This is a genomic window from Pseudomonas sp. DSV-1 (genome assembly GCF_035830915.1).
Classification (GTDB): Bacteria; Pseudomonadota; Gammaproteobacteria; order Pseudomonadales; family Pseudomonadaceae; genus Aquipseudomonas.
On record NZ_JAYMYG010000001.1, the window covers coordinates 1,758,706 to 2,213,768 of the forward strand.

The 455,063-nt window shown below is 57.5% G+C and carries 421 protein-coding genes, 6 tRNA genes and 5 pseudogenes (2 of these 432 only partly in view); 230 read left to right on the forward strand and 202 right to left on the reverse strand.

From position 1 onward, the window contains the following. Together VSQ83_RS08340 and VSQ83_RS08345 are read right to left on the reverse strand one after the other, a co-directional pair. Nucleotides 1-580, reverse strand: the 5' portion of a protein-coding gene (locus VSQ83_RS08340; protein ID WP_133077216.1) for an alpha/beta fold hydrolase. The gene continues 257 nt to the left of window position 1, outside the view; only the first 580 of its 837 coding nucleotides appear in the window; it begins with the start codon at nucleotides 578-580; its stop codon lies off the left edge, out of view. Next, on the reverse strand, nucleotides 577-1,725 hold the full coding sequence (locus VSQ83_RS08345; protein ID WP_133077217.1) for an FAD-dependent monooxygenase: 1,149 nt from the start codon (nucleotides 1,723-1,725) through the stop codon (nucleotides 577-579). Before VSQ83_RS08345 ends, VSQ83_RS08340 begins: the two co-directional genes overlap by 4 nt. Before the next feature lie 338 nt (nucleotides 1,726-2,063). Here VSQ83_RS08345 and VSQ83_RS08350 point away from each other — a divergent pair, with 338 nt between their 5' ends. The 4 genes from VSQ83_RS08350 to VSQ83_RS08365 all read left to right on the forward strand — a co-directional run bounded on the left by VSQ83_RS08350 (nucleotide 2,064) and on the right by VSQ83_RS08365 (nucleotide 7,956). Next, a complete protein-coding gene (locus VSQ83_RS08350) occupies nucleotides 2,064-3,101 on the forward strand; it encodes a 2,5-dihydroxypyridine 5,6-dioxygenase (protein WP_219261494.1) in 1,038 nt (345 codons plus the stop codon). A 150-nt stretch (nucleotides 3,102-3,251) separates the two neighbouring features. Beyond that, nucleotides 3,252-3,716, forward strand: a complete 465-nt coding sequence (locus VSQ83_RS08355; RefSeq protein WP_219261493.1) for a MarR family winged helix-turn-helix transcriptional regulator — start codon at nucleotides 3,252-3,254, stop codon at nucleotides 3,714-3,716. A 176-nt stretch (nucleotides 3,717-3,892) separates the two neighbouring features. Then, on the forward strand, nucleotides 3,893-4,381 hold the full coding sequence (locus tag VSQ83_RS08360; protein WP_133077220.1) for a (2Fe-2S)-binding protein: 489 nt from the start codon (nucleotides 3,893-3,895) through the stop codon (nucleotides 4,379-4,381). 14 nt (nucleotides 4,382-4,395) lie between these two features. Further along, on the forward strand, nucleotides 4,396-7,956 hold the full coding sequence (locus VSQ83_RS08365) for a molybdopterin cofactor-binding domain-containing protein (protein ID WP_326427689.1): 3,561 nt from the start codon (nucleotides 4,396-4,398) through the stop codon (nucleotides 7,954-7,956). Here VSQ83_RS08365 and VSQ83_RS08370 read toward each other — a convergent pair. Next, nucleotides 7,950-8,609 (reverse strand): TetR family transcriptional regulator, encoded by a 660-nt coding sequence (locus VSQ83_RS08370; protein ID WP_326425999.1) that lies wholly within the window; start codon nucleotides 8,607-8,609, stop codon nucleotides 7,950-7,952. The genes VSQ83_RS08365 and VSQ83_RS08370 overlap by 7 nt on opposite strands. 96 nt (nucleotides 8,610-8,705) lie before the next feature. On the opposite strand from VSQ83_RS08370, the gene VSQ83_RS08375 reads away from it, so the two are divergent. Genes VSQ83_RS08375 through VSQ83_RS08385 form a run of 3 tightly spaced genes read left to right on the forward strand, consistent with a single transcriptional unit; the run spans nucleotide 8,706 to nucleotide 11,040 of the window. Next, entirely contained in the window at nucleotides 8,706-9,893 is a 1,188-nt protein-coding gene (locus tag VSQ83_RS08375) for an XdhC family protein (protein ID WP_326426001.1), read from the forward strand. Further along, the gene (locus tag VSQ83_RS08380; RefSeq protein ID WP_133077224.1) at nucleotides 9,890-10,534 is read left to right on the forward strand and encodes a nucleotidyltransferase family protein; all 645 of its coding nucleotides are present in this window, start codon (nucleotides 9,890-9,892) and stop codon (nucleotides 10,532-10,534) included. Before VSQ83_RS08375 ends, VSQ83_RS08380 begins: the two co-directional genes overlap by 4 nt. Beyond that, the gene (locus tag VSQ83_RS08385; RefSeq protein WP_133077225.1) at nucleotides 10,531-11,040 is read left to right on the forward strand and encodes a DUF1993 domain-containing protein; all 510 of its coding nucleotides are present in this window, start codon (nucleotides 10,531-10,533) and stop codon (nucleotides 11,038-11,040) included. Before VSQ83_RS08380 ends, VSQ83_RS08385 begins: the two co-directional genes overlap by 4 nt. A gap of 56 nt (nucleotides 11,041-11,096) precedes the next feature. On the opposite strand, the gene sstT is transcribed toward VSQ83_RS08385, so the two are convergent. Continuing rightward, nucleotides 11,097-12,329: a serine/threonine transporter SstT gene (sstT, locus tag VSQ83_RS08390; RefSeq protein ID WP_133077226.1), complete on the reverse strand. Its 1,233-nt coding sequence runs from the start codon at nucleotides 12,327-12,329 to the stop codon at nucleotides 11,097-11,099. 266 nt (nucleotides 12,330-12,595) lie between these two features. Here sstT and VSQ83_RS08395 point away from each other — a divergent pair, with 266 nt between their 5' ends. After that, nucleotides 12,596-13,759: an MFS transporter gene (locus VSQ83_RS08395; protein WP_133077227.1), complete on the forward strand. Its 1,164-nt coding sequence runs from the start codon at nucleotides 12,596-12,598 to the stop codon at nucleotides 13,757-13,759. On the opposite strand, the gene nhaR is transcribed toward VSQ83_RS08395, so the two are convergent. Beyond that, on the reverse strand, nucleotides 13,746-14,645 hold the full coding sequence (gene nhaR / locus VSQ83_RS08400; RefSeq protein ID WP_133077228.1) for a transcriptional activator NhaR: 900 nt from the start codon (nucleotides 14,643-14,645) through the stop codon (nucleotides 13,746-13,748). The genes VSQ83_RS08395 and nhaR overlap by 14 nt on opposite strands. Before the next feature lie 135 nt (nucleotides 14,646-14,780). On the opposite strand from nhaR, the gene VSQ83_RS08405 reads away from it, so the two are divergent. Both VSQ83_RS08405 and VSQ83_RS08410 read left to right on the forward strand, forming a co-directional pair. Further along, on the forward strand, nucleotides 14,781-15,020 hold the full coding sequence (locus VSQ83_RS08405) for a hypothetical protein (RefSeq protein ID WP_133077252.1): 240 nt from the start codon (nucleotides 14,781-14,783) through the stop codon (nucleotides 15,018-15,020). A gap of 30 nt (nucleotides 15,021-15,050) precedes the next feature. Next, complete coding sequence (locus VSQ83_RS08410) at nucleotides 15,051-15,806, forward strand: TerC family protein (protein ID WP_133077229.1); 756 nt, start codon at nucleotides 15,051-15,053, stop codon at nucleotides 15,804-15,806. Nucleotides 15,807-15,866: 60 nt separating this feature from the next. Here the strand turns inward: VSQ83_RS08410 and VSQ83_RS08415 are convergent, their stop codons facing one another. After that, complete coding sequence (locus tag VSQ83_RS08415) at nucleotides 15,867-16,034, reverse strand: hypothetical protein (RefSeq protein WP_219261487.1); 168 nt, start codon at nucleotides 16,032-16,034, stop codon at nucleotides 15,867-15,869. Between the two features lie 224 nt (nucleotides 16,035-16,258). Between VSQ83_RS08415 and VSQ83_RS08420 the strand changes: the two genes are divergently transcribed. Further along, nucleotides 16,259-16,942, forward strand: coding sequence for a peptidase C39 family protein (locus VSQ83_RS08420; protein WP_326426004.1), 684 nt, complete (start codon nucleotides 16,259-16,261; stop codon nucleotides 16,940-16,942). Here the strand turns inward: VSQ83_RS08420 and VSQ83_RS08425 are convergent, their stop codons facing one another. Further along, nucleotides 16,943-18,226: an NAD(P)/FAD-dependent oxidoreductase gene (locus VSQ83_RS08425; protein ID WP_326426006.1), complete on the reverse strand. Its 1,284-nt coding sequence runs from the start codon at nucleotides 18,224-18,226 to the stop codon at nucleotides 16,943-16,945. It lies immediately after the preceding gene. A gap of 184 nt (nucleotides 18,227-18,410) precedes the next feature. On the opposite strand from VSQ83_RS08425, the gene VSQ83_RS08430 reads away from it, so the two are divergent. The 3 genes from VSQ83_RS08430 to VSQ83_RS08440 all read left to right on the forward strand — a co-directional run bounded on the left by VSQ83_RS08430 (nucleotide 18,411) and on the right by VSQ83_RS08440 (nucleotide 19,718). After that, nucleotides 18,411-18,487 (forward strand) — tRNA-Val (locus VSQ83_RS08430). Between the two features lie 381 nt (nucleotides 18,488-18,868). Next, entirely contained in the window at nucleotides 18,869-19,300 is a 432-nt protein-coding gene (locus VSQ83_RS08435) for an SRPBCC family protein (RefSeq protein WP_133077237.1), read from the forward strand. After that, nucleotides 19,290-19,718, forward strand: coding sequence for a MarR family winged helix-turn-helix transcriptional regulator (locus VSQ83_RS08440; protein ID WP_133077238.1), 429 nt, complete (start codon nucleotides 19,290-19,292; stop codon nucleotides 19,716-19,718). Before VSQ83_RS08435 ends, VSQ83_RS08440 begins: the two co-directional genes overlap by 11 nt. Before the next feature lie 173 nt (nucleotides 19,719-19,891). Here VSQ83_RS08440 and VSQ83_RS08445 read toward each other — a convergent pair whose 3' ends face one another. Together VSQ83_RS08445 and VSQ83_RS08450 are read right to left on the reverse strand one after the other, a co-directional pair. After that, nucleotides 19,892-20,554: a hypothetical protein gene (locus tag VSQ83_RS08445; RefSeq protein WP_326426010.1), complete on the reverse strand. Its 663-nt coding sequence runs from the start codon at nucleotides 20,552-20,554 to the stop codon at nucleotides 19,892-19,894. Nucleotides 20,555-20,710: 156 nt separating this feature from the next. Further along, nucleotides 20,711-21,457, reverse strand: a complete 747-nt coding sequence (locus VSQ83_RS08450; protein ID WP_133077240.1) for an outer membrane beta-barrel protein — start codon at nucleotides 21,455-21,457, stop codon at nucleotides 20,711-20,713. A gap of 216 nt (nucleotides 21,458-21,673) precedes the next feature. On the opposite strand from VSQ83_RS08450, the gene VSQ83_RS08455 reads away from it, so the two are divergent. After that, nucleotides 21,674-22,447 (forward strand): ParA family protein, encoded by a 774-nt coding sequence (locus VSQ83_RS08455; protein ID WP_133077241.1) that lies wholly within the window; start codon nucleotides 21,674-21,676, stop codon nucleotides 22,445-22,447. Between the two features lie 38 nt (nucleotides 22,448-22,485). Then, on the forward strand, nucleotides 22,486-22,950 hold the full coding sequence (locus tag VSQ83_RS08460; protein ID WP_326426012.1) for a GNAT family N-acetyltransferase: 465 nt from the start codon (nucleotides 22,486-22,488) through the stop codon (nucleotides 22,948-22,950). 58 nt (nucleotides 22,951-23,008) lie between these two features. On the opposite strand, the gene VSQ83_RS08465 is transcribed toward VSQ83_RS08460, so the two are convergent. The 6 genes from VSQ83_RS08465 to VSQ83_RS08490 all read right to left on the reverse strand — a co-directional run bounded on the left by VSQ83_RS08465 (nucleotide 23,009) and on the right by VSQ83_RS08490 (nucleotide 29,090). Further along, nucleotides 23,009-24,310 (reverse strand): MFS transporter, encoded by a 1,302-nt coding sequence (locus tag VSQ83_RS08465; RefSeq protein WP_133077243.1) that lies wholly within the window; start codon nucleotides 24,308-24,310, stop codon nucleotides 23,009-23,011. A 47-nt stretch (nucleotides 24,311-24,357) separates the two neighbouring features. After that, on the reverse strand, nucleotides 24,358-25,515 hold the full coding sequence (gene tcuB / locus VSQ83_RS08470; protein ID WP_219261475.1) for a tricarballylate utilization 4Fe-4S protein TcuB: 1,158 nt from the start codon (nucleotides 25,513-25,515) through the stop codon (nucleotides 24,358-24,360). Continuing rightward, nucleotides 25,502-26,956, reverse strand: coding sequence for an FAD-dependent tricarballylate dehydrogenase TcuA (gene tcuA / locus VSQ83_RS08475; protein ID WP_326426014.1), 1,455 nt, complete (start codon nucleotides 26,954-26,956; stop codon nucleotides 25,502-25,504). Before tcuA ends, tcuB begins: the two co-directional genes overlap by 14 nt. 168 nt (nucleotides 26,957-27,124) lie before the next feature. Beyond that, complete coding sequence (locus VSQ83_RS08480; RefSeq protein ID WP_326426016.1) at nucleotides 27,125-28,060, reverse strand: LysR family transcriptional regulator; 936 nt, start codon at nucleotides 28,058-28,060, stop codon at nucleotides 27,125-27,127. Between the two features lie 55 nt (nucleotides 28,061-28,115). Further along, nucleotides 28,116-28,577 carry a GNAT family N-acetyltransferase gene (locus tag VSQ83_RS08485; RefSeq protein ID WP_326426018.1) on the reverse strand — a complete coding sequence of 154 codons (462 nt, stop codon included), beginning with the start codon at nucleotides 28,575-28,577 and terminating at the stop codon, nucleotides 28,116-28,118. Nucleotides 28,578-28,808: 231 nt separating this feature from the next. Then, nucleotides 28,809-29,090, reverse strand: coding sequence for a hypothetical protein (locus VSQ83_RS08490; RefSeq protein WP_133077248.1), 282 nt, complete (start codon nucleotides 29,088-29,090; stop codon nucleotides 28,809-28,811). Between the two features lie 340 nt (nucleotides 29,091-29,430). Here VSQ83_RS08490 and VSQ83_RS08495 point away from each other — a divergent pair, with 340 nt between their 5' ends. Genes VSQ83_RS08495 through VSQ83_RS08505 form a run of 3 tightly spaced genes read left to right on the forward strand, consistent with a single transcriptional unit; the run spans nucleotide 29,431 to nucleotide 32,512 of the window. Next, on the forward strand, nucleotides 29,431-30,252 hold the full coding sequence (locus tag VSQ83_RS08495) for an ABC transporter substrate-binding protein (protein ID WP_442800226.1): 822 nt from the start codon (nucleotides 29,431-29,433) through the stop codon (nucleotides 30,250-30,252). Then, on the forward strand, nucleotides 30,249-31,094 hold the full coding sequence (locus VSQ83_RS08500; protein WP_326398230.1) for an amino acid ABC transporter permease: 846 nt from the start codon (nucleotides 30,249-30,251) through the stop codon (nucleotides 31,092-31,094). The genes VSQ83_RS08495 and VSQ83_RS08500 overlap by 4 nt, the downstream gene beginning before the upstream one ends. A gap of 35 nt (nucleotides 31,095-31,129) precedes the next feature. Next, nucleotides 31,130-32,512 carry an LLM class flavin-dependent oxidoreductase gene (locus VSQ83_RS08505; protein WP_133078182.1) on the forward strand — a complete coding sequence of 461 codons (1,383 nt, stop codon included), beginning with the start codon at nucleotides 31,130-31,132 and terminating at the stop codon, nucleotides 32,510-32,512. 158 nt (nucleotides 32,513-32,670) lie between these two features. Here the strand turns inward: VSQ83_RS08505 and gltP are convergent, their stop codons facing one another. Further along, nucleotides 32,671-34,002 carry a glutamate/aspartate:proton symporter GltP gene (gltP, locus tag VSQ83_RS08510; RefSeq protein WP_133078183.1) on the reverse strand — a complete coding sequence of 444 codons (1,332 nt, stop codon included), beginning with the start codon at nucleotides 34,000-34,002 and terminating at the stop codon, nucleotides 32,671-32,673. A 101-nt stretch (nucleotides 34,003-34,103) separates the two neighbouring features. Between gltP and VSQ83_RS08515 the strand changes: the two genes are divergently transcribed. Beyond that, nucleotides 34,104-34,511: a hypothetical protein gene (locus VSQ83_RS08515; protein WP_326426020.1), complete on the forward strand. Its 408-nt coding sequence runs from the start codon at nucleotides 34,104-34,106 to the stop codon at nucleotides 34,509-34,511. A gap of 98 nt (nucleotides 34,512-34,609) precedes the next feature. Here the strand turns inward: VSQ83_RS08515 and VSQ83_RS08520 are convergent, their stop codons facing one another. Together VSQ83_RS08520 and VSQ83_RS08525 are read right to left on the reverse strand one after the other, a co-directional pair. Then, nucleotides 34,610-35,038 carry a glycine zipper domain-containing protein gene (locus VSQ83_RS08520; RefSeq protein WP_133078184.1) on the reverse strand — a complete coding sequence of 143 codons (429 nt, stop codon included), beginning with the start codon at nucleotides 35,036-35,038 and terminating at the stop codon, nucleotides 34,610-34,612. A 227-nt stretch (nucleotides 35,039-35,265) separates the two neighbouring features. Further along, the gene (locus VSQ83_RS08525; RefSeq protein WP_219261274.1) at nucleotides 35,266-35,472 is read right to left on the reverse strand and encodes a hypothetical protein; all 207 of its coding nucleotides are present in this window, start codon (nucleotides 35,470-35,472) and stop codon (nucleotides 35,266-35,268) included. A gap of 351 nt (nucleotides 35,473-35,823) precedes the next feature. On the opposite strand from VSQ83_RS08525, the gene bcsQ reads away from it, so the two are divergent. Genes bcsQ through VSQ83_RS08570 form a run of 9 tightly spaced genes read left to right on the forward strand, consistent with a single transcriptional unit; the run spans nucleotide 35,824 to nucleotide 50,598 of the window. Next, the gene (gene bcsQ / locus VSQ83_RS08530) at nucleotides 35,824-37,029 is read left to right on the forward strand and encodes a cellulose biosynthesis protein BcsQ (RefSeq protein WP_326426024.1); all 1,206 of its coding nucleotides are present in this window, start codon (nucleotides 35,824-35,826) and stop codon (nucleotides 37,027-37,029) included. Continuing rightward, on the forward strand, nucleotides 37,026-39,248 hold the full coding sequence (gene bcsA / locus VSQ83_RS08535) for a UDP-forming cellulose synthase catalytic subunit (protein WP_374105690.1): 2,223 nt from the start codon (nucleotides 37,026-37,028) through the stop codon (nucleotides 39,246-39,248). Before bcsQ ends, bcsA begins: the two co-directional genes overlap by 4 nt. Then, entirely contained in the window at nucleotides 39,248-41,515 is a 2,268-nt protein-coding gene (gene bcsB, locus VSQ83_RS08540; protein ID WP_133078187.1) for a cellulose biosynthesis cyclic di-GMP-binding regulatory protein BcsB, read from the forward strand. Before bcsA ends, bcsB begins: the two co-directional genes overlap by 1 nt. A gap of 6 nt (nucleotides 41,516-41,521) precedes the next feature. After that, nucleotides 41,522-42,760, forward strand: coding sequence for a cellulose synthase complex periplasmic endoglucanase BcsZ (gene bcsZ / locus VSQ83_RS08545; RefSeq protein WP_133078188.1), 1,239 nt, complete (start codon nucleotides 41,522-41,524; stop codon nucleotides 42,758-42,760). After that, the gene (locus VSQ83_RS08550; RefSeq protein WP_326426027.1) at nucleotides 42,736-46,668 is read left to right on the forward strand and encodes a cellulose biosynthesis protein BcsC; all 3,933 of its coding nucleotides are present in this window, start codon (nucleotides 42,736-42,738) and stop codon (nucleotides 46,666-46,668) included. Before bcsZ ends, VSQ83_RS08550 begins: the two co-directional genes overlap by 25 nt. 17 nt (nucleotides 46,669-46,685) lie before the next feature. Then, nucleotides 46,686-47,354, forward strand: coding sequence for an SGNH/GDSL hydrolase family protein (locus VSQ83_RS08555; protein ID WP_219261277.1), 669 nt, complete (start codon nucleotides 46,686-46,688; stop codon nucleotides 47,352-47,354). A gap of 20 nt (nucleotides 47,355-47,374) precedes the next feature. Next, a complete protein-coding gene (locus VSQ83_RS08560; protein ID WP_326427691.1) occupies nucleotides 47,375-48,013 on the forward strand; it encodes an alginate O-acetyltransferase AlgF in 639 nt (212 codons plus the stop codon). An 18-nt stretch (nucleotides 48,014-48,031) separates the two neighbouring features. Continuing rightward, nucleotides 48,032-49,447: an MBOAT family O-acyltransferase gene (locus VSQ83_RS08565; RefSeq protein ID WP_133078192.1), complete on the forward strand. Its 1,416-nt coding sequence runs from the start codon at nucleotides 48,032-48,034 to the stop codon at nucleotides 49,445-49,447. A gap of 11 nt (nucleotides 49,448-49,458) precedes the next feature. Next, nucleotides 49,459-50,598 (forward strand): alginate O-acetyltransferase AlgX-related protein, encoded by a 1,140-nt coding sequence (locus tag VSQ83_RS08570; RefSeq protein ID WP_442800227.1) that lies wholly within the window; start codon nucleotides 49,459-49,461, stop codon nucleotides 50,596-50,598. Between the two features lie 169 nt (nucleotides 50,599-50,767). Here the strand turns inward: VSQ83_RS08570 and VSQ83_RS08575 are convergent, their stop codons facing one another. Beyond that, nucleotides 50,768-51,346, reverse strand: coding sequence for a TetR/AcrR family transcriptional regulator (locus VSQ83_RS08575; protein ID WP_326426031.1), 579 nt, complete (start codon nucleotides 51,344-51,346; stop codon nucleotides 50,768-50,770). Between the two features lie 164 nt (nucleotides 51,347-51,510). Between VSQ83_RS08575 and VSQ83_RS08580 the strand changes: the two genes are divergently transcribed. From VSQ83_RS08580 to VSQ83_RS08590, 3 genes are all read left to right on the forward strand, one after another. Further along, a complete protein-coding gene (locus VSQ83_RS08580) occupies nucleotides 51,511-52,293 on the forward strand; it encodes an SDR family NAD(P)-dependent oxidoreductase (protein ID WP_326426033.1) in 783 nt (260 codons plus the stop codon). A gap of 64 nt (nucleotides 52,294-52,357) precedes the next feature. Continuing rightward, on the forward strand, nucleotides 52,358-53,356 hold the full coding sequence (locus VSQ83_RS08585; RefSeq protein WP_326426035.1) for an NADP-dependent oxidoreductase: 999 nt from the start codon (nucleotides 52,358-52,360) through the stop codon (nucleotides 53,354-53,356). A gap of 76 nt (nucleotides 53,357-53,432) precedes the next feature. Continuing rightward, nucleotides 53,433-54,284: an AraC family transcriptional regulator gene (locus tag VSQ83_RS08590; protein WP_326426036.1), complete on the forward strand. Its 852-nt coding sequence runs from the start codon at nucleotides 53,433-53,435 to the stop codon at nucleotides 54,282-54,284. Here the strand turns inward: VSQ83_RS08590 and VSQ83_RS08595 are convergent. Continuing rightward, entirely contained in the window at nucleotides 54,281-54,868 is a 588-nt protein-coding gene (locus tag VSQ83_RS08595; RefSeq protein WP_133078198.1) for a LysE family translocator, read from the reverse strand. The two genes, VSQ83_RS08590 and VSQ83_RS08595, sit on opposite strands and share 4 nt — an antisense overlap. Before the next feature lie 181 nt (nucleotides 54,869-55,049). On the opposite strand from VSQ83_RS08595, the gene VSQ83_RS08600 reads away from it, so the two are divergent. The 4 genes from VSQ83_RS08600 (at nucleotide 55,050) to VSQ83_RS08615 (ending at nucleotide 58,988) form a co-directional block, all read left to right on the forward strand. After that, nucleotides 55,050-55,607: a helix-turn-helix domain-containing protein gene (locus VSQ83_RS08600; protein ID WP_133078199.1), complete on the forward strand. Its 558-nt coding sequence runs from the start codon at nucleotides 55,050-55,052 to the stop codon at nucleotides 55,605-55,607. 22 nt (nucleotides 55,608-55,629) lie between these two features. Then, nucleotides 55,630-56,976 (forward strand): glutamine synthetase family protein, encoded by a 1,347-nt coding sequence (locus VSQ83_RS08605; RefSeq protein ID WP_133078266.1) that lies wholly within the window; start codon nucleotides 55,630-55,632, stop codon nucleotides 56,974-56,976. 114 nt (nucleotides 56,977-57,090) lie between these two features. Further along, on the forward strand, nucleotides 57,091-57,906 hold the full coding sequence (locus tag VSQ83_RS08610) for a hypothetical protein (protein WP_374105691.1): 816 nt from the start codon (nucleotides 57,091-57,093) through the stop codon (nucleotides 57,904-57,906). A 23-nt stretch (nucleotides 57,907-57,929) separates the two neighbouring features. Beyond that, entirely contained in the window at nucleotides 57,930-58,988 is a 1,059-nt protein-coding gene (locus tag VSQ83_RS08615) for a linear amide C-N hydrolase (protein ID WP_326426037.1), read from the forward strand. Nucleotides 58,989-59,232: 244 nt separating this feature from the next. Here VSQ83_RS08615 and VSQ83_RS08620 read toward each other — a convergent pair whose 3' ends face one another. Further along, nucleotides 59,233-60,819: an aldehyde dehydrogenase (NADP(+)) gene (locus VSQ83_RS08620; protein ID WP_326426039.1), complete on the reverse strand. Its 1,587-nt coding sequence runs from the start codon at nucleotides 60,817-60,819 to the stop codon at nucleotides 59,233-59,235. A gap of 366 nt (nucleotides 60,820-61,185) precedes the next feature. Here VSQ83_RS08620 and VSQ83_RS08625 point away from each other — a divergent pair, with 366 nt between their 5' ends. The 3 genes from VSQ83_RS08625 to VSQ83_RS08635 are packed head-to-tail and all read left to right on the forward strand — an operon-like array spanning nucleotide 61,186 to nucleotide 63,880. Continuing rightward, nucleotides 61,186-62,409, forward strand: a complete 1,224-nt coding sequence (locus tag VSQ83_RS08625) for an SfnB family sulfur acquisition oxidoreductase (RefSeq protein WP_133078202.1) — start codon at nucleotides 61,186-61,188, stop codon at nucleotides 62,407-62,409. Between the two features lie 2 nt (nucleotides 62,410-62,411). Next, on the forward strand, nucleotides 62,412-63,077 hold the full coding sequence (locus tag VSQ83_RS08630) for a methionine ABC transporter permease (protein ID WP_219261463.1): 666 nt from the start codon (nucleotides 62,412-62,414) through the stop codon (nucleotides 63,075-63,077). 32 nt (nucleotides 63,078-63,109) lie between these two features. After that, the gene (locus VSQ83_RS08635; RefSeq protein ID WP_326426042.1) at nucleotides 63,110-63,880 is read left to right on the forward strand and encodes a MetQ/NlpA family ABC transporter substrate-binding protein; all 771 of its coding nucleotides are present in this window, start codon (nucleotides 63,110-63,112) and stop codon (nucleotides 63,878-63,880) included. 6 nt (nucleotides 63,881-63,886) lie between these two features. Here the strand turns inward: VSQ83_RS08635 and pcp are convergent, their stop codons facing one another. Genes pcp through VSQ83_RS08650 form a run of 3 tightly spaced genes read right to left on the reverse strand, consistent with a single transcriptional unit; the run spans nucleotide 63,887 to nucleotide 66,211 of the window. Next, the gene (gene pcp, locus VSQ83_RS08640) at nucleotides 63,887-64,525 is read right to left on the reverse strand and encodes a pyroglutamyl-peptidase I (protein WP_133078204.1); all 639 of its coding nucleotides are present in this window, start codon (nucleotides 64,523-64,525) and stop codon (nucleotides 63,887-63,889) included. A gap of 7 nt (nucleotides 64,526-64,532) precedes the next feature. Beyond that, nucleotides 64,533-65,483, reverse strand: coding sequence for a DUF979 domain-containing protein (locus tag VSQ83_RS08645; protein ID WP_219261285.1), 951 nt, complete (start codon nucleotides 65,481-65,483; stop codon nucleotides 64,533-64,535). Then, nucleotides 65,480-66,211, reverse strand: coding sequence for a DUF969 domain-containing protein (locus VSQ83_RS08650; protein ID WP_219261286.1), 732 nt, complete (start codon nucleotides 66,209-66,211; stop codon nucleotides 65,480-65,482). The genes VSQ83_RS08645 and VSQ83_RS08650 overlap by 4 nt, the downstream gene beginning before the upstream one ends. 306 nt (nucleotides 66,212-66,517) lie before the next feature. Between VSQ83_RS08650 and VSQ83_RS08655 the strand changes: the two genes are divergently transcribed. Together VSQ83_RS08655 and VSQ83_RS08660 are read left to right on the forward strand one after the other, a co-directional pair. Continuing rightward, on the forward strand, nucleotides 66,518-67,438 hold the full coding sequence (locus VSQ83_RS08655; protein ID WP_133078207.1) for a LysR family transcriptional regulator: 921 nt from the start codon (nucleotides 66,518-66,520) through the stop codon (nucleotides 67,436-67,438). Between the two features lie 108 nt (nucleotides 67,439-67,546). After that, nucleotides 67,547-67,687, forward strand: coding sequence for a hypothetical protein (locus VSQ83_RS08660; protein WP_019828905.1), 141 nt, complete (start codon nucleotides 67,547-67,549; stop codon nucleotides 67,685-67,687). Nucleotides 67,688-67,740: 53 nt separating this feature from the next. On the opposite strand, the gene VSQ83_RS08665 is transcribed toward VSQ83_RS08660, so the two are convergent. Then, nucleotides 67,741-68,940 carry a methionine gamma-lyase gene (locus VSQ83_RS08665; RefSeq protein ID WP_326426045.1) on the reverse strand — a complete coding sequence of 400 codons (1,200 nt, stop codon included), beginning with the start codon at nucleotides 68,938-68,940 and terminating at the stop codon, nucleotides 67,741-67,743. Nucleotides 68,941-69,064: 124 nt separating this feature from the next. Here VSQ83_RS08665 and VSQ83_RS08670 point away from each other — a divergent pair, with 124 nt between their 5' ends. The 3 genes from VSQ83_RS08670 (at nucleotide 69,065) to VSQ83_RS08680 (ending at nucleotide 71,015) form a co-directional block, all read left to right on the forward strand. Beyond that, nucleotides 69,065-69,535, forward strand: a complete 471-nt coding sequence (locus VSQ83_RS08670) for an Lrp/AsnC family transcriptional regulator (protein ID WP_219261289.1) — start codon at nucleotides 69,065-69,067, stop codon at nucleotides 69,533-69,535. 173 nt (nucleotides 69,536-69,708) lie between these two features. Continuing rightward, a complete protein-coding gene (locus VSQ83_RS08675; RefSeq protein ID WP_326426047.1) occupies nucleotides 69,709-70,392 on the forward strand; it encodes a glycoside hydrolase family 19 protein in 684 nt (227 codons plus the stop codon). Nucleotides 70,393-70,481: 89 nt separating this feature from the next. Continuing rightward, entirely contained in the window at nucleotides 70,482-71,015 is a 534-nt protein-coding gene (locus VSQ83_RS08680) for a DUF3087 family protein (RefSeq protein ID WP_326426049.1), read from the forward strand. 74 nt (nucleotides 71,016-71,089) lie between these two features. Here the strand turns inward: VSQ83_RS08680 and ppnN are convergent, their stop codons facing one another. Continuing rightward, a complete protein-coding gene (gene ppnN / locus VSQ83_RS08685) occupies nucleotides 71,090-72,463 on the reverse strand; it encodes a nucleotide 5'-monophosphate nucleosidase PpnN (protein ID WP_133078212.1) in 1,374 nt (457 codons plus the stop codon). A gap of 250 nt (nucleotides 72,464-72,713) precedes the next feature. On the opposite strand from ppnN, the gene VSQ83_RS08690 reads away from it, so the two are divergent. Next, nucleotides 72,714-73,034 (forward strand): YbjQ family protein, encoded by a 321-nt coding sequence (locus tag VSQ83_RS08690; RefSeq protein WP_133078213.1) that lies wholly within the window; start codon nucleotides 72,714-72,716, stop codon nucleotides 73,032-73,034. 48 nt (nucleotides 73,035-73,082) lie between these two features. Here VSQ83_RS08690 and VSQ83_RS08695 read toward each other — a convergent pair whose 3' ends face one another. Together VSQ83_RS08695 and csrA (VSQ83_RS08700) are read right to left on the reverse strand one after the other, a co-directional pair. Beyond that, complete coding sequence (locus VSQ83_RS08695) at nucleotides 73,083-73,628, reverse strand: DUF1269 domain-containing protein (protein ID WP_133078214.1); 546 nt, start codon at nucleotides 73,626-73,628, stop codon at nucleotides 73,083-73,085. A 299-nt stretch (nucleotides 73,629-73,927) separates the two neighbouring features. Continuing rightward, nucleotides 73,928-74,122 carry a carbon storage regulator CsrA gene (csrA, locus tag VSQ83_RS08700; protein ID WP_019828915.1) on the reverse strand — a complete coding sequence of 65 codons (195 nt, stop codon included), beginning with the start codon at nucleotides 74,120-74,122 and terminating at the stop codon, nucleotides 73,928-73,930. A 252-nt stretch (nucleotides 74,123-74,374) separates the two neighbouring features. Between csrA (VSQ83_RS08700) and VSQ83_RS08705 the strand changes: the two genes are divergently transcribed. Together VSQ83_RS08705 and VSQ83_RS08710 are read left to right on the forward strand one after the other, a co-directional pair. Then, nucleotides 74,375-74,731 carry a hypothetical protein gene (locus VSQ83_RS08705; RefSeq protein ID WP_133078215.1) on the forward strand — a complete coding sequence of 119 codons (357 nt, stop codon included), beginning with the start codon at nucleotides 74,375-74,377 and terminating at the stop codon, nucleotides 74,729-74,731. Between the two features lie 122 nt (nucleotides 74,732-74,853). Further along, nucleotides 74,854-75,474 (forward strand): TetR/AcrR family transcriptional regulator, encoded by a 621-nt coding sequence (locus VSQ83_RS08710; RefSeq protein ID WP_133078216.1) that lies wholly within the window; start codon nucleotides 74,854-74,856, stop codon nucleotides 75,472-75,474. Between the two features lie 99 nt (nucleotides 75,475-75,573). Here the strand turns inward: VSQ83_RS08710 and preA are convergent, their stop codons facing one another. From preA to hydA, 3 genes are read right to left on the reverse strand one after another with little or no spacing between them, the layout of a single operon-like run. Next, on the reverse strand, nucleotides 75,574-76,848 hold the full coding sequence (preA, locus tag VSQ83_RS08715) for an NAD-dependent dihydropyrimidine dehydrogenase subunit PreA (protein ID WP_219261291.1): 1,275 nt from the start codon (nucleotides 76,846-76,848) through the stop codon (nucleotides 75,574-75,576). Then, on the reverse strand, nucleotides 76,849-78,216 hold the full coding sequence (locus VSQ83_RS08720) for an NAD(P)-dependent oxidoreductase (RefSeq protein WP_326426052.1): 1,368 nt from the start codon (nucleotides 78,214-78,216) through the stop codon (nucleotides 76,849-76,851). It abuts the gene before it with no gap. A 58-nt stretch (nucleotides 78,217-78,274) separates the two neighbouring features. Further along, nucleotides 78,275-79,714: a dihydropyrimidinase gene (gene hydA / locus VSQ83_RS08725; RefSeq protein WP_326398207.1), complete on the reverse strand. Its 1,440-nt coding sequence runs from the start codon at nucleotides 79,712-79,714 to the stop codon at nucleotides 78,275-78,277. A 619-nt stretch (nucleotides 79,715-80,333) separates the two neighbouring features. On the opposite strand from hydA, the gene VSQ83_RS08730 reads away from it, so the two are divergent. From VSQ83_RS08730 to VSQ83_RS08745, 4 genes are all read left to right on the forward strand, one after another. Continuing rightward, a complete protein-coding gene (locus VSQ83_RS08730) occupies nucleotides 80,334-81,821 on the forward strand; it encodes an NCS1 family nucleobase:cation symporter-1 (RefSeq protein ID WP_133078220.1) in 1,488 nt (495 codons plus the stop codon). Between the two features lie 35 nt (nucleotides 81,822-81,856). Continuing rightward, nucleotides 81,857-83,116: a Zn-dependent hydrolase gene (locus tag VSQ83_RS08735; protein WP_326426054.1), complete on the forward strand. Its 1,260-nt coding sequence runs from the start codon at nucleotides 81,857-81,859 to the stop codon at nucleotides 83,114-83,116. 1,749 nt (nucleotides 83,117-84,865) lie between these two features. After that, complete coding sequence (locus VSQ83_RS08740) at nucleotides 84,866-85,792, forward strand: DMT family transporter (RefSeq protein WP_326426056.1); 927 nt, start codon at nucleotides 84,866-84,868, stop codon at nucleotides 85,790-85,792. Then, entirely contained in the window at nucleotides 85,789-87,039 is a 1,251-nt protein-coding gene (locus VSQ83_RS08745; protein WP_326426058.1) for an ATP-grasp domain-containing protein, read from the forward strand. The genes VSQ83_RS08740 and VSQ83_RS08745 overlap by 4 nt, the downstream gene beginning before the upstream one ends. Nucleotides 87,040-87,043: 4 nt before the next feature. On the opposite strand, the gene VSQ83_RS08750 is transcribed toward VSQ83_RS08745, so the two are convergent. From VSQ83_RS08750 to VSQ83_RS08760, 3 genes are read right to left on the reverse strand one after another with little or no spacing between them, the layout of a single operon-like run. Continuing rightward, nucleotides 87,044-88,459, reverse strand: coding sequence for an efflux transporter outer membrane subunit (locus VSQ83_RS08750; protein WP_326426060.1), 1,416 nt, complete (start codon nucleotides 88,457-88,459; stop codon nucleotides 87,044-87,046). Then, nucleotides 88,443-89,609, reverse strand: coding sequence for an efflux RND transporter periplasmic adaptor subunit (locus VSQ83_RS08755; protein WP_326426062.1), 1,167 nt, complete (start codon nucleotides 89,607-89,609; stop codon nucleotides 88,443-88,445). The genes VSQ83_RS08750 and VSQ83_RS08755 overlap by 17 nt, the downstream gene beginning before the upstream one ends. After that, nucleotides 89,599-92,820: an efflux RND transporter permease subunit gene (locus VSQ83_RS08760; protein WP_326426064.1), complete on the reverse strand. Its 3,222-nt coding sequence runs from the start codon at nucleotides 92,818-92,820 to the stop codon at nucleotides 89,599-89,601. The genes VSQ83_RS08755 and VSQ83_RS08760 overlap by 11 nt, the downstream gene beginning before the upstream one ends. A 188-nt stretch (nucleotides 92,821-93,008) precedes the next feature. Between VSQ83_RS08760 and VSQ83_RS08765 the strand changes: the two genes are divergently transcribed. Beyond that, nucleotides 93,009-93,419: a PA0061/PA0062 family lipoprotein gene (locus VSQ83_RS08765; protein ID WP_133078229.1), complete on the forward strand. Its 411-nt coding sequence runs from the start codon at nucleotides 93,009-93,011 to the stop codon at nucleotides 93,417-93,419. Between the two features lie 113 nt (nucleotides 93,420-93,532). On the opposite strand, the gene mapR is transcribed toward VSQ83_RS08765, so the two are convergent. Beyond that, nucleotides 93,533-94,942 (reverse strand): GntR family transcriptional regulator MpaR, encoded by a 1,410-nt coding sequence (gene mapR / locus VSQ83_RS08770; protein ID WP_326426067.1) that lies wholly within the window; start codon nucleotides 94,940-94,942, stop codon nucleotides 93,533-93,535. Nucleotides 94,943-95,090: 148 nt separating this feature from the next. Beyond that, nucleotides 95,091-96,512 carry a cytochrome c oxidase accessory protein CcoG gene (ccoG, locus tag VSQ83_RS08775; RefSeq protein ID WP_219261298.1) on the reverse strand — a complete coding sequence of 474 codons (1,422 nt, stop codon included), beginning with the start codon at nucleotides 96,510-96,512 and terminating at the stop codon, nucleotides 95,091-95,093. Nucleotides 96,513-97,038: 526 nt separating this feature from the next. On the opposite strand from ccoG, the gene glgB reads away from it, so the two are divergent. Continuing rightward, nucleotides 97,039-99,264 (forward strand): 1,4-alpha-glucan branching protein GlgB, encoded by a 2,226-nt coding sequence (gene glgB / locus VSQ83_RS08780; protein WP_133078232.1) that lies wholly within the window; start codon nucleotides 97,039-97,041, stop codon nucleotides 99,262-99,264. A 121-nt stretch (nucleotides 99,265-99,385) separates the two neighbouring features. On the opposite strand, the gene VSQ83_RS08785 is transcribed toward glgB, so the two are convergent. The 7 genes from VSQ83_RS08785 to VSQ83_RS08815 form a co-directional block, all read right to left on the reverse strand. Further along, the gene (locus VSQ83_RS08785; RefSeq protein WP_133078233.1) at nucleotides 99,386-100,189 is read right to left on the reverse strand and encodes an endonuclease/exonuclease/phosphatase family protein; all 804 of its coding nucleotides are present in this window, start codon (nucleotides 100,187-100,189) and stop codon (nucleotides 99,386-99,388) included. Between the two features lie 94 nt (nucleotides 100,190-100,283). Next, nucleotides 100,284-102,437, reverse strand: coding sequence for a glycogen debranching protein GlgX (gene glgX / locus VSQ83_RS08790; protein ID WP_326426070.1), 2,154 nt, complete (start codon nucleotides 102,435-102,437; stop codon nucleotides 100,284-100,286). Nucleotides 102,438-102,584: 147 nt separating this feature from the next. After that, complete coding sequence (locus VSQ83_RS08795; RefSeq protein WP_133078235.1) at nucleotides 102,585-102,812, reverse strand: DUF2934 domain-containing protein; 228 nt, start codon at nucleotides 102,810-102,812, stop codon at nucleotides 102,585-102,587. 27 nt (nucleotides 102,813-102,839) lie between these two features. Next, complete coding sequence (malQ, locus tag VSQ83_RS08800; protein WP_326426072.1) at nucleotides 102,840-104,921, reverse strand: 4-alpha-glucanotransferase; 2,082 nt, start codon at nucleotides 104,919-104,921, stop codon at nucleotides 102,840-102,842. Nucleotides 104,922-104,980: 59 nt separating this feature from the next. Continuing rightward, nucleotides 104,981-106,552, reverse strand: a complete 1,572-nt coding sequence (gene glgA / locus VSQ83_RS08805) for a glycogen synthase GlgA (RefSeq protein ID WP_133078237.1) — start codon at nucleotides 106,550-106,552, stop codon at nucleotides 104,981-104,983. A 529-nt stretch (nucleotides 106,553-107,081) separates the two neighbouring features. After that, nucleotides 107,082-107,528 (reverse strand): DUF411 domain-containing protein, encoded by a 447-nt coding sequence (locus VSQ83_RS08810; RefSeq protein ID WP_037032823.1) that lies wholly within the window; start codon nucleotides 107,526-107,528, stop codon nucleotides 107,082-107,084. A gap of 104 nt (nucleotides 107,529-107,632) precedes the next feature. Beyond that, nucleotides 107,633-108,163 (reverse strand): DUF4946 domain-containing protein, encoded by a 531-nt coding sequence (locus VSQ83_RS08815; RefSeq protein ID WP_133078238.1) that lies wholly within the window; start codon nucleotides 108,161-108,163, stop codon nucleotides 107,633-107,635. Nucleotides 108,164-108,391: 228 nt separating this feature from the next. Between VSQ83_RS08815 and VSQ83_RS08820 the strand changes: the two genes are divergently transcribed. The 5 genes from VSQ83_RS08820 (at nucleotide 108,392) to rfaD (ending at nucleotide 115,016) form a co-directional block, all read left to right on the forward strand. Then, entirely contained in the window at nucleotides 108,392-109,669 is a 1,278-nt protein-coding gene (locus tag VSQ83_RS08820; protein WP_133078239.1) for a serine/threonine transporter, read from the forward strand. A gap of 149 nt (nucleotides 109,670-109,818) precedes the next feature. After that, nucleotides 109,819-110,343 (forward strand): sigma-70 family RNA polymerase sigma factor, encoded by a 525-nt coding sequence (locus tag VSQ83_RS08825; protein WP_326426074.1) that lies wholly within the window; start codon nucleotides 109,819-109,821, stop codon nucleotides 110,341-110,343. After that, complete coding sequence (locus tag VSQ83_RS08830) at nucleotides 110,340-111,323, forward strand: FecR domain-containing protein (protein WP_326426076.1); 984 nt, start codon at nucleotides 110,340-110,342, stop codon at nucleotides 111,321-111,323. Before VSQ83_RS08825 ends, VSQ83_RS08830 begins: the two co-directional genes overlap by 4 nt. A 116-nt stretch (nucleotides 111,324-111,439) precedes the next feature. Continuing rightward, complete coding sequence (locus tag VSQ83_RS08835) at nucleotides 111,440-113,878, forward strand: TonB-dependent siderophore receptor (protein WP_326426078.1); 2,439 nt, start codon at nucleotides 111,440-111,442, stop codon at nucleotides 113,876-113,878. Nucleotides 113,879-114,026: 148 nt separating this feature from the next. Continuing rightward, nucleotides 114,027-115,016: an ADP-glyceromanno-heptose 6-epimerase gene (gene rfaD, locus VSQ83_RS08840; RefSeq protein WP_133078242.1), complete on the forward strand. Its 990-nt coding sequence runs from the start codon at nucleotides 114,027-114,029 to the stop codon at nucleotides 115,014-115,016. 106 nt (nucleotides 115,017-115,122) lie between these two features. On the opposite strand, the gene tal is transcribed toward rfaD, so the two are convergent. The 3 genes from tal to ccoN form a co-directional block, all read right to left on the reverse strand. Beyond that, entirely contained in the window at nucleotides 115,123-116,046 is a 924-nt protein-coding gene (tal, locus tag VSQ83_RS08845) for a transaldolase (RefSeq protein WP_133078243.1), read from the reverse strand. A 155-nt stretch (nucleotides 116,047-116,201) separates the two neighbouring features. Next, nucleotides 116,202-116,432 (reverse strand): hypothetical protein, encoded by a 231-nt coding sequence (locus VSQ83_RS08850; protein ID WP_133078244.1) that lies wholly within the window; start codon nucleotides 116,430-116,432, stop codon nucleotides 116,202-116,204. A 58-nt stretch (nucleotides 116,433-116,490) separates the two neighbouring features. Further along, nucleotides 116,491-117,918: a cytochrome-c oxidase, cbb3-type subunit I gene (ccoN, locus tag VSQ83_RS08855; protein WP_133078245.1), complete on the reverse strand. Its 1,428-nt coding sequence runs from the start codon at nucleotides 117,916-117,918 to the stop codon at nucleotides 116,491-116,493. Nucleotides 117,919-118,255: 337 nt separating this feature from the next. On the opposite strand from ccoN, the gene VSQ83_RS08860 reads away from it, so the two are divergent. Beyond that, nucleotides 118,256-118,924: a DUF3313 domain-containing protein gene (locus VSQ83_RS08860; RefSeq protein WP_219261306.1), complete on the forward strand. Its 669-nt coding sequence runs from the start codon at nucleotides 118,256-118,258 to the stop codon at nucleotides 118,922-118,924. Nucleotides 118,925-119,069: 145 nt separating this feature from the next. Here the strand turns inward: VSQ83_RS08860 and VSQ83_RS08865 are convergent, their stop codons facing one another. Next, on the reverse strand, nucleotides 119,070-119,861 hold the full coding sequence (locus VSQ83_RS08865) for a hypothetical protein (protein ID WP_133078247.1): 792 nt from the start codon (nucleotides 119,859-119,861) through the stop codon (nucleotides 119,070-119,072). 253 nt (nucleotides 119,862-120,114) lie between these two features. Here VSQ83_RS08865 and tpx point away from each other — a divergent pair, with 253 nt between their 5' ends. The 5 genes from tpx to VSQ83_RS08890 all read left to right on the forward strand — a co-directional run bounded on the left by tpx (nucleotide 120,115) and on the right by VSQ83_RS08890 (nucleotide 129,753). Then, entirely contained in the window at nucleotides 120,115-120,615 is a 501-nt protein-coding gene (tpx, locus tag VSQ83_RS08870; protein ID WP_095028281.1) for a thiol peroxidase, read from the forward strand. 183 nt (nucleotides 120,616-120,798) lie between these two features. After that, nucleotides 120,799-122,112, forward strand: coding sequence for an MdtA/MuxA family multidrug efflux RND transporter periplasmic adaptor subunit (locus tag VSQ83_RS08875; protein ID WP_326426082.1), 1,314 nt, complete (start codon nucleotides 120,799-120,801; stop codon nucleotides 122,110-122,112). Further along, nucleotides 122,109-125,210, forward strand: coding sequence for an MdtB/MuxB family multidrug efflux RND transporter permease subunit (locus VSQ83_RS08880; RefSeq protein WP_326426084.1), 3,102 nt, complete (start codon nucleotides 122,109-122,111; stop codon nucleotides 125,208-125,210). Before VSQ83_RS08875 ends, VSQ83_RS08880 begins: the two co-directional genes overlap by 4 nt. After that, a complete protein-coding gene (locus VSQ83_RS08885; protein WP_219261308.1) occupies nucleotides 125,207-128,314 on the forward strand; it encodes an efflux RND transporter permease subunit in 3,108 nt (1,035 codons plus the stop codon). Before VSQ83_RS08880 ends, VSQ83_RS08885 begins: the two co-directional genes overlap by 4 nt. Beyond that, nucleotides 128,311-129,753 carry an efflux transporter outer membrane subunit gene (locus tag VSQ83_RS08890; RefSeq protein WP_133078251.1) on the forward strand — a complete coding sequence of 481 codons (1,443 nt, stop codon included), beginning with the start codon at nucleotides 128,311-128,313 and terminating at the stop codon, nucleotides 129,751-129,753. Before VSQ83_RS08885 ends, VSQ83_RS08890 begins: the two co-directional genes overlap by 4 nt. A 124-nt stretch (nucleotides 129,754-129,877) precedes the next feature. Here VSQ83_RS08890 and VSQ83_RS08895 read toward each other — a convergent pair whose 3' ends face one another. The 3 genes from VSQ83_RS08895 to VSQ83_RS08905 form a co-directional block, all read right to left on the reverse strand. Beyond that, nucleotides 129,878-130,954, reverse strand: a complete 1,077-nt coding sequence (locus VSQ83_RS08895; protein ID WP_326426086.1) for a GGDEF domain-containing protein — start codon at nucleotides 130,952-130,954, stop codon at nucleotides 129,878-129,880. Between the two features lie 142 nt (nucleotides 130,955-131,096). Next, nucleotides 131,097-131,813, reverse strand: coding sequence for an HPP family protein (locus tag VSQ83_RS08900; protein ID WP_326426088.1), 717 nt, complete (start codon nucleotides 131,811-131,813; stop codon nucleotides 131,097-131,099). Nucleotides 131,814-131,985: 172 nt separating this feature from the next. Beyond that, nucleotides 131,986-132,237 (reverse strand): hypothetical protein, encoded by a 252-nt coding sequence (locus VSQ83_RS08905; RefSeq protein WP_326426090.1) that lies wholly within the window; start codon nucleotides 132,235-132,237, stop codon nucleotides 131,986-131,988. A gap of 410 nt (nucleotides 132,238-132,647) precedes the next feature. On the opposite strand from VSQ83_RS08905, the gene VSQ83_RS08910 reads away from it, so the two are divergent. From VSQ83_RS08910 to VSQ83_RS08925, 4 genes are all read left to right on the forward strand, one after another. Next, nucleotides 132,648-133,178 (forward strand): nuclear transport factor 2 family protein, encoded by a 531-nt coding sequence (locus VSQ83_RS08910; protein WP_133078255.1) that lies wholly within the window; start codon nucleotides 132,648-132,650, stop codon nucleotides 133,176-133,178. Between the two features lie 329 nt (nucleotides 133,179-133,507). Continuing rightward, nucleotides 133,508-133,912, forward strand: coding sequence for a TraR/DksA family transcriptional regulator (locus VSQ83_RS08915; protein WP_016780464.1), 405 nt, complete (start codon nucleotides 133,508-133,510; stop codon nucleotides 133,910-133,912). A 195-nt stretch (nucleotides 133,913-134,107) separates the two neighbouring features. Next, nucleotides 134,108-135,442 (forward strand): phospholipase effector Tle1 domain-containing protein, encoded by a 1,335-nt coding sequence (locus VSQ83_RS08920; RefSeq protein WP_326426092.1) that lies wholly within the window; start codon nucleotides 134,108-134,110, stop codon nucleotides 135,440-135,442. Between the two features lie 131 nt (nucleotides 135,443-135,573). Further along, nucleotides 135,574-135,792, forward strand: coding sequence for a hypothetical protein (locus tag VSQ83_RS08925; RefSeq protein WP_133078257.1), 219 nt, complete (start codon nucleotides 135,574-135,576; stop codon nucleotides 135,790-135,792). A gap of 22 nt (nucleotides 135,793-135,814) precedes the next feature. Here the strand turns inward: VSQ83_RS08925 and VSQ83_RS08930 are convergent, their stop codons facing one another. Next, nucleotides 135,815-136,045: a hypothetical protein gene (locus tag VSQ83_RS08930; protein WP_133078258.1), complete on the reverse strand. Its 231-nt coding sequence runs from the start codon at nucleotides 136,043-136,045 to the stop codon at nucleotides 135,815-135,817. 440 nt (nucleotides 136,046-136,485) lie between these two features. On the opposite strand from VSQ83_RS08930, the gene VSQ83_RS08935 reads away from it, so the two are divergent. The 4 genes and pseudogenes from VSQ83_RS08935 (at nucleotide 136,486) to VSQ83_RS08950 (ending at nucleotide 140,691) form a co-directional block, all read left to right on the forward strand. Then, complete coding sequence (locus VSQ83_RS08935) at nucleotides 136,486-136,956, forward strand: hypothetical protein (RefSeq protein ID WP_133078259.1); 471 nt, start codon at nucleotides 136,486-136,488, stop codon at nucleotides 136,954-136,956. Nucleotides 136,957-137,262: 306 nt separating this feature from the next. Next, nucleotides 137,263-137,484: pseudogene (locus VSQ83_RS08940) on the forward strand (hypothetical protein); the annotation flags it as partial. A gap of 113 nt (nucleotides 137,485-137,597) precedes the next feature. Further along, nucleotides 137,598-138,980 carry a DUF1329 domain-containing protein gene (locus VSQ83_RS08945; protein ID WP_326426094.1) on the forward strand — a complete coding sequence of 461 codons (1,383 nt, stop codon included), beginning with the start codon at nucleotides 137,598-137,600 and terminating at the stop codon, nucleotides 138,978-138,980. A gap of 97 nt (nucleotides 138,981-139,077) precedes the next feature. Continuing rightward, nucleotides 139,078-140,691, forward strand: a complete 1,614-nt coding sequence (locus tag VSQ83_RS08950) for a DUF1302 domain-containing protein (RefSeq protein ID WP_326426096.1) — start codon at nucleotides 139,078-139,080, stop codon at nucleotides 140,689-140,691. Nucleotides 140,692-140,812: 121 nt separating this feature from the next. Here VSQ83_RS08950 and VSQ83_RS08955 read toward each other — a convergent pair whose 3' ends face one another. The 6 genes from VSQ83_RS08955 to VSQ83_RS08980 all read right to left on the reverse strand — a co-directional run bounded on the left by VSQ83_RS08955 (nucleotide 140,813) and on the right by VSQ83_RS08980 (nucleotide 148,296). Next, nucleotides 140,813-141,997, reverse strand: coding sequence for an acyl-CoA dehydrogenase family protein (locus tag VSQ83_RS08955; RefSeq protein ID WP_219261314.1), 1,185 nt, complete (start codon nucleotides 141,995-141,997; stop codon nucleotides 140,813-140,815). Then, nucleotides 141,994-143,166: an acyl-CoA dehydrogenase family protein gene (locus tag VSQ83_RS08960; protein WP_219261315.1), complete on the reverse strand. Its 1,173-nt coding sequence runs from the start codon at nucleotides 143,164-143,166 to the stop codon at nucleotides 141,994-141,996. Before VSQ83_RS08960 ends, VSQ83_RS08955 begins: the two co-directional genes overlap by 4 nt. Nucleotides 143,167-143,660: 494 nt before the next feature. Beyond that, entirely contained in the window at nucleotides 143,661-144,113 is a 453-nt protein-coding gene (locus VSQ83_RS08965) for a CS1 type fimbrial major subunit (RefSeq protein ID WP_326426099.1), read from the reverse strand. Nucleotides 144,114-144,154: 41 nt separating this feature from the next. Further along, nucleotides 144,155-144,898, reverse strand: a complete 744-nt coding sequence (locus tag VSQ83_RS08970; RefSeq protein ID WP_326426101.1) for a molecular chaperone — start codon at nucleotides 144,896-144,898, stop codon at nucleotides 144,155-144,157. 262 nt (nucleotides 144,899-145,160) lie between these two features. Next, nucleotides 145,161-147,686: a CS1-pili formation C-terminal domain-containing protein gene (locus VSQ83_RS08975; RefSeq protein WP_326426104.1), complete on the reverse strand. Its 2,526-nt coding sequence runs from the start codon at nucleotides 147,684-147,686 to the stop codon at nucleotides 145,161-145,163. 112 nt (nucleotides 147,687-147,798) lie between these two features. Further along, a complete protein-coding gene (locus VSQ83_RS08980; RefSeq protein ID WP_219261318.1) occupies nucleotides 147,799-148,296 on the reverse strand; it encodes an adhesin in 498 nt (165 codons plus the stop codon). A gap of 549 nt (nucleotides 148,297-148,845) precedes the next feature. On the opposite strand from VSQ83_RS08980, the gene VSQ83_RS08985 reads away from it, so the two are divergent. The 9 genes from VSQ83_RS08985 (at nucleotide 148,846) to VSQ83_RS09025 (ending at nucleotide 157,170) form a co-directional block, all read left to right on the forward strand. Further along, nucleotides 148,846-149,400 carry a PadR family transcriptional regulator gene (locus VSQ83_RS08985; RefSeq protein WP_219261319.1) on the forward strand — a complete coding sequence of 185 codons (555 nt, stop codon included), beginning with the start codon at nucleotides 148,846-148,848 and terminating at the stop codon, nucleotides 149,398-149,400. A gap of 156 nt (nucleotides 149,401-149,556) precedes the next feature. Next, a complete protein-coding gene (locus VSQ83_RS08990) occupies nucleotides 149,557-150,321 on the forward strand; it encodes an enoyl-CoA hydratase family protein (RefSeq protein WP_219261320.1) in 765 nt (254 codons plus the stop codon). Between the two features lie 10 nt (nucleotides 150,322-150,331). Further along, nucleotides 150,332-151,486: an acyl-CoA dehydrogenase family protein gene (locus VSQ83_RS08995; RefSeq protein WP_326426106.1), complete on the forward strand. Its 1,155-nt coding sequence runs from the start codon at nucleotides 150,332-150,334 to the stop codon at nucleotides 151,484-151,486. An 8-nt stretch (nucleotides 151,487-151,494) separates the two neighbouring features. Continuing rightward, nucleotides 151,495-152,553 (forward strand): acyl-CoA dehydrogenase family protein, encoded by a 1,059-nt coding sequence (locus VSQ83_RS09000; RefSeq protein ID WP_219261321.1) that lies wholly within the window; start codon nucleotides 151,495-151,497, stop codon nucleotides 152,551-152,553. A 3-nt stretch (nucleotides 152,554-152,556) separates the two neighbouring features. Then, entirely contained in the window at nucleotides 152,557-153,708 is a 1,152-nt protein-coding gene (locus tag VSQ83_RS09005) for an acetyl-CoA C-acetyltransferase (protein WP_326426110.1), read from the forward strand. Between the two features lie 10 nt (nucleotides 153,709-153,718). Beyond that, a complete protein-coding gene (locus VSQ83_RS09010) occupies nucleotides 153,719-154,597 on the forward strand; it encodes an SDR family oxidoreductase (protein ID WP_219261322.1) in 879 nt (292 codons plus the stop codon). Nucleotides 154,598-154,685: 88 nt separating this feature from the next. Continuing rightward, nucleotides 154,686-155,471, forward strand: coding sequence for an SDR family oxidoreductase (locus VSQ83_RS09015; protein ID WP_003446457.1), 786 nt, complete (start codon nucleotides 154,686-154,688; stop codon nucleotides 155,469-155,471). 10 nt (nucleotides 155,472-155,481) lie between these two features. After that, on the forward strand, nucleotides 155,482-155,952 hold the full coding sequence (locus tag VSQ83_RS09020) for a MaoC family dehydratase (RefSeq protein WP_133079696.1): 471 nt from the start codon (nucleotides 155,482-155,484) through the stop codon (nucleotides 155,950-155,952). 9 nt (nucleotides 155,953-155,961) lie between these two features. Then, nucleotides 155,962-157,170, forward strand: coding sequence for an acetyl-CoA C-acyltransferase (locus tag VSQ83_RS09025; protein WP_326426112.1), 1,209 nt, complete (start codon nucleotides 155,962-155,964; stop codon nucleotides 157,168-157,170). 28 nt (nucleotides 157,171-157,198) lie between these two features. Here VSQ83_RS09025 and VSQ83_RS09030 read toward each other — a convergent pair whose 3' ends face one another. Then, on the reverse strand, nucleotides 157,199-158,731 hold the full coding sequence (locus tag VSQ83_RS09030; RefSeq protein ID WP_326426114.1) for an MFS transporter: 1,533 nt from the start codon (nucleotides 158,729-158,731) through the stop codon (nucleotides 157,199-157,201). A 162-nt stretch (nucleotides 158,732-158,893) separates the two neighbouring features. On the opposite strand from VSQ83_RS09030, the gene VSQ83_RS09035 reads away from it, so the two are divergent. The 6 genes from VSQ83_RS09035 to VSQ83_RS09060 all read left to right on the forward strand — a co-directional run bounded on the left by VSQ83_RS09035 (nucleotide 158,894) and on the right by VSQ83_RS09060 (nucleotide 166,985). Beyond that, the gene (locus VSQ83_RS09035; RefSeq protein ID WP_219261325.1) at nucleotides 158,894-159,802 is read left to right on the forward strand and encodes a LysR family transcriptional regulator; all 909 of its coding nucleotides are present in this window, start codon (nucleotides 158,894-158,896) and stop codon (nucleotides 159,800-159,802) included. Between the two features lie 82 nt (nucleotides 159,803-159,884). Further along, on the forward strand, nucleotides 159,885-161,981 hold the full coding sequence (locus tag VSQ83_RS09040) for a putative bifunctional diguanylate cyclase/phosphodiesterase (protein ID WP_326426118.1): 2,097 nt from the start codon (nucleotides 159,885-159,887) through the stop codon (nucleotides 161,979-161,981). Between the two features lie 66 nt (nucleotides 161,982-162,047). After that, complete coding sequence (locus VSQ83_RS09045) at nucleotides 162,048-162,794, forward strand: SDR family oxidoreductase (protein WP_133079701.1); 747 nt, start codon at nucleotides 162,048-162,050, stop codon at nucleotides 162,792-162,794. A 174-nt stretch (nucleotides 162,795-162,968) separates the two neighbouring features. Further along, entirely contained in the window at nucleotides 162,969-163,469 is a 501-nt protein-coding gene (locus VSQ83_RS09050) for a sigma-70 family RNA polymerase sigma factor (protein ID WP_442800247.1), read from the forward strand. After that, a complete protein-coding gene (locus VSQ83_RS09055) occupies nucleotides 163,466-164,443 on the forward strand; it encodes a FecR family protein (RefSeq protein WP_326426123.1) in 978 nt (325 codons plus the stop codon). The genes VSQ83_RS09050 and VSQ83_RS09055 overlap by 4 nt, the downstream gene beginning before the upstream one ends. Nucleotides 164,444-164,543: 100 nt before the next feature. Further along, the gene (locus VSQ83_RS09060; RefSeq protein ID WP_326426127.1) at nucleotides 164,544-166,985 is read left to right on the forward strand and encodes a TonB-dependent siderophore receptor; all 2,442 of its coding nucleotides are present in this window, start codon (nucleotides 164,544-164,546) and stop codon (nucleotides 166,983-166,985) included. Here the strand turns inward: VSQ83_RS09060 and VSQ83_RS09065 are convergent. The 3 genes from VSQ83_RS09065 to VSQ83_RS09075 all read right to left on the reverse strand — a co-directional run bounded on the left by VSQ83_RS09065 (nucleotide 166,969) and on the right by VSQ83_RS09075 (nucleotide 169,787). Next, nucleotides 166,969-167,361, reverse strand: coding sequence for a hypothetical protein (locus VSQ83_RS09065; RefSeq protein WP_326426129.1), 393 nt, complete (start codon nucleotides 167,359-167,361; stop codon nucleotides 166,969-166,971). The two genes, VSQ83_RS09060 and VSQ83_RS09065, sit on opposite strands and share 17 nt — an antisense overlap. Nucleotides 167,362-167,586: 225 nt before the next feature. Further along, a complete protein-coding gene (locus VSQ83_RS09070; RefSeq protein ID WP_326426131.1) occupies nucleotides 167,587-168,831 on the reverse strand; it encodes a D-mannose isomerase in 1,245 nt (414 codons plus the stop codon). 92 nt (nucleotides 168,832-168,923) lie between these two features. After that, a complete protein-coding gene (locus tag VSQ83_RS09075) occupies nucleotides 168,924-169,787 on the reverse strand; it encodes a LysR family transcriptional regulator (RefSeq protein WP_219261332.1) in 864 nt (287 codons plus the stop codon). 235 nt (nucleotides 169,788-170,022) lie between these two features. Here VSQ83_RS09075 and VSQ83_RS09080 point away from each other — a divergent pair, with 235 nt between their 5' ends. The 5 genes and pseudogenes from VSQ83_RS09080 to VSQ83_RS09100 all read left to right on the forward strand — a co-directional run bounded on the left by VSQ83_RS09080 (nucleotide 170,023) and on the right by VSQ83_RS09100 (nucleotide 172,747). Beyond that, entirely contained in the window at nucleotides 170,023-170,148 is a 126-nt protein-coding gene (locus VSQ83_RS09080) for a hypothetical protein (protein ID WP_326426133.1), read from the forward strand. After that, nucleotides 170,145-170,525 carry a hypothetical protein gene (locus VSQ83_RS09085; RefSeq protein ID WP_326426135.1) on the forward strand — a complete coding sequence of 127 codons (381 nt, stop codon included), beginning with the start codon at nucleotides 170,145-170,147 and terminating at the stop codon, nucleotides 170,523-170,525. Before VSQ83_RS09080 ends, VSQ83_RS09085 begins: the two co-directional genes overlap by 4 nt. Then, nucleotides 170,522-171,317 (forward strand): annotated as a pseudogene (locus VSQ83_RS09090) (hypothetical protein). Before VSQ83_RS09085 ends, VSQ83_RS09090 begins: the two are co-directional and overlap by 4 nt. 177 nt (nucleotides 171,318-171,494) lie before the next feature. Continuing rightward, complete coding sequence (locus VSQ83_RS09095; RefSeq protein ID WP_326426137.1) at nucleotides 171,495-171,953, forward strand: hypothetical protein; 459 nt, start codon at nucleotides 171,495-171,497, stop codon at nucleotides 171,951-171,953. Continuing rightward, the gene (locus VSQ83_RS09100) at nucleotides 171,950-172,747 is read left to right on the forward strand and encodes a hypothetical protein (RefSeq protein ID WP_326426140.1); all 798 of its coding nucleotides are present in this window, start codon (nucleotides 171,950-171,952) and stop codon (nucleotides 172,745-172,747) included. The genes VSQ83_RS09095 and VSQ83_RS09100 overlap by 4 nt, the downstream gene beginning before the upstream one ends. Before the next feature lie 171 nt (nucleotides 172,748-172,918). Here the strand turns inward: VSQ83_RS09100 and VSQ83_RS09105 are convergent, their stop codons facing one another. Further along, nucleotides 172,919-175,393: a TonB-dependent siderophore receptor gene (locus tag VSQ83_RS09105; RefSeq protein WP_219261335.1), complete on the reverse strand. Its 2,475-nt coding sequence runs from the start codon at nucleotides 175,391-175,393 to the stop codon at nucleotides 172,919-172,921. 318 nt (nucleotides 175,394-175,711) lie between these two features. Between VSQ83_RS09105 and VSQ83_RS09110 the strand changes: the two genes are divergently transcribed. After that, nucleotides 175,712-176,578: a pirin family protein gene (locus VSQ83_RS09110; RefSeq protein ID WP_326398183.1), complete on the forward strand. Its 867-nt coding sequence runs from the start codon at nucleotides 175,712-175,714 to the stop codon at nucleotides 176,576-176,578. 112 nt (nucleotides 176,579-176,690) lie between these two features. On the opposite strand, the gene VSQ83_RS09115 is transcribed toward VSQ83_RS09110, so the two are convergent. Further along, the gene (locus VSQ83_RS09115; RefSeq protein ID WP_219261337.1) at nucleotides 176,691-177,872 is read right to left on the reverse strand and encodes an acetyl-CoA C-acyltransferase family protein; all 1,182 of its coding nucleotides are present in this window, start codon (nucleotides 177,870-177,872) and stop codon (nucleotides 176,691-176,693) included. Between the two features lie 39 nt (nucleotides 177,873-177,911). Further along, nucleotides 177,912-178,832 (reverse strand): LysR family transcriptional regulator, encoded by a 921-nt coding sequence (locus tag VSQ83_RS09120; protein WP_326426143.1) that lies wholly within the window; start codon nucleotides 178,830-178,832, stop codon nucleotides 177,912-177,914. 133 nt (nucleotides 178,833-178,965) lie between these two features. Between VSQ83_RS09120 and leuC the strand changes: the two genes are divergently transcribed. From leuC to VSQ83_RS09220, 20 genes are all read left to right on the forward strand, one after another. Beyond that, entirely contained in the window at nucleotides 178,966-180,384 is a 1,419-nt protein-coding gene (leuC, locus tag VSQ83_RS09125; protein WP_219261339.1) for a 3-isopropylmalate dehydratase large subunit, read from the forward strand. A 10-nt stretch (nucleotides 180,385-180,394) separates the two neighbouring features. Beyond that, entirely contained in the window at nucleotides 180,395-181,039 is a 645-nt protein-coding gene (leuD, locus tag VSQ83_RS09130; protein WP_133079415.1) for a 3-isopropylmalate dehydratase small subunit, read from the forward strand. A 120-nt stretch (nucleotides 181,040-181,159) separates the two neighbouring features. Further along, a complete protein-coding gene (locus tag VSQ83_RS09135; RefSeq protein WP_133079414.1) occupies nucleotides 181,160-181,927 on the forward strand; it encodes a class I SAM-dependent methyltransferase in 768 nt (255 codons plus the stop codon). A 57-nt stretch (nucleotides 181,928-181,984) separates the two neighbouring features. Beyond that, entirely contained in the window at nucleotides 181,985-183,067 is a 1,083-nt protein-coding gene (gene leuB / locus VSQ83_RS09140) for a 3-isopropylmalate dehydrogenase (RefSeq protein ID WP_133079413.1), read from the forward strand. Nucleotides 183,068-183,135: 68 nt separating this feature from the next. Then, nucleotides 183,136-184,248 (forward strand): aspartate-semialdehyde dehydrogenase, encoded by a 1,113-nt coding sequence (gene asd / locus VSQ83_RS09145; protein WP_133079412.1) that lies wholly within the window; start codon nucleotides 183,136-183,138, stop codon nucleotides 184,246-184,248. A 203-nt stretch (nucleotides 184,249-184,451) separates the two neighbouring features. Further along, complete coding sequence (locus tag VSQ83_RS09150) at nucleotides 184,452-185,462, forward strand: aspartate-semialdehyde dehydrogenase (RefSeq protein ID WP_326426148.1); 1,011 nt, start codon at nucleotides 184,452-184,454, stop codon at nucleotides 185,460-185,462. Nucleotides 185,463-185,591: 129 nt separating this feature from the next. Further along, nucleotides 185,592-188,018: a FimV/HubP family polar landmark protein gene (locus VSQ83_RS09155; RefSeq protein WP_326426150.1), complete on the forward strand. Its 2,427-nt coding sequence runs from the start codon at nucleotides 185,592-185,594 to the stop codon at nucleotides 188,016-188,018. 110 nt (nucleotides 188,019-188,128) lie between these two features. Next, nucleotides 188,129-188,953, forward strand: a complete 825-nt coding sequence (truA, locus tag VSQ83_RS09160) for a tRNA pseudouridine(38-40) synthase TruA (protein ID WP_133079419.1) — start codon at nucleotides 188,129-188,131, stop codon at nucleotides 188,951-188,953. A gap of 56 nt (nucleotides 188,954-189,009) precedes the next feature. After that, on the forward strand, nucleotides 189,010-189,633 hold the full coding sequence (locus VSQ83_RS09165) for a phosphoribosylanthranilate isomerase (protein ID WP_133079409.1): 624 nt from the start codon (nucleotides 189,010-189,012) through the stop codon (nucleotides 189,631-189,633). Nucleotides 189,634-189,901: 268 nt separating this feature from the next. Further along, nucleotides 189,902-190,822, forward strand: a complete 921-nt coding sequence (accD, locus tag VSQ83_RS09170) for an acetyl-CoA carboxylase, carboxyltransferase subunit beta (RefSeq protein WP_095028327.1) — start codon at nucleotides 189,902-189,904, stop codon at nucleotides 190,820-190,822. Continuing rightward, nucleotides 190,819-192,126, forward strand: a complete 1,308-nt coding sequence (folC, locus tag VSQ83_RS09175; RefSeq protein ID WP_133079408.1) for a bifunctional tetrahydrofolate synthase/dihydrofolate synthase — start codon at nucleotides 190,819-190,821, stop codon at nucleotides 192,124-192,126. The genes accD and folC overlap by 4 nt, the downstream gene beginning before the upstream one ends. Then, on the forward strand, nucleotides 192,110-192,739 hold the full coding sequence (locus VSQ83_RS09180) for an SPOR domain-containing protein (protein ID WP_133079407.1): 630 nt from the start codon (nucleotides 192,110-192,112) through the stop codon (nucleotides 192,737-192,739). Before folC ends, VSQ83_RS09180 begins: the two co-directional genes overlap by 17 nt. Before the next feature lie 106 nt (nucleotides 192,740-192,845). Then, complete coding sequence (locus VSQ83_RS09185) at nucleotides 192,846-193,403, forward strand: CvpA family protein (RefSeq protein WP_095028330.1); 558 nt, start codon at nucleotides 192,846-192,848, stop codon at nucleotides 193,401-193,403. Nucleotides 193,404-193,444: 41 nt separating this feature from the next. Next, nucleotides 193,445-194,950 carry an amidophosphoribosyltransferase gene (gene purF, locus VSQ83_RS09190; protein ID WP_133079406.1) on the forward strand — a complete coding sequence of 502 codons (1,506 nt, stop codon included), beginning with the start codon at nucleotides 193,445-193,447 and terminating at the stop codon, nucleotides 194,948-194,950. A 67-nt stretch (nucleotides 194,951-195,017) separates the two neighbouring features. Then, nucleotides 195,018-196,229 carry an O-succinylhomoserine sulfhydrylase gene (locus VSQ83_RS09195; protein WP_326426154.1) on the forward strand — a complete coding sequence of 404 codons (1,212 nt, stop codon included), beginning with the start codon at nucleotides 195,018-195,020 and terminating at the stop codon, nucleotides 196,227-196,229. A gap of 8 nt (nucleotides 196,230-196,237) precedes the next feature. After that, a complete protein-coding gene (locus VSQ83_RS09200; protein ID WP_219261465.1) occupies nucleotides 196,238-197,005 on the forward strand; it encodes an SDR family oxidoreductase in 768 nt (255 codons plus the stop codon). Nucleotides 197,006-197,113: 108 nt separating this feature from the next. Further along, nucleotides 197,114-197,189, forward strand: a tRNA-Val gene (locus tag VSQ83_RS09205). Nucleotides 197,190-197,244: 55 nt separating this feature from the next. Further along, a tRNA-Asp gene (locus VSQ83_RS09210) sits at nucleotides 197,245-197,321 on the forward strand. 102 nt (nucleotides 197,322-197,423) lie between these two features. Continuing rightward, a tRNA-Asp gene (locus VSQ83_RS09215) sits at nucleotides 197,424-197,500 on the forward strand. Nucleotides 197,501-197,666: 166 nt separating this feature from the next. Then, nucleotides 197,667-198,518 (forward strand): DUF2242 domain-containing protein, encoded by an 852-nt coding sequence (locus tag VSQ83_RS09220; RefSeq protein WP_326426156.1) that lies wholly within the window; start codon nucleotides 197,667-197,669, stop codon nucleotides 198,516-198,518. Nucleotides 198,519-198,756: 238 nt separating this feature from the next. Here VSQ83_RS09220 and VSQ83_RS09225 read toward each other — a convergent pair whose 3' ends face one another. Further along, nucleotides 198,757-199,797, reverse strand: coding sequence for an AraC family transcriptional regulator (locus VSQ83_RS09225; RefSeq protein ID WP_219261347.1), 1,041 nt, complete (start codon nucleotides 199,795-199,797; stop codon nucleotides 198,757-198,759). A gap of 4 nt (nucleotides 199,798-199,801) precedes the next feature. Next, nucleotides 199,802-200,932, reverse strand: a complete 1,131-nt coding sequence (locus VSQ83_RS09230) for a carbon-nitrogen hydrolase family protein (protein ID WP_326426159.1) — start codon at nucleotides 200,930-200,932, stop codon at nucleotides 199,802-199,804. 211 nt (nucleotides 200,933-201,143) lie between these two features. On the opposite strand from VSQ83_RS09230, the gene VSQ83_RS09235 reads away from it, so the two are divergent. After that, on the forward strand, nucleotides 201,144-203,180 hold the full coding sequence (locus VSQ83_RS09235) for an oxidoreductase (RefSeq protein ID WP_133079400.1): 2,037 nt from the start codon (nucleotides 201,144-201,146) through the stop codon (nucleotides 203,178-203,180). Between the two features lie 114 nt (nucleotides 203,181-203,294). Here the strand turns inward: VSQ83_RS09235 and VSQ83_RS09240 are convergent, their stop codons facing one another. The 6 genes from VSQ83_RS09240 to VSQ83_RS09265 form a co-directional block, all read right to left on the reverse strand. Continuing rightward, the gene (locus VSQ83_RS09240) at nucleotides 203,295-204,080 is read right to left on the reverse strand and encodes an amino acid ABC transporter ATP-binding protein (protein ID WP_326426162.1); all 786 of its coding nucleotides are present in this window, start codon (nucleotides 204,078-204,080) and stop codon (nucleotides 203,295-203,297) included. A gap of 16 nt (nucleotides 204,081-204,096) precedes the next feature. Next, the gene (locus VSQ83_RS09245; protein ID WP_326426164.1) at nucleotides 204,097-205,338 is read right to left on the reverse strand and encodes an NAD(P)/FAD-dependent oxidoreductase; all 1,242 of its coding nucleotides are present in this window, start codon (nucleotides 205,336-205,338) and stop codon (nucleotides 204,097-204,099) included. Nucleotides 205,339-205,385: 47 nt separating this feature from the next. After that, a complete protein-coding gene (locus VSQ83_RS09250) occupies nucleotides 205,386-206,096 on the reverse strand; it encodes an ABC transporter permease (RefSeq protein WP_326426165.1) in 711 nt (236 codons plus the stop codon). Further along, nucleotides 206,093-206,812, reverse strand: coding sequence for an ABC transporter permease (locus VSQ83_RS09255; RefSeq protein ID WP_326426167.1), 720 nt, complete (start codon nucleotides 206,810-206,812; stop codon nucleotides 206,093-206,095). The genes VSQ83_RS09250 and VSQ83_RS09255 overlap by 4 nt, the downstream gene beginning before the upstream one ends. Before the next feature lie 103 nt (nucleotides 206,813-206,915). Continuing rightward, on the reverse strand, nucleotides 206,916-207,671 hold the full coding sequence (locus VSQ83_RS09260; protein WP_326426169.1) for a transporter substrate-binding domain-containing protein: 756 nt from the start codon (nucleotides 207,669-207,671) through the stop codon (nucleotides 206,916-206,918). 13 nt (nucleotides 207,672-207,684) lie between these two features. Beyond that, nucleotides 207,685-208,560, reverse strand: a complete 876-nt coding sequence (locus VSQ83_RS09265) for a MurR/RpiR family transcriptional regulator (protein WP_133079396.1) — start codon at nucleotides 208,558-208,560, stop codon at nucleotides 207,685-207,687. 132 nt (nucleotides 208,561-208,692) lie between these two features. On the opposite strand from VSQ83_RS09265, the gene VSQ83_RS09270 reads away from it, so the two are divergent. After that, entirely contained in the window at nucleotides 208,693-209,703 is a 1,011-nt protein-coding gene (locus tag VSQ83_RS09270) for an Ldh family oxidoreductase (protein WP_326426171.1), read from the forward strand. 141 nt (nucleotides 209,704-209,844) lie between these two features. Here the strand turns inward: VSQ83_RS09270 and VSQ83_RS09275 are convergent, their stop codons facing one another. Both VSQ83_RS09275 and VSQ83_RS09280 read right to left on the reverse strand, forming a co-directional pair. Then, nucleotides 209,845-210,879 (reverse strand): AraC family transcriptional regulator, encoded by a 1,035-nt coding sequence (locus VSQ83_RS09275; protein WP_326426173.1) that lies wholly within the window; start codon nucleotides 210,877-210,879, stop codon nucleotides 209,845-209,847. Beyond that, nucleotides 210,876-211,796 carry a GGDEF domain-containing protein gene (locus VSQ83_RS09280; protein WP_326426175.1) on the reverse strand — a complete coding sequence of 307 codons (921 nt, stop codon included), beginning with the start codon at nucleotides 211,794-211,796 and terminating at the stop codon, nucleotides 210,876-210,878. Before VSQ83_RS09280 ends, VSQ83_RS09275 begins: the two co-directional genes overlap by 4 nt. A gap of 397 nt (nucleotides 211,797-212,193) precedes the next feature. Here VSQ83_RS09280 and VSQ83_RS09285 point away from each other — a divergent pair, with 397 nt between their 5' ends. The 6 genes from VSQ83_RS09285 to VSQ83_RS09310 all read left to right on the forward strand — a co-directional run bounded on the left by VSQ83_RS09285 (nucleotide 212,194) and on the right by VSQ83_RS09310 (nucleotide 220,490). Beyond that, nucleotides 212,194-214,728, forward strand: a complete 2,535-nt coding sequence (locus VSQ83_RS09285; protein WP_326426177.1) for a TonB-dependent receptor — start codon at nucleotides 212,194-212,196, stop codon at nucleotides 214,726-214,728. A 150-nt stretch (nucleotides 214,729-214,878) separates the two neighbouring features. Continuing rightward, nucleotides 214,879-216,795, forward strand: a complete 1,917-nt coding sequence (locus VSQ83_RS09290; RefSeq protein WP_326426179.1) for a phytase — start codon at nucleotides 214,879-214,881, stop codon at nucleotides 216,793-216,795. Between the two features lie 55 nt (nucleotides 216,796-216,850). Then, nucleotides 216,851-217,561: a protein TolQ gene (gene tolQ, locus VSQ83_RS09295; RefSeq protein WP_133079388.1), complete on the forward strand. Its 711-nt coding sequence runs from the start codon at nucleotides 216,851-216,853 to the stop codon at nucleotides 217,559-217,561. Nucleotides 217,562-217,575: 14 nt separating this feature from the next. Further along, nucleotides 217,576-218,022 carry a protein TolR gene (gene tolR, locus VSQ83_RS09300; protein WP_326426181.1) on the forward strand — a complete coding sequence of 149 codons (447 nt, stop codon included), beginning with the start codon at nucleotides 217,576-217,578 and terminating at the stop codon, nucleotides 218,020-218,022. Continuing rightward, nucleotides 218,019-218,810, forward strand: a complete 792-nt coding sequence (locus VSQ83_RS09305; protein WP_326426183.1) for an energy transducer TonB — start codon at nucleotides 218,019-218,021, stop codon at nucleotides 218,808-218,810. Before tolR ends, VSQ83_RS09305 begins: the two co-directional genes overlap by 4 nt. A gap of 189 nt (nucleotides 218,811-218,999) precedes the next feature. Then, the gene (locus VSQ83_RS09310) at nucleotides 219,000-220,490 is read left to right on the forward strand and encodes a DASS family sodium-coupled anion symporter (RefSeq protein WP_133079386.1); all 1,491 of its coding nucleotides are present in this window, start codon (nucleotides 219,000-219,002) and stop codon (nucleotides 220,488-220,490) included. A 124-nt stretch (nucleotides 220,491-220,614) separates the two neighbouring features. Here the strand turns inward: VSQ83_RS09310 and VSQ83_RS09315 are convergent, their stop codons facing one another. From VSQ83_RS09315 to VSQ83_RS09345, 7 genes are all read right to left on the reverse strand, one after another. Beyond that, the gene (locus VSQ83_RS09315; protein WP_095024532.1) at nucleotides 220,615-220,986 is read right to left on the reverse strand and encodes a Na+/H+ antiporter subunit G; all 372 of its coding nucleotides are present in this window, start codon (nucleotides 220,984-220,986) and stop codon (nucleotides 220,615-220,617) included. Then, entirely contained in the window at nucleotides 220,983-221,261 is a 279-nt protein-coding gene (locus VSQ83_RS09320) for a K+/H+ antiporter subunit F (protein ID WP_016780538.1), read from the reverse strand. Before VSQ83_RS09320 ends, VSQ83_RS09315 begins: the two co-directional genes overlap by 4 nt. After that, nucleotides 221,258-221,746 carry a Na+/H+ antiporter subunit E gene (locus tag VSQ83_RS09325; protein WP_095024533.1) on the reverse strand — a complete coding sequence of 163 codons (489 nt, stop codon included), beginning with the start codon at nucleotides 221,744-221,746 and terminating at the stop codon, nucleotides 221,258-221,260. The genes VSQ83_RS09320 and VSQ83_RS09325 overlap by 4 nt, the downstream gene beginning before the upstream one ends. Next, complete coding sequence (locus VSQ83_RS09330; RefSeq protein ID WP_326426186.1) at nucleotides 221,743-223,425, reverse strand: monovalent cation/H+ antiporter subunit D; 1,683 nt, start codon at nucleotides 223,423-223,425, stop codon at nucleotides 221,743-221,745. The genes VSQ83_RS09325 and VSQ83_RS09330 overlap by 4 nt, the downstream gene beginning before the upstream one ends. Further along, the gene (locus VSQ83_RS09335; protein WP_019829081.1) at nucleotides 223,422-223,766 is read right to left on the reverse strand and encodes a Na+/H+ antiporter subunit C; all 345 of its coding nucleotides are present in this window, start codon (nucleotides 223,764-223,766) and stop codon (nucleotides 223,422-223,424) included. The genes VSQ83_RS09330 and VSQ83_RS09335 overlap by 4 nt, the downstream gene beginning before the upstream one ends. Next, nucleotides 223,766-226,708, reverse strand: coding sequence for a monovalent cation/H+ antiporter subunit A (locus tag VSQ83_RS09340; protein ID WP_095024535.1), 2,943 nt, complete (start codon nucleotides 226,706-226,708; stop codon nucleotides 223,766-223,768). Before VSQ83_RS09340 ends, VSQ83_RS09335 begins: the two co-directional genes overlap by 1 nt. Before the next feature lie 178 nt (nucleotides 226,709-226,886). Continuing rightward, on the reverse strand, nucleotides 226,887-227,816 hold the full coding sequence (locus VSQ83_RS09345; protein WP_257622808.1) for a DMT family transporter: 930 nt from the start codon (nucleotides 227,814-227,816) through the stop codon (nucleotides 226,887-226,889). A gap of 93 nt (nucleotides 227,817-227,909) precedes the next feature. Between VSQ83_RS09345 and VSQ83_RS09350 the strand changes: the two genes are divergently transcribed. After that, complete coding sequence (locus tag VSQ83_RS09350; protein WP_133079383.1) at nucleotides 227,910-228,473, forward strand: helix-turn-helix domain-containing protein; 564 nt, start codon at nucleotides 227,910-227,912, stop codon at nucleotides 228,471-228,473. Between the two features lie 192 nt (nucleotides 228,474-228,665). After that, nucleotides 228,666-228,739 (forward strand) — tRNA-Cys (locus tag VSQ83_RS09355). 98 nt (nucleotides 228,740-228,837) lie between these two features. Here the strand turns inward: VSQ83_RS09355 and VSQ83_RS09360 are convergent. The 7 genes from VSQ83_RS09360 to VSQ83_RS09390 form a co-directional block, all read right to left on the reverse strand. Next, complete coding sequence (locus VSQ83_RS09360) at nucleotides 228,838-229,887, reverse strand: tyrosine-type recombinase/integrase (protein WP_326426189.1); 1,050 nt, start codon at nucleotides 229,885-229,887, stop codon at nucleotides 228,838-228,840. Between the two features lies 1 nt (nucleotide 229,888). Then, nucleotides 229,889-230,125 (reverse strand): DUF4224 domain-containing protein, encoded by a 237-nt coding sequence (locus VSQ83_RS09365; protein ID WP_326426193.1) that lies wholly within the window; start codon nucleotides 230,123-230,125, stop codon nucleotides 229,889-229,891. Between the two features lie 46 nt (nucleotides 230,126-230,171). After that, a complete protein-coding gene (locus tag VSQ83_RS09370; RefSeq protein WP_326426195.1) occupies nucleotides 230,172-231,098 on the reverse strand; it encodes a phosphohydrolase in 927 nt (308 codons plus the stop codon). Between the two features lie 649 nt (nucleotides 231,099-231,747). Next, on the reverse strand, nucleotides 231,748-232,179 hold the full coding sequence (locus VSQ83_RS09375) for a hypothetical protein (protein ID WP_326426198.1): 432 nt from the start codon (nucleotides 232,177-232,179) through the stop codon (nucleotides 231,748-231,750). 305 nt (nucleotides 232,180-232,484) lie between these two features. Further along, on the reverse strand, nucleotides 232,485-234,413 hold the full coding sequence (locus VSQ83_RS09380; protein WP_326426200.1) for a DNA cytosine methyltransferase: 1,929 nt from the start codon (nucleotides 234,411-234,413) through the stop codon (nucleotides 232,485-232,487). A 64-nt stretch (nucleotides 234,414-234,477) separates the two neighbouring features. After that, nucleotides 234,478-234,867 (reverse strand): hypothetical protein, encoded by a 390-nt coding sequence (locus VSQ83_RS09385; RefSeq protein ID WP_326426202.1) that lies wholly within the window; start codon nucleotides 234,865-234,867, stop codon nucleotides 234,478-234,480. A gap of 4 nt (nucleotides 234,868-234,871) precedes the next feature. Beyond that, on the reverse strand, nucleotides 234,872-235,180 hold the full coding sequence (locus VSQ83_RS09390) for a hypothetical protein (RefSeq protein ID WP_326426204.1): 309 nt from the start codon (nucleotides 235,178-235,180) through the stop codon (nucleotides 234,872-234,874). A gap of 102 nt (nucleotides 235,181-235,282) precedes the next feature. Between VSQ83_RS09390 and VSQ83_RS09395 the strand changes: the two genes are divergently transcribed. Then, complete coding sequence (locus tag VSQ83_RS09395; protein ID WP_326426206.1) at nucleotides 235,283-235,573, forward strand: hypothetical protein; 291 nt, start codon at nucleotides 235,283-235,285, stop codon at nucleotides 235,571-235,573. On the opposite strand, the gene VSQ83_RS09400 is transcribed toward VSQ83_RS09395, so the two are convergent. The 8 genes from VSQ83_RS09400 to VSQ83_RS09435 all read right to left on the reverse strand — a co-directional run bounded on the left by VSQ83_RS09400 (nucleotide 235,543) and on the right by VSQ83_RS09435 (nucleotide 240,549). Continuing rightward, entirely contained in the window at nucleotides 235,543-235,893 is a 351-nt protein-coding gene (locus VSQ83_RS09400) for a hypothetical protein (RefSeq protein ID WP_326426208.1), read from the reverse strand. The two genes, VSQ83_RS09395 and VSQ83_RS09400, sit on opposite strands and share 31 nt — an antisense overlap. A 78-nt stretch (nucleotides 235,894-235,971) precedes the next feature. Further along, nucleotides 235,972-236,319, reverse strand: coding sequence for a hypothetical protein (locus VSQ83_RS09405; RefSeq protein WP_326426212.1), 348 nt, complete (start codon nucleotides 236,317-236,319; stop codon nucleotides 235,972-235,974). A 463-nt stretch (nucleotides 236,320-236,782) separates the two neighbouring features. Continuing rightward, nucleotides 236,783-237,013 (reverse strand): hypothetical protein, encoded by a 231-nt coding sequence (locus VSQ83_RS09410; protein ID WP_326426214.1) that lies wholly within the window; start codon nucleotides 237,011-237,013, stop codon nucleotides 236,783-236,785. After that, the gene (locus tag VSQ83_RS09415; protein ID WP_326426216.1) at nucleotides 237,010-237,777 is read right to left on the reverse strand and encodes a lambda exonuclease family protein; all 768 of its coding nucleotides are present in this window, start codon (nucleotides 237,775-237,777) and stop codon (nucleotides 237,010-237,012) included. Before VSQ83_RS09415 ends, VSQ83_RS09410 begins: the two co-directional genes overlap by 4 nt. Then, nucleotides 237,774-238,583, reverse strand: a complete 810-nt coding sequence (locus VSQ83_RS09420; RefSeq protein WP_326426218.1) for an ERF family protein — start codon at nucleotides 238,581-238,583, stop codon at nucleotides 237,774-237,776. The genes VSQ83_RS09415 and VSQ83_RS09420 overlap by 4 nt, the downstream gene beginning before the upstream one ends. A 7-nt stretch (nucleotides 238,584-238,590) precedes the next feature. Further along, a complete protein-coding gene (locus VSQ83_RS09425) occupies nucleotides 238,591-239,694 on the reverse strand; it encodes a hypothetical protein (protein ID WP_326426220.1) in 1,104 nt (367 codons plus the stop codon). A 158-nt stretch (nucleotides 239,695-239,852) separates the two neighbouring features. Continuing rightward, the gene (locus VSQ83_RS09430) at nucleotides 239,853-240,299 is read right to left on the reverse strand and encodes a hypothetical protein (protein WP_326426222.1); all 447 of its coding nucleotides are present in this window, start codon (nucleotides 240,297-240,299) and stop codon (nucleotides 239,853-239,855) included. 4 nt (nucleotides 240,300-240,303) lie between these two features. Beyond that, nucleotides 240,304-240,549 (reverse strand): hypothetical protein, encoded by a 246-nt coding sequence (locus VSQ83_RS09435; protein ID WP_326426225.1) that lies wholly within the window; start codon nucleotides 240,547-240,549, stop codon nucleotides 240,304-240,306. Between the two features lie 298 nt (nucleotides 240,550-240,847). Here VSQ83_RS09435 and VSQ83_RS09440 point away from each other — a divergent pair, with 298 nt between their 5' ends. Then, nucleotides 240,848-241,009 (forward strand): hypothetical protein, encoded by a 162-nt coding sequence (locus tag VSQ83_RS09440; protein WP_326426227.1) that lies wholly within the window; start codon nucleotides 240,848-240,850, stop codon nucleotides 241,007-241,009. Nucleotides 241,010-241,083: 74 nt separating this feature from the next. Here the strand turns inward: VSQ83_RS09440 and csrA (VSQ83_RS09445) are convergent, their stop codons facing one another. From csrA (VSQ83_RS09445) to VSQ83_RS09495, 11 genes and pseudogenes are all read right to left on the reverse strand, one after another. Then, nucleotides 241,084-241,269 (reverse strand): carbon storage regulator CsrA, encoded by a 186-nt coding sequence (gene csrA / locus VSQ83_RS09445; protein WP_326426228.1) that lies wholly within the window; start codon nucleotides 241,267-241,269, stop codon nucleotides 241,084-241,086. A gap of 654 nt (nucleotides 241,270-241,923) precedes the next feature. Next, the gene (locus tag VSQ83_RS09450; protein WP_326426230.1) at nucleotides 241,924-242,403 is read right to left on the reverse strand and encodes a hypothetical protein; all 480 of its coding nucleotides are present in this window, start codon (nucleotides 242,401-242,403) and stop codon (nucleotides 241,924-241,926) included. A gap of 367 nt (nucleotides 242,404-242,770) precedes the next feature. Beyond that, nucleotides 242,771-243,814, reverse strand: a complete 1,044-nt coding sequence (locus VSQ83_RS09455; protein WP_326426232.1) for a PDZ domain-containing protein — start codon at nucleotides 243,812-243,814, stop codon at nucleotides 242,771-242,773. Between the two features lie 246 nt (nucleotides 243,815-244,060). Next, entirely contained in the window at nucleotides 244,061-244,306 is a 246-nt protein-coding gene (locus VSQ83_RS09460) for a hypothetical protein (protein WP_237149513.1), read from the reverse strand. A 175-nt stretch (nucleotides 244,307-244,481) separates the two neighbouring features. Beyond that, on the reverse strand, nucleotides 244,482-245,048 hold the full coding sequence (locus VSQ83_RS09465) for a hypothetical protein (RefSeq protein ID WP_326426237.1): 567 nt from the start codon (nucleotides 245,046-245,048) through the stop codon (nucleotides 244,482-244,484). A 641-nt stretch (nucleotides 245,049-245,689) separates the two neighbouring features. Next, nucleotides 245,690-246,543 (reverse strand): annotated as a pseudogene (locus VSQ83_RS09470) (IS5 family transposase). Between the two features lie 32 nt (nucleotides 246,544-246,575). Beyond that, a complete protein-coding gene (locus VSQ83_RS09475) occupies nucleotides 246,576-246,968 on the reverse strand; it encodes a hypothetical protein (protein ID WP_326426239.1) in 393 nt (130 codons plus the stop codon). A gap of 123 nt (nucleotides 246,969-247,091) precedes the next feature. Beyond that, on the reverse strand, nucleotides 247,092-247,310 hold the full coding sequence (locus VSQ83_RS09480) for a hypothetical protein (RefSeq protein ID WP_326426241.1): 219 nt from the start codon (nucleotides 247,308-247,310) through the stop codon (nucleotides 247,092-247,094). Next, nucleotides 247,307-247,552: a hypothetical protein gene (locus tag VSQ83_RS09485; RefSeq protein ID WP_326426244.1), complete on the reverse strand. Its 246-nt coding sequence runs from the start codon at nucleotides 247,550-247,552 to the stop codon at nucleotides 247,307-247,309. The genes VSQ83_RS09480 and VSQ83_RS09485 overlap by 4 nt, the downstream gene beginning before the upstream one ends. Before the next feature lie 37 nt (nucleotides 247,553-247,589). Continuing rightward, nucleotides 247,590-247,721 (reverse strand): YHYH domain-containing protein, encoded by a 132-nt coding sequence (locus tag VSQ83_RS09490; protein WP_326426246.1) that lies wholly within the window; start codon nucleotides 247,719-247,721, stop codon nucleotides 247,590-247,592. A 27-nt stretch (nucleotides 247,722-247,748) separates the two neighbouring features. After that, nucleotides 247,749-248,546, reverse strand: coding sequence for a LexA family transcriptional regulator (locus tag VSQ83_RS09495; RefSeq protein WP_326426248.1), 798 nt, complete (start codon nucleotides 248,544-248,546; stop codon nucleotides 247,749-247,751). A 116-nt stretch (nucleotides 248,547-248,662) separates the two neighbouring features. Between VSQ83_RS09495 and VSQ83_RS09500 the strand changes: the two genes are divergently transcribed. From VSQ83_RS09500 to VSQ83_RS09555, 12 genes are all read left to right on the forward strand, one after another. Then, a complete protein-coding gene (locus VSQ83_RS09500) occupies nucleotides 248,663-248,860 on the forward strand; it encodes a Cro/CI family transcriptional regulator (protein WP_095031171.1) in 198 nt (65 codons plus the stop codon). Between the two features lie 84 nt (nucleotides 248,861-248,944). Further along, the gene (locus tag VSQ83_RS09505) at nucleotides 248,945-249,367 is read left to right on the forward strand and encodes a phage regulatory CII family protein (protein ID WP_326426252.1); all 423 of its coding nucleotides are present in this window, start codon (nucleotides 248,945-248,947) and stop codon (nucleotides 249,365-249,367) included. A gap of 169 nt (nucleotides 249,368-249,536) precedes the next feature. Continuing rightward, on the forward strand, nucleotides 249,537-250,400 hold the full coding sequence (locus tag VSQ83_RS09510; RefSeq protein ID WP_326426254.1) for a replication protein: 864 nt from the start codon (nucleotides 249,537-249,539) through the stop codon (nucleotides 250,398-250,400). Beyond that, complete coding sequence (locus VSQ83_RS09515; RefSeq protein ID WP_326426257.1) at nucleotides 250,390-251,196, forward strand: ATP-binding protein; 807 nt, start codon at nucleotides 250,390-250,392, stop codon at nucleotides 251,194-251,196. The genes VSQ83_RS09510 and VSQ83_RS09515 overlap by 11 nt, the downstream gene beginning before the upstream one ends. Next, nucleotides 251,196-251,411, forward strand: coding sequence for a DnaK suppressor protein (locus VSQ83_RS09520; RefSeq protein ID WP_326426259.1), 216 nt, complete (start codon nucleotides 251,196-251,198; stop codon nucleotides 251,409-251,411). Before VSQ83_RS09515 ends, VSQ83_RS09520 begins: the two co-directional genes overlap by 1 nt. Continuing rightward, complete coding sequence (locus VSQ83_RS09525) at nucleotides 251,404-252,021, forward strand: hypothetical protein (protein ID WP_326426261.1); 618 nt, start codon at nucleotides 251,404-251,406, stop codon at nucleotides 252,019-252,021. Before VSQ83_RS09520 ends, VSQ83_RS09525 begins: the two co-directional genes overlap by 8 nt. Further along, nucleotides 252,018-252,329, forward strand: a complete 312-nt coding sequence (locus VSQ83_RS09530; RefSeq protein ID WP_326426262.1) for a hypothetical protein — start codon at nucleotides 252,018-252,020, stop codon at nucleotides 252,327-252,329. The genes VSQ83_RS09525 and VSQ83_RS09530 overlap by 4 nt, the downstream gene beginning before the upstream one ends. Further along, nucleotides 252,326-252,796, forward strand: coding sequence for a hypothetical protein (locus tag VSQ83_RS09535; protein ID WP_326426263.1), 471 nt, complete (start codon nucleotides 252,326-252,328; stop codon nucleotides 252,794-252,796). Before VSQ83_RS09530 ends, VSQ83_RS09535 begins: the two co-directional genes overlap by 4 nt. Beyond that, nucleotides 252,793-253,389, forward strand: coding sequence for a recombination protein NinG (locus VSQ83_RS09540; protein WP_326426264.1), 597 nt, complete (start codon nucleotides 252,793-252,795; stop codon nucleotides 253,387-253,389). The genes VSQ83_RS09535 and VSQ83_RS09540 overlap by 4 nt, the downstream gene beginning before the upstream one ends. Further along, complete coding sequence (locus tag VSQ83_RS09545) at nucleotides 253,386-253,931, forward strand: hypothetical protein (protein WP_326426266.1); 546 nt, start codon at nucleotides 253,386-253,388, stop codon at nucleotides 253,929-253,931. The genes VSQ83_RS09540 and VSQ83_RS09545 overlap by 4 nt, the downstream gene beginning before the upstream one ends. A 334-nt stretch (nucleotides 253,932-254,265) precedes the next feature. Next, the gene (locus VSQ83_RS09550; RefSeq protein WP_326426270.1) at nucleotides 254,266-254,484 is read left to right on the forward strand and encodes a hypothetical protein; all 219 of its coding nucleotides are present in this window, start codon (nucleotides 254,266-254,268) and stop codon (nucleotides 254,482-254,484) included. Nucleotides 254,485-254,579: 95 nt separating this feature from the next. Then, the gene (locus VSQ83_RS09555) at nucleotides 254,580-254,834 is read left to right on the forward strand and encodes a hypothetical protein (protein WP_326426272.1); all 255 of its coding nucleotides are present in this window, start codon (nucleotides 254,580-254,582) and stop codon (nucleotides 254,832-254,834) included. A 49-nt stretch (nucleotides 254,835-254,883) separates the two neighbouring features. On the opposite strand, the gene VSQ83_RS09560 is transcribed toward VSQ83_RS09555, so the two are convergent. Continuing rightward, nucleotides 254,884-255,213, reverse strand: coding sequence for a hypothetical protein (locus VSQ83_RS09560; protein ID WP_326426274.1), 330 nt, complete (start codon nucleotides 255,211-255,213; stop codon nucleotides 254,884-254,886). Nucleotides 255,214-255,445: 232 nt separating this feature from the next. On the opposite strand from VSQ83_RS09560, the gene VSQ83_RS09565 reads away from it, so the two are divergent. Then, a complete protein-coding gene (locus VSQ83_RS09565; RefSeq protein ID WP_257012017.1) occupies nucleotides 255,446-255,760 on the forward strand; it encodes a phage holin family protein in 315 nt (104 codons plus the stop codon). A 12-nt stretch (nucleotides 255,761-255,772) separates the two neighbouring features. Here the strand turns inward: VSQ83_RS09565 and VSQ83_RS09570 are convergent, their stop codons facing one another. After that, nucleotides 255,773-256,051, reverse strand: coding sequence for a hypothetical protein (locus VSQ83_RS09570; protein ID WP_326426276.1), 279 nt, complete (start codon nucleotides 256,049-256,051; stop codon nucleotides 255,773-255,775). A 79-nt stretch (nucleotides 256,052-256,130) separates the two neighbouring features. Here VSQ83_RS09570 and VSQ83_RS09575 point away from each other — a divergent pair, with 79 nt between their 5' ends. Beyond that, on the forward strand, nucleotides 256,131-256,571 hold the full coding sequence (locus tag VSQ83_RS09575) for a proteasome subunit beta (RefSeq protein ID WP_326426278.1): 441 nt from the start codon (nucleotides 256,131-256,133) through the stop codon (nucleotides 256,569-256,571). 30 nt (nucleotides 256,572-256,601) lie between these two features. Here the strand turns inward: VSQ83_RS09575 and VSQ83_RS09580 are convergent, their stop codons facing one another. Continuing rightward, nucleotides 256,602-256,802: a hypothetical protein gene (locus VSQ83_RS09580; RefSeq protein WP_326426280.1), complete on the reverse strand. Its 201-nt coding sequence runs from the start codon at nucleotides 256,800-256,802 to the stop codon at nucleotides 256,602-256,604. A 139-nt stretch (nucleotides 256,803-256,941) separates the two neighbouring features. On the opposite strand from VSQ83_RS09580, the gene VSQ83_RS09585 reads away from it, so the two are divergent. The 24 genes from VSQ83_RS09585 (at nucleotide 256,942) to VSQ83_RS09700 (ending at nucleotide 279,791) form a co-directional block, all read left to right on the forward strand. Continuing rightward, nucleotides 256,942-257,499 carry an HGGxSTG domain-containing protein gene (locus VSQ83_RS09585; protein WP_326426282.1) on the forward strand — a complete coding sequence of 186 codons (558 nt, stop codon included), beginning with the start codon at nucleotides 256,942-256,944 and terminating at the stop codon, nucleotides 257,497-257,499. Then, the gene (locus VSQ83_RS09590) at nucleotides 257,486-258,787 is read left to right on the forward strand and encodes a terminase large subunit domain-containing protein (protein ID WP_326426284.1); all 1,302 of its coding nucleotides are present in this window, start codon (nucleotides 257,486-257,488) and stop codon (nucleotides 258,785-258,787) included. Before VSQ83_RS09585 ends, VSQ83_RS09590 begins: the two co-directional genes overlap by 14 nt. A gap of 2 nt (nucleotides 258,788-258,789) precedes the next feature. Next, nucleotides 258,790-260,142 (forward strand): DUF4055 domain-containing protein, encoded by a 1,353-nt coding sequence (locus VSQ83_RS09595; RefSeq protein WP_326426286.1) that lies wholly within the window; start codon nucleotides 258,790-258,792, stop codon nucleotides 260,140-260,142. A gap of 1 nt (nucleotide 260,143) precedes the next feature. Further along, entirely contained in the window at nucleotides 260,144-261,256 is a 1,113-nt protein-coding gene (locus VSQ83_RS09600; RefSeq protein WP_326426288.1) for a hypothetical protein, read from the forward strand. 418 nt (nucleotides 261,257-261,674) lie between these two features. After that, nucleotides 261,675-262,412 carry a DUF6651 domain-containing protein gene (locus VSQ83_RS09605; protein ID WP_326426290.1) on the forward strand — a complete coding sequence of 246 codons (738 nt, stop codon included), beginning with the start codon at nucleotides 261,675-261,677 and terminating at the stop codon, nucleotides 262,410-262,412. 10 nt (nucleotides 262,413-262,422) lie between these two features. Further along, a complete protein-coding gene (locus VSQ83_RS09610) occupies nucleotides 262,423-263,394 on the forward strand; it encodes a major capsid protein (protein WP_326426292.1) in 972 nt (323 codons plus the stop codon). Nucleotides 263,395-263,437: 43 nt separating this feature from the next. Next, nucleotides 263,438-263,992, forward strand: coding sequence for a HeH/LEM domain-containing protein (locus VSQ83_RS09615; protein WP_326426294.1), 555 nt, complete (start codon nucleotides 263,438-263,440; stop codon nucleotides 263,990-263,992). Nucleotides 263,993-263,994: 2 nt separating this feature from the next. After that, a complete protein-coding gene (locus VSQ83_RS09620) occupies nucleotides 263,995-264,363 on the forward strand; it encodes a hypothetical protein (protein WP_326426295.1) in 369 nt (122 codons plus the stop codon). Nucleotide 264,364: 1 nt separating this feature from the next. Beyond that, complete coding sequence (locus tag VSQ83_RS09625; protein WP_095021083.1) at nucleotides 264,365-264,721, forward strand: hypothetical protein; 357 nt, start codon at nucleotides 264,365-264,367, stop codon at nucleotides 264,719-264,721. Continuing rightward, on the forward strand, nucleotides 264,721-265,140 hold the full coding sequence (locus VSQ83_RS09630; RefSeq protein ID WP_326426299.1) for an HK97 gp10 family phage protein: 420 nt from the start codon (nucleotides 264,721-264,723) through the stop codon (nucleotides 265,138-265,140). Before VSQ83_RS09625 ends, VSQ83_RS09630 begins: the two co-directional genes overlap by 1 nt. Next, the gene (locus VSQ83_RS09635; protein ID WP_326426301.1) at nucleotides 265,137-265,562 is read left to right on the forward strand and encodes a hypothetical protein; all 426 of its coding nucleotides are present in this window, start codon (nucleotides 265,137-265,139) and stop codon (nucleotides 265,560-265,562) included. Before VSQ83_RS09630 ends, VSQ83_RS09635 begins: the two co-directional genes overlap by 4 nt. 64 nt (nucleotides 265,563-265,626) lie before the next feature. Further along, on the forward strand, nucleotides 265,627-266,790 hold the full coding sequence (locus VSQ83_RS09640; protein ID WP_326426303.1) for a phage tail tube protein: 1,164 nt from the start codon (nucleotides 265,627-265,629) through the stop codon (nucleotides 266,788-266,790). 79 nt (nucleotides 266,791-266,869) lie between these two features. Continuing rightward, nucleotides 266,870-267,352: a hypothetical protein gene (locus tag VSQ83_RS09645; RefSeq protein WP_326426305.1), complete on the forward strand. Its 483-nt coding sequence runs from the start codon at nucleotides 266,870-266,872 to the stop codon at nucleotides 267,350-267,352. Between the two features lie 2 nt (nucleotides 267,353-267,354). Next, complete coding sequence (locus VSQ83_RS09650; protein ID WP_326427693.1) at nucleotides 267,355-267,597, forward strand: hypothetical protein; 243 nt, start codon at nucleotides 267,355-267,357, stop codon at nucleotides 267,595-267,597. Between the two features lie 148 nt (nucleotides 267,598-267,745). Continuing rightward, nucleotides 267,746-267,901, forward strand: a complete 156-nt coding sequence (locus tag VSQ83_RS09655; RefSeq protein ID WP_326426307.1) for a hypothetical protein — start codon at nucleotides 267,746-267,748, stop codon at nucleotides 267,899-267,901. Between the two features lie 340 nt (nucleotides 267,902-268,241). Beyond that, nucleotides 268,242-271,736 (forward strand): phage tail length tape measure family protein, encoded by a 3,495-nt coding sequence (locus tag VSQ83_RS09660; RefSeq protein WP_326426309.1) that lies wholly within the window; start codon nucleotides 268,242-268,244, stop codon nucleotides 271,734-271,736. A 10-nt stretch (nucleotides 271,737-271,746) separates the two neighbouring features. Continuing rightward, nucleotides 271,747-272,226 (forward strand): DUF1833 family protein, encoded by a 480-nt coding sequence (locus VSQ83_RS09665; RefSeq protein ID WP_326426312.1) that lies wholly within the window; start codon nucleotides 271,747-271,749, stop codon nucleotides 272,224-272,226. Nucleotides 272,227-272,228: 2 nt separating this feature from the next. Next, nucleotides 272,229-272,663 carry a hypothetical protein gene (locus tag VSQ83_RS09670; protein WP_095023636.1) on the forward strand — a complete coding sequence of 145 codons (435 nt, stop codon included), beginning with the start codon at nucleotides 272,229-272,231 and terminating at the stop codon, nucleotides 272,661-272,663. After that, entirely contained in the window at nucleotides 272,602-275,658 is a 3,057-nt protein-coding gene (locus tag VSQ83_RS09675) for a host specificity factor TipJ family phage tail protein (protein WP_326426315.1), read from the forward strand. The genes VSQ83_RS09670 and VSQ83_RS09675 overlap by 62 nt, the downstream gene beginning before the upstream one ends. 17 nt (nucleotides 275,659-275,675) lie before the next feature. Continuing rightward, a complete protein-coding gene (locus VSQ83_RS09680) occupies nucleotides 275,676-276,137 on the forward strand; it encodes a hypothetical protein (RefSeq protein ID WP_326426317.1) in 462 nt (153 codons plus the stop codon). Nucleotides 276,138-276,322: 185 nt separating this feature from the next. Next, nucleotides 276,323-278,164: a hypothetical protein gene (locus VSQ83_RS09685; RefSeq protein ID WP_326426320.1), complete on the forward strand. Its 1,842-nt coding sequence runs from the start codon at nucleotides 276,323-276,325 to the stop codon at nucleotides 278,162-278,164. 56 nt (nucleotides 278,165-278,220) lie between these two features. After that, the gene (locus tag VSQ83_RS09690) at nucleotides 278,221-278,637 is read left to right on the forward strand and encodes a hypothetical protein (RefSeq protein WP_326426322.1); all 417 of its coding nucleotides are present in this window, start codon (nucleotides 278,221-278,223) and stop codon (nucleotides 278,635-278,637) included. A gap of 57 nt (nucleotides 278,638-278,694) precedes the next feature. Next, a complete protein-coding gene (locus VSQ83_RS09695) occupies nucleotides 278,695-279,300 on the forward strand; it encodes a glycoside hydrolase family 19 protein (protein ID WP_326426324.1) in 606 nt (201 codons plus the stop codon). A 2-nt stretch (nucleotides 279,301-279,302) separates the two neighbouring features. Next, nucleotides 279,303-279,791, forward strand: coding sequence for a lysis protein (locus tag VSQ83_RS09700; RefSeq protein ID WP_326426326.1), 489 nt, complete (start codon nucleotides 279,303-279,305; stop codon nucleotides 279,789-279,791). 193 nt (nucleotides 279,792-279,984) lie between these two features. Here VSQ83_RS09700 and VSQ83_RS09705 read toward each other — a convergent pair whose 3' ends face one another. Continuing rightward, the gene (locus VSQ83_RS09705) at nucleotides 279,985-281,163 is read right to left on the reverse strand and encodes an SDH family Clp fold serine proteinase (protein ID WP_326426328.1); all 1,179 of its coding nucleotides are present in this window, start codon (nucleotides 281,161-281,163) and stop codon (nucleotides 279,985-279,987) included. A gap of 465 nt (nucleotides 281,164-281,628) precedes the next feature. On the opposite strand from VSQ83_RS09705, the gene VSQ83_RS09710 reads away from it, so the two are divergent. Beyond that, nucleotides 281,629-282,540: a DUF4760 domain-containing protein gene (locus VSQ83_RS09710; protein ID WP_326426331.1), complete on the forward strand. Its 912-nt coding sequence runs from the start codon at nucleotides 281,629-281,631 to the stop codon at nucleotides 282,538-282,540. Between the two features lie 624 nt (nucleotides 282,541-283,164). Here the strand turns inward: VSQ83_RS09710 and VSQ83_RS09715 are convergent. From VSQ83_RS09715 to VSQ83_RS09725, 3 genes are all read right to left on the reverse strand, one after another. Beyond that, a complete protein-coding gene (locus VSQ83_RS09715; protein ID WP_326426333.1) occupies nucleotides 283,165-284,439 on the reverse strand; it encodes a M20 family metallopeptidase in 1,275 nt (424 codons plus the stop codon). Nucleotides 284,440-284,541: 102 nt separating this feature from the next. Continuing rightward, entirely contained in the window at nucleotides 284,542-285,147 is a 606-nt protein-coding gene (locus VSQ83_RS09720; protein ID WP_326426335.1) for a trimeric intracellular cation channel family protein, read from the reverse strand. A gap of 478 nt (nucleotides 285,148-285,625) precedes the next feature. Further along, a complete protein-coding gene (locus tag VSQ83_RS09725; RefSeq protein ID WP_133078332.1) occupies nucleotides 285,626-286,852 on the reverse strand; it encodes an OprD family porin in 1,227 nt (408 codons plus the stop codon). A gap of 203 nt (nucleotides 286,853-287,055) precedes the next feature. Here VSQ83_RS09725 and VSQ83_RS09730 point away from each other — a divergent pair, with 203 nt between their 5' ends. From VSQ83_RS09730 to VSQ83_RS09740, 3 genes are all read left to right on the forward strand, one after another. Further along, on the forward strand, nucleotides 287,056-287,961 hold the full coding sequence (locus tag VSQ83_RS09730; RefSeq protein ID WP_133078333.1) for a LysR family transcriptional regulator: 906 nt from the start codon (nucleotides 287,056-287,058) through the stop codon (nucleotides 287,959-287,961). Nucleotides 287,962-288,230: 269 nt separating this feature from the next. After that, entirely contained in the window at nucleotides 288,231-289,682 is a 1,452-nt protein-coding gene (locus tag VSQ83_RS09735; protein ID WP_133078334.1) for a YfcC family protein, read from the forward strand. 34 nt (nucleotides 289,683-289,716) lie between these two features. Then, the gene (locus VSQ83_RS09740) at nucleotides 289,717-291,540 is read left to right on the forward strand and encodes a CocE/NonD family hydrolase (RefSeq protein ID WP_133078335.1); all 1,824 of its coding nucleotides are present in this window, start codon (nucleotides 289,717-289,719) and stop codon (nucleotides 291,538-291,540) included. Nucleotides 291,541-292,244: 704 nt separating this feature from the next. On the opposite strand, the gene VSQ83_RS09745 is transcribed toward VSQ83_RS09740, so the two are convergent. Both VSQ83_RS09745 and VSQ83_RS09750 read right to left on the reverse strand, forming a co-directional pair. After that, nucleotides 292,245-292,913: a DUF3313 domain-containing protein gene (locus tag VSQ83_RS09745; RefSeq protein WP_133078336.1), complete on the reverse strand. Its 669-nt coding sequence runs from the start codon at nucleotides 292,911-292,913 to the stop codon at nucleotides 292,245-292,247. Between the two features lie 46 nt (nucleotides 292,914-292,959). Next, complete coding sequence (locus VSQ83_RS09750) at nucleotides 292,960-293,244, reverse strand: hypothetical protein (protein WP_219261388.1); 285 nt, start codon at nucleotides 293,242-293,244, stop codon at nucleotides 292,960-292,962. 163 nt (nucleotides 293,245-293,407) lie between these two features. On the opposite strand from VSQ83_RS09750, the gene VSQ83_RS09755 reads away from it, so the two are divergent. The 3 genes from VSQ83_RS09755 (at nucleotide 293,408) to VSQ83_RS09765 (ending at nucleotide 296,665) form a co-directional block, all read left to right on the forward strand. Further along, complete coding sequence (locus VSQ83_RS09755) at nucleotides 293,408-294,118, forward strand: response regulator (RefSeq protein WP_326426340.1); 711 nt, start codon at nucleotides 293,408-293,410, stop codon at nucleotides 294,116-294,118. Next, on the forward strand, nucleotides 294,115-295,464 hold the full coding sequence (locus tag VSQ83_RS09760; RefSeq protein ID WP_219261389.1) for an ATP-binding protein: 1,350 nt from the start codon (nucleotides 294,115-294,117) through the stop codon (nucleotides 295,462-295,464). Before VSQ83_RS09755 ends, VSQ83_RS09760 begins: the two co-directional genes overlap by 4 nt. A 490-nt stretch (nucleotides 295,465-295,954) precedes the next feature. Then, nucleotides 295,955-296,665, forward strand: a complete 711-nt coding sequence (locus tag VSQ83_RS09765; protein WP_257622812.1) for a serine protease — start codon at nucleotides 295,955-295,957, stop codon at nucleotides 296,663-296,665. A gap of 291 nt (nucleotides 296,666-296,956) precedes the next feature. On the opposite strand, the gene VSQ83_RS09770 is transcribed toward VSQ83_RS09765, so the two are convergent. The 27 genes from VSQ83_RS09770 to VSQ83_RS09900 form a co-directional block, all read right to left on the reverse strand. After that, nucleotides 296,957-297,601 carry a T3SS effector cysteine hydrolase SpvD family protein gene (locus tag VSQ83_RS09770; RefSeq protein WP_219261390.1) on the reverse strand — a complete coding sequence of 215 codons (645 nt, stop codon included), beginning with the start codon at nucleotides 297,599-297,601 and terminating at the stop codon, nucleotides 296,957-296,959. A gap of 217 nt (nucleotides 297,602-297,818) precedes the next feature. Then, on the reverse strand, nucleotides 297,819-298,520 hold the full coding sequence (locus tag VSQ83_RS09775; protein ID WP_326426343.1) for a DarT1-associated NADAR antitoxin family protein: 702 nt from the start codon (nucleotides 298,518-298,520) through the stop codon (nucleotides 297,819-297,821). Further along, nucleotides 298,520-300,085: a DarT ssDNA thymidine ADP-ribosyltransferase family protein gene (locus VSQ83_RS09780; protein ID WP_326426345.1), complete on the reverse strand. Its 1,566-nt coding sequence runs from the start codon at nucleotides 300,083-300,085 to the stop codon at nucleotides 298,520-298,522. The genes VSQ83_RS09775 and VSQ83_RS09780 overlap by 1 nt, the downstream gene beginning before the upstream one ends. Nucleotides 300,086-300,187: 102 nt before the next feature. Continuing rightward, complete coding sequence (locus VSQ83_RS09785) at nucleotides 300,188-300,790, reverse strand: hypothetical protein (RefSeq protein WP_326426348.1); 603 nt, start codon at nucleotides 300,788-300,790, stop codon at nucleotides 300,188-300,190. A 356-nt stretch (nucleotides 300,791-301,146) separates the two neighbouring features. Beyond that, a complete protein-coding gene (locus tag VSQ83_RS09790; protein WP_326426350.1) occupies nucleotides 301,147-301,965 on the reverse strand; it encodes a glycosyltransferase in 819 nt (272 codons plus the stop codon). Beyond that, nucleotides 301,965-302,909, reverse strand: a complete 945-nt coding sequence (locus tag VSQ83_RS09795; protein WP_326426352.1) for a glycosyltransferase family 2 protein — start codon at nucleotides 302,907-302,909, stop codon at nucleotides 301,965-301,967. Before VSQ83_RS09795 ends, VSQ83_RS09790 begins: the two co-directional genes overlap by 1 nt. Then, the gene (locus VSQ83_RS09800; RefSeq protein WP_326426354.1) at nucleotides 302,906-304,378 is read right to left on the reverse strand and encodes an MOP flippase family protein; all 1,473 of its coding nucleotides are present in this window, start codon (nucleotides 304,376-304,378) and stop codon (nucleotides 302,906-302,908) included. Before VSQ83_RS09800 ends, VSQ83_RS09795 begins: the two co-directional genes overlap by 4 nt. Before the next feature lie 141 nt (nucleotides 304,379-304,519). Continuing rightward, entirely contained in the window at nucleotides 304,520-305,836 is a 1,317-nt protein-coding gene (locus tag VSQ83_RS09805; RefSeq protein WP_326426355.1) for an undecaprenyl-phosphate glucose phosphotransferase, read from the reverse strand. 337 nt (nucleotides 305,837-306,173) lie between these two features. Beyond that, nucleotides 306,174-306,794 carry a winged helix-turn-helix domain-containing protein gene (locus tag VSQ83_RS09810; RefSeq protein ID WP_326426357.1) on the reverse strand — a complete coding sequence of 207 codons (621 nt, stop codon included), beginning with the start codon at nucleotides 306,792-306,794 and terminating at the stop codon, nucleotides 306,174-306,176. 97 nt (nucleotides 306,795-306,891) lie between these two features. Further along, nucleotides 306,892-307,638, reverse strand: coding sequence for a winged helix-turn-helix domain-containing protein (locus VSQ83_RS09815; RefSeq protein WP_326426360.1), 747 nt, complete (start codon nucleotides 307,636-307,638; stop codon nucleotides 306,892-306,894). 177 nt (nucleotides 307,639-307,815) lie between these two features. Beyond that, nucleotides 307,816-308,184 (reverse strand): VanZ family protein, encoded by a 369-nt coding sequence (locus VSQ83_RS09820; protein WP_326426362.1) that lies wholly within the window; start codon nucleotides 308,182-308,184, stop codon nucleotides 307,816-307,818. Then, nucleotides 308,181-310,262: a YjbH domain-containing protein gene (locus VSQ83_RS09825; RefSeq protein ID WP_326426364.1), complete on the reverse strand. Its 2,082-nt coding sequence runs from the start codon at nucleotides 310,260-310,262 to the stop codon at nucleotides 308,181-308,183. The genes VSQ83_RS09820 and VSQ83_RS09825 overlap by 4 nt, the downstream gene beginning before the upstream one ends. Next, a complete protein-coding gene (locus VSQ83_RS09830; RefSeq protein WP_326426366.1) occupies nucleotides 310,259-311,026 on the reverse strand; it encodes a capsule biosynthesis GfcC family protein in 768 nt (255 codons plus the stop codon). The genes VSQ83_RS09825 and VSQ83_RS09830 overlap by 4 nt, the downstream gene beginning before the upstream one ends. Further along, nucleotides 311,023-311,682 (reverse strand): YjbF family lipoprotein, encoded by a 660-nt coding sequence (locus tag VSQ83_RS09835; RefSeq protein ID WP_326426369.1) that lies wholly within the window; start codon nucleotides 311,680-311,682, stop codon nucleotides 311,023-311,025. The genes VSQ83_RS09830 and VSQ83_RS09835 overlap by 4 nt, the downstream gene beginning before the upstream one ends. Before the next feature lie 13 nt (nucleotides 311,683-311,695). After that, nucleotides 311,696-312,808 (reverse strand): polysaccharide biosynthesis/export family protein, encoded by a 1,113-nt coding sequence (locus tag VSQ83_RS09840; protein ID WP_326427694.1) that lies wholly within the window; start codon nucleotides 312,806-312,808, stop codon nucleotides 311,696-311,698. 86 nt (nucleotides 312,809-312,894) lie between these two features. Then, complete coding sequence (locus VSQ83_RS09845) at nucleotides 312,895-313,218, reverse strand: hypothetical protein (protein WP_326426371.1); 324 nt, start codon at nucleotides 313,216-313,218, stop codon at nucleotides 312,895-312,897. Nucleotides 313,219-313,497: 279 nt separating this feature from the next. Further along, a complete protein-coding gene (locus tag VSQ83_RS09850) occupies nucleotides 313,498-314,907 on the reverse strand; it encodes a mannose-1-phosphate guanylyltransferase/mannose-6-phosphate isomerase (protein WP_326426373.1) in 1,410 nt (469 codons plus the stop codon). 28 nt (nucleotides 314,908-314,935) lie between these two features. Then, nucleotides 314,936-315,406: a GDP-mannose mannosyl hydrolase gene (locus VSQ83_RS09855; RefSeq protein WP_326426375.1), complete on the reverse strand. Its 471-nt coding sequence runs from the start codon at nucleotides 315,404-315,406 to the stop codon at nucleotides 314,936-314,938. A 3-nt stretch (nucleotides 315,407-315,409) separates the two neighbouring features. Beyond that, complete coding sequence (locus tag VSQ83_RS09860; RefSeq protein WP_326426377.1) at nucleotides 315,410-316,618, reverse strand: glycosyltransferase WbuB; 1,209 nt, start codon at nucleotides 316,616-316,618, stop codon at nucleotides 315,410-315,412. After that, nucleotides 316,618-317,595 carry a GDP-L-fucose synthase gene (fcl, locus tag VSQ83_RS09865; RefSeq protein WP_326426379.1) on the reverse strand — a complete coding sequence of 326 codons (978 nt, stop codon included), beginning with the start codon at nucleotides 317,593-317,595 and terminating at the stop codon, nucleotides 316,618-316,620. The genes VSQ83_RS09860 and fcl overlap by 1 nt, the downstream gene beginning before the upstream one ends. A gap of 2 nt (nucleotides 317,596-317,597) precedes the next feature. Further along, nucleotides 317,598-318,716 (reverse strand): GDP-mannose 4,6-dehydratase, encoded by a 1,119-nt coding sequence (gene gmd / locus VSQ83_RS09870; RefSeq protein ID WP_326426381.1) that lies wholly within the window; start codon nucleotides 318,714-318,716, stop codon nucleotides 317,598-317,600. A 34-nt stretch (nucleotides 318,717-318,750) separates the two neighbouring features. After that, nucleotides 318,751-320,007 carry a hypothetical protein gene (locus VSQ83_RS09875; protein ID WP_326426383.1) on the reverse strand — a complete coding sequence of 419 codons (1,257 nt, stop codon included), beginning with the start codon at nucleotides 320,005-320,007 and terminating at the stop codon, nucleotides 318,751-318,753. Further along, nucleotides 319,994-321,118, reverse strand: coding sequence for a hypothetical protein (locus tag VSQ83_RS09880; protein WP_326426385.1), 1,125 nt, complete (start codon nucleotides 321,116-321,118; stop codon nucleotides 319,994-319,996). The genes VSQ83_RS09875 and VSQ83_RS09880 overlap by 14 nt, the downstream gene beginning before the upstream one ends. Continuing rightward, nucleotides 321,111-322,298, reverse strand: coding sequence for a glycosyltransferase family 4 protein (locus VSQ83_RS09885; RefSeq protein ID WP_326426387.1), 1,188 nt, complete (start codon nucleotides 322,296-322,298; stop codon nucleotides 321,111-321,113). Before VSQ83_RS09885 ends, VSQ83_RS09880 begins: the two co-directional genes overlap by 8 nt. 795 nt (nucleotides 322,299-323,093) lie before the next feature. Further along, nucleotides 323,094-324,422, reverse strand: coding sequence for a UDP-glucose dehydrogenase family protein (locus tag VSQ83_RS09890; RefSeq protein WP_326426389.1), 1,329 nt, complete (start codon nucleotides 324,420-324,422; stop codon nucleotides 323,094-323,096). Between the two features lie 414 nt (nucleotides 324,423-324,836). Next, the gene (locus tag VSQ83_RS09895) at nucleotides 324,837-327,065 is read right to left on the reverse strand and encodes a polysaccharide biosynthesis tyrosine autokinase (RefSeq protein WP_326426391.1); all 2,229 of its coding nucleotides are present in this window, start codon (nucleotides 327,063-327,065) and stop codon (nucleotides 324,837-324,839) included. 39 nt (nucleotides 327,066-327,104) lie between these two features. Continuing rightward, nucleotides 327,105-327,545, reverse strand: a complete 441-nt coding sequence (locus VSQ83_RS09900) for a low molecular weight protein-tyrosine-phosphatase (RefSeq protein WP_176464697.1) — start codon at nucleotides 327,543-327,545, stop codon at nucleotides 327,105-327,107. Between the two features lie 1,011 nt (nucleotides 327,546-328,556). Here VSQ83_RS09900 and VSQ83_RS09905 point away from each other — a divergent pair. Beyond that, complete coding sequence (locus VSQ83_RS09905; RefSeq protein WP_326426393.1) at nucleotides 328,557-330,752, forward strand: OsmC domain/YcaO domain-containing protein; 2,196 nt, start codon at nucleotides 328,557-328,559, stop codon at nucleotides 330,750-330,752. 329 nt (nucleotides 330,753-331,081) lie between these two features. Continuing rightward, nucleotides 331,082-332,872: a putative bifunctional diguanylate cyclase/phosphodiesterase gene (locus VSQ83_RS09910; protein WP_133078366.1), complete on the forward strand. Its 1,791-nt coding sequence runs from the start codon at nucleotides 331,082-331,084 to the stop codon at nucleotides 332,870-332,872. Nucleotides 332,873-333,022: 150 nt separating this feature from the next. Here VSQ83_RS09910 and pdxR read toward each other — a convergent pair whose 3' ends face one another. Further along, a complete protein-coding gene (gene pdxR, locus VSQ83_RS09915) occupies nucleotides 333,023-334,441 on the reverse strand; it encodes a MocR-like pyridoxine biosynthesis transcription factor PdxR (protein WP_326426395.1) in 1,419 nt (472 codons plus the stop codon). 132 nt (nucleotides 334,442-334,573) lie between these two features. On the opposite strand from pdxR, the gene VSQ83_RS09920 reads away from it, so the two are divergent. The 6 genes from VSQ83_RS09920 to VSQ83_RS09945 all read left to right on the forward strand — a co-directional run bounded on the left by VSQ83_RS09920 (nucleotide 334,574) and on the right by VSQ83_RS09945 (nucleotide 342,398). Next, nucleotides 334,574-335,023, forward strand: a complete 450-nt coding sequence (locus VSQ83_RS09920; RefSeq protein ID WP_219261417.1) for a carboxymuconolactone decarboxylase family protein — start codon at nucleotides 334,574-334,576, stop codon at nucleotides 335,021-335,023. A gap of 260 nt (nucleotides 335,024-335,283) precedes the next feature. Continuing rightward, nucleotides 335,284-336,996: a ShlB/FhaC/HecB family hemolysin secretion/activation protein gene (locus tag VSQ83_RS09925; RefSeq protein ID WP_326426397.1), complete on the forward strand. Its 1,713-nt coding sequence runs from the start codon at nucleotides 335,284-335,286 to the stop codon at nucleotides 336,994-336,996. A gap of 82 nt (nucleotides 336,997-337,078) precedes the next feature. Next, on the forward strand, nucleotides 337,079-340,516 hold the full coding sequence (locus VSQ83_RS09930) for a hemagglutinin repeat-containing protein (RefSeq protein WP_326426399.1): 3,438 nt from the start codon (nucleotides 337,079-337,081) through the stop codon (nucleotides 340,514-340,516). A 105-nt stretch (nucleotides 340,517-340,621) separates the two neighbouring features. Beyond that, entirely contained in the window at nucleotides 340,622-340,921 is a 300-nt protein-coding gene (locus VSQ83_RS09935; protein WP_095023500.1) for a DUF5629 family protein, read from the forward strand. Further along, complete coding sequence (locus VSQ83_RS09940) at nucleotides 340,911-342,083, forward strand: lactonase family protein (protein WP_326426402.1); 1,173 nt, start codon at nucleotides 340,911-340,913, stop codon at nucleotides 342,081-342,083. Before VSQ83_RS09935 ends, VSQ83_RS09940 begins: the two co-directional genes overlap by 11 nt. Nucleotides 342,084-342,224: 141 nt before the next feature. Beyond that, nucleotides 342,225-342,398: a hypothetical protein gene (locus VSQ83_RS09945; RefSeq protein ID WP_162837101.1), complete on the forward strand. Its 174-nt coding sequence runs from the start codon at nucleotides 342,225-342,227 to the stop codon at nucleotides 342,396-342,398. A 27-nt stretch (nucleotides 342,399-342,425) separates the two neighbouring features. Here VSQ83_RS09945 and VSQ83_RS09950 read toward each other — a convergent pair whose 3' ends face one another. The 11 genes from VSQ83_RS09950 to VSQ83_RS10000 form a co-directional block, all read right to left on the reverse strand. After that, on the reverse strand, nucleotides 342,426-343,013 hold the full coding sequence (locus tag VSQ83_RS09950; RefSeq protein ID WP_326426405.1) for a glutathione S-transferase: 588 nt from the start codon (nucleotides 343,011-343,013) through the stop codon (nucleotides 342,426-342,428). Further along, complete coding sequence (locus VSQ83_RS09955; protein WP_326426407.1) at nucleotides 343,010-346,651, reverse strand: AAA family ATPase; 3,642 nt, start codon at nucleotides 346,649-346,651, stop codon at nucleotides 343,010-343,012. Before VSQ83_RS09955 ends, VSQ83_RS09950 begins: the two co-directional genes overlap by 4 nt. Then, entirely contained in the window at nucleotides 346,648-347,889 is a 1,242-nt protein-coding gene (locus VSQ83_RS09960) for an exonuclease SbcCD subunit D C-terminal domain-containing protein (protein ID WP_326426409.1), read from the reverse strand. Before VSQ83_RS09960 ends, VSQ83_RS09955 begins: the two co-directional genes overlap by 4 nt. A 66-nt stretch (nucleotides 347,890-347,955) precedes the next feature. Continuing rightward, nucleotides 347,956-349,590, reverse strand: coding sequence for a BatD family protein (locus VSQ83_RS09965; protein ID WP_326426411.1), 1,635 nt, complete (start codon nucleotides 349,588-349,590; stop codon nucleotides 347,956-347,958). Further along, on the reverse strand, nucleotides 349,587-351,320 hold the full coding sequence (locus tag VSQ83_RS09970; protein WP_326426414.1) for a VWA domain-containing protein: 1,734 nt from the start codon (nucleotides 351,318-351,320) through the stop codon (nucleotides 349,587-349,589). Before VSQ83_RS09970 ends, VSQ83_RS09965 begins: the two co-directional genes overlap by 4 nt. After that, the gene (locus VSQ83_RS09975) at nucleotides 351,317-352,393 is read right to left on the reverse strand and encodes a vWA domain-containing protein (RefSeq protein ID WP_326426416.1); all 1,077 of its coding nucleotides are present in this window, start codon (nucleotides 352,391-352,393) and stop codon (nucleotides 351,317-351,319) included. Before VSQ83_RS09975 ends, VSQ83_RS09970 begins: the two co-directional genes overlap by 4 nt. Beyond that, nucleotides 352,386-352,880 (reverse strand): DUF4381 domain-containing protein, encoded by a 495-nt coding sequence (locus VSQ83_RS09980; RefSeq protein ID WP_095023508.1) that lies wholly within the window; start codon nucleotides 352,878-352,880, stop codon nucleotides 352,386-352,388. Before VSQ83_RS09980 ends, VSQ83_RS09975 begins: the two co-directional genes overlap by 8 nt. Further along, the gene (locus VSQ83_RS09985) at nucleotides 352,877-353,821 is read right to left on the reverse strand and encodes a DUF58 domain-containing protein (RefSeq protein ID WP_095023509.1); all 945 of its coding nucleotides are present in this window, start codon (nucleotides 353,819-353,821) and stop codon (nucleotides 352,877-352,879) included. Before VSQ83_RS09985 ends, VSQ83_RS09980 begins: the two co-directional genes overlap by 4 nt. A 3-nt stretch (nucleotides 353,822-353,824) precedes the next feature. Beyond that, on the reverse strand, nucleotides 353,825-354,784 hold the full coding sequence (locus tag VSQ83_RS09990) for an AAA family ATPase (RefSeq protein WP_016780594.1): 960 nt from the start codon (nucleotides 354,782-354,784) through the stop codon (nucleotides 353,825-353,827). Nucleotides 354,785-355,151: 367 nt separating this feature from the next. Beyond that, complete coding sequence (locus VSQ83_RS09995) at nucleotides 355,152-355,898, reverse strand: amidohydrolase family protein (protein WP_326426418.1); 747 nt, start codon at nucleotides 355,896-355,898, stop codon at nucleotides 355,152-355,154. Nucleotides 355,899-355,933: 35 nt separating this feature from the next. Continuing rightward, the gene (locus VSQ83_RS10000) at nucleotides 355,934-356,290 is read right to left on the reverse strand and encodes a hypothetical protein (protein WP_133078378.1); all 357 of its coding nucleotides are present in this window, start codon (nucleotides 356,288-356,290) and stop codon (nucleotides 355,934-355,936) included. A gap of 493 nt (nucleotides 356,291-356,783) precedes the next feature. Between VSQ83_RS10000 and VSQ83_RS10005 the strand changes: the two genes are divergently transcribed. Then, the gene (locus VSQ83_RS10005; protein WP_133078379.1) at nucleotides 356,784-361,640 is read left to right on the forward strand and encodes an NAD-glutamate dehydrogenase; all 4,857 of its coding nucleotides are present in this window, start codon (nucleotides 356,784-356,786) and stop codon (nucleotides 361,638-361,640) included. 76 nt (nucleotides 361,641-361,716) lie between these two features. On the opposite strand, the gene VSQ83_RS10010 is transcribed toward VSQ83_RS10005, so the two are convergent. Next, the gene (locus VSQ83_RS10010) at nucleotides 361,717-361,980 is read right to left on the reverse strand and encodes a DUF4404 family protein (RefSeq protein ID WP_133078380.1); all 264 of its coding nucleotides are present in this window, start codon (nucleotides 361,978-361,980) and stop codon (nucleotides 361,717-361,719) included. 306 nt (nucleotides 361,981-362,286) lie between these two features. On the opposite strand from VSQ83_RS10010, the gene VSQ83_RS10015 reads away from it, so the two are divergent. The 3 genes from VSQ83_RS10015 to rssC all read left to right on the forward strand — a co-directional run bounded on the left by VSQ83_RS10015 (nucleotide 362,287) and on the right by rssC (nucleotide 364,981). Continuing rightward, nucleotides 362,287-362,976 (forward strand): MlaA family lipoprotein, encoded by a 690-nt coding sequence (locus VSQ83_RS10015; protein WP_219261427.1) that lies wholly within the window; start codon nucleotides 362,287-362,289, stop codon nucleotides 362,974-362,976. A 341-nt stretch (nucleotides 362,977-363,317) separates the two neighbouring features. Continuing rightward, the gene (rssB, locus tag VSQ83_RS10020) at nucleotides 363,318-364,502 is read left to right on the forward strand and encodes a two-component system response regulator RssB (RefSeq protein ID WP_019821883.1); all 1,185 of its coding nucleotides are present in this window, start codon (nucleotides 363,318-363,320) and stop codon (nucleotides 364,500-364,502) included. Then, nucleotides 364,499-364,981, forward strand: a complete 483-nt coding sequence (gene rssC, locus VSQ83_RS10025) for an anti-sigma factor antagonist RssC (protein WP_133078382.1) — start codon at nucleotides 364,499-364,501, stop codon at nucleotides 364,979-364,981. The genes rssB and rssC overlap by 4 nt, the downstream gene beginning before the upstream one ends. Nucleotides 364,982-365,050: 69 nt before the next feature. Here the strand turns inward: rssC and dusA are convergent, their stop codons facing one another. Beyond that, a complete protein-coding gene (dusA, locus tag VSQ83_RS10030) occupies nucleotides 365,051-366,061 on the reverse strand; it encodes a tRNA dihydrouridine(20/20a) synthase DusA (RefSeq protein ID WP_326426422.1) in 1,011 nt (336 codons plus the stop codon). Between the two features lie 102 nt (nucleotides 366,062-366,163). Between dusA and VSQ83_RS10035 the strand changes: the two genes are divergently transcribed. Next, the gene (locus VSQ83_RS10035) at nucleotides 366,164-367,288 is read left to right on the forward strand and encodes a site-specific integrase (protein WP_326427695.1); all 1,125 of its coding nucleotides are present in this window, start codon (nucleotides 366,164-366,166) and stop codon (nucleotides 367,286-367,288) included. Between the two features lies 1 nt (nucleotide 367,289). Here the strand turns inward: VSQ83_RS10035 and VSQ83_RS10040 are convergent, their stop codons facing one another. From VSQ83_RS10040 to VSQ83_RS10060, 5 genes are all read right to left on the reverse strand, one after another. Beyond that, nucleotides 367,290-367,565: a pyocin activator PrtN family protein gene (locus VSQ83_RS10040; RefSeq protein WP_326426424.1), complete on the reverse strand. Its 276-nt coding sequence runs from the start codon at nucleotides 367,563-367,565 to the stop codon at nucleotides 367,290-367,292. Beyond that, nucleotides 367,562-367,780 carry an Arc family DNA-binding protein gene (locus tag VSQ83_RS10045; protein WP_326426426.1) on the reverse strand — a complete coding sequence of 73 codons (219 nt, stop codon included), beginning with the start codon at nucleotides 367,778-367,780 and terminating at the stop codon, nucleotides 367,562-367,564. Before VSQ83_RS10045 ends, VSQ83_RS10040 begins: the two co-directional genes overlap by 4 nt. 317 nt (nucleotides 367,781-368,097) lie before the next feature. Beyond that, complete coding sequence (locus tag VSQ83_RS10050; RefSeq protein ID WP_326426428.1) at nucleotides 368,098-368,493, reverse strand: hypothetical protein; 396 nt, start codon at nucleotides 368,491-368,493, stop codon at nucleotides 368,098-368,100. Between the two features lie 24 nt (nucleotides 368,494-368,517). After that, a complete protein-coding gene (locus VSQ83_RS10055) occupies nucleotides 368,518-371,211 on the reverse strand; it encodes a toprim domain-containing protein (protein WP_326426430.1) in 2,694 nt (897 codons plus the stop codon). Then, a complete protein-coding gene (locus VSQ83_RS10060; protein ID WP_326426432.1) occupies nucleotides 371,208-371,447 on the reverse strand; it encodes a hypothetical protein in 240 nt (79 codons plus the stop codon). Before VSQ83_RS10060 ends, VSQ83_RS10055 begins: the two co-directional genes overlap by 4 nt. 370 nt (nucleotides 371,448-371,817) lie before the next feature. Between VSQ83_RS10060 and VSQ83_RS10065 the strand changes: the two genes are divergently transcribed. Beyond that, nucleotides 371,818-372,078, forward strand: coding sequence for a hypothetical protein (locus tag VSQ83_RS10065; protein ID WP_326426434.1), 261 nt, complete (start codon nucleotides 371,818-371,820; stop codon nucleotides 372,076-372,078). Between the two features lie 5 nt (nucleotides 372,079-372,083). Here the strand turns inward: VSQ83_RS10065 and VSQ83_RS10070 are convergent, their stop codons facing one another. Both VSQ83_RS10070 and VSQ83_RS10075 read right to left on the reverse strand, forming a co-directional pair. Continuing rightward, a complete protein-coding gene (locus VSQ83_RS10070; protein WP_326426436.1) occupies nucleotides 372,084-372,560 on the reverse strand; it encodes a YmfL family putative regulatory protein in 477 nt (158 codons plus the stop codon). 29 nt (nucleotides 372,561-372,589) lie between these two features. After that, a complete protein-coding gene (locus tag VSQ83_RS10075) occupies nucleotides 372,590-372,847 on the reverse strand; it encodes a hypothetical protein (protein ID WP_326427697.1) in 258 nt (85 codons plus the stop codon). Nucleotides 372,848-372,948: 101 nt separating this feature from the next. On the opposite strand from VSQ83_RS10075, the gene VSQ83_RS10080 reads away from it, so the two are divergent. Beyond that, nucleotides 372,949-373,365 carry a helix-turn-helix domain-containing protein gene (locus VSQ83_RS10080; RefSeq protein WP_326426438.1) on the forward strand — a complete coding sequence of 139 codons (417 nt, stop codon included), beginning with the start codon at nucleotides 372,949-372,951 and terminating at the stop codon, nucleotides 373,363-373,365. Between the two features lie 64 nt (nucleotides 373,366-373,429). Here the strand turns inward: VSQ83_RS10080 and VSQ83_RS10085 are convergent, their stop codons facing one another. From VSQ83_RS10085 to VSQ83_RS10095, 3 genes are all read right to left on the reverse strand, one after another. Further along, a complete protein-coding gene (locus VSQ83_RS10085) occupies nucleotides 373,430-373,687 on the reverse strand; it encodes an ogr/Delta-like zinc finger family protein (protein ID WP_326426440.1) in 258 nt (85 codons plus the stop codon). A 66-nt stretch (nucleotides 373,688-373,753) separates the two neighbouring features. After that, the gene (locus VSQ83_RS10090) at nucleotides 373,754-374,632 is read right to left on the reverse strand and encodes a phage portal protein (protein WP_326427698.1); all 879 of its coding nucleotides are present in this window, start codon (nucleotides 374,630-374,632) and stop codon (nucleotides 373,754-373,756) included. Further along, complete coding sequence (locus VSQ83_RS10095; RefSeq protein WP_326426442.1) at nucleotides 374,544-376,610, reverse strand: terminase large subunit domain-containing protein; 2,067 nt, start codon at nucleotides 376,608-376,610, stop codon at nucleotides 374,544-374,546. Before VSQ83_RS10095 ends, VSQ83_RS10090 begins: the two co-directional genes overlap by 89 nt. A 163-nt stretch (nucleotides 376,611-376,773) precedes the next feature. On the opposite strand from VSQ83_RS10095, the gene VSQ83_RS10100 reads away from it, so the two are divergent. The 26 genes from VSQ83_RS10100 to VSQ83_RS10225 all read left to right on the forward strand — a co-directional run bounded on the left by VSQ83_RS10100 (nucleotide 376,774) and on the right by VSQ83_RS10225 (nucleotide 395,476). Next, complete coding sequence (locus tag VSQ83_RS10100) at nucleotides 376,774-377,694, forward strand: GPO family capsid scaffolding protein (protein ID WP_326426445.1); 921 nt, start codon at nucleotides 376,774-376,776, stop codon at nucleotides 377,692-377,694. Between the two features lies 1 nt (nucleotide 377,695). Then, nucleotides 377,696-378,724, forward strand: coding sequence for a phage major capsid protein, P2 family (locus tag VSQ83_RS10105; RefSeq protein ID WP_326426447.1), 1,029 nt, complete (start codon nucleotides 377,696-377,698; stop codon nucleotides 378,722-378,724). Then, entirely contained in the window at nucleotides 378,724-379,437 is a 714-nt protein-coding gene (gpM, locus tag VSQ83_RS10110) for a phage terminase small subunit (protein ID WP_326426449.1), read from the forward strand. The genes VSQ83_RS10105 and gpM overlap by 1 nt, the downstream gene beginning before the upstream one ends. A 99-nt stretch (nucleotides 379,438-379,536) precedes the next feature. Further along, nucleotides 379,537-379,998 carry a head completion/stabilization protein gene (locus VSQ83_RS10115; protein ID WP_326426451.1) on the forward strand — a complete coding sequence of 154 codons (462 nt, stop codon included), beginning with the start codon at nucleotides 379,537-379,539 and terminating at the stop codon, nucleotides 379,996-379,998. Further along, nucleotides 379,995-380,444: a phage tail protein gene (locus tag VSQ83_RS10120; RefSeq protein WP_326426453.1), complete on the forward strand. Its 450-nt coding sequence runs from the start codon at nucleotides 379,995-379,997 to the stop codon at nucleotides 380,442-380,444. Before VSQ83_RS10115 ends, VSQ83_RS10120 begins: the two co-directional genes overlap by 4 nt. Next, nucleotides 380,434-381,114, forward strand: coding sequence for a virion morphogenesis protein (locus tag VSQ83_RS10125; protein ID WP_326426455.1), 681 nt, complete (start codon nucleotides 380,434-380,436; stop codon nucleotides 381,112-381,114). Before VSQ83_RS10120 ends, VSQ83_RS10125 begins: the two co-directional genes overlap by 11 nt. 11 nt (nucleotides 381,115-381,125) lie before the next feature. Then, nucleotides 381,126-382,241: a DUF2586 domain-containing protein gene (locus VSQ83_RS10130; protein WP_326426457.1), complete on the forward strand. Its 1,116-nt coding sequence runs from the start codon at nucleotides 381,126-381,128 to the stop codon at nucleotides 382,239-382,241. 6 nt (nucleotides 382,242-382,247) lie between these two features. Beyond that, entirely contained in the window at nucleotides 382,248-382,697 is a 450-nt protein-coding gene (locus VSQ83_RS10135) for a phage protein (RefSeq protein WP_326426459.1), read from the forward strand. Next, nucleotides 382,697-382,909 carry a TraR/DksA family transcriptional regulator gene (locus VSQ83_RS10140; protein ID WP_326426462.1) on the forward strand — a complete coding sequence of 71 codons (213 nt, stop codon included), beginning with the start codon at nucleotides 382,697-382,699 and terminating at the stop codon, nucleotides 382,907-382,909. The genes VSQ83_RS10135 and VSQ83_RS10140 overlap by 1 nt, the downstream gene beginning before the upstream one ends. Beyond that, entirely contained in the window at nucleotides 382,906-383,112 is a 207-nt protein-coding gene (locus tag VSQ83_RS10145) for a hypothetical protein (protein ID WP_237147017.1), read from the forward strand. The genes VSQ83_RS10140 and VSQ83_RS10145 overlap by 4 nt, the downstream gene beginning before the upstream one ends. After that, nucleotides 383,109-383,576 carry a lysozyme gene (locus VSQ83_RS10150; protein ID WP_326426464.1) on the forward strand — a complete coding sequence of 156 codons (468 nt, stop codon included), beginning with the start codon at nucleotides 383,109-383,111 and terminating at the stop codon, nucleotides 383,574-383,576. The genes VSQ83_RS10145 and VSQ83_RS10150 overlap by 4 nt, the downstream gene beginning before the upstream one ends. After that, nucleotides 383,573-384,013: a lysis system i-spanin subunit Rz gene (locus VSQ83_RS10155; protein WP_326425549.1), complete on the forward strand. Its 441-nt coding sequence runs from the start codon at nucleotides 383,573-383,575 to the stop codon at nucleotides 384,011-384,013. The genes VSQ83_RS10150 and VSQ83_RS10155 overlap by 4 nt, the downstream gene beginning before the upstream one ends. Before the next feature lie 31 nt (nucleotides 384,014-384,044). Continuing rightward, complete coding sequence (locus VSQ83_RS10160; protein ID WP_326425551.1) at nucleotides 384,045-384,332, forward strand: putative phage tail assembly chaperone; 288 nt, start codon at nucleotides 384,045-384,047, stop codon at nucleotides 384,330-384,332. Nucleotides 384,333-384,355: 23 nt separating this feature from the next. Next, complete coding sequence (locus tag VSQ83_RS10165) at nucleotides 384,356-384,496, forward strand: DUF6890 family protein (RefSeq protein WP_165878347.1); 141 nt, start codon at nucleotides 384,356-384,358, stop codon at nucleotides 384,494-384,496. Nucleotides 384,497-384,502: 6 nt separating this feature from the next. Continuing rightward, a complete protein-coding gene (locus VSQ83_RS10170; protein ID WP_326426467.1) occupies nucleotides 384,503-386,485 on the forward strand; it encodes a phage tail tape measure protein in 1,983 nt (660 codons plus the stop codon). Continuing rightward, nucleotides 386,482-386,799 carry a DUF2590 family protein gene (locus VSQ83_RS10175; protein WP_326426470.1) on the forward strand — a complete coding sequence of 106 codons (318 nt, stop codon included), beginning with the start codon at nucleotides 386,482-386,484 and terminating at the stop codon, nucleotides 386,797-386,799. The genes VSQ83_RS10170 and VSQ83_RS10175 overlap by 4 nt, the downstream gene beginning before the upstream one ends. After that, nucleotides 386,796-387,971, forward strand: coding sequence for a baseplate J/gp47 family protein (locus tag VSQ83_RS10180; protein WP_322212725.1), 1,176 nt, complete (start codon nucleotides 386,796-386,798; stop codon nucleotides 387,969-387,971). The genes VSQ83_RS10175 and VSQ83_RS10180 overlap by 4 nt, the downstream gene beginning before the upstream one ends. Next, entirely contained in the window at nucleotides 387,964-388,554 is a 591-nt protein-coding gene (locus VSQ83_RS10185; protein WP_326426474.1) for a phage tail protein, read from the forward strand. Before VSQ83_RS10180 ends, VSQ83_RS10185 begins: the two co-directional genes overlap by 8 nt. Nucleotides 388,555-388,562: 8 nt before the next feature. After that, entirely contained in the window at nucleotides 388,563-390,173 is a 1,611-nt protein-coding gene (locus tag VSQ83_RS10190) for a phage tail-collar fiber domain-containing protein (RefSeq protein WP_326426476.1), read from the forward strand. Between the two features lie 19 nt (nucleotides 390,174-390,192). Beyond that, the gene (locus tag VSQ83_RS10195; RefSeq protein WP_326427700.1) at nucleotides 390,193-391,113 is read left to right on the forward strand and encodes a hypothetical protein; all 921 of its coding nucleotides are present in this window, start codon (nucleotides 390,193-390,195) and stop codon (nucleotides 391,111-391,113) included. Next, nucleotides 391,110-391,652 (forward strand): baseplate complex protein, encoded by a 543-nt coding sequence (locus VSQ83_RS10200; RefSeq protein ID WP_326426478.1) that lies wholly within the window; start codon nucleotides 391,110-391,112, stop codon nucleotides 391,650-391,652. Before VSQ83_RS10195 ends, VSQ83_RS10200 begins: the two co-directional genes overlap by 4 nt. Continuing rightward, a complete protein-coding gene (locus tag VSQ83_RS10205) occupies nucleotides 391,649-392,359 on the forward strand; it encodes a hypothetical protein (protein WP_326426480.1) in 711 nt (236 codons plus the stop codon). The genes VSQ83_RS10200 and VSQ83_RS10205 overlap by 4 nt, the downstream gene beginning before the upstream one ends. After that, entirely contained in the window at nucleotides 392,332-393,282 is a 951-nt protein-coding gene (locus tag VSQ83_RS10210) for a hypothetical protein (protein WP_326426483.1), read from the forward strand. Before VSQ83_RS10205 ends, VSQ83_RS10210 begins: the two co-directional genes overlap by 28 nt. Before the next feature lies 1 nt (nucleotide 393,283). Next, nucleotides 393,284-394,996: a hypothetical protein gene (locus VSQ83_RS10215; RefSeq protein ID WP_326426486.1), complete on the forward strand. Its 1,713-nt coding sequence runs from the start codon at nucleotides 393,284-393,286 to the stop codon at nucleotides 394,994-394,996. Nucleotides 394,997-395,060: 64 nt separating this feature from the next. Then, the gene (locus VSQ83_RS10220) at nucleotides 395,061-395,246 is read left to right on the forward strand and encodes a hypothetical protein (RefSeq protein WP_326426488.1); all 186 of its coding nucleotides are present in this window, start codon (nucleotides 395,061-395,063) and stop codon (nucleotides 395,244-395,246) included. Further along, on the forward strand, nucleotides 395,228-395,476 hold the full coding sequence (locus VSQ83_RS10225; RefSeq protein WP_326426490.1) for a hypothetical protein: 249 nt from the start codon (nucleotides 395,228-395,230) through the stop codon (nucleotides 395,474-395,476). The genes VSQ83_RS10220 and VSQ83_RS10225 overlap by 19 nt, the downstream gene beginning before the upstream one ends. Before the next feature lie 676 nt (nucleotides 395,477-396,152). Here VSQ83_RS10225 and VSQ83_RS10230 read toward each other — a convergent pair. The 5 genes and pseudogenes from VSQ83_RS10230 to VSQ83_RS10250 form a co-directional block, all read right to left on the reverse strand. Next, nucleotides 396,153-397,304 (reverse strand): hypothetical protein, encoded by a 1,152-nt coding sequence (locus VSQ83_RS10230; RefSeq protein ID WP_326426492.1) that lies wholly within the window; start codon nucleotides 397,302-397,304, stop codon nucleotides 396,153-396,155. A gap of 969 nt (nucleotides 397,305-398,273) precedes the next feature. Further along, a complete protein-coding gene (locus VSQ83_RS10235) occupies nucleotides 398,274-399,302 on the reverse strand; it encodes a hypothetical protein (RefSeq protein WP_326426495.1) in 1,029 nt (342 codons plus the stop codon). Nucleotides 399,303-399,967: 665 nt separating this feature from the next. Beyond that, nucleotides 399,968-400,309 (reverse strand): annotated as a pseudogene (locus VSQ83_RS10240) (helix-turn-helix domain-containing protein). A 3-nt stretch (nucleotides 400,310-400,312) separates the two neighbouring features. After that, a complete protein-coding gene (locus tag VSQ83_RS10245; protein ID WP_257622818.1) occupies nucleotides 400,313-400,459 on the reverse strand; it encodes a hypothetical protein in 147 nt (48 codons plus the stop codon). 312 nt (nucleotides 400,460-400,771) lie between these two features. Then, entirely contained in the window at nucleotides 400,772-401,353 is a 582-nt protein-coding gene (locus tag VSQ83_RS10250) for a hypothetical protein (protein WP_133077405.1), read from the reverse strand. A 213-nt stretch (nucleotides 401,354-401,566) separates the two neighbouring features. Here VSQ83_RS10250 and VSQ83_RS10255 point away from each other — a divergent pair, with 213 nt between their 5' ends. After that, nucleotides 401,567-402,145, forward strand: a complete 579-nt coding sequence (locus tag VSQ83_RS10255) for a nucleotidyltransferase family protein (RefSeq protein WP_326426498.1) — start codon at nucleotides 401,567-401,569, stop codon at nucleotides 402,143-402,145. 13 nt (nucleotides 402,146-402,158) lie between these two features. Here VSQ83_RS10255 and VSQ83_RS10260 read toward each other — a convergent pair whose 3' ends face one another. Continuing rightward, nucleotides 402,159-402,998, reverse strand: a complete 840-nt coding sequence (locus VSQ83_RS10260) for an endonuclease (protein WP_326426500.1) — start codon at nucleotides 402,996-402,998, stop codon at nucleotides 402,159-402,161. A gap of 571 nt (nucleotides 402,999-403,569) precedes the next feature. On the opposite strand from VSQ83_RS10260, the gene VSQ83_RS10265 reads away from it, so the two are divergent. Continuing rightward, a tRNA-Gln gene (locus tag VSQ83_RS10265) sits at nucleotides 403,570-403,644 on the forward strand. Nucleotides 403,645-403,796: 152 nt separating this feature from the next. Here the strand turns inward: VSQ83_RS10265 and VSQ83_RS10270 are convergent. The 10 genes from VSQ83_RS10270 to VSQ83_RS10315 all read right to left on the reverse strand — a co-directional run bounded on the left by VSQ83_RS10270 (nucleotide 403,797) and on the right by VSQ83_RS10315 (nucleotide 413,816). Next, complete coding sequence (locus VSQ83_RS10270) at nucleotides 403,797-405,209, reverse strand: amidase (protein ID WP_326426502.1); 1,413 nt, start codon at nucleotides 405,207-405,209, stop codon at nucleotides 403,797-403,799. Further along, on the reverse strand, nucleotides 405,206-406,486 hold the full coding sequence (locus VSQ83_RS10275; protein WP_326426504.1) for a Zn-dependent hydrolase: 1,281 nt from the start codon (nucleotides 406,484-406,486) through the stop codon (nucleotides 405,206-405,208). Before VSQ83_RS10275 ends, VSQ83_RS10270 begins: the two co-directional genes overlap by 4 nt. A gap of 16 nt (nucleotides 406,487-406,502) precedes the next feature. Next, nucleotides 406,503-407,198, reverse strand: coding sequence for an ABC transporter ATP-binding protein (locus tag VSQ83_RS10280; RefSeq protein ID WP_326426506.1), 696 nt, complete (start codon nucleotides 407,196-407,198; stop codon nucleotides 406,503-406,505). After that, on the reverse strand, nucleotides 407,198-407,956 hold the full coding sequence (locus VSQ83_RS10285) for an ABC transporter ATP-binding protein (protein WP_326426508.1): 759 nt from the start codon (nucleotides 407,954-407,956) through the stop codon (nucleotides 407,198-407,200). The genes VSQ83_RS10280 and VSQ83_RS10285 overlap by 1 nt, the downstream gene beginning before the upstream one ends. Next, the gene (locus VSQ83_RS10290; protein ID WP_133077413.1) at nucleotides 407,953-408,963 is read right to left on the reverse strand and encodes a branched-chain amino acid ABC transporter permease; all 1,011 of its coding nucleotides are present in this window, start codon (nucleotides 408,961-408,963) and stop codon (nucleotides 407,953-407,955) included. Before VSQ83_RS10290 ends, VSQ83_RS10285 begins: the two co-directional genes overlap by 4 nt. Nucleotide 408,964: 1 nt before the next feature. Continuing rightward, nucleotides 408,965-409,825, reverse strand: a complete 861-nt coding sequence (locus VSQ83_RS10295) for a branched-chain amino acid ABC transporter permease (protein WP_019821837.1) — start codon at nucleotides 409,823-409,825, stop codon at nucleotides 408,965-408,967. A gap of 69 nt (nucleotides 409,826-409,894) precedes the next feature. Continuing rightward, entirely contained in the window at nucleotides 409,895-411,097 is a 1,203-nt protein-coding gene (locus tag VSQ83_RS10300) for an ABC transporter substrate-binding protein (protein WP_326426511.1), read from the reverse strand. A gap of 94 nt (nucleotides 411,098-411,191) precedes the next feature. Then, complete coding sequence (locus VSQ83_RS10305; protein ID WP_219261433.1) at nucleotides 411,192-411,962, reverse strand: FadR/GntR family transcriptional regulator; 771 nt, start codon at nucleotides 411,960-411,962, stop codon at nucleotides 411,192-411,194. 223 nt (nucleotides 411,963-412,185) lie between these two features. Beyond that, nucleotides 412,186-413,043, reverse strand: coding sequence for a GNAT family N-acetyltransferase (locus VSQ83_RS10310; protein WP_326426513.1), 858 nt, complete (start codon nucleotides 413,041-413,043; stop codon nucleotides 412,186-412,188). Nucleotides 413,044-413,096: 53 nt separating this feature from the next. Further along, nucleotides 413,097-413,816 (reverse strand): murein L,D-transpeptidase catalytic domain family protein, encoded by a 720-nt coding sequence (locus VSQ83_RS10315; protein ID WP_219261435.1) that lies wholly within the window; start codon nucleotides 413,814-413,816, stop codon nucleotides 413,097-413,099. A gap of 144 nt (nucleotides 413,817-413,960) precedes the next feature. On the opposite strand from VSQ83_RS10315, the gene VSQ83_RS10320 reads away from it, so the two are divergent. Together VSQ83_RS10320 and VSQ83_RS10325 are read left to right on the forward strand one after the other, a co-directional pair. Further along, the gene (locus VSQ83_RS10320) at nucleotides 413,961-415,520 is read left to right on the forward strand and encodes a L,D-transpeptidase family protein (protein ID WP_326426515.1); all 1,560 of its coding nucleotides are present in this window, start codon (nucleotides 413,961-413,963) and stop codon (nucleotides 415,518-415,520) included. A gap of 91 nt (nucleotides 415,521-415,611) precedes the next feature. Further along, nucleotides 415,612-416,694: an NAD(P)H-dependent flavin oxidoreductase gene (locus VSQ83_RS10325; protein ID WP_326426517.1), complete on the forward strand. Its 1,083-nt coding sequence runs from the start codon at nucleotides 415,612-415,614 to the stop codon at nucleotides 416,692-416,694. Here VSQ83_RS10325 and VSQ83_RS10330 read toward each other — a convergent pair. The 6 genes from VSQ83_RS10330 to VSQ83_RS10355 form a co-directional block, all read right to left on the reverse strand. Beyond that, nucleotides 416,667-417,980, reverse strand: a complete 1,314-nt coding sequence (locus VSQ83_RS10330; RefSeq protein ID WP_219261438.1) for a spinster family MFS transporter — start codon at nucleotides 417,978-417,980, stop codon at nucleotides 416,667-416,669. The two genes, VSQ83_RS10325 and VSQ83_RS10330, sit on opposite strands and share 28 nt — an antisense overlap. A 73-nt stretch (nucleotides 417,981-418,053) precedes the next feature. Continuing rightward, complete coding sequence (gene dmpG, locus VSQ83_RS10335; RefSeq protein WP_219261439.1) at nucleotides 418,054-419,076, reverse strand: 4-hydroxy-2-oxovalerate aldolase; 1,023 nt, start codon at nucleotides 419,074-419,076, stop codon at nucleotides 418,054-418,056. A gap of 10 nt (nucleotides 419,077-419,086) precedes the next feature. Continuing rightward, nucleotides 419,087-420,016 carry an acetaldehyde dehydrogenase (acetylating) gene (locus tag VSQ83_RS10340; protein WP_133077422.1) on the reverse strand — a complete coding sequence of 310 codons (930 nt, stop codon included), beginning with the start codon at nucleotides 420,014-420,016 and terminating at the stop codon, nucleotides 419,087-419,089. A 21-nt stretch (nucleotides 420,017-420,037) separates the two neighbouring features. Beyond that, a complete protein-coding gene (locus tag VSQ83_RS10345; protein ID WP_219261440.1) occupies nucleotides 420,038-420,829 on the reverse strand; it encodes a fumarylacetoacetate hydrolase family protein in 792 nt (263 codons plus the stop codon). Between the two features lie 73 nt (nucleotides 420,830-420,902). After that, the gene (locus VSQ83_RS10350; protein ID WP_219261441.1) at nucleotides 420,903-421,676 is read right to left on the reverse strand and encodes a glucose 1-dehydrogenase; all 774 of its coding nucleotides are present in this window, start codon (nucleotides 421,674-421,676) and stop codon (nucleotides 420,903-420,905) included. A 25-nt stretch (nucleotides 421,677-421,701) separates the two neighbouring features. Next, nucleotides 421,702-422,682 (reverse strand): flavin reductase family protein, encoded by a 981-nt coding sequence (locus tag VSQ83_RS10355; protein WP_219261442.1) that lies wholly within the window; start codon nucleotides 422,680-422,682, stop codon nucleotides 421,702-421,704. A 173-nt stretch (nucleotides 422,683-422,855) separates the two neighbouring features. On the opposite strand from VSQ83_RS10355, the gene VSQ83_RS10360 reads away from it, so the two are divergent. The 7 genes from VSQ83_RS10360 to VSQ83_RS10390 all read left to right on the forward strand — a co-directional run bounded on the left by VSQ83_RS10360 (nucleotide 422,856) and on the right by VSQ83_RS10390 (nucleotide 433,471). After that, nucleotides 422,856-424,292, forward strand: a complete 1,437-nt coding sequence (locus VSQ83_RS10360) for a coniferyl aldehyde dehydrogenase (RefSeq protein ID WP_219261443.1) — start codon at nucleotides 422,856-422,858, stop codon at nucleotides 424,290-424,292. A gap of 59 nt (nucleotides 424,293-424,351) precedes the next feature. After that, nucleotides 424,352-425,917, forward strand: coding sequence for an amidase (locus tag VSQ83_RS10365; RefSeq protein WP_326426523.1), 1,566 nt, complete (start codon nucleotides 424,352-424,354; stop codon nucleotides 425,915-425,917). A gap of 135 nt (nucleotides 425,918-426,052) precedes the next feature. Beyond that, entirely contained in the window at nucleotides 426,053-427,240 is a 1,188-nt protein-coding gene (locus VSQ83_RS10370) for an acyl-CoA dehydrogenase family protein (protein WP_326426525.1), read from the forward strand. Nucleotides 427,241-427,299: 59 nt separating this feature from the next. Continuing rightward, nucleotides 427,300-429,045 (forward strand): FAD-binding protein, encoded by a 1,746-nt coding sequence (locus VSQ83_RS10375; RefSeq protein ID WP_219261446.1) that lies wholly within the window; start codon nucleotides 427,300-427,302, stop codon nucleotides 429,043-429,045. After that, on the forward strand, nucleotides 429,042-430,802 hold the full coding sequence (locus VSQ83_RS10380; protein WP_326426528.1) for an FAD-binding protein: 1,761 nt from the start codon (nucleotides 429,042-429,044) through the stop codon (nucleotides 430,800-430,802). The genes VSQ83_RS10375 and VSQ83_RS10380 overlap by 4 nt, the downstream gene beginning before the upstream one ends. A gap of 33 nt (nucleotides 430,803-430,835) precedes the next feature. Then, nucleotides 430,836-431,867, forward strand: a complete 1,032-nt coding sequence (locus VSQ83_RS10385) for a ferredoxin--NADP reductase (RefSeq protein ID WP_326426530.1) — start codon at nucleotides 430,836-430,838, stop codon at nucleotides 431,865-431,867. Between the two features lie 17 nt (nucleotides 431,868-431,884). After that, a complete protein-coding gene (locus VSQ83_RS10390) occupies nucleotides 431,885-433,471 on the forward strand; it encodes a FadD3 family acyl-CoA ligase (protein ID WP_326426532.1) in 1,587 nt (528 codons plus the stop codon). Between the two features lie 460 nt (nucleotides 433,472-433,931). Here the strand turns inward: VSQ83_RS10390 and VSQ83_RS10395 are convergent, their stop codons facing one another. Both VSQ83_RS10395 and VSQ83_RS10400 read right to left on the reverse strand, forming a co-directional pair. Beyond that, complete coding sequence (locus tag VSQ83_RS10395) at nucleotides 433,932-434,717, reverse strand: enoyl-CoA hydratase (protein WP_219261450.1); 786 nt, start codon at nucleotides 434,715-434,717, stop codon at nucleotides 433,932-433,934. Between the two features lie 270 nt (nucleotides 434,718-434,987). Next, complete coding sequence (locus VSQ83_RS10400; RefSeq protein WP_326426534.1) at nucleotides 434,988-435,344, reverse strand: VOC family protein; 357 nt, start codon at nucleotides 435,342-435,344, stop codon at nucleotides 434,988-434,990. A gap of 228 nt (nucleotides 435,345-435,572) precedes the next feature. Here VSQ83_RS10400 and VSQ83_RS10405 point away from each other — a divergent pair, with 228 nt between their 5' ends. The 5 genes from VSQ83_RS10405 to VSQ83_RS10425 are packed head-to-tail and all read left to right on the forward strand — an operon-like array spanning nucleotide 435,573 to nucleotide 441,165. Beyond that, complete coding sequence (locus tag VSQ83_RS10405) at nucleotides 435,573-437,237, forward strand: AMP-binding protein (RefSeq protein ID WP_326426537.1); 1,665 nt, start codon at nucleotides 435,573-435,575, stop codon at nucleotides 437,235-437,237. 32 nt (nucleotides 437,238-437,269) lie between these two features. Beyond that, nucleotides 437,270-438,037, forward strand: a complete 768-nt coding sequence (locus VSQ83_RS10410) for an SDR family NAD(P)-dependent oxidoreductase (RefSeq protein WP_219261453.1) — start codon at nucleotides 437,270-437,272, stop codon at nucleotides 438,035-438,037. A gap of 10 nt (nucleotides 438,038-438,047) precedes the next feature. After that, a complete protein-coding gene (locus VSQ83_RS10415) occupies nucleotides 438,048-439,238 on the forward strand; it encodes an acetyl-CoA C-acyltransferase (RefSeq protein ID WP_219261454.1) in 1,191 nt (396 codons plus the stop codon). Nucleotides 439,239-439,247: 9 nt separating this feature from the next. Further along, the gene (locus VSQ83_RS10420; protein ID WP_326426542.1) at nucleotides 439,248-440,375 is read left to right on the forward strand and encodes an acyl-CoA dehydrogenase; all 1,128 of its coding nucleotides are present in this window, start codon (nucleotides 439,248-439,250) and stop codon (nucleotides 440,373-440,375) included. 16 nt (nucleotides 440,376-440,391) lie between these two features. Continuing rightward, on the forward strand, nucleotides 440,392-441,165 hold the full coding sequence (locus VSQ83_RS10425; RefSeq protein ID WP_326426544.1) for an enoyl-CoA hydratase: 774 nt from the start codon (nucleotides 440,392-440,394) through the stop codon (nucleotides 441,163-441,165). A 190-nt stretch (nucleotides 441,166-441,355) separates the two neighbouring features. On the opposite strand, the gene VSQ83_RS10430 is transcribed toward VSQ83_RS10425, so the two are convergent. The 4 genes from VSQ83_RS10430 to VSQ83_RS10445 are packed head-to-tail and all read right to left on the reverse strand — an operon-like array spanning nucleotide 441,356 to nucleotide 446,746. Further along, nucleotides 441,356-442,303 (reverse strand): hypothetical protein, encoded by a 948-nt coding sequence (locus tag VSQ83_RS10430; protein WP_326426546.1) that lies wholly within the window; start codon nucleotides 442,301-442,303, stop codon nucleotides 441,356-441,358. Continuing rightward, nucleotides 442,300-442,551: a hypothetical protein gene (locus VSQ83_RS10435; protein WP_326426548.1), complete on the reverse strand. Its 252-nt coding sequence runs from the start codon at nucleotides 442,549-442,551 to the stop codon at nucleotides 442,300-442,302. Before VSQ83_RS10435 ends, VSQ83_RS10430 begins: the two co-directional genes overlap by 4 nt. Continuing rightward, nucleotides 442,548-443,477 (reverse strand): hypothetical protein, encoded by a 930-nt coding sequence (locus tag VSQ83_RS10440; protein WP_326426550.1) that lies wholly within the window; start codon nucleotides 443,475-443,477, stop codon nucleotides 442,548-442,550. The genes VSQ83_RS10435 and VSQ83_RS10440 overlap by 4 nt, the downstream gene beginning before the upstream one ends. Continuing rightward, nucleotides 443,474-446,746, reverse strand: coding sequence for a toxin VasX (locus VSQ83_RS10445; RefSeq protein WP_326426553.1), 3,273 nt, complete (start codon nucleotides 446,744-446,746; stop codon nucleotides 443,474-443,476). Before VSQ83_RS10445 ends, VSQ83_RS10440 begins: the two co-directional genes overlap by 4 nt. 503 nt (nucleotides 446,747-447,249) lie before the next feature. Here VSQ83_RS10445 and VSQ83_RS10450 point away from each other — a divergent pair. After that, nucleotides 447,250-447,399, forward strand: a pseudogene (locus VSQ83_RS10450) (enoyl-CoA hydratase-related protein); the annotation flags it as partial. A 142-nt stretch (nucleotides 447,400-447,541) separates the two neighbouring features. Here the strand turns inward: VSQ83_RS10450 and VSQ83_RS10455 are convergent. The 7 genes from VSQ83_RS10455 to VSQ83_RS10485 form a co-directional block, all read right to left on the reverse strand. Continuing rightward, a complete protein-coding gene (locus VSQ83_RS10455) occupies nucleotides 447,542-448,693 on the reverse strand; it encodes an acyl-CoA dehydrogenase family protein (RefSeq protein ID WP_133077454.1) in 1,152 nt (383 codons plus the stop codon). A 3-nt stretch (nucleotides 448,694-448,696) separates the two neighbouring features. Next, entirely contained in the window at nucleotides 448,697-449,803 is a 1,107-nt protein-coding gene (locus VSQ83_RS10460) for an enoyl-CoA hydratase/isomerase family protein (protein WP_219263138.1), read from the reverse strand. Between the two features lie 147 nt (nucleotides 449,804-449,950). Further along, on the reverse strand, nucleotides 449,951-450,721 hold the full coding sequence (locus VSQ83_RS10465; RefSeq protein ID WP_219263137.1) for a 3-hydroxybutyrate dehydrogenase: 771 nt from the start codon (nucleotides 450,719-450,721) through the stop codon (nucleotides 449,951-449,953). Between the two features lie 116 nt (nucleotides 450,722-450,837). Next, nucleotides 450,838-451,119 carry a peptidylprolyl isomerase gene (locus VSQ83_RS10470; protein WP_016781241.1) on the reverse strand — a complete coding sequence of 94 codons (282 nt, stop codon included), beginning with the start codon at nucleotides 451,117-451,119 and terminating at the stop codon, nucleotides 450,838-450,840. A 128-nt stretch (nucleotides 451,120-451,247) separates the two neighbouring features. Further along, on the reverse strand, nucleotides 451,248-452,129 hold the full coding sequence (locus VSQ83_RS10475) for a triacylglycerol lipase (RefSeq protein ID WP_219263136.1): 882 nt from the start codon (nucleotides 452,127-452,129) through the stop codon (nucleotides 451,248-451,250). 110 nt (nucleotides 452,130-452,239) lie between these two features. Continuing rightward, nucleotides 452,240-453,328, reverse strand: a complete 1,089-nt coding sequence (locus VSQ83_RS10480; protein ID WP_257623063.1) for a 3-deoxy-7-phosphoheptulonate synthase — start codon at nucleotides 453,326-453,328, stop codon at nucleotides 452,240-452,242. Between the two features lie 709 nt (nucleotides 453,329-454,037). Beyond that, complete coding sequence (locus VSQ83_RS10485; RefSeq protein ID WP_219263135.1) at nucleotides 454,038-454,280, reverse strand: DNA-binding protein; 243 nt, start codon at nucleotides 454,278-454,280, stop codon at nucleotides 454,038-454,040. Between the two features lie 81 nt (nucleotides 454,281-454,361). Between VSQ83_RS10485 and VSQ83_RS10490 the strand changes: the two genes are divergently transcribed. Then, the gene (locus tag VSQ83_RS10490; RefSeq protein ID WP_219263133.1) at nucleotides 454,362-454,742 is read left to right on the forward strand and encodes a helix-turn-helix domain-containing protein; all 381 of its coding nucleotides are present in this window, start codon (nucleotides 454,362-454,364) and stop codon (nucleotides 454,740-454,742) included. A 116-nt stretch (nucleotides 454,743-454,858) separates the two neighbouring features. Next, on the forward strand, nucleotides 454,859-455,063 hold the start of the coding sequence (gacA, locus tag VSQ83_RS10495) for a response regulator transcription factor GacA (RefSeq protein WP_019826343.1). It continues 434 nt past the right edge of the window; the window shows 205 of its 639 coding nt (coding positions 1-205); it begins with the start codon at nucleotides 454,859-454,861; its stop codon lies off the right edge, out of view.

The window sequence follows — 455,063 nt, forward strand, 5'->3', positions numbered from 1 at the left end:
AAGCGCGAACGATGGCGGGCTCATGACAGGTGTGCAGCCACTCGGCGCGCAGTTGCAGTTGCTCCAGGGTCCAGGTCGGGCAAAAGGCACGCATGGCCTGTGCATCCATCCCGGTCACGGCCTGGCGGATCGAGTCCACGTACCACGCCAGCTTGCTTGGGTATTCGCGTCGACCGGGGCCGGAGACAGGCGGGTCGATCAGTACCAGGCTTAGCAGCCCGGCCGGGTTGCGTGCCGCGCTGCGTACGGCAAAGCGCGCACCCATGGAGTGGCCGGCGAGGTGGTAGTGGGTAAAGCCCATTGCCCGGGCAAAGGCGGCGATGTCATCAGCGCAGGCGTCGGTGCCGTAGTCCAGGCCGGTGCCGCTGGAAGAAAGCCCGCGCCCCCGGGCATCGAGTACGTACGTGTCAAAATGCTCACCCAGCCTTTCGGCCACGAAGCCCCAGGTAATGGCCGGGCTGGTGATGCCGGGAATCAGCAAGAGAACCGGTTTTGTACCGTTGTCCTGCCCGCCATAGCGCAGGTAATGCTGGCGTATGCCGTTGGCCTGGACATTGGCGCCGTGGATAAAGGTGCTCATGCCAGGGCTTCCGATTCAAGTGAGTGGCTGTAGATGTCGTAGCCATAAACCCAGGCCGGATCTTCCTGGGTACGCAGCCAGGTGTTGGCATTGGACACCGCCTGTACCCGTGAGGCGCGATCCTTGCGATTGGCTTCGTACAGTTCGAAAGCGGTGCGGTAATCGCTCAGACCGGTTTCTTGCAGGCAGCGGGTCAGCATGGCAGCGTCTTCAATTGCCATGCCGGCGCCTTGGGCCATGTGCGGTTTCATGGGGTGGCAGGCGTCGCCGAGCAATACCAGGCGGCCACGGCTCCAGAGAGGGAGCGGGTTGCGATTGAGCAGGGGCCATTTACTGACGCTTTCACTGGACTCGATCAGTGCCTGGACAGTCGGGTTGTAGTCGGCGAACGCTTCACGCATTTCTTCGCGGCTGCTGTCGACAAAACTGCCCTGAAAATCCCAGGCCGCATGCGGCACGCCTGTGACGTAGTAGTACTCATCGCGCTTGGCAGTGGTGTGGTAGACCATCATGTGGCGATCTTCGCTCCACCACTTCACGCAGTTCTCGAAGTTCAGGTTGTATTTGGCCAGTGTTTCGCTGCGGATCAGCGCGCGGTGGGCCACCCAGCCGCTGTATAGCGGCTTTTCTGCGCCAAGCAATTCTTCACGGATTTTTGAGTTGATGCCATCGGCGCCAATGACGATATCGGCCTCGGTGCTGGTGCCGTCGCTGAAGTGCAGGCGCACCAGGTTGTCGGTTTCTTCAAGGCGAGTCAGGCATTTGTTGAAGTGGGTGGTGCCCGGCGCGATGGTCGACATTTGCAGTGCATGCAAGTCGCCACGGTGAACCGTGATGTAGGCGGCGCCGTATTCCTTGCGGGCAAATTCACCGAGGGGGATGCGAGAAAGATAGTCACCGCTGGCGCCATCACGGCTGAACCAGAAGTCAGGGTGCGAGCCCATGTCGCTTAACTTCTGTTCGATGCCCATGCGGCGGAAGATTTTCATGATGTTCGGCCCCATGTGGATGCCCGCGCCAATGCGGGAAAACGCGGGGGCCTGCTCATAAATATCGACCTGGAATCCGGCTTTTTGCAGCAGCGTTGCTGCCGCAGCACCTCCCAGACCTGCACCGACAATGGCGATTTTTTGTTTTATGGGCATGCAAGGCTTCCTTTTTTTAGGGTGTTGCTGGCAAGAGTCGGGTTTGTGATTGCCAGTCATTTACAGTGTATACGCTATTTATTTTTGATTTGCATAGAGCCCTTTGAAAATAAAAACAGCCTGAATGGAGTTGGTGTAACGGCTGGTAACTACTGTTTGCTTGGGTTGTGTGAGTATGTGACGGCGATTTATTTTTTCGAATCAAGTGTGAAAATAATGAGCTATCAGCGCTAAATAGTGTGTACGCTTTAAATTGAACCGTGGGATGCAACGCTGACTGCAAGGGCAGGGGGTGATGCACTCAACACATTCAGCGAGTCAATTGAGAGGAACCCCAAATGCCGGTAAGCGACTGCGAACTGACTCAGATGTTTGAGCACGTGTTGAAACTGTCAAAAGTGGATGCGACCCAAAGCGTCGCAGTGTTGAAAAGTCACTACTCCAACCCGCGCACGGTGAGGGCGGCGATGGAAGCGGCTCAGCGCCTGGGTGCGAAGGTGTATGCAGTGGAGTTGCCCTCGTTCAACCATCCGATGGCGATGGGCAATGACATGACGGCTTACTGCGGGGACACCGCGCTCACGGGCAATATTGCGGCGCAACGGGCGCTGGAGGCGGCAGATCTGGTGGTCGACACCATGATGTTGCTGCATTCCCCCGAGCAGGAGCAGATCCTCAAGACCGGCACGCGCATTCTGCTGGCGGTTGAGCCGCCTGAGGTGCTGGCGCGCATGCTGCCCACTCTGGCGGACAAAGAGCGGGTGATGGCGGCAGAAAAACTGCTTAAACAGGCGCGCTCCATTCATGTCAAATCCAGAGCCGGCAGTGATTTCAAGGCGCAGCTGGGGCAGTATCCGGCGGTAACCGAGTATGGGTTTGCCGATGAGCCGGGGCGTTGGGATCATTGGCCAAGCGGTTTTCTGTTCTCGTGGCCCAATGAAGAGACGGCGCAGGGTGTATTGGTGATCGATGTGGGTGATATCGTCCTGCCGTTCAAGAACTACTCGCGCGAACAGATCACCCTGGAAATCGATCAGGGCTTCATTACCTCGATTCATGGCGGCTTTGAGGCCGAATACCTGCGCGATTACCTGAAGTACTTCAACGATCCTGAGGTGTACGGCATTTCCCATATTGGTTGGGGGCTGCAGCCGCGTGCCCAATGGACTGCCATGGGCCTGCACGACAAAAACGACGGAATGTGCATGGATGCCCGGGCGTTCGAGGGTAACTTCCTGTTTTCCACCGGGCCCAACACCGAGGTCGGGGGCACGCGCAAGACGCCATGCCACCTGGATATCCCGCTGCGCCATTGTGATATTTATCTGGATGACCTGGCGGTGGTCACGGGCGGGGTGGTGGTTGCACCCCAGTAGAAGCCGCACAAGCGCGCCGCGATTATCCAAACCACGGGTGATCGTTAATGCCCTTCGCTAGCAGGCCAGCCCCCACAGGGGTTGGCGACAGAGTGGCTCGCGCAGGTTAAGGTCATCTCACCACTCACCCTTCACTTGATAGAGGCCGCTGTGCCGGATACGACAGACAAGCAATCAGGCAATCCTGTGACTTATGACTTTTCCCAGCAGGTAGGTCATTTGTTGCGCAAGGCTTACCAGCGCAACATGGCTATTTTTCAGCAGAACATCGGCAACTCGCAATTGACCGCCGTACAGTTCATTACCCTGTGCGCGGTGCATGATCATGGGCCCAGCTCCTTGAGCGAGCTGATCAAGGCCACGGCAGTGGATCAGGCGACCATTCGCGGGATTGTCGAGCGCCTTCAGGCTCGCGACCTGATTGCTCTCAAGCCTGCGCAACAGGATAAGCGCAAGGTCATCGTCAGCCTCACCGAGGCGGGTGAGCAACTGGTGCGCGAAACCCAGCCCCATGCCGCTCAAGTGAGCGAGTTGACCATGAGCAGGCTCAATCCGGCCGAACGGGTAGCGATGCTGTATCTACTGCACAAAATGGTCGATGAGAGCGCCGATTAAACCATTTATGCCCTTTGGCATTGTTCTTGCCTTTATTTGGTGAAGTAGTTACTTCATCAAATTCGCGGTAACAGAGGCTCTGGATATGCAGGCCTTTGGGGCGCGCTTTTCATGAAGTAAACACTTAATAAGATCCGCTCAAACAGTGCGGACGTTGCTACCTGGGGAAGCCTTGCATGAGCGATCAAACCCTCGCGCCTGTCAAAACGGTAACACTTGAAGTCAACGGGCAGCGGGTTGAGGTCACTGCAATGGCCGATACGCCCTTGCTGCTGGTACTGCGCAACGATTTGCAGCTGAACGGCCCGAAGTACGGCTGTGGCCTGGGCGAGTGCGGGGCGTGCACGGTGATCATTGACGGGGTAGCTGCCCGCTCCTGTGTTTTCCCACTGGCTGGCGCGCAGGGGCGCAGCATCACCACCCTTGAGGGTATCGGCACCCTTGAGCATCCGCACCGGGTCCAGCAGGCGTTCATTGATGAGCAGGCGGCGCAATGCGGTTACTGCATGAACGGCATGATCATGACTGCCAAGGCATTGCTTGATCGCAACCCGCACCCCAGCGAAGAACAGATTCGAAACGAACTGTCAGCCAACCTCTGTCGCTGCGGCACCCATATCGAAATTATGCGTGCGGTCATGCTTGCCGCCCGTCCAAAGCCCTGAACGGATTGATGACTATGACCCTTACCACGCTCACCCGTGATCAGTTGTTGGCCAAGTCTGGCGTTTTGCTGATCGTCGATCAGATCCAGCCCCCCTCGGGTCCGGTGGCCAAGGGCGGTGTGACGGTGGTCAAGCCCAAGGAGCTGGGTCTGTTTATTGCGGTAAACGATGACGGCCAGGTATATGGGTTTAACGGCCATGTGGACTTGGGCACGGGGATTCGTACCTCATTGGCGCAGATCGTGGCCGAAGAGCTGGATCTGGCACTGGAGCAGGTGTGCATGGTGCTGGGGGATACCGACAGTGCACCGAATCAGGGCGCAACCATTGCCAGTGCCACCATTCAGATCACGGCAATCCCTTTGCGCAACGCAGCCGCTGAAGCACGGCGTTTTTTACTGGCCCGGGCCGCACAGCAACTGGGGGTTGAGGCGGCGGCTTTGCAAACCGAACGTGGCGTGGTCAAAAGTGCCGACGGACGCCAGCTTTCATTTGCCAGTCTGGTCGGGAGCGAGCGTCATGTGCTGAGTATTTCCGGCGATGCGCCTCTCAAGGCGGTGCAAGACTATCGACTGGTAGGCAAGGCCTCGGCCCGGGTGGATATCCCCGCCAAAGCCACGGGCGAGCTGATCTATGTGCATGACATGCGCCTGCCGGACATGCTGCATGGCCGGGTGATCCGCCCGCCCTATGCCGGGCTGGACAGTGGCGAGTTTGTCGGCAACAGCCTGCTGGAGGTGGACGAGTCGTCCATCGCGCATATTCCGGGCATCGTCAAAGTGGTGGTGATCCGCGACTTCGTGGGTGTGGTCGCCCTGCGTGAAGAGCAGGCCGTGAAGGCTGCCCAGATGCTGAAAGTCACCTGGAAAGCCTGGAATCAAAAGCTCCCCGACATGGATGATGTAGAGCAGGCGATCCGCGACAATCCTCGGGTGCAGCGTGTGGTGCTGGACAAGGGCGATGTCGAACAGGCATTGGCGCAGGCCAGTGAACGCATGCCTCGCACCTATCTGTGGCCCTATCAGATCCACGGCTCCATTGGTCCCTCCTGTGGTCTGGCGGATTATCAGCCAGAGCAGATACGGGTGTGGTCTGGCACGCAAAACCCTCATTTGCTGCGCGCGGACCTGGCCTGGTTACTGGAGTATCCCGAAGAGCGCATTGAGATTATTCGGATGGAGGCGGCGGGGTGTTATGGGCGCAATTGCGCGGATGATGTGTGCGCCGATGCGTTGCTGTTGTCCCGGGCCGTGGGCCTGCCGGTACGCGTGCAACTGACCCGCGAGCAGGAGCACGTTTGGGAGCCCAAGGGCTCGGCGCAGTTGATGGAAGTGGACGGCGGGATCAATGCCGACGGCGGTGTGGCCGGTTATGACTTTCAAACCAGTTACCCCTCGAACGGTGCGCCGACCCTTGCCTTGCTCCTGACGGGGCGTGTTGAACCTGTGGCGGCGATGTTCGAGATGGGAGATCGGACTTCGATCCCGCCTTATGATTTCGAGCACATGCGCGTCACGATCAACGACATGTCGCCGATCGTGCGAGCGTCGTGGATGCGCGGTGTGTCGGCGTTGCCCAATACCTTTGCCCACGAGTCGTATATCGATGAGTTGGCTTTCGCCGCAAAGGTGGATCCTGTCGAATACCGCTTGCGCTATTTGCACGATGATCGGGCTTCGGAGTTGGTCAGGGCTACGGCCGCACGTGCCGATTGGGTGGCGCGTACCGAGCCCATGCAAACCCCGGAACAGGACAATATCCTGCGCGGCCGCGGTTTTGCCTACGCCCGCTATATCCATAGCAAGTTCCCAGGCTTTGGGGCGGCATGGGCGGCGTGGGTCGCGGATGTGGCGGTGGATCGGCTCAGTGGTGAAGTCTCGGTAACACGGGTGGTGATCGGCCATGATGCAGGGATGATGGTCAACCCGGCCGGGGTGCAGCATCAGATCCACGGCAATGTGATTCAGGCCACCAGCCGCGTACTCAAGGAGCGCGTCACGTTCGAAGAGTCCACCGTGAGCAGCAAGGAGTGGGGCGCGTATCCAATTCTGACGTTCAAGCAGGTGCCGAAAATTGATGTGCTGATGATGCCGCGTCAGCACGAGCCCCCCATGGGGGCCGGAGAGTCGGCGGGTGTGCCCAGTGCGGCTGCCATCGCCAATGCCATTTTTGATGCCACCGGCATTCGATTCCGGGAACTGCCGATTACCCCGGAGCGGGTGCTGGCGGCGCTCAAGCATTCACAGGAGGCGGCGGGGCCAGCCCCCGAAGAGATAAAACCCAAGCGTTCAAAGTGGTGGTTTGCGCCGTTGGTTGCCGGGTTCGGTGCATTGGTCGGCATGGCCGCCACGGCATTGCCATGGCGTGCCGAAATCGCCCCTATCGCACCTCCTGCATTGGGTACCTGGTCGGCGGCTACCCTGGAGCGCGGGCGGTTGCTGGCGGCGGTGGGTGATTGTGCGGTCTGCCATACAGCTCCGGGCGGCGTGACCAATGCGGGCGGGCTCGAGATGCAGACGCCATTTGGCACGCTGTACAGCACCAACATCACTCCCGATCCCGAGACCGGTATCGGCAAGTGGTCTTACACGGCGTTCGAGCGTGCCATGCGCGAAGGTATCAGCCGTGACGGCAAGCATCTGTACCCGGCCTTTCCTTACACCTCTTTTCGCAATATTGACGATGCCGACATGCAGGCGCTGTATGCCTATCTGATGTCGCAGGCGCCAGTCAGCCAGCCGGCCAAAGCCAACGACATGCAGTTCCCGTTCAATATGCGGCAGTTGATGGCGGGCTGGAATGCGATTTTTTTGCGCTCGGGTGAAGTCGAGGCGCAACCGCAGCGCAGCGCTCAATGGAATCGCGGCTCTTATCTGGTCAATGGCCTGGGACACTGTGCTGCCTGCCATTCGCCGCGCAACTTGATGGGCGCGCAGAAGGGCGGCGCGTCCTTTCTGGCTGGGGGCATGGTAGATGGCTGGGAGGCTCCGGCGCTCAATGGCTTGTCCAAGGCGCCGACGCCATGGACCGAAAATCAGCTGTTCACCTACCTGAGTACCGGTTACTCCGATGCCCATGGGGTCGCGGCCGGGCCCATGGGGCCGGTGGTCAGTGAGTTGGCAAAGCTGCCTGATGCCGACCGCCGGGCAATGGCGGTGTACCTGGCCTCACTGAGTGCGGATGCGCAAGCCGCTCCCGAGCCGCAGCCAAAAGTCGAAGCTCGCATTGACGCGCAGGCGTTGAGCAATGGCCAGCGAGTCTTCGAGGGTGCTTGCCAGGCCTGCCATGCCGACGGACTGGGACCAAAACTGTTTGGCGTCAGCCCGTCATTGGCCAGTAACAGCAACGTGCACAGCGCGCTGCCTGACAACCTGCTGAAAGTGATTTTGCAGGGCATCCCAACGCCCGCCACGGCAGACCTTGGCTACATGCCCGGCTTCAAGGACAGCCTGTCGAATCGTCAGATCAGCGAGTTGGCGGCGTACCTGCGCCACCGCTTTGCCCCGGCCGAACCTGCTTGGCAGGGGTTGCAGCAGAAGGTGGCGCACGTGCGGGCAAACCCGGGTACTCATTGATCGGTTGCAGCGCCCGGCAGGGTCATGACACCGCGCATGACCAGATCGCTGATAAACGTCAGCCAGTCTTGCTGCTGGCCTTTATCGGCGAGGTCCTGACCCAGGAAGGAGGTGAGCGTGTGTTGGTTCGAATTATAGAAATAGCACAGCGAGGCGATCATCAAATAAACGTGGTTGATGTCGACGTCCTTGCGAAAAAGCCCTTGGCGCTGGCCTTCCTCGATGATTGGCCGGATCACGCCGACAGTGGTCGCCGACAGGCGCCCCATCTCGTGGGATTGCCTGGCGTGTTTGCCTTTGTGCAGGTTTTCGATGGTCAGGATGGCTACGAATTCAGGGTGTGCAACGTAATAGTTCCAGAAAAACGCCACCTGTTGGCGCAAGGCCTCGACCGGCCTGGATGCGTCGGGGCGGTGCAGGCTTTCGGCCTGGTTGAAGGCCTCGTAGGTGTGCTCCAGCACCTGGACAAACAGATTTTCCTTGCTGGAAAAGTAGTAATAAATCATCCGGTCGTTGGACTCGGCTTCTTTGGATATCTGCTCTATGCGCCCACCGGCATAGCCGTCTCGGGCGAACACGGTAATGGCTGCCTTGAGAATGCGCGCTTTGGTCTGGTCGGCCTGGTGGGCCCGGACACCGGTTTTTTTGTTCACGCTGTTGTCCTCCACGATGACGTGTGGCGCTGTTTTTAACGAAGAAACTGCGGCGATGGTACGGCAATTAACTGAATAAGGCTGGGGGCGGCGGTGATGTCTGATTTGTATTGCTTGCTTGATGCACTGGATGAGGCCGACAGAGGCAATGTCGATGTGGTGCTGGCCACGGTGGTCAAGGTAGAAGGTTCGGCTTATCGGCGGCCCGGTGCAAGGATGCTCATACCGCGTTTCGGCCAGGCCGTGGGTACGGTCAGCGGGGGGTGCCTTGAGCAGGAGCTGGTCAGGAAGGCCTGGTGGTTGACCGAGTCTGGGGAGCCGGTGATTCGCTGCTACAGCACGGCGGTGCAGGACGATAATGACCTCGATGAAGAGGGCGCGGAGCTGACATTTGGCCTGGGCTGCAACGGCACGGTGCATGTACTGCTTGAACGCTGTGAAGCGGGCAAGCCATCGTTGTTGCACCAACTGCTGCACGGTGTACGCACAAGCGGTCAGCCCGCCGCGCTGGCGACCGTGTTGTCGGCAGAAGACAGGCGTCGGGTCAAAATGGGTGCCCGGTTGGGGCTGAGCGCCCAGTCGCAACTTCGCGAGGGGTTTCATTGTGAGGTCCTCGCAAGCAAGGTTCAGGCGGATTTGCTCGCGACCCTTGGGTGCAAGAAGTCGTCGCGGATGATCTATGACAGCGGTACGGGCGCCATTGAGGTGTTGCTTGAGTACATCGCGCCTCAGCGCCGGCTGGTGATTTTTGGCGCAGGCAACGACGCCCAGCCGTTGGTGCGCTTTGCCAGTGAGTTGAACTGGCAGGTGCATGTGGTGGACGGGCGGGCGAATTTCGCCCGCGCCGAGCGTTTCCCTGGTGCCAGGCACGTTCTGGTCGCGCCCATCGATCAGGCGTTCGATTTACAGGCAGTGGTGGACGGCGCGGCGGTGGTGATCATGACCCACAGCTATCGGCAGGACAGGCACTGGCTCAAAAACGTCCTGGCCTGTGCGCCGGCTTATGTCGGCCAGTTGGGGCCTAAAGATCGCACTGAGCGCCTGCTTCACGAGATGGGGGCCGGGTCCGCAGGGGCGAACGTTCATTACCCCATGGGGCTGGATCTGGGCGGCGATACACCAGAGAGTGTTGCCCTGGCCATTGTCAGTGAAATCAGCGCCTGCCTGAACCGGCGCCAGGGAGGGATGTTGAAACACCGCAAGACCACGATTCATGAGGCCACACAGGTTCATCTCACTGTGTTGCCTGAGTCGTTGCAGGTCGCAGGAGGCTACCGCAAATGATCGGGTTGACGAGCACGCCGGTGGTGGCGGTGATACTGGCGGCAGGCATGAGTCGGAGGATGGGTGCCCAGAACAAATTGCTCCTGACAATCGAGGGTCAACCAATGGTCAGGCATGTTGTGCTGGCCGCACTGGCGTCCCGCTGCCACAAGGTGCTGGTGGTTGTGGGTCATGAAGCCGAATGCGTTCGGCAGGTGCTGTGCGACCTACCTGTGGAGTTTGTGCTCAATCCAGCCTTTGCTGAAGGGATTGGCGCGTCGGTGCGTGCGGGGGCGCAGGCAGTCAGCCGCCAGCAGGCCGTGCTTTTTTGCCTGGCCGACATGCCAGGAGTCAGCGCCAGGGTGATCGATCGGTTGGTTGACGCCTTTGAGACAAACCGGGGGTTTATGGGTTTTGCGCCGGTTTTCAACGGAAAGCGCGGCAATCCCGTGCTCTGGGTGCCGGGCTGTGTGTCGCGGCTCAGGGAAGCTGCAGGCGATGAAGGGGCGTGGGGGCTCTTGCGTCAGTACCGTGACAGGGTCATGGCGGTAGAAGTCGCCAGTGAGTGGGTGATGGTTGATCTTGATACACCAGATGACTTCTGGCGTGTCTATAATCGCCGCACATCCAATCCCGCCCACAGACTGTCGAGACTTTCATGACTATCTCTCTGTACGCCGCTTCCGTTCCCGTGTTCAAACAAATGCTCAACGCCCTGAGCGGTGTTCTGACCAAGGCTGAAGCTCACGCAACGGCCAAGAACATCGACCCGAGCGTATTCTTGCAGGCGCGCCTTGCACCGGACATGTTCCCGCTGGTGCGTCAGGTTCAAATCGCCGTTGATTTCACCAAGGGTGTTTCGGGCCGTCTGGCTGAAATCGAATTGCCGAAGTACGACGACAGCGAAGTGACCTTTGCTGACCTGCAGGCGCTGATCAGCAAAGTGCTGGCCTTTGTTGACGGGATCAAGCCCGAGCAAATCGACGGCAAGGAAGGCATCGAAATCATCACCCGTCAGGGCACGCCGAAAGAAAAACGCTTCACCGGCCAGGCTTATCTGCTGACCTACGGCCTGCCGCAGTTCTTCTTCCATGTGACCACTGCTTACGCGATCCTGCGCCACAACGGCGTTGAAATCGGCAAGCGCGATTACATGGGCGCGTTCTAAGCAAATCTCCTGTGGAGGCGGGGCAAACCCGGCTCCCACAGGTTTTGCTGATTGACTCAGCCCTGCTGCAGGGTTGAGTCTTCCTTGGCCATGCAGGCCGCAGCCGTAAACAGTACGTCAGTGGACGAGTTGAGCGCGGTTTCTGCCGAATCCTGCAGGATGCCGATGATGAAGCCCACCGCCACGACTTGCATCGCAATCTCGCTCGGAATGCCGAACAGGCTGCACGCCAACGGAATCAACAGCAGCGAGCCTCCCGCCACACCCGACGCGCCGCAGGCGCAAATGGCGGCCACCACGCTCAGCAGGATGGCTGTCGGAATATCCACCGCAATCCCCAGCGTATGCACGGCTGCCAGACTCAACACGGTGATAGTGATCGCTGCGCCCGCCATATTGATGGTGGCACCCAGCGGGATCGATACCGAATAGGTGTCTTCGTGCAGGCCCAGGCGCTCACTCAATGCCATGTTCACTGGAATGTTGGCCGCCGAACTGCGGGTGAAAAACGCGGTAATCCCGCTTTCGCGCAGGCACAGGAACACCAGCGGATAGGGATTGCGACGCAGCTTCCAGAACACGATCAGCGGGTTGACCACCAGCGCCACAAACAGCATGCAACCCATCAGTACCGTGAGCAGGTGCAGGTAGCCCAGCAATGCGCCGAAGCCTGAAGAGGCGAGGGTGGCAGACACCAGGCCGAAAATCCCCAGCGGTGCAAAACGGATAACCACGCGCACGATCAGGGTGACGCCGTTGGACAGGTCGTTAAGCACGGTGCGGGTAGTGTCGCCAGCATGACGAATGGCTATGCCCATGCCGATGGCCCACGCCAGGATGCCGATAAAGTTGGCATTGACCAGCGCGTTGACCGGGTTGTCGACCACGCTCAACAGCAGGCTTTGCAGCACTTCGCTGATACCGCCCGGGGCGGCAATGGCGATGTTTTCAGTGGCCAGAACCAGAGTCGACGGGAACATCATGCTGGCGATAACGGCCACGACTGCGGCAGCAAACGTGCCGAACAGGTACAAAACAAGGATCGGGCGAATATGGGTTTCCTGGCCGTGCTTGTGGTTGGCAATCGAGGCCATGACCAGCACAAACACCAGGATAGGTGCCACGGCTTTCAAGGCACTGACGAACACCTTGCCGATGAAGGCCACCGAAAGGGCTGCGGAAGGCGCAAGCCAGGCCAGCAAAATACCGGCAATCAGCCCGATGACAATCTGAGTGACCAGGCTGGTGCTCTTGAGCTTTTGCAGCAGGGTGGGTGGAGCGGCAGTCATAAGGGGTTCTCTAGTCATTGAAAACTGTGGGGCGATCAGCGGCAAACGGGCAGGCTGATCGACGCAGTCGGCGGGGGGCGAACTTTATCATAGAGATGTAGGTGCTTTCCTACGTAGGGGCGATCTGCCACATCAGAGATAGAACGTGTCCGGAGTAGCATGGCTTCACGTTGAATCATTCTGTTAACATTGTGCATCCCCACACTTTTCTTCAAATCAGCGGGCCTTTCGGGCTTTCGCTGGTCTCGTTGTCTCTGGAGTTATTCATGCTGTTGCCCATCCTGCTGCTGTCTGCGGCCGGCTTTACTGTGCTTACTACCGAGTTTGTCATCGTCGGCCTGCTGCCTTCGATTGCCCGCGACCTTGAGGTCACCGTGCCCCAGGCCGGTTTGCTGGTGACCCTGTTTGCCTTTACGGTTGCGGCCTTTGGCCCGTTTTTGACTGCTTACTGCGCGCGCTTTGAGCGCAAACGCCTGTTTATCTCGATTTTGCTGATGTTCGCCTTCGCCAACACCGTGGCGGCACTGGCGCCGAATATTTGGGTGATGGCATTTGCGCGACTGTTACCGGCACTGGGTTTGCCGGTGTTCTGGGCCCTGGCCAGCGAAACGGCAGTGGACATCGTAGGCCCGGATTACGCCGGGCGGGCGATTGCCAAAATCGGGTTCGGAATCGTCTGTGCGACAGTGTTTGGCATCCCGGTAGGCACCCTGATCTCGGATGCCTGGGGCTGGCGCAGTGCCTTCGGCATTCTGGCCGTTGTCGCACTGGCCAAGGCGCTGTTGCTGTGGATGTATTTGCCGGCTACCCATGGCGTAAAAGAAAGCGTCACCCTGCGATCGCAATTTGCCCTGCTGCGCAGCCCGCTCATGATGGGTCACATCGTGCTCTCAGTGCTGGTGTTCAGCGGCATGTTCACGGCCTACACCTATCTGGCCGATATCCTTGAGCGTCTGGCAGGTTTCGACGGCACGCTGGTGGGCTGGTGCCTGATGGGCTTTGGCGCCGTAGGCCTGCTCGGCAACTCGTTGGGCGGACGGATGGTGGATCGCCACCCGCTGATTGCCTCGATGGTGTTTTGTGCCTTCATGATCGGCGGGCTGGTGGCGCTGGTGCCGAGCATTCATTCAACCCTGGGCCTTGCGGCGGCGATGGGTATCTGGGGTGTGACGCAGGCGGCCATGTTCTTGGTCAGCCATGTGCGCCTGATGAAAGTTGCACCCCATGCGCCGGCATTTGCCGCGTCGCTGAATATTGCGGGGGCCAATCTGGGGATCGGCCTGGGCGCGATGGTAGGTGGGCGGGTCATCGATAACTATGGCCTGGGCAGCCTGGGGTATGCGGCTGCCGGGTTTATCTTGATCTCGATTCTGCTGGCCATGTTGCTGATGACCGCCAAGGTGCGCCCCGTGTGCGCTAGCGCGGGGTAAACAATTCGCGTCGGGCCCCCTCGGTGATTGCAACGATGCCAGGATGACGGATTTTTCGCTCGACGGTGATGGCGTAAAACGATTCGGTCACGGCTTCGGTGTGGCCGATCAACTCGACGTCAAACTGGCGTATCACTTCCTGGGCAATCACGCTCGGCGCAATAAATACGCCAATTCCGGACTGGCCAAAGGCCTGCATCAACGCGCTGTCATCGAATTCACCGACAATCCGCGGCTGTATCTGCTGCTCGGCCAGCCAGCGCAACAAGCGGCTTCGCAACACGGTTTCGGGTCCTGGAATCAGCAGCGGAGCGCCTTGCAGGCAATGGGGAAAGTTCTCTGAGTAATCTCTGGCAAGGGCCGGGGTGGCAAAAAAGCTGATACCGCATTCCCCCAGTTTCTGGCTAAAACCCTTGATGTCCAGGTGGGAGGGCATCGGGCTGTCTGAAATAACCAGATCGAGACGTTGAATGGCCAGGTCTGCCAGCAGCCGATCAAGTTTGTCTTCGCGGCAGGTGATACGGATCGGCTCATCCAGTTCCATGGTCGGCGCGATCAGGCGATACACGATCGATTTGGGCACCACATCGGCCACGCCTACCCGAAACAGAATCTGCTGCTCTTTAGGCGCCATGCGCAGCATGCTTTCCAGTTCGCTGCCGAGCTGAAAGATCTGTTCTGCATAGGGCAATACCTGGCGGCCGGTCTCGGTCAGCTCCAGTTGGCGCCCGACCCGTCGAAACAAGGGCAGGCCATAGGTGTCCTCCAGCAGGCTGATTTGCCCGCTGATGGTCTGCGGGGTGAGGTTCAGTTGCTCACAGGCGCGAACAATGCTGCCGGTTTTGGCGACGACCCAGAAGTAATGAAGTTGACGGTAATTTAGCATCAGCGCTGCAACACTTCGTAAAAATCGAAGTATAGCGCTTATAAATACGAATTTTCCTGAAGTGTTCAACCCTCTAGAATCCCGCGTCATGCGCAAGCCACTCAGGTGGCCGCCGATTTAGAGAGGAAAATGATCATGAACATTAAACAATCAGGTGTTGCACTACTGTTGTCGGCAGGCTTGTTGCTCATGACCGGTTGCGATCAGGCAGAAAAAGCGGCGCAACAGATGTTGAGCAAAACGGCTGAATCCGCCAAGCAGGCCATTGATGACACCCACAAGGCTGCTGAGCAAGCGCTCAGCGATGCCACGGGTGGACTGATTGAAAAAGAAAAGCCTGAGCAAGAAAACGAAAAATCGTCCAAAGCTATCTAACCAGTCTTACTGCAGAGTCCGAGCACACCTATGGAATATCTTTTACAACTGGCTGCCAGCCCCGCAGCCTGGGTCGCTTTAGCCACGTTGATCGTGATGGAAATCGTGCTGGGCATCGATAACCTGATCTTTATCTCGATTTTGACCAACAAACTGCCTGAGCAGTACCGCACCAAGGCCCGTCGTATCGGTATCGGCATGGCGTTGATTCTGCGTCTGGGCTTGCTGGGTACCATTGCCTACATCGTTCAACTGACTACGCCGGTGTTTGAAGTGTTGGGCAAGGCCTTCTCGTGGAAGGACATGATCCTGATTGCCGGTGGTCTGTTCCTGGTGTGGAAAGCCACCAGCGAAATCCATCACAGCATGACCCCGCAGGAGGAAGAAAAAACCGAGAGCGTGTCATCGAAAGTGACCTTGGGTTTTGCCGCGGCTATCGGTCAGATTTTGATGCTGGACCTGGTGTTCTCCATCGACAGCATCATTACCGCAGTAGGCATGACCGAGCACTTGCCGATCATGGTGATTGCAGTGGTGGTGGCGGTGATGGTGATGTTGCTGGCTTCGGAGCCCCTGGCCAAGTTCATCAATGACAACCCGACTGTGGTAATGCTGGCGCTGGCCTTCCTTATCATGATCGGCATGACCCTGATCGCCGAAGGCTTCGGTGCTCATGTGCCCAAGGGTTACGTGTATGCGGCGATGGCGTTCTCGGCCACTGTTGAGACACTTAACATTCTGGCGCGGCGGGTACGGGAAAAACGTCAGGCAGCCCTGGTGAAATAAACGCACATTGCTGTTAAAAAGCCGTCCACCCTGTATGGGGTGGACGGCTTTTTTGTGGAGTCAATGTGCGCTTGCTGCGCCAGTTACCGGTTTTTCAGGGGTGTCTTGCGGTTTGGCCTGCACCTGCGGATGGTGATGGCGGCTGATGCGCATCAGGCCCCATAGCATGGCGCCGGCAACGGCCAGCCAGCCTGTGATCAGCAGGAAAATAGTGATTATCGGGCTCATCAGTGCCTCCTTTGTCCCCTACGGGCTCAAACACACACTAAGCAAGGGACAGTCTAGTCTGTGCAGTGTTGCAGTCTATTGACCGAAGGTCGTGCTGGACTAACCGATTTGCTCTATCACGTCGATTGGGCTGTGGCTTAAGGCTATACCTTGCCTTATTGGCGCCCTATGATCGACGGCCGTGGCAGGCCTTGCGGTCTGGCGTTCATTCAAGGCGAGGGAATATGCAGGCTGTGACTGGATTGAGATCAGCACGAATGTGGCTGGCAGCGTTGTTTGTGTTTGTGTTGGCGATGGCGGGGTGTGCCAGTGTCGAGTCGCCCGAGTTTCGGCGTTTGCCGGAACGCGTCGAGCTCAATGGCGTTCCCTTTTTTCGCGGTAACGCCAATCAAGGCGCTCCGCAGACACTGGCCGGGATGCTCGGTGAGCAACGGATCAGAATCACCCCGGGCCTTTTGGTCAAGCCGCTGAAACTGCCGGGCGGCGAGGCGTCGTTGCAAGGCAACATAGAACAACTGGCCGCTGGCTACGGGTTGATGGTGTACCCGCTGGATACATCCCTGTCGGCGTTATTGGCCCAAGTAGCGGCCGGTTATCCGGTCATGGTGCGCTTCAGCGACGGAATGCTCTGGTCAGAGCCGCGCTACGCGATGCTGGTGGGTTACAACCGTGCCAAGGGTACGGTGTTGTTGCGGGCAGGCATGGAGCGTCGACGCGTGATGGACTTCAAGGCATTCGAGTCAGCCTGGAAAGATGCCGGGGGCTGGGCAGTGTTGATCCTGTCGCCGACACAATTGCCAGCCAATGTAGACAAGGCGCGCTGGTTGAAAGTGGCCAATGACCTGTCCCGCTCCGGTCAGGAGCAGGCAGGGGCCACGGCCATCAAGACTCTGAGGTCGCACAACTAGTTAGAAGCCGAACTTGTCCCGCAGGCTGTAGTACCACGCACCCAAAGCGGTCAGCGGCGTACGCAGCAGTTGCCCGCCGGGGAACGGGTAGTGAGGCAAGTCGGCAAAAGCGTCAAAGCGCTCGGCCTGTCCGCGCAGGGCTTCGGCCAGTACCTTGCCGGCCAGGTGGGTATACGTCACTCCGTGGCCACTGCAACCTTGCGAGTAATAAATGTTGTCACCGATGCGGCCGACCTGAGGCAGGCGCGACAGCGTCAGCAGGAAGTTACCCGTCCAGGCGTAATCAATCTTCACGTCCTTGAGTTGCGGGAAGGCCTTGAGCATTTTTGGCCGGATAATCGCCTCGATATTGGCGGGGTCCCGCGCGCCATACACCACGCCACCCCCAAAGATCAGGCGCTTGTCACCGGACAGGCGATAGTAGTCGAGCAGGTAATTGCAGTCTTCGACGCAGTAGTTCTGGGGCAGCAGCGTTTTTGCCAGCTCTTCGCTCAGCGGCTCGGTCGTGATTACCTGCGTGCCGCAGGGCATGGATTTGGACGCCAGTTCGGGCACCAGATTGCCCAGGTAGGCATTGCCCGCAACGATGATGAACTTGGCCCGGACCTTGCCCTGGGGCGTATGCACCACAGGATTGGCGCCGCGCTCTATGCGAATCGCAGGTGACTGCTCATAAATCTTGCCGCCCAGCGACTCGACCGCGGCCGCTTCACCCAGCGCCAGGTTGAGCGGGTGGATATGCCCGCCGCTCATGTCCAGCAGCCCGCCCTGATACTGGTCGCAGGCAACCACTTCACGAATCCGGCGCTGATCCAGCAGTTCCAGGGACGTATTGCCATAGCGTTCCCAGAGCTTCTTTTGAGCTTCCAGATGACCCATCTGCTTGCCAGTAATCGCAGCAAACACACCGCCGTCTTTCAAATCGCACTGGATCTGATACTTGGCCACGCGTTCACGAATAATCTTGCTGCCTTCGAAGGCCATATTCCCCAGCAGTTGTGCCTGCTTGGCTCCCACCGTGCGCTCGATCACATCGATATCGCGGCTGTAGCTGTTAACGATCTGGCCGCCATTGCGCCCCGAGGCACCGAACCCCACCTTCGCGGCCTCCAGCACGGCGACCGAGAAACCGGCCTCCAGCAAAAACAGCGCACTCGACAGCCCGGTGTAGCCGGCGCCGATTACACAGACGTCCACCTCAACCTCGCCCTGCAGGGCAGGGCGCTCAGGAGTCGGATTAGCTGAAGCCGCATAGTAGGACTGGGGATAGTGAGTGTTCGACATTCTGCAGCCTCTGTTTTATATTTTTTACGAGTGAAACCGATGCTACCTGAGTTGAAATCCCCCCGCCAGCCACTGGCGAATGAGCTTTTTTGCGGGAAAAATAAAAAATTCGACTATTCATAGGGTTAGCTGCAAAAAAGGTGTTGACACCCCTCCGCAAATCTATAGAATGCGACCCCACAGCAGGCACGTAGCTCAGTTGGTTAGAGCACCACCTTGACATGGTGGGGGTCGTTGGTTCGAGTCCAATCGCGCCTACCAAACAAAATCCGCTCTGCTGGGCGGTCTAGAAGGGCTCACCGAAAGGTGGGCCCTTTTTTGTTGTCTTCGATTTGCAAAACCCCCCACCTCAGAACGCCAAATCAGCTCCCACCTCCAGGTACTCGATACCTTTCCCTGTGTGCCCGTCCTGATAGTGTTTGGTCATCTTCGCGTCCGCGTGACCCATTGTTCTTTGGTCGAGCCTTATTCGTACCGCAAGGGTGTGCTGATCGTACTCGGGTCAGCGATGAGCATGCAGTCCAGCTTTGTACTGAACTTTGAGAATTTCGACAGCGTTCTCTATGCCAGATCAAGGCCTATGGTGTTTGATTGTAAATGCATTTACAATTATTCTAATGTGACTGACGCAAGGCAAAGGCCATGGAAATCAAAGAGTCTATTGAGATTAGATCGACCCCCGCGCAAGTGTTCCGTTTGTATAAAGATGCGGCGGGCTGGGCCGATTGGGACCCAGAGGTGAGCAATGCAAGCTTGCCCGGCGGTCTTGAGTTGGGCGCCAAAGGCTGGCTTAAGCCAAAGGTGGGACCCAAGGCCAACATTCAGATTGTCGAAATGACCGAGGGCAAGTCGTTTTCGGTGCAAAGCCGTTTGCCTTTATGCCGCATGGAATTCGGGCACCTGCTTACCGAAGTGGAGGGGGGCACTGTCGCAACCCACTGGGTTGAATTCTGCGGGCCGCTGAGTTTTCTGTTTCGATACCTGGTCGGTAGATCAATCCAGGCATCGATGCCCAACACGATGCAGGGGCTCAAGAAGTCTTGTGAAGCCCAGGCACGTTCCCGTGAGTGCTAATCAGGATGGTGTCGAGGGGCGCTGGAGTGGTTCCGTCTTTGCAGGACCAAACGACAGCCCTGGATTCCGGCTTTGGCGTGACTTTTTAGACTGGCAGCGTCAACTCAACGCTCGCTTGAAACCTTTGGGTCTTACCCAGCCACAGTTCGCCATCCTGGCTGTAAGTGGCTGGCTGACAAGAGAGGGCGAGCCGATTACTCAACATGGCATTGCCAGTTTTACCGGCATGGATCGCATGCATATTTCGCAAATCATTTCTCGTCTGGAAAAGGACGGGCTTATTGAAAAGCAAACAAACCCGCACGACCAGCGCGCAAACCTGGTTTCACTTAGCGAAGAGGGCCATCGTCGATTGCGTGTTGCGATACCTGTTGTTGAAGCCTTCGACAGTGAGTTTTTTCTAAAACCCAGCGTTTGAATGCCTGTTTGACAATCATCACGTGATGCCCCCGGGCCCGCCTTGTGCGGGCCTGTTCGTAAGGGACGCATATGTCGACTCCATGGCAACAACTGAATCTGACACCGGTGCTGAGCGCGCCAATGGATAATCCGGATCAAGCCAGAAGGGGCGGGATAGAAGGCATCATAAAATCAGCCACTGTTCTCAACGTTGTTTTTACAACCCGTCACAGTGGGATATGGCCGACACACCAGCATCATTTTGTCCTTCGGTTCGAATCCGTGATCAATCATGCAGCGTTGCACTTTGGCAGTGCGTCCGATGCTGGCAACTTCAAGGTTCGACCCGAGTGGTTTCGGATATCCGCAGGCGTACATGACGGGTAGTGCTTCCTGATTATTGGCGTGTTGCATCGAGAAGTGGTGTGACGCGCCGGCTTTTCGCCAGGAGACCTGCATGTTTTCATAGCGGCCAGAATCGGGTTTTATTGGATAGAAGCCTTCATCGGCTTCGAACGGCAATGCTTCAAGTTGGGACAAGCCAAGTGGATGACCATTTCTTTCTTCCACGCAGGCTGGAACATCGCTCATGACTTCACAAAATTCAAACCCGTCTTTGCGCGTAAAACCCAGGCGTTGCATGCACTGGAATTGAAGCACCCGTTCGTTTGTCGGTATACGGTCCAATGAGCGTTCTACAGGGTTCCCACACTCTGCCATGGCCGCTTTAACGCCGTCTACGGAAGTAGACGTGCGTTGCCACTGTGTGAACTCGGCTGAAGGCGGGCAACCGGTAAGCAACAATACCGTTGCGACCAGGGCAGGGAAGGTGATGATCTGACCGTTACGGAACATAGTGATCCTTACTTATGTCGGTCGAGGCGAATGCTGTTAAGTCTTTGGGCGCATTGACCAAGAAGAATGCTCGGTCCGAAAAGGTGTCACGCACACAGCGGTGAGGGCGCTGCGGCTGGTACAGGCCCCGTTAGCGACGGGGCCTGCCGGGTTGGATCAGAACGCCAGACCGACCTTCACGCCGAACTCGTCACGCTTGAGTTTGGTGTTGTCGGCAACCGGCGAATCTTCGTCGATCTTGTACTCGGTACGGGTGTAGTACACGCCCGCGTTGATCGGCATGTCACCGTTCTGGTTCATCAGCAGCGACACTTCTGCGTACGGGTTGGTACGGTCTTTCATGTCGACGCTGTCACTGCCGAAGTTGTCGACTTTCAGGCGTGCGCGGCCATCGATCGAGCGGCGGACACCCACTTCTGCGCGCAGGGTCGAGGTGTCGAACTGGTGGTTGTAACCCAGTGCAACCTTGGCAAATGGCGATTTAAGGGTCAGCTTTGTGTCGAGATTGTTGATTTCGGGCTCGAAACGGGTCCAGTTGTAACCGCCGCCGACAATCACGTCGACGAAGTTGCGCGCATCCAGCGCGGCGCGCCAGCCAAGGTCGAGATCGGCCTGGGCTTCCTTGAGCTTGTCGTCATTTTTCTTGCTGTATTTGACTTCACCACCGAGCTGGTAAATGAAGCCGGATTCGGCGGTCATCTTGTTGCCATAGTTGGCGAACACGCCACCCTGGGCCAAATGTTCCTTGTCGGACTTGCTACCGCCTTCGAACTCGAACGTGCTGTAGGAACCCAGTAAACCGATGGTGAAGAGAGGGTCGGTGCTTGGGGCGGCCGTCACTGCCAGTGGTGCGCTGAACAGCGCTAGGGCACAGGTGTGACGCAGCAGTTTTGCAGTAAGCATTAGCGAGTGTCTCCATGACGTTGATAAAAATATTGAGCGAGCGATTAGGTATAGCACTCCTGAAAAAGTTCAAAAACACAAACCAGAAAGCCAAACCCCGAGGTCGGAAGTCGGGGCGATGCCTGTCTTATACTTGAAACATTTTGTCGCGTAGAAACATTACTGAAATATTTCATTCTTATTATCAGGGGAGGATTTTCTCAAGGTATCTGTCTCATGCGCCGAGCTGTATTCAATCTGAAAGGGGGCGTTGGGAAATCCAGCATTGCCTGCAATCTAGCCGCTGTGAGTGCTGCTGAAGGCTATCGCACACTTCTGGTGGATCTCGATCATCAGGCTAACGCCACCCAGTATCTGACGGGGCTGGCAGGTGATGATATCCCTGTGGGGATCGCTGATTTTTTCAAGCAAACCCTCTCCAGCGGCCCGGCCAGCAAAAAGAATCGAGTCGCCATCACTGAAACGCACTATGACAACCTGCATCTGGTCACCGCGAACAGTGAGCTTGCTGAGCTCCAGTCAAAACTCGAGTCGAAATTCAAGGTCAACAAACTGCGCCGCTTGTTGGTGGAGCTTTCGCAGGATTACGAGCGTATTTATATCGATACGCCGCCGACCCTCAACTTCTATTCATACAGTGCACTGATCGCCGCCGACCGGGTGTTGATTCCTTTCGATTGCGACAAATTTTCCCGGCAGGCGCTCTACAGCGTCATCGCTCAAGTGGCCGAGCTTCAGGCGGACCATAATGAGTCGCTGGTCGTCGAGGGCGTGGTGGTCAACCAGTTCGTAGGGCGCGCCAGCTTGCACCGGATGCTTATTGACGAATTGATCGCCGAGGGCATGCCTGTGTTGCCCAACTACTTGAGCAGCACCATCAAAATGCGTGAATCCCATGAGGCGTCCGTGCCTATGATTCATCTGGCGCCGCGGCATAAACTGTCACTGGAATATGTAAGCCTTTTTTCAGCGTTGGAGCGGGCGGGTTAACCCAAGAGCAAGGTTGATACTGTCCCGGATGAGCAACTATGCAGATACGCAAACTGACCCACGATGACCTGCCTCGCGTCAGCGCCCTGTGCCTGGACGCGTTCATGTTGGCAGTTGCGCCTTCGTTGTCGGCACAGGGTGTTGAAACCTTCGCCAGGGTGGCCGCAGTGCAGGCGTTTTCCGACCGCATGGAGGGCGACAACCTGATGCTTGTCTGTGTCGCTGATGGAGCGATAGCGGGGCTGATCGAGCTGAAGGAAGGACGCCACGTGGCGATGCTGTTTGTCGCGCCGGGATGGCAGCGTCGGGGCATCGGCATGCGCCTGATGAGCGCGGCACTGGAGCAGGCCAGAGGTGAAGCCGTGACCGTCAGTGCATCGCTGTCTTCGGTAACCGCCTACGAAAGCTACGGATTCAGCCTCGCAGGGGACGTGGGGGAGTTCGCCGGGCTGGTCTATCAGCCGATGGAGAAGCGCCTGCCCGCAACGAAAAGCGCTAACTGACCTTGTGTCACTCAGACCCAACTCACGCCGTGAATGAGTGACACGTAGCGAGCCTCTGTTATACGGCGCTGACCGCTAGGGTTTTTTGCCGACGATACAGAATCGTTGTCGCGGTAAATCCGCACACTGCCGCGAACATCAGCCAGTACGCAGGCGAAGCTTTATCCCCGGTGGCCTGGACAAGCAGAGTCGAGATTGCCGGGGTGAAGCCGCCAAATACCGCGGTCGCCAGACTGAAGGCCAGGGAGAACCCCACCACACGCACATTTTGCGGCATCACTTCGGTCAGTGCCGCGACCATGGCGCCGTTGTAAATACCGAAGAAGAATGAGAAGTACAGCAGAACGGCAAGCAGTCGTTCGAAGCTGGCGGCTTCTGCCAGCCAGTGCATGGCCGGGTAGGCGGTGAAGATGCACAGTAAGGAAATCGCCAGCAACAGAGGCCGACGACCGATACGGTCAGACAGTGCGCCACCGATAGGCAGCCAGAAGAAGTTGCTGATGCCGACCAGCAGAGTCACCACCAGGCTGTCAGTGGTGCTCAGGTTCAGTACGGTTCTGCCAAACGTAGGGGTGTAAACCGTGATCAGGTAGAACGTGGTTGTGGTCATGGACGCCAGCAAACCGCCTGCCAGCACGGTGCGCCAGTTATCACGCATCGAGCGAAAAACCTCGCGGGTCGTTGGACGATGGTGGCGTGCCGTGAAGGCTTCGGTTTCTTCCAGTGAGCGGCGAATAATGAAAATGAACGGGATGATCACGCAGCCAATGAAGAACGGAATACGCCAGCCCCAGTCGGCGATTTCAGCGGCTTGCATGGTGGCGTTGATGGTGTAGCCCAACGCAGCTGCGACGACGATTGCAACTTGCTGACTGGCGGATTGCCAACTGGTGTAAAAACCGGTGTGACCGGGTGTGGCAATTTCCGCGAGGTACACAGAAACGCCACCCATTTCCGCACCGGCGGAGAAGCCCTGCAGCAGCCTGCCCAACAGCACCAGAATCGGTGCCGCTATGCCAATGCTGGCATAGCCCGGCACCAGGGCGATCAATACGGTACCGGCTGCCATGATCGACAACGTCACGATGAGCCCTTTGCGCCGGCCAACCTTGTCGATGTAAGCCCCCAGCACAATCGCACCCAGCGGACGCATCAGGAAGCCGGAGCCGAACACGGCAAAAGTCATCATGAGCGAGGCGAATTCGCTGGTGGCGGGAAAGAACGTCCGGGAGATGTAGGTCGCATAAAACCCGAACAAGAAGAAGTCGAACTGTTCGAGAAAGTTGCCGCTGGTGACCCGCAAGATGGCGCCCAGTTTGGACCCCTTGGCGCGGGGTGTTGTCGTTGTAGTTTTCATCATGGCTACCGTTGTGCTCACTATTGTTATTGGAATGAGTGACCTGACCGTCAGTCGCTGCCGGCGTTAATCGGGTTGGGTTGACGCTTTTCGATGGCGTGTTTGAGCAGTGCTGCGCTGCGGAAAATTCCATGGGCGAACTTGCTGTAGGGCATGGTCAGGAAAAACGCCATGACCAGTCCGAGATGGATAGCCAGCGTCAAGCCCAGTGCGCTGGTTTCGCGCAACGCCAGGAGCGCCAGGCCGCTTGCGCTGACCAGAAACAGCAGGGCGATGAAGCCCAGGTCCATGGGTTTTTGATTCACGTCGCCGTGGGCCGGATTGCGGCGCAGGTTCAACCAAAGCAGGCCTGCGGGGCCAATCAGCAGGCCTATGCCGCCGGCAATGCCCAGCATCACGGGCAGGCTGGACACCGGATAAGGCGCCGACCACTTCAGCAGATAGTGATAAAGCGTGGCGACACCGGTTGCTGCGAAGCACAGCAGGAAGCCGTAGAAAGTGAGGTGGTGAAACCGGCGGCGCCACAGGGTGAATTTATCGTCGGCGTTGTTGCAGCCTTGGCCATGGCCGCCGTCCAGGTATTTGAGTTGTGCAACGTTGGCCGTCGCCTCCAGCGCCGCAGAGGTTTTTAACGGCAGGGAGGCTGCGGGTGGTGAGATGTTGTGCCAGAAGCGCCTTACACCCAGGGTCAGCGCAAGTACCGCAAAGCCGAACACCGCGCCAAACATCAACGCCAGGGTGTTGTGCGGGAAAATCCCGTAGAAGTTACCTCCAGGAATGGCGGTGAACAGGTTGCCCATGAGCATCAGGGTCAGGCATAGAAAGAGTGCCAGGCCCGCTCCCGACGCCAGTGCCAGTGTCAGACCGTTGCGCTGATACAACTTGCCCATCGCGCGTGGCCACGCGTATTCGGCGTAGGTATCAAGGCGTACCTTGGCCATGGCTTTCGGGACATTGACCTCGAATTCATGGGGGGCAGCGTACTGACAGGCGTGCAGGCATGCGCCGCAGTTATGGCACAGGTTCGCCAGATAATGGATGTCTGCCTGGGTGAACTCCAGGCGGCGTGTCATTGCCGGGAAAACCGCGCAGAAGCCCTCGCAATAACGACAGGCATTACAAATGCTCATCTGCCGCTGGACTTCACTTTCGTCAAGGTTCAGGACCGGGATCAGACCGCCCGACGCCGTGGGATCAAACAGTTGCATGTCGAGACTCCGTGTTCGCAGATAAAGCACCAAAGCCCACCGAGGCAGCCGCTTGTGCACCGGCTATACGGCCGAATGCAGTGCCAATGGCCATGCCTATGCCGGCGGTGTATCCCTTGCCCAGTACATTGCCGGCCATCATTTCTCCGGCCACGAACAGGTTGGGGCTCGCCTTGCCGTTGAAATGCACGGCGGCGGTGTGGTCGGTTGCAAGGCCCAGGTAGGTGAACGTGACACCCGGTTTCAGCGGGTAGGCATAAAAAGGGGGGTTGACCAGCGGCCGGGCCCAATGGGTCTTGGCAGGTGTCAGCCCCTGGGTGTGACAGTCGTCCAGCGCGGTGTGGTCGAAAGTGCCGACGCGACAGGCGTTGTTGTAGTCCTCGACGGTCTTGACGAATTGTTCCTGAGGCAGTTTCAGCTGGCGGGCCAGGTCCTGCAGGGTATTGGCCGTGGTTCCGGGGAAGACGGGCGGCATGAAGCGCCCGATGGCCTGCTGATCGATGATGGAGTACGCCTGCTGACCCGGTTGTCCGGCGACCAGGCGCCCCCAGATCGCATAGCGCTTGGGCCAGAAATCCTCGCCCTCGTCATAGAAGCGTTCGCCCTCGCGATTGACCACCACCCCCAGCGAAACGCAGTCGATGCGTGTGCAGATGCCGCCGTCATACAGGGGCGCGCGGGCATCAATTGCCACCATGTGGGCCTGGGTCGGATCACCGATGACATCGGCGCCGAGATCAAGCATGCGCCGCAGCACAATGCCGGTATTGAATCGGGTCCCGCGGATCAGGAAGTTATCGGACGGCCATTCACCGCGTTCGTTCTGCCCCCACGCTTCGCGGAGCCACTCACGGTTGGACTCAAAACCGCCGCTGGCCAACACGCAGGCCCGGGCTTCAATACGTTCAGCCGCTACAGGCTGGCCATCCACTTCGTGCTCGCCAATGTGGGCGGCGACGAATTTATCGTCGTCCAGCTCAATGTCGGTGACTTGGGCGTTGTAGCGGATTTTTACACCGAGGCGTTCGGCGCTGCGGTAATACGCATTGATCAATGCTTTGCCGCCACCCATGAAAAAAGCATTGGTCCGCGCCACGTGCAGTGCGCCGGACAGGGGGGGCTGAAAATGCACGCCGTGGGAGCGCATCCAGTCGCGGCAGGTGGATGATGCACGGATAGCGATGCGCGCGAGTTTCTCATCCGTAATGCCGCCGGTGACCTTCAACAGATCTTGCCAGTACTCTTCTTCCGGATAGGCATCGATCAGCACGTCCTGAGGCTCGTCGTGCATGCAGCGCAGGTTGCGGGTGTGTTGGGAGTTGCCCCCGCGCCAGATTTTCGCCGAGGCTTCCAGCAGCATCACGCTGGCGCCAGCTTCTCGCGCCATCAGAGCGGCGCACAAGGCTGCGTTACCACCCCCCACGATTAATACATCAATCATTATCGCTCCTCGATTTGCAAGGAAGCGGGAACGAGGTGCTCCTTGCGAGTTGAGGGCACGATAGAGGCGAGGGTGGAGGGCCGAAAGGCTGCTTTTGGCGCGGGGTGTTCAGTTTTTCTAAAGGCTTACCGGTACACGATGCCGCTCAGCTCGAGGTTGAACGGGGAATCAAGGGTCCTGTTCCTCAATCCACGTTGCGCCTGGCCACTGTTTGTCGACCACCAGTTGTCGCGCCACGTCGACGATGACCAACCGGGTTGCCAGCGCGGCTGGGGACAATTCGTCTTCAGCCAGTGTGGCCAGAAGGTTGCGTCGCCCCACATGGGGATCGGAAATTCTGACCAGTGAGAGTCCAGACTCGTCTTTCAATGCGGCGGCGGCGCCCGGTTGTATGGTCGCAGCATGACCGGCCCGGACGGCGTTCATCAGAACGGCAAGACCGTCCACTTCCATGATGACATTGGGTGTTAGCCCGAGCCGCTCGAACGCGTTCACCAAGCCTGAACGCAAGCCGTGCTGTGCACTGGGCATTACCAGCGGCAAGCCACCGAGGTCTGCCAACTGCACGCTGTCACCACACGGAGCCTGGGGCAGAGTGGGGGAGGCAATGACGAACAGCTTTTCGTCCAGAAGGGGTGTCACACTCCAGCGTTTCCCGCCTTCGAGCTGGAACAGAATGGCCAGGTCGATTTGTCTGGCGTTGAGCTGTGCAGCCAGGTGCCCGGATAGCATTTCTACCAGATGCAGCTGTATGTCCGGATACCGGGCACGCATTGCGTTGATCAACGGCAAGGCAAGAACGGTTGCGGTGGTGGGCGGCAGGCCCACGCTCACGTAGCCACTCATTCGCCCGCGATGGGCGGCCATGATGGCGTTTTGCGCTTGGCGCAGTGTCAGTTGGGCGTGGTGTAAAAACCCGAGGCCGGCGCTTGTCGGCGTCACGCCAGTGGTGGTGCGATTCAGAAGGCGGGTGCACAGCTCGCTTTCCAGCTTGGAGATCTGCTGGCTGAGGGCTGACACCCCAACGTCCAGTTCCAGTGCCGCCCGCCCGAGGCTGCCATGCTCGATGATTTTGACGAAATAGCGCAGCTGTCTTAATTCCAATGTCAGAGTCCCGCGAAACAGTTATTTGAATCCTGATCGTTTGCTGGCGCACAGGTCAGATCGAGTCTGGAATCGTGAGCAGCTTTTCGAAATAGACGCGCTTGAATCCGTCTTCAGTGCGTTGCCCAACGTTTACATACCCGAGCTTGGGGTAGATCAGGAGATTGTCGGCCATCATCACATTGGTATAAAGCTGCACGGCCTGCATGCCGCGCTCGCGGCCGGCGCTTTCACAAAAGGCAATGAGCGATTTGCCCACGCCGCGTCCGGTTGCGCTGGGCAGGACGGCCACATTCTCCAGAAGGATATGCTCCTCCCTGGCATGAAACACAACGAACCCTTGAAAGGTGCAGTGCTCATCCGTCGCGACGTAGACAGCGCCAGCTGCAATCTGCGCGGCAAAATCAGCAACCATGGGCGCAGGTTTGCGCCCAATAGCTGGTACATAGCGCGCGTAAGCCTGTTCGGCGCAGTCCCGGATGTTGGGTTCATCGTGTGCTTCAGCTAGCCGGATCATGGCGGTCTCTCTGGTTGCCGGAATCTGATACTTCCCGACGGGCATCTGTGTCGCAACACGTTAGCCTACTTCCAGGGTCGTTATCCTGCCCCATGGCCACCCGCTGGCGGCCATGGAGGTTTTTCGCGGCGTGGCCTTCTCAACCTCGCGGGTCAGAACATCTATCGTCAGACCCGCGATGAGCACTTTCGCCAGGCTGGGAGCGACTGGCGCAGTGAAGCGGCGGGAGAATCAATGTGGCTTGAGGTCGGTCAGATAGCTGGCGATGTCTTCGCCGCGCTGCGCGAACTCTTCGACATCGTTTTCGTATGACGTGACGTCCCTCGGTCGGTACTCATGCAGGCAAAGCACAATGGCCTGCTGAAAGTCATCTGAGCTGATGTGTACGCCAAATTCATCGAATGCGCTTTTTAACGCCAGGTGAAAGCGTTGATCGTCCACTTGATCTCCGCTGTGCCATGTCTCTGCTGAGAGCCAGGGTTTCAACAACGTCTTGAGTTTTTCCGTATCCATGATGCTTTTCCTTCAATTGCCGAAATCGATGGCAAGTCTCTGCACGTTCTTGCGCTGATCACCAAGGTTCTACCGGACTCTGGCGGTTATGCAATAGCACCTGGCCATGGAAATAAAATCCGTGTGACACGTATCGCGCTGGCAAGCCAGGGGAGGGCTCAGCGCCAACCCTGTTTAACCGCTCAAACCTGCGTCGAAGCGAGCAGCCTGTCTGGTGAGGTTTCAGTGTCATTCGATATAGCTCGAAGCGAGGTTTTTATTCCATAAAACAAGTACAAATGAGATTTATAGTACGTTTTAATCTATTCAAATGACTTTGAAATGATTGGAGTATTGGTCTTTGAAAACAACGGCGCTCTTACCTTTCGGCCTCGCTCTGCTCGCGACCTGTGCAACGGCTTTTGCGGGCCCCACCCTGGATCGCGTAACCCAAAAAGGGGAGATGACGGGCGTGCTGATGGAGAGCTATCCGCCATTCTCCTTTCTCAACGATCAGAACCAGCTGGACGGCTTTGACGTTGACGTCGCCAAGGCCGTGGCGCAGCGCCTGGGGGTCAAGCTCAAGCTGGAAACACCGTCCTGGGATGTCATCGCCGCAGGCCGCTGGAGCGGGCGTTACGATATCTGCGTGTGCTCGATGACCCCGAGTAAGGCCCGGGCTGAAGTGTTCGACTTTCCGGTCGAGTATTACCAGTCGCCGGCAGTGATCGTGGTGAACGCTAAGGATAACCACATCGTTGAAGGCAAGGATTTGTCCGGGAAAAAAGTGGGCGTGATCAGCGCGTCCACCTATGAAGCCTATCTGAACAAGGACCTGGTGATTGAAGGCGCCGAAGACAAGCCGTTGAGCTACCCGTTCGAGAATGTCCAGATTGCCCCGTACGACAATGAAACCGTGGCGTTCCAGGACCTGGCCTTGGGCAGCGGGGTGCGTCTGGATGCGATGGTCACCAATCTGATCACGGCCCGTGAGCGGATTGCCCAGGATCCGCGCTTCAAGATCGCTGGCCCCGCGCTGTACGCAGAACCCAACGTGGTGGCGATTGAAAAGGGCGATCCGCAGTGGAGTGCCAAGGTGACTGAAGCCATTGCCGGGCTGAAGGCCGACGGAACCCTGAGCAAGATTTCACAGAAGTGGATCGGTTCCGATATCAGCCAATGACAGCCCACAATCCACACCCCGCCAAGACACATTCACTCGCCAAGACCGAACCCCGTCGCTTGAGCCAGCTGTTTGGCTTTCGCACCCGGCTCTATCTGACGTGGGCGGTGCTGTTCGCTTTGTGCGTCATGTTCTTCATGAGCTTCGACCTGAAGCTGTCGATCATCCTGGATAAGTTGCCGAACCTGATGGGCCTGCACCTGGGCCCCAACGGCTTTCTGCAAGGCGCGGCGCTGACGTTGTTCCTGTGCTTTTGTTCGATCTGGTTGTCCTTGCTGCTCGGTTTTGTGACGGCGCTTGCGCGCCTTTCACGCAGCGCCGTGGCCTTTGGGATCGCGAGCTTCTACGCGTCATTTTTTCGCGGGACGCCGCTGCTGATCCAGATCCTGCTGATCTACCTGGGCCTGCCCCAGATCGGCATTGTTCCGGGGGCAATCAGCGCGGGCATCATTGCGTTGTCGCTCAATTACGGTGCCTACCTCAGCGAGATTTTTCGCGCCGGGATCATGGCCGTGGCCCCCGGGCAACGCCAGGCAGCGATGGCGCTGGGGCTGTCGCCGACGGCGACATTCCTGCACATCATCCTGCCGCAAGCCATGCGCACGATTTTGCCGCCGACCACCAGCCAGTTCATTTCAATGCTCAAGGACTCCTCGCTGATTTCGGTGATGGGCGTGTGGGAAGTGATGTTCCTGGCGCAGTCCTACGGGCGTTCGTCGTATCGCTACATCGAAATGCTCACCACCGCCGCCGTTATCTATTGGTTGATGTCGATCGGGCTCGAACTGGTGCAGAACCGCCTCGAGCGCCACTACGGCAAAGGGTTCATAAGTCAGCGGTAACGCCATCCTCTTAATTATTCTTCTCAGGTATCAAGATGTCCGATCCAAAACCTCTGTTGTTTGCGCTCTACGAGCAAGCGAGTGTTGGCTGTGGTGGCGCGCCAAGCCTGTGGACGCACCCGGCTGACGAGCGATTGAGCATCAATTCGCTCGGCTATTGGTCAAATCTGGCGCGTATTGCCGATCAGGCGCACATGGATATGCTGTTTTTCGGAGATGTTCTGGGCTTCTACGATGTATTTGGCGGCAATGCCGAGGCGGCCATGAAATGGGCCGTGGAAGCGCCGGCAAATGACCCGCTGATGATCATCCCGGCACTGGCTGCGGTAACTGAAAACCTGGCCTTTGGCGTCACGGTGACCACCAGCTACGAGCATCCCTTTACCCATGCCCGGCGCTTCAGCACATTGGACCATCTGACGGATGGCCGGATAGGGTGGAACATCGTCACTTCATACCTGTCCAGTGCTGCCCGAAACTTCGGGCTGGAGCAGATGATCAAGCACGATGATCGCTATGAGCGTGCCGAGGAATTTCTCGATGTGGCCTATAAGCTTTGGGAGGGCAGTTGGGCCGATGATGCCGTGGTTGCCGACAAGACGCGCCAGCTGTATGCCCGTGGTGATCGGGTTCGGCCGATCAACCATGCAGGCGAGCATTATCGGGTGGCGGGTCCGCATTTGACGTCCCCGTCGCCGCAGCGAACGCCTCTGCTGATCCAGGCTGGCTGGTCAGGCCGTGGCCGGGCATTTGCAGCCAAGCACGCCGAGTTGATCTTTGTTGCCAAGTCCGACCCCCATGAGATTCGTCAGGGGCTGGAGGAAATCTGGGCCCAGGCCCAGGCGCTCGGTCGCCCGGCCGAAGATGTGAAGTCGCTGACAGTGCTGCGTATTGTGACCGCCAAAACGGAAATCGATGCTCAGCGCAAATATGACGAGCTGCAAAGCAATTATCACTTGCAGGCGCAACTGGTCAGTTATGCGGGTGATACCGGAATCGACATTAGCCGTTACGCCGACAGTGATGCTCTGTCTACTCACACCGAAGGCATGACGTCCTATGTGATGCGTGCAGATGGGAGTGGCAAGCCCCTGACGGCCGGTGACGTCAAACAGCGCTTTGCCAACGTCACACGTGGCAGTGACCTGATTCTGGTAGGCACCCCGCAACAGGTGGCAGACCGGATCGAAGAACACGCTCGCATCAGCGGTACCAGCGGCTACATGCTCAATCCGCTGATCAGCCCTGGCAGCCTTGAAGACTTTGTGGAGCTGATTATTCCCGAGTTGCAGAAACGTGGCTTGTATCGCACCGAACCTCAGCGCGGTACGTTCCGTTCACGGCTGCGGGCCGACGGCGCCAGTCATTTACCGGCGTCAGCGTATGGAGCTTCGTTCCGTTTTGATCAAGGGCGTTAGGTCAGCCGTTGTTGATTTGCGCGAGCGAAGTCCCTGTGGGAGCGGGCTTGCTCGCGATGCCGACGGTATGGTTTTTCAGGTACGTCGAAGTGATGCCAGCGCATTCAAGCCAGTTCCCTCAGGTTTTGTGAAGCTCACAAAACCTGAGGATCACTTTTTCAGGTGTTCGACACTTCCCCGGCCGGCAGCTGTTCCTTGCTGCGCCAGTGCGGCAGCGAGTTCCAGTAGCGCTCGCCCTTGGCGTCGTCGTACATGCCTTCCCAACGGGAAATTACCAGTACCGCCAGGGCGTTACCGATCACGTTCAGGGCCGTACGGGCCATGTCCATCACACGGTCAACACCGGCGATAAAGGCCAGACCTTCCAGCGGGATACCCACGCTGCCCAGCGTGGCCAGCAGCACCACGAAGGACACGCCCGGCACACCGGCGATGCCTTTGGAGGTGACCATCAGGGTCAATACCAGCAGCAGTTGCTGGCTGAGCGACAGGTCGATGCCATACAGCTGAGCGATAAAGATTGCCGCGATGCTCTGATACAGGGTCGAACCGTCAAGGTTGAACGAGTAGCCGGTCGGTACCACAAAGCTGCAAATCGCTTTCGGTGCGCCGTAGGCTTCCATCTTCTCGATCACGCGCGGCAGCACGGTTTCGGAGCTGGCGGTGGAGTAAGCCAGTACCAGTTCGTCCTTGAAGATGCGCATCAGCTTGATCACGGAGAAGCCGAACAGCTTGGCGATCAGGCCCAGTACCGCAAAGGCGAAGAACAGGATGGCCGCGTAAACCAGCACCACCAGCTTGGCCAGTGGCACCAGGGAGGCGAAGCCGAAGTTGGCGACGGTCACGGCGATCAGGGCAAACACACCGATTGGCGCGTAGTTCATGATCATGTGAGTGACTTTGAACATCGACTCGGACACGCCCTGGAAGGTTTTCACCAGCGGGTCGCGCAGTTCGGCGTTCAGGCTCGACAAACCGAGACCGAAGAGCACCGAGAAGAAGATGATCGGCAGCATCTCACCGCGAGCCATGGCCGCGAAGATGTTGGATGGGATCAGGTTGAGGATGGTCTCGATGAACGCATGTTCATGGGTGACCTCAGCCGCCGTGGCCGCATACTTCGAGATATCGACTGTGCCCAGGGTGCTCATGTCGATCCCGGCACCTGGCTGGAACACGTTGGCCAGCACCAGGCCGACCAAAATCGCGATGGTGGTGACCACCTCGAAGTAAATGATGGTTTTAAAACCGATACGACCGAGCTTCTTCGCATCTCCCACGCCTGCAATCCCGACAACCAGTGAAGAAATCACGATTGGGATTACGATCATCTTGATCAGACGGATAAAGATATCGCCGGCAGGTTGCAGAACGTTACTGATCCACCAGGCCTTTTCAGCACTGAAATGGTTGAGCAGCGCGCCGATTGCAATCCCGAGGACCAGACCAATCAGGATCTGCCAGGCGAGGCTAAGTTTTGCCTTCTTCATATTATTTTTTTTCTACCTTTACTTCAGTTTGATGTAGGTAATTGCCTGAACAGGAACGTTCATTTACCGAAAAATCTGTGTAAATAGCCGGGATAGATCGCTTGGAAGTGGTGCTTGTCGCTCACTGGCAGACCGCTCAGGCGGCGCGACTATTCCAATGCCGGAGGGCGCCGTCTAATGCTGTAAATGCCTACCCTATGCTCAATGTGCATGGCATTAATCAAAAAAACGCATGGTTTAAAGCTGTTCGAATACGCCATTTCGGGAGGCATAAGTGCCGTGCACCGGCCCTTGCAGAAGACGTGACGCGTTTTTTGGCAGGAGAAATGAAGGGCTGGATCCAGGGGGTGTTTGAGCAAGCAACCTCGGTAAAAAGGCGCAATTTATTCTGGTCGGATTTCGACGGGCTGGCGTGCATTCGCCACCTGAAGCCATCAAGGAGAGGGTTTTGCTATCTGGAGGTGCATGAGGAATGGGTGAAGCATCAGGAGCACTTTGAAAAAGCCTGACACTGAGTTGCAAAGTTGTGACTTAAGCGATTCCTGACTTTGTGGGAGCGAGCAAGGTCGCTCCCACACTTGAACAGCATTGCGACATTGAGCCTGGTTTATCGGCGGTGCTTGTTCTTCTTGTTTTTGTTTTTCTTGTGATGCTTGCCACCGGAGTTGTGCTTGCTGCCATCGTCGGCAAGATTGTTGCCTATCGCCCCGCCAGCGGCACCGCCAAGACCCGCGCCGATGGTGGAGCCAGTAGAGCCTCCCAGTCTGTTGCCGATGACCGATCCGCCGGCCGATCCGAGACCGCCACCAATGGCGGCTTCGGTTTTGCTGCCTCGTGGCGCGCCGATAGCACTCCCTGCAGCGCCACCGACCCCGGCACCAACGGCGGCCCCCGTGGACCCCCCCAGCTGTTGGCCCACGATATTACCCAACGCGCCGCCAACACCGCCTCCGACAGCGGCGGTTCCGTCACCGGCAGCCATTGCTCCTTGTGCAAACAAAAGGCCCAGAACTAGCGCAGGTAGTGTCATTCGCATCTTATATACCTCAATGGGCAGTAATCAGTGCACCCGCTACATTAGGGATGCCTGAGAATATAGACGGGGCGATAACCCCCAAGTTCTATGTTGGCAACCACTGTGGCTGATAAAGCTGTAACAAGCTATTGCGGCGACAGGTTCCAGTCTTTGTGGCAGCGTTGCTCTTGAGTGAACAGCAATAGCGCAAGGTGAGGGATTTATGTCAGCCGTATGAAAGCCTCCCTTCACTTGACCTCAAGTGCGGCCTGAATCTGATCAGCATACTTGCTCAGCCGATTGAGCTCTGATTGAAGCTGCCCGGCACTGCTTGAATTTAGAACCTTGGCCTGGATCAAGGTTAAAGCCGCGGCAACAGCCAGTTCTCGTTGGCTCTGCGGGCTTGCGGCGCCAAAGGGGGTATCTCCCCTCAGGCCTTTGAAGTGCTCAGACATACTGTTCTCCTTATTTCTGATCCGCATTTCACTTTTTCCGACAACTTTATCCAGTGTAGAAGGATCGGTGCCCGCGTGAAGTGCTCAGAACCCGGATCCCGGTCCATCCGTCTGCCTGCACCAGGCCGGGGCAGTCGGGTCGGAGTATTGGTGATTTACACAGCGTCAGCAGCGCCAAATATAAATCCTGATTCGCGTCAATTAAATGGCTAATAAGTTTATTTATTACGTGTTTACCAAGATACTAATCCTATTTCGTTCAATTTATTGACGATGCCATTGTGATGGCTTATTTTGGCGCGCTGCGGCTGGTCATGGGTCGTTAACAGTCAGAAAGCAGGAAGCCTTCCTATGAGCCACAAAGACGACATATCAAATCTATTCAGTAGATTTGGCGCGACTTCAGACAGCTATCACGAGTTCGAAACCCCGTTCGACTACCCGTGCGCAGCACCGCAAAAGATGCCGCTGCCTGCCGAGCCAGCGCCTTTGCCTGAAGTTGTGGCTCAAGTAATCGAGAACATGGCGGCCGAGCCGAAAATTGAACAGGCGCCATTCCGGTCGTTACCGTTTTCGGTGGTTACGCCGGGAGCGCAACCCGTCATGCAATCTGCAATGCCAGTCGTTGAGTCATCGCGCCCCCAGCCTGAAGCACCATTGATGACCTCCGGGGACGTTGCAACCCCGTTGCGTAACCTGCTCGCCGAAGTCGCCCTTGCCCGCCAGGCCGAGATGCACGCCCAGGCACAGCTTGGGGCTCGTGTGCCGAAGTGCAAGGCACATATCGTGGCGCTGGTTTCGGCCAAGGGTGGCGTAGGCAAGTCAACTCTGGGCGCCGGGTTGGCCAGCAGCTTGTGTCTGGACGCATGCAAAACCATCGCCATCGATCTTGACCCGCAAAATGCGTTGCACTACCACCTCGGGATTGAATCCGGTGTGACGGGAATGGGCACTACGAGCGAGGATGGCACCACCTGGGCCGACAAACTTCAGCAGGGTTTCGACGGTGCTCAAGTGCTGCCGTACGGCGTATTGAGCGATGACGAACGTTGTGCCCTGGAACGGGACATGAGCCAGGATCGCCATTGGTTGGCCCGGCAGCTGGCTCGCCTGAATCTGGATGAAAACGACGTGGTGATTCTGGACACACCGACCGGCCGTTCGATGTATCTGGAGCAAGCGCTGGATGTGGCTGATCAAGTGATCGTAGTCACCACCGCCGACGCTGCCAGCTTTGTTGCCCTGGATCAGATGGATCGCCTGATGGGCTCCGTCCCCACCCGTCCTGAGTCCCCGGCCTGCAACTACGTGGTCAATCAGTTCGATGCCACCCGCGAGTTTTCGCGGGACATGCTTGAGGTCCTCAAACGTCGTTTGGGCGGGCAGATGCTCGGAGTCGTTGCACTGGATAACACCCTGGGCGAGTCGCTGGCCTATGGTCGTAACCCGCTGGCTTCACCGAACGCATCTGCAGCCTGCCAGGATATGGCATGGCTGGGTAAACAACTCAAGGCCGGGTTTGAGAACGGCTCTGTTACAGCGATGTCCGCTCTGTGATCAAGACCAGCACTGAGCCGCCCGTTGTACAAACCCGTCTGCAACGTTGGGCGCAGTCCGTGGCTGATCGTATTGAACGATGGCCCGTTGTGGCACGCCGCGCGCTGACCATTGGCACGATAGCGTTCTGCACGCTTGTGGGCTTATTGATCGTCACCGCCCCGTTTGATTTCTATGCCCAGTGCATCTTTGCACTCGGTTGCTTTGGTGCGGCGCTGATATTGCGCAGGATCCCTGGCCGGCTGACCATCCTGATCATGATCTGCCTGTCGCTGACTGCTTCGCTGCGCTACATGTACTGGCGTCTGACGGCGACCCTGGACTTCGATGAGTGGATCGACATCGCGTTCGGCTACGGCCTGGTACTGGCCGAGCTTTATGCCTTGGTGGTGCTGATCTTCGGTTACTTGCAGACGGCATGGCCGCTGCGCCGCCAACCGGTATTGCTCAAAAGCCCGCCCAGCGAGTGGCCGGTAGTTGACGTGTTCATCCCGTCCTACAACGAAGCCCTCGATATTGTGAAGTTGACTGTCTTTGCCGCCCAGGCCATGGACTGGCCGCAGGACAAGCTGCGGGTCCACGTGCTCGATGACGGGCGTCGCGAAGACTTTCGCGAGTTCTGCGAGCAGATCAATGTCAACTACATCACCCGTGACAACAACCGACATGCGAAGGCCGGGAATCTCAACGAAGCGTTGCAGATCACCAGCGGTGAGTTCGTGGCCTTTTTCGATGCCGATCACGTGCCGACCCGTTCGTTTTTGCAAGTGAGCATTGGCTGGTTTCTGAAAGACCCGAAGCTGGCGATGCTGCAAACGCCGCACTTTTTCTTTTCCCCGGACCCGTTCGAAAAGAACCTCGATACCTTCCGCTCGGTACCGAACGAAGGCGAGTTGTTCTATGGCCTGGTCCAGGACGGCAATGACCTGTGGAACGCCACATTCTTCTGTGGCTCATGTGCTGTGATCCGGCGCAAGCCGCTGATGGAAATTGGCGGGGTCGCAGTAGAAACCGTGACCGAAGATGCCCACACCGCGCTCAAACTCAATCGCGCCGGCTACAACACGGCGTATCTGGCCATTCCCCAGGCGGCGGGCCTGGCGACGGAAAGTCTGTCGAGCCACATCAGCCAGCGCATTCGCTGGGCCCGGGGCATGGCGCAGATTTTCCGCACCGACAATCCGTTGTTCGGCAAGGGTCTGAACCTGGGGCAGCGCCTGTGCTACCTCAACGCGATGCTGCACTTCTTCTATGGTTTGCCGCGCCTGGTATTTCTGACGGCGCCGCTGGCCTTCCTGTTTTTCGACGCGCAGATTTTCCACGCCGCGGGGTTGATGATCATGGCCTATGCATTGCCCCATATCTTCCATGCCAGCCTGACCAACTCCACCATTCAGGGGCGCTTCCGCCACTCGTTCTGGAACGAGGTCTACGAGACCGTACTGGCCTGGTACATCATGGGGCCGGTGCTGGTGGCGCTGGTCGATCCCAAGCATGGTGGTTTCAACGTGACCGACAAGGGCGGGATCATCGACGAGAAATTCTTCGACTGGAAACTCGCCCGCCCATACATCGTGCTGTTGACCCTCAACCTCGCGGGCATGGCCTACGGGATCGCGCGGCTGGCAATGGGGGAGGAGGGCGCCACAACCACGGTGCTGATCAACCTGATGTGGACGCTCTACAACGTCATCATCACCAGTGCTGCAGTGGCAGTGGCCAGCGAAACCCGACAGGTACGTGCTGAGCCGCGGGTAGCAGCCAAATTGCCTGTGCGCCTGACCTGTGCCGATGGCCGTGTGATAGAGGGTGTAACCCAGGACTTTTCGCAAAAAGGCATGGGTTTGATTTTGCCGGAAGGCGTCAGCTTGCCTCAGGGTGAGCAGGTACAGATTTCCCTGTTTCGCAATCAACACTCGAGTGTGTTCCCGGCAGTGGTCGTGTTCAGTCGCGGCGAGTTGGCGGGCGTGCAGTTTGATGCCCTGACCTTGCGTCAGCAGAGTGACTTGGTACGCCTTACATTCTCCCGCGCCGACACCTGGGCTTCGACCTGGGGCAGCGGGCAGGTCGATACCCCGCTTGTCGCCTTGCGTGAGGTCGGTCGTATCGGCCTGCGCGGTATCCACGAACTTTTCAAAGCCTCGGCCATGGAAGTGCGCAGCTTGCTGCGCCGTCGCCGCGTCACCCCTTCCACGCTAGACAATGTCCTGGACAAGTGATGAATTCAACGTCTTCAGCCTTCGCCGCCTTGCGCGATCTGCGCCGCGCGCTGGCCCGCCTGACGTGCGCCTTGCTGGCTTTCAGCGCTGGCGCTGCCAGTGCCCAAACCCTGTCTGCGGCCACGGCGCCCGGAGCGAAAAGCTACACCGTTACCCTCAAGCAATTGGGCCGCAATTATCCGATGAACCTGCGTGGAGTGGAGGCGACAGACAGCGTCAGCTTCGATGTGCGGGCCGACTCGATCGTCACCGGCGCCAGGCTGAACCTGCAGTACTCCTACTCCCCGGCGCTGCTGGCGGAGCTGTCGCAAATCAACGTGCTGGTCAACGATGAAGTGGCCGCAAGCCTGCCATTGCCCAAGGACAAGGCCGGGCAACTGCAGCAACAGGTTGTAGAGATCCCGGCTCATCTGATTACCGAGTTCAACCGCCTGAGCCTGCAATTTATCGGGCACTACACCATGAGCTGCGAGGACCCCCAGCACTCCAGCCTGTGGGCCAAGATCAGCAATGCTTCGGAGTTGGGCATCGACGTATCGCCGCTGGCCTTGCCTGACGACCTGTCGATTATCCCGCTGCCGTTTTTTGATCGTCGCGATGCCCGTCCCCTGGACTTGCCGTTCGTGTTCGCCGCTGCGCCCGACAATGCCACGCTGGAAGCCGCCGGAGCCCTGTCGTCGTGGTTGGGTGCCCAGGCCAGCTATCGTGGTGCGCGGTTCTCATCGGGTTACAACCGGATTCCGGCCAGCGGCAATGCCGTGGTGCTGGTCAGTGGCCCGGATGCCCTTCAGATCGACAGCCTGAGCCTGCCGCCCGCCAAGGGCCCGACCCTGACCGTAATGACCAACCCCAATGACGCCAATGGCAAGTTGCTGGTCGTCAGCGGTCGCGACGGAGCTGAGCTCAAGCGCGCTGCAACGGCGTTGGTGCTGGGCAATCAGGCCTTGTCGGGCAATAGCGTTGTCATCGACCGCCTGGATGTGGTGCAGCCACGCAAACCCTATGACGCACCGAACTGGTTGCCCAGTGATCGCCCGGTAAAACTGGGTGAGTTGTTGCCAGCCAAGGAACTGGCGGTGTCCGGCTACAACCCGGGCGACATTACCGTACCGCTCAACTTTGCCCCGGACCTGTTTACCTGGCGCGAAGGCGGTGCGCCGTTGAACCTCAAGTACCGTTACACGCCTCAAGAGAAGTCCAACAACTCATCGTTCATCATCAGTTTCAACGATGCGCTGATTCAGTCGCAGAACCTGCCGTCCCAGGACAAGCTTCCGAGCGGCGTACTCAGCGCGCTGAAGTCCGACGACAGCCTTGGCCGCGAAACCACCGTGATGCTGGCGTTGAACTCGACTGCCCTGCAGTCACGGCTGCAGCTGCGATACATGTTCGATTACATCAAGCAGGGGGAATGTAACGACATCATCATCGACAACATGCGTGGGGCCATTGACCCCGAGTCGACCATCGATGTGAGCGGCTACGACCACTTTATCGCCATGCCCAACCTTGGCGTGTTCAAGGATGCCGGATTCCCGTTCACCCGCCTGGCCGACTTGTCGCAAACAGCCGTGGTGTTGCCGGATAACGCAGGCACCGCGGACCTGGATGCCTACCTGACTGTACTTGGTCGTTTCGGCAGCTCCACGGGTTACCCGGCCACCGGCGTACAGGTGATCCAGGCCGCGCAGGTTGGGAGCGCTGCGGACAAGGACTTGCTGGTGCTGGCATCCGGTGCCAATCAGCCGTTGCTGACGCAATGGGCTGATCGTCTGCCCGCTGCCGATGGCGAAGGACTGCAGAGTTTTCATCTGTCCGACCTGCCAATGCGGGTACGTGACTGGTTCAGCCCCGACCCTGAAGCCAATCTGCGCAGAACCCGGCTGGCGATGGCATTTTCCGGTGGTGCGCGCAGTACCTACCTCACCGGATTCGAGTCACCGCTCAAAAACGGTCGCAGCGTCGTGGTGATCGCCAGTGGTCAGCCCCAGGGCCTGGCCGACGCGACCAATGCCCTGATCGGTGGTGAGGATTACACCCAGTCGATCCAGGGCAGCCTGGTGGTGGTACGCGGTAAAAATATCGAGCCACTGGTTGCGGACGAGCAGTACTACGTCGGTAGCCTGGGCCCGATCAAATACCTGCAATGGCTGATGTCGCGCCACGTGGTACTGGCGCTGATACTGACCGGCCTGGGTGTGATCCTGCTCAGCGGTCTGGCCTATCTGGCATTGCGCGCGCGTGCCAACAAGCGTCTGGGCGGCTGACAGGGCATGAGTTTCTTCGCGATCTTTCGCAATAAAACCTCAACGAGGCGCCTGCATACGGCGCTTCGTTTGCTTGCCTGTGCTTTCGTAACGTTCACGCTGACGCCTGCGGTGGCTCAAGACGAGGCGTGCAAAAATGCTCAGTGGCCGCTTTGGCAGACCTATGCCTCGCATTTTGTGCAGGCTGACGGCCGGATGCTGGAGTCCAGTGCGCAGGTCAATCAAAGCTCTTCCGAAGGTCAATCCTACGGGATGCTTTTCGCACTGATAGGCAACGATCAGGCGCGCTTTGAAAAGCTGTGGCAATGGACCTTGGCCAACATGGCAGGTGCCGATGTGAGCAAGCGCCTGCCGGGCTGGCTGTGGGGGCAGGGCAAGGACGGCACATGGCAATTGCAGGACGCGAACTCGGCGTCCGATTCGGATTTGTGGATCGCTTATTCGCTGCTGGAGGCAGCGCGTTTGTGGCAGCGGCCGGACTATCGCGAAGCTGCGTTGCAGCTGCTTGCAAACATAGAAACCCAACTGATAGTGAGCTTGCCCGGTTTGGGCAAAATGGTGTTGCCGGGGCCACAGGGTTTCGTGCAGCCCGACCACCTGTGGCGGTTGAATCCCAGCTACCTGCCATTGCCGCTGCTGCGTCGACTGGCCAAGGAGTCACCGGCCGGACCTTGGAAAGAAATAGCCGAAAACACGGTGAAAATGATCAAGGCTTCCAGCCCCAAAGGCTATGTGGCCGACTGGGTTGGTTACCGTGCCACCGGGCCGAAAGCCGGTTTGTTCGTGGTTGATCCGATCACAGGCGAGCAGGGCAGTTATGACGCGATTCGCGTGTACCTGTGGGCAGGCATGACGCCCAAGTCCGATCCACTGGCAGCCCCCTTGCTGGCGATGCTGGACGGTATGTCAAACAGTACTGCGTCCACCGGTATTCCACCGGAAAAAGTCCAGGTCATCAGCGGTGCACTCGAGGGCCAGGGGCCGTTCGGGTTCTCGGCTGCGCTGATCCCGTACTTCCAGACCAAAGGTCAGCCCTGGCTGGCACAGGCCCAGCAACGTCGAACCGTACAAGCGTTGGACAAGGCACTGGCCACTGTCGGCGGCGAGCGTACCGAACCTTTGTATTACAACCTCATGCTCAGCTTGTTCGCACTCGGCTGGGCTGAAAATCGTTTTCAGTTTCGTGATGACGGAACACTCAAATTGTCTTGGGAGACGTCATGCGTCCGCACCGCCACTCGCTAGCCATAGGTTTTTTAACCGCCATGATCAGCACTGCCGTCCACGCCGACACAAGGGACGTGCAATCGCAGTTGGTCGAGCAGGGCCAGTACTGGCAGGGCCGTGACAATTCACTACGAGCTGCTGAAGCTTGGGAAAAAGTGTTGCGTCTGGACCCCAATCAAGTCGACGCCCTTTACGGTATGGGCCTTGCCAGCATCAAGCAGAAAAAGTCTGCGCAAGCCAGGCAATACCTGGAACGCCTGCAGGCTTTGTCGCCCCGCCCTTGGTTGGCTGCGCAGCTGGAACAGGACCTGGCCCTTACCGAGCCGCAGAACATCGCGCTTCAAGCCGAGGCTCGCCGTCTGGTCGATAGCGACCAGCGTGACCAGGCGACTCAGGTGTTTCGCAAACTCTTTGCCGGGCGCACACCGTCAGGCACTTTAGGCCGAGAGTATTACAACAACCTTGCATTCAACCCTGCAGGCTGGCCGGAAGCTCGCAAAGGCATGGAGCGTTTGCTGCACGAAACGCCGAATGACTCGATTCTGGCGCTGTTTCTTGCCAAGCAATTGGTTCGTCACGAAGACACTCGTCCCGAAGGTATTCGTGCCCTGGCCAAACTGTCGACGCGGCCCGACATCGGTGGTGACGCTGACGAGAGCTGGCGTCTGGCGCTGGTGTGGTCCGGTCCTCCGAGCGCTGCCCAGGCACCTTTGTTCGAAGCTTTTTTGAAGGCTCATCCGGATGATCAGGAAATACGCGATCTACTGAACAAAGGTAAATCGAAAGCCAGCACTGCTGGCCGGGTAGCGAGCTGGCAACCAGATCCACTGGTAGAACGTGGATTGCAAGCCCTTGAAAAAGGCGATCAGGCAGGTGCCGAGCAAGCTTTCGCCGCACGCCTGAAAATCAAGGCCAATGACCCTGATGCACTGGGTGGTCTTGGTGTTGTGCGCCAACAACAGAATCGTCTGGTTGAGGCTGAACAGTTGCTCAACCGTGCCATTGGCAATGGGGGGGCGCGATGGAAGCCCGCATTGGACAACGTGCGCTACTGGGCCTTGCTGCAACAGGCGCGCAACCAGGCCAAGGCTCAACCCGACAAGGCCCGGCAGAACATTGCGCAGGCCATGCGTCTTAACCCTAAAGGCGTCGAAGCGCGCCTGGCCCTGGCAGATCTCCAGGCCCAGAACGGTCAACTGGATGAAGCCCAGGCCAGTTATCGCCAAGTATTGAGTGTGCAGCGAGATAATGCGCAGGCCGTACAAGGGCTTGTGAGTGTTCTGTCGCAATCGGGGCAGGCCGATGAGGCATTGCGCTTGCTCGATACCCTGACTGCAGCCCAGCAGGCCGAAATGGGCGGCGGTGGTCGGCTGCGTGCGCTGCGCTCCACCCAGGCGGCTGCATTGGCCGAACAGCGGGGTGATACCCGTGGTGCGCAACAGGCGTTGGTGCAAGCCGTCAAGGACGACCCGGATAACGTTTGGACCCGTTTTGACCTCTCCCGCCTTTACCTCAAGACCGGCGAGCCACAAAAAGCCCGAGACCTGATCGACAGCTACCTCAAGGCGCATCCGAACGACGTTGACGCGCTTTACACCAGCGCTTTGCTCTCGGTGGAAATGGAGCAGTGGGACGCTGCCCAGGCCGCCATCAGTCGCATTCCTGCGGGCCGCCGCACCGCCGATATGAGCGAGCTGGCCGACCAGATTACCCTGACGGTGCAAGTCAAACTCGCGGCTACCATGGCCAAGCGCGGCCAGCGTCAGGAAGCCCTGGCCCTGCTTGATCGTTTGCAACCGATGGCCAGCCGCAGCCCGGACCGGATGGCGACGCTGGCGTCGGCCTATGTTGACACCGGTGACGCCACACGTGCGTTGACCATGATGCGCGACGTCATTAGCCAGACACCGACACCGTCCGCTGACCTGATGTTGCAGTACGCCAATCTGCTGTTGAAGACGGGCAATGATGCTCAGGTCAATTCGATTCTGCGGGGCCTGCAAAATCAGCCAATGAGCCTTGCTACACGCAAGCGCTTCGATGATCTGCTTTACCAGTATCGTATTCGTCAGGCAGACCTGCTGCGTGAAGGCGGTGATCTGGCAGGCGCTTATGACACGTTGGCACCGGCGCTGGCGTCACGCCCCGGGGATGCGGGTGCGGTTTCGGCACTGGCGCGCATGTATGTCAGCAGCGGTGACAATGCCAAGGCATTCGAGCTGTACAAACCCTTGCTGCAGCGTCAGCCAAACGACCCGCAGATCTTGCTCAATGCAGCGGACGCCGCCGTTCTGGCCCGTGATAACGGCTACGCCGAACGTGCGCTGGAGCAGTTCGTGAAGCTGCAAAACTACGACCCGCAGTCCTTGACCGAAGCGGCACGGATCTACCGCAGCATGGGCAAGTCTGCTCAAGCCACCCACCTGTTGCGCAAGGCCGTAGACCTCGAGCAGACCGAGAAAAAACGCAGCCTGGCGACGCAGGCTGCCGGTACGGGCGCGGCGCCCAACCCTTTTGCAGGTTTGTCGGGGCCGGGTAATCAGGTTGGCCGCGGGGCGATCGACGGGATTCCTGCTCCGGCGCAAGCCGTGCTGGATTCGGCATCGTATAGCGCAGGCAGCAATTCGTTATTGCCCCAAGACGTCTATCCAGGTCAGCAACAAGCCCGCGTGGCAGCCGCAATCCCGAGCCGTGCGGCCGTGCCCTCCGGGCGATTTGGCAATGCCGGGGCCAATCCTTTCGCGCCGCAAGGCACGGTCAATGTAGCGGTAGATCAGGCCAGTTCTGCCCAGCGTGCACTGGACAGCATCCTTCAGGAACGCAGTGCTTACGTGACTCAGGGTGTGACCGTGCGCACCAATGACAGCGAGCCGGGCCTGGGCAAGATGACCGATATCGAGACGCCGCTGGAGATTAATTTCCCGGCAGGTGACAACCGTCTCGCTGTGCGTGTGACGCCGGTATCCCTGAACGCAGGACGGGTGGGTGTGTATGCCGCTGAACGCTTCGGCAGTGGCAACGCGTCAACCGAAGGTATTGGTGCCCAGCGTGAAAGTGGTGTGGGTGTGAGCGTTGGCTTCGCTCGTCCGGATGAAGGCATCAAGGCTGACATCGGCACTACGCCAATCGGCTTTCAATACAGCACCGTCGCCGGTGGTGTGAGTGTGGATCGCCCGCTCGCCAGCAATTCCAATGTGCGCTATGGCGTCAACGTCTCGCGCCGTCCGGTAATCGACAGCGTGACGTCGTTCGCCGGTACTACCGATGAACGTAGCGGGCAGTCGTGGGGCGGTGTGACGGCTAACGGCGGTCGTGGCCAACTGAGCTACGACGACCAGGCGATTGGCGCCTATGGCTACGGCGCGTGGCACAAGCTGTTGGGCCATAACGTAGAGTCCAACAGCCGTGCCGAACTGGGCGCCGGTGTTTACTGGTATCTGCAAAATGATGAAGACAGCAAGCTGACCCTCGGCCTGAGCGCCACTGGCATGAGCTTCGACAATAACCAGAACTTCTTTACCTACGGTCACGGCGGCTATTTCAGCCCGCAAAGCTACTTTGCCCTTGGGGTGCCGGTGGCCTGGTCGCAGCGCACCGAGCGCCTCAGCTATCAGGTCAAGGGTTCGGTGGGTGTCCAGTACTCCCATCAGGCGGGTGCGGACTACTTCCCTGGCGACAGCACGCTGCAAGCTGAAAACGACCAGCGCTACTCCAGCGAGAGCAAGGCTGGGGTTGGTTACAGTCTCTCCGCAGCCGGTGAGTACAAGTTTGGTTCAAACTTTTTTCTGGGGGCCAATCTTGGTCTGGACAATGCCCAGGACTACCAGCAAGTCACGGGTGCCATGTACTTGCGTTACATGTTTGAGGACATGAACGGCCCGATGGCGCTGCCGGTCAGCCCTTACAGTTCCCCTTATTCCAATTGATGTCCTGGAGACTTTAAATGCCTTCATCCGTTCTAGCCGGTATGACCCTTCTTGTTCTTGGGGAGAGTCACATGAGCCTGGCCAATCACCTGATGGAACCACTGCACGCCAACTTGACCCAGCAAGGCGCGAATGTGCATTCGATTGGCGCGTGCGGGGCCAGCGCTGGCGATTGGCTTATCACCAAAAAAGTCGATTGTGGGGCTGAAGAAAAAGGCAGCGGCAAGATTGTGATCAAGGGGCGTGATGCGACTACAACCCCAATCAAGGACTTGATTGCCGCCGACAAGCCGGACCTGGTGGTGCTTGTGATTGCCGACACCATGGCCTCGTACGACAAGCCGGTATTTCCCAAGGCCTGGGCGTGGCAGAACGTGTCTGCACTGGCCAAGGAAATCACCGCCAACGGTGCCAAATGCGCATGGGTAGGCCCGGCGTGGGGCAAAGAAGGCGGCATGTACAAGAAAAACGATGCGCGCACCAAACTGATATCCGCGTTTTTGGCAACCAACGTCGCGCCTTGTACCTACATCGACTCCCTGGAGTTCTCCAAGCCCGGGCAGTGGGTGACCACTGACGGCCAGCATTTTACTGTTGCGGGCTACAAGTCCTGGGCCAATGCCATCGGCAATGCGTTGGGCAAACTGCCGCCTGAAGCGGTCAGCGCCAAGGGAGAGAAGAAGTGATTCGTCCACTGACGGGTGCGATGACACTGTTATGTAGCATGTGCACCCTGGCTGCCGATTTTGCCCTGTATCCCACCGGCCCCAGCCAGGACGCAGCCTTCATCCGCTTCGTCAACGCCACCACGGCGCCCCTGGACGTCATCGGCCAGGCAGGACAGCCGCCGTTGCGCCTTGAAGTGGCGCAGCCGGCGTCGCTATTGTTCCCGGTGGACTCGACCAGTCCGGTCAAGGGTTCTCTGGTCAGTGGCGGGCAACAGCTGGCGCTGGATCTCAAGGTTGAGCCCGGGGAGTTCGCGACGATTGTTGTCGTGTCGCAGGGTGCGGGTATCGAGCAAGTCGCCGTGCGTGAGACACCTGACGATTTCAACGGCCTCAAGGCTTCGCTTGCGTTCGTTAACGTCGATAAATCCTGCAGCGATGCCAGTCTGCGTCCTGCCGGGCGCAGCGCCGATCTGTTCAAGGCGGTGCCCGTCGCCAGCCTGCAACGGCGCTCGATCAATCCGGTGAACCTTTCGGTGCAACTGGTGTGCGCCAACGCCAATGTGGGTGCTGCGCTGGATTTGGGCATGCTCAAGGCGGGGGAATGCTACAGCGTGCTGCTGGTGCCTTCTGCCAGCGGGCCACGTCTTTTGAGCGCAACGGACACTCTGTCCCACTGATCGGATTCTGCCGCTGCCATGGTCTTCGCCTCACTCGAGTTCCTGACGCTGTTTCTGCCAGCCTTCATGCTGATTTACGCCCTGGGCAAGCCCCAGTGGCGTAACGTCATTCTGTTGATCGGCAGCTGGTTGTTCTATGGCTGGCTGAACCCGATGTTCCTCGCGTTGCACGTGGCGTTGACCATCGTTGCCTGGGTCGGCGGGCTGCTGATTGATCGCTCCCGCGAAGACTCAAAGGGCAGGGTGCGGCTGTTGATTGCGCTGATCGTGTTCAACACCGCAGTGCTGTGCTGGTACAAGTACGCCAATATCCTGGCTGCAACCTGGATGGAATGGATTACCTGGCCGGGCGCGATGCCCCTGGAGTGGCAGCGTGTGGCGCTGCCGGCAGGGCTGTCGTTTATCGTGCTGCAGGCCATTTCCTATCTGGTGGATGTGCACCGCCATACGGTGCCAGTAGAGCGCAGCTTCATCAACTACGCCACCTATATTTCGATGTTCGGCCACTCCATAGCAGGTCCGATCATTCGCTATGACTGGGTGCGTCGTGAGCTGACCCGGCGCTATTTCGACTGGCAGAATTTTTCTCTGGGCGCACGCCGTTTCATGGTCGGCATGTGCATGAAAGTGCTGGTGGCAGATACTCTGTCGCCATTGGTGGATGTGGCGTTCCATCTGGATAATCCGTCCTTTGTCGACGCCTGGATCGGTTGCCTGGCCTACTCGTTGCAACTGTTTTTCGACTTCGCGGGCTACAGCGCCATGGCCATCGGCCTCGGCCTGATGCTGGGCTTTCACTTTCCGGAAAACTTCAACCAGCCTTACCTGGCCAGCAGCATTCAGGATTTCTGGCGGCGCTGGCACATGTCCTTGTCCAGCTGGTTGCGCGACTACCTGTATATCGCCCTGGGCGGTAACCGTAACGGGGCCTGGAAGACCTATCGCAATCTGTTCCTGACCATGGCCATTGCCGGGCTTTGGCATGGCGGCGATAGCTGGAATTACCTGCTGTGGGGGGCCGCTCACGGGGTGGCGCTGTGTGTGGACCGGTTGTGGTCGCGATCGAACCTGCCGAGTATTCCTCCACTGTTCTCCCATACCCTGACACTGCTGTTTGTGTTCATGGCCTGGACCCTGTTCCGTGCGCCGGATTTTGCATCGGCCCTGACTATGTATGCCGGCCAGTTCGGTTTGCACGGGTTTGCCTTGGGCGACGCGTTGGCCGTGACGCTGCGCTCGGCTCACGGCCTGGCGGCGCTGCTCGGCGTGGCATGCATTATCGCGCCGCTGTTCAAGGACCGTGTTGAGCAGCGTTTTGGTACTCAAGTGTGGTTTGTTCCTATAGCGGCCCTGTGGCCGGTGGCGGGTTTTCTGCTCTCGTTCGCGTTGATCGCGAGCCGCGAGGCGGTGCCCTTCCTCTACTTCCAGTTCTGATGGCCGCGCCCATGTCTTCTTCAACGCCCCAACCGGCTGTACCGACTGAACTCACCGCCCGTGTCAGCAGGTTGGGCGGCGTTGTGTTTGTCGTATTTCTGGCCGTCAGCTTTGCCTCGTCGATGTGGCTGTTGATCAGCGGCAAGGTCCAGATGCTGCCCCCCGACCTGACCCGCGACGCGGTGCTGCATGGCGAGGTCACCCACAAGATCGCCAAGCAGTTGTCAGAGGCTGGGGTGCCGCGAAAGGCGGCAGATCTGGAACGCGGCGCGAGCTGGCTGATGCTGCACGACACCGGCGCACGGGTCCGTCCGGGATGTGATGGCTGGTTGTTCTTGACCGATGAAATGCGCATCAACCGTCATGCTCAGGCCAATGCACAGATCAAGGCGGCGGCGGTGCGTGATATCCAGCAGCAACTGTCGTTGCGAGGCATCCGCTTGCTGGTGGCCGTGGTCCCGGACAAGAGCCGTATTGCCAGCGGGCAGCTGTGCGATTTGCGTCGGCCGGTGCAGTTGCACAATCGCGCAGTGGCCTGGGTTGAAGCGCTGAACAAGGCAGGGGTAAGTGCTTTGGATCTGGCGCCAGCCCTGCAATCACTGGGCAGCGAAGCTTACCTGCGCACTGACACCCACTGGAGTGAGGCGGGCGCCTCGGCGGCGGCCAAGGCCATCGCTGTGCGGGTACAGGCGATGGGGATCACTGCCACACCCCACAAGGATTATGAAACGGCACGGCAAGACCCGGCGCGTCGCCCGGGAGATCTGGTTCGCCTGGCCGGTCTTGAATGGTTGCCAGCAGGATTGCAACCCGCAGCCGAGTCTGTGGCGGCGAGCCGGTTCAGTGAGAAAGCCGGGGAATCGCAGGGTGATGCAGACAGTCTGGATGACCTGTTTGGCGACGATAACCTGCCGAATGTGGCACTGATTGGCACTTCGTTTTCTCGCAACTCCAATTTCGCCGGGTTTATGCAACAGGCCCTGGGTGCGCCGATTGGTGACTTTGCCAAGGATGGAGGCGAGTTTTCCGGTGGTGCCAACAACTACTTCAATAACCCGGCATTCAAACAGACGCCCCCTGCGCTTGTGATCTGGGAAATCCCCGAACGTGATTTGCAAACGCCTTACAGCGACGTGATCAGGCTGTTGTAAATCGCCGGTCTGTAGTCGCTGACGATCCGTGCGAGGCTGCGTCAGGTTTGGTGCGCCACTGAGACGCAGCAGTCGTAAAGTCAGCCTCTTCGGTTTTTCAGGCACACCGCGTGTTCCGGTTTTGCGACCGCTTCGCGATCAATCGCAGCCACGCTACGCTCCTCAGCGACTACAAGTCGCGGGGGGCCATGGGGCCGAGAATCTGCTTGCGGCAAACCTCGAGAATTTCATCTGCCAGCGCGCTGTTATCAGGGCAGGCCCGGGACAGCACGATCGCACCAATGGCATGGGCCATGGTGTCTATTATCCTGGCCCGCATGTCCTGTGGCTCAACGCCGGCGAACGTGGCACCTGAGCGCTCAACGGCGGCCAGCATGTTTTCGAGCCCTTGGGCAAAGGTTGTCTTGACCTCTTCAGGCTGTCGCGCTGCGTCCCCGCACAAGGCCGCCAAGGTGCAACCCTCTCCCGGCGCATCACGGTGCTGGCGGGAGAGGTACTGGTCAAAGAACCCGGCAATATCGTGCTCTGCGCTTTTTTCCAGCGAGCTTGCCAGTCCGCACGCGGCAGCTTCAGCCATCAGGTCAGCCTTTGAGCCAAAGTGCTTGTAGAACCCGCCATGGGTAAAGCCGGCCGCGGCCATGAGATCCGCCACCCCCACACCGTCATAGCCACGCTCGCGGAACAGCCTGGAAGCCGTCTCGACGATGTGTGCCCGGTTCGCCTGCGCCTGTGCTTTTGTGACCCTCATCGCTTTATGCCTCGTTCAAACCACTGACAATCAAGCGCCCAATATACATGGATGTCGACCATCATCAAAATAGTTGACGATTTAGATTCTGATCATCATCATAAAGCCTCTTCGATCGACAGGCCGCATCCCGCGGCTGGATTTATTCTTGAGAGAGCGCCTCCATGACTACTCATTCCTCAGTCCTTATCACGGGCGCTTCCAGCGGTATCGGGGCGACCTATGCCGAGCGCTTTGCTCGCCGTGGCCACGATCTGGTGCTGGTTGCCCGCGACAAGGCGCGACTGGAAGCCCTGGCGACACACTTGCGCCAGCAATACCGTGTTGCCGTCGATGTGTTGCAGGCAGACCTGACCCAATCCAGTGATCTGGAGGTGGTTGAAGCGCGGCTGCGTGACGACTCCAGCATAAGCATCCTGATCAACAATGCGGGCATTGCCCAGTCGGGTGGTTTTCTGGAGCAGACAGCACAGAGCCTCACGACGATTATTGCGCTCAACACTGTTGCGCTGACGCGACTGGCCAGCGCGATTGCGCCACGGCTGGTGCAGGCCGGTGAGGGGGCGATCGTCAATATAGGTTCGGTCGTAGGCCTGGCGCCTGAGTTCGGCCAGTCGGTCTACGCTGCAACCAAGGCGTTTGTGCAGTTGCTGTCACAAGGGTTGAGTCACGAGTTGTCGCCCAAGGGGGTTTATGTCCAGGCGGTTTTGCCTGCCGCAACCCGCACCGAAATCTGGGAGCGCGCAGGTATCGATATCAACGTCCTGCCTGAGGTGATGGAGGTGGGTGAGTTGGTCGATGCCGCGCTGGTCGGTTTCGACCGCCGTGAGCGAGTGACCATTCCGCCTTTGCATGACGCTGCCCGTTGGGATGCGCTGGACGGCGCCCGTCAGGCGCTGCTGGGGGATCTGCGGATGGCCCATGCTGCCGATCGCTATAAAAACTGATTGATGCGGGGTTGCCGCACCGGAGGCAGTTGCCGCTCGGTGCCTCAACCCGGAGCCGCCTGCTATGAAAGCTTTTTTTATCGTTGGATATGGCAAGGACACTGGACGGATAGGGCACTTGCCCGACCCTGACGTTGGACCCGACGAAGTACTGGTCAAGGTGCATGCCGCCAGCGTCAATCTGCTGGACTCCAAAATCCGCAAGGGCGAGTTCAAACTGATCCTGCCCTATCGGTTCCCGCTGGTTCTGGGTAACGATCTGGCGGGCGTGGTGCTGCGTGTGGGCGACAATGTGCGTCAGTTCAAGCCGGGAGACGAGGTCTATGGACGTCCCAGCGAGGACAGCATGGGGACTTTCGCTGAGCTTATTGCGGTGTCCCAGGATGCGCTTGCGCTTAAACCCGTCAACCTCGACATGGCGCAGGCAGCGTCCATCCCTTTGGTCGCGCTGACGGCCTGGCAGGTGCTGGTAGAAACCGCGCAACTGAAAAAAGGGCAGAAGGTGCTCATTCACGCAGGTTCCGGCGGGGTGGGCAGTATTGCCATTCAGTTGGCCAGGCACTTGGGCGCTTTCGTGGCCACGACCACCAGCACCCGCAACGTTGAATGGGTGAAGGCCCTCGGGGCCGATGTTGTGATCGACTACAAGCAGCAGCACTTCGACACGTTACTGCACGACTACGACGTGGTGCTGAACAGCCTTGACGCTGGCACCCTCGAAAAATCCCTCAAGGTGCTGAAACCGGGAGGCAGGCTGATTTCGATCTCCGGCCCACCTACTGCGCAGTTTGCCAAGGCTCAGGGGCTGAACTGGGGGTTGCAGCAGGTCATGGGCCTTCTGAGCTATGGCATCCGCCGCAAAGCCCGCAAGCAGGGTGTGAGTTATTCATTTGTTTTCATGCGGGCCAATGGCGAGCAGTTGCGTGAAATCAGCGCGCTGATTGAGTCTGGTGTGATCAAACCAGTGGTTGACCGGATGTTTGAGTTCAACGACACAGCGCAGGCGTTGAGTTATGTCGAGCAAGGCCGGGCCAAAGGCAAGGTTGTCATTCGTGTGACCTAGCTTCAAGTGCTAGGCTGGCAGGCAGACAAAGGCCGTGAAATCCATCGTGGCCCATGATCTTCCCGGTCCCGATACCATGCCCGCAAGCAATCAGGTCAGTACCCTTGCCGTCGATCCAGGCTGCGCAACTCCGAAATTCTGGAGGGATGCGCAGTTGCCTTTTATCGAGGCGCGCTCAATCGCCGATGGCCGCAAGGTCTGCTATGCGCGGCACTCTCACGAGATATTTTCAATCGGTGCGATCACTTCAGGTTGCTGCAATTACCTGCATGAAAAAACCTCCCACACCATCAGCGCAGGTACGGTGGTGCTGATGAATCCGGGGGATGTTCATGCCTGTAATCCGGTCGAGGATCAGCTGTGGTCATACGTGATGTTGTATGTCGATGCCCACTGGCTGGCAGGTATTCAGCACGGTTTTGAGGCGGATGCCAGCGGGGTGTTTCATCCCGTCGCGGCCACTCACACCCAATCCCCAGCATTGTTCAACGGCCTGACCGCCCTCTATGCACAACTGGTCGACCCTCGGCTAGAGGTGCTGGCCAAGCATGAGGCGGCGATCCTGTTTTTTTCGTCGATGCAGCAAGAGCTGGGCGGTTCGGTGGCGCTGCGCAAGAGCGCCAATGTGCGGGTGGAGCGGGCCGCCGACTATATTGATGCGCATTTCCTGCGCACGATTCGACTGCAGGACATCTGTGAAGCTGCCAGCCTGTCAGAGGCTTACCTGATTCGCGCATTCGAGCAGCGTTACCACATGACGCCCCACGCCTATCTGATCAACCGGCGGATTCAACATGCGCAGACGCAGTTGCGCGAAGGTGCGTTGATCGCCGATATCGCTCATCAGACCGGCTTTGCCGATCAGGCGCATTTTCAGCGGGTATTCAAAAAATATCTCGCCGCCACGCCCGGCCAGTACAAGACTTAAAACCACAGCAAAGAGACCGCACAGCCCGCCAGCATGGCCGCCATGCTGCGGTTGAACAGGCGAATGCGCCTGGCGCTGCGCAGATAACGGCTCAGGAATGCCCCGGTGCAGGCCCAGCAAGCCACGGACGCGTAGCAGACGACAAAGTAGATCAGCGCGAACGACCAGATCAGCACGGCCTCACCGCCGGCGACAAAGGCGCCCATGCCCGCAACAGCAGCCAGCCAGGCCTTGGGGTTGAGCCACTGCATGGCCGCGCCTTTTAAAAATGAGGGGTGTTGCGTGTCACCCTCGAACTCGATCCGGCCGTTATCCATCGCCAGCTTCCAGGCCAGGTAAAGCAGGAAGGCCATGCCTGCCCAGCGAATCAGGTCGGTCAGTATCGGCCACTGCTTGAGCACTTCATGCAGGCCGAAACCGGTAAACAGCAGCAGCACGACAAAACCGACCGTTGCGCCCAGCACATGGCGCAGGCTGGGGCCCAGGCCAAACTGCATGCCGGAACTCAGGGCGACGACATTGACCGGTCCGGGTGAGATGGATGCTGCCAGGGCAAACGCCGCCATCGAAATCAACACGCTCATCGTTACTGTGCTCCGTTCAGGGGTGTGCCAGAAGGTTAATGGGCGGGCACTTTGACGTATTGAACAAAACTCCCCTGTGAAGACGTTGGCGGATGCGAGCAGAGCAACTGCCTTGCACTTGTGAAATTTAACCTGTAATTTTTCATGAAATTAAATTACTAAAATTTCACGGCGGCCCGGGATGAACAAGCAAGAAGAGATGGCCGCGTTGGCGATCCTTATCCACGACCTGCGCAAACACAAGAAATACACCCTCAAGGAACTGGCGGACAAAATCGGCCGCTCGGTGGGTTTTTTGTCCCAGGTCGAACGCGGGATATCGCAGCCGACAGTGGCCGACCTGACAGCGATCAGCGAAACCCTGGGCGTGCCGACCACCTATTTCTACAGCCTGCCAAAACCCAAACAGTTGCCCTGGGTGACCCGCCCCGATGAGCGCCGCACGTTGTATCTGGGCAACGGAATTACCGACATTCTGGTCTCGCCAAAAATCCGCGCCTCGTTCTCCATGCTCGAGAGTCTGCTGGAAGCTGGCGCCAACAGCGGCGAGCGGCATATGACGGACAGCTCGGAGCAGGGCGGCTACGTGATCGAAGGTCAATTGACCCTGTGGCTGGGCGACGATGATGAGCCCGCCACCCTGTACGCCGGGGACAGTTTTCAGTTCGACAGCCACACGCGCTGTCGCTACGCCAACCTGACATCGCAGCTCACGCGAGTGCTGTGGGTCTACACCTGATAACAATAAAGGAACTCCCATGATGGATGCTGCATGCTCCGATTTGCTGGCCGAAGTGCGTGCCTTTCGCCAGCACAACCCCGAGGTGCGTTATGTCGATCTGATTTCCCTGGATATTCCCGGGCATTTCTACGGCAAGCGCTACCCCATCGACATGCTTGAAAAAGTGGCGGCGGGCAGCGTGCTCAAATTGCCGCAAAACTGCGTGTTACTGGGTGTACAGGGCGGGCTGTTCAAAATTGGCGACTACTGCTTCAACGACGGCGACCCGGATGCCGTCCGACGCCTGGTGCCAGGCACGCTCAAGCCGGTGACCTGGGAAGGCAAGCCGCTGGGCCAGATGCTGATTACCTCCGATGGCACCGAAAAACCGATTGTCTTCGAGCCCCGGGAAGTCCTCGCCCAGGTGTTGGCCCGACTGGCGCGAAAGGGCATTCACCCGGTGGTGGCGTTCGAGCTGGAGTTTTACCTGTTCGACAAGCAACTGCGTGAGGGGCTGGTGCAGTTTCCTCGTGATCCGTTGAGCGACGATGCCGATGACCAGCCCAATATGCACATCGAACGCTTGTCGCGCTTTTCTCCAGTGCTTGATGACATGGTCGATGCGGCGCAGGCCCAAGGGATCGAGGCAACCGTGATCACGGCCGAACTGGGGCCGGGGCAATTCGAAATCAATTTTGGTCATCTCGACGACGGTTTACGTGCGGCGGACTGGGCGGCCCTGTTTTGTCGCAGCACCCGGGGCGTTGCCCTCAAGCACGGCTATCGCGCCAGCTTTATGGCCAAGCCCTATCTGCAGCATCCTGGCAGCGGCATGCATGTGCATGTCAGCCTGTATGACGCTGACGGCAACAACCTGTTGGCACTCAATCAGCAGCAGCCGCTGCGGCATGCCGTTGCGGGTTGCCTGGCATTATTGCCCGCGAGCATGCCGATTTTTGCTCCCAACCAGAACGCGTTTCGCCGACTGGGCGGCACGACCAATATCGCTACCCAGGCCAGTTGGGGTTATGAAGACCGGGATGCCTGCTTGCGGATTCCGGAGTCTGATGCAAAAAACCTGCGGATCGAATATCGCCTTGCGGGCGCCGATGCCAACCCCTATCTGGTGCTGGCGGCGATTCTGGTCGGGTTGGAGCATGGGCTTGAGGCGGGTAAAGAGCCGATTTTGCCGCTTAACGAAGACCGCAACAGCGGTATCGCTTTCCCGCTTGAGATGCTTGAAGCCGTGCGGGGCATGCAGCACCAGCCTCAGTTGCGCGAAGGCTTGGGCGGCGAATTTGTCGATGTTTACTGCGAGAACAAGCGTCAGGACCATTTGGCTTTCATGCAAGAAATCAGTGCCCGGGAATATCGCTGGTTTTTGTAAATGCCTTATGGGGTAAAGACTTATTGGCGCCGGCAATGACTGCACCTGACAGCAGATTTTCAGGGGATACCTGCTATACCTACTGGTTGAATCCATGACCGGTTAATCAGGGCAATGAGAAAACAGACTGTCAGATGTGCGTCTGCGGCGTTGCCGCTGGTGTTTTTCCTGCAGATGGCGCAAGGGAGTGAGCCGCCAGCAACCACCAGTACCCGTGACTCGGAATGGTTGTTGTTGGCGAGCCCCTTTGTGTGGGCTCCGTCAATGAGCGGGCAAGCGGCGCTTGGCGGGGTCAATACAAAAGTGGATGTACCGTTCTCGGATGTGATGGAAAATTTGAGTTCGGTTTTCATGGGTAATCTGGAACTGACCAATCGCACGCTGGGGTTTTATGTCGATGGCGTCTACGCGAAAACCCACCAGTCCGAGAGGGTGTTCGGGCGCAAGGTAGGTCTGGCAATCGCCCAAAGCACCCTTGCGGTGGGTGCGTATTACCGTGTCTATGAGTATGAGTTTGGCGGCTCCACGATATTTGGCGAACCTCGCGCCTGGCGCGTTGAGCCCACGGTCGGTGTGCGCTGGACCAAGCTGTCGACAAAACTGAGCGTCGACTCTGTGGGTTTCAGCACCAAGAAAAAAACCGAGTGGACAGACCCGTTCGTGGGCTTGCGCATGCAGGCCGACCTGACGGACCGCTGGCTGCTCTCCGGCGAAGCCGACACCGGCGGGCTGGATACATCCTCCAAAAAAACCTGGAACGCCCAAGGGTATCTGGGTTACCGGATGTTCCTGGCGGATCACCCCACGATCATTCGCGTCGGTTATCGGGTGCTGGCTCAGGACTATCGAACCACCGACTTTACCGGCAACAAGTTCAAGTACGACGTGACCCAGCGCGGCCCGGTACTTGGCTTGTCCATGCGCTTCTAAACCCGTATTGAGGATTCAAGTGAATGAAGTTGCTCAAACACACCCAACATCTGACGTTGGCACTGGCAGGCTTCATGCTCGCGTTGCCGGTCGCCAATGCCTGCACCCGTCTGGTTTATCTGGGTGACAACGACACGGTGATCACGGCGCGGTCCATGGACTGGAAGACAGACGTGGCAACCAATCTGTGGATCTTCCCCCAGGGTATGCAGCGCACCGGGGAGGCAGGGCCGGGCTCGCTGAAGTGGACGTCCAGATACGGCAGTGTGATTGCCACGGGCTACGACATTTCAACCACTGACGGGGTCAACGAAGCCGGGTTGTCGGCAAACCTGCTGTGGCTGGTGGAGTCTGAATATCCGCCGGTCAATAAAGACAAACCCGGGTTGAGCATTTCTGCCTGGGCCCAGTATGTCCTGGACAACTTCAGCACCGTTGCCGAAGCGGTCGATGTACTCAAGACCGAACCCTTCACCGTTGTCACCGCCAATGTGCCGGGTGAAAGTCGTTTGGCAACGCTGCACCTCTCAATGTCCGATGCCTCGGGCGACAGCGCGATCATTGAGTTTATCGATGGCAAGCAAGTGATTCACCACGACCGCAGCTATCAGGTCATGACCAACTCCCCTGCGTTCGATGCGCAGTTGGCAATGAATGCGTATTGGCAATCCATTGGCGGGACGGTGATGCTCCCCGGCACCAATCGTTCTGCAGACCGCTTTGCCCGGGCGTCTTTTTACGTCAATGCGGTGCCAAAGAATCAGGACGCGCGCTTGTCACTGGCCAGCGTATTCAGCGTGATCCGCAACGTTTCAGTACCGTACGGCATTACCACGCCCGGCGAGCCGAACATATCCTCGACCCGCTGGCGCTCCGTGATCGATCACAAGCAGGGGTTGTACTTTTTCGAATCGGCCGTCACCCCGAACACGTTTTGGGTGGACTTGAACAAGGTCGATTTTTCAAAGGCAACGGGCACCGTCAAAAAGCTGAAACTGGGCCCGGACCAAAGCACCATTTACTCCGGGGAGGTCTCAAGCCGCTTTCAGGTCACTCCGGCGTTCAAGTTTGAGGGGGTTTAATAATGCGCGGCGGCCTGAGGGCAGAAATCACCTGGGTCCGCACTGCCTGATATCGCGGAACTACGTGTTGTAGTCGCTGACGAGGTACGAGGCTGCGATGGACCGCGAAGTGTCCCGGCTTTTGAAGGCCCTGCGGTCCTTATCGCAGCCTCGTACCTCGTCAGCGGCTACAAATTGATCTTTAGATGAAATTACATTGCCTGACGGACCTGTACGCAGGGCCCCATTACGGGGCCCGCGCAGATCAGCTGGCCAGTGCGTCGCGGCTGTGCTTGCCGTCAAGCAAGCGCTGGATACCCAGCGGGTTGGTGTTTTTAAGCGCGTCCGGCAAAAGGCTGTCCGGATAGTTCTGGTAGCACACCGGGCGCAGGAAGCGGTCGATGGCCAGCGAGCCCACCGAGGTGCCACGGGCATCGGATGTCGCCGGATAAGGCCCGCCGTGAACCATCGCATCGCACACCTCGACGCCGGTCGGGTAACCGTTGAGCAGTAACCGTCCGGCCTTGTGTTCAAGCACCGGCACGACCTCGGCGAACGCCTGCAAGTCAGCGGGCTCGGCAATCAGCGTGGCGGTCAGTTGGCCATGCAAGCTATGCAATGCCTGCATCAACTGCGCCTTGTCCGCGACTTCGACCACCAGGGTGGTCGGTCCGAAGACCTCTTCCTGCAACACCTCGGCGCCATCGATCAGCAGGCTGGCATTGGCCTGGAACAACTGCGGGCTGGCCTGATTGCCTTGTTGCGGCGCGCCTGCAAGGTGGCGGATACCATCGACCCCTGCCAGGCGCTGGATACCTTTGCTGTAACTGACCAGGCCCCCGGCATTGAGCAGTGTCTGTGGGGCCTGAGCGTTGAAGAACTGGCTGAGTGCCTGGACAAAGGCACTGAACCCGGGTGAGCGGATACCCAGCACCAGGCCCGGGCTGGTGCAGAACTGGCCTGCGCCCAGCATCACCGAACCGCCCAGCTCCCGTGCAATCTGCTCGCCGCGGGCAAGCAGCGCCTGAGGCAAGACCAGCACCGGGTTGATGCTCGACATCTCGGCAAAAACCGGGATCGGCTGGGGTCTTGCTGCGGCCATGTCGCACAGGGCACGGCCTCCGGACAGGGAACCGGTAAAGCCGACAGCGTGAATCGCGGGATGCTTGACCAGCACAGCGCCCACCCCCGCACCGTAGATCATGTTGAACACACCGCCAGGCATGCCGGTGCGCTCGGCGGCGCGCACAATGGCAAGCGCCACCCATTCAGCGGTTGCCATGTGCCCGCTGTGAGCCTTGAACACCACCGGGCAACCGGCCGCGAGTGCCGAAGCGGTATCACCGCCAGCCGTGGAGAAGGCCAGCGGGAAGTTACTGGCCCCGAACACGGCCACCGGCCCTACGCCCATTCGGCACTGACGCAGATCTGCACGGGGCAAAGGCTGGCGGTCAGGCAGCGCCTGATCGATGCGCGCGCCGTAAAAATCACCACGGCGCAGCACGTTGGCAAACAGGCGCATTTGCCCGCTGGTGCGCCCGCGTTCGCCCTGGATGCGCGCAGCTGGCAAGGCAGTCTCGCGGCAGACAATGGCGATGAAATCGTCGCCCAGCCCGTCAATTTCTTCGGCAATGGCCTCCAGGAACTCGGCCCTTCGGGTGGCGGGCAAGCTGCGAAAAGCTGGAAACGCGGCGCTGGCCGCACTGACAGCGGCATCCACTTCGGGTTCGGTGGCCTGGATAAAGTGGTAGGGCAGCGCTTCGCCGGTGCTGGCATCCACGCTTTGCAGGTGCACGGTGCCAGCACCGCTGCGGTGTCCGCCAATAAAGTTCTGTCCGGTGATGCGTGTCATATCAATGTCCCTTCAGGCCAGTGCTACAAGATTTTTGTGCCAGCTGCGAATCAGGTAATCGCGCCGCAGCTCTCTCAAAAGGGAACCCTCAAGGCTCCTTCAGGCGGCCACTGTAGTTTTTGTCGAAGAGGCTGCCCAATGACGAATGTGGATTGGGCGATAACCATTGGTCATACCTTGACCCCGCCAAGGGTGTTGGCCAGGCAACAGTTGCAACACAGACTGTTGCCCTGGCAACTCCGGATGTTTCTTGTTTTTCGTAAGTAATTGATTTTTATATATAAAATAGATGGCATGGTTTCTGCTCTCACCCATTTAACGGTCGCTCCTGCTGGCGACCCATTATGAGTAACGAGTGAGAAGTCCATGTCGTACGCCCCTGCCGATGCCCCGTACCCCCTTTCTGTTGCCAATGCCCATGTCATCCGCACGGATGCTGAAGCCATCGACGTCGCCCATAAAGTCGCGGCGTTTCTGCTGGAGGGTGATGCTGAACGTGATCGGCTGCGCCAGGTGCCTGCCGAGGTGGTGGATGTGTTCTCCAACAGTGGCTTGTGGGGCATCACCGTGCCCGGGGAGTACGGCGGCGCGCAGGTGTCATACGCCACGCTGGCCGAAGTGATCACCATTATTTCCGCTGCGGATGCTTCCCTCGGGCAGATCCCGCAGAACCATTACTGCCTGCTTGAAGATATCCGCCTGCAAGGGACGCCAGAACAAAAGGCTTTCTTTTTTGACCTGGCGCTCAAGGGCAATCGTTTTGCCAATGCCATCTCGGAGACCGGCGGCAAGACGGTGCAGGACATCCAGACGCGCTTTGTCCGTGACGGCGATGAGGTGCTTGTCAACGGTCGCAAGGGTTACTGCACCGGCTCTTTGTATGCTCACTGGCTGGGTGTGCTGGCGCTGGATGACGAAGACAGGGCGCATCTGGCCTTTGTGCCGCGCAACAGCCCGGGACTCACTGTGGTGGATGACTGGTCGAGCATCGGCCAGCGCAACACCGCCAGTGGCACGGTGCTGGTGCAGGATCTGCGGGTGCCCGGGTTCAATGTCTTCAAAACCTACCGCTCCTATGAAAACCCGACCCTGGCCGGTCCTTTTGCCCAGATCACCACGGCCGCCATTGACGCCGGGATTGCCCGTGCGGCGTTGCGCGATACTCTGGTTTTTGTCCGCGAACACGCCAGGCCCTGGATCGACTCGGGGCTGGAAAAGGCCAGTGATGATCCACTGACCATCATCCAGATCGGCCGGCTGAGCATCCAGCTGGATGCCTCTGAAGCCTTGCTCGAACGCGCAGGCAAAGTGATGGACAGCGTACGGGCGGCGCCCGATGAAGACGGTGTGGCGCGTGCCTCGGTGGCGGTGGCCAAGGCCAAGGTACTGACCACCGAAATTGCCCTGGAAGCCAGTACCCGCCTGTTTGAACTGGGCGGTACGCGCTCTTCGCTGGCCCGCCATAACCACGACCGTCACTGGCGCAATGCTCGCGTACATACCCTGCATGACCCGGTGCGCTGGAAGTACCACGTGGTGGGTAACTGGCTGCTGAACGGGATCAACCCTCCACGTCACGACTGGTCATGAGCATGGTCGAGCTGCTGGTCAGCCTCAACTGGCCGGAAATCGGCCAGGCCTGCATTGCCACGCTGAGCATGCTTGGCGTGGCGCTGGTTTTTACCGCTCTGCTGGGCCTGCCCCTGGGGGTCTTGATGTTCCTGACCGGCAAACAGCAACTTCACGCCAAACCCGGTGTGTACCGGGTGCTGTCGATGCTGGTGAACATGTTCCGCTCCCTGCCGTTCATTATTTTGCTGATTGCGCTGATCCCCCTGACCGCTTTTCTCATGGGCACCTCTTTGGGGGTGAAGGGGGCCATTCCACCGTTGGTGGTGGGTTGCACGCCGTTCTTTGCACGGCTGGTTGAAAGCGCCCTGCGTGAGGTCGACCACGGGGTGGTGGAGGCCACCCAGGCAATGGGCGCCAGTACCTGGCAAGTGGTGCGGCACACCTTGTTGCCCGAAGCGCGCGGCGGGCTGATTGCAGCTATCACCGTTACCGCCATTGTTCTGGTCGACTGCACCGCGATGGCGGGGGTGATCGGTGGTGGCGGGCTGGGGGATCTGGCGATTCGTTTCGGCTATCAGCGTTTTCAGACTGACGTGATGGTGATCACTGTGGCGCTGCTGGTCCTGCTGGTTCAGGGCCTGCAAGTCAGCGGTGACCGTCTGGTTCTGCACTACAGCCGTCGCTGAGACGGCCCATTTATATTGTTCGGAGTTCTGCCATGAAAAAGCTTGTTGCCCTTGCGGCTGTTTTTGCTGCCCTCACGGCTCACGCCGGTGAAAAGCTGGTGGTGGGCGCCAGTCCGGTGCCCCACGCCGAGATTCTTGAGTTCGTTAAGCCCGAGCTGGCCAAGCAAGGCGTTGATCTGGATATCAAGGTATTCAGCGACTTTATCCAGCCAAACGTGCAACTGGCCGAGAAAAATATCGACGCCAACTACTACCAGTATCGACCGTTCCTGGATGAGTTCAACAAGACCCGTCACACCGATCTGGTACCAGTGATTGGTGTGCACATCGAGCCTTTCGGCGCTTACTCGACGAAGATCAAACAGATCTCCGAGTTGAAGGACGGTGCGTCGGTGGCCATCCCCAATGACCCGGTCAATGCGGGCCGTGCCCTGGTGCTGCTGGATGAGGCGGGGCTGATCAAACTCAAGGATCCGGGCAACTCTCTGTCGACGACCCGGGATATTGCCGAGAATCCCAAGCACCTGAAAATCCGCGAACTGGAAGGCGCGTTGCTGGCGAGGTCGGTGAATCAGGTTGATCTGGCGTTTGTGTTTGCCAACTACGCCCTGGAAGCGGGCATCGATACCAACAGTGCGTTGATTGTGGAGAAGGGCAAGGATCTGTACGTCGAGTATCTGGTCGCACGCCCGGACAACATTCAAAGCCCGGCCATCCAGAAACTGGCCCGGGTACTGAACTCGCCGCAAGTGCGCGAGTTCATCCTGACCCGTTACAAAGGCCAGATCGTGCCGGGGTTTTGAGGGTTGTCAGCTGATCTGACCGCCGCTTTCCCGTACATCGTGGAAGGTGTCCAGCGCCGTGATCACCGCGATGCGCAGCCCCTCGGTCTGGATTGAGAGTGCCATGGATGGTCCGCCGCATTGCTCCGCCTGTTCCGGCAGTGCAGGCACATGGATAAACCCTGCGCGCACCGCAGACCCGGCCAGTGCATGTTGCAGGCAATAGAACACCTGATTGCAGACAAAGGTGCCCGCCGTGTGCGACACCGAAGACGCAATGCCAGCCTCCTTTAACGCCCGAACCATTGCCTTGATGGGCAGGGTGCTGAAGTAGGCGGCCGGGCCGTCCGGTACCACGGGTGTGTCGATTGGCTGCGCGCCCAGGTTATCGGGAATGCGGGCGTCGTTGATGTTGATTGCCACCCGCTCGATGCAGATGTCAGCGCGGCCGGGCCCCAGCCCGACGGCGATCACCAGCTCTGGCTCAAACTCTTCCAGTAACTGGTGAAGTCGTGCGGGTGCCAGGGCAAACGCGCAGGGCAACTGGCGGCCGACGATGCGCACATCGCCATGGGAGGTGCCGTCCAGAAGGCGCACGGCCTCCCAGGACGGGTTTACGGTGTCTTGGTCGAACGGTTCGAAGCCGGTCAGCAGTACAGTGCGCATACAGTCCTCACATCAGCACGTAAAGAAGCACGATATTGACCACCAGCATCATCAGCGCGGTGGGCATTTGCGCCTTGATCACGGCGTATTTGTCCGGCAGTTCCAGCAGGGCAACGGGCACGATATTGAAGTTGGCCGCCATCGGCGTCATCAGGGTGCCGCAGTAGCCGGAAAACATGCCGATTGCAGCCATGACCGCCGGGTTTGCATCGTAGATGCCCACCAGTACCGGTACGCCGACACCGCCGGTCATCACCGGGAATGCGGCAAAACCGTTGCCCATGATCACGGTAAACAGCGCCATGCCCAGGACGTAGACCATCACCGCAACCAGGCGATAATCCATGTTGATGTACGCGGTGGTGACATGGGCAACAGCGGTGCCCACACCTGCGTCGTTAAATAACAGGCCAAGCATGGCCAGCATTTGTGGCAACACCATGGTCCAGCCCAGGGCTTCGGTCAGGCGTCGTGATTCACGCAAGCCTTGCAGCGGAGTGTCGCGGGTCAGGATGCACGCCAGGACCAGTGCCACCATGCAGCCGATGCCCAGTGACACGAACGTGGTGTTTTTTGGGTCGAGCAGCGGCACGCCACCGATCTGGGTGTTTTTCAGCAGGATGGAACCAATCACCGTCACCAGCGGAATCGACAGGGCCGGAATGAACAGTTTGTGGCCCAGGCGCCCGGCACTGGCCCGCGCAGCCTTGATATGCAACTCGGCGTGAGTGCCACGGCCTACGCCACCGATGCCTGCAATGGCGGCCATGACCAGAACGCCAACGCCGACCACAAACGGTGACAGACGATCGCCAATCAGGAACACCAAGGCGAACAACGCCCAGAACAGGCCGCTGGTCCAGCGTTTCGGATGGGTACGGTCACACACGATCATGCCCGCAGTGATCATCAACAGCACACCGGCCAGCCAGTAGAAGTACTCGATAGAGATAATCATCGTGCCAGCTCCCGGGTTGCGTCAGCTTCTTCGCGGGCAACTTCGTCCATGCTGCGTGACAGCATCAGGTCGAAGCGGTACAGGCGCAGTGCGTGCACGATAAAGGCACAAATGGCGGTCGGGATGCCCCAGAACGCAATGTGCAGCGGCTCGACATCAAGCCCCGAACCCAGCAGGAAGGTGTGCATCAGTGCGATTGCACCAAAGGCGACAAACACGTCTTCGCCAAAGAACAAGCCGATGTTGTCGGTGGCCGCGCACATGGCCAGGACTTTTTGCCGTACCGGGGCAGGCAGCTTGCCGTACTTGTTTTCAGCGGCGCCCTCGGCCATCGGTGCCAGCAGCGGACGGACCATTTGCGGATGCCCGCCCAGACTGGTCAGGCCTACTGCTGCCGTGGTCTCGCGCACAAACAGATACATGATCAGCAGACGCCCGACGGTGGCACGCTTGAAGCTGGCGATCCAGTTTTGCGCATGCAGGCGCAACCCGTGGCGTTCGAGCAGGCCGATCACGGCCAGAGGCAACAGCAGAATCAATTGCAGGGCGCGGGTTTGCAGGAAGCCTTCACCCATTTCGCTGATGATTTTTTCCAGCGGGAAGTTGGCGGCAAGGCCGGTGACGATGGCTGCCGCGCTGACCACCAGCAGTGGATTGAAGCGCAGCACAAAGCCAATGATGATGACGAACACGCCAATCAAGGGCCATAGATTTACGACGGTTTGCATGAGGGGGGAATCCCTTTAGCTGATTGCCGCTGCACCAGGGCAGGCTGGTGAGAGCAAGTCGAAAGCGGTCAGGCACACTTTCGAAAAATCGGTACGCTGCCGGACTCAGCGTGTTTTTTTATTTTTGACGCCCGATGAGCGTCATTGGCCGATATGGTTGGTGGCTTTGGGTTATGCGTCCAGTCAATAAAAGTTGTCACCGCTGAACAAAAAAGTTTTACCAATCACCGACTTAAGCCGACTGGCTTGCGGCTGCGGCAAGGGTTTACAGTACGGCCCTGGTTTTGATTGGGTGAGGCGTCCTAAATGAACATGCGATTTCTTCTGACATTCGTCTGGGTGGCGCGCCTTGGCAGCTTTCGACTCACGGCCGAAAAACTCTCAAGCACTCAGGCGGCCATATCGAGTCGCATTTCAGTCCTCGAAACCGAGCTTGGCGTGCAGTTGTTTCAGCGCGATTCCCGTGGGGTCAATCTGACCCGTGAAGGCCATCAAGTGCTGGGTTATGCCGAGGAAATGCTGGCCACCCAGCAGCGCCTGTTTCAATCCCTGGGACAGGCAGACAGCTTCGCCGGGCGCTTGCGTATCGGGGTGATGGACACCGTCATCCACAGTTGGCTGGGGGATCTGATCAGCGCGCTGAGCCGCGATTACCCGCAGGTCGAGGTCGAATTGACGGCCGATACGGCGCTGAACCTGAATGAGCAACTGCTCAAGGGGCAGCTGGATCTGATCTTTCAAACAGACCTGCTGCGCGCCGATGGCGTACGCAATGTGAAGTTGGCCAGTTATCCCCTGAGCTGGATCGTTGCCAAGGATGCTGCCCTGGATCGCAATTACGAGAGCCTGGCTGATTTGTGTCAGGAGCGGCTGCTGACCTTCTCTCGCCTGTCACGGCCACATCAGGACATGCTCAATTTTTTGCATCAGCACGACATTGCGGCCCCGCGCATCAGTTGCATCAACTCGGTGGCGGCCATTATCAAACTGGTGGCCGACGGGTTCGGCATCGGTGCCTTGCCACCGGTGCTGGTCAGCCGCGAGCTGCAAAGCGGCGCGATGATCGCCCTTGGGATCGAAACTGCACCGGGCTTTGCGGTGTACGCCAGCTGGCGGGCAGGGGCGGGGCTGGAATTGAATGAAGCGGTGGTGAGCCTCAGTCAGGCTGTGGTGGCCGAGTATCAGCGCAGCGTTGTCCCTGAACACTTTGTTTTACCCGGCATCTGATCCGTATTTTTTTGCGTTATCTGCGACTGTTATGTATGCAGTTTGCGGCGCAAAATTCCCGTCAACCTTTCGAGACAGACGAGGACGTGAGTACACAGCAACACTCGCGTGTGGTCGGCTGATGTTCTGCGCCTGTTTTATTACGAACGTTTGACGGGGAATTTCATGAACAAAATGGCATGGTTTTTGGGCGGCTTTCTGGTGCTGACCATCGGTATCGGCATTTTGGCGACGATTCCGCCGGGTTAATGGGGGGCTCATCTCGAATGTACCCTGCTGGCGTCTGATTACATTGTGCGAGCTCAAGCATTGATTTTCAGCGCCTGCTCTATATCCGCCAGCAGATCGGCAACATCCTCAAGCCCCACGGCCAGTCGTACCAGCCCCTCGGAAATACCGTGTCGTGCCCGCTCTTCAAGGGTGTAAGTGGAGTGGGTCATGCTCGCAGGGTGCTGCGCCAGTGATTCGGCACCTCCCAGGCTGACTGCACGACTGAACAATTGCAGGGCATTCATGAACCGCTGACCTGCGGCCATACCGCCTTTGAGTTCAAAGGCAATCATGCCCCCCGGCAGTTTCATTTGCCGGGATGCCAGGGCGTATTGTGGGAAAGAGGGCAGGCCAGGGTAGGCAACCCATGCCACGGCGGGGTGATCCTCCAACATCTGCGCGATGATCCGGGCACTGCTGCAATGGCGCTCCATGCGCAACGCCAGGGTTTTGATGCCTCGCATCAGCAGATGCGCATCATTGGGCGACAGGACCGCGCCCGTCAGGTCCTTCAGTCCCTGCAGGCGAATCCGGTCGGCCAGGTGTTGGCGGGTGACCACCATCCCTGCAGTGATATCGCTATGCCCGCTCAGGTACTTGGTGGCCGAGTGCACCACTACGTCTGCCCCCATTTCCAGGGGGCGCTGCAAATACGGGGTACAGTAGGTGTTGTCGATCACCACGAGCAGGTCGTTGTGTGCATGGGCGATGGTTGAAACCGCAGCAATGTCCACCAGTTGCATGTTCGGGTTGGCCGGGGTTTCGAAGTAGATCATGCGCGTTGCAGGGCTGATGGCCGCTTCGAGGTCGGCCGGGTTGGACATGTCCACGTGCTTGACCACGACCCCGAACTCTCCGATGCCGTGATGCAGCAGCGCAAACGTGCAGCCATACAGCGTGCGGTTGACGATGATTTCATCGCCAGGCCTGAGCAAGGTCCAGAACGTTGCCGCAATCGCCCCCATGCCGGAGCTGAATGCCACGCCCGCTTCGCCGTTTTCCAGCGCCGCCATGCGCGACTCAAGCAGGGCCAGGGTCGGGTTGGAAATACGGGTATAGAAATGCCCGTTCTCTTCACCGGCAAAACAGGCCGCGCCGTATTCCACCGATGCAAAAGCAAAGGTCGACGTCAGGTAAACAGGGGGGATCAGTGCACCGTGGTTCTCCAGTGCGTTGTACCCGTGATGGATTGCGCGGGTAGAAAAGCCGAAGTTGTTGTTTTTATCGTTCATGCTGAACTCTCCGATATTTCCTACAATGCTATGCTTTAAATAGACGTGAAAAATTCCAAATTTACCTGCAAATACTGAATGGATTAGAACAAAACCCAGTCAAAGTTATATTTAGGGGCACAACATGCCAACAACTCTGGATCGAACGGATAAAGCCCTTCTCGCGGCACTGCAAGGTAATGCCCGACTCACCGTCGCCGAGTTGGCCGAGAGCGTTTCGCTGACGACTTCGCCCTGTTGGCGTCGGGTAAAAATACTGGAAGAAAGCGGGATTATTACGGGTTATCAGGCTGTTCTTTCGCCCAAGGAACTGGGTTACGGAGTCACGGCTTTTGTCAGCGTGATGATGGAGTCCCATTCACAAGAGGTGGCCAGGAGTTTTGAGCAACGCTTGCTGGAAATCCCCGAAATCATTGCCTGTCATAACGTTTCGGGGCGTTATGATTTTTTGTTGGAAGTTGTGGCCAAAGACCTGGAGTCCTTCGGCGAATTTGCCCGTGAGGTCCTGCAAGCCTTGCCTGCGGTCAAGGAGATTTATTCGAGCTTTTCCTATAAGTCGGTCAAGCCGCGGCGAGTGGTCCCCGTCATTGGTTGAGGACGGTTATTGAGTGTAAAACTGTGAAGTATGCGAACTTTTCATCCGCCATATTATGGAGCTGTAGATGTGTTCTGAAAAAGGTGTAGCCCTGGTCTTGTGGTAGTTATTTGGCAGGCGGTAAAAGTTTTAAATGGTTCACTTTTAATTTCATTTATTAAGAGTAAGTAGCCATGTTGACCCGTGAAATCATGTTGCAGGCTTTTCCAAAAAGCGCTGCATTTGTTGATGTGTATATGCCTTTTCTACAGGCGATGACTCGCCAGCGGCAGATCAATACTCCCAGGCGCATGGTCGCCTTTTTAGCTCAGGTCGGGCATGAAAGTGCAGGTTTCACCGTCCTTGTCGAAAACCTCAATTACAGCGCTGATGGTCTGGCCGCGACCTGGGGTTCACGTTTTGCGCAGAAAAATTCGGCTGGCCAATACCTCACCGTGATGGACGGCGGCCGTGCACGGCGGCTGCCCAATAGTGACGCGCAGAAGCTGCATCGCAGGCCAGAAGCAATCGCCAACCGGGTCTACAGTGACCGCCTGGGCAATGGCTCCGAGGCGTCGGGAGATGGCTGGCGGTATCGTGGTCGGGGGCTGATCCAGGTCACGGGCAAGAGCAACTATCAACAATGCAGCCTTGGACTGTTCGGCGATGAACGATTACTGGCCACCCCGCAACAATTGCAGGAGTGGCACTGGGCAGTTGAGTCCGCAGGCTGGTACTGGAACTCGCGCAACGTAAATGCCCTGGCGGACGGGGATGACTTCGAGCGGGTCACGAAGGCTATCAATGGCGGGCTCAATGGCCAGGTGCATCGTGTTGCGCTGTACCGCCAGGCACTGAGTTTATTGCAGACGGCCTGACCGGTTTTATTTCAGTCAGCCAGACAGCGATATCGGTCCATAATGCCCGCGCACTTTGCCCTTAGCCATGTTGGAGTCATAGATCAGTGATGTTTGAATTACAGCCGATGAACCCCGAGATTTATCGTCAGCAAACCCGGCGTAGCACCCTGTACATCGTGCTGACGTTTGTCGCGCTGTCGTTGCTGTTGTCCGGGCTGGCGGTCATGGTGCTGGGCGTTGCAGGCGGCGATAATTTTCGCTTGAACCTGGCGGGAGTCATTGTGGCCCTGATCACGACCATTGTGCTGGTGCGCTACCTCTTCTGGTCACAGCCCTGGATGCGGCCTGCCGCGTACGGCTGGCAGCTCAAGCGCAGCCTGATGAAAGTGACCAACGTCATGCATCACGTAACGGCAGGGGTGATGGCTGGGGATAGTGCGGCGATGAAGTTGCTGCGTTTTTATCATCTTGGGGTGAGCCAGATGTACCAGCTGGACGCCAACTCCAGTGCGTTGAGCCAGATGGTTCTCGAGATGGATCTGCACAAGGCGCGCCTTGAAGCGCTGGGTATCGACCCCGAGCAGACCCGGCTGGATCCTGCCTGGATTGAGGCCGTGAAAAAACATGCACCCTTGAAGTGATTCCTCTGCGGGCATGCCAGGCGATGTGCGTGATGACGCTACGCGTTCGCTTGGCAGGCCCTTGAGGATGGGTGTTAGCTTACGACTCGATAGCACGGCTCATAGGCCGCACCGCCTGGCAGTTTCATGCGGTGTTGCTCGACAAATGCCTGCAGCAGTTTATCCAGCGGCTTCATGATGGCCGCGTCGCCGTGGATTTCGTACGGGCCATACTGCTCGATCAGGTGGATACCTTTCTCTTTTACGTTACCCGACACAATCCCGGAAAAAGCCTGGCGCAGATTGATTGCCAATTCGTGGGGCGGCATGTCGCGGCGCAGTTGCAGGCTGGCCATGTTGGCGTGGGTCGGGTCGAACGGACGCTGAAATCCTTCATCGATTTTCAGTAGCCAGTTGAAGTGGAATGCGTCATTGCGCTCGCGACGGAACTGCTTCACTGCCTTGAGCCCGGCAGTCATTTGCCGCGCAACTTCGGCCGGGTTGTCGATGATGATCTGGTAGTGCTCTTGGGCTTCTTCACCCAGGGTAGCCCCGACAAACTCATGGAGTTGCTGCAGGTACGGTGCGGCTTCTTTGGGGCCGGTCAAAATCACCGGGAACGGCACATCGCTGTTTTCCGGGTGCATCAGAATCCCGAGCAGGTACAGGAACTCTTCGGCGGTCCCGGCTCCGCCCGGGAAAATGATCACGCCGTGGCCAACGCGGACAAAGGCTTCAAGACGCTTTTCGATATCCGGCAGGATCACCAGTTCGTTGACGATAGGGTTCGGTGCTTCGGCTGCAATGATGCCCGGCTCGGTAAGCCCCAAATAACGGCCACCGGTCAGGCGTTGTTTGGCGTGGGAAATAGTGGCGCCCTTCATCGGGCCCTTCATCACGCCGGGACCGCAGCCGGTACAGATATCCAGGCTGCGCAGCCCCAGTTCGTGGCCCACCTTCTTGGTGTACTTGTACTCTTCGGTGTTGATCGAGTGACCACCCCAGCACACCACGATTTTTGGCTCGACGCCCGGACGCAGCGTGCGGGCGTTGCGCAGCAGGTGGAACACGTAATCGGTGATGCCGGCCGAACTGCTCAGGTCGATACGCGGGCTGTCGAGGCCGCTCTGGGTATAGACGATATCGCGCAGGGCGCTGAACAGCATTTCACGTGTACTGGCGATCATTTCGCCATCGACGAACGCATCGGCGGGAGCGTTTAACAGTTCAAGGCGCACGCCACGGTCTTGCTGATGAATTCGAACCTCGAAGTCCAGGTAGGCTTCAAGGATGGTTTTTGCGTTATCGACGTGAGCGCCGGTGTTCAGAATAGCCAGAACGCACTGGCGAAACAGCGTGTAGCTGGTGCCTGAGCCAACTTCGCTCAGCTGTTGTACTTCGCGTTGAGAGAGTGTTTCCAGGCTGCCCTTAGGGCTGACTGAAGCGTTGATGACTTGTCTTTGGACCATTGCGGGCTTCCTTGAGCGGGGTCGAAAAGTTGCTTGGCGCAGCCATTGAGTTCATGTCAGCAGTGCAGATTTGCCGAGCGAGGCGTCCCAACTCTTACGTCTTTAGATTCATCTGCTTTAAGCATAGTAGCCTTTGGTCATGTATTTAGAAGAGCCTGCCGTTCACCCTGGCTACAGTAGCAGCAGTGATCGGGACAGCGATAAGGTAACCTTTCAAGTCACTGAAACAGAAAAGGAAAAGGGCGGGCTGATGATTATTACCACCACTCATAGCATTGATGGCCGAAAAATTACCGAATACGTGGGCGTTGTCAGCGCCGAGTCGGTTCACGGGATCAACGTGGTGCGAGATTTTTTTACCGGCGTGCGCGACTTTTTTGGCGGGCGCTCTCAGACGCTGGAGCGAGCCCTGAAGGAAGCGCGGGCAGAGGTCACGGATGAAATCCGTGACAGGGCAAGAGCCATGGGGGCCGATGCCATTGTGGGACTGGATTTTGAAATCAGCATGCCGTCAGGTCGAGGCGGGATGCTGGTGGTGTTTGCCACTGGCACCGCAGTGCGCTTGAACTGAGGGGCAAGCATTCGACCGCGCAACGCGGTCGAATGGGGCGGTGCAGGTTTAAATCGTTTTGGTCAAAGTGGCGCCGGAAGTGGTTTTGGACAGTGCGTCCTGCAACTTCTGCTCTTGTTCAGGAGACAGGGAAGTGCGCAATACCTTGCCCTTGAAGTCCGAGTCTTCCAGTTCCTTCAGGACTTTTTCAGGCTGGAACTTGCGCAGCAGGACGAACAGGGCCGAGGAATCGTTGGGGATCGTTTCGCTCAGCGACTTGATAAAATCGTCATCAATCCCGTAATCGCTCAGCGAGCCCGAGAGGGCACCGGTGCCAGCGCCCAGCGCGCCACCGATGGCAAAGCCTGCCAGCGGGTTTAGAAACAGCAGACCTACCAATGCGCCCCACAGGCCGCCGGTGACCAGGCCGGATGTCGCCCCAATGGCTGTCAGGTTCACGCTTTGCTTGATGTGGATTTTGCCTTCGGCATTGCGCACAACAATGACCGCATCTTCCAGCTCTACCAGGTGCTCTTTACTCAGCGAGACCATCTTGGTGAGGGCGCGATCTGCTTTTTCGGTGTCTGAAAATCCCACTACGATTAAATCGGACATGTCTTTCATTCCTTGACGGTACAGGTCCAGCCCGGTGACGGGCTGAATTGAGGAGGAGTTTCTCAAGGCGTCACAACGCAAACGCCCTGGCGCGCAGTGGTTCAGATGTGAGCCTTCTGCGAGGAGTGAGCGTGGTCGCTAACCTTGAAACGGTCAAGTCGACAGGACATATCTCTTGGCAATGAGAGAGGTCTGCAGGGAAGAGGGGTGATGCTTTGGCAGGCGCACGTATCGGATGATTTGAGGAGGGCTGGCTGAGCAGCCCTGACACTCAAGCCTAGGGCTGAAACCTCACAGGCTTACGGCTGATCGTTCTTTTCAGGGGCATTCAATCCAGCCTGGATACGTTGGTAAATTTCTTCACGGTGAACGGCCACATCTTTCGGCGCGTTGATGCCGATTCTGACCTGTTGTCCGCTGACACCTAAAATAGTGATCGTAATATCGTCACCGATGTTTATGCTTTCACCAACTTTACGGGTGAGTATCAGCATTTTTTTCTCCTTGATGGCTTTGTAAGGCCCGTCTCTGAGACGGTGCGGCTTCGGTCATGACTACAGAATACTGCTTAGTGCGTATAAATGCGCCGCTCATTACAGACGACATGGCCAGATGTTTGATTCCCTATAAGGGGAAAATTCTTGCGCATGTACCATAAATTGGGGCGTTTTGGATTTGTTCAAGGAGAGCAAAGGCCGCTGTCCCAGTGATAAAATCTACCCATTCAAACAGACAGGGGAAACGCAGTGCGTAAAGTCATCGTGATGACAGCAATATTGGCCTTGACGGCTTGCGGTCAGGAGTCTAACGATAAAATCCAGCGGGCTAAAGCAGCTTCTGAAGCAACAGTGGTCCAGGCGCCTGTTGCGCAATGGGCGCTCGAGATCACTGAAGGCCAGAGAGCGACAATTCCCGACACCACTGGAAGGCTTCTTGACAACGGTTTTACTCCTTACATTTTCGAGAATGGCGGTGTTCAGCACTTCCTCATCGGGCCGTTTACTTCTGAGGCTCAAGCACTTGAAGCCCAGGAAAAAATGAAACTCAAGCCCAAACTCGACGGTATTGAAACCAATGTGATTGAGTTGCCCGCTGCCCAATAAACGGGTTCAGCGTCGCGTATTCGCCTAAGCGTAGCTGCCGTAGGCGTTATTCGACGCTTTGTGCAGGAAATATTTGCTCATTCGGCGTACATCAAAGAAGCACGACGGCAAGGGCACCAGGCATGAGCAATCACAAGATCGAAATTCGGCGTAGCAATGTCGAAAAAATCCTCCTCGGGGCCGAAAAGATTTTTGCCGAAAAAGGATTTGCCGGAACGGCAATGGCGGACATCGCGGCGCAAGTCCAGCTGCCACGCTCAAACCTGCACTACTACTTCAGTACTAAAACCGAGCTCTACAGTGCCGTATTGCTGGGGTTGCTCGAGGTGTGGAAGCAGGATGCGCTGTGTTTTGAAACCTACGACGACCCTCGGCTTGTGCTCAGCAGCTATATCCGCGCCAAAATGAACCACTCGCGCACACGGCCCCATGGCTCGAAGGTCTGGGCCAATGAAATGATCCACGGTGCCCCGACCCTGGGTCTGGCGCTGGATGCCAGTCTGTATGACTGGGCGAAGATGAAAGAAGCCAAAATCCGTCAATGGGTGCAGGACAAGCGAATCCTGCCTGTGGAACCGTCCAGCCTGCTGTACATGATCTGGGCTTCCACCCAGCATTACGCCGACTTCGACCATCAAGTGATGATCATCAACGATCACCAGCCATTGTCCGACATTCAGTTTGAGCGGGCGCTGCAGACCGTTACCAGCGTGATTCTGAGGGGGATCGGGCTGGAGCCTTGAAACGCCTGGTTCGTAGTCGCTGCCGAGGCACGAAGGCTGCGAGCCTTTTGCAAGACAAGAGCTCGCAGCCTTCGTGCCTCGGCAGCGACTACGAGCTAACTATGAAGCCACGCAGTACGGGTTACGCGGGTCATGGTTCCAGTCCAGAAACGGCAGGCCGTTGTTGTGCGGGACCATCTCGATACATGCCTCGACCGGGCAGGTGATCTGACACAGGTTGCAGCCCACGCACTCATCCTCGATCACTTCATAGCGGTGTGTCCCGTCAGGCTGTTTCAAGCTGGCGATGGCCTGGTGCGAGGTGTCTTCGCACGCAATATGGCAGCGCCCGCAGCCGATACAGGCGTCCTGATCGATTTTGGCAATGACCTGATAATTTATGTCCAGATACTTCCAGTCGGTGGTATTGCCTACAGCGCGTCCAGAGAAGTCATCCAGGCTGGTGTAGCCTTGGCTGTCCATCCAGCGCGACAAACCATCTTTCATCTCGTCCACAATCCGAAAACCGTGGAGCATTGCCGCAGTACAGACTTGAACCGCCCCACAGCCCAGAGCAATAAACTCTGCTGCATCACGCCAACTGCCAATGCCGCCGATCCCACAAATAGGCAAGCCCTTGGTCAGCGGGTCGCGAGCAATTTCTGCCACCATATTCAGAGCAATCGGCTTGACCGCCGAACCGCAATAACCCCCGTGTGTGCTTTGGTTGCCCACCATCGGCAAGGCGACCATACGCTCCAGGTCGACGCTGGTGATCGAGTTGATGGTGTTGATCAACGACACCGCATCGGCACCACCGCGATGGGCTGCGCGGGCGCTGAGGCGCACGTCGGTAATGTTGGGCGTCAGCTTGACGATGACCGGCAGCGAGCAATAGGTCTTGCACCAGCGCGTGACCATTTCTACGTACTCGGGCACCTGGCCCACCGCCGCGCCCATGCCGCGCTCCGGCATGCCGTGGGGGCAGCCGAAATTCAGCTCAATACCATCGGCCCCCGTGGCTTCCACCAGCGGCAGGATGAACTTCCATGACGCCTCTTCGCAGGGCACCATCAGGGACACGATCAAGGCACGGTCCGGCCAGTCCTTTTTGACCTGAGTGATTTCCCGCAAGTTGATTTCGAGGGAGCGGTCGGTGATCAACTCGATATTGTTGATGCCCATGACTTCACGGTTAGGCCCGAAATGCGCCGAGTAGCGCGACGATACGTTGACCGCCGCCGGGTCTTCCCCCAGGGTTTTCCAGACCACCCCACCCCAGCCGGCCTCATAGGCGCGCACTACGTTGTAGGCCTTGTCGGTGGGTGGCGCAGACGCCAGCCAAAAAGGGTTGGGCGCTTTGATACCGGCGAAAACAATCGAGAGATCGGCCATTTACGCAGCCTCCTGATCAAGCATGAGTTGGGCATGCATGGCTTCTGCGGCCAGCTTGCCGTGTTGCACGGCCTGTACGGTCAGGTCCTGCCCCAGGGAGGTGCAATCGCCCCCGGCATAGACTCCGGGAATGCTGGTGCGCAGGTGCTCGTCCACCTCAATCCGGTCCCCCACCCGTTTAAGCTTCTGCGCCAGGGGATCGCCCAGGGCTTCATCATCAAAGGTCTGGCCGATGGCCTTGAACACCGCGTCAGCCGCCAGTTCGAAGCTTTCACCGGTACTCACCAGGCGCCCTTCCTCAAGTCGGGTGCGGGCAAAGCGCATGCCGCGTACGCGGCCCTGCTCATCCAGCAACACCTCTTGTGGCTGGGCCCAGGTCATCAGCCGCACTTGATTGGCCTTGGCAATGTCCTGTTCGTGCCCGGTGGCGCCCATGTCTTCGAGCCCCCGGCGATACACCAGACTGACCTCGCGGGCACCCAGGCGGGCCATCTGCACGGCCATGTCGATCGCGGTATTGCCCGCGCCCAGCACAATGCAACGTTCGGCCAGGGGGAGTTGGGTCAGGTCATCGCTTTGGCGCAGCTCGCGGATGTAGTCAGTAGCGGCCAGCAGTCCCGGTGCATCTTCGTTGGGCAGGCCGAGCAACCGGCTGGCGGCCAGTCCCACCCCCAGGAACACCGAATCAAATTGCTGATGCAGTTCGCTCAAGGTCAGGTTGTCGCCCAGGCGCTGACCGTGGCGCACCTCGATGCCGCCGATCTGCAAGACGAATTCCACTTCGCGCTGGGCGAAGTCATCCACCAGTTTGTACTTGGCAATCCCGTACTCATTGAGCCCGCCGGATTTTTCCCGAGCTTCGAAAATCACCACCTCATGGCCGTGCAGCGCCAGGCGATGGGCGCAAGCCAGACCGGCTGGGCCTGCACCGACCACGGCGATGCGCTTGCCCGTGGGTGCAGCCCGCGTGAAGGGGTGCTCGCTGAACTGCCCGTTGTCGACCGCATAACGCTGTAACAAACCGATCAGCACCGGGGCGCATTCCTGGCTGTTATTGCGCACGCAGGCTTGCTGGCACAGCACCTCGGTAGGGCAAACCCGGGCACAACTGCCGCCGAGGATGTTGGCCGAGAGAATCTTCTGCGCAGCACCCTGGACGTTTTCCTGCTGGATATTGCGAATAAACGACGGGATATCGATGTCGCTGGGGCACGCATTGACACAGGGTGCGTCGTAGCAATACAGGCAGCGCGAGCTCTCCAGTATGGCTTGGCGGGCACTCAGGGGGGGCGCCAGATCGGTAAAGTGACTCGCCAGCACCTGCGCATTTTCATGGGGGTGCGGTAAATGATTCAGGGACTTGATCACGGTGATTGCCTCACGGTTGTGGGGGGCGTCCTGCCTCTGTCGGGCAGTGGTTTGCAATTCAGCGTTTAACGGCCACGGGCTGTTGATGCTCAGCGCGCTTTTTCAGCAAATCGAACACGGCTGGATAGGCCGGGCGTTCGATATAACGGCCTGCACCGCGTTCTGCCCGCAGATCGCCATCGGCCCACACCACACGGCCCTGGCTGATGGTGTGGCTGGGGATGCCACGCACGGTCTTGCCTTCAAAAATATTGAAATCGACTTTTTGATGGTGGGTCTTGGCGCTGATGGTGCGTGTCCCTGTCGGGTCCCATAGCACCAGATCGGCATCGGCGCCGACCCGGATCGTGCCTTTGCGCGGGTACAGATTGAATATTTTGGCAGTGTTGGTAGAGGTCAGTGCGACGAACTCCTGCATCGACAGGCGTCCCGTATTCACGCCCTCATCCCAGAGCACTGCCATGCGGTCTTCGATGCCTGCGGTTCCGTTGGGGATCTTGCTGAAATCGTCGCGCCCGGCGGCTTTTTGCTCGGCACAGAAGCAGCAATGGTCAGTGGCTGTGGTGTGCAGATTGCCCGACTGCAGACCATGCCAGAGCGCCTCCTGATGCCCGCGCGGACGGAAGGGCGGGCTCATCACGTAACCGGCGGCTGTTTGCCAGTCCGGATGTTGATACACGCTGTCATCGAGCAGCAGGTGACCGGCCAGCACTTCGCCATACACCGGCTGCCCCTGACTGCGGGCGTAGGTGATTTCATCCAGTGCTTCACGGGTCGACACATGCACCAGATACAACGGTGTGCCAATGGTCTGGGCGATGCGGATTGCCCGGCTTGCAGCCTCGCCCTCAACCTGGGAAGGGCGTGAAAGCGGATGAGCTTCCGGCCCCGTCATGCCCTGGGCCATGAGCTTGCGTTGCAGGTGGTACACCAGTTCGCCGTTTTCGGCATGCACTGTGGGTACAGCGCCCAGTTCCAGGCAGCGCTCGAAACTCGCCACCAGGGTGTCATCAGCGGCCATGATCGCGTTTTTGTAAGCCATGAAGTGTTTGAAGCTGTTGATGCCATGCTGGCTGACCAACTCGGCCATTTCCTCGCGGACCTGTTCGCTCCACCAGGTGATGGCGACATGAAAACCATAGTCCGACGCCGACTTCTCGGCCCAGCCGCGCCATTGATGAAAAGCCTCCAGCAAGGACTGCTGAGGATTGGGAATGACGAAATCGATAATGGAAGTTGTGCCACCCGCCAAACCGGCGGCCGTACCACTGAAAAAGTCTTCGCTGGCCACGGTGCCCATAAAGGGGAGTTGCATATGAGTGTGCGGATCAATTCCGCCGGGTATTAAATATTGACCGCTGCCATCGAGAACTTCGCAGCCGGGCGGAACATCAAGATCAGTACCAATCGCTCGGACCAGACCGTCCGCACAATAAACATCAGCACAATAACTTTCATCATGGGTCACAAGCGTAGCGCCACGGATTAACAGTGACATACCGAGTTCCTCGCAGGCTGACCGGCTATAACCGGTTCTAAATGTTGTTATTAAAGTTAGCGCACAGGTTGGTTCCTGTCACTGGTGTCAGGAATGAAATCTAGAGGGTTGTTGAAAAATGATCAAACTTTATTTTTGTTAAGTTGTTATTAGTATAAGTAATTGATTTATATATAAATTATTTAAATATCACCAAAATGTGGCACGGCCTCACCATTTTGACGCACTTGACAGGATTCAAATATAGGCGAAGTTTCTTATGCTAAATCAGGCGCTTGAGCCTGTAGGACAGAGGAGGTAACGCAATAAAAATAAATAAGCGTGCACCGTGTTGTTTCGTTTTGCTATATCAAAAAACAGTAAGTGAGCGGTGAACGCTACCAATAGGAATGAGAGTCATTCTGTTCGTTATTTAAAACAGCTTTAAACCAGGGCGTTGCAAGTAGTAACAGCCAGTGTGCGGGGGCGAGGCAAGTAACACGGCACAGTTCTTGATTGTCGCTGCCACAACCGGACGGGCCGATCCATACAGCAGTGTCCAGGCAAGGGAGCCGCTCTGCGTCTAAACGCAGGGCCTCAAAGCGCAACCAAGAGCACCACAACAAGAGAGTGATCGAATATGCAACCGAGCAGATCCCGAGTCACCGAACGTAACGGTTTGTACGAATTGGACGCTGGTCCTGAGGTCCTCGATAGCCCCCGGTACAACCACGATATTGCCCCCACCAAAGTTCACGAACGCACCTGGAACAAATGGCATATCACGGCCTTGTGGGTCGGTATGTCCATTTGTGTACCCACTTACACCTTGGGCGGGGTACTGACCGCCTACTTCGGACTTTCGGTCGGCGAGGCGCTGCTGGCGATTTTGCTGGCCAATATCGTGGTGCTGATCCCGCTGACCCTCAACGCGTTTGCGGGCACCAAGTACGGCATTCCCTTTCCTGTTTTACTGCGGTCTTCCTTCGGCATCATCGGCTCAAACGTCCCCTGCCTGATCCGTGCCCTGGTGGCCTGCGGCTGGTTCGGTATCCAGACGCTGTTTGGCGGCCTGGCGATTCACCTGTTTCTGGGCTCTGTGTTCGAGGGCTGGAAAAGCCTGGGCGGCACCGGAGAAGTCATCGGCTTTATGGTGTTCTGGGCACTGAACCTGTGGGTGGTATTGCGCGGTGCCGAGTCGATCAAATGGCTTGAAACCCTGTCTGCTCCCTTGCTGGTACTGGTCGGCCTGGGCCTGCTGGTGTGGGCATTGCCCAATGTGTCGATGACCGAACTGCTGGCCCAGCCACCCAAGCGTCCCGAAGGCGCCAGCGTGTATGGCTACTTCTTTGCCGGTTTGACCGCGATGGTCGGATTCTGGGCCACCTTGTCCCTGAACATTCCTGACTTCAGCCGCTACGCAAAAAGCCAGAAGGACCAGATACAGGGGCAGATTTTTGGCCTGCCGCTGACCATGTTCCTGTTTGCGGCCCTGGGTGTGGTGATGACCGCCGCGTCGGAAAAACTGGTGGGTGTCACGGTGTCCGATCCGGTCAGCCTGATCGGTCATATTCAAAGCCCGGGCTGGGTGGCGCTGGCGATGGCGCTGATCATCATCGCAACCCTGTCGACCAATACCGCCGCCAACATCGTGTCGCCTACCAATGACTTCCAGAACATAGCGCCCAAGCTGATCAACCGCACCAAGGCGGTGATGCTGACCGGCCTCGTGGGGCTTGCGCTGATGGCCCACGAACTGCTCAAAAAACTGGGTTTGCTAGTGTCGGATGTGAGCCTGGAAACCGTGTACTCCAACTGGCTGCTGGGCTACTCCAGCCTGCTGGGGCCGATTGCCGGGATCATGGTGGTCGACTATTTCATTATCCGTCGGCAAAAACTCGATCTTGCAGGGCTTTACCAGGACGGGGTGTACCCGGCGTGGCACTGGAACGGTTTTATCGCGTTTGGCGTGCCGGTGGTGCTGACCTTGCTGTCGTTGGGTAGCAGCGCCTTCAGCTGGTTCTACGACTTTGGCTGGTTCACCGGGTCATTGCTCGGCGCCGGCATTTATTACGGGCTGCATCGCTTGGGCAGCCAGCAAACAGAGACCGTCAAAGGCACGGTTTAAAAACGACTCTTATAAAACTGCCTGGGGAAAACACCATGAACGCATCGCACGACCTTCAGCAGCAACCCTTGCAATCGATCAACGGCGACCGCCTGTGGGCTTCGCTGATGGAAATGGCACAGCTTGGCGCTACGGTAAAAGGCGGCGTGTGTCGCCTGGCCCTGACTGACCTGGACCGTCAGGCACGTGACCTGTTCGTTCGCTGGTGCGAAGACGCGGGCTGCACCGTCAGCGTGGATGGGGTGGGCAATATTTTTGCCCGCCGCCCCGGCCTCAATCCCGACTTGCCGCCCGTGATGACCGGCAGCCATATCGACACCCAACCCACGGGTGGCAAGTTCGACGGCTGCTTCGGCGTACTTGCCGGGGTAGAAGTGATGCGAACGCTCAACGACCTCAATATCCAGACCCAGGCCCCCTTGGAGGTCGTGGTCTGGACCAACGAAGAAGGCTCGCGTTTTGCGCCGTGCATGATGGGTTCGGGGGTCTTTGCAGAGAAATTCACCCTTGAAGAAACCCTGGCCAAAACCGATACCCAGGGAGTGACCGTCGGCGAAGCCTTGACTGCCATTGGTTATGCGGGCAGCCGCAAAGTCAGCGGTCATCCGGTGGGGGCTTACTTCGAAGCCCATATCGAGCAGGGTCCGATTCTTGAGGACGAGCGCAAAACCATTGGTGTGGTGCTGGGCGCCCTGGGTCAGAAATGGTTCGACCTCAACCTGCGCGGCGTCGAGGCCCACGCCGGGCCGACCCCCATGCACTTGCGTAAAGACGCACTGGTCGGTGCGGCTGCCGTGGTTGCAGCGGTCAATCACGCCGCTCTTGGCCATCAACCCCACGCCTGCGGCACGGTAGGCTGCCTGCAGGCATACCCGGGATCGCGAAACGTGATCCCCGGAGAAGTGCGCATGACCCTGGACTTCAGGCATCTGCTGCCTGAGCGACTGGACTCGATGATTGAACAGGTTCGCGGGGTGATTGAAGCCACGTGCCAGCAACATGGCCTGAGCTTCGAGCTCACCCCTACGGCGGATTTCCCGCCGCTGTACTTCAACCCTGATTGCGTCAACGCCGTGCGTGAGGCGGCCAACGAACTGGGCTTGTCCAACATGGATATTGTCAGTGGGGCAGGGCATGACGCCATATTCCTTGCCGAACTTGGGCCAGCGGGCATGATTTTTGTGCCATGCGAAGGTGGCATCAGCCACAACGAAATCGAAAACGCCGACCCCGGGGATCTGGCAGCGGGGTGCGCGGTCCTGCTCAAAGCCATGTTGGCGGCTTCGAACAAATAGTTTTTTGTAGTCGCTGAGGAGCGTAGCGAGGCTGCGACGGGTTGCGCAGCAACCCTTTTCCTTGACCAAAAGAGAAGGCCCTGCGGCCCTTGTCGCAGCGGCTTGGTTTCGTCGTCAGCTGCTACGGATCGCGAGTAGCACCCACCAGGCCGGTCGGCCGCCTCGCTGCGCAATCTTCGAGGGGCAACCCTTTTTGGGTGCATTTTCGCGTCTGGAACAAGTGCTTCGCCGTAAGGGCGAACCCCGTAGAAAGTCGTGACACATCGAATGGATATGTACTCGGCATAGGTGTGGGGCATCGCAAAACAACTGGCACACGGGGTACATATCCGGCATTCGCGGTTAACTGAAGTGATGGTTTCGCCCTTACGGCGAGTCCCTTTTGTCAAACAGCCACAAAAGGAACCAAAAAGGCCTTGCCCTGGCGTACGGCCCTCGCTGCGCTCAGGTTCCCTCGTTCCGGTCCCGCTCCGTGGGCCCGCCGTGACGGGCCATCCATGGCCCAACACGGCTCTCCCGGCATCCATGCCGGTCGACCCACTACGCAGCACCTCCTCTCGGCCTCCCGAGGGGCGGGTAGATCAAAATCCCGCCGAGGCGGCCGACCGGCCGACCTGTTTGGTGCGCATCTACTGCGCAATCTTGTGTAGTCGCTGAGGAGCGTAGCGAGGCTGCGACGGGTGCGCAGCGCCCCTTCGTCTTGTCCAAAAGAGAAGGCCCTTCGGCCCTTGTCGCAGCGGCTTGGTTTCGTCGTCAGCTGCTACGGATCGCGAGTAGCACCCACCAGGCCGGTCGGCCGCCTCGGTGCGCAATCTTCGAGGGGAAAGCCTTTTTGGATTCATTTTCGCGTCTGGAACAAGTGCTTCGCCGCAAGGGCGAAACCCGGAGAAAGTCGTGACACATCGAATGGATATGTACTCGGCATAGGTGTGGGGCATCGCAAAACAACTGGCACACGGGGTACATATCCGGCATTCGCGGTTAACTGAAATGATGGTTTCGCCCTTACGGCGAGTCCCTTTTGTCAAACAGCCACAAAAGGAACCAAAAAGGCCTTGCCCTGGCGTACGGCCCTCGCTGCGCTCAGGTTCCCTCGTTCCGGTCCCGCTCCGTGGGCCCGCCGTGACGGGCCATCCATGGCCCAACACGGCTCTCCCGGCATCCATGCCGGTCGACCCACTACGCAGCACCTCCTCTCGGTCTCCCGAGGGGCGGGTAGATCAAAATCCCGCCGAGGCGGCCGACCGGCCGACCTGTTTGGTGCGCATCTACTGCGCAATCTTATGTAGTCGCTGAGGAGCGTAGCGAGGCTGCGACGGGTTGCGCAGCAACCCTTCTCCTTGACTAAAAGCGAAGGCCCTGCAGTAGCGATTACAGGTTTGGTGCTGACTGATCCCAACCACCCGGTTGAGGGCAACTGTTTGGGTGTGATGGGCAGTTTCTGTTAGAGACGACTCAGTGATTGGAGGCGATTTATGCCCAGCACTCTATTGATACTTTGATTGCTGATGAATAAGTTTTACGGTTTGTTTCTTGTGTTTAAATTTAAACGAAATGCTCTTGATGAAATTCTATTTGTGGGTGGTGGCTTAAGTGCGTCTTTAAACGAGTGGAGTAATTCTTTGTAGGGGGTTTCTTTATGTTATTGATTGTTGTGTGCGTGTGGTGTTGATTAATTGTTTTTATGTTGGTTGTTGTTTGGGTATATATTAAGTGGTGTGAGTTGGTGCTGGTGTGGTGGTAGTGGTTATGCATCCAATAAAAACAGGTGTGCTGCTCGGGTTGTTATTCTGTTTTATCAGTGCTGCGTTTGATGTGTACGTCGCCTTTGTGACGCAAACTCTCGATACTCTGGTGGTGATTTTATATTGCTTTGTCTCATCCATGCTGGTGTTTCTTGGGTGTAGCCTGTGGCGGGGCAGGCACTCGTTATTAATCAAGTGTCAACAGCATTGGCCATTAATCGTAGTGGCAAACATCTCGGTGCTGTTGAATTGGGGAGGCCTGTTTTATGCATTGCGCTTTCTGGAGCCGGCAGTCGTTGGGGTTGCATCAGTGGCGTGTGGGCCGGCATTAACCTTGATTGTTTCTTCATTTATAAAAGGCATGGGCAGGGCTCGTAGTGTAGAAATAATTATCGCCATCCTTGTATTGTTGTCGGTCGCTATCATGCTTTTCAACTCATTTCTCGGGGAAAGTGGTATTTCATCCATGTCAGTCGAGCAAAGAGTTATCGGTATTATCAGTGTCGTATTGTGTGCATTGGGCACGGTGCTTTATACGATTGTGTCCAAAAAATTATTTAAGCACCATTGGCAGGTTTACGAAATCCTGGCGGTCAGGAACGTGTTGATAGTTGTGGTCTGCAGTCTATTTGTTACGTTAAGTGATGTGTCGTACAGCCTCGCCGTAGAGTGGGTGTTGCCTATGTTGGTGCTGGTCGTTGTCGGTCACCTTTTGCCCATCTATCTGATTCAAAAAACCATCTTTCATCTCAGCGCAATCAATGTGGCGTTTGTGTTGCTGACGTTGCCGGTTTTTACCCTGCTGCTTCAATTTATGGATGCGCGCGTTTCATTTTCGATGCCTAGCATTGCAGCGGTTGGGATTATCGTGACGCTCTTGGCTTCGCTGACGCTGTTCAATCGACAGGCAAACAATCGAGGTCTGAAATGATCAGGGTCGTTGTGGTTGACGGTTTTTCTTCGGGTAAATTGCTGGCCAGAGAACTCCATGCGCAGGGTTGTCTTTTATTCCATATGGCGTCCTGCTCTACCATTGATGATTATTACTATGCAGGTTTTGAGTTTGGTATTTACCACGCGTTCATGACTCACGCGGACAATGGCTCCACACTGTTGGCGATAAAGGATTTTGCCCCCGATTACATTGTCGCGGGGGCTGAAAGCGGGGTGCTGCTGGCCGACCAGTTGAATGAGCAGTTGGGGCTTGAATACACCAATGACTTTTCCAGGAGCCTGGCGCGCAGAAACAAGTTTCAGATGATCCAGTGCATTACCGATGCTGGTTTGCCCGCTCCAGCCCAGTGTGCGGTTGATACATGGAATGCGGGAAGAGACTGGGTTCAGGCTCGGGGCACGTTCCCGGTCGTGATCAAGCCCCTTGAGAGCGCAGGGGCGGACGGGCTTTTTATTTGCTATGACCTCGCCGCTTGCGAACGTGCATTCACCCAACTGCTGGGCACGCGCAACAAGCTCAATATCGAGAACAGCCAAGTATTGTTTCAGGAGTACCTGGCGGGCACCGAGTATGTGATCAATATGGTGTCCCAAGGCGGGCGTCAGTTAATCACTGAGGTGGTGAGGTACACCAAACGGGTGCTGGAGACCGGCAGCATTGTGTATGACATCGACCAACTGCTCGACGCCACGGTAGCGCCCTATGCAGAGCTCGTGGCCTACACCCGCAAGGTAGTGACGAGCCTCGGTATCCTCAATGGGCCCAGTCATGCTGAAGTCATGTACACCTCAGAAGGACCGAAACTGGTTGAAATTGCCGCCCGTACAGACGGGATCCTCAGAACTGGAGTCAGTGCACAAACCACCCGCATGGGGCAGATCAATGCGTTCGCGCTGTCGATCACCCGTCCCCTTGAATTTGAACGGCTGCTGATGTGTGGCACTGACTATGTACGGTTCAAGCACACCTACAATGTCAGCCTGATCAATCGTTCAGAAGGCCTGTTTACCAACGAAGCATTTATGGAAAAGTTGTCCGGACTGGCGTCGTTTTACGAGGTGGTTTTCTACGTCGTTAATGGACAGCACATTGCGAGTACAAAGGATGTGTTCAGCCAGCCGGGTACTGTGTATCTGGTTCATCCCGACCTCAACCAGATCGAGGTGGATTACGCCCGTATTCGCGAAATGGAGCAGGCCGGGATTTATTTGCAGAGCTCATAACGGGTTAATGATCGTTCCAACCACCCCCCAACGCTGTCAACAATCCCACGCTGGCCTGCAACTGCCGGGTGCGAAGCGACTGCACCTGGCGCTGGGCTTGTAGCGCTGCCGTTTGTGCCGTCACCACATCCAGATAACTCACCGCCCCGGCCTCATAGCTGTTGGTGGCAATCACCTGGGTGTGTTCGGCGGCATTTGCTGCGGCTTGCTCGTCGAGGCTTTCCTGTTGCAAGTCGCGCAGTTGGGCAAGGTTGTCTTCGACTTCGCGTACCGCGTGCAGCACTTGCCCCCGGTAGTGGGCCGATGCTTCTTCAAATTCGGCCCTGGCCTGGCGCTCCTGGCCCTCGAGCCTGCCACCGTCAAAAACAGGCAGGCTGATCAGCGGCCCCAAGGCCCAGAAACGGTTACTGGCAGCCAGCAAATTGCCGCTGCCCTGGGTTTGCCCGCCCAGCAGGCCGGTCAAACTGAAGTCCGGATACCAGGCCGCTTTTGCCACGCCGATCGCCGCATTGGCGGCAAACACCCGGCGCTCCGCCGCGGCAATATCAGGGCGGCGTTGCAGCAGGGCACTTGGCAGGGTTCGCGGCTGATCAGGCAGGTTCAGCATCTGCTCTCTGGCCGCCAGCTGGAAGTTGCTGGCGGGTTCGCCCATCAGTTCACCAATAGCGTGTTCGGTCAGGTTGCGCTGGGCACGGATGTCGTCCAGTTGGGCCTCGGCTTCGGCCAGCTGGCTCTGGGCGCGGGTAAGGTCCAGCTCGGAGGCTATTTGCCCCTGATATCGGGTACGGGTCAGTTGCAGGGCCTGGCTGTAATCATCCAGTGAGCTGGACAGGATGCGTCGCTGGGCGTCCAGTCCGTCAAGTTGAACATACAGGCTGGTCAGCTGACGCTGCAGGCTTAAACGGGCGACAGCCAGATCATCCGCCGAGGCTTGTGCCTGGGCATCGCCAGCAACCACCTGATTGCGGATTTTCCCCCACAGGTCGAGGTCGAAATTCAACGCGAATCCTGCAGTGTTGCTGTTATAGACCGACGGTTGAGTCGTGCCGCGCAAGGGGCGGTTGTCCGATTGACGTTGGCGCAGCGGTTGCCCGCTGGCTGTTATTTGCGGGAAGAGTCCGGCGTGTAACTGGCTGGCATAAGCCTGCGCTGCATCGAAGTGGGCCAGCGCCGCTGCCAGGTCAGGGTTGGCCTTGAGCAACTGCTGTTGCAGGCTGTTCAGGTGCTCATCCTGATACACCCGCCACCACTGCGGTGACAGCTGGTCGGCAGGTTGGGCGCTGTGCCACGGGCCGTCACTGCTTTGCTCGCGGTAGTGCGCGGGCACGTCCAGCGTCGGGGTGCTGTAGGTGGGTGCCAGGGAGCAGCCCTGCAACGCCAGGGCCAGCAGCAGGGCCGCGCGCTTAAGCCTTGGTTGCATGGTCGGCTCCTGTTTCGGCCAGTTTGACCCTGTCGCCTTCGCGCAAAGCATCGGGCGGGTTGTCTATGACGGTATCGCCTGCTTCAAGGCCCTGATCGATCACCAGCCGCTCCCCAAGGTCGAGGCCGATATGGATGCTCTGCAAATGCACATGCTGCGCGCTGTCGAGCACGGCGACCTGGGTGCCCTGGGCGCGAAAGATCAGCGCACTGGCCGGAATGCTGACGCCGTGAGTGTCCGGCGGGATGGCCAGGGTGGCTTCGGCGTAGTCCCCGGGCATCAGGGCGTCGCCGGGGTTTTGCGCCACAAACTGCGCCATGAGGGTGCCCGAGCGCGGGTCAATCGAGGTCGAGTTGCCGATCAGGCGGGCGCTGAACATGTGCCCCGGATGCTCCGGCACGCTGAGCTGCACCTGCATGCCGGGGCGGATCACGCTGGCGTAGTTCTGTGGCACCGGCACATAGAGGCGCAGTTGGTGGGTGTCGGCTATGTCAAACAGCTCGGTGTCGCTGTCGGTATCGGCCTTGATCAACTGGCCAATGTCGGTGTGACGCGCGGTGATGGTTCCGGCGAAGGGCGCGCGTATGGTCTTGTAGGCTTCCAGCGTTGAAAGGCGTGCGTAGTCGGCTTCTGCGGCTTGGGCATTGGCGTGGGCCGCGGCGGCGTTGGAGTGTTTTTCGTCGGCCTCCTGGCGCGACACCGAATGACTGGCCAGCAGGTTTTGCCAGCGTGTATCAGTGGTGGCCGCGAGCCTGGCATTGGCTTGCTCCTGCACCATGTGAGCGCGGGTTTGCGCCAGTTGCTGATCAAGGTCGGGGCTGTCGATAACGGCCAGTATCTGACCCTCTTTGACCTTGCTGCCGATATCGGTTTGCCAGCTTTTCAGGTAGCCGTTGACCCGCGCATGAATGGGCGCCTTGCTCCAGGCTTCCAGGTGCGCGGGCAGGCGCAGGGTATCGCCGTGGGCGTTAGGCATGGGCTGAAACACGCTGACAATCGGCAGGGCCGCCGCTTCGGTCCATTGGCTCACCGCGTGTTCATGGCGGCTACGTGCTGCCAGGCCATTGGCGACCAGCAGGGCAGCCAGCGTCAGGCCACCGATGCCCAGGTACATCAAGCGCTTGCGCGAGGGTTTTTGATCAGACGACATGGGGCGTTTCTCCAGCAGCAGGGCTATTTTTTTCACGGCCATGCACCAGGCTGAACACCACGGGCACGAACAGCAGGGTGGCAACGGTGGCCAGCATCAGACCGCCAATAACGGCGCGTCCAAGGGGGGCGTTCTGTTCTTCTGACAAGGCCAGCGGGAGCATGCCGATCATCATCGCCAGTGCGGTCATGCACACCGGTCTGAAGCGCGTGTAGCCCGCTTCGAGTGCCGCCTTGAGGGCGTCGCCATGTTCGGCCAGGCGTTCACGGCAAAAGCTCACCACCAGAATCGAGTTGGCCGTGGCCACACCCATGCACAAGATGGCCCCGGTCAAGGCGGGCACCGATAACGAGGTGCCACTGAGAAAGAGCATCCACACAATCCCGGCCAGGGCGGCGGGCAGGGCGGTGATGATCACGAACGGATCGACCCACGACTGGAAGTTGACCACGATCAGCAAGTAGATCAGTACCACCGCACCCAGCAAGCCCAGGCTCAGGCCACTGAAGGCTTCATGCAGGGCGTCGATCTGCCCGTGCAGGCTGACAATTGCGCCTTTGGGCCGCAGGTCGGACGCGCCATCGATCACCTTTTGCACATCGGCTGCCACCGCGCCCAGATCGCGGCCCTGAATGTTGGCGTACAGGTCCAGCGTCGGCTGGATGTTGTAGTGGGTGACCACGGCCGGGCTCTCGACCCGGCTGATGGTCGCCAACCCGCCGAGGATTTGAGACTGGCCGTTGCTGCCCGTTACCGGCAAGGCTTCAAGGGCGGGCAGGCTGTCCAGGCGATATTGCGGCGTGGCGGCAACCACGCCGTAAGACACGCCGTTCTGCGGGTTGAGCCAGAAGGTCGGAGCTACCTGAGAGCTGCCCGCCAGGGAGGCCACCATACTGTTGGTCACATCACGTTCGGTAATCCCCAGGCCATTGGCCCTCTGGCGATCCACATTGACTTGCAGCGACGGGTAGCCCACCGATTGCTGAATCCGCAGGTCCGCAATCCCCGGCACATGCTGCAAGCGCCGTTGCAGTTCCAGTGCATAGGCGCGGTTGGCCGCGTCATCACGCCCGGAAATTTTCACGTCCAGAGGAGCAGGGGCACCGAAGTTGAGAATCTGGGTGCTGATGTCCGCAGGCATAAACGCAAACTGGCTGCCGGGGAAGCGCTCGGGCAGGGCTTCACGCAAGCGTTTCACGTACTCGGCGGTGGGGCTGTGATCTGCCTTCAGGGCGACTTGAATATCGCCGTCCTGTGGGCCGATAGTGCCGCTGCTGCTGTAGGCCATATCGATGCCACTCAACGGAATCCCGATATTGTCGATGATGGTGTCCAGTTGATCGGCGGGGATGATTTCCCGTATGCGCGATTCGATGCGATCGAAGTCGGCGGCGCTTTCTTCAATCCTGGTCCCCAGCGGCAAGCGCACGTGCAGGGCCAGGGCTCCGGCATCGGTGGCCGGGAAAAAGTCCTGGCCCAGACTCGGCAGCAGCGCAAACGAGACCAGCACGCAGGTCATGAAACCCGCCAGAAAGCGTTTGCGATGGGCCAGTGCCAGCTCCAACACCCCGAAGTAGGCGTCACGAACGGCCGAAAAACGGCGCTCGAACCCGAGCTGGAAATTCAGCAGCGCGCGCACGGGCGCCGAGTGTTGGCGGGTGTGTTGATCGCCTTCGTGATGGTTGATGTAGCCGTCTTCCGGGTGATGCCCGGCACCTTGCTCCGGCACATGTGGCTTGAGCAGAAACATTGCCAGGGTGGGTACCAGGGTTCGCGACAGAATGAACGAGCTGCCCATGGCGAAAATCACCGACAAGGCCATGGGGCGGAACAGGTATCCGGCAATGCCCTGCAACATGAACATCGGCACAAACACGATGCAGATACACAGCAGCGACACGAAGGCCGGGCCGACAATCTGTTTGGCACCGTCGAGAATCGCATCACGCACCGACTTGCCTTGCTCAAGGTGCCAGTTGATGTTTTCGATGGTCACAGTTGCATCGTCCACCAGAATCCCCACCGCCAATGCCAGCCCGCCCAGGGTCATGACGTTCAGGGTTTGGCCGCTGATGGCCAGCAGGGCAATGGCCGACAGCACGGCCAGCGGGATCGACACGGCAATGATCAGGGTGGAGCGCCAACTGCCCAGAAACAGCAAAATCATGGCGCTGGTCAGCAAGGCGGCAATGATCCCTTCCTGGGCCACGCTGCCCACCGATTGTTTGACGAACACCGAGGCGTCGCCCAGCAGTGAGGTCTTGAGGGAGGGCGGCAAGGTTTCATTGATGCGCGGCAGCATCCCGCGAATGCCGTCGACGATGGACAGGGTAGAGATAGTGCCGTTCTTCAACGCTGGCATCAGCACGGCGCGATGACCGTCGACACGCACGATATTGGTTTGCGGCGGCGAGCCGTCACGCACATGGGCCACCTGGCCGATGGTGATCAGCGCGCCATTGACGGTCTTGATGGGCAAGTCATTGAGTTCGTCGATGGCCTTGGGGCTGTTGTTGAGCAGCACCGTGTATTCATAGGTGCCGAGCTTTGCCGTGCCCACGGGAATGATCTGGTTTTGCGCCGCCAGTGCCGTGCCCACGTCCTGTGCCGACAGGCCTTTGGCCGCCAGCGCTTGGGGGTCAAGGTCGAGGGTGATCTGACGCTGCTTGCCGCCCATGGGCGTCGGCATGGCCAGACCGGGCAGGGCGCTGAGTGGCAGGCGAATGTTGTTCTGCACCAGGTCGCGGATTCTGGCTTCCGAGAGTGTCGGGCTGGAGAACGCCAGTTGCAGGATCGGCACCGTGGAGGCGCTGTAATTGAGGATCAGCGGGGGAGTGATGCCCGGCGGCATTTGCTTGAGCACGGTTTGCGACACGGCGGTCACTTGCGCGTTGGCCGTACGGATATCGACACCGGGTTGAAAGAAGATTTTAACGATGCCCATGCCGGGCAATGACTGGGACTCGATATGTTCGATGTCGTTGACGGTGGTACTCAGCGAACGTTCGTAGGTGTAAATCACCCGTCCTGCCATATCGGCCGGTGCCAGGCCGGTGTACTGCCACACCACGGCGACCACCGGAATGCCAATGTCAGGGAACACATCAGTGGGGGTGCGTACAGCCGCCAGCGGCCCGATGATGCAGATGAAAATCGCCAGCACGATAAACGTGTAGGGCTTGTGCAGTGCGGTCTTTACCAGCCCGAGCATGCCTGAACCTCCGGGGAGTGGAATTGCAAACCTCGGCAGTCTCACCGCCCACACCTAACGATCAGCTTTCAGCAACGTGAAGGATCCTTTAGGAATGGTCTGAAAATCCCTTCATTTTCATTCATTTGGCGCGGTGCACGGTGCGCTTCAAGCTTGAGGCCTACTCATTGTTTCGAGGCGTACCTGCGATGAACCTGAAACCGCTGTTGTTGATTCCATCTCTGAGCCTGGTGCTGTTGTTGTCAGCCTGCGCGGGGCCCATGCCCAAACAAGACCCGGGCGAAGCCTGGATCGGCCTGAAAGAAGAGGGCAACAGTGACCTGATGGCCGAGCGCGTAGACGGTAAAAACATCAACGATGGACGCTATTTTGAAGTCACCCCCGGCGCCCACCGCCTGGACGTGACGTTGTACGAAGGCGCCACGGGCGATGAGAATCAGGTGGATTGCCAGGGCAAGGTCAATTACACCGGGTTCAGGGCCGGTGAGCGTTACGAGCTGATCGAGTCAAGCCTTGGGCCTGAAGTCAGCGCACGGCTGGTGGACGGGCATGGCAAGGAAGTGGCGCACACGGCTGATTTCACCTGTATGCCGGGGTAGGTGCCTCTATACCCTTGTGGGAGCGGGCTTGCTCGCGATGCAGGCAATGAGGTCTGTCTGATACGCCCTTGCGAACCTGTCGCGAGCAAGCCCGCTCCCACAAGGGCTGTTGTCTAGAACGAACGCACGATCTTGCCCAGGGTTTCCATGGCCTTTTCGCTGGCTTCATCCCAGGGGCTACCGTAGTTCAGGCGGATGCAGTTGCGAAAACGCTGGGTGGCCGAGAAGATCGGCCCCGGCGCGATGCTGATGCCCTGGGCAAGGGCCATCTGGAACAACTTGAGCGAGTCCATTTGCTCGGGCAGCTCGAGCCACAGAAAGTAGCCGCCCGAAGGCTGGCTGACACGGGTCTGGGCCGGGAAGTAACGGGCAATCGCCGCCAGCATCGCGCTCTGTTGTTCTTCCAGGGCATAGCGCAGTTTGCGCAGATGACGGTCGTAGCCGCCGTGCTGCAAGTAATCCGCAATGGCAGCCTGGGCGGGCATCGAGGCGCACAGCGAGGTCATCAGCTTTAGCCGTTCGATTTTCTGCGCGTATCGACCCGCAGCCACCCAGCCGATGCGGTAGCCCGGCGCCAGGCTTTTGGCAAACGAGCCGCAATGCATCACCAGGCCTTCAGTATCAAACGCTTTGGCCGGTTTGGGAGCATGCTGGCCGTAATACAGTTCGGCGTACACATCGTCCTCAATCAACGGCACCTGATGGCTGCGCAGCAACTCGACCAGGGCCTGCTTCTTGGCCTCGGGCATGGTCGCGCCAATCGGGTTCTGGAAACTGGTCATGCACCACACGGCCTTGATCGGGTGGTGTTCAAGGGTGTGTGCCAGCACGCCGAGATCGATGCCATCACGCGGATGCACCGGAATCTCCACCGCCTTGAGCTTGAGCCGCTCAAGGACTTGCAGGCAGGCATAGAACGCCGGGGCTTCAATGGCCACCAGATCACCGGGCTCGGTGACGGCTTGCAGGCACAGGTTCAGGGCCTCCAGCGCACCATTGGTGATCAGCAGTTCTTCCATGGGCAGCATCAACCCGCCGACCATGTAGCGCAGGGCGATTTGCCGGCGCAGTTGCGGGTTGCCGGGTGACATGTCGGTCACCACCATGCGTGGGTCCATCTCGCGGCTGGCGGTGGCCATCGAACGGGCAAGCCGCTGCAGCGGAAACAGCATGGGGCTTGGGAAGGCCGAGCCGAAGGGCACGGTGTGGGGGTCTTTGATCGAGTCCAGCACCGAGAACACCAGGGCGCTGACATCCACCTGGGTGGACTCGGTGATATGGCTGCTGAACACCGGCTCGCAAAACGGACTCGGTGCATGGGTGTTGACGAAGTAGCCAGAGCGCGGCTTGGCCCGAATCAGGCCACGGCGCTCCAGCAGGTAATAGGCTTGAAACACGGTCGAAGGACTGACGCCATAGGTCTGGCTGGCATAGCGCACCGACGGCACGCGCTGACCGGGGCCGAGCACCCCTGAGCGGATCAGTTCGGCAATATCGTCGGCGAATTTTTCGTAGCGTTTCATGGGATAAGGCTCGGTCCGGCGTGAGTTTCAAACATCACGAATCTGTGGGAGCAGGCGTGGCGTGTGAAGCGGGTTTGCTCGCGAGACAGGCGGCGCGGTGTCTCGGCGACAGCGCAGCCATCTTATCGCGAGCAAGCCCGCTCACACACTAACGATTAAGCGGTGCAACAAAACGGCTTTTGGCCACGCTGCGCACGTCTGGCTGATCGGTGTCGGTCACCACAAACTCGAGGGTCTGTGAACTGCTCTTCGGGCGATCGGCCAGCAAGGCAACAGACACCGGCACATCGACGATCTCACCCGGGGCCAGGCTCAGTTCGGTTTTACCCTGCAACTGGAAGTCCTCGCTGTTTTGCAACGACACTCGGTACTGCTGCGGCTCCTGAGTCTTGTTGATGATTTTAAGGCTGTAGATGTTCTCGATCTGGCCCTGGCTGTTCTCGCGGAACAGGCCCCGGTCCTTGATCACATCCAGGGACACCATCGTGCGCTGGTTCAGGGCCACCACCAGCGCCCCGATCATCACCACCAGCACCACGGCGTAGCCGATCAGGCGTGGGCGCGCCAGGTGGGTCTTGCCGCCTTGCAGTTCGTGCTCGGAGGTATAGCGCACCAGGCCCGGGGCATAGCCCATTTTCTCCATCACCGAGTCGCAGGCATCGATACAGGCTGCGCAACCGATGCATTCCATCTGCAAGCCATCGCGGATATCAATCCCTGTCGGGCACACCTGCACGCACATATAGCAGTCGATGCAATCGCCCAGGCCTTCTTGCTTGGGTGCAACCCCGCGTTTGCGCGGACCACGGTTTTCGCCACGGGCCACGTCATAGGAAATGGCCAGGGTGTCTTTATCGAACATGACGCTCTGGAAGCGGGCATACGGGCACATATGCATGCACACCGCTTCACGCAGCCAGCCGGCGCTGATGTACGTGGCACCAGTGAAAAACAGCATCCAGAACAGGCTGATGCCGGCGATTTCCAGGGTCAGCAGTTCAGTGGCCAACGGCCGGACCGGCGTGAAGTAACCGACAAATGTCAGCGCGGTCATTACGCTGATGGCCAGCCACAGCGTGTGCTTGGCGGTACGGCGCAGGATCTTGTTCAGGCGCCAGGGGGCTGCTTGCAGTTTTATGCGCTGGTTTCTGTCACCTTCAGTGATCTTTTCGCACCACATAAACAGCCAGGTCCAGCTGCTTTGCGGACAGGTGTAACCACACCACACCCGCCCGGCAAAGACCGTGATCGCAAACAGCCCGAAGGCGGCAATGATCAGCAATGCCGACAGCAGGATGAAGTCCTGCGGCCAGAACGTTGCGCCGAAAATATGAAACTTGCTCTCAGACAAATCCCACAGGACTGCCTGCCGGCCATCCCAGTTCAGCCAGACCGTGCCAAAGAACAGCAAAAACAAAAAGCCTGTCCCCACTATTCGCAGTGTGCGAAACAGGCCAGTGAAGCTGCGGGTGTGGATCATGTTGTCGCTGGACTTGTTTTTATTTTTTGTGGCTCTGGGTCTAGAAGCCTCAAATGACTCAAGTATCTGGACGGGAATTTGTTCGCTCATGGTCTTTCGCTCATCAGCCTCCATCAGGCATGAGCACTATGCCCAGCGAACTGTTTGCATAACAGACTCAGTTATTTGAATAAAAACCGGATCAGATGGTGTTTTGAGACGGCCTGCGACAATGTGCTGCACCCTGGCCAATACCCCGTTGTCATTGGCTTTGTGCGCCTGTAACCGACGTCTGTTGAATACAGTGTGATCAAGGTCAAGCAAATCACCGAATCACGGCAGCCAGCCTTATCCCGGTTGAAATGAGCATGTGTCTTGCATTGATAACGGCGGTGATGTCCCTGAGTCTTTTTAGACCCGGGCTGGCTCTTGCAGTGACCTTAAAGCAACACATTGCACTGTTAATGTGCGAAAAGAGTGCATCGGGCGTAAGCCCGTCACGGGTTATTTATGAATGGATACAGATTGTCTGACAACAGCTAGTCTTTGCTCTGTCTATGAGTTAGAGGACACAGCTCATGTCGATGGCTAAAACGCGTGCTGGGTCAGACGTAACCTTTACCGGATGGAGAACAGCATGATTTCGAGCAAACAAACGGGTAAAGGTAAAGACTCGTTGTCACCCGCAGACCCGGATGTTGAGGCGTTGGCACGGGCAGAGCACTCCGATCCGTTTTCGGTATTGGGTCCCCATGGGGATGGCGAGGGCGGGCAGTATATTCGGGCATTTCTGCCGGGCGCGGTGAGTGTGAATGTGCTTGCCCGCGATGACGGACAGCTGCTTGGCAGTCTTGAAGCTTCACAAGTGCCTGGCCTGTATACCGGGCATTTCGCACAAAGCCGGCCGTACCTGCTGCAGGTTGACTGGGGCGACGCTGTGCAAGTCAGCGAAGATCCCTACAGTTTTGGCCCGTTGCTGGGTGAGATGGATCTGTACCTGTTTGCCGAAGGCAATCATCGTGATCTGAGCAGTTGTTTCGGTGCGCAACTGATCCACGTTGAAGGCGTGCACGGCGTGCGTTTTGCGGTATGGGCCCCCAATGCGCGGCGGGTTTCGGTGGTCGGCGACTTCAATGGCTGGGACGGTCGTCGTCACCCCATGCGCCTGCGCCATCCGAGCGGAGTGTGGGAGCTGTTTGTTCCGCGCCTGCAAGCGGGTGAGGCGTATAAGTATGAAATTCTGGGCGAGCAGGGGATCTTGCCGCTCAAGGCCGATCCCGTGGCGCTGGCCACCCAGTTGCCGCCCGATACCGCCTCAAAGGTTGCCTCGCCCCTGAGCATCGACTGGCAAGACGATGACTGGATGCACGCGCGTGCCCAACTGCAGCGTCATGATGCGCCGCTGTCCATCTACGAATTGCACGTGGGCTCATGGCAGTGTGAGGTCGATGATATCGGCGAGGTCGCGCGTCAGTACACCTGGCCTGAGCTGGCGGAGCGCCTGATTCCCTATGTGCAGCAACTGGGCTTCACCCACATCGAACTGATGCCGATCATGGAGCACCCGTTTGGCGGCTCCTGGGGCTACCAGCCCCTGTCGCAGTTTGCACCCACCGCCCGTTACGGCTCGCCCGATGATTTCGCGGCGTTCGTCAATGCCTGCCATGTGGCCGGGATCGGGGTGATTCTGGACTGGGTGCCCGCACACTTTCCCAACGATACCCACGGCCTGGCGCAATTTGATGGCACCGCGCTGTACGAATACGCCAACCCCCTTGAAGGGTTTCATCAGGACTGGAACACCCTGATCTACAACCTGGGACGCACCGAAGTGCACGGTTTTATGCTGGCGTCGGCCCTGCACTGGCTCAAGCACTTCCATATTGATGGCCTGCGGGTCGATGCCGTGGCGTCCATGCTGTACCGCGACTATTCGCGCAAATCAGGGGAGTGGGTGCCCAATCGTCACGGAGGCCGGGAAAACCTCGAGGCCATCGAGTTTTTGCGCCACCTCAACGATGTGGTTGCCCACGAGGTTCCGGGCGCCCTGGTGATTGCCGAAGAGTCCACGGCGTGGCCGGGGGTCAGTCAAAGCACCGACCAGGGTGGGCTGGGCTTTTCGTATAAATGGAACATGGGCTGGATGCATGATTCGCTGCATTACATTCAACAGGATCCGGTGTACCGCGCCCATCATCACAATGAGTTGAGCTTTGGCCTGGTGTACGCCTGGACCGAGCGTTTCATCCTGCCGATTTCCCATGATGAAGTGGTGCACGGCAAGCATTCGCTGATCGACAAAATGCCCGGTGATCGCTGGCAGAAATTCGCCAATCTACGGGCGTACCTGAGCTTCATGTGGGCCCATCCGGGCAAGAAGCTGCTGTTCATGGGCTGCGAGTTCGGGCAATGGCGCGAGTGGAATCACGATCAGCAACTGGACTGGTATTTGCTGCAATACCCCGAACACCGGGGTGTGCAGAAGCTGGTGAGCGACTTGAACCGCTTGTACCGCGAGCAACCTGCGCTGTATGAGCAGGACGACGTTGCGCAGGGGTTCCAATGGTTGATCGGTGATGATGCGGCCAACAGCGTTTACGCCTGGCTGCGCTGGAGCAAGGACGGTTCGCCCTTGCTGGTGGTGACCAACTTTACCCCGGTACCTCGCGCTGGCTACCGCATCGGCGTGCCGTTTGCCGGCACCTGGCAAGAGGTGATCAACAGCGATTCGGCCACCTATGCCGGTTCTGATTACGGCAATGGCGGCGGGGTAGTGACCGAGGACGTGCCCAGCCACGGGCAGAGCGTGTCCCTGGCATTGAATCTGCCGCCGTTGGGGGTGTTGATACTGCGGCCGGTGTAAGCCTGCGGGAGCGGGCTTGCTCGCGATGGGATCGACGCGATTCAACCGGGAAATCGCGCCGCCTGCATCGTGAGCAAGCCCACTCCCACAGAAGCACCGCCAGCAACAGAGAGGTTCAGGCCTACAAATGCACCTCAACCGCCAGCGGCAAATGATCCGATAAATGCGTCCACGGCTTGTTGCCGAGGATCTTTGGATCGTGGCTGGTGGCATTGCGCAAGTAGATGCGGTCCAGACGCAGCAGCGGCCAGCGCGCCGGGTAGGTTTTGGCCACCTGGCCATGATGGCGCTCGAACACTTCGTGCAGGTCGTCCCGTTGGCGCAGGGCAGCATTGCCTTGTTGCTTCCAGTCGTTGAAGTCCCCGGCAATGATGACCGGCTCATCAGGCGGCAGGGATTTGAGCAGTTGGTTAAGCAGTACGATCTGTAGCTGGCGATGGCTTTCCAACAGGCTCAAATGCACGCAAATGGCGTGCACATTGCTATGACCCGGCACGTCCAGGACGCAATGCAGCAGGCCGCGCCGTTCAGGCCCGGTGATGGATACATCGAGATTGCGCGAGGCCTTGATCGGGTACTTGGACAGCAGGGCATTCCCGTGATGACCATCTGGATACACGGCGTTACGGCCGTAGGCGAAGTCGCTCCACATACTGTCGGCGAGAAACTCGTACTGCGAGGTGGCTGGCCAGTCTTCGTAGCGCGATGCGTGTTTGTCATGCTCGCCGAGCACTTCCTGCAGAAACACCAGGTCGGCGTCGGTACTGCGCACCGCCTCGCGCAGTTCAGGGAGGATGAAGCGACGGTTGAAGACGGTGAATCCCTTGTGCGTATTGACCGTCAGTACCTTGATTTGATGGACAGCAGGCGCTGTTGCCGTAGTGGCAGATAAAAGTGTATTGCCGACAACATCTTCAGCGGGCATGGTCACTCCTCTGTCAGTGGCAGTTCTGAGCGGCAAGCTCAAGGCTGTAGTCTGCCGCTTTTGATGGGGGTGGACTTGATGTTTATCAATACATTCACGACACCTCGGTGTGTTGCAGCTCAAACATCACCAGCGATCGTCCCGTGACCTCGTAGGGCTTGTTGAATGGCAGATGCTGGGGGCCTTTGATGCTCGGGTCTGTGGTGTCGAGCTTGCACGACCAACTGATGCCGTGGGGCACTTTGGGCAAGTTGAAGTTGATCGAGTCGTGGTTAGCGTTGACGACGATCAGCAGTGACGCGTCATCCCCGGCCCGTTGAACCCCGGACACTTGCGCCCGGCCATCCAGCAGCATGCCCAGGCACCGGGCCTGACCGTCATGCCACTGCTCGATGGTCATCTCGTTGCCGTCGGGTGCCAGCCAGGTGACGTCTTTAACCCCGGGGGTTTCGCTGGAGTGCCCCTCCAGAAACAGGCCACGACGCAAGATGGGGTAGTGCAGGCGCAGCTTGATCAGGCGTTTGACAAACGCCAGCAGCGATTTGCCGGGCTTGTTCAGTTCCCAGTTGATCCAGCCGATTTCGCTGTCCTGACAGTAGGCGTTGTTGTTGCCGTGCTGGGTGCGGGCGAATTCGTCGCCGGCCACCAGCATCGGCGTGCCTTGGGCCAGGAGCAGGGTGGCCATGAAGTTGCGCATCTGGCGCTGGCGCAGCGCATTGATGTCGGGATCGTCGGTTGGGCCTTCGACTCCGTGGTTCCACGAAATGTTGTTGTTGCTGCCGTCCTGGTTGTTTTCCTCGTTGGCTTCGTTGTGCTTGTCGTTGTAGGACACCAGGTCGTGCAAGGTGAAGCCGTCATGGGCAGTGATGAAGTTGACCGAACTGTAGGGCCTGCGGCCACGGTGATTGAACAGATCGGCAGAGCCGGTCATGCGTCCGGCAAAGTCGGCCAACTGGCCTTCGTCGCCTTTCCAGAAGGCGCGCACGGTGTCGCGAAAGCGATCGTTCCACTCCGCCCAGCCGGGCGGGAAACCACCGACCTGATAGCCTCCGGGCCCGCAATCCCAGGGTTCGGCGATCATTTTGACCCGGCGCAACAGCGGGTCCTGGCGGCACGCCACCAAAAAGCTGTGCCGTTCGTTAAAACCGTCGTGATAACGCCCCAGAATGGTCGCCAGATCGAAGCGGAAACCATCGACGTGCATTTCCCGGGCCCAGTAGCGCAGCGAGTCGGTGACCATCTGCAAGACGCACGGGTGGCTCAGGTCCAGGGTGTTGCCGGTGCCGGAATCGTTGATGTAGAAACGTTTTTCTTCGGGCATCAGCCGATAGTACGAAGCGTTGTCGATGCCGCGCATGGACAGGGTCGGGCCCTGCTCGTTGCCTTCGGCGGTGTGGTTGTAGACCACGTCCAGAATCACTTCCAGCCCGGCCTTGTGCAGGCGTGCGACCATTTCCTTGAACTCGGCGATCTTGCCGCTGGCCAGGTAGCGCGGGTCCGGGGCGAAAAAGGCGATGCTGTTGTAGCCCCAATAATTGGTCATGCCTTTTTGCAGCAGGTGCTGGTCGTTGACGAACCCGTGGACCGGCAACAGCTCGATGCTGGTGACGCCCAGGCCGGTGATGTGCTCGATCACTTCATCCACCATCAACCCGGCAAAGGTGCCCCGCACCGCATCCGGTACGGCGGGGTGGCGCATGCTGATGCCGCGCACGTGGGCCTCGTAGAAAATGGTGCGGTCCCAGGGCACGTTGAGCCGATGGTCATGGCCCCAGGTGTGCGCCGGGTCGATGACCTTGCATTTGGGTACAAACGGCGCGCTGTCGCGCTCGTCAAAACTCAGGTCGGCGTCCGGGTGGCCGATGGTGTAGCCAAACAGGGCTTCGGACCATTTGAGCTCCCCCACAAGCTGCTTGGCGTAGGGATCGATCAGCAATTTATGATGGTTGAAGCGGTGGCCGTTTTCCGGCTCGTACGGGCCGTACACGCGATAGCCGTAAACCTGGCCGGGGTGTGCGTCTGGCAAGTAACCGTGAAATGTCTCGTCGGTGTACTCGGGCAGTTCGATACGTTCCAGCTCGACTTCACCGGCGGCGTCGAACAGGCACAGTTCGACTTTGGTGGCGTTGGCTGAGAACAGGGCGAAGTTGACGCCCAACCCATCCCAGGTGGCACCCAGGGGGAAGGGCAGCCCTTCGCGGATGCGCAAGGGGTCGCCAGTGGGCGCGGCTGACGTGTGTTTACTCATGACCTGCTCCTGCGTATTAAGGACTTGAGGCGCGTGCGCGCGCTATCACCACTGATTGAAGGGCCTCATGTTGCGTAGCAGTTGCCGCAGCCTGCGCCAGCTGCTACGGGTTTATAGGCACCTCAACTCTCCTGCAGCGCAGTGTTCTCAAGATGAGGCAGGTTTGCGCGGTGCCCGTGGCTTCTTCTCGGCAGCAGGCTTTGGCGCTGCCTTGGCCTTGGCAGCCCGTGGTTGGGCTTTGGACGGAGCAAGGGCTTGTGCCTGGGCCAGTTTGTGAGCCATGTCCCAGTGGCGTGCCTCCTGGCCATCGGGGCGCCCTTCGGACTCCCAGATCTGGTAGGCAAACTCACGAATGTGTTTGTCGTCGTTACTCATGGCGAAGCTCCTTGACTCATGGGTGAATTATCGGTCTCTTTCGTGGGCTTGCTGGCGGGCGCAGGCCAGCAGTTCGAAGCGTTGCGTTGCATCAATCGCGTCCAGCAACGTGTTGCAATCACCCGGCATTCGGCGGCGCCAGTTGGGATGGCCGCTGACGGTGCCGGGCAAGTTGGCTTGCTCCTCAAGTCCCAGGGCATCCTCGATCGGCAGCAGCACCAGGGGAGCACGGGTGTGCCCCAGAAAACGGATGCTGGCGTCCAGCGTCGGGGCGTTGCCCTGGGCTTCTTCCTGAAAGTTCTGTGGGTCCTGGCGCAAGGCCCGGTCCAGGCCTTCGCACTCGCGCTGGCGTTCCTCGCGCCAGCGTTGCGCGGCCACCGGGTCGACTAGGTTCAGGCGTTCGTTCCAGTCGATATCGCGCCCGTGCAGCCAGCCGGTGAGCGTGGGCAGGTCGTGGGTGCTGGTGGTGGCCAGGGCGTCGTCGGGCCAGTCCAGGATCGGTTTGAAGCGCGCGCCGTAGTCCTGCTCGAACAGCAGCACGCGAATACCGAGGATGGCCCGTTCGCTGAGCTTTTCCCGCAGTCCGTCAGGCACGGTGCCCAGGTCTTCACCGAGTACGATGGCCTGGTGGCGCACCGATTCAAGGCAGACCAGACGCAGCAGATCGTCGATCGGGTAATACAGATAGGCCCCTTCGTCGGCCGAGGCCCCCAGGGGGATCACCCACAGGCGCTGCAAGCCCAGCACATGGTCGATGCGCAGCCCACCGGCATGGGCAAAGTTGGCGCGCAGCATCTCGATGAAGGCGCGAAAGCCATTGCGCTTGAGACCCTCGGGGGAAAACGCGGAAATCCCCCAGCCCTGGCCTGCACGGTTGAGAGCGTCCGGCGGTGCGCCTACGGTCAACTGGGCCAGCATTTCGTCCTGGCGACACCAGGCCTGGCTGCCTGCACCATCGGCGCCCACGGCCAGGTCGGCGATCAGGCCGATGGCCATGCCGCTGGCCCGCGCGGCCGTTTGTGCACGGCCCAGGCAGCGATCCATCAACCACTGACAAAACGCGTAGTAAGCGATGACATGCTGATGTTCTTCGGCGAACTGCAGTAACGCCGGGCTGTCGGGGTTGCGCCATTGCTCGGGCCAGTCACGCCAGTCCAGGCTGTGATGCTCGGTCACACACGACTCTTGCAAGGCTTCGAAGCGGCAGTGGTTTTCCAGGGCTTCGCCGCCCCGCTGGCGAAAACCCTTGAAGTCGTCATGGAGCGGGTGTTCGTTCTGCACAAAGTCGTTATAGAGCTGGCGCAGCAGTGTCTGCTTGGCCTGGGTCACGGCAGGCCAGTCGATCAGAGGCAGTTGTTCAAGCCGGTGGAGTTCGTCTTGAAGACCGGTAGCATCAATGGCCCTGTGCAGGGCTTCCTGTCCCAGGATGCTGGCGGGAGCGGCGTACAGGCTGTTGAGAAATAAACGGCTGGACGGTGAATAAGGGCTGTAGTGCTTGGGGGCGCTGCTGAACATGGCGTGCAACGGGCTGATAGCCAGTGCGTCGGCGCCGCGTTCACCGAGTGCCTGCAGCAGGGTTTCCAGTGCCTGGGTATCGCCAAACCCGCCATCGCCGTGGCGATGCAGCGAGTACAGCTGAACGCTCACCCCCCACGCGCGTGGAGCAGACTGGTGCAAGGCATCGGCAATGCTGAAGCACTTTGTCGGGGCCACGGCCAGGGTGAACTGCTGGTCGTCCAGCTGTACCCGGTGGTAGCCGATGGGAATCATGCCCGGCAGCACGGCGTCTGCATCCAGCTGGATCGGCAGCGCATCACCGCTTTCCAGGTGCACGATGCACTGGCTGTGGGGGTGGAAATAGCGTGACAAGTCCAGGGCCTTGCCGACGTCTGCGGTCAACAAGGGCGGCAGACGTTTGTTCTGTTGCTCCAGTTGCAGGTTCAGCAAGCTGGTTTCAATGGCCTCGGCGCTGTCGGCGGGTAATCCCAACCCCGCCAGAATGGCCTCCAGCACCTTGGGTGTGACCCTTTGCGGTTGGCCGTTGGCATCAATCCAGTCAACGGCCAGGCCGGCTCGGCCGGCGAGTACTTCGAGTTGCGCTTCGCTCATTGGCGGGCTCCCTTGGCGAGAAACGGTCGGGCGTCAGGCAGATCCGCAGATTGCATCACTCACGGCTTCACGGAGCGAAGCAATGACTTGGCAACCAGTTGTTCATAAAGCTCTGCATAGGGTTCAACGGCCTTGCACCAGTTAAACGGTGCGGCCATTGCGCGGCAGCGCATGGCGTTGAAGAGTGCCGGGTAACTGAAGACTTTGAATGCCCGTTTCAGGGCTTGCTCGTAACTGGCTACGGTGGACTCATCGAACAGGAAGCCGGTGACGCCATTCTCGATGGTGTCGGCCAGGCCGCCCGTATTGCGAGCCACGGGCAGCGAGCCGAAGCGTTGTGCATACATCTGGCTCAACCCGCAGGGTTCGTAGCGCGAGGGCATCAACAGGAAATCGCTGCCCGCGAACATGCGCCGGGCATCGGTTTCATTGAAGCCAATGCGCACCCCGATCTGCCCCGGAAAACGCAGGGCCAGTTCGCGCATGGTCTGTTCTTCTTCGGGCTCGCCGCGCCCGATGATGCAAATCTGACCACCGTTGGCCACGATAAAAGCCGCCACGGCTTCTGTCAGGTCCAGGCCTTTTTGGTACACCAGACGCGAAACCACGGCGAACAGGGGGCCCTTGGACGGTTTCAGGCCGAACAGGGTGCGCACATGGGCGGTGTTCAAGGCCCTTGCATCCCAGTCACCGATGCCGAACGGGGCAACCAGATGGGGGTCGGTCGTGGCTTCCCAGCTTTCATCGATGCCATTGGGGATGCCGCTCAGCAGTCCTTGCTGGGTCTTGCTGGCCAGAAAGCCATCCAGCCCGCACCCAAAGGCCGGGGTCGTGATTTCTGCGGCGTAGGTGGCGCTGACGGTGGTGATATGGCTGGCGTAGGCCATGCCCGCTTTCAGGAACGACAACTTGCCATAAAATTCCATGCCGTCCTGCTGCAGGGCATGGTGCGGAATACCCAGCTCCGGGCAGCAGGCGCGGCTGAATACGCCCTGGTAGGCCAGGTTGTGGATGGTGAACAGTGTCGGGGTACGCTGGCCGCGCCAATGCATATAGGCCGGCGCCAGGCCGGCGGGCCAGTCGTGGGCGTGTACCAGATCGGGTTGCCAGTGAATCTGCGCCAGATTGGCCGCAATATCGGCCGCTGCCAGCCCCAGGCGGGCGAAGCGAATATGGTTGTCAGGCCAGTCGCGGCCGTTATTGGCGCCGTAGGGGCTGCCTTCGCGCTCATACAGTTCGGGGCAAATCAGCACGTAGATGACCAGCCCGTCCTTCAAGTCCATGCGGCCGATCTTGCAGGGGGGCAGGGCAGCATGGCCGCCGAGTTCGCCGATGATATGAATGGGGTTGTCGCTGTTGAGTACTTGCGGGTAGCCCGGGATCAAGACACGCACATCATGCAAGTGACGCATGGCCCGCGGAAGAGCGGCCGACACATCCCCCAGACCGCCGGTTTTAACCAGGTCGGCCAGTTCGGACGTGACAAACAGCACTTTCTTTTTGTTGGGATTGGCACTTGCCTGCGGCAGTTCGGGCCTTCCCGCAGGGGCCAGGTCTGGCAGAGACAACAGCTCAGTCACCACTTGCGGGGTCAGACGTTCTTCTTGATGTGGCGCAGCCGCACTGATCATGAATTTCTCCCGTTATATTTATTGATCCACTTACGGCCACCCGGCCGGTACTTCCCCACTTGCGATTGGCCATGTCATCCATGGCGTAAATGCTCAAAAGATGAATAAGGCACTGCAAGGAATGCACCAATAATGGCAACCCCAGCCTTAGGTAGACCTACCACGGGCGAAGAAAATTCGATTGTCTGATTACGGCAATTAGACGCCGTAGACACGACAGCGTTGAGTGTAGGAGAGATACTTCAAGGTGTTAGGTGTATGAGGTGTTTTTTTGTAGGACAAAGATAATTATCGCGTAGGAAAAATATCTATCACGGGATGTGTGTCACTGTTATTTCAGTGCCGGGTGATGCGTCGCATCTTTGTGGTCGCTGCCGAGGAATGAAGACTGCGAGCTCTTGATCGTGCGAACGGGACAATAAAGCTCGCAGCCTTCGTTCCTCGGCAGCGACTACAGGTCAGTTAATGCTCCAGAGGATTTCAAAAACAATACGGGGCGCACCATTGCGGTGCGCTGCGTGCTGAAATCTCAGTTGCCGGGATACTCGGCCACCACCTGATCACTGCCATCGTTGCGCAGGCCGATAACCTGATACGCGTCCTTGCGGTCACCCATTTCCATTCCCGGCGAACCCATAGGCATGCCCGGTACCGCAATCCCCTTGAGGTCATTGCGCTTGGTCAATGCCACCACTTGCTCGGCCGGGACATGGCCTTCAACGAATTTGCCGTTGATCACGCCGGTATGGCACGAAGCCAGGCGCGGCTGGACACCGAGGCGCTGCTTGACACTGCTCATGTCGGCTTCGACATGGTCATTGACCTTGAAACCATTGGTTTCAAGGTGGGAGATCCAGGCTTTGCAGCAGCCGCAGTTGGCATCGCGGTGCACATCAATGGTCAGTTGTTCGGCGGCCTGAGCCAGCGAGGACAACAGCAGGGCCGAGAGTGCGACAAGGCGCAATGGGGTTTTCATCGAGTTCCTCAATACGTAAAAAATGTGAGCCTGATCATTAACGACTGTCAGGTAACTGATGACCAGATGACAATTTTGTCAGGTTGGAGCTGCCTTGCTGCTTTTCAAGGCGTCAGTCGCAAGCTTGCACGGATGCCCTGGACCTCGGGTTCGTTGGCTTTGTAGCCGTCTGCCGGACCTGCGTAGGAAAGGGCGTAGGCGCTGTTGCCCTGAGTGGCGGCCACCAGGGTCTGGGTGATGACGTGGTTGCCGTTCTGGGTGATTTTGCAGGTGGTTTGCAAGGCGTCCAGGCCCCCCAGGGTGCTGCTGTTGATTTTGCTGCAAGCGCTCTGATAACCGCCTTTGGCGAAGTTTTGCTGCAGGGTTTTGCGCATCTGCAGCAAAACGGCCTCCATATTCACCTTGTGTTCAGGCACCAGGGTCGACTGGGTCAGCTCCATGACCATCTGCGGATCGCCATTGGCATCGTTCTTCACGGCCCGCTGGCGCACGCTGCTGTCGTCGGGCTCAGGGGGGATGGTCTGAATCTCCCAGCCTGCGGGCCAGGTAATTGTCAGTCCGTCGGCATGGGCCAGGGGGAGCCCGACAAGCAGGCATAAACCGATAAAAACGGGGAAACGGCGGGCAACGTGCATAGGTCTCGGGCCTTTTGGGCAGGATTTTGGCAGTAATAGTGTATCAATAGGTGTCGAAGTCTTGCTTTGCAGCCTGACATCATTTTCGACCATTGCTCAGCTAAACCTTTGCTTCTTATGTCTAATCCCGGACAATCGCGCCCCTCTTATGGCCGGGGCGATGTCAGCAAGGTGTTTCTTGTCCGCTCCGGCTGCGTGGTAACGACCGGCTAGCGGAGATTCGACCGGATGAATGACCAGGCTAACAGCGTCGACGAACGCTTCGACGAGACCCCGGCGACCTTAAGTCGCTGGAACCGTCATGACACCACCTGGATGCTGGGCCTGTTCGGCACAGCGATTGGCGCAGGTACCTTGTTCTTGCCCATCAACGCAGGGCTTGGCGGCTTTTGGCCGTTATTGATCCTGGCGCTGTTGGCGTTCCCGATGACCTTTTACGCACACCGTGGCTTGACCCGCTTCGTGCTCTCCGGGCGCGAAGGCTCAGATATCACGGATGTGGTGGAAGAGCATTTTGGCCTTAGCGCCGGTTCCCTGATCACGCTGCTGTACTTCCTGGCGATTTTCCCGATTCTGCTGATCTACAGCGTAGCGCTGACCAACACGGTTGGCAGCTTTATGCTCAATCAAATGCACATCACGCCACCGCCACGGGCAATCCTGGCGTTGGTACTGATTCTGGGCTTGCTGATTGTTGTGCGCTGCGGCGAACAAGTGATCGTCAAGGCCATGAGCATGATGGTCTACCCGTTCATTGTGGCGTTGCTGTTTTTGGCGGTGTTTCTGATTCCGCACTGGAACGGCGGCATTCTGAGTACCGCGACCACGCTGCCTGAACCTACTGCATTGCTGCACACCTTGTGGCTGGCGATTCCGGTGATGGTGTTCTCCTTTAACCATTCGCCCATCATCTCGGCCTTCGCCGTGGATCAGAAACGCCGCTATGGTGCCAACGCCGATGAGCGCAGCTCGCAGATCCTGTCCCGCGCCCACCTGCTGATGGTGGTGATGGTGCTGTTCTTCGTGTTCAGCTGTGTGCTCACGCTCTCGCCTGAGCAACTGCTTGAGGCCAAGACGCAGAACCTGTCGATCCTGTCCTACCTGGCCAACCACTTCAGCAACCCGACCATCGCTTTTGCTGCGCCGCTGATTGCGTTTGTGGCCATTGCCAAGTCGTTCCTGGGCCACTACATCGGCGCCAGTGAAGGCCTTAAAGGCCTGGTACTGAAAACCGGCAAGCGCCCTGCAGCGAAAAACCTCGACCGCATGACTGCAGCGTTCATGCTGGTGGTGTGCTGGGCGGTGGCCACGCTTAACCCGAGCATCCTGGGCATGATCGAAACCATGGGCGGGCCGGTCATTGCAGCCATCCTGTTCCTGATGCCGATGTACGCGATTCGTCGGGTCCCGGCCATGCGCCAGTATTCGGGCCAGATCTCCAACGTGTTCGTCACGGTTGTGGGCCTGATCGCGATCTCGTCGCTGGTGTACTCCCTGATCCCTTGAGCCTTGTCCCTGTCGCCGCCGTTCTGTGCGGCGACACTGCGTGATTGACCCTCGCAAGCCGCCCAAGGCTTGAGTCTGGCCAGTACTGCGAATATGATTGCGACCCATTCCTATTCGCAGTGTGCTGACAGCACGTCCCGAGGGTTCCCGTGTCGCCATCCCCGTCGAACCCACCGTTGCTGCATGCACACGTGCATAACCTGTATAGCGATCACCACGGCTGGCTGGTGAACTGGCTGCGGCGGCGTTTGCGTGATACCGACAATGCTGCCGACATGGCGCAGGACACCTTCCTTTATGTATTGGGCAAACCGGAGCAGGTTGCGCAGTTGCGTGAGCCGCGTGCCTGGCTGAGCACGATCGCCAAGGGTTTGTTGATAGACCGCTTTCGTCGCCAGAAGGTCGAGCAGGCGTATCTGCTTGCGATTGCCCATTTGCCCGAGCAGGAAATGCCTGCCGCTGAAGAACGGTTGATCCTCCTTGAAACCCTGACCCGAATCGACGCGTTGCTCGACGGCCTGAAGCCCGCGGTGCGAACCGCCTTTTTGCTTTCGCGCCTCGAGGGGCTTGGCTATCAGGCGATTGCCGAGCGCCTTGGGGTTAGCGTCAGTTCGGTAGAAAAGTACATGGCTACGGCCATCCGTCATTGTTTTCTCGCCCGTAGCGCCCTGTGAGCGGGGGGCCCTCGACGGTCGAATTTGCACCCCATGTGCTTGACCAGGCCATTGACTGGCTGGTGAAAACCCAGTCCGGTGCGGCTCAACCCCATGTGTTTGCTGCGTGCAAGCAGTGGCGCGCCGCCGATGCCAGTCATGAAGCGGCCTGGCAAGCCCTGCAACTGACCGAGACGACCTTGCGTCAGGCCTCGTTGCTGCCCGGTCGCGTTGCACTGGACACCCTGGCCGGAAGTGGCCGTATTCGCTCGCGCCGCCAGGCACTCAAGATACTGGGCTTGGGCATGCTGGGCGCCGGGGCGGGCGCATTGGCGATCCAGCAGCAACCGTGGCGTCATTTTGGTGCCGACTACGGGACCGGGGTGGGTGAGCGGCGGTTGTACAACCTGGTCGACGGTACGGGTTTGCAGCTCAATACCGACAGTTCTGCTGATGTGCTGTTCACTGCGCAGCAGCGACTGATTGTTTTGCGCGCTGGCGAAATTTTTATCCGCACTGGCCAGGACCCAGCATCCGTCAGCGGCCGCCGACCGTTTTGGGTTCACACCCGTGAGGCTCGGTTGCAAGCCATCGGCACAGCCTTCGATGTACGCCAGGAGTCCGGGCGTACCCGGTTGATGGTCGAGGAGGGGGTGGTGGCGATTCATCTGCCGGACTCCCTGCCAGTTCGGGTGCAGGCGGGCCATGAGTACCTGATTGACGCTCATTCGGCGCAGCCCCAAACCGCTTCAGCGTTCTCTGCCAGTGGCTGGGCCAGTGGCGTGCTGGTAGCCAGGCAGATGCGTTTGCAGGACCTGACGCAAGAGCTGGCACGCTATCGCCATGGCTGGTTGCAGTGCGATCCGGCGGTCAGTGACTTGCGGGTATCGGGGGTGTTTCAGCTCGATGGTATCGAGCATGCGCTGGAAGGCCTGAGCCAGTCGCTGCCGGTTCGAATCGAGCACAGAACACGGTTCTGGACACGGATTGTGGCGGTTTAAGGTTCAGCAGACGCTTGAATCTACAAATACGAATAATTATCAAATTTCTTTGCGGGTTTACACGAGTCCTTCGACAGATAGGCATAAGACTTATTTATTGCAGGAGCCCCGCGCCAATGTCCCGTGTTTATCGCAATTTTTCATTGCCTTCCCGCAGCCGCCTGGCCATCGCTTTGCAGATCGTTTTACTGGGCGCCGTCGCACAACCGTTATCGCTGGTCAGCGCCGCCTCCATCAGCGTTCAGCACAGTTTCGACGTGCCAGCCAGCGATCTGGAGTTGGCGTTAAACCGTTTCGCCCAGCAGGCCAATATTTCCCTGCCCTATGACCCGACCCTGGTTAAAAGCAAGCAGGCGCCAGCACTCAAGGGGCGTTATGAGGTGGCTCAGGGCCTGATGCAATTGCTCAAGGGCAGTGGTCTGACGGCCACCGAAGGTGCCAATGGGGTCTGGGTACTCTATCCGTTGACTTCCGACGGAGCGCAATTGCAACTGCAAGCCACCAGCGTCACGGGGCTCGGGCTGGGCAGCACCACTGAGGACAGCCATTCCTACACCACGGGTGAGACCCGTACGGCGACTAAATTGCCACTTTCGCTGCGCGAAACACCGCAATCGGTCACGGTAATGACCCGTCAGCAGATGACCGATCAAGGCTTGGGCAGTATCGCTCAGGTACTGGCGCAAACCCCTGGCATCACGGTGATGCATGACGACAGCGAGCGGTACAACTTCTACTCCCGCGGGTTCACCCTGGACAACTTTCAGTACGACGGCGTGCCGACCTCGGACTTCACCACCAATACCAACGGCCTGGGCATGCGGGACATGGCCATTTACGACCGTGTAGAGGTGGTACGCGGCGCCACCGGCCTGATGAGCGGGGTGGGCAGCCCGTCAGGCGCGGTGAACCTGGTGCGCAAGCGTCCTACCAAGGAGTTTCAGGGTTATGTCTCAGGCAGCGGCGGGTCATGGGATCGCTATCGCAGCGAACTGGATCTGTCCGGACCGCTCACTGAAAACGGTGCGCTGCGTGGCCGCGTGGTTGCAGCGCGCGAAGATGGCCGCTCTTTCATCGATCGCTATTCCTCCAGCAAGGACGTGTTCTATGCCATCGGTGAAGCAGATGTGAGCGACGACACCACCGCTTATGCCGGTATCGACTATCAGCGGATTAACTCCAACGGCTCAAGTTTTGGTCAGTTGCCGCTGTATTACAGCGATGGCAGCCGAACCCACTTCAGCCGCTCGATGAACCCTGCAGCCAAGTGGGCATATGCCGACAGCGAAAGCACCAAATACTTCGCGGGCATTGAGCAGCGTTTTGACAACGACTGGTTACTCAAAGTCGAGGCCAGCCACTGGAAGGGCAATACCGAGCAGTTGCAGGGGAATCTGGTGGGGTGGGGACCTTTCCCGGATAAAGCCACGGGAGAAGCTCAATTCATGAGCGGTACCAAAACCTTCAAGATCAATACCGATACCCTGGACGCCTATGCGACCGGGCCATTCGAGCTTTTGGGCCGGACCCATGAGCTGGTGGTGGGGATGAATGTCAGCGATGGTCGTACGGACTATCTGGCAATGAATGCCGAGGATTTGACCGTCAACTATGAAAACTGGAACAACGACGCGCCTCGTCCCACGGACTTGAGCCGGGGCTTGAAGCAGAAGTACAAGACCAAAGAGTCAGCGGCCTACGCGGCGTTGCGTCTCAAGCCGATAGATGATCTGTCCGTGATCCTGGGCACCCGAGTGGTGAATTACGATCGCAAGGGAACAATGACCTACAACGCAGCGCAAACCACCCCGGATACGGATAACAGTAAAAAAACCGGGAAAATGATTCCTTATGCAGGGATCGTCTATGACGTGACGGAAAATCACTCGGTCTATGCCAGCTATACCGACATCTTCACTCCCCAAAGCTACTTCGACCGCGACAACAAAGTGCTCGCTCCCGTAACCGGGCAAAGCTACGAAACTGGCCTTAAGTCGGAGTACTTCGGCGGTGCCCTGAACACCAGTTTTGCCCTGTTTCTGATCAAGCAGGACAACTACGCCGAATACGACGGTATGCGCGCCGATGGCCAGGATGCCTACAAGGCAGTCAGTGGCATCAAGACCAAAGGCTTTGAGGCTGAAATTTCCGGCGAAGTCATGAGCGGCTGGCAATTGCTTGCGGGTTATACCTACGCCCAGCCACGGGACAAGGACGGCAAGCGGATCAACAGCAACCACCCCGAGCAGTTGTTCAAACTGGCCACCAACTACCAGCTGACGAGGGATCTCAAAGACCTGAACGTGGGCGGCAACCTGACGTGGCAGGGCTCGACCTACAGCGAGCTCGATTCATCGATCAAAGCCGAGACCAAGGAAGGCAGCTTCGCGGTGGTCGGCTTGATGGCCCGCTATGACATCAATAAAAACCTGAGTGCCTCGGTCAATCTCAACAACGTGTTCGACCGCGAATACCTCAGCGGATATGGCCTGTATTCGACCTATTACTACGGCGACCCGCGCAACCTGATGCTGGGGATGAAGTACCGCTTCTGAAGGCATGTTTCATGTTGTGCCTGCCCTGCGTCGACTATGGTTAAAAACCACGAAAACCCGGGCCGGCATGACGTTTGACCTGCATCAATGCGGGTGCGCCGCACAGGCTTAGTCTGGGGTCAATCCATGTTCCAGGAGGTTGCCATAGATGAGCATCATCGTGACCGGGGCTGCCGGGTTTATCGGCAGCAATCTGGTAAAGGCGCTTAATCGGCGCGGCGAGCGCGACATCATCGCCGTGGACGATCTGACCGATGGCGACAAGTGCCGCAACCTGGCGGACTGCGATATCGCCGATTACTTCGACAGGCGCGAGTTCGTGCAACGCTTCGTCACCCATCAGTTGGGTGAAGTGCGGGCCGTGCTGCATCAAGGGGCCTGCTCCAGCACGGTCGAAAGTGATGGCCGGTTGATGATGGACAACAATTATCGTTACAGCTGCGATGTGTTGCAGGCCTGTCAGGAGCAGTCGGTGCCTCTGCTGTATGCCTCTTCTGCGGCGGTCTACGGGGCCGGCAGGGATTTTCGCGAAGCCCGTGAGCATGAGCGGCCCTTGAATGTGTATGCCTACTCCAAATGCCTGTTCGACCAGCGCGTGCGCCAGATATTGCCCAAGTCGCGCAGCCAGATCGTCGGTTTGCGTTACTTCAATGTCTACGGCCCCCGTGAGCAGCATAAGGGGCCCATGGCTTCGATGGTCTGGCACTGTTTCAACCAGTACCGCGATCGTGGCCATGTCGAGTTGTTTGGCGAGTATGGCGGCTACCCGGCGGGCGGGCATGAGCGGGATTTTGTGTCGGTGGAGGATGTGGTCAAGGTCAACCTGCACTGGCTGGATCACCCGCAAACCAGCGGTATATTCAACCTGGGCACCGGGCGGGCCCGTTCATTCAATGATCTGGCGCTGGCAACGATCAATAGCGTGCGCTGTGCCGAGGATCGACCGCCTTTGACCCTTGAAACGGCCATTCTGGACGGCGTTTTGCGCTACTGCGAATTTCCGCAGGGGCTCAAGCACAAGTATCAGGTGTATACCTGCGCCGATTTGGGGCAGTTGCGCGAGGCGGGCTATCGCGAGCCGATGATGGGACTGGAGGAAGGGGTGGAGCGGTATTGCGCGCAGCTGCTGGCCCGTTGAAGCCTGAGTACGGGTTGCGGGGGCGGGCTTGCTCGCGATGGGCGCACCCCGGTTTAACGGATAAACCGGGTTGTCTGAGTCGTGAACAAGCCCGCACCTGCAGGTATCACTTGTGGCTGAGCAGTGCTTCCAGTTTTTCCTGGTCACGGGCGAACTGACGAATGCCTTCGGCCAGTTTCTCGGTGGCCATTGCATCTTCGTTGGAGGCCCAGCGGAATTGCGACTCGTCCAGCACCAAGCGGGGTTCGCCTGCGTGGCCAGGGGCCAGTTTGCGTTCCAGCTTGCCTTCGTCCAGAGCCAGTTTTTCCAGCAGGTCGGGGCTGATGGTCAGACGGTCGCAGCCGGCCAGTTGCTCGATCTGGTTGAGGTTGCGGAAGCTGGCGCCCATGACCACGGTGTTGTAGGCATTGGCTTTGTAGTAGTTGTAGATGCGGGTTACGGACTGCACGCCCGGGTCATCGGAGCCGGTGTAGTCAACGCCGGTGGACTTCTTGTACCAGTCGTAAATCCGACCCACAAACGGCGAGATCAAAAACACCCCGGCATCGGCACAGGCAGCCGCCTGGGCGAACGAGAACAACAGGGTCAGGTTGGTTTGAATGCCGTCCTTTTCCAGTTTCTCTGCAGCGCGGATGCCTTCCCAGGTCGAGGCCAGCTTGATCAGCACGCGGTCGCGACCAACACCGGCCTTGTCGTAAAGCTCGATCAACTGGTTGGCTTTTCTCAGCAGGGCGGGTTCGTCAAACGACAGGCGGGCGTCGACTTCAGTCGAAATACGGCCTGGAATCACGTTCAAGATACCGCTACCTACCGATACCGCGAAATGATCGCAGGCCAGGCCCACATCGCCTTTGGCATGGCTGATGGCATTTTTCAGCAGCTCGGCATAGCCGGGCATCGCTGCAGCCTTGAGCAGCAGCGACGGGTTGGTGGTTGCATCCACAGGTTTGAGACGGGTAATTGCGTCGAGGTCGCCGGTGTCTGCGACCACGGTGGTGAACTGCTTGAGTTGTTCCAGCTTGGAAGTCATGAGCGTCTCTGTCGAAAAGGTAGTAATGGCAGTACAGATTGATTGCGTCTTCGATCATTAGTTCGTTGAACGTAGAGTGGCAGAATGCCGCTGAACACGCCCGCAGTGCAACCAATGGTGCAGATTTAATCTGTCGCAGTGCCATTACCCCAACGTCAGATCTCCATCTTGCCCCACCCTGGCTTGCGCGGCTCTGGCTCGCAGATCTGCACCGCATTGACGGTTTTGCCGGTGGCGAGTTCAACCCTGCGTGCCACCTCCGGGTCATCGGCAAACGGGATCAGGCTGGCTTCGTCGATGTCTTTCTCGGTTTTGTGCTTCAAACACCAGCTGACGGCGCAGTAAATGCTGATCACTGCGCAGCTGTTGAGGGCTATTTCGAGCATGTGCAACGCTCCTTGCTGGAGGGCAAGCGCAAGCCTTGTGGCCTGCGCTGCAACGGGATCAGGCAATCCGGGCGGTCAGTTCGGCCTGTTTGAGGTTGGCCACACGCACCGTGCGCCATACGTTCCAGGCCATCAGCAACATGCCGCACAGAAAGAACAGCCCGCCCACCAGGCGTACGACAAAGCCCGGGTGGCTGGCCTGTAATGACTCGACAAACGAGTAGGTCAGGGTGCCGTCATCGTTGATCGCCCGCCACATCAGGCCCTGGGTAATGCCGTTGACCCACATCGACGCGATGTAGAGCACCGTGCCGATGGTGGCCAGCCAGAAGTGCAGGTTGATCAGCGCGATACTGTGCATCTGCTCACGGCCGAAGATTTTCGGGATCATGTGATACAGCGCCCCGAAGGTAATCATCGCCACCCAGCCCAAAGCCCCGGCGTGTACGTGGCCGATGGTCCAGTCGGTGTAGTGGGAGAGGGCGTTGACGGTCTTGATCGCCATCATCGGGCCTTCAAAGGTCGACATGCCGTAGAACGCCAGAGACAGCACCAGAAAGCGCAGGATCGGGTCGGTACGCAACTTATGCCAGGCCCCCGAGAGGGTCATCATGCCGTTGATCATGCCGCCCCAGCTGGGTGCCAGGAGGATGATCGACATCGCCATGCCCAGTGATTGCGCCCAGTCCGGCAAGGCGGTGTAGTGCAAGTGATGAGGGCCTGCCCATATATAAAGCGTGATCAGTGCCCAGAAGTGCACGATGGACAGGCGATAAGAGTAAATCGGCTTGCCGACTTGCTTGGGTACGAAGTAGTACATCATTCCGAGAAAGCCGGTGGTCAGGAAGAAACCTACGGCGTTGTGCCCATACCACCACTGCACCATGGCATCGGTGGCGCCGGAGTACACCGGATACGACTTGAACCAGTCCACTGGAATGGCCAGGTGGTTGACCACATGGAGCATGGCAATCACCAGAATGAAGGCGCCGAAAAACCAGTTGCCGACGTAAATATGTTTCGTTTTTCGTTGTACCACTGTGGTGAAGAAGACGATGGCGTAGGCCACCCAGACCACGGTCATCCAGACGGCACCGGTGAACTCGATTTCGGCGTATTCCTTGGTCGTGGTGTAGCCCAGGGGCAGTGTGATCAGCATGATCACGATCACTGACTGCCAGCCCCAGAAAGTGAAGGCAGCGAGCTTGTCGGAGAACAGCCGCACGTTGCAGGTGCGCTGCACGGCGTAATAGCTGGCGGCAAATTGTGCGCTGCCGGCAAACCCGAAAATCACCAGGCTGGTGTGCAGCGGCCGCAGTCGCCCGAAGGTGGTCCAGGGCAGGTCCAGGTTCATTTGCGGCCAGGCCAGCTGCGAGGCGATCCACACGCCCATGGCCATGCCGATAACACCCCACACCACGGTCATGATGGCGAATTGGCGGACGACCTTATAGTTATAGGCCTGCCCGTTCAGTGCTGTGCTCATGCTCAAGTCTTCCACGGTTTAAAGTCCTGCCAGGCCTCGTGGTCTGGCGCAGGTTGAACTTTAGGAAGCTTGAGTTAAACAAGACAGATTCAGAAAATCAGAATTTATGCGGATCAGATTCTATCGGGTGTTTAGGGGGATTTTATTTAATCTGATCTGGTTTTTAAGATATTCACGAAATTAAAATCCAACTGAGCTGTAAGGCCAGGCCCCATGTGTAGTGCGCGCTCGATCACATTCATCGTGGGATAGAACAGGCTTGTGCGGTGATTCTCCAAGGCTTGGCTATACCTATATGGGCGCGTTCCTACGGTTGCCCCCCTACAGGAGTTACAGAATGAAGCTTGGTTTAATGATCGGTACGTTGTGCATCGCCTCAATCGGGATGGTCGGTTGTGCGAGCAAGGTCCAGCAACCGGATGAATACTCTGGTTTCCTGAAGGATTACAGCCGCCTTAAAGAGGCCAAGTCGCCCTCTGGTGCAGAGGTGATGCGTTGGGTTGACCCAAAACTGAAGGTGAATAAATACACCAGCGTGTATATCGAGCCGACTCAGCTGTACCCGGCACCCAAACCGACAGAGAAGATTCCACAAAGTACGTTGAACGGAATCACCAACTACTACGATCAGGCCCTAAAGCGTGAATTGAGCAAATCCTTGCCGTTGGCCAGCGCCCCTGGACCGGGTGTGATTGTAGTGCGGGCAGCCATCACCGCAGTCAGCAGCGAGACCGAGAGCCTGGCACCCTATGAGTACATTCCGGTAGCCCTGGTGGCTGCGGCGGTGAGCACGGCCTCGGGCATCCGGGATCAGGAAACCCAACTGGCCACCGAAGCCGTCTTTATCGACGGGCAAAGCCAGGATGTTGTGGCCCAGGTCGTGCGCAAAGGCACCGGCAAGCCGCTGGCGAACAGCAGCCAGGCAATGAAGGCCGATGACGTTAAAAACGTGATAGATACCTGGGCTTCGGACTTGCATCAGTCGTACTTGAAGCTCAAGAAATAAGCTAAACGCGCGCGAATGCATGTGTAAATTGTAGTCGCTGCCGCAGGCTGCGAAGGGTTGCGAAGCAACCCGTTTCCCCGAAGCCTGCGCGATCCCGATCCCGATCCCGATCGCAGCCTTCGGCAGCGACTACAGCATCTTCTCCCTACTTGCCGAAAGTGACGTTGATCCCGGCAAACAGGGTGAACTGAGGCAGGTTGTCCCCCTTGCGCTCCACGGTCCATTGCGGCTCAACGAAGGCGTTCAAAATATTGCTCCCGGCTTTCCAGGCCTTGCCTGCACCCAGCCCGATGGGGATGTAGTGGGTGTTGTTTTTCAGGTCGTAGGTCCAGGTGCCCGTGGAGCGCAGGTACCAGCCCTTGGGCAGGTTGTGGATGATGAACGGTTGAAAGGTCGCGCTCTCCACATGCTGGCGGTCGCTGTCACCGGCGAACGAGCTTTGATACTGCACCAGCGCGCCCAGCAGGCCCCGGGGGGATGCGTCGATGGCGACAGCGGCGAAGCCTGCCTGCCATTTGCCGGTACCCAGTTCGTCATGCTCGGCAGTCGGTGCGGTGATCTGCGGTCCGATGCCCAACTGCACACCCTCGGTTTTAAGCAGGAAAATATCAAACAGGTTGAGGTCGCCAATCCCCGTGCTGTAGCCAGTGTGCGGGTCAGGGCGGGTGCTGATCGGCAGCGTGGCGCGCAGCAGTTGCGGTACGCCAATGAAATCGTTCGGCGCCACGGGCAGGGTGCCGCGCAGCAGGGCGTCGTTGGTGTGGATATTGCTGTCGTAAACCTGTGGCGTGTAGTAGTCCTGAAGGTTGGCTCCCGGGGCCAGGTTCAACGGGTTGTTGCTCTTGTTGGCAGTCTCGGCGTTATCCGCCAGCGCATCCGTGACCGGGTACAGGGCAAGGGTAAGCAAGAAACCTGAGGCAAGGCGGGTGATTGGCATGGCGATCCTGATCCTTGGGCGCAAGCTTTATACGCTAGCAGTCGGTCGAGAATTGGCCCGTTTGCCGGCGTATCTTTTAGCGGTTCTGCGCTCCAGCACACAGAAACAGGTCATGCCTGCAGGGTGTGAAGGGCTGTGGGAATAGTCTTTTTGTAGCGAGAGTCGTGAGATTTTTACGATCAGGTCATAGGTCGTCCACCTGATTCATGTTTAACTTCGGCCTCTTCAAAAACTGTTAAGAAGGACATCGTTCATGGCTCAAGTGACGCTTAAAGGCAACCCTGTTCAAGTCAACGGCGAACTGCCTGCAGTAGGTTCCAAGGCGCCAGCGTTTTCGCTGGTTGCAGGTAATTTGTCCGACGCAACACTGGCGAGCTTTGCTGGTAAGCGTAAAGTGCTGAACATCTTCCCAAGCGTAGATACCCCGACTTGCGCCACTTCGGTGCGCAAGTTCAACGCCGAAGCCAATGCTCTGCCGAACACCGTTGTATTGAACATTTCGGCTGACCTGCCATTCGCGCAAGCCCGTTTCTGCGGCGCCGAAGGTCTGGAAAACGTGCAAAACCTGTCGACCCTGCGCGGCCGCGAGTTCATCGAGAACTACGGCGTAGCCATTGCTGACGGCCCGTTGGCTGGCCTGACTGCGCGCGCGGTCGTGGTTCTGGATGAAAACGACAACGTGCTGCACAGCGAACTGGTCAAAGAAATCGCTGAAGAGCCGAACTACGAAGCAGCCCTGGCTGTTTTGAAGTAAGTCGTACTGCAAGACTCAAAGCGGCCTGGCACCGAGAGGTGCCAGGCCGTTTTTTTTTGCGCCCACAATGGCTGTCATCTTTTGCTCATGACCCCTCTATAACGTAAATAGCCGGTAAAGAGCCTTTTCATAACGCCCCGCACTGCTTATCGTTCGTGCTCCTGTAAATTATCGCTCGCGCTAATGGTTGATCACTCCATGCAATCCTCTGTTTCCCACAAATCCCGTTTCTGGCTGTTTGGCCTGCTGGTCTTGCTGATAGTCCTTGGCCTGTGCTGGTGGCTTTGGCCATCTGCCCCGAAAAAGGCCGCGACCGATCAGCCCGCCGGGCACACCAGCCGCTCGGGGATGATGCGTCCCGGATTTGGCGGGTCTACTCAGCCCGTTCCGGTGCGGGTGTCGGAAGTAGTACAGGGTAATTTCCCGGTGTACTTCAAGGCCCTGGGTACTGTGACGGCACTCAACACGATCAACGTGCGCAGCCGGGTGGCGGGGGAGCTGGTCAAGATCTATTTCAAGGAAGGTCAGATGGTCAAGGCGGGTGAACTGCTGGCCGAAATCGACCCGCGCAGCTATCAGAATGCGCTGCTGCAAGCCGAAGGCACGCTGCTGCAGAACCAGGCTCAACTGAAAAACGCCCAGGTTGATGTGCAGCGTTATCGTGGCCTGTATGCCGAAGACAGCATCGCCAAGCAGACCCTGGATACAGCCGAAGCACTGGTCAGCCAATATCAGGGCACGGTCAAGACCAATCAGGCAGCCGTCAATGATGCCAAGCTGAATCTGGACTTCACCAAGATCCGTGCACCGATCAGTGGCCGTGTGGGCTTGCGTCAACTGGATGTCGGCAATCTGGTCGCAGCCAACGACACCACGGCCCTGGTTGTGATCACCCAGACCGAGCCGATCGTGGTCGCTTTCACCTTGCCCGAGACCAATCTGGCGCTGGTGCTTGAACGTTATCGCAGTGGCGCAAAAATGCCGGTGCAGGCCTGGAACCGGGGTGACACTAAAGAGCTGGCAGTGGGTGTGTTGAGCAGCATCGATAACCAGATTGATATCACCACCGGTACCCTGAAATTCAAGGCGCTGTTCGAGAACCGCGATCAGGTGCTGTTCCCCAACCAGTTCGTCAATGTCCGCCTGCTGGCCGACACCCTTCAAAACGTGGTGCTGGCGCCGACAGCGGCCATTCAGTTCGGCACCAACGGCTCGTTCGTGTATGCAATGGACGGCGACAACAAGGTCAAGATCCGCACCATTAAAGTGGGTGCCACCGACGGCGACGTGACGGTGATCGAAGACGGCCTGGCCCCAGGTGATCGTGTGGTGCTCGAAGGCACCGACCGTCTGCGCGACGGTGGTGCAGTCGAAGTGGTCAATGACAGTGCTGAAGTGCCAACAACGGCTGCAGGGCAACTGCTGGATGGCGGCCCTGACACCGATACAGCTCCGGCCCCGGCCCCTGACAAAGCCAAGACCAAGGCCCGCGAATGAATCTGTCGCGACTGTTTATCCTGCGCCCGGTCGCAACCACGCTGTGCATGCTGGCCATCGTGTTGTCCGGGATCATCGCCTATCGATTGTTGCCGGTGTCGGCCTTGCCTCAGGTCGACTACCCGACTATCCGCGTGATGACGCTGTATCCCGGGGCCAGCCCGGATGTCATGACCAGTGCCGTGACGGCGCCGCTTGAGCGTCAGTTCGGGCAAATGCCGGGCCTGACGCAAATGGCCTCCACCAGTTCCGGTGGCGCATCGGTGCTGACGTTGCGCTTTAACCTCGACATCAATATGGATGTCGCCGAGCAACAGGTGCAGGCCGCGATCAACGCCGCCAGCAACCTGCTGCCCAAGGATTTGCCGGCACCGCCGGTGTACAACAAGGTCAACCCTGCGGATACCCCGGTGCTGACCCTGGCGATCAGTTCCAAAACCATGCCGCTGCCCAAGCTCAATGACCTGGTCGATACACGCATGGCGCAAAAAATTGCCCAGATCAGCGGCGTGGGCATGGTCAGCATTGCCGGCGGTCAACGCCAGGCCGTTCGGATCAAGGTCAACCCCGAAGCGCTGGCTGCCAATGGCCTGAACCTGTCGGATGTGCGCACCCTGATCGGGGCGTCCAACGTCAACCAGCCCAAGGGTAACTTTGACGGCCCGACCCGGGTATCGATGCTGGACGCCAATGACCAGTTGAAAACCCCTGAGGAATACGCCGAACTGATCCTGGCGTACAACAACGGCGCGCCACTGCGACTCAAGGACGTGGCTGAAATTGTCGATGGCGCCGAAAACGAGCGTCTTGCCGCCTGGGCCAACGAAAACCAGGCTGTGCTGCTGAACATCCAGCGCCAGCCCGGTGCCAACGTGATTGAGGTGGTCGACCGGATCAAGGCGCTGCTGCCGAGTATCACCGACAACCTGCCGGCCGGTATCGACGTCACGGTGCTGACCGACCGCACCCAAACCATCCGCGCCTCGGTGCGCGATGTGCAATACGAATTGCTGATCGCCATCGCGCTGGTGGTGATGGTGACATTCCTGTTTCTGCGTCGCGCCAGCGCCACCATCATTCCATCGATTGCCGTACCGCTCTCGCTGGTCGGCACTTTTGGCGTGATGTACCTGGCGGGGTTCTCGATCAACAACCTGACGCTGATGGCCCTGACCATCGCCACCGGCTTTGTGGTGGATGACGCCATCGTCATGCTCGAAAACATTTCGCGCTATATCGAAGAAGGCGACAGCCCGATGCAGGCCTCGCTCAAGGGCGCCAAGCAAATCGGCTTTACCCTGATCTCGCTGACCCTGTCGCTGATTGCGGTACTGATTCCGCTGCTGTTCATGGCCGACGTGGTGGGGCGTTTGTTCCGCGAGTTTGCGATCACCCTGGCGGTGGCGATCCTGATCTCGCTGGTGGTCTCGCTGACCCTGACGCCCATGATGTGCGCACGCTTGCTCAAGGCAGAACCCAAGCCGCAAGAGCAGGGGCGCTTCTACCGTGCCAGCGGCGCGGTGATTGACTGGATGATTGCCGAATACGGGCGCATGTTGCAGTGGGTGCTCAAGCACCAGCCGCTGACCCTGCTGGTGGCTATCGGCACCCTGGCGTTGACCGTGTTCTTGTACATGGTGGTGCCCAAGGGCTTCTTCCCGGTGCAGGATACCGGGGTGATCCAGGGCATTTCAGAGGCGCCGCAGTCGATTTCGTTCAGCTCCATGAGCCAGCGTCAGCAGGAGCTGGGCCAGATCATTCTGCAAGACCCGGATGTTGAAAGCCTGTCGTCGTACATCGGGGTGGACGGGGATAACCCGACGCTCAACAGCGGGCGCATGCTGATCAACCTCAAGCCACACAGCGAGCGTAGCGACAGTGCTTCCCAGGTGATCGCGCGCCTGCAACCGCAACTCGACAAGCTGGCGGGCATTCGCCTGTTTATGCAGCCGGTGCAGGACTTGACCATCGAGGACCGTGTGAGCCGCACCCAGTACCAGTTCAGCCTGTCTTCACCGGATGCCGAGTTGCTCAGCACCTGGAGCCAGAAGCTGGTCACGGCGCTGTCCAATCAACCCGAGTTGGCCGATGTGGCCAGCGATCTGCAGGACAAGGGTTTGCAGGTGTATCTGGTGATTGACCGCGATGCGGCCTCGCGCCTTGGGGTGTCGGTAGCCAATATCACGGACGCGCTGTACGACGCCTTTGGCCAGCGCCAGATCTCCACCATCTACACCCAGGCCAGCCAGTACCGCGTGGTACTGCAGGCCAAGGATGGCGAGAAAATAGGCCCGCAAGCACTGGACCAGATCCATGTCAAAACCACCGACGGCGGCCAGGTACGGCTGTCGAGCCTGGCCAGGGTCGAAGAGCGTCAGGCGCAACTGGCGATCTCCCATATTGGCCAGTTCCCTTCGGTCATGGTCTCTTTCAACCTGGCCCCCGGGGTTGCTCTGGGCCAGGCCGTCGAGCTGATCGATCAAGTGCAAAAAGACATCGGCATGCCGTTGGGGGTCAAGACCGAGTTTCAGGGCGCTGCACAGGCGTTCCAGGCATCGCTGTCGAGCACCTTGCTGCTGATTCTGGCGGCGGTGGTCACGATGTACATCGTGCTGGGCGTGCTCTACGAGAGCTACATCCACCCGATCACCATCCTGTCGACCCTGCCTTCGGCGGCGGTGGGTGCCTTGCTGGCACTGATTCTCAGCGGCAATGACCTGGGGATGATTGCGATTATCGGCATCATCCTGTTGATCGGTATCGTGAAGAAGAACGCGATCATGATGATCGACTTCGCCCTCGATGCCGAACGTAACCAGGGCATGGCCCCCGAGCAGGCGATTTATCAAGCCGCGTTGTTGCGTTTCCGGCCGATTTTGATGACCACCCTGGCGGCCTTGTTTGGTGCCATACCGCTGATGCTGGCCACCGGTTCCGGGGCTGAATTGCGCCAGCCCCTGGGCCTGGTGATGGTCGGCGGTTTGCTGGTGAGCCAGGTGCTGACCCTGTTCACCACCCCCGTGATCTACCTGTACTTCGATCGACTGGGTCGTCGCTGGCGCGGTGATGCTGTCCAGACCGGGCAGGCGTCGGTATGAACCTGTCCGGTCCGTTCATCAAGCGCCCGGTAGCCACCATGCTCCTGAGCCTGGCAATCATGTTGCTGGGCGGCGTGAGTTTTGGTTTGTTGCCGGTGTCGCCGCTGCCCCAAATGGACTTCCCGGTCATCGTGGTCTCGGCCAACTTGCCGGGGGCCAGCCCCGAGGTCATGGCGTCTACCGTGGCCACGCCGCTGGAGCGATCCTTCGGCGCGATCGCCGGGATCAACACCATGAGCAGCAACTCCAGCCAGGGCTCGACCCGGGTGATTTTGCAGTTCGATCAGGACCGCGACATCAACGGCGCAGCACGGGAAGTGCAAGCGGCAATCAACGCTTCGCGCAACCTGCTGCCCAGTGGCATGAAAAGCATGCCGACCTACAAAAAGATCAACCCGTCACAAGCGCCGATTATGGTGTTGTCGCTGACTTCCGAGGTGCTCTCCAAGGGCCAGCTGTACGACCTGGCCTCCACCATCCTCTCCCAAAGCCTGTCCCAGGTGCCGGGTGTGGGCGAAGTGCAGATTGGCGGCAGTTCGTTGCCTGCGGTGCGTATCGAGCTGGAGCCGCAACTGCTCAACCAGTACGGTGTTTCCCTGGATGACGTGCGCAGCACCATTGCCAATGCCAACGTGCGTCGCCCCAAGGGCGCGGTGTCCGACGGTGATCGCAACTGGCAGATCCAGGCCAACGACCAGCTGGAAAAAGCCAAGGACTACGAGCCGCTGATCATCCGTTACCAGGATGGCGCAGCCCTGCGACTGAGCCACGTGGCCAAGGTCAAGGACAGTGTCGAAGACCGCTACAACAGTGGCTTTTTCAATAACGATGCAGCGGTGCTGCTCGTGGTCAACCGTCAGGCCGGGGCCAACATCATCGAGACCGTGAACGCGATCAAGGCCCAGTTGCCGGCCCTGCAGGCGGTGCTGCCGGCCAGTGTCCAGCTGAACCTGGCGATGGACCGTTCGCCCGTGATCAAGGCCACCTTGCATGAAGCCGAAATGACCCTGCTGATTGCCGTGGCACTGGTGATTCTGGTGGTGTTCCTGTTCCTCGGCAATTTCCGTGCGTCGCTGATTCCGACGCTGGCGGTACCGGTTTCATTGGTGGGCACCTTCGCGATCATGTACCTGTACGGGTTCTCGCTGAACAACCTGTCGCTGATGGCCCTGATTCTGGCCACCGGGCTGGTGGTGGATGACGCCATCGTGGTGCTGGAGAACATCTCGCGCCACATCGATGCCGGTATTGCTCCCATGAAAGCCGCGTACCTGGGGGCCAAGGAAGTCGGATTCACCTTGCTCTCGATGAACGTGTCGCTGGTAGCGGTGTTCCTGTCGATCTTGTTCATGGGCGGGATTGTCGAAAGCCTGTTCCGCGAGTTTTCCATCACCCTGGCAGCGTCCATTGTAGTGTCGCTGGTGGTGTCGTTGACCCTGACGCCGATGCTGTGTGCACGTTGGCTCAAGCCCCATGTGCCGGGCACTGAAAACGCCATGCAGCGCTGGAGCATCCGCCTCAACGAGCGCATGGTCAGTGGCTATGCCCGCAGCCTGGACTGGGTGTTGCGCCACAAGCGCCTGACGCTGTTCAGCCTGCTGGTGACCATTGGCGTCAACGTTGCACTGTATGTGGTGGTACCGAAAACCTTCATGCCGCAACAGGACACCGGGCAACTGATCGGTTTTGTTCGCGGTGACGACGGCCTGTCGTTCAGCGTGATGCAGCCGAAGATGGAAATCTTCCGCAAGGCGGTGCTGGCCGACCCTGCGGTCGAGAGCGTCGCGGGTTTTATTGGCGGTAACGGCGGTACCAACAATGCGTTCATGATCGTGCGCCTCAAGCCGATTTCAGAGCGCAAGGTGTCTGCACAAAAGGTCATCGAGCGCTTGCGCGAAAACATGCCCAAAGTCCCCGGTGGCCGCCTGATGCTGATGGCCGACCAGGACCTGCAGTTTGGCGGCGGGCGTGATCAGACCAGCTCGCAATACTCGTACATCCTGCAAAGTGGCGACCTCGGCCAATTGCGCACCTGGTATCCGAAAGTGGTGGCCGCGCTCAAGGCGCTGCCGGAACTGACGGCCATCGATGCCCGCGAAGGTCGCGGCGCACAACAGGTGACGCTGGTGGTTGACCGCGACCAGGCCAAACGCCTGGGGGTGGACATGGACATGGTCACGGCCGTGCTCAACAACGCCTACAGCCAGCGGCAGATTTCCACCATCTATGACAGCCTGAACCAGTATCAGGTGGTGATGGAGGTCAATCCCAAATACGCCCAGGACCCTGAAACCCTGAATCAGGTGCAGGTAATTACCGCCGAGGGTCAGCGCATCCCGCTGTCGACCATTGCCCATTACGAGAACAGCCTGCAGAACGACCGGGTCTCCCACGAAGGCCAGTTCGCTTCGGAGACCATTGCGTTTGACATGGCACCCGGGGTCTCGCTGGAGCAGGGCACTGCGGCCATTGAACGGGCTATCGCAAAACTCGGCTTGCCCGAGGAAGTGATCGTGAAAATGGCCGGTACGGGAGATGCCTTTGCCGCCACACAAAAAAGCCAGCCGTTCATGATTCTGGGTGCGTTGGTGGCGGTGTATCTGGTGCTGGGGATTCTCTATGAGAGTTACATCCACCCGCTGACCATTCTGTCGACCTTGCCGTCGGCCGGTGTCGGCGCGCTGCTGAGTATCTACCTCACGGGCGGCGAATTCAGCCTGATCTCGCTGCTCGGTTTGTTCTTGCTGATCGGTGTGGTGAAGAAAAACGCGATCTTGATGATCGATCTTGCGCTGCAACTGGAGCGGCACTCGGGCCTTGCGCCGCAGGAGTCGATCCGCAGTGCGTGCCTGCAACGTTTAAGGCCGATTTTGATGACCACCCTGGCGGCCATTCTCGGCGCCTTGCCGTTGATGCTGAGCACCGCTGAAGGTGCAGAAATGCGCCAGCCCCTGGGCCTGACCATTATCGGCGGGCTGATTTTCAGCCAGATCCTGACCCTTTACACCACCCCGGTGGTTTACCTCTATCTCGACCGTCTGCGCCATCGTTTCAACAAGTGGCGTGGCGTGCGCACTGATGCTGCTCTGGAAACTCCGCTATGACCTCTCGTTTGTTTCTCCTTGCCCCGGCATTGTCCGTTGCGCTGCTCAGTGCCTGTGCAATCGGCCCGGACTACCAGCGCCCGCAAACCTCAGCGCCCCTTGAGTACAAAGAGGCCGCCGGCTGGACTCAGGCCAACCCGAGCGATTCATTGGCCCGTGGTGCCTGGTGGGAGTTGTACGGTGATCAGCAGCTCAACGGGCTGGTTGAAAAACTCAACAGTTCCAACCAGACCATTGCGCAGTCCGAAGCCCAGTTCCGTCAGGCCCAGGCATTGGTGCGCAGCGCGCGCGGGGCCTTTTTGCCCAGCGCCGACTTGAGCGTGGGCAAAACCCGCTCCAGCCAGGGCACCGGTAGCTCCAACTCAAGCCTGACCAGTTCCAGCAGCGGTATTCGTGACACCTTGAATGCCCAGGTCGGGGTGAGTTGGGAGGCTGATGTGTGGGGCAAACTGCGTCGCGGCCTGGAAGCCAACGAGGCCAGTGCCGAAGCCAGCCTGGCCGATCTGGCCGCCATGCGCCTGAGCCAGCAATCGGAACTGGTGCAGAACTACCTGCAGCTACGGGTTATCGATGAGCAAAAGCGCTTGCTGGAAGCCACGGTCGAGGCGTATCAGCGTTCGCTGAAAATGAGCGAAAACCAGTACCGTGCGGGGATTTCCGGCAAGGATGCGGTGGCTCAGGCGCAAACCCAGTTGCGCAATACACAGGCCAGCCTGATCGACTTGATCTGGCAGCGCGCACAGTTTGAAAACGCGATCGCGGTACTCACCGGGCAGGCACCAGCGGGGTTCAACCTGGCTGAAATGGCAGACGTGCCCAAGCTGCCGCAGATCCCGGTCAGCCTGCCTTCACAACTGCTGGAAAGACGTCCTGATATCGCCTCGGCGGAGCGTTCGGTTATCGCTGCCAATGCCAATATTGGCGTCGCCAAAGCGGCTTACTACCCGGACTTCAGCCTGAGCCTGTCGGGCGGTTACAGCAGCAGCCAGTATCAGGACTGGATCAGCGTGCCGAACCGTTTCTGGTCGGTGGGGCCGAAAATTTCCCTGCCGCTGTTTGATGGCGGCCAGCGATCGGCAGAAGTGGACCGTAACGAAGCCGTCTACGACCAGACCGTGGCCAAGTACCGCCAGACCGTGCTCGACGGTTTACGGGAAGTGGAAAACTACATGGTGCAGTTGAAGGTGCTGGGGGATGAGTCTGTGGTGCAGGAACAGGCACTGGAATCGGCCCGTGAATCGCTGCGCTTGACCAGCAACCAGTACAAGGCGGGCCTGATTGCTTATCTGGACGTGGTCTCGGTACAAACCACCGCCCTGAGCACCGAGCGCAGCGTGCTCAACCTGCTGCAAAGCCGACTGATTGCCAGCGTGCAGTTGATCGCGGCGTTGGGTGGCGGTTGGGATGGAAGCACTGACCTGAGTGCTCAGGAACAATAAAATCTGCCTCGATGGCGCTCACCAAACCTGATGGTTGCAGCGCCTTTGTGGGAGCGGGCTTGCTCGCGATGGAAGCACCGCGGTCGTTCGAATACACCTCGGCACCTGTATCGCGAGTCGGTCTCTACTGATAAACACTGAACCGGTCCTTGCCGCTGTGCTTGGATGCGTACAACGCCTTGTCTGCATTGGCCAGGGCCTGGTTCAGGGTGTCGTCATCGCCCACCCGGGCCAGGCCGATGCTGACAGTCACCGGGTGCGAATAGGGGGCTTCACGCACCTGTCGGCACAACGTATCCATCAGCGTCTCGGCGTCGCTGCGACGTACACCGGCCAGGTACACGGCAAACTCTTCTCCGCCCAGTCGCGCGTATTCATGGTCGGCCATCACTCCCTTGATGATGTCGGCAGTACGCTTGAGCACTTCATCGCCAATATCATGGCCAAACTGGTCGTTGACCTTCTTGAAGTTATCGATATCGATCATCGCGAGATAGTGGTCGTGTTCCCGGGGCAGGGCCTGTAACTCATGGCCTGCCTGGAGCATGAAGGAGCGCCGGTTGGGAATCTCGGTCAGGGCATCCAGATAAGCCTGGGCCACCAGCAATTTGGACATTGTGTAGTTGTGCAGTTTGACCCGGCGTAGTTTGAAAAAGCTGTAGATCGTCAGGCTGCACAAAAAGGCGAAGTAGCACAGGATCAAGAGGCCGCGCAGATCCATGATCGACGCCTGGGTCATCAGGAAAGGGTTGAGCATCACGCAGTTGATGGCCGCAACGCTGAGAAAGGCCCAGCGGCTCAGGGGCAAAACCGATGCGCTGTAAAGAATGCTGGAACTGGCAAGTGCCAGCCAGATGGGCTGTGTCTCTGCAGGCAGGCCAAAGATGATCAGGCGCAGGCCGAGCGTGATGAACAGGACGAAAATCAGGTTGAGTACGTCGAAGTGCCGGTAGTTGTGAATAAAGCCAAGAATGACAGTCAGCCCCACCATGACGCTGATAAACAGCAGGGAAAGGCCGGTAAAACCCTGGCCGCCCTTGGTGCTGACAATAAGGTTGAACAGCAACCAGATCGCAATGCTCGTGATGTAGGTCAGGCGGCAAAAGTTGCGCAGTTTTTCGAAATCGTGTTGGGCAAATTCGGCTTGCAAGGCAGGGGGGGCAGCTTGTTTCGAAATCGCTGATTCAATGGTTTTGAGCATCGCGCGCCTTGATCACTGTCGGATGACGGTATCCGGGGGGATCAAGTGTTCCACAATTTTCTCCCCGGAGTTGCCCGGATAACCCTAGCAGGAGTTGGCGGCTTATCGAAACCGGGCAAGCCAATAGTGCCCGGTATCCGCATCAGCCCTCGTGGGCGAAGACTTCGCCGATGCTGCGACGGCGCGCATGTTGTTCGCTGGCCCTGATCAGCTCTTCAAGATCTTCTGGGGTGACGTCGATGAACGCGTCCATTTGCTGCAATGCATGTTGCAAGTCCTGGGCGGTAATGCCCGGGTCAACGGGGGGCTGATCAGCAATCACCAGCGGGTTCGCCTCGGCCGATTTTTTTGGGTAACGCACACGGGTCAGATTGTTGTAGGCCAGCGCCGCAATCAGCATGCTCACTGCGCTGAGCATCACCGGGGCGAGCATGCCCCACCCCAGGCTGGCACTGTCCGGGTCAGCCAGCACCACCAGTAACGCCAGCGCACCGGCAGGCGGGTGCAGGCAGCGCAGCAGGCACATGCACAGCATGGCGATGCCGACGGCGAGGCAGGCGCTGTCCAGGCCGCGCCCAAAAAAGTACACCACTCCCAGAGACACCACCGTTGCACACAGGTAGCCGCCGACAATCGACCAGGGTTGTGCCAGCGCACCTGAAGACACGGCAAACAGCAAAATGGCCGAAGCACCCAGCGGGCCAATCAAATGCATGGCCACGGGCAGACCAAAGAACAGGCTGCACACCCAGACGCTGAACAGCGTGCCAAGGGATACGCCTACGGCTGCGCGGCTCCATTCAGTGGGACGGGTGTTCGTAGCCGCAGGCAATAGGCGGCTGATCCAGCGGTTTTGCATGGTCAGGACAATCCGGTGTTGTGGAGCGGGGAGGTAAAAAAAGGGCCTGACGGGATTACCGGCAAGCCCTTGAAATGTCCCTTCATTTGGGGGAGGAACGGGTGCAGTCTGCCCCGTAATGGGGCAGTCCGCAAATGCATAATAATGCTTGTTAAGTGCATTATTTTTGATGTTAGCCGCGATTATCAGCGGCAAGCTTGCCCAGAACGCGCTCATACACCTCGTTGCTCAATAGACGCTGCTCTATAAAGGTGCGTGCGGCAGGGCTCTTGGCCAGCGGACCTTTTAGAACAATCAATGCATCCCGCAGTTTCAGCAGCTTGCACAGTGTCAGCACGCACGTGTCGTCTGCGCATCCTTGCGCCTGGGAACACAGGTCCTGCTCGGGGCAGTGGTCAGCATTGGCAAGCAAGGATTCATTCATCACGTTGTGCTCCATATAGGCAGGGTATGGATGGACGCATAGAGGGTATTGTCGCCAATGCCATGTATCAGGATACAAGCAGTGACATAACGCTTGTTTACTCAGCTGGCGATCTAGGATTAGTGGCAATGATTGTAAAGTTTCAAAACTGCGGGGTGTTGTAAGGTAATGCGTAGCTAAGAGATAAGGTTTACGGAGAAAACTGTAGGATTGTTCGATGTGGTCGGTGAGGTATGAGGGATCGTGAAATCACTCATGAATATGAGCTCAGTCGCGCTTTTACTGATGTGGTTTCATGCTGAAGCTGGCATCAGTAGTTAAAAGTAGAAATACTTTATGCGAGCGTTGTCAGCCCCTGCTCAAGATGACTTTGCGTGCCCATCAAACCCGACTTCCAGGACGCATCCCTAATGCCGAACATCGCTGGTTCGATTGAAAAGTACATTTTTGCCAAGGATTCAAACCGTCCTGACCTTTTGCGCCAAGCCTTCACTGCAGATGCAACCCTTGAAATGGTTGTACGCACCGGTGTCATTTCATTTCCCCCTCAGGTCAGCGGTCGAGCAGGTATCGCCGATGTGCTGGTGCGCCGCTTTGGCCAGAGTTATGAAAACGTCTATACATTTTGTCTGGGTGAGCCACCCAAGGCAGGCGCCAATACCCATGCCTGCAAATGGCTGGTGGGAATGTCTGTCAAAGAGACTCGCGAATTACGCATAGGTTGCGGCGAATATCACTGGCGATTTGCGCCGCAGTCGGGACTGGCAGAGCATCTGTGCATCACGATCGAGCACATGCAGGTTTGTCCGTCGCAATTCCTTGAACCTGTAATGAATTGGCTGCAGAGTCTGGATTACCCGTGGTGCCTGCCTGGCGAGATGATTGAGAGGGCGCCACAGCTCAGCAACATTGCCCCTGTCATTGAGTATCTTCAAACCTGAGCCTTGGCTCGCGGCCTGTAATCACAGATCCATGCGCACACCACGTCTTAGCACGTGATGTGTGCATTTTCAGCCTGGCCATTGAATTTCTTGCTATAAACGCACTCCATTAGCCCCCGGCGAACACGTTTTTCAGCGATTTTCAGGTTTTGCTGGACAATAGGTGCTTTTTCGGTTGCTGAGTCGATAAGTCGGCCTTAGACTGCCGCCCCTCGTAAATTGAGTGCCGGGTGGCGCTTGAAATAGATGGCACCTAACGGGTTGGGATCAAAATCGGTCAGAACGCTCCCTAATTAGCCTTAATGCACGTATTTTTTATAGAGAAATCAATGACAAAGGATAAGTTGCTGGCCATGCCGGCGGATGACTACATGAATGCCGAGCAACATGCTTTTTTCAGCGAGCTGTTGCAAAACATGAAGGTTGAAACCCACGAGCGTATCGAGCAGAACCGCATCGCGATCGAGAGCCTGGACACTCCGGCCGACCCTGCAGACGCCGCTTCGGTTGAAGAAGAGCGCACCTGGCTGGTGAACGCAATCGACCGTGACCAGCGCATGCTGCCTCAGCTTGAGCAAGCACTTGAGCGTATCAAGGACGACAGCTTCGGCTGGTGTGATGACAGTGGCGATGCAATCGGCCTCAAGCGCCTGCTGATCAGCCCTACCACCAAGTACTGCATCGAAGCTCAAGAGCGTCACGAGCAAATCGACAAGCATCAGCGTCAGGCCTAAGCGCCTGTCCTTGCCGGAACCGCGCCATGCGGTTTCGGTAGCTTGGGCTCTGCAGTCGTTCCCATTGCAAGCCTCTCCCCCGCAGCAATTCCCGCTAAAATTTTAAATAGACGTTTGGCTGAGTGTCCTGGTGATGTCCCTTTATATTCGGCACGGCGTTTTTGCGCGAAGCTGAATTAATCGAGGGTCAGAGTCATGAGTCGCTCAAGCAATACGGAGCGTGTATTGCGTGTCGGTATCTTTTTCGATGGCACAGCCAATAACCAGTTCAACCTTCTGCTGGGCCAGGAGCGTCAGGCCCAGGGCCTGAAGGTCGATCCCGCCAGCAGTTATGCCGGCACCCCGACCAATATCGCCCGTCTGCACCGCCATTACCCTGTGCAAACGACGTTCAGCGATGCGCGAGCGCAGACATCGCTTTACGTCAGCGGAATTGGCACCACCACCGCTGCGGCGGATACCGCGTTTCCGGGCCTGAGCTATGGCCGTGGCCTCACCGGTGTGCTGGGCAAGGCCGATGAGGCCCAGGCGCTGCTGAGCCAATGTCTGGGGCGATTTGTCCGGCTTGCTCCCCCCAACACCCTGGGTCGTTTGCAGCTGGATATCTTTGGCTTCAGTCGGGGCGCGGCAGCAGCCCGGCACTTCGCCAACCAAGTGCGTACCCTCCCTTTTAAAAAACAGTTTGCCCTGGCGCCCGACTTCACATGCTCCATTGAGTTTATTGGTTTGTTCGATACCGTCGCGGCGATGGGCGGGTTGGAGGATCTGGGTGATGTGGGGGATGAGATCAACCCGGGGCTCAATCTGTATCTGGGGCCTGACTGTGCGCAACAAGTGGTGCAGTTGTGCGCCCGGGATGAATACCGGCGCAATTTTTCCCTGACCCGCATTGCGCCGCAATGGCCGCTGGATATTTTTCTGCCGGGTGCCCATGCCGATCTGGGGGGTGGTTATCCGGTCGAGATGCAAGAGCAGGTGCAGTTGACGCGCTGGCAAAGCAATCTGGTCAGCCCGTCCACACCCGTCAGGCTGACCCGGGCCTGGAAGCTGACTCAAGCGCAATGGCTGGACTGGCAGGAGAAGGACTTGATTGATCCGCTGGCGCCGGACGATTTTTTGCAGGTGCGCACTGAAGAACGCAAGGCCGGCAGTCGTCAGGACCCGATGAAGAGGGTCCAGGCCGCTGTCTTTATGCAACGCCGCCTGTACGGCCAGCTTTCACGCCTGTACTTACGCATGATGCACAGGCTGGCGTGTGAGCACGGGGTGCCCTTTGCTGCCCTTAGCGACGCACAGGACGCCTTGCCTGACGAACTGATCCCCATTGCTACAAGGCTGGAGGGTCAGGTGCCGAAAAATGCGATCAAGCTGACTAATGCCCAGGAGCGTTTACTGCGCCAGCGCTACGTGCATCATTCGGCCAACTGGAATGCCAATGTGGGTGAGGGGCTCGGGGTGCTGGACAAGGGATTCTTCAACATACCGCAAGAGGGTGGGCGCTCTGTGTTCGACCAGAAGGCACCGGTCTGAGCGTGAGGAACACGGATATTGTTACAGCTGGTGCAATGGAGCTATGCAGGGCATGGCTTTTTCCAGCGAGGGTTACTCTTTAATATGACCGACATCGTTAGGTGACTAACTAAATAGGTGGAGTAACCATCATGTCTAACCGGGTTGATGTCGCCGTGATGATTGGCAGCGGTGTACCCGAAGGGTTGCGGGCCACGGGGCAGAAGGCTTGCTGGGTTGTGCTGGTCAATGGTGAGCAGCGGGGTACGGCGTTCTCGAGCCGCCTGGAAGCGGAGGAGTGTCGCTCTGCCTGGATGGCGCAGTTGAGCGCCACCCAATGGGCAGCGCACGGTCGGGCTCAGCGCGCTTGATTCGGGTCTTCCGGGTTGGGGGCTAGGCGTTGAGGGCGCCTGCGTCCACCGCCTGTTTTAATTCAAGTGCCGAGCTCTTGGCTGCAATTTCTGCCTGCTCGGCGGTCTTGAACCAGCGGTCTTTCTCGACCTGATGGTAAGTCACCGTTTTTAGCGGTGGCTTGGCCCGCATGACAATCACTGCCTGAAACTCACCGTCGACTTCTTTGGACTCGCCGCGGATAAAAAATTCGCCAATATCAAATTCCGTCACGTGTCACTTTCCCTTCGAGGTAATGGAGCCCAGACAACCCGGCGGCATGGGCCAGGTCGATTTTTGCGCAAGTATGGCAGTAGTTGACACCCAGCGGCGCAGTTAACGTGTCCGGGCGACGAAAGCGCTATTTCACGGCCAGTAAACGAAGTAAAAATCACGGTTTGCCCGATTGAGAAGTGGATGTGTATACCCAATCTCGGGCATGAGTCGGTAGAATGGCACTCCGGTTGTATTTTTTAGCCTGTTTTTGCTGATGCAGGCCCGGGTTGATGCCCATTAACCTGCGGTAATCGTCGGTCTTTGTTACATGCCACTCCCGACTCCAGCAGTCCGGAGATTTTGTTGTATCCGGTTTTTATATAAGTGGGCTGAGGCCTTTTTTCTGCTGCCTGTCATTTGTTCTGGTAGCTCCACTTCACGTTTTCGAGGGTTTTTCGTTGGCAGTCAGCAATCTGGAGATGCATGCGTTATTTGTTCTTGGCGATTTGCGGGCGCGGTTGGTCAAACTGTTCCAGTCCCGCTTTGTGTACATCACCGAGCAGAACGCAGAAGGTATTTACATCGCTGAAATCGATACAGAAGCAGCGTTGGTAGTCGATGACAAGCCAGGCCTGGGGCTCAAGGTTGGCGATCATTTTCGCGCTGCAGTCCTGCCCAGCCGTGAAGGTGGCAAGTTCGAAATCAAATTCCGCGACATCAAGATGACCATCTACGGTATCGGTGATTACGCTTATGTCAGCTCACCTCTGGGCGAAGGTATCGTATTCAAGGAAGGTCAGACCGTGATGCTGATCTTCGCCGCCCAGGAGCAGCTCAAGGAAGGCCTGAGCAAAACCCTGAAGGCCGTCACCGCCAAAGCCGCCAAATGGCCCAAGGGCGAGTTGACGTTCAAGGCCAGTAAAGAGTGACAAGAGATACCCTGTAGTCGCTGAGGAGCGTAGCGAGGCTGCGATGGGGATGGTGCGCCACTGCGACGCTGCCACCGTGAGCTCAGGCTACGCGCAATAACGAATACTCAGGTTTACGGCCGCTGTGCGCAGCCGATCGCAGCCTCGCTGCGCTCCTCAGCGGCTACAGATTCAAGGCGCTGGCTATAAGCTTTTGCGCAGTCCGTCCCTCAAACAGCCTAACCCCTATGGACGATGTTCAAGGGGCGGGGCCGTTTGATTATCGCGATCACCTAAACGAGTGTGCGAGGGACCGCGAGCATGGGCATGCAGCGCTTTGTAAACAACTGCGCCGAGCAATTGATGGCCCGGCGCAACGTCCTGCTTGGCTTTTTTCTGCTTGTAACCCTGGCCTTGGGCTACAGCGCCACCCCCGTACGTCTGGACCCCGGATTCAACAAGCAGATCCCGGTGCGTCATGCCTACATGCTCAACTTCCTGGACTTCAGCCGTATCTTCACCGGCGCCAATCGCCTGCTGGTGAACGTGTGGGCGCGATCTTCCTGCTTCCGGTGCTGGCCGCGTGGTTCAACCCGGGAAAACCGTTGGTGGAGACCGCTCCCACACGAGCATTTGCATGACTAATAAAAAAGGAGAACTCCATGGGACGCATCACCCAGATGGGCGGCTGGCTGTCAGTCGCACTGGTTTTACACGGTTATAGCGGGCTGGCACTGGCCCAGGCACCGGCGGATCAGATCGCCCGGCTGGGCAAGGATCTGACCTGCGTCGGCGCACAGCGGGCGGGCAATGCCGAAGGCACCATTCCGGCGTTTGGCGGTCAATGGCTGGGTGCGGCACCCGGAATGAAGTTCGAGGGCACGGGCAAGCATCCCGTCGATCCGTACCCTGACGAAAAACCGCTGTTTGTGATCACCGCGCAAAACCTGAGTCAGTACGACGCCCATCTGTCCGAGGGTCAGAAAGCCCTGTTCAAGCTCTATCCGCAGACCTTTCGCATGCCGGTTTATCCTTCGCACCGCGACTTCCGTTTCTCTGACACCGTGTGCAAGGCCACCCTGGAAAATGCTTCGGTCGCCAAGCTGGTCGATGACGGTGAGGGCGTGGTTGCTCGCACCGGCGGTGTGGCATTCCCCATCCCGCAAAACGGTATCGAGCTGCTGAAAAACGCCTCGTTGTTTACTGTGCGGGCATGGACCGAGGAATACACGTCAGACAACGCCTATGTGCTCAAGGACGGCAACATCAACTGGGGCCGTGTGCATTCGCGCAACATGGCGCCGGGCCTTGAGCCAGGAAAAATAGGTGATACCACCGGCAACTCAGCGTTCTATCTCAACGAGACTCTGCTGCCACAGCGCGACAAGGGTGAAATCAACACCGGTACCGAGTACTGGAACGACAAGACCGAGCCGCGCCAGAGCTGGCGCTATGACCCCGGCACGCGTCGCGTTCGTCAATCCCCGGGTTACGGTTTCGACATGGCATTCCCGGGCTCCGGTGGTTCCATCACGGTCGACGAAGTTCGAATCTTCAACGGCTCTGCCCAGCGCTACAACTGGAATATCGTCGGCAAGAAAGAGCTGTATATCCCGTACAACACGGCACGTTTGCATGACAGCAACCTCAAGTACGCCAACCTGCTGACTCCGGGCCATATCAACCCCGACAACATGCGCTATGAGCTGCACCGCGTATGGGTGCTCGAAGGCGTGCTCAAGCCCGGCAACCGCCATCTGTATGGCAAGCGCACGATGTACATCGACGAAGACAGCTGGTTCCCGATCATGGGCGACAACTACGACAACCGTGGCGAGCTGTGGCGCACCTCGATGGTCAACTACTTCTACGCCCCGGAGACACAGACCTGGCAGGCGGGTGTTGGCCTGTATCACGACTTGAACTCGCGCAGCTACCTGGCGTTCAACCTGATCAACGAACAACGTAACGGCTATGTGCTGAACAAAGGCGGACTTGCGCCGGGGGATTTCGGCCCTGAAGCAGCACGCCGGGCCGGCAAGTAAACCTGTAACGCCCTGACTCCATCCAGCTGTCTGCCACGGGCCTTGCCTGTGCGCAGGCGGCTGGGCGGGGCAAAAAAACAATAACAAGGAGCAAGGCATGTTCAAGCAATACACGCGTTTTGTGGGGACCGGTTTGTTGTCGGGGTTAAGCGGCCTGGCGCTGGCTGCGCCAACCATCGAACTGGGCGAAAACACCACGCTCGACTCATCGCTGACCGTGAACTACACGGCTTCGATGCGTACCGAAAAGCCTGATCACGAATACCTCAATAACATCAACTACGACGACGCCACGCGCAACTTCAAGCGCGGTTCACTGATCAATAATCGGGTCAGTGTGTTTGGCGAGCTGATGCTCAAACACGACAACCTCGGCGCCGTGGTACGCGGCAGTCACTTTTATGACGAGGTCTACCATCAACGCAATGACAACGATTCACCGGATACGGTCAACAAGACCGGACGCTACAACGACTTCAGCCAGGACACGCGCAAACTCAGTGGCAGCAAAGCGCGGCTGCTGGACGCCTACGTGTACGGCGACTTCACGGTCAATGACGACCAGTATTTATCCCTCAAGGCCGGGCGGCACCTGGTGGCCTGGGGTGAAAGCCTGTTCTGGCCCAACATCAGCCAGGGCCAGGCGCCAGTGGATTCGACCAAATTCAACGTACCGGGCACCGAAGCCAAGGATGCCTACTTGCCGGTAGGGCAAGTCTCGGGTTCGTGGTCGGTGAACGAAGATCTGGCCTTGCTCGGTTTCTATCAATACAAGTGGGAAGAAACCCAGCTCAATCCCGTGGGTGACTATTTCGGCAGCGACACCTTTGGCCCGGGCGCCGAGTTCTTTCGGTTGGCCCCGGGAGTCATCGATAATTTGCCGGATGCAGCTGCTGTCGGTTATGGCGGCTCAGTCAAGCCGGGCAACAGTGGCGAGTGGGGCCTGGGCACCCGCTACCGGTTGACGCAGAACACCGAAATCGGCTTGTTTCACTACCGTTATCACGATCGGGTTCCGGCGCTGTTTTTCGACTTCACCGGGCAGACTCACTACTCCTCGCTGGGCAAGGTGGGTGGCAACGGCAATGGTCCGAGTTACCAGTTGGGTTACTTTGACAACATCAAGCTCACGGGCATGAGTTTCACCACAAAAGTCGGTGATTCGGTGCAGTTTGCCGGTGACCTGAGCTACCGCGATGGTGCCGCGGTGTACTTGAGCAATGGTGCTCCGGCCCGTGGCCAGGTGTGGCAGGGCAACCTGAACGCGGTGTACATGATTGGGCCGACGTTCATGGCGCAACAGACCACGTTGATGACCGAGGTGGTACACCAGAGGATTCAGGGTGTGGATGACCTGACGATCAGCGGTGGTGGAGCGGGCACTGATGGCACCTTCAACACGTTCGTGTACGACGGTCAGACCCGTGGTTCAAGCCTGCTTGGCATCGGCGCGTATTTCGATCACCCCAACGTGTTTAACGGCTGGGATTTGACGACCAAAGCCACCTGGACCCAGAACATCGACGGCAGTGCCTACTCCGGATTGGGGCGTGCCGAGAAGCGTCTGACAGTGGGGGGAGACTTTAAATACCTGGGTAACTTCCAGCTGGGGCTTACCTATGTGGCTTACTTGAGTTCCGCCGATATTGCCCAGGGGCGGACAATGGCTGACAGGGACTACCTGTCGTTTAACGGCAAGTACACGTTCTGACAGGTTGAGGTAAGGACAGCTGCGCAACACCGTGGGAGCGGGCTTGCTCGCGATTCAGACGCCGCGGTTCAGCAGGGAAACCGCGTCGATAGCATCGCGAGCAAGCCCGCTCCCACAGGTTCTAACGCGCTTCGCGTGGCATGCCCAACGCTCGTTCGGCAATGATGTTGCGCTGGATTTCACTACTGCCACCGTAGAGGGTGTCGGCCCTGGTAAACAGGAACAGGGCCTGCAGGCGGGTCAGTTCGTAAGGCGCCCCTGCCAGCAGCTCGGCTTCAGGCCCCAGCACGTCCATCGCCAGTTTTCCAAGTTCCACATGCCAGGTGGACCACGCCAGCTTGTAGATTGTTGCTTCAGGTCGAAGGCTGCCATCCTGAGCTCCGGACAACATACGCAGCGAGTTGTAGCGCAACACGCGCAAGCCGGCCCAGGCCTGGGCAATGCGTTGACGTATGACGGGGTCCTGGGCCGCGCCATTGGCCCTGGCGATACGCACGACTTCGTCCAGTTCATTCTGAAACTGCATCTGCTGACCCAGGGTCGAAACCCCCCGCTCAAATCCCAGCAGCGCCATGGCAATTTTCCAGCCATCGCCAGGCTGGCCGATCATGTTGTGCGCCGACGTCCTGGCCTGATCAAAAAACACTTCGTTGAATTCGCAGGTGCCGGTCAATTGCTGGATCGGCTGAACCCGTATTCCTGGCTGATCCATGGCGACCAGCAAAAAAGACAGGCCGCGATGACCGACACTGCCTGGTTCGGTGCGTGCAAGCACAAAGCACCAATCCGACTCATGGGCCAGGGACGTCCAGACCTTTTGCCCGATGATCACCCATTGGCCGCTGCTTTCATCGAAACTGGCGCGGGTCTTGATATTGGCCAGGTCGGAACCTGCGCCGGGCTCGGAGTAGCCCTGGCACCAAAAATCCTGCCCAGACAGAATCGGCGGCAAAAAACGCTGTTGCTGCTCGGGGGTGCCGAAGGCTGCAATGGTCGGTCCGACCAGGCCCTCGCCGATATGACCCATGCGCCCCGGACCGCCCGCCCGGGCGTACTCTTCAAAAAAAATAACCTGCTGGTTGATACTCAGTCCACGGCCCCCATACTCGGTGGCCCAACCGGCACCGACCCATTGCCCCTGAGCCAGTACCTGCTCCCAGCGTTTACGCAACGCGGGGGAAAAGTCTTCATCCCCTGGGCCACCACGAAAGCGCAGAACGGCAAATTCGCCAGTGAGGTGCGCTTGCATCCACTGGGCCACTCGTTGCCGGAACTGCTCATCTGCTGCGCTAAAGCCGATATTCATGTGCACTCTCCGAAAATCTGTCTGGCCAACTGCTCGCGATGAAATGCCGGAGTGCCGAGCATTTGCTCACTGGCCCGCGCTCGCTTGAAATACAAGTGCGGGTCGTATTCCCAGGTGAATCCCACACCACCATGCAGCTGGATGGACTCGGCAGCGCACTGGAAAAAACCTTCGCTGGCGAAAATCTTGGCAGTGGCGGCGGCCTCTCCCAGTTGTTGTCGGGTGCCGGGATCGCCATCAATGTTCAGGCATTGATCGGCAATGCAGGCCGCGTAATAACTGGCGGACCGTGAGCACTCGATGGTCAGCATCAGATCGGCGCAGCGGTGCTTGATGGCCTGGAAACTGGCGATACGACGACCAAACTGTTCGCGTTCGTTTATGTATTTCAAGGTGATGTCCAGTGACTGCTGGGCACCGCCGGTCTGTTCGCCAGCCAGGCCAATGCAGGCGATATGCAGCACATCGCGCAGCATTGGCCAGCCTTGTCCCGGCTCGCTGAGCAAATGCTCGTCACAGACGGCAACGTCGTTCAGGGTGAGGGTGGCCAGGCGACGGGTTTGATCCAGTGTCGCCTGCGGCTGGCAAAGAATGCCGGGTGTGTCAGCAGGTAAAGCGAACAAGCGGATACCGGCTTCGCCGATGCTACCCGGAGTGCGAGCGGCAATGATCAACAGGTCACAGTCGGCGCCGTCGATGACATAGCGATACTCGCCATTGAGGCGATACCCGCCTGCATGGCTTTGTGCATACACCTGCACGCCACTATCGTCCCAGCGGGGTGCGCTGGTATAGGCGAGGCTGGCGCGTACGTCTCCAGCGGCGATCAATGGCAACCAGCGTTCCTTGAGTGACTCATTGCGGCTGAGCAACAGGGCAGGGGTGGCCAGGCAGCACGTAGCAAAAAAAGGCGTAGGCAGCAGGCAGCGTCCCAATTGCTCCTGCAACAGGCAAATCTCGGCGAAGCCCAGTCCGAGTCCGCCATAGGCTTCAGGGATCGCCAGTGCAGGCCAGTACAGCTCCTTGGCTATTTGCGCCCATGTTTGGGGGTCATACCCACGTTCACTGCTCATTGCCGTGCGTACGGCGCTGGAGCTGGCAACCTGGGTCAAAAAACGCTCGGCAGACGCTTGAATCATTCGCTGCTCGTCAGTCAGGGCAAGCTCCATGGGGAGGCTCTCATCGTAGAAATACGACTCAAGCTTGCGAGCGCGACGCGCGGGTGCAATCCCCGAGTCGGACTAGTCCGTTCAGGGCCCTGCGTCAGATTTCCGAACCCCGGATGACGGTGATGTTGCCCGAGTACTTGCCGCGTTCGGTCATCATTTCTTCGACGTACCTTTTCTGGAGTTCAAAATGCAGGGTCTAGGGTTTTTGTTCGACATAAAACGTGGACTTGAACAGTTGCTTTGTCGTGACTCCCAGTGGCTAGCGGGAGACTGAAGACTCGTTGTTATTGGCGATACTGGCGGTGTTTTATTTATTAACAGGTTGCGTGCAGAACTTTCCGGGTCTGGTTTGAATTCTGCCAAAAGCTTAAATTCAGCACGGTAAACAGACGATGCGCTAAAAAGCCTAAGAGTGGCGGGCGCGCACTGCTGAATTCCGAAACGCGCCCAATGCGTAGCCAGGTACGTCCAGTGGCATTCCTGCTGGGTTGTTATCAGCCTGATGGAAGCTGCGAATCAAAAATAATCAGCACATTGCCAAAATAGTCGCCCGGCTTGAAACCGTCTGCGGGCTCAGGTGCTTCGATGCGCAATGGCACCCGTAAACCGTCCCTTGCCTGCAATTCATTAACCACTTCGGTGCTGCTCAAGCTCAATAGCTGATTGTTGAATTTGACCTGAAGCGCAATGTCGAACCTGTCATTGGAAAGCTTTGGTTCGTAACCCAGCCGGGCGGTTATGGCTCCGCTGCTACTGTGCACATCGAACAACGCGTTGATTGGATCAAGTGCGTTGTTCACCCTGTTCCACCCCATACGCTGCTCACGCTCAAGAAAACCTGGGTCGATGGGCAGTACGTAAAACTCCGCGGTCGGGATAGTGACAGAGACCTCAAAGACATGTTCTTCCCGTGCGGCGAATGCCACTGAATGAGCAGCCAGCAGCATTAATGCCAGTGCACCGCGCAGGGATTGCTTACCGAGGGGGCTCATTGCCCTTTGACCTCAATAGTCTTTACTGCGCTGCCCTCAACCAGTTTAAAGCGATAATGGCGACCTGCCTCTTTGGCAACCTTCAAGGTGCGACCTGCCAGGATATGATTCGTGGTGATGGGTTTGCAGTCCTGCGGGTTCTTGACGGAGCAGTCTTTGAACTCCTCTACCACCACGACCGTGTTGCCGTTGTTACGCAGTGAGTATTGCTGTGGGGTGTCTTCTATTTTGGTATCAAAACGCGGGTTTTTCGGGCGAACGATAAATATGGTGCCGTAACCGGCCATCACATTGACCCCGGCCGACAAGGTTTTTTTGTACTCGTCGGAGTCCTCTTGAGTGATGGCGAACTTATCTTCCTTTTCAGGAACAACAGGCACAAAACGTAAGCGGAAGTAGCGCTCTTTGTCCCGGGAGCCCTTGGAGAGCAGGCGGGTGCCCTGGGTGCCTTTGGCGGGAATGATCAGGCGGGCCGGGCTGGCGATCAGGCCGTCGCGCATGGCGTCGCTGCCTTGAGTAGTGAGGGGCACTTCTGCGGTGCTGCCATCAGGCTTGTAAAGTATTTCGAGTATCGAAATACGTACAAAGGCGGTGCTGTCGCCACCGTTATAGACACGTTTCAAGTAGGTGCTTTTGTCGCCGTCCATGTAGTCGAATACGGTTCCGACATTGATATTCGGGCCTGCAATGGCACCAAAGGAAATGGCCCATAAGCCGAGTATTACAGCTGCAAATTTCATGTTGATTTCCTGCGCTTTATAGTTGCTGACGGGCAGCATTAAATTGTCGAATACCCATTAACGGTTCCGCTTTGTTTATAAAAACCGTCCTGGTTTAGCATTTATTAATATGCTTTTTTGATGTCCTGGTCCGACGCTTTATTTCGACGGCTCATATAGTTTCGGTGTGACCCACCCAATGCCCTTTACCATGTGAGCAGTGATGCAGCTCTGTAAGTTTAAATATAGCTTCAACGGCTATTTGTCGTTAACGGTGCAGGTATCAACCAGACACTTTGTCGGCATTCACCGACCCCGCCAGGGTATCGGCCGTGCAACGCAAATCGCCGATTTCCATCACATTGTTTTGCACGCTGGTTTTGTTCATGTCGATGCGGAACTGGCAGAGCAATGCTTCGCCCTTGCGTACTTCAAGCGTCGGGGTGGAGGCGTTCATTTCCATCGAAAAGAATCCATCCACTTCAGTCACGCCACGGCTGGCGTGATTGATGATGTGATGGCCCTTGAGCGGGTTGCCCTGCGGATCAATCAGGCGCCCGAGTACGGTGACGGTGTTCACCACTTTGATCGTGCGGTAGTCCACGCCGCCTTTATTAAGGTGATAGCGGGTGCGTTGCGGTTGAATGGAGGCAGCGGGTACGTCGGTTCCCTGAAAGTCGAAACTGACGGAGCTGCTTTTATAAGCCGTGATGGGGATAAAGTTGCGCCCGGGGCGAAGTATCGTACTGCCGCCGCTCAAGTCATCAGCGCGCAGGGCGATATCGGCAATATCGGATTCCACATCAACAATCATCCCGGCGCCTTGTCCATTGGGCTGGTTGGTCATCACCATTTTCGAGCCGCTCAAGGCCACGGTGCTGTCCAGGTTCAGCCCGCCGCTCAGCTTGCCGTTATACGAGGAGCGTTGCAGGAATGAATCGCCCGTCAAGATGTTGGTCTGGAAGGAAGCCCGACCACTGAGCCCGACCCCATAGGTGTCCGTAGTTGCCGTGGCGCTCACACTTTGCAGGGTATGGTCCTTGAGATCTTTTCGGTATGTGAGCGATGCATTGTTGTCACGTGCGCCATCGCGGCTTGTGCGTGAACCCAGGCTGGCTGACCACTGCTCACCCGGCCCGCCTAGGGCCAGGGAGACACTCAGGTCAATCCCGCGATTGCGCTGATTGCCGGTACCGAGGCTGCCGGGGCGGTCGAATACCGACAAACGCCAGTTTCCGTCGCTGCCAAACAGGTGCGTTGATTGTGACCATCCCAGATCAAGCCCGTAGCCCTTGGTATAGCCATCGCTATGAGTGAGACGTGCATTGAGGTTGCTCTTTGCGTCGACACGGTGGTTGACGGATACCGACGAGCTGCTTGTCTGACCCACATACGAAGGCTTTTTACGCAGGCGCGTGCCGTCCGGGAGGGTTTCGTAGGTATCGCGAGTGTCGAGCCAGCTGCGGGTATGGTTGAGCGCAATGTTGCCCTGGCCATAGTTGTACTGGCCGTTGAGATCAACCCCGGTGCCGTAGTTTTGGGTCTGGAACACGTTGGCATACAGGCTGGCGTTGTCGGCCAGAGTCCAGTCAATGGAGGTGCCCCATTGCAGATCGTTTTTGATCTGCCGCCCGGACAGCCCGAGCACCACCCGCGGGTGCAGCAGGTAATTGAGCGAAGCCCCGGCGGTCATGTCGCCGTTGTCTTGCGTGTCGTAGTTGCTCAACAGTTTGCTCTCGCGCCCGGCAAACAGGTTGTAGCGCCATGGGTCATCGAGGTTGCGCCAGTTGGCCGGTTTATAGACCAGCTCTGAGGATGTGCTGCTGACCTGACCATCTTCGACCAGGCGTACTTCAACTTCATAGATGCCGCCGGGCAAGGGGCGGGTATCCAGGCTTTGCAAGCCGGCAGGCACCATTTGAGTATTGATCAACAAACCATTGCGGTAGATCTCTACCGTTGCTTCACGGTTAGCGGTCACATAGATGGGATATACGCTGGGTTTGGGCTGATTTATGGTCAGGCTGTCGGAGCTGCCATACATCACGCCAAAGGTGGTGTCAGGGCTGGCGCCGAAAGTGCGGATCTGTCGGGTCAGGCCAAGTGAACTGGGGGTGAAATAGCCCAGACGCAAGAATTGACCTTCCAGTTCACGCTGGGTATAGGCGTCATGGACGGCATGCTTGATCTGGGTTTGATCCGGGTCGGCAACCGTCGAGAACTGCATGTTCAGGGTCTGGGTCCAGTTGCCGAGGCTGCTGCTGGCCTCAAGGCCATAGCGACCGCCAAGTTGTTCTTGCTGGCCTGTTGTCAGGTTCAGTTGATTGCGTACGATTAATCCAGTGCTGCCATCGACGGGCAGTTCGTGGTACTGGCTTTGCAGATAAGCTGATTCGGCTTTACCGGTCAGCAATGAAAGCAGCGAGTTTTCAAGGTTGTAATGAACGGCTATTAATTGCTCGGGGCATTTAGTGGTACAAGCACCCAGTTGCACGCCTTGTTTGAGGTACTCTGCCCAGAGGTCACTTTCACTGGGTGATACTTTGCTGCCGTTCAGGTCGGTAAACTCTAGAAGGGTCATACGATCATCGCGTGTCAGTACGACCATGGCTTCACCCACCAACAGCGAGTCGCGTTCGACTTGAACAGCCAGCGGGACGTCGAACAGGTGTTCTTCGAAATCGGCGGGTAAACCTTTGGCCTGTACCAGCAAACTTCTAGGTGTAGCACCATTGCCTTCAGCGGCTGCCAATGAAGCAGCAGATAATAACAAGGCAAGTGATGCCGCAATGCGCGTCATTGGAAACATGTACGCAATACTCAGGTAACAAATCAGGAGCTTTATAACTGCACTTGGTCAACTTTCTAACTTGACCAAGTGCAGATATTGCTTGTTGGTCAGCCCAACGGGGGAGTCATGATCATGGAGCGATGTTTTCGAACATCACGGTGTATGAGGAGGTGTAATCACCAGTGGCTCCGGCAGGAAAGGTGCCCGCGGAAATCACCAGGTTTGCGGAACCCCCAGCAACAGCGGTAGCAACAGGGACGACTTCCAGAGAAGCACCGGTCAACTCGATATTGTTGAACTTGGTCGAAAGCGGGATTTTTTGCGCGGGGTTACCGTTGGAGAGGAAGGCAGGGCCACCATCGATATAGGCCTTGATTGAGCTTGCACTGGTCTTGAACTGATATCGGCGGACAATATCGCTCAGGCTGCCGTTGGCAACGTCGTAACTCATGGCTACTGGTGCAGAACCGCCGAAAGTGATGTCGTCAGGCCCAATCTGGAATTCAGCCGGTGGAATTGTCGCTGTGAGTTGAATGGCAGTGCTGCCGGTGAAGGTTGCTGCCATGCCGACAGTGGATACGCCAATTGCAAGAACGCCGGCAACCAAAGCCAATTTACTTTTAAACATGAATATATACCTGTGTTTTAAGGGACAAAGCGTCTCAGGGATGAACTGAGATTTTAAATGTGCTCATCAGTAAGTGAGTGACGGGTTTTGCGCCAGAGCATCAGGGGAACATCGGGCGTTATTGAACGTTCATAACTGAAGAGCCATCACGGTGCGTAGACTAGTCGAATGGTGGTGGGCGTTTAAGTAGTCATAGCCTTATGCTTTTGTAGTCTTTTTCCTGCGCTGGCTGAAGGGGGAGTCCTTCGGGGGCTTTTTAAAAAAATATTCTTGTTGAGAAATTTTAGCTGTATCAAATGGATGCGCTGTTCCCACCTGACAGCTGCTGTGGTTCGCAAGGAGGTGTAATTGGAAGATTGCCAGATTGCGGATGGAATTATGGCGGGTGCTATATCGTGGTCAAAGTGTTTGTTATGTCGAAGGAACAGGCTGAGTTATATTGTTTGGTTGAATTATAATCATGTTGTTGGTGTGAGAGTTTTATTGGCTTGAGTTGCCTATTTAGGTGTGTTTTAACGTGGGCTCTGTTGAATTAAATGGAGTGCGATTATGAACAGCCCATATAAGTATCAGCCTGAGAGCGATCTTGGCGAGGGTTTGGACAGACGGTCAGGACGTGAGCGAGGGAGTCGAAATCCGAGGGTCTTCGCGGCAGGGGATTTGAAGTTGTTGTTATTGTCGCTGGTCAGTGAACAACCACGCCATGGTTATGATTTGATCCAGCAAGTCGAAGCGCTTTTCGATGGTGCTTACAGTCCCAGCCCGGGTGTTATTTATCCGACCATGGCGTTTCTGGAGGCGGGCGAGTTGGTAGTGCCCACTATGGAGGGCGAAAAAAAGAGCTACAGCATTACCGACATCGGTCGTGCTTTTCTTGCCCAGCAGCACGTTGCACTCAGTGGCGTTCGGATGCGCATCGATGTCAGCAGGCGCTCGCTACGCAGCCAGCACCGGCCCGAAGAAATACACGAGGCCGTGCATAACCTGCGCCATGCCCTGCAACTGCATCAGGGGCTGTGGAGCCCGTCCGAGATCCAGCGTGTGCATGACTTGCTCAATAACACGGCAAAAGCCATCGTCGACGGCCCTGCCAGATTTGAGTAACCCCGCGTGATACAACCCATAGCTGCCGGGGAGCTCAGGCTTGCCAAGCTCTTCGGCAGCTAAACAGCCTGTGCACCCGTTAGTCTCAACGGACGATGATCCACCCCCGGCGCGTTCCCATACTGCTCCCATGCCTTTGCCAACCCGGGAGCACATGTGAACAGCGCAACTCATACCGCATTTCACACCAGTATCGACGCAGGCGTCGCTGAACTGGTGATCGACAGGCCACCCGTCAATGCCCTCAACAGCCAGGAGTGGCTGGACCTGGCGCATACCCTGGAAGCGCTTGGCCAGGATCCTGAGGTCCGTGTGATCGTGATTCGTGCCGAGGGCCGCGGTTTTTGCGCAGGGGTCGATATCAAGGAGCTCGACGCCCACCCGGAACTGATCGTCAAGGTCAACGCAGGCAACTACGCCACCTTCAAGGCGGTGCATCGCAACCCGGTGCCGGTGATTGTCGCGGTTCACGGTTTTGTACTGGGTGGCGGGATCGGGATTACCGGCGCCGCCGATATCGTCGTGGCTTCCGATTGCGCCACGTTTGCCCTGCCGGAAGTAGACCGCGGCGCGATGGGCGGTGGTGCCCACCTACAGCGTTTGTTCCCGGTACAAAAAGTGCGTTATCTGTTTTTTACCGGCGACAAGATCGGCGCTGTAGAAGCCCAGCAGTACGGCTTTATCGAGCGCGTAGTACCCCGTGAGCAACTGCGTGAAACCGCGCTGCACATTGCCCACAAAATCGCGGGCAAAAGCCCCGCCATGATCCGCATCGCCAAAGAAGCGTTGAACGGTATCGAAGACGGCAACCTGGAAGACAAATATCGCTGGGAGCAGGGTTTTACGCTTCAGGCCTACACCAGTGCGGACTCCGCCGAAACTCGCCGTGCGTTCGTTGAAAAACGCGACGCCAAGTTCTGAGGAACCGACCATGGAACTGACTTATTCGCCCAAACAAAAGGCTTTCCGTCAGGAGGTCAGGCAATGGCTGGCGGCTAATCTGCCGTCTGAACCCCTCGCCAGTTACGACACCCGCGAAGGCTTTGAGCAGCATCGCCAGTGGGAAGCCAAGTTGTTCGACAGTCGTCTGTCGATGGTGATGTGGCCCACCGAACTGGGTGGCCGTGGCTGCGATCTGATCGAGTGGCTGATTTTCGAAGAAGAATATTACGGTGCGGGCGCCCCCATGCGGGTCAATCAGAACGGCCAGTTATTGCTCGGGCCCACCCTGATGGAGTTCGGCACCGAAGCACAGAAAAAACGCTTTCTGCCGCGCATGGCGGCCAGTGCGGACATGTGGGCCCAGGGCTGGTCCGAGCCAAACGCCGGTTCCGACATGGCTGCGATCACCAGCAAGGCCACCCGTGATGGCGAGGGCTATGTGCTCAACGGCCAGAAAACCTGGTCGACACGGGCCATTTTTGCGGACTGGCTGTTTGGCCTGTTTCGCAGTGATCCGACTTCCAGCCGTCACCACGGGTTGTCATTTGTCATGGTGCCGCTCAATGCGCTGGGTGTGACGGTGCGTCCCATCAAGGCCCTGAACGGCAAGGACGCATTTGCCGAAGTGTTCTTCGATGACGTGCGCATCCCGCTGGAAAATCGCATTGGCGATGAAGGGCAGGGCTGGCATGTGGCTATGGCCACTGCCGGTTTCGAGCGCGGCCTGCTGCTGCGTTCACCGGCGCGTTTTCAGTACACGGCGCGCAAATTGGTGGAGCTGTATCAGGCCAACCGTGCCAGTGCCGACCGTGACCCGAGCCTGGGTGATGCGGTGTGCAAGGCCTGGATGGATGCGCAAGCCTACGCCTTGTCCGCCTACCACACCGTGGGCCGGCTGAGCCGTGGGGCGCAGATTGGCGCTGAGTCGAGCACCAACAAAATCATCTGGTCGGAACTTGATCTGCGCATGCACGAAACTGCCATGCGCATCCTGGGTGCCAGTGGCGAACTGACCGGTAAATCGGCAGACGGCCACGACTGGCTGGAGGGCTTTCTGTTTGCTCAGGCAGGTCCCATCTACGCAGGCACCAACGAGATTCAGCGCAATATCATTGCCGAGCGCATGCTCGGTCTGCCGAAGTGAGGCCGGGGATGGACTTTACCTTTACCGATGACCAGCAAACCTTCCGCGAAGCCATCAGCCGTTTTCTGATGACTGAAGCCGCGCCGGAAATGCTCCGTGAAATCTGGGAAACCGATGTCGGCCGTTCCCCGGATCTGCGCAACAAAATTGCCGAGCAGGGCCTTACGGCACTGTCGATTCCTGAAGCCTTTGGTGGCCTGGGCATGGATGACGTGGCCTGGGCCTTGATGACGCAGGAGTTGGGTTACTACGCCATACCTGATTCGCTGGCCGATACCGCTTATGTGGCCAGCGCCCTGATCGCGGGCTTGCCCGAGAGCGTTGCCCAGCGTGGCGAGTGGCTGGAGGGTATAGCCGATGGCAGCTTGCGGGTTGCCATCGGGCACCCGGTCAATCCGCTGGTGGCGGATGCCGCCCATGCTGATCTGTTGCTGCTGGCCCATGGCGATGACGTTCACGCCGTACCTCGCAGCCAGGTGGATGTCCAGGGTCACAGCAGCCTTGATGCCTCTCGGCGTCTGGCGCAGGTCAGCTGGCAACCTTGTGCTGCGACGCGGGTGGCGCAGGGCGAACAGGGCCGTGAACTGTGGTCGCAGACGCTGAACCGTGGCGCGCTGTCGGTGGCCGGACAGTTGCTCGGGCTGGCGCAACGCATGCTGGATCTGTCGGTGGATTACGCCGCGCAGCGTAAACAGTTCGGCAAGCCGATCGGCAGTTTTCAGGCGGTCAAACACCACCTGGCCGACGTTGCCACCCAGCTCGAATTCGCCAAGCCGGTGCTGTATCGCGCCGCTTACGCCCTGGCTCACAACGAGCCGAATGCAGCCGTGTGGGTGTCCCAGGCGCGTCTGGCCAGTTGTGAAGCAAGCTGGCTGGCGGCTCGCCACGGTATTCAGGTACACGGCGCGATGGGGTACACCTGGGAAGTCGACCTGCAGATGTTCATGAAACGCGCCTGGGCACTGGACAGCGCCTGGGGCGACCGTGCGCTGCACAAGACCCGTGTGGCCGAGTATGTATTGAGTGGTGCGGCGCCTCTGGGCCCCGGTCACACGTTCGAGGATTGACCGATGCTCCAAGCCTATATTGTTGACGCGCTGCGCAGCCCTACCGGCAAGCGCAAAGGCGGTTTGGCCCATGTCCATGCAATCGATCTGGGGGCCCATGTGCTCAAGGCACTGGTCGAGCGCAACCAGATCCCGGCGGACGAATATGACGACGTGATTTTTGGTTGCGTCGACACCATCGGCTCCCAGGCCGGTGATATCGCCCGTACCAGTTGGCTGGCTGCAGGTCTGCCACTCAACGTGCCTGGCACCACCATTGACCGCCAGTGCGGTTCCTCGCAGCAGGCACTGCATTTTGCTGCGCAAGCCGTGATGAGTGGCACCCAGGATGTGATTGCCGTAGGCGGCGTACAGACCATGACCCAGATCCCGATTTCGTCGGCGATGCTGGCCGGTCAGCCGCTGGGTTTCAGTGACCCGTTTTCCGGTAGCAAGGGGTGGCGGGCGCGCTTTGGCGATCAGCCGGTCAACCAGTTTTACGCCGCCCAGCGCATTGCGGATCACTGGAATATCAGCCGCCAGCAAATGGAAGCCTATGCACTTGAAAGCCATCGCCGGGCGCTGGATGCCATTGCCGGGCGCCGTTTGGTGAACGAGATCGTGCCCTGTGAAGGGGTATGGGACGACGAAACGCCGCGCCACACCAGCCTGGCAAAAATGGCCGAGCTGGAGCCGGTGTCTGCCGAGTTTCCGTCGATCACTGCTGCGGTTTCCAGCCAGACCTGCGACGCCTCGGCCGCTTTGCTGGTGGTTTCAGAGGCGGCACTCAAGCGCTACAACCTGACACCACGGGCGCGGATCCACCACCTCTCGGTGCTGGGCGACGACCCGATCTGGCACCTGACCGCGCCGATTGCCGCCACCCGCGCCGCGCTGAAAAAAGCCGGCATGAACATCGCTGACATTGACCGGGTCGAGATCAACGAAGCATTCGCCTCGGTGGTCATGGCCTGGGCCAAGGAACTGGATTTTGATCCGGCCAGAACCAATGCCAACGGCGGCGCAATTGCCTTGGGGCATCCATTGGGTGCCAGCGGGGCACGGTTGATGACCAGCCTGCTTAACCAGCTGGAGCAAAGCGGCGGCCGCTATGGCCTGCAGACCATGTGCGAAGGCGGTGGGCAAGCCAACGTGACGATTATTGAACGCCTCTAGGAGCATTGACATGGCAATTTGTGCAGGACGTACCGTCATCATCACGGGCGCGGGCGGTGGACTGGGTCGTGCCTATGCGCTGGCTTTCGCCGGGCAGGGTGCCAACGTGGTGGTCAACGATATTCGCCGCGAAGCCGCTGAAGAAGTGGTCGCGCAGATTCGCGAGGCAGGTGGCCAGGCCATCGCCAACGCGGATGACATCACCACCCTGGCCACGGCACAACAGATCGTGGATGCGGCCCTGGCTGCATTCGGCGAAGTGCATGTGGTGGTCAACAACGCCGGTATTTTGCGCGACCGCATGTTTATCAGCCTCAGCGAGGACGATTGGGATGCCGTGATGCGCGTGCACCTCAAGGGGCATTTCTGCCTGGCCAACATCCTTGGCAAACGCTGGCGTGACCTGGCCAAGGCCGGCCAGCCGGTGGCCGCAAGAATCATCAACACCACGTCGGGAGCGGGCTTGCAGGGCTCGGTCGGGCAGTCTAACTACAGCGCTGCCAAAGGCGCCATTGCAGCGCTGACCCTGGTGCAGGCGGCTGAACTGGCGCGTTACGGCGTTACCGCCAATGCCCTGGCCCCGGCGGCACGCACCTCGATGACCGAGAGCGCGATGCCGGACCTGGTGAAAAAGCCCGAAGACGGAGCTTTCGACGCCTGGGCCCCGGAAAACGTTGCACCGCTGGTGGTGTGGTTGGGCAGCGAACTGTCGGGAGATGTGACCGGGCAAATCATCGAAAGCCAGGGCGGGCGATTGTCCGTGGGCGATGGTTGGCGCACCGGCGTGACCCGCGACAAGGGTGCGCAACTGCAGCCTGAAGAAGTCGGTGTAGCCATGGGCCAGATCCTGGCAGAAGCACCTGCACCGCAAAGGGTGTGGGGCAGCTGACGAGTGATGCCCGCTCCCACACTTGAGCAGCGTTGCTCTTAATTACGCTCCCACAGCGGGGCTATCGTTTTAACCAGAGACTTCAACCATGAGACAAGCGCCTCCTTACGTGCCCGGCCACCAGTTGCTCGCCGGCAAGTCGATCTTGATCACCGCCGCCGCTGGCGCAGGTATCGGTTATGCCGCTGCCAAACGCTGCGCCGAAGAAGGCTGCCGCGCCTTGATGATTTCCGATATTCATCCGCGCCGCCTCGAAGAAGCGGTCGAGCGCCTCAAGGCGGAAACCGGATTGCAGGCGGTGTACGGCCAGCTGTGCAACGTCACCGTCGAAGCCGATGTACAAGCGTTGGTCGCCGCAGCTGAAGAAGCCTTGGGCGGGGTCGATGTGCTGATCAACAACGCAGGTCTTGGCGGCCAGGTACGCCTCACCGAAATGACCGATCAACAGTGGTCCTCCGTGCTGGATATCACCCTGACCGGCACCATGCGCATGACCCGCGCCATGCTTCCGCACATGGAGCGCCGTGGCGCCGGGGCAATCGTCAACAACGCCTCGGTGCTGGGGTGGCGGGCGCAGAAAGAACAGGCCCACTACGCCGCCGCCAAGGCCGGGGTCATGGCCCTGACCCGTTGCAGTGCGCTGGAAGCGGCCGAGAGCGGGGTGCGGATCAATGCCGTGGCGCCGTCCATTGCCTTGCATGACTTCCTGAAAAAAGCCTCCAGCAGTGAACTGCTGGAGCAACTGACCAGCCGCGAAGCCTTCGGTCGCGCCGCTGAAGTATGGGAAGTGGCCAACGTCATGGTGTTCCTGGCCAGCGATTACGCCTCATACATGGTTGGCGAAGTGCTGCCTGTCAGCTCGCAACAGGCCTGAGGATCACACCATGAGTACGCTATTTAGCAGCGCCGGGCAGTTGCTCGCCGCACGTGGGCAAGACCTGGGGCACACCGACTGGCTTGTGCTGACCCAGGAGCGGATCAACCTGTTTGCCGAGGCCACGGGCGATCACCAGTGGATCCATGTTGACCCTGAGCGTGCAGCCAAGGGGCCGTTCGGTGCCTGCATTGCCCACGGCTACCTGACCCTGGCACTGGCCAATCTGTTTATGCCGCAACTGATGCAGTTCGAAAACCTGGCAATGGGTGTCAATTACGGCAGTGACCGGTTGCGCTTTCCGGCTGCGGTCAAGGTCGGTTCGCGGGTGCGCGGGCATGGCCAGATCGTGGAGGTCGAGGCACTGGGCCAGGCATTGCAGGCAGTGGTTCGCATCAGCGTCGAGATCGAGGGCAGCGAGCGCCCCGGCTGCGTGGTGGACACCATCAGCCGTTACACCTTCAACCCTATTGAGAAGTGAGCCCTGAACATGAATCTGAATGACGTTGTGATTGTATCCACGGCCCGAACTGCCTTGACCAAGTCTTTCCGGGGCTCGTTCAACGACACTGAAGCGCCGGTGCTGGGCGGGCACGTGGTGCGCGCCGTCGTCGAGCGCGCCGGGATAGAACCGGGCTCGGTGGAAGACGTGATCATGGGCGCCGCTGCCCAGCAAGGCACCCAGGGCTACAACATCGGACGCTTGAGTGCCAACACCGGCGGCCTGCCCAATACCGTACCTGGCATGGCGATAGACCGCATGTGCGCCTCGGGCCTGATGAGTATCGGGGTGGCAGCCAAAGGCATCATGACCGGCGAAATGTCGATCGCCGTGGCCGGTGGTGTGGAGTCATTGTCCCTGACCCAGAATAAGTACAAAAACACCTACCGTGCACAGTCAGAGGCGGTGCTTGAATGCATGCCCACGGCCTATATCCCGATGCTCGAAACCGCTGAAATCGTGGCTCGCCGCTACAACATCAGCCGTGAAGTACAGGACCAGTATTCCCTGCAAAGCCAGCAGCGCACTGCCGCCGCCCAGGCGGGCGGTCTGTTCGGCGACGAAATCGTCCCGCTGGCTGCGCGCAAGCTGTGCTTTGACAAAGAAGGCAAGCCCAGCGGTTATCAGGACGTGATCGCGGATCGCGACGAATGCAATCGTCCGTCCACCACCCTTGAGGATCTGGCAGCACTCAAGCCGGTCTGGAAGGACGGTAAATGGGTCCAGCAGGGGGAATTCATCACGGCGGGCAACGCCTCGCAGTTCTCCGATGGCGCCTCGGCGGTCTTGATGATGAGCCGTGCCGAAGCCAAACAGCGCGGGATCGAAGCATTGGGCGTGTATCGCGGGATCGCGGTGAGTGGCTGTGCGCCAGAAGAAATGGGGATTGGCCCGGTGTTCGCGATTCCAAAACTGCTCAAGCGGTTTGGCTTGACCGTATCGGACATCGACCTGTGGGAAATCAACGAAGCGTTCGCCTGCCAGGTGGTGTACTGCCGCGACTTCCTGCAGATCCCCAACGACCGCCTGAACGTTAACGGCGGGGCGATTTCCATTGGTCATCCGTTCGGCATGTCGGGAGCCCGGATGGTGGGCCACAGCCTGCTCGAAGGCCGCCGCCGTGGCGCCCGGTTTGTCGTGGTCGCCATGTGCATCGGCGGCGGCATGGGGGCTGCAGGGTTGTTCGAGCTGGACTGAAGCGCTTTTGATCGTGGGGGTGCGGCGGCTATCGGGTGATGGCCAAGCGTGATTGCGGTATCGGATTGCGCATCAGCGTGCCCACCACCAGGGCGCCCAGAAGCCCTATCACCCCCGCTACCCACAAGACCAGGCTAAACCCCGCCACAAAGGCGCTGGTCGCCAACGACTGGATCTGTGCGTGTGCCTCCAGTGGCAGTTGGCTGAGCGCCCCCGGCATGTCACCGGCCACTACCCGCGAAGCAATGAAGTGGCTTTGCCCCAGCCACTGCCCGGCGTCCTGCTTGAGGCTGGCGTGCAAGTGCTGCTCGGTGTGGCTCCCCAGCAGGGCTCCAAATACGCCGATGGCCAGCACAATGGCGCTAAAGCGCATGGTGGTACTCATGCCGGACGCCATTCCCACACGGTCACGTGGCACGCAGGCCATGATGTTTTTCTGCGTATCGCCATTGAGCAAACCCGCCCCGGCACCCGTTACCGCAGTGGTCAGCGCAAAGCTCAGGTAGCCGCCATGATCCACCGCCCAGGCACTGAGCAGTTTGCCGCAACCTACCAGGGTCAAACCGGCGGCCATCATGCTGGCAGGGCTGTAACGGGACGCCAGGCGGGCGCCGATACGCGGGCAGAGCAGCATGGCCAGGGCAAACGGCAACATCCCAAGGCCCGAAGTGACAGCGCTCAAGCCCAGGCCGTTTTGTAGATAGAACGGCAGCAAGGTCATCATCACCTGAGCGCAGCCCGCATAGGCAAACATGCCCAGCAGGGCGCCGATAAAGCGCGGATGGCGAAACAGTTGCAGGTCAATCATGGGGCGCCGCTGCAGTGATTCGATCAACACAAACAGAACCAGCAACAGCACGCCGGCACTTATCCGGGCATAGGTCAGCGGGGCGTTCCAGCCAATGCGATTGGCTTCGATCAGGCCCCAGATCAGGCACACCAGACTGGCGCTGAAGGCCAGGCTGCCCCAGGGGTCGAGTCGGGCCGATTGCGGGTCGCGGGATTCAGCGATGGCATGCCTGACCAGCAGCATCAGCAGCAGGCCAACCGGCAGGTTGAGGTAAAAGATCCAGCGCCAGCCCAGGTATTGGGTGATCAGCCCGCCAAGGGTGGGCGCCGCCGTCATGGCCACCCCCATGCAGGCACCCCAGAAGGCCCAGGCTTTGGCCCGTTCGACCTCATCGTGAAAGGCATGCCCGATCGAGGCCAGCGCCGAGGTCAGCAGCAAGGCCGCGCCTGCGCCTTTTACGGCGCGGGCGATTTCCAGCAGCAGGCTGTTGGGCGCCGCGCCGCAGCCGAGGGACGCAAGGATGAAAATACTCAAGCCCCACAGCAGGGTCTTTTTACGACCGAAGCGGTCGGCAATGCTCCCGGCCGGCAACAGCAAGGCGGCAAACGCCAGCATGTAAGCGCTGACGACCCATTCGATATCGACAAAGCTGGCCCCCAGATCCCGGGCGATGCTGGGCAGGGTGACGGCGACGATGTTGGTGTCGAGCACGATGAGTGAGCACACCCCGCTGGCCGTGAGCAGGGTGAGGCGCGGGCTGACAGCTTTCATCGTTTTAGCCCCTGGCCCGGTTCAGGCATTACTTTGCAGGCAATTAATTTTACGGTCATGCTCACGTCTCTTCAGTGCGGCGATGGCCCCAGTGTAGGGGAGGGCACTGCGGTGCTTGTTAGCCTGAAACCCGAACTTCATTACCTTTGAGCTAATGCTGCTATGGACATACGCCATTTCCGTTATTTCCTGGCCGTTGCCCGGCAGGGCAATTTCACCCGGGCCGCAGAAGTACTGGGCATTGCGCCGCCGACCTTGACGCGGCAAATCCAGGACCTTGAATGCGCCCTGGGCGTGCGCCTGTTTGTGCGCCAGCAGCGACAGATCAGCCTGACCGAAGCTGGGCGGGCCCTGTTGCCCGAGGCGGAGGCCACGGTGCGCCAGTTCGAATTTGCCCAGCGCAATGCCCAGCGGGCCGGGCGTGGAGAGACAGGCCATATCGAACTGGGTTACGTGGCATCGGCGGTGTACTCAGGGGTTTTGCAGCAGCAGGTGCAGGGGTTTTCCAATGAATGTGCCGAGGTCAGTTTGAGTGTGCGTGAAGCACCGATGGCCAGTTTGCCGGTGATGGTCGCTGAAGGCCGCTTCGATCTGGGTTATGTGCGCTCACCCATGACCTTGCCCGAGGGGCTGGAGGCGATTCGTCTCAAGGCCGAGGGATTTGTTCTCGCCCTGGCTGCAGACAGCTGGCTGGCGCGTCTTAAAAGCGTCAGTGCGCAGCATCTGCAAAACGAGACGTTTATTTTGCCGGAGCAAATCAGCGGTACGTTGCAGGTGGCTGCCCAAGGCGACTTTGCGCCCGCGCTGGGGCCCCAGCCGGGAGGGCTGGTGGCTGTGATTGCCCTGGTTTCACTGCGTCAGGGCGTGGCGGTGGTCCCCGAATCAGTGGTCGGCCATATCAGCCTGCCCAATGTCATTTACCGGTCGATTGAAGGGTGTGAGGCGCAGTCGTGGCTGTCGTTGATCTACCGTCGATTTGAAAAATCGGCGGCGGTGACGCGTTATATCGAACAGGTAAAGCGCGTCAGTGCGCACGAACAACAGGCCAGCAGGATTTCGTCGCATTCATAGGTGCGTTAGCGTCTGGAAGCAGTACAATCGCGCCCCTTTACCGGGCATGGATGCTGTTCGGCACCCGCTTACGAGAAGGTCCATGGTTTCTGCAAGCTACTCTCCCTCGCTGGTTTTTATCTCCCTGTGTGTTGCCATTCTGGCGTCGTACACCGCCCTTGATCTGAGCGGTCGTATTGCCACTGCCAGGGGCCGGGCCGTGTATCTATGGATCGGTGGCGGGGCACTGGCCATGGGGTTTGGCGTGTGGTCGATGCACTTTATCGGGATGCTTGCGCTGGAGTTGCCGCTGACCCTGGGGTACGACCTGGGACTTACTCTGTGGTCTTTGCTGGTGGCTATCCTGTCGTCAGGCTTTGCCTTGTGGCTGGTCAGTCAGCCGCGCTTGCCGGCACTGCAATTGTTGTTCGGCGCCTTGATCATGGGTGCGGGCATCAGTGCCATGCACTACAGCGGCATGGCGGCGTTGCGTATGCAGCCGGGGATTGATTACGACCCGACGCTGTTTGCCCTGTCGTTGCTGATTGCGGTAGGCGCTTCTGCCGCCGCGCTGTCGATTGCGTTTCGCCTGCGCAAGAAAACCCCTTATGTGCGTCTGATCCGGGGAGGGGCTGCGGTCATCATGGGGCTGGCCATCGTCGGTATGCATTACACCGGCATGGCGGCGGCGAATTTTCCCATTGGCAGTTTTTGCGGGGCCGCCGTGGATGGCTTGAGCGGCAAGGGGCTGGATAATCTGGTGCTGGTGTCCAGCCTGGCCGTGCTGGTGATTGCTCTGTTGACCTCGGTTTTTGATGACCGGCTCAATGCCCGTACGGCGGTCCTTGCCGACTCTTTGACCCTGGCCAATGAGGAGCTTACGCAACTGGCGCTGCACGACACCCTGACCGGGCTGCCTAACCGTATCCTGCTGGCTGACCGCATCGGTCAGGCGATGAGCAAGGTGACGGAGCAGGGCGGATGCTTCTCGCTGATGTTTATCGATCTCGATGGTTTCAAACCGGTAAACGACGCTTTTGGTCATCACCTGGGCGACCGCCTGTTGCGTGAAGTGGCGTTGCGCTTGCGCGAGCAGTTGCGCAGCCAGGACACCCTGGCGCGAATCGGTGGCGATGAATTTGTATTGCTGGTGCGCCTGCTTGAGCCGGACGATGCCCCGCAAGTGGCGGCGCGCCAGGTCAGTCTGTTGTCCAAGGCGTTCCGGGTCGACGAGCATGATTTGCTGATTTCCGCGAGTGTCGGCATCGCGCTGTATCCCGGCAACGGTCTGAGTGCCGAAGAGCTGCTGATGAACGCCGATGCGGCGATGTATCACGCCAAGGGCACGGGCAAAAATGGCTACAGTTTTTTCGATGCCTCGATGAACTTCAACGCCCGCAAACAGTTGCAACTGCTGCAAGACTTGCGTCAGGCCCTGGTGCTGCAACAGTTCCGTTTGCATTACCAGCCCAAGTTCGACGCGGGCACTGGCCAGCCGGTAGGTGCCGAGGCCTTGTTGCGCTGGGAGCATCCGCAGCAGGGTTTGCTGTTGCCGGAGAGCTTTATCGACCTCGCGGAGAAAACCGGGCTGATCATCCCTATTGGCGATTGGGTGCTTAACGAGGCGTGCCGCCAGATGCGCGTGTGGTTCGATCAGGGTTATAGCGGCTGGCGCATTGCGGTCAACCTGTCGGCATTGCAGTTCTGCCACACGGGGCTGGTCGACAGCGTTGTCGAGGCGCTGGAACGGCATCGGTTGCCAGCCAACAGCCTGACCCTGGAAATCACCGAAACCACCGCCATGAGCGACGCCGATGCAAGCATGGTGGTGCTGCAGCGCCTTTCGCAGATGGGCGTGGACCTGTCCATTGATGACTTCGGCACCGGCTACTCCAGCCTGATGTACCTCAAGCGTCTGCCGGCCAATGAATTGAAGATCGACCGTGGTTTTGTTCGTGACCTGGAGCATGACAGCGACGATGCGGCGATTGTCTCGGCCATTGTTGCGCTGGGCCAGGCACTGGGGCTGCGGATTGTGGCCGAAGGTGTGGAAACCGATACCCAGCAAAGCTTTTTGACTACCCTGGGCTGCGATTCACTGCAGGGTTTTCTGTTGGGTCAGCCTCTGCCTGCCGAGCAATTCATGCAGGAAATCCATCGCGCCGAGCCCGTCACGGACAGAAAATCGACACTGACCTGACAAACTAAAGCCTTCGCGGTTATTCTGCCCCCCAGACTTGGATCGTAGTAAGGGGAGCACGTATTTATGGATAAAGTCATCGTGATCACCGGCGGCAGCCGCGGCATAGGTGCTGCCACCGCCGTGCTGGCGGCGCAACAGGGTTATCGGATTTGCATCAATTACCTGACGGATGATGCGGCAGCCCATGAGGTGCTGGCGCAGGTTCGTGCCCTGGGCGCAAAAGCCATCGCGGTGCGTGCCGATGTGAGTGACGAAGATGAAATCATTCGCCTGTTTCTAGAAGTCGACGAGCAGTTGGGGCCGGTCACGGCGCTGGTCAACAACGCGGGCACCGTGGGGCTCAAGTCACGGGTCGACGAGCTCACCGAACTGCGCATCATGCATACCCTGAAAACCAACGTGCTGGGCCCTATCCTGTGTGCCAAGCACGCGGTGCTGCGCATGTCGCCACGCTACGGCGGGCAGGGCGGCAATATCGTCAATGTGTCGTCGGTGGCATCGCGCCTGGGTTCGCCGGGTGAGTACGTCGACTACGCGGCCTCCAAGGGCGCGCTCGACACTTTCACCCTGGGCTTGTCCAAGGAGCTGGCGGGTGAGGGGATCCGGGTCAATGCAGTGCGCCCCGGGTATATATTCACCGACTTTCACGCCCTGAGCGGCGATCCGGGCCGGGTCAGCAAACTTGAACCGATCATCCCGATGGGCCGCGGCGGGCGCCCCGAAGAAGTGGCCGAAGCGATTGTGTGGCTGCTCTCGGACAAGGCTTCCTACACCACTGGCACCTTTCTGGATCTGGGCGGCGGGCGCTGAGTCTGTGGGAGCGGGCTTGTTCGCGATGAGGGCGGCGCGCAGTTTCTGGCCTGTCCCGTTGCGACCATCGTGAGCCAGCCACTTCCACAAGTTTTGTAACTTGCAATTACTTCCCATCCGACGATAATGCGACTTATTGCTATTTAAGTCTGGTTATCTATCGTGTCTAGCCCTGTGGACCCCAAAAGCCTGTTGGCAAGTCTGTATCACGACAATCATGCGTGGCTGCGCGGCTGGCTGTCGCGACAGGTGCGTTGCCCACAGGATGCGGCTGATCTGACCCAGGACACATTTCTGCGCGCCTGGGACGCCCGGCAACTGGAGCGTATCCAGGAGCCCAGGGCGTACCTGAGTACCGTCGCCCGCCGCTTGCTGTGTTCACTGTGGCGTCGCCGCAAACTCGAGCAATCCTATCTGGATCAACTGGCCGATTTGCCCCAGGCCTATGCACCTTCTGCCGAAGACATTGCCCTGGTTCGCGAGGCGATTGAAACCATTGACCGGGTGCTTGAAGGGCTGCCCTCACGGGTGAAACGGGCCTTTTTGCTCAATCGCCTTGAAGGCATGCCCCAGCAAGCCATCGCTGACCAGTTGGGGGTATCGCTGGCCACGGTCGAACGTGATTTGCGTCGCGCCTTTGTTCATTGTCTGGGGCAAACGGAGCCGGTCCTGTGAGTACAACCAGAGTTGATCCGATTACCCGTGCAGCCATTGACTGGATGCTGCGCCTGGAGTCCGGGCAGGCCTGCCCTTCGGAGCGGCAGGTGTTCAAGGCATGGCTGGCTGAAAGCCCCGAAAACATGGCCGCATGGCAGCGGGTAGCTGGCGTTCTGAAAGCCCCTGTGGCTGATTTGCAATCGGTAGAGCGGCGCAGCCCCGGGCAAATGCAGGCCGCACGCCGGGCACTGTTGGCCGGGACTTCGCCGGCGCGTAAAAAGACCGTGCAAGGCGGCCTGTTACTGTTGCTGCTTGGCCTGGGTGCCGCAGGCCTGGTGGATCGCGTGACCCCACTGACGGGTTTGATGGCCGACCAGCACACGGCAACCGGTGAGCGCAAAACCATCGAGCTGATGGATGGCAGCCTGCTCACACTCAACGCCCGCAGCGCAGTCGATATCGAGTTCACTGATGGTCAGCGCCGCGTGCGACTGCGCGAAGGCGAGTTGCAGGTGGAGGTGGCCGCCGATGCCGGGCGCCCGTTTGTGGTGGTCACGGCCCAAGGCCAGGTGCAGGCCCTTGGAACGCGCTTTATGGTGCGTCAGGGGACGGGCGAAAGCCTGGCCAGCGTGCAACAGCACAGTGTGCAACTGAACACCCTGGGTGGTCAGCAGCGGCGTATAGACACCGGCCAGGCCGTGTCTTTCACGGCCAGCCAGATTGACCCGCAAACCCCTACGTCCCGTAGCCAGACCGATTGGCTCCACGGCCGTGTAGAGCTGCATGACGAACCGTTGTCAGCCCTGGTCGACGCGCTCGCGCCTTACCAGACGGGGGTGTTGCGCATCAGTCCCGAGGCTGCACGGGTGCGGGTGTTCGGGGTGTTCCCCCTGAACAACACAGCCCAAACCCTGAGCGCGCTGGCGCAAACCTTGCCGATCAAGGTCACGCGTTACGGGCCGTGGTTGACCCTGATTGATGTGAATCGGTAAAACCAGCCGAATGGGAATTAATTGCAAATAGTGTGAGGGGAAATCCTTGCTCGTTGGTCAAGGTTACAACTGCCTACCTTGCAACGAGAAAGGACGCCCCATGCCGTATGCCCCGCTAAGACCTTGCCTGCTGGCACTGACCATCACCCTGAGCATTGCGGGTCACTTGCCAAGTGCGGTGGCTGAAGCGGTGCACAGTGAGCAAAGTGCCGTTCGGTTTTTTGACCTGCCTGCCGCGCCTTTGGGCGTGACCCTGAGCCGGATCGCCCGTGACAGCAACCTGACCCTGTCCGTTGCGCCTGCCTTGCTGCAGGGCAGGAACTCCGCGCCGGTGAACGGCATGTACACACCGCAACAGGCTGCCGAACGTGCTCTGGCGGGCAGTGGCCTGGGCCTGGGCCTGAGCGTGACCGACAGCGGCGCCTTGAGTGTTTACCCGCAGGCTGAGGCGGGCGCGTTGAACCTGGGTGCGACCAACGTGTCGGCGCGTGTGGGCGAAGAGGGTCGTGGTCACGTTGACGGCTTTGTCGCCACCCGTTCGGCCACCGCGACCAAAACCGACACACCGATTCTGGAGATCCCCCAGACCATCAACGTGGTCACTGCTGATCAGGTGCAGGTGCAGGGCGCCCGCGACCTGACACAAGCGTTGCGTTACACCCCGGGGGTGAGCACCAATGGCTACACCGATCGCAACACCATCGCTGATGAAATCACCAGTCGGGGTTTTGCCCCCACGCTGCTCTATCTCGATGGCGCCTACCTGCCGTCAGCCGGCAGCCTGGGCGGCACCCCGCAGATCGATCCCTACACCCTGGAGCGTATCGAAGTGCTCAAGGGCCCGTCCTCCGTGCTGTATGGGCAAAACCAGCCGGGGGGGATGATCAATATGGTCTCCAAGCGTCCGGGCACCGAGGCCAGGCACCAGGTCAAGGTCGGCACCGGCAGTTTTGACCGTTACAACCTGGCCTTTGATACCACCGGCCCGCTGGACGATGCCAAAACCCTGAGCTATCGGCTGATCGGTGTGAGCAATACCGGCAGCGAGCAGGTGGACTACACCGAAGACTCGCGCATGCTGCTGGCGCCCAGCTTCACCTGGGCCCCCAATGACAGCACCGAACTGACACTGTATGCGCAGTTGCAGCGTGATGACGCCCTGGCCGACTATCAGGCCTTGCCCGCAGTGGGCAGCCTGTACCGCAACTCCCAGGGCAACAAGATCGACCGCGACACGTTTTTGGGCGACTCGAAATGGAACGACTACAAGCGCGACCAATATGGGGTGGGCTATCAGTTTTCCCATGACTTCAACGAGGTCATGACGTATCGCCAGAGCCTGAGCTACATCGGCGTCAATGACCGCTACAAGGGGTTTTATCTCAACCGTTTTGTCACGGCCCCGGACGGTGCTACCGACACCCATGCCAGCCGGACCAAGCTCGACTGGCGCCAGCAGAACAGCTCGTACAGCTTCGACAACCATCTCCAAAGCGACTTCACCACCGGCCCCCTGCAGCACACCTTGTTGGTGGGTCTGGACTACCGTCAGTTCGCCCGCAAGTATCAGGGCTACAACCTGTCCGGCAGCGAAGTCATCGACCTCTACAATCCGACCAACTACCGCACCACGGGCGTGCCGACCCTGACCACGAAGTGGGATAACCGGGTCAAGCAAACCGGGCTGTATGTGCAGGACCAGATCAAGCTGGACAACTTTATCCTGACCATTGGCGGTCGCCACGACTGGGCAAAAGTCGAAAACAACGATTTGCTGGCCCGTTCCCGGGAGACGCAAAACGACAACAAATTCACCGGCCGCGTGGGCCTGACCTACGTCACCTCGTTTGGCCTGGCGCCGTACATCAGCTACACCGAGTCGTTCTTGCCGTCAGTGGGCACCTCGGCGCCAGACCGTGGCGCCAAGGCATTCGAGCCGATGACGGGCAAGCAATATGAAGTGGGGGTCAAGTACCAGCCCAATGACACGACGTTGCTCACCGCCTCGGTGTTCGAAATCACCCAGCAAAATGTCCTTACGGGCGACCTTGAGTACCTGGAATATCAAGTCCAGGCAGGTGAAGTCAGGTCACGGGGCATTGAAGTGGAAGGCAAAAGCAGCTTCAACAACATCGACCTGATCGCGTCTGTGTCGTATCTGGATGTGATCTATACCAAGTCCAACTACGGCAACGAAGGCAACCGCAGCGAGGCTCAATCACCGTGGGCGGCCAGTGTGTGGGCGGACTATCACTTTACCGGGCAGGCACTTGAAGGCGTGACCCTGGGCGGCGGTGCCCGTTACACCGGGAAAAACTTCGGCGACTCGGCCAACACCTTCAAGACGCCTTCGTTTGTGGTGTATGACGCCACGCTCAGCTATGACCTTGCGGCACTGGACTCGAGCCTGAAAGGGGTCAGCACCCGCCTCAACGTGCAGAACCTGTTTGATCGCGAGTACGTGTCCTCGTGCAACTACAGTTTCGGCTGTTACTACGGGCAGCAAAGGACGGCGGCGCTGGAAGTCAAATACGACTGGTGATGTCACTGCCATCGCCATCGACCTGTAGTCGCTGCCGAGGAACGAAGGCTGCGATGCAGACGCCTCGATCTATCAGAGACATCGAGGCGTCTGCATTAGCGATCGCTGCGCGCTCGATCGCAGCCTCGTTCCACTCGTCAGCGACTACAACACGGAGTTCGTGGCGAATCTGTAGTCGCTGCCGAGGAACGAAGGCTGCGATCCAGACGCCTAGATCTATCAGAGACATCGAGGCGTCTGCATTAGCGATCGCGTCGCGCTTGATCGCAGCCTCGTTCCACTCGTCAGCGACTACAACACGGAGTTCGTGGCGAATCTGTAGTCGCTGCCGAGGAACGAAGGCTGCGATGCAGACACCTCGATCTATCAGAGACATCGAGGCGCCTGCATTAGCGATCGCTGCGCGCTCGATCGCAGCCTCGTTCCACTCGTCAGCGACTACAACACGGAGTTCGTGGCGAATCTGTAGTCGCTGCCGAGGAACGAAGGCTGCGATGCAGACGCCTAGATCTATCAGAGACATCGAAGCGTCTGCATTAGCGATCGCTTCGCGACTGGTCGCAGCCTCGCTTCGCTCCTCAGCGGCTACAGGCCGGTTTTTTCAGCGGCGCAATTTGAGTGCACTGGCCAGGCTGATGGCCAGCGGCAGGCGGGGCAGCAAGGTGGCCTGGTAAGCATGGTAAAGGTCCGGCTTGCCGGGCCAGATGTTTTCCGAAGGCTGGTTGTCGATCCCCAGTTCGTGGTGCCAGCTGCCGTTCACACGATCGATCATGTGCAGGTCGATATAGTCCCAGAACGCTTGATACCAGACTTCGTACTCATGCTCGTCGGTGCGTTGCAACAACGCTGCGGCCGCAGCTGCGGCTTCAGCGAGGGTCCAGTGCAGGCGTTCGCGCACCACTGGCTGGTTGTTCCAGTCCAGGGTGTAGACAATTCCGCTGCCGCCATCGGCATTCCAGCCATGTTTGCACGCGCTGTTGAACAGTTGGCGTGCGTCTTCGAGCAACCACTGGGGCGCCGACAAGCCGCGCTGTTTACGGGCTGCTTCCAGGTGCAGCAACAAACGCGCCCATTCAAAGGCGTGACCCGGGGTTTTACCAAAAGGACGAAAGCCATCTGCCGGGTTGTCGCGGTTGTAGTCGGGCAACGGTTGCCAGAGGGCATCGAAATGTTCGACGGGCAGGTAGTCGGACTGTGCGGCATGCTGGTGGATGACCCGCTCGGCAATGCACAAGGCACGATCGAGCCACAAGTCTTCGTCGAGCACATCGGCCAGGGCCAGAAAGACTTCGGTGCCATGCATGTTGCTGTTGGCCCCGCGATAGGCCTCGCAGTCACTCCAGTCGCTGGCAAAGCTTTCCAGCAAGGCGCCTTCTTCTTGCGACCAGAAATTGTTTTCGAGGATCTGCACGGCATCACCCAGCAGCTCGGCTGAGCCGCCCCGTCCGGCGACCGCTGCGGAACTGGCGGCCAAGGCTACAAAAGCATGGAGGTACGCGGCTTTGCGGGTATTGCCATCCTGGGCGTTGGGGGTGGCAAACCAGCCACCCCGCACCGCATCGCGCAGGGGGCCGGCCAGTGCTGCCAGGCCGTGGTCGATCAGCGGGGCGCAGCCGGGCAGGCCTTGAATATGGGCAAGGGCAAAGCTGTGCACCATGCGTGCCGTGGTGATGGTGTCAGCCGGGGCATCATCCGGTCGTCGTCCAAACCGGTCCAGTTGGGCGAAGCCAGATGGCACGCGCGCCGCCTTGGCGAAGTCCAGCAGTGACTGGCCCTGATCGCGCAGCCACTGTTGATGGGGTGCGCTGGTGAGCCAGCTTTCGTTGGTCCGGGTGAGGTCGGTCATGTGCCACCTGTAGTGTTCTTATTCGTTATTCAACGCTCGCAGACTAAGGGATCGGGCATAAAGCTGAAAGCTTTCATCTCAGGGTCACTGGCTTAAATTTCCGGCTCCCAGCGCTGCGACCAGTCGCTGTCTTGCTTGACGATCTCGCGCAACAGCGCGATGGCGTGTTGCAAGGCGGCGCAGTCCCTTTCCCGTGAGTACACGAGGTAAGTGGGGTAGCTGAATTCGGGGGCTTTCGGGACGCGTTCCAGCGCGCCGCTGTCCAGGTAGCTCTTGACCACCCGTGTGCGGAAATAGCCGCTGCCGCCGTTTTCCAGAATGTAATGCAGCGCCACCGGCCCCAGGTTGAAGCTGATGGCTGCCCGCGCCTTGTCGGGGAGGGCGGCATCATGCTGGCGGCGAAAGTCCTCGCCCCATTCGATGTACACATAGGGTTCGGGCTGCTCGGGACGGCGAATCTGGATCAGTTTTTCTTCCAGTAACTGCTCCACCTGTACCCCGGGCCAGTAGGCGGGTTGATAGACCAGTGCCGCGTCCAGCAGGCCCATTTCAACCTGGCGCAGCAACTGCTCGGCGTCGCTGATCTGTATGCGCAGGGCATGGGTGGTGAGGTGTTGGCGCAGGACTTTGGCCCAGTTCAGGATCAGCGGATTGCACAGGCTGACTTCACCGCCGATGTGCAGCAATTGATGCAGGCCTTCGGGTCGTGGCAGGTCTCGGCGGGCGGCTTCCCAGGTCTGCAGCAATTGATTGGCGTACACCACAAACGCCTCGCCCTCGGGGGTCAGCCTGGCGCCTGCGCGATTGCGAATAAACAGGGTCACGCCGAGCAGGCTTTCGAGCTTGTGCACCCGCGCGGTCACGGCAGTCTGGGTGACATGCAGTTTTTCGGCAGCGCCGACCAGGCTGCCGTAGCGAACGATTTCAAGAAAGGTGCGAGCCAGGTCGAGGTCCATAAACGCGCCAGTGAGCAAGGGGCGTTCAGTGTAAGGGAGAACAGGCTGCTGCTCACCTTCAAACCTCTGCGGAAGCAGGTTTCTGCATGTGCCGGAAAGGAAAACTCTCTCCTTCTTTAGGAAGCGTCTTACATTAATCAGTTTGCCGCCCTGCTAGCTTGGCGCCGCACTTTTGAGCCTGTTCAGGCTCAGGTATCGCAACTCCCCCTTTATCTCCCAGCTTAAGGACAAGCCTATGTTCGCGCCGGTCAATGCTGCGCATTTCACGTTACTGATCCCTTCTGTTTGCAACGACTTCAAGGTCCTGGCTTTTGATGGCGCTGAAACCATCAGCTGCTTCAACATTGGAGAGAGTGCATGAGTACCCTTGAGCAATGGTTGCAAGAGCAAACCCGGCAGGGACGGCACCGGTGCCATACACCTACGCCTGAAGAAAACTTCATGGGCATACAGTTCGACAATACGCGCCGTTACCTGGTCCGCGAACGCCTCGACACGCTGCTCGATCTGGCCCCAGAACAAGACATTGATGCCTGGCTACGGGGGCAACTCGACCTGGCCCATACCTGGGGCTGGCAGGCACCCGACAGCATTCACTTTTTGCTGATGCAAAGCTTGCAGGTGTCGGATTCCAACCCACCCAAAAACTGGCTACCCCGGTCAAACGAAACTCCGGCGATGCACTTTGACCGGGTTTATCAGCAAGCGCTTTATTGGCAGGGGGATGGCCCCGTATGAAACGCGTTATTCACAATTTAATTCTCGGCAGTTGCCTGGCCCTGACTGGCGGCTGCTCAGCCACAGGAAAGTCCGACACTTTTACCCTTACTGCCGACATGCCACCGGGTTTTGCCTATGTCGCGAAAGTGACCTACGTACCTGTCCCCGGTCAATCTTGCAACCTGGGCAGGTATAACAATGAAACAGCAGTTCAACCGCGAATGGTGGGCTGAATACAGGCCCGATGTAGAGATTGAAATACATAGCACCCGCAAAGGCTGTGAGTTGGTGCTGAATGGCATAGACCTTGAGATCAATGGGGTATACGGCAAAGATTTTGGTGACTCCGGTGGAGATTCCGGGTTTATCGCGGTGCGCGATTATCTCGACGCTCACCATAAGGGCACCTTCGATGCGGCTGGCGAAAGCCAGTTTTCGGGGCAGTGTCAGTGGTTATTTCGCACGATTGGCCCCAAGCGTTACATCACCAAAATACTTGACTGCAAAAACACCGATGCCCAGGGCAATGTCACCAAAGGTCGTCCGTTCGCCGCGTACACCCTTGATCAGCTACCAGGCAAAACCGTGAAACTGAAAATCAAGTTGGCCGATGAGGAAAGACCTTACATGAAGGACACCTGGGTCAAGGTGCCCGGTGGATGGAAACGCTGTATAGGAGACAATTTTGAAGACCAATATGCCTTTTGCTATGGCAATTACAAAGACTTCAGCACCTTCCGTATGCCGGATGGCCGCGACACCTGCACCATTTACCCCGGTTGTACCGAAAACAAGGAGGTGACCCCATGATCCTTGCACTGCCAGAACGTGACAGATCATCCATGGATGGCACAATTCACGCTTGCCCTTTACGGGAACACTCGACCAGTTTTCAGTTAGTGGACGAGTTCGGGGATGGACAACCTTATGCCGGGCTGACCTATCAGATCATCGACTACGAAGACATTATCTACACCGGCAAGCTGGATGCGACAGGCTCCGGGAAAGTGGAAAACCACTACTGCGGCGCTGATGTCGACACTGAGTTACAGCGACTTTGCCCAGCAGCCCATCGATCATCCGGTAGAAACCGACACAGTGAGCTTTCCGCTACAGCCGAGCATCGGCAATTGGTTTGCTGACGCGCTAGCAAAATTTGACGAGCTTTGGCAGGTCGATGCAGCGCAGGCTGGAGGAAAGGCGTATTACCCGTTGTATGAGGAGGTGCCGTACTCCAGACGCCTGGAGGTCGTGCCCTTCGACCCGGCACTCTACCCGCAGGTTAATAGCCCGAGCCTGGGGGAAAAGCAGGAAAATCCGGCGACTATTCACTGGCTTGATGATCGTGCATATGACGGTGGCACCGATACCCAAGCCTTCATCACTCACCATGATGCGCTGATTCTTCTTTCGACCCGGTGCCAAGCGTTCCATCGACATGGATGAATACGTCCACCCAGCGGGAGTACATGGCACAGGGTGTCGTTACCGTGCTGAACCCGGCTATCGGGGTGGCATCGCTGGTACTGGGCATGGTCAACATGACCGGTGAGCCCTACGCTCACCACGGCACACTGCGACACTTCATGCCGGTCTACTTTAACGCGGGCATCATGTCCTCGATCCTCTGGAAGCCGGGGTGCAGCACCATCAACGACCACGGTTGTGCCGTAGCGCTGAAGGCAACCGACGGCCTGCCCTCCCGTGGCTCATTCTTGCGACAAGTGATTGATAATGCCCACCACAAAATGGTCGTCAGCTACATTCCCAACTGCTGGGCCAGCCTGCGCCGCTGGCAGGCTGCTCAGGAGTCCAATCGCTCATTGGTGACTATTGATGAGTTTGAGCAGGTGGATGAGGCATTAACCAATGCCAAGCGGCAAGTACTCACCCTGGAGAGCCGCCTGGCGGCGAGCTCCGACAGATATGTCCGTCATCAAGCCGCGGCGATGGCCGCTCTTCAACAAGAGTTCCGCAACATAGAGATCACGCGCACGCGGCTGAGCGAGTTACGGGTTAGCCGTGTCAGTGAGGCCGATGTGTATGGCGTGTTCGCGGGACTACCCGAACTGACTGATGAGGATTTGCCTCGCTGGAAAGCTCATGCAGAGAACCGTAAGGAGGAACAACTGGCAATGGCTCCGCCAGCAGCCGACGATGATGAGCGGGCGATAGCAGCCATTATCGGAGTCCGCATTCCGGGAACACCCTTCAATTTCGATATTGATTCGTTTAGCTAGCTCGTTTGGGATATGGCTCTCGCGCTGCGTGTTGTGACTGAACGCTGAAAGCCGACGGCCCCAGCACGCGTCCGGCTGATCTGGAATGAGGGCAGGGCGTGAGATCCATTAACCCCATCGTTGAGTCGGTGAGGTTTATGGATCCCATATGAAGGGTTTACGGATAAGAGCTTAGAAGGTGTATTTGGAGGTCAGCATCAGGCTGCGAGGTTCGCCGTAGTAGGTGGTGCTGAAGTTGCCCAGGCCCGACAGGTATTTCTTGTCGAAGACGTTGTTGGCGTTGAGGTTGAACGACAGGTGTTCGTTGTACTCGTAGCGGGTCATCAGGTTGACTAGCGCAAAGCTTTGCTGCTCGATGATGTCGTAGTCTTCTTTGGCCGAGTTGTAGATCTTGCCGTAGAACGGGCTCTGCCAGTTCACGCCACCGCCCACGGTCACCTTGTTCATCACGCCCGGCAGGCGGTAGGTGGTAAACACCCGCGCCACGTTTTCCGGTTTGGTGGTTTCCAGCGGGTAGCCATAGACACGCTCCCCATCATCGGAGCGAGTTCTGGCGTAGGTGTAGCCTGCCATCAGGTTCCAGTCCGGCATCAGCTCACCGGACAACTCAAGTTCAATGCCGTTGGTGGTTGCACCATCCAGGGATTCAAAGATGCCCAGGTTGGTGTTTGCGTTTGTGCCCACCTGGATGGGTACATTTTTCTGTTCGGTACGGAACACCGCCGCACTGGCATTCAAGCGGCCATCGAAGTACTCGGCTTTGACGCCGAGTTCGTAGCTGTTGCCTTCAGTGGGCGCCAGAGTGGCGCCAGAACGGCTTTGCTCGGTGAGGGGTTTATAGATGGAGGTATAGCTGCCATACACCGAGTAGTTTTCATTGATGTCATACACCACGCCAGCGTAGGGCGTCACCTCGCCGTGTTGCTTGGCAGAGGTTTTGTTGTCCTGGAAGTTGCTGCTCTGCTGGTAATACCGGTAGGTGCTGTTGTACTGGAAGTCACTCAGGCGGCTGCCGAGGATAATCGACCAGTCGTCCGCGGGCTTGAAGCGTGCGGCGATGTAGGCGCTGTTCTGATTCTGGTTGGTTTCATATTTGCCGTTCTTCGGGAAGTCCGGCCGTGGGTAGTTGCCGTTCCAGTCAAAGATGCTTTCGGACAGCACACGATATTCGCTGCTGTCGAAGGTCGCCCCGGTCTGGCGGGAGGACTGGGACGTGGCGCCGACCACCAGTTCATGCTCGCGGCCAAACAGGGTAAACGGGCCGGTGGCATTGATATCGACAGTGTTTTGGACGCGATGGCCTTCCCAGTGACCCCAGTAGAAGGACATGCCGTCGCCTGTCACCGGATCAGGCAGGCCGCCACTGGCCGAGCCCAGCAGGGTGTCGTGGTCGTTGGTTTGCTGGGTCAGGCTGCCTTTGACTTTCCAGTCATTGGCAAAGCGGTGCTCCAGGGAGGCGAAGGTCGTCTGGATCTGAACGTCGCGACGGCTCCAGTCGGTGGCCGGGTTGAACGAGCGGCTGAAATCGGTCTTGGTGTAGTTGGAGTAGTAGTACGGGTTGCCGGTCCAGGACGAGCCGCGCGGCTTGATGTTCTGGTAGTCCATGCCAAAGGTGAGCAGGGTGTCGGGGGTGAGGTCGGCCTGGATGATGCCGTACATCACATCATTCTTTTTTGAATAGTGATCGCGGTACGAATCGGCATCCTGGTACACCGCCACCATGCGACCGCGCACACTGCCATCTTCATTCAGCGGCCCCGAAATATCGCCTTCGGTGCGGTAGTTGTCCCACGAACCTGCGCTGGCCGAGATCGAGGCCTTGAAGTCGCGGGTCGGCTTTTTGCGGATCAGGTTGACCGTGGCCGAAGGCTCGCCCGAGCCGGACAGCAGGCCGGTGGCACCCTTGACGATATCTACCCGGTCATACAGGGCCATGTCGACCTTGGTTGCGCCTTCATCGAACACCCCGTCATACAGCGTGTTGACACCGTCGTACTGGAAGTTGGTGATTGCATAGCCGCGGGCCGAGTACTCCATCCGGTCGCTGTCGTAGGCCTGGGTGGACACACCCGGCGCATTGCGCAGCACGTCACCGATACTTTGGGCGGCCTGGTCGTCCATCATCTGGCGGGTGACTACGGTCACGGTTTGCGGGGTCTCGCGCAATGAAAGGGCCAGTTTGGTCGAGCTGTTGCTGGCCCCGGTCGTGTATGAACGGGTGTCTTCGGTGGTCAGCGAGTCGCCCGGACCCTGGCCGGAAACAGTGGTCGCACCCAATTCCAGGCCTTTGCCTTGGGGGGCGCTCAGAATCACCGTGTCGCCATTGAGCTGATACGAAATGCCGCTGCCTTGCAGCAGTGACTCCAGAGCCTTGACCGGTTCGAGCGAGCCGGACACGGGGCGGGACGTGATGCCTTGAACCTGATCCGGGCTATACAGGATTTGCAGATTGGCTTGCTTGCCCAGTTCATTCAGCGCGCTGGCCAGGGATTGAGACGGAATATTCAAGGCCACCGGCGCCGCCTGGGCAATGGATGAACCCAGCAATACCGAGGCTACAAAGGCGCTGGACAGCAGGGTGCGGCGAACAGTCTGGCGCTGGGTAGCGATCGAAAGAGGGGTCCGGCTCAAGTTGGGTCGTTGCATCGCGTGCCTAGGCTCCGAAGTGGGGAATTTCTTTTTTGTTAATGGGAATAGTTATTAGACGCAGCGCGGTGGAGAAACCAGAAACAGGTTTTTCAAATAGTTGTGTTTAGCTGATGGCCACAGTCGGGGCCTTTGTGGGAGCGGGCTTGCTCGCGATGCAGGCGACTCGGTTTGCCTGATTGATGCCATCGCGAGCAAGCCCGCTCCCACAGTGCAATAGATTGTTCTGTTAGTGGGACGATTAGTGTCAAAAACACTGTCTAGTCTTATGGATGAATCGAATCTAAGCTTGTCCCCATGATTGACAGGAGGTGCAACATGAAAAAGATTCTGGGTGTGTACACAGCTCCCCGTCCCCATTGGGTCGGCGATGGCTTTCCGGTTCGCACGTTGTTTTCCTACGACAGCATGGGCAAATACATCAGCCCGTTCCTACTGCTTGATTACGCTGGGCCAGCCGAGTTCTCGCCAACCACAGAGCGTCGTGGTGTGGGTCAGCACCCCCATCGTGGTTTCGAAACCGTGACCATCGTCTACAAAGGCGAAGTTGAGCACCGTGATTCCACCGGTAACGGCGGGGTGATCGGCCCTGGTGATGTGCAATGGATGACCGCGGCCTCGGGGATCCTGCACGAGGAGTTTCATTCCGAGGCGTTTGCCCGCAGTGGCGGCCCGCTGGAAATGGTGCAGCTATGGGTCAACCTGCCGGCCAGGGACAAAATGTCGGCGCCGGGGTATCAGGGCATTGTGGACCGGGATATTCCTGATCTGGCGCTCAAGGACGATGCCGGTCGGTTGCGCCTGATTGCCGGTGAGTTCGATGGCACACGGGGCCCGGCGCGGACCTTCACCGATATCGACGTGTGGGACATCCGCCTGAACGCGGGCAAGTCGGCGACATTCGATGTGCATCAGGGGCGCAACACGGCGCTGGTGGTGTTGCACGGTGCGGTTGAGGTCAACGGTCAGGAAGTGGTGCGCGAAGGGCAGTTGGCGCTGTTCGAGCGTGACGGTTCGCAAGTCCGGCTTGAGGCCAATAACGATGCGGTGCTGCTGATCCTGAGTGGTGAGCCGATCGACGAACCGATCGTGGGGCATGGCCCGTTTGTGATGAACACGGATGCCGAGATCCAGCAGGCATTTGTTGACTTCCAGTCGGGCAAGTTTGGCCGTATGCCTGCGTAGTGCCATGCGACCTGTGGGAGCGGGCTTGCCCGCGATGGCATCGCCCTGGTTTACCTGACAGACCTCGGGGCCTGCATCGCGAGCAAGCCCGCTCCCACTCATGTACTAGGGTTCAAACCCGTTCGAAAATCACCGCGATGCCCTGGCCGCCGCCGATGCACATGGTTGCCAGGGCGTAACGGCCCTTGATCCGGTGCAGTTCATGGATGGCCTTGGTGGCGATGATCGCGCCGGTGGCGCCAACCGGGTGCCCCAGGGCGATCCCCGAGCCATTGGGGTTGACCTTGGCCGGGTCCATGTCCAGCTCCTGCATCACGGCGCAGGCTTGGGCGGCGAAGGCTATATTGGCTTCGATGACGTCCATGTCTTCAATGTTCAACCCCGCCCGTTTAAGCGCCAGGCGCGTTGCCGGAATCGGTCCAAGGCCCATCAATTCGGGTTCTACCCCGGCATGGGCATACGCCACCAGGCGGGCCATTGGTGTCAGGTTGCCAGCCTGTACCGCAGCGCCACTGGCCAACACCAGCGCCGCTGCACCGTCATTGAGCCCTGATGCGTTGCCTGCGGTCACGCTGCCGTCCTTCTTGAACGCAGGTTTCATCTGCGCCAGCTGTTCCAGGGTGGTGGCCCGCGGGTGTTCATCCTGACTGAACATCACGCTGCCCTTGCGGCTGCGTACCTCAACTGCGGCGATCTGACTGTCGAAGTACCCCTGGGCGATGGCGCGCGCTGCGCGCTGCTGGTCTTCAAATGCCAGGGCATCCTGGGTCTGGCGGCTGATGCTGTTGCGCTGGGCGATGTTCTCGGCGGTGACGCCCATATGAATACCGTGGAACGGGTCGTGCAGAATGCCGAGCATGTAATCGAGCATCTTCCCATCCCCCATGCGCGCCCCCCAACGGGCAGCAGGCAGCAGGTACGGGCCACGGCTCATGGCTTCGGCCCCGGCGCCAATGGCAAATTCGGCATCGCCGAGCATCAGGGTGTGGGCGGCCGAAATAATGGCCTGCAAGCCGGAACCGCAGAGGCGATTGACGTTATAGGCCGGGGTTTCTTTGGGGATCCCGGCATTGATCGCGGCGACTCGCGCCAGGTAGGCATCCTGGGGCTCGGTTGGAATCACGTTGCCCATCACCACGTGGCCGATGCGCTCGGGATCGACCTGGCTGCTCAGCAACGCAGCCTTTACGGCGGTGGTGGCCAGGTCGGCCAGAGGTACGTCCTTGAGTGCGCCACCAAACGTACCAATGGCCGTTCGCTGGGCGCTGAGGATGAAAATGTCAGGAGCTTGCATGGCGGATCCTTGTTGTTTTAGTGGGCCAAATGCGCCGGATTATTTCACGGGTCTGCTTAGTGGTGCGTCGTCCGTTTGAAGGGGCCGGGTGTCGACCTGGCTGTCCAGAAGGGTCATGAAGGCATGGGCCGCATTGGACAGGGTTCGCTCCGTATGCAGGATATAACCCAGCTGGCGCGTCAACTGGATGCCGGGCAAGGCAATCGATGCCACTTGCTCGTCGAGCATGGTGCGCGGCAGTACGCTCCAGGCCAGCCCGATGGAGACCATCATTTTGATGGTTTCCAGGTAGTTGGTGCTCATGGCGATATTGGGGGTAAGGCCCTGGGCTTCAAACAGGCGATGGACAATATGGTGGGTGAAGGTATTGCCGCCAGGGAACACCGCCGGATGACGCGCGATATCCGCCATGCTGACCGCCTTTTTCCGGGTCAGGCTGTGCTCGGGGGCGACCACGAAGTCCAGGGGATCATCCCAAACGGGGACGGCCCGAATCAGGGAGTGAGGTTCCGGTGCGAGGGTGATCACGGCCAGTTCGGCGCGGCCATGGAGAATTTCGTCATAGGCCACCTCTGAATCCAGGAACTGAATGTCCAGCGCGACTTTGGGATAAGTGCGGGTGAACTCGCGCAGCAAAGGCGGCAGACGGTGCAGGCCAATGTGATGGCTGGTGGCCAGAGTCAGACGCCCGCTGACCTCACCATTGAGGTTGTTCAGCGCCCTGCGGGTGTCATCCAGCACGTTGAGAATCTGATAGGCCCGTGGCAGTAATGCCCGTCCCGCCTCGGTCAGGCTGACCTCACGCCCCAGCCGGTCGAACAGCCTGAGCTTGAGTTGCTGCTCGATACTGGCGATGCGTTTACTGATGGCGGGCTGGGTCAGGAACAGCCGTTCGGCGGCCCCGGAAAAGCTGCCGGTTTCAGCAATGGCAATAAAGGCATTGAGATTCGCGAGATCCATCTATTCGAATTCCTGTTGGTTATCCAAAGCATGAAAATTATGAATTTGAGTTATTAACTGTAACCCCATAGGATCGACCTCACAAGCCAAGTGGTTATTGGCACAGAAAAGTAGCTGATGAGGAAACCGTCTGATGGCCGGCAAAACGCTCTACGACAAGCTCTGGGATTCGCATTTGGTCAAGCAGCGCGACGATGGATCGGCGCTGATCTATATCGACCGTCACATCATTCATGAAGTGACGTCGCCGCAGGCCTTTGAAGGTCTGCGTCTGGCCGGGCGCAAGCCTTGGCGCATCGATGCCAACATCGCCACCCCGGACCACAACGTACCGACCACGCCGGAACGCAAAGGCGGAATCGAAGCGATTGCTGACGAAGTTTCCCGTTTGCAGGTCCAGACCCTCGACGACAACTGCGACGAGTACGGCATTACCGAGTTCAAGATGAACGACGTGCGCCAGGGCATCGTTCACGTGATCGGCCCGGAGCAGGGCGCCACCTTGCCGGGCATGACCGTGGTCTGCGGCGACTCGCACACGTCGACCCACGGTGCATTCGGTGCATTGGCCCACGGCATCGGCACCTCCGAGGTTGAGCATGTGCTCGCCACGCAGTGTCTCGTCGCCAAGAAAATGAAGAACATGCTGGTGTCGGTCGAAGGGCAATTGCCGTTCGGCGTGACAGCCAAGGACATCGTACTGGCAGTGATCGGCAAGATCGGCACCGCAGGCGGCAATGGTCACGCCATCGAGTTTGCCGGCAGCGCGATCCGCGACTTGTCGGTTGAAGGCCGCATGACCATCTGCAACATGTCCATTGAAGCCGGTGCCCGCGTAGGCCTGGTAGCGGCGGATCAGAAGACGGTCGATTACGTGAAGGGTCGCCCGTTCTCTCCTAAAGGCGCCGAATGGGACATGGCAGTCGAAGCCTGGAAAGACCTGGTTTCCGACAGCGATGCAACCTTCGATACCGTGGTTGAACTCGACGCTGCCCAGATCAAGCCTCAAGTCAGCTGGGGTACTTCGCCCGAGATGGTATTGGCGGTTGATCAGAACGTGCCGGATCCGGCGCAGGAAGCCGACCTGGTCAAGCGCGGCTCGATCGAACGTGCGTTGAAGTACATGGGCTTGACGGCTAATCAGGCGATCACCGATATCCAGCTGGATCGCGTGTTTATCGGCTCGTGCACCAACTCTCGAATTGAAGACTTGCGTGCTGCAGCCGTGATTGCCAAAGGCCGTAAAGTGGCGTCCACCATCAAGCAGGCGATCGTGGTACCGGGCTCGGGCCTGGTCAAGGCCCAGGCTGAATCGGAAGGGCTGGACAAGATTTTCCTGGAGGCCGGTTTTGAATGGCGTGAGCCAGGTTGCTCGATGTGCCTGGCGATGAACCCGGATCGACTGGAGTCCGGCGAGCATTGCGCATCGACCTCCAACCGCAACTTCGAGGGCCGTCAGGGTGCCGGTGGCCGTACGCACCTGGTGAGCCCGGCAATGGCCGCCGCCGCCGCTGTGAACGGCCGTTTCATCGACGTCCGCGAATTGATCTAAGGAGCGCAGCATGAAAGCTTTTACTCAGCACACCGGTTTGGTCGCGCCTTTGGATCGAGCCAACGTGGACACGGACCAAATCATTCCCAAGCAGTTTTTGAAGTCGATCAAACGCACCGGCTTTGGTCCGAACCTGTTTGATGAATGGCGCTACCTGGATGTGGGGCAGCCTTATCAGGACAACTCCAAGCGTCCGCTGAACAAGGACTTTGTACTCAATGCCGAGCGTTATCAGGGCGCCAGTGTGTTGCTGGCCCGTGAAAACTTCGGTTGCGGCTCCAGCCGTGAGCACGCTCCCTGGGCGCTGGAAGAGTACGGTTTTCGCAGCATCATCGCGCCGAGTTATGCCGACATCTTCTTCAATAACAGCTTCAAGAATGGCTTGTTGCCGATCATTTTGAGCGACGCCGAAGTGGATGAACTGTTTGTCCAGGTCGAAGCCGAGCCGGGTTACCAGCTCAATATCGACCTTGAAGCACAAACCGTGACCCGTCCTGATGGCAAGGTCTTGAGCTTTGAGATCGATGCGTTTCGCAAGCATTGTTTGCTCAACGGCCTGGACGATATCGGTCTGACCTTGCAGGACGACGTAGCGATTGCCGCATTTGAAAGCAAGCACCGTGCAAGCCAGCCGTGGTTGTTCCGCGACGCATAACACGCCTTGGTAGTCGCTGCCGCAGGCTGCGAAGGGTTGCGTAGCAACCCGTTTTCTGGAATCTCCGCGACCCCTATCGCAGCCTGCGGCAGCGACTACAGATTCAACAAGGACATCAACATGACCAGCACCGCCCAGCACACCCAGGTTGTACAAAAGCAGTTCGGCGAACAGGCGTCGGCCTATCTGAGCAGCGCCGTGCACGCGCAAGGCACTGAGTTCGGCCTGCTAAAGGCTGAGCTGGCTGACAAACCGCAGGCGCGGGTGCTGGACCTGGGGTGTGGTGCGGGTCATGTGAGCTTTCACGTTGCAGCACTGGTCAAGGACGTCGTGGCCTACGACCTGTCGCAGCCAATGCTCGATGTGGTCAGTGCAGCGGCAACCGATCGCGGACTGGGCAACATCACCACCGTGTGCGGTGCGGCCGAGCGCCTGCCTTTTGCCGACGGTGAATTCGATTACGTACTCAGCCGTTATTCGACCCATCACTGGAACGACGTCGGCCTGGCCCTGCGCGAAGTTCGCCGGGTACTCAAGCCCGGTGGTGTAGCGGTGTTTATTGATGTGATGTCTCCGGGCAGTGCGTTGCTGGACACTTACCTGCAAGCGGTCGAGGTGCTGCGCGATACCAGCCATGTGCGCAACTACTCGGCGGGCGAATGGCTGCGTCAGGTCAGTGAAGCCGGTTTGCATACGCGCAGCACACAGCGTCAGCGTTTGCGTTTAGAGTTCAGCTCCTGGATCGAGCGCATGCGCACGCCGCAGGTCATGAGCGCGGCCATTCGCCAACTGCAGCAGGCGATGGGCAGCGAGGTTCGCGAGTATTTCGAGATTGAAGCCGATGGCACGTTCAGCACCGATGTGCTGGTGCTGTGGGCCGAGAAGTAACCCCAATATTTCAGGATGCGCCTGCGGGGGCATCAACAGACAAGAAAAGAGGAACCCATGAGCAAGCAGATTCTGATTCTCCCAGGCGACGGTATCGGTCCGGAAATCATGGCCGAAGCGGTCAAGGTGCTGGCATTGGCCAACGACAAGTTCAACCTGAACTTTGAACTGACCCACGACGTGATCGGCGGTGCTGCCATCGACAAGCATGGCGTGCCGCTGGCCGACGAGACCCTGGAACGCGCCCGTGCTGCGGACGCTGTACTGCTGGGCGCCGTGGGTGGCCCTAAATGGGACAAGATCGAACGCGACATTCGTCCTGAGCGCGGCCTGCTGAAAATCCGTGCCCAATTGGGCCTGTTCGGAAACCTGCGTCCGGCCATCCTGTACCCGCAGCTGGCGGATGCTTCAAGCCTCAAGCCTGAAATCGTCGCGGGCCTGGATATCCTGATCGTTCGCGAACTGACTGGCGGCATTTATTTCGGCGCGCCACGTGGCACCCGCGAACTGGAAAACGGCGAGCGTCAGGCCTATGACACGCTGCCGTACAGCGAAAGTGAAATCCGTCGCATCGCCCGTGTCGGTTTCGACATGGCCCGTGTTCGCGGCAAAAAGCTGTGCTCGGTAGACAAGGCCAACGTGCTGGCTTCCAGCCAACTGTGGCGTGAAGTGGTCGAGCAAGTGGCCAAGGACTACCCGGACGTTGAACTGAGCCACATGTACGTCGACAACGCTGCCATGCAGCTGGTGCGTGCGCCCAAGCAATTTGACGTGATCGTGACCGAGAACATGTTCGGCGACATCCTGTCCGATCAGGCCTCGATGCTCACAGGCTCGATTGGCATGCTGCCGTCGGCGTCCCTGGATACCAACAATAAAGGCATGTACGAGCCGTGCCACGGTTCGGCGCCGGACATCGCGGGGCAGGGCATTGCCAACCCGCTGGCAACCATTTTGTCGGTCTCGATGATGCTGCGTTACAGCTTCAATCAGAGTGCTGCGGCCGATGCCATTGAGCAGGCGGTGAGCCTGGTTCTGGATCAGGGTTTGCGTACCGGTGACATCTGGTCGGCGGGTTGCACCAAGGTTGGAACACAGGAAATGGGCGATGCAGTAGTCGCCGCGCTACAGAATCTGTAATCTCTCTGGCCCGTTACTTCCTGTTGGTGGAAGTAACGACCCCACTTTTTGTTAAAGGTGTCGTTGTGATGAAGCGTGTAGGTCTGGTCGGTTGGCGCGGTATGGTTGGTTCCGTACTCATGCAGCGGATGCTGGAAGAGCAGGATTTCGATCTTATTGAGCCCGTGTTTTTTACTACCTCCAATGTCGGTGGACAAGGTCCGTCCGTGGGCAAAGAGATTGCCCCGCTCAAGGATGCTTACAACATTGAAGAGTTGAAAACCCTCGATGTGATTCTGACCTGCCAGGGCGGCGACTACACCACCGAGGTGTTCCCCAAGCTGCGTGAGGCGGGTTGGCAAGGTTACTGGATCGATGCGGCTTCGAGCCTGCGGATGCAGGATGACGCGGTCATTATTCTGGACCCGGTCAACCGCAAGGTGATCGACCAGCAACTGGATGCGGGCACCAAGAACTACATCGGCGGCAACTGCACCGTCAGCCTGATGCTCATGGGCCTGGGCGGCCTGTTCGAAGCGGGTCTGGTGGAATGGATGAGTGCCATGACCTACCAGGCGGCCTCGGGCGCCGGCGCGCAGAACATGCGTGAGCTGATCAAGCAAATGGGCGCGACCCATGCTGCGGTCGCAGATCAACTGGCTGATCCGGCCAGCGCCATCCTCGACATTGACCGTCGTGTTGCGCAAGCCATGCGCAGTGATGCGTACCCGACCGAGAACTTCGGCGTGCCACTGGCCGGCAGCTTGATCCCGTGGATCGATAAAGAGCTGCCAAACGGTCAGAGCCGCGAAGAATGGAAGGCGCAGGCTGAAACCAACAAGATCCTGGGGCGCTTCAAGAACCCGGTTCCGGTGGACGGTATTTGCGTGCGTATCGGTGCAATGCGTTGCCACAGCCAGGCATTGACCATCAAGCTGAACAAGGATGTGCCGATTGCTGATATCGAAGACCTGATCAGCCAGCACAACCCGTGGGTCAAGCTGGTGCCGAATCAGCGTGAAGCCAGTATTCAGGAGCTGAGCCCGACCAAGGTGACAGGTACCCTGAATGTACCGGTTGGCCGTCTGCGCAAGCTGAACATGGGTTCGCAATTCCTCGGTGCTTTCACCGTAGGCGACCAGTTGCTGTGGGGTGCGGCTGAGCCGTTGCGTCGCATGCTGCGGATCTTGCTGGAGCGTTAATGCTTCCTGGCAAGTAAAAGGCCCGCCTCTCGCAAGAGTGGCGGGTTTTTTATTGGGCAGGACATGAGAACTCCGTGCATCTGTAGCCTTGCTCAAGCCCGCTCCCGCAGTCAACTTGGCAGGATCAAATATGTCGGTTGCGTTGCCTGTCGCAGTTGCGACCGGTAAAGTGCCGCTCCCCACGTTTCGCCTGAGGTAGACACATGAGCCAGTCCTTTGATATCGCCGTTGTTGGCGCCACCGGCACCGTCGGCGAAACCATCGTACAGATCCTGGAAGAACGGGATTTCCCGGTTGCGGATTTGCACCTGCTGGCCAGCAGTGAGTCAGTTGGGCATTCGGTGCCTTTTCGCGGCAAGAACGTGAGAGTGCGCGAAGTCGACGAGTTCGATTTCAGCAAGGTTCAGTTGGCTTTCTTTGCCGCAGGGCCTGGCGTGACCTTGAGCTTTGCCGCCAAAGCCAGCGCAGCCGGCTGCATTGTGATCGATTTGTCAGGTGCACTGCCTTCGGCTCAAGCGCCTCACGTGGTGCCTGAGGCGAATGCGCCGGTTCTGGCAACGTTGCAAAAGCCTGTGCAGGTCAGCAGCCCGAGCCCTTCGGCCACCGCCCTGGCAGTAGCCCTGGCCCCGTTGCGCGGCTTGCTGGACATTCAACAGGTGAGTGTGACTGCGTGCCTGGCAGTGTCTGCCCAGGGGCGTGAAGCGGTTTCCGAGTTGGCGCGCCAAACCACGGCGTTGCTGAATCTGCATCCGCTGGAAACAAGCTTTTTTGATCGCCAGATGGCGTTCAACCTGCTGGCGCAAGTCGGCAAACCAGATGCCCAGGGCCATGTTCCGCTGGAAAAACGCCTGGTGACGGAGTTGCGCGAAGTCTTGGGCATGCCAGCACTGAAAATTTCGGTCACATGCATTCAAGCGCCGGTGTTTTTTGGCGATAGCTTTAGTGTGTCCTTGCAACTGGCCGGGCCGGTGGATCTGGCCGGGGTCAATGCGGCGCTCGAAGCTGGCGATTGTATCGAGCTGGTTGAAGAGGGCGACTACCCTACAGCCGTAGGGGACGCGGTGGGTCAGGACGTGGTGTATGTCGGTCGTGTCCGTCACGGTGTGGACGACACTTCGCAGCTCAATCTGTGGCTGACCTCGGACAACGTGCGCAAGGGTGCTGCGTTGAACGCCGTACAGTTGGCTGAGTTGTTGATAAAAGACCTGCTGTAAAAGATACTTGGCGCCAATTTGTAGCAGGTTGTCACAGGGTTCCAGCGCCGGTCGTCGCAGTCAGGTTGCTTTCAGGCAGCAGCTCTACAGGTCTCGCGGGACGAGGCCTGTACCAATAAGGAAGAGGCTATGGTTCAGGTTCGCAAATTAGTGTTAGCAATCGCCGCCGCTTCGGCGCTGTCATCCGGTATGGCACACGCGCTCGGGCTCGGGGAGCTGACGCTCAAGTCGACCCAGAACCAGCCATTGCTTGCAGAAATCGAGCTGCTGGACGTCAAGGATCTGACCGCAGCGCAAGTGGTGCCGAGCCTGGCTCCCGAGCAGGAGTTCAGCAAGGCAGGGGTGCCGCGTCCGGCATTTCTGGATGATCTGCGTTTTACTCCGGTGATCAACGCGGATGGCAAGAGCGTATTGCGCGTCACTTCCAGTCAGCCTTTGTCCGAACCTTTCGTAAAATTCCTGGTGCAGGTGATGTGGCCTAACGGCCGTTTGATGCGCGACTACAGCGTGTTGCTCGACCCTGCAAAGTTCTCGCCTCAGACCGCAGCGGCGGCATCAACCTCTGCGCCTGACTCTGCGCAACCAGCGCATTACACGACATCGGCCCGTGACACCTTGTGGGAAATCGCGGCCAAGGCACGCAATGGCGGCTCGGTGCAGCAGACCATGCTGGCGATTCAGGCCCTGAACCCTGATGCCTTCATCAACGGTAATATCAACCGCCTTAAAACCGGTCAGGTGCTGCGCTTGCCGGACGCGGGTCAAAGCGTCCAGTTGCCCCAGGCCAAGGCTGTCAACGAAGTGGCCTCGCAAAATGCCGATTGGCGCAATGGCCGTCGCACGGTGCCGCTGGCTCAGCAGCTGGATGCAACCGGTCGCAAGCCTGAATCGACATCTCCTGCCAAGGCTGTGGCGCGGGACGGTTTGAGCCTGGTGTCGGGCCAGGCGGGCAAGGCGGCAGGCAAGGGTGTTGCAGGGGACGCCAGCAATGTGAGCGACAAGCTGGCAATGACCCAGGAGGGGCTGGACACCAGTCGCCGTGAAAATGCCGAGCTGCAAAGCCGGATGAAAGATTTGCAAAGCCAGTTGGACAAGCTTCAGCGTTTGATCGTGTTGAAGAATGATCAGTTGGCCAAGCTTGAAGCCGAAAAAGCGCTGCCTGCCGACCCAGCGGCGGCGATACCGGCACAAATCGTCGCCCAGGCGGCGGACGCGCCTGAAGCGGATATAGCCCCGGCGCTTGAGGGTGTACCCGCTACCGCAGTCCCACCAAGCCCTGTTGGAAGCACTGCACCGCCAAGCGCGGAGCGAAAAATCCAGGATCTGCTGGCAAGCCCGATGTTGCTTGGGCTGATGGGTGGCGGGGCGGTGTTGTTGCTGCTCCTTCTTCTCTTGATGGCGCGTCGGCGTAAAGCGCTGCAGGCAGCCGAAAAGCATGCGCGGATGGCTCGGGAACTCGAAGTGGAGTCCGATTTTTCAGTTGATCTGGACATGCCGCAGAGCAGTTTTGAAGGGTTGGAGACTCCATCGCGCAGCGTCAGGCTCGAGCCGGCACCGGCACCGGCACCGGCACCGGCACCGGCACCGGCACCGGCACCGGCACCAGTGTCAGTGCCTGAAGCTGAAGTGATAGCGCCCGTGATTGCCCTCGTGTCGTTGGCCAAACCTGCTGCTGATGTACTGGAACAGGCGGAGCAACTGATCGAGCAACGTCAGTTGCGTGAAGCCGCAGCGCTGCTCAAGGCATCGATCGATCAGGCTCCGCAGCGCAGTGATTTGCGTCTCAAGCTGATGCAGGTTTATGGCGAGCTGGGTGAGCGTGAAGCCTTTGTCGCCCAAGAGCGCCAGTTGGTTGCCAATGGCAAGAACCACGCCGAGGTCGAGCAGCTTAAAAAGCGCTATCCGGGCATGCTGGTGGCTGCGGCGGCGGGCATCGCCACGGCGGCCGTGGCAACGCAACTTCAAGCACAATTCGTCCAGGAGATGATGCGTGACGATCGCGAGGTAGAGTCCGAGCCTGTGACTGCTCCTCCTGTAGATGAGTTTGACCACGATTTCGACCTGAGCCTCGACGAGCTTGAGGCCGCGTCACCTGCGGTGGTGTCTGCCGATCTGCCGGGCAAGGACAAGCCTGCAGTCGACAGTTTTGAAGCGGTTCTTGAACAACAGGCTGAAGCTCAGGCTGCCCGTGAAGAGCTCTCGGACTTTGATCTGGGCCTGCCGGCGGATTTCGACTTGTCCCTGGCGGATGAAAGCGCCCCGGCGAGTGTTGAGCCTGACAGCTTTTCTCTGGAGCTGGACAAGGTCAATGCCGAGTTGCATCGACTGTCCCAAAGCCTTGAGCAGTCAACCCTGGCTGAGCCTTTTGCCGATGATGAGCCCGAGTTCGACTTCCTGTCGGGCGCCGACGAAACCGCCACCAAGCTCGATCTGGCCCAGGCCTATATCGACATGGGCGATGACGAAGGTGCGCGGGATATCTTGACTGAAGTCATGGAGGAGGGTAATGCCCAGCAGCAGGCTGAAGCCCTGGAAATGCTGGCGCGGTTGACCTGATTGGGTGAAATGTTTCATGGCGTCTTGCCGGGTGCGCCTTATAATGGCCACCTTTGCGTTTATGAGCAGGCTGTAAGTCCTTGGCAAATATAGATAACCCAGCCGCTGAAATGGCTGCCGACGGTTTTTTCCGAATCGCGCTTGGCGTGGAATACAAAGGCTCGCGCTACAGCGGCTGGCAGCGTCAGGCCAATGGTGTGCTGACTGTCCAGGAAACCCTGGAAAACGCCTTGTCAAAGGTCGCGGCCTCTCCGGTTTCGTTGATGTGCGCCGGGCGAACAGACGCCGGTGTGCATGCCTGCGGGCAAGTCGTGCACTTTGATACCCAGGCCGAGCGCTCGTTGAAAGCCTGGGTCATGGGCGCCAATATCAACTTGCCCCATGACATCAGTGTCAGTTGGGCGAAGGTCATGCCTGCGGATTTTCATGCGCGCTTCAAGGCCATTGCCAGGCGCTACCGCTATGTGATCTACAACGACCAGATCCGCCCCGCGCACTTGAATCAGGAAATCACCTGGAATCATCGTCCGCTGGACGTAGAGCGCATGGCCGAGGCTGCCCAGTACTTGTTGGGTGTGCATGACTTCAGTGCGTTTCGCGCCGGTCAATGCCAGGCCAAGTCCCCGATCAAGGAAATGCACCATTTGCGCGTGACCCGTCACGGGCGAATGATCGTACTGGATATTCGCGCCAGTGCATTTCTGCATCACATGGTGCGCAACATTGCCGGTGTGCTGATGACCATCGGTACGGGAGAGCGCCCGGTAGAGTGGATCAAGGAAGTACTGGAGAGTCGAACCCGTCGCTCGGGTGGTGTGACGGCACATCCTTATGGCTTGTATCTGGTGCAAGTTGAATACCGCGATGAGTTTCAATTGCCGGAACGTTACATAGGCCCACATTTCTTGACCGGTTTTACCGAACTGGACGGCTGACGCCCGGATAAGCATTTGTTACCATCCGGGGCTTTCGCGTTCGGGGTGTTATCGAGATGTCCGTTGTTCGCAGCAAGATCTGCGGTATTACCCGCATAGAAGACGCTCTGGCTGCGGTCGAGGCCGGAGCTGACGCCTTGGGTTTTGTGTTTTACGCAAAAAGCCCCCGTGCCGTAACGGCGTTGCAAGCGCGAGCCATCATTGCGGCCCTGCCACCTTTTGTGACGACGGTCGGGTTGTTCGTCAATGCCAGTGCCTGTGAGCTCAACGAAACCCTGGATGCCGTACCGCTTGATTTGCTGCAGTTTCATGGCGATGAGACCCCGGAGCAGTGTCAGGGTTATCACCGTCCTTATATCAAGGCATTGCGCGTAAAGGCCGGTGATGACATCGCCGGTGCCTGCAACGCGTATGCAGGCGCCAGCGGTATTTTGCTCGATGCCTATGTCGAAGGTGTGCCCGGTGGAACCGGTCAGGCGTTTGACTGGTCTTTGATACCGCAGGGTCTGAGCAAGCCGATTATTTTGGCGGGTGGCCTCACGGTCGAGAACGTTGCAGGTGCCATTGCTCAGGTGCGTCCTTATGCCGTTGATGTCAGTGGCGGAGTAGAAAAGAGCAAGGGCATCAAGGATCACGACAAGATTCGCGCCTTTATGCAGGCAGTGCGTGTAACAAACTGATGCCCGATGTGACGGCTGGCAGTCTGCCGCCGTCCATCATTACCGTTCTGCAAAGCAGGCGGGCCCGGTGGTTTGACGGGCAGAAATTAAAGTGGCGGCCGCTCTGGGGCGTGCTGTCGGGAGGCTGAGGGTTGCAGGGTTTCGCTGGTTTGCCGTGTGCTGACCGCAGTTCCTGCAATCATCGCCACACACCTAATGAATTTAGCTCAAGGGCATACACGGGGCCTGAACTCAACTGTTCTGGCCACCGGTACTGGAGAAAGAAAGCATGAGCAACTGGTTGGTAGACAAGCTGATTCCTTCGATCATGCGTTCCGAGGTCAAAAAGAGCTCGGTACCTGAAGGCCTGTGGCACAAATGCCCGTCTTGCGACGCTGTGCTTTATCGTCCAGAGCTGGAAAAGACCCTGGACGTTTGCCCGAAATGTAATCACCACATGCGCATTGGTGCGCGTGCCCGCATCGATATCTTCCTGGATGCCGACGGCCGTGCCGAGTTGGGCGCAGACCTGGAGCCGGTTGACCGTCTCAAGTTCCGTGACAGCAAAAAGTACAAGGATCGTCTGGTCGGCGCGCAAAAGCAGACGGGCGAAAAAGACGCGCTGATCTCCATGAGCGGTACGTTGCTGGGTATGCCGGTGGTTGTGTCTGCCTTTGAATTCTCGTTCATGGGCGGCTCGATGGGCGCCATCGTCGGCGAGCGTTTCGTGCGTGCAGCCAACTACGCGCTGGAAAACCGCTGCCCGATGATCTGCTTTGCAGCCTCAGGCGGTGCGCGGATGCAGGAAGCACTCATCTCCCTGATGCAAATGGCCAAGACCTCTGCGGTGCTGGCGCGTCTGCGTGAAGAGGGCATTCCGTTCATCTCGGTGCTGACCGACCCAGTCTATGGCGGCGTTTCGGCCAGTCTGGCAATGCTGGGCGATGTCATCGTGGCTGAGCCTAAAGCCCTGATCGGCTTTGCCGGTCCGCGGGTTATCGAACAGACCGTTCGCGAAAAACTGCCAGAAGGCTTCCAGCGCAGCGAGTTTCTGCTGGAGCACGGCGCAATCGACCTGATCATTGCGCGTCAGGAGCTGCGTCCACGCCTGGGCAACCTGCTGGCACAGATGATGGGCTTGCCAACACCTGTGTTCGTCGCGGCACCTGTTGAAACCATCGTTGTTCCACCGGCACCTGCAAACCTATGACCCAGCGCACCCTTGGCGAGTGGCTCGCCTATCTTGAACAGCTGCATCCGGCCGCCATTGATATGGGGCTGGATCGCGCACGCGAGGTAACGAACCGCATGGGGCTGCAAAAGCCCGCGCCTCGGGTGGTGACGGTTACCGGCACCAATGGCAAGGGCTCGACCTGTGCGTTTGTGGCAGCGTTGCTGCAGGCGCAAGGGCTCAAGGTGGGGGTTTACAGTTCGCCCCACTTGCTGCGCTATAACGAGCGCGTACAGATTGACGGGGTTGAAGTCAGCGACGAACTGCTGTGCGAGGCCTTCGCGGCTTTGGACGCGGGGCGGGGCGAGACTTCCCTGACTTATTTTGAAATGGGTACGTTGGCAGCGTTCTGGCTGTTTGAGCGTGCCCAGCTGGATGCCGTAGTGCTGGAAGTCGGCTTGGGCGGACGTCTGGATGCGGTCAATCTGGTGGATGCCGACCTGGCGCTGGTGACCAGCATCGGTGTCGATCATGTCGAGTACCTGGGCAATACCCGCGAATCGGTGGCTTTTGAGAAGGCCGGGATCTTCCGTGCGGGCAAGCCAGCCCTCTGTGGCGACCTCAATCCTCCTCACACCCTGCTCGACAAGGCCAGGGAGCTGGGCTGTCCGCTGTTCTTGCGCGGCCGTGACTTCGATCTGGCCAGTTCAGAGCAGGTGTGGCACTGGCGTGGCCTGGATGCGAAAGGGCAGGTTCTGGAGCTGCGTGACATTGCGCTGCTGGATTTGCCCATGGAGAACGCAGCGCTTGCGGTGCAGGCCTATGCGTTGACCGATCTGCCATGGGAGCCGGCGCGCATCATCAGTGCACTGGTTGGCACTCGCGTCACGGGTCGACTGGATCGCCGCCAATTCAACTGGAAAGGCAAAGCCTTGAATGTGCTGCTGGACGTGGGGCACAACCCCCATGCGGCCGAGTACCTTGAGCGGCGTTTGGCGCAGCGGCCTGTCACTGGCAAGCGCCTGGCCGTGTTCGGTCTGCTGGCAGACAAGGACCTTGATGGCGTAGTGTCACAGCTCGCGTCGTCGGTCGAGCATTGGGCGGTTGCACCGCTGAATACCTCGCGGACACGGTCGGCGGCTGAGGTTCAGGCTGCGCTGCAGGGGCTTGGTGCTTCGGTCTCGGCCCATGACAGTGTGGATGCCGCGCTCGAAGCTCAATGCGAACGGGCTACGCCCGAAGACGAAATCCTGTTGTTCGGATCATTTTATTGTGTCGCGCAAGCGCTCGAGTGGTTGGAGCGGCGTGCCAAGGAGGAGGCTGCAAATGGCTTTGCTGGATAAGGTATTCAAGCAGCGTATGGTAGGCGCCCTGGTATTGGTGGCGTTGGCCGTGATTTTCCTTCCGATGTTGTTCTCGCGTCAGGACGAGCAGCGTCAAATCCAGGTGGATGCACCCACGGCGCCACAGATTCCGGTCATGCAGCCGGTTCAGGTCGAGCCAGTTGCCGTGCCGGAGCCGCAAGTCATTGCCCAAGAGCCGGTCCCGGAAGAATTGCCGGTTGTCGAGCAGCAGGTGGCGACGGCTCCTGTCGCGCCTGTGGTTGCAAAGCCTGCAGCAGTTGCCCCAAAGCCACCGGCTGTCACCCCGGCACAAACGGTTGCCCAGGCACCGGCCAAGCTGGATACCACGCAAAAGCGTGTTGATCCCAACGGCTTGCCGATCAGCTGGTCGGTTCAATTGGTGAGCCTCTCCAATCGGGCGAGTGCGGACAACCTTCAAAAAACCCTTCGTAATCAAGGGTATAACGCTTACGTTCGATCTTCCGGCGGGATGAATCGGGTTTTTGTCGGTCCGTTGCTTGAGCGTGCAGAAGCCGATCGCCTGCGTGATTTGCTCGGCAAACAGCAAAATCTCAAGGGTTTTGTGGTGCGCTTCCAGCCTGAACGCGGTTGAGCGCGCAAAAAGGTTCAATCTGATTGCTCAAGCACGGATAAATCGCCTTACCTGAGCGGCGGCGCTCTGCTAAAATGCGCCGCCTCATCTGTCTGTAGGCTGAACTGTGCCATTTACCTGGGTTGACTGGGCGATCGTTGCAATTATCGCCATCTCCGCTTTGATCAGCTTGAAGCGCGGCTTTGTAAAAGAAGCATTGTCGCTGTGCACCTGGATCATTGCCGGGGTCGTTGCCTGGATGTTCGGCGGTTCACTGTCTCAATATCTCTCCGGATACATCGAAACACCTTCCGCCCGCGTTATCGTTGGGTGCACCATCATGTTTGTCGCCACCTTGCTGGTAGGCGCAATGATCAATTTTCTTATCGGCGAACTGATTCGCGTCACCGGCTTGTCCGGGACCGATCGTTTTCTCGGCATGGCCTTCGGCGCTGCGCGTGGCGCGTTGCTGGTGGTAACTGCGGTCGGGCTGCTTAGCCTGGGGCCGGTACAGCAAGACTCATGGTGGCAAGAGTCGCGGCTCGTGCCACAATTTCTATTGGTTGCCGACTGGTCCAAAAACCTCATTCTGGGGTGGAGCAGTCAGTGGCTGGCCAGCGGAATCAGCGTACCCGCTGACATTCCGTTCAAGGAGCACCTCTTGCCGGCTACCCAGCCCAAGTGAGCGGTGTTCAGTTCAGATCCATTAAGTAGGGGTTGCGTCGCATGTGTGGCATCGTCGGTATCGTCGGTAAGTCGAACGTCAATCAGGCGCTGTATGACGCGCTAACCGTCCTCCAGCACCGCGGCCAGGATGCTGCCGGTATTGTGACCAGCCATAATGGCCGGTTATTTCTGCGCAAGGACAACGGGCTGGTTCGTGACGTGTTTCATCAGCGTCACATGCAGCGCCTGGTCGGCAACGTGGGCATTGGCCACGTACGCTATCCAACCGCTGGCAGCTCGACTTCAGCTGAAGCTCAGCCGTTTTATGTCAACTCGCCCTATGGCATCACCCTGGCGCATAACGGCAACCTGACCAACGTTGAACAGCTGGCCAAGGAGATTTACGAATCTGACTTGCGTCACGTCAACACCAACTCCGATTCGGAAGTGTTGCTCAACGTCTTCGCCCATGAACTGGCTCAGCGCGGCAAATTGCAGCCGACTGAAGAAGACGTGTTTGCTGCCGTGACAGACGTGCACAACCGCTGCCGTGGCGGTTACGCCGTGGTTGCGATGATCACCGGTTACGGCATCGTCGGTTTCCGCGACCCGAACGGCATTCGCCCGATTGTCTTCGGTCAGCGTCATACCGACGAAGGCGTCGAGTACATGATCGCCTCCGAAAGCGTCTCCCTGGATGTGCTGGGCTTTACCCTGATTCGCGACCTTGCGCCGGGTGAAGCGGTTTACATCACTGAAGATGGCAAGCTGCACACCCGTCAGTGCGCGGTGAACCCGCAATTGACCCCGTGCATCTTCGAGCACGTGTACCTGGCTCGTCCGGATTCGATCATCGACGGTGTTTCGGTGTACAAGGCGCGTCTGCGCATGGGTGAGAAGCTCGCCGAGAAGATCCTGCGCGAACGCCCGGATCACGATATCGACGTGGTTATCCCGATTCCGGACACCAGCCGCTGCGCGGCGCTGGAGCTGGCGAACCACTTGGGCGTCAAGTTCCGCGAAGGCTTCGTCAAAAACCGTTACATCGGCCGTACCTTCATCATGCCGGGCCAGGCAGCGCGTAAAAAATCCGTGCGCCAGAAGCTCAACGCCATCGAACTGGAGTTCCGTGGCAAGAACGTGATGCTGGTGGATGACTCGATCGTGCGCGGTACAACGTGCAAGCAGATCATTCAGATGGCCCGCGAAGCCGGCGCCAAGAACGTCTACTTCTGCTCGGCGGCCCCGGCAGTTCGCTACCCGAACGTCTATGGCATCGACATGCCGAGCGCCCACGAGCTGATCGCACACAACCGCAGCACCCAGGAAGTGGCCGAGTTGATCGGTGCTGACTGGTTGATCTACCAGGACTTGCCTGATCTGATCGAAGCAGTCGGTGGTGGCAAGATCAAGATCGACGCGTTCGACTGCGCAGTGTTTGACGGCAAATACGTCACCGGCGATATCGATGACAACTATCTGGAACGTATCGAGCGTGCGCGCAATGATGCTTCCAAGGTGGTTGCCCAGGGTGTCGGTGCGACGATAGGCTTGTACAACAACTAAGTGTTCACCAAACCGGCCCTGATGGGCCGGTTTGCGTTCATCCAATACAAAGCAAGGAGTGGGCAGCATGAGTCAGGATTGGGATGCGGGTCGGCTGGACAGCGACCTTGAGGGCGTAGCGTTCGACACCTTGGCTGTGCGTGCTGGCCAGCACCGTACGCCCGAGGGCGAGCATGGTGATGCAATGTTCCTGACCTCCAGCTACGTGTTCCGCACGGCGGCTGACGCGGCAGCACGGTTCTCGGGCGAAGTGGCAGGCAACGTTTACTCGCGTTACACCAACCCCACCGTTCGTGCCTTCGAAGAGCGCATTGCGGCCCTTGAAGGCGCCGAGCAGGCCGTGGCAACCGCCACCGGCATGGCGGCCATTTTGTCGGTGGTCATGAGCCTGTGCAGCGCCGGCGATCACATTCTGGTGTCGCGCAGCGTGTTCGGCTCGACCATCAGCCTGTTTGAAAAGTACTTCAAGCGCTTTGGCGTGCAGGTCGATTACGTGCCGTTGGCTGAACTGGCTGGCTGGGCCGCGGCGATCAAGCCCAACACCAAATTGCTGTTTGTCGAGTCGCCGTCCAATCCGCTGGCCGAGCTGGTGGACATTGCCGCCCTGGCCGGGATTGCCCACGCCAAGGGCGCGCTGCTGGTGGTCGACAACTGTTTCTGCACGCCTGCCTTGCAGCAGCCGCTGAAGCTGGGCGCGGACATCGTGGTGCATTCGGCCACCAAATTCATCGATGGCCAGGGCCGTTGCATGGGCGGTGTGGTTGCCGGTCGTGGCGAACTGATGAAAGAAATCGTCGGCTTCTTGCGCACTGCCGGGCCGACCCTGAGCCCGTTCAATGCCTGGATCTTCCTCAAGGGTCTTGAAACCCTGAACCTGCGCATGCGCGCTCACTGCGCCAGTGCCCAGTCGCTGGCCGAGTGGCTGGAGCAGCAGGACGGGGTTGAAAAGGTTCACTACGCCGGTCTCAAGAGCCATCCGCAATATGAGCTGGCCCAGCGTCAGCAGCGCGGTTTTGGTGCGGTGGTCAGCTTTGAGGTCAAGGGTGGGAAAGAGGGCGCCTGGCGCTTTATCGACGCAACCCGCCTGATCTCGATCACCGCTAACCTGGGTGACAGCAAAACCACGATTACCCATCCGGCGACCACGTCCCATGGTCGTCTGGCGCCACAAGAGCGTGAAGCGGCGGGTATTCGCGACAGCCTGATCCGGATCGCGGTCGGTCTGGAAGATGTCGCCGACTTGCAAGCCGACCTCGCACGAGGTCTTGCTGCGCTGTGAGTGACTGGATGGACGAAACACCGGTTGGCGGCAATGGCCGCGTAGCGCTGGTGACGGGTGCTGCGCGGGGCATTGGCCTGGGGATTGCTGCCTGGCTGGTCAGTGAAGGTTGGCAAGTGGTATTGACCGACATTGACCGTGCCCGGGGTTCCAGGGTGGCCAAGGCGCTGGGTGAGAGTGCCTGGTTCGTGACGATGGATGTTTCGGTCGAGGCCGATGTCATTCAGTGTGTCGCGCAAGTCCTTGGCCAGTTTGGGCGGCTGGACGGGCTGGTGTGCAATGCCGCCATTGCGGATCCGCACAACATGGGCCTTGAAAGCCTCGATCTGGAACACTGGAATCGTGTTCTGGCGGTCAACCTGACCGGGCCCATGTTGCTGGCCAAGCATTGTGCGCCGTACCTGCGTGCGCACAATGGTTCGATCGTCAACCTGGCTTCCACCCGCGCCCGCCAGTCGGAGCCTGATACCGAGGCTTACGTGGCAAGCAAGGGCGGGTTGCTGGCGTTGACCCATGCGCTGGCCATCAGCCTTGGGCCGCAGGTTAGGGTCAATGCGGTCAGCCCGGGCTGGATTGATGCCCGGGACCCCTCTGTGAGGCGTGCAGAGCCGCTGACGGACGCCGATCACGCTCAGCACCCGGCTGGCCGGGTAGGGACCGTGGAGGACGTCGCATCGATGGTTGCCTGGTTATTGTCACGTAATGCCGGGTTTGTGACGGGGCAGGAGTTTGTGGTTGACGGAGGTATGAGCAAAAAGATGATCTATGGCGAGTAGGCCTTGTTGCAGGCTGGCCACTATTTTTGCCTTTTTTGAAAAAAACTCAATCTTGTCCTTGACTTAGCTTCGATAGATGCGTAAATTTCGCGGCCTCAACGAAGCAAAGGGTGATTAGCTCAGCTGGGAGAGCATCTGCCTTACAAGCAGAGGGTCGGCGGTTCGATCCCGTCATCACCCACCACTTCTTGAGATTCTCGCAAGAGAAAGGTCGTTCTGAAAGGAACAACCACCGACGCGCAGCGGTAGTTCAGTCGGTTAGAATACCGGCCTGTCACGCCGGGGGTCGCGGGTTCGAGTCCCGTCCGCTGCGCCATATTTGTACAAATCAGGTTCGCCTGGTTTGCGATTGAAAAGCACCGAAGCTCTTCAGTCACAGGTTTTGAAAGTTTCAAACGGACGCAAGTCCGAGCGATACGCAGCGGTAGTTCAGTCGGTTAGAATACCGGCCTGTCACGCCGGGGGTCGCGGGTTCGAGTCCCGTCCGCTGCGCCATATTTGCTTCAGAGCCCTTGAACTCTCTGAAGCTACAAAGAAAGCGACCTTAGGGTCGCTTTTTTTGTGCCTGAAATTCTACGGCAGCGGCTACACATGGAAACTGCTCCCGCCAAACGCGAACTGATGCACAATACACCCCGTACCGTTCTCTTCAGGATCTTTAATGCTTATGTCATTCCCCGTGCGTGCCGTGGTAGTCGCCCTAGTGCTGGCTGGACTCGCAGGTTGCTCATCGAAGAAGACAGCGATCTACGAACATGAAAGTTTCGATGATTCCGGTACGTTCTCGCGTAATTACCCGGTAACCGACAAAACCTCCTGTGAGGCTGCGCGCCGCGCGTTGCTCAGCCAGGGCTACATCATCACCAGCAGCGATCCGAAAATCATCAGTGGCCACAAGAGCTTCCAGCAAACGGGTGAAAGCCATCTGGAAATCAGCTTCAACATCGTGTGCGCCGACGATGGTGGTTCACAGCATCACGCCACCATGTTTGCCAATGCCCTGCAGGACCGTTATGCGCTGAAAAAGGTGAACAACTCCGCGAGCCTGGGGGTTGGTGTGCTGGGGTCGGTATCGATGCCTATTGGCTCGACCGATGACTCGATGGTCAAGGTCGCCAGCGAGACAGTCTCTTCGCCTCAGTTTTACGACCGCTTTTTCACGCTGGTAGAAGCATTTCTGCCCAAGCCCAAGGAAGTGGAAAAGGCGGTGCATGCCCCTGAAGCGCCCAAGCCCGACTTGGGAGTGCCCGAAGCAGTGCCTGCCAAGGACGAAGCCGCTGCGCCTGCCATTGAGCCGCCAGCGCCTGCTGTCGAGTCTGTGAGTGAGCCCGTCGTGCCACCGGCAGACGTCGAGCCCATTTCCCCGGTAGAAGTCCAGGCAGCCCCTGCGGCGGCGGTACCCGAGATCAAGCCTGCAGCCGAACAACCTGAGCCGGCCAAGGCCGTCGCGCCACAGGGCGAGTCTACGATCACCCCTGTACCTGTTGCGGTAGAGCCTTCGCCCCCTCAATAACCGTGCGGTAAATCCCAAAAGCTCTGCTACGTTTATAAATGAGTTGTGACAGTGCCCGCGAAGGTGTCATTTTTCCTTCATGGGGGCACTTTATGCTCAGGCATGACTTAAACAAACAGACTGAAAAGGGATGCTGCTATGGACGATTATCAGGAAGAACTGCTTGAGTATCGGGCTTTTGAGCTCGACCCGCTTGAACCTGCTGACGATGCGACCGAGCTTTGAGCTCCAGGCACGTTTACGCAGATTGGCGCTGAAGGCGTCGGTATTCCCCCGGCGTCTGCGCATTCCAGCGCTTGAAGGCGCGTTGAAACGCCTCGGCTGAGGCAAACCCCAACAAATAGGCAATCTCGCCAAAGGCCAGTTCCGTATCGCGGATATAGGTCATGGCGAGGTCGCGGCGTGTGTCGTTGAGAATGGCGCGAAACTGCGTGCCTTCCTCCGTGAGCTTGCGCCGCAAGGTCCAGGTCGGCAGCTTCAGGCGAGCCGCCACTTCTTCCAGGTCGGGTTCACGACCACCGTTGAGCAAAGGCCCCAACAGTTGTGTGATGCGTTCGCGCAGGCTGCGGGTGCGGGTCAGTTGCTCCAGTTCGCGTTCGCACAACTGCAGCAGGTAGGTCCAGGTACTTGGACAGTGCTGCGGGTTGCGCAGGTCGAGCGTGGCATGGTTCAGGCGCAGCTGATTGGTCTCGGCGCGAAAATGGACTGTCGAACTGCCGAGCGCGCTGTAGCGTGCCGCGTAATCAGGTTCATTGAACTCAATGTCGATGTGCTCGCAGCTCAGGGGGTGGGCTGCGACCGATGACAGGTGTTGCAGCCAACCGGCAATGATCGAGTCCACCACAAAGCGGTTGTAGGCGTTGTACGGGCTGATGGAATAAAAACGCAGCCAGGCGCCCCGGGCGTCTTCGTGAAAGCTCGATTGCCCTCGATAGTTGGAGCCGTAGAGGGCCTCAAAACGAATCAAGGTGCGTGCCGCCTCCCGAACGGTGGGTGCCTGGGCCGCAGTCACACCGGCCAGTCCGACCTGGTTCAGGCGGCTTAGCTGGCCCATGCGCAAGCCCAGTGCCGGGTCACCGGTGAGGGCAATTGCCGCGTGCCCCAGGCGCATGTAGCGCGGTATCGACAGGCGCGCCAGCGGCTGGGCGAGACGGGCGGGGTCAAGGCCGAACTGTTCGAGCAGGGGCGCAGGGTCTTTGCCGCAGCTGTGCACGGCATCGGCCAGGGCCTGGACAAACCCCACCGACAGATCGCCCAGGCGCATCGGCAGCGGTTTCATCGTGCTAGAGCCAGACGTTCAACAGCCGTGCACCGGTGCCGGGCTGATCCGCACTGGTCTGGCCGTTGTGACTGATAAAGCCCAGTCCTGTGCTGTGCTTGTCCCAGAACTTGCCCCGCAAGAAGACGGTGACACCGGCTTGGGCAGTGCTGCTGGGCAGGCTGCTGATCAATGTCAGGCGATGCCAGGCGTCGCCTTCGGTCACTTCGCCGGGCTTGAGGCTGATTTCGCTGGGTGTCGATACGCTTTTGTAGCCGCCCCATGGTTTGTCCCAGGTGGTTTTGCCAACGATGAACGCGGGCACGGCGATCAGTTGCGCACGTTTTTCGTTCAGGGTGCGGTAGTTCTCCGGGTACCAGCTGTCGCTGCCGATCAGGATGCCCAGGCGTCCGGCCGGGGTATCAACCACATTCAACTCATGGTCGGGGCTGGGCTGGATATAGCTTTGCTCTTCATAAGTGGGCAGCAACTGACGCTGGGGAGTGCCCAGCGCTGCGCCATCACTGCCGAAGACCACACTGCTGTTGTACAAGGGGCCCGTGCCGGACAGCAGCGTGCCGTTCTCGATACGCGGCGAAGGGAGGGCAATGCTCCCGGCCACCAGGGTGACGCCGAACTCTTTGGCCAGGCCGCCAAACAGCGTCTGGTAATCGGCTGCCATGCTGCTGGCCTTCATGCGCAAGTGAGCATCGTTGATCCGGCTTTCGCCGTCAGCACGAAGCCAGGCATTGGCAAAGGCCAGCGGGTTGCTCACCGCCAGCCAGCGCATGGCTTCATTCAGGTTGGCTGCCTGGTACAGCTCGCTTTTTTCACCGCGAAACATCAGCCAGGAGCCAATGTGCTCTGGCAGCACCACGACGGTTTTGTCATTGAGCAAACCTGCAGCGCGAGCGGTGTCGAGATAAGCCGCCAGCTTCAGGTGCACCAGCGCCAGGCTTTGATAGTCGCGGGGTGACAGGTCGGGCTCGATACCCAGCAGGTTGCCACGATCATTATTGACACCCTCGTTTATGGCCAGCTCGATACGCAGGTCAGAGAGGTAATGACCAACATCCCGTTGCGTGGTCCACCAGGCATAGCCGCCGGCAGCGGCGACAAGGGCGATCAATAAGGTGCAGCCAATAAGTTTGCGCATATAAATAGAACGGACAGCTTTCAGCGGAATTCGATGTCTAGGGTAGGCGGCGCTTGCGGGCTTGCCAAGGGGGGATGTGCATTTGGGTTAATAATTTGTAACTTTGGGTCATTGAGTGGGGCCCATCCAGCCTTTACCTTGGCGGACATTAAACGACGGGAGCCGCAGAGCATCCCGCGTTCCGTGATTTAGACCGTTGTGGAGCTGACTGATGACTGCCACGCACTACCCGCATTTAATGGCCCCGCTGGATCTGGGCTTCACCACGTTGCGCAACCGCACCCTGATGGGGTCAATGCACACCGGTCTCGAAGAAAAAACCGGTGGCTTTGAGCGTATGGCTGCCTACTTTGCCGAGCGGGCCAAAGGCGGTGTGGGTTTGATCGTGACGGGGGGCATTGCGCCTAACGACGAGGGCGGTGTGTACAGTGGCGCGGCCAAGCTGAGCACGGTCGAAGAGGCGGAAAAGCACGTAGTCGTCACCCGGGCCGTTCACGATGCCGGCGGCAAGATCTGCTTGCAGATCCTCCATGCCGGGCGTTATGCCTACAGCCCGCGCCAGGTTGCGCCGAGTGCGATTCAGGCGCCGATCAATCCGTTCAAGCCCAGGGAACTGGACGAAGCGGGCATTGAAAAGCAGATCAGCGATTTCGTGACATGCGCCCGACTTGCCCAGAGCGCCGGGTATGACGGTGTCGAAATCATGGGTTCCGAAGGCTACCTGATTAACCAGTTCCTCGCGGCGCACACCAACCAGCGCACCGACCGCTGGGGCGGCAGCTACGAAAACCGCATGCGCCTGGCGGTAGACATCGTGCGTCGCGTGCGCGAAGCCGTAGGCCCGAACTTCATCATTATTTATCGCCTGTCGATGCTGGACCTGGTGGCAGGCGGCAGCGTGTGGGAAGAAATCGTGCAACTGGCCAAGGCCGTCGAATCGGCCGGTGCGACCTTGATCAACACCGGGATCGGTTGGCACGAAGCGCGCATCCCCACCATTGCTACCAAAGTGCCCCGTGCCGCCTTCAGCAAGGTGACGGCCAAGCTTCGCGGTTCGGTCAGCGTGCCCCTGATTACCACCAACCGCATCAATACCCCGGACATTGCCGAGCAGATCCTGGTCGAAGGTGACGCTGACATGGTGTCCATGGCCCGTCCGTTCCTGGCCGATCCCGAGTTCGTCAACAAGGCGGCTGCCGGGCGCAGTGACGAAATCAACACCTGCATCGGCTGCAACCAGGCCTGCCTGGATCATACCTTCGGCGGCAAGCTGACCAGCTGCCTGGTCAACCCCCGCGCCTGCCACGAGACCGAACTCAACTACCTGCCGACCATTGCGGTCAAAAAAATTGCCGTGGTCGGAGCCGGCCCCGCCGGTCTTTCAGCGGCCACGGTGGCGGCAGAGCGCGGGCATGAGGTCACGCTGTTTGACTCGGCGAGCGAGATTGGCGGTCAGTTCAATGTGGCCAAGCGTGTGCCGGGCAAGGAAGAGTTCTTCGAAACCTTGCGCTACTTCAAGCGCAAGCTGCAAACCACCGGTGTCGAACTGTGCCTGAACACCCGCATGGATGTGCAGCAACTGGTCGACGGGGGCTTTGACGAAATTATCCTGGCCACCGGCATTGCGCCGCGTACGCCTGCCATTCCAGGTATCGACAACCCCAAGGTGCTGAGCTACCTGGACGTGATCCTGCAACGCAAGCCGGTGGGCGCCAAAGTGGCAGTGATTGGCGCAGGCGGTATCGGCTTTGATGTATCCGAGTTTCTCGTGCATCAGGGCGTGTCCACCAGCCAGGACCGTGACGCGTTCTGGAAAGAATGGGGCATCGACAGTGCGCTTGAAGCCCGGGGAGGTGTTGCCGGTATAAAGCCAGAAGTCCACGCACCTGCTCGCCAAGTGTTCCTGTTGCAGCGCAAAGCCAGCAAGGTGGGCGACGGGCTGGGCAAAACCACTGGCTGGATCCACCGCGCGGGCCTGAAAAACAAACAGGTGCACATGCTCAACAGCGTTGAATACCTGAACATCGACGATGCAGGGCTGCACATTCGCATTGGCGAGGGTGAGCCGCAGGTATTGCCGGTCGACAACATTGTGATTTGCGCCGGGCAAGACCCGTTGCGGGAGCTGCACGACGGCCTGGTCGCGGCCGGGCAGAGCGTGCATTTGATCGGGGGTGCCGACGTGGCGGCCGAGCTGGATGCCAAGCGCGCCATTGATCAGGGTTCGCGCCTGGCGGCGCAGCTCTAGACTCCTGCGTGTGCCCTTTGTGGGAGCGGGCTTGTTCGCGATTGGATCGACGCAGTTCAACTTCAATACCGCGGCGCCTTGATCGCGAGCAAGCCCGCTTCCACAGGGTGGTGTCTAGTGCACGATCTGCGCTAAAAACGTCTTGGCCCGCGGGCTTTTCGGGGCGTTGAAAAACTCTTCCGGTGGCGAGTCCTCGATCACCATCCCGCCATCCAGGAACAACACCCGCTCGGCCACCTGACGGGCAAAGCCCATTTCGTGGGTCACGCACAGCATCGTCATGCCGCTGCCGGCCAGGTTGACCATGACGTCCAGCACTTCGCTGACCATTTCCGGGTCCAGCGCCGAAGTGGGCTCATCGAACAGCATGATTTTCGGCTCCATGCACAGCGCCCGGGCAATGGCGACGCGTTGCTGCTGGCCGCCCGACAGCTGGCTCGGGTACTTGTCGGCCTGGCTGGCAATCCCGACCTTGGTCAAAAAATGCTGCGCCAGTTCGATCGCCTTCTTGCGCGACAACCCGCGCACCGACATCGGCGCCAGAATGCAGTTGTCGATTACGCTCATGTGCGGGAACAGGTTGAAGTGCTGAAACACCATGCCGATTTCGCTGCGCACCTTGCTCGCTTCGCGCGTGGGCAGTGACAGGTCGGTGTCGTTGATCAGGATGCGGCCCTGTTCGGCGATTTCCAGGCGGTTGATACAGCGGATCAAGGTCGATTTGCCGGAGCCGGAAGGGCCGCACAGCACGATGCGTTCGCCTTCGCGCACTTTCAGGTCAATGCCCTTGAGTACGTGAAAGGCGCTGTAGTACTTGTTCAGCCCGGCGATATCCACCACTACCTTGCGGGTATCAGTGACTGGCGACACGGGGTGAACGTAAGCAGGTTGTGCGTGCATGGTGTGTCTCCAGTGATCAGTGAAAACGTTCGGCGCTGTAGGGCGCAGGGTCGGTGAAAGGCTTTTCGCCGGTCATCATCTCGGCCAACAGGCGCCCGCTGACCGGGCCCAGGGTCAGGCCGTGGTGGGCGTGGCCAAAGTTGAACCACAGGCCCTTGTGGCGACTGCCAGGCCCGATGACCGGGCACATGTCCGGCAGGCACGGGCGTCGGCCGAGCCAGGGCTCGGCATCCACACGTTCACCCAATGGATACAGGCGCTGGGCCCGCTCTTCGCAGCGGCGCAACTGGATCTCGTTGATCGGGTCATCGCTGTCGGCGAACTCGATGCCGGTGGTCAGGCGGATGCCGCCCACCATCGGCGCCAGCACGTAACCCCCCACCGAATCGAGGATCGGATGCTGCATGGTCTGGCCGTCCCTGGCCGCGTAATGCATGTGGTAGCCGCGCTTGATCGCCAAAGGAATGCGATAGCCCAGGGGCTCGAAGATGTCCCGTGCCTGTGGGCCGAGTGCAACCACCACTTCATTGCCGACGATCAGCCCTTTCTGGCTTTCAACCTGCCATTGCCCTGCCGTTGGCCGCAGGCTGGTGGCATTGCCGGTCACAAAGGTGCCGCCGCGCTTGATGAACAGTTCGGCGTAGCCACGGGTCAGGCCACCCGGATCGCTGACGGTCTTGGGGTCCAGCCAGTGAATGCCGCCGATGACATCGGTGTGCAGGCCCGGCTCCAGGGCGTGGACTTGCTGCTCGCCGAGCACCCGATAGTTGAGCTGGTATTCGCTCAGGGCGGCGGCGTCACGCTGGGCTTTGTCGAAGTCGGCCTGGGTGCGATACACCTCGATCCAGCCGCTGTCGTCAATCAGCTCGGTCATACCCGCCGGCGCAGCCAGCAGGTCGTGCTCGGTCACACATTTTTCAATCAGCGGCAGCATGGCCCGGGTGGCCTTGGCCAGTTCCTTGGGGCCGGACTGCTGCCAGTATTTCAACAGCCACGGCCCGGCCTTTGGCAGGTGCTTGAGGCTGTAGCGCACATCGGATTGCTGATTGAGGCCATAGCGCAGCAAGCGCGAAATTTCACGGGGGAACGAGTAGGGGATAACGCTGGCGCGTTCGATCAGCCCGGCATTGCCGTGGCTGGTGCCGCTGCCAGGCGCTGCGCGGTCGAGCAGCACGACGCTGCGCCCGCGGGCCTGGAGTTGCAACGCGGTACTGACGCCGACGATGCCGGCCCCCAGAACGATAGTGTCGCAGTGCATAAACAAATCCTTAAACAGGGGCCGTGTTCGCAGCCCGAACAATGGGCTTACTGCAAATGGCGGCCGAGACGGCCTTCGATCAACTTCAGGCTGCGTCGCACCACTTCCACGATCAGCAGATACAGCACGGCGGCCCACAGATAGATCTGGAAGTCGAAGCTGCGCGAAAACGCCATTTTGGTAACACCCATCAAATCGTAAATGGTCACCAGGGAGGCAATGGCACTGGCCTTGATCATCAGGATCAGCTCATTGCCCAAAGGGCCGATGGCCACCAGCAGCGATTGCGGCAGGATGATCTTGCGAAAGGCCGTCCATCGCGACAGGTTCAGCGCCTTGCAGGCTTCACGCTGGCCCTGGGCAACGGACAGGATGCTGCCGCGCAGGATTTCGGCCTGGTACGCCGCCGTGTTGAGGGTGAAGGCCAGCAGGGTGCAGAACCAGGCATCGCGGAAAAACCACCACAAGCCCACGTCTTGCCAGAAGCCCTTGAACGAGCCCAGGCCGTAATACAGCAAAAACAGTTGGGCCAGCAGCGGCGAGCCACGGAAGAAGTACACGTAGGCGCCGGTAAAGCTGCGCAAAAAGCGGTTGCTGGACAAGCGCCCCAGGGCAATCAGCAAGCCAAGCAAGGCACCCAGGGTGAACGAAATTGCCACCAGCTTGCCCGTCACCAGCAGCCCGTCGATAAAGCGCGGGCCATAGCGTTCAAGCAGGTCGGGGTTGAGAAACATGTTTTGCAGATCCACCAGACTCATGGCTGCGCGCTCCGTTGATGGCGGCTGAAGTAGCGTTCAAGGAAGGCAAACAGCCGCCCGGAAATCGCCGAGAAAAACAGATAGCCCAGGCACGCGACGCTGTAGAACAGCATCGGGTCTTTGGTCACGCTGACCGCCAGGTTGGTCTGGCGCATCAGGTCCACCAGGGAGATGGTCGACACCAGCGAGGTGTCCTTGAGCAGTGACAGCCAGTTGTTGGACAGGCCGGGCAGGGCGATGCGCGCCAGTTGTGGCAGCACCACTTTGCGAAAGGTGGTGAATTTGCTCAGGCCCAGTGCCGATGCGGCTTCGAACTGGCCCTTGGGGATGGTTTTGAACGCACCCAGCCAGATCTCGCTGGAGAAGGCGGCAAACACCAGGCTGAAGGCGACCATCGCGGCCACGAAGGTATTGATCGTGACCTGCGCGTCGTAGCCCATCATGGCGAGGATCTTTTGCGCGGCGATCTGGCAGCCGTAGTAAATGATCAGCAGTGTCAGCAATTCCGGCAAACCACGAAAAACCGTGGAGAACGTGGTTGCCCACGCCCGCCCCCAGCGGTTTTTGGAACGTGCCGCCACGGCCACGGCCAGGCCCAGTGGCAAACCGATAGGCAGGCAGCTCAGGGCCAGGGCAATGGTCACCATGGCGCCTGCGAGCAGGGCCGAGCCCCAGCCGCCACTGGCGAAAGAAAGAAGTGAGAGTTGATCGAGCATGCTCGAATCCCCGGGCAAAATTGGGCCGAAATTCAGCCGCCGCGCACGTCAGGTGCGCGGGGCAGGGTCATTGGCAGGGAGCCCTCAAACGAAGGCGGGCGACTCAGTAAATGTCGAAGTCGAAGTACTTGCTGGAGATCTTTTTATACGTGCCGTCGGCCACGATTTCGTCCAGCGCCTTGTTGAAGCGCTCGCGCAGGACGTTATCGTTCTGGCGCACGGCAATTGCCGCGTCGGCATTGGTGCCGTCAACGTCACCGATGATTTTGCAGCAGTCGTCGCTGGCCTTGTTGATCCATTCCAGCAGCGGGAATTTGTCGGCAATGACGGCATCGACGCGGCCGTTTTTCAGTTCGGCGTTGGCTTCGTCAAGCGTGGGGTACAGGTTGAGTTTGGCGCCGGCTTTCTCGTAGTGATCCTCGGCGTAAATACCTTGGGTCGCTGCGCCCTGGGCACCGATGGTGCGGCCCTTGAAGTTGATCTGGGCATCGGTGATGTCAGAGTCTTTTGGCACGGCAATCGACAGCGGGGTGCGGTAGTAGTGATTGGTGAACGCGATTTTCTTTTTGCGTTCATCGGTCACGATCATCGACGCCACGATGGCATCGTACTTTTTAGCCATCAGTCCCGGAATGATGCCGTCCCAATCCTGGGCAACGATCTTGCACTGGGCATTCATGCGTTCACACAGGGCGTTGGTGATGTCGACGTCAAAGCCCGACACCGTGCCGTCCGAATTAGTGGTGTTGAAGGGAGGGTAGGCGCCTTCCGTGGCGATAGTCAGCGTGTCGGCGTGCGCGTTTCCTGCAACGGCGGCCACCAGTGCACATGCACTTGCAAAGCGAATGACGTATTTCATCTAGCACCTCGTTTTATTGTTTTGATCCGGGTGAGGATGTGTAGCCCACGAACTCATTGTGTAAGGCCGCGGTAGCCTCAAGACGCTTCTCAACGTCCGGCCCCAGTTGTTTGCACACTTCATTGATCAGCAGATGCACCAGCGACAGCATGGCCGCGGTGGATTCCCAGAACAGGTTGAACTCGGTGGGCACGCGAAACACTTCATTGGCGCTCTGGTCGGCCCAGTCGCAGAAGGTATCGGTGACCAGCGTGACCTCGATCCCGGCCTCACGTGCCTTGCGGCACAACAGCTGGGCGTGGCGCGAGTAGCGTCGGGCTTCAAACACCACCAGGGCACAGTCTGCGGGCGGGCACAGCAGCACGTCGGCGTAATGCCCGGCGGCGCCATCGACCAGTTGCACGCCATCGCGCAGGTATTGCAGCAAATGCACCATGGAGGCGGCAATCCCGCGCTCGGTCTGGAACCCTGCGACAAACACTTTGCGCCGCGTGGCCAGGCGCTGACTGACCGCACGCCACTGCGGCGTGAGGCTGTATTCGTAGACCTTGACCAGCGCGCCGACTTCAAGCTCAAAACTGCGTGGTAACGCCTGGGGGCTCTGGCTCGACTGCTGGCGGAATTCTTGCAAGCGATCACCGACAAGCCACGGGCCATCGCCCAGGTCGTCCTTGAGATCGTTTTTCAAATCCTTGAAATGGCTGTAGCCCAGCGAGCGGCAAAAACGCCCGACACTGGATTCGCTGACCCCCAGTTTGCTGGCGATGTCGGCGGCTGTCTGAAACGGCAGTTCGTAAAGATTGGCCAGCATGTAGCTGGCAATCGCCCGACCCGAAGGTGCGGCGGTTGACAGACTGCTTTCAAGGCGTTGTTTAATCGGCTGGCTCACGACTGCTTCCTGTTTTTATTTCAGCGCGTTGCAGAAAGTGAATGTTTTCTGTCATTAAGTCAACAATTGACAGAGAACTGTCACCCAAGGATAGTTTGCCACAGACAAAAATAATCAGATTGGAGCGCCAGAATGTCTTCTACGCAGTCGCTTTCCCTGGTCGAACTGACCGCCTTGCTGCAACGGATTTTCGAGCGTCATGGCACCTCGCCGCAGGTTGCTCGGGTGTTGGCTGACAACTGCGCACGGGCTCAGCGCGATGGTTCTTATAGCCACGGGGTATTCCGCATTCCGGGCTACCTGTCTTCGCTGGCCAGTAATTGGGTCGATGGTCAGGCTGTTCCGGTCGTGGAAGATGTAGCCTCGGGCTTTATCCGCGTGGACGCTGCCGGGGGCTTTGCCCAGCCTGCATTGGCTGCTGCCCGTCAGTTGCTGGTCGAGAAAGCCCGCAACGCCGGGATTGCGGTAATGGCGATTCGAAACTCGCATCACTTTGCTGCGCTTTGGCCGGACGTGGAACCGTTTGCCGAAGAAGGTCTGGTGGCGTTGAGCGTGGTGAACAGCATGACCTGCGTGGTGCCCCACGGTGCGCAAAAGCCCCTGTTTGGCACCAACCCGATTGCCTTTGCGGCACCCCGCGCCGAGGGTCATCCGATCGTATTCGACCTGGCTACCAGCGCCATCGCCCACGGCGATGTGCAAATTGCCGCGCGCAAGGGTCATCAGTTGCCTGCCGGTATGGGGGTAGATAAACAGGGTGAGCCGACTCAAGACCCGAAAGCGATTCTTGACGGCGGTGCCTTGCTGCCATTTGGCGGGCACAAGGGTTCGGCGCTGTCGATGATGGTCGAATTGCTGGCGGCGGCGCTGACGGGTGGCAACTTCTCGTTTGAGTTCGACTGGTCGAAACACCCGGGTGCGCAAACCCCGTGGACGGGTCAATTGCTGATCGTGATCGACCCGAGCAAATCCGGCGGCGACAGCTTTGCCCAGCGCAGCGCAGAACTGGTGCGTCAGATGCACGCCGTGGGCCTGGAGCGCATGCCCGGCGACCGTCGCTTTATCGAACGTGCGAAATCGTTGGACGAAGGCATCCCGCTGGGCGCTGAAGAGTTGGCCAGGTTGCATGAGCTGGCGGGGTAACTGCACGAAGGATCCGATTACCTGTGGGAGCGGGCTTGCTCGCGATAGCATCACCGCGGTTTGCCTGAAACCCCGCGTGGCCTGCATCGCGAGCAAGCCCGCTCCCACAATCCACCTGCGCGCATCAGGTTGGGTGGTGGCTTATAGCGCCAGAAACTGCCGGATCAGATTGGGCGTACACCCCGTCCAGCGCTTCAACGCCCGGCGAAAGTTTGCCGGGTCGCTGAAGTTGAGGTGCTCGGCCACGGCCTCGTTACTCAGCCCCTTGATCTGGTACAGGTACAGCGCCATGTGTTTGCGCGCTTGATCCTGCTGGGCCTGAAAGTGCGTGCCATGCTTGTTCAGTTTGCGCTTGAGGGTGGCCTGGCTCATTGAAAAGTGCTGCGCCGCCTGCTCAAGGCTCGGGGCGTGTTGCGCATTGTTGCGCAAGTACACATACAACCGATCCAGCAGGCTGGCGCTGAAGCCCAGGCTGTGCAATTGCTCCTGGGCCTGCTGGTACGCCACCTGCCGGGCAATGGCCGAGCCGTTGGGCCAGGGCCGCGTCAGGTATTCGCGGGGCAGGCGCATCATGTCCAATTGGCAGCCGAACTGGGTGTTTTCCCCCAGATGCACCCAGTATTGCTCCACATAGCGCGGCTCTGGATGACTGAAGCTGCACTCCCACGGCAGGCGTTCGCCGCTGAGCCACTGACTCATCGCCATCAGCGCCGTCATGCTGGCCTCCAGCACAAAACGCAATTGCTCCCGGGCCCCGCAACTGTCGAGCCAGTACACGTAGGCGTACTTGTCGTCCAGCAACAGGCGCGGCGTCAGCAGCGGGCTGAGCAGGGCGCGGTGATGGATCAGGGTTTCCAGGGCCTGATGCAGATTCTGCGCCTGTTGCAGGGCGTGGCTGGCCGGGCCGTAGTGCCCCGGCCACAGGCGTTGGCCAAACAGGAAGCTGCTGTCATCGGCTTCGAGCAAGCGCTGGGCGTTGGCAATCAGGCCAAAGCACTGCTGGGGGCTGAGGCGGGTGTGGCCGGCTACAATATCGTCGTAGAACAGCCCGGTACCGCGCAGCAGGCGATGGCTGTCGATGTCCCGTGATAGCGCCAGATCAATCAGTGTGGCGGGTTGGTAATGCCCGGCAATAAAACGGCTGTCCGTTTCGTACCAGCGGGTATGGAGCGTCATGCGCGTTTGCTCCGTGGCGGCTTGGCGCGCACCAGCGCCAGATTCAGCCGCTTGAGCAACTCATCGGGTGCTTCATCGAAGGCCATCACCACGGCGGTGCTGGCCGACAAATAGACCCGTTCGCCATGTTGCCGGGTTTTGTGGGCCAGGCTTTGAACCGCCTGTTGCAACTCAAGGGCCAGCAACCGGGCCTGACTTTCTCCGGTGCCGGGCAGCAGCACGACAAAGCGGTCACCGGCCAATCGGCAGAGCAGGTCGTGGCGGCGCAGGTTGAGCAGGAGCAATTGGCTGAGGGCTTGCAGCACGGCATCACCTTCGGGGTGCCCGTAGTGCCGGTTGATCGAGGCAAAGTCGTCGATATCCAGCGCCAGCAGTGACAGCGGCTGTTGCTGCTCAAGGCTTTGCACGAGGCATTCGCTTACTTGGCGCTTGAGGTATTCGGCGCCGCCCAGGGGAGTCAGTTTGTCGAACAGCCGATGCTCGCGAAACACCCGCTCGCGTTTCTCCATGTGCTGGTTGATCGCCTGTTGTTCACGGTGCCAGTGGAACAGGCCGATGGTCAGCAAAATCATGCCGATGGGCATTGGCCCCGATTCCAGCCAGTGATCCCAGCCGATGTGCTTGGGCAGGCGGACAAACTCGTCCAGCACGTCCATCCACCAGGAGAAAAACATGAAGCACAGACCGTAGGCCAGGTAGTTGGTGACCCGTCCGGTGGGCCGGCTTTTAAGCACCAGCCCCAGCCAGAACAGCATGAACAGGGCTGTTCCCCCTTCGCCGATGATGTCCAGCCAATGCCACTCGCTGAAGGCTTTGGGCGTACCAAAAGCCAGGTTCAGCAGTACGGCAAGATTGGCCGCCAACAGGAGCAGGCCGAGCTTGTAGCGGTGGTGTTTAAGAACGTTTAACCAAGTCATTTCAGTTCTGCCAAAACGTATTGCCGGTCAGCAGAACAGAGGTGTGTGACAGCGGTGTGACGGGGGGGGCGGGTCGAATCAGCTCAGGTGTCTCGTGCAAAAACCTTGAACATTCCCCTGTTTGACCCTGGGAGCGGGCTTGCTCGCGATGCCGGCGACGGGGTGGCTCAGTTGCACCGCGTTGATGCTATCGCGAGCAAGCCCGCTCCCAAAGGGTGCGGGGTAGCTGACGCGGGTCATATCAGCTCAATTGCCTTCAAAGTGCCGCTCAAAAGCCTCTGTTTCGGGGTTTTAGCCAAACACTGTCACAGCGTTGTCATCCACCAACCCTAGCTTTCGCTCCCAAGTTGTCGGGCCATTTGCCCGGCCTGATGGGCGATTTTGGGGGAGGACAAACATGTACAAGTGTCGCAGCAAGGCGCAGTGGGTCGGCTTTACCGTCAGTGCATTGGTCCTGGCAATTGCCAGTGAGCGCCTGAGCGCCGCCGAGGCATCGAGTATCGGCGCCACCGAACACGTTGAAGTGGTCGGGCAGGCCGTCAGCCTGGACAAGGCGCTCAAGCAGCAGCGCAATTCGGACAACATTGAAAGCGTGGTGCATGCCGATGGCGTGGCGCAGTTGCCGGACGCGAACGTCGCCGAGGCCGTGCAACGCCTGCCCGGTATCAGCATTGAACGGGATCAGGGCGAAGGCCGTTTCGTCAGCGTGCGGGGCCTGGGGCCGGACCTGAACAGTGTGACCATCAACGGCACGCTGGTGCCGTCCCCGGAAAGCGCCCGTCGTGCCGTGGCCCTGGACGTGTTGCCCTCGGAGCTGGTGCAGTCGCTGTCGGTGATCAAGACCCTGACCCCGGACATGGACGCCAACTCCCTGGGTGGCACGGTGGACGTCCAGAGCCTGTCCGCGTTCGACCACAAGGGCCTGTTCTACACGGGCAGCACAGAGGCCGGGTACAACAAGAACAGCCACAAGACCAGCCCCAAGGTGTCGGGGGCCATCAGTGACCGTTTCAGCCTGGGCGACGGCGTCGACAACTTTGGTGTCGCCGCAGCGTTGAGCTGGAACAAGCGCGACTTTCGCTCTGACAACGTCGAGACCGGCGGCGACTGGGACTTCAGCGAGGGTGCACGACTGAACAGCTTCGAGCAGCGGGTGTATGAGATCAGCCGCGAGCGCACCGGTGGCGGCCTCAACTTCGACTACAAGCCCGACGACGACACCAGCCTGTACCTGCGCACGCTGTACAGCCGCTTCGAAGACAACGAAACCCGCAACTCCACCAGTTTTGAATTTTCCGACCCCCAGGCCGAAGGCGAAGTGGGCCCGACCAAGACCAAGCGCAAGCTCAAACAGCGCGAAGAAACCCAGGAAATCCAGTCCTACGTGTTCGGCGGCGAACGCATGATGGGCCTGTGGACCCTGAGCGGGCAGGCCGGTTACAGCGAATCCAGCGAAGACAATCCGGGCGGCATTGCCGGGGCCACCTTCAAAGGCAATTCCGGCATCGGTGAAGGGGGGTTCTACGATACCGAAAAACCCCGGCCCATCATTGGCGCAGGCTTTTATGACCCGGCCAATTTCAGCCTCGACAAGGTGGACTGGCAAGAGCAACACACCAAGGACACCGAGAAAAATATCCGCCTGGACCTGGCCCGCGACTACGACGTGCAGGGCTATGCCTCCCAGGTCAAATTCGGCGGCAAGGTCAGCCGTCGCAACAAGGACAATGACCTCAATGCCTGGACCTACAAGGACTTTTCGGATCTGGGTTTCAGTGACGAGCAACTCAGCCTCGAGCAGTTCAACAAGGGCAACCTGCACTACAACCTCGGCCGGTTCGGACCAGGCATCAGCGGCGGTGCGATCAAGGATCTGATTGGCGGCTTGAACCGCAACGATTTCTACAACGAGCAAGACTCGCGGGCCAATGACTTCACCATGCGCGAAGACATCAACGCGGCTTACTTGATGAACACCGTCGATATCGATGACTGGCGCTTTATTGCCGGCATGCGCTACGAAGGCACCGAGTTCGAAGCCAAGGGCACGGGTGTGCGCGATGGCGTTTTCGAAGATCAGGACACCCAGCGTGATTACCACCACTGGTTGCCCGGCCTGCATGCCCGCTATCAATTGGCGAAAAACACCCAGGTGCGTGCGGCCTGGACCAACACCGTGGTGCGTCCGACCTTCGGCCAGCTGGCCCCGGGTTTTGTTATCGAGGATGACAAGGCCGAGTTCGGCAACCCCAACCTCAAACCGCTGGAGTCGAGCAACTTCGACCTGGGCATTGAGCACTTCATGGGGCAGGCGGGCACGGTGTCGGCGTTCCTCTTCTACAAAGACATCAAGAACTTCGTCTACAACAACGACCTGGCCGGCAGTGGCGAGTGGGTCGACTTCACTGAGGCCCACAGCTATGCCAACGGCGACAGCGCCAAGCTCTACGGCCTGGAACTGGCCTACTCGCAAAAATTCGACTGGCTGCCAGCGCCCTGGAACGGCGTGATCCTGGGTGCCAACAGCACGTTCAGCCGCTCCAGCGCCAGCATCAAGGGCGTTGATGCAGCCACCGGAGCAAGCCTCAAGCGCGATATTGATTTGCCGAACCAGTCCAACACCGTCGGCAACCTGATGCTCGGCTGGGAAGACGACAAGCTGAGCCTGCGCCTGTCGGCCAACTACAAGTCGGACTACCTCTACGAACTGGCGGGGGTCAACGACAAGGCCCATGACACCCATGTCGATGCCCAGACGTTTGTCGACTTCAGCGCCCGCTACTCGCTGACCAAAAACCTGCAAATCAAGTTCGACGCCCAGAACCTTACGGACCAGCCGTACTTCGTCTACAGCGGCAACAGTCGCTACAACAACCAGTACGAAGAATACGGCCCCACCTACTCCGTAGGCCTGACCTTCACCCATTTCTAAGCGCTGGGCAAATCACTGTAGTCGCTGCCGAAGGCTGCGAAGGGTTGCGGAGCAACCCGTTCTCCAAAAGCTGCGCGATGCTTTTTCGCAGCCTTCGGCAGCGACTACAGACCTGGCTTTAACCCCATTTTCTTATGGATTGCATGACCCATGACCCATGTATTCAAACGCAAACCCCGACTACTGCCATTGCTGGTGTGCCTGGGCGCAGGCAGCGTGCAGGCGGCTACCGAAGTGGCCGCCCCGGCATTGCAGCAATGGTCCACCAGCAAGGCCCAGGCCCTGAGTTACTTGCCGAATGGCACGGGGGACGAACGCCTGGCCGTCAGCAAGCGCGAGGGTGTGTTGCTGCTCGACAAACAGGGCAAAACCCTGAGCCGGGTGCCGGGGGCTTTTGCCGGGCTGGACAGCCGTGCACTGGGGGATCAGGTCCTGGTAGCCAGTCACGACAAGGACAGGCAGCAAGTGGCACTGTTCAGCCTCGACCCCAAGAGCCATCAATGGCAACCCCCGACGTACTTGCCCGCCCGTGACTATGGGGTTGAAGGGGTGTGCCTGTACCAGGATGACGCCCGCAATATCTACCTGTTCACCGTGGGCGAAGAAGGCAAGGGCGAGCAGTGGCTGGTAGCTGCCGACAGCCAGCGTTTGCCCGCACCACGGCTGGTGCGCAGCCTGCCGTTGCCGCCACAGGCGAAGTTTTGTCAAGTGGACGATGGCGCGCAGAACCTGTTCGTCAACGAAGAAAAGGTCGGCTGGTGGGCTTACCCGGCGCACGCAGAAGCCGATGTTGAGCGCGTGCCCGTGGCGATGGTCGAGCCCTTCGGCAATGTGAAGAAAAGTGCAGGGGCCATGGCGCTGGTACCGGGCGGGATGCTCGGGCTTGACCCGCAAGCGGCGCAGTTGAATCTGTATCAGCAGCAGGGCAAACGCTGGTCGCCTGTAGCCAGCCTCGCGCTGAACGGGATGATCGAGCCAGAACACCTGGCCCTGCGCCAGACGCCCCAGGGTCTGCAACTGCTGGTGCAGGACGGCGCCAGCAGCAAATTGTACGAAGGCACACTGGCCTGGAAAGCCATACCGGCCAGCCTGCCCCCTGTGCTGGTCAGCGTAAAACCTGCGGTGCAAACCGAGGTGGTGATGAGTCAGGGCGATGCGGCGGATGACCCGGCGATTTGGGTTCACCCGCAAACACCGGCCCTCAGCCGTGTGCTGGGCACCAATAAGCAGCAGGGCCTTGAGGTGTACGACCTGCAGGGCAAGCGTGTGCAGCATCTGCCGGTCGGGCGGCTGAATAACGTCGATGTGCGCCCGGGCTTCGAGCTGGGCGGGCGCACAGTGGATCTGGCTGTGGCGACCAATCGCGATCACAACAGCCTGAGCGTGTTCAGCATCGACCGCGCCACTGGCACCTTGCAGGAGGCGGGCGAGATCGCTACGCCGGTTTCGGACATCTACGGCCTGTGCCTGTTCAAGGCGCCCTCGGGGGAAATCTACAGCTTTGCCAACGACAAGGACGGCACCTTTGTGCAGCACCGCCTGGTCGCCAGGGGCAATGCGGTCGAGGGCGAACTGGTGCGTCAGTTCAAGGTGCAAACCCAGCCCGAAGGTTGTGTGGCAGACGACCGCGGCCAGCGCCTGTTTCTCGGTGAAGAAGACGTGGCGGTGTGGGCGGTGGATGCCCGTCCCGACCAGCCGGCAACGCTCACCAGCGTGATCAGGGTGGGTGAGCAGGTGCATGACGACATCGAAGGGATGGGGCTGTATCAGACCGAAAAAGACAACTACCTGGTGATCTCCAGCCAGGGCAACGACAGCTATGTGGTGGTGGATGCCGAGCCGCCTTACGCCCTGCGTGGCGCTTTTCGGGTTGGGGTGAATGCTGTAGCGGGCATCGATGGCGCGTCGGAAACCGATGGCCTGGATGTGACGTCCGCCAACCTCGGTGGCCCCTGGAGCAAAGGCATGCTGGTGGTGCAGGACGGCCGCAAACGCATGCCCGAGCAAGCCCAGAACTTCAAGTACATCCCCTGGAGCGATGTGGCCAATGCGTTGCACTTGCCATAACCCGGTCATCTGAATGCTTTTCAATCCTTCAATCGCGGATCAATGGAGTAACAACATGCACGCAACCATGGAACACATGACGATCTGGGGCCTGATCAGCGACGCGAGTCTGCTGGTCAAAGGCGTAATGCTGACCCTGTTGGTGGCCTCGCTGTTGAGCTGGTTTCTGATTGTGCGGCGCAGCGCCATTTTGCGTCGCAGCGAGCGCGACATGGACAGCTTTGCGCAACGGCTAAGGGCTCAGGGTGAGCTGAATGCGCTGTACCGCGAAAGCCGCGATGTCAGCCATGAAGACGCGGGCGCCGAGCAGGTGTTTGTCGCCGCGTACACGGAGTACGCCCAGCTCAGGCAGCAGCCCGCCGTGGATGCCGAAGGGGTGATGCAAGGGGTTGAGCGTGCGTTGTATGTGGCCATCAGCGAGCAGGAAATCCGCCTGGAAAAAGGCCTGCAGTTTTTGGCGACCGTTGGCTCGGTGAGCCCCTACATCGGGCTGTTTGGCACCGTGTGGGGGATCATGAATTCCTTTATCGGCCTGTCGCAGGTGCAACAGGCGACGTTGTCCACCGTGGCCCCCGGCATTGCCGAAGCCCTGATCGCCACGGCCATCGGCCTGTTTGCAGCCATTCCGGCGGTGATTGCCTATAACCGCTTCTCGGCCCGTGGTCAGACCCTGTTGACCCGTTATTACAGCCTGGGCAACGAAGTGCAGATGCGCTTGTACCGCAGCTTGCATGCCGGTTCGCGGAACATGTCCGCCGTCGCTTGAAAGGGAGTTTGAACATGCTTGCTCGACCACAGCGCAAACACGGGCCCAAGGCCGAAATGAACGTGGTGCCTTACATCGATGTGATGCTGGTGCTGCTGGTGATTTTTATGGTGACCGCGCCCATGTTGACCCAGGGGGTAAAAATCGAACTGCCCAAAGTCGCCAGCGAAGCCCTGGTCAATGACAGCCAGCAAAAAATCCTCACGCTGTCAGTCAAGGCCGAGGGCGGTTACTACTGGAATCTGGGCAGTGAACTGGACACCAAAAACCAGACCGACAGTGCCGTCAGTCTTGAAGAGCTGCAAGCCAAGATCGCTCAGGTGGTGGCGCAAAACAGCGACACCCAGGTGTATATCCGTGCCGACAACGAAGCGGGTTACGGCAGCGTGGTCAAGGCGATGGCGGCCCTGCAGCAAGGTGGCGTGAGCAACCTGGGGCTGGTGACCGAGGCGCCGCAATGAGTGCCGCGTTGATGCATGGCGCGCTGGCGCCCGCACCGCCGTTGCCCTGGACCCGGCTGTGGCACAACAGCCAGGCCGTGGTAGTGAGCGTTGCCCTGCACAGCGCCGTGGTGGCTTTTTTGGTGCTGGGCTGGAGCATGGAGCAATCATTGCCGGAACCCGCCCCGTCGACCCTGAAAACCCGGCTGGTGATGCTGCCCGCCGAAATGCCCGCGGCGCCACCTGTGCCCGAGCCGCTGCCGGTGGTAGCCCCTGCGCCGGTGGTTGAGGCAAAACCCGAGGTGGTAAAGCCTAAAGTGGACCCGCAGTTACAGGCGCGCAAACTGGAACAGGCGGCGCTTGCGCGCAAACGTGTGGAGGAGCAGAAACAGGCGCAAGTGGAGCAACAAAAAGCCGCGCAGGTTGAGGTTCAGCGCCAGCGAGCGCTGGCCGAAGCGTCGGAGCAGCAGGCCCGTGTGGCAGCAGATAACGCCAGGCGAGCGCAACAGGCGGCAGCGGCATCGGCAGCGGCATCTGATGTGCGCCAATACCTGCCCATCAGCAAGCAAGCCCCGGATTACCCGCAGCGGGCACTGGACAAGGGCATTGAGGGTGATTGCACGGTCGAGTATTCGGTGACCCCGCAAGGCAAGGTCGACAACCCTAAAGTGGTGGGCAACTGCCATCCCGCGTTTATACGACCGTCACTGGTGGCGGCGGCGACATTCCGTTATCAACCGCGGTTGATTGATGGCCAGGCCGTGACCGTACCGGGGGTGCGCAATACCTTTCACTACAAGATCCAGTAACGGTAGGCACAACCCTGTGGGAGCGGGCTTGCCCGCGATGGCAACGACGCGCATTGACTGAAAGACCAAGGCGCCTGTATCGCGAGCCAGCCCGCTCCCACAGGGTTTGCCGTTCACCTGACGAGTATCAACATCCTCCGGGCTTCCTTGGCCTATGCTCCACGGGTTTTCCAGCACAAGGAACTGGCCATGAATGCACCTGCAACCACCCCCACGCCTGCTACGGCAAAAGCCAAACTGCCCATAGGCCTGGTGATTGCGGTCCTGGTGATGATCGGCATTTTGCTGCTGCCATTGCCCGCCGACTTGCCGGTGGCCGGCCATCGCATGCTTGCTATTCTGGCGTTTGCCGTGGTGGTGTGGATCACCGAAGCGGTGTCGTACGAAGCCAGTGCCATCATGATCACGTCCTTGATGGCGTTTTTGATCGGCATGGCGCCCACCCTGGCAGACCCCTCAAAGCTCTACGGCACATCGGCCGGTATCACCATGGCCCTGACCGGTTTTTCCAATGCCGCCCTGGCGTTGGTAGCGGGTGCGTTGTTTATCGCCGCAGCCATGACCCATACCGGCCTGGACCGGCGCATTGCCCTGGTGACGCTGTCGCGCATCGGCACCAGCACTCGGCGCATTCTGTTGGGCGCGATTGCGGTCACCATTCTGCTCAGCCTGGTGGTGCCCAGCGCCACGGCCCGCAGTGCATGCGTGGTACCGATCATGATGGGGGTGATCCTGGCGTTTGGCGTGGACAAGCGCTCCAACATTGCGGCCGGGATCATGATTGTCGTGGCCCAGGGCACCAGTATCTGGAACGTGGGGATTCAAACGGCCGCCGCGCAAAACCTGCTGACCGTGGGGTTTATGGACAAAATGCTGGGCGCCCGGGTGAACTGGCTCGACTGGCTGATCGCCGGTGCGCCGTGGGCCATCATCATGTCGGCAGTGTTGCTGTTTGTGGTGCTTAAACTGCTGCCACCGGAAAGCGACAGCATTCCCGGCGGCAAGGAGGCGGTCGAACAATCACTGGCAGAGCTGGGCCCAATGACCGGGCCGCAAAAGCGCCTGATGGGGGTCTCGATCGCATTGCTGCTGGCCTGGGCCACCGAGGGCAAACTGCACAGTTTTGATACCACTTCGACCACCTACGCCGGCCTGGTGTTTTTGCTGTTGCCGCGATTTGGCGTGATGACCTGGAAAGATGTGCAGTCACGTATACCGTGGGGCACGGTGATCGTGTTCGGGGTCGGGATCAGCCTGGGGACCGCACTGCTGACCACCCAGGCCGGGCAATGGCTGGGCACTCAGGTGGTGGCGAACACCGGTCTGGATCAGGTCGGTCCGGTGGGGATTTTTGCAATCCTGGGGGCATTCCTGATCCTCATTCACCTGGGGTTTGCCAGTGCTACGGCGTTGACCTCGGCGCTATTGCCGATCTTGATCGCCGTGCTGCAAACCTTGCCGGGTGAATTCAACCGCCTGGGCATGACCATGTTGCTGGGTTTTGTGGTCAGCTACGGGTTTATCCTGCCGATCAACGCGCCGCAGAACATGGTGTGCCTGGGCACCCAGACCTTCACGGCCAAGCAGTTCGCCAAGGTCGGGTTGATCGTGACGGCGGTGGGGTACTTGCTGATGCTGCTGTTTGCCGCAACGTACTGGAGCTGGTTGGGCTGGATGTGATACTGATTTGTAGTCGCTGACGAGGCACGAGGCTGCGATGGGCTGCGCAGCGGCCCCGGCGTTTGAAGGTCCTTCGGCCCTTATCGCAGCCTCGTGCCTCGTCAGCGACTACAGGTCTGGCTGTTCAGCTGCCGTTTTCGCTGCGCCCGCCGCTGCTGACTTCAGCCGGTACGTCTTCACCCGCCATGCGTTTGCGGAACAACGAGGTCCGGGCCAGAAGCAGGGTGGTCACCGGAACCGTGATGGACAGCAGGATCGGCATCAGCCAGGCATGCAAGACCGGGGTCGATTTAAGTGCGGAGAAGTACAGGATCGATGCCAGTGCAACACCCCATGCGCCAATGGTCGAAGCCAGAGCCGGTGGGTGCATGCGCTGGAAAAACTCCTTGAGGCGCAGCAGCCCGATGGCCCCGCACAAGGCAAACAGACTGCTGAGTACCAGCAGCAGGGCCACCGGTATTTCGATCCAGAGCGACAACTCGCTGACGCTATTCATTCGATCACCTCGCCACGCAGCAGGAATTTGGCCAGCGCAAAAGAGCCGACAAAGCCAAACAGGGCAATCAGCAGCGCGCCTTCAAAGTAAGTGTCACTGGCATAACGGATACCCAGCACCAGCATCATCAACATGGCCAGGATGTACAGGTAGTCCAGTGCCAGAACCCGGTCCTGGGCCGACGGGCCCTTGAACAGGCGGATCACGGTCAGGACCATTGCCAGGCTGAAGATAAACAGGCTGAGCAGGATGGCATTGGAGAGCAGGGCACTCATTCAAAGATCTCCATCAATGGGCGTTCGTAGGCCGTCTTGAAGTGCTCGATAAACTGCGCTTCGTCCTCCAGGTCGAACACGTGCAGCAACAGCACGCTGCGATCCAGCGCCAGTTCCGACCAGATGGTGCCGGGCACTACGGTGGTGATCATCGACAAGGCTGCCAGGCCGTTGGCATCACGCAGATCCAGAGGGATTTTCACAAACCGCGAGCGTGGCGGTTGTTTGCCAGCCCGCAGTACGCCCCAGGCCACGGCAATGTTGGACAGCACCACATCGCGGCCCACCAGAAAGAACAGCTTGATGATCACCCGTGGGTGACGAATGCGCACAGGCAACGGTCGCAACGGCGCGAACATCAGTGGTGCCAGAATGGCCAGCGCGGCCCCCAGCAGCAGGTTGCCAGCGCTCAGGGACAGGTTGAGCAGCAGCCACAGCGCCAACAGCGCCAGGGACAGCCAGGGAGCAGGGAACAGACGCTTCATGGTTGTACCTCCTGTGCTGCCGCCTTGGCTTGCGGGCTTGGCACCGGACGGGTGCCGATCACGGCCATCACGTAACGCTCCGGGTTGTTCAGGATGTCGGCGGCGGCCTGGGTATAACGCATGACCGGCTCGGCCTTGAACGTCAGCACAACGCAAAGCCCGAGCAGCAACACGATGGGCAGGCATTCGATGCGGCGCAGTATCGGTGACTCACGCTCAAGGGGCGTCCAGAAGCGCTGGATACCCATGCGCGAAAAGGCAATCAATGACGCCAGCCCCGAGAGAATCAACAACGCCAGCAGGCTCCAGGCCGCCGTCGAAATGGGCGCGTCCGATGAGTTGCCCAGGCCCAGGGGGTTGAGCAGGGCGTTGAGCAATCCGAGTTTGCCGATAAACCCGGACAGCGGCGGCATGCCGATAATCAGCAGGGCGCAGGCAATGAAACTCAGCCCCAAGAAGGCCATGGTCCAGGGAATGATCTGGCCGACAACGACTTTTTGCTCATCGTCCAGGTTACTGCCGCGCGGCGGCGGGGTGGCGGTCAGACTCGGTTGTGGTTCGGCATCGTCTTCGAGCACCAGATCGGCCGAGGAGCGCGAACGCTCGATCAGCTCGGCCAGCAGGAACAGCGCACTCAGGGCCAGGGTGGAGCTGATCAGATAGAACAGCGCGGCGGCGGTCAGGTTGGGCTGGGCGAAACCCACGGCCGACAACAGGATACCGGCAGAAACCAGGATGCTCAGGCTGGCCATGCGCTCCAGTCGCTGGGCGGCGAGGATGGCAATAGCTGCGCAGACAATGGTCGCCATGCCGCCGTAGATCAGCCAGTCGCCTGCAAAGTACGCCGATGCTCCGGCCTGCCCGGAAAACAGCAGGGTCCACAAGCGCAATACGGTGTAGATCCCGACTTTGGTCATGATTGCGAACAGGGCTGCCACCGGCGCACTGGCCGAGGAATAAGCAGGCACCAGCCAGAAATTCAGCGGCCACATGCCCGCCTTGGCCAAAAAGGCCACAGCCAGAATGGCAGCGCCCGCATGCAGCAATCCGCGATCCGCTTCAGGCACCAGGGGAATCTTCAGCGCCAGATCGGCCATGTTCAACGTGCCGGTGACGCCATAGATCAAGGCCGCGCCGATCAGGAACAGGGAAGAAGCCAGCAGGTTGATCGAGATGTAATGCAGCCCCGCAGACACCCGGGTTTTGCCCGAACCGTGGAGCATCAAGCCGTACGAAGCGGCCAGCAGCACTTCGAAAAACACGAACAGGTTGAACAGGTCGGCGGTCAGGAAGGCCCCGTACAGGCCCATCAGCTGGATCTGGAACAGCGCGTGGAAACTGGCTCCTGCGCGGTCCCAGCGGGCCATGGCGAACAGCAGGGCGCTGATGGCGATGATGCCGGTCAGCACCAGCATCAAGGCGCTCAAGTGATCAACCACCAGGGCTATCCCGAAGGGCACTTCCCAGTTGCTGGGCAGGTAAACGCCAATCGAAGCCGGAATGGCTTGCTGGCGGGTCCAAAGCAACAACATCACGGAGATGCCCAGGCCGAGCAGGGTCGAGATCAGATTGATCCGTGCCTTGAGCGGTCGGTGTTTCTCGCCCAGCATCAGCATGCAGGCTGCGGTGAGCAGTGGCAGCAAAATGGGGGCGACGATCAGGTGCGGCATCAAATTCATTCTTTAGGCTCCCGGCCATCTACGTGGTCGGTACCGGTCAGGCCCCGAGAGGCCAGCAAGACCACCAGAAACAGCGCGGTCATGGCGAAACTGATGACGATAGCGGTCAGCACCAGAGCCTGGGGCAATGGGTCTGTGTAGTTGAGCAAGTCCTGGGGGACGCCGTTCTTGATCACCGGCTCCTTGCCGATAAACAGGCTGCCCATGCTGAAGATGAACAGGTTGACACCGTAGGACAGCAGGCACAGGCCCATGACCACCTGGAAGGTTCGCGGACGCAGAACCAGCCAGGTGCCCGATGCTGCCAATACTCCGATAGCAATGGCGATGACTTCTTCCATCAGGCGGCTCCTTCTTTGGTGGCAAGCGCGGATTGAAGGGCAGGCAGCGGGGCAAGCTGATTGCTCGGGCGATGGGCCCGTACGGACTGGTGAGCCAGTGCCGTGAGGATCAGCAGGGTTGCGCCGACGACCACCGCATACACGCCGATATCGAAGAACAGGGCGCTGGCCACATGGATATCGCCCAACAGCGGCACGCTGAAATGGAAGGTGTGAGTGGTCAGGAACGGGTAGCCCAAGGGGATTGCGCCCAGCCCGGTCAATGTTGCAAACAACAGCCCGGTGCCCATCCAGCGCAACGGCCGCAGGCTCATCTGTGCCTCGACCCACTGTGTGCCGGCAACCATGTATTGCAGGATAAACGCCACCGACATCACCAGGCCTGCGACGAAGCCGCCGCCCGGCTGGTTATGACCGCGCATGAACAGGTACATGGACACCACAAAGGCAATCGGCAGCAGCAAGCGCACCAGCACGGCCGGCACCATCATAAAGCCCAGGGCGGTATCGCTGGCGCTACGCGGGTTGACCAAATCGGTCATCACGTCCTTGGCCAGGAGTCGCTGCTGGGCAGGTAGCTGCATGCTTTCTTTGGAGGGGCGGAAGCGACGCAGCAGGGCAAACACGGTCAAAGCTACGGCGGCCAGAACAGTGATTTCACCCAGGGTGTCGAAGCCCCGGAAATCCACCAGCATCACATTCACCACATTGCTGCCGCCGCCTTCAGGCAGTGCCCGGCTGAGGTAGAACGAAGAAATGTCGTTGGGGGTCTGGCGTGTCAGCATCGCGTAAGACAGCAACGCCATGCCGCCACCCACTGCCGTGGAGAGCAGCAAGTCGCGCAAACGACGGATCTGCGCCTTGCGCAAAGTGCCCGGTAGTGGCGAGACCTCTTCGATACGCCGTGGCAGCCAGCGCAGGCCAAGCAGGATCAGCACGGTGGTCACGACTTCGACCACCAGTTGGGTCAAGGCCAGGTCCGGCGCCGAGAACCATACAAAGGTGACGCAGGTCATCAGGCCGCACACGCTGACCATCGTCAGGGCTGCAAGACGGTGGTACTTGGCTTGCCAGGCGGCGCCGAGTGCGCAGGCAATCGCCAGCAGCCACAGGGTGATAAAGACAATCGAGCCCGGTATTTTCGGGCGATCGCCCCAGCTCAGGCCGCTGTAGAACATCGGGATCAGCCCGGCGATAACGGCAACCAGAATCAACAGGAACAGCTGGGTTTGCAGGCGCTGGGTGCTGATGCGTCGTTCAAGCCGGCGCGCGCCGCGCATGATCACCACCAGGCTGCGTTCGAAGAAGCGTTTGCCATTGAAGTACTTGATCAGCGGCGGGTACGGGAAACGATCGAGCTTGAGCTGTTTGCGCAACAGCACATACAGCAGGATACCGCCGGACATGGCGATCAGGCTCATGATCATCGGAGCATTGAGCCCGTGCCAGATGGCCAGGCTGTACTCGGGCAACTCGCCTCCCACGACCGGCTGTGCAGCGGCGGCGAGCAGCGGGCCGACGGTTTGTGCCGGGAAAATCCCCACCATCAGGCAGGTGAACACCAGCAGCTCGACCGGGGCGCGCATCCAGCGTGGAGGCTCGTGCGGGGTGTGTGGCAGGTTGGTCGCAGGCGGGCCGAAGAACACATCCACGGTAAAGCGAAGGGCGTAGGCCACGCTGAACGTGCCGGCGATGGTCGCAATGACCGGCAGGGCGATTTCAACCCAGGCCGTGGAATTGATGAACACGGTTTCGGCAAAGAACATTTCTTTGGACAGGAACCCGTTCAGCAGCGGCACCCCGGCCATCGAGGCACTGGCCACCATGGCCAGGGTCGCGGTGTAGGGCATGAGCTTGAACAGGCCGCTGAGCTTGCGAATGTCCCGTGTGCCGCTCTCGTGGTCAATGATCCCGGCAGCCATGAACAGAGACGCTTTGAACGTTGCATGGTTGAGGATGTGAAACACCGCAGCCACGGCGGCCAGCGGGCTGTTGAGGCCCAGCAGCAGGGTAATCAGCCCCAGGTGGCTGATGGTCGAATAGGCCAGCAGGCCTTTAAGGTCATTTTGAAACATCGCGCAGTAAGCGCCCAGCACCAGGGTGCAGGCACCGGCGCCGCTGACAATCCAGAACCATTCTTCGCTGCCCGACAGGGAAGGCCAGAGACGAGCCAGGAGAAAGACCCCGGCCTTGACCATCGTTGCCGAGTGCAGATAAGCCGATACAGGGGTTGGCGCCGCCATCGCATGGGGAAGCCAGAAGTGAAACGGGAATTGCGCACTCTTGCTCAGGGCGCCGATCAGGATGAGGGGTAGCAGGATTGGATACAGGCTGTGGGCGCGGATCTTGTCGCCCGCCGCGAGCACGGCATCCAGATCATAGCTGCCGACGACATGGCCAAGCAGCATGACCCCCGCCAGCAGACACAACCCCCCGGCGCCCGTGACCATCAGCGCCATATAAGCGCCGCGTCGGGCATCCGAGCGGTGGTGCCAATAACCAATCAGCAAGAATGAAAAGAGGCTGGTGAGCTCCCAGAAAAACACGATCTGAATCAGATTGCCCGACAGTACCAGGCCGAGCATGGCCCCCATAAACGCCAGGAAAAAAGCAAAGAAGCGCGGAACCGGGTCTTCGGGGGACATGTAATAACGGGCGTACAGCGACACCAGCGTGCCGATGCCAAGCACCAGAATCGAGAACAGCCAGGCGAATCCGTCCAGGCGCAGGACAAAATTCAAGCCGAGACTGGGCAGCCACATGAACTCTTCACGAATGACGCCACCATGGGCGATTTGTGGATAGAGCATGGCTACTTGAACAGTGCCGATCAAAGCAATAAGACCGGCCAGCAGTGATTCACTGTTACGTGCGTTGTGCGGCAAAACAGCCGCCAGACAGCTGCCGACGAAGGGCAGAAGCAGTAGAACTATCAGGGACATAGGCTTCTAATCTGCAGGAGTTTGTAAGCGATCATACGTGGCGAGTTGCAGATCACCAACAGTGAACCTGTGGCTGAATCCTACAAAGTCTGTCGATAACCGGTTGGGTTTCCTACAGTTCTCTCCTCGTGTAAGCGCTTCTAAGTAAAAAATCGTACTGCGTCTTAGGCTTGCAGTTTTAATCGCAGGCTTGGTCGCCTTGCTTTTGCTCAAGCTCTTCGAGCTTCTTACCCTTTGTTTTTAACTCACTCACGATCACCGCTGCAACAATCAATGCCGCGCCAAGCAGCGCAATGCCGGGCAAGCGCTCACCTGCAAGACGCCCCGCAATGCCAGCCCAGACCGGTTCACCTGCATAGATAAGAGTGGCGCGGGTAGGCGAAACGCTTTTCTGGGCCCAATTCATCGCGACCTGAATCGCCGCACTGGCAGCGCCCAAGCCAACCGCACTGGCTAACAATAGCCATGAAAAGTCAGGAATGGCTTCTTGTGTCGGCACAATCATCAAAAACGCCAGAATTGACGCCGTGCTGAGCTGAACGACAGTTACCCGGCGAACATCGACTTTGCCTGCGTAAGCACTGATCAGAATGATCTCGGCAGCGATGGCAATGGCGCTGATCAGCGTGGCGATCTCCCCGGGGCTGAAATCCAGGGACGCGCCGCTTGGGCCGGACAACAACATCAGCCCGGTAAAGGCCAGCATGATCCCCAGGCTCGGCATCAAACCGGGCCTGCGCCCCAGCACCAGCCACTGCAACAGCGGTACAAAGGGTACGTAAAGCGCGGTAATGAAGGCGGACTGGCTACTTGGGATGGTCTGCAGGCCAATGGTTTGCAAGCCGTAGCCGAGCATGATCGAGACACCGATAAACATGCCCGCCTTGAGCTCGAACAGCGTAATGCCGCGCAGGCTGCGAATGGAAAAAAGAGCGACAATGCCGGCAGCCGCGGCAAAGCGCAGCCCCACAAAAAACATAGGCCCGCTCGCTGTCAGTGCATGCTGCACCAACAGAAAGGTGATGCCCCACACCATTGTAATCAGAATCAGCACGCACTCCGCTTTACTGAAGCGAGAGGTCAAAGGCAGCAATCGGGTAAATTTCATTGGCGTCGCAACCTTGCGTGCTACAGGAATGGAGACGCACAATGCGTCAAAGCTGGGCAGTATACTGCGCAGTCCCACAAGGTGAGCAATATAGTGCCCAAAGAAAATTCACAACGTGCGTCGGTTTTGCAGCACGTCAGTCAGAACGTACGGCGCCTTAGATTGCTGGCGCACCTGAGCCAGAGCACCTTGGCCGAACTGTCCGGTGTGAGTCGGCGAATGCTGGTGGCTATAGAGGCTGGCGAAAAGAACGTCAGCCTGAGCACCCTTGACCGAGTTGCAGAGGCATTGAACGTAGCCTTCAGTGATTTGATCCAGGCCCCGGGCTCACCTGACCCGAGTCGCATCAACGAAGTGGCCTGGACGGGTGCGAAGGCGGGGAGCAAAGCCGTCCTGCTGTCCAAAGCCACCGCCACCCGCGAAGTCGAGTTGTGGGAATGGACCCTGGAGCCGGGAGAGGAATACCACTCCCAGGCAGATGCCGAAGGCTGGAGCGAGCAGCTCTACGTATTCGAAGGTTGTTTGACCCTGGTCATGGACGAACAGGTACTGCGATTTAGCGCGGGAGAGTTCTATATGTACGCCAGCAACCGACCCCATGCCTACCGTAACGAAGGCGAGGGGACATTGCGGTTTGTACGCAATGTCGTGATCTGAAAACCCGTGGCAGAAAAATAACTAAAAATTATTAGAATTCAGGGGGTTGCCAGCTTCAGCCTTCTAGTACATAATGCGCGCCATCAGCCCGGGGCAACTACCTGAAGTGCTGAAGAATCAAATGGTTGTAGCGACAAGTCGCAGTAACAAACTCTTGTTTTTGATGTTTATCGCGAAGCTTCAAGCACAATTGGCCGAATAGCAAAATGGTTATGCAGCGGATTGCAAATCCGCCCACGCCGGTTCGATTCCGGCTTCGGCCTCCACATTCGAAAGCCCCGTAGATCAAGGTCTACGGGGTTTTTTATTGGGCGCAGGAAAGTGAAGTGTTCCATTACTTTGGGCATGGTGTTCCATAACTATTTCACTTTGTGGGCTTGGCGACGGCTCCGATACGCCGGTAAACCCGTTCCGTAATCCCTTCTTTTGAGTGCCCAAGAAGCGCGCTCGCCTCCGAAATATCTGCAATTTCCGACGCAGCCTTTGGCCTGATATCGCGAAACTGAAATTGCATGATCCGCTTTGCTTCCTCCTCTGATCCCGATGCTCTTGCCTTGTCAGCGGCAAGCAAGCGAGTGGCGTCCCAGCGGTTGCGCATCATTTGCCAGGACACCCGCACACCGCTTTTACTGAGAATGAAATAAGGCGAGGTGTGAGCAGCATTGCGCTGCATGATTTGGTCAAGCAACAGCCCGAGACTGCTGCGCCCGATACTGGTGTTCAAGTGAATGCGAAGGCGCTTGCCCGTCTTGCCTTGTCTTACCAGCAGAAAATCCCCCGCCATGTCGTCGCGGCGCATTGCCAAAACATCTGCCGGGCGTTGTCCTGTCAGATAGGCCAAATCCATTGCGTCCTGAACTTCTTGCGGAGCACAGCCATAAACGGCTCCCCATACTTCGTCATTGGCGTAATAGTCCCTGGGCTTCTCTTTGTTCTTGCGAACACCAAGGCACGGATTCTCCTGTCGCGTTAATCCCCACTCCCTGGCAATGTTGAATACATGCGAGAGCAGCGCGAGCTCTCTATTGGCTCGAGTCTTGGCAGATCGGGCATCGCGGTATTGGGCGACCATAGACGGCGATATTGCATCAATAGGCGCATCATCAAATACCGCTCTCAGCTGGCGAAGTTCGGCAGCATTGTCTTTTTGCGTTCTTGGGGCCTTCTTTGGAATGATATCTCTGGCGTATCGATCAAATATCCCTCTCATTACAAGCAGGTCTAAAGGTTTTTCTTTTGACTCCAGTCCGGCCCACTTCATACGGGCCTGGTTAATATCCTTGCCCAGCGGAATGTCATGGCCCGTTGCATCGCGGTAATAATAAGCCGTCCACACTTTCCCGTTTTTACGCAGGCGCGTGCGCTGATACATCCTTGGCGGCAGGTGTTGGTTTTCGGTTTTGCGAGGGCGCATTTCAACTTACTCGAGAAAAGTCTGGGGTCCAGGTAGGGGCTGGTGGTGGTTGGGCTGCCAGTGTTGGCGAAATTATTCCGAGCTTCATCCGAGCGAACATCCGACCAACGAGTGGGCGGCCACCGCGACTTTCGATAAAGACCCAGTTGCGAGCCTTGAGCCATTGGCGCTGATAGCCACGGTGTTTGTAGCCGGTAAGGTCGGCCAGCTCTTCCTCTGAGAGGATTTCAGTTTCCATGGGCGTGTCTCCATGCCGCCGCGCTGGGCGGCAGAAGGTGGAAGGGTTAGAGAGTTAGTTCGTGTCCGAATGGCACGCGGAATCCTGAAGCGTTGCGGTGACCACCGCCGCCGTACTGGCTGGCTATTTCAGAAACATCCATCCCTTCATCAGTGCTTCGCAGGCTGAACACTCGCCCGGTCGGCGTATCCCAATAGCAGGCTGCAAATGGTTCGCCCTTGGCCATCAAGTGGCCGGCATCGCTGGTCAGTGTGTAAGGTAGAGATGCGACAGGTACGTCGAAACCTCCGATCAGCAGCCTTCGCTTCGTCACGCCAACCAACTCTGCTACATCCTTGTGATGCTTGCGCTCAATTGCGGCCCCATCGGATATCAAGGTGAGAACATCAGCGTCCATCAGTTGATCCCATACTTCAAAGTCGTAGGGGTAGCTGAACAGGTTGGCTTGGATCTCCCGCGTGCCTTCAAGCTTGAACAGCCAAAGGTCGCGATCCTCTATGTGCAGAAGTAACTGAGGGGGCTCTTGGCCTGGGAAGTAGTGGTCCCACGCGAGCATTGCCCCGCTTCTGTTCATATCGAAACAGCAGGCGATCGATGGGCCGTTCTGGGAGTTGGCCATGGCGTGCGCTGTTTTCCAGCCGAGTAGTGGGGTCCCGTCATCGCGACGTGTATCTTCTTCAATGCCTGCGTGGAATGGCTCAAAGCGCCCCAAATCTTCGGCCGCGCTTTTGTGATGGTCGAGCACGATTATGCTTTTCGCTCTCCACGCGAGCTCCGCCAGTACGTCGTACTTGTAGCTGAAGTCGACGAGAACAACGTCTTTGTCAGCTACATCCGGTGGCTCTTGGCCGTAGACGCCTGGCACAAACTCGACATTGGCGCCAAGGGCTTTGCGTACTACCCATGCTGCACCGAATCCATCGGCGCAGTTGCCGTGGTAGATGCACATGGTTTTCGATTTATTTTCGGGCATGACTTCGTCCTTGCCGCTATAGCGGCTGACTTGGAATTCTTAGGGGTATTACTAAGCTGCGCATATAGCCCCTTTAGCTGGAGTTAATATACGTCATACATCAGTTCACCATTTAAATACGAAGGATTACTGGTTGTCAGAAATAAAGGAATGCAGTGGAAAATATATTGTATTTGGCGCAATCTAAAAACCACTTAATAACCCGAGAATTAAATCTATGAGCATAAAACTCGAGCGCGAACTAGAAAGCCGAATTAAGTTAGCCAATAATGCAATGGCCGACTCTTTCCAAAGAAATAGCCCGCTCTCTCAAGAGGCTTTTAAAGTGTGGGTGGAGCTTTCGATTCTGTATGTTAATGCGGTTGAGGCGTTAGCTATACTGCGTGGACCGGCCTGGCTTCCGGCTCCCCGATTTCAATAGTGGGGGGATATGTTTTTCGGCACGAGCGCTATGCAATGACCCTTCGACAGGATTGTATTCATAGCTGCTTCTCCCGTGCGCGGCGCTCAACCGCTTCGGCTTGGCGCAACTTGCTGCATTTGGTGTGGTTGCCGTGGGCGCGTGATCTGTTGCACTTGTCGCAGATCGTTTGCAGGTCAAGCTGACCCATGGGTGCGCCGCGTATCTGAACAGTTCGGCGGAGGGCAATCACATAGCCTCCTTTATGGCCTGTAAGAAGACGGGTAGGGCGCCGGCCTGCTGGCGTACAGCGCGCATTCCCTCGATGTCGTAACCCCATATGTTGCTATCGTCGAACCGCTCAGGTCCGAGGTAGCCAGGGTGCATTGGCTCGCCGGTGCGGATGTAATCCCGGAACCCTTCGACTAGCGACTGGAGCGTGCCGCCATGGCTAAAGCCACGCCACCGGCCGCCCCAGGTTGTTTTGTGCGTGAAGATCCGTCGGGCGCTGTAGTCGTCGATGAACCAGACCTTGCCGCGCTGATCCACTTCCATGCTGGCGTAGCGATCAGCAACCTGGTTGAAAAAGAAGTGCCGGCCGTGGGCGCCGATGATCCGGATCACCTGATTGACCTGCTCGGCCCGCTGTTGCTTCAGGGTTAGTTTGTTTTCTTTGGGCATGTAGTAGCCTCGTTGATATGCTCGCTGGCTGTATGGAGGGAAGCCATGACTGTTGAAGTAGATTTGAAGGGGCGGCCGATAGATCAGAAGTGCAAGCACTGCGGAAAGCTTTTCACTGCTAATCGCCTCCGCAGGCACCTCGACTCATGCAAAGGTCCAGAGGGGATGAAGGTCTGTGACTTGTCCGGCGCAGCTAGGGCTAGGAGAGTTCGGCTTTTGTTCAGCCCTAATAAGAAAAAGAAGAAAGGGCGAAGTGTTTTTGCAGTGAATGGTGGTGCTTTCGGGCTAGGAAAGAGTAGGAAGCATTAGGCCGCAATAGATTGGTCCTGGTGGCGACTCCAAGGATCATTGGCCCGGGCAAGTGCGGCCATCGGTGGAGGGCTGACACTATTCCCGCACATGTGAACCTGCTGGGTTTTGGTGAATGGCTTGCCGTCGGCGCCGTGACTGATGATGTAGTCGCCCGGGAATCCCTGAGCCTTGTATAGCTCGGCGGGTTGCAGCATCCGCAGACAGATATCGACGATCACATACGGCGTGCCTTTTATAGTCACCGTGACCAGTGCTAGGCGGTCGCGGGTGGTGATGGTGGGGGTGGGCGCTGCAATGTCGCCTGCATCACTGGTTCCGTAGTAGCTGATCAGGAATGCTGCGACCCGTAGCGCACCGGCTTCAACCTCTGGTGAGAGTTGTAGCTCGACCAGCGAACTCTTGCCTCCACCGCCTGCCGTGATTGTTGGTGCTGGCTCGTCCAGACTTTGACCGATACTTGCTCCGAACTGACGATCAAGGAATGCCGTCATCAGCCCGTGGTGTGTGCCGCCGGCACTGATGGTGTGCAGCGGGTCGTTCAAGTCCCGTGCATCGCAGTTACCGCGCAAGTGCACTAGGTTAGCGGTGACCAGTTGTTGCTGGCTGCCGGTATTGGTGACGGTCGTCATCGGGTCTTCGATGCTTTTCGCGGCAGTCGTATTAAAACCGCCGTTCATTTGGGCCATGAGGGCTGTGGCCACTGCGTACTTGTCGCCCGACGCCATGATGGTTCCCAGCGGCTGACCAAGGTCGGCGCTGCGCGGAGCTGATCCGGGCTTGTCGCCATTACCGAGCTGCACCAACGCCGCAGCGGCGAGCGCACGATGATTCTGCGTCATCAGGGTGCCGACTGGTTGATCGACGGCTACCGGCTTGCCCGAATACATCGGTCCGCCCGCACCTACAAGCACCGGACTGACAACCGAGAAGGCGCCGCCTTTGGGGTAGGAGGTCACGGTGCGTAGCGGTTCGGCCGTGGACTGCACGCTTTCCCCGGACCAGTTAGCGATCGGCACGATAAAAGGGTTGGCAGCATCGAGCACGAACTTGTGCATGCCCTTGGCAACACGGCGTAGGGTGGCCGGGGCCAGATCCTTTTTACGGCCAAAGATGCTTTTGCTCGGGATGGTCCAGTCAATGCATTCGGCGGCGGTGCGCCACTTCTGCTGACCTTTGGCTGGGTTCTTTGCGTGGGTTGGTTCGGGCCACACGATGGACTGGCCATCGCATCGGGCAATCATAAACAGGCGTTCCCTGCTGGTGGGGGCCCCGAAGTCGCAGGCCTTGATTACGCGCCATTCAACGACATAGCCCAGGCGCTGAAGCTCAGCGACAAAAACCGACCAGGTCTGACCGCGGCGTTTTTGGTTTGGTACCAAGAACTGCTCACTGACCGGAACCACTTCACCTGGCTTAGCAATCTCGCCACCCAACTTAACGACGCGGCCAGTCGCTTTGCAGCGCTTTGCCACCAGCGGTCCCCAATGCAGGATTTGCTTCACGTTCTCCAGGCTGATCACCCGGGGCCGCTTCTTACCGGCCCACTTGAGACCGATCCACGACAGGTTTCGAATCTCACGCTTGCGCGGTTGACCACCGGCTGCCTGGCTGTGGTGAGTGCAGTCCGGAGACATGTGGAACCAGCCCACGGCCCGGCCGCTGCACTCAGTATCGGGATCACCCTCAAACACATCAGTAGTGAAATGCTTTGCATGAGGGTGGTTGACCGTGTGCATGCTGATAGCGGCAGGGCTGTGGTTCTTGGCGACGGTTACAGTGCGCCCAAGACCCATTTCAAGCCCGGTACCGGCGCCGCCACCGCCGCAGAAGAAGTCCACGACGATCTCATCGTCCTGCTGGTTGAAGCCAAGGCCGTACTGGGTTTTGAAATCGAAGGGATACTTCTTCTTGTGAGCGGACATAAGTAGACCTCGCCGGGTGGCGTGATTTTTAGTGGGAAGATTGGTTTAACCGGAGGGAGGAGAGCTAAGCAGCTTGAGTTCGGGTATCAGGCTGCCACTCACAGAACCCAACCCGCTGCGCTTTCGTCTTTGGATTTATGATCGGTCGGCCTTCTGCGTCCGTCATGATGCGCTTCGCCCTGATACGCAGATCTCGGCATTGAATAGTCTTGCGGGCCAGCTCAATGAATTGCTCGGCGTACTGCGGGGCATCGAACAGCGGAGAGAGCTGGCGAACCGTACCCCCCCCCATAATCTGCTCGGTCTTCTTCTCGACCAGCTCCATCCATTCTACGAGAGGGATTGGCTCAACACCGCCAGGGGCTTTTATGTTCCTGCGGGTGCCTTTGGTGCGCTTTTTGGCCTCGGCAAGCGCAACGTCGCGGGTCATTCCAAATACTGCAAATGTGCTCATGGCATCACTCCAGGCAGTCAAGAGCTTTTTGCAGCAGCTCGTTTAGTGAAAGCTCCCGGTCGTCCGGGTCCATTGCTCGCTTGATCCACTGGCAAGCCTCACTAGCACCATCGCGAAGATTTTCGATTTCGTCTTCGTCATCACTCGCCTGGCTTTCGAGACGGCGGATGTCTTCGCGCAGCTCTTCACGCTCGGCGCTAGGGTCGATGCTCTGCGAGGTGAGGCGGCGAGTCAGTTCAGCGGCCGCCGCCGGATCAAGCGCGGCATAGTGCAGGCACTCTTCGTCGCTCAAGGCATTTGCAGGAATGCTCATTGGTTTTCTCCAGGCAGACGCCTGCCTCGCCGGCTGGCGTGATTCGTTGAAGTGGGGTATTTGTGTTTGGCCCGGCATGGAGCCGGATCAAGGAGTGCTGTAGTGATTGAACTGCTCGAAGATGTAATTGGCATCAACAGTGATGGCTTGGTCTGCCATCCCTACAAAATTACCCGAGGAGATAAACGCGGATTTTTCAGCTACACGCTTGAAACCGACAACAATCTCGACTTCAAAGGTGCCAACGAGGTGGAACTGAGGGCGCTGATCGAGGCTGGAGCTTTCAACGAGCGAGGCCGGGTGCGTATGATTCCAGCAGGCAGTGTGAAAGTTGAGGGCGGGAACGCTCTTTCGGTCAAGCGCTACAACGGTATTGCTCTCCCAGTTCGCTGAGGAGCAAATACCTCATCACCTGGATCTTGCTGAATCATCTGTAGGCTCTTCCGGTGAAAAGCCAGCGACACGTTTTTGGATACCTCAATAACGTGTCGCGGCGGATCAAGCAGCGGCAGCGCTCCACCCGGGCCAAGGCCATGAAGATGATGAATCATCAGCGTGATCGCCTCGCCCTGTTCCTCGATGCCGCTCCAGGCCATCAGCTCAGCCAGTGCCTGGCGGGTGCCGGCCATGCAATGCAGCCGGATTTCTTCCTCGCCGCGAGTCTTTCGCCTCGCCGCAGTCTTTGCCGATCGTTCTTTCTGCGCGGCTGCCATGGCCTACCTCTTCTATCCCGCTTGCCGGCAGTGCCAGCCATGTTTGACGTTTACGTTGCTGGATGCGGGCTATACGCCTCACATGTGGCTACTGAAGAAGGCGAACACGGTCAGCGTGATACCAAAGCGCAAAGTCCAGCTGCTCAGGAATTTTCCGAACTGCTTAACGTTGAACTTCCGCGCTTTCGCTTCAAGCTCATGGGAATGACTTACTGCGGCGTTGATACCAGTGCGCGTTGTTATGACCCTGTCTGTGGCTCGCTCAACGACTTCAAAGGCATTGTTGCCTATCGGCTTGACGATAAAGAGTGGCGCCAATGGCGGCGGCATTACGCCGGGCTTTTGGTAGAACTCGGCCGTGGCCTGGTGAGCACGTGCGCGCAACCCGTCGAGAACGGTGATGCGCTGGACGATTGATGGATGCATGGTCGATCCTCGACTTGGGTTACGGATATTCGTCAGCGCTCAGGCCTTGCGACAAGGGAGGGCTGACGAATAACTGCAGACATGAAAAAGCCCAGTCGAAACCGGGCTGTGTTGCACTCTTAAAACGCCACCGTATGTAAGAGCCTGGCTGTGCGGGCGTGCCCGTCTTTGTTTACTTGTGCATGGCTAAATCCTCCGTTTTGAGCATCAGCAGGGAAGTGGGGATGCAGGTGTCCAGCGTCTGCTGGGTTGGCGTCCGCATCGGTCTGTACTCAGGCGGATTTATGCCGAAGATCAGACCGATACGGCCTGGTGCTGGGGAGTACCAGGGGCTCGGGCAGTTAGCGACAGGCTGTCGTGGCGCTGGTTGATTCGGGTTACACGGCCAGCTCCATCGCTTCGGCGCGTCGAACCAAGCGTATTTCAGCGGGACGATGCTCTGATGGGCGTCGGTCGCGACGCGTCATTCCTCCGCGAGTCGCCGTAGGACTTTTCGCTCAGCCATAGTTGGCGAAATACGGCGACGCTTCAGGATGGTGTCGGGGTCAATTTTGTCGGAGCGGGCCGGGAACACAGGCTTGAATGCAAAGCCGCGCGCCTGAGTGATCTGCCCGCCAGAATTGAAGAAGGCCGCTTTTGCGGCCTCTAATTGAGCTTGACGCTGGGTGCTTGCGAGGATTTGGTTATCGATCATGCCGCCTTACTCCGCAGTTTCTCCTCGTACCCGTCCACCAGCAGCTTGAACTGCCAAAGGTCTTCCTCGAGCTTTTCGATGTAGTCGTCGTCGCGCTTGAATTCCTGCAGCCAGAGTTGACGGCCGACAGGCTTCAAAAGCGGACAGTACATCCCGATATGCCACCATTTGCGGCCGGTGATCCACATGCAGCCTTGCACTTGGTCAATGACTTCGCTGGCGTCATTATCGATGTGGAATGCGCGAAGCTTGTCAGGGGCGAGGAAACACTTGTATTCGGAGCCGCCATCTTCTCCGATGAAGCCATCTGCGCTGGCGCCGAAAATGCCGTCATCCGTTTTGACCAGTCCGACTTGGGTAACGACCAATCCAGTTTTGATTTCGTGTTCCATACGGGCTTCGGGTTCAAGCTCGTGACCCCGGCGCATCTGCCAAGTCTCGAATCCACCGTCCAATGGTGCGCCGCCAATCCGCTCGACAGCGAGTTCAAATGCATAGGAGAGGGCGGCGCCGGATGGCTCACCGACTGATTCGCCGTCTAGGGCTCTTTGTACTACTTCAGCTCGTGGTGGAGCTTTGTATTCCGCGAGATCACGGGCGCGAGCCTCGCTATGTCCGGCTAGGATGGCGTCTACATAAACGCGCTGCTGCTTAGAGAGGCCGTTCACTTTTGAGCGGGCAGTGCTGAACATGCTGGCGGTGATAGCCCCGGCGCGGGCCTGTAGCCATTCCGGGGAGCCTTGGGCACAGTTGATAACGATCATTGCGAATCTCCTGTCTCAGATGCGGCAATCAGCTGCTGACCGCGTGTGGTAACGGCAATCTTTAGAGCCTCATAGAGATCTGTAGCCGTTTGCTTGTCTGTTGCTTTCAGATCTTGGGAAAATTTCACTCCCTCCTGCCAGACTGCAGTAAGTGCGTCTTTTGATTCTGCCGCGTAAGCCTTCGGTATCCACTCGTTCATGAGCTCGCCAAGGCCCTGCGCCTGATCTCCGTTGCCATCGTCGTCCTCATTGGTCAGGACAACGTTAAAGATCATCATCGTCAGGTAGCGCCGGGCGTAGCTGTAAGTTGAGCCGCTGGCGTGCACACCAGTCTTATTCACGCTTCCCTTGATACCAGTCGAATCAATGGGGAGGTCGACGTGGTACTGCTTTGTGTGACCAGCTTCGTGCATGCAGTCGCATACTGTGCGGATGTGACCAACCAGCGGGCTATCTCCCGTGCCGAACGACAGAGAAAAGCCTGATGCCGTGTAGACCGGCGATATCTTTCGGTCAATTGACTCAAGAGCTGCATACGCGCTGCTGGTCTGAGCGTTGAACTTGTCGCGGAAAACGGGACCGATTTCAGCCTGGGCCCTGACCATCGCAGCGTTGAATGCCGCGGCAGCTGTGCGATCGGTGTGACGCTCATACATCTCCATCATCTTCTGCATTTTGTCCGCATCGAACGCTGGGTCGGTAGCAGCTCGCTGGATCATGGTCAGCATCGCGGTCGATTCAGTCGTGGTCGCAGGAGAAACGACTTGTCGGGCGTCATGCTGTTCGGCAAGGGATGTGTTGTTCATGAAGGCCTCAGTACGAGATTGAAATGGCGGGAATCTTGCGCTGGGCGATCAGGGTGATTGCTTGCTTGGCGCACTCTTCGGTCATGCCGCCAGTGATGAAGGCCTCCAAGGCGGCGCGATTGATCTTGGCTTGGTGGGCCTTGTTGGCTTCCCGCGCTGCAGCTTGACGGCGCTCTTCGTCAGCTGCCGCGTGCTGTCGGGCGATCTCGTCCTTGCGGGCCTGCTCGACAGCTGCTTTCTGCCTCTCGATGCCCGCCAGTCGTTCACGTTCTGCGTTTTGCCCTGCTTCGATGCGCTCGCGCTTTGCCTGCTCGGCTCGGCGCTCGGCTTGTTCTGTCTGGAGCCTTAGACCCTGCTCGCGTTTCTCGGCCGCTGCCTGCTCGTCGTGAGCGCGTTTGGCCTCTGCGTCACGCTCGCGCTGAGCTTTGGCTTCAGCTTCGCGAGTGGCTCGTTCAGCAGCTTCGCGGGCGATCTGCTCATCACGATCTTTCTTGTTGCGGGCTTCCTTTTCTTCTCGCAGACGGACCAACTCGGCCTGCTCAGCTTCGTACTGCGTGCGCTCGGCCAGCAGGGAGCGCAGTTTCGTCAGCGTCTGATCCTTAACCTGAGCGGCCTCGGCAAGGAACTCTTCCCAGCTGTCATCCATAGGCACCAGCTCTAGGGCCGCAATGACCTGGCTGAAGGTGGACGCTGTAGGCGTACCCTCGAAAACGAGCGAGTCCTTGATGTCCTGGATGCCATCGACGTGCTTGTCGGTTCTGGCCAGTTCTGCCTGCTCCCAGCCTGTCAGCGGCTTACGGGTGGCATCGCGCAGGGCGTCCATTTTGGTCACGAACTCGCGTAACTCAGCCTCGACGACCTTCGGCATTTCCTTAAGACGCTTCAGGTAGTCGCGGCCGGGCTTCTCTACAGCGGATTTGGACTTGCTTACTTTGGCCGCAAGAGAGGCGATTCGCTCACGACCTTTGCGGGTAGAGAGGTCAGGTACTTCAGCGGTGACTTCGGCTGTGACTGCCTCGAGGAATCGGCTAAGGCCGCCGGCCACGTAAATGGCTGGAGCATTGTCGGCGCTGATGTCGTCGATAGTGATGATTTGCTGTTCTGCGGACATGGGGAATCCTTGCCGCGATGTACGCAGCGTTCAAATGGGGTCGAGTTATTGGGCGATCAGATCAGCGAGGGCGCTGAGCAGCATTAGAGCGGTGAGCAGGGCTAGGACTGGAGCTGATCCGCGTCAGAGTGCGAAGCAGCGCTGGCGTTGGTAAGAGGTCACGCGGCGTCCTCGCGATCCTCAAACCGATCCGCCGCGGCATCTGCTGCCAGCTCCTCAGCGCGGGCTTGACCATACTCGTTAGCCCAAGGCCGAATCAGAGCCTCTGCCACGTCGTGCAGCGCTGTTGGGTGATGCTTGGCCTTGGGCGCACCCAGCGCACAGCAAGCCAACTCGTAGGCCTTGCCGTGAACGCGACACCCACCCGCAATAATCTCGCAAATCATCTGCTCGATCGGGTATTCGCGGTTGTCGGTCAGCAGCGGAGCGATTTGCTCCTGAGCACCCAGGTGTTCGGCCAGCGCCTCGTACAGCGACTGCGGAGTGACCAGGGCAACCGACTTGCCGAAAGGGCGCGGCGCAGTAACGTTGTCACCACAGATCAGGCTGTTGATTGCATCATGAAGCCAGTCGGGGCCTTCAACGGTATCGAGAAAATCAGGCACGGGGCTACTCCTGCTCAAGTTTACGGGCGAAGGCGCAGGCGGCGTTATGGTCGCGGCGGAAGCCCTTCACCTTTCCTGTGCGGGTATCGATGATGTGGAAGAACGCCACGCCCATGGGCTCAACCCGGTATCGAGGTGAGTTCTTTGGCGCGGGTAGGCCGACCAGCCCGAAGTGAATTGCTGCAGACATATTGCGACGCTGGTTCATTGCAAGCGCTACATCACAGTAAGCGCGGTTACTTGGGTTCATGGTCGCCTCCTAAACGGCGGGATAGTTGATCCAAAGACACACGGCGGCACTCATCTGTTCCGATGCTTGCCGTTGGGCGCGGAGGGGAGTGCATCCGGGTAAACTTCAGGACGAGAGAGCCTGTTATCAGGCTTTAAACGTAGTGTTCGCCAATGAATCAATGAGCCGTTTTGTAGTCATATCTATGACCTTAATTTTCAGGACGCTCAAATGAAGCGCACAGCCATAATGATCTTGGCCTTATCAGGCTCTCTCTTGCTGGGTGGCTGCGTGCCAATCTGGGATGACGGAGGGAGACATGGTCATGATCGAGGTCACGACTCTGGTCGTGGATACGACCGAGGGCATGATGATCGAGGTTATGACCGCGGCTATGATCGTGGCGACAATGATCGACGATATGACCGCAATCGCGATCGTGATGATAGGGACGACTGATCCTTTAAGGCTTTATCTCTGAGCACGTTTAATACGTGCTCTTTTCGGCGTTAATCTGCTACCTGCTAGTGGGCGGGTAAAAGTGACACTTTCAAATCAAGCCGCGCTTACTGACTCGCGCTCAGCCTGAATCCGCAGCCAAATCTCTTCCCGGTGAACCGCAACATCTTCCGGCGCGACGATTCCGAGCTTCACTTGCTGCCCGCTAACACTCAGCACCTGGATGCTGATGTCGTCGTTGATGCGGATGATTTCGCTTACGCGGCGGGTGAGTATCAACATGGTCCTTCTCCTTGTTTGATTTCCCGTTTGGCCCTGTCGCCAAGGCCAACCAGTGAAATCCATCAGCCTTCACAGCTCATTTGGTGATGGCTTGCATGCTCTTCGCTGCAGAACGGCAAGCTCTGCTGGCGTACGTATTGCTTCCGGCGAACAGAGCAGTAGGCGCGGTCGATGATATTTCGGTAGATGGCTGGTTCTGCGGGCTTACCGCATCGAGTGCACTTCGTTGTTGCGGCTGCTTCGGCCATTGTGTATCTCCCGGTTGTTTTCCCAATGCACCCGGCTACCCAGGTGCATCAGTGAAAAATTCCGTTCTCTTGCACAGGTCAACGTTCGCTTTCACGTCAACTCCCTTAAGGCCTCTGGCCGTCAAGTCGTCACGCGCTTCTCCAGCGCGCCCTCCGAATGAGGTCTCCTGTGCCCAGCGCCGACATGAGGTCGAATCGCTGCCTACCGTTACGCGGCAGGTCTGCTGGCTATGCATCGGCCAGCTCGGCGTCCATCAGGTTGTTAAAGAGCGGGTCGCGGCGGTGTGTTGCTGCGATGGAGTAAAAGTAGCACTGCTGTTATTTACAAGTCAACAGCACTGCTAATAATAAGTTTGTAGGCACAAAAAAACCCGCGCAGTGGCGGGCTTCGTGGCTAGGTGTTTCGTTACTTTGTTGCAGCTAAAACTTGTCTTAACCCATCCATATCTTGATCGGAAACAGATCCTTCCACTCCACAAATCTGAAACTCAATCACCCTGGCGGCTGCAATACGTTCTAAATTTTGACGATCAACGCTCTTAGAGAATCGCTCAATAGATGCCGAACCACCGCTGATTTCGGAGTAGGTCATCTCAAGATATGGGTCTGGCGCACCATCTACCAGCCAGTAAGTATGGTGGCACTCCCTGTAGCGCGAGTGATCAGACACGGAAACAAGCTGAATATCGTAAGAATATGGTACGGCATACCCCTTTGGATAAAAGACGGTTGCTGATAGAGAAAACGGCTCAACCCCTTGCGGCATGGAGCGCCACGAAACACTCCGAGTGCCTGAAAATCTATCCGTTTCGTCTTTGAGCACACCAGCGTTGATGGCGCAGGAATAAAGCACGATGGCTGCTGACAATACGAAGCGCTTTTCCATTGACCCCTCCCATAATTAAGCCCGACTCTACCATTCATGGTGCACAGCCACCATTGGGCGGGGAGGGTGTCGATCCGACCCGTGCGCCCTTAGCCAGGCCAGCCCCTGCGTGATATGCCCAACATTCCCGCCTATCTTCTCCAGGGCGCTGCCTACGTTGTCGCCGGCCTCAGCATGGATCAAGGCAAACACTGGTGCGATGAGCAAATCACAGGCAAAGAAATGCCCACTATGGGGGCGGGCTTAAAGTGTCCTGGATTAGTTAGCCACTGCAGTCACTGAGGTGGGACATGAACAAACTGGGCTATCTCTAGATTGTGTTTGTGGTAGCGCGAGAAGGGCTGAAAAAGCCTGGTACTGGACCTGACTATGGCCACGCAACGGTTTTTAGCGAGGGGTCACCTACACGCATTTGGGCTAATTCAGTTTCTGCTTCAGCGAGCGTGTAATGACAGAATTGTCCTGCGGTTTGTTTTTTAGTAAAGAGGCCGCCTTTGGTTTGTGCCATGCAAACATACGTGTCCGACTCACACGAAATTACGCCATTGTCGAATTCCCCCCAGATGCCGGGCTGCTCTTGCTTAACTTTAGCAACGTAGCTTTTTAGGGATGCCAGCATGGCCGAGCCGCTACCGTCGTAATTATGTTTTTCTTGTATTGGACTGACAATAGCACCGTACGTGTTCTCTATCGCCAGATATGCCAAACAAAAGTTCCTCGTTTTTTCTGGCTTGGCAGACTCAGCGAGCTGCGTCTTTACTGGAGGTGGGGTTGCGAGAGCTGAGGTGGCAATAGCCGACGATGGCGTGGAACGTGCCACCTCGACCGCTAAGTCTTTGAATGCATGCCCCCGCCAGACTCGCACCGGCGCTTTATAGCCGGCGCGCATATTACCAACAATGGCTTGCAAGCTCGCTGTGTCAACTACGGGCTGACCAGCTACCTCAACGATCACGTCCAAGGCTTTCAAGCCGCCTTTGTCTCCCGTGCCACCTTTGGTCGTCGCGATAACCAAGGCACCTTTTGCAGGTTTCAGGCCGACAGCAGTACCCATGGAAGTGGATAAGGTTTCGACTTCGACGCCGAGCTTGCCTTGGCTCGTGGGGGGAGCTACCGAGACCGTAGTCGACGCAACCGCAGTTTGTGTTCCGTTAGTCGTGGTTGATACGGCGGGGACAGTTGAAACCTCTGTTTCTGAGTCGTCAGAAAGAAGCGGCGCAGCGAGCATAATGCCAGCGTAGCCTGCTACCCCGGCAGTCGCCAGTCCAGTATTACCGGTCGCCGCCCCGCCCAACAACAGGCCCATCGCCGCAAGTTCGCTTGCGCCTCCATCGGAAGCACAACCATTGAGGTATGTAAGACAGGTGGCAACGGCTAAGAAACGGGCTGACTTTGAGACGTGTTCGAGCATTTAAATCCCCAAGGTGATGCACGATAACTACTCGTACCTATAGGTATCATGGCTATTTGCCTGAGCTTTGTACATCGTAAAACTGGCTAAACTAGTGCCTATAGAGGTGGCGTGTAAGGGCTTCATTCACGAGAGCCAACTCCAGAACGAAAACCTTGGAGCTGGCCCGCGCGCTCTTGTAGATAGGGCCAAATCCCTTTGGATGACCGCGCTGTGTTTGGACGGTATCACCCAAACGTGACGGGCTCAGTCTTCCGGATCAGTCTCATTCTCTGGCACCCATCTGGCTATTAGATCAACCAGCAGCTCGGCAATGGCGTCACTGTTATCTGACAGCACCTCAAGGTGCTCGTTAACTCGATGGGATGTCTCTGCGGAGCCTCGCTGATCAATCCAGAGTCCTATTTCTTCGATAGCTGAGCCCAGGGCGTTGATATTTTGATTCAAGCGGCTGAGCAGAGCAGGGGTTGGATCATCAGGAAGGGCGGCCATAGTGTCTCCTCAGGTTGATGAGGAAAGCGTAGCAGACACAAAAAAGCCCGCCTGTGGAGGGGCGGGCTAACACCGAGAGGATGGAGCCTCAATCTCGGTGTTTGGAGTCTAGGTGGAGCGTGTGGGATTGCAAGGATTGCAGATGCAAGAAGCCCGGCGCTGGGCCGGGCTTGTATCATTCTTGAAGCTTATAACCAAGATAGTAAAGACCCCAAAACGTTGCGAGAAGCATCTGATAAACCGAAGTGAAAAGACAAAACAGCGCAACGATTAGTAAGTAGTGACCGATAGGCTCCTGGCTATATGTGAAGTCGTAAATTGCCGGGCCGAACGAAAGTAGGGCAATACAAAAAAAGACTATCGCAATGCTTTCTCCTGTAAGGAAAGCAAATAACATCGCAAGGAACCGTCGTCTAGTTAGGTCTATCGTATTCTCTAGTCCTCTGAGTTTGACAACTACTTTTGGTGTTGGTTCCGGTAGGATGTCATCAATGTCCAATCTTCCGAATGTTGCTATAGCTGCTAATGCTGCTATGTAAAATCCAGGTAATGATTGCACGAATGAAAGTATCATCGAAGTCATACCGCCGGGTGATACAATTATTTTGGCGGAAGATAGGCTGACTATAAGCGTGATCGTTATAAGTGCTAGGAGCAATGGATACAGCCAATCTACCACCCATTTGTATGGGTGCTTGATTGCCAAATAGCCAAACGGCTTTAGTAGCTGACTTATTAACATTTTTCACTCCATGAGTGCTAGAACTTCCTTGATTATAAAGTTGTTTGCCTTGTCGAAGCTATTGGTATTTACTAGAGGTGCCGTAATTGTGTGCCGCTTAATGTACTTGTCGTTATCTATCAGCTTTCCCGAATCAGCCGATATTGTCGCCTCTCGTGGCTCGCCATCACCATTCTTGAAGCGTAGACGCATTTGTTTGTATTCAACGTTTTTCTTGATGATTTTGTTTCTGATTTGCCTCACTGACGACGATATTGAGGCGATCAATCCGGGCTCTGGTTTTAACTCAATTGTACGAAGTCTCTCCTTAACCGCGCCGCTGTCGTCCCAAGTTGCTCCTTCCTCCGAAAAGCTTAGAAGTTGTATTGATGAAAGAGTGCCACCGTTTAGGTCATTCTCAAATTCGGCCGAAGGGTGTCCTTGGAATTCAATCTGATGAAGCAAATGAACTAAGACAGGATTGCCTTTCGAGTCTCTGGCACCATTTGCGTTTGGGATCATGTATTGAGTGGGAAATTGTTTTTTACATGCGCGAAAAAGAAACCTGATGTAGTCACTAATGCTACTTGCATGCAAGCCGGAGCCAAAGACTGTTTCGATAACGCAAAGATAATAGTTATCCCCCTTTACAGGGTTTAGATCTAGGCTCTGTACGTAAAGTATTGTCGCAAGCACCGCATAGCGCAGGCCAATGAGACCATCGCCGCAAAACTTGTTGCGAGCTTGTCGAAGCGCGTCACGATGCGACGGTTCTCCTTCAGCCAGCCAAACATGCGTTCGATGATGTTGCGCTGCCGATATTTGGGGCGATCAAAAAGTCGAGGCAATCCTGGCTTGGTTTTGCGCTTCATGCTTCGCAACGGAATGACTGGCTGCATGCGATAACGATCACAATACTGGCGCAGCGCTTCAGCGTCGTAACCCTTGTCAGCCAGCAACCAGCGGCAACGCTTGCGTGGGCGACCGCGCAGGCTGGGTATGCAAGCCTGATCGAGTAGCGGTTGGGCATAGGCTATATCGCTGGCTTGTCCGCCTGACAACAGGAAACGCAGAGGCACACCATTGGCGTCGCACAGCATGTGAATCTTGGTCGTCAGGCCACCCCGGCTGCGCCCGAGCGCGTGGTCTTGCGGTTCTTCAAATCCCCTTTTTTCCCGGCACCTGATGAGGCCCGGGTTGCTCGTACGGCAGTGGAGTCGATCATCCATGTTTCCAAGTCAATCAAACCCTGCTCATTCAATCGGATATGAAGACGCTTGAGCATCTGATCAAAAGCTCCGCAATCACGCCATCCCCGGAACCGTTGATAGATCGTTGACCAAGGGCCGAATCGTTCGGGCATGTCTCGCCAGGCTGCGCCAGAGCAAAGCACCCAGAGAATACCGTTTAGCATCAGGCGATCATCGGCCCGAGGGCGCCCGGTGCGCTGATTTTTGGTGAAGATATCTGCAACCAGATCCCAGGCTGCGTCGGGGAGTTCATACCGCTTTGCCATCTTGGCCTCCTGGCTTTTAATGGCGGTGTATTTTACAGAAAATCGTATTTCTTGGGTTTACGTACAGAGCCTAGTACAACATGGGCTGAGTAGTCGCCACCATGGCCTGGAGGTTTTGAGTGGACGACTCTACTCTTGAGGTCGGGGTCGCTCGAAACTGCATCAGGTGCACTAGGGTCGCTTCTATTGATAAGTAGGATTAACTTGTCGTCTTTAAGTTGCAAATCTGAAAGGTATAGTTTGGCGGAAGTTTCTGTTCTTCCCTTTTTTACTATCTTGTCCCCGCTCGTAAAAAGAAGGCTGATATCGCTATGAAGCTCTCTAAGTGTTTTTGGTGTGGCATCAAAGCAAGCTGGATTTGCTGCTGCTCTAGAGATTCCCATTGCTGATATTTTCAAGTCGTAAAATGTCGCAGTCCTGTGCATGCTATCCCCCCGTCGTTACAAATGTAAGCAGTGATTGTTAGTATTCTATTAAGGTGCTTTTTTGCATCAATCTGATCGTGGTGTCGATAGGGCTTGCCTCTCACGCACGCCACTTTTTGTATCTCATTCTCGCACCCCATAGAAGTGGTTTAGCGCTATCAACTCAACCACAGCCACGAAAACGCAGAGAACAATGAAGCCAGGGCTGAAGACCCGCTTGCGGCCGTAGGATTCGCCATCTAACCCAGTCGAGCCCGAATAACCGGGTAGCAGCATAAGGAACGCTATCCAAGCCAAGACCCCTGCCTTGCTCCAGAAGCTCTGATTTCGCCATGAAGTCATCCGCTCTGTTCCGCGTCCCGCTTAACCCGGCCAGACTTCACCTCATCCGCATAACTCACCAACTTGTCCTCGATCGCCTGGTAGCTCAATGCGATCCTCATCAGTTCGGCGGCACCTATCTCATCCCCGGCATCGAGCAACCTTTTGGAGATGGTGAATAAATCCACTCCTGACCACTTGAGTAGGGCTGCGGCCTCTTTCAGGTCGCGCTTCAGTTCTTGATTGGGTTTCGTTAGGGGCATAAGGCGATCTCCTGGCTTCAAATGAACAGGGAGAGGATCAGTGGCAGTGTCTAGTGCCAGCTTTTTTATCGTTATGGCATCCCTGCTTATCGGTGCGCCCGCCGTGCGCGATAGTGGATAAAGAGGTTATCGCCAGTGCAGCAGCCAGTATCAAGGTGAAGATTTTCATGACGCACTTCCTGTGGTTATTGAAAAACTACAAATCCCCGCCACGCCAGATGACTCGGCCTAGGATGTGGTGCTCGTTGAATTCGCTCCGCGAAAGCGTGCGGTCCGGATACTCTTCGTCGTTGTTGTCGCTACGTATGATCCAATCGCCCATAGCTGTCTGAATCAGGCGTTTTACGATTGTGCCTTTGTCCGTGCTGGTCAGTACGTATATGTGCTTGCTGGTAGGCTCGACTCTTGATCTATCAACGAGCAGCACATCTCGGTCATTGATCGTTGGCCACATGCTTTCGCCTTCGGCGTAGATGACAATCAGGCTCTGTGGGTTCACGCCTTTCATTCTCAGCCAGTCACGCTTAAAAGCGAGCGTGGAGCGAATTTCTACGTGTGCGTTTTCGCTGCCTAGGCCGGCAGCAGCTTTTGCGTCGTACTGAGGAATGAAAGCGTAACGCTCGTCAAGATCTCCATCAATATCTGCAGGCCCTGGCAAAGGAGTGCTTGCGTCAGACTCTCTAGCGACGGACGTGCTGACATGCATGCGCACTCCATCTGCTAGCGTTGGACTTACTTCGGAGGGCTCAAAATCAAGAACCCTGGCGAGCTTTACGAGAGCATCCAAATTCAGTGCAACTTTGCCATTCATATATTGGCTTACGGTGCTCTGCGGAGAATTCCAACCACAGAGCTCGCCAACTTCTGTCTGGGTCAGTGCAGGGGTGTCGCCGCGAGCCTTTGAAGCCCTGGCTCTCGCTTTATAGATATCACTCAGCCGCTTGGCATCAGCCAATTGCTCAGCGCTTAGCGGAGTTCTAGTAGGTTTTTTCATAAATAGATTTAGTAGCACAGCTGATTTTTAAGCAAACAGCAGTGCTAATCATGTCCTTGTTTTTTATAAAGTAGCAGTGCTAATATCCGAGAGTGTTCAATCTGAGAGCTTCTCCAATGAAGACGGTAACGCTTGCGGAATACCTGTTATCGCACGGCACCCAGAGCGATCTCGCAAAGGCTTTGGGTATTCAGCAAAGCGCCATTTCGCAGATGTATCGCTCGAAACGCGCGATAACCATCAATTTGCTGGATGACGGAACAATACAAGCTAATGAAATTCGCCCCATTCCAGCTCGAAAAGCCGCGGCCTGACGAGCTCCTGAAGCTGCCTAGTTAAGTAAATTTTCGCCTAACCACTTGCAGTGGCGCCACGGAAACAGATTTGAGGTTTTACGGATGGAAGATTTTCTGCGGGCCTGTCAGAGCGCTGTGTTGGATAACGAGGCGAAAGCACTGGCAGCCAAGATGGGGGTGCCACATGTAAGCCTTCTTCAGCGTGCCAACCCGGACAACGATGCTCACCACCTGACGATCGAGCATCTGTTCGGGATCTTGCTGCACACCGGTGACATGCGACCGCTTGCGGCGCTGGCCAATGAGTTTGGCTTTGATCTGATATCGAGATCAGCACCAGAGCCGCAAGCACTCACTAAGTCGCTGATCAATGTCGGTAAGGAAGTGGCCGACCTAACCATCGCAGTTCACCAGGCCCTGGATGACGAGCACGTCAGCAGCTTCGAAAAGAGCTTGATCCGCCAAGAGATCAATCACGTTCGTCAAAGTCTCGATGTGATGGATGCGTCGGTCAAGGCTGCCTGAATTTCAGGCACAAAAAAGCCAGGTTCGTGGCCTGGCTCATTGCTACAACTTGCGAGGCAATAATGAATCCACAAGTTATCCCCGTCAATACCCCTTCAAGTGTTACGACACGTATTTCTGATTCAGAAAACGTGTCGCGCACTAACTCTAGTTTTCAGGGAGTCACGCAATGACCTCTGAAAACGTCATCCAGCTCAACAGCAGCAGGGGATTCACCCGGATGGACAATAGCCTCATGGAGGCTTTGGCTACGGTTGACCTGCCAGCGCGCGAACTGCGCGTTCTCATGGCCATTGCAAGACAGACCATCGGCTATCAACTTGAAACCAAACGCCTGACTGCTGACGAGATCGGCAAGTTCACCAACATGCGCCGTGACGTGACTTCGAAAGCGATTAGTCATCTGCTTGAGCGCCGGATTATTTATCGGATTGGCGGAAGCCGAGGCGATATAGGCATTTCACCTATCCGTGAATGGTCATTCTATGAAGAAAAAGCACAGCGTCTCACTGAGACCAAAACGTCTCACTCAGACAACATCGTCTCACTGAGACCTGATGCGAGTGAGACCAAAACGGCAACTTGCCTTCTTTATACAAAGAAAGAACCCCTATTAACTCTTTCTTCGAAAGAGATTAATCCGCCCCAAGCAAAACCAGCTCCAGCGAGTCCTGATCGCAAGACTCCCTTCGGTATGACTCAGTTGCTCGCCGACAACCCGCACGACGTCCCGGAGCAACTGCTGGCCGACTGGCTAACTCAGCGCAAGGCCAAGCGCGCCGCTGTGACCGCCACCGTCTGGTCAACCGTGAACACCGAACTGGCCAAGTGCTCAGAGGCTGGGATCACGGCAGCCGACGCGATCACCGAGGCGTTGAACTCTGGCTGGCAAGGATTCAAGGCCTCTTGGGTGATCAAGCGCCTGGCAGAATCTGCCCCCGCTCCAGTCACCCAGTCTCGTCACACCGGCTTCGATGAACGCGACTACACCGCGGGTCTAATCCAGCGTGAGGATGGTTCCTATGCGATCTGAACCTATTCAACCAGCCAGCGACTTGCCCCTCGGCACCCGAATGCAGCCAGCCGAGTGCGAAACTCACGGGGCTTACGAGCAGAAAATTTTCCCTTTGCTTGGCAAGGAACTGAGAAGCGGATGCCCTGAGTGCGGTCGTGCTATTCGCGAGAAATCCGAAGCCGTCGAACTGGCCAACAAGGCGATGGAGCTCCGCGCGACCATGGAGCGCAAGCTTGGTGCTGCGCTGATCCCGAAGCGCTTCGTAGGCAAAACTCTCGACGGTTACGTCGCCACCACCGCCGAACAACGTAAGGCTCTGAACACATGCCGTCGGTATACAGCTGAGTTCTCGCAAATCTCCGAGTCCGGCCGGTGCTTGCTGCTGCTGGGTAAGCCTGGCACCGGCAAGACGCACCTGTCCGTGGGCATTGCCAACGAGATTATGGCCAAGTCGAGCGCCACTGCCGTGTACCGAACATTCGGCTCGGTTCTGCAGGCCATCCGTGCCACCTACGACCGCACCAATGAGCAGAGCGAAAGCCAGATTTTGTCGAGTCTTATCAGCCCCTCGTTGCTCATCCTGGACGAGATCGGCGTCAGCAAGGAGAAGCCCAGCGACTTCGAGCTGACCACGCTATTCGCAATCATCAACGGCCGGTACGAAGAGATGCGGCCGACGGTGATTGTTTCAAATTTGGACGGCCAGTCGCTGCCAGCCGCAATCGGCGAGCGCTGCATTGATCGTCTGCGGGAGGGCGGGGTGATCGTCATCCCGTTTGAGTGGGAATCACAACGTGGCAAGGAAGGTTTCTGATGGCTGATGACGTCGATTTTGCAGACGAGCGTATTGAAAAAGAACTGGCCTCAGCCCTTGCTGCTCGCGTGGTTTACCGAGGCGAAAGCGCTCATGAGTGCGAGTGCGGCGCAGAAATATCCGAAGGTCGCCGTGCTGCTGTGCCGGGTGTTCAGGAATGCATCACCTGCGCTGAGCGGGCTGCATTGAAGCTGCGAGGTGTTCGCCGTGGCTGATCATTCCGAGTTGATGCGACTGGTTGAGTCGCTGAATCGCGCTATCGAGCAGGCTGAACATAAACCTGGCCAATGGGCTGAAACAGCTCAAAGCATGGGCGGCATCTGCTGCGCGGGCGAGCCGTTTCAAATTGGCAAGCCTTGGGCCAAGGAAGAACCGTGGGCTCACTTCAGCTACAAGCGCGATTCATGGCTGGCAGTTGCTGCAGTCAATGCGTTGCCGCAGTTAATAGTCTTGATCGCCGAGAACGAGGCGCTAAAAGGCTTATACCGAATGCATCAGCAAACCGAGACCCGCGAGATGCGAGACCTCAAAGCCGAAATCGCAGGCCTCAAGACCAGATACGAGGCCTTTGAGCAGGTTAATGCGGGGTTGAAGGCTGAGGTTGCCCGCTCAACAGAGCGCGAAATTCTGCAGCTCGCTGAGATCGAGTCGCTTCGCAAGGATGCTGAGCGGTATCAGTGGCTCAGGATCGCTGATTGGTGGCGTAGCCCTGTGTGCGTGATCCGCAATCCAAAAGAACAGGCCAAGCTTGGGTCGGACTGCCCGAGTGGTGACCGGCTTGACGCCGCAATTGACGCAGCCATGGGCAAGGGAGAGCAGTCATGACTGACAAGATGCGTGAAGAGTTTGAGGAGAGTCCGCGCTTCAGGGGCATGGACTTCACTCGCTCAACTACTCATTCCGAGTATTACGAAAGCCCATATGCAAATGGGGCGTGGGATGGCTGGAAAGCATCTCGCGAGGTGCTGGTAATCGAGCTACCTGAGCCTGAAGCGCCGGAGTCATATGGCGTGACTCGGGCGGATGATTCTGAGCAGTACGAAGTCCTTGAAAGCAGAATGGGAGCGCAGTATTCCGCTATTCATAAATGCCGTCGCGCCATCGAATCCGCAGGCGTGAAGGTGAAACCATGACCGACAAAATCAGCGTGAACTGCCAAGCCAAACTCTCAGAAGCTATCACCTGCCTGACCACAATGTACCGCGACAAGAAGTTCGTGGTGGTCTCACTGCGCCCGGGTAAGGACCGTACGCTCGATCAGAATGCGCTGTGGTTCGCTCTTTACCAGCGCATTGCTCAGATGACACAGATCGGTGACGTGGAAGACGCCCGCCGGTACTGCAAGCTGCACTTCGGCGTGCAGATCCTGCTGAATGAGGATGAAGACTTCCGTGCTGCCTGGTACCGGACCATGCGTCACTTGTCCTACGAGGAGAAGCTGGACCTCATGGGTGGAAACGCACTGTTCGGGCCTGATGGCTTCCCGGTAACACGTCTGTTCAATCGTGCTCAGGGCGTGGCGTACACGGATCGTATCGCCGCTGAGTTCACGGCCAAGGGTGTGATGTTCACAGACTTGCTGAGCAAGGAGGCCGCATGATCGCCAAGCAGCCCAAGCCGAAGACATGCCGTAACACTGCGTGCTCGATCAAGTTCGTTCCGCAGCGTCTCGGGCAAGCCGTATGTAGCCCAGCCTGTGCACTCGCCACCAAGGACGTTAACCAGCAGAAGGCGCGCAAATCGCTGGCTCAGGTTGAGCGCCGGGAGATCAAGGTTCGCAAGGAGAAGCTGAAGAGCAGGGCAGACCATTTGCGCGAGGCTCAGGCAGCGGTAAATGAGTTCATTCGCCTGCGTGACGCACACCTACCGTGCATCAGCTGCGACTCGCAGCCCAACGATCACGACCTTATGACCGGCAGCCGCTGGGACGCTGGGCATTATCGATCCGTAGGCGCCTGCCCTGAGCTGCGTTTTGAGCCACTGAACATCCATCGCCAGTGTGTGAGGTGTAATCGCAACCTGTCGGGTAACGCCGTTGAGTACCGCATCCGCCTGGTGCTTCGCATTGGCGCCGAAAAGGTGGATTGGCTGGAAGGGCCTCATCCGGCCCGCAAGTACACCGTAGACGAGATCAAGGCCATCAAGGCTGACTACCGGGCAAAGACCAGAGAACTGAAGAGGGCGGCGGCATGATCTATCGTAACGTGGTATCCGCAGTCGTTCGGGCACTCGCCGCCGAGACCATCAGCTCCGCAGGCGGGTGTGACTTTGAGCCGAAGGTGCAATGCGCAAAGCAGAAGGGGGAGATCGTCGGGAAAGAGGCGGCGTTTCTCACTGACTGCTGGGTATTCGGTCGGCTGCATAAGTCTTTGTCTGTTGAGCATTGGCGCGCTCTAGTGGCGAAGTTCTCGACCCATACAGAGCGAAAGCATGCCGCCATCGCTGAGTTGACGCGCGTGATGCGATCGCCGGCGCCGGAACGATTTCTGCACTGCGCTGTGGTGACGTGGGCGCTGCCTCGGCGGCCAGGCGTGGACGGCAAGAGGTCCACCAGCGTCCTGCCAGCTGGCTGGTATGAGATGGACAATTGGTCGAATGAGCCGCATCCGATCAAAACCCAGGAGCGATGGAGGCGTGACATTCGAAAGGCGCTGGAGCGGGAAGTGGATGAGGCTTTGGTGTCCGCTCAAGCCCTGTTGGATGCAGAGGGACTCATTGGGGCACAAGCGGCTTGACGGCGAATGAACCAATGAGCCATTATCTACCTATCTTGTCGTACTTGCGCATATAGGTGATGCAAGCGACAAACAAGCCCGGCCATTGCGTCGGGTTTTTGCATTTTTTGAGTTGTACTTTTTGAGCTGGCAGTGGTGTGCTATCGTAAGAACATCACTGGAATCAGTATCTTAAAGGGATTTTATGCACTCGTTTTTTTTGAAGACTTTTGGCGGTCTTACGACTAGTTATTATGTCCGTCAGTTTATTTTCGGAGCTATATTCGCAGCTTTGATCCTCTCGTTAGTATCCAGCAGCCCTACCGGTTTCACAGGTAAATCGGTGGTGATTTTTATGTCGATCGTGTGCACGGTTCTTTATCCGTACTCTCGATTCGTTTATGAAAGTGTTGTGGGCTACATCATGGGTGATAACGTATTCTTCGTGAATGCCATCCTGATGCTGATGGTTAAAGTGTTCACTATGGCCATGTGCTGGTCATTGGCAATTTTCGTGGCGCCTGTTGGCCTTGCGTACCTTTACTGGCGTAACAGCCGACAGATTTCTCAGTAAGAGAGATCAAAGCATCGAAACCCGGCCATCGCGCCGGGTTTTGCTTTTTAAAGCCTATGGGGCCATCCTTGAGCTTCATATAGGAGGAGGGCCCCATGGATACGGGAACGCAAGAAATAGTTGCCAACATGATTACCGCTATAGAGAAAATGGTGAAAGCTGAGTTCGCGGAGACTCATCTCAGCAATTTTCCTTTTGAGGTATCTTTCCCGCTCGACGATGATACTCCTGACCAGGCTCAGTCTCTTTGCGAGAGCTTGAAGCTAGGCATGAGCAAGGTATTTAGCCCTTCACTTGTGTGCGTCATGATCGAAGGCTCGCAGTACAAGGTGGGTATCGCCTTTGAATAGCCCGGACATATGCGCCGGGCTTTTTGCAAGCAGTTAACCAGGCCGGTTGTTACTTATTACAGGATATCATTTCACCATCAGCCTCAAGCACCATCTGGTTGTTGGTGAGGCTAGTCACTGTGTATCCGTTGCTCGGGCTTGCGCTCTGATAGTTTGTGTTCTGGAGATTAATATTGAGATAATTCTCCTCAATTGAGTAGCTACCCACGTAGTTGCTGCCGTCACCCTGATGAGACTCATAGCCACCGTCGGCCCCGAGCATCATTGTGTAGGTCTGCCCCGGGCTCATGCACTCCCAGGTGCCGGTTATGTCTGACTGAGAGTATGCAAAAGCTTGAGATGCAATCAGCGAAGTAGCGAGAATGAAAACCTTTTTCAATGGTGTTACTCCATGGGAAATTTTTTTGTCCTCTGGCAATAAGATAGCACCGCTGTTTCGCGCTAGTGTTGCCAGGGCTGCTGGGTTAATCGTACCGCTAGCTTCATAGTTGGTTCGCGATATTGAGCGCCTCTTAATCACGCGCGCACGCAAACTCTTGTTAGCCTCAGCATTCGCTGAGGCTTTTTCGTTTCTAGCTCCCTGAACAGGGGAGGAACCCGAGATGCCACACATGCCAGAGAAAGACCCTTCATTCTGGGTGTTGGTAATGACTGCCCTGAGAGAAAACGGCCTAGCCATGGTCCTGACGTTCGCGCTGACCTGGCTCCGCATCCAATACGACGCAAAGGAGACCACACCTTGGCGGCAGTTCATCGAGGCCACACTCGGTGCGTTGATCGTGATGGTGGTTGGCCTGACGGTTAAAGAGTTCGGCTTCAGCATCGCCTGGTCGTTCGCCACCGCCGGGTTTATTGGCGTGCTTGGCGTTGAGTGGGCCCGACAGTTGGGCAAGCGTTGGGCTGAACGCAAAGCAGACGAGATTTAGCCGCAACCCACATTAATGCATTGGCCCATTGAGTTGACGAGCCTCATTCTCAGCGAAAAGTACTTGTAGGCGAGCCCTCTCATGCTTCTCATGAAGCGCGAGATAGTCGCCTCGGCCCTTCTCGCTACGGTCTCGGTCATTAGCTAGGAACCGCCGGTTGTGTTCGAGCATGCGAAGGGTCTCATCTCGAGTTAGGCCGACCATGATTTCATTGCCTTCAAAGTCTGTGCTCAATATTCGCATCTCTGACATATAGGCGCGCGCATCATCAGTCAGGTCGAGCATTCGCATGGTTCTATCCCTTAGCGATTATTTGGGATTATCAATACCGGCATCCAGCCATCATTTCAAGCATCATGCGAGGAAGAACATGACGACCATTGCCTACAAAGACGGCGTGATCGCCTATGACTCTCGCCAGACCCGAAACGATCGCATCGTCTCTGACAATGCATCTAAGTGCCAGGTTGTCAGCGGGGTCAGCTTCTTTCTGTCGGGTGCTGTATGCGATGAGAAGGCTTTAATCGCCGCCTACTTCGGAACTCCATCACCAGTTCCCGTGGAGTGTTCAGGATATGTCGTCGACGATGGAAATCTAATGATGGTCGGTCATGACGATAAGACAGGCATCTGGAAGCAGGAGCTTGAACTGTCCAACCCCGACGCTATCGGGAGCGGGGCCTCGTATGCTTTGGCTGCAATGGATATGGGCGCAAGCGCAGAGGGTGCGGTGCGCGCTGCGATGAAGCGGGATATTTACACTGGCGGCACGATTCGCCCGGTGATCATTGATTCGAGTAAGGCAGGGTAGGTGTGCCGCAGGTAAGTGCGGCACGGGGGGCTACTTAGCTTTCAATGCTTCTTGGATTAGGTCTGCATAGTTAGAGAGGCTTTTCATCTCAGACTCAAGATTAACTGAAGAGCCTGACGCCGCTAGAGCGGTGATTACTTCAAGTGCAGCTGCAACGGCATAGGTGCGTTTATCTGCTTCACCGTGGCCGTACATTGTGCTTGCGTGGAGTACCTGCTCACCAATAGTCATATGTCATCCTTAGGCTTAGTTGATATTCATAGATAGCGGCAACCTGCCACTATTTCAAGCCGAACGATTCATTGAATGGCGTTCGAACGACGTTGAATGACCATCCGTTCGCGAAACACCCCATGAATGAGGCTTAAACATGGCCCTATGCGGCGCAAAGAAGCGCAGCAACGGGGAACCATGCAAGCGACACGCTGTTCCGGGTTCCTCTCGCTGCAAGCTACACGGCGGGGCGGCCGCAAAGGCCAACAAAGGTAACCAGCACGCTCGCAAACACGGTATCTATTCAGACACGCTGACTGCTGATGAGCATGGTCTGTGGGATGACATCGGCATAGGCACGCTGGATGACGACATCAAGATAGCCAAGCTCCAGTTGCGTCGAGCGCTGATGGCCCAGGCCAAAGCAGAGGCGGGTGACGGCCTTGTTCTGGATATGGAGAGCATCCATACCCAGGCGACCGATCCGGTTGAAGAGGGCGAAGAGCCGAAAGAGCCTGGGCGCCCATCAATGACAACCCAGCGTCGACGCCAAGGCTATGAGGACATCATCAATCGCCTGCTGGGCCGTATTGGTGACCTTGAGTCGAAGCGCGCCGACATGATCAAGAAACTCGACCCTGAAGACGAGGGGCTATTGCCTCAGCGCATCGAAGTGGTGGTGACTGACGCGAGACGCCCGAATGCCGAGCCTTAACGTACCTCAAGCCCAGTTCCTGGCGCTGCCTCACAAGTTTCGCGCCTTTGTGGCCGGATTTGGTTCGGGCAAGACTTGGGTAGGCTGCTCGGCGCTCGGGAAGCACTTTTGGGAGTGGCCGCGCATCAACGCCGGTTACTTCGCTCCGACATACGCTCAGATCCGCGACATCTTCTACCCGACAATGGAAGAGGTGGCGCACGACTGGGGGCTTCGCACTGAGATCAATCAGTCGAACCACGAAGTCCACGTCTACAGTGGCCGGCAATATCGCGGCAATGTGATCTGCCGGTCGATGGAAAAGCCCCAAACCATCGTCGGCTTCAAGATTGGTCATGCCTTAGTCGATGAGCTCGATGTCATGAGCCTGGTCAAGGCGCAGCAGGCTTGGCGCAAGATCATTGCCCGGATGCGTTACAACATCCCGGGACTGCGCAACGGCGTGGATGTGACGACGACGCCTGAGGGCTTCAAGTTCGTCTACCTGCAGTTCCTGAAGCAAGTGCGCGACAAGCCGGCCCTTGGCGAAATGTACGGCCTTGTTCAGGCCAGTACGTTCGACAACGAACTGAATCTGCCACCTGACTACATTCCATCACTAATGGAGTCGTATCCCGAGCAGCTGATCAGAGCCTACCTGAACGGCCAGTTCGTCAACTTGGCGTCAGGCACGATCTACACGGCCTACGATCGCAAGCTGAATAGCTGTGTTGACACCGTGCAGCCAGGTGAGCCTCTGTTCATTGGTATGGACTTTAACGTCGGCAAGATGGCAGCAATCACTCACGTCAAACGTGACCAAGGGCTACCCCGGGCGGTTGATGAGCTTATTGATGGCTATGACACGCCCGACATGATCCGGCGGATCAAAGAACGCTACTGGCGGCACAATGGCAATGACTTCGAGAAAACATGCGAAATCAGGATCTACCCGGACGCTTCGGGTGACTCCCGTAAGTCAGTGAATGCCAGCATCACGGATCTGGCCATGCTCAAACAGGCTGGGTTTTCGATCATCGCTCCAGCGTCAAACCCGCCCGTGAAAGACCGAATTAACGCCATGAACGCCGTCTTCTACAACGCGCAGGGCGAGCGCCGATACCTGGTTAACCCGTTTACTTGTCCTACCTACGCCGATGGTTTGGAACAACAGGTGTGGGCGCCTAATGGCGAACCAGACAAAACAGCTGGTGTCGATCACGCGAATGATGCGGGTGGTTATTTCATTCATCGCGAATATCCAATCGTTAAGCCGGTCGCCGTCACTAATCAATCCCTGAGAATCTGACTATGAGTAACGACCCGAGCGCCACGCTGCCTGCGGTGGAGCGCATGCGTGCCTATTGGGCCGTAGTTGCACCTTTGATAGACGGTACCCAGGCAATGCGGGATCAGGGAGAAACCCTGCTGCCCAAGTACCCTGCCGAGGAACAGGCTTCTTACAATCAGCGCCTGGCACTCTCCACGCTGCTCCCGGCGTACTCCGAGACGGTGGCGAACAACACCAGTCGCGTCTTTGCTGAGCCGTTACAGCTGGGCGATGACGTGTCAGAAGCCATCGTGTCGCTCTGCGGTGATTTCGACATGAGCGGTAACGACATCAATAACTGGTCTGCTCGTACCTTTGAACTGGGTCTTGGCTTCGGCTTATGTCACGCCTTCATCGACCATCAGCCTGCAGGTGATGTGCGCAACCGGGCCGAAGAGAAGGCCGCAGGCGGTCGCCCCTACGCAGTCCTGGTGCATCCAGAACAATTGCGCGGCTGGCGAGATGAGGCTGGCCAGCTTGTCATGGTGCGCTACGCCGAGACGGTCTCGGTGTCAGACGGCGCGTTTGGCAGCAAGTTGATCACCCAAATCCGCGTATTCGAGCCGGGGACATGGAAGATTTATCGCGAGTCTGAAGACTCAGGAAACTGGGAGCTTCACCAGGAGGGTACAACCAGCCTGAGTTACATCCCTTGGGCGACCTTCTACACGAAGCGTGTCGGGTTCATGGAGGCTAAGCCGCCATTGCTCGAGCTTGCCCATCTCAACGTCAAGCATTGGCAGTCACAGAGCGATCAGGACAACCTCCTGCACGTCGCACGGGTGCCACTCCTGTTCATGTTCACTGATGATGAGCAATTTCAGTTGGTCATCAGCTCCGGCAGCGCGACCCGCATGCCAAAGGACGGTGACGCCAAGTACGTGGAGCACACCGGGGCGTCCATTGAGGCGGGCCGCGTGTCTTTGCAGGACCTGGTAGAAGACATGCGAATGTCCGGCGCGAAGTTGCTGCAGAAGGACAAGCAGCAAACGAAAACGGCGGCTCAGGCCAATGAGGAGGCCGCTCAGGAGTTGTCGCCCTTGGCCCGGATGAGCGAGCAGTTCTCGGACTTCATTGCCCAGTTGCTTCAATACATGGCTGACTTTCAAGGCTCTGGAGAGGGTGGTCATGTTGAGATGCGTGGCAACTTCGACTCTGACTATGCCCCAGAAGTGTCCTTGCCCCAGCTGCTGTCGATGGCGAACTCCGGGAAACTGTCCGATCAAACCCTGTTCAGCGAGTTTCAGCGCCGCGGTGTCATCAGCGATGAGCTGGATTGGGAGGAGGAAAAAGAGCGCATCGAAACCCAAGGGCCTGCGTTAGGGGTGGTTTGATATGTCGACGGTTAACGAGACGCTCCAAGCTGCCGCCATCGGTCACGCGATAGATCTGCTGCATCTGAGTAATGCCGAGGTGCGCAAGATCATCGCTCTGCTCAACAGCGCGGATGCAGAGCTACGAGCTCAGCTAATCTTGGCCATTACGAATCTCGGGGCGGAGTCATTCACTGTCACGCACATGAACACCGTGCTGGCCTCGGTGCTGGAGATAAACAAATCCATCTATGCGTCCATTCAAGAAACAATGGTTAAGTCGGTAATTGATCTAGCCAAGTACGAGGTCGGCTACCAGAAAGCGTTATTCACTGAGGTCATACCGCAGCAAGTGCGGGTGACTGTCTCGCTAGGCTCCGTCAATCTGGACCAGGCCCGCCAGATTGCGATGGCTAGGCCATTCCAGGGCAAGTTGCTCAAGGAGTGGCTGGGCGACCTTGAAGTGACTCGAGCTGCACGCATTCGTGACGGTGTTCGTATGGGTATGGTGGAGGGGCAAACGACTGAGCAGATAGTTCGCCGCGTGATGGGCATCAAATCTGAGGGATACGCCGATGGACTGCTAAATCGCAGCCGGCAAGATATTGAGGCCGTGGTACGAACAGCAATCAGCCACACGGCTCAAGGTGCGCGCGATGCGTTCTACAAGGCTAATGATGATCTGATAGCCGAGGTGAGCTGGCTCAGCACCCTTGATAATAAGACGTCCGCCGATTGCAGGCTACGCGATCGCTTGCGGTACACGAATGACACGCACGAGCCTGTTGGGCACAAAATCCCTTGGAAAGCAGGGCCCGGTCGTATTCATTGGTGCTGCCGTAGTACTTCGACACCGATAATCAAGGGCTGGGAAGAGCTACGCCTCTCCAAGGGATTGCCGGAAAGCACTCGGGCAAGCATGGACGGGCAGGTGCCAGTATCAACCAACTATGGCACTTGGCTGAAAGCACAAAGTGCGGCGCGGCAAGACCAGGTACTTGGCCCGAACCGCGGTAAGCTTCTGCGTGATGGCGGGCTCGATGTCAGCAGCTTTTACAATGACAAGGGCAAGCTCCTCACGCTCGACCAATTGCGCGAGCGAGATGCTGCTTCTTTTGTGAGGGCCGGGATATGATGGCTGCATGACCGAAAAGCCAAAACTCCACGTAATCACCGGAACGCCTGCACCTGACACCCCAAAGGAGCAGGCAATGAAGCGCGTCCGCTCAATGCCCAGACCGCCAACCATGATCAGCTGTCATCGATGCGGTGGTGCTGAGGTCATCCAGACCAAGATTGGGATGATGTACAAGGACGGTAAGGCAACAGGCGGTACACGACAGATCCTGTGCGCGCTCTGCTTCATGAGAGGCGAGAGGGTTGTCCTGAGCAAGTAACATCGAACTCTAGAGACCCGCCAAGTGCGGGTTTTTTATTACCCAAAATTAAAGCCTCGGCACCCGCTGGGGTTTTTTTATGCCTGTAGTTCCGGATGGGGCAGGGCGACATCGGGCCGGATGGCCTAGTAGATGGGCGGATGCCCGGAGATCCACATGAAGTTGAAACTCGACGAAAGCGGCAATGCGGTGCTCCAAGATGGAAAGCCTGTCTATGTCCATGACGATGGTAAAGAGGTGGCATTCGATGCGCCAGGCACTGTCGCAACGATCACCCGGCTTAACGGCGAAGCAAAGGATCACCGTGTCCGCGCTGACACTGCCGAGAAGGCTCTTAAAGGGTTTGAAGGGATCACGGATGTAGCCGCCGCCCGCAACGCTCTGGATATCGTTTCGAAGCTCGATCAGAAAAAGCTGGTGGATGCCGGCGAGATCGACACGGTTCGCAACGAGATCAGCAAGGCGTTCCAAGGCCAGCTGGATGAAGCCAACATCAAGGTGCAGACCTTCGAGCAACAGCTGTATGCCGAAAAAATCGGCGGCAGTTTCGCTCGATCCAAGATGATCACCGAGAAGCTGGCCGTTCCCGCAGACATGGTGCAAGCCACGTTCGGCAAGGCCTTCAAGATCGAGGAGGGCAAGGTTGTCGCCTATGACGCGAATGGCAACAAGATTTTCAGCCAATCGCGGCCTGGTGAACTCGCTGACTTCGATGAAGCACTGCAGACGCTCGTCGAGGCATACCCACACAAAGACCACATCCTGAAGCCTTCCGGTGCCGGTGGTAGCGGAGCGCCCAACGGCGGTGGCAACCCCCATCCTGGCGCACCCAAGTCTCTCGCTGAATGCAAAACCAGCGCAGAGAAGGTTGCCTACCTCGAAACGATCAAATAAGGAGCCATAAATGGCTTTCGATCTCGCTATTTTCAATAAACAGACCTACACGGCTCTGACTGAAACCGTGTCCCAAGCCATCGACAAGTTCAACGAAGCGTCGGCGGGCACTATCATCCTGCAGAACGCTCCAGCGCAGGGCGACTTCGACATCACTGCCAGCTTCAAACTGATCGGCAACCTGGTACGTCGTCGTAACGTGAATGGCACTGGCACTGTGGCAGCTACTCGCCTGACCCAGCTGCTGAACGCCTCCGTGAAGGTCGCTGCCGGCACTCCGCCGATCGAATACGAAGCTGCTCAGTACAACTGGGTACTCCAGAATCCAGCACTGGCTGCTTTGACCATCGGCGAGCAACTGGGCCGGGCCCGCGTGGCCGACATGCTGAACACAGGCATTCGCGGCGCTGTGGCTGCAATCAGCGGGCATGCGGACGCGACGTTTGGCGCCGCTGCTGATGCTCCGACCTTCAAAGCTTTGAACCGTGCCTCGTTCAAGTTTGGTGACCGCTCCAACGCGATCAATGCCTGGGTGCTTCACTCCGGCGTCGTCAGCGAACTGTATGACAATGCTCTGACCAATGCTGAGAACCTGTTCACCTATGACGGTGTGAACGTCATGCGCGATCCATTCGGTCGCCTGTTCGTGGTGACCGACTCGGACGCGCTTATCGTGCCCGCTGGCGCTGACCCGGTGACCAACCCGCAGTCCTTCCGCTCTCTGGGCCTGGTTCAAAGCGCTATCGCTGTCACTGGTAACAATGACTTCGACGCCGTACTGAACCGCGTTACTGGCAAGGAGAACCTTGGTTCGGTCTATCAGGCTGAGTGGAGCTACAACCTCGGCGTGCTAGGGCATACCTGGAAGACCGCTACCGGTGGCGCATCGCCAAACGACACCGCAATCGGCACCTCGGCCAACTGGGAGCGCACCGCTACCAGCGTCAAGGACACGGCTGGCGTTCTGGTGTTGAGCGCCTAACCCGACAGAGGGGCCTTCGGGCTCCTCGCTTTCGAGGTGACACATGAGCAAAAAGATTCTTTGGTTTCTGCGCGGCCCGGCCAGTGCGGAACAGATGGCCCTGGCCAAATCGGTCGGGATGACGATTCGCGACCCGAACGCATACCGCATTGGTGACTTCATCGAGCAGGCTGACGGCGTGGCCGGTGATGCTCCTGTGGCTTACCTGAAGGCATACGACCTGATTGAAATGCTCCGTACTGACGGACCGACCGTTGTGGAGTTCGTTGCAGCTGGTTACTTGGCAGCGAATTACCCGCCAGAAGGCTACGAATCGCGAAGCTCTGCACAAGAGATCACAGATGCTATTGCTGAGCAGGAGGCCGATATCGGCGCTGACGGCAAGATGTCAATCGCCAAGCTGCGTGAGATCCTGACGGAGAAGGGCGTAACGTTCGATCCGAAAGCGAAGAAGCCTGACTTGCAAGCCCTGCTTGATCAGGCTGAGCGCGCTGCAAAAATAGCCGACATCAAGACGCAGCTGACATTGAAGGCAGTCGCCTTTGAGGACGCTGCGACCCTGGAAGAGCTGCAGGCCCTGAACACTCCATCGGTGTAACCATGACTGACTTCATCACCATCGCGCAGGTGGATAGCCTGCTGGGCGCCGAGTGGACGACCGAAGAAAAGAAGCCTCGCGCGGTGCTGATGGCGAACACCTGGCTCACTGAGCGGGTGCGTGAGGTGTGCGTTCCGACACCTCACGTAATCATCCAAGCTGGTGCCGAGATTGCGAGAGAGGCAGCAGCAGGGGCGCTATACGGCGCCCAAGCCCGAGAGGTTACTGAAACATCGGTGAAGGCTGGCAGCGTCAGCACAAGCAAGACCTTCGCCGAAGGATCAAAAACGATGACAGCGGGCGAATCCTTCGCATTGGCGCTGATTCGACCGTGGGCATCAACCAACCAGATAAAACTGGTAAGGGGCTGATATGGGTTTGCGCGAGGACATTCAGGCCGATATGGCTGAAGCTTTCGATACGGATTTGGCTGACGCGGTGAAAGACTTTACGGGCGGTATCACGCTTCCGGGCACATGGGATCCGGTAACAGAGGAGTCGGCCGGGGAGGTGGTTATCGCCTATTCGGGGAGAGGCGTCTTTGATGCTTACGAGGTGCGACTGGTGGACGGGATCAACATCAAGTCAACCGACCAGTTGTTGATCGCACTCACCAACGAAGTAACCGGCTCGCCGCAGGTTGGCCACAAGATCAATGGCTTTGATGTGCTGAGCGTCCAGCAGGACCCGGCTGGTGCGCACTGGGAAATACAACTGAGGGCTGTGTAATGGCCGGCTGGAGCATTCCTCCATCAGTGTTTGCGGATCAGATAGACGAGGAAGTCAGCAGGCGAGTTCGGACAATCGCTCTAGCCTTGCTCAATGAAGTGATCGAGCGATCTCCCGTGGGTAATCCAGACCTGTGGAAGAGTCCGCCGCCGCCCGGGTACGTCGTCGGCCGATTTCGTGGCAGCCACATCGTCAGCATTGGCGCACCGGTTTATACCGTCACAACGAATGTCGACCCGAGCGGGTCGGACACGCGTGGTAAGGGTATGGCCGCGCTATCTGGCCTTGAGCCTTACACGCAGATTTTTATTCAAACCAATTTACCGTACGCAGAACGCTTGGAGCGGGGCCATTCTGGCCAGGCACCAGACGGCCTCTACGAACTGGCATTTATCAGTGTGTCCGAGGTTTACCGATGACCTACGAAGACATTCGTGTCGCCCTCACGGCGCGCGCCGCGACCTTCACCGGCATCGACAAGGACAGGCTTTTTCGTCCCAATGATCAGCTCTCCGCGGCCAATCTGGATGCGTCAGGCATCTTCAAGCCCCCGGCTGACGGCCTCTGGTGCCGAATGATCATTCAGCACGGTACGGCCTTTATGGCGGGGATGGCTGACAAACCCTACTCCCGCAAGCCGGGACAGATCGTTTTCCAGTGCTTCGCACGGCCGCGTACAGGTATGAAATCACTGAATGTGCTGGCCGATGCGCTTGAAGCGCATTTCGGCTACTGGAGCTCTGGTGAGCTTGAGTGCATGGAAGCCAGCCAGGACGTTGTCGGTGATGACGGGGCCGGCTTCTACCAAATCAATACAAAAGTCCGGTTCCGCGCAGGTTAAACCCGTAGCACCCATCCCACCCGCCCTGAGCGGGTTTTTTTATGCCCACAGAAAGGTGGAAAGAATGAGCTCCGGCGCAAAGATCGTCAGTCACATCATTCCTGAAGTGACACCAGGTATTACCCCAGTAACCGGCACTTGGAGCACGCTGCGCCTCACAGGCAATACGCTGACTCCGACTCCAACCACTGCAGTAAGCGATGAGATTTCCGACTCTCGTATCAGCCAAGGTTCCATAGTCACTAGCGTCGACATTGCTGGCGAACTGGCTGGTGAGCTGTCGTTTGGTACGTTTGACCAGTTGCTGGAAGCTGCTTTCTATGGCAACTGGGCCAATAACGTTTTGTCCGTCGGCGATGCTCGCCACACGTTCAGCATTGCCAAGGGCTACATAGATGTCGGTGTGTACAGTCTGTTCAAGGGTGTACATGTCAGTACCTTTGCACTCGACATCCCGTCAGACGGCAAGATAACCGCCACGTTCGGCATGGCTTGCCTCGATTACACCGACAGCGATACACCAATCGTCACAGCAAGCGAACCGCCAACCATTACACCGTTCGTGTCTGGCCTTAGCGTCGGAACGGTTCTCGCTGATGGTGCTTCGCTGGCGGGTATTGCTTGTATCTCGGCAATGACAATCAGTCTGGACAACAGCCTTCAAGCGCAACGCTGTATAGGCAACACGATGCTTGGCCCGGGCGCACAGATTGCAACCGAGGCAGCTATCACCGGCACTCTCGTCTTGGCTTGGTCCAAGCGTGCATGGGAGCTCTGGAAAAACAGCTTCACTCGGAAAACCATTGCGATTCAGTTCCCGATCACTGACAGCCTGGGCAATCAGTACATCTTTGATTTCCCGGCCGTGGAAGTTGACGGTGATCTTCCGAGCGGTGGCAAGCGTGACTTGATCGAGGTGACGCTCAACTACACCGTAGCCAAGATCAGCCCGACCATCACCCGCATTCCCTTTGCGGCTGTTACCAGTGTTTCTGTTGCGCCAACGACTGCTTCGATCGCAGTCGCTGCAACGCGGCAGCTGACTGCTTCGGCGCTTCCAGTTGAATCCGCACAGAGCGTCACATGGAACAGCGCGACTCCCGGTGTGGCGACTGTGAGCAGCTCAGGCCTGGTAACGGGTGTCTCGGTCGGTTCTGCGGTGATCACCGTTACGAGCGTATCCGACCCGACGAAGACCGCGACGTCGACCATCACTGTTACCGCTTAATCGATTGCAAGACTTTGACCGCTCCGGTGTTTACGCCTGCCGGGGCGGTCCTTTTATGGCTTGGCGTTGAGTAATCATCATGGCTCTGAAACTGAAGAAGAAAGACCCAGTGCAGACTGGCGCTAAATGGGTGGACTTCGATGCAGATACAAAAGTACTGCTGGCGGGTACTGACAATATTGAATACCGGGTTGCCTTGGAGCGTCATAATCGCCGCGTCCAACGCAACGATTCGCGCTTCGGCGAAGGTCAAGTTGGCGTAGTCGAAGGCGAGCTGACCGATCTGCAGAACCACGCAATGCTGCTCGCGCACTTCATCGTCAAAGACTGGAAAGGCGTTCAGGATGACGAAGGCTGTGAGCTGGAGTACTCGACAGACGCTGCTGCCGAGCTGCTGGAGACAAACGCGGAATTCCTTCTGTTCGTGCTCCGTGGCGGTACTAAGGTTGCTGCTGAAGCAGAGCAGGAACTGGCTGAGACTGTGGGAAAGCCGTCGAGCGGTACGAGTGGGAAAAAGACTGGTCAGGCGGAGAAAAGCGAAAGCTCATCTATCAACGCCTGAATATAGCGGTTCCGGATGAACCACCCACCGATACGATCACCAGTTATCTGCTGGGCGTTTTCTACAATGTGTGTCGTGGTCGGCGGTTCCTTTCGACGATGGCTGGTGCATTCCCACTGCCGCTATCAGCCAGGGAAATATCGGACTGGCTGGAGGCTCATCCTTCACCTCTGCCGCGGCGCCACGTTGATGAGGTGGTGTTTGCGCTGGATGCGATCTGCCTGACTGAAGAGGGCGAGGATTGACGACAGAAACTGACGATCAGGTGCGAGCAACCTTGAGAAAGGTATCCAAAATCTATTGGTAGGTATCGCTTGTGGGTATTGATGCGTTAGTCGATAGGTATGAAGGCATAGTGATATCATTTGGGCTCCATTGATAAGGAGGCTCACCATGGCAGCAGTTAAGACTTACGTTTTCAAACTAAAAGCAAGCAATGGAAGCGGTATGAGCAACGTACTTCAAAATGGCACAGATCAGCGCGAGGCTGAACGAAAAATCCTTCAGAAGTACCCTGGGGCGACTATTTTGGGTGTGCGTGAACAGTAATGATTAGCCCAGCCCCCGCGCTGGGCTTTTTGCATCTGGCAGGCGCACTGTTCTCAACATAGGTTCTTAGAGCTAGCGCCGGATGCGGATCGATTGCCAAGTCACATCGCTAGTAAACCGTCCGGTATCGCCTCTGATGACGAACAGCGTTGCTCTATAGGCTGAGGATAGTCTTGAGCAGTGTAGGCCGCGAATCTTGTGGTACGCCCATGACCAGTCGCGATTTGGTTTGCTGTCCATAGTCATGCCATCCTTTTGCCATTATTAGCGTTGAATCATACCGCTCTTCATAAATTCCACAACTCGCCAGGTGCGGGTTTTTTTACGCCCGGAGAAAACCATGGCTGAGCAGAAATCCCGCCTCGTTCTTGAAATTGACAGTCGAGACGCAGAGCAGAAAGCGGAGGATGTGCGTAAGGCTTTGGGTGCTCTTGAGGATGCAGGCATTCGCGTCAAACCTGCTATGGACAAGGCTGGGGCTGGACTGGATGGTGTCGGGAAATCGGCGACCAAGGCGAGTCAAAATCTTGGGCAGCTTGATAAGTCATCGGATGGAGCCGGCAAGGCGACTGTCAGTAGCTCCGAAAAATACGCAGAGGCAAGCGCTCGACTGCTTGCGATGGCAACCAGCTCTCTGCAGGCCAGCGATTACGTTAAGTCACTGACAGCCAGCACTTCCGCAGCATCTGTTTCTTTTGATGCCGCGAGCGACAAGATTAGAAGCATCACATCTCTCTCTGCTCGTCTGCGGGCTGAATCGGATGCACTGGCTGGATCAACCGATAAAGCCTCGGTCTCGACTCGAAATGCTTCAGTCGCTACCGACCTTCAGGCGAAAGAACTGGCCGATTTGCTGGGCAAGATCAACCCGACCGTGGCTGCACTGGGCCGCCTGGATGACATGCAGTCCAAGCTGGGGCAGTTTCGCAAGGCTGGTTTGATCGACACGGAGACCTTCAAGGACTATTCGACGCGTCTCGATAGCACTCGCCAAGGTTTGTCCGCCTTTGATGAGGGACTCTCGAAAACAGGTATCAGCGCCAGGCAGACAGAGACGGCGTTGCGTCAGCTGCCTAGTCAGTTCACGGATATCTTCACTAGCCTAGCTGCAGGGCAAAACCCTCTGCTGGTATTGCTTCAGCAGGGCGGGCAGATCAAAGACTCGTTCGGCGGGATAGGCAACACCGTCGACGTGCTCGGCGGCAAGGTAAAAGGCTTTTTCTCTTCAATCGCAGGCAGTAGTGCGGGCATTGTCGGTGCTGGTGCCGTATTGGGTGAGTTGGCATCCAAGCAAGAGGCTGTCGCGGAAGGGTCGGAGGCTGCAGCTGACGGTCTAGGGGGCATGGCAGATAGCGCAAACACAGCTGCCGACGCTTCAAAAAACGCGAAAGAAGCGGCAGATGCACTGGGGCTGACTGGAGCTCCAGTGTCCGCAGGGCTTGGACTGATCATTGCGGCTGCAACGGCGTCTGCAGCAGCGCTCGCGCTGATGATCTACGGGTACAACAAGGGCAGCCAGGAGGCGGACGCTTTCAATAAGGCGTTGATCCTTACAGGCAATTTCGCTGGCACCTCATCTGATCAGCTCGCTGATTTGGCTATGAAGGTAAGTGCAGTTAACGGCACGACCGGGCAGGCTGCTGAAATTCTTGCTGGACTAGCCAGCAGCGGAAAGATTGCCAGCGAAAGCTTTGAGACCATCGCAAATGCCGCTATAGCTATGGAGGATGCGACAGGGAAGTCTGTCGACGCCACTATTGCCGAGTTTATGAAGATCTCAAAAGACCCGGTGTCAGCGGCCAAAGAGCTCAATGACCAGTACCATTTTCTGACTGCTTCGGTTTACTCGCAAATTGCCGCTCTGAAAGAGCAGGGCGACACCATTGGCGCAGCTGAACTTTTGACGAAGACCTACTCTGACACCGTTCAGGATCGCTCAAGGCAGATAACTGACAATCTCGGGACGATAGAGCGCGCATGGAAAGGCATCAAGGATGCTGCTGCTGGGGCGCTTGATGCGACTTTCAATGTCGGGCGCACGCTTACTATGGAGCAGCAAGCCCAAGAAATACGTGAGCGACTTTCAAGTAATAGGGGGAGTGGCGGGCGCTTGAGGGGCCTTGGATATGAGACCCGAGACATTAAGAAAGACCAAGCCGCGCTAGCATATCTTGAGCTTCAAATCGACGCTGAAAAGACTAAAAACACTTATTTAGGCGTGCAGAGAAAGATTCAAGATGATGCGGTTAACTCTCAAATCAAGGTCGACGCGCTAACCAAGTCGTCGCTGACGAATGAGCAAAAACGAACCGAGGCGGTTAAGGAGTATAGAAAGCAGCTTGATAATATTCGAAAGGCAAACCCTGACGACGCACGCCTGAATCAAGGCGTCATCGACAAGAACATTGCGAATATTAATGAAAAGTTTAAAGACGTTAAAACCCCGAAGGACAAGCCCTACACCGAAGACGCTGGCCAGAAGGCGCTGGATGCAGCTCGGCAAACTCAGGCGGTGCTGATCCAACAAAACGCATCGCTCAGCGCCCAAGGAATCGTCACTGAGAAGGTCGGCGCTCAAGCTCAAGCCCTGATTCGGTGGGAGCAACAGCTTTCCGATATTAAAAACAAGAAAACGCTCACAGCCGATCAAAAGTCGCTTCTGGCTACTCAGGATCTGATTACTGCCCAGCTTAAAAAGAATGCTGGTCTAGAGCGTGAAGCTGAAATCATTAAAGGAATTCAGCTAGCACAGAAGGACCAGGTGCAACTGCTTACGCTGACTGGCCAGTTGCGCGCAGCAAACGGCCTAAAGTCATCGCTTGATGATGCAGCCCAAATGGCCGAGTACGAGCGTCAGGGAAATACTGAGGCCATGAAGCGCCTCGAAACCATGATCAAGATTCGCGACATCAACCTACAAGCCAGTCAAAAGCCTGGAACGGTCGAGGGCGTGTCTCAGGCTCCGACTGCGCCGGGACTTGACGCTTCGTTAGGCGGGGCGAGCAGCGAGATTGATAGGCTTAACGAGTCGGCCAGTAAGCTTGATGAGTGGCGTGCGACCGAATTGGCAAAGCAGCAAGCCTACCTCGACCTTAAAGCGATCAACGAGGAGACGCACGCAGCGCGTGTGGCGAACATTGATCAGCAGGCTCAGAACAACCGCATCAAAATTGAGCAGGCAAAGAACCAGGCTCTACTTATAGGGACGTCTGACTTCTTTGGGAATATGTCGGCTTTGAGTCAGTCTGGGAATAAAAAGCTCGCAGCAATCGGCAAGGCAGCTGCAATCGCTCAGGCCACAATCGCAACCTATAAATCAGCTAATGACTCATACTCAGCGCTTGCCGCTATACCGATTGTTGGTCCAGCGCTTGGTGCCGCTGCTGCGGCAGCTGCAATTATTTCCGGGATGGCGAACGTCGCTTCTATCTCTGGCATTGGCTTTTCCGATGGTGGATATACCGGTGTCGGTGGCAAGAACGAATACGCTGGCGCCGTTCACAAGGGTGAGGTCGTTTGGAGTCAGGCGGATATCAGCCGGTTTGGTGGTGTCGCAGCTGTTGAGTCGCTACGGAAGGGGAATGTGTCTCCGATCGGAGTGGCTCGATCAGTTTCTGCAGGCTCATCAGCCGGCAAGTCGTCTGGTACCTCAACACCCACGCCACTGACCGTAAACCTCATCGAAAACCCAAGCAAAGCCGGCCAGGTTGAGCGCGGGAGAAATTCCGATGGGTCGGAGTCTCTGACCCTTTTCGCTGCGCAGATCCGTGCGGGCGGTAACGAAGCTTCAGATACGTTTGAGTCTGTTTACGGGCTCAAGCGAAGCCCTGGCTAAAAGGTGATCCATGACCCCAATCGAACAGTGCTACGCCTCTGGCGGAGACATGATCATAAAGACCGTTGAAGTCCGGGCAGAAGGAGAGAGTGACACCATGCTCTTTTCTCAGGGCTTCGATGACTGGACGTGCGGTACCGAGGACGGCAGGGAGCTGACCTTCCCGGGTGTGGCGATGGGGGATGCGCTGCCCAAGAGTGACGGCAGCGGATACCAAAGCCTGAACATCGAAATTGATAACACGCTGGGCAACGTACAGAAGGTCGTCGAGGGATACCGGCTTGCTGGGAAACGGATTTACATCACTCACCGCGAATACCTGCTGAGCGATCTGAGTTATCCAACATCGATTTACCACCTCACGGTGCTGGATCGAGAGTACGCCGATAACACAGCCAAGTTTTCCTGCGGGTTCTTTGACCTGCTGAACATTGGGTTCCCGCGAGACAAGCTCACCACACTGGTCGCACCTGGCCTGAAGTACATCTAACCATGCTTAAACACTACTTATCCGCCCCTTACCGGGATGGCGGCCGGGGACCTATTGCCTTCGATTGTTGGGGGCTGTGTATCGCGGTTCGCCATCAACTGCTGGGCCTGCCTCTGCTGCCCAGTCTGGGCGCTGTAGGCAAGGACCGGCTACGCGAGAACACCCACGCTTACCACGACCTGAAGCAGGGCATGGAAACGTGCCCTCCAGAGGTCGGCGCCATTGCGGCGGTGTTCCGTGGCGCGCTGTGCCTGCATGTCGGCGTGGTGGTCGAGGCTGATGGCAGGCTCAAGGTGCTGGACACCAACCCAGGCGGTGCACGACTGCGCACCGTCCGTGAGTTCGAAACTGACTTTCCAAGGGTGGTCTTCTACCGTGATCGAATTTTTCCCGAACAAGATGGCCGGCTCGGCGCCGATGGTCACGTACACGACTGATCGGCGCATGACGCTGGAGCATTGGCTGATCGAGCAGTCGCCCAGCTACCAGCGGATGGAGTCGCCTCCGATCAGCATTATGCTGAATGACGAACTGATTGAAGCGAAGCGCTGGCACAAGGTGGTTTTCAAACCGTCTGATCATGTCGAGATCTATCGCGAGCCCAAGGGCACTGACCCCTTCAGCATCACCTACGCCCTGTTTGCGGGCGCGAAAGCGGTGATGAAGATGATGGTGCCGAAGATGCCCGGCATGCCTTCGAACTCTACAGTGCAGGGCAACCCACTGACCGAGGCCAGCGCCAAGGGCAACAAGGTCAAGCTGGGCGACACCATTCGCCAGATCGCTGGGCACCAAAAGGTATACCCGTCCTACCTGGCTGAACCGCGCACCTGGTTTGTTTCTCCACGGGAGCAGTGGATCGAGATGCTGCTGTACGTCTCGGCGGGTGATTTGGATATCCCAATCAGCAAGATCAAGGTGGGCGAAACTCCACTGATTTCACTGGGTGCCGATGCCCGCGTGACGATCTATCCGCCTGGTGCGGATGTGTCGGGCGATACCGCATCGATGCTCTGGTACAACGTAGCCGAAGTGGGAGCGAGTTCGAGCGGATCGGCTGGCCTGCAGTTGACGGTTTCGAACAGTATCACTCCATCGGCGAGGGCTTCGGCCTACCAGTTCAATGGCGAAACCATCTCGATCCCTGCGGGAGCGGGCGCGTTCCCTGCGGATTGGGTCAGCGGCTTGGTGATTCGTGCGCTGGCTTACTACGAATACACGGTCATCGATGGTGGGTCGGGGCGTGACATCGTCCAAGGCCCACTGGAGATGCTCAATCCTGAAGTCGGCATGCCGATCGAGGTTGTGGGTGCCAACGGTGGGCTTTACATCGTCAATAGCTATACGCCTTATGCGCCTGCAATACCGCCCGGCGCAGGTACGGCTTCAACGCTGCGGGGCTCCAGTGCTCCGTCGCGCTACGACTTTGATGTGACACCGCTGTCGCTCACAGTCAGCCGAGGCGGGACGGCATACCCTGTCAACCTGAACACTGCGACAACCGACCTTGCCGGTCTGGTGTCGGCGTTCAACGCTGCCAAGGGCGCTGCGCCATTCATTGCCAGCGCCTCGCTGGGCCGACTGCTGATCACGGAAACGTCCGCTTTTACCGGTCTGCCGTTTATATCAACGGACGCGACTCTTTTCAGCAGCAGTCCAGCCAGCAGCACCGGCACTGCGCCAACCAGCGGGTCGCCTGAGCAGCCCGCAGAGATGACCTTGAACTATGACGGCGGAGCGCCTGCGAATGGCCTTGCGCTGGGCACTGGCTTGGCCTGCATTGGTCCTAGAGGGTTACGGTATCGCATCACAGCCTCCGGTAGCTCCATTATTGAGGTCGAGCGCCTGACCTCCGCCGGTGCCGTTGATGCGGATTGGCCTGGGTTCAGCTATCTGGAAAGCGTTAACAGCGTGATCAACCTCGACCCGTCCAGCTTGCAGGGAGGGTACCGCGGTCCCTTCGTCTGCAGCCCGGTCGGGGAGAAGGTTACCGCTATCGAGTATTCCGTCTTTGCGGCCAACGGCCTGATTGGTCTCGGAAAGAAAGGGGACATGTACGCTATTTCATCAGGCCACCAGTTTGAGTACCGGGATGCGGATGTGGCTGGTGCCTGGACGATATTGCCGAAATGGGTGAGTGGTGCTTCACGTGACGCCCAGGGCTTTACCTTCCGACATGAGCTGCCTTATCCAATGCGCCCTGAGTGTCGCCTCAAGCGCCTACCCAAGATCGGCGGCGCGAACGCTGACGAGGTCAACGACGACATGATGTGGTACAGCCTGCGCGGGCTGCGTCAGATTCGCCCAACCAGCTATCCGGGCATGACAGTCATCTCGGCCAAAATCCGTGGTGCTGACCGGCTCTCAGCGCAATCAGAGAGCCAAGTGAATCTGGAGGCCACCCGAATCCTGCCACTGCGCAGTGGCGGTGCTTGGCAAGCGCCTGGCGCAACTCGCGACATTGTGCCGTGGGTGTTGAATGTACTCAAATCGCTGGGCTACACCGACGCCGATATTGACCTAGAAGAGTTTGACCAGTTGCATGAGTCCTGTGTTGCTGATGGTCAGCTCTACGACGAGACGATTGATGCCTCAAGTATTGCCAAGGAAGCGTTGAACAATGCGCTCGCCTGCGGCTGGGCAGAGCTGACCATCGCTAACGGGCTCATCAGGCCAGTCCGTGATGAGCCTAGAGCCGTATTTGAGCGCGAGTACGGCCCTAAGACCCAAACCTACTCGCCGCAGAATATGACCACCGCCTTGAAAATCAGCGGTCCACTTCCTTCGATCAATGACTATGACGCCGTAGACGTTGAATTTTACTCGAGTAAAAGCTGGGCCTGGGAAACCGTTGAATGCCGATGGCCTGGTGATCTTGGGCTGAAGGTCGAGAAGGTCAAACTGCCCGGGGTGACTGATCGAGACCGCGCCTATCGGTGGGGTATGCGCCGCCGGGGGCACCAACTGTTTCGATCGGATACTTACACCTGGACGACCACGCTGGCCGGGAGAAACTCGGGTTACCTTAGCTTTTGCGCGGTGGCCAGTGATACACCGGGGCTTTGTCAGAGCGCGCTGTTATTTGGCGTTCAGCCGGTCATTGGCGGGCTTGTGCTGGAATCATCTGAGCCGCTGGATTGGTCTGCCGGCGGCGCCCACAAGATCGGGATCAGTCGCTTGGACGGCACGTTGTCCGGGCCTTATCCGGCCACTCAACTCGATGAGTTCCACGTCAGGGTCGATGATCTGGACTTCGTGCCCAGCAACGATCCGGCCTTGAATTCACCACGCCTGCTGTTCGGACCTGCTGACAAATGGGCTTACCCGGTACTGGTTACCTCTGCCGATCCTTCCGGTGGCAACGTCTCAATGAAGGGAATGCCCTATGACGCCCGCGTTTACACCTACGACCACGCCTCGGCGCCTGACTGATAAAGGATCTGCTTACCATGCTTGCATATCCTGAAGGTCTGCCGACGCCGCAGCGGGAGGGCTACGGCTTTGATCCTGTCAGCCCGATGACCAGTACAAAACTGGTGAGCGGGCGCTCGGAGCGGCGCCGCGCGTTTGTCAGCACTCCAACTGTGGCGACTGTCACCTGGTTGCTGACACCGTCCGAGGCGCAGTTGTTTGAAGGGTGGTTTGAATACGTCCTACTCTCTGGATCATTACCGTTTGAATGCCCACTCCTGACCCCGATGGGGATGGAACCGTACCGCGCCAATTTCGTCGACATCTACAGTGGCCCTGTATTGGTGGGCGTTGATCTCTGGCGGTTTAGCGCCCAGCTCAGCCTTTTCAAGCGGCCACTGATTGATAGGGAATGGATGGAGGCACCTGAATACATCCTTGGTGCGGATATCTTCGATATCGCCATGAACCGGAAGTGGCCGCGCCAACATGAAACTTGATTCATTCCAGTAATGGCCAGTCTGGCCATTACATCTGTACGAAATTTCCACCGGTATACTGACGACTTTTCCTGCATTTTTGAGGTTTGGTCGTCATGGTAAGTCGCCGGCACTTGTTAAAACTCAGCGCCCTCGGTACCGCATCCTTCGCGGCGCCGCTAGCGTATTCTGCGAGCAACATCACCATGACGCACAACACCGGCAATCCGCTTGGCTCAACCTCACCGAAAGACCTCTCCGATAACGCCCGCAATTTGGATTATCTGTGTCTTGGGCCAAGTCCTTCGTATCTAGACCGCAAAGGAGTGCCGCGAAAGTCTTGGTCCGGGATGGAGAGCGAGCATAGCGTTGATCAGGTTAGGCGCGAATCTGAGTTTGACCAATGTCAGGCCCTGCGCGGCAAACAGTTTGATAGTTTTATGGCGTCCAGTGGTTACTCTTCAGTCGGTGATTACGGTCCAGGCGTCCGGATCGAGTGGCACACTCAATATGTCATGAAGGACGGCCAGCCCTATCGATTGTCGTCTCTGGCGGCAGTGCCCTACATCACGACGGGTAACTGGGCAACTGAAAGTGATGCGTTTATATTGCTTGGTGATGATGTGCTAAGGCAGGAGTTAGCAGATCCAGCCCAAGGCGCGAAAAAGATTAGCTATAAAAACCTTGGGTTATCCGGAGTTGCAGGCATAGACAGTGTTGATGTAAATAGAAAACTTACTGAAACTGTCAGCCTCTATGATTTTAGGGCAAAGGGCGGTGGGCTGGATGATTCTGTTCCTCTTCATGATGCCCTTTCATGGCTATATAATGGGGATAATAGAACTCTCTTGATTCCTCAAGGCGGCACCTTCAGGGCTCCTCAGAAGGTTGATATGCCAGTTAATAAGCTGGTGAGAAATTGTCACTTAACCGCATACGGGTCAACTCTTCTCTTTGAATCGGGTGGTGGTATTAAAGTTCGCGTAACTGGAACTGGACTGCTTAGTGAAGTAACGATTAAAGGTTTAAGGGCTAATGGAGGGAGCAGGTCTTTAGAGTTTGAAGCTAATGGCAGCTTGAACTTTATCTACAATATGAAGCTTGAAGATCTTGACCTGGCCGGGTTTTCAGAATCCGGATTAATCTTGTCCGGAAACGTCTTCGAAAGTTCTATTACCGATTTCTCAGGCTCTTCTCTCAATGCCAGCGGGTACTGTATTCATCTGCTCAACGTAGGGGATGGTATTGTGTCCTCGGTTGATGTGTGGGGTGGCAATACTCGAGGTGGTAAACATGGCCTGTTCGTAGAGAACCCCGTCAGTGACGTGGGGATCTATGGCGGCACTTATCTCCAAGCTTTGAACGAGGGCGTGCGCCTTGATAACGCCATTGGCGCAACGGTTTTCAGGACGCACGTAGAGCATAATTGGCGCTCCGCTGGTAGCTTGGCCGCAGGAGGCGCCGGGCTACATATGTCTGGCCGTGGTACGATCATCGGGGTGGCTGGACAGAATAGCCCTAACACGTTCCAGCAATACGTAGTGTCTGTATTCGCCAATGACATCACCGTGATGGGGGGCGGGGCTGGGGGTACGTACACCAAATATGGTCGCTATCAGCAAAGTTCTACTGGCACGTTAGTGCTGGTTGGTGAGGCTGCTTCAAATTATGATGTGGTTAAAGATACGGAGTTGTTCCCCACTCAAATAGCTTCTGTAATTAGAAGTAAGAAGGTTGCGAAGACTGAGAATCTGCGAAATTTTGCATCGGTAGTCTCGTTTGATTTGAATCGAGGGAACTTCATGCGAGTCAAAGAGCTAACCGGTAATGTACAAGTAGCTAATCCAATCAACAGATCTGGGTTGGCCGGCGAAGAAATTGTCATAGAGTTAAATCAGGATGCGACAGGTGGGCGATCCGTTACTTGGGGTAGCGATTTTGCAGAGGGCATGACGGGAATTAATCTTGGCGCTTACAGAAGTAATCGATGGTCATTTGTTTGGTCTGACGCAAAGTGGAAGCAAACAAGCTTCGCTTCCACCTTCTAAATACGCCTAATTCTGAACGCCTGCCTTGCGCAGGCTTTTTTACGCCTGGAGAAAAGATGAAGTACTACCTGATTAAACTCGCGACAAGGCTGCCCAATGGGTTTGGCGGTACAGCTCAGGGGCCGCTGATCAAACTGCTTACGAAGTACAAAGACGATGTGGGTTTGATCGAGCACGAAAAAACGCATGTGCGGCAGTGGTACGCCGTGCTTGGTATTGGGTTGCTGCTCTGCACGCTGCTGATGCTGCTGGTTTCGCCATACCTCTGGCCGCTGTACGGGCTGGCCCCCGTACTTCATCAGTTGCTATACAAATTTGTGCGGCCATACCGGCGCTGGTGTGAGGTGACGGCCTACCGCAAGCAGGTCGCTGTCGGCGGCTATAGCAGCAATGAGTTTGCCGTAACCATGCTGGTCGAGAAATATGGCTTAGATCTTTCCGTCGACGAGGCCAGAGCACTGCTTTCCAACTGATTCAAACCCTCAAGTCAACCCGCCATCGAGCGGGATTTTTTTCGCCTGGAGAAAGCCATGTCCATCGCATCGCAGCAGTTGCTGCAGATCCTCCCGAACGCCGGCCAAGTTGCCGGCGTTTTTGTTCCTGTCTTAAACACCGCGATGAGTCGATACCAGATCGCTGGTACGAAGCGCATCGCAGCCTTTGTAGCGCAGGTTGGCCACGAGTCCGGCCACCTGGTGCGCCTGGTGGAGAATCTCAACTACAGCGCTGATGCTTTGCGCAAAACGTGGCCAAGTCGTTTCAACGCGGAGCTGGCGACTACAGTCGCACGCAAGCCCGAACAGATCGCCAACATCGCCTATGGCAACCGCATGGGCAATACCGCCCCCGGTGACGGCTGGAAGTATCGTGGGCGCGGCCTTATCCAGATCACAGGCAAGGACAACTACCGCGCCTGTGACGAAGCGCTGGGCCTGGACTTGACCGCGCAACCTGAGCTGCTGGAGAAGCCACAGCACGCCTGCATGTCAGCAGCGTGGTTCTGGGCAACCAATGGACTGAACACCCTGGCAGATGCTGGCAAGTTCGACGCCATTACCCAGCGTATCAATGGTGGCCAGACAGGTGCAGCGGATCGTCAGGCTCTGTATGCCCGGGCGCTGAAGGTGTTGGCGTGAGTTTGTGGCGCTGGATTGGTCTTGCCGTGCTGGTGGGGTGTTCCGTTTTTTCCACATGGCAAGTGGACGCCTGGCGCTATGGTAAGCAACTGACCGACCTGAGCGCATCACATCAAGCCGACCTGACTACCATTTCCAACGCTGCAGCGGCTCAGGTGCGCCAGGCGCTTGAGAGGCAGCAGGCCACCCAAAAGTCCCTGGCCGAACTCGACGCCAATGCCACAACGGAGAAAGCCCATGCTCTCGCTGAAAATGAAAAGCTGCGCGCTGATGTTGCCGCTGGCGATCGTCGCCTGCGCATCGCAGGGCGTTGTAGTGCCAATAGCAGCAATCTGTCCGATACCTCCAGCGCCGCCAGCCTGGATGATGGCAGAACCATCGAACTCGCTGGAGCTTCTGGACGAACTGTTTTCGATATCAGGGTCGGGGCCATCAAAGACCGGGCAGCCTTGAAGGGGCTGCAGGAGTATTTTCGAGAGGTGTGTCAGTAATTACCAGGATCAAAAAGCCCGGCACTGGGCCGGGCTTCTCGTATGGCGAAGTAAGAAGTGAAAAAATCAACGCAAACCTAGGACTTCTTCGCCTGCAATTTTCAGTGCTCGATGGGTGGCCGCATGAGGGATATTGATAGCGTCGAATGCCCTTTTGATGATCTCTCGCGAAGTGTCACGATATGAAGGGATATCAAGTTGGTGCTTCGACATTATCTGCTCCAGTTGCAGCGGGCTCATTGGCTTCATCTTCAACCTCCGGTTGGGCTTCATGCTCTGCATTATCCTTTGCAGGGCGGGCTTTACGTTTTGACACTTTCTTTGGCGTTTCGTTTGCTGCCCCAGAAGGAGCAGCGCTTTCTATTTCAGTAGAGATAGATGTTACAGCTTCGCCTTCAGATGCTTCATTGCTGGCCTGAGTCACAATCGGAACGCGTAATGCGTGCCGCAAATCTAGCATCAGAACCGAATTGTTCGCCCCTGAAAAGTAGCTGTCAACAACACCTTGAAGGCCCTCAGCAATCGCTATCAATTCTGGAGAAGGCTTAGAGACCGTATTAAAAATGGTTTCTGAAGCCTCATCCCGATCAATTACAAACCCATGGGACGGGTACCCAGTGGTCAGCAGATTAATAGCATCAGGCTTAAGGTTCACGCCCCCGCACCCCTTAGCTAGACGATTACCATATTCAACGGCGATACGCATTGATCTCGTGAATTCACCATACTTCATAATGTCCAGCTGCGCCGTGATGGGGCTCATCAACTGGCCAGTAAGGTTGGTAGCGACCTCTAGGGCTTGCTTTGTACTTAGTCCACCACCAAACCGAAAGCTTAAAAATTGCTGCCTGAGCAGCTCTAAAGACTGAAAGCTGATGGACTTTAGGGCCTCAATTGGATTCAGCCCTGAAAGTCGTTCACCAAACTCCTCTTTGTTCAAGATTTGAATGTCTAGGGGACCGAGTTGGCCTAGGTCATCCATGATCAATTCCTTGGCACCCAAGCAAATCAAGGTTCCTGAGCTTTTGCACCACCCATTGATGAATACTGCGAAGTGGTCGTATTTTTTCTGCAGCAGCCGCGCTATCTGGTAGGCAGCATCAGGGTCTCCGCCAGGGGTGGTCAGCCAGAGGGTAGCTTTTTTTGGGCGATTTGGTGTGGCTTGCAGAATTCTCGCTAAGTTTTCCTCCTGCCCAATACTGATGCCGCCGGAATGAATGAATAGATCGCCCTCGAATTTCTCTAGAGCCTCCTTCGCTCGCTCAAAACGCTTGGCTTGAGATGTTTCAGATTCAGGGCGGCCTTCGCCCATAGCTTCTGACTCGAGCACAAGGCTAGTAATTGTTGAGGGCTTTGGGATTTTCTTGATCATCTGCTCGTCCGTGATCGGGGTTACGTGATGCTGCGAAGGGTACACGAAGCGAAATGTGGCGAAAAGCCAGTGCTTTAATCTAGGCCAGCAAAATCATGGCGAACAGGTGCGCGCGCTCAAGATTTTTGGAGCGCAATCTCTGATGCGATGTCCTAGAAGCTGATGCGGAGTTGGTACTGTCGCTAAAGATTGATGTTACAGATGGAGTTGACTTTAGATATCAAAAACAAATCGAATTGATCATTCTGATAGTTTTTTTTCATCGAAAGCCCTTGGCATGAGCTCATCGTTCCGATAGATTAGTCCTAACCCTTGGTGTAAATCGCCTTAGGGCTAAACAGTAAAAGGAAAGGGGAAGCACTATGATTTTATCGATTGGTTGCGAAGAGTAACAGTTGAAAGTTTTGAAAAGGCCTCTGCTTAGAGGCCTTTTTTGTGTCTTTTAAAAACGTAAGGATATGATCGTTGTCAAACAAGCACAGTTTCTACCAAGGACTATTGCTCGCTACCGCCTTGATTTTAGGTGTTGTCGCAATTTGTCGGAACTTTGAAGATTTTAGCTCTTTGTTACTGATTCAGAATCTCAATGAATGGATCAGTTTTGGTATTTTTGCTTCGTTAGCAGGATTCTTAATAAATCAGCTCTATGCAAAAATATTCCAAGAGTATCAAGAGACACGAACGGGTATAAAGTACATTGCGATATCATTTTTCGTTGTCATGATTGCAACTTATTTGGTGTTTCGTTTTCAGGGAGCAAAAGACTACCAAACGTCGCTAGCACTATTTGTTTCCTCTTGCTTGCTGGGCGCAGGGTGGTGGGTTCAGGCCACAATTAGCTCTGCGGCTGCTCGCAAGGCGCATACAGTAAATACAATTATGAATCAAAGGAATAGCGAGCTTTTTATTCATAAAAACGACAATTTAATTCATGTTTTTCCACGTAAGAAAACTATTCATCCAGTATTTTCTGAGTATCTTGCGGATCCAAATAATAAAAAATTTAAAGATGCGAAGTTTGATGATGTTTATTTGCAGGCTGCCAAGGATTTATCCTACGTCCTTAATTATTATGAGTTCATTGCTGTAGGTGTTATAAATGGCGACTTTGATGAGAAGCTTATAAAAGAGTGCTTTCTCGGAATACTAATCGGGCTTGAGAAGCGAGCCTATTTAGTGATTCAGTGTACTCAGAAAATCCAGAATGTTAAAACTTTCGAGAGCATAGTAGAGTTAGTTGATAGATGGAGCGAGCAGAAGTCGCTAACTACTCGCAGCAAGACTAGTCAAAATCTAGATACCTTTGATACTTATCCGATACAAGAAGACGTCGACCGAATGATGATTGCGGCTGCGTTGCCTCCCTCCGCACCCTGAAGCCAAGACTCACAAATTTTCACCGGGCTGGGCGTCTAGTTACGTCCGCTTGCTGATATGTAATAAGTTTTTCGTCCGGAAGGACGTTGGGGGCGGGACATGAAGCCTCAGTGACTTTTCGAGTGACATCGCTACTCGTCATCCAGCAGCGTTAGGCGTCGTTGCAGCGAGCACCTGTTGCTGGAGTCCCGTATTTGCTGGCGCTGAGTAAGTCCAGCTTGAGTGGGGTGCTAGGCGGGTAGGCACATGGTCCTGGGTTTTACTCAACCAGCAGAGCTCCGTGAAATTGATGATTTTTTGGGTCCATAACCTAAGACAGAGCCTAGGCGGAATGCGGCCTGCAAGGCATTGGAAATCTCCTACTAATGGAACACCAAACAGCCTACAGGTCGCGGTTATAAAGGGCTTCAGACCCGGCTTGCAAATCCGCCCACGCCGGTTCGATTCCGGCTTCGGCCTCCACATTCGAAAGCCCCGTAGATCAAGGTCTACGGGGTTTTTTTATGCCTGCGAAAAAGGGGGGATGTGTTCCGCATTTTTTGGAAGGTGCTTACGAAACAAGGGGCGATTCAATGAAATGCTGTCATTGATACACGGGTGCTCAGGCGCATATTCCCACTGTTCTCAAGAGGGCGTATTCAGCCAAGTCAGTGCTCCAACCAGCATCGTTTCCAATCCGGTCTCAAGAGTTGGATGTATTTGTGGATTAAATTTCGATGAATGATTAGAGGGGATTTGATTGATGTTAGCGTTTGATAAGGCCTGCTGCCATATCGACTTTTCGGTGCTTCCTACGAACCAGAAAACGTAGGGAACCTTCCACTCTCGCCCGAAAATACTAAAGTCTTCGCTGGCCGATGCCGGCGCAGTTTCATATGACCGACTAGCGAAGTGATCATCAAAAGCTTGCGCTAGTTGGGCAGTGGCGACGGCGTCGTTTTCGGTGACTGGATAACTGTCAATGGTGGTAAATTCCGGCGGATGGTCAGCGTTGGAGGCTTGGCATTCCGCGCTGCAGATCCTATGTACCGAGTCGAGCATCCTGCGGCGCACATTTTCATCATAGGTACGCATGTTCAGTTTGATGACCGCGTCATCTGGAATGATATTTTCCTTGGTCCCGGCCTGCAGAGCGCCAATGGTCAAAACCCCGCTTTCCAGAGGCGATAATTCGCGGGAGACAATTGTTTGCAGGCGCATGACAGTCGCCGCGGCCATGATCACTGGATCAATTGAATTTTGTGGCATGGAACCGTGGGCACCGCGGCCATACAGTTTGATATGCAGGCTGTCTCCAGCCGCCAGAATAGCACCAGCACGATGTCCAACCGTACCTGCTTCACCAACCATGACGTGTTGTCCCAAAATGATATCCGGCTTTGGGAAACGATCAATCATTCCGTCGTCGATCATGGCCTTTGCTCCCTTCCCGGTTTCTTCGCCAGGCTGAAAGACCAGCATCAAGGTACCGCTCCATAAGTCACGATGATCCGCCATCAACTGTGCGGTACCCATCAACCACGTAACATGCAGATCGTGACCACACATATGTGCCACATCCACCGTGTCTCCTTCAGCGGTCTGTCCTTTCTTTTGACTGGCATAAGGTAGGCCAGTCTTTTCGGCCATTGGCAAGGCGTCCATGTCGGCACGTAGCATGACCGTGGGACCTTCACCGTTTTTCAATAGGCCGACGACGCCAGTTACACCAACCTGTTCGTGGACGTCATACCCTAACTTCTTGATAAACGAGGCCGCTATGGCCGCCGTACGGGTTTCCTGCATCGAAAGCTCAGGATGGGCATGGAGATCTTTGTATATTGCCTCAAGGGTCGGCAGCACCTTGCGAATATCGCCGGACATTTTTGACATGCTTTCTTTACGAGCCAAAGTTTCCATCTGCCCCTCCAATCAAGCTAATAGTTACAAAATGGTAAGTCCCTTTGACTAAAAATCGTTCTGTGACGTTCCCGCTGATGTTTTATCGGTTATAGGGTCGGCTCACGATTTTTTTTTGATCGCGGGCAGGTTCCATTGGTATTTCAACGACAGCATTCGTATCAGGGTACAGAGCGCAATTGCAGCCCAGGGCGCCACTTGATGATCAATCACCTGTAACTCACCGAGTAGTTGGATTAGTGCTCCCAGCAGCGCCGCGGAGGCGTATATCTCCTTGGTCAATACCACGGGTACACGCCCGAGCAGCACGTCCCTGATAATGCCGCCGCCCACTGCGGTAATAACACCTAACAGGAGGGCCAGTTCTATGTTCGGTATGAGGGCATAGACTTTGTGAACGCCGAATGCAGAAAAAAAACCTAACCCTACGGCGTCGAAGAACAAGGTGGGTTGGGCCAGCTTGAGTAATAGATGCTGGAAAAAGGCGGCCAAGGCGACCGCCAGCGCAACGACGCTCAAGTACTCGAGGTTGATGAGACCGGCGGGTGGTAGGGCACCAATACATAGATCGCGAATTACCCCGCCGCCGCAGGCTGTTACAAAGGCGATGACCAAAACCCCAAAAATATCCAGTTTTCGGTCAATGGCCGCCACGGCGCCACTCAGGGCAAAGACGAACGTACCCATGAGATCAATGACAAAAAACATCTCATATTCCATCGTTGTTACCTGAGAGAAGCGTCTCATGGGGTATCGGCGTTGTATGGGTTATAGCCAGAAATAATTGTGCCATCATGGCGTTTTTGGGTGCGAATGATCATGAGCGCTGTCGTTTCTGATGACAGTGTTACAGTCAACAAGCGCAGAACCTGGTGGGTAGTAGCGCAAACCCGCCTCAGATTCAATTGACTCAGAAGTTGGCTTTTACTTGCAGTCCTACTAGTGCGTTAGCGATTGCGTTAATCGATCCAGACTCCAATTTCTTCGATAGCAAGCCCAGTGTGTTTATGTTTTGGTTCAATCGGTTTAATAGGGCCGGTGGTGGGTCGTCGGGAAGTGCGGGTATAGTATTTCTCTGCATGATGAGGAAAGCCTAGCAGATACATAAAAGCCCGCCTGCTTGGAGCTGCCCACGACCGAGACGGGCACACTCATCAGAACGAGGCGGATCCATCACGGTTTTGAATCACCAGAGATTGAACGTGTACGTTATGTACAAGCGGTTGTTGTCTCGATCACTGGCGTAGGTCGAGCGTGATACAGCGTTTCTATACTCTACTCCCAAGCCTTTGAGGCTGCCCGCCTGGACGACATACTTGAGGTTGGTGTTTAGCTCGTGCTCACGCGCCAGCAGACCTTTGTAGTCTCCGTCGGCACCCTTGTAGTACCGAGTCATGAAGCTCAACCCAGGGATGCCTAACGGCGCGAAGTCATAGTCATAACGCAGCATCCAGGTTTGTTCTCCAGGCTGGATGAATTTTCCTACCCCTGCATTCGAGAACGAGTACACCGTGCTCACGCTCGCGTAGGGCAAAGCTGTATCGCCGTAAACTTTCTGGTATCCGAGGCTCAATGCATGGCCTTGTAGCCGATAAGTGAGTAGGCCGCTGAACATATCGCTTTCGACTTGTCCGTTGCGTGCGGCTCCGACGTCCGCGCTGTTGAAATACCGTAAGTCGGTGGTCAGGTTGCCGGGCCCGACCGAAAGTTTGTAGACCAGGCCGAGGAACTGCTGCTGGTAAAACTCACGCATCTCGCCATAGTAGTAAGTTGCGCTGAGATCCTTGGTGAAAGAGTAGGTCGCGCCGCCAAAATCAAAATCCGTACCCTTGGATCCGGTGTAGCCTTGCGGGAAAATATCGACGCTGTCGGTGGAATTACGCGCCTTGAACTCATCCAAGTGGCCGGCATGAAGATATAGCTTGTCGATGCCGGTGTATTCGATCTGACTCCCACGAAATGTCTGCGGTAGCAGACGGCCGTCGTTGTAGACCAGTACGGGGATCTTGGGTAGCAGTGTTCCGGTTTTAATAAGTGCGTCGCCCCATCTTATTTTCGCGGTCAATCCCAGACTGGAAAACTCATCAGCAGCATGGCCATCATCATGCACTGGTAATAGGCCTGTGCCAGCATGCTCTGGTGTTGAGTCAAGCTTGAGGCCTGACAGTCCCAGCACATCCACACCAAAGCCGACGATGCCCTGGGTATAGCCTGACTGCATGTTCAGCAGGAAGCCTTGCGCCCATTCCCGACGGTCGTTACCACCATCGCGATAGTCGTCGTTGAAGTAGTAGTTGCGCATAGAAAGACTTGCATGAGAGTCCTCGAAAAACCCTTGCGCAATTACCACCGGGCTTATCGATATCAAAGAACCAGCACAAGCTAATGCGGTGGTCGGAATGTGTGTACGCATGAAGGATCCTCAGCTGGGTGTTATAGTTTTTGGCAGCAGTAAGATGGTCGGCTTTAATCTTGATTTTGTTGCGCCTCTGGACTGGTGAGCGCTTGGTGGCGGACACTAATCGGCGTTAAATCAACACGCAACGTTATGAGTGAATCGCATCGGGCTATGCGAAATGTGCTGTGCTGCCCCAAACCAACCTGTGGAGTTATCCGTTGAACCTAAAACAGCTCGAAACCTTCAAGGCGATCATGGCGACCGGTTCTACGATCGGTGCTGCCACTCGGCTGGGGCTATCGCAATCGGCGGTCAGTCGACTGCTCGGGCAGTTGGAGGAGTCACTGGGGTTTGCGCTGTTCCTTCGTCGCAAGGGGCGATTGACTGCTACTCCAGAGGCGGAGGAGTTTGTTACTGAGGTATCAGGGCTGGTGGAAAACCTTCAGCGTGTACAGCGGCTTGCCGATGAGTTGCGAGTGGGACGCTCCCGTCGCACCTTGCTCAAGGTCGCGGTGCCCACGAGCATGACCCAGCACTTACTGCCTCAGATAGTGGCAGAGTTTTTGAAAGATCGTGAAGACGTCGTCATCGAGCTATTGACTGGATCGTATGACACGCTTGAAAGAGCAGTACTGGATCGTACGGCTGATTTTGCCTTTGTCAGACTACCCACTGACTTAGAGGGTTTCGATGTTGAGCCTGTGCTCGAAACCGCAGGTGTTTGTGTCCTGCCGGTGGGCCATCCGCTGGCTGAGAGCGCCGAACTTCGGATCGAGGACTTGAGGGACGTACCTCTGGTGCTGCTAGGGCGCCAACGGAACCTTCGTACCGAACTGGATCAGCGTTTTCGCAGCGCGCAGATCACGCCCCAGGTTCGGGTTGAAGTGCATTCCGTCAGCGCCGCCTGTGCCTTTGTTGCTCAAGGGGTCGGGGTGTCCATCATCAACGCATTGCTCGCCAACGACTTCTCCGATTTGCCCATAATCACTCGGCCCCTGACGCCACCCTTGCCGTACCGTTTCGGTTTGATTTTTCGCAATGACCTGCCACGCTCCAAGGCAGTCAGCGTTTTCGCTGAACACCTTAAAGAGCGACTGATCGAAGTGGCATCTCGCATCGGTTGAGGGTGTTGACTCTCACGTTTTGCATACCCCAACCCGTATCACTCATAGCGTTGTGAGCGGTGTTCGATTGTTTTAGTGTCCGCCGTATGCCCTTCAGGGCCATCACAAAAACAATTATGAGAGCGCCGTCATGCCGACCTTCGCATCGTTCTTTCCCACCAGATCAAACGAATCCGACTTTGCTCTCTGGCCTGAGCGAAAGCTCGCCAGTGCACCTTGCATTTCTGCCCCCACCTGCACGCGTTGCGCACCAATTCGGGTTCAACAAAATGATTGAAACTACTAAAACGTCTGCGACTCAGCCAAGCGATTGTTCACGTTTGAGCGAAGACTCGATACATCGTCCTGCCAAGCAGGTAAATCCATCTCTCATTCTTCTCGCTATCGTTTTCTTAGCACTGATCCTCACATACGCAGTGGATTCCGGAGAGTTCCAACGCAACGGTATCGCTGTTGTTCCAGGTTCTTACCACGTATTGGATAAAGACGACTCGTGGGGGCAGCTTGTTTCGACAGCTCCACGGGCCTCAAATAGTGAAAGTGCTCGTCCGGTTTCTTTACCTGAAGCGTTCATGGCTATACCTCAAGGCATCGAGAAGCGTGCGGGACTGATTTTCATGGTGCTGTTTATAGGCGGCATGTTTGGAGTACTCAACAAGGCCGGAGTAATTGAAGCTGGGCTTGAACGCTTGCTGGGCATGACCCGAGGCAACGTCTACGTGTTGGTACCCTTCCTAATGCTAGCGTTTTCAGCAGGTAGCACCTTCATGGGGTTGGCGAAGGAATACATCATGGTCGTACCGCTTATGGTTGCCATGACCACTCGCCTGGGGCTGCCAAATATCATCGGCCTTGCCATCGTAGTGATCTCGGTCAAAGTGGGTTATCTCGGGTCGATTTCAAATCCGGTAGCGCTGGCCGTGGCGCAACCCTTGGTGGGGGTTCCGATGTTCAGCGGGCTTAGCATGCGGGTTGCGGCATACGTGATCTTTCTGATCGTAGGCGTTGCTTTCGTACTGCTCAGCATTCGCCGACTCGGCTTTGATGCATCCGCAGAGTTTGTATTCAAACACGCCAAGCTCCCGGCCAGACACGTCCTGAACCTGCTAATCATGGGGGTCGGCATCGGGTTCCTAGTGTATGCCTCCAACCGTTGGCACTGGAAGTACCCGGAGCTTTCCTCCTACTACCTTGCCTTGAGCATGCTTTTCGCTGCAGTTGCCGGACTGGGGGCGAGTGATGCGGCCACGGCTTTTGTAGACGGCATGAAAAAGGTACTCATGGCCGGTGTGTTGATTGGCCTGGCCACTGCGGTGGAGATCATCCTCAGCACTGGTCAAGTGCTGGATACCATCGTTGAAGGACTTTCCGAGATGGTCGGGAACCATGGGCCTCTGGTATCCGCATACGGGATGTTTTTCGCCCAACTGAGCCTAGATGTTGTCATCCCGTCCACTTCCGGTCAGGCGGCTGTAACGATGCCGATCTTCGGGCCGCTCGGTCAGTTGTCAGGCGTCACGGGGCAGACCACGGTCTTTGCCTTTCTCCTTGGTAACGGCCTTACTAATCTGATCACTCCGACCTCCAGCGGCTTGCTCGTTCTGCTTGCTACGGCTCAGGTCGGCTGGGGGCAGTGGGCTCGCTTCATATGGCCGCTGGTTCTTGTATTTGCTGCTATCGCCATTGGCCTTCTAAGTTACGCCGTATTTACCGGGTACTAGCCGTTTTTGATGATCGTTCGATGAGTCCGTTTACATGCAAATATTTCATAATTTAAAAGTGCCGATGCGCGACGGCATCTGTCTGGCGACTGACGTTTACTTGCCCGATGGCGTGACGGCTCCTTTGGCGGTGGTAATTGAGCGCACACCCTACGACAAGTCGAAGCCATCTCGTTCGGAAAAACAGCTCGATGGTCACCATCTTTCACGAGAAGAAATGGCGTCAGCCTTTACCCAGCGTGGCTTGATTGCGGTGTTTCAAGACTGCCGAGGGCGCTATGCCTCTGAGGGTGTGTTTGTGAAATACACCCACGAAGCCGAGGATGGCTTCGACACGTTGAGCTGGCTGGTTGAGCAGCCATGGTGCAATGGTCGTGTAGGCAGCATGGGGCTTTCTTACGCTGCGCACACTCAGTTGGCGATGGCATGCCTGAATCCGCCAGGCCTAACGACGATGGTGCTGGATTCGGGGGGGTTCGCTAACGCATACCAGTGCGGGATACGGCAGGGCGGCGCTTTCGAGCTCAAACAGGCGACATGGGCCTATAAGCAGGCCAAGGAAAGCCCAGCCGCCAAGGCTGATCCTTTGGTCTTCGAAGCGTTGCAAAAGGAGGACATTCGTTCCTGGTTTGCCCGGATGCCGTGGAGCCCAGGGAATTCACCGCTGCGTCATTCGCCTGAGTACGAAGACTATCTGCTCTCCCAATGGAGTCACGGTACTTTCGACGATTACTGGCAGCAGCTCGGCCTGTATGCCGAAGGTTATTACGACGCTATTCCTGATATCCCGGTCATGTTCATGTCGAGTTGGTACGATGCCTACGTCAGCTCAACCTTAGCCAACTACGAAGCATTTACCAACGGACGCAAAGCTCAGCAGCGGCTCATCATGGGGCCTTGGCTCCATGGAGACCGTAACATCACATTCAGTGGTAACGCAGAGTTCGGCCCTCTAGCCGCTTTTGACGGGCAGGTTGAAAAAACTTGGCTGGAATGTCGGCTGAATTGGTTCGAACGCCATTTGTCACAACCAGTTACCGAGCCTGACGAAGCTCACCAAGTACAGGTGTTTCTGATGGGAGGCGGGAGTGGTGCGCGCAATGCTGAAGGACGTATCGAGCATGACGGCCGCTGGATTTCTGCGAGTGCATGGCCGTTGCCCGACACTGTCGATCAATCGTTATTTCTGACTCACAGCGGAGATCTGAGCCCGTCCAAACCCACCCAAGATACCCAGTACCTTAGCTATTACGCAGATCCGACGAACCCTGTACCCACGGTCGGTGGATCATTAACGTCAGGGGCTCCCGTGTTTGTCGGTGGAGCATTCGATCAGATTGAATGCTCGGAGTTTTTCGGCTCTCAAGGTAATGACATGCCGTTGAAACAGCGTGCAGATGTATTGAGTTTTGAAACAGCGCCGTTATCTGAAGACGTTGTTGTCGCCGGGCCAGTGAGTATTGAATTGTGGGTAGAGAGCGATTGTCCTGATACGGACTTTACTGCAAAGCTGGTAGACGTCTACCCGGCTAGCACCGATTACCCCCAAGGCTACGCTATGAACATTACCGACGGCATTTTTCGTTGTCGTTACCGCGACTCGTGGAGCGAGCCTGAGCTACTGATTCCAGGTAAACCGTTCAAGATTACTATCGAGCCCTTTGCGACCTGTAACGTTTTTAAAGCCGGGCATAGTATTCGACTGGATATTGCCAGCAGTAATTTCCCGCGTTTCGACGTTAATCCAAATTCAGGTGAGCCGGAAGGTTCGGCGATTCAAAAGAGAGTTGCATGCAATACTTTGCATCTCAGCGCCAAGATGCCGTCTCGATTAATCTTGCGAATCCTGGAGGGTTGAATATCAATACCTCACCTGGCCAGCGAAATAATGGTAATAGTGCCCAAACAGGTCTCGAAGGAATGCGACGCAGGCTAAATGCATCCCGGGCAGTTATTTGGCCGATAGCAGTAGCTCAGCAGGTACGTAAGCTTCGCTAATTGATGAGCGTTGTATTGTCGATGGGGGCGCAGGAATTTGGGGGTAAATCGGTTCCGTATTTTGAAATGAAACCCTTTGTATACTTGACGTTCAGGCGTATAAATCTGAAGCATTAGCGGAATCGAAATAGCAGTAAGTTTATGACTTATATGTAAAAAGTGGATTGAAATCCGCCCGCGCCGGTTCGATTCCGGCTTCGGCCTCCACATTCGAAAACCCCGTAGATTAACGTCTGCGGGGCTTTTTTATGCGTGCGATTTGACGATCACTTCCGCAATTTTTTGGATCAGTTCCGCAACCTGGCTTTTTCGGTGAGTGGATGGAGTGCTTTGCGGGGTATTTTGCTTTCGCTTGAAAGTGGGCATGGGGGTTTGCCCCAATGTCTCTATCCAGCCAAAAGACTGAATGCTGTTGCTGCCACGACTGGAACTTGTCCATTCCCAAGGGCTTCCGGTGGGCCACCCCACCAGCCCCCGTAGCTTTTACTATTCAAGGATGGCGAATTCCCTGGCGGCTGCCGAACTCCAAGGGACATACAGTGTTGCGTGCCCACGTATGAGTACTTATTTCCCGCCGGATGAATATGCCTGCCGCATATCGACGGCCCAGCCATCGAGCACCGGTTTGAAATCATCCAGGGTCATGACCTGCTTATCATTGTCCAGTGGCCGGCCAGTCTCTTTGCGCACTATTTGCGCCACAACGTCTTGGTCGACGGCATCCAGAACAGCCACTTCGGTGGTGATTTCACTGTCCTGGTCGCGGATGCCGGTAGCAGTGCTGACGCCGGCAGCAAGCAGTGTTACGGGAAGCCACTCATAAAATCGCAAGCTTTGCGTCCTGGCCGCGACAGAGATGATGGAGGACCTGATGGTGAGTGTGTCGGGGCCTGGGGTTTCGACGACAGTCATCACTTTGCCCAGTTCGTGTTTGAGGGCGGTATCGTAGTAATGGGTTACGGCCGAAAGCGTTGACTGCGGAGCGCGTTCGCTCGGTAGCATTTCTGGATAGAACAGACTCGGCTCGATATACACACGGGTGTAATGGTGGGTATGCAGTGTCGGGCTCACCCAAGTCAGCACCTTTTTTCCGGATGGAAGCTTTTTTTCCGTCAGTTGGCTGTAGTCATGCAAGAAGCCCGAATATTCTTCGGGTCTGATGGTTTGGCTGGTACAAGCAGTGAGTGAAATGGATAGGGTCGCCACTAGCGGTAGCGAGATACGTCTTCCCATTTTTTGCGTTCCTGAATCGATTTTAAATTAATGGTACTTGCAGCGCTCAGACGCCCGGGCGGCTCTCTGAGTTCTCGATGTTCAGTACGCCATTAGCCATGATCCATTGAGTGAACTCGCAGACTGGCACGGAGTAGGAGTACTCCACCCATTGGCCGCTTCCGGGACTGTAGTGCTCGATGTAACGGATCAGGACGATACGTTCACGATCGCTTGAAAGTGTCATGCGCGACTCTTGAAAAAGTACTGGATCGTTGTTCCAGACCTTGCTGGTGAGCTGCTTCAGGATCAAGGCGTCGGTGCATGTGTCTTTGCTGCTCAGTGTCTGCATGGAGGGCGCTCCGGAATAGATTGCGCGCAGCTTGCCTGAGTGTTTTTGCCTGAAGATGTCTGATTCATGTCCGCAAAGCAGAAATGTTTCACGATTGAAATAAATGACCGTCGCGCCAGAATAGTTTTAGATACCTTCCTTTTTGCACCATGGATCACTGAATGTGAGCAGGTTACTGATCGTCGACGACGATGTGGAAATCCTATTGCTGTTAGAGAAGTTCTTTCTCATGCATGCCTATGAAGTGGAACTGGCCACCGATGGCAAAGCCATGTGGGCGGCAATCGACCGCAAGCGTCCGGACCTCATCATTCTCGATCTGATGCTTGCGGGTGAGGGGGGGTTAAGCCTGTGTCAGAAATTGAGGCTCAATACTCGTATTCCGGTGGTAATGCTGACCGCTATGGGCGAATTGAGTGACCGTATTGTCGGACTGGAGTTGGGGGCCGATGACTACCTGACCAAGCCTTTCGACCCTAGAGAGTTACTTGCCCGGTTACGCGCGGTGCTGCGCCGCGCCAATGACCCTGTGCACCCGCGTATCGAAGACGCACGGCTGGTTATCCGCTTCGCTGGCTGGCATCTGGACGTTACGCGCCGCGAACTGCGTTCGTCCGCAGATGTAATGATTCCGCTCTCTGGCGGTGAATTCGATCTACTGGTGGTCTTTCTTGAGCACCCTGAACGTATCCTTACGCGTGAGCAATTGATCGATCTGACGCGTGGGCAGAATCATGAAGCCTTTGATCGAAGCATTGACGTGCAAGTCAGCCGCCTGCGACGAAAAATAGAGCCAGACAGCAAACGTCCAGATCTGATTCGTACCGTGCGCAATGGTGGGTATATGTTCAACGCCAAGGTGACGCGGACGTGATCCGTCTGATTCCGCACATAGATACTCTTCGACGCCGGATTGCATTGACCATAGTCGCGGCGATGCTGTCCTCGCTCGTTCTCTATGCCCTGTTTGTTCAGGTCGCCGGGGTCTGGGCCAAACCCCCGGTGGATCAGATCGGATTGCTGGACCAGGTCGCTGCTACTACGCGAGTCATTCAGGCGGCACCCCCGGCAATGCGCGCGCAGTTGGCGGGCGCAGCGAGCAATCCGACCCTTGAGGTGCAATGGCGCGAGCGCCGAAGCGGCTTCGAACTGCCTGTGTCTGGTACCTTGTTAGGCCCTGATAGTGCGCCGGTTTTGCGTGAGTTACTGGGGGAGACACATCACAAAATTGAAGTCTTGCAGCCCGCCAATTGGCCCGCGGATAGCCCGCAAGCTCGCTATGTCATGTTGGTACAACTGAGCGACGATAGCTGGTTGTCGTTTACGCCACCGCAACGCAGTTGGGGGGTGAGTGCTGCGTTGCGTTTTGCCATCGTCATTGCCCTCGGCCTGGTTGCGACTTGGTTGGTCGCCTGGTTCGCCACACGCCAACTGGCTAACCCACTGCAACGCTTCACCAGCGCAGCACAACGCTTTGGTGGGGACCTGCACGCTCCTCCCATTGATATCGAAGGGCCGTATGAAATTCGCCAAGCGATCATTGCTTACAACACCATGCAGGCGAAAATTCAGCAGTTCATCGCCGAACGCACGCACATGCTAGCGTCGATCTCGCACGACCTTCGCGCGCCTCTCACACGTGTGCGGCTTCGTTGCGAGTTTATTGAAGACATTGAGCAGCAACGCAAGCTGATCCGTGACACTGATGAAATGCAATCGATGATCAACTCGGCTCTGGGTTTTTTTCGCGACGAGGCACTACAGGAACAAGCCACCAGTTTTGATCTCTCAGAGCTGCTGCAAACCGTGATCGATGATTACAGTGATCAGGGTATCGTCGTCGATTTTGCAGGCCCGCCCCATCTGGTGTTTTTCGGCCGCCCGGTAGGCATTAAAAGGATCACTGCCAATTTGCTGGAAAATGCCGTGAAGTATGCGCAGCTGCCGTGCATACAATTGAGCAGTGACTCGTGCTCGGTCCGCATCGAGGTGAGCGATAAAGGGCCAGGGATTCCTGAAGCGGAGCTGGAAAACGTTTTTGCCCCATTCGTCCGACTTGAACCCTCTCGTAACCGTAACTCCGGTGGCGTTGGCCTGGGCCTGTCCTCGGCCCGCGCCATGGCACGCCAGCACGGCGGAGAGTTGCTATTGAGAAACCGTTGTGGCGGCGGGCTCGTTGCACAAGTTGAGTTGCCCCATGGGTTCTTGAATCGGCTTTAGTTGGGTTGACACCTTGAAGGCGTAATCAATCCGTAAGTGTGGAAATCACCATCGCGCGCTTCCGGACTCAAATTTCACTTAGCAGTGTGCAAAAAAGGTGTTTTAACCAGTCAATGACCAGGCTGTTTGGGCGAACCGACTTTTTCAACAGGATCGGCCGATAGCGGCCCGTCACTAAAGGCAGCGATTGGCCAAAAGCGGCCGATCGGATATATCAACGAATCAAAGGGCAATTAGGAGCCCCCAAGCACTGCCCCAGCATGAGCATCGGTTGATTGGGCTCTAGTTCGATCTCGCAAGCGCCCTCATATACCTAGAGCCCGCAACTTTTCAGATAGCCCCCAGCTGAATTTAGACATTCATATTATTAAAACTCGACTATAAGTAATGCAGCGACCACTAAAGCAGATGATTCAGGCGCTATCCCAACGCTGTCAAAATACTGACAATAACACTCGACTGCATTATTTCTAAGAGCCGATAATTTATAATGATCAAGATGATTAGTATTGTGCTAATAGCACTTTCCACTGCAGGATGCAACGGCTTCGTAAAACCCGATTTGTCGGGACAATTCAACGACACATACTTTGTGGTCTACTCAGGCTTTCCAGCACCGTTTCTATATACGGCCTCGGCAGTGCAGTGGAACGATGAATACGCTGTAACGACCCGGCATACTCCATTCTTGCCCGATATTGCATACTCCTGCAGTACAGGCTGTGACCTCGCCTTCATCAAGCACAAAGCAGACGGCAGTTACCCTACATGGCGAGCGCCGTGTCTGGGTGAAGACATAACGGCCGTGGGGGTAAGTCCCTATATGATGACGACCACGGGCAAGGGTAAGGTGTATCAAACGCCCTTCCTCAATGTAAAAGAAAATAGCGGTGATCTATATGGTATCCACGATGCCCCAGTGATTAAAGGGATGTCGGGTGGGCCGGTCATCGGCGTTGACGGAAGTGTGGTTGGTATTAATGAAGGTTACTACTCGGTCACACCATACGATATACCTGCTCAGACCGATTTAAGAGGTGCGGAGAGGGTGAGTATCTTTGTCCCTTACTCCATTATTGCGCGTGAGTGGAGATTGTTCCAGGCTCAGCTTAATCACGACACTCGCCCGATAGGACCGACCCCGAAAACTGATTTCTGCCCTGAGTTGGGTTTGAAACCGCTGAACATAAATGCCAAATAAATAGTGAAATTATTTATCGGCTGCAGACACTATTTGAGTGAGTGCGTTCTTATATATGTTAAGGGCGGAAGTTCCAGTTAACAGGTGACGGGCTTGCAGACCCGGCCCGCTCCTTTTTGTGCAGCGCCGGGCGGAGCTACTGACAGCCCATGAGTACAGGAGTATTGACGGTTTCTGGCACAACCCTGGGCCTCCTGAAACACGTATTCGCCGAACTTGTGCGCGCCTCCAGAGATTTAAGCCACAACAAGACAAATTTAACTGAGTGGCTCAGCTCGAACATTTTCTGAATTACGTGCAGGAGCGAACGGTAAAGATCGCGCCCAGGGGGAAATGGTGCTCAAACGTTGCTCTGTCCGGGGTGGTGTTGGACGTTTTCCAGGCATCTAGATATTGAACATAGGGTTTGTTGTGCGAGTCCAGTAACACAACAGCATTGAAGTCATGTCCAGTCTCGCCAATGAGGGGGATTCTGTAGTTCTGTGCACCGACAATACAGGATTTATTGCCGTTGATATCGTACCTTCTAAGGACTTCGTTATCGACTTCCTCAAGCGAGTACAGGTCACGGGAAGCATTGAGTGCCTTTCCGAAAATAACCTTCGCGACGATATCGGGGTCCATGCCCATATAAGGCGATGTCGTATTTTTGGCACTAAGAAGGGAGGCGCCTTTCTCTATGTTGTAATGAACACAGGCTGCCAGCAGCGCACAATTGGCCGAGTAATGCAGTGTTGTAAAGTTCGCAAACTCAGCAATACGCTTCAGATCACTGAGACTCAGTTGCTCTGGCAAAGACTGCGCGCGGGATTCAACATGCAAGGATTGCCTGATCCTTAATACATCATGAGTATCATTATCCTCAACCGTTCTTTCTACAAATCCGGAGAGCCTGTCAGGGTATCCTTCTCGCACAACACTGCTGAATTTTATCATGGAGGTATCCGGTTCAAGACGGCTCTGCACCAGGGGGGGTCTAGAGTTCATCACACCTCAAGCGGCTTCGATACGTGTCATCGTAACCAAAAGTTAAATCATTAGGGGGCGCACTGTTGATGTGTGATTTTCAGGCCCCCAAAGCCTGCGGGGAGCATGGATACCCGGGGTGATGGTTAGCTCGACCGCCGCCATGCGAACGAAATGCCGGGCACACTCAGAACAGCTGACCTTGAGACACGTCATCCTGGCGCGCATTCACAACAGGCCTGGACGCCAGGTAACTTAGAAATGCCGCGGGTGATGCGGTGGCCTGTTCAAGGCAATTTCTTTTTTGCAGGGACACGAAAAGCGCAACCGAGTAGGCCTGGCAATTAATGGATTTTTGCGGGCTGAACTCAATGTCAGTGAAGGCAGAGTATTCGGACAGTTGATCCGCCAGGTCCCTTCGATGTTTTAGGGCGCTGATGTATAGCCAGTCGTAAAAAGCTGTCTGCGGCTCCAGTGGCCATTGAATGTTCGCGAAGTCAAAGCCTGTGAGCCTTCCTGACAGGCGTAGCCGTTCGTCACGCTTTGCCTCACTGGAGGTCACTGCATAAATGTCGGTAAAAGGGCCGCCTTGTTCGAATACCTTGCTGCCCTGGAAGGCGCACTCGACACTCAAAGGGTGACCGAGCATCGAGCTATCAAAGGCAAGATTAAAAGCGCTGAGTGCAGCGCCGAGAGGCTCAGGGGATTTTGTGGAGACCTCCAGCACTTTACCGATGCCTGGCAATGCATGTGCCGCCTGGTGAAGTGAGGTGATGGATTTTTGTTTCTGAGACACGGAGAGACCTGCAAACCACTGGAAGTCTACGATCTGAGTGCTCACGAGCGCTTGCCCGTCAGGGGCAGGGATAAAAACGGGTCTGCTGGCCATCAATAAGTCCATCCGGATTTGCGCGCATAAGTTCGTGCGCCGAGAAAGCCACGGCTTTCAGTGTGTATGTGCACAGGCTTGTCTGCTACGCAGTCTTTATACTTTTGCAGGCTGCTCGGGTCACTGAAAATCACACTGTTGATAAACGTCGGCAGTAATGTGTCGAACACTAAAACTTCGGCTTGAACATCGGAGGGGTCCCAGGGCAGAAGTCTGTTTTCTTCTCGAGAAGGCAAGTTGCTCTGGGGACTGAACAGGTTGTCGAAAGCCGCGACCGTCTTCAGGTCTACCAGTGGCTGTTGGCGAATACGGTTATCTGCCGCATTGTGATTGCAGAACGCCGTATCCAGTGACCATAAAACGCAGCGATCAATCACAAGTACAGCCCAGCCTTGCTCGGGGCTCTTCCAGCGATAACTGGCGAACATCTTGTCGTTGGGATGGCCGATAGACAGGCAAGTGGCGTTTGGGTGCCCATCGAGGCGCAGATGGTCGTTAAATCTGAAGTCGATGTTCTGGTCGGTGAGAGCAGTGATGGAGCACAGACCATGCTGCATGATTGAAGGTAAATTCTCGACGCGTGTGAAATGAATCAGATAGGGCAGTTGCAGCGCGCGCACCCGTGTATCGAGTTCCTGTTTGCGCAGGAGTCCAGGGAAATAGCCTATTGAGACAGGGCTGAGTAACACGGGGGTGTGACCATCGGTCCTTGACGTCTGCACCTTGCCCAGTACCGCGCCGAACGTAAGACGCGCAGGGGGTTTGTGGGCCTGCGCCGCTGTGCGTGAAATGCACTCCCAGGTCTTTTGGCCGCCCATCTTGCACAGCTCATCAGCCATGGCTGTGCGAAGGGGTACGTTAGCCCAGACTTGCTCAACAATTTCCCTGAAAAACTTGTCCCGCTCGCTTTGAAGCTGGCGCTTTTTGGCTTCTATGGCAATCGCCAGAGGGCTATCCCCCTCACCGGGAGCGCGGGAAAAATCGGCAAGCCTCCACTCTGCTGCAGATGCCGCCACGGCGCAGTTGGAACTGGACTCGAGCGCTTTGCTGTACATGGACTGCGCTTGCAGATAGTGCGCCCAACCTTTCTCGCCATGTTCCTGGCGCCAGGCAGCCAGCTTTAAAGCCGCTTGCGCGCGCGCCAGGGCCTTTTCAGTGTCAAGTTTCTCAGTGAACACCACGGCTGCGAGCGAGGCAGTGGCTTTATCAACCTCAAGGCTCAAGAAGACCGAGGCATTGAAGGACGAGACTGCAGTGTTTAGCGTATCGAGTGGACGAAGAAAAGCGCCCCCCGCAGGTGGACATTCAATGGGCGTTGCGGTTGTCGGCTTCTCGTCGGCAGGCGCTATGGCAGGAGCCTGCGGCGTATTGTTTTTTTTGCGCTTAAAAAAACAATAGCAGGCCCAGATAGTCAGCAATTGGAGCAGGAGCAAACCTGGGAGAAACACGTTTGCAAGGGTAAATAAAGACCATGCAGCACAGGCAATAGCCAATGACTTTTTACCGACGAGGCTCGTGAGGTAAAGAGTCACAATAATTAAAAGCTGAAAATAAAGAATGGCCATCCATTGCACCTGATGAACGCTGTGAGGTTTGCCTTCGGCGCCCAGGGATATAGAAGGGGGCCGGCTGACGGCAAAACCGCTGGCGCGGATAAGCGCCAGTGGTTAATCGACAAGCTCGGGGGTGGCCTCTGTGACAGCTTTGGGTATGGCCTGCGGGGTGGACTCAGATGCAGGAATATGAGCCTGGGTATAAGGTGTTAGATCCCCCGCTTGCCAGCGCTCGATCCGGTGCATTTTTACCCGAACCCACAGCCAATAGCTGAAACTCAGCAACGCACCCCCCACCCCGATCTGCAGGCTGAGGGTTTCCAGTAAAGGCACGCCCTTTTGTGCATTGGCGCCATACCAGGACAGCACAGGAATCGCCAGCAAGGCCCAGGTGGCGAACCAGGCCAGCAGGCCGGCAAGCAGGGTTCTGAACAGCATTTTGTAAGGGCTGCTGATTGCGCGATTGCGCAGCACGCTGTGCTCATGGCCGGCAGGCCGTACAGCGGCGATGACCAGCGCTTTATTGAACCCCGGAGCGTAAAACCAGACCCGGCTTTTGCCACTTCGGTCAGCGCCCATCAGGTGGTGATAAAGCTTATGGGTCATGGCCAGGCGCTTGGCCGTGCGCCCATTGATGCGGGCAGAGAACTCATCACGGTGAAAGTCTATTTGTTTAAGATCGCTTATTACGCAGTCCGTATAAAAGAATTTCGACACACAAAACATCCTGTTTGGGTGGGGTTTGCTTATTGGGGCAATAGCATATTGCCATATATGTAGGCTGTCGAGGAGGTGAGGTTGCTTTATTGAACGGTGGGGTGGGCGTTAATTAGTGGGTATATTGACGCCAATTAAATGGCTGTCCGCTGGATCTATAAGTAAGTCTATATAAGAGTGGTTGGGCGTAAGCGTCCCATCGCCGGGGCTGCAATGACGAGTGTTCGCATAACTTTGTCGGTTGCCTTAATGCCCCATAGAGCTCTGACACTTGTGAAAGCAGGCAATCACTATGGGCTCTATTATCGCTGGTGCGCGTTTATAGGGGCAGTATAGCTAGAGGAATAACATATGGATTATTTAGAGAAAAATTCCGCAATTTTCTTCATGGCTTTATCGTTATTTGATAACGGTGCGCCTAAATAACCGGCTATTTTGTGATGAATTTTTTGATAGATCCTGTGGAGCATTCCTCCTTTAGTTACTAATGTATTAGTATGGCTTAAAGCATTATTGCCATGAACGATTTCTTGAACTTCAATGAGAGCATCAGGACAGCTAAAGGCAGATGTTCCCGAGAGTTCAATGACTTTACTGATCCATAAATCATCTGTGCGTGGAGCTAGTGAAAGATAGTCTTCCAGGGCCAATAATTGCGGATTTATATGCTTTTTGGCGAGTACGCAGCCCCCGACCCCGGTGATGATAAAGTCTTTATCTATTTTTTGTTGCTGGTGGCAAATATCTAGCATGTTGTAGCTTTGAAACTGGCCGAAGATATTTTTCTTTCTGGATTTTATACGCGCGGCGACAACAAACTTGTCATTGTTTTGGTGATAGCAATCTATTAATTTTTTAAGCCAATGCTTGGCATAAATCACATCGTCGTCGGCATAGATAAGAATATCGCTTTCATTGGCACTCTGTAGTGCGGGGATTATTTTTCTATAAGGTCCAGTGTTTTTTACATAGTGAATCTTTATTATATCTTTAATGTTGTTGAATTGTGTTACCCATTCTGGGGTCTCGCTGATGCCTTCGTCAGCCATGTAAGGATCGCGAGAAATCCAGATATTTATTTGGTCAGGGGTGAGCTCTTGTTGCAGTAATGACCAAGTTGTAGCTGAGCATAAGTCTAATCGGCCACGTGTAGTCGTGAGATTTAAAATGTACATTACTTGATAGCCTTGCGTTTGATAGTAGCTGTGATTTTGAGTTTTTTATTTTTTACAAGTCTGCAAAAAATAGATTTACTATTCCAGGCGGCACTGTAGGTGTTTTTGTAAAGCAATCCTGAAAGTACTATTCCTGGGTTGCTTTTGCATAAAGATATGAAAGATGTGATTGACCAGTTTTCATACAGCTGAATTGTAGCATCTGTAAAGTAGTCTCTCATATCGTCCCGGGCTTCAATGAACGCCCTGTATCTTTCGGCCAGGTAGACGGTGTTCTTTTTTGAATTTGTCAGTGATCCAAGAGTGTATTTTTGCAAATACAGTGTTTGCTTTAGAGCCGTAATTTTTTTTGCGTTTCCTAACAAACGAAGGCTAAATAAATGGTCTTCGTGAACACTGCGCGGAGTGAAGTAGGCATTACTTTTTTGAACAAGGTCACGGCGGAAAGCGTAAGTCCAAACAGCTGCGGTCCATGCGCCACGACTCAATTGGAAACGTAAAAACTCATCTGGGTTGTCAAAATCAACGTTTTCATTAAATCTGACCTTGTCAGATATTTTCTCACTGGCGTTGTTGGACGAAACAATCTCAGAACTAAAATAAATTATATCCGGATTGCTTTCTGCTCTTTGCAATATAGCCGTTACAAAGTCCTCGATGATAAGGTCATCAGAATCACAAAAAAATACATATTTACCAGAAGATTTGTCTAGTCCCGTTTGACGTGCTTTGGCTGCACCACTGTTGCTGATTTCATATAGCTTAAAGTTATAAAGTCTATGTTGCTCTATGAAGGCAGAGATTATGCTTCCTGTACGGTCCTGCGAGCCATCGTTTATTAATATGACTTCTAGTTTGTCTGTGGTTTGTTTAAATAGTACGTCCAGAAGTCTCCCTATGTTTTTTTCACAATTGAAGCAAGGGATGACGATAGATAGTTTCATTGTTTAGTAATCTTTCTGATAAGGTTGCTTGTTACAAGTTCTTTGAATTCTCGAATAACGTTTGCAGGTGAAAAGTAAATGGTTATGATATATGTCAATACGCAAGTGCTGGCCACTGCAATCATATTCAGTATTTCACCGAGTGGGGTAAAGTAGTAACGTGCGACCCAGCCACCGAGAACCATAGGGGCGACATGGAGGCTCGGAATTAAAATGCTCTTCAGGTAGTCTATTCCTTTGACACCAATACTTGGCCTTAACAAGAAAAAATACCCGCAGATTGCATTCATCACTTGAATAATTAAAAAGCCATAGACGATACCTATTAGCCCTGCTTTATGCCCAAGTAACCACGTGAGTGGTATGCCAACGATGAGTTTGGCAACACCGAGATATAAATTACGGTACATTTGTGCTTTGACCAAAAGCACTGAAATGACAGGGGTGTCTAGGGATCTAATAGCGCCTGCAGCGCAGAGCACCTGGACGATGGGGACGATAAATTGCCATTTAGCATCAAAAAAAACATCGACCAATGATGGTGCAATAATCATCATGCCAAGCAACATCGGAAAGTTAATCATGGCTGAGTAGGTCGTTATTTTTAATAAGGCTGATCGTAACTTTGAGTCATCGCCTCCGATTTTTGCTAGCGCAGGGAATAATGTATGTGAGAGTACGGGGTTGAGTTTTTCGAATAATCCAATACTAATACTGTAGGCGATATTATAGCCGCCTATGGCGGAGAGGCTAATCAGTCGGGACATTAATACGGGATAGGTATTAATGCTGACTTGGTTGATCATGGAGTCGATAACGAGTTGTATGCCATAACGGAAATGTTTTTTTACTGCGGAAAACCGGAATTTTAAGTCGTAGGTTCTAAGTGGTCGTGCGGCATAAGTGGAGAGAAAAGTGTTTGCTGTTGCACTAATCAGAAACGCCAGCGCTATACACCAAGGTGAGCGATAGATCCAGGCGAGTAGGACAACAGATACGAAGTTGATAAATGTGCTGGCGATTGTAATTTTTGCAATCGCGCCAAAATTCATCTCGCGGGTGAGTAATGCTTTGGCTTGCAAGCCAAATGATGAGATCACAAACCCGATAGACATTATTTTTATTTGGGTTGCTAGCATGTCGTCAGCGTTGAACAGACTTGCAATTTGCTGGCTGAATATAAGTGCTATCAAGCAAGCAATAACGCCTAGCGTGATATTGATTACATACAGTGAGGAAAGCTCAATTCTTTCTAGTTCTTTGCTGCGGATAATTGAGTTGGATATTCCGAAGTCAAGCAGTACGGTAATAAAGGTACAAATTATCAACGCGGCACTGATGATCCCATAATCTTGTGTAGTCAATAAATGGGACAGGAGCCACAGCGAGATAAGCCCAAAAATACTAGACAGCACGGTAGCAAGTAAATTCCACTTCACGGCGAGGACTGTTTTTTCTCGTAAACTCATTACTATCCAAAATAAATATAGGTTGCGAAATGTATAAAAATGGTTGGCGCGCTATTATAAATAGTGACTGCATAACGAGGTCGGAGGCTAGTCACTGCAATCCTCTTCTGATATGCGGTATTTGAGAGTGGTTATGTATAGTTAGTAAATATCTTTTGAGATCAAAGTCAGCGGGGTCTTGATCATGATTTTGATATCGAGCCACAGCGACCAGTTGTTGATATAGTCAAGGTCAATTTCAACCCGCTTTTGCATCTTTTCAATGGTATCGGTTTCGCCGCGGCAGCCGCTTATTTGTGCCAGGCCGGTAATGCCGGGTTTGATACGGTGGCGGGCCATATAGGCGTGAATCTTGCCGGTGTAATAGTCGTTATGGGCAACTGCGTGAGGACGCGGCCCCACTAATGCCATATCGCCATGTAACACATTAAACAGTTGCGGCAGTTCATCCAGCGAAGTGCGGCGGATAAAGCGGCCAACTGCTGTTACACGCGAATCGTTGCGGCTGGCTTGTTTGACATGTTTGTCATCATGGACTTGCATGGAGCGGAACTTCCATACTTTGATGACCTTGCCGTTCCAGCCATGGCGATGCTGTTTGAACAGGATCGGGCCGGGTGAAGAAAGCTTTACTGCCAGTGCGATCGCAGCCAGTAAGGGGCTCAGGCAAATAATGGCTGCCAGGGACAGCGAGCGTTCCATGAGTGCCTTGCTGATGGCAGCAGTTGGATAGCTTGTCAGTGGACTTTCATTCAGGTGGATGGCTGGGCGGCCACCAATTTCACTCACGGAGTGGTTCAGCAGCATCATGCTGTCCAGGTCCGGCACCCAGACAACATCGACATTCAAGTCAAGGAGATCGATGTAGAGCGCTTCAATTCGCTGGGCTTCTTGCAGGGACAAGGAGATGTAAAGCCTGCGAATATTGTGCTCGGCAATCAGTGAACGCAGCTGTGCAAGTTCGCCAACAATCAGCGGAGAGTTTGTCGAGTCTTCAAAGGGTGATGCGCTAACTACGCCAACCAGAGGGAAATGATTCTGTTGAATAAAACTGTCGGCCAGTTTTAGTGCAACACCATCGGAACCGATAATAAGGCTGTTGTAGTGGTGGTTGTTGCGTTGATGATAAAACTTGGAGAGGCGGTGCATTATCAAGTAGGGTGGGACTTGGATCAGATAACCCAGCAACCCCCAGCTGATAAGGGTTTCGCGGGAAAAAAGTTCACCGGATTTTGTAATGAACCCGATGGTACTCAAGCAGGCCAGTGTCAGCATCCATCCAAAAAACAAACGGATAGAACCATTGAAGGCCTTGTGTCTTTTATAATAAACGTGAGTGATTGAGTAAGCGGGTACGGAGACAAGTAAGGTTAGAATGGCCAGCATGCGATAATGGAAATCGATGGCACCAAACTTGGTGTAAACCATTGCGAATAACAGTGCGATTACAAAGGTCATGGCAATCGACCACTGACCCCAAAAAGTAAGCCCTCTGGCCACGGTTTTACGATCTAGACGTGTATGTATCAAAGTAGCAGCCTTGTGATAAGTACTTGACTATGATGGGAGCTGCTGACGGGCTTGAGTCGCAGCACTATCTTCCATGTGCAGGCGTCGTGCAGCGCAATCACTGTAAAGGCGCACGAAACCCTGATGATAAAGGTTATCTGTCACGGGGGTTCGACGTTTTATAACAATGCTCCCAAGGGTGGAATTCAGTGGGATTAAGGAATATTGCGCACTTCGATGATGGCTATTTGATTGTGCGCGGTCGCCTTCAGGGTGCGATGGCGTATCAGTCAATAATTTGTACATCTTGCACCAGGCAATAACCGCGATTGCGCACTGAGCGAAAAAGACGCTCGTCAAATGCACCTTTGAACTTGCTCTGGAGCCGGCTGAGGCACATTTCCAGGCCGCTGTAACTGTAAGCATCCTTTTTGATGCCGATAATAAGTTCTTGTTTGCCGCATATGCGCTCGTCGCTGCGAGCCAGGGTCTGAATGAGCAGTGATTCAATGGCTGTAAGTTGTATGCAAGTCGAGTTGTTGCACAAATAGTGTGATGCCGAACAGAACGACCAGACTTCAGGGCTGTTCGAGTATTGCATCGATGCTGGGCGGGTTGCAGGGCTGGCGGTAGCCTCAGGGGCGGAAATGGCACTGATTCTGCTGGGGGTGGGTTGCTTTTTCAATAGATGAGGCTTCTTTGTCGTCATCAAACTGCAGAGGTCGGTGGCGTACTTGTATTGGCTGGTTGTGCCGGGTTGTGCGTTTGACCAGCTCCCCGGGGTGATGATGTGGGGTATATGCAAATATGTATCATTGAATTCTGTAGCTGCAGATCTAAGTCTTGTCTTGCTGTAATGGTCATTAACAGCGTTTATGTTTCGCGAAAATCTAAGCGTTACCTTCATGCTTCAACGTCTCCATTCGTCGATGTTCGTCTGATGCCCGTTGGCGAACTACAGCTGTCTGCTGAGCAGCGCATGAAACGACAGGTTGCAACGATAGTTATCCTGTGATTGTGCCCCGGCGAAGGCGATAACCGAACGCGCGGACACTGAATATCAATTCAAGCTTATAAGCTTTCTTAATTTTGGTTCTCAAGCGGCTAATGGTTTTTTCCAGCGCTCGCGGATCATAAAATACGATATTGGGGTCCAGGGTTTTAGCAATGCTGTCTTGGCTCAGTACATGCTGTGGTGCCTGTATCAGGGCGTCGATAATTATCATTTCGGTATACGAGATTTCAAGTTTGCCCGTGGGGCTGCACAGCAACAGCCGTATACGGTCAAGCGTGAGCTGGGTCGACGCCTTCCAGTGCGATTCTTCGATAGTTCGCGACAGGAGTGTCAGTTTTTCCTGCGGGTCGGCCGGTAATTTAATGCAGTGATCAGCCCCTGCGAGGTAATAATTAATACTGGTAAATGATTTATTATGTGTAACCAATATGAAAATGCACGCAGCCTGATTAGTTTGGCGAATATATTTTACCAGCTCCAAGCTATCGTTTATGTTATCCGGGATATCAACCTCAATAAAAACAGCTTTGACCAAGCTAAAGTCCCAGCTCAGGTTCGCGATGATATCGAAGGCGTGGACATGGCTCACATCGGCGGTGATAAGTTGATTGATATTGTCGACCAACGCTTTGCTTTGAACAAAATGAAGCGCATTTGGGGTCTGAATGTCGGTTTTGCATCCTGCGAAAAGCATATCACCTAACCCGAATACCAAGAGGCTGTAGGATTTTGCCATAGAAGCCTACACGAAAATCGACATTTTGTAACATTTGTCGCGTGAGGTGTTGTTTTTACTGGTAATTCCCCAGGAGATGGTATCGAGGATCGATTTTTATGTTGATACGGGCAATACAAGCTTTAAATGAAGGCTTTTAAACTGCTGGCTATCATGTCGCTGACCTGTTTTCAATGTTTACTTGCCTTTGCGGGTGCAATACCAAGTCAGTAATAGCCCTGCGGCCACCCCAAGCGAGTTGGAAAGCGCATCGTAGACAGATGCGTTACGCAAGGGCTCAAGTTCTTGATCGAGTTCGATCAGCACGCCGGCCAGCACACAACCGAAGGCGATCCAGCGCAGTTTCACGTTCACAAACACCAGGCTGCAACTCAATGTCAGGGCGAAAAAGCCGACAAAATGATGCAGTTTGTCTTCCTGGGTAAAATGCTGCGCAATAGGCAGGGAGCGTAACCCTGCGAACAGCAGGCCGGCGCACACTGCTATAAAAGGCAGTGCGCGCAGCCAGAAGGGCAGGTCAATCAGGCGTTGGATCAATCGACTCACTCGGTGATCTTCTCAAAGTTCTCATAAAACGCATCGCGGTTGCGGCCGTCGGTCATCGTATGCAGGGAGTACTGGCGATGAAGCATTGCGCCACCGTCTCGAGTCAGCGGTGCCCAGGCGATATTGGCCCGGCTCATGGTCGACACGCTCATCATCTCGTCGAACGGAATCGAGATATAAATGCCCTTGTCGAAACTACCTTCGCCGTATTCTTCGCTAGATGCCGTGGTGCGAGTTACCCAGCCGCCGAACTTCACGCCATTGGTAAATTCGCGGGAAATATCAATAGTGGTACCCCAGTCCCGGGCCAGATAACGACCTACGCTGACTGCGGCGTCCAGATCGAACGGCAGCTTGGTGTAAGAGGTGATATGGCCGGTTACTGTGCGGTAATCACGCAGGCCAAAGCCCTGGTCAAATTCCCGTTGACGTACATAGTTCAAATCGGCGCCTATTGACCAGCGTTCGCCCATTGGGCGATACAAGAGTTCGCCGCCAACACCGGCATACATCGACTCCAGATAACCGCCATAGACCATGCCATATAGATCCTGGTCCAGCCTTTTTGCCTTGTTAAGTTGCAAGGCGGGCATGGTGATATCGGAAGTGGTCGCATATTGCCTTAAATCAGTTCGTACTCGCGGTAGATTACTCGCTGAATCGTATTTGAACTTGTCGTAGTTGTTTAGCAGGTTGGCACTGATGCCACCACTGGCCCAGGTGCCAGGGGTAAAGCGGTATTGCCCTTCGGCATAGGCACTGATCTGGTACAGCAGGAAGCCATCGGGGCCCCCCATATTTTGCTGGTAGCCCAGGCCAAAACCATAGGTAAAGGGATCAGGCTTGTGCTGATACAGGGTTTTATCATAATGGGTCGTGGCACGGTTGACCTCGGTGGTGCGATGCAGATTGACCAGATCCTGTTCATTATTGACCACGTCGCGAAAGGTCGAGCGCGGAACGCTGATTTCTTCCACCGGCATGTCATAACGCTTGTTGACCATGGTGAACCACTGGATCTGATCATTGGCGGTATTGTCCAGAATACGGCTGGCCCGGCCTGCACCTTTGGCGGTGTAGAAGTATTTGGACTGCTCGCCATACACCATCAGTTCGGAATCGCGCTGGGCGATTCGCTCGACTTTATAGCCGGCATTTTTTTCCAGCTGTTGCGATACCGCAGCCCAGTCGACCTCTTCCAGAGGCGCGACAGGTGCCTGTGCTGGTAGTGGTTGCGCCGGCGGATCATAACTTTTGACCGGAGCCTTGCGGCTGACAAAGTTGGTATGCAGGGTAATACCGAACAGGGCTGTATTGCCGCGTTCCCAGCCTGCGGTCAAATCAATATTGTCGTTAAGCTTGTAGACCGCACCGATATTGATCGGTGAGTCCTGTATCTGGTTGTTATTTTGCGGCTCATGTTTGTAATCGTTGCCGTCAAATTCGATTTTTAGGCTCAATGGTGCCCAGGGTGTCTGATATACAACCCCGCCAAACAAGGCCGGTGAGCCTCGGAAGTAGGTATTGGTATTGACGTCTCCGACTGTCGTCTGTGTAGGTCGCGTGTCAAAACGGTCATCGAGATAACCCAAGGGGTTGTCCATATCCCCCCGGTTACCTATATAGCCCCAGGCAATGCCAAGACTGAAGTCCAGGTCTTTGTAACGTTTGTTGGCAACAAAGTACTCACTGGAAAACAGGCCGGTACCGCCGACATCTCGAAAGCCCAGTGCCACTTCGGGCAGCCAATGGCTCTCTTGCCAGAGGCGGGCTTTTAGATCTACTGCCTTATCCTTATAGCTCTGGTTGCCGCTTAAGGCTTCGGAGCCGTACATGCGGTTACTGATGGATGTATAGCGAAAGGTGCCTTCCAGCCAGTCAAGAGGTTGCAACGACAGGCTATAGCGTGAATAGGGTTCGGTGCGGTTGGCGTTAAGGCTCAATTCACCGGCAGGCGCCATACGCGCCGTCGGTGTTTGCAGCAGGCCGACACCACCAAAGTCATTCTGGGTATAGCGCGGCTCCGCATGGGCCAGGCTGTACGGTAACAAGGCGACAACAACAAAACGTAACTTCAAGGTGCAACCTCAGCCAGCAGTTGGGTGGCGAGGAACTGCGCCAACTGCTCGTTTAAATCAGGTGTAGGCAAATCGGCATTGTCGTTGCTCACGGGCACTAGTATCGTGCTGCCCGCAACGGCATATATGCCGTCCTCCCGGTTCCAGGCTGCAATGGCAACACGCTTGTAGGTGCCATCAGGGTGAATCAGCCACAAGAAATCCGACTCTGCCTCTTTTAACCGCGGGCAATTATCAAGGTAGTCGCGTACTTGCTGCAGTGGCTGGTAGGGCAGGGTGCAGTCGTGCTCCACAGCACCCAGTACGGTCACGCTATCGGAGCGCGCCGGGTAACTAACCTTGTCGCCATCACTGAGCAGATAGTTGTGGGCAAAGCCGACTTCCAGCGCGACCGGGTCAAGGTTAACCACTTTACGGCCAGTGACAGGCAATTGGCTGATGTCCTGGTGCAGACGTGCTGCCACAGCCGCGAGGCCATGGTTGTTATTGAGCAAGGCGCCGCGCTGCAGCATTTTCAGGTCAAACAGTACCCCTACCTTCAGCCGTGTTTGCTTCTCGACTTCCGGCTGATGCAGCCATGCGGCTGCCAGCCAGTAGCTTTCCGGATTGGGTTGGGCCTGGCTGATCACATCCAGCAAACGCATGCCGGGTTGATAGGCCACGCTGACGGGTTTGAGCACATCACCGCTGACGGACACGGCGGCCTGGCTGATCGCGGTATGGCTAAGCAGCACGCACAGGGCCAGTTTTTTCAAAGAGATCACTGTGCAGCCTCCCAGTCAGGGCGCAGATGCACAATGCGTAGCTCAAGCCCTGGCGTAACAGATTGCTCGCTTTGCAGGATCATCCCGTCTTCGGGTCGCACCCAAAAACGGTTGGTGCCGCTAAAGCCCAGAGCCGGAATCTCAAATTTTTCATCGATACGTTGCAGCACATAAGGCTTGTCGAGAATGGTCGCGGTTTCCAGGCCTTTGCGCACAAAGCGGCTATTCACCGCCAGGCCGATCTGTTGACTCTGATAGATATCGATCCAGCGCGTACTGCGCTCGCCATCCGCCACCAGATGCAGGCCGCGCTTGAATGGCGACTGTCCGTCGAAACGGGTGCCGTCCAGAGCGGGCTGCAGCCCGGTGGTACGAACCACCAGGCCGTTACGCATCAGCAATACTTGCTTGCCCGAGGCGACCCAGTACTGCAGGTCACCCTGCTGGCGTAGCCTGGCCATCACCCCTTCACTGGAAGGTGTGGTTACCAGGATTTGAGCATAAGGCACGGCCGCGACATCGGCTGCTGTCAATTGCAGCGGCTCCACGCCTTGCACGGCGGCTTTAAAGGTGTCGAGAGAACCCTGCATCAGCGGGCTACAGCCACACAGCAACAGGCACGCCACCAGGCATGAGCGGTTACGAAGAGTTTTCAAAACGGCTTAAACCTTATCGGCTGCTGGCTTCACTGAGGTTGTTGCCCGCAGCGGCACCGGTACCCAGAATGCTCGCCGATGGCAGCAACTGGCTGATCAGGCGGTTCCAGCGGGTAACCTGGGCAGGACCTACGTACACGATGTCCTGCGGCTTAAGCTCAAAATGGCTGGCAATCGCAAAGGCAGTAGGCGACTCGGCATCCAGTTGAAACACTTTGGCCGGTTCGGTTTCGAGATTCTCGGCACCACGAATCACATACAGTGCATTGCCATTGGAGGTGGCTTGATTTAAGCCGCCTACCGAGCCGACCACATCAGCCAGATTCATATGTTTGGTCTTGAACTTAACCGCTTGCGGTGCAAGAACTTCACCCATTACATAAATCTTTTTGCGATCGTTGTACGGTAGGTACAACTGGTCACTATCCTTGAGAAAAACATTGTGTAGCTGTGCGCCCTGACCGTTGAGCGAATCTAGATCTAGCGTGTATTCACTGCCGTCACGGGTCAATGTAAGGCTGGACAGGTCAGCATTGAGCGGTTCAATACCAGCTGCGCCAATGGCTTCGACCACACTCATCGGAGAGGTGGTAATCGGTATCGGGCCCGCTTTGACCACTGCACCGGCAAGAATGGCTTTTTGGCTGGCAAAGCGCAGCACACTCAAATCGACCTGCGGGCTATCCACGTACTGCGCCAAACGCTGGGCAATGGTCGCGCGCAGTTCTTCGATGGTTTTACCAGCAGCATTAAGGTTGCCGATATAGGGGTAGAAAATAGTGCCATCGGGCCGCACCAGGCGTCCGTTGGCATCAATCTGTTGTTGCGGGCCTGAGGGCGCCGTCAACTCGGGATGGTCCCAAACAGTGATATACAGTACATCGTTGGCACCGATCCGGTAAGCCTGGGGCTTGAATGCCAGCAACTCTGCTGGCACCGAGCTTGAGACGTATGTCGCCGCGTTTTGCGCAATCAGCTTGGGGGTGATGGGGATCAGCTCTATCCGACTGCTTTCTGGGGAGCCTTCAGTTCCGATCTCACTGGTATCCAGGTACTGACCGGGCGCAAACATACAACCTTGCAGGGCGAACCCTGCAAGTACCGCGAGCGACAAACTACGAATCATCATTGAGGACACTTGTAAAGGAGATACATCAAAATCAAATGCCTGGAATGCTCCAGGTGGTTTAGTCCTTTCGACCTGGGAGGTACTTAGTTGGTACCGGTAGTACCCGTGGTGCCAGTAGTGCCTGTGGTACCAGTAGTGCCGCCGTTGCCACCGCCACCGCCACCGCCACCGCCCGAAGCAGCAGCTGCAACACCGGCAGCTGCGGCAACACCCAGGCCGACTGCGGTGGTGGTGCTTACGCCACCCAAAACACCAGTAGTAGTAGCGAGGGAGGTGCCCGAGGTAGTACCTGCAGCGCCCGCTTCAGCAGCAGGTGCCGAGGCAGTGGACGGAGCTGCAACAGGCTCGGCAGCAAATGCCGAAGCGCTCAAGGCCAAGGCTAGTGCAGAAACGATAAATTTGTTCATTTGAAAATCCTTTTGAAAAAGTCTGTATTGGCGATTGTGCGAGAGCGCCTATGTCCAAGGCTATGAACAGCGAACCCTGGCTATGCATATAGCCCCCGAAGGCGCTATAACTGTGGCACTCAAGTGGTTCTTTACAGGCATTTTAATGTGCAATAACGGCTCAAGAATACCTGTGCAGAGCGGTCTGCGTTGCTGACCTTTTATAACTCTCCCGTTAGATGCCTAAAGGCGCTGACGGGCAGAGCGGCAATTACCTGTTGCCCGTTCATCATACTGGATTCAGGTCCGACCGTACTTGTCTTCGAACCGGACGATATCGTCCTCACCCAGATAAGAGCCGGATTGAACTTCAATCAGCTCCAGGGGAATAACCCCAGGGTTTTCCAGCGCATGGATCTGGCCAATCGGGATATAGGTGGACTCGTTTTCGCAGACCAGATAGGTTTTATCGCCATTGGTCACCCTGGCTGTGCCGCTGACGACGATCCAGTGTTCGGCACGATGGTGATGCATCTGCACCGATAGCTTGGCGCCCGGTTTTACGGTAATGCGTTTGACCTGATAGCGATGGCCATTGTCGACGGAGTCATAAACTCCCCACGGACGATAGACCTCGCGATGGTTGATATGTTCAGTGCGCGAGCCGTTTTTCAATTGCTCGACGATCTTCTTAACATCCTGTACATGGTCCTTGTGAGCGACCAGTACCGCATCCTTGGTTTCAACAATCACAAGATCATCCAGGCCGACAGTGGCGACCAGACGGCTATCCGCATGCACATAGGTGTTGCGCGACTGTTGGTTAAGCACATCACCCTTGAAAACATTGCCCTGCTGGTCCTTGTCACAGACATCCCAAAGCGCAGTCCAGGAGCCGATATCGCTCCAGCCGGCATCCAGTGGCACCATTACCGCGTCTGCGGTTTTTTCCATCACGGCATAGTCCACGGAATCATCCGGGCAGGCGGCAAAAGCGGCTTCGTCAACACGGGTGAAGTGCATATCCTGCGAACCACCGGCCAATGCCGCACGGCATGCTGCCAGAATATCCGGACGATAAGTTTCCAGCTCTTCCAGATAACGACTGGCCCGGAACATAAACATGCCGCTGTTCCAGAAGTAACTGCCATTGGCCAGATACTCCTGGGCTGTTACCAGGTCCGGTTTTTCAACAAAGCGGCTGACCTTGAAACCACCAACACCCACATCGATACCTTGCTCGATATAGCCATAGCCGGTTTCAGCATGGGTCGGAAGGATGCCAAATGTCACCAGCTTGCCGTCTTGTGCAAGGGGCAGGGCTGTTTGAATGCAGGTCTGGAACGCCTCAACATCCTGGATCAGATGGTCGGCAGCGAGAACCAGCAGGATCGGGTCTTCGGCTTCGCTACAGGCCTGCAAGGCTGCCAGCGCAATGGCAGGCGCGGTATTGCGGCCAACCGGTTCCAGCAAAATACCGGCTTTTTCAAGCCCCAACAGGCGCAGTTGCTCGGCGGCGAGAAAACGGTGTTGTTCATTGCAGATCAGCCGCGGCAACGCGGCGCCCAGCCCGTCAAGGCGTTGGATGGTGGCTTGCAGCATGGAAAAGTCAGCATCGGCCAGTGGCAGAAACTGTTTGGGGTTGAGCTGTCGTGACAGTGGCCACAAACGGGAGCCTGAACCGCCCGCCATGATGATTGGAAATAGCATCTTAATATTCCTTTGTATGCTTTAAGAGTTATCGCAGCGCATCCAGATAGGCGCGAGTGTTGGCATGTACCTGCTCGCAACTCTGCATCTCGGCCTGAGGCCACCAGCGATAGGCATCATGCTGAGCCTGAGGGGGGTGCAACAAGTCGTCTTCAGCCATAACCAGCTGGTAAGCCAGTACTACATAGTGGGTGTCCGGGCCTTGCCCAGGTGGCGCAAACACGCTGTCAGCATAGAAGTGCTCATATACCCCCAACAAGCGGGCGTCACTGCGCGCACTGGCCTTGCCCAGCTCTTCCAGGGTCAGCCTGTTGAAGGCCGCATCCAGGGTTTCATTTTTAAGGATACGGCCGCCGGGGACAAACCAGTTGCCCTGGGCCGGCCGGTTAAGCCGTTGCCCCAACAGGCATTCGCCTTTGCTGTTCAGAACCACCAGATCGATGGAGATCAAGGGGGTTGAATCGACAACGCTGCGAAACAGTTCGTTGCTGAGCCACATGATTTATATCTCGCTGAGGAAGCGGTTCAGTATCTGGTCTTTATCCAGGAACTCGCAGGCATAGCCGGTAGCAATCATATTGGGTACCGGCATGGCCAAAACGCTCTCGATACCCTCGATCAAGGCCTCGACCGATTCCGGCTCAACCAGGGTGGCGATGCCCGGGTACTCCGAGCACAGCAACCCCAGGCTGGTATCAGGATCAGCGGTGATCAAGGCATTGCCGCCTACCGCCAGGATATTGGTGAGCTTGGACGGCAATACGGCATCCGCCGCCCCGCGCTTCTGGATCACCAGATGACAGTCGGCCGAAGCCAGCAGGGCAGGTAGATCGTCATAGGGCTGAAGCGGCGCAAACACAATATTGGGCAAGTTATGCTGCTGGCTCAGCTCCAGTAATCGGGCTTTGCCTGCGCCTTCCCCCACCACCAAAAACACCAGGTCGGTTCGTGCTGACAGGCGTTGTGCCGCTTCGACCACACATTCAAGGCCTTGCTTCTCGCCAATATTGCCGGAGTAAAGCAGTACGCGCTTGTCGGGGTCGACGCCAAGCCTGCGCAGCAGTTCGGCATCACGGGGCACATTGCGGAAGCGGGCGGTTTCGGACCAGTTGGGAAAGAACCGCAACTGCTCTTTGGCAACGCCTTTTTCTGCCGCCCGCTGCAACATACCGCTGGAGATGGTCGATACCCGATCAAATGCCCGCAGCACCGCGCGCTCAACAGCAAACGCCCAGCGCTTGAGGCGCTCGCCCTTGGCGATGGACAGCCCGAACAGGGCATCCACTTCGTAATCCTGAATATGCAGCACCGAAGTAGCGCCCGTCAGTTTGGCCAGCGCCAGTGCCTGGGGTGCACAAAACATTGTTGGCACCACCAGGATCACCAGTTCAGGCTTCCAGCGTAACTGGGCCAGCATGGCAAAGGTCGACGACAGCGAAAAACTGGCCAGATGCAGCAAGCGTTTAATGGCTGTGGGCTTGGCCGGAACATGCAGCGGGCAACGAATGACTGTGACGCCAGCCTCCTGGCGTTGGTTAAAACGCCAGGAGCTGAAGCCTTGCCAGACCTTCCAGTCAGGGTAATAAGGCGGGGCCGTAACTACCCGCACCTCATGGCCCTGAGCGGCCAGCCAGACAGCCATCTCACCGCTGTATTTGCCGATACCGGTCAGCTCCGGGCTGTAGTTGATACCGTAGAGCAGGATCTTCATCAGTGTGTCCGCGCCTGTTGCACGTTAGTCACATACCAGTCATAGGCATCTTTGAGTCCGTCTTCCAGACTGATGCTGGCCTGCCAGCCCAGGGACCTGAGGCGGGACACATCCATCAACTTGCGTGGAGCACCATCCGGCTTGCTGGTATCGAAGGTCAGCTTGCCAGTAAAACCGGTGACCTCGGCGATGGTTTTGGCCAGTTGGCCAATAGTGCAGTCAACCCCGGTACCCACGTTGATATGGGACAACATCGGCTGGGTATTGGCCTGATAGGTGGCATCGTCCAGCTCCATCACATGGATACTGGCCGCTGCCATATCGTCCACATGCAAGAACTCGCGCATCGGTGTGCCAGTACCCCAGATCACCAGTTCTTCGTCACCGCGCTGAACCGCTTCATGGAAGCGGCGCAGCAGGGCAGGGATCACATGGCTGTTCTGCGGGTGATAGTTATCATGGGGGCCATACAGATTGGTCGGCATTACGCTGCGGTAATCACGGCCATGCTGCCGGTTATAGCTTTCACACAACTTGATGCCCGCGATCTTTGCAATCGCATAGGGCTCATTGGTAGGCTCCAGCGTACCGGTGAGCAGGACCTCTTCGCGCATCGGCTGCGCGGCATGCTTGGGGTAAATGCATGACGAACCGAGGAACAACAGCTTGTGAACATCATTCAGGTGCGCAGCCTGAATGATATTGGCCTGGATCATCAGGTTTTCGTAGATAAAGTCAGCCGGATAGGTGTTATTCGCCTGGATACCGCCCACCTTGGCCGCCGCCAGATACACCTGATTGATCTTGTGCGCCTGGAAAAAGGCCGCCACGGCATGTTGATCCAGCAGATTCAAGGTATCGCGCCCGGCCGTCACAATACGGGTATAACCCAGTGCCTGCAGGCGGCGGACGATGGCCGAGCCGACCATCCCGCGATGGCCGGCGACAAAGATATTCTGGTTCAACTCGCGGGCCATACTCAGTTCTCCGTAGCTACCGGCAAGTCATGACCGTGCTCTTTAAGCAATGCGTGACGCTGAGCGACCTTGAGGTCTTCGCGAACCATTTCAGCGCACATTTCCTGGGCGGTGATTTCCGGTACCCAGCCCAACACTTGCTTGGCTTTGGTCGGGTCGCCGAGCAAGGTTTCAACTTCGGCAGGGCGGAAGTAGCGCGGGTCTACCTTGACGATAATATCTCCCACCTTGAGGGCCGGGGCCCTGTCGCCATCAATGCTGGCAACAATCGCATGCTCATTGACGCCTTCACCCACGAACTGCAGGCCAATGCCCAGTTCGGCAGCTGACCAGCGTACAAATTCACGCACCGAGTACTGCACGCCGGTAGCGATCACAAAGTCATCGGCCACATCTTGTTGCAGCATCATCCACTGCATGCGCACGTAGTCTTTGGCATGGCCCCAGTCACGCAGTGCATCCATATTGCCGAGGAACAGGCATTGCTCCAGGCCCTGGCTGATATTGGCCATTGCTCGGGTGATCTTGCGGGTTACAAAAGTCTCGCCACGGCGCGGCGACTCGTGGTTGAACAGGATGCCGTTGCAAGCGTACATACCGTAGGCTTCGCGGTAGTTAACGGTAATCCAGTAGGCGTACATTTTGGCAACGGCATAAGGCGAACGCGGGTAAAAAGGCGTTGTTTCCTTTTGCGGAGTTTCCTGCACCAGCCCGTAGAGTTCGGAAGTCGAGGCCTGATAGAAACGGGTTTTCTTTTCCAGACCCAGCAGGCGGATGGCTTCCAGAATACGCAGCGTACCCATGGCATCCACATCTGCCGTGTATTCCGGTGACTCGAAGCTTACGGCTACATGGGATTGTGCGCCCAGGTTGTAAACCTCGTCCGGTTGTACTTCCTGGATAATACGGGTCAGGTTGGAAGAGTCTGTCAGGTCGCCATAATGAAGAACAAAGTTGCGATTATTGACATGGGGGTCTTGATAAATATGGTCTACACGCTGGGTATTGAAAGAGGAGGCGCGACGTTTGATACCGTGTACTTCATAACCTTTTTCCAGCAGCAGCTCTGCGAGGTAGGAACCGTCTTGGCCGGTGATACCAGTGATGAGGGCTTTTTTCATGATTGAACCTAGATAAGTTATATTGGATAGATATTTAGTGGGTTGTGGTATGAGGCTGACGGTCTGGAGATTGTGTTTTTGGATTGGATTTCTTATAGGCAGCGAAAATGATGAACATGAAAAACCAGTACTTGACTGTTTCATATCCGCCGAGCATATTTGCGTAAATTGTGATGCAAGGTACTATGGTAATTAGATAGTGCTTGTCTATTGTCTTTAATAGACTAAAAAATAAGAATATGTAGATTGCAGCGCCAAGCGCTCCGAAATACATTAGTAGCGTGAACACGCTGTTTGTCCCCATTGCGGATTGCGCTGAAACGTAAAGGGTGGTGATTGCTTCTATGGTTTCCTTACCTGTAAGGCCAACCCCAAATAGGGGGTAATTGCTTAACACATCTAATGATGTGTGTATAGGAACCAAGAAACGAATTGTTTGAGAGTTGAGCTCGAGTGAGTTGAGGTCGCCAGTAAGAAGTGGGCGACCCAAAGCTTCAAGAAGTGAGGGTAAGAACCATGCAGTAACGGCGAGTGCAAGTATTAATAGTAATCCGCCAATACTTCCCAGCTTGTATAGCTTTTTTTCTATTTTATATATATATATAATAACGCACGCGGTGGAGTAGATTATTGGACTACGATACAAATATGCCATTGCTACGCAGCTTAGCATTAAAAGCAAAAAAGTCTTCCGGGTCGGGTTAGTCTTAATTGCCACTACAGACATCGTGAAGAATACTATTGCTGCGTAAGATGGCTCGGCGGTGAAGACCTTAGGTCTTTCAAACCCAGCTAAACTCAAGTCGCGATCAGAAGATGTATATAGATAGTTAACTAGATCTGTAGAAAATACGTAATTCCTAAAGCTGTCCGAAAGTTCTTTTGTTACTCCAACTGCTTCGGTTATGCTGAATAATACTATGAAGGCTAAACAGTATTGCGATGCTTTGTTTAGTGTTGATGGGTTGCGGGCTAGGTATGAGTACGAGATGTAGGATATATAAATAGCTGTTGCTGTTTGAAGTAATCCTTTTGATCTTTCTGAAATGTTTGTGAATTCACCAAAAAAAATCGTCGAGATTGTCAGGAAAGCCAGTAGTAGCATTAGTTTTTTAAATTCTGGTCTTTTTATTGCGTTGCGTGTTTCAGTAAGCACTAAAGGGATAGAAAATACTAAAACCAAAAATGAGGGTACAACTAGGCCTGATAATAGAATTGGAAAATCTACATATGCAGCACAAAATGTAGCGTAGAAAAAAAATAGCTGTATGCTTCGGTTACTTTTGCTCATTTAAAAAATTACCAACCAGTTTGCTCCAAGAGAAAATTTCGCTGCTGGCAGTGTAAGCAGAGTCGCTGATTTGTCTTAGTTGGTTAGGTGAGTCAATATATTCGTTGAGTGAAGAAATTAGTTCTTCTGCACTGTCGTTCTCAATAAAACTTATGCCTTTCTCTAATCCAACACCTTCGCAGCTACCACGCAAAGCAAAAATTGGTGTTCTAGTAAATATATAGTCCAGAGACTTAAGTTTAAAGCCTCCGCCGACAGGCTCAAATATAATGCCGCACTTTGCTTCTTTCAAATAAGGAAATACGCTATCTACATTTGGGTGGACTTGACAAAATTCATATCGATTTTTCAAAGTGTTGAAAAAGTCATCATCCATCAAGCCGACTATCAGTAATTTGAAGTTGACTTTCTTGGTGGTGGATTGTATCGCATCGCAAAATTCGAGTAGATTTAATCTTTTGGCGAAAAATTTAAAACTTCCTACCCATATAACCGTATTTTCTAGAGAGTCGAATTCTTTGTTTTGGAGGCTCGGGCCACTATAGCCAGGTTTGAGTAGTGATACTTTTTTTGAAAGTTTGGACAGGAGTTCTGCATCTGTTTCGGAAATTGCCGAGCAAGATTTCGTATGCTGTATTAAACGTTTTTCCCAGAATAATGTTTTCAAATAGTCTGCATATAGTGCTATTTTTTTGAGTTTGTTCTTTTCGAGTTTGTGGCCGTTGGCTCTGCTCAAATGCTCAATGTTGTGGCTTATGTATACTGTGCGACTTGCGGCATTTCCTTGTATTGACTTTATGAGCCACAATAGTCTGAAGTGATCTAGGAAAATATGCTTGTAGTCGTTTTCTAAGCAGGCGTTTATGACTGCTTTTTTTAGTTGTGAATTTCGATGGGCGCTAATTCCGAATGGGTAAATACTAAATAAGCTGGAGAATGCAGAACCTTTTGAAGAAGTATGTAGTATGTTTTTTTTATCATTGCGAGCGAAACATATTACATGGACGTTGAAAATTTTCTCTAGCTCGCGAATTATATTAATACTATAAATTTTGTCTCCTGCGTCTTCGCGAAAATCCTCAAGGTATGTAATGAAAAGAACTTTATTCATTTATTGTTTCCTCAAAAGCGCTTAAATACTTGTTGGTCATTACTTCATTTGAATATGTAAGCGACTCTTGGATGCAGTTTTCGCTGAGCTGCTTGTAGTCTGCTGAGTATAACTTATCAAGTGCTGCTCGAAATGCTTCGCTACAATTAATGTCGGTGTAGTATCCGGTTATGCTGTCTTTTACTAGTTCGGACAAGCCTCCGACTTTATTCACTAAAACAGGTACGCCATATGAATATGCCTCAGGAACAACTCTCCCCATAGGTTCGTTCCATAGGGACGGAACAATTAAAAAATCAATGCAGCTGAAAAAATCAGATGCATTCATAAAGCCTTTGTAATCTACAAAGTCAATACTTCTCATTCGGTTGATTATCTTTTGCTCGCCATCGCCGGCTACTATGAGTTTGAAGCTGAAGGTTGTGTGTGTTTCTTGAAGTCGGGTAAGTAACAAGCTTAAGCCTTTATCATCCTCAATGCGCCCGATATACCCAAACCGAATAGGGCTGCCAATAGATGTGCGAGGTGTTGTGTTTGAGTGCTCAATAAAGGCGCTGTTGTAAATTACTTTGCATTGAGAATTTCTAAAGAAACCATCTTGTATGTGCGTATTTAAAATATAGTTACTGACACCTACTACGCAGTGTACATTGCGGCTGATAATTTTTTTGGGATATGAGTAAATTTTGCATGGGCTGCATGTTGTTAAGCAGTTAATGTTCCTGTTTCTCATTGTGCATTTCGAACACTGTAAGTAGTAATCTCGTAAAGTATGAACAACTCTGCAGTTTTGCTCTTTAGCTACTTTCCAGGCGACTACGGAAATCCCTTTTAAATTGTTGGTGTGAACTATGTCTGGCTTGACATCTTTAAATATTTTGCGCAGCGGATTTAAGTATTTTAAGTTATAGATGTCTGAAATCTTTTGCGTGATTTTATGGTGAAGTGGAATGTTTTCGCTTGAGTGAAAGGGCCAATATATATTCAGATTTTCGATGTAGTAGCAAGTTATTCCAGGTTCCGTAATCTTTTTTTCAATCCCAATAGCTTCCTCCGCAACACTAACAACAAAGACTTCGTGGCCTAGTTTTTTTAGCCCTACAGCCAGATTTAAAACGGACTTTTCTGCTCCGCCTATTTGGGTGGGAAAAAAAACCGAGTTAAATATTAATATCTTCAAAGCTGTCTCGCTGTATATTGTTGTTGAAGAGGGTTGTGTAATTGGTTTTCTTGCTGATAATTCAGTCTAGGTGTACGGTTCCGAAATAAGATGCTGTGGATTGATTTTGAAACGGTGTGGGTTTAAGTCCCGGTGTTTGATGTTGTACTCGTAACATACACGATATACCCCCCCCCCAAAAAAAAAAGCGGTTTGTGGTACCGCTTCGATATCTTGACTGTTCGATAAATACTGCACCGTTGTCAGTCAGGACGGTATGTGTCTGTTATGGGAACGCTTCGATAGCCTGATGTAAAAACATTGTCCCGTTGTGTTTTGTTGCCGTATTGAATAACGCATAGATGAACTTGGTCACCCGGTCGATGTATGGTCAGTGTTGTGTAGATAGAGCGCTGCTTAGGCTGAGCGTTATTACAGCTATTGATGCTGAGCCAATAAAGGCAATATTAAGACTGCTATTGAAGATCTGAATGATATATCGTAATACGATATTTTCGCTGATGCATAAAATGTATAGAAGTCTTCCATTGGGAATACCATGGCCAATGAGTAGTTCAGGACGTTCGATAGACGGTGGATTTCGAGAGTTACAACGGATTTACCCGTAGGGCCAAATTCCCCTAAGCCGCAGATACGGGTAATGGCAGGTGAAAAGACCCTTGAAGTGCTTGCGCACTTACATTCCTTTTGCTAATTCGGTTGTATTATGGGTGTATTTGTTTTGTGTCGGTTTTGTGATGTTGTGCAATGCAGGCTTAGGCCTTACTAGATTTTTGACTTGGTCGAATTGGGACTTTAAAAGTTTCGACCTATTGAGTGGTAAGAGATTCCTTTTTTGCTTATTCGCTTAGGGTCAAATAGATTTCGTCCATCAAATATTATTGCCAATTTTACTTGCTGTTTGATGAAATCAAAGTCAGGCGCTTTGAATTCTTGCCATTCTGTAACAATTATTAGTGAGTCAGCACCTATAAGTGCTGACTCCTTTGTTTCGCACAGAGTTAAGTCTTCACGATTACCATAAATGCGCTGAGCCTCTTTCATGGCCTCGGGGTCAAAGGCTTGAACTTTAGCGCCAGCTTTCCATAAAGCCTCCATCAAAACGCGACTAGGGGCTTCGCGCATATCGTCAGTATTTGGTTTAAAGCTAAGCCCCCATAAAGCGAAAGTTTTGCCGCTCAGGTCGCCATTAAAATGCTTCGAGATTTTTTTGAATAGCACAGATTTCTGTAATTCATTACGACTTTCCACGGCTTTAAGCACTTTTGCATCAAAATCAATGCTGTCTGCAGTACGGATTAGTGCCTGTACATCTTTCGGGAAGCAAGAGCCGCCGTAGCCGACACCTGCATACAAAAACTGGTAGCCGATACGTGGATCGGAGCCAATACCCTGGCGAACCATTTCAATATCGGCACCAAGCATTTCTGCCAGATTGGCCATTTCGTTCATAAAGCTGATTTTAGTGGCCAGCATGCAGTTGGCAGCGTATTTGGTCAGCTCGGCGCTGCGTACGTCCATCACTATGATTTTTTCATGATTACGGTTGAAGGGGGCATATAGCTCGCGCATGACATCTTCTGCAGTTTTGCTATTGGTACCGATAACGATACGGTCCGGGCGCATGCAGTCAGCTACAGCGGAGCCTTCCTTGAGAAACTCAGGATTGGATACCACGTCGAAGCCCAGCTCTTCACGCTTCCGCGCCGCGAGCACTTGAGCAATTTTGGCGCTAACCTTGTCGGCTGTGCCCACAGGTACTGTGGATTTGTCGATAATGATTTGATGGCCTTCCATATACTGGGCAATGGTTTCGGCAACAGCCAGTACATATTTTAGGTCAGCGGAGCCATCTTCGTCCGGGGGCGTGCCTACGGCGATAAACTGCACTTCGCCATGCTTTACGCCTGCTGCGGCGTCTGTGGTGAAATTCAGGCGGCCAGCGGCATGATTTTCTTTTACCAGTGCTTCCAGGCCAGGTTCGTAGATGGGGATATGACCCTGCTTCAGGCGTTCGACTTTGTTGGCATCGATATCAATACAGACTACGTCGTGGCCGACCTCGGCGAGGACGGCGCCTTGCACCAGGCCAACGTAACCGATGCCAAAAACTGTGACTTTCATGTCGATTCCCTTTGAGCGTATAGCAGGTAGAAAAAGATAAGAGGTTTGATATTTTGCTCACTGTTTAAGTAAGCATAGGTATTTACATATTAAAACTAATTTATGTTTTTTGTCGGCTTAATATGTTTTCAAATAAGCTCGGATAGAAAACAGCAATCTTTCATAGTGTTCTCGTAGTTTCAGAGGGCGCGTAGTATTTGAGATGTATATACCTATGCTCAGTATGCAGTGGATACTGATTTTGTAGTCTTTACTCTGCTGCGTTATGGCTCAGGCACGCTACCGCCCCAGGATTGTTCGCCAGTCCCTGAGGGCGGTGTATTGCGCAGTAATCTATTATGACTTTGAGCTTGAGACATTAAAAGAGCGTCCTAACAGTAGCCAGGCGCTCTTAGATGCAACAAAAAACTGTAATTAAGCGTTGTCAGACTTGTATTCGTAGTTGTAATAACCATAGGCGCCATAGCCATATTTGGCTGAAGCACGTTTTTCAACGCCGTTGAAGATTGCGCCTTTAAGGTCGATGCCATTTTGGGCGAAACGGCGCATGGTCAACTCTACTTCGCGGGCCGGGTTCAGTTCAAAACGTGTCACAATCAAGTTGGTACCGGACTGGCGGCCGACAATGGCGGCATCAGTCACCGCGAGGAATGGCGGGGTATCGAGAATTACCTGGTCGTAGTTGGCACTTACTTGATCAAGGAACTCGGTAAAGTTTTTATGCATCAGCAACTCGGACGGATTTGGCGGAATCTGACCTCGGCCAATCACATCAAGATTTTCGACTTCTGTTCTATGAATGGCGGTATTCAAGTCACAGCGCTTAGCCAATAGATCGGACAAACCATTTTCAACCGGAATGCCAAACATTTTATGGATATAACCTTTGCGCATATCCACGTCCACTAATAGTACGCGCTGTCCGGATTGAGCAATTACAGCTGCCAGGTTGGCAGAGACAAAAGATTTGCCAACCTTCGGGCTTGGCCCGGAAATCATCAGGCGGTTATTGTCCGCCTCCAGCATGGCAAAATGCAGGCTGGTACGCAGGCTGCGTAACCCTTCAATTGCTAGGTCGGTAGGGTGGCTGCTTGCCAGCAATGGTGTTACACGAGTGCCGCGACCGCCGGTGTTCTTTTCATCTTCAACTTTTTGCAGCGAGCTGAAGGGGATCGAGGCATAGACCGGTAGGCCAAGTTTTTCGATATCATCGGGATTTTTTACGCCGCGGTTTAGTGCCTTGCGAAACAGCACGTAACCGATGGCCAGGAAGGCGCCGAGCAATGTGGCGATCATTACGATCAGGGGCTTTTTGGGTTTGACTGGAGTGCGCAGGTCTACATCGGCGGTATCGATTAGGCGTACGTTGCCCACGGCACCGGCGCGCATTACATCAAGTTCCTGGGACTTGTTCAGCAACTGGGTGTAAATCTCAGTGCTGACCTTTAGGTCGCGGGTCAGGCTCAGCAGTTCTTGCTGGGTGGTAGGCAAGCCTTCGACTTGCTTGGCCAGACGGTTTTGTTTGGCGGTCAATTCGGCCAGTTGGCCCATCAGTGCGCGGTAAGCTGGATGCTGTGGGGTGAACTTGCGATCCATTTCGGCTTGTTGCAGTTTCAAGGTTGAGATACTGGTATCCAATGCCACGATCTGGTCGAGAATGGCCTTGGCTTCAAGGCTGATATCGATCGACTTGCTACGGATCTGGAAGGCATTCAGTGCGTTTTCGGCTTTTTCCAGGTCCTTGCGAACTTGTGGCAGTTGGTCTTTCAGAAAGCCCAGGCTTTGCGCGGCTTCGGCCGAAGTGCGTTCAATATTCTGCTGTACATAAAGGCGGGCGATTTCATTCAGTGTCTGGATGGCGATTGCAGGATCTGTATCTTCCAGCGCCATGCCAATCATTCCGGACTCTTTCCCTCGTTCGGCGATATCCAGCGCTTTCTGATAAGCCATGATGGTAGTCAGGCGTGGCTGACGGACAACACTGAATTTTGTTCCAGGGTTGGCTTGCAGGGTTTCTACCAGCAGCTTGGCGCCATTTTCATTAATGGTCGTGCCAACTTGGCCTTTGGCCAGTACGTTGTCGTCTTCATCCAGCAGGGTAAAGCTGCCAGCATCCCCGCTGATAAGCGTGAGTTGTTTGCCCAGCAACTCCTTCGGTAATTCCAGCTCAGCAATCTTCAGCTTTTCGCCGCCCCACCCGTAACTGCTCATACCGAACAGCGGGCTGGCTATGGCATTTTCCGCATCGGGCTTAAAGCGTCGCGCCATAAACTCGCCGATCAGCGGAAAGCGGTTGGGTTCTACCTCAATATCCAGCTTCAGATTATCAACTGCAGCACCAATATTTCTGCGGGACTTGATCAGCTCGATTTCTGTAGCGGATGGCGACTCTTTACCCAGCATACTTCCGACATCAGAAAAGCCCAGCATATCGTTTTTCTTGGCTTCCACCTGAATCAACGCATTAGCCTGGTACACCGGTGTAGCCAGCAGGGCATAAGCAACCCCCGCAGCCATAAACACGCCCGTGACGCCTGTAATCAGCCATTTATGATCGATGAGCGTGCCCAACAACCCCATCAGGTCGATTTCGTCGTTATCGTCATCTTGTTCATGGGGCTTTGTCACGGGTGCTTGCTGCATAAGTCGGTTTCTTATCTTCACGGTAATTCGAGGGATGACTCAGCGTTTGATCCGCTGGGCCCATGCATTTACGGCGGCGTCAATCAGTGCGTACGCGTGCACAAAGGCAGGCTTGCCCTGGCGGTACGGGTCGTTGATTTCGCGGTTGTCTTGCCATTTGCCCAGCAGGAATACTTTGCCCCGTGCCTCTGGAGCGAGGCTTAGGACACCATTAATATGATGTTGTTCCATGACCAAAATAAGATCGGCTTCATTTATCTTGGCGGCAGTCAGCTGGGTAGAAATGTGTTCAGGCACGGCGTGGCCATGTTCTTCTAGAACGGCCGCCGCTGTGGCTTCGATGGGCTTGCTTTTTACGGCGCTCAGGCCTGCGGAGCTCACGACGATGTCAGAGGGCGCAAGGGCGACCCGCAAGAGGTGTTCGGCGGTAGGGCTGCGGCAAATATTGCCAATGCAGACAATCAAGATTCGTTTAAACAAGGCAGCTTCCTTTGTGCCAAACATGCTCAGCCGGCGAGAGCACTTAACGAATCGTCACGACCATTACTCCCTGTCCAGGGAGTGGCTGTGCCTATCAATAAAGGCTGCCGGCATCAGTATGATGTGGCGATGGCCTGGGCAGGAGCACAGTTGCTCCTGCTTTATTACAGATAAAGGGTCGGTACGAAGTTGAACGGGCAAAATATTAACTGCGAAACGATTGCAATATCAACCTTTAAATCGGAAGAGATTTATATTCAGGCTATATAGGCGTATTTCAATATTTATTGCCTGACAATAAATAACATTTTGGCCGTTCCCGACTAAAAATAACTCCGCCCAATGGCAGGTGCCTGGAGCCGGGCCCTGTGGTAGCGGGCACTGCTCAGGGCGGTGTGGCGACCCTTGCCTGGGCCTTGTACAGGCGGGGAGGTGTGCGCTGGCCGGTGTGAGTTGGCCTGAAAGCGAGTCGTGCAGGGGGCGTGCCGTACCTTGTGGTTGGTTTGCTTGTATCGATAGTGGCATTTTGATATGTCTGTGTAAATAGTGTTTTATGAACATGTTGTGGGAGGGGGTTAATTGTCTTGAATATGGGGTGCTAGTTCTAGATATAAGAGTTGTATATGAAGTGTTTGATCTGGGTAAGTGCATTTTGTTTGTGCATATATATAGGGCGGGTCTTTGAGTTGCACCAAAACAGTGACTGAATTGTTGTTTGTGGTCACGGTTGGTGGGTGTAATGGATGCTCAAGGTTTTCTGGTTTTGCGAAGCCCTCGTGAATTCAGATCACACGGTAGCCCATTCGAGCTGGGAGTTTTGGCCCTGCGACGGTTTCGTCGGGGTGCCGCATCACGTCGATCGCAGCCTCGCGCTGCTCGTCTGCGACTACAGTTTTTGCCCATGGTCCGCTTGGGGCCGGCCAGCGGGCGCCAAGCAAAAGCACAAGACTTCACGCTGAAAAACCGGATAATGGCCGCCAATTATTTGTCTGGTTATTCTGGTAATCCCGCATGGAAATCAAGGTCAACTTTCTCGACAACCTCCGACTTGAAGCCAAGTTCGATGACTTCACCGTGGTTGCCGATCAGCCTATCCGTTACAAGGGCGATGGTTCGGCTCCTGGTCCGTTCGATTACTTTCTCGCTTCGTCGGCGTTGTGCGCGGCTTACTTCGTTAAGTTGTACTGTGCGACCCGCAATATTCCTACCGAGAATATCCGCCTCTCGCAGAACAACATTGTTGACCCCGAAAACCGCTACAACCAGATTTTCAAGATTCAGGTCGAGTTGCCTGCGGATATCTCGGAGAAGGACCGTCAGGGCATCCTGCGCTCCATCGACCGCTGCACCGTGAAGAAGGTGGTGCAAGCCGGGCCCGAGTTTGTGATTGAAGAGGTGGAAAACCTCGACGCCGACGCTCAGGCGCTGCTGATGCCTTCAAGCGGTTCCGAGGCGGGTACTTATATTGCCGGCAAGGATCTGCCTCTGGAGCAGACCATTGCCAATATGTCCGGCATTCTGGCTGGCCTGGGCATGAAGATTGAGATCGCGTCGTGGCGCAATATCGTGCCGAATGTGTGGTCGCTGCATATCCGCGATGCGCAATCGCCGATGTGCTTCACCAACGGCAAGGGTGCGACCAAGGAAGGCGCCCTGGCGTCGGCATTGGGCGAGTTTATCGAGCGGCTCAATTGCAACTTCTTCTACAACGACCAGTTCTGGGGCGAAGAGATCGCCAATGCCGAGTTTGTGCATTACCCCGAAGAACGCTGGTTCAAGCCAGGGCGCAAGGATGAGCTGCCGCCCGAGATTCTCGATGCCCACTGCCTGAAGGTTTACAACCGCGAGGGCGAGTTGCGGGGCTCCCACCTGATCGATACCAACTCCGGCAATGAGGAGCGCGGTATCTGCTCGCTGCCGTTCGTGCGCCAGTCGGACGGTGAGGTGGTGTATTTCCCGTCCAACCTGATCGAAAACCTGTTTTTGAGCAACGGCATGAGCGCAGGCAATACCTTGGCCGAAGCCCAGGTGCAGTGTCTGTCGGAGATTTTTGAGCGTGCGGTCAAACGCGAAATCATCGAGGGTGAATTCGCCCTGCCGGATGTGCCGCAAGAGGTGTTGGCCAAGTACCCGGGAATCGTGGCCGGTATCCAGGCGCTGGAAGAGCAGGGGTTCCCGGTGCTGGTCAAGGATGCGTCCCTGGGCGGTGAGTTCCCGGTGATGTGCGTCACCCTGATGAATCCACGCACTGGCGGTGTGTTCGCTTCATTCGGTGCGCACCCGAGCCTGGAAGTGGCACTGGAACGCAGCCTGACGGAGTTGTTGCAAGGCCGCAGTTTCGAAGGCCTCAACGATTTGCCTCAGCCGACCTTTGAAGGTCACGCGGTGACTGAGCCCAATAACTTCGTCGAGCACTTTATCGACTCCAGCGGTGTGGTGTCGTGGCGCTTCTTCAGCTCGAAATCCGATTACGAATTCGTTGAGTGGGATTTCACCAGCCAGGGTGAAAACGCCAATAGCGAAGAGGCCGCAACCCTGTTCGGGATTCTCGAAGGCATGGGCAAGCAAGTGTACATGGCGGTCTATGAGCATCTCGGCGCCAAGGCCTGCCGTATCCTGGTGCCGGACTATTCGGAAATCTATCCGGCCGACGACCTGATCTGGGATAACACCAACAAGGCGCTGTTCTTCCGTGCCGATATCCTGAATCTGCATCGCCTGGATCTGGACGATCTTAAAGGCCTGGTTGAGCGTCTGGTGGAAAGCGAGCTGGATGACTACACCGATATCACTACCTTGATCGGCATCGAGTTTGACGACAACACCGCCTGGGGCCAGTTGACGATCCTGGAGTTGAAGCTGCTGATCTATCTCGCCCTGGAGCAATATGAAGAGGCGAAGGAAGCGGTGGAAATGTTCCTGCAGTACAACGACAACACGGTAGAGCGCGGCTTGTTCTACCAGGCCGTGAATGCTGTGCTGGAAATGAAGCTGGACGAAGACCTGGAGCTGGAAGACTACGAAGCCAACTTTCGTCGCATGTTTGGCAACGATCGGATGGATGCCGCGATCGGGTCGGTGGAGAGCACCGTGCGCTTCCATGGCTTGACGCCAACCAGCATGAAGCTCGAAGGGCTGGACAAGCATCTGCGCCTGATCGAGAGCTACAAGAAGCTGCACACGGCGCGGGCCAGGACCCAGGGTTGATGGCGTTGGCCAAAAAGCACCTCGACCGGGTAATGCCCGTCAGTCAATGAGTGCTGTGGGAGCGGGGTTGCTCGCGATTGGAACGGCACGGTGTGACTGTCTGACCGTGTCGCTTGCATCGCGAGCAAGCCCGCTCCCACAGGGGTAAAGTTTCACCGCTGGACTGACAAGCAAAAGCACCTTCGGGTGCTTTTTTGTTTCTGGCTGTCGTGGTGAAGCACCCGTATCGGTGCTTAACTGCTCCTCTATACGGGTATCAGACGCTAAGTGGATTTCCCTGCAGATCAGGCTTGAAATTGCCTTGGCGGCCCCTTATTTGAGCGCTTTCCATGTCCAACATACCTGCCACACTGCTGATCGTTGATGATGACGTTCAGATCCGCTCACTGCTCGAAGCCTTGTTGCAAGAACAGGGTTATCGCACGCTGACTGCCGGCTCGGGTGAACAGGCCCTGGCCACGGTCGCTCAACAGCCTCCGGACTTGATCCTGCTCGACGCCACGATGCCCGGTATTGACGGCTATCAGGTGGCCCGTCGACTCAAGGCGAATGCATCTACGGCCAATATCCCCATCATCATGCTGTCGGGCCAGGGCGAGCAGAGCGCCCGTCTTCTGGGGCTTGAGGCGGGTGCCGAGGACTTTCTGTGCAAGCCGGTCGCCAGTGACGAACTGTGGTTGCGGGTACGCAATCTGCTGCGGCTCAAGGCGTTTGGCGACCATCGGGCGGTGCATACCCTGATGCTTGAGCAGCAGCTGGAAAAACGCACTAGCGACCTGGAGCGTTTTCGCTCTGCGATGGGGACCGATGAGCGGCTGCTTAAAATGGCCAATTACGACCCGCTGACCGGCTTGCCCAATCGCGACCTGTTCTACACCACCCTGCAGATGGGGCTGACCCAGGCTGCGTTGCGGGGTTGGCAGCTGGCGGTGGTCACGATCGGCCTGAACGACTTCAAGAACATCAACCTGACCTGGGGCCATTTGATGGGGGACAAGGTGCTGGCAGAGTTCAGCCAGCGATTGTCCAATTGCCTCAATGTCAGTGACACCCTGGGACGGATGGATGGCGACGAACTTGCGCTGATCCTGATGATCCGCAAAGGCCAGGCAGGCCCCAGGCAGATGGTTGACCGTATCCGCGAGGTGCTGCGTGATCCGTTCAAGCTGCATGGCCATGACACACCGATGACGGCCAGTTACGGGATTGCCCTGTACCCGGACGATGGCGCCGAGGCGCACCGCCTGATCAAGCATGCAAATACGGCCATGGGGCTCGCCAAGCAGGCGGGTAAAGACACATACCGTTTTTACACGGCACAAATGAACGTCGAGGTCATGGCTCGTCAGGAACTTGAAACCGCATTGCGCGATGCGGTTCACAAGCAGGCGTTCGAGGTGTATTACCAACCGAAGATAGGCCTGGCAGACGGTCGGATCTGCGGTGTGGAAGCACTGTTGCGCTGGCACCGGCCGGGGCATGCCGCTGTTTCTCCGGCGGTTTTCGTGCCGCTGCTGGAAACCCTCGGGCTGATATCCCGGGTGGGCCAGTGGGTGATCGACCGCGTGTGCAGCCAGATTGCCCAATGGCAGCGCTCAGGCCTGGGGGCGCTGCAAGTGGCAGTGAATGTGTCGGCGCAACAGATTTGCGAAGGCGATCTGGTCAATGATATCGAGCGCTCCCTCAAGGCCCATCAGCTCGACCCCCATTTGCTTGAGGTGGAGCTGACCGAGGGCTCGCTGATGGAGAACACGCCCCATACCGTCAGCAGTTTGCTGACACTGAGGGACATCGGCGTGAAAATCTCCATCGACGACTTTGGCACCGGTTATTCGAGCCTTGCGTACCTGAGCCGTTTCCCCATCGACACGCTCAAAATCGATATCGCGTTTATCCGTGAAGTCACCTTCAGCCCTCAGGATGCTGCCATTGCGCGTACGATTATCGAGCTGGCTCACAGCCTTGGCCTGCAAGTCATCGCTGAAGGTGTGGAGACCCGTGAGCAACTTGAGTTCTTGACGAAAAACGGTTGCAATCAGGTGCAGGGTTATCTCTTTTGCAGGCCTCTGCCGTCGGTGGAGCTGGAAGCGCTTTTGCGCGAACCGCGCTGTTTTATTTGATGTTGAGACGGCTCGGGTTCCGATCGTTGAAGAGTGGCGCCTGTATCGCATGCAAGCCAGCTCTCACAGGACTAAGGTGTTCACACAACAGTGTGGGAGCGGGCTTGCTCGCGATGGCATCACCGCGTTTTGCCTCTGTTTCCACAGGCTCTAACCGGCAGGCTTGAGCAGCGCCAGGATCCGCTCGCCCAGTATTTCGGCACTGGCCTGGGACGCGATGTTGGCAAACCCCAGCAGCAGACCCGAAGGTTTTTCCCCCTGCAGGCTCCACTCGCTCAGCGCTTCGGCAAAGAGCCCGTCCTGGCGCATGCGCTCCACCAGTTGCCAATCCGGCTGCTGGCCTTCAAGGCGCAGGATCAGGTGCATGCCCCCCGGGTTGGCATCAATGCGCACGCGAGTCCCCAGCACTTTTTGTAGCTCGATCATGGTAAACGCCCTGCGCTCGCTATAAAGCTTGCGCATGCGCTGGATATGCCGGGCGAAATGGCCTTCAGTCATGAACGTCGCGACGATGGCCTGAATCAGTTCCGGGCAACCGCTGCGAAAGGTCTGGCTGGCCTGTTGAAAGCATTCAACCTGGGCTTGGGGTACCACCACATAAGCCAGGCGCAGCCCCGGAAACAGCACTTTGCTGAACGTGCCGCTGTAGAGCACCCGTCCATCACGGTCCAGGCTTTTGAGTGCGGGCAGCGGGCGGCTGACGTAGCGGTATTCGCCGTCGTAATCGTCCTCGATGATCCATGCCTGTTGCTGGCTGGCCCAGGCCAGCAGCTCCAGCCTGCGGGACAGCGATAGCGATACGCACAAGGGGCTTTGATGGGCGGGTGTGACGACGGTCGCCTGGGCGTGCAGCGCCTCGCTTCCCTGTGCAGGCAGCTGCATGCCGTCATGATCGACCGGCAGGGCCACGGTCTGGATCTGCAGTTGCTCCAGTAACTGGCGGGTCGGCGGGTAGCCGGGGTCTTCAATCAATACCCTGTCACCGGCCTTGAGCAGAGCATGGGCGATCAGCGACAACGTGTCCCGGTAGCCGGCTGTGATGAAGACTTGGGCGGCAGAGCAGGCGATACCGCGGGAAACCTGCAGGTAAGTGGCAATGGCCGTACGCAATGATTGCAGGCCGTGAGCCGACGGGTTGGCCATGTCCTGGGCACGGGTGCTGCGCACGCATCGCGCGCCGATTTGTGCCCATACCTTTTTGGGAAAGGCGTCCAGCGCTGGCAGGCCCATCTGGAAGGGCAGTGTCTCGGGCTGGTGCCTCACGGGCGGGCTTGACTCGGGGGTGCGGGTGGCGAGTGCTGGTTTGATCGTGATGTCCGGCGTCACGATGGTTCCTGCCTGGCCGCGGGCTTGCAAGTAGCCCTCTGAGGTCAGAAGCGAATACGCCGTATCGATGGTGCCCCTGGCCAGTCCCAGTTCCTTGGCCAGGGCTCGGGCTGCAGGCACTCGCTCTCCGGGGGCCAGCAGGCCGTTGGCAATGGCTTCCCGAAAGCGCCAGTAGAGTTGCCGGTAAATGGGTTCGCTGGTGTCCGGATCAAGAGGGGAGAAGTGTGGAATGGGGGGTTTCATGGTGTTCCCTTGTGCCTGATCCCGGAGCTGGATAGATCATGGCCTGGTGATAAAGCCAAATCTTGGCTCTTTTTGACAGGGCCAAGAAACCCCACTATGGCGCCACTCAAACAGTCAATGCAAGGGCACGTCATGAACCAGCGTATCGATTATTCCAAGGCTTCACCCGAGGGCTACAAGGTATTTGGCGGGGTGTACGGGTATGTGCAAAACAGCGGATTGCCCAAGGTACTGATTGATCTGGTGTATCTGCGGGTTTCGCAAATCAACGGCTGCGCCTACTGCATCGATATGCACTCACGGGATCTGCTCAAGTCCGGCCTGAGCGTCGAAAAGCTGGTACTGGTGCCGGTGTGGCGCGAGGCAGGCGAGTTGTTCACGACCCGTGAGCGGGTGGCCCTCGCCTGGGCCGAAACGGTCACGCTCGTCGCGCAAACCGGGATCCCGGATGCGGACTACCAGAGCGCGGCCGCCGAGTTCAGCGACAAGGAGCTGGCGGACCTGACCTATGGCATCGGCCTGATGAATGCCTATAACCGGTTTGGCGTGGCCTTTCGCTTAAAGCCTGCGGCGGCGGTGTAACGTTGTTGTCCTGTAGCCGCTGAGGAGCGTAGCGAGGCTGCGATCGATCATGAAGCGGGCGCAAACTGGGAACACGCGGCATGTCTGATTAATCGAGGGCGCAGCCTGAAGCCTCTTCAATCGTAATTTAACTACATTTTGTAACTTAAATTTTATATTTGAAATAATACGAATTGTACGTTGTCACAGTGATGAAAGCCCTGCGAGCTGTTTTTTCAGGGCCCTGAATCGCCTTCAAGGCGTTTTGAGGATCTCGTGTGATGGCGCTTCTCCTGATCAGGTCCCGGTGTTTTACCCTGGCGCGAATCCTGTGTTCGCTGTGTCTGTGCTCCTCTGCGCTGGCCGCGGCCGAAGGGGGGCAGCCCGGTCAGGAGGTCCTGCGCCTTCAGCAGCAACAACAAAGGGCCGTGCAGCAACTGCAACTGGAGCAGCGTCGGCGGCAACTTCAGCGCACGGGTTCCGGCGCACAGTCCTCAGTGACGCCAGAGCCTGTGCTCACCGCGCAAGAGGTGGACTGCTGGCCGATCCAAGGGGTACGGCTGGCCGGTGTCACCCTGTTCCGCCCCGCAGTGCTGGAGGCACGGATCAAGCCCATCTTGGCGCCGTGCATGGGTATCAACCGGATCAATCACCTGCTGGCCGAAATCACCCGCCTGTACGTCGAGGCCGGCTACATCGCCGCCCGTCCTTACCTGAGCAGCACGCCTTCTGCCGGGCAACCGCTGGATATCCGGGTCGACGAAGGCTATGTCGAAACGATCGAACTGGCTGACCAAAGCCTGCCTCTGTCGTTACGCACGGCATTCCCCGCCATGCTGGGTGCGCCGCTGAACCTGCGTGATCTGGAACAGGGGCTGGACCAGCTCAACCGGCTGCGCTCGGTGGACGTCACGGCGGATGTCGCGCCCGGCAGCGTGCAGGGGGCTTCGCGGATCATTCTTCGCTCAAACGCCGGGCAGCCCCATTGGGGGCTGGACCTGAGCCTGGATAATCTTGGCAGCATCGCCACCGGCCGTGATCGCAAGGTGATCGGCTTGAGTCTGGACAGCCCGTTGCAGCTCAACGACGCGCTCAACCTGGGCTTCAGCGAGACCCTCAACCACGGGCCGCGCTTCAGCCGCAGCAACAGCCTGTTCTATTCGGTGCCTTACGGTTACTGGACCTTGAGTGCATTCGCCAGCCATATCGAGTACCGCGCGCCGATCAAACTCAGTACCACCACACTCTATGGCAGCGGTCGCACCGATCAGCTCAGCTTGCGTGCGGACCGCGTGCTGTGGCGCGACCAGGGCCATCAACTGAGCGCCCATCTGCAGTTGACCCGCAAGGCGGTCGACACCTACCTGCAAAAGGCCCGGCTGGGTATCCAGAGTCCGACACTCACGGTGGCCGAAGCCGGTTTCAATCTGTTCTGGCAGGACGCGGCGGTGTGGAATCTGGACGTGACTTATGCCCAGGGCCTGACCTGGCTGGGGGCAGACCGTGACAGCGATCAGGTGCAGAGCAGTCTGCCCAAAGCGCAATTCGGAGCGTACCGCGCCAACCTCATTCAATGGCGCAACGGCCAGTTATACGGGCAGCCCTGGCAGTGGCAGAGCCAATTGACGCTGCAATACAGCCCCGACCCGTTGCCTGCCATCGAGCAACTGTTGGGCACCGACGACTCGGCGGTTCGCGGCTATCGCGACAACAGCGCCTCCGGTGCCATCGGCGCAGTCTGGCGCAACACGCTTTACGTGCCGCTGCGTAACGATCTGCCTATCCGCATCACCCCCCGCATCGGCCTGGACAACGGCTGGGTCAAATCCGGGTACGGCGCTGCGGGCCAACGCCTGAGCGGCGCAAGTGTGGGCCTCAACCTGCGCTGGAAGGGTCTGCAACTGGACCTCGATTACCAGCGCCACCTCACTATTCCCAAGGGTTTTAGCCAGGAGCCGCACGTCTGGCTGGCACGCCTGAGCGTGCAGATATAACGCCTGCAGGGGCCCGACAAGCCCCTGCAGCGTTACACCGGGCGACGTGTGTCGCCTCATCACTCACGCAAAGGAAGACGCTATGCCTATTAACAGACAACACTTTCACCTGTCCCCCCAGGGAGCGCTGCGCCGTACAATTGCCAGCCTGCTTCTATTGCCGCCACTGGCCCTGGCCAATGGCATTACCGGGGTCGATGGCCCCGGCGGCACGCCGCAACTGCACAACCAGGGCGGGGTGCCCATCGTCAATATCGTGGCCCCCAACGCGGCCGGGCTGTCCCACAATCAGTTCCTCGATTACAACGTCGATCGCCAGGGTGTGGTGCTGAACAACGCATTGCAGGCGGGGCAATCCCAACTGGCCGGGCAACTGGCATCCAATCCGCAATTTCATGGTCAGGCAGCCAGTGTGATCCTCAATGAGGTCATCGGTCGCAACGCGTCGGCACTCAACGGCGCGCAGGAGGTATTCGGGCGCAAGGCCGATTATGTGCTGGCCAACCCCAACGGGATCTCGGTCAATGGCGCCCGCTTCATCAACGCGCCCAACGCCAGTCTGGTGGTGGGGCGGCCCGAACTGAATAACGGCAAGCTGCACGCCTTCAACACCGCTGATGCCCACGGCCGATTGAGCGTGCAGCAGCAGGGGCTGGACAACCCTGACGGAGCGATCGGCCTGATCGCGCCGCAGATCGACAGTCAGGGCCAGATCAGTGCCCGCGACTCCTTGACGCTTGTGGTTGGACGCAATCAGGTCGACGCCGCCAGTGGCGCGGTGAACACGGTCTATCTGGGTGGCACGGCCAAGGACGGGCGCATCGACGCGAGCCTGTTCGGGGCGATGAAGGCCGGGCGCATCAATATCATCAGCACTGCCGAAGGGGCGGGGGTTCGCCTAGGCGCGGTGCCGGTGGCAGGTACTGACTGGGTGAGTATCCGCTCTGCGGGCGATCTCGAGATCAGCGGCCAGACTCACGCCAACAGCCTTGAGGCCACCCGTGCCGGGGTGCACAGCAGCCGGGGCGATGTCGGCCTGCACGGCGCCAGAGACGTGACACTGGCGGGTGCCGATATCAGCGGGGGCAACGTCAAGCTCGACGCGGGTCGCAATCTGATCCTGAGCAGCCTGGAAAGTACGGCCCTTCAGGAAAAACGGGATCAATGGAGTAACAAGGCGCTCTTTGTGACCTATGAAACTTATGATCGCACCACCACCGACAAGGACTCGCGCCAGCACGGTACCCAGGTCACGGCCCGGCAAAACGCCGCACTGTCTTCCGGCGCCGACACCCTGCTCAAGGGCAGCCACGTAGAGGCGGGCGATACCCTGCGACTCAACAGCGGCAAAGACCTGCGTCTTGTGGTCGCGACTGAAACCCATGACACCCGGGACCAGGGCAATCACCGCAAAAACCTATGGAAGGAAAGCTGGGACACCTCAACCCATGATGAGCGCACTGTTGCCAGCAGCCTCAAGGCAGGCAAGTCGATCGAGCTGGCCAGCGGGCAAAAACTGCAGTTGCAAGGGGCCGAGTTGAAAACCCCGGGCGATATCCGGCTCAGCGCCCGTGAAGTCGAGATCGCCAGTGCCAGCCGCAGCCAGAGCCACACCGGCACGCGCTATTCCGGCGATTTGCTGGGGGGCAGCTTCTTCGGCAGCCAGGGCGAGGGTGACGGGGACAGAACCCTGCACACCGGTAGCCAGGTCAACGCCGGTGGCAAGCTGATCGTCAAGGCCGACGATGTGCACATCAGCGCCAGTCAGGTGCGCGGCGGCACCCAGGCCAGCGTGATCAGCGACACCGGTTCGCTGGTGATCGATGGCGTCCACGACACGTCCCGCGACAGCAGTCATAACAAGGACAGCAGTTTTTTCTCGCTGATCAATGACGAACGCCGCAAGGACCACAGCGACCGCACGCTCGTCGCCAGTGACCTGCATTCGGACAGTAACCTCACGCTGCAAAGCGCACGGGACATTACCGTCAGCGGCTCTACAGTGTCGGCAACAGGTGAAACCGGAGTACAGGCCAAGGGTGATATCAAGATCGTTGCGGCTGAAAATACCGCCCGGGACACCACCCGCACCGACAACCGTGGTTTCACTGCCAGCACCAGAGAAACCGCGCCCGGCAGCCATGAGTACCGTGTGGATGCAGGTTTAAAGGATCAGCAGCACACCAACGTCACCGAGACAACGCGGCAGCAGGGGGCAAGCCTCAGTGGCCGTGCTGTGGCCGTTAATGCGGGGGGCGACGTGAGCATCAAGGGCTCGGACCTTGCCGCGACCGGGGGCGATGTGAACCTCAAAGGCAAAAGCATCGAACTGCTGGCGGCACATGACAGCACTGACAGCAAAACCCGGGATATCACCACGGGTGGCGGCATCGTCTGGAGTGCAAGTCTGGGCAAGGTGGGCAGTGGCCTGGAGTTTGTCCGCCAGGACAGTAAGGACAACGCCAACCGGACCACGGCCAAAACCAGCAACGTGACAGCCACCGGCAATGTGCATGTGCAGGCTGACAATACCTTGATCAATGAGGGCTCCCGGATCGTTGCCGGCTCAGGGTTGCAGGTTAATGCGGGCCAGATGGACAACCGGGCGGCACGCAACAGCGAGTCCAGCTCCCACACCGAGACCGGCTGGCAGGCCGGGCTGGGGGTGAGTGCCGAGATCAGTGGCCTCAGCAATCCGCTGGAAAAAGTCGTCAAAGGCCTGGTCAACGGCACGATGCCCCAGGCCGCTTTGATGGACGGCATGGAGCTGGCCAGCGTGGGGCTCGACGGGCAGGTGGGGTATCACAACAAGACGCAGGCGCAGCAGGACAGTACGGCGCTGGTCAGCCAGCTCAGTGGCGCCACGGTACAGGTCAATGTTGGTGGCAAGTTGCAGGATGAAGGCACGCAATACCGTGCAACCGACGGTGCCTTGAATATCCAGGCGGGAAGCCATGACGCCAGCGCTGCTGTCGACACCCACAGCCGCAGCGAGCAGGGCGTGGCGGCCAAGGTTGGCGTACGCGTCTACACCAAGACCGGGGAAGATGTGAATGTGCGCGCCAACGGCTCGGGCGAGTTCAACCGGGCGCAGGAAAGCACCAGTACGGCCCAAGCAGGCCGCTATGCCGGGGCCAAGGGGGTGAGCATCGCCACTCAAGGCGATGCCCGCTATGAAGCCGGCGACTTCGACGGTGATGCGGGCTCAGTCAACCTCAATGCCGGTGGCAAACTGGCGCTGGAGCAAACCACTGACACCCGCAGCCAGAGCGCCATGGGGCTGAGTGCCAGCGGTTCGTTGGCGCTGGAAACCGCTGAGGGCACCAACCTGACCCCTGAGGGCCACCTGAAGTTTGACTACCAGCCCGACAACTCGCCAGCCAACGAGGCCCATGTCGCGACGTTCCGCGGGCAGGAACGGCTGCGGCTCTCTGGTGCCACGGTTGGCGGTGATCTGTTGAAGGGTGAAAACAAAGAGCGCCAGTCGTTACAGGGCAAGATTGACCAGGCCATAAACTAAAGTCAGGGGCCCGGTGCGCCCACAACCGAGCAATCACGTGTCACGGTGATGGGTTGCACCGCTGATTTGACCTATCATTACGCCTTTCCAACAGGTGAATGATTAATGAGCGATTCAAACCAGACCTTGCGCGCAGCCCTTGAAACCAGCGACATGTTGGTGATTGACGGGCTGCATGCCTGGGATTTTTCTCTGGACGATGTGCAGTTGCTCATCAAATGCATGGACGGGCGAGCCGAAAAGCGCTGGAAGTTCACCCTTGAACAGATCGACGCCAGCGTCTTTGACGACACCCTGCAAAGCTGGACCCTCGTTGGCGACTCCGGTGAACACCGTCTGGTTTGCCTCAGCGCCTTGAGTGCAAACAACGATGACGATGAAGTCGAGGTTGAAGATGAAGTTTAAAACCTTACCTGTGTTGATGGCTCTGAGCGTGGGTGCAATGTCGGCCCAGGCCGATTCCCGGGATGAAGTCGAGTTGCTGGTTGGCTCCTACACTCAGGGCAAAAGCCAGGGCATCTACCGGTTGCAGTTTGACAGCGCCAAAGGGCGTATCACCCCTGAGCCGCTGCAAGTGTTCAAGGCCGCCAACCCTTCGTGGCTGACCTTGTCCAAAGACCAGACCCGTCTGTTCGTGGTCAATGAAAACGGCAAGGGCCAGAGCGATGTCGTCGGTCGCGCCAGCAGCGTTGCCATCGACCCGAAAACCAATGAGCTGACCCTCATCAACCAGGTCAAGACCCTGGGTGAAGAGCCTACCCACTCCAGCCTGAGTGCGGATGGGCGCTATCTGTTTGTGGCCAACTACGGCGTGCATGCCGACCCTGGCGGCAGCCTTGCAGTTTTGCCGATCAATGCTGAAGGTCAGTTGCAACCCGTGACCCAGATGAGCAGTCATCCTGCCAGCCGGGTCAATCCTGAGCGCCAGATGTCCGCCCACGTGCACTCGGTGGTGTCCTCCCCGGACGGCAAGTTCGTCTACGCCAGTGATCTGGGTGCAGACAAGGTGTTTGTCTACCGGTACGAACCGGCAGCCAATCCGGATCATCCGCTGGTGGCCGCCGCCCCGGCTTTTGTAGCGCTGCCGGCAGGTAGCGGGCCACGTCACCTGCTGTTTTCCGGTGATGGCAAACACGCTTACCTGACCACTGAAATGAGTGCCCAGGTGTTTGTATTCGACTATGACAATGGTCGACTCAAGCAGCGTCAGGCACTGGAACTGGCCCACGGCATGCCCGCGCAAAACCGTGCAGCCGGTGCGTTGCATGCCTCACAGGACGGCAAGTTCCTGTACGTCAGCAACCGTGGCAAGGCCAATGAAATCCTGGTGTTTGCAATCAATCCGGGCAATGGCGAGTTGACTGAAATCCAGCGTCGCTCGGTGGATGGCGATCACCCACGTGAGTTTGCCCTGAGCCCCAACGGCAAGTTTTTGTTGATCGCCAACCAGATGAGCAATGCCATCGTGGTACTGGAGCGCGACCCTGAAACCGGCACGTTGGGCAAGACCGTACAAACCCTGGCAATGGATGCACCGTCCGATCTGAAATTTATCAACCGCCCGTAATCAAAGGCGTGCAGCTGTCCATCAATCCCGCTGATAGACGCTAGTGCTGCAATGAATTTCTTCAGGATGACCCTTGGCGTTAAGTTGGTTTCACGGCCTTAACAGGCAAGCACGCCAACTGAATCGTCGAGGGTTATCGTCATGAATTTCAATCTTTTCTCCGTGATTTCCGCTTGCGCCATCTCTGCCACCGTGGCCCTGCCTGCCAGCGCAACCACCCTGGTCAGCGACAAGAAATCCGCGGCCTACACCCAAAAATACCTGCAACAAAGCGCCAATTTCTATGCGGCCCTGGATCATAAAACCCGAAGCTGAGCGACACCTGTTTTCCTGTGGGAGTCATCAGGGTTTTCTCATCACTGAACTGAACAGTTCCGATGCCAAAAACCGCTCCAGCCAGGCATTCAGGCGCGGGTAGGGCGCTTGCTCAAACCAGTCGCGGTCCACATGGGCAAACTGGCGCACAAACGGCGCCAGGGCTACATCCGCCAGGCTCAACGCTGGCCCGGCCACGTATGCCGAGCGCGCAAGCACGTCTTCCAGCCGCTGCAAAAACTCTGCCCCTTGCGCCCGGTAATACTCCATCGGGTGCTCAGGGTAGCGAATGGCGTATTTGTAGCGGTCCAGCAGCCCCTTGAAGCGGGTGTCGTTTTCTTCGATCAATGCCGCGCAGCCCGGCTGCAACCAGTTATCCGGATCATGCCGGGCCAGCGCCCAGTGCATGATGTCCAGGCTTTGCTCGATCACACTGCCATCGGCACACACCAGCACCGGCACCGTACCCTTGGGTGAGGCGGCGAGCATTTCGGCCGGCTTGGCTTTCAGGCTGACCTCCACAATCGACAACGGCACGCCGCTGTAGCGCAGGGCCATGCGCGCCCGCATGGCGTAGGGGCAGCGGCGGAATGAATACAGCACATGCCCCGTCATTTAACCTCCACGGTGCTCAAACCGTTGCCTTGACGTTTTACCTGGATCTGGACCGGGATGCGTTCGTGCATCTCCTGTACGTGGGAGATGACCCCCACCTTGCGCCCCTGGGCTTGCAGGCCGTCCAGTGCATCCATCGCCAGTTGCAGGGACTCGGGATCGAGGCTGCCAAAACCTTCATCGATGAACAGTGATTCGATTTTCAATGTGCTGGAGGCCATCGAGGCCAGGCCCAGGGCCAATGCCAGTGACACCAGGAAGGTTTCACCGCCGGAAAGCGAATGCACCGAGCGCAGCTCGTCGCCCATCTCAGTGTCCATCACCAGCAGGCCGAGCATGCTGCCACCGCGCTTGAGGCGATAACGGCGGACCAGTTGGCGCAACTGCGCGTTGGCGTGATGGACCAACAGGTCGAGGTTGTAGGCCTGGGCGATTTTGCGGAACTTGTCGCCAGTGCCGGAACCGATCAGATCACTGAGGCGTGCCCAGCGCTGCCATTCGTAATAGGCCAGTGCGATGCGTTGAGCCAATGCCTGATTGGCCTGTTGACGACGTTGATCCTCGCTCTGCCGGGCACGTAGTTCGGCACATTGCTGCTCACTGGCAGCCAGTTGCGCGTGCAACGCCTCAAGGGCGATGTTGAGTGACTCGCTGTCCAGGTTGCCATTGGCATGGGCCTGGTGTTGGGCCAGGCGTTGTTCGCGTTCTTGCAGCAATACCCGGGCTTGCTCGACGGCTTTTTCGCTGTTTTGCAGGTGCAGGCGCAGTTCGCGTACCTGTGCTTCGTCATGGGCCAGCAAGTGCTGCAGTCGACTGTCATCGACCTCGCTGTGCTGTGCCCGCCAGTGCGCGAGCTGAGCGTTGAGGGTGTCGTGTTCTTGCTGCAGGGCGTGCAGGCGCTCTTGCTCGGACTTGAGCTCGGTCGCGAGCTGGAGCAACTGGTTGGCGGTAGCTTGCAGGGCTTGTTCGGCCTGGGGCTGGGCCGTGCGGGCCCGTTCGACGGCATGCTCGAGGCTTTGCTGCCACTGCTCGGCGCTGCTGAAGTCACCCAGCCATTGTTTGAGGCTGTGCTGGCTGGCCTGTTGCTGCTCGCCCAGCGCCTTGACGCTGCGCTGCAAGGTGTCCAGTTCCTTGCTGCGATTGGCCTGCTGATACTGCTCGCGCTCGATGCTGCTCGCTCTTTCAGCCTGCTCCGCCTGTTCGTCCCGTTGCTGATCGAGTTGGGCCACACGATCAGCCACTTGCTGGTCGAGGGCCATGAAGCAGGCGGACGGGTTTTCGCGCAGGGCGTCGAGGGTGGCCGGGGCCAGCACGCTGGCAAACTCGTCGAGTTCATCCTCAAGGCGCTGAGTGTCGGCATTGAGGTGCAATTGCTGCTCAGCCAGCTGCTGGGTGGCGAGTTGGCTGGCTTCGGTGCAGCGCTGGACTTGCTGCTGCAAGTGGGCCGCTTCTTTCTGCAAGGCGAGCAGGGCGTTCTGGCGCTGTTCGTCCTGGGTGATGCTGTGCTGCAACTGATTCAGGCGCAGGGTCAGCCATTGCTCACGCTTGGCCGGGTCCTGTGCCAGCCATTGCTCGTGGAGCGGATGCGCTTCAAGGCTCGGGGCGAGGGCTTGCTGTTCTTGGTGGATGCGCTCTTGCTGGAGCAAAAATTCTTTTTGCTGGGCGATCAGGCCACCGACTTTTTCCCGCAGCTGGGCGAGTGTTTCCACGAGCCCGTCGACTACGGCGCGGGCACTGGCTTCTTCCTGCTCATCATGGCGGGACAGGCTGTGCAGCAAGGTTTCAGGCTGATGATACGGATGCTCGGCGCTGCCGCACACCGGGCAGGGCTGGTCATCCTGCAACTGCCCGCGCAGTTCCTCGACGCTGGCGCTACGGGCCACGCGCTGACGCTCCAGCAGTTGGCGGGTGACCTGCAAGGTTTGCTCAGCCACTTCAAGGTCGGCTTTGGCCTTGATGCCTTGCTGGCTCAGGCGCTCGCGCTCCTGCTGCACCTCCTGTTGCTTGAGTTGCAGTTCGTGCAGGCGGCTATCGAGCGCCTGCTGACTGCTGCACAGGCGCTGCAGGTCTTCATAGGCCCGCTGTTGCTGACGGTTGTCTTGCAGCAGGCTGCCCAGGGTCTGGATTTGCTCGTTGACCGCGTGGGGTTCTGCGCCGGCTTCCTGGAACAAGATTTCCAGGCTGTCGCGCAACCCGGTCAGTTCCTGCGTGGCCTGCAGGGCCCGCTGTTCAAGCCCCGGCAGTTCCTTGCGGCCGGTGCTCAGGTTATTGCTCAACCGCACCAGTTGCTGAAGCCTTGGGCGATAGGCGTCCCAGGCGCTGGCCAGTGGTGCGAGGGCATTGCTGTGTTCGAGCTGGGTGGTGATGAGTACAAGCCGCTCAGCGCCTTGTTGCTGGCGCTCAAGCAGCGTGTTGAGCGCCAGTTGCCCTTCGACGCACGCCTGTTCGGCCTGCTGCTGGAGGGTTTGTTGGGTGTTGAGGGCCTGGGTCAGGCGGTCAAGGTTGGCCTGCTCCAGAAGGGCCTGCTGCACCTGGGGGGCGCATTCGCGCTGAAGGGCCTGGGCCTGGGTTGCAGCCAGGCGGGCGGTTTGCAGCTCTGCTTCAAGGCGGGTCTGGTGCTGGCCCAGTTCGGCCTGTTGAGCAAGATGGGCGTTGATGTGCCCGGCCAATGGGCTCAGTTGCCCTTCCAACTCGGCCAGGCGGGCAAACTGATGACGTTGTGGTGCCAGTTGTTCGAGCAGGTGCAGGGTCTGGCGCTGGGTGGCCTGGCTGTCCCACAGGGTTTGCGCTTGCTGTAATTGCTCCGCAGCGCTGAGTTGCTGCTCTTGCAGTTCGCCCAGGGTTTTGAGCCAGGTGTGTTGCATCTCCAGCTGCTTGAGCTGGCCTTGCTGGTTCTTTAGCTGCTGCTGAGCGTCGTTGAACTGTTGATCCAGTTCGGCACGGGCCTGGGGCTCAAGGGGCGTCACACCAACAGCATGGTCCTGCAGTTGCTTGTGCGCGTCCCTGGCCTCTTTGGCCTTGTCGAATGCGCGCTTGCCCAGGCGGGTGTAGAGCGCGGTGTCGGTGAGCTTTTCCAGCAGTTCGCTGCGCTCGTTGTCATCGGCCTTGAGAAAGGCGCTGAACTCACTCTGGGCCAGCATTACGGCACGGGTGAATTGCTCGAAATTGAGCCCCAGTCGCGCTTCCAGCTGGACTTTGTAATCGCCTTTCTGGCTCGCCAGCAGTTGATCGTTGTCCAGGTCGCGCAGGCTTTGGCGACTGGCTTGCAGCTTGCCGGTGGCTTTTTCGCGAGCGCGGTTGGCTTCCCAGCGGGCGCGGTAGCGGCGGCCGTCGATGCCGACAAAATCGACTTCGGCATAGCCTTCACCAGTGCCACGGCGCAGTAATGTGCGCGGGTCGCCGGTGGCAATTTCGCCATCGGCATCCGGTACTTTTGCATCGCGCCCCGTGTTGTTGAGTCGCGGCACAGCCCCAAACAGGGCCAGGCACAGGGCGTCGAGCAGGGTGCTTTTGCCGGCGCCGGTGGGGCCGGTGATCGCAAACAACCCGGCACTGGCCAGGGGCTCGGCGGTGAAATCCAGCTCAAAGGGCCCGGCCAGTGAGGCGAGGTTTTTCAGGCGAATGGCGAGGATTTTCATGGTTGTTCACCTTCCAGCTGAACTTCTTGCAGCAGCACGGCAAAGTCCTTGAGGGTTTGTTCGTCGGCTTCACTGCCGTAGTTGTCTTGCCAGGCGCGGCTGAAAAGTTCCTGGGGTGTCAGTTGGTCCAGTTCGATCAGGCGCGCGTCGTCGTCCGAGGCACGGCTGCCGCTGCCAGCATATTCGGCCGAGATGCGCACCAGGCGCACGGATTTACCCTGCAGTGCGGTTTCGATTTGCTGGCGCAAATCGGGCTGCGGTTCGTCGAGCTTGACCCGCACTTCGAGCCACGGCTGGCGCTGGGTATCGGCCAGCAGGTCGGTGTCCGGCAGGTCGGCCAGTTGGGTGAGGATGTCAGCCAGGGGCAGTGGGCCAATGCGTTGCAGATTGACCGCGCGCGGGATCAGTAGCGGCTCGACGCTGACCAGGGTTTCGCCCTCCAGTGTCACGTCGAGAATCTGGTGTTGATAGCCTATTTCAGAGAATGACAACGGAATCGGTGAGCCGCAGTAGCGGATCCGCTCCTCGCCGTTGACCCGTTGTGGCTTGTGCAAATGGCCCAGGGCAACGTAGCTGATGCTCGGCCCGAACAGGCTGGCGGGCAGGGCTTCGGCGTTGCCGATAATCAGGCTGCGCTCGGAGTCTTCGGACACCGAACCGCCCGCCATGTGGGCGTGGCTGATGGCAATCAGGGCCTGACCCGGCGTGCGCTTGGCGTTGGCGGCTTCAATCAGCCACTCGTGGACCTGGCCGATGCCGCGCAGGTAGTCATCACCCAGGTGCGCTCCGGTGACTTCTGCAGGGCGCAGAAAGGGCAGCGCCAGGCACCAGGCAGCGGTTTCACCGCTGGCATCGGGCAAGGGGATCAGCAGGCGTTCGGCGTCGAGCTGGCCATCGTCGAGCCACAGCACGCGCCCCAGTGCATGGGTGCGTAAACGGCGCATCAAGGGCGCGGGCAGTTCGATGCGCGAGCCGGAGTCGTGGTTGCCGGCAATCATCACGATGGTCAGTTTCGGCTGTTGCTCATGGGCGCTGACGATAAAGTCGTAGAGCCGTTCCTGGGCTTTTACCGGCGGGTTGACGGTGTCAAAGATATCACCGGCAATCAGCAGTACGTCCGGCTGCTGCTCACTGAGCTGTGTCAGTAGCCAGGCAAGAAAACAGGCGTGTTCGAAGTCGCGGTCCTGGCCGTGGAGGTTTTGCCCCAGGTGCCAGTCGGAGGTGTGAAACAGGCGCATAACAGAATCCGTTTTAAAGGGGTTGGCAACCCGCTCGCTCGGGCGGTCCTCGGGTTGCCTGGAAATTTATTTGGGGTAGAGCGGCGGCAGGCTGCTTGGCTCGCTGGCGGCGTCTTGCTCGCGCTCGGTAGCCGGAATGCTGCGAATGGCCTTCCACAGCTCTTCGCCTTGCCAGTACTGGCCGGTTTCGCTGTACAGCGCGCCGTTGAGGCCATCGAGGGCATCGGACAGCAACACGAAACGCGCGGCCATGTCGGCCAGGGTTTCGGGTTGTTGCCGCGCCCAAGCATCGAGTGCCTGGCGTGTGGCGTGGGGGTCGTTGGCCAGGCAAGCGCGTTTAAGGTCGTCGAGCAGGGTGCGCGGGCTGGGCCCGGTTTGCGCTGCACGCAAGATTGCAGGCTGCCAGCGGGCACGCCACCACAAGCCCAGACTCGCCAGGGTGGTGCAGGCCAGAAACAGGGTGCTGAGCTGCCAGATCCACAGCGACGATTCTTCGCTCATGGCTGCCACGGCACCGCTGACGGGCGTGTCCACCGCAAGGTTGGGGTTGGCTGCTGCCAGCAGGGTGCGGGCGGGCAGGTAGGTCCGCTCCAGATGGTCTTCGTGGGTGTTCCACCACACCACTTCGACGGCGGGTAATTCGATCTGGCCAACCCGTGTCGGCACCAGCGCCTCGCGCTCTTCGCGGCTGCCGATCAGGCCGTTTTCGGTGACTTGATTGCTCAACTGCGGCAAGTCCGGGTAGCGCCGCAAGCCGTTGACGTCAGTGGCAGGCAGGGGCGGCAACTGGGCGCTGGACAGGCCTTCAGCCTTGAGGGTGAGGGTTCGGGTCAGGGAGTCACCCACCAGCGTATGGTCAGGCTCGGGGTTCCAGGTTTCGCTCATGCTCAGGCTTCGGGCTGGCAACCACGGGGCATTGGGTGGATAGGTCTCGGGCTTGGGCAGGACGGTCAGCGGGATCTCGGTGGAGGTCACGTGCAGCAGCTTTCCAGGCTTGGGCCCAAGGGGAGCGGGGGCCGTGGATTGCTGGCTGTCGACCTGGGTGGCACTGAAGGTTTGTGCCGGAATCAGCAGTTCGCCGCTGCGCTGGGGGTAGATCCCGTAGCGGCGCTCGATCACGCCGTGGCGCACGCCATTGATCAACTTTTCATAGGTGCGCGACTCGCCCAGTTGCTCGACGATGGCGTCGTCAATGTGCAGCGGGGTCAGGCTGCTGTCGTCGTAGAGCGCCACGGAATGGTAGACGCGCAGGGTCAGCAGGGCCTGGGCCTGCACGTAGACGCTGGGCTGGTCCAGACTGACTTCAATAAAAACCGGAGCCAGTTCGTTGTCGCTGGCCACGCTCTGGTTCACGGTCAGGTTGATCGGCTGGCTGTGGTATTCACCGACTTGCAGTGCCGGGATCGTCACGGTGCCGGTTTGTTTGGGTTGCAGGGTGATGATCCAGCGGGTAGTGGCTTTGTTGTCATCACTGAGACTGGTCAGTTGGTTGACCTGGCGCGTGCCGCGCACTTCAAACCCGTTGTCCAGTGGTGTCAGGTCGGGCTTGCCAAACTGGGTGACGTCGGTGGACTCCAGTGTCAGCTCGACGGTTTCACCGGAGCTGAGCTGGTCCCGGTCAACGCTGGCAACCAGTTCACCGGCATGGGCCGGCAGGGTCCAGCAACACAGCAAAAGAAGCAAAACGCAGAGGCGGTTCATTTAGGCGTGTCCTGATGTTGCTGCTGTTCGTACCAGAATTTGCGTCGCAACAATTCGCTGGGGTTGTCGGGAATCTGTCTGAGCCATTGTTCCAGTGCCTGGCGCTGTTCTTCGCCGGTCTGGTTGGCGGCCGGTACCGGCGGGCGCGTGGTCTGTTCGTCACCGGGCTGGCCGTCGGCTTCGGCGCCGGGGTTGAGCGGCTCGTCCGGGGGCGCTTCGGTGGTGGGGGTGGCGGCCGAGTTGTTGTCCTCATTTTGTCCTGTGGTGCTGGACGCGCCTTGGGCACTGGTGCTCAGCGGGTTTTGCGATTCGGCTGGCGCAGGTGGCGGCTCGGGTGTCTGTTCGGCTTTTGCCTGGGCCTCAGCGCGCTGTTGTTCCAGTATTTGCTCGACGAGGGCTTTGTTTTGCGCGGCGGCCTGAAGCTCGGGTTGCAGCTCGAGTGCCTGTTCATAGGCATCGATGGCGGCTTCCAGCTCGTCATTCATGGCCAGTGCATTGCCGCGATTATAGTGAGCGCTGGCGCTGTTGACCTCGGCAAAACGCAGGGCTGCACCGGCGTAGTCGCCCGCCTGGTACAGCGCCACGCCTTGCCAGAGCGGATCGCTGAAGTGCTCGAGTGCCTGCAATGGTTTTTTTTGCTGCAGCAGGCGTATGCCTTGTTGGTCGGGGCGCAACCAGAGGTCGGTAAAGCTCATGGCGTAGCCGGGCTGGGGTGCCAGCATGAACAGCAAGGGCAGGCAGAACAGCCAGCCACGCCGTCCGGCACAGGCCACCAGCAACAAAAGCGGGAGCAGCAGCCAGTAACCCTGGTCAGACCAGGCGTCCAGATGCAGGGTCTGGCCGTCATCGCGCAGATGCGCTGGGCCGTCGAGCAGGCCCAGGCCGCGCAAGTCGTTGTCATCCAGGCGTGCCTGGCGATAGCGTCCGTCCACATCCAGGGCAAATGCCCGCAGGCTTGGGCTGTCCAGGCGCGGCAGGAGAATGGCGCCCTGATCGTCCTTGAGAAACTGCCCGCCTTCGTCGACCACGGGGGCGCCTTCGCGACTGCCCACGCCGAGTATCAGCAGTTGCGGGGCATGACCATTCAGGGCCTGGCGGATGCCGCTGCGTTCCTGGTCGCTGAGCGATGAGGTGATCAACAGCAGGCGACCCTCACCCAGCGCGCCCTGATCGAGCAGCTCAAGGGCCTTGGTGACCGCAAGATCGGCACGATGGCCCGGTTGCGGCATGATCGACGGCTTGAGGGCTTCAAGCAGGTTGCGGCTGGTGGCCAGGTCATCGGACAGCGGCACCAGCGTGTGGGCACTGCCGGCGTAGACGATCACGGCAGTTTGCGCATCGGTACGGTTTTGCAGCAGGTCATAGATCTTGCGTCGCGCCTGCTCCAGCCGGTTGGGCGAACTGTCGGTGGCGAGCATGCTCGGGGTCAGTTCCAGCATGACGACCAGCGGGTCGGCGGGCTTTTGCGTGGACTGCTCAACCCGTTGCCAACTTGGCCCCAGCAACGCCAGTACAGCCAGCAGCCAGCCGAGCCCCAGGGCAATCCAGGGCAGCTTGCTGTTACGACCATTACCGCCGCTGAGCAATACGCGATGAAACGCCACCGGCAGGATCATCTGCCAGCGGCCTGCGCGTTTTTCACGGTGCCAGCGTTTCCATAGCAGCCAGCCGAGCAGCGGCAGGACAAGCAGCCATTCGGGGCGAAACCAGTGGGGCCAGAGCGCGCTCATCGGCGCCTGCGCAGACGCAGGCGTTTGAGCCGTGCGCGCCAGTCAGGATGTTGCTGCAAAAAATGCTCCTTGCTCAGCCAGCGTTGTACAGGGTTGTTGGGCCACAGCTCGCGGATCACCAGCAGCACGCTCAGCAGCAGGGCTGCCGCCAATGGCCAGCTGTAGAGTGCCTGTGCCGGGCGTGCCTGGGTGGGTTGCTGGGCCACGGGTTCAAGTTGGTCGAGGGTGTCCTTGATGGCTGACAGTTCACCGCCGTCTCGGGCACGGAAGTACTGGCCGCCGGTGACTTTGGCGATCTCTTCAAGCGCCGGTTCATCAAGGTCCACTCCGGGGTTGATGGTGAACATGCCTTTGCTGCTGCTTTCTTCCGGGTCGGCGCCAATCCCGATGGGGTAGATTTTAACGCCTTCCTCGGCGGCAAGGCGGGCGGCGGTGAGCGGGTCGATCTGGCCGCCATTGTTGGCCCCGTCGGTGATCAGGATCAGCACCCGGCTTTGTGCAGGACGCTGGCGCAAGCGTTTGAGGGCCAGGCCAATCGCGTCACCGATGGCGGTGTTCTTGCCCGCGATGCCGATGCGCGCTTCGTCGAGCCAGGTGCGCACAGTGCGCCGGTCGAAAGTCAGGGGCGCTTGCAGGTAGGCCTGGCTGCCGAACAGGATCAGCCCCACGCGATCACCCTCACGTTTTTCCAGAAAGTCGCCGAGCAGGCTTTTAACCAGATCCAGACGGCTGACGTCTTCGCCTTGCCATTGCATATCCGGGTAGTCCATCGAGCCCGAGACATCCACCGCAACCAGCAGGTCGCGGCCACTGGCGGCAATGGGCAGCGGCTCACCCAGCCATTGCGGGCGGGCGGCGGCGGTCAACAGCAACAGCCAGAGCAGCACATAGGGGATTTGCTGGCGCCACGAAGGCAGGGTGGCTCGCGCCTTGCGCCGGGCCAGTTCTTCGAGATCGCCCAGAAAGCTGATCTGTAGCGCAGCCTCACCGCTGTCGGCGGCCGGCAGTACCAGGCGCATCAGCCAGGGCAGGGGCAGCAGGGCGAAGAGCCACGGCCAGGCAAATTCAAACATGTTTGCGAATCCAGGTTTCAACCGCTTGATTGAGTCCGGCGATGGCTTTGTCGTCGAGCTTGCACTCGGGCTTGTAGGCGCCTTCAACCAGTACCATCCAGCGCGTCAACCCGGCAGCCGGGCAACGGTTGTCGAGGAACGCCAGCCACTTGCGACCATTGAGTGTGTGACTTTGGCTGTAGGGGTAATGGTTGCGGCACAGGCGCTTGAGCAGGCCGTTGAGCTGTTGCAGCCAGGCACCTGCGGGCGCGCCGTCGTAAGGTTTTGGAAAACGCGCCAGTTCTTCAAGGGCGGCCAGGCGCACCGGGTCCAGGGGTTGTTCGGTACGGCCCGGCTGGCGTTTGGCGGGCAGGTAGCGGCGCAACCACCACAGTCCCCAGCCCAGCGCGGGCAGTATGATGAGCAGCAACCACCAGCCCGGCGCTGGCGGCCAGAAGCCAATCGCCGGGGGCGTGATCAGGGGTTGCAGCTGTTCGAGTTCTTTCATGAGGTTTTGCCGGGACGCTTGGCGTTCAGGTATTCGCGCAGTTGCTCGACCATTTCACTTTGGGTGCTCAGGGGCATGAGTAAAACCCGCAGCTTTTGCGCCAGCAGTTCCCAGCGGGCAATCCGGGCCTCGGCCTGGGCGCGGTAGGCCTGGCGCAAATCATAATTGAGGGTGTCGAGTTCCAGTTGGGCGCCACGCTCGGCAAAGCGCAACAGCCCGGCAGCGGGAAGGGCGTGATCCAGCGGGTCGGACAGCGGCAGCAGGATCAGGTCGCAATGGCGTGATAGCAGGCTCAATTGCTGCTCGGCAGCGTCGGTGAGGCCCCGCTCATCACAGATCACGATCACCAGGCTGCCGGGGCGCAGCACTTCACGGGCGCGGATCAGCGCCATGCCCAGGGCATCGCGGTCCGATTGCACGTCGGTGTGCAGTGACTGATTGACCCGCACGAGCCGGTTGAGCAATTGCAGCAGGCTTTGCTTGCTGCGCCGGGGTTTGATTTCGTAGTGTTCGTGGTCGCCAAACACCAGCCCGCCGACGCGGTCGTTGTGACCCAGTGCGGCCCAGCCGATCAGGCTGGCAGCCTGGGCGGCGAGCACCGACTTGAACATCAGCCCCGAGCCGAAAAACAGCCGTCGGCTTTGCTCGGCCAGGATAAAGATCGGCCGCTCGCGTTCCTCATGGAACATTTTGGTGTGCGGTTCCTGGGTGCGAGCTGTCACGCGCCAGTCGATGGTGCGCACATCGTCCCCGGCCTGGTAGACCCGCACCTGATCGAAGTCGACCCCGCGCCCGCGCAATTTCGAGTGATGCAACCCCACCAGCGGGCTGCGCTGGCTGGGGGAGGAGAACAGTTGCACTTCGCGTACCCGATGGCGCATCTCGATCAGTTCGGCGAGCGTGACGCGGATACCGGGTTCGGCGGGCAGGGGGTTGTTCATCGGTCAGGCAACGGCAACGACGTCGAGGATGCGCTGTACCACGCGGTCCTGGTCGATACCGGCGGCCTCGGCTTCGAATGACAGGATGATGCGATGGCGCAGCACGTCAAACAGCACGGCCTGAATGTCTTCGGGGCTGACGAAGTCGCGTCCGGCCAGCCAGGCGTGGGCCCGAGCACAGCGATCGAGGGCGATCGAGCCACGGGGGCTGGCGCCGTAGGCAATCCATTCCGCCATTTCGGGGTCGAACTTGCCGGGGGTACGGGTCGCCATCACCAGCTGTACGAGGTATTCCTCCACCGCATCGGCCATGTACAGGCCGAGGATTTCCTTGCGCGCAGCAAAAATGGCCTGCTGGCTGACCCGGCGCTCGGGCTTGGTTTCACCGTTGAGGGCTTCGCCACGGGCCTGTTGCAGGATGCGGCGTTCGACGGCAGCGTCCGGAAAGCCGATTTTGACGTGCATCAGGAAGCGGTCGAGCTGGGCTTCGGGCAGCGGGTAAGTGCCTTCCTGCTCGATGGGGTTTTGCGTGGCCATGACCAGAAACAGCGGCGACAACTCGTAGGTGCTGCGCCCGACGCTGACCTGGCGCTCGGCCATGGCTTCAAGCAAGGCCGACTGCACTTTGGCCGGCGCACGGTTGATTTCATCCGCCAGCACCAGGTTGTGAAAAATCGGCCCTTGTTGAAACACGAAGCTGCCGGTTTCGGGGCGATAGATCTCGGTGCCGGTGATGTCGGCTGGCAGCAGGTCGGGGGTGAACTGGATACGATGGAACTGCGCTTCAATGCCCTCGGCCAGTTCTTTGATGGCCTTGGTCTTGGCCAGACCCGGTGCGCCTTCGACGAGCATGTGGCCGTCTGCTAGCAACGCGATCAGCAGGCGATCGATCAACTTTTCCTGACCGAGGATCTGCGTTGAGAGAAAGGTTCGCAGCGCAAGCAGCGCTTCACGATGTTCCATCGATGACTGTTCCTGAAAAGGACACCGGCGGCGCAAGAATTACACCGGGGCTGGGGGCGTTACTTTAATCCATTGAGGGCGCTGCGGACTAATGGCGGTGGGGCTTTTTGTAGGAAAATTCGGAAAAGCATGCTGTTGTTGAGAATGGTGCGCATCTGGGTGGGTGAATGGAAGATAAAACGGGGTGCGCGCGGTTTGCCTGATGAACCATGGTGGCCGGTTTTACGACTGCTTCGTCGCAGTGGCGCACCAAACCTTACGCAGCCTCGTTCTACTCGTCAGCGACTACGGTGCGGGGTAGGCGACGAATCTGTAGTCGCTGACGAGCTCCGCGAGGCAGCGATCGATCGCGAAGCGGTCGCAACGGCTACAGCCCATAAAATGCCTGGGCGTTGCGCCACAGGGCTTGCCGGGCGCCGTCTTCGCCCAGTGCGTCGATCAGCAAGGCAATGTCGCTGTCTGCAAAAGCCCGAGGTGCCCGGGTTGAGGGCAGGTCGGTGCCAAACATCAGGGCGTTGGGGTTGGCACTGTGTATCTGTTGCAACACGGGTGGGACATCAAAATCAACCCGGCCAAATCCGCAGGCCTTGATGCGTACACCCTGCTCGGCAAGGCGAAGCAGGCAGGGCAGCCCTTCGCGGCTCAGTCCCAGATGATCGATGCTCAGTGCTGGCAATCGGCGCAGCCGGGCCTCAATGCCGGACAATTCGCGAGAATCGATATACAGCTCCGAGTGCCAGCCGACTTGCTCATGTACCCGCCTGGCCAGGAATTCGAGCTGGTCGAGCTGCTCTGATCCGCCGCGCTTGAGGTTGAAGCGCAGGGCGCGCACGCCGTGCAGGTGCAAGGTGTGCAGCTGCACATCAGTAACGCTGGCTGCAAGCTGGGTGACGCCCACAAAGCCTGGGCCTAAACGCTTTAGCGCAGCGATCAGGTAAGTCTGATCAAACCCCTGAAAGGACCCCGAAACCACTGCCCCGCCGACGATGCCCAGCGGTTCTGCCCGTGACAGGTAGTCATGGGCACTGAAAAATTCAGGCAGGTAGCCGTTGTTGGGCACTAACGGGTAAGCGCCGTCGATGATGTGGCAGTGGGCGTCGAAGATCGGGGGCATCCGGTTGATACCTTTGGGGTCTCAGGTGGAGGGGGTTAGCCCAGTTCGCTGACGTAGGTACCGGTGCCCTTGAGGATGTTCTGCAAGGTTTCTTCGACTTCTGCCAGGTCTGCGGCTGCCGTGTTGTGGCGGATTTCCAGGTGGTCGTCGCCCTTGAGCACGTCTGTATCGCCCGCGCCGATTTCGATCAGCAGGCGGGTAGGGCTCAAGGTGACCTTGATGCCGTCCAGAGTCGAAGGCTCGTCCTCAAGGGTGATTTCCAGCTCGTCTTCGTCGGGGTAGCGGGTCATCAGGAACATTTCGCCGCTGTCAGTGTGGCAACACAGCATGGCCATGTTGTCTTCTTCGTCGTCGCACGGGTTGGCAAGCAGGTGGTCGGTGGTCATTTGCATGGGGAGTTCCTGGCGCTCTGGGCGCGGGCAAGTCGAACAGGGGCGGATTTTGCCAGTCTCAACCGATTTGTGCATGCGGGAATGGCGCAACAGGGCAAATGGTCAGTTATTTCTGAGACTGACTTGAGAAAGTACGGTGCTTCTATGAAGGTTTTTCGCTTGTGAATGCTAGGGTTATTTCCTGACAGCACGTGAGGTTGCGTCCCGATGACCGAATATGTCGCCGCACCGTAAGCAGGTTGTGCGGCTCAATCGTTAAGCTGCGCGGTGATAGTTATCTCTAAAGGCACAGCCTGTTTATCCGGCAGTCGTTTTTGTAGATACCCATCCTGGAGCGTGAATGTGACCCGTGGGTCACGGCCAGCTTCACCTCCCTGTCATGCTGTGCGTAGAAGGTAACTGCCAAGATAGGCCTTGCACAGTATTGACAGCTCCCTCGCGGGAACAGCATGCGACGCTTCTCTCAATAACAAGCCCAAGCGGAGTACCACAGATGGCGTTCTTCACCGCAGCCAGCAAAGCCGACTTCCAGCATCAACTGCAAGCAGCACTGGCGCAGCACATCAGTGAACAGGCACTGCCACAAGTGGCGCTGTTCGCTGAGCAATTCTTCGGCATCATTTCTCTGGATGAACTCACCCAACGTCGGATGTCCGACCTGGCCGGCTGCACACTGTCGGCCTGGCGTCTGCTGGAACGCTTCGACCCTGCGCAGCCGCAAGTGCGGGTCTTCAACCCCGATTACGAACGCCACGGCTGGCAGTCGACGCACACTGCCGTCGAGGTGCTGCATCATGACTTGCCGTTCCTGGTGGACTCGGTGCGTACCGAGCTGAACCGTCGCGGTTACAGCATCCATACCCTGCAAACCACGGTATTGAGCGTTCGCCGCGGCAGCAAGGGGGAGTTGCTGGAAATCCTGCCCAAGGGCACTTCAGGGGAAGGCGTCTCGCAAGAGTCGCTGATGTACCTGGAAATCGATCGCTGCGCCCACGTAGCCGAATTGAATGTGCTGAGCAAGGAACTGGAGCAGGTTCTGGGTGAAGTGCGCGTGGCGGTAGCTGACTTTGAGCCGATGAAGGCCAAGGTTCAGGAGTTGCTGGCCAGTGTCGATCACTGCCAGTACGCCGTCGATGCCGATGAGAAAGCCGAAGTCAAAAGCTTCCTGGAATGGCTGGTGGGTAACCACTTCACCTTCCTGGGCTACGAAGAATTTGTGGTACGTGACGAGGCGGATGGCGGGCATATTGAATATGACGCCGACTCCTTCCTCGGTCTGACCAAGCTGCTGCGCGCGGGCCTGACTGCCGAAGACCTGCGTATCGAAGATTACGCCGTCAGCTACCTGCGCATGCCGACCCTGTTGTCGTTTGCCAAGGCGGCACATCCTAGCCGCGTTCATCGCCCGGCTTACCCGGACTATGTGTCGATCCGCCAGATCGATGCTGACGGCAAGGTCATCAAGGAATGCCGCTTCATGGGCTTGTACACCTCCTCGGTGTACGGCGAAAGCGTGCGGGTGATCCCTTATATCCGTCGCAAGGTTGCAGAAATCGAACGTCGCTCGGGCTTCCAGCCCAAGGCTCACCTGGGCAAGGAACTGGCCCAGGTCGTTGAAGTGCTGCCCCGTGATGACTTGTTCCAGACGCCGGTGGATGAGTTGTTCACCACTGTGATGTCGATTGTGCAAATCCAGGAGCGCAACAAGATTCGCGTGTTCCTGCGCAAAGACCCGTATGGCCGTTTCTGCTATTGCCTGGCCTACGTGCCGCGTGACGTCTATTCCACCGAAGTGCGGCAGAAGATCCAGCAGGTGCTGATGGAGCGTCTGCAGGCCTCTGATTGCGAGTTCTGGACCTTCTTCTCTGAGTCGGTACTGGCCCGTGTTCAGCTGATTTTGCGGGTTGATCCAAAGAACCGGATCGATATCGACCCGCTGCTGCTGGAAAAAGAAGTGATCCAGGCCTGCCGCAGCTGGCAGGACGACTATGCAAGCCTGGTGGTTGAAAGCTTTGGCGAGGCCAACGGCACTAAAGTGCTGTCTGACTTCCCTAAAGGCTTCCCGGCAGGTTACCGCGAGCGCTTTGCCGCGCACTCGGCCGTGGTCGACATGCAGCACCTGATGAGCCTGAGCGATAAAAACCCGCTGGTGATGAGTTTCTATCAGCCTCTGGGTCAGAGCGCCGGTCAGGAACTGCATTGCAAGCTGTACCACGCCGACACGCCGCTGGCGCTGTCCGATGTGCTGCCGATTCTGGAAAACCTTGGCCTGCGCGTCCTGGGTGAATTCCCGTATCGCCTGCGTCACGCCAATGGTCGTGAGTTCTGGATCCATGACTTCGCCTTTACCGCGGGTGAAGGCTTGAACCTGGATATCCAGCAGCTCAATGACACGCTGCAGGATGCATTCGTGCATATCGTGCGCGGCGATGCCGAGAACGATGCGTTCAACCGTCTGGTACTGACCGCCGGCTTGCCGTGGCGTGATGTGGCGTTGCTGCGTGCTTACGCCCGTTATCTGAAGCAGATCCGCCTGGGCTTTGACCTGGGTTACATCGCCAGCACCCTGAACAACCACACCGACATCGCTCGCGAATTGACCCGGCTGTTCAAGACCCGCTTCTACCTGGCGCGCAAGCTCACGGCCGAAGACCTGGAAGACAAGCAACTGCGTCTGGAGCAGGCCATTCTGACGGCCCTGGACGACGTTCAGGTGCTTAACGAAGACCGTATCCTGCGTCGCTATCTGGATCTGATCAAAGCCACGCTGCGTACCAACTTCTACCAGCCGGACGCCAACGGTCACAACCGTTCGTACTTCAGCTTCAAGTTCAACCCGCACCTGATCCCCGAGCTGCCAAAGCCGGTGCCGAAGTTTGAAATCTTCGTTTACTCGCCACGGGTTGAAGGCGTGCACCTGCGCTTCGGTAACGTGGCTCGCGGCGGTTTGCGCTGGTCGGACCGTGAAGAAGATTTCCGTACCGAAGTGCTGGGCCTGGTTAAAGCCCAGCAAGTGAAGAACTCGGTCATCGTGCCGGTGGGTGCCAAGGGCGGTTTCGTACCGCGTCGCTTGCCATTGGGCGGCGGTCGTGACGAGATCCAGGCCGAGGCGATTGCCTGCTACCGGATCTTTATTTCCGGCCTTCTGGACATCACCGACAACTTGAAGGACGGCGCGCTGGTGCCGCCTTTGAACGTGGTTCGTCACGACGACGATGATCCGTACCTGGTGGTCGCTGCCGACAAGGGCACTGCGACCTTCTCCGACATCGCCAACGGCATTGCCATCGATTACGGCTTCTGGCTGGGTGATGCGTTCGCGTCGGGCGGTTCGGCCGGTTATGACCATAAAAAGATGGGCATCACCGCCAAGGGCGCCTGGGTTGGCGTGCAGCGTCACTTTAAAGAGCGCGGGATCAACGTCCAGAAAGACAGCATCAGTGTGGTCGGTGTCGGCGACATGGCCGGTGACGTGTTCGGCAACGGCTTGTTGATGTCCGACAAACTGCAGCTGGTTGCGGCCTTTAACCACCTGCATATCTTCATCGATCCAAACCCGGAGCCTGCCAATAGCTTCGTTGAGCGTCAGCGCCTGTTCGATCTGCCGCGTTCGGCCTGGTCGGATTACGACACCAGCATCATGTCGGCGGGCGGCGGTATTTTCTCCCGTAGTGCAAAAAGCATCGCCATCTCCCCGGAGATGAAAGAGCGTTTCGCAATCACTGCCGACAAGCTGACCCCGACCGAACTGCTGAACGCCTTGCTCAAGGCGCCTGTGGATCTGTTGTGGAACGGCGGTATCGGTACTTACGTCAAAGCCAGCAGCGAAAGCCACGCCGATGTCGGCGACAAGGCCAACGATGCGTTGCGCGTCAATGGCAACGAATTGCGCTGCAAGGTGGTGGGTGAGGGCGGCAACCTGGGCATGACTCAACTGGGTCGTGTCGAGTTCAACCTCAATGGCGGTGGTTCCAACACCGACTTTATCGACAACGCCGGTGGCGTTGACTGCTCTGACCACGAAGTGAATATCAAGATCCTGCTCAACGAAGTTGTGCAGGCGGGTGATATGACCGAGAAGCAGCGCAATCAGTTGCTGGGCAGCATGACTGACGAAGTGGGCGGTCTGGTGCTGGGCAACAACTATAAGCAGACCCAGGCCATTTCGTTGGCGGCCCGTCGTGCTTATGAGCGAATTGCTGAATACAAGCGCCTGATGAACGATCTGGAAGCCCGTGGCAAGCTGGATCGCGCCATTGAGTTCCTGCCGTCAGAAGAGCAGCTCAACGAGCGCGTTGCTGCAGGTCATGGCCTGACCCGTGCCGAGCTGTCGGTGCTGATCTCCTACAGCAAGATCGACCTCAAGGAAGCCTTGCTCAACTCTCTGGTGCCCGATGATGACTATCTGACCCGGGACATGGAAACCGCGTTCCCGCCGATGCTGGTCAGCAAGTTTGCCGAAGCCATGCGTCGTCACCGTCTCAAGCGTGAAATCGTCAGCACCCAGATCGCCAACGATCTGGTCAACCACATGGGCATCACCTTTGTGGAGCGCTTGAAAGAGTCGACCGGCATGAGTGCGGCCAACGTGGCCGGTGCTTATGTGATCGTGCGGGATATTTTCCACCTCCCACACTGGTTCCGTCAGATCGAAGCGCTGGACTATCAGGTACCGGCTGAAATCCAGCTGGCGCTGATGGATGAGCTGATGCGACTGGGCCGCCGTGCTACGCGCTGGTTCCTGCGCAGCCGTCGTAACGAACTGGACGCGGCGCGCGATGTGGCGCACTTCGGGCCGCATCTGGCAGCGTTGGGGCTCAAGCTCGACGAACTGCTGGAAGGCCCTACCCGCGAAGGCTGGCAGACCCGCTATCAGGCTTACGTAGCGGCGGGCGTGCCGGAGTTGCTGGCGCGGATGGTGGCGGGTACTACGCACCTGTACACCTTACTGCCAATTATCGAAGCCTCGGATGTGACCGGCCAGAACGCTGCGGATGTAGCCAAGGCGTATTTCGCCGTGGGCAGCGCACTGGACCTGACCTGGTACTTGCAGCAGATCAGCAACTTGCCGGTAGAAAACAACTGGCAGGCGCTGGCTCGCGAAGCGTTCCGCGACGATATCGACTGGCAGCAGCGTGCAATTACTGTGTCGGTGTTGCAGATGACCGATGCCGGTGAAAGTATCGAAGCACGTCTTGCCTTGTGGCTTGAGCAGAACAACTCGATGGTTGAGCGCTGGCGCTCGATGCTGGTCGATCTGCGTGCCGCCACTGGCAACGACTACGCGATGTACGCGGTTGCCAACCGCGAGCTGCTAGACCTGGCACTGAGCGGTCAATCAGTGGTCTGACTGGCTGAGTAGCAAAAAAAAGCCCCGACTCATGTTTAGTGAGTCGGGGCTTTGTTGTTTGTGGGGTGTCGGGTGATCAGATCCCGATGTTGCCCAAGGTTTGTACGATGTTGCGCAGCGTGACGGCCAGGGTAGGGTGTTCGACCTCGAAGCGTTCTACGGCGAGGTTGACGCTGTCGGCCAGGCTGGTGTCGTTGGTCGCTTTCTCGATGTCGATCTGAGCCTGGATTTGTGTTGAGAGCTGGACCAAGTGCTCACGCTCTTCTTGAGTGAGCGGCGGATTCTGTTCCAGTTGCTCGCGCAAGGTATTGAGTTGTTCTTGCAGGTCGCGGGCAGGCATAGCATTCATCCTTTATTGATAGGCTCTGGTGTAGACCTTCGCAATGAACAAAAGGTCTGTAAGAACCCTAGATTAATCCACTCGCGCCTGGAGTGCATGATCTCAATCACAATCCCTTGTGCGTGTTTTTTCGGGGTGGCCAGCCGGTGGTTTCAAAAGAATCCCGGGGCTGTGGAACGTCTATCATCTACTCAAGTCTGTTTAGGGTATTGCTTGGGGGCTGCCTAAAAGACATTTGCCGTTATACTGATGATCTGACTCAGGGCATAGCGCCCAAGTATCAAGTAACTTCAGGGAGTTTTTGCTATGCGCTGGACTGATCGTCTTGCTCAGCTATTTGTTTGTGCCGGTGTGGCCATGTTGCCATTGGCTGCCAATGCCGCCACTGAAGATGACCCGTGGGAAGGGTTTAACCGTGTCGTGTTCAAATTCAACGACACGATTGATACCTATGCCTTGAAGCCACTTGCCCAAGGCTATCAATACATCACTCCTCAGTTCCTGGAGGATGGCATCCACAACATGTACCGCAACATCGGTGACATCCGCAACCTGGCCAACGATGTCCTGCAGGCCAAGCCGCATGCTGCCGGTGTAGACACCGCCCGTCTGTTGCTCAACACCACGCTGGGTGTGGCCGGCTTCTTTGATCTGGGCACCAAGATGGGCCTGCATCGCAACAGCGAAGACTTTGGACAGACCCTCGGGCGTTGGGGCGTTGAAAGCGGCCCTTACCTGGTACTGCCGCTTCTGGGCCCTAGCACCGTGCGTGATGCGGTAGGTATTTACCCGGATTCCTTCACCGAACCGTACCGTTACATCAGTGATGTACCGGCCCGTAACATGACCATCGGCATGGACTTGATTGATACCCGCGCCAGCTTGTTGTCAGCCGAAAAGCTGATCACGGGCGACAAGTACATCTTTATCCGCAATGCGTACCTGCAAAATCGTGAATTCAAAGTCAAGGACGGACAGGTAGTCGACGACTTTTAATTCGTGGGAACACAGTGAAAAAAACGGCCCGAGTGGCCGTTTTTTTTATCGTGGCAGATGAGAAAGAATCCTCTTTGGAGCCTTTCGGACCATGGTTTTAGTTGCCGTTAAGGTGGTTCTTATAACCCGTGGGAATTTAACGTGACGAACACCTCAAACCACCATCGGCCTGAGCTTGAAACCCCCCGCGGATGGGAGTACCGTCTGCGCCTTACACGGGCACCTTTGTAGGATCGAGCAACACAGTCGATTTGAATCAGGGATGTTCACAAGCCAATTCAGTCGTGAGTCCGACGTATTCGAGCTCTCGCGGCAACCTAATTCTGGCGCCGTTTGCCCACATGCAAAAAACCAGTGCCACGCTGCTGATCATTGATGACGACGAAGTAGTACGCGCCAGTCTGGCGGCCTACTTGGAAGACAGCGGCTTCAGCGTCCTTCAGGCCAGTAATGGCTTGCAAGGGCTACAGGTGTTCGAGCAAGAGCAGCCGGATTTAGTCATCTGTGACCTGCGCATGCCGCAAATGAGTGGTCTGGAGCTGATTCGCCAGGTCAGCCTGCGGTCTGTGCAGACGCCAGTGATCGTTATCTCCGGTGCGGGCGTAATGAGCGATGTGGTCGAGGCGTTGCGCCTTGGCGCTGCCGACTACCTGATCAAGCCGCTCGAAGACCTTGCCGTTCTGGAGCACTCGGTCCACCGTGCGCTCGATCGTGCACGGCTGCAGCTCGAAAACAAGCGCTATCGGGACAAGCTTGAGTCTGCCAACCGAGAGCTTGAGGCCAGTCTGCACTTGCTGCAGGAAGACCAGAACGCCGGCCGTCAGGTGCAGATGAACATGCTGCCGGTCAGCCCCTGGTCCATTGACGATTTCAACTTCGCTCACCAGATCATTCCGTCCCTGTACCTGTCTGGCGATTTTGTTGACTACTTCCGGGTCGACGAGCGCCGGGTCGCGTTCTACCTGGCTGACGTCTCCGGTCACGGTGCGTCGTCAGCGTTCGTGACGGTGCTGCTCAAGTTCATGACCACGCGCTTGCTGTTTGAGTCCAAGCGCAATGGCACCTTGCCGGAGTTCAAGCCTTCCGAGGTGCTTGGGCACATCAACCGTGGCCTGATCAACTGCAAGCTGGGCAAGCATGTGACCATGGTGGGTGGCGTGATTGACGAAGAAACCGGTTTGCTGACCTACAGCATTGGTGGGCACTTGCCACTACCGGTGCTCTACACTCCAGACAGTGTGAGTTATCTTGAAGGGCGCGGGTTGCCCGTTGGCCTGTTCAACGAAGCCACGTATGAAGACCAGGTTCTGAAATTGCCTGAATCCTTCAGCCTGACGCTGATGTCTGACGGAATTTTGGATCTTTTGACTGAGCCGACGCTCAAAGAGAAAGAAGCTGCGTTACCTCAATTGGTGAAAGCAGCAGGCGGCAGCCTGGATGGTCTGCGCCAGGTGTTTGGATTAGCTACGCTAGGGGAGATGCCGGATGATATCGCCTTGTTGGTGTTGAGCAGGAATCTTAAATGAGTACCGGTAGAATTCAGTTCGCCGAACAGGATGGCACCTTCGTCCTGAAGTTTGTGGGTGAAGTGCGTCTGACGTTGTGTTCGGCCCTGGATGCAACAATCGAGAGGATTTTCACGGCGCTGAACTTCAACGCCATCGTGATTGACCTCACCGAGACCCGCAGTATCGACAGCACCACACTGGGTTTGCTGGCGAAACTGTCGATCTTGTCGCGCCAAAAAATAGGCTTGCTGCCGACGGTCGTGACCACCCACGAAGACATCACCCGACTGCTGGAGTCGATGGGCTTCGATCAGGTGTTCAACATCATTGGCCAGCCGATTCCGTGCCCGGGGTGCCTGACAGACTTGCCTTCACAGGATCAGTCCGAAGAAGTGGTCCGCGTGAAAGTGCTTGAGGCACACAAAATTCTAATGGGCCTCAACGACTCCAACCGTGAAGCGTTTCATGATCTGGTGAATGCACTCGAGCGACACTGATCGCAAGTTGCGCACATTAAGAAGGGACCGTCCTGTGCAGGAACGGCCCCTTTTTTTATTGCTCGCGATTCAGCGGCCTTCCAGCAGCTCCCCGGCCTGATCCAGCAACGCCAGAGGGTCCTTGGCCTTGTGGATGTTCACGGACAGCAACTGACGGAAGCGACGAGCGCCCGGGAACCCCTGGCCCAGCCCCAAAATATGGCGCGTGATGTGATGCATCGACCCGCCAGCGGCGATATGTGCAGCGATATAGGGCCGTAGCAGCGCCAGGGCTTGCGCCCGTGAAATAACAGGGGCAGTGCTGCCGAACAGCTGTTGATCGACAGCCGCCAGAATATACGGATTGTGATACGCCTCACGGCCGAGCATCACGCCATCAAACACCTGCAAATGCTCCTGGCATTGCTCGAGCGTCTTGATCCCGCCATTGAGAATGATCTCCAGCTCCGGGAAATCTGTTTTCAACTGTGCGGCAACGTCATAACGCAGGGGAGGGATGTCGCGGTTCTCTTTCGGCGAAAGTCCTTCGAGAATGGCAATGCGCGCGTGCACGGTGAAGCTTGTGCAGCCGGCATCACGAACAGTGCCGACAAAATCGCACAGTTGCTCGTAGCTATCGCGCCCGTTGATGCCAATCCTGTGCTTGACCGTAACGGGGATGGACACTGCATCACGCATAGCCTTTACGCAGTCTGCCACCAGTGCAGGGTGCGCCATCAGGCAGGCGCCAATCATATTGTTCTGAACCCGATCGCTCGGGCAGCCAACATTGAGATTCACCTCGTCATAACCTGCGTCCTGAGCCATGCGTGCGCAGGCGGCCAAGTCAGCTGGAACACTGCCGCCCAACTGCAAGGCCAGCGGATGCTCGGTTTCGTCATGACGCAAAAAGCGCTCGGCATCACCATTGAGCAGCGCACCCGTGGTGACCATCTCGGTGTACAGCAGCGCGTTTTTGGACAGCAGGCGCAGGAAAAATCGACAGTGGCGATCGGTCCAATCCATCATAGGGGCAACGGAGAAGCGTCTAGACACTGTAGAGCCTGTGTTTACTGGGTATGTAGCTGTTTTTTGTACCATTTTACTCTACGTGTTTTAACAGTGTTTTAGGGGGTAAAAGGGCGTTTTTGGGAGGTCGCTGGTACAATGTACCAACCACTTTCCGAATTGTACCAGTTGACTATGGCCACGATCAGAGCTCGAAAACGCACAGACGGCAGCATCAGTTACACGGCACAAATACGCCTGATCCGCGATGGGGTGCAAGTCTACCAAGAGAGCCAAACCTTCGCCCGGAAACAGGCAGCTCAAGCATGGGTTCGCAAGCGTGAAGCTGAGCTGGACCAGCCCGGCGCGATCGAGCGGGCAAACCGCGTAGGTGCCACGGTCAGGGAAATGATCGAGCGGTACATGGTCGAAATGGAAAAAGCCCGCGCTCTGGGGAAAACTAAACTGGCCACTCTCAAAGCCATCAGCGAATCCTACCTGGGCCAAGTTAATGACCAGGACTTGAACTGCCAGATATTGGTTGAGTACGCGGTCTGGCGAATGGGGCCAGAAGGTGGGGGGGTGTTGCCTCAGACCGCCGGCAATGATTTGGCGCACCTTGGGGCTGTGCTATCAATTGCCCGTCCAGCGTGGGGCTATGAGGTCGACCCTCACGCGATGTCAGATGCCCGCAAGGTTTTACGGAAGCTAGGCTATAACATGCGCAGCCGCGAGCGTGACCGCCGCCCGACGCTTGATGAGCTGGATAAGCTGTTGAAGTACTTCCAGGAGATTCAAGCCAGACGCCCGTCTTCAATCAATATGCTCAAGATGACAGCATTTGCACTGTTCTCGACACGGCGTCAGGAAGAGATCACCCGGATTAAATGGGCGGATCTGGACGAAGAGGGCCATAGAGTCCTGGTGCGAGATATGAAGAACCCCGGGCAAAAGATAGGTAATGATGTTTGGTGTCATCTACCGCCAGAGGCTTGGGCCATCCTGCAGTCTATGCCAAAGACATTAGACGAAATTTTTCCTTACAGTGCCGAATCAACGTCTGCGTCTTGGACGCGGGCCTGCAAGTTTTTGGGGATTATTGATCTGCACTTTCACGACCTTCGACACGAGGGTGTCAGTCGATTATTCGAAATGGACTGGGATATACCTAGAGTGGCCAGTGTTTCAGGGCACAGAGACTGGAACTCGATGCGTCGTTATACCCACCTGCGTGGACGGGGGGACGCTTACACAAACTGGGAGTGGTTGGACGTAATAGTTAAGGCGCCCGTTAAGCTGGGCGCCCTGACTTTAAAGTAATTTAACTGCTACGCGGTGCGCTGTTCAGTTGCTGATTCTCTTTCAAGGCTGCAGCGCGCTGGCCATCCAGATACTCAGAAAGATCCGAGATATGAATCCCCTTAGCGCTTTTCTGGCTGGCCTCCATTCGTGTGATGGGGATTTTGATAAGACCTGCCATCACCTTGCGTTCAAACATGTTGGTGGTCAGGTGGGTAAAGTAATCGTCGCAGACCTTATGCAAAGGGATCACTACCTGGCCGTCGTATTGAGCCATCAAAACAAATAGTGTTTTCAAATCCTAGCTTCCAGTTCAGTGATGCGATTTAGCAGTTGGGCGATAACTCTGTTCTTCTGATCAAGAGCCAGTTCCAAGGCGAGCGAGCGTTCCAGTCGATAGATTATTTCGCCATTCATGCTTCGGTGGTTTTTACAAGCTGCGTTGTAAATGTCTGGACGCAGACCATCGGGCAGCCTGATTACAAACTTTTCTAGATTGCGTGGTTCAGTCATTAGTTAGCTCTCAGGGCTATGGATTTAGCGAGCAACTGCGCAACTACGGCTGCATCCCGCTCCGATAACTCACCCAATGTCTGGGCCATACTGCTTAGGCTTTCCAAGTGCACACGTGCCTCTGGTGTTTTGTGTACCAAATAAGCGATCACTGCAGCTCCAATAAGAGCGGTGGCCACTAAGTGCCTTGCCGGTATGGTAGCCTTCACTTCGCTTCTGCTTTGGCTCGTCACGTTCATAGTGTAATCCTAAGTGGTGGTTGGTGTCGGGGAGGTGCGAACTCCTCGACACCCTTCTTTTACCGGCGCTCGCCGGCGTTATTGAATCCGGTGAAACTCCCCGCCCTGCTTGAACAGCAGCTCCACGTCCTCAAGTCGATAGCAGCCACCGACGCCCCCCTTCACGACGTAACCCGATGGGTCCTGCTCAAAGCGAATGGGAAAGGGATAACTGTTGCGCAGTTGCATCCAGCCGATCTGGGATGCGTATTTGCTGTCTGCTTTGATTTCCGCATACAACTGTTGGCCAAGGACCCGTGCCGGGTTTGCTTTGGCCCCTTCCAGATAGCTTTCAAACACCAACTGAACCGTTTTGTTCTCAAAGCGCTCGCCGTCGTGCCCCAAGTTCTCAGGCGAGATCTTGTGAAACATCACGTCCATGAACGTGTTGATGTTCAATATGTGCTCCAGGTGCTTCTTCTCTTCGTCATGCATGGTTCTTTCCTCTGTTGGTGGTAATCAGGCAGCCTGGAAAATCCAGCACCGCACGGTTTTCGGTTTGTCGGCGGCATCGGTATCCCATGCTGAGCAAACATTCCTGTTGGTCTCAACGAACTTGGGGCACTTACTTGTTTTCAGGTGGCGCTTGAGCTCGGTCAGGTCAGGGACTTTCTGGCGTTTCTCTGCTGCTTCCTTGGCGAAGTCGTTAAGGTTCACCGCAATCAGGCCGTCATTGCGGGAGTGGTTGAGCCCACCTGCAGCGCTGTTCAAGTACTCGTACAACTCCCAGAACTCGACGACGATCGGGTGATCAGCGTTGATCGCCAGCTGGCGCTCCTTGGCCATGCTCTGGATCTCGGCGTGGGCCGCGTCCACTTGGTGCTTTTTCAGCGGGATAACGAGGACCAGGGCATCGACCAAGGCATGGAGCTGAGCGTGATTCTTCGCGATTCGAACGGTGCGGATCTCAGTTAGGGCCAGCAGCTGCTGTTCGTATTTGGGCCCTTTCTCGCGGACGGTCTCCATAACCTTGCTTTCCATCATGGTGGACTTGACCAGAAAGCCGCTGACACGGTCGACCGGCATACGCTCAAGCTTTTCCACCTGCAATTTTGTTTGTGGCGTCTGCCCGTCCTTCGTCATGGCGATGTGCACCAGGCGTTGCAGAATGGGTTCGGAGGCATTCACCGCGTGGTTCTGGCCGATGACCACAGCGCCACGGAAAGGAGGCTCGCGGGTGTCGTTGCCGTTGTTCTTCACACCAGTGGAGCGGACGCTACGCCCGTTGTAGGCGGTTTTCAGTTCGTCCCAGTCGTACTGCTTGGTTTGGCTGCCATCAGTTTTTTCCCGCTCCGATTCGATCAGCACCACTGGCAAATTTCCGACCTGGGCGAAGTTACGTGCTCGAGCAACTGGAGTGCCCTTGGTTGGGTCGAAACCCTCGTAATCGATACGACCGCAGAGCTTCCACAGGAACTCGATCAGCGTGGACTTACCGGCCCCTGGCTCACCGATGATTTCCATGAAGGGGTAGCTTTTCTGGTGCTGCCGGATCTGCTCGGCGAACAGCGAGCCGAACCAGAATGCGAGCGCCACAAGACCCTTCGCACCGAAGCATTGCCAGATGATGTCCAGCCACTCAGTGTCGAACTTCTCCATGTCCGTGTTCAGGTTGAGGATCACCGACTGGCTGAGGGTCTTGATGCTCAGCCGGTCCATGTCGAAGAAGTCCTCTTCGTTCAGCTTGAACACTTTCCCATCGCGCACCGCCACGTCGCCGTAGACGTACGCGCTGTGCTCACGGGTGTAGCCGGTGAAGTCAATGGTCTGAACGGTTTTGAGGGCGTCGGTTTGCTCCTCAATAAAGGCGTCCAGCTGCTGGGTGGTACCAGTGAACATCCCGCCCGGGGCAATGCCGAGAAGGCGCTTCTTGAACTCTGCAGACGAGGCGATCTGCGAGCTGGTGAAGGTGTTCTTAATCGGCGCAGCATCGTGGGCGAACGTGATCCGGAAGTAGTACCAGGACTCGTCAGTGAGTTTGTTTTCCTGGTAGTACAGAGCCTTCGGGTTACAGGTGGCGATGCGCTGCAGCGCGCCGCACTGCTGCATGGCCTTGGACCGCATCTGTTTGTTGTTCAACTGCTGGTCATCGTGGTGCTCGCTGTCCTCGAGCTCCTGGATCGCCTTGTTGTACTTCTCCAGATCGAGCTTGAACCAGTACAGGCGATTGCCGAACTCCAAGTGGAATTCGCTGCGGCGCTTCCAATCGAACATCACCAGAGCCTTCTCGGTGGCGTTCTCAGCGATCAGCAGGGCACCGTGGTGCCGGGCGGTGGTGATGTCTTTGTCTACCTGAGCATCACGCTTCTCTCCTTCGTCCAGGAATTGCCAACGCTGGTGCAGATCGTTCCAGTCGACCTTTCTGTTATCCCGCTGGGGGATCTGGGCTGCTTCGCAGGTGAAGCCCAGTTCGCGGGCCATACGGACCCAACGTTTGGTGTAAGCGTGTGCACCTGGTTCGTTATCCAGCGCCCAAACCAGCTTTGGCAGGTTGCCTGGGCGAGCAGCCACCAAGGCTTGCAGAGAGTCTGCTGGGAAGGCGTTGGAAGACATCGCCGATACGGCGGCAATGTTGTGGTGCACCAGGGCGAGCGCGTCGAAGATACCCTCGACAATCCAGATCTCCTTCGCCTCGAGCACGTCGACACACGGCGGACACCACCACACACCTTTGTAGGACTCCCCCGGCTTGAAGCGGGCCTTCATCTTGCCGAAACGCGCAGGCCGATCGATTAGGCGTTCCCAATATCCGCCTTTTTCCAGGGTGAAGCGTACCGTCGCACTGCCGGCGTCGTGCTGTGCGGAGTAGTACGTATCCTGTGTAAACCAACCTCCAATCAGTGAAATATCGAAGCCGCGGGCAAACTCAAGGTATGCACGCGCAGTCGCTGTGGGGGCGTTATCAGTGGCGGGAACGCGCTTGCTCCAGTCTTCAAAGAGGTCGTCGTAGATCTCTTTCACGTGCACCGTGTGGCCGCACTTTTCCTGACGGCCACAGATGAGCTGCCACGGACGATCGAATCGGGTGTACAGCTCTTTTTTGTTGCACTTGGGACAAGTCCCACCTCGCATGTAGTTGGTGGGGGCACGGTGTTTAAGGCCGAATTCGGACTCGATGCGCTGCAGGACGTCGTGACGGAGATCGTCTCTCATGATTGCTTCACTGCTTTAAGGCTGAGGGATAGGGCCGCCATCAGGCTTTTCTGGGCTGCCATCACAGGGGATCTTTCGAGGATCGATTTGTGTCGTGCGATCTGAGGGACGTAGCGATATTCGTCTGCGTACCAGTGTTCGTTCAGGCTCATCAGGTACTGCGCACGTAAGGCAGCCAGTAGCGCTTCGGCGTGGGCCGGAGGCATTTGTGTGGTGACAATCACGGCGTTTCCCATAGTGAAACCTCGATATCAGGCAAAGCTCACCCAAACCCACAGCAACTGGGGTAAGGAATAGAAAAATGTTGGGTTTACGAGAGGGCTGAGCAGCTAGCTGCGTTTGGTTTATCGAGTGGTGGCGCGCAGCTGTGCCGACTCCAGAACGTTGCATGCTTCGTTAAGCGCGTCACGGGCAGCAAAGAGATGCTTTTGGACGTGGGTCGTTGTGTAAGTGTCTGCTTCCCATTGTTTTAGGATGGCCCACTTAAGATCGATAAGGTGGTGGGTTGATTTGAGTAAGTGCTCGTCAAGTTCTGATGCTTCTTCATGGGAAAGGACGGGTGCTGGTAGGCTATTGTTTGACATGGAAAACCTCGGAGATTAATGGATGGCGATTTACAGCAAGCGAATCATTGAAAAGCGTTTACAGGAGCTTGATGACTACTACCTGAAATTGCGTGAGGCATTAAAAGGGCAAACACCTAGCGACTTATGGGTCGGGCGTTATGGCAGTAACAAGGAAGAACTGATGGAGGACTACGTAAGTGTCAACTTTGATGATGTCTTGTTGAGAGTCGAGCACTTCAGGGTTGAGGTCGCCGCGATCAAAGCCTTGAAAACCAAAGCGGCCAAGCCTCGCAGCCTTTGAACAGGTCATTGCGTCACCCCCGATTTGGCGCGGTATAGATCAATAACGGCAAGTACTTCCGAATGCCTGGCAGCTATATGTAGGCTGTCAGCTTTGAGGATGGAATCGGCTTCTGTTTGATTTATCTCTCCGTCTTCGAGCGACTGGGCAATGATTTGGTCGACTGTCCCGCGCTTGGCAGCGGTCTGCACAGACCTGGTGTACAGCTCAACATTGTCCAATGAGTCAGGTTCAGCGACAGGAACAAATACGCCGCCGTAGATCCCGGCAATGTATGAGGGATAATGCGTAGTGCCAGCGACTTGTTCTAATTGGTAAATCTGGGCATCGGTCAAAGGGCGGCAACCAGCGCTTTGATAAGCGTGGTTATCGAATTTCTTTTTCGGCATGTCGAGGTGAGCCGCTGCATTTACCCCTCCGCCAACACTGCAGATGATCGCGCTCATCGCTTCCTTGCGTGCCCCTAGAATTCGGCAATTCATTTTCTACTTCTCCATGTGGCCATGTGCCGTTAATGTGCTGTCGCGCTATTTTTCGACGGTCGCTCAATGCTTTCAGTAAGAATTCCCGGCAGCACTTCCTCCCCAATGAATTCTGATAGATCGCGCAAAATGCAGAATGTAAGTCGTCCCTGAGGCAGCGAGTCATGTCCAGCCCAGCGTTGGACGGCTTGTGTGACTGTCCGTGTGCCATAACCGTGGCTCATTGCGAACTGGCGAAAGTTACTGCCGCGTTCGATCAGTCGTGCCTGGATCTGGCGCTTCTCCATCGCTTGGCTCATGGTTGATGTGTTCCTATTTGGTTAAGATGTACTCATTGCGCATAAGCCTATTTATTCCATTTAAATAAATCAAGCGGTATTTACTCCCTATGCATAAAAAGTCTCTGGACGACGTGCTTGAACGCCTGATGACGGTTTTTTCAGTCGATAGCGATAGCGATCTGGCTCGTAAGCTGGATGTGAACCGGCAGACGCTGGGGAGTTGGCGTAGCCGTCAAACCATTCCTTATGCGTTATGCATAAGTGTTAGCGAGGTTGAGGGGGTTTCTTTGGATTGGCTCTTGACTGGAGAGGGGGCAATGATGAGAGGTATTTCTGCTCCAATTGCCGAGACGGTAGTCACCAGCCCTCAGGAAGAGGCAATTCTTACTCTATTTCGGTCTTTAGAAGAGGCGGATAGACGGGAGATACAAAGCGCTGCTGAAGAAAAGAAACGCATAAGGGATATAGAGCAGCGGTTGGAGGATCTGACGGTTGCCCTTGCTGACGTTAAAAAACACGCATGATGGTCTATGCCGATCCCAGTTGATCGAACCGCTCCCTTTGTTTCGCTCTGGGCGAGTCGGCGGTTTACGCCGTAATCTGTGCCCCCAGTTGCTCAAACATTTCCCGCTGCTGTGCCCTTGGCATTTCTTTCAAACGGTCAAACAACAACCGGTCGACTGCCTGTGCTGATGGGCTGAGCGTATGAGAAAAAGTCAGATGTGCGACCCATGTGTGCCCGCAATGAACGTCTAAGCAATAGCAATACAGCGTCACAAAATCCGGTGATGCCTTCCTGCTATCCCGGATTTTCCCCTTGTTCCCGCATTTACATGTAACTCGCATTGGTGTCCCTCCCCAGGGCATTCAATAGCCACCATTTTGCCATATTTTGTAGGGGTAATCTCTTTTCTAGGTAGTAGAAGTAGCTGTTTCAACTGGTTGTTTGTGTTCTTTCCAGTTGATTCTCCTGTCTTCGCGGAGGGAGTCATTTAGCTGGTTGAACAACTGGCAGATGGGCAATATCTCGTTGCTGGTATACACCCGATCGATTTTTTCGATATCGCCAAAGCCGGCGCTGTTTTCCGGGATTATGCCGGCCAGTGCAGGGTTCATTCGCCAGGCGGCGATCACGTCGTTGCGGGTGATGTTTTTGACTTTCTCCAGTTCGTCTTTGGCTTGGAAATCCCCCACCGGGATGATCTGAATCGCTTTCTCGGCGCCGCCGGGGATGTTGACGAACATCGATCGGAAGTTACCCACACCTTTGCTCGCACTCATTTGCTCTTGCAGCGCTTTTTCGTCGTCTTCGCTCAGGTTCGGGTCGTTTGTGTAGAAGATGTAGCCCGCGTGTGCGCCGTTGCTGTAGTAGCGGCGGCGGAAGAGGGTGGCGGCTTCGTTGAGTAACAGGGCTTGCATGCCCCCGAGGTAGTCCGGCACGCCGTAGATGTTCTGTTCCACGTCGTAGTTCATGACGTGTTCCACTTCGTGTTCCTCGAACTCCACTTCTTTACCGTCCGGCAGCAGCATCACATACCCGCCACCCACTCTGACCCGCATGTTGATCGTCGGCAGGTGCTCCATTTCCAGCACCTGGCCGAAGGCGTTGCGGTTGCGCAGGAAGTACGACTCCCCGAACACCATAAAGTCCAGCCCGGCACGGCTCATGGTCTGGATCGAGCAGCCTTCGGAGGCGATGAACTCACGCAGCAGCAGGTTGCGCTTGAACCCGGGAATGGCGCCGTGATGCGCGTTGGCGCGCAGTAGCTTGGCCAGGCCCTGGCGAGACACCGGCGGCGTGTAGGTCTTGCCGTCGTGGCTGGCGAACACCCCCAGGTAGTGCCCGATGTTCTCGGTAAGCACTTGTTCCGGTGCACCGAATGAGAACGCCCGCATCGGACCGGTTGGCGGTTTTGGCTGCTGCTGATTTTTTGCTGGTTTGCCCATTGGTACTTGATCCGCTAAGTGTGTAGCGGCTGCGCCGCTGCTTGTTGGTGTTGAGGGGTTCATGGGCCAGGGCGTGCATGATCGCCCAGGCAATGTCCGCGTGGCCGGAGGCGTCTGTGCGGGACGCGCTGTAGGTGACTTGGCCACCGCCCGTGGTGCCGCGCTTGATCGTCAGGAAGGCCTGTGCGATGTCGTTCCAGCCTGCATCCCATTCGATACGGCTGCCCTGAATCGTGTCCTGGGCTTTGAGCACCAGGGTGTTTTTGGTTTCCAGGCTGTAGTGGATCGAGGTCGCTCGCGGGTAGAAGTCGCGCACCAAGTCGAACACGCCGTAACCGATGCCGGTGGTATCGATACCGATGTGCTGGACGTTGAAACGCTCGGTGAGCTTCTTGACCTGTTCGGCCTGATACTTGAACGATTGGCCGCGCCAACTGTGCTTTTCCAAAATCCGGAACTTGCCCCCGTCCTCCAACGGCGGGGCAATGACCACGCAGCTGGCATCGTCGCGGGTACGGCTGGGGTCGTAGCCGATCCATACGGGGCTGTTGCCGAATGGGCGCGGGTCATCGGGGTCGTAGTCAGTCCAAAGCGACAGATCGGAATAGCAGCGCTCCAGGTCAGCCAGGGAAAAGGCGCTTTGCGTGCTGTCGATGAACTTGCACATAAACAGCTGCTGAAACTTGTCCTCGTCGTACTCCAGCTGCAGCTGCTCAAGGTCGAACAGGTCACAGCCGCCGGTGATGGCGTCGAGGATGGTAATGACCTTGCGCCATTGCCCGTCCGGGCACAGCATGCCCGCGGCGGCCTGGATCTCACTGGGCCACGGATCCTTGGCATTCTTGCGTTTGCTGTTGCGGAATTTCTCGCCTGTCCAGAAAGGGTAGGCCTGATGTGACACGGCGCTGGGCGTTGAAAAGTACGTCTTGCGCCATTTTTTGTGGGTGGCCATGGCGCTGGCCACGGTGTTCAGTTTTTCGAAGTCGCGGATCCAGAAATATTCGTCGACGTAGACGTGCCCATGGTGACCCTGGGCAGTGCTGCTGTTAGTGCTGAGAAAGCGCAGTTCGGCCCATGGCTTGCCGTCCTTGCTCAACACAATCGGGTTGCCGGTCAGTTCCAGCCCGAACCATTCCTGTGCAAACGCGATGATGTAGCTGCGGAAGATTTCAGACTGGGCGCGGCTGGCCGACAGGAAAATCTGATTGTCGCCGGTGAGCACGGCGTCCATGAATGCTTCGCCAGCGAAGTAATAGGTCAGGCCCACCTGGCGACTTTTCAGGATGTTGCGGATGCGGCAGGTCAGGGGGTTCTGTTTGGCGGCGAACAGCTCTTTTTGATACCCGTACATCTTGCTGATGAACTTGTCCAAAAAGTCGACTTCAGTCAGCTCACCCACTTCGTTTTTGGTTTTTTTCTCGCGCTTCTTGCCGCCTTTGTCGCTGCGCTCCCCCCTGTCCCGGCGTTCGTTGCGCTGTCCTTCCCGGCGATGGCCATCGTCCGCAGGCGGTTCTCCGATCGGGGCCGCTGCCGGTTTGACGGATTGCTTCAGCAGCCGCTCGCGAACAGTGGTCAGCCGGTCCAGTTCGTCCAGGTCGCTCTTGGTCAGCGACGTGGCTTTGTCCAGGAGAAGGGTAATTCTGCGGCCAACAGCCGTCAGCGGTTCTTCATCCGACAGCATCTCTTCCCACCCGCCCTGGCGAATCCAGTAATAGACGATCCGGATGTTGGGCAGGTTGAGTTGCGCCTGAATTTCCTTGGCCTTACAGCGGCGCAGAAACAGGCGTTTGGCGGCTTCTTTAACTTCGGTTGAATAGAACATGGGCCGCAGTCTATGCGGCGAAAACATATGAAACTTGACGGTAATTTCGGCTTTCTATGTAGATCTTGATTCTACAGCTTGTCCCGATTCAAACCGTTTGTTTGGTGGTCATCCGGTGCATATCGTGGCGGCTCAAATCACCGATTGAGCGCAGTTATCGCCCATGCCCCGTTCCCTTGTTTCGTACTGGAAACGTGTCGCCACCAGCGGCCCGACCACTGATGGTCGTGAAATCCTTCCCCAGGAACTGCGCGATATCGCTGAGACCTACAAGCCGTCGCTTTACACCGCTGTGATCTGGTGCGAGCACGAACGCTGGCAGGGTACCTACGGCACCGTGTTTGCCGTGCGCCTTATTGAAGAAGACGAAGATCTTGAGCCGGGTCAAGTTGCGCTGGAAGCCCAGCTCAAGCCTAACGACCGGCTCCTGGCTCTCAACGACCAGGGTCAAAAGCTGTTCAGCAGCATTGAGATCTACCCGAATTTTCGTGGCAAAGGCAAAGCCTATATGACCGGCATGGCCGTCACGGACGAGCCAGCCAGCACCGGTACTCAAGAACTCTACTTTTCGAATAAGACCAGCAAGCGTGCGTATTACGCCGCGTCTGTGCTGATGGACCCGGCGACTGACGCCGAGCCCCAAGGCGAGATGAAAAAGTTCTTCGCCATGTTTACGGGGGCACTCAAGCGTTTCGCCGCTGACGAGACTTCCACCGAAACCTCCCCGCAAACCCCAACCGAGAGCAAACCCCTAATGGATGAAGCTACAGCCAAGGCGCTTCAGGCCCTGATTGAGCAGCAGTTGATCGTGACCTCTGGTATCCAGGCACTGGTCGACAGCTTTGCCGAAGTCGCGCCTGAGCCCGATCAAGAGCCGATTGACGACGTTCAAACCGCCGTTGACGACATCGTGTCCACCGCTGAAGAGGAAAAGAACTTCAACCGCAACAATGCGGGCAACAAAGCGGTATTGGCCGGCATGGCCAAGCTGCAGAAGCAGTTCTCCGCGCTGATGAACACCCCTCAAGGTCGCAATGTGCCGCGCTCCACTGGCCCAGCCGACCCTAAAAAGCGGGTGATCTGACATGGGGCGACAATCTCAATCTCTGTCCAATCGTGCCCTGGAACAATACGTCGCCTTGCGTGAAGCGATCGGCGAAACGTACAGCGTCGACGTTACTCGTCAGTTCAATGTCGAGCCGAGCATTGCTCAGGAACTCAACGACAAGATCACCGAGCGTGCGGACTTCCTCGAGCGCATCAACGTCGTGCCGGTCACCGAGATCAAGGGTGAAAAGGTCATGTTCGGCGTGAATGGTCCAGTGACCAGTCGCACCAACACCAAGACCACCGACCGTGAAGCCAAAGACGTTTCCGACCTGAACGGCTTGCCCTACGAGCTGTTTCACACCGAATCGGACGTGGGTCTGCCGTTCGCCAAAATCGACAGCTGGGCCAAGTTCCCGGACTTTGCCGATCGCTACTCGGCGGCGGTGCAAAAGCAAATCGCCCTGGATCGAATCATGATCGGCTGGCACGGCGTTACAGCTGCTGCTCAGACCAATCTGGCAACCAACCCAATGTTGCAGGACGTCAACAAGGGCTGGCTGCAACTCGCTCGTGAGCAGATCCCGGAACAGGTTCTGGTTGAAGGCGGCACCGTAGGGTCAGGGAAAATCACCCTCGGCGCCGGCGGCGACTACGAAAATCTTGACGCCCTGGTGCATGACGTCAAACAGATGATTAACTCTGTTTTCCGTGATGGCGGCGATCTGATTGCCATTGTGGGCAGCGATCTGTTGGCGAGTGACAAGGCCAAGTTGTATTCCAACCAGGCGGGCAAGCCGACTGAAAAGGAACGCATTGAAAGCGCCCAGGTCATCGCGACCTACGGCGGTCTACCTACCTTTACCGTGCCGCACTTCCCGGTCAACGGCGTTGTGGTCACCAGTTGGGACAACCTGTCGATCTACTTCCAGGACAGTAGCTGGCGTCGTCACCTGCTCGAAAACCCGAAGCGTTCCCGCGTAGAAGATTACAACGGTCGCAACGAGGGCTACGTGATCGAGCAGCTGGAAAAATTCGCAGCTGCTGAAAACGTGGAGTTGATCTGATGAGTCTGGCATTGGCGCACAAGCGCCGAGTCCTGGCCGAAGGTCCAGCGGCTGCCCGCGTCGGTGCCGACGTATCGGTGTATTCCGCCGATACCGCATTGTCCAGTCCCGCTAATGGCAAGAAGCACCTGAAGTTGATGGTCGCCGCCATGGCTCAGGATCTGGAGCGAATCAGTGCGATCGACAACCACGGGCTGCGCCGACAGCTCAAGCATGACGAACTGCTGCCCAAATACCTGGACTACGTGCAGCTCTACCGCGATTCAGGATTGAATTTCCCGAACTCGGTCGTGATGCAAGTCCTGGTCTGGTTGTTCGATACCGAGCAGTTCGATGCCGGGCTGGACTTGGCACATTTCGCCATCGAGCAAGACCAGCAACTGCCGGAGCGTTTCAAGCGCAACGTGCAGACGTTTGTTGCTGACCAGGTGATCGACTGGGCCGAGGCTGAATACAAGGCCAAGCGTAGTCCCGAACCGTACCTCTCCAACCTGCTGCCTTTGGTAGACGGCGAATGGAAGCTCTTTGAGCGCATTCCGGCCCGCTACCACAAGCAGATTGGGATTCTGGCCTTGGATCAACGCGAGTTTGCGAAAGCCATCACCCACTTTGAACGTGCGGAAGCGTTGTTCGAAAGCATCGGCGTAGGGACACGCCTGGATGGTGCTCGTAAAGCGCTGGCAAAAGAACAGGCAGCGACAGCCGCCGAATAACCGACTTCCCCCCCCGGCGAGAAACTGTGGATGTGAGCGAGCCATTTATGGCCCTGACCCACTGAAACAGTTTTCCCGCCCCTATTTGAGCGGCCAGCGATGAGCTTTTCAGGTAACCCCACTAAGTTTGCGGAACGCCAGATTGAGAACGACGGCTTTTGGCCGGATTTCTCTCTGGCTCAGTTTCAGGGGGCCTATCGCCTCCCAGGGGAATACCTGGTCGAAACGCTGGTCGACGGTTTGACCACGGCGATGATCGAGGTCAATCAAGATCTGGCCAGACTCAAAGCCAGATGGCAGGCGGCAGGTGTCTCCAGCGTTGAATTTGCTGACCCTACGGTGCTACCGGAGCGCACATTTCACGTAGCGACGTACAAGCGCGCCGTGTATTGCCGCGCCAAAGCCAACCTGTTGACCCAGTTCGCCACTATCACCCGCCGTGAAAGTGCCGAAAACACCGGCAAGGAATTGCCCGAGCGCTCCGAGACCTTTCTGGCGTTCAGCCAGGCCTCCGTACGTTCTTTGCAGGGCCGTGGCCGCATGACGGCGGTGCTGCTGTGATCAAACTCCAAGCCCTCACCAAGTACTTGATCGCGTGCCGCCTGGTGCCGTACGAGCAGCTCGACAGCTGGACAGACCAAGTCACTGTGGACCTGATCTGGAAGCCCGATCTCGACGGTTTGCACATGAGTGACATGCATTACACCGCGACGATTGCACTGGAGCGTTTTGCTGATCACCCGGGGCGGCTGTTGGCGTTGGTGGGCAGTTGGCTGGAAAACAACGACCCGAGCCGCGACCGCGACGAACTGCCGGCGCCGAAGTTCGACATCTCCATGCTCGACAACGACCTGGCCGACGTGGACATCACCCTGGAGTTCAACGAACCGCAGTACCTGGCCGAGGATCCAGCCGGCGAGATCGAGGCTTTCGGTAAGACCTGGGCATTTGTCCCATTCGACCTTTGGATTGCCGAGCACGGCGAGGTGGGCAGCAATGGCCGCTAATCCGCTCGACCTCGATGTCAGGGGGCTGCTTAGCGTCGACGCCCAACTGGCCCTGCTTGAGCTGCCGCCCCAGCTGCGCCGCCGGCTGCTGAACAACGTCACCAAGCGTGTGCGCTCGATGAGCCGCAAGCGCGTGCGTGAGCAGCAGAACCTGGACGGCACTCCATTCGCTGAGCGCAAGGGTTCGGCCAAGGGCAAAAAGAAGATGGAAGCCGGGTTGGCCAAGCTGCTGCAGGTCACCCGTGTCAGCTCCGACGAAGCGGAGCTGGGCTGGAAAAACGCCCTGACTCGTTGGGTCGCATCACAGCAGCACAACGGAGCCAGTGAGCGACGTACCGCTGCACAAATGCGCCGCTGGAACAAAGTCCCGCCTGGTATCGCCTGCACGGACAAACAAGCCAAGCGCTTGCGTCGTCTGGGCTTTCGCACCCGGCAGAAGGGCAAAAAAACACTGACCCGGCCTTCGGTGGCGTGGATTCAAGAACACGTGAACTACGCCAAGGCCGGCCTTTTGATCCGCATTTTGAACGATGAACGAACCGAGTCGTCGGGCGCGCAAAGCTGGGACATCACCTTGCCCAAACGCCAGTTCCTCGGTGTGAGCAGCGGCAACGAAACCAGCGAGCTGGTTAACCAGGTCTTTCAACAAATCCTTAATTCACCCCGCTAGCGAGGCACTGCATGGCACTCGGCAAAGTCAGCGTTAACAATCTCAATCTGGGCCAGGGTGCCGTGACTGAGATCGAACGCTATTTCCTTTTTATCGGTCCCGGCGCCAAGAGCGTAGGCGAACTGATTCCCCTGAATACTGATAGCGACCTGGACAGCACGCTGGGCATTCCGGCCAGTGACCTGAAAACCCAGATCACGGCTGCCAAATTGAACGGTGGTGATCGCTGGGCTTGCCTGGCGGCGCCGATCGCTGTGGAGGGCGATTGGACCAAAGCGCTGGAAAAGGCCATGCAGCAAGGCTTTTCGGTTGAAGCGGTGGTGATCACCAAACCGGTGAAAGCCGCCGGTGATCTGTCGGCTATGCATGAAGCAGCCATCGCGCTCAACAACGTTTATGGCCGCAGGGCTTTCGTGATGGCGGCCAGCATGGGCATCACGGCGCTGCAGACGTGGGAACAGTACCTCACGGAGCAACGCGCTATCACGGTGGGCCTTGCTGCACCGCGTGTCCTGGTCGTGCCGCAGTTGCATGGCAATGACCTGGGCGTGCTGGCTGGCCGCTTGGCCAATGCTGCCGTGAGCATTGCGGACACTCCAATGCGAGTGGCGTCCGGCGCTCTCCTGGGGCTGGGCGTTGTGCCTGTAGACAAAGACACCGTGCAGTTGCCATCGGCGATCCGTGCCGAGCTGGACAAGGCGCGCTTCTCGGTGTCGCAGACCTATCCGGATTACCCGGGCGTGTTCTGGGGCGACGGCAACATGCTCGATGCGCCGGACAGTGACTTCCAGGTGGTGGAGTACTTGCGCTTGGCTGACAAAGCCGCCCGCCAGGTGCGCCCGCTGCTGATTCGCCGCGTCGGTGATCGCCGACTCAACAACACCCCCAACAGCATGGCCGCTGCCATCAGTGCGTTTATGAAGCCACTGCGCCAGATGGCCAAGTCCGTCACGTTCGCCGGCCTGGTGTTCCCGGGCGAGATCGAAGCGCCCAAGGATGGCGACATCGTCCTGGTGTGGCTCAGCAAAACCAAGGTCGAGATGTACATCAAGATCCGACCGCTCAACTGCCCGAAAGACCTGACGGCCAACATCGCCCTCGACCTTTCCACTGACGATTCGGAGTAATCCCCTATGTCACGTATTGGCGGCAAGAACTTCGACGTGAACCTGGGCGATCTGCTCGTTCACGTTGAAAGCTGCACCCTCGACATCACGGACAACACCGCCGTGGCACAGAGCAAGGGCGTTCCTGATGGCCACGTAGACGGCGACGTTTCGGCTAGCGGAGAAATGGAATTCACCACCAGTAACTTCAACCTGCTGATCGAAGCGGCTCGGTCTGCCGGCAGCTTTCGCGGGTTGGATCCTTTCGACACTGTTTTCTTTGCCAAGGCCGGCGAAGAGGAACTGCGTGTCGAGGCTTTCGGCTGCAAGTTGCGGGTATCGAGTCTGTTAGGCATCACTCCGAAAGGCGGTGAGACGTCCAAGCACAAGGTGCCGTTTGACGTCACCAGCCCGGATTTTATCCGCATCAACGGCGTGCCGTACTTGGCCGCTAAAGAAATCGAGGGCTTGCGCTGATGTCTTGCCCGTTCGATCGCGCCCAGGCAACGGAGCAACGCCAACGTGACCAAGCGATTGCCATCCAGTTGGCCCATTCGCGCCCGAGCGGGCCGAGCCGTAACGAATGCCTGGACTGTGACGGCGAAATCCCTGCAGCACGCCAGGCACTGGGCGGGATCCTGCGTTGCGTGCCATGCCAGACCATTTTTGAGAAAGGAGCTCTCCGATGAGCACGAATCAGGCCGCTCAGGACACTGCCATTGCCTTCGCCAAGGCGGCACCGGCAATCGGCGTGGCCGCTACCGGTGCGACAGGTGCTGTCGACTGGTCAGCGGTCGCTTACATGCTGACCGCGCTCTACATGGTGCTGCAGATTGTTCTGTTGGTCCCTAGATACCGCCAGATGTTGCGCGACTGGAAGAGCAAGCCATGAGCCTGCGCAACAAGATCGTCATTGGTGCGTTAACGGGTGTGCTTGGCATGACCGGCGCACTGGTGACCTGGTTCGAAGGTCGCTCACTGGTGGCCTACCTCGACCCGGTGGGCATTCCAACCATCTGTGAAGGCGTCACCCAGGGCGTAAAGCTGGGCGATCGGGCCACACCGGCACAGTGCGATCAGTTGCTGCAGCGTGAATTGCGTATCGCACTGACCGCGGTGGATCGCCAGGTGCGTGTGCCGCTGCCGGATACGCGCCGTGCGGCCCTTGGATCCTTTGTTTACAACGTCGGTGAGGGGCAGTTCTCCAGCTCGACACTGTTGCGCCTGCTGAATTCCGGTGATGTACGGGGCGCTTGTGCCCAGCTGTCGCGCTGGATCTATGCCGGCGGCAAGCAACTGGCCGGATTGGTCAATCGCCGCGCCGCCGAGCGCGAACTGTGTGAGGTCGGCCTATGAATTCGCTCATCACCAACTTTCTTTCGTTACTGGTGTTCTTGGCTGCTTTTGCTTTTTTTGACCACCTCATCGATGAGCGCAACAAAGCTCAGCTGGAGGTGGCCGGACTACGCGAAGCGGCCCGTATCAGCGGTGAAATGCTGGCTGATCGCGACGAAAACGACCGTACCCGAACCGAGGCACTGAACCATGCACTGTCTGAAAACAATGATCTGCGCCGTTCTGTTGACGATGGCCGTCAGCGGCTGCGCGTCAAAGCTATCTGCAGCAGCCCCAAGCCCGACCAGACCGGCGCCGGCGGCGTGGCTGATGCAGGCACCGCCGAACTCGCAACAGACGCTCGACCGGATTATTTCACCCTCAAAGATCAACTCGCCCTGAGTCGAGAAATGATCCTGGGCCTGCAAGACCACGTCCGCAGGATCTGCCTGCGTTAACCGTTACCCCAACCCTGACTGGATAAAAACGATGACTGAACGCCGCGAAATCACCCTGGAAATTGGTGATAAAGAATTCACTTTCACCCTGACCCCGCAGGACGTGACCAAGTACTTCAATGGCCTGACCGCCAACAACAAGGTGTCGCCGGCCAACAACCTGCTGGTCAACACCGTCGACCAACAGGAGCGCGCCACGCTGAAACCCCTACTGGTCAACCCGGTGATGGTCATGCAGCTGGCCGGTGCGCTGCTGGAAGAGTACGGGCCAGACGTTGAAATCATCGTAAAAAAGCCCTCGAACACGCAGAGCGACTGAGCGAGGACGGACTGGGCCAACTGATGGCCCTGACCAACCGCTGGCTGCCCGGGGCTGAACCCTCGATCGAGAACATGGGCACGGCCAAGTGGCTGGAAGACGAACACTGGAAACGCATGGAAATCGCGGTGGCCAACGCCATCGCTCTTGCATTGAACGGGTAACGACACATGGCAGATCGCAGCGCCCGCCTGGCCTTTATCTTGAGCCTGACCGACAAGATCACCGCGCCGTTAGGCAAGGTTAAAACCAGCTTTTCGGATTTGGCAGAGCAAGGTCAAAACAACATCAAGACCATGGGCCTTGGGCTCGCGGGCATGGTGGGCGCGGGTGTTGCGATTAGCCAGTCCCTGGAACCGGCGTTGGAGATGAACCGCGCCCTGGGCGAAGTCCGTTCACTGGGCGTAGCAGAGGATGCGCTGACCGCGCTGAATCAGAAGGCGTTGGAGTTCTCCGTGGCCTACGGTGAAAACGCCCGGGACTTTGTTGCGTCGGCGTACAGCATCGAGGGCGCGATCAAAGGCCTGACCGGCTCACAGCTGGCCACCTTCACCAACACCAGCAACCTGTTGGCCAAGGCGACCAAGTCCGACGCTGAGACCATGGGGGCCTACGTCGGCACCATGTACAACCTGTTTAAAACCCAGGCGGATGCCATGGGCAAAAGCGAATGGGTCGAAAAAATGGGTGGCCAGACGGCATTGGCGGCTCAACTGTTCCGTACGGACGGCGCACAGCTCAAGGATGCCTTCAAGGAAGTTGGCCAGATTGCGAACACGGCCGGCGTTGACCTGGCCGAACAGTTCGCGGTGATCGGTACGTTGAGCAGCACCATGGAAGGTGGCGACGCCGGTGGTCTATACAAATCGTTTTTCGAGAACATCGGCGCAGCGTCCGAAAAGCTGGGGATGAAATTCAACGACCAGAACGGCCAACTGATGCCGATGGCCGACATTTTGGCCAAGCTTGAGGGCAAGTTTGGCGACCTGAACAGCGCTGCCGCCGGGGCCAAGCTGGCTGAGGCCTTCGGCGGCGAAGGTGCGCGAGTCATTACCGCCTTGTCCAAAGACACCGACCGGTTCAAAAGCAGTCTGGATAAGCTGGGCCAAGTCCGTGGGCTGGAGGACGCCGCGAACATGGCCAAGGCCATGGTGGATCCGTGGCAACAGTTTGCGAAGGCCGTCGAAGCGCTGCGCATTGCGTTCGGTCAGGCACTGATTCCGATCTTGACGCCGTTAATGGACCGCCTGGTCGGTATCGCAGGCACGCTGACGCGCTGGACTCAGTTGTTCCCCAATATCACCCGTGTGATTGGCATCACCGTGTTGACGATCCTGGGGCTTACGGCGGCGATGGCGGCTATGACGTTCCTCGTCGGGCTGAGCAAGATGGTTTGGCTGTCCCTGGTCGTCGTCTGGCAGGTGCTCACGTGGACCGGCTGGAAAAGCATTGCCATGTTCCTGTACCACGCCGTCATGGTCACCGCGTTTGTCGCCGGCATGATCCTGATGGTGGCGTGGATGGGGCTGGTAAAAGGCGCCATGTTGCTCTGGCAGGGCGCGATCTGGCTGGTCAACGCCGCCATGTACGCCAACCCGGTGGGTCTGATCATCGCCGGCATTGTCGCCCTGGTCGCGATCGTCGGCGCCGCAATCTATTACTGGGACGACTTGAGCAGCGCACTGATGAACACGGCCGCGTTCAAGTGGGTCAGTGATCAACTCTCCGCGCTGTCTGACTGGTTCGGCTCCATGGGCGGCTGGTCAGGTATGGCCAAGGCTGCTTGGGACGGCATAGTTGCGATCTTTCAAAAGGCCATCAATGGCCTGATCGAGATGTTGAACAAGATTCCCGGTGTGAACATCGAAGCGAGTCTCGGCTCCATGCCGGAGATCCCGGGGGCTACTTCCTCCATAAGTGCCGGCGAGCAGGCCGAACGCTCGCAGAAAGTCCAGCGGAGCATCAACGCGGCGATTCCGAGCCTTTCCCCCACACGCGCTTCGGCTGTGCCCCCGGGCGGGCTGCTGACCAGCATCCAAAACACCAGTAACCAGAACAAAGGGAATCACGTGGATAAGGTCGAGATCCATACGGCCAAGCCTATGAGCCCGCTGGAGCTGGAAAACATGATGGCCATGGCGGTGGGCGGATGAGCCTCTATATCGATCTGTTGATCACCAATAACGATCTGACCCTGGATCCATCCAACCAGCCCCTGCTGGTTGAGGATCGGGCCAGCATCGCCCAGGACATCGGTCACATGATCCGCGAAAGCGGGTTGCTGGTGACCCTGGTAGCCGAGCGTGATCGCTTCCGCCGAGCTGACTGCATTCAGCAACTGGAGCTGTTGGTGGAGATGGACGTGCGCCTGGTACCAGGCACCGTGCAGATCACTGAAGAGGAAAAGGGCAGGTACTTGCTGGCGGCCAAAACCGTCGAATTCGGATCTGTCGAGGTGGTGTTTTGAGCGACGTTGATTTTAAAAAGGCGCTGAGTGACGCCGGGATACCAACTACCGAAGCCAAACTGCGCGCGGCCTGGGAATTGGAAGTTGTCGCCCAGGGCAGCAAGTTGAGTAATACCAGTGCCTGGTCACCGTTCTGGCGGGTGATCACCGCGCTGGTGACCAAGCCCGTGATGTGGCTGATCGACTTTATCGCCGGCACTGTGTTGCCGAATTTTTTCGTAAAGACCGCCACCGGTGCCTGGCTGGATATGTTGGCCTGGGCGGTCAACGTTACCCGCAAGCCTGCGACCAAGGCCGAGGGCTTGCTTCTGTTCACCCGCAGTGCGCTGGCCGGTTTGCTGGAAGTGCCCGCCGGTACCCGCGTGCAGTCGATTGCGATCAACGGCAATGTGTACGAGCTGGTGACGGTGGCTGCGGTCAGTTTTGCCGATGGCGAGTCGCAGATTCGCATACTGGCCCGCGCCAAGCAGGCGGGCAGCGGATTCAATCTCGCACCAGGTTACTTTTCGATTCTGCCGGAACCGGTGCCCGGAGTGGTCCAGGTGGTGAATGCTGACAGCTGGTTGACCCAGCCCGGCGCCGACACCGAGCCCGACGACGAGCTGCGTCTGCGCGTGCGTAACCAGTTCTCGGCGGTCAACCAGTGGCACACCGACGCGGTCTATCGCGCCATGATCTCGGTCTTCCCGGGCGTGCAGCCGGATGGCGTTTATTTTGAGCACAACGCGCCCCGGGGCCCCGGCAGTGCCAACGCCTTTGTGCTGTTCGAGGCGGATTCGCCGGCGGACACCTTCCTGGCTGTAATCAATAGCTATATCCGTGACCAGGGCAACCATGGCCATGGTGATGACCTTTTGGTGTTGGAGATGCCCGCCACGCTGCACACCGTGCGGGTGACGGTCTGGCCAAAGGCTGAGGTCGGCGCCGAGCGCTGGCCAGCGCTGAAATCTGACATCGAGCTGTTTATCCGTGCCGCGTTCCGCGAGAGCACGGCCAGCGACTACCAGCCGACGCTGACTCACCCGCAGTCGCGCTTTTCTTTCAGCCGCCTGGGCGAGGAACTGCATCAACAATTCTCGGGTATCGAGTCGCTGGACTTCGACAACGTCGACATTCTTTCAGAGCTGACCATTCCGCGCCTGTCCGGGGTTGAGGTGGAGCTGAATGTTTAAGTTGAGCCTGCCTTTTTGGCTCGACGGGCCGGAGCTGGCCAAGGTCAAAGCCGCCGCACAAGGGTGGTGGGGCAAGGTCGAGAACTGGCTGAGCTGGCCGCTGCTGCAGATGGACGCCGAGAACTGCCACTTGAGCGTGCTCGATCTGCTGGCCTGGCAGCGTGACATTCAGCGGTTCCATGGTGAGCCGGAAAAACTCTACCGCCTACGGGTGAAGTACGCCTTCATCAATGCGGTGGATGCCGGCAGCACCGTCGGCATGGTTCGCATTTTCGAGCGCCTGGGCGTCGGTTATGTGGAGATCCAAGAGCGCTTGCCCGACCTCGATTGGGACGTGGTGCTGCTGCATCTATCCGACACACAACTGAGCGAAAACCCGGTGTTGTTGCGTGTGCTGATGCAGCAATACGGCCGCACCTGCCGGCGGTACGACTTCGTCACCATCACCCCGGTGAAATTGAATATCGGCGTGGCTGATTTCAACGATGACCAACAGACCCTGATTGCCGCGCTGGACGACAGCGCAAGTCGCTTGGTCGTGATCAACGAGCTCGCAATTCTCACCTTTTTGAACCCACTTTAGGAGCCCCCATGGGAGCTAGCATTACCCTTGCCGGCGAGAGTTTGATTGCCCAGAAGCAGGGCGCTGGGGAGAAGCTCGACATTGCGCGCTTTGTTCTAGCCCTTGTTCCTGGCCTGGACCCGAACGCCCCGGTTGATCGCGCTGCCGGCAAGCCGCCTGCTGGCCAAATCGTCTACACCAAGGCCTATGACCGCAAAGGCTACGTCAGCCCCAACCAGGTGATATACAGCCTGATGGTGGGCTCAGACGTGGGTGACTGGGACTTTAACTGGATTGGCCTGGAAGCCGCAGAGGGCGTGCTGCTGGCCGTGGCCACCGTGCCGGTGCAGCAGAAGCGCAAGAACATCCCGCCGCTGCAGATCGGCAACAACGTCACCCGTAACTTTTTGGTGGAGTTCAACGGCGCTCAAGCACTGACGGGCATCACCGTCGATGCCAGCACCTGGCAGCACGACTTCACGGTTCGTTTGAATGGGATCGATCTGCGTGAGCGCTTGAGCAATCGCGATGTGTTTGGCCGTGTCTGCTTCATGGCTGACAGCCTGCAGATGGAACGTAGTTTCGGTCTGTTCCAGGTAAAAGCCGGTATTGCCTATGTCGAGGGCATCCGCGTTGAACTGGCCGAACCTGTTCAGGCCCAGTTGCCAGCGTTGCCAGCGAAAGCCTGGCTGGACGTTGCACTGGCGCGGGAAGGCAACGAAACCGTTGCCACTTGGAAAGTAGTTTTTGGTGAGGTCAAAGCGGACTACGTCGATAGCAATGGAACAGCCCATTACGTGGTGGAGCTGGCCCGCGTTGCGGTATCGGGGGAGATCACCGACCTGCGTGTCAGCGAGCCCATCACCGGTGCCCTAGTCCAACAGTTTGCGTTGCGCAACGGCGACTACATGCACCTGCGCGCCCGAGGTACCAAGAAAGAAGACGTCGGCCTCAGTGAGTTGCCCAACGCCAAAAGCGATGATCCAAGCACCGACAGCAGCGAGATTCTGGCCACGACCAAGGCGCTCAAAGCGTTGTACGAGCTTATTGCTGACGAAGCAGTCGGAGAAGTTTTCACGGTTGCGATGGACATACCTCCTACAAGGTCGTTGCGTGCCAATGGCGATGCGAAATCTCGTACGGTTTACGCCAAGTTATTCGCCAAGATTGGTACTAAGTACGGCGCTGGTGATGGTGTAAGCACTTTCAATTTGCCTGACGCGCGCGGACTTCATCCTCGCTTTCTGGACGATGGCCGGGGAATCGATATCGGCCGTGTTCTGGGTAGCTACCAGGCTGACGATATGCGCAGCCACAACCACAACGGCAGTTCTGCCAGCGCTGGCGGCCATACACACACTGCTTCAAGCGACACCCAAGGCGCACACAGCCACAACGTTCACTATGGCAACGTCACTCCGGATGGCTCTGACCTTGGCACTCCTGGCGAGCCACGAAACCCGATAAACGGGACCGAGCCCGCTACTGTTGCAACCACCACCACTACGGCCGGCGAGCACGCACACAACATCACCATAAATTCCGGGGGCGACCACTCGCACGCTATCACCATCACCTCCACGGGTGGCACAGAAACACGCTCGAAAAACATCGCCTTCCTTGCGTGCATCAGGTGCTGAGACTGCCATGAACATCAATATGACCTGGGCATCCATCACCCTGCGCTGGCCGGAGCAGTCCACCCAGTGGCTGAGCGACCTCGATGTTGCCAAGGGCTTGGCCGGCAGCGAGCTGACCAGCACCGGGCAGCGCCTTGCCTCTCTGACTGACTTGGCCACGACCTCACCCGGGCCAGTCGGCGCCGCTGCAGAAGCCGCCGTGGCTGCTGGCCGTGCCGGTCTGGCTGATGCACTGGGCGAAGTGCCGGCCTGCCTGGTGGTGACGCCGTTTCAAAGTGGAGTGGGGCAGGGCCGCGGCTATCAGCGCTACCTTTCGGCGCCGAACTTGCTGCAGCAGCTGGGCGAGAAACTGGAAGACACCGGCGACGACAGCCGCCCAGCGGGCTTGCAATACGCCCTGGTGGTGATGTTCCTGGGCACGCGCTACGACAAGTTCGCTGCGACCTTGGCCCGGTTCAATGCCGTGTTGCCCATGCCCGACCTGCAGCGCGCCGAACGCCGGGCGAAAAACCTGTTCGCGCTTGACGCTGAAAAGTGGGAGCTGCCCACCGCCGGCACACTGCCGTGCTGGGGGGTGTTGCCGCTTGAGCGTTGCACCGTGACCAAGGCAGCCACCCAGGCCCTGAACAGCCAGCTGTCGGCACTGGAGAGCTACGCCGACAGCTCGCCCATGGCTGACCTGGCCAAGATGGCCACCCGTAAAGCCAGCCAGGCACAAGCACAGGCGCAGAAACTGGCCGACCTCAAATCGATGTTCACCGGCGGCGCCGCTGACGACAGCATGCGCGCGCGGTTGATTGGCCCAGGCAATGCCGCCGAGTTGCGCCGGCAACTGCTGCAGGGCGATGCACCCGGTCACGAATGGGGATTGTCCGCTGGGGTGCTGCTGGTCGGCTCCCTGAAAGGGCTGAGCTTTGTCCGCGAGTTGGTGGGCCTATGACCTTATTGCTCGATGGCGAACAGGTGCGCGGTAAAAATATCAAGGTCACGGCCAACCTGCGGATCGAAAGCGACGATCTGTCCGGCCAGACCAGCAACACCGACTCCGCACACAAAGGGTTCAAGCCCAAGACACTGGCGGTGACGCTGCAGATTCCGTTTGTCGACAGCGTATTTTTGCGCAACCTGATGCGCCTGGCAGAAGCGACCGGCAGCGGTGGCCAACTCAAAACCTACCGAGTGGTCAACGACACCGCGTCCGCGTTTGGCGTGCGCCAGGTGCAGTTCTCCGACGGTGTCAGCGCCCGAGAAGACGACACGCTGCGGGCCTGGCTGGTGCAATTCACCCTGTCGGAAAAACTCTCCAACCCTGAGCGGGTAGAGACGCGCCGAGCGGGCCGGGGCGTGACCCAGCAGGGCGCCCCGGGGGCGTCGGTAACTGCACCAGGTACAGCTGGAAACAACGAGGCAGGGCAGGAGCTGACCGGCTTTGAGGCCACCTTGAAAAATCTGGATAACTACCTGGGCGGTGTCTTGTGAGCATGAAACTGCACAAGGTGCTGACCATTGGCGGGGTGGTGTATCCCCTGGTCAGTGATGACGTGCGTCTTGAACTGCGTACCCCGGGCAGGGCCACGCTGATCATTCAGGCAACAGCGCCGGTGAAAGGGCTGGTGACGCTCGACATTGGCTACAACGACAACCCGTTGCAGCGCCACTTTATTGGCTACGTCGAGCGCTGCACCCCATCCAATGCGATCGAGCAGGTGCTGTTCTGTCGCGAGCTGGCTGCGATCCTGGCCAACCCGTTGCCGCTCAACCTGCGTCATGCGGATCTGAGCACGGTGCTGGCCGAGATCAACCAGAAAACCGGGCTGAGCTTTCGCGTACCGGACCAGGCTTACGCCAAGGTCAAAGCCCCGTTCTTCTACAACCTGGCCGCTGGCTACCAGGCCATGGACAGCTTGCCCCGGGTTTTCGGTATCCCTGACTTTATCTGGCAGCAGCAGGGCAACGGCGAAGTCTTTGTGGGCAGTTGGGCCGACAGCTTCTTTGGCGCCCGATCGCCACTGCCGCTGCCGGTCGCGCTGTTCAACGACTACCAAAACAACCAAAGCGCGATGATCGGGGCCCTTCCCGGGTTGCGACCAGGTGCATCCATCAACCAAGGCGAGCGCATCACTCAGGTGACGCTCACCGGCAACCAAATGGCGATCCGATGGAAGACGCAATCCGCCGCAGTGTAGAGCGGCAATTTCCCGAACTCACCGGCGGTTACCACCTGCCGCGCTTTGCCCGGGTTGTCGGCGTGGCGGATGCGCCGGCCAGTGCCGGGATCTGCGACGACTTTCGCCCGCGCTATGCCGTGGATCTGCAGCTGCTGGACGAAAACGATGAACCGGACCCGGAGTTGCCGGTACTGGCCGGCGTGCCGCTGCCGCTCTCTGTGGGCGGCGATGAGATGGGGTTCTTGGGCTTTCCCGAGGAAGGCACCCGGGTTGTCGTGTGCTTCGCCTACGGCCTGCCGAGCAAGCCCTACGTCCAGACCATTCTCCCGCACGGCCTGAGCCTGCCCAAGGTGCCCAAAGGTGACCAGGTGTGGCAGCACAGCGAAGCCGCCCAGCAACGAGTTGACGCCGACGGCAACTGGTCACGCCAGACCGATGGCCGGATCCGTGACAAGTCGATCGATCGGGAGGTTGAAAGCCTGACCAACACCGAACGCCACCAGAGCAGCACGGTGCAGATCGATGACCACTCGAAGGAGTCAGTCGGGGGCATCAAGTCAATCGAGGCACTGGGCGCGCTCAAGCTGCTGTCAGGCGGATCCGCGAGCCTGGCCGCACTGGATGACCTGCACCTGGCCAGCGGCCGCGACCTCAACCTGGTGGTGGCGCAAAAGCTCAACGCCACGATCGGCGGCGAGCTGCTGGAACGGATCATGGGCGCCCGCAAAAGTGTGGCCCCCACTAACTGGATCGGTTCTGAGAGCGTGAACGTGCTGCAGGTGCTGTGTGACGTGATCGATCTGGTGATCCAGATGAACACCGACATCGCCGGTCACCAGCACGCGTCGAGCCCCATCCCCACCAACGCGGCGAGCTTCGCCGGTCATGCCGGTACCGGCACACAACTCTCTGGGCAGTTGAAGCCCATCACCGGAGCATAATTTGGAACTCAAGAACTTTTTTGCCCAAGATGACCAGGGCAACATCCTCGGTGGTGCAATTTGTTATTTGTATCAACGGGGGACTGAAAGCCTTGTGAGTGAACTGCAGGCCTCCACTGGCTTGGCTTTGGACAACCCTTTTGCGGCTGATCAGCACGGCCTTATCCAGTTTGCAGTGCCGAACGGAATCTATGATCTGCGGGTGGTAAAGGGTAGCCGAGATTATCGGCTTCAAGTGCAGTGCAATGACGTCACTGAGACTGCTGAAGCAGCTGAAGGTGCTGCCCTAGCATTAGAGGAAAAACTCGCTGATCCGAGCAGCGGAGCGGGGATAGTCAAATATAAGAACCATGGCCTGGCCGGCATCGCAGGTATAGAAAGCGTAGATGTAAATAAGAAGCTTACCGAAACCGTCAGCTTGTATGACTTTAGGGCAAAGGGTGGTGGCCTGGATGATTCGGTGCCGTTACATGATGCTCTTTCTTGGGTCTATGGCGGCGATAACAGAACACTCCTTCTGCCTCACGGTGGTACGTTCAGAGCTCCAGAGAAACTCAATATCCCAATCACCAAGATGGTGAGGAATTGCCACCTCACGGGTTATGGCGCCACCCTACTATTTGAAGAAACTGGTGGCATCAAGGTATACCCTACCGGGACCGGCTTGCTCAGTGAGCTGACCGTGAAAGGGGTCCGTACAGGGGGCGGAGTAAAAGCCTTTGAATTTGTGGCTGACGACGATTTAAATTTTATCTACAACTTGGTCGTTGAAGATTTAGATGTAAACGGGTTTTCCGAATCTGGCTTGGTTGTGGGGGGGAACGTATTCGAAAGCTCGATTAGAGATTACTCAGCATCGTCCCTCAACGCTACTGGATACTGTATCCATCTGCGCAACGTCGGTGATGGGATTGTGTCCTCGGTTGATGTTTGGGGCGGCAATACTCGGGGTGGTAAACATGGCCTGTTTGTAGAGAATCCGGTCAGTGATGTGGGGATTTATGGCGGCACTTATCTCCAAGCCTGGAACGAGGGCGTGCGCATTGATAACGCCATCGGCACAACGGTTTTCAGGACTCACGTAGAGCACAACTGGCGCTCTGCTGGCAGCTTGGCGGCAGGTGGTGCAGGACTGCATATGTCTGGTCGCGGCACGATCATTGGGGTGGTTGGACAAAACAGCGCAACCACCTTCCAGCAATACGTGGTATCCGCGTTTGCCAATGACATCACCATCATGGGAGGCGGGGCGGGTGGCACCTACACCAAATACGGGCGCTATCAGCAAAGTTCTGATGGGACATTAGTGCTGATTGGTGAAGCTGCTTCAAATTATGACGTTGTTAAAGATACGCAGCTGTTTCCTACTCAGATTGCGTCGATGATTAAAAGTAAGAGAGTTGCGAAGACTGAAAACTTACGAGATTTTGGCTCGGTAGTTTCAATTGATTTGAACCGAGGAAATTTCATCCGAGTTAAAGAAATGACCGGCCCCGTGCAAATTGCCAACCCAACTAACAGGGCAGGTGTAACGGGCGAGGAAATTATGGTCGAGTTAGTACAGGATGCGACGGGGGGCAGGACCGTTACTTGGGGTGTTGATTTCGCTGAAGGCATGACCGCAATCAACGGGGGTGCATACCGAAGTAATCGTTGGACGTTTGTGTGGTCTGGCGGAAAGTGGAAGCAATCAACCTTCGCGTCCACGTTTTGACGCGTACCTAATATTTCTCCCGAATGCCTGCCCTGTGCAGGCTTTTGTTAGCCTGGAAAAAAGTATGAAGTACTACCTGATTAAACTCGCGGAAAGCCTGCCCAATGGGTTTGGCGGCACGGCTCAGGGGCCGCTGATCAAGCTGTTGCCGAAATACCAGCATGACGTTGGCTTGATCGAGCACGAAAAAACGCATGTGCGGCAGTGGTATGCCGTGCTTGGTATTGGGTTGTGCTCTGTACGTTGCTAGCGTTGAAGGTCTCGCCGGCCTTCTGGCCTTTGTATGGGCTGGCTCCGTTCTTTCACCAACTGCTCTACAAGTTCGTTCGGCCCTATCGGCGCTGGTGTGAGGTGAAGGCCTACCGTAAGCAGATCGCTGTAGGAGGCTACACCAGCAATGAGTTTGCAGTGACGGCCCTGGTTGAGAAATACGGCTTGGGCCTGTCCGTCGATGAAGCAAGAGCGCTGCTTGTTGACTGAGAGCTGTACCCTCAATCCCGCCCGCCATGCGCGGGCTTTTTCATGCCCATGGGAAAATGCGGGGTGGTGTGCTGAAAATCGTCACGACAATAAAAAATCTTCCGAAAAAGCACTTATCCCCCTCCCGCCGACGGGCCTTGTGTCCTTTTTTTGTGCAAATTCGAATGTAGTGCAAACGAACCTGCAACCCATGCGGCCCGTGGGGCTCTGCAGCCGATCGGCAATTGCACAGAATGCAAAGTTTTGAATAACAATGAAAAGAGCTTGCACTCGGTCATTGGGGACGGCTGAAAACAGCATGCGGCTGAGCCCCCGTATTCTGGTAGTCCGGCCCAAAAAACTGACGAATTCGCAGGTTTTAAAAAACTGACTGAGTCACACGCTGGAGCGTTAAGCGCAATCACTCGGTTCACACGAGATTCAGCTCAAAGCCACTGACTATGTGGGCTCGGTGTGATTTTCGGTTATTTCAAACATTCACAAAACGACCTTGGATGCCTTCAGCCTCCTATTTCAGTCAAGCCGATAACCGTTAAGTGTGGTGGTGGTGCGTTGCTCACGATCTCAAACGTTCAGATGAGACTGATGGATCAGTGCCCCGAATTGGTGATCCAAAAGTCTATGAACCTAATATAGTTTGTCGCGAGCTTTGGTTTGAATCCGTAGATTTAAAAAGTCATATTGATATGCTATCCATCCATCTGCGAATAGAGTGTTGGGCGATCCCGAATAGAAGCTCATAGTTTGGCAAAATCCCCATGCCATTGGGATCAAAAAAATTTTGAAAATATGGAGAGAATGCTTGTGGGTTTTGATGCGGAGGCTGCTCGCCTCTGTGAATGAAGCATGAGCGATGTGTGTATGACTTCCCGAGAACTTCTTGAATTTGTTCGGTTGTAAGATCCTCTGGGTATATTTCCCAACCTCTCTTTCTGGTGTGACTTCCTGTTAGATTCAAGCCCCGCCCGATGGAATATTCATCCGTGTGTTGGAATGGATGTCGAACTAGGCTGCTCCAAGTGGAAGGAGGCGCAAATGTATTGATGAATTCGAGGTATTGCTCTTTGATGAGGCTTTTGTGATTGCGAGCTTCTTTGTACTGTTGCAGTAGTTCAGTAAGGTCTTCATTTCCCTCGGTTAATTTGCTCCATAGTGCCTCTTTTGGGTTTCTTCGTGTTTGTTTTTTTATCGGGAATGCATGCTGGGCAACAGATTCTATTGCAGAAATTATCAGTAAATAAGCCAGCCCGAAATCATCTCTTTTGTTTGATAGAGAAAGGTAGGTTAGTCGAATTGCTTGCATGGCGATGATGTATTGTTTGTAAGGTAGTGTGCTTAATTTTAAAACTATACTTTCCACGGTTTTGCAATGTTTTTGTTGCGTGGTTTCTGCTAGAAAAGTATGTGTTGAACCAGTGCCAGCATGCAGCACCGGATGTGATAGGGAAGCTATCTCGAGTTCTTCATCTGTAAGACCATCTGGTGCTGGGCATAGAAACGCTTTTCGTATTGGTTTACAAAGCCGACCTGTTGCGAAAGTAATAATGGACGAAAGTGCTATGCTATAAAAGTGCGCAGTATTGAATGCAGGGGTTTCGTGCATATCCATCCTGCAAATGAAAGCGCAATATGGCCCCGGTAGATCCATAGTCACTGCCGGATGGATTGTGCAGTGAGGTAATTTCCATTCGTTGGACAGATCGAAGTCGGTCAGAAGGTACGCCTGATTACAGGCGGATGGCTCAAAGTGACCGAAGCTGTGTTTGGGTCTGAATGCTTCAATGCACTCATCGAACAGAATATGGTCATCTGTAACTTGGCGCGACATTGAAATCTCCTACGGTACTTTTATCCATAATAATGAATAGCTTAGCGTCTATTTTCATAAAGGCGGTGTCTTAGCATATCACTATCATAACTGATTCTGGCTGTCCATAATTTGGCTGTTAGCGCCATGTTTTACAGTTGTGATCGATGGGGCAGCCCATGGTGCATGAGCCTCGTTCATTAAGATATGTCTCTTCACACCCAAAGTCATGACCACTGAAGGGTGGCGGGCATTTTGTTAATTCTACAAAACTCAAGGCCAATCACGGCCAGGATCAATCCTCTGCAGCGGATTGAATACCACGTGAAAGCTATATTTTATTGAGATTGCTTCTCAGGTCGAGAGGGGTATTTTCAAAAAGAGCGATATGAGTAATACGGGTCGAAGGATGGGTGTGGAGGCCCCGGTTTTACTGGGCTTTGGGTATTACAAGGGAAGGTAATATGAAGCGATATGAAAAGTAATATTTCTGCCAAACCCCCGGATTCATTGGGTTTTAAAGAATGGAAATATAGCTTTTAAGAAAGGTAATAATATCGCCTTCTTATCGCTTAAATATCGCTTTTCCCTGAAAACGCTGGACGCCTTGATCTGCAAGGGCTGTAGCCATTTTTCGAGGGGCATATTACTAATATTACTTTTTTACAGGCCCCCACGGATTTTAGGATTGGTACCTATATAGCGGGTGGTATCAGGCTTTGTGGCTATTAGCGCCAGCTCTCATCAAACGTTCCCCAATACGGCCCCCAGAGGGATTCGGTAAGGTGTGAACAGAGCTGAAGGCCTTGATGATATTGGAGCAGGTAGCGGGAATCGAATCCGCGTGATCCGCTTGGAAAGTTCATAGTTATGTAACGATTGAAGGGGTTGAGCCAGGAAAGAAAAAGGCTATGCGTACATATGCAATAGCCTTGAAAGCTCATTCAGTAGTGAGGCTTGCTAGCCTTGTAGACGTGATAATTATCAGAGTTATTGAGCATCATCATTAGGTGCCGGCCTGACTCCTGGAGAAAGCTTCCCGCGACTAATCCCAAGGCTCAGTTCTTTCGGTAGCATCTCTATAGCTATGAGTCCTGTGTTATCAGTAATGATCCTGTCGTCGTTTAGGATTGCAAAAGATGGAAACCACTTGAGTGCTTCTTTATCGAATTCGTACACTAGTTTTTTGCTTGGAAGTCCCCGCGCTTTGAGATTTGTAACTAACTGCGCGGCCTGAACTGCTGCGTCTGAAAATGCGTCGTGCGCCGCATAGTGCTGGTTTATATTCTTGCCTCGTAGAAGAAACGATATGCCACAGCCGTCATGCATTGATTGAATTTCAAGGATTGGATTTCGCCTTTCAGACAGCCGCTCAAATAGCTTGCGCATCCACGATTTTATTCCGACATATACGTCTTTCGCTGCCTCTCCAGCAATTGTAGTTGAGAATGGATTCCAAACGATTACAAGGATAGGAACTGCAATTAGGATCAGCTCTGAAATAGACTCAGATGCGTTGTGCGAAAGCTCTGTACGCTTAATGCTGATTGGCGCATCACTGGTAATAAGATCTAGCCAAGCCTCATCTACCTCTCTTGGATCTATTCCAACCTCAATCCAAGCGCTATCAGGTAACACAGGAAGCGTTGCCGGTGGTTGCACGATTGCATTTGTATCGACTCCCATTCTTTGAAAACTCAGTACGTCGCCGCCTGCGTAATATCCTAAGATAGCAGCAACAAACTTCTTGCCGTCTTGAGTCTCGAAGCTCGCACTTAAAATAGTCTGCCCTTTTGGTTTTCCTGGGTCATGATTGTGTAGGAGGCTGAGAGGGTTCGAGTTAATTTTGGCTACCAGTACCAATGGATCGAGGGGGACTAGTAGATTTCCATCGTCATCACTCACATCTGTCCAGATGATTGCGGGTACAAGCTCCCCAAATATACCTGTCGAATGGCTGCTTATTACACTGTCCGCCCAAGCCTGAGCGGCTGGCGTCTCTTCAAAAAGATCATTCATGAGCTTTGCCGTCCCGAGCTGTTCACATGTCATAAAACGGCTTAAAACGCCGTCAACATCAAGACGTTAGCACTCTATTTACCTAGCAGTGAGCAGTGTGTCCGGTTTGAGCTGGTACAAAAGTGGTACGTAAGTATGGACGGAGCAGTTCTTGGCCTTTATTTACAGGGGATCTGTAATTAGTAGCTCCCATCCATCATAGGGGCAACGCTAAATTTCCTGGATGGTTCTAAGCGCTCTAGGACGGGGTTTGTAGCGGTGTTTTCGCTCATATTTTTTCGTTCACATTTGTTTCATTTGTAGCGCTTTTTAGCCGTTTCTTGCCATTTGTAGCACTGTAGTGCTACGAAAATGCAACATCAAAATCCTTGTACTATCGAGGATTTGTCATGGGAACGATTACAGTAAGAAAGGCTAAAAATGGAGAAAAGAGGTATACGGCGCAGATTAGGTTGCGGCGTAACGGAGTAATAGTTTATCAGGAATTCCAAACCTTCGAACGCAGACAACTAGCCAAAGCTTGGCTCAGCCGACGTGAGACCGGGCTGGCCGATGCCGAGGTCAAAAGCGTTTTTTTCAGGAGGGTGAGGCGCTCAGATCCCTGATACAGCGGTACCCAAAAAAGGCCACTGATTAGCACAGTCATCGCAGGCAAGTACCCAGGGTTAGCGTGATAGAACGTCGCGGAAAACGTCTGGTCGTAACGCTGCAATGTGCAGCAGAGAACGGGCGGCGCCTGATGGCGTGCGTCGACCTTGCTCCTACTCCTGTAGCGTGCGTCGACCTTGCTCCTACTCCTGTAGCGTGCGTACGGACACTCCCAGCAATTCTGCGAATCGTGGTTGGGAGAGCCCGGTTTTGCTGCGCGCTTCGGCGGCTTCTGTGACTTCCACATGATGCACTTGGCCATGGCGCCCTGCTTTTACGTCGATGATCGACGCCAGCAGTTCTTCGCCAATATTACGTTTGGCGTCGTGCTCCATTAGTTCTTTTTCACTCAGGGGCATGGTTCATCTCCTGGCAATCTTGCGCAGGATATGCGCTGGAATATTTTCAATGGCACCCTTGCCGTAAATCAACAGGGCGACCAACGCACCGCTTTTCAACTGAACGGTGTAGATGACGCGGACGGCACCGCTTTTGCCGCGTCCCTCCATGCTCCAGCGAACTTTACGACAACCGTCGGACCCTGGAGGCACTGCGTCCTGGCTTAACGTGCCCGTTTATATCGGCCCATCAACAGCTTTCGTTCAACAGCGGCTGCATTGCGCTACCTGTCGATATAATCAGCCAGATCGCTGAGATGGACCCCGAGTGCATCTTTCTGAGATGTGGTACCGAGCCGTCAATTGGTAGGTCTAACTCGTCGCTAAGCAGTTCATGTACTTGACGAGGTCTCACGTGTTATCCGGCCCAAACGAGCAATCACTGAAGTGGCAACTACCTCGTTAAAGCTTTCATGAATTGAGTTAAATTAAATTAAGGCTGATCGCTTCTTCAATTGAGCTTTGCGCCAGTTGCTGAATAATCTTGTCTGGCAGGTTATTGAAGGGGATTGCGACCACTAACAACAGTTGCACCCAGGTTCTTATGTATTCGGTTTTTTCAGTGCGGCCAATCACTTTGCCATTTGCGTTTCTATAGACCAGTTCAAGGGTGTAGCTCGTGCCAAATGTCATGGGTACAACAAGCAATGTGGCTCCGCTAATAATCGCGCTGAGTTGGCTACCGGATTCATGTGATCTCAATATCGCATTCACGAACAGATCAGCTCCTTGCGGTTGTGTGGTGACTTGTTTGAAGCGCCCGGATTTTGCAAATGTATCGACTATGATTCCTTTAATCTGGCCTGTTCCGCCACGCCGAGCATTCTGCTGCGTAATGAAGGCGCTGGTCGGCATATAAGATATATTCACCACAGGCTTGGTCTTGTTGTTACTGGCCGCTGGTGGCCAAGTTTTAACGGGGGGCAACTGATGCAGGGAGTAGGAAACGCAGCCGCTAAGAAAAAGACAAAAACTCAAGGTGAGGCTATAAAATAGGCGTGTCACATCAAATCCTTAAATGTGTGTGGGAGAATATTTTCTAGTATTTCGCATAGGCTAATGGTTTGCTTCTGGTGAACCTAATCGTATTTTAACCGGCGTGCATCTGATCAGTTGTAACATGTTTTTAAACGGTGCAAGTGAATTGGGCGTTAAGGGCGTACTTTATGCTGGTTGCCATAATAAAGTGTGTGTCGAATTGAATCCCGAGGACTAAAAGTGAAGTTGACACCTGAATGCCTGGTCACAATAGAGATGAGTAACCCGATTAATAAACACATTGCCTCACGCTTGTCTTCACTGAGGCTGAGTCAATGCATGCTGACAGCGGGCTGTTTGTTCCAGGCTGTATGGAGTCATCAGGCGGGTCTGCCTGCCGCATCGGGAGTGAAGGATTACGACATTTTTTACTTTGACGCGGACCTGTCCTGGGAAGCAGAGAACGAAGTCATCCTTGAAACCCGGCAACTGTTCAATGACCTGGGCGTCAAGATCGATATCAAGAATCAGGCCCGGGTCCATCTATGGTACGGCGAGCGGTTTGGCAGGGCTTGCCCTCGGCTTGGGTCTGCAAGGGATGGTGTCGATCGTTATCTTGTTGCAGGAACCTGTATTGGTTTTGACCCTGAAACCGGCGAGGTGTATGCGCCTTATGGTCTGGATGATTTCGGACAAGGGCTGCTGCGTCCCAACCCCCAAAATCTCCAGCCGGATTTATTCGCGTACAAGGCTCGAAGTTACCAGGAGCGCTGGCCTTGGCTGAAGGTCCTGGAACCCGGCTCGCCGGGTTTGGGGTGACGACGATCCTGCGCTAAGAAAGCAAGATAATGGCCGTGCTTTCGAGCAGCACCGGTCGCACCAGGATCTTGTAGCAGTCGGCATCGAATGCTTGCCCCGTGAGTTTAGGGGCCCGTCTGGCATCAGCCTCGCAGGCGTAAGTCCCGATGTAACGCCAACTGTCCACGACGTGGTATTCCTCGGTCTGCCCATGTCGCTCGTGCAATGCGATAGCGCCGGGGAACGGCCAGTGATGCACTGCCCAGCGTTCTAGAGCACCCAGCAACCGTTCGGTATGCGCCTCATGGCTTTCTGCGCCTTTGCAGGCTCCGGCGCACTTGCCTATTTGAGCCCTGAAGCAGGGACGTCCTGTCGGTTTATCAATGCCCAGCAATGTATGGCAAAGGCGCTGTTCATCTGCAATCAGCATCAGCGCTTCGGTGGCCATGCGCCGGTTACGGAAAAGTCCGTACAACTGAGGTCCGTCGCAAATCGTGGTGGTGTCGATGATCTCCAGCAGCCCGTCGCGAATGCGCAGTGAGCACAGGCGTTGCTGGCGACGAAGCCGCTTGTTCTTCAAGGGTTGCAGTTCTTTGATCAGCCGGGACTCAAGCAGCAGGGCGCCTATTTCCCCGGCAGTTTGCCGGTACTCGATTCGTTGCGCCTGGCGCAGCATTCTGGCTTCTTCGGGGGCGCGCAGGTGCGCAAGCAGTCGACTGCGAATATCGATGCTTTTGCCGATATAGAGCGGTATCGAGTCGTCTTCAGCGTAAAAGAAATACACCCCTGGTGCCCGGGGGGCCGCTTCGACCTGAGCGCGCAGGTGCGCTGGATATTCATAAACAAGGTCTGGACGAGCAGAGGGGGCGGGCATACCGGAAGCCTTTGTGGCGGATCAGTGTGGTGGTTAACCAGTCATCAGATCTTCTGACACTTATCTTATTGGCGAGTTTCGATTGAACGCGCCTCTATCCAGAACGAAGCTTCTTGTTCTTTGCTATTGAAGAGCGAACTTCACCGGAGGGCGACAGATTGGCGCTGATCCTTATGACTCGCAGAAGGGCAGGCTGAAGTCAACGGCCAGTGTGAAGGCAATGCTGGCAGTACATTTGTGGGAGCGAGCCTGCTTGCGAAGATCTGTGTTGACTGGATAGCCGAGGCGCTCGTGAGGTCTTCGCGAGCGGGCTCGGTCCCACAGTCGAGGAGTCACGGATTATTAGCAGCTTGACCCGGAATACCCCCAGAAGGGCCTTGTTTTTGCCCCGAATACCACTAAGTAGCTGTTTTTGAATAAATTTATTTAAAAAGTGCTTCCCCAATCCAAAGAGTGTTGGTATATTTGCGCCCGTTCTTGCAGCGAACCCTTACAGGCTCGCAGCGAATGGAGACATTTGCAGGCTGCAAGCATCAGTAAAAGAGTGCCAGGCACTCATCGCTACAGATACAGGGGCGTCGCCAAGCGGTAAGGCAGCAGGTTTTGATCCTGCCATGCGTTGGTTCAAATCCAGCCGCCCCTGCCATTTTCCAGAGTCCATCCGCACGTGATGGATATCTTCAAGTTCAGCGTCAACGCCATCGGGCCTGACGCGCACTTATCAGCAAACAATCCCTCTGCTTCAAGGTCTTCTGCGTGCCATGCCGGCTCATGCAGCATGGCAACGTTTTTCCCGGATCAGTCCTGGCCGTTTTTCGGCACCAGAGGGTGTGTGGCCGGGAAGTGTTGTTCATACGCCCGGCAGACCCGCAGCACCTGGTCATCCGCAAACCGCGCAGCCACCACTTGCAACCCCACCGGCAAGCCGTTTTCAGTAAGCCCGCAAGGGATTGAAGCCGCCGGTTGCTGAGTCAGGTTGAAGGGGTAGCTGAAGGGCGTCCAGTGCATCCACTCGGTATATGCCGAATCCGGTGGTACGTTATGCCCGGCGGCAAACGCCGTGATGGGCAGCATCGGCGAGACCAGCACATCGTAGCGCTCATGGAACGCCGCCATCTGTGCCACCAGCGCCGATCGTGCTTCAAGGGCTGCGCTGTACTCGCTCAAGGTGATGCGTTCACCCAGTGCCGCAATGCGTTGCAGACCCGGGTCAAGCAGGTCGCGCCGGGCGCTGTCGAGTTGTCCGGCCAGACGTGCAGCCCCCGCAAACCACAGGGTGTTGAACGTATCCAGCGGATCGCTGAACCCCGGATCAACCTGCTCGACATGGGCTCCCAGTTCCACCAGTCGTTCGACGGCCCGAGCCACAACCCTGGCGACCTGCGGATCGACCTTCACATGGCCGAAGTCCGGGCTGTAGGCGATGCGCAGCCCCTTGAGGCTGTCACCTTCAGGCAGCCACGGCAGGCTGCGCGGTGCGCCGATCAGGCCATCGCGAACATCCGGCCGGGCCACGGTTTGCAACATCAGCACGGCATCTTCCACCGTGCGGGTCATCGGTCCCAGGTGGGAGAGGATCGTCATCGAGCTGGCTGGCCACTGGGGCACATAACCAAAAGTGGGCTTGATGCCAAAGGTGCCGGTAAAGGCGCAGGGGATGCGGATCGAACCGCCCGCGTCGCTGCCCTGGTGCAACACCCCCAGGTTGAGTGACGCGGCTGCGGCTGCACCGCCCGAAGAACCGCCCGCCGTCAGGCGGGTATCCCACGGGTTGCGGGTGATGCCGTATAGCGGATTGTCGGTGACACCTTTCCAGCCGAATTCCGGTGTGGTGGTTTTGCCCAACAGCACGGCGCCAGCCTGGCGCATGAAGGCCGTGAACGGTGCATCCACCTCCCATGGTCCCTGGGGCGATGTGGTGCGCGAACCCTTGCGCGTGGGCATGCCGCGGGTCAGGGTCAGGTCCTTGATCGATGCCGGCACACCATCCAGCGCGCCGCAGGGCTGGCCTTTCAACCAACGCTGCTCGGATTCCCTGGCAGCCTGCATCGCACCTTCGTGGTCCACGTGGCAGTAAGCGTTGACCGCCGGGTTGTAGCGCTCGATACGCAGCAAGGCATCTTCGGTGACGTCTACCGGCGACAGGCTCTTGTCGCGAAAGCGGCTCAGCAGTTCAACCGCGTTCATTTGCCCGATATCAGGGGTGCTCATGGTGTAACTCCTGCCTGCGCCGCATTGACCATTGCCCGCAGCAACACGGCGCAACCGTCAGCCAGATCTTGAGGCGCGGCATTTTCGATTTCGTTATGGCTGATGCCACCTTCGCAGGGTACGAAGATCATCCCGGCGGGGCCCAGTTCAGCGATGAAAATTGCGTCGTGGCCTGCACCGCTGACAATGTCCATATGGCTCAGGCCCAGCTGTTGCGCACCCTGGCGCACGGCTTCGATGCACGCCGGGTTGAAGTCCAGCGGCGGGAAATCGGCAGTGGGCGTCAGCTCGAAACTCAACCCATGCTCGCTGCACGCAACTTCAATGGCCTCGCGCATCTCATCGACCATCGCTTGCAGCCGGTCGCTATGCAAATGCCGCAGGTCAATGGTCATGTGCACCTGGCCAGGAATCACATTGCGCGAGCCCGGGTGCAGGGTCAGGCAGCCGACAGTGCCGCAGGCGTGGGGCTGATGCTCATGGGCGATACGGTTGACGGCGCTGACCACATGGGCGGCGCCCACCAGCGCATCCTTGCGCAAATGCATCGGCGTTGGGCCCGCATGGGCTTCGACGCCGGTCAGGGTCAGGTCAAACCACTTCTGCCCCAGGCATCCCATCACCACACCCAAGGTGATGTTGCGGTCTTCCAGTACCGGACCTTGCTCGATATGCGCCTCGAAATAGGCCCCCACCGGATGCCCGAGCACGGCTCGGCTGCCGGCGTAACCAATGCGCTGCAACTCTGCACCTACCGACAGGCCTTGCTCGTCCTCTTTGCTCAGGGTCTCGTCGAGGTCGAACTTACCGGCGAACACGCCGGAACCCATCATGCACGGCGGGAAGCGCGAGCCTTCTTCGTTGGTCCACACCACCACTTCAATGGGGGCCTTGGTGCTGAGCTTCAGGTCATTGAGGGTACGAATCACCTCAAGCCCGGCCATGACGCCGTAACATCCGTCGAACTTGCCGCCCGTGGGCTGGGTGTCGATATGGCTGCCGGTCATCACCGGCGGCAGGTGCGGCTGGCGACCGGCGCGACGGGCAAAAATATTGCCGATCCCATCGACCGTGACAGTGCAGCCGGCTTCTTCACACCAGCGTACAAACAGGTCACGGGCCTGGCGGTCGAGGTCGGTCAGGGCCAGGCGGCAGACACCGCCCTTGGCCGTGGCACCGAGTTGCGCCAGGTCCATCAGCGATTGCCACAAGCGATCGCGATTGATCAATGGCGCGTTGCTGTTGAAAAGGTCGGATAACAGGATTGGACTGTTCATGGACACGAATCTCCCTTCAGGCGCTCAGGGCCAGGTAACGGTTCTTGATGGTCGGGTTGGCGCGCAAATCGGCGGCACTGCCTTCGTACACCACGCGGCCTTGCTCCAGTACGTAATGACGGTCGGCCAGCTTGTCGCAGACCATCAGGTTCTGCTCCACCAACAACACAGGCAGACCATCGTCCTTGATCTTGCGCAGGATTTTCACCAGCTCGTCGACGATCACCGGGGCCAGGCCCTCTGTGGGTTCATCCAGGATCAGCAGCTTGGGGTCATTGAGCAGCGCCCGTGCGATGGCGAGCATTTGCTGCTCGCCGCCGGACAACGCGTGGCCGGCATTTTTGCGCCGCTCCTTGAGACGCGGGAACATGGTGTACACATCCTCCAGTTGCCAGCGGCTGGTTTTGCGTTGAGCAATGCGCAGGTTTTCCTCGACGCTGAGCAGGCGGAAGATGCCGCGATGCTCCGGCACCAGGGCCAGTCCTTCGCGGGCGATCTCGAAAATCTTGCGCCCGACCATGTCCTGGCCGTTGAAGCGGATCTGGCCTTTACGCGGGCAAATGATTCCCAGGATGCTGCGCAAGGTGGTGGTTTTACCCGCGCCGTTGCGGCCCAGCAGCGTCACCAGTTCCCCTGGGTTGACCTGCAGCGAGACGCCTTCAAGGACGTGGCTTTTGTCGTAGTAGGAATGGATGTTCTCGACGGTCAGCATCAGGCGGCTTCTCCCAGATAGGCGACACGTACGCGCTCATCGGCGCGAACGAATTCGGGTGTGCCTTCGACCAGGATCTGGCCGTGGCTCATCACGGTGATGCGCTGGCTGATGGACATGACGATGCTCATGTTGTGCTCGATCAGCAGCACCGTGTGATCGCGCCCCAGGTCACTGATCAACTGGGTCATGATCGGAATATCGTCAATGCCCATGCCGGACGTCGGTTCGTCGAGCATCAGCAGCTTGGGTTTGGAGCAGATCGACATGCCCACCTCCAGCACCCGTTGCTGGCCGTGGGACAACTCACCGGCCAGGGTGTCGGCACGCTGGGTCAGTTGCAGGCGCTCCAGCACCTGATCGGCCATCTCCAGGTGTTCGCGGCGACTGTCCACACGGCGCCAGAAATTCAGGGCCGCCAAACCATCCCGGCCTTGGGCCGCCAGGCGCAGGTTTTCCCGAACACTGAGGTTTTGAAACAGGCTGGTGAGCTGGAACGAACGGGCCATGCCCAGGCCAACGCGGCCGTGGGACGGCTTCTTGATGATGTTCTTGCCATCAAACAGAATTGCCCCACCAGTGGCCTGACGCTCGCCGGTCAGGCAGTGGAACAGGCTGGTCTTGCCCGCGCCGTTGGGGCCGATCACGGTATGGATGGTGCCTTGTTCGACGTTGAGGCTGACGCCGTTGACCGCACGAAAGGCGCCATAGGCCAGCTCCAGATTGTCGGTTTGCAGCAGATATTCAGGCGTGCTCATGGCTGCTCCTCCTGCACGGGCAGGCTGGTTTTACGTTGCCCTTTGATTCGTTCGAACAGGCTCGAGAATCCGCCCCACAAGCCGCCGCGCATAAACACCACCACCAGAATCAAAATGACCCCCAGCAGCATCAGCCAGCGCGGCCACAGATCAGACAGGAATTCGCCCAGCAACACGATGGAACCTGCGCCCAGCAAGGAGCCGAACAAGGACCCGGTACCGCCGACGATGGTCATGATCAGAATGTTTTCCGACATCGCCAGGTCGATATTGGACAGCGGTACAAAGTGCAGCAGCATGGCGTAGAGCGCTCCGGCAATACCGGTGACGGCGCCCGAGAGCATAAACACCAGGATTTTGAAATGCCGGGTGTCGTAGCCAATGGCAGCTGCGCGGGTTTCGTTTTCGCGGATCGCCATCAGCGTGCTGCCAAAAGGCGAGCTGATAACGCGGCGGGCGCCGATGAAAATCAACAGGAACAACACCGCGACAAAACCGTAGAAGTAACGTGCGTCGCTCAAGGACATCAGCACGGTGTCACCGATACGGATTTCAGGCCGTGGCACGTTGAGCAGGCCGTTGTCGCCGCCGGTCCAGTCACTCAGGGTGTAGGTCAGGAAGTACGCCATCTGGCTGAAGGCCAGGGTCAGCATGACGAAGTAGATGCCGGTGCGGCGAATGGCCAGGGCGCCCACCAGAAACGCCAGGAAACCGCCGGCCAGTGCAGCGCCCAGCAAGGCACTGAACAGCCCCAGGTGCAGATGGATCATCAGCAAGGCGGCGCAGTAGGCCCCGGCGCCAAAGAAGATCCCTTGGCCGAACGACAACAGCCCGGTGTAGCCCAGCAGCAGGTTGCAGGCCAGAGCTGCCATGGCGAAAATCAGGATTTCAGTGGCCAGGGTCGCGGAAGGCAACACCAGTGGCAAACCGACCAGTACCGCCACCACCAACAGCAGCATGGAGCGCGACTGGGTTTTGGCGAAGGGCAGGGGGTTTTTCTCGCTCATGTCAGGCTCTCCCGAACAGGCCGTAAGGCCGCAGCAGAATGACCACGGCCATTGCGCCGTAAATCATCAGGCTCGCCCCTTGGGGCCAGATAGTTGTCATCAGGCTTTGCACCACGCCCACCAACAGGCCGCCCACCAGCGCACCGCTGAATGAACCCATGCCGCCGATCACCACCACCACAAAAGCCACCCCGAGAATTTCCGGGCCGACAAAGGGCTGGGCGCCGCGCAATGGCGCAAACAGCACGCCGGCCACACCGGCGAGTCCAGCGCCCAGGGCGAACGTCATGGAAAACAGGCGGAAAATGTTGGTGCCCAATAGCGATACGGTTTCCGTGCTTTCACTGCCGGCGCGCACCAGGGCGCCAAAGCGCGTGCGCTCCAGCAGCAGCCACAGACCGAATCCCACCAGGGCTGAAAACACAATCAGGAACAGGCGATAGTAGGGGTAGACAAAGTCGCCGATCACCAGCACGCCGCGCAGCAACTGCGGTACGGCGACGCTTTTGCCCACCGGGCCCCAGATCATCACGCTGGCTTCCTGGATGATCAGCGCGATCCCCAGGGTCACCAGAATCTGGAACATGTGGGGCAAGTGATAAATCCGCTGGATCAGCAATCGCTCAATCACCCAGGCCAGTGCGGCGACGAGCAAGGGCGCAAGCAGCAGCGACAGCCAAAAATTGCCGGTCAGGCTGACCGCGGTGTAGCAGATGTAAGCGCCCAGCAGGAAAAACGCGCCGTGGGCGAAGTTGACGAAGTTCAGCAGGCCGAAAATGATCGTCAGTCCGACGGCAATCAGAAAGTAGATCATCCCCAGGCCAAGGCCGTTGAGAATCTGAAACAGGTAGAGTTCGAGCATGCAGATACCCTCTGCAGGCGATCACGGGTGATCGGCTGCCAGTAGCAAAAGCTGAAGAAGTGCCGGGGCTCAGCCCAGAACGCAGCCGGTGTCTTGTACCGGGGCAAACGACTGACCGGAGCTGACCACTTGGGCGAGATCGTCCTTGTCACTCATTTGGTCAGCCGGTTTGCCGACCAGCAGGTAGTAATCCTTGATCACCTGATGGTCACCGGCGCGAATCGATTCGGGGCCGGTCGGGCCTTCGTAGCTCAAGCCCTGCATGGCTTTGGCCACCGTGGGGCCATCGAAACTGCCGGTGGCAGCGATGGTGTCGAGCATGACCTTGGTACTGATGTAGTCGGCGGCCAGGGGGTAGGTGGGATTGATCCCGTATTTGGCCTTGGTGATCTTGACCAGTTCGCGGTTGAGCGGAGTATCCACCTGATGCCAGTACTGGGCGCCGAGGTAAACGCCTTCGAGAATATCGCTGCCCAGTTCCTGGAATTGATCCAGGCCAGCCGACCACACCAGCAGAACGTTCATTCGCTCCTTGATCCCGAAATTCACCGCCTGGCGAAGGGTGTTGGACGACTGGCTGCCAAAGTTGAGCAGCACCAGCACATCGGGCCTGGCAGCAATGGCATTGGTCAGGTAGCCGGAGAACTCCTGTTCCTGCAGGGAGTGATAGCTGTTGCCGACATGTTCCAGGCCATGCTCCTTCAGCACCTCTTTGGTGCCCTCGAGCAGTGCTTCGCCGAATACATATTGCGGGGTGATGGTGTACCAGCGCTTGGCCTCGGGCAATCGCTTGATCAGCGGCACCAGGGTTTCGCGCACGGCGCCGTAGGTGGGCACCGACCAGCGAAACGTCGCCTTGTTGCAGTCCTTGCCGGTTACTTCGTCGGCACCCACGGGGGTCATGAAGACACCGCCTGCCTTATCCACTTCCTTTGCGACGGCCAGTGCTGAAGACGACAAGGTACAGCCCTGAAAGAAGCGCGCGCCGTCCTGGGCAATCGCCTCCTGTACCTTGCGCACCGCCTTGCCGGCGTTGCCCTCGGTGTCGATCACCTTGTAGTTCAGGGGGCTGCCCAGCAACTGCGGATACTGCTCTACCGCCAGGCGCGAGCCCATGTCGGCGAACTTGCCATAACTGGCAAAGGCACCGGACATGGACTTGAGGCCATAGAAGGTAAAGGGTTCGGAGGCGAAGGCATGGCGCATGCCCAGCGGAAGGCTCAGGGCACTGGCAGCGGCCAGGCTTGCTTTCAACAAAGTGCGACGTTGCATGGGGAAACTCCCTGGTTTGATTAGTTATTGGCAGGAGTAGCAATGGCAAACGGCGGATCATGGCCTGTGGGCAGGCCTTTTATTGGCACAGCGATTAGTGGTTGTGATCGAATTCCAGCAGGAAATGCGGGCTGACCTGGCCCTCGAGGGCGGTCATATGATGTTCGGCGTCGCACATGTGTTCGTGCATCAGGCTGCGCACAGAGGCTTCGTCCTCTGCTTGCAAGGCAATCAGCAGTTGCTTGTGATAGTCGAGGTTGGCGGCGTCGAACTGCTTGCGCTTGGGTTTGTAGGCTTTCTTCAGCACCACCAGGTCGCGCAGCAGATCGTTGAGAAATTGCGCCATGAAACTCAGCAGTGGATTGGGGCATGCCCGTGCCAGCAGGTTATGAAATTCCAGCTCTGCCAGCCGCTGTTCCCGTTGTCCGGCTTCACTGTCTTCGGGGGCGCTGCAAAAATCCACGTTGGCTTGCAGGGCCAGATAGTCCTCGGCACTCAGTCGGCCAATCACCGACACCGCGAGTTCGACTTCGATCACCTTGCGCAACTGGTAAACCTGTTCGCCATCCAGGTGCTGAAAGTGCAGGTAGTTGCGCAGGGCTCGACTGGCGGGCTCGGTCCCGGCCTGATTCAGGTAGGCGCCGCCGCTGGGGCCGGTGCGGGTGTTGACCAGGCCTTCGACTTCCAGCGCCTTGAGTGCTTCGCGGGCAGAGCCCTTGGAGCACTGAAAGCTCTCCATCAGCTCCCGTTCCGTGGGCAACCGGTCACCGGGCTTGAGTGCGTCGGTGACGATCGAGCGCTTGACCGACTCGACAATCACATCGGAGAGCTTCTGGCGTTTACGGTGCAGGGGGCGACTGAGCATATTTTCTATTTATCGTATTAATGCGGATTAATAGTAATAAATAGCGCCGAGCCCGATGAGTCAACAACAGGCCCGGGGAGGTGTCGTTTTCAATGGAAAAGGGTCGGTAACGGATAAGAAACGGCAGGGCGGGGTACTGCAGTGATGCTATCGCGAGCGAGCCCGCTCCCACATCCCCTGTGGGAGCGGGCTTGCTCGCGAGGCAGGTTACTCGTTCGACAGCTCAGCCAATGGCCTGGGAAACCAGTGCGAACTGGCGTACGAAGTCGCCAGGCTGCGGGGGCGTACCCAGAGCCATCTGGGTTACGCGGTCCACCGGTTCAAGGCCCGCCAGGGTCAGCCATTCACCCAGGCCGCTGTCCATCGGGACGTCGATGCGCACAAATTGGTTGGGGATCCGGGCGAGCAGGGTGGCGATCAGGTGCCTGGCCTGGCGGGTGTTTTGTGCAATGACAGGGCCAATGCAGTGACCGCGTCCGGCCCGGCGCAACAGGGCAAACGCCTGTAGCTGACCCTCGCGCACGATCCCCGCCGAGTGCACGATCGTGTCATGCAACTGCTCGAAGAGGGCGCTTCGGTCCAGCCCGCTGCCTGCGTTGGCCAGCAACAGTTGCCGGGCCTGATCCTGTTCGCAGAGGTCACGCAGCTGCTCATCTTCTGCAAGGGGTTCAAGTGTCACGGCGTGGGCCAGGCCCTGGCGCTGTTCAATGGTGCCGAACTCGACAAAGCCCTGGCTCAGGTACAGCGGGGCGCCAGCAACGGAGGCATTGAGGATCGGAGTGCCTGGCTGGCAAGCGTCGAGTGCCTGTTCCATCAGCAGGCGGCCAATGCCCTGGCCCTGAAAATCGGGGCTGACCACCACCAGGCCAATGGTTGCAAAGTCGCCCTGGGGGCAGGCAAATGCCGTACCGATCAAACGCTCATCGACCGTCGCTACAAATCCTTTGAAGACCCGCTGCAACAGGCCCCAGTCTTCCAGTCGGTGGGGCCAGTCCAGTTGCGAGGACAGCCCGTGGGCTGCGGGTAAATCGGCCTGGGTCATGGGACGATAAATACAGGCACTCGTGTGCAGCGCGGACATGGTTAATCTCCTTGGACATGTACGCACTATGTACCGGCATTGCGCCTTCGCTTTCAACCCCCGGGCATGACCTCATGCCTGGCTGACACAATGCTTGCCACCTGCCGTGGCTGGCAGTTGAGGTAGGCCGAGGATTGCAGCCAGCGCTTGTCGGGGTACCAGGCGAACATGAACTGGCCATTCTTGAGCTTATCGACCACCTTGCGCGCCACTTGCGGGCGTACTGCCGGGCAGCCAAGGCTGCGGCCGATACGGCCCTGGGTCTTGCTCCACAGCGGATTAACGTAATCTGCGGGGTGGATCACGATCGCCCGTTCGCGGGCCTGATCATTGATGCCCGGCTCCAGGCCGTCCATGCGCAACGAATAGCCGTGGCTGCCGACATAGCTTTCCTGCGTACTGAACAGCCCAAGGCTGGACTGGTTGCTGCCTTCGGTGTTGGAGAAACTGGTGGCGAAGTTCTCGCCGGATTCTTTTCCGTGGGCCACCAGATCTCGTAGAACCAACGTCTTGCGGTTCAGGTCAAAGATCCAGAGCCGTCGTGCCGTTGAAGGCTGGGAGAAGTCGATCACGGCCAGATGCTGGGCCTGCTTGGCACCATTGTTGACCGCGCATTGCATGGCACTCAGAGCGCTTTTCAGGGCCTGCGGGTTGAGTTCGGGGGCGGCATGGCTGAGTTTGCTGAGCAGTTGGGGATTGGCAGCGTATGCAGTGCTGCAGGTTGCAGCCAGTGCGAGGGCTGCGAAACAAAGGCGACGTAAAAAGATAAGCATAAATAGCGTGTTCTCGATGATGTCAGGCCGGCAATCCTGCGCCGATAACTTGGCGATCCTGCGTTAGATGCTAGCCTGTGGGTTTACCGTAACTGCAGATTCAGTTGATGTACCTGGTGACGGCCCTTAATTGGAGTTAAGCAGTTGTTCAAAAAACGCGCATTTTACTTGAGCATTGTCCTGCTGACTGCGCCATTGGTCGCTGTAGCCGATCCCCTACCTGAGGGTTCCCTGAGTCCGGTTCAGCAGGCACTCAGTCAACTGCCCCAGGACTGCCCGGGCCTGGCGGCGCGAGTCAATGGGGCTGCCAAACAACTGCTGCAGGGTTTTTATCTGGGGCAAAACGATCAGTTGGTCTGGACCGACAACCAACGCCTGAGCGCCTTGCAGTCGGCACTGGGGCAGTTGGCGGATGACGGTCTGAACCCAGACAACTACAAGCTGCCAGCCACTCGGGACGTGTGCGCCGATATCGAGATCAGCCAGCAGTACCTGCAGGCATTGCAGGATCTGCACTATGGGCGTCTGCCCCAGTCGCAGTTCGAGCCGGTATGGCATGCCAGCGAGGTGCCGCAAGACCGTCAGGCGCGGATTCTGGCCCTGGCAGGACCCGGCCTGAACGATATTCCCCATGCCTTTGCCCAGGCGCGTCCCCAAGGCGAGCTGTATCAGAACTTGCGCCGGGTCTATGCCCGCCAGCGTCTGCAACCACTGCCACAATGGCAGCCTCTGGCCAGCGGCCCCTTGTTGCGGCCCGGCATGCAGGATGCCCGGGTGCCCGAACTGGCCCGACGGCTGCTCAACGAAGGCTACCTGAACCACCTGCCGGCTTCTGTCGATCACACCTACACCAATGAGCTGGCGGCAGCCGTGAAGAGCTTTCAGCTTGATCACTCGCTGCAGGCCGACGGTGTGATCGGGGCAGGGACCTTGAAAGAGCTGAATATCAGCCCCCGGGATCGGCTCGAACAGCTGCGCATCAACCTTGAGCGATTTCGCTGGATAGCCCAGGATTTTGAGCCTGACAGCCTCCTGGTCAATGTGCCTGCTGCACAATTGACCGTGTACCAGAATGGCGTGCCCGTGTGGCAGACCCGCACCCAGGTTGGCCGTGCCGAGCGTCAGACGCCGTTGCTCAAATCCAGGGTGAATCGCTTGACCCTGAATCCGACCTGGACCATCCCGCCGACCATTTTCCGCGAAGACAAACTGCCGCAGATCCGCCGCGATCCGTCTTTCCTCAGCCGCCAGGACTTGCAGATAGTGGACAGCAATGGCCAGCCGCTGGCGGCCCAGGACATCGACTGGGACCGCCCGGGCAATATCCTTCTGCGTCAGGGCGCGGGGCCGAGAAACCCCCTGGGCCGAATTGCCATCCGGTTTCCCAACCCGTTCTCGGTGTACTTGCACGACACCCCTAGCCAGGCGTTGTTCAGCAAGGGACCGCGGGCTTTCAGTTCGGGCTGTGTGCGGGTCGAGTCGGTCTTCCAGCTGCGTGACTTGCTGGTGACACCGGCCGAGAAGGCCCGTACCGAAGAGCTGTTGAGTACGGGATTGACCCATGAATTCAGATTGTCCCGGCCGATGCCGATCTTGATGACCTACTGGACGGCCCAGGCGAACAAGGATGGAAAAGTGACCTATGCGCCAGACATCTACAACCATGACCCGGCTTTGATTGCGGCGTTGGCCGGAAAGAAATAAGAACTGTAGTCGCTGACGAGCGGTGCGAGGCTGCGCCTTCGCAAGCCAGCCGCTAGTATTGGCATCCCGATCATTACCCGTGAGTGCCCTCATGAGCTGCTGGCCCGATTCTCGCCTTATCGACTTGCTCGGCATCACCCATCCCATCATCCAGGCCCCCATGCTGGGCGCTGGCGCCGATATGATGATCGGTGTCGCCAAGGCCGGTGGCCTGGGCTCTCTGGCCTGTGCAACGTTGAACCTTGAGTCGATTCGCTCCGAAGTGGCGGCCTTTCGGGCCGAGAGCGAGCAGCCCCTGAACCTGAATTTTTTCTGCCATCAAGCCCCTGCTTACGATGAAGCCGCGATCGAGCACTGGAAGTCGTTATTCAAGTCCTACTACACCGAGCTTGGGGCCGACTATGACGCGCCCACTCCCGTGTCGAGCCGCGCGCCCTTTGACGAAGCCACCTGCGCCCTGGTCGAAGTGTTGCGCCCCGAAGTGGTGAGTTTCCACTTCGGTCTGCCTGCCCCGGAGCTGGTGGCCAGGGTCAAGGCCTGCGGAGCAAAAATCCTCAGTTCAGCGACCACGGTCGAAGAGGCCCGATGGCTGGAACGCCACGGCTGTGACGGGATCATCGCCATGGGCTACGAAGCTGGCGGGCATCGGGCAATGTTCTTGAGTCGTGAGCTGACTACCCAAATCGGTACCTTTGCCCTGGTCCCGCAAATCGTCGATGCCGTGGACATACCGGTAATTGCCGCAGGCGGCATCGCCGATGCACGGGGTATTGCGGCGGCGTTTGCGCTGGGGGCCAGCGCCGTGCAAATCGGCACCGCCTACCTGTTTTGCCCGCAGGCAAAACTGGCCGCACCCCATCACCGTGCCTTGCGCGAAGCCGACGCCAGTGACACCGCGCTCACCAACCTGTTCACCGGTCGACCGGCCCGCGGCATCGTCAATCGGGTGATGCGCGAACTGGGCCCGATCAATACGCAGGCACCTGCCTTCCCGCTGGCGGGCGGTGTGTTATTACCGCTCAAGGCCAAATCCGACCCTGGCTGCGCAGACTTCATCAACCTGTGGGCGGGCCAGGGCTTCCCCTTGAGCCCCGGACGCACGGCCGAGCTGTCGTCCTATGAGCTGACCCGCAAATTTGTCGATGACTATGCCGCACGCTCCGCCGCTAAATAATGGGTGTGTGCAGCATGGGTGGAGGTGCGGATCAGCAACACGACCGCACCGGCTACCGGCAGACTCACCAGCAATAACGCGTAGCGCAGGGATTCAACGCCGAAGGACGGTTGCAAGGCATCACTGAACAGTCCGGCCAGCAAAGGACCAACCCCAACCCCCAACACTGTCGAGATGATGGTCTGCAAGGCCATGGCCGTGCCTAGGCGGTTGGCAGGGACCAGTTGGGTGACCAGGTTGTAAGACGGCGCCACCCACCACACCACAAAAAAACTGTACAGCGCGCACCACAGCATCGAGCTGGGGACGGGCACGCTGCCCAGTTGCGTCCACACCGTGTTTGGCCACAGCAGATAGGCGAACAGCGCAGCCAGCGCGGCCACATTGCCGATCACCGGGATACCCACTTGCCAGTGCGGGTTGCGTGGCGTCAGGTGATCGCTCAGCCAACCGCTGAACAACGCGCCGATCCCGGCAAAACCGCCACAGATGAAACCTGCCAGCAGCCCTGCATGTTGCAGTGACAAACCGTGGGAGCGCACCAGGAAACTGGTGTTCCACATGCCGATCGCATAGGAGCCCAGCGTGGTCAGGCCGCCCGCCAGAACCAGGCAGCGGTAGGCGGGCAGTGCCCAGAGTTTGCGGGCCTCACTGCCCATGCTTTGCAGGGGATGGGCAGCATGGGCGCTGGCCAGACTCCAACGGCCCCTTGCCGGGTCTTTTGCGACAAAGGCCAGCAACGTGGAGAACAACAGTGCGGGCAGACCGATCACGATGAATGCCGTGCGCCAGCCATACTGCTCGACCACCCACGCCCCCAGGCTCAGGCCGATGACGGCGGAAAAGGTCGGGGCGGCCGTGAAGCAACTGATGGCAAACGAGCGGCGATGTGGCGGGTACAAATCGGCAATGACCGACATCGACGCCGAGGTGGTCGGCGACTCGCTCACGGCAACCGCCATGCGTGCCACGGCCAGCATCCAGAAACTGACCGCCAGGCCACAGATCATGGTCGCCACCGCCCATAACAGGCAGGCAATCGCCAGCAGTCGGGTACGGGACATCCGATCTGCCAGTCTCCCGGCAGGCAAGGCGAGGAGGGCGTAGATTCCGGCAAATGCCAGGCCCGAGATCAGCCCCATCGCCGTATCACTGACCCCGAACTCTGCCTTGATCGGTTCAATCATCACCGCCAGAATCTGGCGGCCGACAAAATTGTCGGCAAACATGGCCGCCAGCAACAACAGCAAAGCATGGCTGCGCCAGCCGACCTGAGCATTGGGCATGGTTGAATTCCTGTCAGATGGAAACGCCAAGGGCGCTGATCAGATCAGCGCCCCTGACAAAAGGAGCAAAGCCTCAGGCCCGCTGGCGGGCCAGGGTCATGGCAGTGTCTTCGATCATGTCTTCCTGACCGCCCACCATGCCGCGACGTCCCATCTCGACGAGAATTTCCCGCGCCGGTACGCCGTATTTTTTCTCGGCGCGCTTGGCGAACAGCAGGAACGAGCCGTACACCCCGGCATAGCCCATGGTCAGGGCATCACGATCGCTGCGGATCGGGAAGTCCATGATCGGTACGACGAGATCCTCAGCCACATCTTGAATACCGAACACGCTGACTCCGGTCTCAATGCCCATGCGGTCGCACACTGCCACCAGGATTTCCATCGGCGTATTACCCGCACCTGCGCCCAGCCCGGCTGCTGCGGCGTCGATGCGTGTGGCACCGGCTTCGATGGCAGCAATGGAGTTGGACACGCCCATGGACAGGTTGTGATGGCCGTGAAAGCCGATCTCGGTGTCCGGGTGCAATGCCGCACGCAGGGCCTCGACCCGGGCCTTGATGTCGTGGGGCAGCATGTAACCGGCCGAGTCGGTGAGGTACACGCAGTTGGCGCCGAAGCTCTCCATCAACTTGCCCTGCTTGACCAGGCCTTCGGGGGTGTTCATATGGGCCATCATCAGGAACCCCACAGTGTCCATGCCCAGCTTGCGTGCATAGGAAATGTGCTGCTCCGACACGTCGGCCTCGGTGCAGTGGGTCGCTACGCGGATTGTATTGACCCCCAGCTCATAAGCCATTTGCAGATGGTCCACGGTGCCGATACCGGGCAGCAGCAGGGCCGAAACCTTGGCCTGTTTCATCATCGGGATCACGGCCGACAGGTACTGCTCGTCGGTGTGCGCCGGGAACCCGTAGTTCACCGAGCTGCCGCCCAGGCCGTCGCCGTGGGTGACTTCAATCAGGGGCACACCGGCGGCGTCCAGGCCACAGGCGATGTCTTTCATCTGTTGCAGGCTGATCTGGTGACGTTTGGGGTGCATGCCGTCGCGCAGGCACATGTCATGCACGGTAATTTTTTTGCCGCGAAGATCCATGGTCGACTCCTTAAGCGAGGGCAGGTTGAGGGGCGGATGCCTTGAGGTGCAGTTCACCCTTGAGGATTTCCTCGGCGAACATCTCTGCGGTGCGCGCAGCGGCGGCAGTCATGATGTCCAGGTTGCCGGCGTACTTGGGCAGGTAGTCGCCCAGGCCTTCTACCTCCATGAAAATCGACACGCGGTTGCCATCAAACACCGGCCCGTTGACCAGCTTGTAACCCGGGACGTACTGCTGTACCTGCTCGATCATGTTGGCAATGGCCAGGCTGATCGCGGCTTGATCCGGTTCGGTTTCAGTCAGGCAGTGCACGGTGTCGCGCATGATAAGCGGTGGCTCGGCCGGGTTGACGATAATGATCGCCTTGCCTTTTTTGGCGCCGCCCACCTGTTCGATGGCACTGGCGGTGGTGCGGGTGAACTCGTCGATATTCTTGCGCGTGCCCGGGCCGACCGATTTGGACGCCGCCGTGGCAACGATCTCGGCATACGCCACCGGTTGCACGCTGCTGACAGCCGCCACCAGAGGAATGGTGGCCTGGCCGCCGCACGTGACCATATTGACGTTCATCGCGCCGCGCTTGAGGTTAGCCTTGAGGTTGACCGGGGGCACGCAGTACGGGCCGATGGCGGCAGGGGTCAAGTCAATCATCAGCACGCCCAGCTCATTGAGCTTGCGGCTGTTTTCGGCGTGAACGTAAGCCGACGTGGCATCGAAGGCAATCTGGATATTGTCGGCCAGCACATGGGGCAACAGCCCGTCGACCCCGTCACTGGTGGTTTTGAGGCCCATCTCGCGGGCACGGCTCAGGCCTTCGGAGGTGGCGTCGATGCCCACCATCCAGACCGGTTCCAGTACGTCACTGCGCAGCAACTTGTAGAGCAGGTCGGTGCCGATATTGCCCGGCCCGATAAGGGCACATTTGATCTTTTTGGTCATGGGAAAGCTCTCGAACAGGGGTTAGGGCACGAAGCGCAGGCGGGCAGAGCCCAGACCGCTGAGGGTCAGGCTGACCTCATCGCCGGGTTGCACCGGCACCAGCGGCGCCAAGGCTCCGGAAAGGATGATTTCACCCTTGCGAAACGGGATGTCGAACTTGCCCAGGGTATTGGCCAGCCAGGCCACGGCGGCGCATGGGTGTCCCTGTACTGCCGAGCCGAAACCGTTACCGGCTGGCTGGCCGTTTTTCAGCATGTGCAGTTCGACCTTGGCCAGGTCCAGTTCGCGGGGGTTGATACGTTGCTCACCCAAGGCGAACACGCCGCACGAAGCGTTGTCGGCCACGGTGTCCTGAATGCGGATTTTCCAGTCGGCGATACGCGAGTCGACAATCTCGAAACACGGCGCCACCCAAAGGCTGGCAGCCATGACGTCTTCGGCGGTAATGCCGGGGCCGTGCAGGTCTTCGCCGAGAATAAATGCGATCTCGCCTTCGGCCCGTGGTTGCACCAACTGATGGGTGGCGAAGCTCACATCGCTGCTGTCCGGGACCTGCATGGAATCGGTCAGGAAACCGAAATCGGGCTGATGCACATCCAGCATTTCCTGCACGGCACGGCTGGTGACGCCGATTTTCTTGCCAATCACCTGCTCGCCAAGTGCCTGGCGGCGTTGCAAAAAGCGCAGGGAAATCCGGTACGCCATGTCCAGCGTCAAGTCCGGGTAACGCTGGGTCAGTGGCTGCAGGCTGCGGCGCTCGCGCAACGCATGAAACAGCTCATCGCCCAGGGCTTCAATCAACTGTGTGTCCATAAATACGCTCTCTTGAAACTGAAAAACCCCTTGTGGGAACAAGCCGCTCCCACACCGTTTGTAGTGCCCTGTACTAGCCCGGCCAAACGCTCGACTCTGCCCCTCCGTCCACTTCCAGGATCTTGCCGGTGACCCAGCGTGAAGCCGGGGAGGCCAGGTACAGCGCCGCTGCCGCGATGTCTTCAACTTCGCCCAGGCTTTGCAGCGGGGTGGCTTTGATCATGCCTTCGCGCATGGCAACCGGCAGCACACGGTTCAAGGCGTCGGTCAGTACCGGGCCGGGGGCAATCCCGTTGACCCGCACCAGCGGGGCGAAATCCTGGGCCAGTAAACGGGTCATGTGGCTGAGCGCAGCCTTGGCGGTGCCATAGGCGCTGAATTGGGTTTGGGCATAGCGCGCCGCGCCCGAGGTGATATTGATGATGTTGCCGCTGCCCGCATCGCGCATGTGCGGCACGCACAGCTGGCTCAGGTGATAGGCCGATGACACGTTAAAACGCATGATTTCTTCGAAGCGCTCGACACTCAGGGTCAGCGGATCGTTGGGGCCTGCGCCGCCTGCGTTGTTCACCAGATGGGTGATACGCCCCATGTGCTCCCGGGCCTGGCTGATCACCGCGCTGCGCTGCTCGGCGTCAGTCACGTCGCAGCTCAGGGCCAGGGCGCGGCGCCCCAGACGGCGAACTTCTTCGGCCACAGCTTCAACGTCGCTCAAGGTACGGGCTGCCAGTACCACATCGGCGCCTGCCTCGGCGCAGGCCAGGGCGATACCGCGGCCAATGCCGCGCCCGCCGCCGGTGATGACGGCCACGCTGCCGGTCAGGTTGAAGCGTTGAATAATGTTCATAAAGGGTCCTGTTCCTTCTAGGGATTTAGCGGGGCGCCCACAGATCGGGCAAGCCGGGATCACTGGCGGCAATCAGGCGCTTGAGCAGCACTTTAAGGGCCTGGGCATCGCCGGGAGCGAGCCTGGCCGACACGTTTTCCTCCACGGCCTTGGCCAGTGCCACTTGTTGCAGCGACGCTTCACGGCCCTTGGCGGTCAGCACATAACGCGGTGCCTGCTGGCTGCCTTCGAGGGCGACCAGATTCTGCTTTTCAAGAAAACGCATGCTTGCCACGGTCACGACATGCACGGTGTAACTGACGAAATGATTGATTTCATCCAGGGTCAGGTTGTCGCGAATACACAGGACCGAAAGGATAAAGAAGGCATGCTCGTCCAGCTGCTGATGGTTGAGCAGGCGGTGCAGGGCGTCGAGCAACTGGTAATGGGCGCGGCCCAGCAGGTACCCGAGCAAGTCTTCGGTGTAGCTGCATTCCGGCGGTGGCGGAGTGGTTGCCAGGCGCAGCTCGCTACGTGGTTTACGGGTCGCCAGGGCATATTGGCCGCTTTGAAAGGCCAGTGGTGCGCGGTCGCTGTGATCGAAGGCGAGCACTTCGCCGACAAAAATCACATGGTCGCCGCCTTCATATTGAAAGGCCGTGCGGCACTGAAACCTGGCGGTGCAGTCCTGCAGCAGCGGTGCTTCGCTGATGCCGTTGTCGAGTTCGATTTCGGCAAACTTGTTCTCGCCCTGCATCGCAAAACGTCCGGACAGAGGTTCCTGTTCGGTCGACAGCACATGCACGTTCCAGTGCTTTCCGGAACTGAACACCGGCAGGCTGCGAGCGGACTTGGCAAGACTCCACAGCACCAGCGGCGGGTTAAGCGACACCGAATTGAAACTATTGGCCGTAATGCCGATGGGCGATCCATCTTCAGCCTGGGTGGTGATGATCGTCACCCCGGTGGTAAAGGTACCCAGCGCGGTACGGAATGCCTGCGGGTCGAAACTGCTTTGCATTGCCATGACGAACCTCATGGATTGGATTTTCGTGCTGGCAGTATTCGCCCCGAAGCGGTGCGCTACATCGTCTTAATGGACTAACGAATACAGCCGATTATGGTCCGATTGGACGAGGCTAATCGGGGCGCTATTCACTAGGGTCAGCTCATTGAACCGGTGTATCAGAGGACTCATCCATGACGTTCAGCAGCACTGCTCCAGAACAGCTGTCCAGCCTGTTGGCGGCGCAAAAACAAGCCTTTGTCGATGCCGGGCACGTCAGCGCAGAGCTGCGACGGGCACGCATTCAGCGCGTGATAGAGCTCGTGGTGCGCTATCAGCAGCCACTGATCGAGGCTATGGATGAAGATTTTGGCGGTCGCCCCCAGGGCTTCTCGTTGATGAATGATGTTCTGGGTTCGCTGGCATCACTCAAATATGCTCGCGATCACCTTGCCCACTGGGTTGAAGATGAGCCGCGAGAGGTGTTTTCGCCTTATGACCAACTGGGTGCCAAAGCCTGGGTGATGCACCAGCCCAAAGGCTCCATCGGCATTCTGGGTACCTGGAATGCGCCGCTGTTCACCTTGCTCAGTCCTTTGGCCTGCGTACTGGCGGCGGGCAACCGCGCCATTCTCAAACCGTCCGAAGTGGTGCCCCGCACCGCCCGGGTTCTGGCCCAGGCCTTTGCCGACGTGTTTGACCCACTCGAAGTCGGTGTGGTGACCGGAGATGCCGGGCTGGCGCAGGTCTTCACCTCGCAACCCTTCGACCATCTGGTGTTTACCGGCAGCACCGCAGTGGCACGTTCGGTCATGCGCAATGCGGCTGAAAATCTGGTGCCATTGACCCTGGAGTTGGGAGGCAAGTCCCCGGTGATCATTTCCCGCAGCGCAGATCTGGCCAAGGCTGCCTTCAGCATTGCGGTGGCCAAAGCCAATAACGGTGGGCAAATTTGCATCAACCCGGACGTGGTGTATGTGCCGCGCGAGCTGATGGAAGATTTTATCGGCCTGCTGGGCACTGCCTACAGTGAATTGCTCCCCACCACGGACGACAACCCGGATGTGGTGGCGGTGGTCAATGCCCGCCATGTGCAACGCATCGACGGCTACGTGCAGGATGCCCGCGAGCGGGGCGCCCGGATCGAGAGCTTCCCGCAGGCACCCGAGGCCGACGCCCGAACCCGTCGGCGGGCGCTGCAGGTGGTGATCAACCCGCCTCGCGACAGCCAGATCATGCACGAAGAAATCTTCGGCCCGGCGCTGGTGTTGCTGCCCTATGAGCAGATTGATCGGGCGCTGGGCGACATTCACTCTCGCGAGCGCCCGCTGGCGCTGTATTACTTTGGTCAGAGTGAAGAAGAGCAGCGCCATGTGCTGCAGCACACGATTTCCGGTGGCGTGAGCATCAATGACGTGATGATGCATGCGGCTCTGCACGACGCACCGTTTGGCGGGATCGGCGCCTCGGGCATGGGGCATTATCACGGCCGTGAAGGCTTCCTGGAATTCAGCCATATGCGCACCGTTTACAAGGCCCCGGCCCATGACCCGCGGCGTGAGTGGGGCCTGCTGCCGCCGTATGGCGAGCACTTTTTGCCCACCATGCAATCGATGGTCACGGCTGACTGAATCCCGCCCCCACAGGACCCTGGCGCCTGAAACAACACAATCTGTTCTGGAGATTGACCTTGCACAACCCTGCTCAAACACCTGAAGAATCCACCGGCTGGCAGCGTCGACACGTTCTCAAGGCCGGTGCTCTGGCCGTGGGTGCCGGTCTGCTGGGACGCTTTGCACATGCCGACAGCACCGATGCGTTGTCGCCTGCCGAGTACCTGGCAATGGACGCCACGGACATGGCCCGTGCCATACAGAAAGGCGAACTCAGCCCGCAAAATCTGCTCGCGGCGGCCATGGCCCGATGTGATGCGGTCAATCCCAGGGTCAATGCCGTCAACATGCGCCATGACGACTACGCCAACGGGCTGCTCAAGGCCCGTGCTGCCAGCGGTGCATCGACCACGGGCCCTCTGGCCGGTGTGCCGATTCTGATCAAGGACCTCAATACCTACCTGGAAGGCACCCGCACCACAAATGGCTGCCGGCTCTACAAAGATGCACCGCTGGCCCCCCATACCAGCACCCTGATTGCCCGTTATCAGGCGGCCGGTGCCGTGCCGTTTGGCAAGACCACCTGCCCGGAGTTCGGGTTGACCACCACCACCGAATCCCTGCTGTGGGGGCAAACCCGCAACCCGTGGAATCTGGCAAAAAGCGCGGGCGGCTCATCCGGTGGGGCGGCTGCGGCAGTTGCAGCGGGGATTGTTCCGGTGGCCCACGCTACAGACGGCGGCGGTTCGATCCGGATTCCCGCGTCCTATTGCGGCCTGGTCGGACTCAAGCCGACGCGCTACCGCACCCCCAGCGGTCCGGGAAAATATGAGGGCTGGTTTGGTGCCAGCGTAGGCAACGTGGTGTCGCGCAATGTGCGCGATATGGCGTTGTTCATGGATGCGGGGCAGGGGCACGAGACCGGCAGCCCGTACTGGGCCAAGCCGCTGGTGCGCCCTTATGTCGAAGAGCTGCGCACGGCCCCCGGTCGCTTGCGCATCGGCGTGGTACGTGACTCGCTGACCGGCGCACCGCTGGACCCTGAGGTGGCGAGGGTGCTGGACGACACCGCCAAACGCCTGGCAGCCCTGGGGCATGAAGTTGAAGAACTGCGCCTGAACGTCGATCCGAGGCAGTTGTTCGGTGCCCATGGTTCGGTGATTGGCGATGCATTGCTGACGATGGTTCACGATCGTGAGCAAGTGCTGGGGCGAAGCGCAACTGCCGATGACTACGAGCGCATCACCCAGGTGGTGCTGGGCAATGCCCAAAAAGTCACTGGAGAAGGCCTGTACCGTGCGCGCCAGTCGTTCGAAACCATCGGCGGCTACATGGAAGATCAGTTCCAGACGTTTGACGTGATCCTGTCGCCGGTGACGGCCAATGTCACGCCGGACCTGGGGCTCTTGAGCCTCAATCAGCCCTGGGAGAGCTATGCCCACAATGCCATGGGCAGCGCGGCCTTTACCGTATTGGCCAACGTCAGCGGCCAGCCGGCCATTTCCTTGCCGGTGGGCATGAGCGACAACGGCCTGCCCATCGGCATGATGTTCACCGGGCCCCTGGGCGGCGAAGACGTATTGCTGCGTCTGAGTGCGCAGATTGAACAGGTGCGGCCTTTCGCGAAATTGCCGATTCTCTGAGGAGGTGGGAGCGGGCTCAGTGTGATGCCGTGTGTCTAGTCCGCTTTGACGATGATCCACCGTCGTGCAGGCAGGATTATTCGTCATGCACCGCCCGCACATTCGCGCAGCGAGAGACTGACGGAGAACGCACGGATGGATCAGATACGAGAGAAAAGTCCGATTGAGCTTGAGTTACTGCAACGTGCGCGCAATCTGATTCCTGCGCTCAAAAGCCGTTCAGTCCAGGCTGACAAAGACTGCAAACTGCCCGACGAAACCATTCGCGACATGCAAGAAGCCGGTTTGTTTCGCGCCCTGCAGCCCAGGATTTGGGGCGGCCATGAAGTCGACCTGCGTACCTTTTTTGAAATCCAGATGACCCTGGCTGAAGGCTGTATGTCCACTGCCTGGGTCTTTGGCGTGGTGGGGGTGCATCCGTGGCAACTGGCGCGTTACCCGATGGAGGCCCAGCGTGATGTCTGGGGCGAGGACAGCTCCGTGCTGGTGGCGTCCACCTATATGCCGGTGGCCAGGGTCACGCCGGTCAAGGGTGGTTATCAGGTCAGCGGACGCTGGGGCTTTTCCAGTGGCAGCCAGCATGCACAGTGGTGCCTGCTCGGCGGCATCGTACCGCAAGACGAAACAGGCCCTACCGAACACGGCACCTTCCTGATTCCGGCCAGCGACTATCGCATCGAACAGAACTGGGACGTACTGGGCCTGCGTGGCAGCGGCAGCCACGACATTGTTGTCGAAGACGCTTTTGTCCCGGCCCACCGGCTCCAGCGCACCAATAACTACAGCATCGAAGCTACGCCGGGGTGCCAGGTCAACACCAACCCGATGTACTCCATCCCGTTTGCCCAGGTGTTTGCCCGCGCTGTATCGACGTCGGCCCTTGGTGCCTTGCAAGGGGCCATCAACGAGTTCCGTGACAACGCAGCAAAGCACATCGGCAAGCACGGTACCAAAACCGCCGAAGACCCGGCGGCCCAAGCGGTCGTGGCCGAAGCCATCATCACCGTCGACTCGCTCAAGCTGGTGCTGATGCGTAACTACGGGCACCTGTTGGCGCTGGCCGCTGCCGGGGAATACCCGGATGTCGAGACCCGTTTGTTGTATCGCTACCAGTCCTCCCACGTGACCAACGTCTGCGCCGATCGGGTCAGTGACCTGCTGCGCTGCATGGCCGCTTCGGGCTTGTACAACACCAACCCGGTGGGGCGTTATTTCCGTGACCTGCACCAGGCTCGCGGGCATATCGCCAACAACGAGGCGGCTTACCGCCGCAGTTACGGTCTTGTACAGCTGGGCCTGCCCAACGCGGACCCTTTTGTCTGATCGGGTCAATTCTCTGACCCGGTGATCAACCTCTGACCTCAGCGCAAGGCATAGCAATAATGACGGCTCACAATCAGTCTCAGTCCAGTTATGACGTAATTGTTGTCGGTTCCGGTGCCGGCGCCATGACCTCGGCCCTGTTTGCGGCTGATCAGGGCCTGTCGGTTCTGATTGTCGAAAAAAGCGATAAATATGGCGGTACCTCGGCGATTTCGGGCGGTGGTATCTGGATCCCGAACAACCATTATTTTGCTGCCATTGGCGGGCAGGACAGCCCTGAGCTGTCCCTGCAATACCTCAAGGCCGCGGCCGGCGAGCACGTTGATCCACAGCGCCTGCAGGCGTATCTGGACCACGCCGCGCCGATGATCAAAAAGCTCACCGACAACAGCCGCGTGCGTTACGCCGTGGCCGACAAATACCCCGATTACTACCCGCAACTGCCTGGTGCCTTGCCGGGTGGTCGCACCCTGGACCCGGAGCTGTTCGACACCAGCCTGCTGGCCGAAGAACTGCCCAACCTGCGCAAGCCTTCGCCGTCGACCCTGCTGATGGGCTGCATTGCCTGGACGGCCCGCGACGCGCACAAGGCCATGGCCCGCGGCTTTGGCTGGCAATGGCTGATTTTCAAGCTGATGGCCCGCTACAAACTCGACTTCAAATGGCGCCGCAAAAGCAAATACGACCGCCGCGCCGCACTGGGCAGCTCCCTGGTGGCGTCGTTGCGCCGCTCCCTGATGGATCGCAACGTGCCTTTATGGCTCAACACCGACTTTCAGGATGTGTTGCTCGACGGTGATCGGGTCAGCGGCATTAAGGTTGCAACGGGTGGCAAAGTCCTGGAAATCAAGGCCCGCCGTGGGGTGATTTTTGGCTCCGGCGGCTTTGAGCAGAATCAAACCCTGCGCGAGAAATACTTGCCGCAACCCACCCGGGCCAGCTGGAGCGCTACGCCACCGGGCAACAACACCGGGGCTGCACTTGAGGCGGGGATCAATATCGGTGCGGCCACGGCGCTGATGGACTGGGCCTGGTGGGCTCCGACCATTGCCGTGCCAGGCGAGGAAAAACCCCGTGGCGTGTTTGCCGAACGGGCGTTCCCGGGGGCCATTGTGGTCAACAGCCTGGGGCATCGCTTTGTCAACGAAGCGGCGCCGTACCTGGAATTCGTCGATGCCATGTACACAGACAACCGCAAGACCGGCGGCCGCTCGGTGCCGTCGTGGGTGATATTCGATGGTCACTTCCGTTTCCACTACGCCATGGGCCCGTTGATGCCGGCCCAGGTGGTCCCCGACAGCCGTCTGCGCAAGGAATGGCTCAATGCCGTGTACTGGAAGGCCGACAGCCTGGACGCGCTGGCCATCCAAATCGGGGTCGATGCCAAGGGCTTGAGCAGCACCGTGCAAAAAATCAACAGTTACGCCCAAACCGGGGTCGATCTTGACTTCGATCGCGGTGGCAACGTGTTCGATCGCTACTACGGCGATAGCAATATCAAGCCCAACCCGTGCCTGGCACCGTTACGCAAAGGCCCGTATTACGCCATGCGCCTGGATGCCGGGGATATCGGCACCAAGGGCGGATTGCTGACCAACCAGCACGCTCAGGTCGTACGTGAAGACGGCCAGCCAATCCCTGGCCTGTATGCCATCGGCAACTGCTCGGCATCGGTGATGGGCATCAGCTACCCCGGTGCCGGTGGCACCCTGGGCCCGGCAATGACTTTCGGCTACATCGCTGCCAACCATATTGCCAGCAGCGTGTCGGCAACCGCCAGCGCCAAGGTACGGGCACTGTCATGAGCCGAGCGAAGAGCACCTCCAGCAACAGCAAGATCCTCGCGCCCTTGCAGGTCGAACGACTGACCGCACGGGACTGGCAAGACACCTGCGACGTGCTGGTGATCGGCTGGGGCGCGGCAGGCGCCTGCGCTGCGCTGGAGGCCAGAAGCAATGGCGCCCATGTGATCGTGGCCGACCGCTTTACCGGTGGCGGTGCCAGTGCCAAGAGCGGAGGCGTGGTGTATGCAGGCGGTGGGACCCGGCACCAGCAGGCCGCAGGGTTCAACGACAGCACGCAAGCGATGTTCGACTACCTCAAGCACGAAACCCGGGGTGTGATCAGCGATGCCACCCTGCAAAAGTTTTGCGACGACAGCGTCAGCAACCTCGACTGGCTTGAGAGTCACGGTGCCCGCTACGCCCATAGCATGCCGCCGGGGGGCAAGACCTCATACCCGTCCGATGGCTACTTCCTGTATTACTCGGGCAATGAGCTGGTGCCCTCCCACGGCGGTGATCAACCCCCGGCACCACGGGGTCATCGCACCGTAGGCAAGGGCCAGTGCGGCGCGGTGTTGTACGCCCACTTGAAAGCCGCCTGCCTGCGTGCCGGAGTGCAACCCTTGCTGCAATCCGCTGCCCGGCGTCTGGTGGTGGATGCCAGCGGGCGTGTGGTTGGCGCCGAGTTCTGGAGCTTGCCCGAGGGCAGTCGCGAAGCGCGCTTGCATGCACGCCTGGCGGCACGGGCCGAGCGTCTGCAAAATTTCGCCCCCGGCTATTGCGATCGCCTGCGGCAAAAAGTCAGCCAGCTGGAGCGCGATCATGGGCAGCCGGTGCTGATCCGGGCCAGGCGCGCCGTCATTCTCAGCACTGGGGGGTTTATCTTCAACCGCGGGCTGATCCGCGATCATGCGCCCAACTTTCGCCGCAACTTCAAGGTCGGCGCTACCGGTTGCGATGGTAGCGGCCTGCTGCTGGGGCAGTCGGTGGGTGCCAGAAGCGAGCGTTTGAGTCGGGTATCGGCCTGGCGCTTTATCAACCCGCCGCACTGTTGGCCCAAGGGCATTGTGGTCAACACCCTCGGCCAACGGTTTTGCAACGAAGAAGTCTACGGCGCCACCCTGGGCCAGCCGTTGTGCGAAGAGCAGGGGGGGCAGGCCTGGCTGGTAATGGATGCACGCTTGCGCAAGCAGGCGATCCGCCAGGCGCTGTTTGGTGGCTATTGGTGGTTCCAGACCTTGCCGGCGCTGGCCTTGATGCTGCTCAAGGTACGCAAGGGCGCCAACCCTGACCGGTTGGCGACGGCCTGTGGGATGCAGGCCGGGGAGTTGAGTGGTGCATTGCGCGCCTACAACGCCGGCGCCCGAGGCGACGCACCGGATCCCTTTGGCAAGTCTGAAGGCAGCCGTCAGGTGCTGGACAAAGGGCCGTTTTATGCCTGCGATATCAGCGTTGGCAATCCGATATTCCCCCTGGGGGCGCTGACGTTGGGCGGCCTTAAGGTGGATGAGTCAAATGGTGCAGTACTGGACGCACAAGGCCAGCCGATTACGGGCCTGTTCAGTGCGGGGCGCACAGCCATCGGCGTGGCGTCACACCTCTACATCAGCGGACTGTCGCTGGCTGACTGTGTGTTTTCGGGGCGCCGTGCGGGGCTGGCTGCTGCTTGTGGGAGCGGGCTTGCGCGTGATGCAGGCGGCGCGGTGTCCATCGGTGAGCGCGATGATGCCAGCGCGAGCAAGCCCGCGCCCACAGAATCCACAAAGGTGACCCCTTGAGCGTAAATAGCCCGAATGTGATGAGTATCTGATATGACCCAACCTGCGTATTTCTCACTGCGTGTGGTGCAAGTCGTGACTGAAACGGCGGACTCCAGATCCCTGGTGTTCGACGTCCCGTTGGCCCAGCGTGAACAGTTTGCCTACAAACCCGGGCAGTTCTTGACCCTGCGCGTACCCTTCAATGGCGGCTGGCTGCCTCGTTGCTATTCGCTGTCGAGCACGCCGCTGCAAGACGAACCGTTGCGCGTAACGATCAAGCAAGTACGGGGCGGGCGTGCTTCCAACTGGTTGTGCAAGCACGTGCGCGAAGGCGATCAACTTGAGGTGCTGGCCCCGGCCGGGGTGTTTGTCCCTCGGCATTTTGACGATGACTTTGTGCTGTTTGGTGGCGGCAGCGGGGTGACTCCGGTGCTGTCGATCCTGCGCTCGGCCTTGATTGCCGGTACAGGCCGGATTCTGCTGGTTTACGCCAACCGCGATGAAGCGTCGGTGATTTTTGCGGCTGAGCTCAAAGCTCTGGCCAGTGCCTACCCCCAGCGCTTGCAGGTGATTCACTGGCTGGACTCGGTACAGGGTATTCCTGGCGTGGAGCAACTTGCGCAGATGGCCCTGCCGTTCGTTCATGCCCAGGCCTATATATGCGGGCCTGGCCCGTTCATGGACGCTGCTGTCAGCGCCTTGCATGATATTGGCATGGACCATGGGCGCATCCACGTCGAGCGGTTTGTGTCGTTGCCTGAAGAGGGCAGCGTGGCGGTCCCGGGCCCGGTCAACACCGATGTGATTGGCAGCCAGCTTTCGGTTCGCCTTGACGGTGAAGAGTTCGAAGTGCCCTGTGCTGAAGGCGAAACCCTGCTCAACGCCATGCAGCGCGCGGGTTTGAAACCGCCCAGTTCATGCCTGGTGGGTTCCTGCGCGACCTGCATGTGTACGGTTGAGCGCGGCAGTGTAGAGATGCTGCGCAACGATGCCCTTGACCAACAAGAACTGAATGACGGCTGGGTGCTGGCGTGCCAATCGGTGCCCAACAGCGAACAACTGCGTGTGTGTTTTCCCGAATAGCCTGAGACGAGTGACCGATGACTTCCAGCTTGCAACAGACCCTGCCGCGCTCGATCCCGCAACTGCTGTTCAGCGCTTCGGTGCAACATGCCGGGCGCACGGCGATAGAGGCGCATGGTGAATGCACCGACTACAGCGAATTGCCGCGCCTAGCCCTGGCTGTGACGCGCAGCCTGATGGCCCAGGGCATCGGCAAGGGGGACCGGGTGGCAATCTGGGCTCCCAACGGGCGCGACTGGATCATTGCGGCCTTGGGTATTCATTGCGCGGGTGCGGTCATGGTGCCGATCAACACCCGGATGAAAGGTCCTGAAGCGGCCGATATCCTGCAGCGCAGCGGCAGTCGCCTGCTGTTTATGCAGCCGGCCTTCCTGGGTACGGATTATCTGGCCTTGCTGGCGTCTTATCGACCGGCCAGCCTCAAGTGCCTGGTGTTGTTGGGAGAGGCCACGCCAGCCAGTTCCAGCGGTCTGGCCTGGGATGGATTTCTGGCCCTGGGGGCGGCCACCAGCGAATCTGCCGCGCTGTTGCGTGCAGCCAGTGTGGGGCCCGATGACCTTAGCGATTTACTTTTTACCTCAGGCACCACGGGCAAGCCAAAAGGCGTGATGAGCGCCCACGGTCAAACCCTGCGTGCCTTTAGCGAGTACGTGAAGGTCATTGGTCTGCAGGCCGAAGATCGCTACCTGGTGATCAACCCGTTTTTTCATACCTTTGGCTACAAGGCGGGCTGGCTGACGTGCCTGCTGGCGGGCGCAACGATCCTGCCCCATCCGGTGTTCGATGCCGAAGCGGTGTTCCAGCGCATTGCTGCTGAGCGCATCAGCGTGCTGCCGGGGCCGCCGACCTTGTATCTGTCGATGCTGGCCCATCCCAAACTGGCTGAAACCGATCTGTCGAGCCTGCGCATTGCCGTTACGGGCGCGGCAACCATTCCACCGATCCTGATCGAGCGCATGCGTCTCGAACTCGGCTTCTCGGTCATTACCACTGCTTATGGCCTGACTGAGTGCGGCGGCCTGGCGACTATCTGCGACCCGGGCGACGCAGCGACGGTTATTGCAGGCACCAGTGGCCGGGCGATTCCAGGCACCGAAGTGAGCATCCGCGACCCGCAAAACCGGGCATTGCCCGCGGGCAGTACGGGGGAAATCTGCCTGCGTGGTTTTCACGTGATGAAGGGGTATTTCGAAGACCCGCACGCCACGGCTGAAACCATCGACAGTGAAGGCTGGTTGCACACCGGCGACATTGGCGAGCAGGACGCGTCGGGCAACTTGCGCATCACCGACCGGCTCAAAGACATGTTTATCGTGGGCGGATTCAATTGCTACCCGGCGGAAATTGAAGCCGGGTTGATAGAACATTCGGCGATTGCCCAGGTGGCGGTGATCGGAGTACCTGACGAGCGCATGGGGGAGGTGGGGTGTGCCTGCGTAGTGTTGCGTCATGGTCAGGCGCTGGATGAAGCCGGGCTGATCCTGTGGGCCCGTGAGCACATGGCCAACTACAAGGTTCCCAGGATGGTGCGGTTTTATGAGGCGCTGCCGGTGAATGCGTCGAACAAAGTGGCGAAGAATGAGTTGCGGGCGGGGTTGCTGTAGGCGTCCTGCGCAGCCTCGTTTCACTCGTCAGCTGACATATCGAATGGATATGTACTCGGCATAGGTGCGGGCGCTTCGCAAAACAACTGGCACACGGGGTACATATCCGGCATCCGCAGTTAACTGAAATGATGGTTTCGCTCTTACAGCGAGTCACTTTGCAAAAGCGGCAAAGTAACCAAAGCGCTTTCGCCCCTGCGTACGGCCCTCGCGCAGGGGCCGGCAGATCAAAAGCACTGCCCGCCGAGGCGGCCGGCCTGGTTGGTGGGTTGCATTCACGATCTGTAGTCGCTGACGAGTAGTGCGAGGCTGCGTTCGGTTTGGTGCGCCACTGCGACGTAGCAGTCGTGAAATCGGCTTGCACGGTTAATCAGGCACTGCGCGTGTACCGGTTTTGCGACCGCTGCGCGCTCGAACGCAGCCTCGCACTACTCGTCAGCGACTACAGGGGGCGCGCCGCTCAATGCCCTTCAAACCGCGCTGCACGTTTCTCGATAAATGCCTGCATCCCTTCTTTTTGATCCCTGGATGCAAACAGCAGCGCATTGGCCTTGCGCTCAAGGGCCAGCCCGGTCTCCAGCGGTGCGTCCACGCCCGCCAGTATCACTTCCTTGATTTGCTCGGCAGCCAGCGGGGGCATGGTGGCGATCAACTGCGCCATCTCCAGGGCATAAGCCTGTACCTGGTCATCATCGACCACGTTACTCACCAACCCCGAAACCAAGGCCTCTTCAGCCGTAATCGGCTGCCCGGTCAGGGCCATGCGCATCGCCTTGGCCTTGCCCACGGCCCGTACCAGCCGCTGGGTGCCGCCGATGCCCGGCATGATGCCGATGCGTATCTCGGGCTGGCTAAATTTGGCACTGCGCCCGGCCACGATAATGTCGGCCAGCATCGCCAGCTCACAACCACCGCCATAGGCATAGCCGCACACCGCAGCAATGACCGGTTTGGGGCAATGCTGGATCGGTGCCCAGACCCGCTCGGTATGGCGCTGGTAAATATCAATCGGGCCGACCCCGGCCATGCTGTTGATGTCGCCGCCAGCGGCAAACACTGTGTCACCGCCAGTCAGCAGGATGCAGCGCACGTCAGGGTTGTACGCCAGTTCCGTGAAATAGCGTGACAACAACCCTTGCAACTCAAGGCTCAGGGCGTTGGTGGCCTGGGGGCGATTAAGGCGCAGCAAGGCCACGCCCGGGGTCGGGAATTCAAGCAATACCGGCGCGGCAGATGGGTCTGACATGGGGTTCCTCGTTAACAGGGGCTGTTACCACAGCGTGCGCTGGATTGTTGCGTTCACCCGGTTGAGCTTCATCGTCCGTTCAGACGACGTGCAGCCCCCGGATTGCCCCTTGAATGTTGGGCAACAGGCCAAGGCCTGGTGCTGCGGCTTATGGCGCGGTCAGTCCGGGGCTGGTACGCACCGAGCAGGCGCATCTGCACCCCCGGCTGGATTCGGTAGGCGACGAGAAAACCACCGCCCTGCACACCGCCGGCGGGGCATTTTTCGGGGTTATTTGTCTGCCGACCAGACCGCCAGTTCGTAGCCGTCCAGGTCGGTGAAGTGAAAACGGCTGCCCCCCGGGAACTTGAATTCGGGCCGGGTGATCTTGCCTCCGGCGTCAACGATTGCCTGCTGTGCACGGGGCAGGTCGTCGGCATACACAATGATCAGCGGGCCACCCGGGCGCACGGCCTCGCCAGTGGTGAAACCGCCGCTCAGGCGGCCATCGCTGAACTCGGTGTAGGTGGGGCCATAGTCAGTGAAAGTCCAGCCAAATACGGCACCATAAAACCCTTTGCTGCGCGCGATGTCGTGGACGTTGAATTCGATGTTGTTGATGGTGTAGTGGTGGTTTTGTGTGGTCACGGGCATCTCCTTATGTGCGTGAAATATAGATAGCAGCAGGGATAAGCGCCACCTGGCCGCCGGTTGCGATCCCTGGGACTGAGGCGCGTTCGGGCAAGATCGCGCATTGGCCAAAGCAGTCATTCAGCTTGAGCGGTTTGACCATTGTTGTAGAGCCTTCCCAGGGCGATTATCAACAGGATTGTTCACGGTTCCCATCCTAAAAATAAAGACCGAGGGATTCTGCTGATGCGCGACTATCTGACCGCGATGACTGATTTCGACTACCAACGCACGGTAACGGGCGCCCTGGACGGCCACCTGGAGGCAGTCAATGCCTGTGTCGAGTGCTGTGACCGGCATGCCTTGCCGGGCCGCATTGCGTTGTTCTGGGAAGGGCGCGATGCCAGCAGCGCAACGTATACCTTCACCCAGTTACAGGATCAGGCTGCACGCTTTGCCAATTTTCTGTTGGCCCAGGGCGTAAAACGCGGCGACAAGGTGGCCGGTTTGCTGCCGCGCAATGTCGAATTGTTGATTGTGGCGTTTGCCACCTGGCGCATTGGTGCCATCTACCAGCCACTGTTTACCGCATTCGGCCCCAAGGCCATCGAACACCGGCTCAACAGTTCCGGCGCCGCGCTGGTGGTCACCGATGGGGTGAACCGGGTCAAACTCAACGAAGTCAACGAGTGCCCGGCGATTGTCACCGTGGCCGGCCCCAAAGGGCAGGGCCTGGTACGCGGCGACTTCAGCTTCTGGGCCGAACTGGACAACTACACGGCGGACTGTGAGCCGGTCATGCTCACCGGCGAAGACCCGTTTTTGCTGATGTTTACTTCGGGTACCACAGGCCCGGCCAAACCGCTGCTGGTGCCGCTCAAGGCAATTGTCGCGTTCCAGAGCTATACCCGTGATGCGGTTGGGCTGCGTCCTGAAGATTCGTTCTGGAACCTGGCTGATCCGGGCTGGGCTTACGGGATCTATTTCGGGATCACCGGGCCTTTGTCCATGGGGCACCCGATCACGTTGTACGATGGCCCGTTTACCGTTGAAAGCACCTGTCGGGTGATCAAGAAATACGGCATCACCAACCTCACCGGTTCACCTACCGCGTATCGCATGCTGATTGCTGCCGGGGCTGCCTTCTCCAGCAAGATCAAGGGCCAGCTGCGAGTCGTCAGCAGCGCCGGTGAACCCCTCAATCCCGAGGTGATTCGCTGGTTTGCCGATGAGCTGAACGTCACCATCCATGACCACTACGGCCAGACCGAAGTCGGCATGGTGCTGTGCAACCATCACGGTCTCGACCATCCGGTGCATATGGGCGCTGCCGGTTTCGCCTCCCCGGGTCACCGGATCGTGGTGCTTGATGACAACCATCAGGAATTGCCGGTGGGCCAGCCGGGGATTCTGGCCGTTGACCGCAGCCAGTCGCCCATGTGCTGGTTTGGCGGCTATCAAGGTTTCAACACCAAGGCTTTCGTTGGCAACTACTACCTCAGCGGCGACACCGTGGAGCTGAACCCCGATGGCAGCATCAGCTTCGTCGGGCGCAGAGATGACGTGATCACGACCTCCGGTTATCGCGTGGGGCCATTTGATGTGGAAAGCGCCCTGATCGAGCACCCGGCAGTCGTCGAAGCCGCCGTGGTGGGCAAGCCCGACCCCGAGCGCACCGAGCTGGTCAAAGCGTTCGTGGTGTTGAACCCCCAGTATCTGGGTGATGCGCAACTGGCCGAAACCCTGCGCTTGCACGTCCGCCAGCGTCTGGCCGCTCACGCTTACCCCCGTGAAATCGAATTTGTCAGCGAGCTGCCGAAAACCCCGAGCGGCAAGCTGCAGCGCTTCATTTTGCGCAACCAGGAAATTGCCAAGGCCGAGCTGGCGTCAAGCGCCAAAGCCACGGCCTGATTTTTCACCCCCATTTTTGGTCAGGAACAACCATGCAAATCGAAAACAAGGTTTTTATCGTCACCGGTGGTGCATCGGGACTGGGTGCCGCCACAGCCGACATGTTGGTCAAGGCAGGTGCCCGGGTGATGCTGGTGGACATGAACGCCGATGCCGTGGCCGCCCAAGCGAACAAACTGGGCAGCTCGGCCCGCAGCGCCGTGGCTGACATCAGTCAGGCAGACGCCGCACAGGCAGCTGTTGCGGCCACGGTGGCAGCCTTTGGCGGGGTCAACGGGCTGGTCAACTGCGCGGGCATTGTGCGCGGCGAAAAGATCCTCGGCAAAAATGGCCCCCATGGGCTGGAGAATTTCAGCCAGGTCATCAACGTCAACCTGATTGGCAGTTTCAACATGCTGCGCCTGGCCGCAGCGGCCATTGCCGAGACCACCGCCGATGCCGATGGCGAGCGCGGGGTCATCATCAATACCGCTTCGGTGGCGGCGTTCGACGGCCAGATCGGCCAGGCGGCCTATGCGGCTTCCAAGGGCGCCATCGCCAGCCTGACCTTGCCTGCGGCCCGTGAACTGGCCCGCTTCGGGATTCGCGTCATGACCATCGCACCGGGCATTTTTGAAACCCCGATGATGGCCGGCATGACTCCTGAAGTGCGTGAATCTCTGGCCGCCGGTGTGCCGTTTCCACCGCGTCTGGGCAAGCCTGACGAGTACGCGTCGCTGGTGCGCCATATCATTGAAAACAGCATGCTCAACGGCGAGGTGATCCGTCTCGACGGTGCCTTGCGCATGGCCGCCAAATAAGAGGTGTGAAATGACAATTGCCAATGATCCGGTCGTGATTGTGAGTGTTGCACGCACGCCCATGGGTGGCTTTCAAGGTGACTTCAAGGGCCTGACCGCGCCGCAACTGGGTGCTGCGGCGATCCGGGCAGCGGTAGAGCGGGCCGGTGTGGCGCCCGATGGCGTAGAGGAGGTGCTGTTCGGATGCGTGCTGTCGGCAGGCCTGGGCCAGGCACCTGCCCGCCAGGCCGCCCTGGGTGCCGGGCTGGACAAGGGCACACGCTGCACCACCCTGAACAAGATGTGCGGCTCGGGCATGGAAGCCACCATCCTGGCCCATGACCGCCTGCTGGCCGGGAGCGTCGATGTGGTGGTGGCAGGGGGCATGGAAAGCATGTCCAACGCGCCGTATTTGCTGGATCGCGCACGCAGTGGCTACCGCATGGGTCATGGCCGGGTGCTGGATCACATGTTCCTCGACGGCCTGGAAGACGCCTATGACCGTGGCCGCCTGATGGGTACTTTCGCGGAAGACTGCGCCCAGCTCCACGGCTTCAGTCGTGAGGCCCAGGATGCATTTGCCGTGGCGTCACTGACCCGTGCGCAGCAGGCGATCAAGGACGGCAGCTTCAGCGCCGAGATCGTTCCAGTGCAGGTCACCGTGGGCAAGGAGCAGCGCCTGATCAGTGATGATGAGCAGCCGCCCAAGGCCAATCTGGCAAAGATCCCCACGCTGAAACCGGCGTTCCGGGAGGGTGGGACGGTCACTGCGGCCAACTCCAGTTCGATTTCCGATGGTGCGGCGGCGCTGGTGTTGATGCGCCGTAGCGAGGCGCACAAACGCGGCCTGGAACCCCTGGCGGTGATCCACGGGCATGCGGCGTTTGCCGATGAGCCCGGTCTGTTCCCGACCGCCCCGGTGGGGGCGATCAAGCGGCTGATGAGCAAGACCGGCTGGGATCTGAACGAGGTTGATCTGTTCGAGATCAACGAAGCGTTTGCAGTGGTCAGCCTGGTCACGATGGCCGAACTGGATATCCCCCACGCCAAGGTCAATATCTACGGCGGCGCCTGTGCGCTGGGCCATCCGATCGGTGCTTCGGGAGCGCGCATTCTGGTGACCCTGCTTTCGGCACTGCGTCAGCAAAAGGCCAAACTCGGTGTTGCAGCGATCTGCATCGGCGGCGGTGAAGCCACGGCGATTGCCGTGGAATGTCTTTGAGGACTTTTTATGCTGCCTACATCCGAACAATTACAAATTCGCGAAGCAGCCCAACAGTTTGCCCAGGAGCGTTTGAAGCCCTTTGCCGCTGAATGGGACAAGCAGCACCGCTTCCCCCGGGAGGCCATTGACGAGATGGCGCAGCTGGGTTTTTTCGGCATGCTGGTGCCTGAAGAGTGGGGCGGTTGCGATACCGGTTATCAGGCCTACGCGATGGCCCTCGAAGAAATCGCCGCGGGCGACGGGTCGTGTTCCACGATCATGAGCGTGCACAACTCAGTGGGTTGCGTGCCCATCCTCAAGTACGGCACCGAGTATCAAAAACAAACGTTTCTGGTCCCGTTGGCCAGTGGTGCGATGCTTGGGGCGTTTGCCCTGACCGAGCCCCAGGCGGGCTCCGACGCCAGTGACCTGAAAACCCGTGCCCGCCGGGAAGGCGATTTCTATGTGCTCAATGGCTGCAAGCAGTTCATCACGTCGGGGCAAAACGCCGGGGTAGTGATTGTGTTTGCGGTGACGGATCCGGCGGCGGGCAAGCGCGGTATTACCGCCTTTATCGTGCCCACGGACTCACCGGGTTACAGCGTGGCCCGAGTCGAAGACAAGCTGGGGCAGCACGCGTCAGACACCTGCCAGATCCTCTTCAACGACCTCAAGGTGCCGGTGGCCAATCGTCTGGGTGAAGAAGGGCAGGGCTACAAAATTGCCCTCAGCAACCTGGAAGGCGGGCGCATCGGCATCGCTTCGCAAGCAGTGGGCATGGCCCGCGCGGCCTTCGAAGCTGCACGGGACTATGCCCGTGAGCGCGTGACCTTTGGCCAGCCTTTGGTTGAGCATCAGGCCGTGGCATTCCGCCTGGCCGACATGTCGACTGAAATCGCGGTTGCCCGGCAGATGGTTCGTTACGCCGCGGCCTTGCGTGACAGCGGTCAATCGGCGTTGGTCGAGGCCTCGCAAGCCAAGCTGTTTGCTTCGGAAATGGCCGAGCGAGTGTGCTCCAAGGCGTTGCAAACCCTGGGCGGTTATGGCTACTTGAGCGACTTTCCACTGGAACGCATCTACCGCGATGTGCGGGTGTGCCAGATCTATGAAGGCACCAGTGATATTCAGCGCATGGTCATTTCGCGCAATCTTTGAATCGAGGACATTAGTGATGAGCTACGAAACCATTCTGCTGGACATTCATGGGCATGTAGGCCTGATTACACTGAACCGGCCCCAGGCGCTCAATGCCCTGAATGCGCAGTTGGTCAGCGAAGTGAACCAGGCGCTGGACACGCTGGAAGCCGATAACGGGATTGGCTGCATCGTCATTACCGGTTCGAAAAAAGCCTTTGCCGCCGGTGCGGACATCAAGGAAATGGCGGACCTGAACTACCCGCAAATCTACCTCGATGACCTGTTTTCTGACAGTGATCGCGTGGCGACTCGACGCAAGCCGATCATTGCGGCGGTAGCGGGTTTTGCGTTGGGGGGCGGCTGTGAACTGGCGATGATGTGCGATTTCATTCTGGCCGGTGACAACGCCAAATTCGGCCAGCCGGAAATCAACCTGGGTGTGTTGCCGGGCATGGGTGGAACACAGCGTCTGACCCGCGCAGTGGGCAAGGCCAAGGCGATGGAAATGTGCCTGAGCGGGCGCTTGATCGGGGCCGAGGAGGCTGAGCGTTCGGGGCTGGTTGCACGCGTGGTGCCGGTCGATGAGTTGCTGGATGAAGCGTTGAAAGTCGCAGCGCTGATCGCCAGTAAATCCTTGCCGGTGCTGATGCTGACCAAGGAATGCGTGAATCGGGCATTCGAGATCAGCCTGTCTGAAGGTGTGCGTTTCGAGCGTCGGGTGTTCCACGCCATGTTCGCGACACATGACCAGAAAGAAGGGATGGCGGCGTTTGTCGAAAAGCGTGATGCCGAGTTTGAAAACCGCTAGCTGGAAAGATTAAACACCCGTCTGGTCATGCCTCTGCGCAGAGTGAGGCGACTAGAGGGTGTTTATTTGGCGTTGGTTTTTACCGATTTTTGTAGCCGCTGACGAACTCTGCGAGGCTGCGTTAGGGTGTGTGCGCCACTGCAATTCTGCCGCCGACAACCTATGGCACGTTGAGTTGGGCTTTGCTGGTTCATGCTGTTTCTTGCACCGCCAGCGCGGCGAGTTCGGCTTCGCGCTTGGCGATGGCGTGTTCAAGCTCGGGGGAGCGTTTGGCCCATTGTTCTGGTGGGAGGGGTTTTGACCATTCGATGATGTCGGGGTGGGTGAGGTCGGGTGGCGGGTTCAGTTTCCAGCGTTCAAGCACGTCAATCAGTAGTGTGTTGAAGATGAAAATCCCGCAAAAGCCTTCCCACAAGATGGTTACTGGCCAGCCTCTCAACTTCGCACCCTTTATGAGATCGTCCAGATAGGTCGCCCATATGCCTTTGGATCTATCGAAGCGTGCTGTTTGATCCTCAACAGCGTCCGGCCCAATTTCCATATAACTGCGCATGCACTCCCACAGCGCCATCGCCGTGGTGCCGCCGCCGCAGTTGAAGGCGAAATAAAAGTGTTTGTTATCTTCCTTGGCCAAGGGGTCCGGGTTTTCGAAACCCACGATTAATAACCCCATCGTGTTTTTACCCGCCTGGCTTGTCGATGAGTGTTGAGTGGCGGCAGCGGTGACCCTTTCCCAGGGCACAATCCAATAGTCGCCGTCTCCCATCGGTACGCAGACTTCTCGGCGTTGACGATTGAAACGTACGGGAAGGGGGACTTCGCGGAAGAGGCCTTGGATAAGGAAAAGTATTGGCAGGGCCATAATAACTGCCCCTACTACTAGAATGTCTCGGCTGAAATCAGGTGCGATATTTCTAGTAAAAAAGGCCATGGATAAGAACACCATGATTCCTACCCACAGGACCATCACAGCAGACCCGATGCTGTAGTTCCCTATATCAATAAATACACCGTTCTTGCGCCAAATGGTGTTGAGCACATCTGAAGGTTTTCTGCCTGTTGGAATCGGCAATGGCGCCAAGTAGTCATCGCGTGAAAAAATTCGTTTCTTGGTGGTTCCAGCCGGTGGCGTACTCATGGCTTGTCCTTGGGTTGCAGGTATATAGCGCCGGGATGGCCCTTGCCGAGGTCGTAGGTTGGCACTCGATCCAGTTCGGGGGTCGGGTCGTTACGCAGGGCTATCACCCCGTCGTTGTTGGTGAGGGTAAAAGCAACGCCCCGTTCGCCACCGACAAAGTTGTGAGCGCCCAGCATGGCAATCAAGGGTGTGCGATAGCGCAAACGAAGCGAAACAGTGGCCAGGAACGTGCTGGTTTGCTGGTTCATGCTGTTTCTTGCACCGTCAGCGCGGCGAGTTCGGCTTCGCGTTTGGCAATGGCGTGTTCAAGCTCGGGGGAGCGTTTGGCCCATTGTTCTGGTGGGAGGGGTTTTGACCATTCGATGATGTCGGGGTAAGGGAGGTCGGGTGGCGGATTCAGTTTCCAGCGTTCAAGCACGTCAATCAGTAGTGTGTTGAAGATGAAAATCCCGCAAAAGCCTTCCCACAAGATTGTGACTGGCCAGCCTCTCAACTTCGCACCTTTTATGAGATCGTCCAAATAGGTAGCCCATATACCTTTGGATCTATCGAAGCGTGCTGTTTGATCTTCAACAGCATCAGGCCCAATTTCCATATAACTGCGCATGCACTCCCACAGCGCCATCGCCGTGGTGCCGCCACCGCAATTGAAGGCGAAGTAAAAGTGTTTATTGCCTTCCTTGGCCAAGGGGTCCGGGTTTTCGAAACCCACGATCAATAAACCCATCGTGTTTTTACCCGCCTGGCTTGTCGATGAGTGTTGAGTGGCGGCAGCGGTGACACTTTCCCAAGGCACAATCCAATAGTCGCCGTCTCCCATCGGTACGCAGACTTCTCGGCGTTGACGATTGAAGCGTACGGGAAGGGGGACTTCGCGGAAGAGGCCTTGGATGACAAAGCAAATAGGTATAACTGTAATACACGCTCCTAATACCAATGCGCCATAGTCATTGAAAATATAGGCCATAGAAAGAAACAGCATTACCAACGGCCAAATCGTCATCACTGCCGACCCAATGCTGTAGTTTCCAATATCAATAAACACATCGTTCTTGCGCCAAATGGTATTGAGCACATCTGAAGGTTTTCTGCCTGTCGGAATAGGCAATGGCGCCAAATAATCATCACGCGAAAAAATCCGTTTTTTGGTGGTTCCAGCCGGTGGCGTGCTCATGGCTTGTCCTTGGGTTGCAGGTAAATGGCGCCGGGATATCCCTTACCAAGGGAGTAGGTTGGCACTCGATCCAGTTCGGGGGTCGGGTCGTTACGCAGGGCTATCACCCCGTCGTTGTTGGTGAGGGTAAAAGCAACGCCCCGTTCGCCACCGACAAAGTTGTGAGCTCCCAACATCGCAATCAAGGGTGTGCGATAGCGCAAACGAAGCGAAACAGTGGCTGGCGACGTGCTTAATACGTTCGACAGAGTTTTAAAGGGGCCGCTGAGGCGCAAGCCTTGGCCTTCCTGGAACGGTATCCACTGGCACTCGCTACTGGACAGCCAATGAGGAGCCATGTCACGCCATGGGCGAGGGGGTTTGTAGTTATTGTGAGGGCTGTTTTTGATCAGGTACCGGTAGGCTTGGGAGTCCACGGGGTCGCCCATCATGCTTAGTTCAAGGTAGGCAGTACCCGGTTCTGCTCCCGGTAGATCGATGGTCAAGGCATTGATGGAGCTGACGAAGGACATCCCAGATGGTCCATTGGAACCGCCTGTCTCGGAGCTGCTTTGCATGCTGACGCGGGGGCTGTACAAGATGCCGTATAGCCAGTTCAGTTCTTCTTGCTGGGCTTTGGCGGGGATCGGCTCTAAATTCCTGGCCCGTGCTTTGGACCAACAGCAGAAATTGAGGAAGTTTTGCACCGGGGTTTGCTGAAAGAACCAGGTGATCAGGTACAACACGCCAAGCGCAGCAATAATCCAGTTCAACGGCCCCATGTACAGCGTGTAACGCATGATGGCGACTTCAACTTCTATTAAGCCTGCCAGTGCTTTACTTGTTTGAAACACCCCTATAAGGGCCTGTGCCCCATAAGCGACTACTTGCCCTCCTACCACTGTTTGGCGCATCTCCAGCCATGGATCGATGTGTGTCTGTGCGTTCTGTAACTGTATTTGCAAAGAATAGAATTCATTCAATGCTGCGTATGCCGACAACCCACCAATCACCCCCCCAAACAGAGTAAGCGTTGGGGCTGCGGATGCACGAATCATGAACCGATCCCTACCCAACCCCTTCCTCACCTGACTATCAATCACCGCCACCAACGCCGCCGAGGCATACAGCGAAGCCGACACCGTGTCGTTAACCCGCTGATCATCCATCCCTTCCAGCGCTGCGGCCTGGCTCAGGTAGTTGTTCGCATTGAGCGTGTTGAGCAGCAACGCCGCCAATGGCACCACGCCGCCGCTGTTGCTGATCAGCGGGGAGTTGATCACGCGTTCCATGCGCCCGGCGCCAATGGCTTGTCCCGTGGCCTTGACCCAGTGGTTGAGACCCTCGGCTTTTTCTCCCAGCAGGGTCCACATCTGCCTGCCCGCGTGGGTCATGGCCTGCAAGCGCGCATCGCTGCCCAGGCGTGCAGCGACGAAGATACCCACCCAGGCGCTGCTCAAGGTGGTGTCGCCCTTGAGGACCAGCAGCGCCGCCGCCAACCGGTTGACCAGTACGCTCCAGGGCCCCTGGGCGTCGCGGGCCATGGCGGCGATGTCGTTGGCAATCACGGCGCTCAGGGGGGCAAACAGCTGACGGGTTGCCTCGCGGTTTTCAGAGCCCAAAGCTGCGATTATTTCCCCCAGGCGACCGGTGCCGACAATGCCCGCATCGATCGAGGGGGTCCAGGCGTGGAACAGGTGTTTGAGTGCGCCTTCGTCGGGGGCGCGCACGTAGTCGGCATATTGCTCTGCACCCTTGGCCCGGGTGCATTGGGCGCTCAGGCAGCCGGTGGCCAGTTCGGTGAGCCACTGGCGGCTTTCAACGTCGTAGTAATCGACGAACCAGGTGCCGCTGTGGGAGCGTGTGAGGTATTGGCCTCGGTCGGCAAACAAGGCGTTGTGGCGCTGTTCGACGTGTTGGTAATGGGCCGGGGCGGTGGTGTCGAGCCAGGTGTTCATGGCCGGCACGTCAATGTACTCGCTGACCTTGGCGCTGAAGGGGGCGTTGTCGAGGTTGGACTGTTTTTCGGCGCGGTATTGATGCACCAACGCCTGCACGTCGGTGTACAGGTCGGGCGGAATGAAGGCCCGTACGGGCTCTACGATACGTTCGATACGGGCATTACGGACGGTCACTTCGGCTCTGCTAGGCAGGCCACCATACTGGCGGTCCCGGGTTTCGATCTTGAGTGCTTCGTCCAGTTGCTGCTGGGCGTCGAGCATGACCTTGCCCTGCTCGGGCGTGAGGCGGATGTCCCGATCCTTGTACCGGTAGCTCAGGGTGCTCGCCACCTCAGCACCCTCTTCGGTGATCAGGCTGCGAATAAAGCCGCCGATGTTCAAGCGCAGGTTGTTGTCGCCCACCCATTGTTCGTGGCTCGATTCAACCCGTTCCTGCTCATGGTTGATGTCGCGCAGCACCCCCAGGTCGTCGTCCAGGCACACGAATACCGGGTACAACGCCCTGGCCTCAGCCGTGGCGGCCTCCAGCCAGGTCTGGGTGCCCTGGCCGTCCCACGGCTCGGCACTCCACTCGCCGGGTGCCTGGTCGGACGCATCGGGGTATTGGGCGATGATTTTTTCGCGCTCCCGGGCGCGGTGCATGGCATCGGTGTAAGCCTTGATGTTGGCCTTGGTGGGGTCTTTCATCACGGTTGCGCCCAACGCCTGGATGTTCTCGCCCCCGGCTTTTTGATCGGCCTTCATTGATTGGGCGTAGGTGTCGGGGATGAGTTCAGCCATCACCTCGGTGGCGTTTTCCAGGGGCGGACAGTGTTCGGCTTGCAGCTCGTTGGCCACGGTGCGCAAGGCCACATGGCGCATGTGCGCGCTGCGTTTGGCGGGGGTTTCGCTGAGCACTGCGCAGTGTTGCGGGTTGAGTGGGAGCTCGCTGTAGAGCATCCAGGCGTCATGGATTTTGTTCAGCGTCAGCCCTGTTAGAGTGCCTTTAAGCAAGAGGGTGGAGTCGTCCTCCAGCGCCTGCGCCTGAAACCTGCCGTCGGACGACACGGCATAGCGCTGGAGCGGGCCTTTTTCCTGCCAGATATACAAAAAGCCGGCCCGAAGACGCCGGGCGGCCATGGGGTGGCTTTGGGTGGTCACGCCGGGGGAACAGCAGGGGTGAGTGGCTTGTTCCTGCGCCAGGGCGTAGCGCACGGGCACCACGAACACTTCGGGCTGGTGAGCCGGGCATGGCGTCAGGGGGCTTTTGACATCGACGTGAGGCTGGGCCCTGGCGGCGCGTTCGGCCTGCGCGGCGTTATCGATCATGGCCAGTTTTTGAGCGCTCATGCACGGGGTTCCTTGTTGGTGATCTGGAGATATGTCAGTTCGGTGTTCAGGGTCGCAACCGAAGGCGGTTTGCGTGCATTGAAGTGAGTGCAGGTCAGGCAGGAATGGACGCAAGCACGCATCGGACTGGGTACCACTGAAGTTGTTGGAACAGATCTCGGGAATCGGTATACGGACTTCTAATCGTTGAAGTGCTCAATGACGAGTCAATATTCTTTTGATTCATATATTTATCAGGCAGATACGGGTGTCAGGACAGCTTTTGAATCGACGGTTTTATTGAGGTTATCAATAAAGTGCGCAACAAGTTGCGCACTTTCCTGTTGGCCAATAAGAGGTAGAACATATTTAAGCGCGCAATTCTAATGGGCTCTGGAGCAGGGCGTCCACAATGAATGGAAAACTTTTGTTCTGGTACTTAACTTTATGGGCTCTAGCAATAACGCCAAAAATATTCCCCTATTTAAGTGCGCAAGAAGTTGCGCACTTAAATAGGGTGCGATGAATACATGAATCGGGCATTCGAGATCAGCTTGTCTGAAGGTGTGCGTTTCGAGCGTCGGGTGTTCCACGCCATGTTCGCGACACATGACCCGAAAGAAGGGATGGCGGCGTTTGTCGAAAAGCGTGCTGCCGAGTTTGAGAGCCGCTAAAAGTCACTGGCTGTAGATGTGGGAGCGGGCTTGCTCGCGATTAAGGCAACCGGGTATGTCAGTCATGCCGGGTCGCTGCCATCGCGAGCAAGCGCGCTCCCACAGGCTCTCTGTTTTTTGGTGGGAGCCTGCCTGCAGGTGTCTAGATCAGATAATTCTTCAATTCCCGCGCAATAACCATTCGCTGAATCTCGCTCGATCCCTCATAGATCTGGGTGATGCGTGCATCTCGGTAGTAACGCTCAACCGGATAGTCTTCAAGATAGCCATAGCCGCCATGGATCTGGATGGCTTTGGAGCAGACATACTCGGCCATTTCCGAAGCAAACAGTTTAGCCTGGGAGGCTTCTGACAGGCAGGGCTTGCCCGCGCTGCGCAGGCGCGCCGCATGCAGGATCAGCAGTCGCGCTGCATTGATCCGGGTTTGCATGTCAGCCAGCATGTTGGCGATGCTTTGGTGTTCGATGATCGCCTTGTCAAATTGCACCCGGTCACGGGAATAGCCCAGTGCCGCTTCGAAGGCGGCACGGGCGATGCCCAGTGCCTGGGCGCCAATACCGATGCGTCCGCCTTCGAGGTTGGACAGGGCGATGGCCAGCCCCTTGCCGCGTTCGCCGAGCATGTTGGCTTCAGGCACGGTGCAATTGTTCAGGGTAACGGCGCAGGTATCCGAGGCGCGAATGCCCATTTTGTGTTCGGTACGGTCGACGATGAAACCCGGGGTCGCGGTAGGCACCAAAAACGCCGAAATGCCTTTTTTGCCAAGGTTTGGATCGGTGACGGCAAACACGATGGCCAGCTTGGCGCGCTTGCCATTGCTGACAAACTGTTTGGCGCCGTTGATCACCCACTGGCCGTCGCGCAGTTCCGCCCGTGTGCGCAGGTTGTGGGCTTCAGAGCCCGCCTGTGGCTCGGTCAGGCAGAAGCAGGCGATGGTCTGGCCACTGGCAAGCTCCGCCAGCCAGGTTTGTTTTTGCGCCTCGCTGCCGTATTTGAGGATGGGTCCGCAGCCGACCGAGTTATGGATACTCATCAGCGCGCCGGTTGCGCCATCACCGGCCGATATTTCTTCCACAGCCAGGGCGTAGGCAACGTAGTCGACATAGGTGCCGCCCCATTCTTCCGGAACCACCATGCCCAGCAGGCCCAGTTCGCCGAGCTTGGCCACCAGTGCATCGTCGATCCAGCCGGCCTTTTCCCAGGCCTGGGCATGGGGGGCGATTTCACGGCGGGCAAAGTCGCGGGCCATGTCGCGGATCATCACTTGTTCTTCGCTCAGTTCGATATCTTGCATGGCTCAGGCTTCCGTCGCGTCGAATGAGGTGAAAAAGCTGGCGACATGCACAGGGTCCAGAGCGTCCAGGGCAGGCGGGTTCCAGCGCGGGTTTTTGTCCTTGTCGATGATCAGTGCGCGCACGCCCTCCATCAGGTCGCCGCGATCGAACCATTGACGGTCAAGGTGCAGTTCCAGGGCAAAACACTGTTCGAGAGTCAGCTCACGGCCCCGGCGCAGCATTTCGAGGGTGACGGCCATTGCCAACGGGGAGCGGGTTTGCAGAAGGTCGGCGGTTTCATTAGCCCAGTCGCGGGTTTCCGGCGCCGTGACAGCGCGCAGATGAGCGACGATTCGCGGTATATCGGCTTGGGCGAAAACGCTGTCTATCAGGGGGCGAAGCCTGGCCAGCGGCGGCTCGGGCAACACGGTCACTGCGAACGTTCCGATCAGTGCTGTCAGATCATCAATGGGGGTGCCTCGCCATTCGAGGGTATCGAGGCTTCTATCCAGTTCAGGCAGTTTGCTGCTCTCCAGATAGCCGTCAGCCAGCCCGCAATACAGTGCGTCACTGGCGCGGATTTGCACGCCGCTAACCCCCAGGTAAGTACCAAGCTGGCCCGGTGTGCGGGTCAGAAAGTAGCTGCCGCCAACGTCAGGGAAATAACCGATTGCCACTTCAGGCATCGCCAGCTTGCTGCGCTCGGTGACCAGGCGCAGATCCGCGCCTTGCACCAGTCCCATGCCGCCGCCGAGGACAAAACCGTCCATCAAGGCAATCACGGGTTTGGGGTAGTGGTGCAGGGTCAGGTCGAGGGCGTATTCTTCTTCGAAGAACACCGTGTGCAGGGTGTCGTTGTTTTGATAGCTGTCGTAGAGCGAGCGGATATCCCCGCCAGCGCAAAAGGCTTTTTCGCCAGCGCCACGCAGCACAATGGCTTTTACCTGAGGGTCTGCGGCCCAGGCATCGAGATGCTGTTGAAGGCTGCGCACCATCTCCAGGTTGATGGCATTGAGACCGCTGGGGCGGTTGAGGGTCAGGTGACCAATGTGGTTGCGGACCTCGGCCAGAATCGTGTCGTCAATTGGAGCGATTTCCGGTGTCGGTGAGGAGGAAACCTGAGCAGTCATCACTAACTCCCTGCTTTATATTATTTTTAGTGGTGTTCACGGGCGAACGATAACGGATGCTAACAGTGCAAATTTGCCCATTACAACCCTGATAAGTGCAGGGCTGGTGTGCATTTTTGCATGTCAGACAGGCAGCGATCCGCCCACTTATTGCGCCAGCCAACCGCCGTCCACATTCCAGGCGGCACCGCGCACCTGGCTGCCAGCCTCGCTGCATAAAAACAGCACCAGTTCGCCCAGTTGGGGCGGGGTCACGAACTCCAGGGAGGGTTGTTTCTCGGCCAGCAGATCGTGCTGCGCCTGATAGGGGTCAATGCCCTGGCTGATGCGCTGATCAATCTGTTTTTGCACCAGTGGTGTGAGCACCCAGCCCGGGCAGATGGCATTGCAGGTGATATTGCTGGTGGCGGTTTCCAGGCCAACGACTTTAGTCAGGCCGATCACGCCATGTTTGGCGGCCACATAGGCGGCTTTGCCGACCGACCCCACCAGGCCATGAACCGAGGCGATATTGACGATGCGCCCCCAGCCGCGCTTGCGCATGCCGGGCAAGGTCAGGCGAGTGCTGTGAAACACACTGGACAGGTTGATCGCGATGATTGAATCCCAGCGCTCTACCGGGAACTCCTCGACGCTGGCCACATGCTGGATGCCTGCGTTGTTGACCAGAATGTCGATACCACCGAACTCGCGTTCGGCATAACTGATCATGTCGGCGATCTGCGCCGGGTCGCTGACATCTGCAGGATGGTGACCCACTTTGACGCCCAGTTGCTGGATGTCTGCAATGACTTTGCTGGCATCGCCAAAACCGTTGAGTATCAGGTCGGCTCCAGCCTTGGCCAGGCTCAGTGCGATACCAAGGCCGATGCCGCTGGTGGAACCGGTAACCAGTGCAGTTTTACCCTTAAGGCTCATGATCAATTCCTCAGAACGACGGGTTCGTGAATGAGGAAACGTAGCACGTGGTTTGCAGTTGCGGATACGAAACGGCCCACCAATAGGCGGGCCGTCTTCACGCTGCGCGGGGAGGATTAGTCCTGGCGGCTGGTGACTTCCAGCAGGTGGTAGCCGAACTGGGTCTTGACCGGGCCTTGCACCACGTTGATTGGCGCGCTGAAGACGACGGTGTCGAATTCTTTAACCATCTGGCCTGGACCGAAAGAACCCAGGTCGCCGCCCTGACGGCTGGAAGGGCAAGAAGAGTTGGCTTTCGCCACTTCGGCGAAATCAGCGCCGCCTTCGATTTGGGCTTTCAGTTCGTTGCACTTGTCTTCGGTGGCAACAAGGATGTGACGGGCAGTGGCTTTAGCCATGAGGGAGTACTCCTTTCAAGAAAGTGCCGAGCCTACCGGATTCAGTGGGGTTTTTCTCGGCAAAAGTTCTGTTTTGCGTTTTTGCTGACTGGCGGATCAATGCTTGGCGTACTGCGACTGGACTATTTTTATAACCCTTTGTTTTTCAAAAGCTTGGCGTGTTCGACATAAAGCGTGAGCGGGTTGACGGTTTTTTTGCTCATGGGGGCCAGATGATTAATGGTGTCGAGGTGATCAAGGGGGTAGTCCGAGCGGATCACATGGCCCAGATGGGAGCTGAATCGTCCGACCATTCCGTCATTTTCCTTGGTCTCACGGGTAAAAAAACTGCCGAACACACGGCAGGCGTTGTGCAAGGGGTCGAGCAGGTTCAACGATTCCGACAATCGCGAGCCCTTGATAATGCCGCTCCAAGAGTAATAGGACACATCGTTTACGTGCTCGGCCCCCATGCCGCCCCAGGTTTCAGGCAAGCCTTGGGGGTATTTAAGGTTAAAGGCAGTAACTCCTTCGGTGGTCAGGGCGTTGAGCGCCTCAAGTGAATGTTGCGGCAGTTGCGAGTGGCCGGTTATCGCTGACAGGAATGTGGAGAACGCTGTGGTCAGGGCGCCGGCGATGGTTTCGGGCAGTGTGCCCGGGACAAAGGCCTGACGCATGCGGTCTGCTGCTTCCGAGCCATGATTCGGGCCGCTGACCGAGGTCACGGAGGCGACAAGATGTGGCGCGGTGGCAGCTGCATAGCGGGCGGTCAGGGCGCCCTGGCTGTGGCCGATCAGGTTGACCCGCTGTGCGCCGGTCTGGGTGCACACCCTGCGTATATGCTCAAGCAGTTGTTCGCCCCGTGTTTCGTTGTTGTTGGCGGCCGAAATGATCGGCACGAAAACCCTGGCGCCTGATTCAGCGAGCGCGTCCTTGATGCCTTTGAAGTAGTTGAAGGGGCCTATCCGGCCGAAGCCGAACAGTCCGTGTACCAGCAGAATCGGGTAGTGGGTATTGGCTGAGTCATCCATGGGGTGTTTTCCTTGGTGTTGTTAACCGTAAAAAACACCTTAGTCGATATCGACTTCGCGCAGCCGTGGGCATATTCCCGGGCTGCGCAGAGGTTTGCCGAGCAGGCTTGTCAGGCGATGACCCGGGCGACGCGGCGCTGTGTTTGCAGCTGTTGGGCGGCGTTGCGCAGCAAGTGCTCGGTGGCATCCCACCCCAGGCAGCCATCGGTCACGGAAACCCCGTAGCGCATGTTCGCACTCAGGGGCTGGCAGCCTTCGAACAGATGGCTTTCGAGCATCATGCCAATCAGGGAGTGATCACCTGCCAGGCGCTGTTCGAGCACATCATTGAACACATCCGGCTGGCGCAACGGGTCTTTGCCGCTGTTGGCGTGGCTGCAGTCGATCATCATGCGGGCCGGGATGGCGCTTTTTTCCAGCCCGGCGCGAGCCTTGGCCACACTGGCGCGGTCGTAGTTCGGGCCGCTGTGGCCACCGCGCAGTACCAGATGGGTGTCGGGGTTGCCGGGCGTCTCGACGATTGCCGGATGGCCCTGGCTATCGACCCCGAAATGACGGTGACTGTGCGCGGCAGAGCGCATGGCATCGCAGGCGATTGCCACACCGCCGTCAGTGCCGTTTTTGAAGCCTACCGGCAGATCAAGGCCGCTGGCCATTTCGCGGTGAATTTGCGATTCGGTGGTGCGGGCGCCAATGGCCACCCAGCCCAGCAGGTCGTCGAAGTAGCCTGCAGCGATGGGCTGCAACAGTTCGGTGGCGACCGGAAGGCCCATGCGCAGGATTTCGAGCATCAGTTCCCGTGACAGGGTCAGGCCGTGAGCCATGTCATCGCTGCCATCCAGGTGCGGATCGTAGGCCAGGCCTTTCCAGCCCACAGTGGTGCGCGGTTTTTCGATGTAGGCACGCATGACCAGTAGCATGTCGTCGCTCACTTCATGGGCCAAGGCTGCGAGATTGCTGGCGTATTCGAGTGCGGCGAGGGGGTCGTGGATGGAGCAGGGGCCGACAACCACCAGTAAACGGGAGTCTTCACCGTTGAGGATGGCGCGAATGGCCTGGCGCTGGCTGCTGATCTGCTCGCGAAGCTTGATGCTCAGGGGCAGTTGCTGTTTGAGTTGCGCTGCGCTGGGCAGGCGACGGGTCGAAATCTGGGTAGTTGCAGTGTGTACGGCTGGCAGAGCGGATACGGATGCGTTCATGGTGTGTGCTTCCTGGGCAGGCGGCGGGTTCTCCCGCGCGCTCAGCCCTACTGGGGTGTTCGACAATTGGCCAGACTGGCCATGAGTGCTTGCGTGCCACCAATGTGGGTCCGTTCGGAGGCGGCAGGCTGTCCCGAACGGCGGCTGATAAATCGCCATGCAGTGCAAAGGTCGAAGCGGTAATAAGTGGCGTAGTTCATGGGGTAAATCCTCAATTCAATAAAATGTCAGGGGCCAGAAAAACAAAACCCCCGGTCGGGAAGCCGACCGGGGGTGAGAATTCTCTGGTAGGCGACCCCTAAGTAGTGGGCGCCGTGTGGGTATCAGGCGCGCCAGTGGCTAAACCAATACCCAAAATAAAATCGTGCGGTGGAGTGCATGTTGTTCGCGCACACAGATTCAGCCAGACGCTCGTCGCGTGCGGTCTTACAAATGTCTGTGGGGGCGTGATGCAACATGGGTGGTCTCCGATTGATGGTTCGCAGCTTACTTGAGGCGAACGGGCGTATTCAATCAAAAAATACTATGTGGATTAACAATTCAGACTATTGCCATGAGAGTCAGGGGCAGGCGAGATGTTTATTCGAGCCGGTCACGAACACGTGAGGGCCCTGTTTCGGGCTTTGCGCCGCCGCTCGCCGTGCGTGCTGTTGAGGGGGAGGGCGTGCCTGAATACTAAATCGGGAGTCACGCCCGAATAGGTGCATACTCAAGCGAACTCATCCCCTTCTGCCTCAACTGAATGTGTGGTCTGAGAGGCAATGATGCCGTCTTTCATGCCCAGAAGAACCGCTACCTTGTGGGCTTCACCACGCTTCCCCTTTTTGCGCCCGGCGAGCACTTGATAAGTGGTGGCCGGGTCGACGCCATGTTCCCGAGCGAACTCTTGAACGGATTTTCCCTGGTATTCCAGCCATGCCCTGGCTTGTGCGGCAGTACGAATTCCGGTCATAGTTCAAAACCGTTCAATTTTGTTTAATATTTATGGATTATACCATCCTTGCGGGTGTTTAAAATGGGATCCTACATCCAAATGAGTGGAATTGGTTTGCGCTTGCGTCAAGAGAGAGAGCGGCTGGGTTTGTCGCAGAAAGCTTTTGGCGAAATTGGTGGTGTCGAGGCGAACGCCCAAGGCAAATATGAGAGTGGTGATCGCGCGCCCAAAGCGGACTACTTGTCGCGGGTTGCAGGGCGTGGGGTGGATGTGCTGTTTGTATTGACCGGCAGCCCAACCCCGACATTAGTCGACAACCTCAGTCATATAGAAGAAAAAGTCCTGACCAGTTACCGGGTCTTGCAAAAGGAAGATCAGGACGCCATCCGCCGCTTGACCACAACCTTGGCCGAGCTGTCTGTCGCTCACCCGGCAAAGGAACTTCGTGATCCTGAAGATATTGAGACCGTCAAGAGCTGAATATTTACAAGGATTTAACGCTTTGGCGTGGATAGTTGACGCAAGTCGGTAGGTTGGTGGATTAGTTTTTGCTAAGGTGTCCACAATCAACCAAGACCAATTTGCGAGGTATCGACTTGATTCGGGTTCTAGTGGTCGATGACCACGATCTTGTGCGTACAGGGATCACACGAATGCTGGCCGATATCGAAGGCTTGCAAGTGGTCGGTCAGGCCGAGTCCGGTGAGGAGTCCCTTCTCAAGGCCCGCGAGCTGAAGCCTGATGTGGTTTTGATGGATGTCAAAATGCCCGGCATTGGTGGCCTGGAAGCTACCCGCAAGA

Bases quoted from the DNA above. Each gene is read 5' to 3' on its own strand.
- VSQ83_RS09305 (WP_326426183.1), top strand. From the start codon at position 218,019: ATGAGTGCCGCGTTGATGCATGGCGCGCTGGCGCCCGCACCGCCGTTG.
- VSQ83_RS09680 (WP_326426317.1), top strand. From the start codon at position 275,676: ATGCTTGCATATCCTGAAGGTCTGCCGACGCCGCAGCGGGAGGGCTAC.
- VSQ83_RS10460 (WP_219263138.1), bottom strand. From the start codon at position 449,803: ATGACTGCTCAGGTTTCCTCCTCACCGACACCGGAAATCGCTCCAATT.
- VSQ83_RS09610 (WP_326426292.1), top strand. From the start codon at position 262,423: ATGGCTTTCGATCTCGCTATTTTCAATAAACAGACCTACACGGCTCTG.
- gpM (WP_326426449.1), top strand. From the start codon at position 378,724: ATGAGTCTGGCATTGGCGCACAAGCGCCGAGTCCTGGCCGAAGGTCCA.
- VSQ83_RS08565 (WP_133078192.1), top strand. From the start codon at position 48,032: ATGGTCTTCGCCTCACTCGAGTTCCTGACGCTGTTTCTGCCAGCCTTC.
- VSQ83_RS09985 (WP_095023509.1), bottom strand. From the start codon at position 353,821: ATGAACAACCCCCTGCCCGCCGAACCCGGTATCCGCGTCACGCTCGCC.
- VSQ83_RS09455 (WP_326426232.1), bottom strand. From the start codon at position 243,814: ATGCTCGAACACGTCTCAAAGTCAGCCCGTTTCTTAGCCGTTGCCACC.
- VSQ83_RS08960 (WP_219261315.1), bottom strand. From the start codon at position 143,166: ATGGAGCTTGCCCTGACTGACGAGCAGCGAATGATTCAAGCGTCTGCC.
- VSQ83_RS10420 (WP_326426542.1), top strand. From the start codon at position 439,248: ATGCTGCCTACATCCGAACAATTACAAATTCGCGAAGCAGCCCAACAG.
- VSQ83_RS10190 (WP_326426476.1), top strand. From the start codon at position 388,563: ATGGGAGCTAGCATTACCCTTGCCGGCGAGAGTTTGATTGCCCAGAAG.
- VSQ83_RS09960 (WP_326426409.1), bottom strand. From the start codon at position 347,889: ATGCGCCTGTTTCACACCTCCGACTGGCACCTGGGGCAAAACCTCCAC.
- accD (WP_095028327.1), top strand. From the start codon at position 189,902: ATGAGCAACTGGTTGGTAGACAAGCTGATTCCTTCGATCATGCGTTCC.
- VSQ83_RS10115 (WP_326426451.1), top strand. From the start codon at position 379,537: ATGAGCTTTTCAGGTAACCCCACTAAGTTTGCGGAACGCCAGATTGAG.
- VSQ83_RS08465 (WP_133077243.1), bottom strand. From the start codon at position 24,310: ATGATGAAAACTACAACGACAACACCCCGCGCCAAGGGGTCCAAACTG.
- VSQ83_RS09400 (WP_326426208.1), bottom strand. From the start codon at position 235,893: ATGGCAGCCGCGCAGAAAGAACGATCGGCAAAGACTGCGGCGAGGCGA.
- VSQ83_RS09015 (WP_003446457.1), top strand. From the start codon at position 154,686: ATGAGACAAGCGCCTCCTTACGTGCCCGGCCACCAGTTGCTCGCCGGC.
- VSQ83_RS09745 (WP_133078336.1), bottom strand. From the start codon at position 292,913: ATGGGAAGACGTATCTCGCTACCGCTAGTGGCGACCCTATCCATTTCA.
- VSQ83_RS08405 (WP_133077252.1), top strand. From the start codon at position 14,781: ATGAACATTAAACAATCAGGTGTTGCACTACTGTTGTCGGCAGGCTTG.
- VSQ83_RS10340 (WP_133077422.1), bottom strand. From the start codon at position 420,016: ATGACCAAAAAGATCAAATGTGCCCTTATCGGGCCGGGCAATATCGGC.
- leuB (WP_133079413.1), top strand. From the start codon at position 181,985: ATGAGCAAGCAGATTCTGATTCTCCCAGGCGACGGTATCGGTCCGGAA.
- VSQ83_RS10485 (WP_219263135.1), bottom strand. From the start codon at position 454,280: ATGACCGGAATTCGTACTGCCGCACAAGCCAGGGCATGGCTGGAATAC.
- VSQ83_RS08920 (WP_326426092.1), top strand. From the start codon at position 134,108: ATGAGTCGCTCAAGCAATACGGAGCGTGTATTGCGTGTCGGTATCTTT.
- VSQ83_RS09065 (WP_326426129.1), bottom strand. From the start codon at position 167,361: ATGTCTCTGATAGATCGAGGTGTCTGCATCGCAGCCTTCGTTCCTCGG.
- VSQ83_RS09935 (WP_095023500.1), top strand. From the start codon at position 340,622: ATGAGCGATTCAAACCAGACCTTGCGCGCAGCCCTTGAAACCAGCGAC.
- VSQ83_RS09850 (WP_326426373.1), bottom strand. From the start codon at position 314,907: ATGCTATTTCCAATCATCATGGCGGGCGGTTCAGGCTCCCGTTTGTGG.
- purF (WP_133079406.1), top strand. From the start codon at position 193,445: ATGTGTGGCATCGTCGGTATCGTCGGTAAGTCGAACGTCAATCAGGCG.
- VSQ83_RS09955 (WP_326426407.1), bottom strand. From the start codon at position 346,651: ATGAAAATCCTCGCCATTCGCCTGAAAAACCTCGCCTCACTGGCCGGG.
- VSQ83_RS10075 (WP_326427697.1), bottom strand. From the start codon at position 372,847: ATGGAGAAGCGCCAGATCCAGGCACGACTGATCGAACGCGGCAGTAAC.
- VSQ83_RS09260 (WP_326426169.1), bottom strand. From the start codon at position 207,671: ATGAAATACGTCATTCGCTTTGCAAGTGCATGTGCACTGGTGGCCGCC.
- VSQ83_RS09335 (WP_019829081.1), bottom strand. From the start codon at position 223,766: ATGGAAGAAGTCATCGCCATTGCTATCGGAGTATTGGCAGCATCGGGC.
- VSQ83_RS10245 (WP_257622818.1), bottom strand. From the start codon at position 400,459: ATGGAGGGACGCGGCAAAAGCGGTGCCGTCCGCGTCATCTACACCGTT.
- VSQ83_RS09815 (WP_326426360.1), bottom strand. From the start codon at position 307,638: ATGGCAAAATCCTACAGCCTCTTGGTATTCGGGTTAGGTGATATGCTT.
- VSQ83_RS09280 (WP_326426175.1), bottom strand. From the start codon at position 211,796: ATGACTTGGTTAAACGTTCTTAAACACCACCGCTACAAGCTCGGCCTG.
- VSQ83_RS09605 (WP_326426290.1), top strand. From the start codon at position 261,675: ATGAAGTTGAAACTCGACGAAAGCGGCAATGCGGTGCTCCAAGATGGA.
- VSQ83_RS09615 (WP_326426294.1), top strand. From the start codon at position 263,438: ATGAGCAAAAAGATTCTTTGGTTTCTGCGCGGCCCGGCCAGTGCGGAA.
- VSQ83_RS10470 (WP_016781241.1), bottom strand. From the start codon at position 451,119: ATGGCTAAAGCCACTGCCCGTCACATCCTTGTTGCCACCGAAGACAAG.
- VSQ83_RS09465 (WP_326426237.1), bottom strand. From the start codon at position 245,048: ATGTTAATAAGTCAGCTACTAAAGCCGTTTGGCTATTTGGCAATCAAG.
- VSQ83_RS08520 (WP_133078184.1), bottom strand. From the start codon at position 35,038: ATGCGAATGACACTACCTGCGCTAGTTCTGGGCCTTTTGTTTGCACAA.
- VSQ83_RS09770 (WP_219261390.1), bottom strand. From the start codon at position 297,601: ATGATAAAATTCAGCAGTGTTGTGCGAGAAGGATACCCTGACAGGCTC.
- VSQ83_RS10135 (WP_326426459.1), top strand. From the start codon at position 382,248: ATGTCACGTATTGGCGGCAAGAACTTCGACGTGAACCTGGGCGATCTG.
- VSQ83_RS09725 (WP_133078332.1), bottom strand. From the start codon at position 286,852: ATGCGTACACACATTCCGACCACCGCATTAGCTTGTGCTGGTTCTTTG.
- VSQ83_RS08690 (WP_133078213.1), top strand. From the start codon at position 72,714: ATGATTATTACCACCACTCATAGCATTGATGGCCGAAAAATTACCGAA.
- VSQ83_RS09735 (WP_133078334.1), top strand. From the start codon at position 288,231: ATGATTGAAACTACTAAAACGTCTGCGACTCAGCCAAGCGATTGTTCA.
- VSQ83_RS08665 (WP_326426045.1), bottom strand. From the start codon at position 68,940: ATGAACGATAAAAACAACAACTTCGGCTTTTCTACCCGCGCAATCCAT.
- VSQ83_RS08485 (WP_326426018.1), bottom strand. From the start codon at position 28,577: ATGATCCGGCTAGCTGAAGCACACGATGAACCCAACATCCGGGACTGC.
- VSQ83_RS09460 (WP_237149513.1), bottom strand. From the start codon at position 244,306: ATGGCCGCCCTTCCTGATGATCCAACCCCTGCTCTGCTCAGCCGCTTG.
- VSQ83_RS08365 (WP_326427689.1), top strand. From the start codon at position 4,396: ATGACCCTTACCACGCTCACCCGTGATCAGTTGTTGGCCAAGTCTGGC.
- VSQ83_RS09590 (WP_326426284.1), top strand. From the start codon at position 257,486: ATGCCGAGCCTTAACGTACCTCAAGCCCAGTTCCTGGCGCTGCCTCAC.
- VSQ83_RS09600 (WP_326426288.1), top strand. From the start codon at position 260,144: ATGTCGACGGTTAACGAGACGCTCCAAGCTGCCGCCATCGGTCACGCG.
- VSQ83_RS09670 (WP_095023636.1), top strand. From the start codon at position 272,229: ATGCTTAAACACTACTTATCCGCCCCTTACCGGGATGGCGGCCGGGGA.
- VSQ83_RS08785 (WP_133078233.1), bottom strand. From the start codon at position 100,189: ATGCCCGCTGAAGATGTTGTCGGCAATACACTTTTATCTGCCACTACG.
- truA (WP_133079419.1), top strand. From the start codon at position 188,129: ATGGCTGCCGACGGTTTTTTCCGAATCGCGCTTGGCGTGGAATACAAA.
- VSQ83_RS09685 (WP_326426320.1), top strand. From the start codon at position 276,323: ATGACGCACAACACCGGCAATCCGCTTGGCTCAACCTCACCGAAAGAC.
- VSQ83_RS10095 (WP_326426442.1), bottom strand. From the start codon at position 376,610: ATGTTCTATTCAACCGAAGTTAAAGAAGCCGCCAAACGCCTGTTTCTG.
- VSQ83_RS10070 (WP_326426436.1), bottom strand. From the start codon at position 372,560: ATGAATTGCCGAATTCTAGGGGCACGCAAGGAAGCGATGAGCGCGATC.
- VSQ83_RS08760 (WP_326426064.1), bottom strand. From the start codon at position 92,820: ATGCTCGGGCTGGTAAAGACCGCACTGCACAAGCCCTACACGTTTATC.
- VSQ83_RS09340 (WP_095024535.1), bottom strand. From the start codon at position 226,708: ATGTCCCTGATAGTTCTACTGCTTCTGCCCTTCGTCGGCAGCTGTCTG.
- VSQ83_RS09550 (WP_326426270.1), top strand. From the start codon at position 254,266: ATGTCGATCGTGTGCACGGTTCTTTATCCGTACTCTCGATTCGTTTAT.
- VSQ83_RS10105 (WP_326426447.1), top strand. From the start codon at position 377,696: ATGGGGCGACAATCTCAATCTCTGTCCAATCGTGCCCTGGAACAATAC.
- VSQ83_RS09780 (WP_326426345.1), bottom strand. From the start codon at position 300,085: ATGGCCATTCTTTATTTTCAGCTTTTAATTATTGTGACTCTTTACCTC.
- VSQ83_RS09165 (WP_133079409.1), top strand. From the start codon at position 189,010: ATGTCCGTTGTTCGCAGCAAGATCTGCGGTATTACCCGCATAGAAGAC.
- VSQ83_RS08460 (WP_326426012.1), top strand. From the start codon at position 22,486: ATGCAGATACGCAAACTGACCCACGATGACCTGCCTCGCGTCAGCGCC.
- VSQ83_RS09930 (WP_326426399.1), top strand. From the start codon at position 337,079: ATGCCTATTAACAGACAACACTTTCACCTGTCCCCCCAGGGAGCGCTG.
- VSQ83_RS09845 (WP_326426371.1), bottom strand. From the start codon at position 313,218: ATGAACAAATTTATCGTTTCTGCACTAGCCTTGGCCTTGAGCGCTTCG.
- bcsQ (WP_326426024.1), top strand. From the start codon at position 35,824: ATGAGCCACAAAGACGACATATCAAATCTATTCAGTAGATTTGGCGCG.
- VSQ83_RS10045 (WP_326426426.1), bottom strand. From the start codon at position 367,780: ATGACTGAACCACGCAATCTAGAAAAGTTTGTAATCAGGCTGCCCGAT.
- folC (WP_133079408.1), top strand. From the start codon at position 190,819: ATGACCCAGCGCACCCTTGGCGAGTGGCTCGCCTATCTTGAACAGCTG.
- VSQ83_RS08750 (WP_326426060.1), bottom strand. From the start codon at position 88,459: ATGCAACCAAGGCTTAAGCGCGCGGCCCTGCTGCTGGCCCTGGCGTTG.
- VSQ83_RS10330 (WP_219261438.1), bottom strand. From the start codon at position 417,980: ATGCCCAATGCTCAGGTCGGCTGGCGCAGCCATGCTTTGCTGTTGTTG.
- VSQ83_RS08525 (WP_219261274.1), bottom strand. From the start codon at position 35,472: ATGTCTGAGCACTTCAAAGGCCTGAGGGGAGATACCCCCTTTGGCGCC.
- VSQ83_RS08755 (WP_326426062.1), bottom strand. From the start codon at position 89,609: ATGTCGTCTGATCAAAAACCCTCGCGCAAGCGCTTGATGTACCTGGGC.
- tcuA (WP_326426014.1), bottom strand. From the start codon at position 26,956: ATGATTGATGTATTAATCGTGGGGGGTGGTAACGCAGCCTTGTGCGCC.
- VSQ83_RS09520 (WP_326426259.1), top strand. From the start codon at position 251,196: ATGGCTGATGACGTCGATTTTGCAGACGAGCGTATTGAAAAAGAACTG.
- VSQ83_RS09500 (WP_095031171.1), top strand. From the start codon at position 248,663: ATGAAGACGGTAACGCTTGCGGAATACCTGTTATCGCACGGCACCCAG.
- glgX (WP_326426070.1), bottom strand. From the start codon at position 102,437: ATGAGTAAACACACGTCAGCCGCGCCCACTGGCGACCCCTTGCGCATC.
- VSQ83_RS10130 (WP_326426457.1), top strand. From the start codon at position 381,126: ATGGCACTCGGCAAAGTCAGCGTTAACAATCTCAATCTGGGCCAGGGT.
- VSQ83_RS09925 (WP_326426397.1), top strand. From the start codon at position 335,284: ATGGCGCTTCTCCTGATCAGGTCCCGGTGTTTTACCCTGGCGCGAATC.
- VSQ83_RS10475 (WP_219263136.1), bottom strand. From the start codon at position 452,129: ATGGATGACTCAGCCAATACCCACTACCCGATTCTGCTGGTACACGGA.
- VSQ83_RS10140 (WP_326426462.1), top strand. From the start codon at position 382,697: ATGTCTTGCCCGTTCGATCGCGCCCAGGCAACGGAGCAACGCCAACGT.
- VSQ83_RS09100 (WP_326426140.1), top strand. From the start codon at position 171,950: ATGAATACGTCCACCCAGCGGGAGTACATGGCACAGGGTGTCGTTACC.
- VSQ83_RS10360 (WP_219261443.1), top strand. From the start codon at position 422,856: ATGACGTTCAGCAGCACTGCTCCAGAACAGCTGTCCAGCCTGTTGGCG.
- VSQ83_RS08580 (WP_326426033.1), top strand. From the start codon at position 51,511: ATGACTACTCATTCCTCAGTCCTTATCACGGGCGCTTCCAGCGGTATC.
- VSQ83_RS09965 (WP_326426411.1), bottom strand. From the start codon at position 349,590: ATGAACCGCCTCTGCGTTTTGCTTCTTTTGCTGTGTTGCTGGACCCTG.
- gltP (WP_133078183.1), bottom strand. From the start codon at position 34,002: ATGAAGAAGGCAAAACTTAGCCTCGCCTGGCAGATCCTGATTGGTCTG.
- hydA (WP_326398207.1), bottom strand. From the start codon at position 79,714: ATGTCACTGTTAATCCGTGGCGCTACGCTTGTGACCCATGATGAAAGT.
- VSQ83_RS10435 (WP_326426548.1), bottom strand. From the start codon at position 442,551: ATGAACCAGCAAACCAGCACGTTCCTGGCCACTGTTTCGCTTCGTTTG.
- VSQ83_RS08490 (WP_133077248.1), bottom strand. From the start codon at position 29,090: ATGGATACGGAAAAACTCAAGACGTTGTTGAAACCCTGGCTCTCAGCA.
- VSQ83_RS10300 (WP_326426511.1), bottom strand. From the start codon at position 411,097: ATGCAACGTCGCACTTTGTTGAAAGCAAGCCTGGCCGCTGCCAGTGCC.
- VSQ83_RS08615 (WP_326426037.1), top strand. From the start codon at position 57,930: ATGAAGTTGCTCAAACACACCCAACATCTGACGTTGGCACTGGCAGGC.
- VSQ83_RS08730 (WP_133078220.1), top strand. From the start codon at position 80,334: ATGCAACCGAGCAGATCCCGAGTCACCGAACGTAACGGTTTGTACGAA.
- VSQ83_RS09425 (WP_326426220.1), bottom strand. From the start codon at position 239,694: ATGTCCGCAGAACAGCAAATCATCACTATCGACGACATCAGCGCCGAC.
- VSQ83_RS10185 (WP_326426474.1), top strand. From the start codon at position 387,964: ATGTTTAAGTTGAGCCTGCCTTTTTGGCTCGACGGGCCGGAGCTGGCC.
- VSQ83_RS09635 (WP_326426301.1), top strand. From the start codon at position 265,137: ATGACCTACGAAGACATTCGTGTCGCCCTCACGGCGCGCGCCGCGACC.
- VSQ83_RS10490 (WP_219263133.1), top strand. From the start codon at position 454,362: ATGAGTGGAATTGGTTTGCGCTTGCGTCAAGAGAGAGAGCGGCTGGGT.
- VSQ83_RS09375 (WP_326426198.1), bottom strand. From the start codon at position 232,179: ATGCCCAAAGAAAACAAACTAACCCTGAAGCAACAGCGGGCCGAGCAG.
- VSQ83_RS08860 (WP_219261306.1), top strand. From the start codon at position 118,256: ATGAAGCTTGGTTTAATGATCGGTACGTTGTGCATCGCCTCAATCGGG.
- VSQ83_RS09510 (WP_326426254.1), top strand. From the start codon at position 249,537: ATGACCTCTGAAAACGTCATCCAGCTCAACAGCAGCAGGGGATTCACC.
- VSQ83_RS09120 (WP_326426143.1), bottom strand. From the start codon at position 178,832: ATGGATCTCGCGAATCTCAATGCCTTTATTGCCATTGCTGAAACCGGC.
- VSQ83_RS08550 (WP_326426027.1), top strand. From the start codon at position 42,736: ATGCGTCCGCACCGCCACTCGCTAGCCATAGGTTTTTTAACCGCCATG.
- VSQ83_RS08595 (WP_133078198.1), bottom strand. From the start codon at position 54,868: ATGAGCGTGTTGATTTCGATGGCGGCGTTTGCCCTGGCAGCATCCATC.
- VSQ83_RS08835 (WP_326426078.1), top strand. From the start codon at position 111,440: ATGTCCCGTGTTTATCGCAATTTTTCATTGCCTTCCCGCAGCCGCCTG.
- VSQ83_RS10260 (WP_326426500.1), bottom strand. From the start codon at position 402,998: ATGCCCGCCCCCTCTGCTCGTCCAGACCTTGTTTATGAATATCCAGCG.
- VSQ83_RS08795 (WP_133078235.1), bottom strand. From the start codon at position 102,812: ATGAGTAACGACGACAAACACATTCGTGAGTTTGCCTACCAGATCTGG.
- VSQ83_RS09415 (WP_326426216.1), bottom strand. From the start codon at position 237,777: ATGATCGTTATCAACTGTGCCCAAGGCTCCCCGGAATGGCTACAGGCC.
- VSQ83_RS09020 (WP_133079696.1), top strand. From the start codon at position 155,482: ATGAGTACGCTATTTAGCAGCGCCGGGCAGTTGCTCGCCGCACGTGGG.
- pdxR (WP_326426395.1), bottom strand. From the start codon at position 334,441: ATGAAACCCCCCATTCCACACTTCTCCCCTCTTGATCCGGACACCAGC.
- VSQ83_RS09640 (WP_326426303.1), top strand. From the start codon at position 265,627: ATGAGCTCCGGCGCAAAGATCGTCAGTCACATCATTCCTGAAGTGACA.
- VSQ83_RS08635 (WP_326426042.1), top strand. From the start codon at position 63,110: ATGAAAAAGCTTGTTGCCCTTGCGGCTGTTTTTGCTGCCCTCACGGCT.
- VSQ83_RS09365 (WP_326426193.1), bottom strand. From the start codon at position 230,125: ATGGAAACTGAAATCCTCTCAGAGGAAGAGCTGGCCGACCTTACCGGC.
- VSQ83_RS09645 (WP_326426305.1), top strand. From the start codon at position 266,870: ATGGCTCTGAAACTGAAGAAGAAAGACCCAGTGCAGACTGGCGCTAAA.
- VSQ83_RS10055 (WP_326426430.1), bottom strand. From the start codon at position 371,211: ATGAGAGACGATCTCCGTCACGACGTCCTGCAGCGCATCGAGTCCGAA.
- VSQ83_RS09075 (WP_219261332.1), bottom strand. From the start codon at position 169,787: ATGGACCTCGACCTGGCTCGCACCTTTCTTGAAATCGTTCGCTACGGC.
- VSQ83_RS08570 (WP_442800227.1), top strand. From the start codon at position 49,459: ATGTCTTCTTCAACGCCCCAACCGGCTGTACCGACTGAACTCACCGCC.
- VSQ83_RS09750 (WP_219261388.1), bottom strand. From the start codon at position 293,244: ATGCAGACACTGAGCAGCAAAGACACATGCACCGACGCCTTGATCCTG.
- VSQ83_RS09810 (WP_326426357.1), bottom strand. From the start codon at position 306,794: ATGAAGGTAACGCTTAGATTTTCGCGAAACATAAACGCTGTTAATGAC.
- VSQ83_RS09555 (WP_326426272.1), top strand. From the start codon at position 254,580: ATGGATACGGGAACGCAAGAAATAGTTGCCAACATGATTACCGCTATA.
- VSQ83_RS10425 (WP_326426544.1), top strand. From the start codon at position 440,392: ATGAGCTACGAAACCATTCTGCTGGACATTCATGGGCATGTAGGCCTG.
- VSQ83_RS08885 (WP_219261308.1), top strand. From the start codon at position 125,207: ATGAACCTGTCCGGTCCGTTCATCAAGCGCCCGGTAGCCACCATGCTC.
- VSQ83_RS09875 (WP_326426383.1), bottom strand. From the start codon at position 320,007: ATGAGCAAAAGTAACCGAAGCATACAGCTATTTTTTTTCTACGCTACA.
- VSQ83_RS08345 (WP_133077217.1), bottom strand. From the start codon at position 1,725: ATGCCCATAAAACAAAAAATCGCCATTGTCGGTGCAGGTCTGGGAGGT.
- VSQ83_RS08710 (WP_133078216.1), top strand. From the start codon at position 74,854: ATGAGCAATCACAAGATCGAAATTCGGCGTAGCAATGTCGAAAAAATC.
- VSQ83_RS09920 (WP_219261417.1), top strand. From the start codon at position 334,574: ATGAACCAGCGTATCGATTATTCCAAGGCTTCACCCGAGGGCTACAAG.
- VSQ83_RS10235 (WP_326426495.1), bottom strand. From the start codon at position 399,302: ATGAATGATCTTTTTGAAGAGACGCCAGCCGCTCAGGCTTGGGCGGAC.
- VSQ83_RS09150 (WP_326426148.1), top strand. From the start codon at position 184,452: ATGAGCCAGTCCTTTGATATCGCCGTTGTTGGCGCCACCGGCACCGTC.
- VSQ83_RS09625 (WP_095021083.1), top strand. From the start codon at position 264,365: ATGGGTTTGCGCGAGGACATTCAGGCCGATATGGCTGAAGCTTTCGAT.
- VSQ83_RS10125 (WP_326426455.1), top strand. From the start codon at position 380,434: ATGGCCGCTAATCCGCTCGACCTCGATGTCAGGGGGCTGCTTAGCGTC.
- VSQ83_RS10000 (WP_133078378.1), bottom strand. From the start codon at position 356,290: ATGCAAATGACCACCGACCACCTGCTTGCCAACCCGTGCGACGACGAA.
- VSQ83_RS09495 (WP_326426248.1), bottom strand. From the start codon at position 248,546: ATGAAAAAACCTACTAGAACTCCGCTAAGCGCTGAGCAATTGGCTGAT.
- glgB (WP_133078232.1), top strand. From the start codon at position 97,039: ATGATTTCGAGCAAACAAACGGGTAAAGGTAAAGACTCGTTGTCACCC.
- VSQ83_RS09890 (WP_326426389.1), bottom strand. From the start codon at position 324,422: ATGAAAGTCACAGTTTTTGGCATCGGTTACGTTGGCCTGGTGCAAGGC.
- VSQ83_RS09330 (WP_326426186.1), bottom strand. From the start codon at position 223,425: ATGAATTTGATGCCGCACCTGATCGTCGCCCCCATTTTGCTGCCACTG.
- VSQ83_RS10200 (WP_326426478.1), top strand. From the start codon at position 391,110: ATGACCTTATTGCTCGATGGCGAACAGGTGCGCGGTAAAAATATCAAG.
- VSQ83_RS10375 (WP_219261446.1), top strand. From the start codon at position 427,300: ATGACGGCTCACAATCAGTCTCAGTCCAGTTATGACGTAATTGTTGTC.
- VSQ83_RS08955 (WP_219261314.1), bottom strand. From the start codon at position 141,997: ATGAATATCGGCTTTAGCGCAGCAGATGAGCAGTTCCGGCAACGAGTG.
- VSQ83_RS09620 (WP_326426295.1), top strand. From the start codon at position 263,995: ATGACTGACTTCATCACCATCGCGCAGGTGGATAGCCTGCTGGGCGCC.
- VSQ83_RS08765 (WP_133078229.1), top strand. From the start codon at position 93,009: ATGAACCTGAAACCGCTGTTGTTGATTCCATCTCTGAGCCTGGTGCTG.
- VSQ83_RS09410 (WP_326426214.1), bottom strand. From the start codon at position 237,013: ATGATCGATAACCAAATCCTCGCAAGCACCCAGCGTCAAGCTCAATTA.
- VSQ83_RS09285 (WP_326426177.1), top strand. From the start codon at position 212,194: ATGTACAAGTGTCGCAGCAAGGCGCAGTGGGTCGGCTTTACCGTCAGT.
- VSQ83_RS08650 (WP_219261286.1), bottom strand. From the start codon at position 66,211: ATGCAAACCGTCGTAAATCTATGGCCCTTGATTGGCGTGTTCGTCATC.
- VSQ83_RS09085 (WP_326426135.1), top strand. From the start codon at position 170,145: ATGAGTACCCTTGAGCAATGGTTGCAAGAGCAAACCCGGCAGGGACGG.
- VSQ83_RS08980 (WP_219261318.1), bottom strand. From the start codon at position 148,296: ATGTTTAAAAGTAAATTGGCTTTGGTTGCCGGCGTTCTTGCAATTGGC.
- VSQ83_RS09950 (WP_326426405.1), bottom strand. From the start codon at position 343,013: ATGACGGGGCATGTGCTGTATTCATTCCGCCGCTGCCCCTACGCCATG.
- VSQ83_RS10080 (WP_326426438.1), top strand. From the start codon at position 372,949: ATGCATAAAAAGTCTCTGGACGACGTGCTTGAACGCCTGATGACGGTT.
- VSQ83_RS09110 (WP_326398183.1), top strand. From the start codon at position 175,712: ATGAAAAAGATTCTGGGTGTGTACACAGCTCCCCGTCCCCATTGGGTC.
- VSQ83_RS10280 (WP_326426506.1), bottom strand. From the start codon at position 407,198: ATGCTGACCGTCGAGAACATCCATTCCTACTACGACAAAAGCCACGTC.
- VSQ83_RS09255 (WP_326426167.1), bottom strand. From the start codon at position 206,812: ATGCTCGATCAACTCTCACTTCTTTCTTTCGCCAGTGGCGGCTGGGGC.
- VSQ83_RS08985 (WP_219261319.1), top strand. From the start codon at position 148,846: ATGAACAGCCCATATAAGTATCAGCCTGAGAGCGATCTTGGCGAGGGT.
- VSQ83_RS10355 (WP_219261442.1), bottom strand. From the start codon at position 422,682: ATGGCAATGCAAAGCAGTTTCGACCCGCAGGCATTCCGTACCGCGCTG.
- VSQ83_RS09045 (WP_133079701.1), top strand. From the start codon at position 162,048: ATGGATAAAGTCATCGTGATCACCGGCGGCAGCCGCGGCATAGGTGCT.
- VSQ83_RS08350 (WP_219261494.1), top strand. From the start codon at position 2,064: ATGCCGGTAAGCGACTGCGAACTGACTCAGATGTTTGAGCACGTGTTG.
- VSQ83_RS08450 (WP_133077240.1), bottom strand. From the start codon at position 21,457: ATGCTTACTGCAAAACTGCTGCGTCACACCTGTGCCCTAGCGCTGTTC.
- VSQ83_RS08375 (WP_326426001.1), top strand. From the start codon at position 8,706: ATGTCTGATTTGTATTGCTTGCTTGATGCACTGGATGAGGCCGACAGA.
- VSQ83_RS09575 (WP_326426278.1), top strand. From the start codon at position 256,131: ATGACGACCATTGCCTACAAAGACGGCGTGATCGCCTATGACTCTCGC.
- VSQ83_RS09230 (WP_326426159.1), bottom strand. From the start codon at position 200,932: ATGCGCAAACTTATTGGCTGCACCTTATTGATCGCCCTTGTCGCCGCT.
- leuD (WP_133079415.1), top strand. From the start codon at position 180,395: ATGAAAGCTTTTACTCAGCACACCGGTTTGGTCGCGCCTTTGGATCGA.
- VSQ83_RS09115 (WP_219261337.1), bottom strand. From the start codon at position 177,872: ATGCAAGCTCCTGACATTTTCATCCTCAGCGCCCAGCGAACGGCCATT.
- ppnN (WP_133078212.1), bottom strand. From the start codon at position 72,463: ATGGTCCAAAGACAAGTCATCAACGCTTCAGTCAGCCCTAAGGGCAGC.
- VSQ83_RS09420 (WP_326426218.1), bottom strand. From the start codon at position 238,583: ATGAACAACACATCCCTTGCCGAACAGCATGACGCCCGACAAGTCGTT.
- VSQ83_RS09505 (WP_326426252.1), top strand. From the start codon at position 248,945: ATGGAAGATTTTCTGCGGGCCTGTCAGAGCGCTGTGTTGGATAACGAG.
- VSQ83_RS08675 (WP_326426047.1), top strand. From the start codon at position 69,709: ATGTTGACCCGTGAAATCATGTTGCAGGCTTTTCCAAAAAGCGCTGCA.
- mapR (WP_326426067.1), bottom strand. From the start codon at position 94,942: ATGAAACGCTACGAAAAATTCGCCGACGATATTGCCGAACTGATCCGC.
- VSQ83_RS09490 (WP_326426246.1), bottom strand. From the start codon at position 247,721: ATGAAAATCTTCACCTTGATACTGGCTGCTGCACTGGCGATAACCTCT.
- VSQ83_RS08360 (WP_133077220.1), top strand. From the start codon at position 3,893: ATGAGCGATCAAACCCTCGCGCCTGTCAAAACGGTAACACTTGAAGTC.
- VSQ83_RS08965 (WP_326426099.1), bottom strand. From the start codon at position 144,113: ATGCTGCTGGCTGCTCATTCAGTGGCATTCGCCGCACGGGAAGAACAT.
- VSQ83_RS10305 (WP_219261433.1), bottom strand. From the start codon at position 411,962: ATGCTCAGTCGCCCCCTGCACCGTAAACGCCAGAAGCTCTCCGATGTG.
- VSQ83_RS09440 (WP_326426227.1), top strand. From the start codon at position 240,848: ATGGTCATGATCGAGGTCACGACTCTGGTCGTGGATACGACCGAGGGC.
- VSQ83_RS09405 (WP_326426212.1), bottom strand. From the start codon at position 236,319: ATGCATCCATCAATCGTCCAGCGCATCACCGTTCTCGACGGGTTGCGC.
- VSQ83_RS09585 (WP_326426282.1), top strand. From the start codon at position 256,942: ATGGCCCTATGCGGCGCAAAGAAGCGCAGCAACGGGGAACCATGCAAG.
- csrA (WP_326426228.1), bottom strand. From the start codon at position 241,269: ATGTTGATACTCACCCGCCGCGTAAGCGAAATCATCCGCATCAACGAC.
- VSQ83_RS10060 (WP_326426432.1), bottom strand. From the start codon at position 371,447: ATGGGAAACGCCGTGATTGTCACCACACAAATGCCTCCGGCCCACGCC.
- VSQ83_RS10390 (WP_326426532.1), top strand. From the start codon at position 431,885: ATGACTTCCAGCTTGCAACAGACCCTGCCGCGCTCGATCCCGCAACTG.
- VSQ83_RS09325 (WP_095024533.1), bottom strand. From the start codon at position 221,746: ATGAAGCGTCTGTTCCCTGCTCCCTGGCTGTCCCTGGCGCTGTTGGCG.
- VSQ83_RS09290 (WP_326426179.1), top strand. From the start codon at position 214,879: ATGACCCATGTATTCAAACGCAAACCCCGACTACTGCCATTGCTGGTG.
- VSQ83_RS10350 (WP_219261441.1), bottom strand. From the start codon at position 421,676: ATGAACATTATTCAACGCTTCAACCTGACCGGCAGCGTGGCCGTCATC.
- VSQ83_RS10275 (WP_326426504.1), bottom strand. From the start codon at position 406,486: ATGAACAGTCCAATCCTGTTATCCGACCTTTTCAACAGCAACGCGCCA.
- VSQ83_RS08875 (WP_326426082.1), top strand. From the start codon at position 120,799: ATGGTTGATCACTCCATGCAATCCTCTGTTTCCCACAAATCCCGTTTC.
- tcuB (WP_219261475.1), bottom strand. From the start codon at position 25,515: ATGCAACTGTTTGATCCCACGGCGTCGGGCGGTCTGATCCCGGTCCTG.
- VSQ83_RS09855 (WP_326426375.1), bottom strand. From the start codon at position 315,406: ATGTGGCTCAGCAACGAACTGTTTCGCAGCGTTGTCGATTCAACCCCC.
- VSQ83_RS09530 (WP_326426262.1), top strand. From the start codon at position 252,018: ATGACTGACAAGATGCGTGAAGAGTTTGAGGAGAGTCCGCGCTTCAGG.
- VSQ83_RS08605 (WP_133078266.1), top strand. From the start codon at position 55,630: ATGGATGCTGCATGCTCCGATTTGCTGGCCGAAGTGCGTGCCTTTCGC.
- VSQ83_RS10445 (WP_326426553.1), bottom strand. From the start codon at position 446,746: ATGAGCGCTCAAAAACTGGCCATGATCGATAACGCCGCGCAGGCCGAA.
- csrA (WP_019828915.1), bottom strand. From the start codon at position 74,122: ATGCTGATACTCACCCGTAAAGTTGGTGAAAGCATAAACATCGGTGAC.
- VSQ83_RS09200 (WP_219261465.1), top strand. From the start codon at position 196,238: ATGGACGAAACACCGGTTGGCGGCAATGGCCGCGTAGCGCTGGTGACG.
- dusA (WP_326426422.1), bottom strand. From the start codon at position 366,061: ATGGTACAAAAAACAGCTACATACCCAGTAAACACAGGCTCTACAGTG.
- VSQ83_RS10480 (WP_257623063.1), bottom strand. From the start codon at position 453,328: ATGAACGCATCCGTATCCGCTCTGCCAGCCGTACACACTGCAACTACC.
- VSQ83_RS09000 (WP_219261321.1), top strand. From the start codon at position 151,495: ATGGACTTTACCTTTACCGATGACCAGCAAACCTTCCGCGAAGCCATC.
- VSQ83_RS10085 (WP_326426440.1), bottom strand. From the start codon at position 373,687: ATGCGAGTTACATGTAAATGCGGGAACAAGGGGAAAATCCGGGATAGC.
- VSQ83_RS09565 (WP_257012017.1), top strand. From the start codon at position 255,446: ATGCCAGAGAAAGACCCTTCATTCTGGGTGTTGGTAATGACTGCCCTG.
- VSQ83_RS10285 (WP_326426508.1), bottom strand. From the start codon at position 407,956: ATGAGCACGCCTGAATATCTGCTGCAAACCGACAATCTGGAGCTGGCC.
- VSQ83_RS08560 (WP_326427691.1), top strand. From the start codon at position 47,375: ATGACACTGTTATGTAGCATGTGCACCCTGGCTGCCGATTTTGCCCTG.
- VSQ83_RS09225 (WP_219261347.1), bottom strand. From the start codon at position 199,797: ATGAAACCGCTGCCGATGCGCCTGGGCGATCTGTCGGTGGGGTTTGTC.
- VSQ83_RS08810 (WP_037032823.1), bottom strand. From the start codon at position 107,528: ATGAAAACCCCATTGCGCCTTGTCGCACTCTCGGCCCTGCTGTTGTCC.
- VSQ83_RS10195 (WP_326427700.1), top strand. From the start codon at position 390,193: ATGACCTGGGCATCCATCACCCTGCGCTGGCCGGAGCAGTCCACCCAG.
- VSQ83_RS10150 (WP_326426464.1), top strand. From the start codon at position 383,109: ATGAGCCTGCGCAACAAGATCGTCATTGGTGCGTTAACGGGTGTGCTT.
- VSQ83_RS09450 (WP_326426230.1), bottom strand. From the start codon at position 242,403: ATGGAAAAGCGCTTCGTATTGTCAGCAGCCATCGTGCTTTATTCCTGC.
- VSQ83_RS10015 (WP_219261427.1), top strand. From the start codon at position 362,287: ATGCGCTGGACTGATCGTCTTGCTCAGCTATTTGTTTGTGCCGGTGTG.
- VSQ83_RS10050 (WP_326426428.1), bottom strand. From the start codon at position 368,493: ATGCATGACGAAGAGAAGAAGCACCTGGAGCACATATTGAACATCAAC.
- VSQ83_RS09905 (WP_326426393.1), top strand. From the start codon at position 328,557: ATGGAAATCAAGGTCAACTTTCTCGACAACCTCCGACTTGAAGCCAAG.
- VSQ83_RS09980 (WP_095023508.1), bottom strand. From the start codon at position 352,880: ATGAAAGAACTCGAACAGCTGCAACCCCTGATCACGCCCCCGGCGATT.
- gmd (WP_326426381.1), bottom strand. From the start codon at position 318,716: ATGAAAAAAGCCCTCATCACTGGTATCACCGGCCAAGACGGTTCCTAC.
- VSQ83_RS09990 (WP_016780594.1), bottom strand. From the start codon at position 354,784: ATGGAACATCGTGAAGCGCTGCTTGCGCTGCGAACCTTTCTCTCAACG.
- leuC (WP_219261339.1), top strand. From the start codon at position 178,966: ATGGCCGGCAAAACGCTCTACGACAAGCTCTGGGATTCGCATTTGGTC.
- VSQ83_RS10325 (WP_326426517.1), top strand. From the start codon at position 415,612: ATGAGCTGCTGGCCCGATTCTCGCCTTATCGACTTGCTCGGCATCACC.
- VSQ83_RS10395 (WP_219261450.1), bottom strand. From the start codon at position 434,717: ATGTCAGACCCATCTGCCGCGCCGGTATTGCTTGAATTCCCGACCCCG.
- VSQ83_RS09535 (WP_326426263.1), top strand. From the start codon at position 252,326: ATGACCGACAAAATCAGCGTGAACTGCCAAGCCAAACTCTCAGAAGCT.
- VSQ83_RS09775 (WP_326426343.1), bottom strand. From the start codon at position 298,520: ATGGCCAGCAGACCCGTTTTTATCCCTGCCCCTGACGGGCAAGCGCTC.
- VSQ83_RS09320 (WP_016780538.1), bottom strand. From the start codon at position 221,261: ATGAGTGCCCTGCTCTCCAATGCCATCCTGCTCAGCCTGTTTATCTTC.
- VSQ83_RS10310 (WP_326426513.1), bottom strand. From the start codon at position 413,043: ATGTCCGCGCTGCACACGAGTGCCTGTATTTATCGTCCCATGACCCAG.
- VSQ83_RS10160 (WP_326425551.1), top strand. From the start codon at position 384,045: ATGACTGAACGCCGCGAAATCACCCTGGAAATTGGTGATAAAGAATTC.
- VSQ83_RS08385 (WP_133077225.1), top strand. From the start codon at position 10,531: ATGACTATCTCTCTGTACGCCGCTTCCGTTCCCGTGTTCAAACAAATG.
- VSQ83_RS09270 (WP_326426171.1), top strand. From the start codon at position 208,693: ATGTCTTCTACGCAGTCGCTTTCCCTGGTCGAACTGACCGCCTTGCTG.
- VSQ83_RS09480 (WP_326426241.1), bottom strand. From the start codon at position 247,310: ATGACTTCATGGCGAAATCAGAGCTTCTGGAGCAAGGCAGGGGTCTTG.
- VSQ83_RS10295 (WP_019821837.1), bottom strand. From the start codon at position 409,825: ATGCTCGAACTCTACCTGTTTCAGATTCTCAACGGCCTTGGCCTGGGG.
- VSQ83_RS10440 (WP_326426550.1), bottom strand. From the start codon at position 443,477: ATGAGCACGCCACCGGCTGGAACCACCAAAAAACGGATTTTTTCGCGT.
- rfaD (WP_133078242.1), top strand. From the start codon at position 114,027: ATGAGCATCATCGTGACCGGGGCTGCCGGGTTTATCGGCAGCAATCTG.
- VSQ83_RS10465 (WP_219263137.1), bottom strand. From the start codon at position 450,721: ATGAGCCTTAAGGGTAAAACTGCACTGGTTACCGGTTCCACCAGCGGC.
- bcsZ (WP_133078188.1), top strand. From the start codon at position 41,522: ATGAGTTTCTTCGCGATCTTTCGCAATAAAACCTCAACGAGGCGCCTG.
- VSQ83_RS10270 (WP_326426502.1), bottom strand. From the start codon at position 405,209: ATGAGCACCCCTGATATCGGGCAAATGAACGCGGTTGAACTGCTGAGC.
- VSQ83_RS09315 (WP_095024532.1), bottom strand. From the start codon at position 220,986: ATGAATAGCGTCAGCGAGTTGTCGCTCTGGATCGAAATACCGGTGGCC.
- VSQ83_RS09345 (WP_257622808.1), bottom strand. From the start codon at position 227,816: ATGAAATTTACCCGATTGCTGCCTTTGACCTCTCGCTTCAGTAAAGCG.
- VSQ83_RS09540 (WP_326426264.1), top strand. From the start codon at position 252,793: ATGATCGCCAAGCAGCCCAAGCCGAAGACATGCCGTAACACTGCGTGC.
- VSQ83_RS09370 (WP_326426195.1), bottom strand. From the start codon at position 231,098: ATGCCCGAAAATAAATCGAAAACCATGTGCATCTACCACGGCAACTGC.
- VSQ83_RS09025 (WP_326426112.1), top strand. From the start codon at position 155,962: ATGAATCTGAATGACGTTGTGATTGTATCCACGGCCCGAACTGCCTTG.
- VSQ83_RS08970 (WP_326426101.1), bottom strand. From the start codon at position 144,898: ATGAAATTTGCAGCTGTAATACTCGGCTTATGGGCCATTTCCTTTGGT.
- VSQ83_RS10415 (WP_219261454.1), top strand. From the start codon at position 438,048: ATGACAATTGCCAATGATCCGGTCGTGATTGTGAGTGTTGCACGCACG.
- VSQ83_RS10315 (WP_219261435.1), bottom strand. From the start codon at position 413,816: ATGCTTATCTTTTTACGTCGCCTTTGTTTCGCAGCCCTCGCACTGGCT.
- VSQ83_RS08625 (WP_133078202.1), top strand. From the start codon at position 61,186: ATGTCGTACGCCCCTGCCGATGCCCCGTACCCCCTTTCTGTTGCCAAT.
- VSQ83_RS08850 (WP_133078244.1), bottom strand. From the start codon at position 116,432: ATGCTCGAAATAGCCCTCAACAGCTGCGCAGTGATCAGCATTTACTGC.
- VSQ83_RS08915 (WP_016780464.1), top strand. From the start codon at position 133,508: ATGACAAAGGATAAGTTGCTGGCCATGCCGGCGGATGACTACATGAAT.
- VSQ83_RS09790 (WP_326426350.1), bottom strand. From the start codon at position 301,965: ATGTACATTTTAAATCTCACGACTACACGTGGCCGATTAGACTTATGC.
- VSQ83_RS10290 (WP_133077413.1), bottom strand. From the start codon at position 408,963: ATGAGCGAGAAAAACCCCCTGCCCTTCGCCAAAACCCAGTCGCGCTCC.
- VSQ83_RS09095 (WP_326426137.1), top strand. From the start codon at position 171,495: ATGCGACAGGCTCCGGGAAAGTGGAAAACCACTACTGCGGCGCTGATG.
- VSQ83_RS10230 (WP_326426492.1), bottom strand. From the start codon at position 397,304: ATGTCGCGCCAAGTTACAGATGACCATATTCTGTTCGATGAGTGCATT.
- VSQ83_RS08630 (WP_219261463.1), top strand. From the start codon at position 62,412: ATGGTCGAGCTGCTGGTCAGCCTCAACTGGCCGGAAATCGGCCAGGCC.
- VSQ83_RS08585 (WP_326426035.1), top strand. From the start codon at position 52,358: ATGAAAGCTTTTTTTATCGTTGGATATGGCAAGGACACTGGACGGATA.
- VSQ83_RS09310 (WP_133079386.1), top strand. From the start codon at position 219,000: ATGAATGCACCTGCAACCACCCCCACGCCTGCTACGGCAAAAGCCAAA.
- malQ (WP_326426072.1), bottom strand. From the start codon at position 104,921: ATGAGCGAAGCGCAACTCGAAGTACTCGCCGGCCGAGCCGGCCTGGCC.
- VSQ83_RS09235 (WP_133079400.1), top strand. From the start codon at position 201,144: ATGACTGCCACGCACTACCCGCATTTAATGGCCCCGCTGGATCTGGGC.
- VSQ83_RS09630 (WP_326426299.1), top strand. From the start codon at position 264,721: ATGGCCGGCTGGAGCATTCCTCCATCAGTGTTTGCGGATCAGATAGAC.
- VSQ83_RS09795 (WP_326426352.1), bottom strand. From the start codon at position 302,909: ATGAAACTATCTATCGTCATCCCTTGCTTCAATTGTGAAAAAAACATA.
- VSQ83_RS10155 (WP_326425549.1), top strand. From the start codon at position 383,573: ATGAATTCGCTCATCACCAACTTTCTTTCGTTACTGGTGTTCTTGGCT.
- VSQ83_RS09005 (WP_326426110.1), top strand. From the start codon at position 152,557: ATGCTCCAAGCCTATATTGTTGACGCGCTGCGCAGCCCTACCGGCAAG.
- VSQ83_RS08680 (WP_326426049.1), top strand. From the start codon at position 70,482: ATGTTTGAATTACAGCCGATGAACCCCGAGATTTATCGTCAGCAAACC.
- VSQ83_RS10380 (WP_326426528.1), top strand. From the start codon at position 429,042: ATGAGCCGAGCGAAGAGCACCTCCAGCAACAGCAAGATCCTCGCGCCC.
- VSQ83_RS10010 (WP_133078380.1), bottom strand. From the start codon at position 361,980: ATGCCTGCCCGCGACCTGCAAGAACAACTCAATACCTTGCGCGAGCAA.
- VSQ83_RS09895 (WP_326426391.1), bottom strand. From the start codon at position 327,065: ATGCAGCAAGCACCCGTGACAAAGCCCCATGAACAAGATGACGATAAC.
- VSQ83_RS09940 (WP_326426402.1), top strand. From the start codon at position 340,911: ATGAAGTTTAAAACCTTACCTGTGTTGATGGCTCTGAGCGTGGGTGCA.
- VSQ83_RS09765 (WP_257622812.1), top strand. From the start codon at position 295,955: ATGATCAAGATGATTAGTATTGTGCTAATAGCACTTTCCACTGCAGGA.
- tal (WP_133078243.1), bottom strand. From the start codon at position 116,046: ATGACTTCCAAGCTGGAACAACTCAAGCAGTTCACCACCGTGGTCGCA.
- VSQ83_RS09245 (WP_326426164.1), bottom strand. From the start codon at position 205,338: ATGCACTGCGACACTATCGTTCTGGGGGCCGGCATCGTCGGCGTCAGT.
- VSQ83_RS08670 (WP_219261289.1), top strand. From the start codon at position 69,065: ATGCCAACAACTCTGGATCGAACGGATAAAGCCCTTCTCGCGGCACTG.
- VSQ83_RS08395 (WP_133077227.1), top strand. From the start codon at position 12,596: ATGCTGTTGCCCATCCTGCTGCTGTCTGCGGCCGGCTTTACTGTGCTT.
- VSQ83_RS08905 (WP_326426090.1), bottom strand. From the start codon at position 132,237: ATGAATGAATCCTTGCTTGCCAATGCTGACCACTGCCCCGAGCAGGAC.
- VSQ83_RS09800 (WP_326426354.1), bottom strand. From the start codon at position 304,378: ATGAGTTTACGAGAAAAAACAGTCCTCGCCGTGAAGTGGAATTTACTT.
- VSQ83_RS09580 (WP_326426280.1), bottom strand. From the start codon at position 256,802: ATGACTATTGGTGAGCAGGTACTCCACGCAAGCACAATGTACGGCCAC.
- VSQ83_RS09360 (WP_326426189.1), bottom strand. From the start codon at position 229,887: ATGCGCCCTCGCAAAACCGAAAACCAACACCTGCCGCCAAGGATGTAT.
- VSQ83_RS08425 (WP_326426006.1), bottom strand. From the start codon at position 18,226: ATGTCGAACACTCACTATCCCCAGTCCTACTATGCGGCTTCAGCTAAT.
- VSQ83_RS09655 (WP_326426307.1), top strand. From the start codon at position 267,746: ATGGCAGCAGTTAAGACTTACGTTTTCAAACTAAAAGCAAGCAATGGA.
- VSQ83_RS09660 (WP_326426309.1), top strand. From the start codon at position 268,242: ATGGCTGAGCAGAAATCCCGCCTCGTTCTTGAAATTGACAGTCGAGAC.
- VSQ83_RS08575 (WP_326426031.1), bottom strand. From the start codon at position 51,346: ATGAGGGTCACAAAAGCACAGGCGCAGGCGAACCGGGCACACATCGTC.
- VSQ83_RS09805 (WP_326426355.1), bottom strand. From the start codon at position 305,836: ATGACCTTTGTAATCGCACTGTTATTCGCAATGGTTTACACCAAGTTT.
- VSQ83_RS10145 (WP_237147017.1), top strand. From the start codon at position 382,906: ATGAGCACGAATCAGGCCGCTCAGGACACTGCCATTGCCTTCGCCAAG.
- VSQ83_RS10035 (WP_326427695.1), top strand. From the start codon at position 366,164: ATGGCCACGATCAGAGCTCGAAAACGCACAGACGGCAGCATCAGTTAC.
- VSQ83_RS10345 (WP_219261440.1), bottom strand. From the start codon at position 420,829: ATGGACACACAGTTGATTGAAGCCCTGGGCGATGAGCTGTTTCATGCG.
- VSQ83_RS10175 (WP_326426470.1), top strand. From the start codon at position 386,482: ATGAGCCTCTATATCGATCTGTTGATCACCAATAACGATCTGACCCTG.
- VSQ83_RS08610 (WP_374105691.1), top strand. From the start codon at position 57,091: ATGAGAAAACAGACTGTCAGATGTGCGTCTGCGGCGTTGCCGCTGGTG.
- VSQ83_RS09485 (WP_326426244.1), bottom strand. From the start codon at position 247,552: ATGCCCCTAACGAAACCCAATCAAGAACTGAAGCGCGACCTGAAAGAG.
- ccoN (WP_133078245.1), bottom strand. From the start codon at position 117,918: ATGAGCACAGCACTGAACGGGCAGGCCTATAACTATAAGGTCGTCCGC.
- VSQ83_RS08945 (WP_326426094.1), top strand. From the start codon at position 137,598: ATGGGACGCATCACCCAGATGGGCGGCTGGCTGTCAGTCGCACTGGTT.
- VSQ83_RS09705 (WP_326426328.1), bottom strand. From the start codon at position 281,163: ATGATCAAGAAAATCCCAAAGCCCTCAACAATTACTAGCCTTGTGCTC.
- VSQ83_RS08410 (WP_133077229.1), top strand. From the start codon at position 15,051: ATGGAATATCTTTTACAACTGGCTGCCAGCCCCGCAGCCTGGGTCGCT.
- VSQ83_RS09715 (WP_326426333.1), bottom strand. From the start codon at position 284,439: ATGGAAACTTTGGCTCGTAAAGAAAGCATGTCAAAAATGTCCGGCGAT.
- tolR (WP_326426181.1), top strand. From the start codon at position 217,576: ATGCTTGCTCGACCACAGCGCAAACACGGGCCCAAGGCCGAAATGAAC.
- VSQ83_RS09975 (WP_326426416.1), bottom strand. From the start codon at position 352,393: ATGTTTGAATTTGCCTGGCCGTGGCTCTTCGCCCTGCTGCCCCTGCCC.
- VSQ83_RS10370 (WP_326426525.1), top strand. From the start codon at position 426,053: ATGGATCAGATACGAGAGAAAAGTCCGATTGAGCTTGAGTTACTGCAA.
- VSQ83_RS09380 (WP_326426200.1), bottom strand. From the start codon at position 234,413: ATGTCCGCTCACAAGAAGAAGTATCCCTTCGATTTCAAAACCCAGTAC.
- VSQ83_RS10410 (WP_219261453.1), top strand. From the start codon at position 437,270: ATGCAAATCGAAAACAAGGTTTTTATCGTCACCGGTGGTGCATCGGGA.
- VSQ83_RS08380 (WP_133077224.1), top strand. From the start codon at position 9,890: ATGATCGGGTTGACGAGCACGCCGGTGGTGGCGGTGATACTGGCGGCA.
- nhaR (WP_133077228.1), bottom strand. From the start codon at position 14,645: ATGCTAAATTACCGTCAACTTCATTACTTCTGGGTCGTCGCCAAAACC.
- VSQ83_RS10405 (WP_326426537.1), top strand. From the start codon at position 435,573: ATGCGCGACTATCTGACCGCGATGACTGATTTCGACTACCAACGCACG.
- VSQ83_RS09970 (WP_326426414.1), bottom strand. From the start codon at position 351,320: ATGAGCGCGCTCTGGCCCCACTGGTTTCGCCCCGAATGGCTGCTTGTC.
- VSQ83_RS09475 (WP_326426239.1), bottom strand. From the start codon at position 246,968: ATGCACAGGACTGCGACATTTTACGACTTGAAAATATCAGCAATGGGA.
- VSQ83_RS08865 (WP_133078247.1), bottom strand. From the start codon at position 119,861: ATGCCAATCACCCGCCTTGCCTCAGGTTTCTTGCTTACCCTTGCCCTG.
- VSQ83_RS08950 (WP_326426096.1), top strand. From the start codon at position 139,078: ATGTTCAAGCAATACACGCGTTTTGTGGGGACCGGTTTGTTGTCGGGG.
- VSQ83_RS09570 (WP_326426276.1), bottom strand. From the start codon at position 256,051: ATGCGAATGCTCGACCTGACTGATGATGCGCGCGCCTATATGTCAGAG.
- VSQ83_RS08620 (WP_326426039.1), bottom strand. From the start codon at position 60,819: ATGACACGCATCACCGGACAGAACTTTATTGGCGGACACCGCAGCGGT.
- dmpG (WP_219261439.1), bottom strand. From the start codon at position 419,076: ATGGATCTTCGCGGCAAAAAAATTACCGTGCATGACATGTGCCTGCGC.
- VSQ83_RS09390 (WP_326426204.1), bottom strand. From the start codon at position 235,180: ATGAGCATTCCTGCAAATGCCTTGAGCGACGAAGAGTGCCTGCACTAT.
- VSQ83_RS09665 (WP_326426312.1), top strand. From the start codon at position 271,747: ATGACCCCAATCGAACAGTGCTACGCCTCTGGCGGAGACATGATCATA.
- VSQ83_RS08500 (WP_326398230.1), top strand. From the start codon at position 30,249: ATGACAGCCCACAATCCACACCCCGCCAAGACACATTCACTCGCCAAG.
- rssB (WP_019821883.1), top strand. From the start codon at position 363,318: ATGCAAAAAACCAGTGCCACGCTGCTGATCATTGATGACGACGAAGTA.
- VSQ83_RS08995 (WP_326426106.1), top strand. From the start codon at position 150,332: ATGGAACTGACTTATTCGCCCAAACAAAAGGCTTTCCGTCAGGAGGTC.
- VSQ83_RS10385 (WP_326426530.1), top strand. From the start codon at position 430,836: ATGACCCAACCTGCGTATTTCTCACTGCGTGTGGTGCAAGTCGTGACT.
- VSQ83_RS08505 (WP_133078182.1), top strand. From the start codon at position 31,130: ATGTCCGATCCAAAACCTCTGTTGTTTGCGCTCTACGAGCAAGCGAGT.
- VSQ83_RS09275 (WP_326426173.1), bottom strand. From the start codon at position 210,879: ATGACGCTCCATACCCGCTGGTACGAAACGGACAGCCGTTTTATTGCC.
- VSQ83_RS09180 (WP_133079407.1), top strand. From the start codon at position 192,110: ATGGCTTTGCTGGATAAGGTATTCAAGCAGCGTATGGTAGGCGCCCTG.
- VSQ83_RS09250 (WP_326426165.1), bottom strand. From the start codon at position 206,096: ATGAGTCTGGTGGATCTGCAAAACATGTTTCTCAACCCCGACCTGCTT.
- ccoG (WP_219261298.1), bottom strand. From the start codon at position 96,512: ATGAGCGAACAAATTCCCGTCCAGATACTTGAGTCATTTGAGGCTTCT.
- fcl (WP_326426379.1), bottom strand. From the start codon at position 317,595: ATGGCCCGCGAGTTGAACCAGAATATCTTTGTCGCCGGCCATCGCGGG.
- VSQ83_RS09995 (WP_326426418.1), bottom strand. From the start codon at position 355,898: ATGCCCCCGATCTTCGACGCCCACTGCCACATCATCGACGGCGCTTAC.
- VSQ83_RS10430 (WP_326426546.1), bottom strand. From the start codon at position 442,303: ATGAGTACGCCACCGGCTGGAACCACCAAGAAACGAATTTTTTCACGC.
- VSQ83_RS09435 (WP_326426225.1), bottom strand. From the start codon at position 240,549: ATGAACCCAAGTAACCGCGCTTACTGTGATGTAGCGCTTGCAATGAAC.
- VSQ83_RS09195 (WP_326426154.1), top strand. From the start codon at position 195,018: ATGAGTCAGGATTGGGATGCGGGTCGGCTGGACAGCGACCTTGAGGGC.
- VSQ83_RS09240 (WP_326426162.1), bottom strand. From the start codon at position 204,080: ATGCACGCACAACCTGCTTACGTTCACCCCGTGTCGCCAGTCACTGAT.
- VSQ83_RS08435 (WP_133077237.1), top strand. From the start codon at position 18,869: ATGGAAATCAAAGAGTCTATTGAGATTAGATCGACCCCCGCGCAAGTG.
- VSQ83_RS08820 (WP_133078239.1), top strand. From the start codon at position 108,392: ATGAATGACCAGGCTAACAGCGTCGACGAACGCTTCGACGAGACCCCG.
- VSQ83_RS09220 (WP_326426156.1), top strand. From the start codon at position 197,667: ATGCTTATGTCATTCCCCGTGCGTGCCGTGGTAGTCGCCCTAGTGCTG.
- VSQ83_RS08890 (WP_133078251.1), top strand. From the start codon at position 128,311: ATGACCTCTCGTTTGTTTCTCCTTGCCCCGGCATTGTCCGTTGCGCTG.
- rssC (WP_133078382.1), top strand. From the start codon at position 364,499: ATGAGTACCGGTAGAATTCAGTTCGCCGAACAGGATGGCACCTTCGTC.
- VSQ83_RS08880 (WP_326426084.1), top strand. From the start codon at position 122,109: ATGAATCTGTCGCGACTGTTTATCCTGCGCCCGGTCGCAACCACGCTG.
- VSQ83_RS08895 (WP_326426086.1), bottom strand. From the start codon at position 130,954: ATGCTCAAAACCATTGAATCAGCGATTTCGAAACAAGCTGCCCCCCCT.
- pcp (WP_133078204.1), bottom strand. From the start codon at position 64,525: ATGCGCACTGTACTGCTGACCGGCTTCGAACCGTTCGACCAAGACACC.
- VSQ83_RS09720 (WP_326426335.1), bottom strand. From the start codon at position 285,147: ATGTTTTTTGTCATTGATCTCATGGGTACGTTCGTCTTTGCCCTGAGT.
- VSQ83_RS08645 (WP_219261285.1), bottom strand. From the start codon at position 65,483: ATGATTATCTCTATCGAGTACTTCTACTGGCTGGCCGGTGTGCTGTTG.
- VSQ83_RS09385 (WP_326426202.1), bottom strand. From the start codon at position 234,867: ATGAGCACATTTGCAGTATTTGGAATGACCCGCGACGTTGCGCTTGCC.
- VSQ83_RS08655 (WP_133078207.1), top strand. From the start codon at position 66,518: ATGAACATGCGATTTCTTCTGACATTCGTCTGGGTGGCGCGCCTTGGC.
- VSQ83_RS08445 (WP_326426010.1), bottom strand. From the start codon at position 20,554: ATGTTCCGTAACGGTCAGATCATCACCTTCCCTGCCCTGGTCGCAACG.
- VSQ83_RS08455 (WP_133077241.1), top strand. From the start codon at position 21,674: ATGCGCCGAGCTGTATTCAATCTGAAAGGGGGCGTTGGGAAATCCAGC.
- VSQ83_RS08740 (WP_326426056.1), top strand. From the start codon at position 84,866: ATGCATCCAATAAAAACAGGTGTGCTGCTCGGGTTGTTATTCTGTTTT.
- VSQ83_RS08420 (WP_326426004.1), top strand. From the start codon at position 16,259: ATGCAGGCTGTGACTGGATTGAGATCAGCACGAATGTGGCTGGCAGCG.
- VSQ83_RS09040 (WP_326426118.1), top strand. From the start codon at position 159,885: ATGGTTTCTGCAAGCTACTCTCCCTCGCTGGTTTTTATCTCCCTGTGT.
- VSQ83_RS10220 (WP_326426488.1), top strand. From the start codon at position 395,061: ATGAAGTACTACCTGATTAAACTCGCGGAAAGCCTGCCCAATGGGTTT.
- VSQ83_RS10005 (WP_133078379.1), top strand. From the start codon at position 356,784: ATGGCGTTCTTCACCGCAGCCAGCAAAGCCGACTTCCAGCATCAACTG.
- VSQ83_RS08415 (WP_219261487.1), bottom strand. From the start codon at position 16,034: ATGAGCCCGATAATCACTATTTTCCTGCTGATCACAGGCTGGCTGGCC.
- VSQ83_RS10170 (WP_326426467.1), top strand. From the start codon at position 384,503: ATGGCAGATCGCAGCGCCCGCCTGGCCTTTATCTTGAGCCTGACCGAC.
- VSQ83_RS08925 (WP_133078257.1), top strand. From the start codon at position 135,574: ATGTCTAACCGGGTTGATGTCGCCGTGATGATTGGCAGCGGTGTACCC.
- VSQ83_RS08815 (WP_133078238.1), bottom strand. From the start codon at position 108,163: ATGCACGTTGCCCGCCGTTTCCCCGTTTTTATCGGTTTATGCCTGCTT.
- VSQ83_RS10455 (WP_133077454.1), bottom strand. From the start codon at position 448,693: ATGCAAGATATCGAACTGAGCGAAGAACAAGTGATGATCCGCGACATG.
- VSQ83_RS09135 (WP_133079414.1), top strand. From the start codon at position 181,160: ATGACCAGCACCGCCCAGCACACCCAGGTTGTACAAAAGCAGTTCGGC.
- VSQ83_RS09105 (WP_219261335.1), bottom strand. From the start codon at position 175,393: ATGCAACGACCCAACTTGAGCCGGACCCCTCTTTCGATCGCTACCCAG.
- VSQ83_RS08735 (WP_326426054.1), top strand. From the start codon at position 81,857: ATGAACGCATCGCACGACCTTCAGCAGCAACCCTTGCAATCGATCAAC.
- tpx (WP_095028281.1), top strand. From the start codon at position 120,115: ATGGCTCAAGTGACGCTTAAAGGCAACCCTGTTCAAGTCAACGGCGAA.
- VSQ83_RS09945 (WP_162837101.1), top strand. From the start codon at position 342,225: ATGAATTTCAATCTTTTCTCCGTGATTTCCGCTTGCGCCATCTCTGCC.
- VSQ83_RS09695 (WP_326426324.1), top strand. From the start codon at position 278,695: ATGTCCATCGCATCGCAGCAGTTGCTGCAGATCCTCCCGAACGCCGGC.
- VSQ83_RS10165 (WP_165878347.1), top strand. From the start codon at position 384,356: ATGGCCCTGACCAACCGCTGGCTGCCCGGGGCTGAACCCTCGATCGAG.
- VSQ83_RS08745 (WP_326426058.1), top strand. From the start codon at position 85,789: ATGATCAGGGTCGTTGTGGTTGACGGTTTTTCTTCGGGTAAATTGCTG.
- VSQ83_RS09595 (WP_326426286.1), top strand. From the start codon at position 258,790: ATGAGTAACGACCCGAGCGCCACGCTGCCTGCGGTGGAGCGCATGCGT.
- asd (WP_133079412.1), top strand. From the start codon at position 183,136: ATGAAGCGTGTAGGTCTGGTCGGTTGGCGCGGTATGGTTGGTTCCGTA.
- VSQ83_RS09080 (WP_326426133.1), top strand. From the start codon at position 170,023: ATGTTCGCGCCGGTCAATGCTGCGCATTTCACGTTACTGATCCCTTCT.
- VSQ83_RS09740 (WP_133078335.1), top strand. From the start codon at position 289,717: ATGCAAATATTTCATAATTTAAAAGTGCCGATGCGCGACGGCATCTGT.
- VSQ83_RS08555 (WP_219261277.1), top strand. From the start codon at position 46,686: ATGCCTTCATCCGTTCTAGCCGGTATGACCCTTCTTGTTCTTGGGGAG.
- VSQ83_RS10100 (WP_326426445.1), top strand. From the start codon at position 376,774: ATGCCCCGTTCCCTTGTTTCGTACTGGAAACGTGTCGCCACCAGCGGC.
- VSQ83_RS08900 (WP_326426088.1), bottom strand. From the start codon at position 131,813: ATGCAAAACCGCTGGATCAGCCGCCTATTGCCTGCGGCTACGAACACC.
- VSQ83_RS08910 (WP_133078255.1), top strand. From the start codon at position 132,648: ATGCCGAACATCGCTGGTTCGATTGAAAAGTACATTTTTGCCAAGGAT.
- VSQ83_RS09010 (WP_219261322.1), top strand. From the start codon at position 153,719: ATGGCAATTTGTGCAGGACGTACCGTCATCATCACGGGCGCGGGCGGT.
- VSQ83_RS09070 (WP_326426131.1), bottom strand. From the start codon at position 168,831: ATGACCGACCTCACCCGGACCAACGAAAGCTGGCTCACCAGCGCACCC.
- tolQ (WP_133079388.1), top strand. From the start codon at position 216,851: ATGCACGCAACCATGGAACACATGACGATCTGGGGCCTGATCAGCGAC.
- VSQ83_RS09860 (WP_326426377.1), bottom strand. From the start codon at position 316,618: ATGAAGATCCTGCTCTACGGTATCAACTACAGCCCGGAGCTGACCGGT.
- VSQ83_RS09545 (WP_326426266.1), top strand. From the start codon at position 253,386: ATGATCTATCGTAACGTGGTATCCGCAGTCGTTCGGGCACTCGCCGCC.
- VSQ83_RS09910 (WP_133078366.1), top strand. From the start codon at position 331,082: ATGTCCAACATACCTGCCACACTGCTGATCGTTGATGATGACGTTCAG.
- VSQ83_RS08600 (WP_133078199.1), top strand. From the start codon at position 55,050: ATGAACAAGCAAGAAGAGATGGCCGCGTTGGCGATCCTTATCCACGAC.
- VSQ83_RS09690 (WP_326426322.1), top strand. From the start codon at position 278,221: ATGAAGTACTACCTGATTAAACTCGCGACAAGGCTGCCCAATGGGTTT.
- bcsB (WP_133078187.1), top strand. From the start codon at position 39,248: ATGAATTCAACGTCTTCAGCCTTCGCCGCCTTGCGCGATCTGCGCCGC.
- VSQ83_RS09060 (WP_326426127.1), top strand. From the start codon at position 164,544: ATGCCGTATGCCCCGCTAAGACCTTGCCTGCTGGCACTGACCATCACC.
- VSQ83_RS09880 (WP_326426385.1), bottom strand. From the start codon at position 321,118: ATGAATAAAGTTCTTTTCATTACATACCTTGAGGATTTTCGCGAAGAC.
- VSQ83_RS08590 (WP_326426036.1), top strand. From the start codon at position 53,433: ATGCCCGCAAGCAATCAGGTCAGTACCCTTGCCGTCGATCCAGGCTGC.
- VSQ83_RS08975 (WP_326426104.1), bottom strand. From the start codon at position 147,686: ATGTTTCCAATGACGCGCATTGCGGCATCACTTGCCTTGTTATTATCT.
- VSQ83_RS09030 (WP_326426114.1), bottom strand. From the start codon at position 158,731: ATGAAAGCTGTCAGCCCGCGCCTCACCCTGCTCACGGCCAGCGGGGTG.
- VSQ83_RS09515 (WP_326426257.1), top strand. From the start codon at position 250,390: ATGCGATCTGAACCTATTCAACCAGCCAGCGACTTGCCCCTCGGCACC.
- VSQ83_RS09840 (WP_326427694.1), bottom strand. From the start codon at position 312,808: ATGATTCGTAGTTTGTCGCTCGCGGTACTTGCAGGGTTCGCCCTGCAA.
- VSQ83_RS08695 (WP_133078214.1), bottom strand. From the start codon at position 73,628: ATGTCCGATTTAATCGTAGTGGGATTTTCAGACACCGAAAAAGCAGAT.
- VSQ83_RS10210 (WP_326426483.1), top strand. From the start codon at position 392,332: ATGGAAGACGCAATCCGCCGCAGTGTAGAGCGGCAATTTCCCGAACTC.
- glgA (WP_133078237.1), bottom strand. From the start codon at position 106,552: ATGATCAGTGCGGCTGCGCCACATCAAGAAGAACGTCTGACCCCGCAA.
- VSQ83_RS09155 (WP_326426150.1), top strand. From the start codon at position 185,592: ATGGTTCAGGTTCGCAAATTAGTGTTAGCAATCGCCGCCGCTTCGGCG.
- VSQ83_RS09035 (WP_219261325.1), top strand. From the start codon at position 158,894: ATGGACATACGCCATTTCCGTTATTTCCTGGCCGTTGCCCGGCAGGGC.
- VSQ83_RS10065 (WP_326426434.1), top strand. From the start codon at position 371,818: ATGGCGATTTACAGCAAGCGAATCATTGAAAAGCGTTTACAGGAGCTT.
- sstT (WP_133077226.1), bottom strand. From the start codon at position 12,329: ATGACTGCCGCTCCACCCACCCTGCTGCAAAAGCTCAAGAGCACCAGC.
- preA (WP_219261291.1), bottom strand. From the start codon at position 76,848: ATGGCCGATCTCTCGATTGTTTTCGCCGGTATCAAAGCGCCCAACCCT.